The sequence below is a fragment of the Bradyrhizobium sp. BR 1433 genome, from assembly GCF_051547665.1.
Classification (GTDB): Bacteria; Pseudomonadota; Alphaproteobacteria; order Rhizobiales; family Xanthobacteraceae; genus Bradyrhizobium; species Bradyrhizobium australafricanum.
This window is the reverse complement of the sequence record NZ_JBPUGG010000001.1, coordinates 337325-792149: the sequence shown is the minus strand read 5'-3', so window position 1 is coordinate 792149 and position 454825 is coordinate 337325. Positions and strand designations below refer to the sequence as shown.

Here is a 454825-nt window from a genome sequence, read left to right as displayed (position 1 = left end):
AGCGAGCAGCGAGGCTCGTCGCCCTTCGAGACGGCCGCTGCGCGGCCTCCTCAGGGTGACGGGTCCGACAAAACGAATTCGCAAAGAAAAAAGAAAGAGCGCATCTCGTGAAAGACAACGACAACCTCACCATCGAACGCCCGACTTTCGTCACCCATCTCGAATGCGCGATGGAGGCCGATCATTATCCCGCCGACCAGGTGCACAACCTCTCCAAGGCCGGCAAGCCGCTGCTGGTGCGCTACGACCTTGCCGGGGTGAAGAAGGCGCTCACCAAGGACGCGCTGGCGCAGCGTCCCGCCGATTTGTGGCGCTACCGCGAGCTGCTGCCGGTGCGCAAATGCAAGGATATCGTCAGCCTCGGCGAGGTCACGACGCCGCTGATCCGGCTGCCGCGGCTCGGCGCCAGGCTTGGCGGCGGCGAGATCATTGTGAAAGATGAAGGCCGGCTGCCGACCGGCTCGTTCAAGGCACGCGGCCTGGTGATGGCGGTGTCGATGGGCAAGGCGCTCGGCATCAAGCACATGGCGATGCCGACCAACGGCAATGCCGGCGCGGCGCTGGCGGCCTATGCGACCTCCTGCGGCATCAAGACCACGATCTTCTGCCCGGCCGATACGCCGGAGGTGAATGTCAGCGAGATCGAGCTGCAGGGCGCCACCGTCTATCGCGTCAACGGCTATATCGATGACTGCGGCAAGATCGTCGGCGAGGGTAAGGCGAAAGTCGGCTGGTTCGACACCTCGACCCTGAAGGAGCCGTACCGGATCGAGGGCAAGAAGACGATGGGGCTTGAACTTGCCGAGCAGCTCGGCTGGGACGTGCCCGACGTGATCTTCTACCCGACCGGCGGCGGCACCGGCCTGATCGGCATGTGGAAGGCGTTCGACGAGCTCGAGAAGATCGGCTTCATCGGAAGCAAGCGCCCGCGTATGGTCGCTGTGCAGGCCTCCGGCTGCGCGCCGATGGTGCGGGCCTATGAGGCCGGCACCGAACACGCCGCGCGCTGGGAGGACGCCCACACCATCGCCTCGGGCATCCGCGTGCCGCAGGCGATCGGCGACTTCCTCATTTTGCGCGCGGTGCGCGAGAGCAAGGGCTTTGCGATCGCCGTCGATGACGACAAGATCAGCGCCGCCCTCAATGAGGTCGCGCGCGAGGAGGGGCTGCTGCTGTGCCCCGAGGGCGCCGCGACCTATGCCGCCTACACGGAGAGCCTCGCCGACGGCCGTGTCAGCAAGACCGACCGCGTGATGCTGTTCAACTGCGCCAGTGGCCTGAAATACCCGCTGCCGCCGATCACCCGCACGCTCGACCGGCACAAGCCGATCGACTTCTCGCAGTTCTGACGCCTCATCCGAAGGGCCATCTTGTCGAAAGGTGGCCCTTCAAAAATAATTGGAAACAAGAAAATTGAGGGAGAGCGTGATGCGGAAGCTGGTTCTGGCCGTATTGGCGATGTTCGCGTTGACGGGGACCGTTTCCGCGGAAACCTATCCCGCGCACCCGATCACCATCGTGGTGCCGTTTGCCGCCGGCGGCCCCTCGGATGCGATGGCGCGCATCCTCGGCGAACGAATGAAGCAGTCGCTCGGTGAGGTGCTGCTGATCGAGAACGTGACTGGAGCGGGCGGCTCGATCGGCGTTGGCCGCGCGGTGCGCTCGGCGCCCGACGGCTATACCATCTCGTTCGGCCATCTCGGCACCCATGTCGCCAACGGCGCGATCTACAAGCTCGGCTACGACCTCGTCACCGATCTCGAGCCGGTGGTGCTGCTGCCGAGCAACCCGATGATCATCGTCAGCAAGAACGCCGTTCCGGCGAAATCGCTGAAGGAATTGCTGGAGTGGCTGAAGTCGCGGCCGGCGCCGCCGACCGCGGGCACCGCCGGCGCCGGCAGCGGCAGCCATATCGCCGGGCTCTATTTCGAGAACGTCTCCGGCATCAAGCTGCAATATGTACCGTATCGCGGCACCGGCCCGGCGCTGAACGACCTCGTCGCCGGCCAGATCGACATCATCGTCGACCAGACGTCGAACTCGATCAACCAGGTCCGCGCCGGCAATATCCGCGCCTATGCGGTCACCGATTCCAAGCGGGTCGCGAATGCGCCCGACGTCGCGACGGTCGACGAGGCCGGCCTGCCGGGCTTCCACATGACGCTGTGGTCCGGCCTCTGGGTGCCGAAGGGTACCCCGAAGGAGATCGTGGCCAAGCTCAACGCCGCTGCGGTCGAGGCGATGGCCGATCCGGCCGTGCAGAAGCAGCTCGAGAATTTGGGCTTGCAGATGCCGCCGAAGAATCAGCTCACGCCGGATGCGCTCGGTGCCTGGCAGAAGGCGGAAATCGCCAAATGGTGGCCGATGATCAAGGCCGCCAACGTGAAGGTGGATTGAAACTTGTCATCCCGGCCGCGCGCAATTGCGCGCTAGGCCGGGACGACGTTAATGCGACGGCATTGCCTCAGCCGGCGCCGCGTTGCTCTCCTGCGTTACGACGCGCTCGCCGTTCTTGGCCACTGCCGTGTCGGCATCCTCGAACCGCGCCTGGTAGACCGCGAAATTCTCCATCACGCGCTGCACGTAGTTGCGCGTCTCGGAGATCGGGATCCGCTCCACCCAGTCGACTGGATCGACCTTGGGATCGCGCGGGTCGCCGTAGGCCTTGATCCAGTCGCGGACGCGGCCGCGGCCGGCGTTGTAGCCGGCAAAGGTCATGATGTGGCAGTTGCGATATTCCGACAGCAACGCGCTGAGCTCGGCTGCGCCCATCTGGGTGTTGTAGACGGGATCGGACACCATCCGGCTCCAGTCATAGCTGACGCCGAAGCGCTTGGCGGTGTCACGACCAGCTTCCGGCGTCACCTGCATCAGGCCGACGGCGTTGGCCGCTGACTTGTCGCGCTGGTCGAACGCGCTTTCGGTACGCGCGATCGAGTAGGTCATGCTGCGCCCGATATCTGGCGCGATCGGCATGTGCTTGGGAATGCCGATCACGGGGAAAGCGTAATGGTCGAAGGCAAAGCCGCGCGCGAGTGCGATCTTGCCGATCTGCAGCATGGCGCGGGCATCGTTGCGGCGGCCGGTCAGCTCGCCGAGCGCCTCGAGCATCCCGACATCGGTGCTTTCCTCGGCGAGGTCGGCGGCGAAATAGAGCACGACGTCGGGCTCGCCGATCGCATAGAGCATATCGGCGGCGCGGACCCGCTCGTCGGCAGCCATGCTGCCGGCGCTGGCGGCCGGCGAGGGCGCGCGCAGCTCGACGCCACCATCACGGCCGAGCTTGGCCAGCGCGAGCTGACCGTAATAGGCCGTCGGGTAGCGCGCGGCGGCCTGGTAGTCGGCCCGCATCGCCGCGGAATTGCCGAGTGCCTCTGCGGCGCGGCCACGCCAATAGGCGGCGCGTGCCAGCACGGTCGGGTTGGTCTGGCCCTCATCGATATGCGCGAAGTGCGCCGCGGCGGCCTTGGCGTCGTTGAGATAACGCAGCGCGATCCAGCCGCGCATGAAGTGCATGTCGGAGCGGTAATAAGGATTGTCCGGCGCCGCCGCGGGCCGGATCACGTCATAGGCCGCCTGGTACTCGCCTTGGTCGAGCAGCTTGCGGGAGAGGATGCGGCGCTCGCGCCACCACTGGTCGGTGTCCTGCTGCGCCATCGTCTCCGGCTCAGCCGCGATCGTCACGCGCGCCGCTTCGTCGACCTTGTTCTTCGCAAGCAGCCACTGAATTCGGCACAGCGTGTAGCCGAGATCGCGGCGGGCATCGGCCGGCACATCGTTGAGCGTGTCCTCTGCCTTGCTGGATTGTCCGCGGACCGCGCCGCAGGCTTTCACGATCGCCAGATCGTTGCTGCCGAGCCGCTGTGCCGCGCGCCTCGCGCCGGCGAGATCCTTGGCGCCGATCCGCTTGTCCATGCGCGCCCGATGGTCGTCGCGCGTCAGCAGGTCCTTGAACGCATCATAGGCGTCGCTCTCGGTGCGATCGGACAGCTCCTCCGAGCGCCAGGCTTCGCGCACCAGCCGGGTGGCGCCGTCGCGGTCGCCTTCAGCCAGCAGCGTGCGGGCGAGCGCGAACTTGCCCTTGCCGCTGATCGGCTGATCGAGGGTGAAGCCGTGCACCGTGGCCGGATCGCTGCGCTCCTGCCAGATCCGCGCTTCGGCGCGCTTGCGCAACAGCGTGACGCTTGGCCAGTCCGGATTGGCCGTCACGAATGCCGCATAGCGGCTGAACGGCGCGCTCGATTCCGAGTGGCGCAGCAGATACCACTCGACGAGTTTTCGCCCGACCGGGTCGGTGATCCTGGCCTGGATGTCGGTCGCATCGCTGGTCCTGCCTCTGCGCGCGGCGACGATCGCATCCCTGATCGTGGCGAGATCGCCCGACAATTGCGGCCCGGCGGGTTTCTCCGGCTCGGGCGCCTTCTCGGCGGATTTTGGAGCAGCGGATTTGGCCTTGGCGGATTTCCGTTTATCGGCGCCATGTCTGGCGTGCCGCCGCTTGCCGGAGGCACTCTCGCGCGCGGCCTTGCCGCTATGCGCCTTCTTGTCCCCGTGGCCGCTCTTGGCCTGGTGCTGATGATGCGGCTTGGCGGTCGCCTGGACCGGAAGCAGCGCGAGCGCGGCGGCGGTGGCGAAGCACGCCAGCGGACGTAGGCAACGGTTCATTCCCTGGTCCCCCCTGAGAAACCATGAGGCACAACAGAACGCGTCATACGGCGGCACAACCGCCGCAGATTATCACTACCCTCGATTCTCGAGTCTTAATGCAGCTGCAACTCAACAGGGAAAACGCGGCGAAATATGGAATATGGCGTGTGGAACACGCGGGAACCGGGATTATTACGGGTGAAAACGGACAGGCAGCACCGTGCTTTGACCGGTTCCGCCTGAGTTGTATCGTCGTAGCGAGCGCACGTGGGGGCTGACGATGTCACTGCAACATCACTTTCTCGAACCGGTGCATCATGACGGCGCGCCTCAGAACGATCCTCGACGGCGGCCGCTATTTCGAAGGCCCGCGCTGGCATCGCGGGCGGCTCTGGTTCGTCGATTGCATGGCGCGGGCGCTTCTGAGCATCAGCTCGTCGGGCGAGTTGCAGGAGCATGCTGCGCTGACCGACGACACGCCGTGTGGTCTCGGCGTGCTGCCTGATGGCGACATCGTCGTGCTGACGATGTTCAGGAAGCGGCTGCTGCGGTTTTCCGATGGAGCGCTGGCAATCTATGCCGATCTCTCCGAGGTCGCGACCGGCACGATCGACGACATGATCATCGACGGGCAGGGACGCGCCTATGTCGGCGATCTCGGCTTCGACCTGCCGCCGCCGGAGCGCCGCGGTGCGGTCGGCCGAATTATCCTCGTGAGGCCCGACGGCAGTGCGCGCGTCGTCGCGGAAGGCTTGCGGTTTCCCAACGGCATTGCCGTTTCCTCCGACTATCGCCGGCTCGTCGTTGCCGCAATGGATGGCGCTGGTCTCGCCGAATACGACATCGCGCCGGACGGCGGCCTGAGCCTGCGCGGGCGGTTCGGCAGCATCAACGATCCCGACGGCATCTGCCTCGATACCGACGGGGCGACCTGGGTCGCGTCTTTCACGGAAGATGCTTTTGTCCGGATCGATCGCACCGGTGTGGAGCGCGAGCGCATCACGGTGTCCGGCCGCCGCGCACTTGCCTGCGCGCTCGGTGGCGCGGACCGCAGGACGCTGTTCTGCCTGAGCGCGGAGACGTCCTACGAGGAGCTACGCAAGGGCAGGTCCACATCGCGGATCGATGTGATCGAGGTCGACACGCCGGGTGATGGCTATCCGTGAGCCCTGGCCGCAGGCGAAGTCTCACCTCTTCTTTTTCTTCTCTTTCTTCTTCAGGATATCGGCCTGGCTCCTGAAGGCACGGGCGAGGGAGCGCATCTGGTTGGCGACAAGTGCGTCGGCCGTCGTCAATGCAACCCGCTCCGCGGTCTGTGCCTGCCTGCGAATTGCCTTGGCCATTTTCATGAAGGAACCAATCGCGCCGCGTCGCTCTGGTTCCTGCACGAGCGACCACGTCTTGACAGCATCTCGTGGCCTTGAGTTTCGTTCCTGTTTCGTTCATATTGGCGCGCTCCGGGGGAGTGCTGCCATGGACGCCGAGCGAGACCGCGAAATCATCAGGCTGTGGAACGAGCTCCGCCGGCTGCAGCGCGAGGGACGTCCGACGGCGTTGCTGGTCCGCCGGATCGAGAAGGCGCTCGCGGAACGCGAGCAGGAGGCCGCCTGAAACTACGGTCTGCCGCGTTCCTCTGCGCGACAACGGTCTAGCGCCCGCCGTCCGGCCCCATGATCAGATTCGGCAGCCAGGTCGAGATCTCCGGAAAGAAGCAGAGCAACAGCACTGCGAACATCATCAGCAGCACGAATGGCAACGTGCCCCAGATCACCTCGCTCAAGGGGATGTCGGGCGCGACGTTGCGGATCACGAAGATGTTGAGGCCGACCGGCGGATGGATCAGGCCCATCTCCATCACGATGGTCATGACGACGCCGAACCAGATGATGTCGAACTCGGCCGCGCGCAGCGGCGGCAGGATGATCGGCGCGGTCATCAGGATGATCGAGACCGGCGGCAGGAAGAAGCCGAGCACGATCACCATCACGAGGATCGCAAACAAGAGCTCCCAGCGCGGCAGGTGCATGGCGACGATCGCCTCCGCCGCCGACTGCGAGATGTGCAGGTAGCTCATCACATAGGAATAGAGCAGTGACATGCCGATGATCAGCATCAGCATGGTGGACTCGCGGATGGTCGATTTCAGGATCGGCGACAGGTCGCTGGGCGTCCACACGCTGTAGATCACGGCGATCAGCCCGAGCGCCAGGAGGCCACCGAGGCCGGCGGTTTCCGATGGCGTGGCGTAGCCGCCGTACAGCGCGATCATCACACCAGTCAGCAGCAGCACGAACGGGATCACGCGCGGAAGCGCGCTGAAGCGCTCGGCCATGGTGAATTCGTCATGCTGAAGGATCGCCGCGTCCTTGCCGGTCGCGTCATAGACGGCGCGGGCCATGGCGTATTCCTTGCGGAAGCGGAACACGGCGTAGAAGCCGAACAGCGTCACCAGCAGCAGGCCGGGGCCGATGCCGGCGAGAAACAGCCGTCCCAGTGATTTCTCGGCTGCGACGGCGAACAGGATCATCGTGATCGAGGGCGGCAGCAGGATGCCGAGCGTGCCGCCGGCGGCGATGATCCCCGCGGCAAAGCCGCCGGAATAGCCGCGCTTGCGCATCTCCGGGATGCCGGCCGAACCGATCGCCGAGCAGGTCGCCGGCGAGGAGCCGGCCATCGCCGCGAACAGGGCGCAGGCGAATACGTTGGCGACGCCGAGGCCGCCGGGCACGCGGTGCAGCCAGGCGTGCAGCGCCGAATAGAGATCCTGGCCGGCGCGCGATTTGCCGATCGCCGCGCCCTTCAGGATGAACAGCGGGATCGACAGCAGCGTGATCGAGGCCATCTCCTCGTAGACGTTCTGCGTCACCGTATCGAGCGAGGCCGCCGGCATGTAGATCGCCATGAACACGACCGCGACCGCGCCGAGCGCGAACGCGATCGGCATGCCGGAGAACATCGCAAACAGGGTGGCAAGTCCGTAGGAGATACCAATACCAAACACGGTCATCGGCGCGCGCCACCCGTCAGCGGAATGATGATTTGCAGGAGGATCTGCAGGCAGAGCAGCGTCATGCCCAGCGCCATCAGCACGTAGGGGATGGCGAGCGGCGGCGACCACATCGAGTTGGACACCTGGCCGTCGACATAGGCTTCATGCGCCAGGGTCCAGGACTTCCAGGCGAAGAAGGCGCAGAACGCGAAGCTCGCGACATCGACCAGCCACAGCCTGATGGCGTTGGCGCGCGCCGAGAGCAGCCCGACGAACGCCTCGATGCTGACATGGCCGCGCTGGCTCTGCACATAGGCCGAGGTCATGAAGGTGGCGCCGACCAGGAGGAAGACGGCCGCCTCGTCCTGCCAATAGTTCGGGCTGTGGAACAGGGCGCGGCCGAGCACGCTGTAGCTCAGGATCACGCAGGCCGCGACCAGGGCGAGCGAAGCGAACACCACGATGATGTTGTTGCAGATGGACAGCGCGCGCCCAAGCAAGGCCACGGGCGTGTTGCCCGCGGCGATGCTTGCGGTTTCGGCCTGATCCGCGACCGGACCATGCATCATGCGGCGACGTCGCTTGCGAGCTTCAGCAGGTTGGCGGCGGTGGCGGTCTTGGCGCCATAGTCCTTCCACGCGGTATCGCGCGCGATGTCCCGCCACTTGCCGACGATGGTCGCATCGAGCGCGCTGACCTTGGCGCCGGCCTTCTCATAGACCTTGGCGACTTCGGTATCGTCGTCCTGCGCCCCCTTGCGGCCGAACGCCTCGAGCTCGGTGCCGACGGCGAGGATGATGTCCTGCTGGTTCTTCGGCAGCTTATCGAAGATCGCCTTCGACATCATCAGCGGCTCCAGCATGAACCAGTAGGAGGCGCCGGCGCCCGAGGTCAGCGATTTCGCGACCTCCTCGAGGCGGAACGAGATCAGGCTGGTGGAGGAGGTGATGCCGGCGTCGCAGGCGCCGGTCTGCATCGCGGCGTAGAGCTCGTTGGACGGCACCGAGAGCACGGCGGCGCCGGCGGTCTGCAGCACCATGTCCATCTCGCGCGAGCCGCCGCGCACCTTGAGGCCCTTGGCATCTTCAGGCGCCACGATCGCCTTGGAGCGGCTGGCGACGCCGCCGGCCTGCCAGACCCAGGAGATCAGCAGAATGCCCTTGTCGGCGAGGAAGTCGCTCAAGGCCTTGCCGACTGGCTCCTTCTTCCAGCGCAGGCCCTGGTCGTAGGTGGTGACGAGGCCCGGCATCAGGCCGATATTGGTCTCCGGCAATTCGCCGCCGGCATAAGGCATCGGATACAGGCTGAGGTCGAGCGCGCCCTTGCGCATCGCGGAGAACTGCGCGTTGGTCTTGATCAGCGACGAGTTCGGGTAGACCTCGGCGGTCAGGTCGCCGCCCGAGCGCTTGGCGACCTCGGCCGCGAACATCCTGCACAGCCGGTCGCGGAAGTCGCCCTTGTCGATGGTGCCGCCGGGGAACTGGTGCGAGATCTTCAGCGTGGTCGCGGCATGCGCGGTGCCGATGCCCATCCGCAGGACGGCGGGTGCGGCGAGGGCGGAAGCGAGGACGTGGCGGCGTGTGAGCATGGTTCTCCCCTGAGAGCTTCTTGAGTGGCTGTTAGGCCGGCGCGGAGCTTTAGCTTAGCCGGTCTTCGCGTGAATATTCTCTAGTCTGATAGTTCGAGGCGCCCTGATAGTGCGAGCCGATACGGGGCTGCAAGTCCTGACGTTCAAGTCCTGACATTCAAGTCCTGACGTTCAAGCCTTGCCGTTGTTGCGGTGCACACTGATGCGCGGTGACGCCGCGTCGTCACGCAACCGTCGCGCGACCAGCCGCCGGGCGACCGCAGCCGTGCTGCTTCAAGAATTCGTTATTGGAGGTAACGACGGCCGGCGCAAGTGCGTCGAGTAGAGAGCGGCAAGTCGTCGCGCTCACATTCGACCACACAAGGGATCATCACCATGACCACCAAGACCCGCCTCGGCCTTTCCGCCGCGCTGCTCTCGTTCAGCCTGGCGCTGGCGCCCGCCGCCTTCGCTCAGGACAAGATGGGCAAGGATGACGCGATGAAGAAGGAAGACACGATGTCCAAGGATGCCATGAAGAAGGACGGTGGCATGATGAAGAAGGACGACGCCATGAAGAAGGACGGCGGCGCGATGATGAAGAAAGACGACGGCATGAAGAAGAACTGACTGCCGTCATCGCCCGCTGTCCGCAGGCCCGCCGCTGGCGGGCCTGGTTGCGCCTTAGCGCTTCTTCTTGCCGCGCTCCTTGCGTGCCGCGTAGCGGGCATCGCGCTTGGCCTTCTGCTCGGCGAGCAGCGCCTCCTCGCGGGCGGCTTCCTCTTCCTTCTCGCGCGCAATGCGGGCGGCCTCGGCGGCGGCGGCCTCTTCCTCGCGGCGCTTCTGCTCGGCCTTTTCGGCCTCGCGGGCTTCCTTGGCCTTGGTGCGGCGTTCGGCAATCGCCGCGCGCTCCTCGGCACGTGCCTTCACAGCGGGATCGTCAGCTCCCGGCTGGGCGCGAAACTTGTTGAGGAGGTTTTGCCGTGCCTGCAGGGCCGCTTTCTGGCGGTCGGCAAAACCCGGTTCCTTGAAGCCACTCATAGAGGAAGCCTTGCTGCTTTCTGTTCGGGTGATGGATGGGGTTGGTTCGGCGTTTCAATAAGTGAATGGCGGCGAAATTGCCAGTGGTGAACGGAGGGCTGTGGAGCAAGGGAGATATGAGCCAGCGTCAAGCGGCCATCGTTCGCCCCGCGGACGCGTGGTGAGTGGCTGGTCACCAAGGGCTGTTGAACAAGGGCTGTTGAAAAGTTCAGCCGCGCTGGAGGTGCTCGCGTCGTCCGTTACCCAGGACTTTGGCGACCGTCTCGGCGGTCATCGCGCTCCGGTCCGAGGCGCGCTGGGCTTCCAGCCTGTCGCGCGCCCTTTCGACGATCAGTAGGCTGATCAGCCGCTGCCTGCTGCTCTCATCGACAGCCTCCGAGAGCAACTGCCTGTAACGCTGATAGTCGTACGTCGTCGCTTCTTGTTCGCTCATCGGCACGCCCCGCACACGCGCTCCACTTCAGCGAGTAGTCTTTCGCGAGTCGCCCTGGCGCGCAACGGAATTGCGGTGCCGACGGCCGCGGCCGTGCATTTCGTTGTGCGACTGTTGCAGAATTGATCGCACGCAACCGTGCAAAGGGTCATGATGCGGACCGTGGCAACCGGGAACCGAAGCGGGCATGAGCGAATCCGACGACGGAGGCAGCAGAAGGGGCGCGCTGATCGGACTGCTGGTCGCAGCGGTCATGCTCGCGGTCGGCCTCTGGCTCGCGCATGACCTGACGGCGGCGAGCAAGATGCAGGACTGCCTGATGTCGGGCCGGACCAACTGTAATGTGATCGAGCCGGCGCGCTAACCCCGTCTTGCGGCAGTGCAATATCGATCCCACATCAAGCCTAAGACTCTGGGCTGAACTGTTTGATCCCGGTTGTGATTCCGATCACACGCGGACAGGCGGGCTGCCTCGTCTCCTGGAGATCGGCGGGAACCAAGGCCATGATGTCCAAGCTGTGGTCCGGAAAGGGCGCGGCGCTGGCTGCCGCAGGCGCGGCGGGTGCCGTTTTGGTGGCGTATCTATCCCTGACACTGGCGTCGCCCGAGCCGGTGTCCAATGCGGCGCTCGGCCCGGAATGGCAATGCAGCCGGGTTGCTTTCGTGCTGACCACCTGCACCAGGGGGACCGAGGCTGAGGCTGAGGCCAAGCCGCAGGGCGAGGTCAGAGCGATCCCGGTGCAAGCGAAGGACGATTGTCCGCCAGAACTCTAGCGGCCGTATTTCAAGTCATTTCTTGGTGGTACCGCGCGGCTTGATCGACAGGCCGAGGCGCATGGCCATCTTCTTGATCCGCTCCGGCGAGCGGCCGGTCGCCTTCACGACCTCCTCCAGCGACTTCGAGGAGCGTGCCAGTTCCATCAGTCGTCGGTCCTCCTTGAACGACCACCGCGGCTTTCGGGCCATCTTGTTGGTTTCCTTGTGCATTGCTGGGCAACAAAGCCGCCAGGCGGGGTCGCCTGACGGCCTTGCCGGTGTGGGCCCGGACCTTGGGGAAATGTCCGGTGGATAAGCAATACTGCTTCCGAATAAGGCCGCAATTGAAACCGGAATTTAACCTAACCCATCAAGGTTACTTGCAACATTACTCGGATACGGCGTGGCAGGAGGCCTTATGCGCAAGGTCGCCATTTTGAGTGCCGCAGCATTTTTACTGTCCGGTTGCTGGTCCGACCCGGAGGTTACGGGATCGACCAACAGCTGTGCGGCCAATCTTTACAGTCAGTACAATCCCAAGGTCATGGATCAGTGCGTCAACGCCTGCATCAAATGTGACCGCGGCAACGTTACGACCTGCACGACCTCCTGCACGCTGAAGGGCGCGCGGTAATCGATCCGCGCGTCCGATGCCAGCGAGGCCTCGTGGCGTCACGCCACCGAGCCGCCTTGCGTGGCGCGATGATCGCCTTTATCGCGTCTGGCAGCGGCGCCGTCGGCGCGCGGGACACTGAGAGCGTGGAACAGGGCGCGATGAGCGGGCTTTCCTATGTCGCGGTCGACTGGGGCACCAGCAGCTTCCGGCTCTGGCTGACGGGCGCCGGTGGCACGGTGCTCGATGAGCGCCGCAGCGATGAAGGCATGACCGCGGCAGCCAGGACCGGCTTTGCGGCCGTGCTGCAATCGCATCTCGATGCGCTGGGTGTGCCGGCCGACCTGCCGGTCGTGATCTGCGGCATGGCGGGCGCGCGGCAGGGCTGGGTCGAGGCCGGCTATATCGATACGCCGGCGCATCTGTCGGACATCCTCAACGGCGCTGTCGTGGTCAGCGGGCAGACGCGCGAGATCCGTATCCTGCCTGGAATTGCGCAGCGTGATGCCGCCGCGCCGGACGTCATGCGCGGCGAGGAGACCCAGCTGCTGGGGGCGCTCGGCTTGAATGCGCCGGGCGAGGCGCTCGTCTGCATGCCGGGAACGCATTCCAAATGGGTGAGGGTCCGCGGCGGAACGGTCGAACGCTTTGCGACCTTCATGACCGGAGAGCTGTTCAGCGCGGTCGCGCGCGACACCATCCTGTCGCACGCCGTCGCCGGCGCCGAGGAAGCGGTTGACGGCGATGCGTTCCGCGCGGCGGTCGCGGCGGCATTCGCGGCGCCGGCGCTAGCGGCCAATCTGCTGTTTTGCGTGCGATCGCGGCAGCTGCTGTTCGGCGGCAACGCACAGGCCGCGCGCGAGACGATCTCGGGCACGTTGATCGGCGTCGAACTCGCGGCGGGCCTCGCGGAGCGGGAGCAGGGAGCGCCGGTTACGCTGATTGCCTCGGGCCGGTTGCAGCGGCTCTATCAGATGGCGCTCGAATGCCTTTCGATTCCGCTCAATGTCATGGATGCGGAGGAGGCGGTTCGCCGTGGCCTCGCCGGCGCGGCGGTGGCGATCTGGAAGAACTGAGGGATCAACGCATGAGTATTCCGTTTCCGCCGATGAAGCGGCCGCTGGTCGCGATCCTGCGCGGCGTCAAGCCGGACGAGGTGCTGGGCATCGTCGGCGCGCTGCTCGACGCCGGCATGACCGCGATCGAGATTCCGCTGAACTCGCCAGAGCCGTTCCGCTCGATCGAGATCGCGGCGAAGCGCGCGCCGGCCGATGTTCTGATCGGCGCGGGCACGGTGCTGACTGCAGCCGACGTCGATCGCCTGCACGACGTCGGCGGCCGCCTCATGGTGTCGCCGAATGTCGATGTCGAGGTGCTGGCGCGTGCAAGGGACCACGCGATGATCACGATGCCCGGCGTGTTCTCGCCGACGGAAGCGCTGCTCGCCGCGCGCGCGGGGGCATCGAGCCTGAAATTCTTTCCGGCCAGCGTGCTCGGCGCCGCCGGCATCACCGCGATCCGCGCCGTGCTGCCGCCGGACGTGATGATCGCCGCGGTCGGCGGCGTCTCGGACCAGAATTTCGCCGAGTATGTGAAGGCAGGCATTCGCGCCTTCGGTCTCGGCAGCAGCCTTTACAAGCCGGGCATGACGGGCGCGGATATTGCGGTCAGGGCAAGGCTGACGATCGAGGCCTATGACAAGGCCGTGCAGGGTACCGGCTAGGCTCGGCGCAAGCGCGCTAATCGTCCCGCCTGCCGCCGTCGATCACCCTGAACAGCGGGGCCGCCTCGCGGGGATTCTCAAGCAGCTCTTCGACCATGGCGATCGCGGCCGCGACGTATTTCCCGGTCGCGGCGTCCAGCGGCCGTTCGGCTTCGTCTGACAGCGCGAGCCTTGCGCCTTCGAGCAGCTTGCGGGTGCGGACGGCGGACTCGTCGCCGGCGATGAGGGCGGCGCGCGCGATCGATCGCAGCACGAACAATTCGCCCTCCAGCCGCAGCAGGCGGTCGTTCAGCTTGCTCAGGACAGTGTTCAGGTTCCGCATGACGCGCTCTCCGGGCATTGGACCCGTCTTGCATACACGGTCATTCCTGACGAAATCCTTGTGGCGACCACGCACCATCTGGTTGGTTGAATGGCATCTCGGATCTCCTCATGTTCCCGGTGGCCCGGGCATTGCCATTTGACGAAGGCGTCCATGGCCCTAATAGAATGGCCGCTGTCCGGCGCCGCCCGGGAGGCGCGTCAATTTCACCCCATCGCGACGAGGGAATAGATATGAGGATTGCCGTCGAAACGACCGTTGCCGCGCCGATCGCGGATGTCTGGCGCGCCTATACGACGCCTGACGACATCAAGCAGTGGAACGCGGCTTCCGACGATTGGCACACGACCGCCGCGACCGTCGACCTGCGCACCGGCGGCGCCTTCTCGTCGCGAATGGAAGCCAAGGACGGCAGCATGGGGTTCGATTTCGCCGGCACCTACACCAGGGTCGAGGAGCCCCGGCTGCTCGAATATTCGTTCGGCGATCGCAGCGCGCAGGTCGCATTCACGCCGGAGACCGGCGGCGTCAAGGTGCAGGTCAGCTTCGACAGCGAGGATACCCATTCGGTCGAGCAGCAGCGCGGCGGTTGGCAGGCGATCCTGGATAACTTCAAGCGTTACGTCGAAGCCAGGCGGCGGTCCTGATCCGGCGATCGGAGGGCGGCGTGACGTTGAAGCGACCGCGCGCGGCGATGCTGGCGAGCATTCGCCGCGAGCTCGATGCGACCGGACTGATGCAGGCGTTCAAGGCGCGCCCGCCGTATCAGCGCAATGACTATCTGCACCGGATCGGCCGCAGCGTGCGAACTGCAACGCGGCGCAAGCGGATCGACCGGATGCTGACGGAATTGAAGGCCGGCGGGGTGTATATGGGAATGGCGCATCGGCCGAGCAAACCAAAGTGAGACTCTCGCGGCGTGACCGCTGCGCGCTGTGCGTTCGCATCGCTCGCGTGATGTTTTGGTCGTGCGAATCCTCATCGAACAAAAAGGACGATCTGGGAATCGTCCATCGCGGTCCTGAAAAATATCGACGACCGATGCGCGCACTCACAATCCTCTAGAGAAACATTCTTGGATTAAGAAATTGCGAAGCGCGCTGCCGGAGCTCACGGCAAGTGGAACCTGCAATCGCACGAACGGAAAGCGATCAGTCCCTCAATCGCCGCCGGAACTTTGTTCACGCACGGAGAACTACGGAATCGTTTCGTGCGCTGAATGATAAAGACGCGAGTGATTTCACGGCACACGGCGAACATCGAAAAAGAAAGGCCTCAGCGCGTGGGCCACGCTGAGGCCAAGTAGACACTTTGGTCGTGAGGCACCGTCGCCGGCGCCTCGATGCCTAACCTATCTTTGTTTCTGTGTTTCCAAATGGCCCATTTGGGCCATGCCGCGTGATAGCCAATTTGGGACATGCGCCGCTGGCACAAAGTGTGCAGACTTGGAGCTGTCAGGATTTTGCATCACCTTCCTGGGGCTAGGGCCAGCGCCGTCCGCATCTATTTCAAGCGGACGGCGTTGTGCATTCCGGCGGCCGCGCCGGCCATCGCCTGGCTGCGCTCAGGGTCAGCGGTCCACCGGCCGAATCTCGAGGTTCTCGATTTTCAGGGGCGGCGTTGAGGGGACGTTCCGCTCGTTCAACGGATGCAGCGTGATCGGCGTATTCGTGCCGCCGGCGAGAACGTTGACGCCGGCGCCGTCGGCATGGGCGTAGCCGCCGGCGAGATCGTCGCTTCCAAGCCACGGCACGGGCGCCATCACCTTCCAAGTCATGGCGACTTCTTGATCTCCGATCAAAACGCCGAGGTTGCGGATGGCCGCGACATAATGACTGTCCGGCGCGCTATCGACGTGCAGCACGCAATTGAGATTGGTCACCGGACCCACGACGAACCCGGTATCGGGGCCGCCACGACACTCAAGCGTTCCGGCCTGCACCTGCTGCGCATTCGCGGCCGCTAGCGGCGCAGCGAGAACCGCCGCACCACACACAGCAGAGGCGATCGTACGGCCTGTCATACGCATGGTGCTGGACAACGCGGATCGACGCGCAATCGGCCCATGCCCTGCGTGCGGCCTTCGCTTGTGGTTAAGAGAGCCTTAGAGATGGGTTTGATTGCTGCCGACGGTCGACGTTCGCGAGCGACTGGCCAGGAGGACGACGATCAACCAGCGGCGATCCTTTTCATCGCCGTGCCGGCTGACACCTCGATGGTGGATCTATCGACGTCGAACGAGCGTGCTTGATTTCCAGGCAGGAGAGGCAACGGGACGAAGCAAAAGACCGGTCCTGGCGCTGACGCCATGCCGTTAGGATCATGGCGGTGAGCCTGTCCCGAAAAATTACGCCGCCGGGCTCGAAATGCATTGTCCCGGCGGCGCCTGTTCCAATCTGGGCCCGCAATCCCAGTCATGTTTGTGTCTGCAAAACCGGCGCCAAGGTTCGAGCGCCCCCGTAATCATACGGGGATCGGGCGTCCCGCGATGGATTGGTGTTGGCTGCTTGTGCGCTGGCAAAGGTCCGATTGTCTGGGGTGATCCAAGCCGCGGCGCGAGAACGGCTGATCGCCACCCATGCTCCGCCCGGTCAGGTATGATGCTCGAGCTTGCGCATCTCCTGCAGGCGAGCCAGGCAGAAATCCCGATACAATTCGTTGATGAAATCCCACATGACCGAATCCCCTTGATCCAATGCGGGGACGCTACGCCGGGTTTGTTTCCGGCAGGCTTCGCGGCTAGCGGAAAATGGTTTCATTGAAGGGGGAGTGGGGTGCCGATCCCGGCAGGATTGACAGAAAGTAGATAAAACAATGGGTTAGCGTCAAGGTTAGGTAATTTGGGTGCCATTGAGTCCCATAGCGATTTTTGGCGACTGCCTAACCTTCGGGCAGCAGTTAAGGTCAGTCGTGACTTCGCTTACTTCGATTGACGGCAACGATCAGGCTGGGTTGCTCAAGTATCTCAACCAATCGATCAAGGATCAGCCGCTCATTGGAGCGCGGATGCGGTTCAAGATATTCCTCAAGGATATCTTGGGCCGCACTGACGGCTCGCAGGGCGATGTCTTCGTCCGACATTCCTCAGCCTCCAAGATTAACTTCGGTTAATTATTCTGCACCTGGAAGGTTCCCATTTGATTAATCGGGGGATCGACCGCCGCAAAGCAGCGGCGGCACCGAGCGGAGCTGGCTCGCCTGGAAACGCAGATCTCCCAGTTAAAGGCTGAATTGCCAACGCGCGTTGTCGCTGCGGTGAAGGACGCGAAGGCGAGGCGGGTTCTGGCTTGAAGAGGGGAGCTAGAAAAAGAGCGAGTTCACTTTGATCGCGTCTAAGTTCAGCCTATCCATCGAAGGAAACCAGTCCCTCAAAAAGCCTGACGACCGTGTCCACGACTGCCTTCTCTTGTTCAAGAGGGAGTCCGGTGACTTCACCGTTCTTTGCACCAATAATAAGTTTCTGCTGAAAGTCAAAGACAGCCTGTGAGCCGTTCAGCGCGTGCATCTCGACCACGGCCTGTCTAAGAGCGGTCCACAGGTGCAAAATAACCAACGCGTTCTGCGGCCCATTAAGGTTTTCCGTCCGCATTTCAATTTTATCGGTCATCTTTCCCTCTACAGTGATTCCCGCCGCAACTATAGCGAGTGTCTCGCTGGTAAGGATTAGCCTTTGGTCGCGCAGTACTACCTGTGTAAAACAGTGCCTCGCAACCTAGAGGAGATCAAAAGCTGGTATTCTTCGACCAATGGCCGAGACAAAGTCTCGGCTTTTGTTGGTGTCGGGATGGACAAGGTCAGGGACATTTTCTCGTACTTCGTAGCGGCCATGTCGATGTTCGCCATGTTAGGTGCCGTCTATCAGGCGTTCAACAACCAGAAGGTCTCGGCGCTCACGCTCGGAACGTTCTTTCTCGTGGGCTCGCTTATCGTCTTCCTGCCGCAGGTGGAATTCATCAAGACTCTCGGTGTAGAGGCCAAACTTCGACAAACCGTAACCGAAGCGGTGGCCACATTGGCTACCGTTAGACGACTGGCCGAGATTTCCGCGCGAGCGAGTTACTTGACTATAGCTTGGGGCAACCGGTTGGGAACGCCATCAGCGAAAGACAAGCAATCAGTGCTCGACGACATCGATGCGCAATTGAGCGAGCTGAAGGTTACTCCTGAAGAGCGCGCCGTAATCGTCAAGCCATGGGTAGGAATGATAAGGGCTGGTTTCTTTTTCCTGTTTAGCCGAGTTGTCCGGGAATTCGCGACGCTAAAAGCTAGCGACCTGACCGCAAAGGTCCTGGCGACGCAGAGCCGAGAGGCTCGTGAGGCGGAGATGGCTCATTCAGCGCTCATTACGCCGTGGTTCACGGAGACGAACAACTTCGGAGCTGTAGAACGACTGGAGACTAGAAGCCTGTCGACGGTCATCAACGAATACTTGCCGGTGAAGGGCGGGTGGTTGTCTGATAGGGAGCTGGCGGCCTTTGCGACATTCGAACGAGAACTAGTTCGGCTGAACGATGACTGTGCAAAGAGGGGCGGATACACTGCGGAAGCCGCCGACTACTATGACCGTTACAAAGAACGGCAGAACGATAAGGAGATGGCTAAACAGCTTTGGGAGGCGTCGAGGTAGCCATCGAGGCCCACGGCTCTACCTTGAAGTTGGTACGCGGCGTATGGCCGCTGAGCGGAGGATAATTTAGTGGGGCTGCAATGAACAATCGTGTGCCTCTTGGGATCTTGGCGAACCAGTTTTGGCACGAGGCTATGGCCTATCTACGTGCTGCGGATACTCTCATTCGCGACGAATCTGCAATGGACACAATCCCGCCAACGTACTTTTTGATGAGCCATGGCCTCGAGCTGATGCTCAAAGCCTATCTTCTCTCGCGCGACATCCGGTATGCTGACGTTTTCAAGCTACAACACCGCATTCAGGAGGCTTACGAAAGGGCAAAGAGCCTCGGCCTAGTGATAGAGATTGAACACGCGGAAGCTCTGATTGAAAAGCTATCCGATTTTCACAGTGAGCATTTGTTTCGCTACCCCGTGGTTAGGCGAGACGATGGAAGTCTGATCCTGCGCGGCCACCTCGTTCGCCCGATCGAAGTTCTGCAGATCATCGAGGCCATCGGCGCCAAGATCTCGGGTCCCGTCATGCACGCACGCCTCGTTGCATCCAAGTACGGTGAACTCCCAATAGAGACCTGGCACATGGGTGTGCCGACTGGCGAAGATGGCATCTGACCCTTCGAGCATATTTCACGGCGCTCGAAATCATGTCCATCACCGGACACACCGACATCCGAGAGATTGAGCGTTGCTGCCGCGAGGCCGCACGCAAGAAACTGGCTGTTGCAGCTATGGCGAAACTGCAAAGTGGATTCGATGTGTCCGATAATCGAAAATTGCCTAACCCAGTCCGAGGCTGGACAAAATTGCCTATAAGCCATTGAAATCATTGGCAGGAAAAGCCATTTGGCGATCCCGGCAGGATTCGAACCTGCAACCCGCGGAGTAGAAATCCGCTACTCTATCCAGTTGAGCTACGGGACCGTGGCGGCCTTGTAGCACCGCCAATATGAAAAATCCGCCTTTCCGCCAAGTCCGTCCGAACCGATTTTTGTGGTCGAACGACAAAGGCGAGCAGGGCGCCCGCCCTGCGTTGGCCTGTCCAGCCCGCCGAGCCGCACGACGCTGCAGCCGGGGGCTGGTCAAAGGAATGTCGGCAATGCGATCTGCGACGTTTTCGTCCGTTCATGTCCGCGCCTTCACTCCGTCACCTTTTCGCGCACTTTTGGCCCCAACGCGGCGTGCGACCGCGGGGCGTTCAGGAGCTCCATCATGATCGGATTGGTTCGTGCCGCCACGATATGCGCCACGCTGCTGCTCGCCCTGGTGGGCGCCCAGGCAGCGGACAAGGCCTTCAAGCGCGACGATCTCGCCGATTCCGCGATCAAGCTGGAAGCCCAGATCAAGAGCGAGGCCGGCGCGGTCAACAAGTCGGCCGCGACCCTGCGCACCGACGCCGACGCCGCGTTCAAGCGCAATGATTTCCGCGGCGGGCTGCAGATCCTCGGCCAGATCGCGGCGACCACGCCCGAGGACGGCGCCAACTGGCTGCGCCTCGCCAGGACGATCTTCCAGATCCGGTCGGCGAGCTCCAGCGAACAGACGTTCCTGATGGAGCGCGCCTCCACTGCCGCCTACATCGCCTATCAGCGCGCCGGCAATGCGGGCGAGGAGGCTGACGCGCTGGCCATGCTCGGCAAAGTGCTTGCCGAGCGCAAGCTGTGGCGCCCGGCGCTGGACAGCCTGCGGCTGTCGCTCGACCTGCGCGAGGTCGCCGATGTCCGCGGCCAGTACGAGAAGATGCGCGACGAGCACGGTTTCCGGCTGCTCGATTACACCGTCGATTCCGACGCGGCGTCGCCGCGGGCCTGCTTCCAGTTCACCGAGGAGCTGGCCAAGCGCGTCGACTTCGCGCCGTTCCTGGCGCTGGCCGGCACCGACAAGCCGGCCTTGTCGGCGGAGGGCCAGCAGCTCTGCGTCGACGGGCTCAAGCACGGCGAGCGCTACAACATCAATCTGCGCGCCGGCCTGCCGTCGACCGTCAAGGAGACCCTGCCGAAATCGGCCGAGTTCAACATCTATGTCCGCGACCGCAAGCCGTTCGTGCGGTTCACCGGGCGGGCCTATGTGCTGCCGCGGACCGGACAGCGCGGTATCCCGGTGGTCAGCGTCAACACGCCGGCGGTCAAGGTCGACGTCTTCCGGATCGGCGACCGCAACCTGATCAACACGGTGATCGACAGCGACTTCCAGAGCGCGCTGAGCCGCTATCAGCTCTCCGATCTCGGCGACCAGCGCGGCGTCAAGGTGTGGTCCGGCGAGCTTGCGACAGCGACCACGCTGAACCAGGACGTCGTCACGGCGTTTCCGGTCGACCAGGCGCTCGGCGACCTGCAACCCGGTGTCTATGTCATGACCGCCGCGGCCAAGGGGCCGGGCACCGATGACGACGGCACGCTGGCGACGCAATGGTTCATCGTCTCGGACATGGGCCTGTCGGCCTTCTCCGGCAATGACGGTATCCACGTCTTTGTCAACTCGCTGGCTTCGACCGAACCGGTCGCCAACGCCGACGTGAAACTAGTCGCCCGCAACAACGAGATCCTGGCGACCCGCAAGACCGATGCCGCCGGCCATGTGCTGTTCGAGCAAGGCCTGGCCCGGGGCGAGGGCGGGTTGTCGCCGGCACTGCTGACTGTCATGGGCGAGAAGGCCGACTACGCCTTCTTGAGCCTGAAGACCAATGCGTTCGACCTCACCGACCGCGGCGTCGCGGGCCGGGCGATCCCGGCCGGCGCGGACGCCTTCGTCTACGCCGAGCGTGGCGTCTACCGCTCCAGCGAGACCGTCTATCTGACCGCGCTGTTGCGCGACGGGCAGGGCAATGCCCTGACCGGGACGCCGCTGACCATGGTGATCGAGCGCCCCGACGGCGTCGAATTCCGCCGCGCCGTGCTGCCCGACCAGGGCGCCGGCGGCCGGATGCTGGCGGTGGCGTTGAACTCTGCGGTGCCGACCGGCACCTGGCGCGCCCGCGTCTTTACCGATCCGAAAGGCTCGTCGGTCGGCGAGACCACCTTCATGGTCGAGGATTACATTCCCGAACGGGTCGAATTCGATCTGACCAGCAAGGAGAAGGTGATCAAAGCTGAAGTTCCAGTGGAGCTTCAGGTCTCCGGCCATTTCCTCTACGGCGCGCCGGCCTCGGGCCTGCAGCTCGAGGGCGACATGCTGGTAGCGCCCGCGGCGAACGGCCGGCCCGGTTATGCCGGCTATCAGTTCGGCGTCGACGACGAGCAGACCGCGAGCAACGAGCGGACCCCGATCGAGGACCTGCCGGAGGCCGATGCCAACGGCGCGGCGACCTTTCCGGTGAAGCTCGAGAAGGTGCCGACCTCGACGCGGCCACAGGAGGCCCAGATCTACATCCGCATGGCGGAGACCGGCGGCCGCTCGGTGGAACGCAAGATCGTGCTGCCGGTGGCCCCTGGCGCCTCGCTGATCGGCGTCAAGCCGCTGTTCGGCGACAAGAGCGTGGCCGAGGGCGACAAGGCCGAGTTCGACGTCGTGTTCGTCGCGCCCGACGGCAAGCAGCTGCCGCGCAACGGGCTGCGCTACGAGCTGTTGAAGCTGGAGTCGCGTTACCAGTGGTACCGGCAGAATTCGTCCTGGCAGTATGAGCCGGTCAAGTCGACCCGCCGCGTCGCCGATGGCGACGTCAACCTCGCGGCCGACAAGCCGATGCGCCTGGCCTTCCAGCCGCAGCCCGGCCGCTATCGGCTCGACGTGAAATCGACCGACGCCGACGGTCCCGTCACCTCGGTGCAGTTCGACGTCGGCTGGTATTCCGACGGCAGCGCCGACACGCCCGATCTATTGGAAACATCGATCGACAAGCCGGAATATGCCTCGGGTGACACCATGACCGTGTCGGTCAATGCGCGCACATCAGGCAAGCTGACGGTCTATGTGCTCGGCGACCGCCTGTTGACCACCCAAAGCGTCGACGTCACGGAGGGCACCCAGCAGGTCAAGCTTGCGGTCGGCAAGGACTGGGGCACCGGCGCGTATGTCATGACGACGTTGCGCCGTCCGCTCGATGCCGCCGCCGGGCGCATGCCCGGCCGCGCGATCGGGCTGAAATGGTTTGGCATCGACAAGAAGGCGCGCACGCTTGCCGTCGAACTTTCGCCGCCCGCGTTGGTGCGGCCGGGCTCGACATTGAAGATCCCGGTCAAGCTCGGCGGGCTCAATCCCGGCGAGGATGCCAAGGTGGTGCTCGCCGCGGTCGATGTCGGCATTCTCAACTTGACCAATTACAAGCCGCCGGCGCCGGACGACTACTACCTTGGCCAGCGCCGCCTGACCGCCGAGATCCGCGACCTCTACGGCCAGCTGATCGACGGCATGCAAGGTACCCGCGGCCAGATCCGCAGCGGCGGCGACTCCGCCGGCGCCGAGTTGCAGGGCTCGCCGCCGACGCAGAAGCCGCTCGCGCTCTATTCCGGAATCGTCACGGTCGGGCCTGACGGCACTGCCGAGGTGAGTTTCGACATCCCGGAATTCGCCGGCACCGCGCGGGTGATGGCGGTGGCGTGGAGCGCAACCAAGGTCGGCCGCGCCAATGTCGACGTGATCGTGCGCGACCCCGTGGTGGTGACCGCGACCTTGCCGCGCTTCCTGCTGACCGGTGACAAGGGCACCATCAGCATGGATATCGACAATGTCGAAGGCGCAGCCGGCGACTATGCCATCAGCGTCAAGGCGAGCGGCCCGATCAAGGCTTCGGGTAATTCGACCACGACGGTGAAGCTCGCCGCCAAGCAGCGCTCCTCGCTGTCGCTGGGCCTCGAGGCCGGCGGCGCCGGACGTGCCGAGTTCGACGTCGACATCTCCGGGCCGAACGGGCTGACGCTGGCGCGGCATTATGCGCTCGACGTCAAGCCGGCGACGCAAGTGCTGGCGCGCCGCTCGATCCGCACGCTGGCGAAGGGCGAGAGCCTGACGCTGACCTCGGACATGTTCTCCGATCTCGTGCCGGGCACGGGCAGCGTCTCGGTCTCGGCGAGCCTGTCGACCGCGCTCGATGCCGCGAGCATTCTGAAGGCGCTCGACCGCTACCCCTATGGCTGCTCCGAGCAGATCACGAGCCGCGCGCTGCCGCTGCTCTATGTCAATGATCTCGCCGCCGGCGCCCATCTTGCGATGGACACCGCGGTCGACCAGCGCATCCGCGACGCGATCGAGCGGCTCCTCGCTCGACAGGGGTCCAACGGCTCGTTCGGTCTCTGGTCTGCGGGCGGCGACGACGCCTGGCTGGATGCTTACGTCACTGACTTCCTGACCCGGGCCCGCGAAAAGGGCTTTGCGGTGCCGGACGTGCTGTTCAAGAGCGCGCTCGACCGCGTCAGGAACTCGGTGGTCAATGCCAACGAGCCGGAGAAGGACGGCGGCCGCGATCTGGCCTACGGTCTCTACGTGCTCGCGCGCAACGGCGCGGCACCGATCGGCGATCTGCGCTATCTCGCCGACACCAAGCTGAACAACCTGGCGACTCCGATCTCCAAGGCCCAGCTTGCGGCGGCGCTGGCGCTGGTCGGCGACAAGGCGAGGGCCGAGCGGGTCTATGGTGCCGCGCTCGATGCGCTGAACCCGAAACCCGTGATCGAGTTCGGCCGGGTCGACTACGGCTCGGCGCTGCGCGATGCTGCTGCGCTGGTCTCGCTCGCTGGCGAAGGCAATGCACCGCGCACCACGCTGACCCAAGCCGTGCTGCGGGTCGAGGCGGCGCGGGGACTGTCGCCCTACACCTCGACGCAGGAAAATGCGTGGATGGTGCTGGCGGCGCGGGCGCTCGCCAAGGAGACGCTGGCGCTCGACATCAACGGCCAGCCGGTCAAGACCGCGGTCTATCGCAGCTACAAGGCCGAGGAGATGACCGGCCAGCCGCTCAGGATCACCAATACCGGCGATGCGCCGGTGCAGGCGGTGATCTCGGTGTCGGGCTCGCCGGTCACGCCGGAGCCGGCGGCCTCCAACGGCTTCAAGATCGAGCGCAGCTATTTCACGCTCGACGGCAAGCCGGCCGATGTCAGCAAGGCGAAACAGAATGACCGCTTCGCGGTTGTCCTGAAGGTGACGGAAGCCAAACCGGAGTTCGGTCACATCATGGTGGCCGACTATCTGCCGGCCGGGCTCGAGATCGACAACCCGAACTTGGTGTCATCGGGGGATTCCGGCACGCTCGCGTGGATCGAGGACGGCGTCGAGCCGAAGAACACCGAGTTCCGCGATGACCGCTTCACGGCGGCGATCGATCGGGGCGCCAACGACAAAGCGGTGTTTACGGTCGCCTATGTCGTGCGCGCGGTGTCGCCGGGCAAATATGTGCTGCCGCAGGCCTATGTCGAGGACATGTACAATCCCTCGCGCTATGGCCGCAGCGGAACCGGTGCGGTTGAGGTGAAGCCGGCGAAATGAACAAGGACGCGCGGCGCAAACTCTTCTCGTCATGGCCGGGCTTGACCCGGCCATTCATAGGCGCGTCCATGCGAACGAAGGATGTGGATGCCCGGGTCAAGCCCGGGCATGACAAGCGCAGCGGGCGGCTGGCGCTCCGCGTCGCGGCCGCAATGGCCGTCGTCCTTATTGCGATCACCGGCGCCTTCGCCGCCTGGATCGTTTCGCTCGGGCCGTTGCCGCTCGACAGGGCGCAGCAGGTCTCGACCACGGTGATCGATCGCAACGGCAAGCTGCTCCGCGCCTATGCGATGACGGACGGGCGCTGGCGGCTGCCGGTCGATGCGAAGACGTCAGTCGATCCCACCTATCTGAAGCTCTTGTTCGCCTGTGAGGACAAGCGCTTCTATGAGCATCACGGCATCGATCCGCTGGCGCTGTCGCGCGCCGCATTCCAGCTTCTCACCAGCGGTCATATCGTCTCGGGCGGTTCGACGATCACGATGCAGCTGGCGCGGCTGATCGAGCCGCGCCACCAGCGCTCGGTCTACGCAAAGCTGCGGCAGATGGTGCGGGCGGTCGAACTGGAGCGGCAGCTCTCGAAGGACCAGATCCTCGATCTCTATCTTGCGCTGGCGCCGTTCGGCGGCAATCTCGAGGGCATCCGTGCCGCCTCGATCGCCTATTTCGGCAAGGAGCCGAAGCGGCTGTCGCTCGCCGAAGCCGCGCTGCTGGTGGCGCTGCCGCAATCGCCGGAGCGGCGGCGGCTCGATCGTTACCCGGACGCCGCCCACGCCGCCCGCGACCGCGTGCTCGAGCGCATGGTCGAGGATGGCGTGGTGTCGAAGGACGATGCCGCGCAGGCCACGGCGACGGCGGTGCCGAAGATGCGCAAGCAGATTCCGATCCTGGCGCCGCATTCGTCCGATCAGGCGATCGCGACGATGAAGGATGCGCCCGTCATCAAGCTGACGCTCGACGCCGCGCTACAACGGAACCTGGAGGCGCTGGCGCGCGACCGCGCCATCGCGCAGGGGCCTGACGTCTCGGTTGCGATCGTCGTGGTCGACAATGAGACGGGCGACGTGCTCGCGCGCGTCGGCTCGGCGGATTATTTCGATGAGCGGCGGGCCGGGCAGGTCGACATGACGCGCGCGGTGCGCTCGCCGGGCTCGACCTTGAAGCCGTTCATCTATGGCCTTGCCTTCGAGGATGGCTTTGTCCATCCCGACAGCCTGATCGAGGACCGGCCGATCCGCTTCGGCACCTACGCGCCGGAAAATTTCGACATGACGTTCCAGGGCACGGTGCCGATCCGCAAGGCGCTGCAATTGTCGCTCAACGTGCCGGCGATCGCGCTGCTCGACCGGGTCGGTGCCAGCCGGCTGTCGTCGCGGCTGAAGCAGGCCGGCACCAGTCTCGTGCTGCCGAAGGACGAGGCGCCGGGCCTTGCGATGGGTCTCGGCGGTGTCGGCATCACGTTGCAGGATCTCGCTCAGCTCTATTCCGGCCTGGCACGGCTCGGCGCGACTAAACCGTTGCGCGAGATCATGCAGGAGAATGACAGCCGCGACACGATGCGGCTGATGGATCAGGCTGCGGCCTGGCAGGTCGGCAACGTCCTGCTCGGCACGCCTCCGCCGGAGAACGGCGTGCACAACCGGATCGCGTTCAAGACCGGCACCAGCTATGGCTATCGCGATGCCTGGTCGGTCGGCTTCGACGGCCGCGTCACGATCGGCGTCTGGGTCGGCCGTCCCGACGGCGCGCCGGTGCCGGGTCTGGTTGGCCGCACCGCCGCGGCGCCGATCCTGTTCGACGCCTTTGCACGCACCGGCAAAATCCCGGCGGCATTGCCGAAGCCACCACGCGGCGTGCTGGTCGCATCCAACGCGAAACTGCCGCCGCCGCTGCGCCGCTTCCGGCCGCTCGGCGAACTGGTCCGTAGCGGCAACGACCAGGCTCCGCACATCCAGTTTCCGCTGAACGGCTCGCGCATCGATGTCGATCAATCCGAGGGCGGCCGCAATGCCGCGCTGCCGGTCAAGGTCGCCGGCGGGGTGCTGCCGCTGACGGTCCTTGTGAATGGTGTCTCAGCCGGGGACATCGACAGCCGGCGCCAGCGCCTGATCGAGCCGCCCGGGCCGGGCTTCGCGCGGCTCACCGTGATCGACGCCACGGGGGCCGCGGATACCGTTGTGATCCGCGTGCAATGATCGCACGGGAAAGCGAAGCGGCACGGTCGGAAAGCGGAACAGCACAGTTGTTTGCGGTGCGGTTTCATCGTATGCGAAACCCATGGTGGATGGCCTCCAACCCCGGCGCTTCGGAGCAGGGCAACAGTCTGTAAAACCTGCGCATTCGAGCCGCAGGCTGTTCATGGCGTTCGAGTTCGCAACGGCCAGCCAATGGCGTTCGATCCTGTTCCTGACGCTGACCTGCCTGGTGCTGTTCCTGCCGGGCTTCTTCACCATCCCGCCGATCGACCGTGACGAGGTCCGCTTTGCCCAGGCGACCAGCAGATGGTCGAGAGCGGCGATTTCGTCGACATCCGCTTCCAGGACGACGTCCGTTACAAGAAACCGGTTGGCATCTACTGGATGCAGGCGGCGGCGCTGAAGACCGTCTCCGCGCTCGGTGTGCCGCGCGCCCAGGTCCGCATCTGGGTGTACCGCCTGCCGTCCCTGATCGGCGCCATCGGCGCCGTTTTGCTGACCTATTGGACGGCGCTTGCCTTCGTGACACGGCAGGGGGCGGTGCTGGCCGCCCTGATGATGGCAAGCTGCGTGCTGCTCGGGGTCGAAGCGCGGCTCGCCAAGACCGACGCGATGTTGCTGCTGACAGTCACTGCGGCGATGGGTGCGATGGCGCGGGTCTATCTGGCGTGGCAGCGCGGCGAGGATCCCGCACACCCGTCATGGGGCCCGCCCGCGGTGTTCTGGACGGCGCTGGCGGTCGGCATCCTGCTCAAGGGGCCGCTGATCCTGATGTTCGTCGGCCTTGCGATGGCGGCGCTTGCGATTCTCGATCGATCGGCGGCCTGGTTCTGGCGCATGCGCCCGGTCTGGGGGCTGATGTGGACCCTCGTGCTGGTGCTGCCGTGGTTCGTACTGATCTTTCTGCGCGCCGGCGAGACCTTCTTTGCCAACTCGGTCGGCGGCGACATGCTGAGCAAGCTCGGTGCGCAGGAATCCCATGGCGCGCCGCCTGGACTCTATCTGCTGCTGTTCTGGATCACGTTCTGGCCCGGTGCGCCGCTGGCCGGCATGGCGGCGCCTGCGGTGTGGCGGGCGCGGCGCGAGCCCGGTGCGCAGTTCCTGCTGGCCTGGCTGATCCCGTCCTGGATCGTGTTCGAGGCCGTGCTGACCAAGCTGCCGCATTACGTGCTGCCGCTCTATCCGGCGATCGCGATCCTGACCGTCGGCGCGCTGGAGCGGCGCGTGCTGTCGCGCTCGCCCTGGCTGTTGCGCGGCGCCGCCTGGTGGTTCGCGATCCCCGCATTCGGCGCGGTGCTGGTGATCGTCGGCGCCATCAAGGCGATCCATCAGCCGGTGTTTCCGGCCTGGCCGTTGTTCGCCGTAGCGATGGTGTTCGGCCTGATCGCGTGGTGGTTGTTCGAGGACAGCCGCGCCGAGCGCTCGCTGCTCAATGCGGTGATTGCCGCGGTGCTGATGGCAGCCGGCACCTATGGCGTGGTGCTGCCGCGGCTCACCACCGTATTTCCGAGCCAAGAGGTCGCACGCGCCTTGCGTAACGTGACCTGCGTCGGCCCGAAGGCGGCAGCCGCCGGTTTCCACGAGCCGAGCCTCGTGTTCATGACCGATACCTCGACGCTGCTCACCGACGGATCGGGCGCCGCGGATTTCCTCGGGCAGGGCTCCTGCCGCTTCGCGCTGGTCGAACAGCGCTCGGAGCGCGCCTTCGTGCAGCGCGCCGAGGCGATTGGCCTGCGCTACAACGCGCCGGTGCGCGTCGAGGGCTACAACATCTCGCAGGGCAAGGCGGTCTCGATCGCGATCTTCCGTTCCGAAGGGACGGAATGACATGCCGGCGCTGCCAGCCAACCCGGAATCCGCCAACTATTTCGGACGATTGCTGACGCTGGTTTGGCTGTCCTTTGCCCAGCTCATGCGGGCGCCGTCGCATTCGCGCCGTGCCGAGGCGGCGCGCCGCTCCGCGCGCCACGGACTTTTGCTCGTCGTCATCGTCGGCGGCGTGATCATCACGCTGATGTATGCGTTCGATGTCACCGAGATCAGTCTGATGCCGCCACGCGGCACGCCAGGTCTGTGGTGGGTGAAGACGCTCACCGATTTCGGCAAGGACGAGTATGTGCTGTGCGCGCTTGGCCTGCTGCTGATCGTGGTCGCGCTGGCGGCGCCTGCGCTGCGCGGCGTGCCGCGCGCCACCTTGCTTGGCTTCGGGACAAGGCTGCAATACCTGTTTCTGTCGGTCGTGCTCTCGGTCGCTGTCGGCGAATTGATCAAGTGGATCGTCGGCCGCGGGCGGCCCTTTGTCGGCGGCAAGGCCAATGCCTTCAACTTCCAGCATTTCGCCGGCACCGAGGCCTATTCGAGCTTTCCGTCCGGACATTCGATCACGGCGTTCGCGCTGGCCTTTGCCATATCCGCGGTGTGGCCGGGGGCGCGGTTCGCGATGCTGGTCTATGCGCTGGTCATCGCCGCAACCCGGCTGGTGCTGCTGGCGCATCATCCGAGCGACGTGGTGGCCGGCGCGCTGGTCGGGGTGATCGGCGCAATGGTCGTGCGCTACTGGTTCGCCGCCCGCCGCCTTGGTTTTGCCATTCATCGCGACGGCACTGTGGTGGCGCTGTCAGGACCGTCGGACGGGCGTCTCAAAAGGGTTGCGAGGAGCGCCTTCGCCCCATAAAAGCGGTCGCCCGACGGTCGGATCGGGCTGGTTCCATCGCCGACAACACCAACCACGAGTGCCGATTTGCCTGCTCCCGACCAGACGCCGGTCGCCGTTTCCATCGTCGTGCCTGTGCGCAACGAGGCGGACAATATCGCACCGCTGATCGCCGAGATCGCGGCCGCGCTCGACGGACGCTGGGCCTATGAGATCGTCTACATCAATGACGGTTCGACCGATGCCACCGGCGAGCGGCTGAGCGCGGTCATGGCCGAGCGGCGCAATCTCCGGCAGCTCCGCCACGCGGTCTCGTCGGGCCAGTCGGCGGCCGTGCGCAGCGGCGTGCGCGCCGCGCGCGGCGCGATCGTGGCGACGCTCGACGGTGACGGGCAGAACAATCCCGCCTTCCTGCCGGACCTGATCGCGGCGGTCGAGAGCGGCAACGGCCGCGTCGGCCTCGCCGCGGGCCAGCGCGTCGGGCGCAAGGACACCGGCTTCAAGAAGCTGCAATCGCGCATCGCCAACACGGTGCGCGGCATCATCCTGCGCGACGGCACCCGCGACACCGGATGCGGCCTGAAGGCGTTTCCGCGCGAGGTGTTTCTGGCGATGCCTTACTTCGAACGGGCTGCATCGTTTTCTCCCGGCACTGGTCCGCCGCGAGGGGCTGGCGATTGCCTATGTCGACGTCGTCGATCGGCCGCGCCATTCCGGCGTGTCGAACTATGGATTTTTCGACCGGCTATGGATCGGGATCATGGATCTCGCCGGCGTGTGGTGGCTGATCCGCCGCAAGAAGCCGACGCCGGTCGTCACTGAAGTGGTCGCTGAAGTGCCCGGTGTCACTGGTGTGCCGGGCGTGACCGAGGTGAAGTGATGCTGATTCAGTACGGTCAGGCGCTGAGCGCCTATCTCTACGACGTGTTCATCTCCAAGTTCGACTTCTGGCTGGCGTTCGGCCTGATCGCGCAATTGTTCTTCACCGCGCGCTTCCTCGTGCAGTGGATCTCCAGCGAACGCGCCGGCCAGAGCGTGGTGCCGATGGCGTTCTGGTTCTTTTCGATGGGCGGCGGCCTGATGACGCTGATCTATGGGCTTGCCAAGCGCGAGCCCGTCATCATCATCGGGCAGGGTCTCGCCACGCTGATCTACATCCGCAACATCATGCTGATCGTGAAGAACCGCGGCCGCGGGTCGAAAACGCTCGACAGCTGATTGCCGTCATCGTCGGAGCGGCGAGCGGTATGCCGGGCCTTGTTCGGGAAGCTCGATAGATTCCAGCATCGGGCTCAGCCCGGCATCAATTGCGACCGAATCTGAACCAAGGTCAAACATTCGCCCCAAGCCGCATGGCATCTACGGCTTGCCGTGGGCGTGGCGGCATCTCGAGACCGTGCCCCAGGGGATGAGGGGCGTTGATGACCAGCCGTGACGAAGCGACGAAAGCGGCTGGTTATCTATCGACCGTCCGCAATATTCCGTCGCTTGACGAGCCGCCGCTCACCGGCGAGCGCAAATTGCCTGACCGGCGCGCCGTCAGTCTCCGCTGGATGGCGGGGACGATTCTGATCGGATCCGCCGCCGTCGCTCTTCTGGCCGGCGCGCTTCGCGGGGCGTTTGGCGATCACGCGCGATTCGCAGCCGCGCCGGTCGTGTCACTTTCGCGCTTCGCAGGGCAGGTAGTTGACGAGGCGCGGCGCGGCGACCGTCTCGACCGGAGGCTCGGCCCGCAGGGCAATTCCGCTGCGCTCAAGATTGAGCAGCTGAGCGATGCCGGCGCGGTCCGTCGATTTACCCGCGTGTCAGCGCGGCTCGCGGAGATCGATCTCGAACCACACCAGGAAGCGCGGGGAGACGAAAAGGACGACGCGCGACCGGGCTCGCAACGCGACCTGCTGTCGGAGCTGCCGGCCATCATACGGACAGGTCCAGCGCGGCGCCCGCTGCCGGGCGGCACCAGCGCCTATGCTGACCGTGAAGACGTGCCGCATCCGCCGGCTCCGATCGGCGAGGCTGTCAACGTCACCAACCTTCCGAAGTCGTCTACGTCGTCGCGTCACCGTCGACATGTCATTATCGCGAGGAGCGGCGACACGCTGTCCGCCATTCTGCGGGCGCTAGCGGCGGCCGCGGAGGACGCGCCGGCGATCCTGGCGGCTTTCCCGTCGCCTGGCGCTCTGGAGACGCTGTCCGGTGGCGAGAAAATCACGGTCGTCGAACAGGGCGAAGACGCCGGTTCGCCGCGCGGCCATGTCGCGAAGGTGTCGATCGAACGCGCCGGCTCCGATGTGTCCGCCGTCGGTCGCACCGATGGCGGCCAATACCAGCCGATCGTGTCGGAACAGCCCGACATCGTCGTGCGGAGCGACAGCCCGCTGCGTGAGTCGATCGATACGCATTCCGTTCCGGGCGAAACGCTGCGTGACGGCCTTAACGCGCTTGCGCGCTCCAATCACGTCGACCAGGGGATCGTTGCTGAACTGATGCGGCTCTGTGGCCGCGATTTCGATCTCGACGAGCCGCTCGGCGACGCCGATGTGGCTGAGATCATCTACGCGCCGAACGACATCGGTCAGCCGGAGTTGGTCTTCATTGACCTGACGGCGGGCGGGCAGACCCGCCGGTACTATCGCTTCACGGCGCCGGATGATGGCAGCTCCGATTTCTATGATGAGACCGGCCAGTCCATCACCAAATTCCTGTTGCGCAAGCCGGTGGTGAGCGGGCGGCTCGGCGATGGCTTTGGTTGGCGGATTCATCCGATCCTTGGCGACCGCCGTTTCCATGAGGGCGTCGATTATGCGGCTCCCTATGGTTCGCCCATCGCGGCCGCGGGCGCCGGCGTCGTCGAGACCGAAGGGTACGAACGCGGGTACGGGAAATATATCCGCGTGCGGCACGACCGCGGCTATGAGACGACCTATGCCCACGTCGCGAACTTCCCGCCCGGGCTGAAGATCGGAGACCGCGTTCGTCAGGGCGAGACGATCGCCTTTGTCGGATCGACCGGGCTCTCGACCGGACCGCACCTCTATTACGAGGTACGGATCAACGGCCGCAACGTCGATCCGCTTCGGATGAAGCTGTCGGGTGGCCGGCTGCTGCTAGGCGATCTGCTCGGGGCTTTCGGTCGCCAGCGTGACAGCATCGACCAACTGGCCGCCGTCTCCGCGCTTCCGCAGCGGCGTTTCGGCTCCGAACATCGGCCGCCGACATAGCGAGCGTAGATCGCATCACGCCATGCCGGCGCGGCGGGCCTTGCCGGGGTCAGGAGCCCGGAGAGCTCGAAGGCACGGGCGCCGCAACCTCGGTCGCTTCCATGGTGGTGCTCTCGCGATCGGCGGCGGTCTCGCCGGCGGCATCGAGCACGGGATAGGCGACCGAGCAGATGTGCGAATGGATGCGGCGAAGGTCGCGCAGCACGTCGAGATGCAGCGAAGTGGTCTCGATGGTTTCGGGCCGGCCTTCGCGCAGGCGCTCCAGATGGCGCTCGACGGCGGCCAATTCGGCCGCGCGCAGCGCCGCCTTCTCGGTGAGCAGCTTGCGCGCCTCGTTGGCATCACCCGACATGAACACGCCGAACGCGATCCGCAGCGAGTCGATCGTGCGCTTGTGGAATGCCGACAATTCCTCGGCGCCTTCGCTGGAGAATTGCAGGCGATGCTTGATCTTCTTGGTCGCGAGCTCGCTCAGGTTCTTGTCGATGATGTCGCCGATATGCTCGAGATTGATCGCGAACGCGACGATCTCCATCGCGCGCTGACCCTCGCGCTCGTCCAGGCTGCCGCGGGTGAGTTTCGTGACGTAAAGCTTGATTGCCTCGTTCAGCCGGTCGACGGTGTTGTCCATCTTCGACACCTGGTCGACCAGGGCGCGATCGTTGGTCAGCATCGCCGCCATCACCTTGCGCAGCATGGCCTCGGTGTGATCGCCCATATGCAGCACCTCGCGCGCCGCATCGGCCAGCGCCAGTGAAGGCGTCTCCAGCGCGCTCTCGTCGAGATAGCGCGGCCGTGATGGATCGGTCTCCTGCGCTCGCTTCGGCAGCAAACGCTCAAGCAGCCGCGCCATGTGGTCGAGCACGCCGATGAACAGCAGCGCGGTCGCAACGTTGAAGGCGATGTGGAACAGCGCAGTCGCCTTGGCGAGATCGGGCTGCCAGGCGTAGATGATCTCGGTGATCGGGCGCAGGAACGGCGCCACCAGCAGGATGCCGACGACGCGGTTGACGAGGTTGCCGACCGGCAGCCGATAGCTCGCCGGATTGTCGCGCCGCGCGCCCTCCAGCAACGGATTGATGGCGCTGCCGAGGTTGGCGCCGAGCACCAGCGCAAATGCGGCATAGGGCGAGATGAACTGGGAAAAGGCCAGCGACATCACCAGCAGCACGCTGGCGACACTGGAATGGACCAGCCAGGTGACGACGGCGCCGATCAGGATGCAGAGCACGGGATCGCCGGTGATCGCGCCCAGGAACACGCGCACGCCCGGAGCATTCTCGGCGGGCGCCATCGTATCGAGCAGGATGTGCAGCGCCAGCAGCATCAGGCCGAGGCCGATCGAGACGCGGCCGAGATCCTTGATCCGGGAGCGCGGCCCGCTGCGGAACGCGACGAGGCCGACAATGAACAGAACCGGCGCGATGGCGGCGACGTTGAACGACAGCACCTGCACGATCAGCGTGGTGCCGATATTGGCGCCGAGCATGATCGCGAGCGCCGGCACCAGGCTGACGATCTCTTCGGCGGCGAAGGAACTGGTGATCAGGGCAGTCGCGGTCGAACTCTGGAGCAGGGCGGTCAGGCCGAGACCGGCGCCAAGGGCGGTAAAGCGATTGCGCAGCGCCCGGGCGAGCAGCAACCGCAAATCCGGCCCGAAGGCGCGCAAAATCCCGCTATGGACCATGTGCAGGCCCCACAGCAGGAGCGCCACGCCCCCATCAGATCGAGCAGAACAATGCTTCCCATGCTTTCTGGCATCCCGGCGAATTCGAGTCGAAAGAACATAGGTATCGTCTATCGACTGGCGATCAACCCCTTTTTGTTCTCATGCGACCACGGCGGGAACAACGCACGCTATCGAGTGGGGCGGCCCATCGGGGGGACGTCATTCGACCTGCAGCACAGATACTTCAACTATTCAATCTTTGATTGATCAAAGCTCGTGTCGCCGGGCGAGGCGCCGCCGGTAAACAAATCTCGAACGCGACCGCTCAATTGCGATGGGTTCCGCTAGGCAGTTTCCAATCTTTCCCCGCTATGACGATAGGCCAGGAAGTTGCCCAGAAAGGCTTGGGGATCAGAATGTTTATGAATCGCCGCAAGAGCGAACGCCGCCCGTGCCGGAGCATCGCCAAAATTCAGCTGGGCACAGGGTCGCTGCCACGCGACTGCATGATCACCGATATTTCGGCCGGCGGCGTCAAGGTGATCGCCGAATATCTGGAGATCCCGCCGGAATTCACCATCATCCTGTCGAGCGGCAGTCCGCGTCAGTGCCGGCTGGCCTGGCAAATCGGGCACGAGTTCGGCGCCCAATTCGTCGACTGAATCTGCCATTTGGCTGCTTTCTCGCCAGGCGTCCGGCGCGGCATCTGGGCCGGATGACGGCGACATGATGGCATCCTTAACCGGACCTTAGGGTTAAGCTGTGAGCATCCCGGAACCTTCGCCGTTCCAGAGTCTCGCTTTATGTTTGAGAAATTCCCCCGACCCTCAGGCCGCGCGCGCCGTCTCGCGGGCACGGTATCTGCCGCGATCCTGCTGATCGGGTTGTCCTCCTGTCAAACCTCCGGCCCGTCTGACATCACCGGCTCATTGGGCGACACGGCGGAGGCCACGCCAGCCCCGACCGATCCGCGGCGCGACATCGCGACCTACCACGAGCGCGTCCGCGCCAACCCGAAAGACACCGACGCCGCGCTGAAATACGCCCGGGCGTTGCGCGCCACCGGCCAGCGGGCCCAGGCGGTCGCCGTCATGGAGCAGGCGGTGCTGGCGCAGCCCAGCAACAAGGCGCTGCTCGCGGGCTACGGACGGGCGCTCGCCGACAACGGCAATTTCCAGCAGGCATTCGACGTGCTCGGGCGCGCGCATACCCCGGAAGATCCGGACTGGCGCATCCTGTCGGCACAGGGCGCCGTGCTCGACCAGCTCGATCGCCACGACGAGGCGCGACAGTATTACGCGAGTGCGCTGAAGATCGTGCCTGACGATCCGTCAGTGCTCTCCAATATCGGGCTGTCCTACCTGCTGTCGAAGGATCTGCCGAAGGCCGAGGAGACGCTGCGCCGTGCCCGGGAGCGCGCCCCCGGCGACATGCGGGTGCGAACCAACCTCGCCGTCGTGGTTGGCCTGCAGGGCCGCCAGTCCGAGGCGGAAACCATCATGAAGGCCGATTTGCCGGCGGAGCAGGGTTCAGCCAACGTCGCCGCGCTGAAGCGGCTATTGGCGCGCAGGGATGCGAGCCGCACCGACGCCGAGAAGATCCCGGTCGCAGCCAGTTCGCCGCGACTAGAGCGCTAGCGGGACGCTAGCCGGCGGCCCGGCGCCCGTCGTTTCGGCGCGACTGCAGCTTCCTGAGGATGGGCGACAGGAACGACTCGCGGGCTTCGGCGAGATCGGGACGGCCGGTGAGGCGCTGCGCAATCTGCAGGAAAGTCCTTGTGGTGCGGTGACGCGCGGAGACTTCCGCGATCATCTGGCCGTTGTTGGCGGCTTCACCGAACAGCCTGCAGTCGAACGGGATCGCCGCGATCGGCTGGCTCTCGATGGTCTTGGCGAAATCCTTGACCTCGATCTCGGGGCGCTTCGACATGCCGACCTGGTTCAGGCAGTAGAGCGGCGGACGGTCGTTCGGACGCGCGGTCCTCAACAGGTTCATCATGTTCTTGGTGTTGCGCATGTTGGCGAGGTCGGGCTCGGCCACGATCAGGATATCGTCGGCACCGACCAGCACGCGTTTGGTCCAGGCGGTCCATTGATGCGGCACGTCGAGCACGATGCAGGACGTCGTCATGCGCATCGTATCGAAGATGGCATCGAACGCCTCGGCGCCGAAATCGTAGACCTGGTCGAGGGTGGCCGGCGCCGCCAGCAGGCTGAGATGATCGCCGCACTTTGCGAGCAGGCGTTCCATGAAGGCAGAGTCCGGACGCTCAGGCGAGAACACGGCGTTGGCGATGCCCTGCACCGGGTCCTGATTGTAGTCCAGGCCGGCGGTACCGAAGGCGAGGTCGAGATCGACGACGACCGAATCCAGCCCGAGGTCGCGTGCGATGGTCCAGGCGACATTGTGGGCAATGGTCGAGGCGCCGACGCCGCCCTTGGCGCCCGCGACCGCGATCAGGCGGCCGACCGAGACCGCTTCGGAGGCCGAGAACAGGCTGCAGATCGAGCGCACGATGTCGAGCACCTTGACCGGCCCGATGACGTAGTCGTTGACGCCGCGCCGGACCAATTCGCGATACGGCGCAGTCTCGCCGGCCGTGCCGAGCACCACGACGCGGGTGCCGGGATCGCAGACCGTGGCGAGCTCGTCGAGACCGGCGAGGAAATCATGATCCGGCTCGGTCTCGAGCATGATGACGTTGGGCGTCGGCGCCTTGTGGTAGGCGTCGATCGCCGCGGCGATGCCGCCCATATGGACCGAGAGATGAGCCTTGGCGAGCCGGCGGTCGTCGGCAGCCGCGCGTGCGTTCGCGGCGGTCGCGACGCTTGCGCAGAACGCCTGCACGGAAATCCGCGGCGCCGGCGCGATGTAATCGTTGGCGTGCTGCGGCTCGTCTTGTTGTTCGGTCATTTCGCGGCGTCGCTCAGCTTGGCTTTCTCGGCTTCGGGGTAGGCGGTCGCGGTCGACTCACCCTTGCGGTATTTATCGAACGCGATCGTACGGCGCGGCGTATAGGCTGCGGTCTCGGTTCGCGGCTGTTCGAGGTCGGATGGATTGGCGACCATGGCTGCAAGGTTGCGCTGCGTGGCGCAGCCGAAATTGTCGTACTGCTTGTTCTCGTTGTAGCTCGGATTGTAGATCGAGGGACCGAGGTCGGCCGGCCACACTCCGCAGGGACCGGCGACGGCGGCCATCTTCGGATAGCTCAGCCGAATGGTCGGAAGCGCGCGCGGATCGTCGAGATGATAGGAGCGCCTGGTGATGGCATGGGCGGGCACGCCCATCGACGCCAGCAGGCCGCGGATCTCCTGATACACCGCCTGTGCCGAGCGCGAGTTCGAGCTGTCGGCCGGCACGTCGATCGCGATCGCACCGGTGCCTTCGCGGCGCCAGGTGCGCGCTAGCCCCATGACGTCGTCGCGCTGCGTTTCGGTGAGGTTGCCGCGCGCGCGGCCGACGAAGACGACGATCGATTGCTCGCCTTCGGTGACGGCGATCGGATGCCGCTGCCGGTAGTCGTCGGGCACCGTGCCGGTGACAACATCGCCCGTCAGATTGCAGCCGCCGAGTGCGATCGCGCTGACGACGAGGGCGCCGAACAGCGACAGCGTCCTGGCACGACCGGCTTGTGTGTTGCGTGTCATCATAGGATCCCCCAACCCCTTCAGGTCCGCGCCTCAGTCGATGATGAAGCCGAAATTGACCGGCGTGGCGCCAATCGGCTCGCTGCGGGCGGCGACGCCGTAGATGCGATTGACGCGCGCCAGCAGTGCCGACTGCGCGTCGGAAGCCGGGGCAAATCCGTCGTCGGGACGGGACAGCTCCTTCTGCGCAACGGCGCGCACCACGTAGGGCGTCACGATGACCATGAGCTCGGTCTCGTTGTTGACGAAGTCCTGGCTCCGGAAGAGCTGGCCGAGGATCGGGATCTGATCGACGCCGGGCATGCCGTTGATGGCCTGCTTGGTCTGCTCCTGGATCAACCCGGCCATCGCGATCGAGCCGCCGGAGGGTACTTCCAGCGTGGTGTCGGCGCGGCGGGTCTTGATCGAGGGAATGGTCGTGCCGTTCTGGCCGCCGGTCAGGGCGTTCTCCATCGAGACTTCGGAGACCTCGGTCATCACCTTCAGGCTGATCCGTCCCTCGGTCAGCACCACCGGCGTGAAGTTGAGCGAGATGCCGAACTTCTTGAAGCTGACGGTCTGCACGCAATTGCCGATCGTGCCCGACGTCGTCGTCTGGCAGGTGACGCCGGTCGGAATCGGAAACTCGCCGCCCGAAATGAAGGTCGCCGACTCGCCGGAGATCGCGGTGAGGTTGGGTTCGGCCAGCGTCTTGACCACGCCGGCGCTCTCCATCGCGCGCAGCGTCGCGGTGACGGTCGGCACGCCGAGCTTGTTCAGGGCTGCGCCCGTCAGCCCGTTGTTGGGGGCGAGCGCACCGTTATTGGCGGTGAAGGCGTTGGCGTTGTTGAAGACCACCGCGGCGGTGCCGTAGTTCATGTTGGCGCTGAGATCGACGCCGAGCTGCTTGACGACGTCCCGGCGGACTTCGGCGACGGTGACTTTCAGCATCACCTGGTCGCGGCCGCGGACCACGATGGAATTCGACGACCTTGTCGGCGCTGCCGACCAGTTTGGCGGCGATGTCGCCCGCCTGCTGGGCTTCGACCGGGCTTGCCACCGTGCCGGTCAGGACGACGCTGTCGCCGACGCCCTCGATCTGGACGCCGGGCAGCATCTGCTTCAGCGCGGCGCGCATGCCGTTGAGGTCGCGCTTGATCGCGATGTCGTAGGAGGCGACCTGGTTGCCGTCGGCGTCGAAGAACACCACGTTGGTCTGGCCGACCGCCGCGCCGATGATATAGGCGCGCTGCGCGGAGCGGATCACGGCGTTGGCGATCTTGGGATCGGCGACCAGAACGTCCTTGGCCTCGCGCGGCAGGTCGACCACGACCGACTTGCCAACGCCGAGCGAGACGGAGCGCGTCTTGGCGGCGATGCTGCTCGTCACCGCGACATCCGCGTTCTTGTCGGGATCGGTCGCGCTGGCAAGGGCAGGGATCAGCATCAGCGCGGTGATCGCCGACAATGACAGCGCGCGGACCAGCTTGGTCGACGTCGCCATTTGTTTCGCACCCGTCGTCATATCGAAGCCCCCATCACTTCTGTGTCGTCAGAGAGCTCGGGATGCCGAAGCGCACCACCTTGATGCTCTCGCCCCGCTTCGGGGCATGGTCTCTGGTCTCGTCGGTCTGCTCGTTGACGTCGGCGATGCTGCGCAGCGCCAGCGCCAGCGTTCCGCTCTGCCGGGCGCGCGCCAGCGTCTCGGCCTGTTCGGGCTTGAGCTCGAGGGTCACGGTCTTGCCGACGAGGGAGTTGTTGCCGTCCTTCTCCTTCGGCGCCTGGTCGATCGCCAGCACGCGGACGTTGGACAGCAGGATTTCAGTGGTGACGATATCGCGGCCGCCTTGCTGATCGGGATTCTTGTCGCGACGCGACAGGATCACATCGACGCGGTCGTTCGGCAGAATGAAGCCGCCGGCGCCCGTCTCCGGCGAGATTTCGGTGGAGATCGCGCGCATGCCGGAGGGCAGGATCGCGGCCATGAAGCCGCTTCCGTTGGCCTTGACCAGCTTTTGCTCGCGGATCGGTTCGCCGACGATGAAGGGCGCGCGTGCGATCGAACCGATGATGTCGTTCATGGCATTGGCGTTGGCGTCGTGACGGATGAACGCGCTGCTTGCAGTTTCAGCCGGCCAGCGCTGCCACTGGATGTCTTCGGCCTTGACCGATTGACCGAGCCCGATGTCGGACTTTGCGACCAGCACTTCGACGGTCGGCAGTTGCGCGACGGGCGGCGCGACCGGCGCCGGTTTGCGATCGCCAACGCTCGCGAGATACATGGCCGCGAGGCCTGCGACGCCGGCGATGCCGAGGACCACGATGCGTGCCGTTTTCATGCGATTGTCTGAATGCCCTTCACACAGGGCAATCGCGTCCTTGCGGCACTGACAGCCCTTCCCGAGGCATCACTACGGCCGCAAAAGTATAAGGGAACTTGATGGAAGGTCCGGACAATTAAGGGATTGGTGGGGATGGTGAACGGCGAGTTATCGGCGCCGTTGCATCTCCGCAGAATCCCGGAGATCGCGCGTGCTTAAGGCGTACGACGTTGGTCGCAACGCGGCGTCAGCGCCGGTGGAGCGTGGTTAATGTCGTCTAACGTGGCAGGGCGCGAGGATCAGAGCGCGGCCTTCAACGCCGCAAATCCACGGTCGAGATCGGCCTTGAGGTCGTCGAGATTCTCGAGCCCGATATGCAGCCGCAGCGTCGGCCCGCCCGGCGACCATTTGGTCGCGGTGCGATAGTCGCTGCAGTCGAACGGGATGGCGAGGCTTTCGAAGCCGCCAGGAAAAGCCCATGCCGAACAAAGTGAGCGCGTTCAGCATTGCATCGACCGCGGTCTGCGGCACCGGCTTTAGCACGATGCTGAACAGCCCGGAGGCGCCGGTGAAGTCGCGTTTCCAGATCGCGTGCCCGGGATCGGTGTCGAGGGCAGGGTGCAGCACGCGATCGACCTCGGGCCGCGCGCCGAGCCAGCGCGCGATCTCGAGCCCGGAGCGGTGGTGCTGGGCAAGCCGCACCGATAGCGTGCGAACCCCGCGCAGCGCGAGATAGACGTCGTCGGGGCCGGCGCAGACGCCGAGCAGGCGGATCGCCTCCTGGATCCGCGGCCAGGCTTTCGCATTGGCTGCGATGGTGCCGAACATGATGTCGGAGTGGCCGCCGATATATTTGGTGCCGGCCTGCATGCTGATGTCGACGCCCTGTTCGAGCGAGCGGTGATAGAGCGGCGTCGCCCAGGTGTTGTCGTCGATCATGAGCGCGCCGCGGGCGTGCGCCACGGCCGATATCGCCCGCACATCCGGCATCTCGAACGTCTGCGAGCCGGGCGCTTCGATCAGCACGGCGCGGGTGTTCGGCTTGAACAGCGTCTCGACGCCGGCGCCGATCAGCGGATCGAAATAGCTGGTCTCGATGCCGTAGCGCTTGAGCATGTTGTCGCAGAAATTGCGGGTCGGCCGATAGGCATTGTCGCACACCAGGAGGTGATCGCCGGTCTTGAGCACGGCGAGCAGCGTGGTGCTGATCGCCGCCAGTCCCGACGGGGCAAGGCCGACGCCGGCGCATTGCGGCCCTTCCAGCGCCATCAGCACGTCCTGCAGCGCCCGCGTGGTCGGGCTGCCGTGGCGGCCATAGGTAAATTCGGCGCGATGGGCGTGCAGGTCCTCCGCGGTCGGATAGAGCACGGTAGAGCCGTGAAACACCGGTGGATTGACAAAGCCCTTCTGGGCCTTGGTGTCGCGGCCGGCCGTGACCAGGCGGGTGGCGGCCTGTTGCGGGTGGGAGGGCGTGGAGCCGTCGGAGGAGGTCATGGAGCGCTGCCGTTAAACTTTAGACTTTTTGCCGCAGCCGTACCGCGCCGGGAAGACGGGGCCGGGCCGGGAGGTGTTACTGACAAGAGGTAGAAGACATGCGTCAACCCCTTGACCCGGCTCGTCAGTCGCTATGTGATGCGGCGCAACTACCAGTCGCCGCACGTTGAGGGGCCTGCCGCGACCTACGATCCGTTGCCTGACCGGTTTGCACGTCAAACTGCCGGTCAAATCGGCATTTTTGCTGCAAGGGATCATTGGGATGGCCCGTGAACGCGAGGCGATCACAATGCAAACGTCCACCGGACGACCTTGAAAGGCCCCGCCCATGAAACGCGTATCCCTGGCTGTCACCCTTGCCGCTGCCGCCGCCCTGTCGGTCCAGGCCGCCTCGGCGCAAACCCTCAAGACGGTCAAGGACCGAGGCCAGCTGTCCTGCGGCGTCAGCGGCGGCCTGCCGGGCTTCTCGTCGCCGGACGACAAGGGGAACTGGACCGGCATCGACGTCGACATCTGCCGTGGCATCGCGGCGGCGATCTTCGACGATCCGTCCAAGGTCAAGTTCGTGCCGCTGTCGGCCAAGGACCGCTTCACCGCGCTGCAGTCGGGCGAGATCGACGTGCTGTCGCGCAATACCACCTGGACGCTGTCGCGCGATACCTCGCTCGGCGCCAACTTCACCGGCGTGACCTATTATGACGGGCAGGGCTTTCTGGTGAAGAAGTCGCTGAAGGTGAACTCGGCGCTGGAGCTGAACAGCGCGTCGGTCTGCGTGCAGACCGGCACCACGACCGAGCAGAACCTCGCCGACTACTTCAAGGGCAACAACATGAAGTACGAGGTGATCGCGTTCGCCGGCGCCGACGAGACCGTGAAGGCCTACGAGACCGGCCGCTGCGACGTGTTCACCTCCGACGTGTCCCAGCTCTATGCGCAGCGACTGAAGCTCGCCAACCCGGCCGACCACGTCGTGCTTCCCGAGATCATCTCCAAGGAGCCGCTCGGCCCGATGGTTCGCCATGGCGACGACCAGTGGTTCGACATCGTGAAGTGGGCGCTGTTCGCCCAGATCAATGCCGAGGAACTCGGTGTCACCCAGAAGAACGTCGACGAGATGGCCAAGTCGGACAAGCCCGACCTCAAGCGCGCCTTCGGCACCGACGGCAATCTCGGTGAGCAGCTCGGCCTGACCAAGGACTGGTTCTCCCGCATCATCAAGGCCGTCGGTAATTACGGCGAGATGTACGATCGCAACGTCGGCGCCGGATCGAAGCTGCAGATCGCACGCGGGCTCAATAATCTCTGGAACAAGGGCGGCATCCAGTACGCGCCTCCCGATCCGCTGATCGGCGACGAGGCGGCTGCGGCGATGACGACCGAGCCCCGAAAACCACCGCCTCAGTTCATCTTCCGCCTGAAGCGCGTGCTCGGCGGCCAGTCCGGCTGGACTGGCCTTGCCGTGCAGATCGTGTTCGCGGCGGTGTTGGCCTGGGTCGCCTATGAGATCGTGGCCAATGCCCGCGCCAACCTGGAGACGCAGCGCATTGCCTCCGGGTTCGGGTTTCTCAAAAACAATGCGGGCTTTGATGTCAGCCTGAACCTGATCCCGTATTCGGGATCGGACACCTATACGCGGGTGTTCTTTGTCGGCCTGTTCAACACGCTGCTGGTTGCGGGCATTGGCATCGTCTTCGCCACCATGATCGGCTTCATCATTGCGCTGTGCCGGCTGTCGCCGAACTGGCTGTTGGCGCGGCTCGGCGAGATCTATGTCGAGATCGTCCGCAATCTGCCGCTGCTGTTCCAGCTGTTATTCTGGTACCTCGCGGTGCTGGCGGCGCTGCCGGGGCCGCGCCAGAGCATCTCGCTGTTCAACGCCTTCTTCCTCTCCAATCGCGGGCTGGTGATTCCGCGGCCGATCGGCGAGCCCGGGCTTGATCCGTTTCTGATCGCGCTTGCGATTGGCGTCGCAGGCGCGCTGGCGCTGCGCGGCTACGCAAGGCGGGCGCTGTTTCAACGCGGGCAGGCGATCCGGATCTGGCCCTATGTGCTCGGCCTGCTGGCCGGATTGCCGCTGGTGACGATGCTGGTGTTCGGGCTGCCGGTGACCTTCGAGCTGCCGCAACTCAAGGGCTTCAACTTCGCCGGCGGCGCGCGGGTGATTCCGGAGCTGGTTGCGCTGGTGGTCGCGCTGTCGACCTATACGGCGGCCTTCATCGCCGAGATCGTCCGCGCCGGCATTCTGTCGGTCCATAAGGGACAGATGGAAGCCGGCTCGTCGCTCGGCCTGTCGCGCGGCACCACCTTGCGGCTGATCGTCGTGCCGCAGGCGATGCGCGTCATCGTTCCGCCGCTGACCAACCAGTACCTCAACCTGACCAAGAATTCGTCGTTGGCGGTCGCGATCGGCTATCCCGACCTGGTCTCGGTATTTGCCGGAACGACGCTGAGCCAGACCGGCCAGGCGATCGAGATCATCGCCATCACCATGGGCGTGTACCTGCTGATCTCGCTGGTCACCAGCGCGATCATGAGCGTCTATGGCTGGCGCATCAACCGGAGCCTTGGGGCATGACCGACGCCACCGCGTCATCCTTCGTCCGGCAGGATCTGGTGCCTGAACGCCGGGCGCCGGTGAAGACCACCGGCCTCGTCGGTTTCATCCGCACGCGGCTCTTGAATTCGCCGACCAACATCCTGCTGACGATCCTGGCGCTGGGGCTGCTCTGGTACACGATCGTTCCCGCGTTCAAATTCCTGCTGGTCGATGCGGTCTGGAGCGGCAAGGACCGCAATGCGTGTCTCGCCGAAACCGCCGGCCGTCAGGTCGGCGCCTGCTGGCCCTACATCCAGGCCAAGCTCACCCAGCTGATCTATGGCTTCTATCCGGAAGCCGAACGCTGGCGCGTCAACCTGACCTTCGTCCTCGCGGCCGTCCTGTTGCTGCCACTCCTTATTCCGCGCCTGCCGGCGAAGGGCCTGAATGCGAGTCTGTTCTTCTTCGCGTTCCCGGCGATCGCCTTCTTCCTGCTGCGCGGCGGCGGACTATCTGGTTTCGGCGTCAGCTGGGTGGCGAGCCTCTTGCAGCTGTTCGACGACAGCATCGTCAATGCCGGTCGGGCGCTGGTCAATCTCAGCCGGAGTTCGGCGATCGGGCCGCTGCTGTGGGCCGTCGGCAATATCATCGTGCTCGTCGGCAGCCTGATCGGCTGGCTGATCTTTCCGCTGACCTGGCTGCGCGAGCAGCTCCAGATGTCGAGCCAGCCGCTGTGGTTCGACTTCCTGCTGACCACGGCGATCGTCTCGCTGATCCTGTTTTTCCTCGGCGGCGGCATGCGAACCGGACAACGGGCGCTGTTCGGGAGCCTGGCGAGCTTTGCCGGCATCGCGATCGTGACCAAGCTGATGGGGCTCGACCGCGGCGGACTGCCCATCGTCGACACCAGGCTGTGGGGCGGCCTCCTGGTGACGCTGGTGGTGTCGGTCACCGGCATCGTCACCTCGATGCCGATCGGGGTCGCGCTGGCGCTGGGCCGCCGCTCGACCATTCCGCTGATCCGGATCTTCTCGATCGCCTTCATCGAGTTCTGGCGCGGCGTGCCGCTGATCACGGTGCTGTTCTTCGCAACCTACATGCTGCCGCTGTTCCTGCCGGGCAACTTCAACGTCGACGGGCTGGTCCGCGCGTTGATCGGCATTGCGCTGTTTGCCGGCGCCTACCAGGCCGAGGTGGTGCGCGGCGGCCTTGCCGCGATCCCGCGCGGGCAGGGCGAGGCGGCGAGCGCGCTCGGCCTGTCCTGGTGGAAGACCACGTCGCTGATCGTGATGCCGCAGGCGCTGCGCCACGTGATTCCGGGTTCGTCAACAGCTTCATCGCGCTGTTCAAGGACACCTCGCTGGTCTCGATCGTCGCGCTGTTCGACCTCTTGGGGTCGTTGCACGCGACGTTCTCCGATCCGACCTGGTCGACGCCGACCACGGCCTTTACCGGCTTCGCCTTCGCTGGAATGATCTACTTCGTGTTCTGCTTTGGAATGTCGCGCTACTCGCTGTTCGTCGAAAACCGGCTCAACGCTCACCGCCGCCACTGAACAAGGTCACCATGTCCACAACCCCGATCGTCAACATTTCCGCTCTCAACAAATGGTACGGCGACTTCCACGTGCTGCGCGACATCAACCTGGAGGTCGGCAGGGGCGAGCGCATCGTGATCTGCGGCCCGTCCGGTTCGGGCAAGTCGACCCTGATCCGCTGCATCAACGCACTGGAGGAGTTCCAGGAGGGCGAGATCGTGGTCGACGGCATCGACCTCGGCCCGAACCTTCGCCGTGTCGACGAAGTCCGCCGCGAGGTCGGCATGGTGTTCCAGAGCTTCAACCTGTTCCCGCATCTCACGGTGCTCGACAATTGCACGCTGGCGCCGATCTGGGTGCGCAACATCCCGAAGAAGGATGCCGAGGCCACCGCGATGAAGTTCCTCGAGCGGGTCAAGATCCCGCATCAGGCCGACAAGTTTCCCGGCCAGATGTCGGGCGGTCAGCAGCAGCGCGTTGCGATAGCCCGCGCGCTGACCATGAACCCGAAAGTGATGCTGTTCGACGAGCCAACCTCGGCGCTCGACCCGGAGATGGTCAAGGAAGTGCTCGACACCATGGTCGATCTTGCCAAGGAGGGCATGACCATGCTGGTCGTCACCCATGAAATGGGCTTTGCCCGCGAGGTCGCCAACCGCGTCGTCTTCATGGACGCGGGCCAGATCATCGAATCGAACACGCCGCAGGAATTCTTCGCCAACCCGCAGCACGCGCGGTCGAAGCTGTTCCTGAGCCAGATTCTGCGGTGATTTCTGCCGTCATTGCGAGCCACCCGGTCGGCGCAAGCGCCGCCGGATGACAGGCTCCGCGAAGCAATCCAATCTTCCGCATCGGAAGCATGGATTGCTTCGTCGCAATAGCTCCTCGCAATGACGTCTGCGGGACGCCATTCGCTCCCTAGAGCGTTTTCGAGCGAAGTGGATACCGGTTCGCGTGAAGAAAACGCGTCAAAACAAGAATCTAGAGCCCCGTTCCGATTCCATCGGAACGGGAAAGCTCTAGACCAGCGGCAGCTCGATGTTGCTGCGCTTTTCCAGCCATTCCGGGACCGGCAGGTTCTTCGCGCGCATGAAGGCCGGGTTGAACAGCTTGGACTGATAGCGGTTGCCGGAGTCGCAGAGGATGGTGACGATGGTCTTGCCGGGACCGAGCTGCTTGGCGAGCTGGATCGCGCCTGCGATGTTGACGCCGGTCGAGCCGCCGAGGCACAGCCCTTCGTGCTCCAGCAGCTCATAGATGATGGTCACGGCTTCCTCGTCGGAGATCAGGAACGCGGTGTCGACCTTCGCCGTCTCGACCACCGGCGTGACGCGTCCGAGCCCGATGCCTTCCGTGATCGAATCGCCCGGCGTCGATTTGACCTGCCCATTCTTGAACAGTTCGTACATCCCGAAGCCGTGCGGATCGGCACAGGCGGTGACGATGGCCGGGTTCTTTTCCTTCAGGTAGCGGCTGATGCCGGCAAGCGTGCCGCCGGTGCCGACCGAGCAGATGAAGCCGTCGACCTTGCCGTCGGTCTGCTGCCAGATTTCAGGTCCGGTCGAGTCGTAATGCGCCTTGGGATTGTCGAGGTTGTTCCATTGGTCGGCGAACAGCACGCCATTCGGTTCGGTCTTGCGCAGCTGCTCGGCGAGACGCCTGCCGAGATGCTGATAGTTGTTCGGATTGGCGAAGGGCAGCGCCGGCGCTTCGACCAGCTCGGCGCCGCACAGCCGCAGCATGTCCTTCTTTTCCTGGCTCTGCGTCTCCGGAATGACGATCAGGGTGCGGTAGCCGCGCGCACTCGCCACGACAGCAAGCCCGATCCCGGTATTGCCCGCTGTCGACTCCACCACGAGGCCGCCGGGCTTCAGCGTGCCGCGCCTCTCGGCCTCCAGGATCATCCATTTGCCGGCACGATCCTTCACCGACTGGCCCGGATTCATGAATTCGGCCTTGCCGAGAATGGTGCAGCCGGTCAGTTCGGACGCGCGTTTCAGCTTGATGAGAGGGGTGTTGCCGATCGCTTCGATGACGTCTTTGTTGAATATCATGTCGGGGAATTTCTTTGCCGGGCTGTATCTTGCTTGGCGAACCTAGTGTGCTGATCGAAAAGGGAAGGGCTTTTGCACTGCGGCAAAAGACAGGTTCAACACGCTTGACCTCGCACGCGCGGATGTCACGGCCGTGGGGAGAACGCCGTTTTGCGGCGGTCGGGTCGGCCAGCAGAATCATCCTGTGGTCCGCGGTTTCGCATGAGTTGCGCGCTCTCGGCCAATCAAGACCTGAGGGCGGTGCGCGGTGGCGCGAGTTTGGCGCCGCGCCGGCACATCTTGCGGATTCAATGCAACAGGAGCCGAGAAATCCCCATGAAATCTTTGTAAGAATCGTGACTTCCGGCACGGGTCCGAAATGCGCGGAAATGCCGTAAAAAATAGGGAAAAGTCGGCATTCAAGGTAGCCACGAATCGCTTGCGATGCGACGCCACGCAATCGTGACAGGGCTGTCCGCCCCATTGTCCCAAGGGTAGGATGGGACAGGCAGGTTCCATTGGAAGCATACCCCCGTGAACGTCACCCAGACCATCGCTGAACGCGTCATTCGTGCGCCACGGGCGAAGTCTGGCTTCGGCGGAGAACGGGTGTGACCCAGCCTGTGTCCGTGATGGTGCCTGGAGGCCGGTTCGGCCTCGCCGTGCGCGCGCGCCGGCTCGCGGGACGCTCGCTTGTTGCGCTCGGCCTGGTCGCCGGCTCTGCCGGCTGCATTCTGACCCAGGACATCCCTGATCCGGCGCTCGACGTGCCGCAGGGCTACAAGGCCGTGCGTCTCGGCCGGCCGGGCGATGCGCTTCCGACGCTCGATTGGTGGCGGGGCTTCCGCTCAAGGGAGCTGACGCAGCTGATGGAGGAGGCGCAGACCGTCAATCTAGACATCGCAGCTGCGGTTGCGCGCTTCCGCCAGGCCGACGCGCTGGCGCGGCAGGCCGGTGCGGCGCTGCTGCCGACCCTCAATCTCAACGGATCGGAAACCTACTCGCGCACCTCCGGCTCCAGCGCCAGCGGCCTCACCAATGGCGGGCGCGAGGTGGTGAACTTCAACGCCTCGCTGAGCGCCAGCTATCAGCTCGACTTCTGGGGCCAGAACCGCGACGCCGCGCAGGCGGCGGAGGAGACTGCCGTTGCCAACCGGTTCGACCGCGAGGTGGTGGCGCTGACCACGCTGGCGAGCGTCGCCAATGCTTATTTCACGGTGCTCGCGACGCAGGACCGGCTGCGCACCGCGCAGCGCAACATCGCCAGCGCCGAGCGCATTCTCAATGCGATCAAGGAGCGCTTCAAGGCCGGCACCGGCTCCGATCTCGACGTCGCGCAGCAGGAGACCGTGCTCGCCAACCAGCGCGCGCTGGTGCCGCCGCTGCGGCAGACGCTCGACCAGAGCATCAATGCGCTCGCGGTGCTGGTGTCGCGGCCGCCAGAGAGCGTGCGCGTCTCCGGCGGCTCGCTCAACGCCGTTGCGATCCCGCGCGTTACGCCGGGCCTGCCGTCTGAATTGCTGACCCAGCGTCCCGACATCCGCCGGCAGGAGGCGCAGCTTGCATCCGCCACCGCCAATGTCGGCAGCGCGCGGGCGCAGTTCTTCCCGAGCATCCAGCTGACCGGAACGGGCGGCTACCAGAGCCAGGCGCTGGTCTCGCTGTTCCAGCCGCATGCCGCCTTCTTCAACCTGGTCGGCAGCATGACCCAGCCGATCTTCGACGGCGGCCGGATCCTCGGCAATTTCGAATACACCAAGGCCAAGCAGGACGAGTTGCTGCAGACCTACCGCAAGACGGTGGTGCAGTCGTTCACCGACGTCGACAATGCGCTGGTCGCGATCCGCGAGACCACGCGCCGGCTGCAGCTGCAGCGCGACGTGCTGTCGTCGTCGCGGCGCGCTTTCGACCTCGCCGAGCAGCAGCTCAAGGCCGGCACCGCCGATATCGTAACTGTGCTAAACACGCAGCTGACCCTGTTCCAGGCGGAAGATGCCTATTCGCAGGCCCAACTGGCCCGGCTATTGGCGATCGTGAGCCTATATCAGGCATTAGGGGGCGGCTGGGAACCGAAGATGGAAAGACCGGTCGATGCTCTTTAAGCCCGACTCGACGGACGACGAGAAACGCACGGCGCCGCGCAAGCGGAGCCTTCTCTCGCGCGTGCTGGGGCGCATGGTGTCCTTGCTCATCACGCTCGTGATCCTCGGCGGGCTCGGCTATCTCGGCTGGCTCGCCTTCCAGCCCAAGCAAAATGGCGGCGGCGGGCGCGGCGCGGGCGGGCGGCCTGATCTGCCGGTGCCGGTGCTTGCGGCGATGCCGCATGTGCAGGACGTGCCGGTTTATCTCGACGGCGTCGGTTCGGTGAAGGCGCTCAACACGGTCACCGTGCGCTCGCAGGTCGATGGCAAGCTGCTCAAGGTGAATTTCGTCGAGGGCCAGGACGTCAAGAAGGACGACGTGCTGGGCGAGATCGATCCCGCGATCTATCAGGCGCAGTACGACCAGGCGGTGGCTACGAAGGCCAAGGACGAAGCGCTGCTCGCCAATCAGAAGATCGATCTTGCCCGCTATGAGCAACTCGCTGCCACCAACGCGGGCTCCAAGCAGCAGGCCGATACGCAGCGAGCGCTGGTCGCGCAGCAGCAGGCCATCATCAAGGCCGACCAGGCCCAGATCGACAATGCGCGCGCCACGCTCGGCTATACCAAGATCGTCGCCCCGATCGCGGGGCGCGCCGGCCTGCGCCAGGTCGACCAGGGCAACATCATCCACGCTGCCGATACAACGGGGCTCGTTATCCTGACCCAGCTGCAGCCGATCGCGGTGTGGTTCAGCCTGCCGCAGCAGCAGATCATGCGCGTCAACGCCGCGGCGGCGAAGGGGCAGCTTGCGGTCGATGTGTTCGGCAATGACGGCGTCACCGTGATCGACACCGGCAAGCTGACCGGCATCGACAACCAGGTCGATCCGACCACCGGCACCCTGAAGCTGAAGGCCGAATTCCCCAACGCCAGCTACCAGCTCTGGCCCGGCCAGTTCGTCAATGTGCGGCTCAAGGTCGAGACCTTGCCGCAGGCGATCGTGGTGCCGACCTCGGCGGTGCAGCGCGGTCCGGCCGGCACCTTCAGCTACGTGATCGGCGAGGGCGATATCGTCACCGCCAAGCCGGTCACGGTCACCCAGCAGAACGAGCATGAGGCTGTCATCGCCAGCGGACTGACCACGTCGGACCGCGTCGTGACGACCGGCTTTGCCAATCTCGCCGATGGCGCGAAGGTCGTGGTCGGCAAGGACGACGGGCCGCCGGCCGCCGATCTCGCGCCACGCAAGCGCAGCCGCAGTCCCGATGGGAAGCGTGGCGCTGGTCAAGGCGAAGGTCAAGGCAAGGATGGTAAGAAAGACTGGCCGGGCAAGGATGGCGAGCATCGCGGCCGGCACGAGCATAGCGAAGGCGATCAGAAGGGGCAGACCGGACCGGCGCCCGCGTCGGCAGCAGGGGGCGAACAGCCGGGCGGCGCGCCGAAGGCGCAGCCATGACTGGCATCCTGACTTCGTAATGGCCGATCTTACAGCGAGCACGCAGCCATGAGCGTCTCCGAACCGTTCATCCGCCGGCCGATCGCCACATCGCTGCTCGGCATCGCCCTGATGATCGGCGGTGCGCTCGGCTATCGGGCGCTGCCGGTCTCCGCGCTGCCGCAGGTCGACTTTCCGACCGTGCAGGTGACGACGCAATTGCCGGGCGCCAGCCCCGACGTGGTGGCCTCGCTGATCACGGCGCCGCTCGAGCGGCAGCTCGGGCAGATCCCGTCGCTGTCGTCGATGAACTCGACGAGCTCGTTCGGCGTCAGCCAGATCTCGCTGCAGTTCGACCTCAACCGCGACATCGACGGCGCCACGCAGGATGTGCAGGCCGCGATCAACGCTGCCGCCGGCATCTTGCCGAAGACGCTGCCGTATCCGCCTGTCTACGCCAAGGTGAACCCTGCGGACGCGCCGGTGATGACGCTGGCGCTGACCTCGGACACGATCTCGCTGCGGGCGATGAGCGATCTCGCTGACACCATCCTGGGCCAACGGCTGAGTCAGATTTCCGGCGTCGGCCGGGTCTCGATCCTCGGTGGATTGAAGCCGGCGGTGCGCGTGCAGGCCGATCTGGCCCGGCTCGCGGCCTACGGCATCGCGATGGAGGATCTCCGCAACGCGATCGCCGGTGCCAACGTGTCGGGGCCGAAGGGATCGCTCGACGGTGCCCAGCAATCCTACACCATCGCCGCCAACGATCAGATCGCCGCCGCCGACGCCTACCGGCCGATCATCATCGCCTATCGCAACGGCTCGCCGGTCACGATCGGCGACGTCGCCCAGATCGTCGATGGGCTGGAGAACGACCGCACCGGCGGCTGGTACCAGGGCACGCCGGCCGTCATCATCGACATCCAGCGCCAGCCGGGCGCCAATGTCATCGACGTCGTCAAGCAGATCCGCGGCGAAATCCCGCGGCTGCAGCGTGCGGTCCCGTCCGGCGTCAAGCTGACCATCGTCTCCGACCGTACCGTGACGATCCGCGCCTCGGTGCGCGACGTGCAGTTCACGCTGATCCTGAGCGTCGTGCTTGTGACGCTGGTGGTGCTCCTGTTCCTGCGGTCGCTGCGCGCGACCCTGATCGCCGGCGTTGCGCTGCCGCTGTCGCTGATCACGAGCTTCGGCATCATGTATTTCGCGGGCTTCAGCCTCGACAATCTGTCGCTGATGGCGCTGACCATCGGAACCGGATTCGTGGTCGACGACGCCATCGTCATGATCGAGAACATCGTTCGCCACATGGAAGACGGCGAGACGGTGATGGAGGCCTCGCTGAAGGGAGCCAGCGAGATCGGATTCACCGTGATCTCGCTGACGGTGTCGCTGATCGCGGTGTTCATCCCGCTGCTGTTCATGTCCGGCCTAGTTGGCCGCATGTTCCGCGAATTCGCGCTCACTTTGACGATCGCGGTCGTGACCTCGGCGATCGTCTCGCTGACATTGACGCCGATGATGTGCTCGCGGCTGCTCAAGAACATCCATGAGGAGATGGCGGTCCCGGGCCTCGCCGCGGTCAGCCGTTTCATCGACCGCATGGTGGAGTTCTACCATCGGACGCTGCTCTGGGTGCTGCGGCGCCAGCGCGCGACGCTGCTGGTGACGTTCGCGACCATCGCGCTGACGCTGATCATGTATGTGCTGGCACCGAAGGGTTTTCTGCCGCTGCAGGACACCTCATCGATCACGGCGGTGACCGAGGCCGGACCCGACGTCTCGTTCGCCGAGATGCAGCGGCGGCAGAGCGCGGTCTCAAACATCATCAAGGCCGATCCTGATGTGGTCGGCGTGGTCTCGGTGATCGGTTCGGGCTCGGTCAATCCGACCACCAATGTCGGCCGTCTGGTGATGACGCTGAAGCCGCTCGACCAGCGGCGCGAGGGCGTCGTCAAGGTGATCGAGCGGCTGAAGGAGAAGATCGCGACGGTGCCCGGCATGACGGTGTACTTCCAGCCGGTGCAGGATGTGCAGATCTCGACCCAGTCGAGCCGCTCGCAATACCAGTACACGCTGACCGCGACCGACGCCGCCGAGGTCTCGCAATGGGCGCAAAGGCTCGTCGCCGAGATGCGGCGCGACCCGATCTTCCGCGATGTCTCCTCGGAGGCGCAGGAGGGTGGCCTGCGCGCGGCGCTCGACGTCAATCGCCAGCGCGCCGGCCAGCTCGGCGTCAGTTTGCAGGGCGTCACCGACACGCTGAACGATGCCTTCGCGCAGCGGCAGATATCGACGATCTACGGCCAGGCCAACCAGTACCGCGTCGTGCTCGAAGCGCTGCCGATGTATCAGCGCGACCCGTCGATTCTCGACAAGCTCTATCTGCCCGGCGCCAACGGCGCGCAGGTGCCGTTGTCGGCGGTGGCGACGCTGGTCCGGACCACGGCGCCGCTCGCGATCTCGCACCAAGCGCAATTCCCGTCGGTCTCGCTCAGCTTCAACCTGGCGCCGGGCGAGGCGCTGGGCGACGCGGTCGCGGCCGTGAAGGCGATCGAGAGCAGGATCGGAATGCCCGGCAGCATCGTCGGGATCTATTCCGGCGACGCCGCCGAATTCTCGCGCTCGCTCGCCGGCCAGCCCTGGCTGATCCTGGCGGCGATCATCACGATCTACATCGTGCTCGGCGTGCTCTATGAGAGCTATATCCATCCGATCACCATCCTCTCGACGCTGCCCTCCGCCGGCGTCGGCGCCATCCTCGCCTTGATGCTGTGCGGGCAGGATCTCTCGGTGATCGGCCTCATCGGCATCATCCTGTTGATGGGTATCGTCAAGAAGAACGCGATCATGATGATCGACTTCGCGCTGGAGGCCGAGCGTCACCAGGGCATGTCGTCCTATGACGCCATCGTGCAGGCCTGCCTGCTGCGCTTCCGCCCGATCATGATGACGACGCTGGCGGCGCTGTTCGGCGCGCTGCCGCTCGCGATCGAAAGCGGCACCGGCGCGGAACTGCGCTTCCCGCTCGGTATCTCGATCATCGGCGGCCTGCTGTTGAGCCAGCTGCTGACGCTCTACACCACGCCTGTGATCTATCTGGCGCTCGACCGCCTCAACCGTCGGATCGAGCGGGCCGTGCCGGAGCCGGGTCCCAGCGGCCCGCCGATCGCGGGCGCCACCGAGGGCATGCAGTGATCTCGATCTCGGAGCCCTTCATCCGCAGGCCGGTGGGCACCACACTGCTTGCGATCGGGCTGTTCCTGGTCGGGGTCGTCGCCTACCAGTTCCTCCCGGTGTCGTCGGTCCCGAATGTCGATTTCCCGACCATTCGGGTGTCGGCGTCCAGGCCGGGAGCCGATCCCTCGGTGATGGCCGCGACCGTCGCCGCGCCGCTGGAGCGCAAGCTCGGCACCATTTCGGGCGTCGACCAGATCACCTCGACGAGTTCGCTTGGCACCACCAGCATCCAGGTGCAGTTCTCGATCGGCCGCAATATCGACCGCGCCGCGCGCGACGTGCAGGCCGCGATCAACGCCTCGCTCGCCGATTTGCCGAGCGACCTGCCGTCGCTGCCCAAGTTCCGCAAGGCCAACCCGGCCGCGTCGCCGGTATTTGTGCTGGCGCTGACCTCGAAGACGATCTCGACCAGCGCGATGTACGACGTCGCCGACACGGTGCTGGCGCAGCGCATCTCGCAGGTGCCGGGAGTAGGCGAGGTGACCGTCAGCGGCGCCGACCAGCCGGCGGTGCGCATCGCGCTCAACCCGGTGTCGCTGGCGAACGCCGGAATCGCGACCGACGACGTCCGGCTCGCGATCATCAATGCCAACCCGCTGGGACCGGTCGGCATCTTCAATGGCGGCCGGCTGAGCGAGACGCTTTCGATCAACAAGCAGATGCGCACCGCGGCGGAATTCCGCGAAATTGTCATCAAAAGCTCGAACGGCAATTACGTCCGCCTCGCCGACGTCGCCGAGGTCGAAGATTCCGTGCGCAACTCGCGCTCGATCGCCTGGTTCAACAAGCAGCCGGCGGTGCTGATCCAGATCACCAAGCAGGGCGACGCCAACGTCATCGACACCGTCGACGGCGTTCGCAGGATGCTGCCGGAACTGAAGAAATGGATTCCGGCGGGCGTCGAGATCTCCACTCTGGTCGACCGCACCGGAACGATCCGCGCCAGCGTCGAGGACATGCAGTTCACGCTGCTGGCGACCGCAGTGCTCGTGATGATCGTGGTGTTCGTGTTCCTGCGCCGGGTGGTGCCGACGATCGCCGCCGGTGTGTCGGTGCCGCTGGCGCTGGCCGGCACCTGCGCCGGAATGTGGCTCGCCGGCTTCTCGATCGACAATCTGTCGCTGATGGCGCTGGCGATCTCCGTCGGCTTCGTGGTCGACGACGCCATCGTGATGATCGAGAACATGTACCGCAATCTCGAGCAGGGCATGGCGCCATATCCGGCTGCCGTCGAAGGCGCCAAGCAGATCGGCTTCACGGTGCTGTCGATCTCGCTGTCGCTGATCGCGGCCTTCACGCCGCTGATCTTCATGGATGGCATCGTCGGGCGGCTGCTGCGCGAATTCTCGCTGACGCTGGTGTTCGCGATCGCGGTCTCGACCGTGGTGTCGCTGACCATCACGCCGATGATCTGCGCGCATTACATCAGGGAGGCGATCTCGGATCATGCCACCTGGTACGATCGCGTCATCGAGGGCACGCTGTCCCGTGTCGTGGCGTTCTACGCAGCGACGCTGCGGATCGTGCTCGGCTATCCCTTCCTGACCCTGGTGGTGTTCTTCGCCACCGTCGCGCTGACGGTGACGCTCTACATCAAGACGCCGAAGGGCTATTTCCCGACCGACGACAGCGGCTTCGTGATCGGCTCGACGCGGGCGTCGCCGGATATCTCGTTCCAGGCGATGCTTCAGCTGCAGCAGCGGCTCGCCGACATCGTGATGGCCGACCCCGCCGTCGCCGGCATCGGCTCGTCGGTCGGCTCCGGCGGCGGCCCGGGCGGCGCCACCTCCAACCGCGGCATCATGTACATCAGCCTGAAGCCGCCGGAGGAGCGGGGAGGCCTGTCGACTGCGCAGGTGATCGACCGGCTGCGCCGCAACCTGTTCATGGTGCCGGGCATCCGCTTGTTCATGTTCGCTGCCCAGGACATTCGCACCGGCGGCCGGCAGAGCGATTCAGACTACCAGTACACGCTCGCCTCGACCGATCTCGAGCTGCTGCAGAAATGGGCGCCGATCGTGGCCAAGCGCATGGAGACGGTGGAGGGCATCACGGACGTCTCCTCCGACCGCGATCCCGGCGGCCTGCAGCTCAACCTCGTGATCGACCGCAAGACCGCCTCCAGCCTCGGCGTCCGCGTGCGGGACATCGACAACGCGCTCAACAACGCCTTCTCGCAGCGGCAGATCTCGTACATCTACACCCAGCGCAACCAGTACGTGGGTGGTGCTCGAGATCGATCCGAAATTCCAGAGCGATCCGTCGAACCTCGAGCGCATCTACGTTGCCGGCGCCAACGACGTGCAGGTGCCGCTGTCGGCGCTGGTACACTACCAGCGTGGATTATCGGCGCTCGCGGTCTATCACTCCGGCGGCTTCCCCTCGACCACGGTGTCGTTCAACCTGCTGCCGGGCGTGCCGCTGGAGGTCGCGACGACGAACATCCAGCAGGCGGTCGACGAGCTGCACATGCCCGAGGGCATTCGCGGCAGCTTCGACGGCAATGCCGGCGACTTCAACAAAACCAGCGGGCGGCAGCCGCTCCTGATCCTCGGCGCGCTGGTCGCGATGTATATCGTGCTCGGCGTGCTCTATGAGAGCCTGGCGCATCCGATCACGATCATCTCGACACTGCCGTCGGCCGGCCTCGGCGCCTTGCTCGCCTTGCAGGTGACCAACACGCCGCTGACGGTGATCGCCTTCGTCGGCATCATCCTGTTGATCGGCATCGTCAAGAAGAACGGCATCATGATGGTCGACTTCGCGCTCGACGCCGAGCGGCATCAGGGCCTGTCGTCGCGGGACGCGATCTTCGAGGCCTGCCGCGCGCGCTTCCGTCCCATCCTGATGACGACGATGGCCGCGTTGTTCGCCGGCATTCCGCTGGTCATTGCGACCGGCCCGGGCACCGAGCTGCGCCGGCCGCTCGGCATCACCATCATCGGCGGCCTGTTCGTGTCGCAGATCCTGACGCTCTACACGACACCGGTGATCTATCTCTTGATCGACCGGCTGCGCCAGCGCCGCGAGCCGTCAGGCGTGCACGCACCCGCGGAATAGTTTGAATTGCACGATTGCAAGCGTATAGCGGAGCGATGTCCGAACCGACCGAAGCAAAAACCGATATTGTCGCCGAGATCGAGGAGTGCGCGCATTGCGGCAAGCCGTTGCCGCTGTGCATCTGCGCCAGCGTCACGCCGATCGAGAGCCGCATCCAGCTCCTGATCCTGATCCATCCGCAGGAGCAGGACAGGGCGCTCGGCACCGCGCGACTGTTGGCACAGCATTTCGAAAACGCCGTGGTGCGGATCGGGCTGTCCTGGCCGAGCCTGGCCAAGGCGCTCGGCCGGCCGGTACCCGATCCGTCACGCTGGGCGGCGCTCTATCTCGGCTCCGCCAAGGTCGAGGACCTCGATACCGATGCCGAGATCGTTGCGATCAACCGCAAGGGCGAGCTCGAGCCGCATCAGCGCGCCATCCTCTCCGACATCGAGGGCATCGTGCTGCTCGACGGCACCTGGAGCCAGGCCAAGGCGCTGTGGTGGCGCAATGCCTGGATGCTGAAGTGTCAGCGGGTGATTCTGGGCCGAAACGGCCCTCACTCTACGGCAGACTGCGGCGGGAACCGCGCCGCGACGGCCTGTCCACCATTGAGGCGGCCGCGATCCTGCTGGCGGGGCTGGAGAAGCGGCCGGATATTGCCGCAACGTTAACTAATAGTTTCGAGCGGATGCTGGCGAGATTCCGCGAAGTGCAGGCCAAAATGCCGGAATTGGCGCCAAAACCGAAGAAGCGGGACTTTCGCAGACGCCGGCGTTAGCCGTCCGGCTTGGTTGCCTATCGCAGAGAGGGCGTATATGAAGTGCGCCGCAAGGGGCCACGTGGCGGAGTGGTTACGCAACGGTCTGCAAAACCGTGTACACCAGTTCAATTCTGGTCGTGGCCTCCACTCATCTCATCAATGGCTTGCAGCCAGTCAATGAGAAGCCGCATTAACTCGCGGCGTACCAACCTTCAGGAAACGGAATCAGCGGCCACGGCGCCTGGTTGTCATTGGCCGCGCGCGGTGGCGGCTGAATGCGGGGCGAGGGCTGAGCCACGAGATCCTCCTGAGCAATGGGCGCGATCGCCGTTCGCACGGCGTCCAGCAGCAGATCAAATTCGACTTCGCTCATCACGCTCTCCGAGGTTCGAGAGCGCCATGGTCGCAAAACTGTCTTCGGTCCGGATTGAGCGATTCGTTCGAATTTTATGAAAAGAACGATGGCGCCCGCTTTGGTTAATGAATCGTTGGTGATCCCTTCGGGAACCTAGGTCGGCATGGCCGCACCTCGTGTGAAACAAATCACAACTTTCTAAAAACTCTTGCCGGGATTCCCGGCGGTATTCATAGCCGTCAAATATCGCAGGAATTTTAGGGAGACGTGACAATGGAGGCAAGTATCGCACGGTGGGGACCAGTCGCATGCCGCACGATCCTCGGCTCCTGCTGACGCGAACGGCGTAAGCCGTATGCGCCTGTATCTATCGTTTTTGTACAGGGAATATTCCCAACGCTCGTGCCGGAGCCGTCATGCCAGACTGGCGAGGTCGTGCGGCAGCATGGTCTTGAACTGCGTCAGCGCTTGCCGCGCCTTCCTCGGTGGCAGCGTGATCGTGTGACGCACGGCGGCTGCGATCAGTGTCATGGTCAGGGCGGAAAAGGTGGCGAGAGCGGCAGTCGGCATGTCGGGCGCAATCCGCCTGACCGCGTCGGACAACAGGCCGGAGAGCACGGCCATGTCGTCCGCATCGAGCTTCTGCAGGGCGCGGTCGGCTTGCGTCGCCTGCCAGATGTCGCGCATGACAGGCTCGCGTATGAACATCTCGTAGTAGCTGTCGACGATCCTGCACAGCGCCGGGTGCAGGTCGCGCGCGGTCGTCACCGCGGCCAGATCGCGCCTGACGCAATCGCGCCCGACCGCGTTATGGCGTTCGGCCAGGGTGCCGATGATCGCGGCCTTGTCCGGGAAATATTGATAGAGCGAGCCGAATGCGACGCCGCTGCGCGCGACGACGTCGCTCATGCGGAAAGCCTCGCTGCCCTTTTCCGCCATGATCTCGGTCGCGCAGGCGAGGATGCGCTCGAAGCGCTCGCGGCTGCGCTGCTGGGTCGGGGCAAGCCGCGCCAGCCCGGGCAGGGGAACGTCCACGGGCGCGGCCTTTCGTCTCGACATCTCTCTCTTCCCTGCGATCGGGGTTGACGGCTCTAATACGAGAGTTTATCGCATTTTACAAATACGAGTATATCTCGCATTTGGAGGCGGAAACGATGCGCCAGATCCTGACCTCGGCCTTGCTGTGGTTTTCCGCGCTCGGCTGCGGCCTACTCGCCGGGCTCTATTTTGCGTTCTCGGCTTTCGTCATGACCGCGCTCGGCCGCATCGACCAGGCCGCCGGCATCTCGGCGATGAACGCGATCAATGTCGATATTGTCCGCTCGCCGTTCATGCCGGTGTTCCTCGGCACCACGCTATCCTGCGCCGTGCTGGTCGTGCTCGGCGGGCTCAGATGGCAGGAGCCGGGCGCGATTGCGATGATTTGCGGCGGCGGCCTCTACGTGGTCGGCATGTTCGTCGTGACCGTCGTCTTCAATGTGCCGCTGAACGATCAGCTTGCGGCCTCTGATCCTGCGGGCACGTCGGCGGCATCGGTCTGGGCGCGCTATCTGACCGACTGGACCTTCTGGAACCACGTGCGGACCATCGCCTCGCTGGCCGCAACCGCGCTGTTCATCGTTGCCATCGCCGGGCGATAGCAGCCCCGTTTGCGCGAGGAGCTGGGCCGTCGCGCCCCTGACAGAATCACGGGCGCGGCGCGACCGCTGCGCTGGCGGTGTTTCCAGGCGCCCGCAGGAGCGCGGCCGGGCCGGCGGGCTGGGCATGTCGCACGCCGGGCGACAGGTAAGCCCTTGTATCGCAGAGGCTTACCGTGCGCGCTAAAGTTTCGCCGGAGGGGCCATTTGGTTCTTTGCAAGGCCGAAAGGCTTTGTTATACGCTGCCCGCTCGCGAACAGATGTTCGCCTATTCCTCGGTAGCTCAGCGGTAGAGCATTCGACTGTTAATCGAATGGTCGCTGGTTCGAATCCAGCCCGGGGAGCCAGTTCGGTCTGGCCCCATCACTCATCAACAATCACAAGCCCGTGGTCCGCAGCGGACAGGCCGAAAACGTCGTCAAATCAACTCAATAACCCTCGACACTTGCTTTCGTCGGGTTTTGAGAGGTGATTTTGATGACCATTAACTTGATCGACCTGTCGATGCCGCAGCCGACGCTCGTTCCGAATGATGCGCCTGACATCAGCGACGATGAATGCGTCCGCCGACTCGCGAAGGCCGTCGAGGAGCATGATTCCGAGCATCTCGACGAAGTGGCCCGCCTGATCGGCCGACTCGCCGTCACGATCGAATAGACCGCGCCACGAGCCCGTTTTGGGAGCGCGTTTCGCCCGCCAACGGCGTGTTGCGTTTTGGCGGAGCTTGTTCCAAAAGATGGCCCTGTTCTAGCTTCTCCAGCGGCAATGCCGCGACTTGCAGGGTCTCCGCCAATGACCGGTTTTTCGACCGCGCGCCAGTATATGGTCGATGGTCAGGTGCGTCCGAGCGACGTGACCGATGATCGTATTCTCGATGCCATGCTGACCGTGCCGCGCGAGGTCTTCGTGCCGGCCAGCAAGCAGGCGCTGGCCTATCTCGACCTCGACCTCGATGTCGCCGAGGGCGGTGCGACGAGGCGCTGCCTGATCACGCCGGCGCTGCTCGCCCGAATGCTCCAAGCCGCCGAGATCAAGGCCACCGACCGCGTCCTCGTGGTCGGCTGCGCGACCGGCTACGCCGCCGCCGTCGTGGCGCGCTTTGCCGCAGAGGTCAGCGCGACCGAAAGCGATCCGGCCCTTGCCGCAAAGGCGACCACGGCGTTCGCCGAACTCGGGATCCAGAATATCACCGTCAAAACGGCCGCGGCCGCCGATGGCGATGCCGCGGGCGCCCCGTTTGACGTCATTATCCTCAATGGTGCGACGGAAATCGTCCCGACCGGGCTGTTCGGCCAACTCAAGGAGGGGGGCCGGCTGGTCGGGGTGTTCGGCCTGTTGCCGCCGCCGCGCGCCACCCTGGTGACGCACTCCCACGGGGATTTCGGCCATCGCGAGCTGTTCGACGCCTCGGCCGCCGTTTTACCCGGATTCGAGCGAGTTCCCGCCTTCGTCTTCTGACCGCGATGGCGGCGCACCGGCTGATAAAATCCGTTCCGAATCAGAAGTGTGGCCCGTTTGCCCCATGTGAAGAGTTTCGACCGTGTTCCGTTGCGGGGTAGTTCCGTTGGGCCTAGCTGCGGACTAAGGTGAGGCGGGACTCACTTCGACTGAAGCGACCGCCGGACTGATTTGCGTGTGGGAGACGGCGACTACAATGATTGGATTTCCGGGGATGCGTGGGGTGAAGGTTGTCACCGCGGCTGCGACTGCCGTCCTTCTGTTGGCGGAGATGGGCCCTGTGCCCGCACTCGCCGATACAATCGAGGCCGCGCTGGTGCGGTCCTACCAAAACAATCCCCAGCTGAACGCGCAACGCGCGCAGGTGCGGTCAACTGACGAGAACGTTCCGCAGGCACTGTCGGGCTACCGCCCGAAAGTCGCACTGACGGCAAGCGCGGGGTACCAATACACCGATACGCTGACGACACAGGGCGGCGACGCGAACAATCTTGTCCGCACCCAAATCCATGGCGCCAACGCGCCGCGCAGCGCAGGCCTCACGGTCAACCAATCGCTGTTCAACGCGCAGACCGCGCCCAGGGTGCGCGCGGCCGAAAGCCAGGTCTCGGCGGCGCGCGAGGGCCTGCGTGTGCTCGAGCAAACCGTGATCCTGAGCGCGGCCACGATCTACATGGACTATCTCCGCGACTCCGCCATCGTCGAAGTTCAGCGCAGCAACACGCGCGTGCTGGAACAGACGCTGAAGCAGACCCAGGACCGCTTCAATGTCGGCGAAGTGACGCGGACCGACGTCGCGCAATCCGAAGCGCAGCTCGCGGCAGGTAAAACCCAGCAGCTCACCGCCGAATCGAACCTGACGACGACGCGATCGAATTTCCGCCGCATCATCGGCAACGAGCCGCAGAATCTCGCGCCGGGCTCGCCGGTCGACCGCTTCCTGCCGACGACGCTTGCGGCCGCCGTCGATCTCAGCCTGACCCAGAATCCGAACGTCACCTCGGCGATGTACGGCGTCGACGTCAACTTCCTGCAGGTCAAGGTCAGCGAGGGTGCGCTGTTCCCGTCGGTCAACCTGCAAACGTCGGTGCAGCAGCAATACGAACAGACCCTGATCAGCCAGCGCGCATTCAGCGCGGGAACGGCGGTCCAGCTGTCGGTGCCGCTCTACCAGGGTGGTGCGGAATACTCGCTGATCCGCCAGTCCAAGGAATCGCTGGCGCAGCAGCGCCTCGTGCTCGAACAGACCCGCGATCAGGCGCGCGCCAACGTCGTCACCGCGTGGGGCCAGCTGGTCGCCGGCAAGTCGCAGGTGGCGTCGGCACAGGCGCAGGTGACCGCGTCGGAGATCGCCCTGAACGGCGTGCGCGAAGAGGCCAAGGCCGGTCAGCGGACCACGCTCGACGTGCTCAACGCGCAGCAGGCGCTCGTCAACGCGCGCAACGCGCTGGTGACCGCGCAGCACGACCGCGTCGTCGCGTCCTATAACGTGCTGAGCGCGGTTGGCCGCTTGTCGCCGCAGGTGCTCGGCCTTTCGACCAACGTCTACGATCCGAGCGTGCATTACCAGCAAGTTCGTGACAACTGGGCCGGCGTGCGCACGCCCGACGGCCGCTAAACACCTTCGCATCATCATCGCTTGTCGCGTCATGTTTGTGGTTCTGAGTTAATCAGGATCACAAACAGGCGCGTTTGCTTGCATTCGATAATTGGCCTGACATACCGTTTTGTCGGGCAGCAAGGCGATTCGCGGCGCGCCGGCGTAGCGTGATGACAGGTGCGACGCCACCTGTGATCACGCTGCATTGGGCGACACGAAGCTTGCACAAAGCCTCGGGCGGGCTTGATCTGGGGACAAGTCGGGCGGGAGCAGTCAAAATCTCCGCCCGCATCATCGGAACCGGCGAATCCTCTCGGGCTTGATGTAAAATCGTTTCGATGTGGAGTTGGAGATGACGCAACCTGCGAAGGTCCAAGAGCCCTCGATGGAGGAGATCCTGGCGTCGATCCGTCGCATCATTGCCGACGACGAGGCGAAGCCGGCCGCGGCCGAGAAGCCTGCGGCCGCCGCTGCAGCGCCGGCGCCGAAGGTCGAGCCAGCACCAGCAGCCAAACCCGCGATGAAGAGCCCGCCGCCCGCGGCGCCACCGGCTGCGAAGGCCGCCGCGCCCGCGCCGAAAGCACCGCCGCCTGCGTCGGCACCGGCGGCCAGCAACAGTCAGGACGACATCGACTCGCTGCTCGCCAGCCTCGATGAGGCGACGCCCGCAGCCGAGATCAGGCCGTCGCCGCAGCCCGCGGCCCAGCCCGAAGCCGACGTGTTCGAACTCACCGACGAGATGGCGCTGCCGGACCCGGCCGCCGCGCCGTCGTTCCGCAAGGTCGAGCCCAGGACGACCTCGAGTTCACGGAAGCGCGGAGCCGGGCGCCGGAACCGGCCGGGAGCCGCCGGCGATCGAGACCGCGCCCATGCAGCAGATCATCTCGGGAACCACGATGCGGGCCGTCGAGTCGGCCTTCAACTCTTTGGCCAACACCGTGCTGAGCAACAATGCGCGGACGCTCGAGGATCTGGTCAAGGAGATGCTGCGGCCGATGCTGAAGTCCTGGCTGGACGACGATCTGCCTGGGCTGGTCGAGCGGATCGTCAAGGCCGAGATCGAGCGGGTATCCCGCGGGCGCTAGCTGCGCGCGGCGTTAGCAGCGCAGCCGGCGCGAGGCTGGCCCCCGCCGTTGGGCCTGGCGGCCCTCAATCAGCTCCCCAAATGCCCTAAACGTCGATTTGACGTACCGGTCCGGTTGACTTGGTGCGCTCCGGCGGCTTTCTAACGCTTTCCATGGTCCACAGCGCATTGTCATGATCGAGAAAAACTACCAGCCCGCCGATATCGAGCACCGGATGGCCCGGATCTGGGAGGAGAGCGGTGCGTTCAAGGCCGGCCGGCCTGAACGCAAGGACGCCGCGCCTTTCACCATTGTGATCCCACCGCCGAACGTGACCGGCTCGCTGCACATGGGCCACGCGCTCAACAACACGCTGCAGGACATCCTGTGCCGCTTCGAGCGGATGCGCGGCCGCGACGTGCTGTGGCAGCCCGGCACCGATCACGCCGGCATCGCCACCCAAATGGTGGTCGAGCGTCAGCTGATGGAACGGCAGGAGCCGGGCCGGCGCGATATGGGCCGCGCCAAGTTCCTCGAGCGGGTCTGGCAGTGGAAGGCCGAGAGCGGCGGCACCATCGTCAACCAGCTCAAGCGCCTGGGCGCCTCCTGCGACTGGTCGCGCGAGCGCTTCACCATGGACGAGGGCCTGTCGCGCGCCGTCGTCAAGGTGTTCGTCGAGCTGCATCGCGATGGCCTGATCTACAAGGACAAGCGCCTGGTCAACTGGGACCCGAAGCTGCTCACCGCGATCTCCGATCTCGAAGTGCCAGCAGGTCGAGGTCAGGGGCCATCTCTGGTACCTGCGTTACCCGATCGAGGGCCGCAACTTCAGCCCCGAGGATCCGAAATCGTTCATCGTGGTCGCGACGACGCGTCCCGAAACGATGCTCGGCGACACCGCGGTCGCGGTGCATCCGGACGACGAGCGCTACGCCGATCTGGTCGGCCAGCACGTCATCCTGCCGCTGGTCGGCCGCAGGATTCCGATTGTCGCCGACGACTATTCCGATCCGGAGAAGGGCTCGGGCGCGGTCAAGGTGACGCCGGCGCACGACTTCAACGACTTCGAGATCGGCAAGCGTCACGGCCTGCCGCAGATCAGCGTGCTCGACCAGGAAGGCAGCCTCAGCCTGGTGGGCAACGAGGACTATCTGCGCGGCCTGCCGATGGGCGCCGACGAGTTCGCCGACGAGTTTGACAAGATCGAGCGCTTCGCGGCGCGCAAGAAGATCGTCGCAAGGCTGGAAGAGTTCGGCTTCCTCGAGCGGATCGAGCCCAACACCCACATGGTGCCGCATGGCGACCGCTCCGGCGTCGTGATCGAGCCGTATCTGACCGACCAGTGGTATGTCGACGCCAAGACGCTGGCGCAGCCGGCGATTGCGGCGGTGCGCTCCGGCGAAACCACGTTCGTGCCGAAGAACTGGGAAAAGACCTATTTCGAGTGGATGGAGAACATCCAGCCCTGGTGCATCTCGCGCCAGCTCTGGTGGGGCCATCAGATCCCGGCGTGGTACGGACCCGACGGCAAGGTGTTCGTCGCCGAGACCGAGGAAGAGGCGGTCGGCCACGCGCTCGGCTATTACGTCGAGCAGGAAGTCATCACGCCGGAGCAGGGCCACGACATGGCGGTCGACCCCGCCAAGCGCGAGGGCTTCATCACGCGTGACGAGGACGTGCTCGACACCTGGTTCTCGTCGGCCCTGTGGCCGTTCTCGACGCTGGGCTGGCCGGACGACACGCCGGAGGTCGCGCGCTACTACCCGACCAACACGCTGGTTACCGGCTTCGACATCATCTTCTTCTGGGTCGCCCGCATGATGATGATGGGCCTCCATTTCATGAAGGAGGCGCCGTTCTCGACCGTCTACATCCACCGCCTCGTCCGCGACGAGAAGGGCGCCAAGATGTCGAAGTCGAAGGGCAACGTCATCGACCCACTCGGCGTGATCGACGAATACGGCGCCGACGCGCTGCGCTTCGCGCTGACCCGTGAGGCGGCGCAAGGCCATGACATCCGCCTGTCGCCGCATCTGGTCGAGACCAACCGCAATTTCGCGACCAAGTTCTGGAACGCCTGCCGCTTCGCCGAGATGAACGAGTGCGTCAAGCCGGACGGTTTCGATCCGAAGGGCGCAAAGGAAACGTTGAACCGCTGGATCGCGCACGAAACCTCGCGCGTCACCCGCGAGGTCACCGAGACGATCGAGGATCATCGCTTCAACGATGCCGCGGGCGCGATCTACCGCTTCGTCTGGAACGTGTTCTGCGACTGGTATCTCGAGCTCGCGAAACCCGTGCTGATGGGCGAGGAGGGCGCGGCCAAGGCCGAGACCCGCGCCATGATCGCCTGGACCCGCGACGAGATCCTCAAGCTGCTGCATCCGTTCATGCCCTTCATCACCGAGGAGCTGTGGGCGGTGACCGCAAAGCGCGACGGCCTGTTGGTGCTGGCGTCCTGGCCGCGCAAGTCGGGCGTGACCGGCGAGCAGCTGGCCGCGATCGCGACCGCCGGTCCGGTGGTCGATCCGATCATTCCGCCGGTCATTGCCGCGCTCGACGCCGACGAGTTCAGCGATCCCGCGGCCGAGGGCGAGATCGGCTGGGTGGTCGATCTCGTCACTGCGATGCGGTCGGTGAAGGCGGAAATGAACATCCCGCCGTCGACACTGACGCCGCTGGTGATCGCGGGCGCCTCCGACGAGACGCGGGACCGCGCGCAGCGCTGGAACGACACCATCAAGCGGCTCGCGCGATTGTCGGATATCTCGTTCGCCGATCACCCGCCGGAAGGCGCGGTGCAGCTCCTTGTCCGCGGCGAGGCGGTCGCGCTGCCGCTGAAGGGCGTGATCGATCTCGCGGCCGAACGCACGCGGCTGGAGAAGGAGCTCGGCAAGGCCGACGCCGACATCAAGCGGGTCGATGCCAAGCTCGCCAACGAGAAGTTCGTCGCCAACGCGCCGGAAGAGCTCGTCGAGGAAGAGAAGGAAAAGCGCGCGGCAGCAGCGGAGCGCCGCGCCAAGATTCTCGAGGCGATCGAGCGGTTGAAGAAGGCGTCATAGCTGATAACGCCGTGGCGCTCAAAACCGCTTGCTGAGGAATTTCGATCCCTTCAGCCCGTAGCGCCAGGGCAGGTCGACGGCCTTGGTGATGCCGATCCGCACCCCGGTGATGATGTCGGGCGCTTCGGTCCGCGCATGGAGCGCGATCGGGGCGCGGTCGAGTGGCAATTCGCTGTGCGCGATGGTGATGCCGAGCGCCTCGCAGAGCTTGCCGGGCCCCGAGCACAGCGCGCGCTCGTCTTCCAGCCCGCGCCGCCGGCGCATCGCCGCGAGCCCATGGGTCGGCTCGATCGCGCGGATCAGCACGGCGCTGGCCGAGCCCGCTTCCTCGCAGACGAAGTTGACGCACCAATGGATGCCGTAGGAGCGGTAGACGTAGGAGAAGCCCGGCGGGCCGAACATCACCTGGTTGCGCGGGGTCGGCCCGCGGTAGGAATGCGCCGCCGGGTCGGTGTGATGATAGGCCTCGACCTCGGTGATGATGCCGCCGGCGCCGCCGACCAGGAAGGTCGCGCCGATCAGGTCGGGGCGACCTCGTGGACGCTGCGATCGAAGAAGGAGCGTTTCAGCGCCTTGCCGAGGCGCGGCGCGGTCGCGCTGATGGATCGGGATTTTTGAGCCATTTTGAGGTGGGAAATCGGCATGGAACGGGCCGCAAGACTGCCAGTATATGGGCAGGTCTGCTAGGGTCGCGGGGCGGGTTGCGAGCCGCGTCAACACCGATTAGCTAAGCCCTTGGTTCGGAGCATTGATCTGCCTGGATCATGCTCCCGCGACTTGCAGGCATCCATGGTCACCATCGTCGACACCATCTCCACCACTCAGCTCCGCCCGCGGCACCCCGAAAAGGTCAACCGGCCGGATGCCGTGTCGCCGCCGAAGCCGGACTGGATCCGCGTTCGTGCGCCGAACACGCGCGGCTATGCAGATACGCGCCGGATCGTGAAGGAGAACGGCCTCGTCACGGTATGCGAGGAGGCGGGCTGCCCCAATATCGGTGAGTGCTGGGACAGAAGCACGCCACCTTCATGATCATGGGCGACACCTGCACGCGCGCCTGTGCGTTCTGCAACGTCAAGACCGGCATGCCCGGCGCGCTCGAGGCGAGCGAGCCGGAATACGTCGCGGAGGCCACCGCCAAGCTCGGGCTCAGTCATGTCGTGGTCACCTCCGTCGACCGCGACGATCTCGCCGACGGCGGCGCCGAGCATTTTGCCGAGACCATCCGCGCCATCCGCGCACGCTGCCCGACCACCACGATCGAGATCCTGACACCGGACTTCCTGCGCAAGGACGGCGCGCTGGAGCGCGTGGTCGCGGCCAAGCCCGACGTCTTCAACCACAATCTGGAAACCGTGCCGTCGCGCTATCTGACGGTCCGTCCCGGCGCCCGCTATTTCCATTCGATCCGGCTGCTGCCAGCGGGTCAAGGAGATCGATCCGACCATCTTCACCAAGTCGGGCATCATGGTCGGACTCGGCGAGGAGCGGCACGAGGTGCTGCAGGTGATGGACGACCTGCGCTCGGCCGAAGTCGATTTCCTCACCATCGGCCAGTACCTGCAGCCGACCCGCAAGCATCACGCCGTGATGCGCTACGTGACGCCGGATGAGTTCGCAGGCTACGAGCGCGTCGCCTATACCAAGGGCTTTTTGATGGTGTCGGCGAGCCCGTTGACGCGCTCGTCGCATCACGCCGGCGAGGATTTCGCCAAACTGCAGGCGGCGCGCACGGCCCGCGGCCGCTAGATTTTTGTAAGCGGCGGTAAGCCGGCGCCGTCTCGCGCCGTTGCTTGATCGGGCCTTGACCGAACCTTGAGCGAACCTTGGACTGGACCAATGCAGCGCGTTCTGGTGATGGGATCGTCGGGATCCGGCAAGTCGACCTTTGCGCGGCGGCTGTCCGCCATGACAGGGATTCCGACCGTGTCGATCGATGCGCTGTTCTGGAAACCGGGCTGGGTCGAGTCGGGCAGGAACGAATTCGAGCGCCGCATGACCGAAGCAGCCCGCGAACCGCGCTGGATCATGGATGGGAACTACATGAGGCATGGTGCAGGGGAATTGCGCCGCCAGCTCTCCGACACGATCATCTGGTTCGACCTGCCGCGGTCGACCTGTATGCTCGGTATCGTCAGGCGGATAGCCGGGAGCTATGGCGAGGTCCGCCCGGAGATGGCGGAAGGCTGCCCCGAGAAGATCGATCTCGAATTCTTCCGCTACGTCTGGACCTATCGCCGGCAGCAGCGGCCGAAGCTGATCGAGTATTTTGCCGGCTTGCGGCCCGATCAATCGCTGGTCTGCTTCACCGATCGGGCGCAGGCGGATGATTATCTGAAGCGCCTCGCACTCGGGCAGAACCGTGCGAGTGTCCACTGATGCCACGATTCTCAAGCAAGCGGCGGGTCCGCCACACCGCACCTCAAATGTTCGATCTGGTCGCCGACGTCGAGCGCTATCCCGAATTCGTGCCGCTGTGCCACTCGCTCAAGATCCGCCAGCGCACGCCCAGGGACGACGGCACTGAGGTCGTGGTGGCGGACATGACGGTGTCCTTCAAGCTGGTGCGGGAAACCTTCACCAGCAAGGTGACGCTCGATCGGCCCAATCTGAAGATCCTCGTCGAATATCTGCGCGGCCCGTTCAGCAATCTGGAGAATCGCTGGAGTTTTGAGCCGAAGTCGGAAACCGAATGCGATGTCGGCTTCTTCCTGAACTACGAATTCAAGAGCCGGATGCTGGCGATGCTGATGGGCTCGATGTTCGACGCCGCATTCTCACGCTTTGCCGCGGCGTTCGAGAAGCGCGCGGATCAGGTCTACGGCAAGCCGCAGCTGTCGACGTAGCGAAGCCGTCTCGTCTACATCTCTGGAACGCAAATGCCCGGCACGAGGCCGGGCACGACGGATGGTGCGGGAGAGCGTTCGCCGACTTACGGGCAGGATCGCCGCACGCCGCCGGAGGCGATGTAGGTGCCCGAAGCGGGGTCGTAGGTACGGAAACGCTGGGAGCAATAAGCGTCGTTGTTGGCCTTGGCCTGGCTCGCCGCAATCGCGCCGCCGATGATCGCGCCGGCCGCCAGCCCGCCGATGATCGCCGCGCCGTTACTGCCATGATCGCGATAGTAACCACCGCGGTAGCCGTATCCGCCGCGATAGCCGTAACGCGGACCACCGTGCCAGTGCCGATACTGCACATGCTCGACGGAGGCAGGCTGGTCCTGCAATCGCGCGGGAGCGAGTGGTGCGGCGGACGAAGGCGCGACAGTCGACAGCGTCATGGCGCCAGCGCTGATGGCGGCCACGACCAAAGTTCCCAACTTCATCATTTTCTCCTTGTTGTGGGATTTTTGCTGTTGGACGAACAATCGAAACAGCAGAGTTGGAACAACATAAAGCGGTGAAGCCGCGTCAAAGTTCCATTTTAGGAAAGCGTCACCGGGCCGCAGTTGACACAAGCCCGTGTAAGGCGGGCCGTGGCGCGACTTGACTTTGCGTTGGGCCTATCCGCGCGGCGGCCGGCGGCGCTTCGCAGCGTGGCTCCGCGGCGACCGAGCCACCCTTGGCCGCAACCGGCTGGCGGCCTCGCGACGCGGCTTGGCGGCCTGCGGCGGGCGCGCGAGCTCCATCAGCATGCGCAATGCTTCGACCACGGAGCGCTGCCGCACCGTGCTTCGGCCGATTGCGCCAAATCGCTGCTCACGATGAATAATGCGGCCGTCGCGCGCGGCGACGGCGAAATGCACCAGGCCGACCGGCTTGCCTGGTGTCGCACCGCCAGGGCCCGCGATGCCGGTGATCGAGACCGCAAGGTCGACGCCGGCCTTTTCCAGCGCGCCGATCGCCATCGCGGTCGCGGTTTCCTTGCTCACCGCGCCGAACGTTTCGAGCGTCGCCGCCTTGACGCCGAGCATGACCCGCTTGGCCTCGTTCGAATAGGTCACGAAGCCGCGGTCGATCACGTCGGAAGAGCCGGGGATGTCGGTGAGCGCACCCGCGACCAGGCCGCCGGTGCAGGATTCGGCGGTCGCGATGGTCAGCTTGCGCATCCGGCACAGGTCGAGCAGCGAGCGGGAGAGGGCACGAGCGTCGCTGCCGCCCATGTCAGGCACTCCAGCCTTTATCATCCCAACCTTTATCGTCCCAAGGGAGACGGACCGTGGCGCTCGCGGTTGCCGCGATGCCTTCCTCGCGGCCGGTGAAGCCGAGCCGCTCGCTGGTGGTGGCCTTGACCGCCACGCGCGAGATGTGGACGCCGGAGATCTCCGCGATCTTCGCCCGCATGGTGTCGCGCAACGGCCCGATCTTCGGCCGCTCGCAGATCAGCGTCACTTCGAGATTGGCGATCCGTCCGCCACGCGCGGTGACGCGCTCGACCGCGTATTTCAGGAACTGGTCGGAGGAGGCGCCTTTCCACTTGGCGTCGCTCGGCGGGAAATGCGAGCCGATATCGCCGTCGGCCAGCGCGCCGAGGATCGCGTCGACCAGCGCATGCAGCCCGACATCGCCGTCGGAATCGGCCAGGAATCCCTTCGTGTGCGGCACGCGCACGCCGCAGATCATCACATGGTCACCGTCGCCAAAGGCGTGCACGTCGTAGCCGGTGCCGGTTCTGATGTCGCCGAGCTGGCTTGCGAGCCGCGCTTCCTCGCGCACGAAGTCCTCGGGTGTGGTGAGTTTCATGTTGGCAGCATCACCTTCAAACGTCGCAACCGTCAATCCCGCCCACTCGGCAAGCGCCGCATCGTCGGTGAAATCGGGGCGGCCATCGCGTGCTGCGCGACGATGCGCCTCCAATATTACGTCGAAACGAAAAGCCTGTGGCGTCTGCGCGATCCGCAGGCGCGCGCGCTCCGGCGTCGCCTCGACGTCGCCGGCATCGCCGGTGAGTTTGATGGTGTCGGTGACGGGAATCACGGGGATCGCAGCGCCGGTCCGGCCGGCCGCGGCGATCGCGCGCGAGATCACGGCTGATGTGACGAAGGGGCGCGCGGCATCGTGGATCAGCACGATGTCCGGCTTCTCGCTTGCAAGCGCCTCGAGCCCGGCATGGACCGAGGCCTGCCGGGTCGCGCCGCCCGGCGTCGGCGGCCGATGGCGGAGGCCTGCGACTGCTTCATCGAACAGCGCGGTGTCGTCAGGATTGACCACAGGCTGCACCGCAAACACGTCCGGATGTCCGGAGAACGCCTCCATGGCGCGGTAGATCACCGTCTGTCCGCCGATCGTCCGGTATTGCTTCGGCCCGCCTGCGCCGGCGCGCAGTCCACGGCCGGCTGCGACAAGGATGGCTGCGGTACGCTCAGGCTTCGGCATTTTGAACCAGTGACAGACGAATCGGGGATGAGGGGACGGCGAGGATCGCCGCGCACAGCCCTTAGCATGACCGCTGCGCAAAAACAGAGCGTTTGCCGATGACTGTGGGAAAAGCAGATTTTGTTGCAGTGCACCTGCACTGGTGATAGGAATGTCTAAACCGTAGGCATGAGCCTTGACTGCACAAGAATTGTGCGCAGAATAGACGACGTCAGCTGCAATGGCGTGGCTGACAGAACGACGAGACGGCTGTGACCGGCGTGCAAAGTACTCCTCGTAACCCATTGAAGATCGGCGATATTGCTGTCGCCAACCGGGTTCTCCTCGCGCCCATGTCCGGCATCACCGATGCGCCCTTCCGGCGACTCGCGGCCACTTTGGGCGCCGGCCTGGTGGTCTCCGAGATGACCGCCAGCAACGATCTGGTCAACGGCAAGCCGATGTCGAAGCTGCGTTGCGAGGCAGCCGGGGTCGGGCCGCATGTGGTCCAGCTGGCGGGCTGCGAGACCCACTGGATGGCGGAGGGCGCACGGATCGCCGAAGGCGCCGGCGCCGACGTCATCGACATCAACATGGGCTGTCCGGCCCGCCACGTGACCGGGGGCCAGTCCGGCTCGGCCCTGATGCGCGACCTCGACCACGCGATCACGCTGATCGAGGCGACGCTGTCCGCGGTCAAGGTGCCGGTGACGCTGAAGATGCGGCTCGGCTGGGATGACCGCTCGCTCAATGCGCCGGAACTGGCGCGCCGCGCCGAGGACGCCGGCGTGCAGATGATCACCGTGCATGGCCGGACCCGCTGCCAGTTCTACAAGGGCGAGGCCAACTGGAACGCCGTGCGCGCGGTCAAGGACGCCGTCACCGTCCCGGTCGTGGTCAACGGCGATATCACCTCGTTCGACAAGGCTGTCAGTGCGCTCGAGATGTCGGGCGCCGACGCCGTCATGATCGGCCGCGGCGCACAGGGGCAGCCCTGGCTGCCGGGACAGATCGGCCGTCGCCTCGAGACCGGGATCGCCGAGGCCGCGCCGTCGCTCGCCGAGCAGCTCAAGCACGTTCGCGCGCTCTATGACGAGGTTTGCAGCCACTATGGCCTGCGCATCGGGCTCAAGCATGCACGCAAGCATCTCGGCTGGGCGCTGGAGGCTGCTGCGGCCTATAGCTGCGCGCCGGCCGCGACATTGAAGACCTGGCGGCAGGCGATCCTGACCGCGGAAGAGCCGTCCAGCGTGCATCGCTCGCTCGCCGACGCCTACGACGATTTTGCCTGGAGTGCTGCCGCATGACGTCAGCCATGGAATTCCGCCGGCCGGTGCCGACTGACGGGGAGGCCATCCTCAATGCGCTGCCCAATCCGGTGCTGCTGGTCGCACCCGACGGGCGGATCGTCGACGCCAATATCGCAGCCGAATCCTTCTTCGAGATCTCGACCCAGTTCCTGCGCCGGCAATCGCTGAAGGAGCTGGTGCCGTTCGGCAGCCCGCTGCTGGCGCTGATCGAGCAGGTGCGGACGAGCGGCTCGCCGGTCAACGAATACAAGGTCGATCTCGGCACGCCGCGGATCGGCGGCGATCGCCAGGTCGATCTGCACGTTGCGCCGCTGACCGAGCGGCCCGGGCATATCGTGGTGATGCTGCAGGAGCGCACCATCGCCGACAAGATGGATCGCCAGCTCACCCACCGCAGCGCGGCGCGCTCGGTGATCGCGCTGGCGGCGATGCTCGCCCACGAGATCAAGAACCCGCTGTCGGGCATCCGCGGCGCGGCGCAGCTTTTGGAGCAGCAGGCATCCTCCGAGGACCGGCTGCTGACGCGGCTGATCTGCGACGAGGCGGACCGCATCGTGACGCTGGTCGACCGCATGGAAGTGTTCGGCGACGACCGCCCGGTGGCGCGCGGCCCGGTCAACATCCATTCCGTGCTCGATCATGTGAAGCGCCTGGCGCAGTCCGGCTTTGCCCGCAATGTCCGCTTCATCGAGGACTACGATCCGTCGTTGCCGCCGGTGCTGGCCAACCAGGACCAGCTGATCCAGGTGTTCCTCAACCTCGTGAAGAACGCGGCCGAAGCGGTGGCCGATCTCGGCACCGATGCCGAGATCCAGCTCACCACTGCGTTCCGGCCAGGCGTGCGGCTGTCGGTGCCCGGCAAGAAATCGCGGGTCTCGCTGCCGCTGGAATTCTGCGTCAAGGACAACGGCTCTGGCGTGCCGGAAGACCTGCTGCCGAACCTGTTCGATCCCTTCGTCACCACCAAGCAGACCGGCAGCGGGCTCGGCCTCGCGCTGGTCGCCAAGATCGTCGGCGATCACGGCGGCATCATCGAATGCGAGTCGCAGCCGCGCAAAACCACTTTCCGCGTGCTGATGCCGATGTACAGCGCCGCCAAGCAACTCGACCAAAGCAACCGCGATGACGTTCCGGGTACGTCCTCGCCTGCCTCTCAGGATGCACGATGAGGAACACCAATGCCTGCAGGTAGCATACTTGTCGCTGACGACGACACCGCCATCCGGACCGTCCTGAACCAGGCGCTGTCGCGCGCCGGCTATGAGGTTCGCCTCACCGGCAACGCCGCCACGCTGTGGCGCTGGGTCAGCCAGGGCGAGGGCGATCTTGTCATCACCGACGTCGTGATGCCCGACGAGAACGCGTTCGATCTCTTGCCGCGGATCAAGAAGATGCGGCCGAATTTGCCGGTCATCGTGATGAGCGCGCAGAACACCTTCATGACCGCGATCCGGGCCTCCGAGCGCGGCGCCTACGAATATCTGCCGAAGCCGTTCGACCTGAAGGAGCTGATCACCATCGTCGGCCGCGCGCTGGCCGAGCCGAAGGAGCGGGTCTCCAGCCCTGCCGACGACGGCGAGTTCGAACTCGATCCCGCTGGTCGGCCGCTCGCCGGCGATGCAGGAAATCTACCGCGTGCTGGCGCGGTTGATGCAGACCGACCTCACCGTGATGATCTCGGGCGAATCCGGCACCGGCAAGGAGCTGGTCGCGCGCGCGCTGCACGACTACGGGCGGCGCCGCAACGGCCCGTTCGTCGCGGTCAACATGGCGGCGATCCCGCGCGACCTGATCGAATCGGAGCTGTTCGGCCATGAGCGCGGCGCATTCACCGGCGCCAACACCCGCGCCTCCGGCCGCTTCGAGCAGGCCGAGGGCGGCACGCTGTTCCTCGACGAGATCGGCGACATGCCGATGGAGGCGCAGACCCGGCTGCTCCGCGTGCTGCAGCAGGGCGAGTACACCACGGTCGGCGGCCGCACCCCGATCAAGACCGACGTCCGCATCGTCGCCGCCTCCAACAAGGACCTGCGCATCCTGATCCAGCAGGGCCTGTTCCGCGAAGACCTGTTTTTCCGTCTCAACGTGGTGCCGTTGCGGCTGCCGCCGCTGCGCGAGCGCATCGAGGATCTGCCCGACCTGATCCGGCACTTCTTCTCGCTCGCCGAGAAGGACGGCCTGCCGCCGAAGAAGCTCGACGCCCAGGCGCTGGAGCGGCTCAAGCAGCACCGCTGGCCGGGCAACGTCCGCGAGCTGGAAAACCTCGCCCGGCGGCTCGCCGCGCTCTACCCGCAGGACGTCATCACTTCTTCCGTCATCGACGGCGAGCTGGCGCCGCCCGCCGTCACCTCGGGCAGCACGGCGACCGTCGGCGTCGACAATCTCGGCGGCGCGGTCGAGGCCTATCTGTCGTCGCACTTCTCCGGCTTCCCGAACGGCGTGCCGCCGCCGGGCCTCTACCACCGTATCCTCAAGGAGATCGAGATCCCGCTGCTGACCGCCGCGCTGGCGGCGACCCGCGGCAACCAGATCCGGGCCGCCGACCTGCTCGGATTGAACCGCAATACGCTGCGCAAGAAGATCCGCGACCTCGACATCCAGGTCTACCGGAGCGGCGGCTAGGGCTGCCAGGGCGGGGCGCAAGCCTCGCTTCAAGCTCGCTACCGTATTGAGTAGTCACAAATGGTTTTGGGGACACGGCGCCGCACCAGGGGTTTGCGCCGCGGAAATGTCGCAATTCGGCAACATTGTGATATGATTGCATCAGTTCGCAATTCCCGCGGGCGATCGCTCTCAGCTCAATTGCCGGTATGACCAGCGCAGAGACCACCGCTTCAACATTACGCGCCCCGTCGGCCGAGCCCAATGCAGAGGCGCGGGGCTTCCCGCTGCGGCGCTGGCTGGCGCCGTTTGCCGTGGCCATCGCGCTGCTGTCCGCCTTCCTGACCTTCGTGGTGCTGACCGGGCTGACCCCGATCGAGCCCACGTCCGAGGTGGTCCGCTCCTTCCTGATGATCAATGCCGGCACCATCCTGCTGCTGGTCGGCATCATCGTCCGGGAAGTCTGGCAGATGGTGCAGGCGAGGCGGCGCGGCCGGGCGGCGGCGCGGCTGCATGTGCAGATCGTCGGCCTGTTCTCGGTGATCGCGGTGCTGCCCGCCGTGCTGGTGTCGATCGTGGCCAACGTCACCATCGAGCGCGGCCTCGACCGGCTGTTCTCGGGTCCCACCAAGCAGGTGATCCAGAATTCGCTGACCATCGCCAGCGCCTACATGCAGGAGCACGCCCAGCTCATCAACGGCGACACGCTGGCGATGGCCAATGACCTCGCCCATGCGCGGCCGCTCTACGACCAGGATCGCATGACGTTCCTGCAGCTGATGACGGCCGGCGCCGAGTTCGCGCAATCTCCCGGTCGCGGTGCTGATGGACAAGGACGGCAAGATCGTCGCCAGCGCCGAGACCGGCGTTCGCCTGAACTACGAGGCGCCGCCGCCCGACATCCTGAAGGACATCAACGAGACCGAGCCGAAGATCTCGGTCTTTCCGGAAAACTACGTCGCCTCCGTGGTCCGCCTGCGGGCCTATGACGACATGTTCCTGTATGTGGCGCGGCTGCTCGATCCGGCGGTGGTTGCCCAGCTCAAGCAGACCCAGACCAGCGCGGCGGAATATGCCCAGCTCGAGACCCGCAGGCTCGGCATCCAGGTCGCGTTCGCGCTGATGTTCGCGGTGATCGCGTTGACCATCCTGATGGCCTCGGTGCTGATCGGCCTGAACTTCGCCAACGGGCTGGTGTCGCCGATCCGCCAGCTGATGGGCGCGGCGAGCGAGGTCTCGACCGGCAATCTCAATGTCCAGGTGCCCGTCAACAAGTCGGAAAGCGACCTCGCGCTGCTCGGCGAAATCTTCAACAAGATGACCCAGGAGCTGCGCACCCAGCGCAACGAGCTGGTCGATGCCAGCGAAACCATCGACAGCCGCCGCCGCTTCATCGAAGCGGTGCTGTCGTCGGCCTCTGCCGGCATCATCGGGGTCGACGCCTCAGGCACCATCGGCGTCCTCAACCGCTCGGCGGAGAAGCTGATCGGGCACGCCGAGTCGGAGACGCTCGGCCATCCGCTCTCGGACGTGCTGCCAGAGCTCGACGAGATGATGAAGACCGCGCGCGAGGGAACGCAGCGCCTGGTGCAGGGACAGGTCACGATCCTGCGCGACGGCCATGAGCGCAACCTGTCGGTCCGCGTCTCGGCCGAGCAGACCAGCCAGTCACGCGACAGCTACATCATCACACTCGACGACATCACCGAGCTGGTGTCGGCGCAGCGCACCTCGGCCTGGGGCGACGTCGCCCGCCGCATCGCCCACGAGATCAAGAACCCGCTGACCCCGATCCAGCTCTCCGCCGAGCGCATCCGCCGCAAGTTCGGCAAGACCATCACCGAGGAGAAGGACAAGTCGATCTTCGAGCAGTGCACCGATACCATCGTGCGCCAGGTCGACGATATCAGGCGGATGGTCGACGAGTTCTCGCGCTTTGCGCGGATGCCGAAGCCGGTGATGGAAGGCGAGGATGTCGCCGACGTGGTGCGCCAGGCGGTGTTCCTGATGAAGGTCGCGCATCCCGATCTCGACATCGAGGCCGACATCAAGCAGTCGCCGCTGCCCGCCCAGTTCGACCGCCGGCTGATCTCGCAGGCGCTGACCAACATCATCAAGAACGCCACCGAGGCGATCGAGCAGGTGCCGCGCGAGGAGCTCGGCAAGGGCCGCATCGACGTCGTGGCGCAGCGCGAGAACGACGACATCCTGATCGACGTGGTCGACAACGGCATCGGCCTGCCCAAGGTCGCCCGCGCGCGCCTGCTCGAGCCCTATGTCACGACCCGGGCGAAGGGCACCGGCCTCGGCCTGGCGATCGTCGGCCGCGTTCTGGAGGACCATGGCGGCCGTATCGAGCTCAAGGATGCCTCCGATTTCCGCGACGGCCAGCGCGGCGCCTGGATGCGGCTGCGCTTTGCCGTCACGGGCCAGGCGGCCAAGCCGGAGAACAAGCCCGAAAGCAAGGACCAAAAACCGGACGTGAAACCGGACAAGACCGAACCGGACAGTGAAAAAAATCCGCCGGAGGAGCCGACCAACGGCCCGGCACAAGCGACCAACAATGAACCAAAAATCCAAGAACCGACCCAAGAACCGACCCAAGAACCTATCCGAGATCCCGCTGATCAAGGGCCAAATAATCAAGAGCCAAATGCGCAAAAGCCAAAATTCAAAGCCGCGACGAGCGACTGACAAGGCAGGTGTAACCCATGGCAAGTGACATTCTGATTGTCGACGACGAAGCTGACATTCGCGACCTCGTTGCGGGTATTCTGGACGATGAGGGCTTTTCCACGCGCACCGCGCGCGACAGCGACTCGGCGCTCGCCGAGATCGCCAATCGCCGGCCCAATCTGGTCTTCCTCGACATCTGGCTGCAGGGCTCCAAGCTCGACGGCCTGCAGCTGCTCGAGCAGATCAAGAAGGACAATGCCGATCTGCCCGTCGTGATGATCTCGGGCCACGGCAACATCGAGACCGCGGTCGCCGCGATCAAGCGCGGTGCCTACGACTTCATCGAGAAGCCGTTCAAGTCGGACCGGCTGATCCTGGTCGCGACCCGGGCGCTGGAAACCTCGCGGCTCAAGCGCGAGGTCAAGGAGCTCAAGCAACTGGCTCCGGCGGCCAGCACTCTGACCGGCCGTTCGGCCTGCATGAACCAGCTGCGCCAGACCATCGACCGCGCCGCCAAGGCCAACAGCCGCATCCTGATCGTCGGCCCCTCCGGTGCCGGCAAGGAACTGGCTGCGCGTACCCTGCACACAGCCTCCGGGCGCGCCGAGGGGCCGTTCGTGGTGATCAATGCGGCCGCGATCACGCCGGAGCGCATGGAGATCGAGCTGTTCGGGATCGAGGGATCGAACGGCGAGCAGCAGCGCAAGGCCGGCGCGCTCGAGGAGGCGCATGGCGGCACGCTGTTCATCGACGAGATCGCGGACATGCCCCGCGAGACCCAGAACAAGATTCTGCGTGTGCTGGTCGATCAGACCTTCCAGCGCCAGGGCGGCACCGGCAAGGTTCATGTCGACGTCCGCATCATCTCCTCGACCGCGCGCAATCTCGAGGAGGAGATCGCCGCAGGCCGCTTCCGCGAGGACCTCTATCATCGCCTCTCAGTGGTGCCGATCCGCGTACCGCCGCTGTCGGAACGGCGCGAGGACATCCCCGAGCTGATCGACTATTTCATGGACCAGATCTCGGCCGCCACCGGCCTGCCGAAGCGGCAAATCGGGCAGGACGCGATGGCGGTCCTGCAGTCGCACGTCTGGCCGGGCAACGTCCGCCAGCTCCGCAACAATGTCGAGCGCGTGATGATCCTGGCCGGCGGCGGTCCGGAGGCGATCATCACCGCCGACATGCTGCCGCAGGACGTCGGCTCGATGGTGCCGGCGATGCCGACCTCCAACAATGGCGAGCACATCATGGGCCTGCCGTTGCGCGAGGCGCGCGAGGTGTTCGAGCGCGACTATCTGATCGCCCAGATCAGCCGCTTCTCCGGCAATATCTCGCGCACCGCGGAGTTCGTCGGCATGGAGCGCTCGGCGCTGCATCGCAAGCTGAAGGCGCTCGGGGTCGGCTGACCCCGGCGCGGCAGGCCGGCAGTCCGCTGGCGGCTCGAAGCGAAGCCCCGGCGGTCACCCGCCGGGGAGCCGACAGGCGGCTCTCGGGGCGGTTTGGATCGATCGGCGGGGCGAGGGCGGGGCCGGTACAACCGGGGATTTATCCACTCTCCACGAGAATATTCGTCTCTTTCCCCGCACTTTCTTAGAATTGCCACCGTGTTCCTACCGACTGCACCGCGAACTGGCTTGCCTAAAAACCGCGCGTAGCCTCTAATCCTACCGCTATGCCTGCCGGAGGGGGATCTCGTGGCAGGTGGGCAGCCGGAGGAGGCTCCGTCAGAGAGCAACAACCGGTTCAATAAAAAGAAGCACAAGCTTGCGGGACAAAAACAATGGCGGCAGACCGCGCACAAAATCTACAAGACACCTTCCTTAATCACGTTCGTAAAACCAAGACGCCACTGACGATATTTCTGGTCAACGGAGTAAAGCTGCAGGGCATTGTCACATGGTTCGACAATTTCTGCTTGCTGCTGCGGCGCGATGGTCACTCGCAGCTGGTCTACAAGCACGCGATCTCGACCATCATGCCCGGAGCTCCGATTCAGTTGTTCGAAGGTGGTGAGGACGCACCGGCTTGAGAGTGAACTGATTGGAACCCTTCAATCGTGAAGGGGGCGCCGACCGTGCACGGTCGGCGGGGGACGGCAGCACCGGGCGGGTGATCGTCATCGGCCCGTACCTGCGCACGCGCCGTGGCGACGGCGATGCGCAAACGGATTCCTCTGTCCGCGACTATGAAGCGCGGATCGAGGAAGCCGCCGGCCTCGCCGGTGCAATCGACCTCACGGTGGTGGACTCCGTGATCGCGCCGATCAGCCAGATCCGGCCCGCGACTTACCTCGGCAAGGGCAAGGTCGAGGAGATCAACGGCCTCGTCGCCAGCAACCAGGTCGAGCTCGTGGTGATGGATTGCGCGCTGTCGCCAATCCAGCAGCGCAATCTCGAGAAGGCCTGGAGCACCAAGGTGCTCGACCGCACCGGCCTGATCCTGGAAATCTTCGGCCGCCGCGCCAAGACCAAGGAAGGCGCGCTGCAGGTCGAGCTCGCCCATCTCAACTACCAGCGCAGCCGACTGGTGCGGTCCTGGACCCACCTCGAGCGCCAGCGCGGCGGCTTCGGCTTCATGGGCGGCCCCGGCGAAACTCAGATCGAGGCCGACCGCCGCCTGATCAGCGAGCGCATCACCAAGCTCGAAGGCGAGTTGAAGAAGGTGCAGGCGACGCGGCGGCTGCATCGCGCCGGCCGCCAACGCGTGCCATATCGCGTGGTGGCGCTGGTCGGCTACACCAATGCCGGCAAATCGACGCTGTTCAACCGCCTGACCCGCGCTGACGTGCAGGCCGCTGACATGCTGTTTGCGACGCTCGACCCGACCCTGCGCGCGCTCAACCTGCCGCATGGCGGCAAGGCGATGCTGTCGGACACGGTCGGCTTCATCTCCAATCTGCCGACCCAGCTGGTGGCCGCGTTCCGCGCCACGCTGGAAGAGGTGCTGGAAGCCGACATCATCCTGCATGTCCGCGACATCTCCCATGAGGACGCGGAGGCGCAGGAGCGCGACGTCGAGGCGGTGTTGCGCCAACTCGGCATCGACCCCGACGCCGACGGCGGTCAGCGTATCATCGAGGTCTGGAACAAGATCGACCGCTTCGATCCCGAGGAGCGGGACAATTTGCGCAATATCGCCGCGCGCCGTCCGCCGGAGCGGCCGTGCTTCCTGGTTTCGGCCGCAACAGGCGAGGGGATCGATGCGCTGCTCGCCGCGATCGAGGATCGCCTCGCGGCCAAACGCTCGACGCTCAATCTCTCGATCGACGCCTCCGATGGCGCCGGCATCAGCTGGCTGCACCGCAATGCCGAGGTCCTGAACAAGGAGCTGCATGGCGAGCGCTTCGACATGACGGTGCGCGTCGACGAGACCAAGCGCGACATCGTGATGAGCCGGTTCGCCGCCGTCCCCTACGAGGCGTAAGCCCTCGAATACGGGCCCTGCAATCTTCCGAAATATGACGATGCCGTGACGTTGCAGGGCGCCGATGCGCCTGCGACGCGGCGTCGCACTTTCTGTTTGAAATCCGCGCCGCCTTGGTTCATTGCGCTGCAGAACGCAAAGCCGAGGCGGATCGATGCAGGACACCAGCGAAACCATCACGAAAGAGACGCTCGCCGACCAGAGCGGTGATCTTGCACAGGAGCGGGCGCCCGAAATCGTCGAGGCGCTCAATGCCCGCGAGCCCGCGGATGCCGCGAAGCTGCTGCGATCGCTGCCGGCCGAGAAGGCGATCGAGGTGCTCGACCTGCCCGGGCTCGACAACACCTGCGAGATCCTCGCCGAGCTGCCGAAAGATACCGCGGTCTCGCTGCTGTCGGGCGTCTCCGACGACCGTGCCGCAGATATCTTCAAGGAGCTGGTCGAGCCGCTGCGCACCACGCTGCTGAACGGGCTCAATCCGGAGACCCGCAACGTCATCTCGGGGCTGTTGGCCTATCCCGAGCGCAGCGCCGGCAGCATCATGACGACCGAATTCGTCAGCGTGCCCTCGAGCTGGACCATCGCCGAGGTCCTGCATCACATCCGGATGGTCGAGCGCACCCGCGAGACCGTCTACTCGATCTTCGTGATCGACCCGGGCAAGAAGACCCTGATCCAGGCCGTACCGCTGCGCCGCCTGATCTCGGGCGATCCGCACGCCAACGTGCTGACCGCGGCGCCGGCGCGGAAGCCGCTGATGATCTCGCCGGAGGCCGACCGCATGGAAGCCGCACGGCTGATCTCGCGCTACGACCTGCTCGCCGTCGCCGTCGTCGACGGCCCCGGCCATATCCTCGGCATCGTCACGGTCGACGACGTCATCGACGCCATCGTCGAGGAATCGACCGAGGACGCCCAGAAGTTCGGCGGCATGGAAGCGATCGACGAGCCGTATTTGCGGATCGGTTTCGGCGAGATGATCAAGAAGCGCGCCGGCTGGCTGTGCGCGCTGTTCCTGTCGGAAATGCTGACCGCGACCGCAATGCAGTCGTACCAGAGCGAGCTCGAGAAGGCGATCGTCCTGACGCTCTTCATCCCGTTGATCATGAGCTCGGGCGGCAATTCCGGCTCCCAGGCAACCTCGCTGTTGATCCGTTCGCTGGCGCTGCACGAGGTGCGGCTGCGCGACTGGTGGCGTGTCGCCGTGCGGGAATTGCCGACAGGCATCGTGCTCGGCGCCATTCTCGGCCTGATCGGCGTCGTCAGGATCACGCTCTGGCAGACGCTCGGCCTGTTCGACTACGGCCCGCATTGGGTGCTCGTCGCAGCGACCGTCGGCACCGCGCTGATCGGCATCGTCACGTTCGGATCGCTGTGCGGCTCGATGCTGCCCTTCATCCTCAAACGCATCGGCTTCGACCCGGCCAGCGCGTCGGCACCGTTCGTCGCGACACTGGTCGACGTTACAGGTCTCGTGATCTATTTCGGCGTTGCCGCGGTGATCCTGCGCGGGACGCTGTTGTAGGCTGAGCCTGCGCCCTCAACCTCGGTGTCGTCCCTGCGAAAGCAGGGACCCATAACCACCGGCCATCGTTGTTGAGTGCAGCGGAAGTTCTGCATCTTGTTCGCCTCGCTGAATCTCTGGCGATGCGTGGGATTGATACCGTCGGCCAATCGCTAGAGCGTTAGCCGATCAGGTTGCAAGTAGCCCGCGGCGATGAAGTAGTTTGTGGATTCCGTGGGCGTGTAGGTGTCGATGATGCGCCCGACAGCATCCCAAAGGCCGCCGACGGTGCGTTCGGCGGCCTTCCGCAGATTTGCTTTGAGCTTGGCGAAGGCATTCTCGATCGGATTGAGGTCGGGACTGTAGGGCGGAAGATAGAGAAGCGTAGCGCCGGCCGCCTCGATCATCTCACGTATGCGGGGCCCTTTGTGGCTGGAGAGGTTGTCCATGATGACGATGGCGTGGTCTGGCAGCTCAGGAATGAGCACCTTTTCGACATAGGTCTCAAAGGCGTTGCGGTTGATGGGGCCATCGAGCACCCAGGGCGCGATGATGCCGCGTGTGGTTAGAGCGGCTACGCAGGTAGTTGTTTTCCAGTGGCCGTGAGGAACGCTGGCCCGCAGACGTTCTCCGCGCTGGCAGCGGCCATGGGTTCGCGCCATGTTGGTCGACGCCCAGGTCTCGTCGATGAAGACGAGCCGATCCCGGTCGAGCTTGCCCTGGCTCTCGCGCCAGGCCTCGCGTCGCTTCAAGACGTCCGGGCGATCCTGCTCTGAGGCATGGGCGGTCTTTTTTTACGCGTGATCTTGTGGCGCTCGAAGAAGCGGCGGATCGTGCCATAGCCAAAGGACAGGCCTTGTTTGCTCAAGCCGTCACGCAATTCCTCGATGGTGATATCCGGCGCCGTCTCGAGCAGAGCCATGATCGTCGCCTGATGAGTATCAATCCGGTGGGACTTGCGGTCGCCGCCCTGAGCCCTCGGCTGGGCATCGCCTTGCTCCCGCTCGCGCGTTCGCCAGCGGCTTACGCTTGCCGCGCTGACGCCAAATCGCTCGGCAGCCTGCCGGCCTGAAATGCCACTCTCAATACAGGCAAGCACACGTTCGCGAAGATCCATCGACAGCGGTTTCGCCATGCCCGCCGGCCTCCAGCTCCGGCGACCAGCTTGAATCACCAAAACGCTGATTTGTGAATCCCCAACGATTCAGTCAGATCGGCCAACGCTCTAGATCACGCGGTATGGGTCCCTGCTTTCGCAGGGACGACAGCGGTTTTGGCTTCATTCCACAACGCGTCCATCTCCTCCAGCGACGCACCATCGAGCGAACGTCCCTTCGCCGCCAGCGCCTTCTCGATATAGGCGAAGCGCCGCTCGAACTTGGCGTTGGTCGCACGCAGCGTCGCTTCCGGATCGGCGTCGACGTGGCGGGCGAGGTTGACCAGCGCGAACATCAGGTCGCCGGTTTCCTCCGCGATCTCCGCCTTGTCGTTGCGGTCGAGCGCGGCCTCGATCTCGTCTGCCTCCTCGCGGATCTTGGCGAGCACCGCGCGCGGGTCGTTCCAGTCGAAGCCGACGGTGGACGCCTTGCGCTGCAGCTCCATCGCGCGCGTCAGGGCAGGCAGGCCCGCCTTCACGCTCGACAGCAGCGATTTGTGCGCGGTCTCTTCGGGCGGCCGCCGCGCGGCGCGCTCGGCCTTCTCCTCGGCCTTGATCCGTTCCCAGGCGCTCTTGACGCCGGCCGGCTGGATGTTGCCGTCCTTGTCGGCGAAGACGTGCGGGTGACGGCGGATCATCTTCCTGGTGATCGCCTCGACCACATCGCCGAACGCGAACGCGTTCTGCTCCTCGGCCATCCTGGCGTGATAGACCACCTGCAACAGCAGGTCGCCGAGTTCCTCGCGCAAATCGTCGAGATCGCCGCGCGTAATCGCATCCGCAACCTCATAGGCCTCCTCGATCGTGTAGGGCGCGATGGTCTCGAAATTCTGCACGAGGTCCCATGGACAGCCGGTCACCGGCGTGCGCAGCGCAGCCATGATCTCGATCAGGCGGGAAATGTCGCGGGATGGGGTCATGGGGCACCGGCATCAAAGAGGGATTGGCTTTATGCCAAAACACCCCTCCCGATCCCAGTAAAACACGCCGGAATCGCGACGCTGTCCACGGATTGGCCACGGCGCCGTCAGGTGCTAAATCGCGTTCCATGAGCGATCAGAACACTTCCGACACCGCGCTGGTGCTGTTTTCCGGCGGCCAGGATTCCACCACGTGCCTTGCCTGGGCCTTGTCGCGCTTTGCCCGCGTCGAGATGCTGGGCTTCACCTACGGCCAGCGCCACGCGATCGAGCTCGATTGCCGGGACCAGCTGCTGGCCGGGATCAAGCGGGTCCGGCCGGAATGGTCTGCGAAACTCGGCGACAGCCACACGCTTGATATCCCGACGCTGTCGGAGATTTCCGACACCGCGCTGACCCGCGACGTCGCGATCGAAATGGGCGCGGACGGCTTGCCGAACACCTTCGTGCCCGGCCGCAACCTCGTGTTCCTCACCTTCGCTGGGGCGCTGGCCTATCGGCGGGGGATCCGCCACATCATCGGCGGCATGTGCGAGACCGACTATTCCGGCTACCCGGACTGCCGCGACGAGACCATCAAGGCATTGCAGTCCGCGCTCAATCTCGGCATGGCCAGGGATTTCGAGCTGCACACGCCGCTGATGTGGCTCGACAAGGCCGCGACCTGGCGGCTCGCGCACGAACTCGGCGGAGCAGGGCTGGTCGACCTGATCCGCGAGCACTCGCACACCTGCTATCTCGGCGAACGCGGCGCGCAGCACGATTGGGGCTATGGCTGCGGCGAATGTCCGGCCTGCAGCCTGCGGGCCAAGGGCTGGCGGGAGTACGCCGCGCAGGGGGGCCCGTAACCGTGGGCTGATGGCCCCGCAGGGGCGCACGGCCAAAATATCGAAAACAACCCCATGCAAAGGAGCCGGCGGCGGCCGGCGCCCGACCAGACAACGTTCGACACGGCAACTGTCCGACACGGCAACTTGACACGTCGGGCAACTCAACGGTACTCTTCCATTATACAGAAATCGTCCCAGGGCACGGTTCGCGATCCAGCACGCAGCGGCCGCTCGGCTCAAGCACTGGCGTCTCTGGAATCCGTGCGCGGTTCTCTCCCCGTCGTCGTCCCGGCGAAGGCCGGGACCCATACGCCGCGGCAGGCGTTGTGGGTGGGACTCGTCGTTCCAGCATCGCGTAACAATTTGCATTTGGGGTTATGGGTCCCGGCCTTCGCCGGGACGACGATGAGGATGAGTTCGCGCTTCAAGGCGCCCCACCACGCGATGTCATCACCCGCGCATGCAGGTGATCATGGCATTCGAGGCTACCTAAAATCCCCCGCCGTCAGCACGATCGGCTGGCCGTGCGGGGTGCGGTCGGCGGCGTGGTCCCAGGCGTCGCGGTAGCGGTGTAGTGTCTCATGCGTCGTGACGCCCTTGGCGGCGACGAGATGTTCGAGCGTCGCGAGCCAGTGCTGGTAATAGGTCTCGCCGGTGTCGGGATCGCCGGCGGCCTGCGCGCGCTTGATCTGGTCGGCGAGCGCGGCGGCCCATTCGGGCCAGGTGAACACGCCGCGGTCATGCAGCGTCAAGGCCATGGCGAACGCCTGCGCCTCCCACGGGGCGCGGAATACCGGGCCGTCCTGGTCGCGGGGAATGCTGGACACTGCGCTGGTGGCGCGCGCGGCGGCACCTGCATCCATCACACGGCCTCCAGATACGGCTCGAACGCGTCGATCGAGACCTTGATGGTCGGATCGGAGTCCGGGCCCCACAGCTCGCGTCCGTCGAACACGACGGTGTAGAGCCATTGCGGATGCTCGCCGGCGTCGTTGGCCACCGTATCGGGAAATACGTGACAGCCATGATCGCGCTCGACCACCCCGACGTGACCGCGCACGTAGCGCGGCAACCGTGTGTGCGTGGCGGGATGGATGTTCTTCGCCCGAACCCGATCGCCGGTCTTGAATTTCGCAGGTCCCGGCGCGGCGCGGCCGAACTTGCCGCGCACCATGATGCGCTCGATGTCGGCGACGGAGAACTTGCCGTGCTTGAGCGATTTCGCCGGCGCGACGGAATGCCCGGCGGCGACGTCGTCCTTGGAGATATAGCCCTTGTCGAGCAGCAGGGCTTCCAGCCCAAGCAGCCATTTCCTGTAGTAGGAGCTCGACAGATAGACCTGCGGGGGCAGGGTCTCGCGATAGAAGCGCGAGGCGTCGATGTTGAAGGCGCCGGCTGCGCCCATCGCACGGACCATGGCGAGCACCCGGGATTCCCATTCCTCATGGAACATCGGCTCGTTCGGCTCGGGCTCGACCTTGCCGAACCCGTCCATGCCGCCCATGTCGTGGACGCCGTTCATGACGGCGCCCCCGGTTTCTTGGGAAAGCCGGTGCCGATCATGGAATCGCGCGTCACCAGCTCGGCGAGCTGGTCTTCGCTCCAGCCCTCGGTGCCTTCGGGCCGCATCGGCAGCACCAGAAAGCGCGTCTCCGCGGTCGAATCCCAGACCCGGATTTCCGTCTCCTTCGGCAGGCTGACGCCGAAATCGGCGAGCACGCCGCGCGGATCCTTGACCGCGCGCGAGCGATACGGCGAGGCCTTGTACCAGACCGGCGGCAGCCCGAGCATTTCCCAAGGATAACAGGAGCACAATGTGCAGACGACCATGTTGTGGCGGCCGGGTGTATTCTCGATCGCGACCAGATGGTCGCCGACCCGGCTGACATGGCCGAGGGTGCCGACCGCCTTGCTGGCGTCCTCGAGCAGCGCCTTCTTGAAGGCGGGATCGGTCCAGGCCTTGGCGACGACCCGGGCGCCGTTATGCGGGCCGATCTTGGTCTCATAGGCCTGCACGATGGCGTCGAGCGCGGCAGCCTCGACATAGCCCTTCTCGGTCAGGATCGATTCCAGCGCACGGACGCGCAGTTCGGTCTCCGACAGTTCAGAATGGTCGTGATCGTGGTGGTGATGATCATGTTCGCTCATGCCCACAGAATAGGCGAAACCGTCGTGCTATGTCGAGGCAGGCAGTACACAAGAATGCGAGCGGGGAGGTATGCGTGGTTGACTATGTGACGATCGAGAAAGGCCTCGGGCCGGAGGGCCGCATCGCCGTGGTGCGGTTCGACCGCGGCGACGGTATCAACGCGCTGTCGCCGGAGGCGCTGCGGCAGCTGACCGACGCGGCGCGCAGTTTCGAGGACGATAGCGAGACCTCGGTGGTGGTGCTGACCGGCGGCGCCAAATCGTTCAGCGCCGGCTTCGACCTCAAGGACGCCGAGGGGCGTTCTCGCCAGACCATGGACATGGGCACGCTGCGCCGGCACCTGAAGCTCGGGCCGCGGCTGACGCGCGCTTGGCAGGACATGGAGCAGGTCACGATCGGCACGATCGAGGGCTTTTGCGTCGGCGGCGGCGTGGCACTCGCGGTCGCGCTGGATTTCCGCGTCATGGCGCGTGACGCGCATATGCGGGTGCCGGAAATCGCGCTCGGCATGAACATGAGCTGGCAGAGCGTGCCGCGCATGCTGCATCTGATGGGACCGGCGCGCACCAAGCAGGCGGTGATCCTGGCCGACGACCGGATCTCGGCCGAGGAGGCCTACGAGTGGGGCCTGGTGGAGCAGGTGACCGATCCTGGAAAGTCATATGACATCGCGATGGCGCTCGCGGCCAAGGTCGCTGCCCAGCCGCCGATCTCGGTCGCGATGACCAAGCTGACGGTCAACCGGCTCGCACATGCGCTCGACGATCTCGCCAGCCACATGGACCTCGACCAGTTCGCGCTGGCGAGCCTGACCGAGGATCACAAGGAAGGCGTCGCGGCCTTCCTCGGACGGCGGAAGCCGCGCTTCAAGGGGCGCTGATGCGTGTCGTTCAAGAGCCTTTCCAGGCTTCGGAATGGCGAAGGCCCTGACGCCGGGCCGGTGCGTCAGGGCCTTTGCGGTGCGGAGACGACCCCAGCACCTTTGCGGGCCCTGGGGCCGACGCTGGGGTCATCCGCCTGCACCGTTGTCGAGACCGAGCAGGCAGCGCGCACCATGCGCCCATCACCGGCATCCGCATTTGCCTATGTGAATCGCGCCTCTCGATCCTAGGTTCCCGAGATCAAGGCTGCGCAGTGGCGAGCGATCGTTGCTTCCTCGTTTGTCGCCATGACGAGCACGTCCCCTGAACTGTCCTTGCCAGCAATGTGCAGCTCTGCCGCGGCGTTGGCGGATGGATCGAGCTCAACACCCAGCCATCGCAGGCGTTCGCAGACCTGGCTGCGAACTTCGCCCGCGTGCTCGCCGATACCGCCGGTGAACACCAGGCATTCCAGTCCGCCCAGCGTGCCAGCCATCGCGACGACCTGCTGCGCGGTGCGGAACGTGAAGAGATCAACCGCTTCCTTCGCGGCGGGCTCCTTGCTTGCGAGCAGGACACGCATGTCGGAGGAGATGCCCGAAACGCCGAGCAGCCCCGATTGGTGATAAAGCAGCTGCTCAAGGTCGTCGACCGACATGCCGTTCTGCTGCTGGAGGTAAAGCAGAACGCCCGGATCGATCGTGCCGCAACGGGTCCCCATGACCAGGCCGTCGAGGGGCGTCAGACCCATCGTGGTGTCGATGCTCCGGCCGTTGCGCATGGCGCAGAGGCTTGCGCCGTTACCGAGATGCGCCACCACGGTGCGCTTCGAGGAAAACTCCGGCGAGATGTCGGCAAGGCGGCCCGCGACATATTCAAAGGAGAGGCCGTGAAAGCCGTAGCGCCGAATGCCGGCGCGTTCGAGATGTCTCGGGATCGCAAACCGATTGACGGGCGGCGCGAGGCCATGATGGAACGACGTGTCGAAGCATGCGACCTGCATCAGTTCCGGCCGGATCGCGCTGATTGCCCGGATTGGCGTCAGGCACCGAGGCTGATGCAGCGGCGCCAGCGGGGTGAGGGCGTCGAGGACGGCAAGCACCGTCCGATTGACTTCGACCGGTCGCGGAAATTCGCGGCCGCCGTGTACGACGCGATGCCCGACGGCACGCAGCCGCTCGCCGAGATGATGTTCGATCCGTGCCAGGACGTCGGCGAGCAGCCGATCGGGCGGCGCATCTGGTTCGGCTTGCTCCAACGCGAACGACGCGCGGCCGGCCGGATCGGTGAAGACCAATCGCGAGGCGCCCTCGTGCTCATCGATCTGCGCCTTGCAGAGCAGCTTGGGATCGGCATGTGAAGCATCGAAAACGCCGAACTTGATGCTCGACGAGCCGGAGTTGACGACCAGAACCGCATTGGAGGTCGGCATGGCTCAACCGCCGGATTTGGCAGGGGTGGCGCCGCCGGTGCCGTTCGGCCAGACCCAGTCTCGAACCTCCGGCATGTCCTCGCCATGCTCGCGCACATATCGCGCATGCGCGATCAGGGCGTTCCGGTATCCTTGCTTGATCTGTGCGGCCTTGGTGGCGAGCCCCGGCACGCGCTCGATCACCTCGATCGCGAGATGATAGCGGTCGAGTCCATTGAGAACGACCATGTCGAAAGGTGTGGTCGTCGTGCCTTCCTCGACAAAGCCGCGCACATGCATGTTGTCGTGATTGGCCCGGCCATAGGTGAGTCGGTGGATGAGATACGGGTAGCCGTGGTAGGCAAAGATGACGGGGCGATCGCGCGTGAACAGGCTGTCGAAGTCGCGATCGCTGAGGCCATGAGGGTGCTGTTGCCTCGGCTGCAGCGTCATCAGGTCGACGACGTTGACCACGCGGATCTTGAGGTCGGGGAGGGCCTTGTGCAGCAGATCAACGGCGGCGAGCGTCTCCAGCGTCGGAACGTCACCCGCGCAAGCCATCACGACATCGGGCTCGCTTGTGGCATCTCCGGTTCCGGCCCACGTCCAGATGCCAATGCCGGCGTCGCAATGGGTGGCGGCGTCCTGCATCGAAAGCCATTGCGCGGACGGTTGTTTGCCGGCGACAATAACATTGATCCGATCGTAGGTCCGCAGGCAGTGATCGGCGACCCATAGCAGCGTGTTGGCGTCGGGCGGGAAATAGACACGGACGATGTCGGCCTTCTTGTTGGTGACCAGATCGACAAAGCCGGGATCCTGGTGGCTGAAACCGTTGTGATCCTGGCGCCAGACATGCGACGTCAGCAGATAGTTGAGCGAGGCGATCGGACGCCGCCAGGCCAATTGGCGCGAGACCTTCAGCCATTTGACGTGCTGGTTGAACATCGAATCCACGATGTGGATGAACGCTTCATAGCAGGAGAAGAAGCCATGGCGTCCGGTCAATAGATAACCCTCCAGCCAGCCCTGGCAGAGGTGCTCGCTGAGGACCTCCATGACACGGCCGTCTTGAGCGAGATGGACATCATACGGCTCGGTCGGCTCCATCCAGACCCGGTCTGTGGCTTCGAATACGGCATCCAGCCGGTTCGATGAGGTTTCGTCGGGTCCCATGATGCGGAAATTGCCGGCATAGGCATTCAGCTTGAGGACATCGCGCAGGTATTTTCCAAGCTCGTGGGTCGCTGCGGCGATCGCCTGACCCGGCTGCTTCACGTCGACGGCAAATGCGCGGTAGTCCGGCAGCCGGAGCTCACGTTTCAGAAGGCCGCCATTGGCATGCGGATTAGCGCCCATCCGGCGGTTCGCGGTCGGGGCGAGGGCCTGGAGCTCCGGGATCAGCGCACCGTCCTTGTCGAACAGGTCCTCGGGATGATAGCTGCGCATCCAGTCTTCAAGCAGCCTGAGATGCGCGGGGTTGTCGCGGACTTGCGCGATCGGCACCTGGTGCGCGCGCCAAAAGCCCTCGACTTTGAGCCCGTCGACCTCCTTCGGACCGGTCCAGCCCTTCGGACTGCGCAGCACGATCATCGGCCAGCGCGGCCGCTCCGATCGTTTGCCGCCGCGCGCCTCGGTCTGGATCTTGTGAATGGCTGCAAGCGCCTCATCGAGGGCAGCGGCCATGGCGCGATGCATCGGCATCGGATCGTCGCCCTCGACGAAAAGCGGCTCATGTCCGTAGCCGCGAAACAGGTTGCGGATTTCCTCGTCGCCCATCCGCCCGAGCACCGTCGGATTGGCGATCTTGTAGCCGTTGAGATGCAGGATCGGCAGCACCGCGCCGTCGCGCGCGGGATTTAAGAACTTGTTCGAGTGCCACGATGCAGCCAGCGGACCGGTTTCCGCCTCGCCATCGCCGACGACGCAGGCCACGATCAGATCCGGATTGTCGAACGCCGCGCCATAGGCGTGGACCAGTGAATAGCCGAGCTCGCCACCCTCATGAATGGAGCCGGGCGTTTCCGGTGCTGCGTGGCTTGGGATACCGCCGGGGAAGGAAAACTGCTGGAACAGTTTGCGCAGACCGTCCGTGTCTCGGCCGACATCGGGATAGATCTCGCTATAGGTGCCTTCGAGATATGTGTTCGCCACCATGCCCGGACCGCCATGTCCGGGACCGCAAATGTAGATGACGTTGAGATCGAGCGCGCGAATGACCCGGTTGAGATGGGCATAGACGAAGTTCAAGCCCGGCGTGGTGCCCCAATGCCCGAGCAGGCGGGGCTTGATGTGTTCCTTGCGCAGCGGCTCGCCGAGCAGCGGATTGTCGAGAAGATAGATCTGGCCGACCGAAAGGTAATTGGCGGCGCGCCAGTAGCGGTCGAGCAGGTCGAGATTGCTGGCGGTCGTTCTTTGTTCGATCGTTGCTTTCATGGAGCCAACTCCTCCCCAAGACTATGACAACAGCTACAGGTTGATCCGTCCGGTGATGATCGTGCTCGCCCCATGAAAGTCACACTGTGGCGAGGCCGGGCGGGACGTCGGGCAGCGATAGCGGCGGCGGTTCTTGGCTGCGGTTCTTGGCTGATGCATTGCGTTCGCTGGCTCCAACCGCAGGCGCCGACTCTCGTTCCTTCGCTTGCCGCCTTGGAGCGACGCACCCGCTGCGGCCTAGCGGTGACGGCGACTGGTTTGTTCTTCGACATCGGCAAACAAGGCATCTCCGAGCGGGATCACCGATCTCTCATATGTAAATGCCGGAACCAGGCAGAGAGATGACAAGCGGCAGCGACTGATGTTTCGACCGCGATTCGATATCCACCATAGTCAGCCGAAGGTGCAGTTGATGAATCTCATCGACCGCTACTTTTTCGCCGCAACGATCACCGTGACAATTGTACTCTGGCTGTACCTCGGGTTGCTGGTGGCCGGTAGCTGACGGCGCGCGCCGGGAAAATCGGGGACCACCCTCCGCCTTGAATTCCCGCTCCTTGAAATGGGCCATGGCCGCTGTCCTAACGGTGCGCGGAACGGCGCGCCTGGGAAACCCAACCGGCGGGAGAACGTTAACGCCTCGATCATCCGCGAAGATCAACTGGCAGAGGTACTGCTATGCGTACGATCTTGATCGTGGAAGACGAGTATTTCATTGCCGATGACTGTGCCACGCTGGCACGACAGGCCGGCTATCACGTCGTCGGCCCGTTCGCTTCGATCGACGAAGCCCGCCCGCACGCTTCCGGAGCCTCTGGCGCGCTGATCGACATCAACGTCAATGGAACCTCGTCCTACAAGTTGATCGATGCCCTGCTTGCGATGGGAACACCGGTCACCCTGTACACCGGCTACGACGCCAGCACGCTGCCCGAGAAGTATGCGCATCTCCCCGTGGTGACCAAGCCGCGCGGGTGTGCGGAAGCTCTCGGGATGCTGTGCAAGCAGATGAGCATCGCCGGATAGCTGGCGAGCTGAACGCAGATCATGCGCGCCGCGGGCTGGCCGCGTCCGATCCGGCAGGACGCCACAGGAAAGGTTTTGCTGAGTTGCCCGTCGGGCGCCTGCCGTTTGGCCGAATGGTCATCGCTGGCGCCTCAGGTTCCCGGCGCGGCACACTTCGTCGGCAACTTTCCTGGCCGAGGTTCATTGTCTTCTCATCACCGGCCAAGGCTCTGTCCGTAGGCGTCGGTGGCTGGGGGACCGATCTGTGCTCCCGCCTTCTAACCCGGAAGCGCGCCCATGCCCAACGAGCGGCGTATCTATCGTCTTTCCACTTCCCACGATCTCGACGAGGCGGATCGGACGATCCGGGTCGTCGGTAACGCGCGCAAGCTCCTCGCCGAAAGCCCCGTGAGCACGTTTTTGGGCCGCAAGACGCAGGAACCCTTCCCGCAAGGGGAAAGCCGGTACGGGAACCCGGAATCCTGACTTGCGTTAAGCTTTCGCATCTTGCGGAGGCGGTCCCATGCGGGACGGTGACTACTGGTACCAACTCGCCAACTATCAGGCGACGAAGCGGCGGATCGATGCGGGCTACGAACGCGCGCTCGAGCAATTTTCCAAGTCTCAAGAACTGATATGTTTGTCGCACCGCCTGCTGGGTAAACCTGCCCCCGACTTATCCCATGACAGGGCGGACGCTGCGACCGAGTGACATGTTTCGTGGATGATCGATCCCCTGTTCGCCCGCGCTCAGCTTGCCATCGAAGAAAGTCACACTTTGCGCGCCCAGAAGAAATCGCTCGCCGATCAGCGAGACGATCAGCTGGCCGAGCTGCGGCAATCGGTGCGTAACTCCGCGAGCGCGCGCATGGAGATCAAGGCCCATCGCGACAACAGCGAGTAGGGCTTTCGCTGGCGGGGCGGGCACGGGCAATATCCCGGCCGGTCGGCAGGCCGACCAGTGTGCTGAATGCGAAGTTCGTGCGATTTCGCGGCAGCCACTTTCACGAACTTCGCATTCATAAAGCACACTAAAATCATAAGTTTGCTAGTGTCCTTATCGAATCCGAAGTTCGCTCCGAAGGTGCGGCAAATGATGCGAACTTCGGATTCGGGACACTAGCGGGCGTTGATGAAGCGCTCGAGATGCATGGAGAATTCGTAGCTCAGTGCCAATCGCCGCCAGGACTTGGCCAGCAACTCGTAATCCTTGCGCGTCCTTTCGACGCCGGACGTCAAGGCCCGACGGTCGGCCTCGTCGGCCAGTTGCCGGCATTCCGCGATCATATCTTTTGAATCGTGCAACGTCGTTGTCCTCCCTGAGGAAGACGCGGGAAGGATGCGTCACGCTGCCGGTTCGCCAGATCGCGGGCCGAGACAATCAGACAATATGAGCGTCACCCGGCCTCAAGGTCCTGAGCTGCGCGACGACGAGACGCAATTCGTCTGCCAATTGGGCGTTACGGATGCGGGTTTCCGTGACGGTTGAGAGGTCGGCGATCAGCGCGCGTTCTGCGGCCGTCTGCTCCAGCAGCTCGATACGTCTTTCGACCTCGGTCATTACGCACCCCCGTCCGATATCGTGACTGGACTATCGTCGGGCCCCCTGCAAACCTCCGCACTAACATTTGCAAATGCTCGAGCGGATTATTCGTGTCCGGCAGCGTCCGTAAGACGGGTGGTCAAGCCTGCGGATCAATCTGCTTCATGGGATCGCCGTGCAGGATCATGCCGGCGAGCCCCTGCGCCATGGCGCGATGATCGAACGGCTTCTCCCACAACGGGACGTCCGCGAATTCGGTGCCGAGCACGATCTTGTCGTATCCCGAGGTGAAAACGATCGGCACGCCGCGCGCCTGGAGCTCGCGCGCGACCGGATAGATCATCTGCTTGCGGATGTTCACATCGAGCACTGCACCATCGATCACGCCGCCGTCCTGCAGGATGCGAAGCGCATCGTCGATGTCTCCGGCAGGCCCGGCGATATCGGCACCAAGCGCGCGCAGCGCGCTGCGCATGTCGTCGGCAAGGAAATATTCGTCTTCGACGATCAGGACGCGCCGTCCTGTCAGGAGTGGGGGTTCGCGCAAAGGTGCAAATTCAGACATGTCGATTCCGGCCGAACCCGGCGTGATATCGTCGCAAAATTGGAACATAGGACGAATGCCCGCCTTGTTGCAAATAATGTCGGAAAAGGCAGGTTCCATGTCCAATCGCGATATCATCGTCATCGGCGGTTCGGCTGGGGCGACGGCACCTTTGAAGCAAATTCTAGGGCGGCTGCCGGTGGATCTGCCGGCCGCGGTCTTCATCGTATTGCACATACCGTCTCACGGCATCGGCATTCTCTCCACGGTCGCGAGCGCCGCCGGCAAGCTGCCGGTCCGGCAGGCGGAAAGCGGCATGGTCATCGAAAATGGTCACGTCTATCTGGCGGCGCCGGACCACCATCTGCTGATCCAGAACGGCCACCTGATGCTCGGCCGCGGGCCACGCGAAAATCTGGTCCGGCCGGCGATCGACGCGCTGTTTCGCTCGGCCGCACTGCACTACGGACCGCGCGTGATCGGCGTCGTGCTCAGCGGCCTGCTGTCCGACGGCGCGGCGGGCCTGAACGCGATCAAGCGCTGCGGTGGGGTTACGCTGGTTCAGGAGCCCCGGGACGCGATGTCCGACGAAATGCCGCTCAGGGCATTGGAAGCGACCACGGTCGATCTCTGTATCCCGGGTGCACGGCTTGGCGATGTGCTGTCCGATCTGGCCCGGGAGCGGCCCGGCGCGATCCTGCCAATTCCGCCGGAGATCGTGCTGGAGGTGAAGATCGCGGCGGGCGAGCGCGTCGGCAGCGATACGCTGGTCGAGATTGCCGATCCGGCACCGCTGACCTGTCCGGGATGCGGCGGCGTCCTTTCCAAGCTCAAGGTCGGGCACCCGCTGCGATTTCGCTGTCAGGTCGGTCACGCCTATACGGCCGACGCGCTCGCCAAGGAGCAGGAGGGCCGGGTCGACGAGGCGCTCCGGGTCGCGCTCCGCATCATCGAGGAGCGCGCCGAGCTGGTGCACCGGATGGCCGAGGACGGTCGCCAGAGCGGGCGCCCGTCGGTCGCGCAAATGTACGACGCGCGCGCTGCTGAGTATCGCGAATATGCCGACATGATCCGCCGCGTCATGCTACAATCGCTCGATCCGAAGCGACCGGCGCGGAAGGAACCGTGATGGCCAGCGCCGAGCATGCGAACTGGGCCGAACAGTTGCGGTCCGAGCGCGAGCTGCTGGTCAAGGCTGACATCGACATCGAGGAGGGCTGGCAGCGCGTCCGCAACCAGCAGGATCTGCTGGATTGGCTCCAGCGGGCCGGTCACGATACCGAGCAGGCCGAACGTCTCGTCAGTCTGCTCAAGCGCACTCTGATCGAGTGGGAACGACACCGGACCCTGATTGTGCAGCGGGTCGCATACCTGGAGGAGCAGGTCGCATCCCATTAGCGCCCGGAAAAACGCGGCCCGCATTCGAGCATGCGGTTGGCCTGCCGCGGTAACCGCCGACGCCGGGGGTCATTTTCCGCCGAGGCGCCAACCACTCGTTCCTTCAGCAGCGGCCATCGGCGTCCGCATCGAGGTTCCCAGGAAGGTGGAGATTTCCTACTCATCCCGTTGGGATAGGACTAAACTCTGCTATCAGCAGACGCAGGCGCGACGCCCGCAGGAAAGTGAGAGCCGCTGCTATTATGGATGACGTTGGCCAACCCCAGAGCGGAGACGAAGGGCGCCAGTCCAAGACGCCGCTGATCATAGGTGTGGGCGCGTCCGCCGCCGCCCTCGACAGCATCGAGCGGTTCTTCGCGAAACTGAGGCTCAATCCGGACCAGGCCGTCGTGCTCGTGTTGCAGTACCGGGATGCCATCGAGGACGCCCGGTTGCGCGAGGCGTTGCAGCGATCGGAAGGCGCCCGGCTGTCCGAAATCAGCGACGGACAGCTCGTCGAGGGCGGCGTGATCCATCTGTGTCCGTCCGACATGATCACCACCGTTCATGGCGACCGTTTCGCCGTGCGGCGCGCCGAGCAGGCGCGCGCCGAGCGGGCAACCATTGACAGCTTCCTGGTGTCGCTGGCGGAGGAGCGCGCCGAGGAATCGATCGGCGTGGTGCTGGCCGGCACCGGTGGCGACGGCACGCTCGGGGTCGCGACCCTGAAGGATCATGGCGGCCTGGCGATCGCCGAGCGCATCGGGGAGGGCGAACCTGATCCGCACGCGGAAGGCAATTCGGCCGTCGCGATCGCGGATTTTGTGCTGCCGCCCGAGGCCATTCCCGAGCATATCGACGTCTATGCCCGCCACCTGCGCCGGCTCGAGGAGAAGCAGGGGTTCGACGAGGTGCTGGCCGCGGCGGCAACCTCGCTTGCGCGCATTGCGGATATCCTCCGCAACAAGACCGGCAACGATTTCCACGGCTACAAGCAGAACACCTTCCTGCGCCGTGTCCAGCGCCGCATGCAGGTGGTGCAGATCGACGATATCTCCGCCTATGTCGATTTCCTGAGAAACGACAAGGACGAGGCGCAACATCTGTTCAACGACCTCCTGATCGGCGTCACGGAATTCTTCCGCGACAAGAAGGAGTTCGATGTCCTGGAAACCCAGATCATCCCGAAGATCTTCGAAGGGAAGGGTGCCGGCCAGCAGGTGCGTGTCTGGGTGCTTGGCTGCGCGACCGGCGAAGAGGCCTATTCGATCGGCATCCTGCTGCGCGAGCATATGGCCGGTCTCGACTCGGTGCCGCAGGTGCAGATCTTCGCGACTGACATCGACGGGCGCGCGCTCGCCGCCGCCCGCGTCGGGCGCTATCGCACCAGCATCGAGAACGACATGACGCCGGAACGGCTGGCGCGCTGGTTCGTGCGCGAAGGCGACACCTACTGCGTCGTCAAGGAGCTGCGCGAGATGTGCATCTTCTCGCAGCACAATGTCATCAAGGATGCGCCGTTCTCCAAGCTTGATCTGATTTCGTGCCGCAACCTGCTGATCTATCTCAATGCCGAGCTGCAAAACCGCGTCATTCCGCTGTTCCATTTTGCGTTGCTGCCGGACCGGTACCTGTTTCTCGGCAATTCCGAGAACGTCACGCGGCATCCGAAGCTGTTCGCGCCGGTCGACCGGCGCGCACGCATCTTCAAGAAGCTCGAGACCGGAACGCGCCTGCCGCCGGAATTCCCGATCACGACGGCGGCCGGGCGAGCCGCGATCGACATACCACCGGTCCGCTCCATCGGCCCCGATGTCGGCCTCGAGCGCCGCGCCCAGCGCATCGCCGAGCGCTATGCGCCGGCCTATGTGATCACCGACGACCACTTTCACATCCTGCATTTCTCCGGCCGCACCGGCCGCTATATTGAACCGACCGCAGGCACGGCGACGCTCGACCTGTTGCAACTCGTGCACCGCGACCTCAGGCTTGAGCTGCGCACCGCGCTCAGCCGTGCCGCGGAAACCAACGAGGCCGCGCATGCCGAGCAGGTGCAACTCGGCGTCAACGGGCATCGCGTGCTGGTCGACATCACGGCCGAACCAATTCTCGACGGCCCTGCGGGTCACCGGAATTTTGTCGTGCTGTTCAAGGATGGGCCGATCCGCCCTGTGGATCGCGCCGAAACCAATCCCAACGTTCTGGTCAGGACCGAGCATGTCGAGCGGCTGGAAAGCGAGCTGCGTGCCACCCGCGAGCGGCTGCAGGCCACGATCGAGGAGCTCGAAAGCACCAATGAGGAGCTGAAATCCTCCAACGAGGAATATCAATCGCTCAATGAGGAGCTGCAATCCGCCAACGAGGAACTGGAGACCTCGCGCGAGGAATTGCAGTCGGTCAATGAGGAGCTGACCACCGTCAACGGCGAGCTGGCGCACCGCGTGCAGGAATTGACCCGCGCCACCAGTGACCTGAAGAACTTCCTCGAGAGCACGCAGATCGCGACCGTGTTCCTGGACAACGATCTGAAGGTGATGAACTTCACGCCGGCGATCACGCATTTGCTGCATCTGGTCGAGACCGATGTCGGCCGCCCGATCGCGCATATCAAGGCGCGGATTCCGATCGAGGAGCTCTACGACGATGTGCGGCGCGTGCTGCGGACGCTGGCCAGCGCCGAGCGCGAGCTGACCGCGCCCGACAGCGGCACGCGCTATATCGTGCGCATCCTGCCGTACCGCAGCATCGACAATTTCATCGCCGGCGTCGTGATCACCTTCATCGACGTCACCGCGATCACGCGGGCCGAGGAACGGCAGCGGCTGCTTCTCGCCGAGCTGCAGCATCGCGTCCGCAACACGCTCGGCGTGGTCCGCTCGATCGCGCGCCGCTCGGCCGAGACCAGCGCGAATGTCGAGGACTACGCATCGCATCTCGACGGCCGGCTCAACGCCTTCGCGCGGACCCAGTCGCTGGTGACCCGCGATCCGGAAGGCGGCGTCGATCTCGAATACCTCGTGGTCGAGGAATTGCTGGCTTACAACGCGCGGGAAGGCGAGCAGCTGAGAGTGTCCGGCCCGGGGATTCGCCTGCAACCCAAGGCCGCGGAGACCTTCGCGCTGGCGATCCACGAGCTCGCAACCAACGCCTTGAAATATGGCGCGCTGAGCGATACGGCCGGGCGCATCGACGTCTCATGGCGCATCGATGATGCGGCTGATCCGCGGCAACTGGTGTTCGACTGGCGCGAGCGCAACGGGCCCGAGGTGACGCCGCCGAGCCGCAGGGGATTTGGATCCGATCTCCTGGAGCGGACGCTGGCGTTCGAGTTCAAGGGCAAGAGCACGCTTGAGTTCAATCCGTCGGGACTGCACTGCACGATCGCCATACCGATGAAGCCGCAAGCCATCCATACGCCGAGCATGGGGAGCTAGATGCATCCCCCGATCCTCGAGGGAAATCTGGCGCAGCCGGTGATCCGGCGGCTCAATGCCCTACGGCAATTGTCCGAACGCGGGATCGCGTTGCTGCAACAGGCGATCCAGGAAGGGCTGCATCGGGCCCGCCCGGGCGAAGACCTCGCCACCGAGGGCGATCCGGTCGAGAGCGTCAGGATCATCCTGTCGGGCTGGCTCTGCCGCTACAAGACGCTGCCGGACGGCCGCCGCCAGATCGTCAATTTCATCCTGCCGGGCGACAGCTGCGACGCCTGCGTTTATCTGCTGTCGGTGATGGATCATTCGATCGGCGCACTGACCCCGGTCACGTACGCCGACATCAAGCGTCCGGTGTTCGAGCAGCTGCTGGCGAGCGACCGTTCGCTGGAGGAAGCGCTGTGGTGCGAAACCATGGTGAACAGCGCGATCCAGCGGGAATGGACAGTCAATATCGGACGGCGCGTGGCGCTGGAGCGGGTCGCGCATCTGTTGTGCGAACTCTATGAGCGCCTGCTGCCGGTTGGAATGATCGACGGCAATTCCTGCCTGTTCCCGGTCACGCAGATGGATCTCGCAGATGCCACCGGCCTGTCGGTGGTCCACGTCAACAGGACGCTGCAGGAGCTGCGCGGCTCCGGCCTGATCGTGCTGCGCGACCGCATGCTGACGATCAACGATCTGAAGCTGCTCAAGGACACGGCGATGTTTTCGGCCGACTATCTGCATACCAAGCGGCACGGCTGAGGCGCGGCAAGGCGACGATCTGAACATGACAGTGATTTGTCACGACGAAGACAGCGCGACGGTCGGCCGCGTAAGATTTGGATACGGCTGTAAACATACTTGAACGCCTCTCGCCCAGTCTCGCGCTACGATGCGGTTCGATCCACGAGGGCAGGGAGGCAATCATGCTCGATGGAGAGACGGCGGCAGTGCTTCGCGCGGTGCTCGACGAGGTCTGCGGGGGCGTGCCGCGTTCGGATACGACAAAGCGGACCAACGTCGCCTCTGGATTGCTGCAGGCCATTCGCGAGGGACGCTCGTCGATCGATGAGCTGCGCATCGCAGGCCAGGCCGCGTTGCGCACCGCCCCGAGCATGTGGCGCTAAGCGGTCTGATCGGGCAATCGCAACGGCACGATTGTGCGTCGCACATTTGCAGACGTTAGTGCCGGAACTGATTGCGACGCGCATGCTCTCGCGAGCTGACGCGCCGACCGGCCGTCAGCGCTAACCAGGAGAACCCCGCTACGACCCCAGCTCTGCACCCCTGAGCTGGGGTCACTTGTGTCGAACAGAGAGTGGAGCCACAGCGATCGAGTAGAGCACGTTGAGGGCTCCTCGATCTCGTCCTCCGGTCGCGTCCAGCCGCCATGATGGTGAAGGAACGTTCAGGAAAGTTCCGGTCCTGTTCCTGCAACATGCGCGGACGCCGGTCGTTATCACGGCGTACTAGAAAGGAGGATGCCATGACGAAGCTTACTTACGCTCTTGCCGCGGTTGCGGCGCTCTCGATAGCGGCACCGACCGTTGCGAGCGCGCAGGGTGTGGGCATCTATGTCGGCAGGGACCACGGGTACTACGGCGATCGATATTATGGTGGTCCGCGCGTCGACGTATACCGGCATGACCGGGGCTGGCACCACGGCTGGTACAACCATCATCGCGACTACTACCGCGACCGCGGCTTCGTGATCCGTGGTCATGACTGGGACGACGACTAACGGTGCTGGTCGCACGTCGCGACAACCAGTTCGCGACGACCAATGAGGGCCTCGCTTCGGCGGGGCCCTTTTCTATTGGCTTGCCGCATCGCGCCCGTTCGTCGGCGTAGGAACCTTGGCTCCTCCACCAGATTGTCAGGACGAGAAGGACGGAGGAGGTTTTCATGAACCAGTTGATTTATCTGGTCGGACTGATCGTGGTCATTTTGGCGATATTGTCGTTCTTCGGGCTGCGGTAGGCGCGTCATGGATAACGAGCGAGGGCTTGCCGTGTCCGCTGCCAACAGGACCGGGCTTCGGCTGCAATGGAGCCCGGTCATCGCCGGCGCGCTGGCCGCGGCGGCGCTGTCGGTGATTTTGATCGGCTTCGGCGCGGCGGTCGGGTTGGGTGTGAGTTCAAGCTCGCCGTCATGGCGCGACGCATCAGCCGCGCTCGCGTTGCTGTCGGGATTGTATCTGATCCTGCAGGCGCTGGTGAGCTTCGGCGTCGGCGGCTACATCGCCGGCCGGGCCCAGCGCGTGATCGGCGCGACGCCATCCGACGAGATCGACAGCCGCGACGGGCTTCACGGCCTGACCGCCTGGGCGCTCGCCGTCATCCTCGGTGCTACGATCGTCGCGTTGGTCGGCCTGTCGACCGCGCGTCCGGTGGTTCAGAGCCGGCCATCTGCGACGGCCGCGGAGCCGTTGCTGAGCGCCGAACTCGACCGTCTGTACCGGTCGCCGCGGCGTCCGGCCAATATCGATATCGGCTATGAGCGGGCGGAGGCGGGCCGCATCCTGCTGACGAGCTCCGGCCGCAGTGGCGTCAGCTCCGACGATCGCAGCTATCTGATCCAGCAGGTCGCGGCCGCGACCGGGCTGCCAGCGGCGGAGGCGGAGAAGCGCGTCGACAGCGTGATGGGCGATGCCAGGACCGCCATCCAGCGGTCGCGGCGCAGCGCAGTGATCTTGGCATTCTCGGTTGCGGCGGCGCTGCTGTTCGGTGCGGTCGCCGCGTGGGCCGCGGCCGGCGCGGGCGGCCGTCACCGCGACGGCGCCGCGCTGCCGGAGTGGATGGGCGGCAGGCCGACGACGGCCGTGCCGATTGTCTGATGCAGTTGTGAATGTCCTTCAAGGGAGACGATGATGGCAACGATCTTGGTGATGGACCACTCCGGCGACACGAGACAGCAGTTCGACCCCGACAACAGTGAGCAGCTGGCCTGGGCGAATGCCCGCTTCACCCAGCTCACGTCGGACGGCTACACCGCCGCAATCCGGCAAGCGACCGGAGAGGCGAAGTTGGTCCGCGCGCTCGATCCGACCGCCGAGGAAACCCTGTTCTATCCGAGGCTGGTCGGCGGCTGACGCCAATGCTCGCCCGTCTGCGCGAGATGTCCCTGCGGCCCGTGCTCCGGCGCGCCGCCGGCACGCTTAGCGCGACGCTGGCCGCGATCTGGGATCGCTGGCAGGCCTATGAGCGAATTGAGGCGCGCGGACTTGCGCTGCTGTGCGCGTGGCTGTCACCAGAGCAGCGGGCGCAGTTCGAAAAGTATAAGCGCTTCGACGTCATCGGCTCGGACTCCGGCAAGCGATACCGGATTTGCTACGGCACCTCGACCAACGTCTATGAGATGGACGGCGGCGATCGCATCGTGCTGGGCTGGTGCTTCCGGCCCGTCGGCGCGCTGGCGGCGGGCGACGTGATGCTTGCCCAGAAGATCGCGCTGGAAACCGACGAGCGCGGGACGCTCATGGTCGCCAAGCCATTCCCGAGCTCCATGCCGCCACGCGCAAATCTCCCTCCGGTCTGTTAGCGCTCGGTCTGCGCTGTCCCGCATGGCGCGAACTGTTGCGCGTTGCCGGGCGGAGGAACGTCGATCTTCCCGCCGGGTTGTCGGATGCCGACCTGCAATGGACCTCGCCATGCGCGTCAACACGTCGTCTTCGCTGAACCTGATCTTCCGCTCCTACCTTGCGGACTTGCGACAATGGATCACGCGCCTGGTGACCGGCTACGCATTTGCGTGCAGCTTCATGCTGGCGGGTGCGGTCTCGCTTCTGATCGCGATCGGGATCGGGGTTGGCGCGGCTTTCCACGCCCTTGAAATGCATTACGGCATCTGGATCGCATATGCCGCGATCGGCGGCGCCTTTGTCCTCCTCGGGATCCTGGGGCTGCTCATGGGCCGCGTGCTGCTCGCACGTCCTGCGCCGGCCGTGCCGCGCCCGGGCCGACAGGTCGACATGCTCAAGCGCGCGATCGCAGTGCCCGTCGCCGCGCGGCTGATCGCCACCACTCGGACGGGAGCAGGGGCGAGCGTAGATCCCACCACCCGCGCACTGGCCGCCGGGGCTGCAATCATGCTTGTCGGCTGGTTTGCTGCATCGCGCGCCCAGCGTCAGCGCGACGCGATCCAGGACTAGCGATGGCTACGCTGCGCAGTTGGACAAACGACCTGATGCTCGCCAGTGCAACGGCTCTGGCAACGTTGGCGATCTCTCGCCAGCTGTCCCGATCGGAGCGGCCGTCCGCTCGGGAGCAGGGCGTCGAACCCGCGCTGGCCGAAACGCAAGATCGTGGACGGCTCGCCGACACGCCGCTCGAGATTCCGACTGCCGGCTGGAAGGACATTCTCTTGCGCACCTATCAGCAGATCGACGAGGACCGTCTGCTGGCAACCGCGGCCGGCGTCGTGTTCTACGGCTTGCTGGCGATCTTCCCGGCGATCACCGCGCTGGTCTCGAGCTACGGCCTGTTCGCCGATCCGTCCACGATCTCATCGAACCTGCAGAGCCTGGCACTGATGCTGCCGGAAGGCTCGTTTGCGATCGTCCAGGACCAGATCGCGCGCGTGCTCGCGAAGGGGACCTCGACGCTCGGCCTGACCTTTGCCGCCGGCCTGCTGATCGCGATCTGGAGCGCCAATGCCGGCATGAAGGCGATCTTCGATGCGCTCAACGTCGTCTATGACGAGAAGGAAAAGCGCAGCTTCGTCAAACTCAATCTGATGTCCCTCTCGTTCACGATCGCCGGGCTGATTTCCATCATGCTGATGGTCGGAGCGGTGGTCGTCGTCCCGCTTCTGCTACAGCAGGTCGGACTGGGCACGACGGCCGAGCTCGTCATCCGGTTCGGACGGTGGCCGATCCTGGTGCTCCTGCTCCTCACCGCGCTCGCGGTGCTGTACCGCTATGGTCCGAGCCGAACAGGCCGCGCTGGCAGTGGCTCAGCGTCGGCGCCGTCGCAGCGGCCGTGCTGTGGCTGGCCGGTTCGGTGCTGCTCTCCTGGTATCTGGCGAACTTCGGCGATTACAACGCGACCTATGGCTCGCTGGGGGCTGCCATCGGTCTGATGACGTGGATGTGGATGTCCGCCATCATTGTGCTGTGCGGGGCAGAGCTGAATTCAGAGATCGAGCATCAGACCATGCTCGATTCGACCGAGGGCCGCCGCAAGCCGCTCGGAGCGCGTGGCGCAACCATGGCCGACACGGTCGGCAGGGCGTCTGAGCCGGCGCAGACCCCGCAGCAGCGCACCCGGCAATGAGCATAGGAACCAACGGCATGACCCGGGCTTATGCCAAAATGGTTGAGATCAACGTGCTGGAAAAACCGATCGAGCGGATCAAGCAAACCTGCGAGCTGATGGGCATCGCGGACAGGTTCGACCGCGCGCTTCCCGAACTCGAGACCTTCCTCGAAGCCGAGATCGCGCAGGGCGAAGTCCGCGAAGTCGAAGCTGACCCTTGACGGGCTCTGCTACCTGCGCCAGCTGCTGGCGCAGGCGTGAGGTATCGACATGGCATTCTCTGAGGAAATGAACCGATGCGTCGAGACCTGTCTGTCCTGCTATAGGACCTGTCTCGGCACGGCCATGAACCATTGTCTCGTCACCGGCGGCAAGCATGTCGAGCCGGCGCATTTCCGATTGATGATGGCTTGTGCGGAAATGTGCCGGACGGCGGCCCATTTCATGCTGATCAACACCCCGCACCACAAGCACACCTGCCGGGAATGCGCGGAGATCTGCGGTGAATGCGCCGAGGATTGCGAGCGCGTCGGCGGCATGGACGAATGCGTGGCGATGTGCCGTGCCTGCGCGGAATCCTGCCGCAAGATGGCGGCCTGACGGCGCGGGCTCCTCGTTCGGTCAATCGGAGCTGACGTAGTGGGCGCGCCAGAGCAGCGCCGTGACGATCAGGGCGATGACCCCGGCGGCAATCACGATCCACGGTACGTACTCGGCCATTGGCGCACCTGACGCTCCGCTTCGCGAGCTGGGCTTTTGCGAGCCTGGGCCGCGAAGCGGAGCCGTGTAAGTCTAGAGTTGCGCGTGCTGGGTGGTCGGGCGTGAGATCTGGCTGAGCGCCATGCCCGTACCATCGCTGGCCTGGATCAGGGCGATATCCCCGAGGGCGATGATTCCGACCAGGCGCTTGTCCCGGCTCAGCACCGGCAGGCGCCGAACCTGGATCGCACCCATGTTCTGTGCGATGTCGTCGAGATCCTGATCCTCGAAACAATACTTCACCTCGGCCGTCATGACGTCGCCGACCCGCAAGTCGGGGCCGCGACCCATTCCGATGCCGCGAAGCGCGATGTCGCGGTCCGTGATCATGCCGACCAGGCGCTCGCTATCGGTAACCGGCAGCAGGCCAACGCCAAGTGCTGCCATCGCTTCTGCGGCATCGCGGAGCGTATCGTCGGGGGTGCACAGCTGGACGTCAGGTGTCATCGCGTCGCAAACCTTCATGATAGCCTCTCCATTTGGCTGGTTGCGTCAACGGCCTAACGATGCCGCCCGGAACGGCGTTCCTAACAAGGCGAGGCGGATGGCAATGTTGGTCCAGGTCGGATGAAGCGGCATGTCCCGCTCCGTGCCTAGGCTACGCCGGGATAGGTCGCCGACTTCAGCAGGCGTGCAAGATGTGCCGCGTTGGCCGCAAGCATGGCGGTGGTCTGCACAGTCTTGTCGTAGGGCTTTTTGAGGTCCTTGTAGTGGGTCGGGGAGGGATCCTTGCCTCGCTTCAGCGTGTAGTTCAGCGCAATGGCTTTCAACGATCGGATGGCATCGCGTCGGCTCGTCTCTTTGGTAGCCAATGCAGGCTGGAACCGTTCGTTCCTATTGCGAAGGCCGCCGCGGAACGGCGGAGCCGAGCAGCGCGCAAAGCCGTTTGGCATCCGCCGGCGCTGCGCTCTTCTGGTCGTTGTCGAAATAGACATAGATGTCGCATCCCTGCCGCTTCCATCCGCGGATGCGTTTGGCCCAGTCGGAAAGCTCGGCCGGCTTGTAGTGCCCGCGATATCGGCCGCCCGGGCCGTGGCCGCGGACATAGACGAAATCCGCGGTCCGCTTCCACGGCGCCGGCGCGTCGTGATGATCGGAAATGCAGAGCGCGATATTGCGATCCGCCAGCAGCTTCAGGATATGCGGCTCGTACCAGCTGGGGTGGCGGAATTCGAACGCATAGCGCCGCCGCCGCTTCAACAGCTTCAGGAACGAGCCTAGCCGATCGGCATCGATCGTGAAGTTCGGCGGCAGCTGAAACAGGACCGGGCCGGCCTTGTTGCGCAGCAACGACAGACGCTCTTCCAGCAACTGGAGACTGTTGACCGAGTTCGCGGAGAGCCGCTTCCAGTGCGTGATGAATTTCGACGCCTTCCAGGCGAAGACGAAATCCGCATCGGTCGCATCGCGCCAGCCTGTCACCGCCTGTTCGGTCGGCGTGCGGTAGAAGACGCCGTTCAGCTCGAGTGGTCGGAAACTGCGTCGCGTAGTAGTCGAGTTGCCGCTTGAGCGGCAAGCCCCTAGGGAAGAACGGACCGCGCCAGGACGAATAGTGCCAGCCGGAGGTGCCAATCAATATGCGCGCCATACGATGGTCCAAGCGGTGGATCAGCTGTTGGATCAAGCCCTCGCTCTAACGCTTGGTGATCCCGTTGCGCTCGGCAAGGTCCGCTTCCCAGCCGAAGACCGAGCGGCCGTCGAGCGCAGGAGAACGGGCGCGCTCGTTCGCGACAAACGCCTCGAAGGAGGGGCCGGTGGCGGTTCGTTCCAACCTGCGGGCCTGATCGTCGAGTCGCTTCAGGGCCTGCATCTCCTCATCGCGGCCGAGCTTTGCCTGCTGCACGGCCGACTTCAGCACGCGGATGGTCTCGTCATAGACCTTGATCGGCACCGGGAAGGGATGACGGTCCTTGCCGCCATGGGCGAGCGAGAAGCGCGCCGGGTCGCGGAAGCGGTAGGGCGTCCCGTGAACGACCTCGGCAACCATCGCGAGCGACTGCACCGTGCGGGCGCCGACGCCGGGCGTCAGCAGCAGCTCGGGAAAATCCAGCGGCCCGCGATCGGCAGCCGCGGCCAGGGTGCCGTGCAGGCGGCGGACGAACACGTCGCTCGAGCGCACGTCGTGATGCGCGGGCATGATCAGGTGCAGGAGATCCGGTTGCGCGGTCGCGCTCTGCGTCAGCTCGGCATATTCGCGCGTGATGCCGTCCGGCCCAAGCGCAGCGAGCAGATCGAGCTGCGCCTGGCGTGAGCTTTCGGCGCGGTGATCGGTGAGATTGACGATCTCGCCCTGCGTCGGGCCGTCGATCGCGCTGTGCGGCTCGTCGACGAAGCTGCGCAGGCCTTCGGAGTGCCAGTGATAGCGGCGGGCCTGCCGCTTGTCGCCGTTCATGCCTTGCTGGACGACGGTCCATTTGCCGTCGTCGGTGACGAAGAAGCCGTGCAGGTAGAGCTCGAATCCGTCCTGCACCGCGGCGCTGTCGACCTTGGCCACCAGCCGGCTCGCGCGGGTCAGGGCGGCACCGTCGAATCCGACGCGGTCGCCAAGGGCGGACAGTTCATCGGGCGTGCGGCGCGAATGCTTGCCGCGCCCGCCGCAGACATCGATTCCGAGCTCGCCTTGCAGCGGCGCCAGACCTCGCTTCAGCGCGCCGATGACGCTGGTGGTGATGCCGGACGAGTGCCAGTCCATGCCCATCACGGCACCGAACGACTGGAACCAGAACGGATGCGACAGGCGCTGCAAAAAGGCATCGCGGCCGTAATGGTGGACGATGGCCTGGGTGATGATGCCGCCCAGCGTCGCCATGCGCGCCGCCAGCCATGGCGGCACGCGGCCGCCATGGAGCGGAAGATCGGCGCTGCCGGTGCGTCGGGCCATCGGGCTCCCAGATGCTGAATCGGCGTCCAATCTACCAGCAAATGCGAGCGCGTGTACAAAGCGGACGTCGCTTCATCGCGCGTCTCGTCAGGCAGCTTCGGCGTTGATGCCGCTGACGGCGAGCTTGGTGAGCGCTTCATCCGTCTTCTTTTCCTCGGCCAGGGTCTGGTCGATGAGCTTGACCGCATCCTTCATGCTGAGCCGGTTGGCCCAGGCCTTCAGGGTGCCGTAGCGGGCGATCTCGTAATGCTCGACCGCCTGGGCTGCCGAGAGCAGGCCCGCGTCGAGCGCCGGCGTGTCGGCATACTCCTCCATGATCTCCTTGCCCTCGTCGATGATGCCCTCGATGGCGTCGCACTTCTTGCCGCGCGCCGGCTTGCCCATCAGGTCGAAGATCTGCTCGAGCCGCTCGATCTGTCCTTCGGTCTCGTCATGATGCTTCTCGAACGCCGCACGCAGATCGTCGGACTCGGCGGCCTTGGCCATCCGCGGCAACGCCTTCAGGATCTGCTTTTCCGCGTAATAAATGTCCTTGAGGGTATCGAGGAAGAGGGCGCTGAGATCTTTGTCCGGCATTGGTCGCTCCGTGAGTTGGGTGAATATTCCGGAGTGCCAACACGAGTGCGGAAAACAAGTTCCTATCCTTGATCGATGCGCGGCAAAGCGCCTCCTTGGTTGTCGCGCATTCAAGCGCGTCACGATGGAGCTTGGTCGGATTGCGAAGTCTCGGATTGCGAAGTCTTGCCGCAACGTGGTTACGGAACGAAGCCTCGGCCGGCCCGTTGGTCGGTCTCAACGTTCAAGGGAGAACCGCGATGGATTGGAATCGTGTTGAAGGCAACTGGAAGCAGGTCAAAGGTAAGGTCAAGGAGCAGTGGGGCAAGCTCACCGACGACGATCTCGATGTGATCGACGGCAAGCAGGACCAGCTCGAGGGCCGTCTGCAGCAGCGCTACGGCTATGCCAAGGATCAAGCTGCCAAGGAAGTGAACGACTGGTACGGCCGCCAGAAATGGTGAACGGGACCGCGTTCCGGGCCCCGCTTCGGCGGGGCCTCTTGCGTCCTGGGCGGCTGAGCCTGCGTGTGACGGCATCCGGTCGGCGCGCGCAGGAGTGAGCGATGGGACAGCTTCTGAGTCCGCCAAGTCCGCGCGCGGCGCACCTTTGCATCGACATGCAGCGGCTGTTCGAACCCGGGGCGCCCTGGGCGACGCCCTGGATGGACCGCGTGCTGCCGCGCATCGTCGAACTGGCGCGGCATGCGCCTGAGCGTACCGTATTCACCCGCTTCATTCCGCCGCGCTCGAAGCACGACGCGCGGGGGATTTGGCGGGCTTATTACGAGAAATGGGAATGCGTGACCCGCGAGCGGCTCGATCCGGAGTTGATCGAGCTCGTGCCGGCGCTCGCCGCCTGTGTGCCGCCGGCCGCCATCATCGACCGGCCGATCTATAACGCGTTCGGTAATGGGCGCCTGCAGGCTCATCTCGATGCGCATGGGATCGATACGGTGATCGTGTCGGGCGGTGAGACCGACGTGTGCGTGCTCGCCACCGTGCTGGCCGCGATCGATATCGGCTACCGGGTGATCGTGGCCGAGGACGCCCTGTGCAGCTCTTCCGATCAAAGCCATGACGCGCTGCTGCAGCTCTATGCCGAACGCTTCAGCATCCAGATCGAGGTGGCATCCACGGCCGACATCCTCCGGATGTGGACCCTCGACGACTGAGCGATCGCGCCGGCTACAGCGGGCTGCTGCTCTCGCTCATCCAGCTCTGAGCCCAGGCGCGACCAGAGCAGGGTGCTTGCGCTCGGACAGTTCGTGCCGCCGTTCTCCGCGTTGCTGAGGGCGAAGCCGCGGTCAGACCCGCGCGCGCCCATGAAGCTCAGCCGCGCGTCCGCCGCCGTATCCAATCCAACACGACCAGCCGGTAATCGGCGCCGGCTCTCAGTCCGGTATCGGCCAGAGGGTCGAGATGCTTGATGCCACCGGGCGGCCGACGCAATCATGGTGACGCCGAGCAAGCTAAGCGCGCGCGCCAACCTTGGCTCATCGCTCGACCGCTGAAAGGTGGGACTGGGCCGTCGATCGGCAAGCCGCTGCCAAGGTTCCTGATTCTCCGCCGTGCGTCGAAGTGAGTGAGCGGAGCCACGGTGTAGCTGCCGCGGCGACCTGATATCCGTAATTCGCATAAGGTATATTATGGAATATTTATATCTACAATTAGATCAGATATTTAGTGGGAGATCTTCGCACTGGTCCGCAAGTTGGCGTGTGGCTGATGTGCCCAAGCCGGTCGTCCAGCCCGTGCTGATGCCGCCACGATCCACGCGCGCGCATCTCGTCTGAAAGCCGATATTGCCGCCGCGTACGGACGCTGCAATAAGCCCCAGCTGTGCAGAGATCGCTGGTGACCCCGCGGCATCAGGTCCGTATAGGATGGCATCTCAGAACAACAACAAGCCTCTTGAGGGAGCAACCAATGAGCTTTTCACGACGCACGCTGCTGAAGGTTTCCGCCGCTTCCGCCGTCCTCGGCGGGATCGGCGCGCCCTATGTCGCGCGCGCCCAGTCGGCCGAATTCTCTGTACAAGTTCGCCAACAACCTGCCGGAGTCGCATCCGTTCGTGGCGCGCGCCCGGGAGATGGCCGCGGCGATCAAGACCGAGACCAACGGCCGGTTTGACCTGCAGGTGTTCCCGAACAGCCAGCTCGGTTCCGATACCGACATGCTGAGCCAGGTGCGCTCCGGCGGCGTCGAGTTCTTCACGCTGTCCGGCCTGATCCTGGCGACCCTGGTGCCGGCGGCCTCGATCAACGGCATCGGCTTCGCATTCCCGGACTATCCCACGGTCTGGAAGGCGATGGACGGCGAGCTCGGCGCCTATGTGCGCGGCGAGATCAACAAGGCCGGCCTCGAGGTCATGGAGAAGATCTGGGACAACGGCTTCCGCCAGACCACGTCGTCGACCAAGCCGATCACCGGTCCTGACGATCTCAAGGGCTTCAAGATCCGCGTGCCGGTGTCGCCGCTGTGGACCTCGATGTTCAAGGCGTTCGATGCATCGCCCGCCTCGATCAATTTCAGCGAGGTCTATTCGGCGCTGCAGACCAAGATCGTCGAAGGCCAGGAGAACCCGCTGGCGCTGATCTCGGCGGCGAAGCTCTACGAGGTGCAGAAATACTGCTCGATGACCAACCACATGTGGGACGGCTTCTGGTTCCTGATGAACCGCAGAGCCTGGGCGGCGCTGCCGGACGATATCAAGACCATCGTCGCCAAGAACGTCAACGCGGCCGCCGTCAAGGAGCGTGAGGATACCGAGAAGCTGAACGCCACCGTGAAGCAGGAGCTCACGGGCAAGGGGCTCGTCTTCAACCAGCCCGAGGTCGGGCCGTTCCGCGACAAGCTCCGCACCGCCGGCTTCTACGCCGAGTGGAAGGGCAAGTACGGCGAGAAGGCCTGGGATCTGCTCGAGAAGTCCGTCGGCAAACTGTCCTGATCGATCAAATCAAGCAGGAGGCTTGCCATGGCTCATGTCGAGATGACGCCGGCCGTGGCCGGCGAGGCGGCGTCGCAGCCCCCTCGCCGCCGCTCCGTCCTCGGTTCCATCGACGCGGCGCTCGGGATGCTGGTGGAAATCCCGGCGGCGATCCTTGTCGTCGCCGAGGTCGTGATCCTGTTCGCCGGCGTGGTGTCGCGCTACGTGCTCCATGCGCCGCTGATCTGGTCCGATGAACTGGCGTCGATCCTGTTCCTGTGGCTCGCGATGCTCGGCTCGGCGGTGGCGTTTCGCCGCGGCGAGCACATGCGGATGACGGCGCTGGTCGCAAGTGCGGGACCGCGGCTGTGGGCCTATCTCGACGTCGTCGCGACCTGCGCCGCGCTGGCGTTCCTGATCCTGATCGTGCGGCCGGCCTATGAATACGCCTACGAGGAAAGCTTCATCACCACGCCGGCGCTGCAGATATCCAACACCTGGCGCGCGGCGGCGCTGCCGGTCGGCACCTGCCTGATGGCGCTGTTCGCGCTGCTGCGGCTGGCGCGGGTCGGCGATTTCAGGACCTTCCTGCTGGCCGCGCTGACCGTAGCTGCGCTGATCGGGCTGTTCTGGCTGGCACAGCCGATGCTGCGGCCGCTCGGCAATCTCAACCTGATCATCTTCTTCGTCGGCGTGGTCGGCTTCTGCGTGTTCGCCGGCGTACCGATCGGCTTTGCCTTCGGCATGGCGATCTTCGGCTACCTGGCGCTGACCACGCGGACGCCGCTGATGGTGCTGGTCGGCCGGATGGACGAGGGCATGAGCCATCTGATCCTGCTGTCGGTGCCGCTGTTCGTCTTCCTCGGTCTCCTGATCGAGATGACCGGCATGGCGCGGGCCATGGTGGCGTTCCTGGCGAGCCTGCTCGGCCATGTCCGCGGCGGCCTGCATTACGTGCTGGTCGGCGCCATGTATCTGGTTTCCGGCATCTCCGGATCGAAGGCCGCGGACATGGCCGCGGTCGCGCCCGTGCTGTTCCCGGAAATGAAGCAGCGCGGCGCCAAGCCGGGCGATCTGGTCGCCCTGCTCGCCGCCACCGGCGCGCAGACCGAAACCATTCCGCCGAGCCTCGTGCTGATCACGATCGGCTCGGTGACCGGCGTCTCGATCTCGGCGCTGTTCACCGGCGGCCTGCTGCCGGGCGTGGTGCTGGCGATCACGCTGTCGGGCCTGGTGTGGTGGCGCTACCGCGGCGAAGACCGCAGCCACGTCCAGCGCGCCACAGGCAGCGAGATCGGCAAGGCGTTCGTGTTCGCCCTGCCCGCATTGGCCCTGCCCTTCGTGATCCGCTACGCCGTGGTCGAAGGCATCGCCACCGCCACCGAAGTCTCGACCATCGGCATCGTCTACGCCTTCGTCATCGGCCTCTTGATCTACCGCAAGTTCAACTGGCGGCGGCTGTTGCCGATGCTGATCGACACGGCGTGCCTGTCGGGGGCGATCCTGTTCATCATCGGTACCGCGACCGGCATGGCCTGGGGCCTGACCCAGTCGGGCTTCTCGCGGGCGCTGGCGGCGGCGATGACCGGGCTGCCCGGCGGGTCGGCGACCTTCATCGCGGTCTCGATCCTGGCCTTCGTGATCCTCGGCAGCGTGCTCGAGGGCATCCCGGCGATCGTGCTGTTCGGGCCGCTGCTGTTTCCGATTGCGCACCAGGTCGGCGTCCACGAGGTGCACTACGCCATGATCATCATCCTGGCGATGGGCATCGGGCTGTTCGCGCCGCCGTTCGGGGTCGGCGTATCATGCCGCCTGCGCCATCGGGCGCGTCGATCCGGCCGAGGGTATCCGGCCGATCTGGGGTTACATGCTGGCGCTGTTGATCGGCCTGATCATCGTCGCCATCTTCCCTGGATATCGATCGGTTTCCTGTAAAGCACCTTGCGGATGGGATAGAGCCATGAGTGCAGCTCAGAACCAGTACTCGATCGGGTTGGACAAGACGCCGGCCAACTACGTGCCGCTCTCGCCGCTGAGCTTCCTGGCGCGCTCGGCTGCCGTCTATCCCGACCATCTCAGCGTGGTCTATGAGGGCCGCAGCTTCACCTGGAAGGAGACCTACGAGCGCTGCAGGCGCTTTGCGTCCTATCTCGCGGGCCATGGCATCGGCCATGGCGACACGGTCGCGGCGATGCTGCCGAACATTCCGGCGATGAACGAATTGCACTTCGCCGTGCCGATGACCGGCGCGGTGCTCAACGCGCTCAACATTCGCCTCGACGCGGCGTCGATCGCGTTCCAGCTCGAGCATGGCGGCGCAAAGATCATTCTGGTCGATCCCGAATTCTCCGGCGTGATCGCGGAGGCCCTGACCCTGATGAAGGGCGCAAAGCCGTTCGTGATCGACGTCGATGACGCGGCCTTCGGCGTTGGCAAGCGGATCGGCGAGATCGAGTATGAGGCGGCGGTCGCGGCGGGCGATCCCGGCTTCGTGGAACGGCCGCCGGCCGACGAATGGGATGCGATCGCGCTGAGCTACACGTCGGGCACGACGGGCAATCCCGAGGGCGTCGTGACGCATCACCGCGGCGCCTATCTCAACGCGGTCAGCAACATCCTAGCCGGCAATCTCGGCCAGCATCCGGTCTATCTCTGGACGCTGCCGATGTTTCATTGCAACGGCTGGTGCTTCCCCTGGACGATCGCGGCGGCCGCCGGCGTCAATGTCTGCCTGCGCAAGGTCGACCCGGCCAAGATCTTCGAACTGATCCCGAGGCACGGCGTCACCCACATGTGCGGCGCGCCGATCGTCTACAACACGCTGATCAACGCGCCCGATGCGCCAAAGGCCGGCAAGGCAAAGCCCGTTGTCGGCCTGATCGCCGGCGCGGCGCCGCCGGTTGCCGTCCTCGAGGGTGGCGAGCGCATCGGCATCGAGCTGACTCACGTCTACGGGTTGACCGAGGTCTATGGCCCCGCCTCGGTCTGCGCCGAGCAGCCGGGCTGGGACGAGCTGTCTGCTGATGCGCGCGCGCAGCTGAAGCGGCGCCAGGGCGTGTCCTATCCGCTCCAGGAAGGCGTCACGGTTCTCGATCCGGAGACCATGCGCGAGGTGCCGCGCGACGGCGAGACCATCGGCGAGGTCATGTTCCGCGGCAACATCGTGATGAAGGGCTATTTGAAGAACGCGAAGGCGACGCAGGAAGCCTTTGCCGGCGGCTGGTTTCACACCGGCGATCTCGGCGTGCTCGACGAGCACGGTTACGTCATCATCAAGGACCGCTCCAAGGACATCATCATCTCCGGCGGCGAGAACGTCTCCTCCGTCGAGGTCGAGGACATCCTCTACAAGCACCCGGCGGTGCTGTTTGCGGCGGTCGTGGCCAAGCCCGACCCGAAATGGGGTGAAGTGCCCTGCGCCTTCATCGAACTGAAGGACGGCGCCAAGGCGACCGAGGCCGAGATCATCGCCTATTGCCGCGAGCACATGTCGGGGTTCAAGACGCCGAAATCCGTGGTGTTCGGCGTGATCCCGAAGACCTCGACCGGCAAGATCCAGAAATTCCTGCTGCGCAACCAGGTCGGATCGGCCAAGGCGATCTCGGCCTGACAGCGCCACATACCCGCTGTCGTCCCGGGTGTAGCGCGCAAAATCGAATGGCACCGGGCGCAAGTTCCATTTGTTCACCCCTTTGCTAGGCCGTCTGACTACCCGAAGGCCGTCTTACTGCGCCAAAGGAGTTCCGGGAGCCTTCCTTTGCTGACGGAATTTCTTGGGAGCGACTACGCCTCCATCGCAGCTGTCCAAATGTAAGTACCAAGCGCCGGGGCAGTTCTGTCCGGTTGGACTCCCACATGTCCAATTGTACGTTGACCACTGCTGTACGCTTTGAAAGTGTTGTTGACCCCACGGAATGGTGCGGTTCGAAGAGCCATATTGGCCGTTCGACCCGAAGCAGATGTGGAGATATGCGGTCGTCCCGACCGCGCAGCCGTTGACCCGATGGCCCATACCTGAACAGCTTCTTCTCAAATCTCAGTACTGCGGCGCTGTTTGCCGCGAGCATTGGAGCGCAGATGGAAGCGACGACCGCAGCAAACGCAAAATTGCGACGTGACATATTCCTCTCCTCAATATCGTCGAGAAGCATGGCTGGAGCTACACTGGCTCGCGCGGCTGGCGCAGCCGCGTGATCTTCGACACCAACGTCAACATGGCTTATGCCGCCGGTCGCTGGGAGCAGATTCAGCAGGTCAAGGCGCAGCGGCCTTACCTGATGTACAAGCATCTTCCTGGGCAGGCGCACCCGCGCGCAGAGCATGAGGCCTGGGACGGCACCATTCCTGCCGGTCGACAATCCCTGGTGGCAGACCCATTTCCCGCCCAACGGGTGGTTCTGCCACTGCTGGGTCGAAAGCCTCTCCGACGCCGACCTCGATCGCTTCGGTTATCAGTTGTCGGACCAAGCGCCGCCGTCGCGCCTGGTGCCTCATCTAGTCGGTGGCCGGACAGTCATGGTGCCCGAAGAGTATCGATCCTGGCTTTGCCTATCGACCGGGCGAGCAACCGGCGGCAATCGATGAAAAGTGAAGGGCTATCCGACCTTTATCAGAAGGCTGCAATGTCCGCTTTCGGAAGCCCAGCCGACCAAGTTCAAGCGGATCGCCGTAGTCGGATTTTGACCCGAAGCGGAATAGCTTGATCTAGATCAATCCTTGCTCAGGTCGACCTGTCTCGAATGCCAGGTCCGCGAACGTTATTGCGGTCTAAGCACCTGCGTTCAAGGACCTCGCTGACACAAGCCATACAGTTGCTGCACAGGAGGAGACGGATCGTGAAGAATTCCGCGCTGTTGCTCTCTGCCGCCACGCTAACGATACTCACAACAGTACCGACTTTGGCGCAACAAATCACCGGCACGCCGGGGTCGCCCGGCGCGACAACGACGATCGACGGAAAATATCTTCCGCCGCCGCCGCCGAAGTTCGGCGGCGAGATCAACCTGCAAGCCGACCAGTCGAAGCCGTATTGGCAGCCGCAGGTGGTCCCGCCAAAGGGCGCGCCGAACGTGCTGCTGATCATGACCGACGATCAGGGCTATGGCGTTTCGGGCACGTTCGGTGGCGTGATCCCGACGCCGGCGATGGACCGCATCGCCAACGCGGGCCTGCGCTATACGCAGATGCACTCGACCTCGCTGTGCTCACCGTCGCGGGCGGCGTTGATCACCGGGCGCAATCACCACTCGGTCGGATCTGGTATTATTTCCGAGCAGTCCACCGGTTATCCCGGCTACAATTTTGTCATCGGGCCGGACAACGCCACCATCGGCAACATTCTCAAGCAGAACGGTTACGCAACATCCTGGTTCGGCAAGAACCACAATACGCCGAGCTACCAGATCAGCGCCGCCGGCCCGTTCGAACAATGGCCGAGCGGTATGGGCTTCGATTACTTCTACGGCTTCATGGGCGGCGAGACCGACCAGCGGAATCCTTGGCTGTACCAAAACACGACGGCAGATTTTCCCCTTTACCGGAAAGCCTGACTACAACCTCATCACCGATATGGCGGATGAGGCGATCAGCCATATGCGGAAGCTTAACGCGAGTGCCCCCGACAAGCCATTCCTCGTCTACTACGTCCCCGGCGGCAGCCACTCGCCTCATCAGCCGAAGAAGGAGTGGAGCGACAAGTTCAAGGGCAAGTTCGACATGGGCTGGAACGCCATGCGCGAGCAGATTATTGCCAACCAGAAGCGGCTCGGGGTCATTCCGGCAAATGCACAGCTCACGCCCTGGCCGGACGAACTGCCAAAATGGGACACGCTCTCAGCCGACGAGAAGAAGCTGTTCGCGCGTCAGGCGGAGGTGTTTGCCGGTTACACGGCCTACACGGACCGATGAAATCGGCCGCGTCATCCAGGCAGTCGAGGATTTGGGTAAGCTCGACAACACGCTGATCATCTACATCAGCGGTGACAACGGCACGAGCGCGGAAGGCACGACGCGGGGGACGTTCAACCAGTACACCGCCTACAACGGCATCCTCGATCTGCCGATCGCCGAACAGATGAAGCAGTACGATGCGTGGGGCTCGGCCACGACCTATCCGCACATGTCGGTGGCGTGGTCGTGGGCGTTCGATACGCCGTTCAAGTGGACCAAGCAGGTAGCGTCACACTTCGGCGGCACCCGGCAGGGCATGGCGATATCCTGGCCGGCTCGCATCAAGGATACCGGCGGCATCCGTACCCAGTTCCACCACTTTATCGACATCGTGCCGACCATTCTTGAAGCAGCAGGGATACCGGCGCCGTTGATGGTCAACGGCATCGCGCAAAAGCCAATTGAGGGTGTGAGCATGGCCTACACCTTCGACAAGGCGAACGCCAACGCGCCGTCGACGCGCAAGACACAGTATTTCGAGATGTTCGCGAACCGCGCGCTGTACCACGACGGCTGGATCGCCACGACGACACCGCCTGCGCCGCCCTGGCTCCTTGGCACGGTGAAACTGCCTACAGACATCGTCGATGGATACAAATGGGAGCTTTACAACCTGACTGAGGACTACTCCGAGTACAACGATCTTGCTGCCAAGAGGCCAGACAAGCTGCGCGAGTTGCAGGAACTTTTCCTGGTGGAAGCGACGAAGTACAACGTGCTCCCGCTCGACAACTCGGTCCTTCAGCGTGTTGTCACGCCAAGGCCAAGCGCGACGGCAGGACGGAGCACCTTCGCCTACTCCGGAGAGCTATCCGGCGTGCCCTACAGCGACGCACCCGACATCCTGAACAAGTCCTATACCATCACCGCTGAAGTGGACGTTCCGCAGGACGGCGGCGATGGGATGATCGTCACAATGGGAGGCCGTTTCGGCGGCTATGGCCTGTATCTGCTCAAGAGCAAGCCCGTCTTCACTTACAACTTCCTCGATCTTGAACGCTTCCGCTGGGAAGGTCAGCAGGCGCTCACGCCGGGCAAGCACATCATCGTTTTCGACTTCAAATACGACGGTCCCGGCTTCGGCAAAGGCGGAACCGGCGTTCTCAAGGTGGATGACAAGGACGTTGCCACCAACAAGTTGCCGCACACAGCGCCATTCCTCCTCACCATCGATGAAACGTTCGATGTGGGCGTCGATAGCCGCACGTCCGTCGACGACAAGGATTACCAGTTGCCGTTCCGCCTCGCAGGCAAGCTCAACAAGCTCACCTTCAAACTCGGACCGGTGCAGCTTACGGCTGACGAGCAGCGGGCGATCCAACACGCCCGCGCCAGCGCGACGCATAACTAACTTGGCCGTCGGGACGGGCGTCCTTTTCGCCGGATGCCCGTTTCCAATTGCTGTGGACGGATCCGGTTCGGCCGTAATGGGGCGGCTTTTGACTCGGAGCAGACATCCGCTCCCGCAGTTCGTATGTGTCTGCATTAGCCCAGCCCTAGGTTACCGATTGTATTGCAAAGCTGGAGCGACAGCTTACTTCAACAACGATGCCCTGTGGTTATGGTTCCTGCTCCCGTGCGCAATTGCGCACTAGGCAGGGACGACAGCGAGTATGTGGCGCCTCGCTCTGGATCAATTGGGTTTTCAGCCTGCCCGGTCGAGCGTCAGCCGCATGCCGTCATGGGCCGGGATGACGTCGGCCGGCAGGCTCTGCCGCAGCACCTCGTAGTCGAGGTCGGAATGCATGTTGGTGATGACCGCGCGCTTCGGCTTGAAGCGCTCGATCCACGACAGCGCGTCCGCAACGCTGAAATGGCTGGGATGCTGCGCATAGCGCAAGCCGTCGACGATCCAGAGATCGAGACCTTCGAGCGCCGGCCAGCTCTCCTGGGGATGTCGTGCAGATCGGGCGTATAGGCGGCGCCGCCGATGCGGTAGCCGAGCGCCGGGATCTTGCCATGATGAACCAGGAAGGCCGCGAGCTTCAGCGGGCCGCCCTTCCCCTGGACCGTATGGCTCTCGCCGGCCTCGATCGAATGCCGCGTCAGGATCGGCGGATAGCTCGCTGCCTTCCGGCGAGATGAAGCAATAGGAGAACCGCGCCATCATGTCCTTCGCGGTCGACTGGTTGAAGTAGACCGGGATGCGGCGGCGCTGATGCAGTACGACCGAGCGTAAATCGTCGATGCCGTGGGTCTGGTCGGCATGCTCGTGCGTCAGGAACACCGCGTCGATGTGCTCGACATTGCTGTCGATCAGCTGCTCGCGCAGATCGGGCGAAGTGTCGATCACGACCCGCGTGGTGCCGTGCTCCATGGTGCGCTCGGCCATGATCGAGCAGCGGCGGCGGCGGTTCTTGGGATTGCCGGGATCGCAGGCGCCCCAGCCGAGTGCCGGGCGCGGCACGCCGGCGGACGAGCCGCAGCCCAGAATGGTCAGTGTCAGCGTCATGCAGCAACCTTCGGCGCCGGCACCTTGGAGAACAGCCGGAAGAAGTTTTCGGTGGTCTGTCGCGAGATCTCCTCCAGGGAGACGCCGCGCGTTTCCGCGAGCACCCTGGCGACCTCGACGACATAGGACGGCTCGTTGCGCTTGCCGCGGAATTTGCCGGGCGCAAGATACGGCGCGTCGGTCTCGACCATGATGCGGTCGGCCGGCAGCTCGGCTGCCAGCGCGCGCAGCGCGTCCGACTTCTTGAAGGTCAGGATGCCCGTGAACGAGATCGACAGCCCAAGCGCGATCGCCTTCATCGCGAGTTCGCGCCCGCCGGTGTAGCAGTGCAGAACCGCCTTGAACGGGCCCTTCGCGACCTCGTCCTCCAGGATGCGGCCGCAATCCTCATCGGCCTCCCTGGTATGGATGACCAGCGGCAGGCCGGTCTCGCGCGCCGCTGCGATGTGCGCGCGAAAGCCGCGCTCCTGCGCCTCGCGCGAACCGTGCTCGTAGAAATAATCGAGCCCTGCCTCGCCGAGCGCCACGACCTTCGGATGCTTCGTCAACTCGATCAGTTCGCTGGCCGGGATGCCGTCCTCTTCGTCGGCATGATGCGGATGGGTGCCGACCGAGCAGTAGACGTCGGGGAAGCGCTCCGTGATCGCGAGCAGGCCGCCGAGCCGCCTCACCCGGGTCGAGATCGTGACCATGCGGCCGATGCCGGCCGCTTCGGCGCGTCCGACGATCCCGTCGAGATCGTCGGCGAAATCGGGAAAGTCGAGATGGCAGTGACTGTCGACCAGCATGAATTTCGAACCGCTCACTCGGTCTTCGGTTCCACATAGCGCGGGAACACGCCGACAGGCGCCGGCAAAATCGTACCCGGCTTGATCCGTTCGGCGACCGCCGCGAAGCTGCGGGCGTTAGCAGCGATACCGAGGCTATCGAGCATCTTGCCACAGGACTCCGGCATCACGGCCTGCGCCATGATCGCGATCTGGCGCACGACTTCGGCGGTGACATACAGCACCGTCTTCTGGCGCGCGGGATCAGTCTTGGCCAGCGCCCACGGCGCCTCGCCGGCAAAATAGCGGTTGGCCTCGGCGACCACGGCCCAGACCGTGTTGAGCCATTGATGGATCTGCTGCGTCGCCATCGCGGTGCGCGACGTCTCCAGCATGGCGTCGGCCTGCGCCAGAATCGCCTTGTCGTTGTCGCTGAATTCGCCGGGGCTCCGGCAGCACGCCGCCGAGTTGTTTGGCGATCATCGACAATGAACGCTGCGCCAGATTGCCGAAATCATTGGCGAGGTCGGCGTTGATGCGCGCGACGATGGCCTCGTGGTTGTAGTTGCCGTCCTGGCCGAACGGCACTTCGCGCAGGAAGAAGTAGCGCATCTGGTCGACGCCGTACTGCTCAGCGAGATCGAAGGGGTCGACCACATTGCCGACCGATTTCGACATCTTCTCGCCCCTGTCGAACAGGAAGCCGTGCGCGTAGACCCGCTTCTGCACGGGAATGCCTGCCGACATCAGGAAGGCCGGCCAGTACACTGCGTGGAAGCGGATGATGTCCTTGCCGATGATATGCACGTCGGCCGGCCAGTAGCGCCAATGCCTGTCGTTCTCATCGGGATAGCCGACGCCGGTGATGTAGTTGGTCAGCGCATCGACCCAGACATACATCACATGCTCGGGATCGTCCGGGACCTTGACGCCCCAGTCGAACGTGGTGCGTGAGATCGAGAGATCCTTGAGCCCGCCGCGCACGAAACTCATCACCTCGTTGCGGCGAGAATCCGGGCCGATGAAATCGGGTTGGCTCTCATAGAGGTGCAGCAGCTTGTCCTGGTAGGCCGAGAGCTTGAAGAAATAGCTCTTCTCCTCGACCCAGTCGACCGGCGTGCCCTGCGGGCCGCGGCGGACATCGTCCTCGCCGACCGTGGTCTCATCCTCGGCGTAATAGGCTTCGTCGCGCACCGAGTACCAGCCGGCATAGGCGTCGATATAGATGTCGCCGTTGTCCTGCATGCGGCGCCAGATCTCTGGCACCGACTTGTGGTGAGCAGGCTCCGAGGTACGGATGAAGCGGTCGAACGAGACGTTGAGCCGCTCGTCCATCTCTTTGAACCGCGCGGCATTGCGGGTCGCGAGATCGAACGGCGTCATTCCCTCGCCGGCCGCGGTCTGGATCATCTTCTGTCCGTGCTCGTCGGTGCCGGTCAGAAAGAACACGTCCTTGCCGTCGAGCCGCTGGAAGCGCGCCAATGCGTCGGTCGCGATCGCCTCATAGGCGTGGCCGATATGTGGCTGACCGTTCGGATAAGCGATCGCGGTCGTGATGTAGTAGACGTTGCCGTGGTCCGCGGCGGGCGCCGGGACGGATGCGGCCGCCGGAGCCGTCGCTGCGGGTTTGGGCTGCTTCGGCGCGCGAACCTTTGCCAGTCTCGGCGCCTTCTCGGTAACGGGAGCCATGGGCGCGGCGGGCTTCTTTGTCGCCGGTGCGGCGGCTGCTGCGGCTGCTTTCTTCGGCGGAGCCTTGGTGGCCTTCGCAGCAGCCTTCTTGGCCGTGCTCTTGGCCGTCTTCTTCACAGTCTTCTTGACGGCCTTTTTGACGACCTTCTTCGCCGCCGATTTCCTGGCGCCCTTGGCTCCGGTCTTGGACTTGGACTTGGCGGCCTTCTTCGCTTTCTTGGCCGCGCGCGACTTCGCCGTGGCTTTGCTCGTCGCGCGAGCGGGCGATGCCTTCTTCGTCTTCTTGGCTTTTTTCGACGATTTCTTCTTAGCGGTCGCCACCACGGAATCCTTTGCAGATCGAAACGAGATTATCGGGAGTGTTGTCAGACGGATGTGTTGTCAGACGCGGCGTCTATCGGGTCGCGTCCGCGAGCATCGAAAACACCGAGAAAACCAGCGGCTTGCGTTCCAGATTGTAGGCTTCGCTATCGCGCGCGGCGCGGACGATCTTTTCCCATACCTCCGCCAGCCGTGCAAGGCGCGGCAGATTGGCATTGGCATCGCCCGTGCGCATGCGCTCGCTCATCCAGCGATCGATGCCGTCGATGAAAGCGGCGAGCGCGACGCGGTCGCTGGTGCCGAGCGCTTCGCCCAGCGCATGCAGCTCGCGCGGATCGACGCTCGGAAGCGTCGCGAGCAGCGCGGCCGTGCGTTGCTGCAGTTTCAGCGCATCGCCGCCGAGCAGCGACAGCGCCCGCCCGACGCTGCCTTCGGATGCTGCGGCAGCTTCCTCCAGCGCCGGATCGTCGGCTTCGATATCGGTTGCGGCCGCGGCCGCGCGCACCACATCGTCCGTCTCCAGCGGCCGCAGCAGCAATTTGCGGCAGCGGGACAGAATGGTCGGCAGCACCCGTGACGGTGCGTGGCTGACCAGGAGGAACAGCGACTGCTGTGGCGGCTCCTCGAGGATTTTCAGCAGCGCGTTCGCGGCGTTGGGATTGAGCTCGTCGATGGTATCGACGATGCAGACGCGCCAGCCGTCGACCGCAGCCGTCGAGCCGAAGAACGAGATGGTCTCGCGTGTCTCGTCGACCGTGATGACGGTCCGCATCACGCCGCGATCGTTGAGGCCGCGCTCGAGCACCAAGAGCCCGCCATGAGCGCCTGCCGCGACCTGCCGCGCCACGGGGTCAGCCGGATCGATCCGTAGCGTCGGCGCCTGCTGCACCTGGGACGATTTCGGATTGCGAAATGCCAGCACGAACCGCGCCATGCGGTAGGCCAGCGTCGCCTTGCCGATGCCCTGCGCCCCGCCGATCAGCCAGGCATGCGGAATTCGCCCGCTGCGATAGGCATCGAGCAGCGCGGTCTCCGCCTCGCGACGCCCGAACAAATCCGGCGTTTCGCGCGGATGGCGGGCGGCGCTCTCCTGTTCGACCTTGCGCGCGCTCATGCGATGCTGTCCACCGCAAGCGTTGCGCGCAGATGTTCGCGCAGCGCGGCCCATATCCTGGCCGTGACCGTGTCCGGATCGGCCGTGGCGTCGATCAGCACGCAGCGCTCCGGATCCTCGGCCGCGATCCGGCGGTACGCGTCACGCAAATCCTGATGGAACTTGATGCCTTCGGCTTCGAAGCGATCGGCGGTGGCGTCGCCGCGTCGCGCGGCGGCGCGTTGCAGTCCTACCTCGACCGGCACATCGAGGATGAAGGTCAGATCGGGCTTGAGATCACCGATGGTCACGCGCTGCATGGCGTTGACGAGTTCGGGCGACACCTGCCCGAGCTGGCCCTGATAGGCACGCGTGGAATCGAAGAAGCGATCGCAAAGCACCCAGATGCCCTGGTTGAGCGCCGGCAGGATCACGGTGCGGACATGGTCGTCGCGCGCGGCGGCGAACAGCAGCGTCTCGGCCTCCGGTCCGAGCAGCTTGCCCATCCCCGACAGCACGAGGTGACGGATGATCTCCGCCCCTGGCGAGCCGCCGGGCTCGCGGGTCACGATCGCGCGCAGCTTGGCGGCATCGAGCCGTTCGGCAAGCTTGCGGATCTCGGTCGATTTGCCCGACCCCTCGCCGCCCTCAAAGGTGATGAAGCGACCGCGCAAGCTCGGCCGTTGGACTGCTGCTTCCGCCATGTCAGAGCTTCTCGACCCCTGCGCGGAACATGCCGATGACCAGCTCCTGGGCGCCATCGAGCGCGCGACGCATCGTCGATCCGGTGCCGACGGCGTCCGCTGCGAAGACCGGAGCCTCCATTGCGACATTGGCGCCGCGCCACACCCGCACCACCCCGATCTTCTGGCCGGCGGTGATCGGCGCCTTGACCGGGCCGCTATAGATGATGCGCGCGAGCAGCTTGTCGTTGCCGTTCTTCGACACCATCACCTTGATCGGATCGGGGCTGACGAGCTTGACCGAGCGGCTCTCGCCGCCGAACACCCGCGCATAGCCGACCGGCTGATTGGCCGCGATCAGGATCCGGGTCTCGAAGCTGCGGAACCCCCATTCCAGCATCTTCTTGGCTTCGGTCGCGCGGTCCTCGGAATCCTCGAGGCCATTGACCACGACGATCAGCCGTGTCTCGTTCTGCACCGCCGAGCCGACCATGCCGTAGCCGCCTTCCTTGGTGTAGCCGGTCTTCAGGCCGTCGGCACCGGGCAACGCGTTCAGCAGCGGATTGCGGTTCTGCTGGTGGATCTTGTTCCAGGTGAATTCCTTCTCGCCGAACAGCTTGTACCTGTCCGGGTAGGTCAGGATGATGTGCCGCGCCAGCGTCGCGAGCTCCCGGACCGTCATCTTGTCGGCCGGGTCGGGCAGCCCGTTGGAATTGCCGAAGGTCGACTTGGTCATGCCGAGCTCGCGGGCGCGCTTGGTCATGACGTCGGTCGCAAAGCTATGCTCGTTGCCGGCAATGCCTTCGGCGAGCGCGATGCAGGCGTCGTTGCCGCTCGGGATGATCGCGCCATGCAGGAGATCGTCGACCGAGACCTTGCTGTTGATCGCCGCGAACATCGTCGAGGTGCCGGACGGCGCCCCGCCCCGTCGCCAGGCGTTCTCGCTGATCCGGTACTCGTCCGTGAGCTTGATGTCGCCCTTCTTGATGGCGTTGAACACCACCTCGGCCGTCATCAGCTTCATCATGCTGGAGGGCGCGCGGAGCTCGTCGGCGTTCTTCTCGAACAGCACGCTGCCGCTACTGGCCTCGACCAGGATCGCGGTCGGCGCATCGCCGTCGAACCCGCCCTCTTCCTTCTTGGCGCCCTGGACGCTGTTGTTGGCGGCATAGACCATTCCGCCGCAACCGATCGCCAGCGCGACCGCGGCCGCGACCAGGCCGCGCCAGCAACGCCCGGCGCGAGCTGACAACGTGCGGGGAACTGCGGTCTGGGCTGCCATCGGCGATGTCCTGAAAGACTGCGTTCTAACAGCTGGAAGTATCGCAAACAACTGAGGTTTCTGCGCTTGTGCACGGCCGGCCGGATTGCCGGTTGCGTTGAACGTCCCTATCCTTGGAACCAGCTAACGTCAGCAGAACCGGCAAACAAGGCGGAAACGCGAATGTCATCCTCCCGCACCATTTCCGCCAACGGCATCGACATGTTCGTGCGCGAGGCCGGGCAAGGCCCGCTGGTCGTGCTCTGTCATGGCTGGCCGGAACTGTCCTATTCATGGCGGCACCAGATCGCGGCGCTGGCCGCGGCAGGCTTTCGGGTCGTCGCGCCTGACACTGCGCGGCTTCGGCCGCACCGGCGCGCCGGCCGAGGTCGGTGCCTACACGATCTTCGATACGGTCGGAGACATGGTGGCGCTGGTTGCCGCGCTCGGCGAGACCCGCGCGATGATCGTCGGCCATGACTGGGGCGCGCCGGTGGCCTGGCACGCGGCCCTGTTCCGTCCCGACATCTTCACGAAAGTCGCCGGCCTCAGCGTGCCGCCGCCATTCCGCGGCCGTGGTCGCCCGCTCGAGACCCTGCGCGACAGCGGCATTACCAATTTCTATTGGCAGTACTTCCAGCCGCCCGGCGTGGCCGAGGCCGAGTTCGAGCGCGACATCGCCCACACCATGCGCCTGGTGCTCGGGCGTGGCGTCTCCGATCCGAGCTCGATGTTCGTCGACGAGGCCAAGGGCTTCCTCGGCAAGCTGCCGGCCGGAATGCCATTGCCGGCCTGGCTGACCGAGGCCGACATTGCCGAATTCGCCGCAGGCTATCGGCACTCCGGCTTCCGCGGCGGCCTCAACTGGTACCGCAATCTCGACCGCAACTGGGAGCTGACCGCGCCCTGGCAGGACGCGCAGATCCATCAGCCGTCGCTGTTCATCGCCGGCTCGAATGATTCGGTGATCACCGGGCTGATCGGCGCCAAGCGTGTCGCGGACATGGAGCGCGTGCTGCCGAACCTCAAGCAGAAGCTGATCATCGAGGGGGCCGGCCACTGGATCCAGCAGGAGCGCCCCGACGAGGTCAACGCGGCGCTGATCGCGTTTCTGAAGTGATCAGGCCAACAGCCTGATCTGTAAGCGCATGGCTCAGTAGAGGCCGCGCCCGCTCAGGACTTCGGCCGGTCCGCGCGCGTCGATCGGGACATAGGCGGCCGCCGGGCTCGGGCTTGCGGCGTAGCGCGCGTCGCCCTCATAGGAGACTTCGCGCGGATTGCTCAGAGCGCGGCGGTGCGACCGGCTCGAGGCCGACATTTCCGAGGTGGCGCTCACCGAGGCGTAGTCGGCCTGGGTGTTGCCGAGGCTGCAGGGCCGCCCCTCCGGCAACGGAACGTCGCCACGGACCCGGCCCGAGGAGGATGACATCTCCGGCACGAACGGCCGTGCCGAGGCGACGCGGACCATCGACGGGGACGGCGCTGGAGTACCGGTGCGCAGGGTCGCCATCAGCTGGCGGTCGTCGGACCCCTCGAGCGGCGCCCGGCCGATACATTCGACGCGGACGCGAGCCACGCCATTGCCTTTGAATTCAAGCAGTTCTGCGGCTTTGTTCGAGACGTCTGATGAGGCGATTGCCGTGGTACGGGCCGCGGTCATTGACCCGAACGACAAGCGACCGGCCATTGCTCAGATTGGTGACGCGGGCGTAGCTCGGCATCGGCAAGGTCGGATGGGCGGCCGTGAGCGAGCCCATGTCGAACACCTCGCCATTGGCGGTCAGGCGGCCATGGAAATCGTCGCCGTACCAGGACGCCATGCCCTCCGCGCGGTAGTTCTCATTCTCCTCCGGCACATAGGTGCGGCCGGCGACAACGTACGGCTTGCCGATGCGATAGGTGCCGCCGCCTTTCGGCACGGGATCACCCAGCGCCACCACGCGCGGGCTCGACGACACCCCGTATTTGGGGTCGACCCGGCTGGCAAACTTGTTCGAGGAGGCACAATTGGCGAGGACGAGGCACGTCGCCACCGCAACGGCGCCGCGTGCCGTCCGGATCATCGAATCTGGCCGTCTAATCCCCATCTGCCCCAAGTACCATTCTGCCGGACCTGCGCCCACTCCGAGGCGTCGAAGTCCCTTGCCGTCGCTGTGCGGCCCACCTCCGCACCAGAGCGTGACGATATCGCAACCGGAACACGGCGGAAATGGGGAGAGCCGGCGGGCGGTGGCGTCTTGGTGAATGGTCTGTTGCGCCTCCTCCGTCGTTCTACTGACCGTCGCCCCCGCCAAACGCCCTCGCCTGTCCCGCGATCAGACACACTGTTGCAGCAAATCATCAGTCGGGGGGCATCTTGGATTCCAACAATTGAATCTTTTTGACTGTGCAAGGCTGCAATCGTTTTCTCTTCCGAGTGGGGCGCAAAGGAAGTTTGCGATGATCGAGACGGTTACAGCGGTGATGGGCCTGGTGAGTGCGGCGATCTTCTTGGCGCACGCCGTGGAAGGCTATCGGTACCGGGCCTGACAGTCCGTTGAAGGCGGAAAGACGCGTCATCTCTTTCCAGGAGTGAATGTTCGGAAAGCTTTAATCAATTCGGATGAGCATCGATTGAAGGCAGGTGTATCATGCGTAATCACGATTTGGTCTCCGACGGGTTTCTGACCCTGACCGCAGCAAGCCTCGTGCTGCTGTGCTCGAGCCTGCTGGCGTTCGCTTTCGGCTGAACGTTTTTGAGATTCTACCGGCGCCCGTGCGACGGGCATCGGTTACCCCTACTCATTCCCCGCCAATCGGGTTGCGGCAGACGCGCTGTCTTCTCCCCGCCCCACTCGTGACGCATCCTCGCCGTTTCCCGAAGAGGATGTACGGATGACCGGCAGTGTCAGGGAGGAACGTCCGCCCTTCTCGTCAGCACAGATGGCCGGCTGCTGATGCAACGGCGCGACGACCTCCCGCACGTTACCGATCGCGGAAAGATCAGCCTGTTTGGCGGACGGCGGGAAGGCGCCGAGACCTTCCTCGAATGCGTGGTGCGCGAGATCCACGAGGAGATCGGCTACTACTTGCCGCCCGAGCGTTTTGAGTTGATCGGCCGCTATTCCGGGCCCGATCATGCAACGCTAAACGGCACGCTTCGCGGCGAGATGTTCCTCGCGCGCGACGTGCCCATCGACCAATTGACAGTGACCGAAGGCCGCCTCGAGATCGTCGCCATCGACGACCTCGAACGCATCGGCGGCAGGCTCGCGCGCCCGGCTACGTTTGCGCTGGAGATCTTTCTGAAGCGCGAACCGATGACCTGAGCGCCGAAACCAGCGCGCGGATGTGATCGTCGATCATGGCCAATGCGACTGACGGATGAGCAAAGTCGATATCGTCCACGTGCCAGTAAGTCACCCTGTCGGCGACCTCGGGGAACCGGCGCTCGATCAGCGGACGGTGCTCGGCCTCCTTGAGCGCGATCACGAGGTCGGCGTCGTCGAAGTCGGTCAATGAACAGGGCTGCGGGAAGCGCGTCGCGCCTTCCGGAACGATGCCGCTCGCGCGGAGACGATCGTCGGTGAAGACTGACATCGGCCCGACATTGTCGGGCGATCCTCGCTCGGCCGCGCCTCTGGAGGACGCGCGCCACGCCAGTTGTTCGGCTCTTGCAAGATGATTGAACAGTTCCTCGGCGTATCGACTGCGATAGTAGTTGCCGGTGCAGAGAAAGAGGACACGCTTCATGGGCCTCATCATGGCCAAGGTGGGCCCTCGCGGTCAACGGCGTTGCAAGCATGGGCCCCAGGCCCACGGACCGGCGAATGACGGGTCGGCCCGGGTTTCGCCGCCAAGTTCGCGTTGCGTTCGGCGCCGCCCTACGCTAAGGGCCTGATCCTTGATCCGGAAGGGTGGCCGAGTGGTTTAAGGCACCGGTCTTGAAAACCGGCGTGCCCGCAAGGGTACCGTGGGTTCGAATCCCACCCCTTCCGCCACCGCTTTCAATTGGGCGCTGTCCAGCCGGGCTCAGAGCTGAGACCAAAGCGGCCGCGATAGCCAACCACCAGATGGCCGCAACGGAGGTGACGGGTTGTGCGCCGCCGTATCCGGCCACCTCCCGCAGGACGTGATCTGCAGAAAGTGATCGCTCCGGAGTTGTGCGGGTGTTTCCGAATATTGCTCGGGCTGGAGCCGCGATGATAGCTCTGAGGAGCAATGCGTCGCGCACTACCTTGGGTTTTGGCCGTTACTTTTCTGATTGGTTTTGTCGCTTCCTTTGCGGAGCTGCAGAGGATGCGCAACCGCTTCGGCGAAGTGTCTCAGCACGCCTTTCACGATCATGCGGCTGTGCGCGAATTCATGATACGCGCTGCGCTCGCCGACGCGCCGGCGCCGATCGTCGTGCTTGGCGACAGCATCACCGAAATGGCCCCGCTGCCCCGGCAGCTCTGCGGACGTCCGGTCGTCAATGCCGGAGTTGGCGGTCAGACCATCGCGGAGGCAAAGCAGCTCGCCGGGCGCGTGCTGCAGGACCGGGGTGCGTTCTTGCTCGTCCTCGCGGTCGGCGCGAACGACGCCGGATCGCCAACGGCGCAACGCGACTTCGCCAACCTCATCGAGACCGTCAAGTCGCTGTCGACCCGGCCATTGGTGGCCATCGCCGTCGCAGCTGACGAATCGACCAACCGGGCGATCGAAGCCGCCGCAGTTGCGCGTGGCGTTCGGTTCATCGATGCGCATCTGCCGCCCGGCGCGAAAATGGCCGACGGTATTCATTTCACCGCGGCCGCCTACAAGGCCTGGGTGCCGGCACTTGAGGCGGCGATCTCGGCGGAATGCACGATGTGACGCGCAGTCACGTTTGTTGGATGAACTCCGCGATCAAGCCGGTGATTTTCTCAGGCGCATCCTCGAAGCAGTAATGCCCGACACCGGCAAGGCGCCTGACAGACGCCGTCGGGAAGATTGCGGAAAACAGCGGCAGGAAATGCTCCGCGCGCAGCGTGCGGTCCGCCTCGCCCCAGATCGCGAGCGCAGGCTTGCTGCGGATCAAGCGGTCGGCGGCGGGATCGGGCGTCTGGAATTGATGCGCGCCGGTCGCAAAGCCCTTGGCCCAGCCGATCGCACCGAGGCAGTCCGCCGGACGGGCGAAGTGCGCGCCGTAGGCGGCGAGCCAGGCGTCCGTGATGACGGCGTTGTTCTCAAATCCGTTGAGCTTCAGCGTGCTCAAAATGTTGAAGCCGAGCTGTCCGAGAACCAGCTCAAGGTCGCCGCTCACCTCGGCCTTTGCGATCCATTGAAACCACGGCGAGACCTGCGCGTTGGCGGCGACGCGATCGAACAGATCGCTCTGCCCGAACGGCGTTGGCCCGTTGGCGGAAACGATGCGGCGAATCCGGCCCGGATGCCGGGCCGCTAGCCCCATGCCGACCGGGCCGCCGAAATCATGCATGACGAGCGTGATGTTGGTGAGATCGAGCGCGCGGACCAGTGCTTCGAGATTGTCGACATGGTCCTGCAGCCAATAGCTGCGATGCGCTGGCGTCGCGCTCTTGCCAAAACCCATGTGATCCGGAACGACCACCCGGTGCGTCGCACTGAGGCCCTGCACGAGGTGGCGGAACAGATAGCCCCAGCTTGGTTCGCCGTGCAGGCAAAGCACCACCTCGCCGTCCCGCGGACCTTCGTCGACATAATGCATCTGAAAGCCCGGCGCCGCGCTGAAATGCGGTGCGAAAGGAAAGGTGCCGTCGAACGCGGCGTCGGCTTGGATCATGGTGGACCTCGAGAGGTTTTAATTTGCAACCATTGTGTATCGCTTGAGGTTTTACTTTGCAACCAATATATCGAAACCACGATCGGGTGGTTTTCCGGCCGCGGCACTGAGCGCCCGATCACCGCCCAGGGAATGAGTGTTGAGGATCACGATGGCCAAGCGAGTGAGCCACAGGGACTCGATGTGCGGCGTTGCCCGGCCGCTGGATGCGATCGGCGACTGGTGGTCGCTGCTGATTGTCCGCGATGCGTTCGACGGGCTGCGCCGCTTCGGCGAATTTCAGAAGAGCCTCGGGCTTGCCAAGAACATCCTCTCGGCCCGGCTCCGCAACCTCCTGGCGCACGGCATCATGGAGACGGTGCCCGCAAGCGACGGCAGCCCTTACCAGGAATATGTGCTGACCGAAAAGGGACGCGGCCTCTTCCCGCTCCTCGTGGCGCTCCGGCAGTGGGGTGAGGATTTCTTCTTGAGCCCGATGAGGCGCATGTGCTGCTGGTCGACCGCAAGAACGGGCTGCCGGTGCGACGGCTCGAATTGCGCGCGCAAGATGGACGCGTCGTTGGCGCGGAGGACACGATGGTGCGGCTGCCGCGGCTTCACCTGAGTGAGTGAAGCAAGCGTGTCGCGCGCGCCGTCAACGGCAACCGGATGTTAACTCTCCGTGCCGCAGCATCCGCGCGTGGAGGTTCGACCAATGCAGACATTCCGGATTTCGCTGAGCGATGGGACGCGGCAGTTCCACACCGCGATTCAGGCGCCGGACCCCGCTTCCGCACGCATCAAGGCCGCCTATTTCTTCGATATCTCGAAGTGGCGGATTCTGAGCGTGTCGCTGAGTGGAGCCAGCGCCGCGGCGGCGTAGTCGCTGCGCGCCCTACGCCATCCGGTCGAGTTCATTGGCGGCGAACTGTGCAATCGTAAGGTCGATTTCGGCGAGCGGATCGTCATCCCCCAGAAACCATGCGGCCGACAAGCCGGTCCAGGCCACGATCCATGACAGCAGGCGCCGGCGATCCAGCCGTGCTGCTTTCACGACGATGTCGAGCCGCCGCGCAAAGCGTCCGGGTTCGGTCGCGACCGGCTGTGTCGGATCCGCAAGATCCGGATTGGTGAAGATGTTGGCGAAGTCGAAGCCGCGCTCGCCGACAAGATGCTTCGGATCGATCGCAAGCCAGCCGCGCGCGCCGAAGTCGAGCACGTTGTCATGGTGCAGGTCGCCATGCAGGACCACGATCTCACGCTGATCGCCCAGCAGAGCTTCGGCAACTTCCGCCGATCGGTTCAGAATGCCGCCATGCGCCCTCGCCGCGGGCCACAACTCACGAAACCAGTGCGTCAGCGGCGTCAGATCCGGCCGCGGCTTCGCTCTCTCGGCGTGAAGCCGATCGGCCGTTGCACAGAGAATCCTGCAGGCCTCGTCGTCCCGGCCGGTTCGCGCCATTTCGCTGAGCGAAGCCGATCCCGTCGCCCTCTCGAGCAGAAGGGCGTCGCCGTCACGGGCAAGAACCCGCGCCGCGCCTTCGCCGTCCCACCACTCCATCACGACGGCACCGAGGCGTTCGTCCGGCTCGTGCGAGAGCTTGAGCATGGCCGGCTCCCCATGCCGGCGCACCGGCAGCAACCGTGCGGCGTGCGTCACGATCGGGTCGCCGTCGGGGACAAGAACTCCAGGCCGAGAGATAGGGAGCGAACATTTGGGTGGACTGACCGGGGACGAAGAAGCGACCCTCGTGGTTCTAATCATTGCTTCCGCGCGCTGCCACGCCGGTTCCCTGCGGCGCATCGTGGCAGGGTCACGCGAACCGGTTCCCCGCTGCCCTGCCCATGTTGGCTGATGACAGCCCCCACCCATCTCGCGCTACAATGTCGCAGCCGGTGCTACGGAGGGTGTGGCGATGCCGCGAAAGGGAATTACCGGACACGACGAATGGGTGGTCACGGAGGCCCTGGCCACAGCGCTGGTGGCGCTCGAACAGCTGCCGACAAAGCATCAGCCGCGCGCGCATATGGAGGATGTCCGTAAAATCCTGACCGCCAGATGTGAGGCCGGCGCCGTCACGCTGCATCTTGCGCAGGCCAAGTGCCGGTTGTTTCCCGACACCGATCCCCTGACCATCTACGAGGAATATGGCCTCAAGGACGGGCTCGGCTAGCGCGCGCCGTCTGGAGCATTAGTCGCGGCTGACGCGCCAGATCGTGCCGTTGCCGTCTTCGGAGACCAGCAGTGCGCCGTCGCGCGCGACCGTCACACCGACCGGACGGCCCCAGACCTCATTGTCGCCGATGACGAAGCCGGTGACGAAATCCTCGTACTCGCCGGTCGGTACGCCGTCCTTCAGCCTGATGCGAATGACCTTGTAGCCGGTGCGCTTCGACCGATTCCACGAGCCGTGTTCGGCGGCAAACGCATCGCCGCGATATCCCGGCGGAAAACTGCTGCCGGTGTAGAAGGTCAGGCCAAGCGACGCCGAGTGGGCCTGCAATAGCACGTCAGGGACCGTCACCTTGTCCTTCAGGTCGGGCCGCGCGCCGGCATGCGCGGGGTCTTCGTTGCCGCCGATGTAGTACCAGGGCCAGCCGTAGAACGCGCCTTCGCGGACCCGTGTCACATAGTCGGGCACGAGGTTGTCGCCGCGGCCGTCACGCTCGTTGGTCGAGCACCACGGCGTGCCGCTTCCGGGCTGGATCGCAAGTCCGACGCAATTGCGGATTCCGGTGGCAAACGGCTTCTGGTTCTTGCCATCAGGATCGAAGGCGAGCACGGCAGCGCGGTCGGTCTCGTCGCCCCAGGCAGCGCCGAGCGCATGGTCGCGGCTCCAGGCCTCGATGCCCTTCGGCGGGCGACCGAGCCCCTCGCCTGCATTGCCGGCGGAGCCGACCGACACCAGCATCCGCTTGTCGTCCGGCGTGAACGCGATATCACGCGTGGAATGGCCGTAGCCGTGCGGTAGCCGGGTGACGATCGTCTCGGGCTTTCCCGACGCCTTGAGATCGCCGTTACGGTAGCCAAAGCGCACGACGCTGTCGGTGTTGGCGACATAGAGCCATTGCGGATTGTCGCCGCTCGGGAAGAACGCGATGCCGAACGGCTGGTTCAATCCGGTTGCGTAGACGTCATTGGTCGCAGGCCTGGTGGCGCCGTCGGCGCTGCGCAGGATACGAATGCGGCCGGAGCCGGTTTCCACCACAAAGATATCGCCATTGGGCGCTGTCCGGATAATCCGCGGGCCGCTGAGCCCGCTCGCAAACAGCTCGACCTTGAACCCTGCCGGCACCTGCGGCGCGACCGATGCAGGTCTCGGCATGACGCGCGGAAACTTGCTGCTCGACGCCGTTGCCCCGGGCTTGGGCAAGTCCTGCGGCGTGATCAGGCGCACCGTGCCCGGCTTGTCGCGTTGCCAGTCGCCGAAGGCTTCCGCGCCTTTCAGCACGGGCTCGGCGCCCGACCGCGTGATGCTGATCGCCGCAAGGAAGACGGCCGACAGACCCGCACCGGCAAGATTTGTCCTGGGCATAAGCTCCTCGCGCGATTTCCTTCGGCCACGCCGTTCATAGCGCGGTTCGGCCGCTCCCGCGTTCACAATGTCGTCTGCGTTAATGTCCCTGGGGCGGCGCCGTCAGATCGACCGGTTTGATGATCAGCGCCAGCGGGATCATCACGAGGCCGATGATCGAGAGCATCCAGAACACGTCGATATAGGCGAGCAGGTCGACCTGCCGCTGCAAGGTCTGGCCGACCCAGGCGACCGCCTGGGACGCGGCGTCCGATGCGTTCGACCCCTGTGCCTCAAAGAAGCGCGTCATCGTGTCGATGGTCTGCTGATACCCGATGTCGGACGGCGCGGCATGTTCGACCAGCCGGCTCTGGTGGAATTGCTGGCGTTGCGCCAGCGCGGTCTGGGCGAGTGCGACGCCCATCGACCCGCCGATATTGCGCGCGACGTTGATCAGTGCCGAGGCCTGGTTGGTCTTGTCCGGCGGCACGCCGTCATATGAGGCCGTCGTGACGGGCAGAAACAGGAACGGAAGCCCGGCGGAGAGGAAGATGCGTGCGAGCGCGGCATAGCCATAGGTGATGTCGCCGTTCAGTCCCGTCAGATGCCACATCGAGAATGCAACGATGCAGCCGCCGATCGCGATCAGATATTTCGGCTGGACGCGGCTGACCAGATGGCCGACCACCGGCATCAAGATCAGCGTGACGATGCCGCCGGGCGACAGTGCGAGCCCCGCAAGCAGGGCAGTATAGTTCAGCTCGGTCTGCAACAGTTGCGGCAGGAGCTGCGTCGACGAGATCAGCACCGCGCCGGTGCACAGCATCACCAGGAAACACGATCCGAACTGGCGACGTCCCAGCAGGCGGAGATCGACGATCGGGTCCTTGCGCGTCAGCTCCCAGGGGATCAGCGCGATCAGGCAAATCGCCGAGGCCAGCGCGAAGCCGACGATCATGTTGGACCCGAACCAGTCCTTGCGCTGGCCTTCGTCGAGCACGAATTCGAGCGAACCGAGCCCGATCGCGACCAGTACGAAGCCGATGTAGTCGACGCGCAGGCCGTCCTTGAGGAGCTCCCTGCGCTCCTGCTCGGCGCCGAACGGTTCCTTGACCAGCGTCCCGACCAGGAACAGCGATAGCAAGCCCATCGGCACGTTGATCAGAAAGATCCAGTGCCAGCTATAGGTATCGGTGATCCAGCCGCCGAGCGTTGGTCCGACCACGGGAGCAACCACCACCGCGACGCCGTAGATCGCGAACGCCTGGCCACGCTTGGCCGGCGGAAAGGAGTCGGCGAGGATCGCCTGCTCGCTCGTCGCCATCCCGCCGCCGCCAAGGCCCTGGATGATCCGGAACAGAACCAGCGCCTCCAGGCTCCGGGCAAGCCCGCACAGCAGGGACGCGAACGCGAAGGTGCCGACGCAGATCATGTAGAAGCGCTTGCGGCCGATCACGGTCGAGAGCCAGCCCGAGATCGACAGCACGATCGCGTTGGCGACCAGATAGCTGGTGATCACATAGGTGCTCTCGTCGATGCCGACGGCCAGGCCGCCGGCGATATGGCGCAAGGCCACGTTCGCGATCGTGGTGTCCAGCACCTCCATGAAGGTCGCGATCGAGACGACGAAGGCAATCAGATAAGGATTATGTCCGCCGGCAGCAGAACGCTCCGGCGACCAGGCCGCGCCGCCGCCTGCCGCAACGTCGCTCATCGCACCCTGGTCCAGGGCACGACCGACATGCCCGGCCCGATCGGAACGTCATTCGGCCAATTGTCGATCACGATCTTCACGGGAACGCGCTGCACGACCTTGACGAAATTGCCGGTCGCGTTCTCCGCCGGCAGCAGGCTGAACGCAGTGCCCGAGCCCGGCTGAACCGAAGCCACGCGGCCAGTGAGCTTGCGCCCCGGATACGCATCGATCCTGATCTCGACCGGCTGGCCCGGGCGCATGTCCGTCAGCTGCGTTTCCTTGTAGTTGGCGGTGATCCAGACCTCGTCAGGAACGAACATCATGACGCTCTGGGCCGGCGCCACATAAGTGCCGACCGCGCCGCTCAGCTTGACGACGCGTCCGGATTGCGCTGCGACGATGCGGGTATATTGCAGGTTCAATTTGGCCTGATCGAGCTGGGCCTGCGCCTGCTCCAGCGATGCCTTGCTGCTCTTGAGCTGAACCTCGAGCGTCTTGACGCCGAGCTCGGCGGCAGTCACTGCCGTTCTGGCGCGGCTGGCATTGGCCTGCTGGGCGTCGAGATCCGAGCGGGTCTGCTGCTGCCGCTGCACCGTGCCCGCGCCCTTTTCGACGAGGTTCTGGGCGCGCTCCGCCTCCTCCCGCGCGAACTTCAATTGCGCCTCGGCCTGTTGCTGCTGCGCCTTGGCTTCCTTGATCTGCTCCTGCTGGCTGTCGATCTGGGCTTCGACATTGGCGATATTGGCCTCTGCGACCGCGACCTGTGCGCTGGCCTGATCGACTGATATCTTGTAGTCGCGCTCGTCGATCCTCGCGAGGAGATCGCCGGCATTGACGTGCTGGTTGTCGGTGACGGGGACCTCGACGACATAGCCGCCGACCTTCGCCGCCACGGCAAAGCTGCGTGCGGCCACGAACGCGTCATCGGTCGATTCATAGTGACGCACGTTGAGCCAATAGCTCACGCCACCCATGATCGCGAGCAGGAGCAGACAGGCGCCGACTGTGGCAAGCAGCCAGTGCTCGCGCAGCCGGTCGCGCATCGATGGCTTGCGCTCGGTTTCCTGCTGTGGCGCGGATCCGCGGTCGGGTCGCGATCCTTGCTCGGGGTTGCGCTCGGGCTGCCGCGGCTTCTCCCCGGACGGCCCGCGCTCTCGGGTTTGGGCATCCAAGGCAGCACCTCAAGCCACGAATGGAGCGATCAAGCCCCGTTAACCGCAGCGTCCGGCGCTTGGTTCCTGTTCGATGGGAGGCGCTACACGGCCCTGGAACTGACCATGGGCTGGCGCTGCTCGGCCGTCGACAAATCGCGGTAGGCCGCGGGCTCTCCAGCCAGCGCCTTGAGCGGAACCGTGAGCCGGCACACCAGGCCCTCGGTGCGCCAATCGAAGTCGGCGCGGCCGCCGAGCTGGGTCTCGATGCTGGCGATGACGCTTCTCGTGCCGAAACCTCTCTGCTTCGGCTTGGTCACGGGAGGTCCGCCGGATTCCACCCAGGCCAGGATCAACGTTTCGTCGTGCAGTTCCCAGGTGATCGCAAGCCGGCCCGACAGCACCGACAGGCTACCGTATTTGGCGGAGTTGGTGACGAGCTCATGCAGCGCCAGCGCCAAGGTCTGCGCGGTCGCGGGCTGCAACTGCACCTCTTCGCCGTCGATCTGGATCTGTCCGGCTTCCGAATACGGCGCGATCTCCTCGGCGACCAGCCGCCGGATTTCGGCGCCCTGCCAGCTCGACAGCGACAGCACGGTGTGAACGCGTGCCAGCGCTGTGATGCGGCCCTCGACCGCCCGCACATAGGCGGTCACGTTCTGCGCGCGCGTCAGCCGCACGATCGATTGTGCCAGCGCGAGCGCGTTCTTGGCGCGATGGTCCACCTCGCGGGTCAACAGGCTCTGCCGCTCCTCGGCCTTCTTGCGATCGGTGATGTCGACGGTGACGCCGCTCACCCGTACCACCTTGCCGTTGCGGTCGCTGGTGGCCGCGGCTGTACCGACGCACCAGCGCACTTCGCCGTCCGGCCGCATGACGCGGAATTCGGTTTCATAGGACGTCTGGCCCTTGCCGAAGCCGGTCCAGGCTTGTCGGAGGTGCTCGACATCGTCGGGATGAAACAGCGCCTGTATATTGTCGGAGGTGAGCTTGAAGGATTTCGGGTCGACGCCGAAGATCTTGTATTGCCCCTCGTCCCACATCCAGTCGCCGTTGACCCAATCCCAGTCCCACGAACCCATCTTGCCGGCCGCAATCGCCATGCTGCGGCGTGCCTCGCTTTCGACCAGTCGCGTGGTCGACTGCTCGAGCTCGGCGGTGCGTGCGCGCACGCGGTCCTCGAGCTCCGCGTTGAGGCGTTCGAGCTGTCGTGTCTTGCGGTAGAGCTCGGCGAACACGCGGATCTTTGCCGCAGCACCTCGGGCACGACGGGCACCGGCACGTAATCGACCGCGCCCATCTCGTAGCCGCGGAGCCGGTCGATATCGCTGACCTGGATCGCCGAGATGAAGATCATCGCGGTCTTCTGGAAGCGCGGATGTTCGCGGATCATCGCCGCGAGCTCGAAGCCGTCGAGCTCCGGCATGCAGACGTCGACCAGGATGACCGCGACTTCGTTCTTGAGCAGGAACTCCAGCGCCTCGCGGCCCGACGACGCGGCGACCAGCGTCTCGCCAAGCTCCTTCAGGATGACCTCATAGGCCAGCAGCTTCGCCGGCTGGTCATCGACCAGAAGGATGTTTACCTTTTCGTGGTCCATCATGTTCGATCGCCGATCAGCGGTGCAGCCACATGCGGATCGCCAGCAGCAGTTGCTCGGTGTTCACGGGTTTCGCCAGATAGTCGGACGCGCCTGCCTCCAGGCATTTCTCTCGATCGCCTTTCATCGCCTTCGCGGTCAGCGCGATGATCGGCAGCCGCGCGAAGGCGGAGTTTTGCCGGATGGCGCCGATGGTCTGGTAACCGTCCATCTGCGGCATCATGATGTCCATCAGCACGATCGCAATCTTGGGATCGGATTCGACCAGCGAGATGGCCTCGTGACCGGTTGTCGCAGTCAACACCTTCATACCTCGCCGCTCCAACACGCTCGAGAGCGCGAAGATGTTGCGGGCATCGTCGTCGACCAGCAGTGCGGTCTTGCCAATAAGATCCTCGTCGGAGCTATTGAGCTTCTCCAGCATCCTCTGTTTTTCGACGGGCAATTCCGTGATCACACGGTGCAGGAACAGTGACGTTTCGTCGAGCAGACGTTCCGGCGATTCCACGCCCTTGACGACGATGCTGCGCGCCATCGTATGCAGTTCCGCGTCTTCTTCCGCTGAAAGTTCCCGGCCCGTAAACACGACAACGGGAATATTGGACAGCGTCTCGTCCTTGCGGATCTGATCCAGCACCTCGAAACCGCTCATGTCGGGCAGGCGCAGGTCGAGCACGACGCAGTCGCACGGATTTTCGCGCATCGTTGCGAGCGCCCCTGCCCCGGTGCCGCTGGTCACGATCTCGATATCCTCGTGCCCGAGCAGTTCGGTAATGCTGAGCTGCTCCGCCGCATTGTCCTCCACGATCAGCAGGCGCTTGCGGCGTGGTCTGGCGTATTCCTTGATCTGCGACAGCGCAGCGCTGACGCCTTCCGTCGTCGTCGGCTTGTTGACGAAGGAGAACGCGCCGCGCGCCAGCGCGTGCTGCCGGTCCTCGTCGAGCGTGATGATCTGAACCGGAATGTGACGGGTCAGCGGATTGTGCTTGAGCTGGCTCAGCACCGTCCAGCCCAGCATGTCGGGCAGGAAGACGTCAAGCGACACCGCGCTCGGCTGGAACTGCTTGGCCAGATCCAGCGCTTCGGCGCCGCGGCTTGCGACCAGCACCTTGAAGCCCTTGTCGCGCGCCAGATCGATCAGCACCCGCGCATAATGCGGATCGTCCTCGACGATCAGCAGGATGGTGTCGCCGGGCTCGAGATCGAGCCGGTCGTCCGGAAGCTGCTCGATCACACGCTCCTGCGCGCCTGACACCTGCAGCGCCGGCGCCGGCGTGTGCGGCATCGCGATCGGTCGAGCCTGCGGGCGCAGCGCCACCGAGGGGCCGGCATATTTCAGCGGCAGATAGAGCGTGAAGGTCGAGCCCTTGCCCGTCGCACTGCGCAGATGGATCTCGCCGCCGAGCAGACCCGCGAGCTCACGGCTGATCGCCAGTCCAAGACCGGTGCCGCCATATTTGCGGCTGGTGCCGGCGTCGGCTTGCTGGAACGCCTCGAAGATCAGCTTCTGCTTGTCCTGCGGAATGCCGATGCCGGTATCCGACACCTCGAACGCAACGACCGCAGGCGCCGCGTTGAGGATCGGATGCTCCACACTCCAGCCGCCGAGCGCGGCCGACACGGTCAGGCTGACGCCGCCTTCCGCGGTGAACTTGAACGCATTCGACAACAGGTTCTTGAGCACCTGCTGCAGCCGCTTGGAGTCGGTCACCATGCTGCGCGCAAGATTGGCGTCGACATCGATGCTGAACGAGAGGTGCCGGTTCTCCGCCTCGTGCCGGAACGGCCGTCCGACGGTCTCGAGCAGGCTCGATGTCAGAATTTCCTCGGCGTCGACCGTCACCGTGCCGGACTCGATCTTGGAGAGATCGAGGATGTCGCTGATCAGGTTCAACAGGTCGGTGCCGGCGCCGTGAATGGTGCGGGCGAACTCGACCTGCTTGCCGGTCAGATTGCCGTCGGGATTTTCGGTGAGCTGCTGGCCCAGGATCAGGATAGAGTTCAGCGGCGTCCGCAACTCGTGAGACATGTTGGCGAGGAATTCGGATTTGTACTTCGAAGTCAGCGACAGCTCGGTCGCCTTTTCTTCCAGCGCGCGCCGCGCCTGCTCGATTTCCTGGTTCTTGCGCTCGACGTCGACATTGCGTTCGGCCAGCTGCTGGGCCTTCTGCTCTAGCTGATCGTTGGTCTGCTGCAATTCCTTCTGCTGGGTCTGCAACTCGCCGGCGAGCTGTTGCGACTGCTTGAGCAGCGCCTCGGTCTGCATCGTCGCCTCGATGCTGTTGAGCACGATGCCGATGCTGTCGGTCAACTGTTCGAGGAAGGTGATCTGCGAGGTCGTGAACGAGGAGATCGAGGACAGCTCGATCACCGCCTTGACCTGGTTCTCGAACTGCACCGGAAACACGACGAGGTTCTTCGGCATGATCCGCATCAAGGCCGAATTGATCGGCACCGCATCGCCGGGAATCTCGGAGACGAGGCGCTGACGCTTGTCGAGCGCGCATTGGCCGATCAATCCCTCGCCGAACTGGACGATCTGCGGATGCGGATTGCTGCTGTCGCTGGCATAGGCCGACAACAGGCGCAACTGCGCATTCTCGGGATTGTCGACCTGGTAAATCACGCCCATATGCGCGTTGATCAGCGGCGCAAGCTCGGTCAGCAGCAGCCGGCCGACGGTCGCAAGATCGCGCTGGCCCTGCAGCATGTTGGTGAAGCGCGCCAGATTGGTCTTCAGCCAGTCCTGTTCGGTGTTGCGCTCCGTGGTGAGACGGAGGTTGCCGATCATCGTGTTGATGTTGTCCTTGAGTTCGGCGACCTCGCCGCGGACGTCGACCTGGATCGAGCGCGTCAGGTCGCCCTTGGTCACGGCCGTCGCCACTTCCGCGATCGCGCGCACCTGCGAGGTCAGGTTGGCCGCGAGCAGGTTGACGTTGCCGGTGAGATCCTTCCAGGTACCGGCCGCGCCGGGCACGTTGGCCTGACCGCCGAGCCGTCCCTCGACGCCGACCTCGCGCGCCACGCTGGTGACCTGTTCGGCGAAGGTCGCAAGCGTCTCGGTCATGTTGTTGATGGTGTCGGCGAGAGCGGCCACCTCGCCCTTCGACTTCACCGTCAGGTTCTGCTTCAGGTCGCCGTTGGCGACCGCGGTCACCACCTTGACGATGCCGCGCACCTGCTCGGTCAGGTTGACCGCCATGACGTTGACGGTGTCGGTGAGGTCCTTCCAGGTGCCGGCAACGCCGCGCACCTCGGCCTGGCCGCCGAGCTTACCCTCGGTGCCGACCTCGCGCGCCACGCGCGTCACCTCGCCGGCGAAAGCGTTGAGCTGGTCGACCATGGTGTTGATGGTGTTCTTGAGCTCGAGGATTTCGCCCTTCACGTCGACCGTGATCTTGCGCGACAGGTCGCCGCGCGCCACCGCGGTGGTGACTTCGGCGATGTTGCGTACCTGGGTGGTCAGGTTCGCCGCCAGCAGGTTGACGTTGTCGGTGAGGTCCTTCCAGGTGCCGCCGACGCCGGGCACCACGGCCTGGCCGCCGAGCCGTCCCTCGGTGCCGACCTCGCGCGCCACCCGCGTCACTTCGGCGGCGAACGAGCGCAGCTGCTCGACCATCGTGTTCAGGGTGTCCTTGAGCAGCAGGATCTCGCCGCGCACGTCCACGGTGATCTTCTTCGACAGGTCGCCGCCGGCGATCGCGCTCGCGACCTCGGCGATGTTGCGGACCTGCGCGGTCAGGTTCGACGCCATGAAGTTGACGTTGTCGGTCAAATCCTTCCAGGTGCCGGCGACGCCGGGCACTTCGGCCTGGCCGCCAAGCTTGCCCTCGGTGCCGACCTCGCGCGCCACGCGCGTCACCTCGCCCGCAAACGCGTTGAGCTGGTCCACCATCGTGTTGATGGTGTTCTTGAGCTCGAGGATTTCGCCCTTCACGTCGACGGTGATCTTGCGCGACAGGTCGCCGCGCGCCACGGCGGTGGTCACCTCGGCGATGTTGCGGACCTGCGCGGTGAGGTTGCCGGCCATCGAGTTGACGTTATCGGTCAAGTCCTTCCAGGTGCCGGCGACGCCGGGCACGTTGGCTTGGCCGCCGAGGCTGCCGTCGGTGCCGACCTCGCGCGCCACGCGCGTCACCTCGCCCGCGAAGCGGTTGAGCTGGTCGACCATCGTGTTCAGCGTTTGCTTCAGCTGAAGGATCTCGCCGCGCACGTCGACGGTGATCTTGCGCGACAGGTCGCCGCCGGCGATCGCGGTCGCGACCTCGGCGATGTTACGCACCTGCGCGGTGAGATTGCCGGCCATCGAGTTGACGCTGTCCGTCAGATCCTTCCAGGTGCCGGCGACGCCGGGCACCTCGGCCTGGCCGCCGAGCTTGCCGTCGGTGCCGACCTCGCGCGCCACGCGCGTCACCTCGCCCGCGAAGGCGTTGAGCTGGTCCACCATCGTGTTCAACGTTTCCTTCAGCTGAAGGATTTCGCCCGACACGTTCACCGTGATCTTCTTCGACAGGTCGCCCTTCGCCACCGCGGTCGCGACCTCGGCGATGTTGCGGACCTGCGCGGTCAGGTTCGAGGCCATCGAGTTGACGCTGTCGGTGAGATCCTTCCAGGTGCCGGCGACGCCGCGCACCTCGGCCTGGCCGCCGAGCTTGCCTTCGGTGCCGACCTCGCGCGCCACGCGCGTCACCTCGCCCGCGAACGCGTTGAGCTGATCGACCATCGTGTTGATGGTGTCCTTCAGCTCGAGGATTTCGCCGCGCACGTCCACCGTGATCTTCTTGGAGAGGTCGCCGCCCGCGACCGCCGTCGTCACCGCGGCGATGTTGCGGACCTGCGCGGTCAGGTTCGACGCCATGAAGTTGACGTTGTCGGTCAGGTCCTTCCAGGTGCCGGCGACGCCGAGCACGTTGGCTTGGCCGCCGAGCTTGCCTTCGGTGCCGACCTCGCGCGCCACGCGCGTCACTTCCGATGCAAACGCGTTGAGCTGGTCCACCATCGTGTTCAGCGTTTCCTTCAGCTGAAGGATCTCGCCCGACACGTTGACCGTGATCTTCTTCGAGAGGTCGCCGCCGGCGATTGCGGTGGCTACGTCGGCGATGTTGCGGACCTGCGCGGTCAGGTTCGACGCCATGAAGTTGACGTTGTCGGTCAGGTCCTTCCAGGTGCCGGCGACGCCGGGCACCTGGGCCTGGCCGCCGAGCTTGCCTTCGGTGCCGACCTCGCGCGCCACACGCGTCACTTCCGAGGCGAACGAGTTGAGCTGGTCCACCATCGTGTTGATGGTGTCCTTCAGCTCCAAAATCTCGCCGCTGACGTCGACCGTGATCTTGCGCGACAGGTCGCCGCGCGCCACGGCCGTGGTCACGTTGGCGATGTTGCGTACCTGGGCGGTCAGGTTGCCGCACATCGCGTTCACGGAGTCGGTGAGGTCCTTCCAGGTACCGGCGACGCCGGGCACGATCGCCTGGCCGCCGAGCTTGCCGTCGGTGCCGACCTCGCGCGCCACGCGCGTCACTTCGGAAGCGAACGAACGCAGCTGATCGACCATCGTGTTGATGGCTTCCTTCAGTTGCAGGATCTCGCCGCGAACGTCGACCGTGATCTTCTTGGACAAGTCGCCGTTGGCGACCGCGATCGTCACCTCGGCGATGTTGCGAACCTGGCCGGTCAGGTTGTTGGCCATCGAGTTGACGCTCTCGGTCAGGTCCTTCCAGACGCCGGTCACTTCCGGCACCTGGGCCTGGCCGCCGAGCTTGCCCTCGGTGCCGACTTCGCGCGCCACGCGCGTGACCTCCGAGGTGAACACCGAGAGCTGCTTGATCATCGTGTTGACGATGTTCGCCGACTGCAGGAATTCGCCGCGCAGCGGCCGGCCCTCGACGTCGAGCTGCACGGTCTGCAGCAGGTCGCCTTGCGCCACTGCAGCGACCGCGCGGGTGACCTCGCGGGTCGGCCACAGCAGATCGTCGATCAGCGTGTTGACCGAGCTCTCCATATCGGCCCAGGCGCCGCTGGCGAGGCCGAAATTGACGCGCTGGCGGGTCTGTCCCTCGCGGCCGACGACCTGGCCGACGCGCGCCAATTGCTCCGCCATGCGCTCGTTGGCGGCTGCGATTTCGTTGAAGGCGTCCGCGATCTTGCCGTCGATGCCGAGATAGTCGCCACGCATCCGGACCGAGAAGTCGCCGGCGCGCATCGCCTGCAGCGACTGCAGCAGGTCATGCGAAGAATCGAAGCTTCCGTTTGATTGCTGGCTGCGGCGCGTATCAGCACGGGGACGAGGCGACGAACCGACATCGGTCATGTAATTTCCCCTACGCGCTGGCCGCGAATCGCAGAAACTCGGAAAAGCCAGTGTGACCATAAGAATGACTGCCCTTGATCTATTCAAGCATCTATTCAAGCGGGAAAACGCCAAAACCGCAATTTGTGACGCAAACCGAGTACCTTAATCGCGATTGGAACCAAAAGTTCCGACCGTTGGCCGAACTTTTCTGAAGAACGACAGAGCCGGCCCTGATCGCCCGGTCCTCGCGCTCGCATGGAACATTGACTGCCCCCGCGCGTTTCGGGCGGGGGCAGGATCGGTGATGGTTAAGAAATCAGAACAACCCAAACGGGGCATCGTCGAGAGCCCGCACGATTGTCGGCCGGTCGCTGGCGGCGTGGTCGACTACGCCATTTGGATGCTCGGCTCCGATGGCCGGGTCATCAACTGGAACAAGGGCGCCGAGCGCATCACGGGCTATCCGGCCAAGGCGATCCTCGGCCAGCACTTCTCGGTCTTCTATCCTGCCGAAGACCGCGCATCCGGCGTTCCGGAGAGAGCGCTGCAGATGGCGCGGAAGGAGAAGCACTCAGCGGCCGAAGGCTGGTCCGTCCGCAAGGACGGGTCGCAATTCTACGCCGCTGTGGTCATCGATCCGATCTACGAGAAGCGCAAGCTCGTCGGCTACACAATGGTCACCCGCGACATCACCGAGCGGCATCAGGCGCGCGCGGATCTCGAGGCCAGCGAAAGCCAGTTCCGCCTGCTGGTGAGCAATGTCACCGACTATGCGCTCTATATGCTGACGCCGGCCGGCATCGTCGCCAATTGGAACGCCGGCGGCGAGCGCATCAAGGGCTATTCGCCCGGCGAAATCATCGGCCAGCACTTCTCGCGGTTCTATACGCCGGCCGACCAGGCTGCCGGCAAGCCCGCCCATGCGCTCAAGATCGCGGAAGAGACCGGGCATTACGTGGAGGAAGGCTGGCGGGTCCGCAAGGACGGTTCGTTCTTCTGGGCGAGCGTCGTGATTCATCCGATCCGCGATACCGACGGCAGCCTGGTCGGCTTCGCCAAGATCACCCGGGATATTTCCGAGCGGCGCGACGCGCATCAGAAGCTCGAACAGGTGCAGCGTCAGCTTGCGGAATCGCAAAAGATGGATGCGCTCGGCCAACTGACCGGCGGCGTCGCGCACGACTTCAACAACCTGCTGATGATCATCTCCGGCAATCTGCACCGGATCAAGCGCGAGGTGACGAGCGAACGGGGCACGCTTGCACTCGCCGCGATCGAAACCGCATCCGAGCGTGCCGCGTCCCTGACCAGGCAGCTCCTCACCTTCGCGCGTCGGCAGGTCAATCCGCAGACCATCAGCGTCGCTGACAGGATCGCCGCGGTGCGAGAGGTTTTGACCAGCGCGCTCGGCGGCGCGATCAAGCTGAACATGGAGATCGGACCGGATCTCTGGCCGATCTTCGTCGATCCGACGGAATTTGAGACCGCGCTGATCAACCTCGTGGTCAATGCCCGGGATGCGATGACCTGCGGCGGCACGCTGACCGTCGCGGCGCGCAATGTCCCGGAAGCCGCCCAGGTGGTCGTCAGCATTACCGACACCGGCGAAGGCATTCCCGACGATGTCATGAACAAGGTCTTTGATCCCTTCTTCACCACCAAGCCGATCGGCAAAGGGACCGGCCTTGGGCTGTCCCAGGTTCACGGCTTCGCGCACCAGGCGGACGGACGGGTCGAGATTACGAGTGCGCTCGGCAAGGGCACGACGGTCAGCATCTATCTGCCGCGGGGGACCGCGGCCGCAAAGCGCACCGCCACGGGGCACAGCACGCCCGGCTTGGCCACGATCCTGCTGATCGAGGACAATCCTGCCGTCGCCGATGCGAGCACGGGCCTGCTCGAACAGCTCGGCTACACCGTGCGCTGGGCCCCGAACGCGGAGGCCGCCTTGTCGGAGATCGACGCCAACGGAATCGATGTGGTGTTCAGCGACATCGTCATGCCCGGCAGGATTGATGGACTGAAGCTGGCGCGCACGATCCGGGACAGAAAGCCCGAGCTGCCGATCCTGCTGACGACAGGCTACAGCGCGAGCGCGCGCGACGTGAGGTCCGACTTTCCGGTGTTGCGCAAGCCGTACCACATCCACGACCTCAGCCGCGAACTCGCAAAGTTGACGGGGCACGGCGTCGGCAGCGCGAAGAGCGGGCCATCCGGCAACGCTTCGAGCGAGTTCGATGCCGCCGCGCATGACGTCGCGGCAAGACCAAAGGCGAAAGCCCGCTCCTAGTTCAAAATCGAACGGCTAGCGTTCCGCCGGCCAGCTTCGCCGCACCAATTGCACCCGCTCGATACGGCTGCATTGCTCGCAGCGGTACTGAAGAATATCCCTGCCCTCGCTGCCCGGATGGCTGCTCTCGAGCCGCATCGTCCTGATGCAGCTGATGCAGGAGATCAGCGTCAGCAGTGGACTGCGATCGTCATTCATCGATGCCCGCGGTGGCGCGGTCGGATCGGCGATCATGGCGCTGGGCGATGCTATGGTATTGGCTCTCACCACAAGAAAATGCAGATCCTGCGGTCCGGGTTCCTTCCTTGAAACCTGATTTGGGCCTGAGCCGGTGTTCGAGGCTCCCCTCTTTGGGCGAACCGCCGGATCACACCCGGGCGTTGCTGTGACCGGGCGTAGGCTTCGCCTTGTCCTTGTCCCCCTTGACCTTCGTGCCGGCGCGGTCCTCGAAGCTCCGGGTGAGCCGCTCCCGGACCGTGGGGAGACGCTCGCCGCCGCCGGCGGCTTTCCACCGGCCGACCAGTTGGGCCACTTCGGCTCGCATCGCCATCAGCCGGTACGATGCTTCACTGCAATCGAGGTCGCGGTTGACCTGATCCCGGATCGACGCCTCGATCAGAGTCATCTCAGCTCGCAACGTGCTGATCTTGCGCCGAATTTCATTGATCTTATTGTCCATGCTCTGTTAGAACAAAAATAGAACATATTGTCAAGTCACGATCCAGCAAGCGAGGCAAGCAATGAGCGTGGCAGCGGTAAGATATGGTGGGGTTGCAGAGCGGCTTGGCGGGCTGATGACCCGTGCCCAGGCGCTGCGGTTGAGGAGCCTTGCCGAGGAGGCCTATCAGCCGAACCAGTACGCGCGCGACCTGACGTCCGAGGAAGCCGAACGGCGCATCGACGCGCTGAAGGCGGAGATCGCGCTAGCGGATTCTTTCTGAACCGTCCGCTCCAGCCAGGCCGGACGTCCCCTTAAGGCTTTGATATAGCGGCGCAGCTAGGTCTGTTCCTGGTATTGCTGCTTTGTCTTATTGCTGCTTGGTCCTGGGGGAGCCTGACGTGCTGGAGCTGGAGAAGCGGTCGCCGCTTGCGTTCCCGATTACGCTGAAGGACGGGCGAACGCTCGCGACGGTCGGCGACGCCGCGGACTACCTGTCCGCGCTGAACCTGGATCAGCGCGAGCGCGGCTACTGGAAGACGGCGATCATGATGTTCAACAACGCCATGCGCGAGCCGGGCTATCTGAAGATCGCAACCATGAACCTCCGGTCTGCGCTCGTGTATGACCGCCTGGTCGATGACGTTGGCCCGTGATTGTGGTGCCGCGGCTACAGCCGAATCGGCGGTGGTTGCGTAAGGCGCTGTTCGTTATGGCCGCAAACAAGGTAACGGCGGTACACGCGACGGCCGGGTGCGCAATGCGCTTCAGCCGCACTCTCGGGCCGCCTTGGAGGGCCAATGGAACACCAAGGCGGCTCATTTTCTTTTCAAAGCAGTTTCGCGCGGACGAACAGCATCCGCAACGCGTTGGTCGCTTGCACCGTCAGCATGGCGTTACCGGCCGCTCTCTCGAGCGCAACCAATGCCTCGTCATGCAGCGAGCGGAACTCCATCCATTCGACGGCGCTGAGATTGCTGATGAAGCTATAGGCCTGGCCGACGGTCGCGAGCGTCACCGTCTCGCCGTTCAGCCGCACCTTGAACGTCGCCTTCAGCGGCGTGTCGGATTTGGATACGTCACCCATGGCGGGGTTGTGCGCCGCGCCGCGTTAATGTCAATCTAATTTCTCTGCGTCCGCCTCGGCGCGTCGGCCCCAATGAATCGCAATGTCTGTTAGCGTTTCGTGGGGGTGATTCGTGACTGATCTTGCCAACACAGCCTATCTCGATGCGCTCAATGCCGAGCAGCGCCGCGCTGTCGAGCACGGGGTCGGCAAGGATTGCATCATCGGCGCGCCGCTGTTGGTGATCGCGGGCGCGGGGTCCGGCAAGACCAACACCCTCGCCCATCGCGTCGCGCATCTGATCGTCGCTGGCGCCGATCCGCGCCGCATCCTGTTGATGACCTTTTCGCGGCGCGCCGCCGCCGAGATGGCCGGCCGCGTCGAGCGCATTGCGCGCCGCGTGCTCGGCGATCGCGCCTCGGTCATGACCGACGCGCTGAGTTGGGCCGGCACGTTCCACGGCATCGGCGCGCGGCTGCTGCGCGAATTCGCCGAGCGTATCGGCCTCGACCCGGCCTTCACGATCCATGACCGCGAGGATTCCGCCGACCTGATCAATCTGGTCCGCCACGATCTCGGGTTCTCCCGCACCGAAAGCCGGTTCCCCACCAAGGGTACCTGCGTTGCGATCTATTCGCGCTGCGTGAACGCGGAGATGCCGATCGAAGCCGTGCTCGGCCAGTTCTTCCCATGGTGCTCCGGCTGGGCCAGTGAATTGAAACAGCTGTTCGGGGCCTATGTCGAAGCCAAGCAGCGGCAGAACGTGCTCGATTACGACAACCTCCTGCTCTACTGGGCGCAGATGGTGACGGACACTGCGCTGGCCGAGGAGATCGGCGGCCGCTTCGACCATGTGATGGTCGACGAATATCAGGACACTAACCGCCTGCAGTCCTCGATCCTGCTCGCACTCAAGCCCGCGGGACGCGGGCTCGCCGTGGTCGGCGACGACGCGCAGTCGATCTATTCGTTCCGCGCCGCCACCGTGCGCAACATCCTCGACTTCCCGGCCCAGTTCAGCCCGGCCGCCGAGATCGTCACGCTCGACCGCAACTATCGCTCGACGCAGCCGATCCTGTCGGCCGCCAATGGCGTGATCTCGCTCGCCAAGGAACGCTTCACCAAGAACCTGTGGACCGACCGGACCTCGACCCGCAAGCCGCTGCTCGTCACGATCCGCGACGAGGCCGATCAGGCCCGTTACATCGTCGAGCAGGTGCTGGCCAATCGCGAGGAAGGCACCCTGTTGAAGCACCAGGCGGTGCTGTTCCGCACCTCCTCGCACAGCGGACCGCTGGAGGTCGAACTGACCCGCCGCAACATTCCGTTCGTGAAATTCGGCGGCCTCAAATTCCTCGACGCAGCGCATGTCAAGGACATGCTGGCGCTGCTGCGCTTCGCCGCCAATCCACGCGACCGGGTTGCAGGTTTTCGCATCCTGCATCTGTTGCCCGGCGTCGGACCGACCTCGGCGCAGCGGGTGCTCGACCGCATGACCGAGGCCGCCGATCCGATTGCTGCGCTCGTCGCACTGCCCGCTCCGCCCCGCGCCGGTGCGGACTGGCGGCTGTTCGTGGAGGCCATCGAGAACCTCCGCTACTCGGAATGGCCCGTCGACATCGAACGCGCCCGCCTTTGGTACGAACCGCATCTCGATCGCATCCACGAGGACAGCGAGGTACGCCGCGCCGATCTCATTCAGCTCGAGCAGATCGCCGCCGGCTACCCGTCACGCGAGCGTTTTCTCACCGAGCTCACGCTCGATCCACCCGATGCGACCAGCGACCAGGCTGGCGTGCCGCTGCTCGATGAGGATTATCTGATCCTGTCGACGGTCCATTCCGCCAAGGGCCAGGAATGGAAATCCGTCTATGTGCTCAATGTCGTCGATGGCTGCATGCCCTCCGACCTCGGCGCCGGCACGTCGGCCGAACTCGAGGAGGAGCGCCGCCTGCTCTATGTCGCGATGACCCGCGCCAAGGACGATCTGCATCTGCTGGTACCGCAGCGCTTCTTCGTCCACGGCCAGGCGGCCAAGGGCGACCGCCACATGTATGCCTCGCGCACCCGCTTCATCCCGGAACGACTGCTGCCGATGTTCGAGCGGACCACCTGGCCGCGCGCCGCGGCCGCGCAGGCACCCGCGGCCAACCGCGCGCCGCCGATCGACATCGGCGCCCGGATGCGCGGCATGTGGCGCTGACGCCGGTTCGAAGCTTTTCATCCGGGCTGGAACCAAGCCGCCGACCTTGCGTTGAGGCGGCGTTCGTAATCGGCAAACGACCATCCCCGACGGCTTCGGCGCGCAGTTGCACGCTCGAGCCGTCTTTTTTTGCGCCGCGTCAATTCACGCGAAAGCCAATTCACGCAGGAAATAATGTGACGGGCTGGTCGAAGCCCTTCAGGGTGTAATCGGCACCGGCTGCCGTGATCATGTCGCGGGTTCGATCCCGCACGGCCGTCGTCACAAGGATCTCGCCTGACCTGGCGGCCGCCTGCACGCGTGCCGCGCGATTGACCACCGTGCCGACTGCCGTCAGGTCGCGGTGGGCCTGGCCGAACTCACCGAAATTGGTGTCACCGCTATCCATTCCGATTCCGATGCCGATCTCGATGTCGCCGGCGCCGATCGCCCGCACCAGCGCATCGTGCCTGTCGCGAAAACTGCGCTGGATCTGGCGCGCCGCGAGCAAGGCCTGCACGGCATGATCGTCGCGCCGCACCGGGAAATTGAAGATCGCGAACACGGCATCGCCGATGGTCTTGTTGAGGATGCCGTCATAGCGCCAGATCGCGGCGGCGCAGTCGTCGTAGAACGCGTCGAGCAGCGAGGTCAGCCCATCCTGCGCGATGGTCTGCGTCAGCGTGGTGTAGCCGCGCAGATCGGCGAACAGGATGGTGGCGTCGATGGTCACGGCGCGCGCCTTCATGATCTTCGAGAAGGCCATCTCGCAGATCGTGCATGTGTTCGGGTTCATGCGGCTCGGCCGGACGCCGAACAGACGGAACGGCGCCGCCAAGGGACCGCGCAACGGGATCGGCATATGCAGATTTTGCCAGCAGCCAAGGCAGATCGTTGCAGGTTCCGGAGTCATCGGCGGATCACCTGCTGTTCCAGCAACGAAACCCGGGCTCCTTGGCATGCTGGTTCATGGGCGTCCCCAATCGAGATTGCCGCGCTCAGGCGGTCGCCACGAAACTCACTCCAATTCGCGTCTTCTTGCTCCAGATCACCTGACACTCATAGACGACAGAGGCGTCGCGGGCCATCACCAGCCGGAATCTGTGTGGGACGAAGGCCGGATTCTCGACCTCGATGGCCGCCCCTTCCGGCGAGATGTTCACGATCGTGCAATGCATGACCGAACCGCCCGACGAGACATAGCCGGGTTCATTGACCTCGGTTCGCGGATGCTTACGCTTTTCGTCCACCCGGCCTCCCCAAATGTTCTTCACGCAAACGTGGGCGATCGGCATTGCAGGAGTCAACGGCTCCGGCGGCTCGCATCGGGCTTTCGCACCACCATTTGTGCGCAGCAGTACGCCGAACCGCTTATCGCGACAATGCAGATGAGCCCCGCGTCGGCGCGGGCTTGTCGTTCGCGCTGGCGCGAGGATAGCCTCATCCTATGGGCGATGCGCTGGCGCAACGCACGCTCCGGGGAACAATGAACAGGCGCCATGGGGAGACGCGCCATGTTCGAGATTCTCGATCGCCGGACGACTCTGACCGGCAACCAGATCAAGATCCTTGCGGCGGCCATCATCGGCGATGCGCTGGAATTCTTCGACTACTTCCTGATCGGCTTCGTGCTCGCGTTCCTGATCGGACCATGGAAGCTCACCTTCGGCCAGTCGGCCACCGTGCTGATGAGTTCCGGCATCGGCGCCATCCTTGGCGCCTACCTCTGGGGCTGGCTCGCCGACCGGGTCGGTCGACGTATCGTCTTCATCGGCACGGTGCTGAACTTCTCGATCGCGACCGGCCTGCTCTATTTCACGCCCGATAACGGCTGGGTCTATCTGGCGATCCTGCGCTTCTTCGTCGGCACCGGCGTTGGCGGTCTTTATTGTGTCGACCTGCCGCTGGTGCAGGAGTTCATGCCCTCGCACAAGCGCGGCTGGGTCGGCGGCCTCGTCACCTGCGTGATCCCGCTCGGCGTCGGCCTCGGCGCCGTGCTCGGAGCCGTCATGGGAACCGATCAGTGGCGGCTGTTGTTTGCGATCGGCGTGCTGCCGTCGGTCCTGGTGCTGCTGGTCCGGATCTGGGTTCCGGAGTCGCCGCGCTGGCTGTGCCGGCAAGGACGCTATGACGAAGCCCGCAAGTCGCTGGCCTGGGCGCTGCAGGTGCCGCCGTCGGAGCTGCCGCTGCCGAGCGCGGCCGACGCCGGTCCGATCGTCACGACGAGCTGGTTCGATCTGTTCAAATATCCGCGCAGCCTGATCGTCTCCTGGCTCGGCAATGCCGGCGCGCAAACCGGCGTCTACGGCATCACGCTATGGGCGCCCGCACTGTTCGTGCTGCTGCTGAAGGTGACGCCGCAGGAAGCCGCCAAGATGATGATCCTGCTCAGCATCACCGGCTTCCTCGGCCGCATCTCGTTCTCCTGGTTCTCTGAACTGCTCGGACGGCGTGTTGCCGGCGGCCTGCTCGGCTTCGGCGCCGGCGCGCTGACGATCATTGCCGGCTACCACTACGATGCGACTTTGTTCGGCATGTCGGCGTTCTGGCTGCTGCTGGCCGCCGCCTTCTTCTTCGCCGACGGCGGCTTTGCGATCGTCGGTCCCTACGCGGCTGAGGTCTGGCCGTCGCATCTGCGCACCACGGGGATGGGGTCGGCCTATGGCTTCGGCGGCATTGGCAAGATCATCGGGCCGGTCGGGCTTGCGCTGATCGTCGGTTCGAACAACTACCTCAAGCCCGATGTGCCACTGACCCAGATCCCGACCGCCTTTGTCTATCTCGGCTGCTGGTTCCTGATGGCGGGGGCCGTCTATTTGTTCTTCGGGCTCGAGACCCGGGGCAAATCGATCGAGCAGATCGACAAGGAGCTCAACGCGACGGCCGATGTCGCGGCCTCCGCAACGATCCGGCGCGCCTGAGGGAGGCGAACATGAATGTGACTGCTGCGGACCTTATCGGTGATCGCGACGTGATCGCCCGCGCCGAGGCGATCAGGGACGCGGTGGCGGCCGCCTCCAACGATATTGAAACGACGCGCCGCCTGCCGCCCGACCTGCTCGACCGGCTGCATGAGGCGCGGCTGTTCCGCTTGCTGCTGCCGCGTTCAAGCAACGGGATCGAGACCGATCCCGTCACCTTCTTCCATGCCATCGAGACCATCGCCAAGGCGGATGCCTCGACGGCGTGGTGCCTGAGCCAGGCCGGCGGCTGCGCGATGTCGGCGGCCTATCTCGACCTGCCGGTCGCGCAGGAAGTGTTTGCCGACCCGCGTGCCGTGCTGGCCTGGGGCCCCGGCCCGAAGGTCAAGGCGATCGAGTGCGAGGGCGGCTACCGCGTCACCGGGGTCTGGTCGTTTGCCTCGGGCGGGCGGCACGCCACCTGGCTCGGCGCGCACTGCCCGGTCTATGCCGCGGACGGCTCGCCGCGCCGGGATGCCAATGGCGAGCAGGTCGAGCGCACCATGCTGGTGCGGACCGAAGACGTCGCATGGACCGACATCTGGAACACGGTCGGATTGCGCGGTACCGCCAGCGACCAGTTCGCGCTCGACGATTTCTTCGTCCGCGCGGACCATTCGATCACCCGCGAATTCGACCGCGAGTGCCGCGAGGACGGCCCGCTGTACCGGATGAGCAACCACACCTGCTACCAGATCGGCTTTGCCGGGGTCGCCTGCGGCATTGCCCGCAGCGCGCTCGACAATTTCGTCGACGTCGCCCGCAACAAGGTGCCGCGCGGCATGAAGAAGACGCTGCGGGACAATGCCGTGGTGCAGTCCGGCCTCGCCCAGGCCGAGGTCAATCTGCGCGCCGCCCGCGCCTTCCTGCTGCAGTCGATGGCCGACATCTGGAAGGATCTGGTTGCCGGCCACAGCATCACGGTGGCACAGCGCATGACGATCCGGATGGCGGCCACGCATGCCATCCACAAGGCGCGGGAGGCGGTCGATTTCGCCTACAACACCGCCGGCGCCACCGCGATCTTCGACGGCCATCCGCTGGAGCGGCGCTTCCGCGACATCCACACCGTGACGCAGCAATTGCAGGGCCGCTTCAGTCATTTCGAGACGGTCGGCGCCTGGATGCTGGGCGTCGATGCCGACCTCAGCTTCGTTTAACCCGATTTCTCAAGGAGAAGAACCATGCCATTGGGTGGACTACAGCATTACACCATCGAGCCGCAGGATCTGGAGAAGACCAAGGCGTTCTATTGCGATGTGCTCGGGCTTGAGAACGGCGAACGGCCGCCGCTCGATTTCCCCGGCTACTGGCTCTATTCCGGCGGTCAGGCCACCGTCCATCTGATGGGCACCCGCAAGCCCCGCGACGGCATCGTGGTGCGCGGCACCGAGAAGAAATATGAGGACACCGGCCGCCTCGACCATATCGCCTTTGCCGCCAGCGACGTCGAAGCCGTGCGCAAGCGCCTGCAGTCGAAGAACGTCACCTTCCGTGAGCAGATCGTGCCGCGCACCGGTGACACCCAGATATTCCTCTACGATCCCGACGGCGTCGGTGTGGAGCTGAACTTCCCGAAGAGCTAAGCGCCGGCGTTTTGCGGATCGCTGATTGCCGGGCAGAGCCGTCCGAAGGACATCGTCGCTTTGCCGCGCCGATGTCCCGGTCTTTGACGGCTCAATCCGCGCTGGCCTCAGGCGCTGTGGATGGTTCCCGACAAGGCCCTGACTCGGCCATCACTCGGGCGTGATCCGGTCCGTTTTTCTTCAACATTGAATGACGAATTAACCGGGCCGCGCCGCTGCGGCAGAATAGCCGGGTGCTGCGCCTTTAACCTACCCCAGGGCTTGGTGGCCCGGCTATTCGTCCCCACTTGGCCGGCGAGATTTCCTCAGTCGAGCCCGCGTTCGTGGCTCAGGCGGACCATTTCGTTGATGAAGATTTGTTTCTGCTTGTCGTCGAGGCTGGCAAACAGCGGCTCGGCGGCGTCGGCCACGCCGCGCTGATCGACCGCCCGGTCATTGAGGAACTGGGCCTCGTTGCGCATCTGCTCGATGATGTCATCCGGCGGATCGCGCTGCGCCCGCGCGATGCGCAGGTTGAGTTGGTCGGCGCCGTTGTGGCCGAGATAGTGCATCGCACTATCGAAGCCGGCCCAATTCTTCTCCTGCTCCGGCGTCAGGTTGAGCTCCTTCTTGATCCGTTCGATGTCGGCGTCGCTGTTCGCGACGATCTGTTCGGCCGTCAGCTGCGGCGCGCCGGCCTGGGTCAGCACGGTCGGCGCTTGCTTCGCGCCCTTGTCCTTGGCGGCGGCCTTGGCCGACTTGGAGGCCTTGGCGCCGGCCGCCGCGCCCTGGGCGTTCTTGCCGCTGCCGGCATTGGGGTTGTTGCCATTGTTGCCGGTCAACACCCCGGTCACGCCGGTCACCACCCCGACAACGCCGCCGATGGCTCCGCCGAGAACGCCGCCGACCGGCCCGGCAGCCTTGTTGCCCTCGCGCGCCCCCTTTTCGACGCCCTGCACGATCTGCGCATCGACCATATGAGGCACTGCGAGCAACGTGACGGTGGCGGCCCCAACCGCGGCGCACAATCTCCATTGTGCGCGCAGCTTCGCTACCGGGATGAGCATGATCGGGTCTCCGTGATCGGTGGTGGATTGCGGAATTGATGCGGGAGTAGGTTCGACAAATCCGGACTTTAGCGTTTCCGGCTTCAGCAAGTCTATCGGCCGCGCCGGGCATCAACATGGCGGAACAGAGTTCGCTGAGGCTTGACCGGAAAGCTGCGGCTCAACGGCGCACCGTCTGCGACCTTGTCTGCGTCGCCGCCCGCGTGCGTCGCAGCATGATCGCAAGACGCACGGCAAACCGCCGGCAACTGCAGTGATGCGAACGGCACTGCCTGCTATTTGACCACAACGTTAGTTCTAGTTGGCATCAGCATCTCGTTTCTCGACAGATGCCGGCAATTCTGTTCTGATCGGTTTCAACGCAATCCCGCGACGTCGCGCAAACGCGACGCACAAAAAAGAACAACGGGATTCAAAAAGTCTTTTGTCCGTCGGCTACCAGGGAGGGAATGCCATGTCACGGAAGAAGCTCTCGCGCCGAGAATTCGTCGCAGCGACAGCGCTGTCATCGGCCGCGCTGATTACAGCCCCCTACGTGCGTGGCGCCTATGCAGCCGGAAAGCTCTCGATGGGCTTCTGGGATCACTGGGTGCCCGGCGCGAACAGTGCGTCCACCGAGCTGGTCAATGAATGGGCTGCCAAGGAGAAGGTCGAGGTCCAGATCGACTACATCACCAGCCAGGGCAACAAGAACATCGTCACCATCGCCGCCGAGGCGCAGGCGAAATCCGGTCACGATATTTTCCAGATGCCGACATGGTGGCCGCAGGCCAACGCCGAGTTGCTCGAGCCGGTCAACGACATCATGGATCCGCTCCTCAAGCTGAACGGCGATGTCAACGGCACGGTGAAATATCTCGGCCAGGCCGGCGGCAAATGGCTCGGCGTTCCCGCCAGCGTCGGGAGCCAGATCAAGGGTCCCTGCTCACGCATCGACCTGATGAAGAAACACGCCAACATCGACGTGCAGGAGATGTATCCGGTCGGAAGCGAGCCGAAAGCCGATAACTGGACCCTCGATACGTTCCTCAAGGCGGCTGAAGCCTGCCACAAGGCCGGATTCCCGTTCGGTATCGGCCTCGGCGAAACCAGCGACAGCGTCGACACCGCCGGCGCGATCTTCCAGTCGTTCGGCGCGCAGCTGGTCGATGCGAAGGGCAATCTCACCGTCAAGACCGACGCGGTGCGCCAGGCCCTCGACTACTACAAGAAGCTGCTCGCCTTCCTGCCGCCCGATGTGTCGGCATGGGACGACGCTTCCAACAACAAGTGGCTGGTCGCCGGCAAGGGCGCGATGATCCTGAATCCGCCGAGCGCGTGGGCGGTCGCCAAGCGCGATGCTCCGCAAGTCGCCGAGCAGTGCTGGACGCACGGGTTCCCGGCCGGGCCGAAGGGACGCTTCGCGCCCTATCTGCCGTTCTTCTGGTCGATCTGGTCGTTCTCGAAGAACAAGGAGGCGGCCAAGAGCCTGCTGACGCACCTGTCGCAACCTGCATCGATCGAGAAGATGGTGGTCGCAAGCGGTGGCTATGACCTGCCGGCCTACGAAAAGCTCACGACGTTGAAGGTCTGGGCGGAGCAAACGCCGCCAAAGGGGACGCTCTACCACTATCCGAACCCCTACAAGCACCAGACGCTGTCGATTGCGGCCTCGCCCGCGCCGCCCAAGATCGCGCAGCAGATCTATCTTCCAGGCCACGCTGACCAAGATGTGCCTGCGGTACTACCAGGGTGAAAGCATGGAAAAGACGCTCGCCTGGGCCGAGGGCGAGTGCGAAGGCTTCATGCGAAGCTGACGACAAGCGAGGTCTCGCGCGACCACCCGTAATGTCGGCTGGCGCGAGGTCCCGTCTTCACATCCCAGCCGCCGAACCGGCGAGCTGTGCAACCAACCCGCGCGAGGGACCTGCGTTATGGTTGATGTCGCATTCCAATCCAACCGCGCAGCCGCTGCCCAGACGGGACGAAGGCGCGTCGGCCTGCGCAACGCGCTGCGGCGCAAGTCGATGGCCGCGTTCCTGATGACCTTGCCGCTGATCCTCCTGATCGCGATCCTGGTGCTCTACCCAGCCCTCTACTCCTTGCACCTTGCAACGCTGAACAAGGCGATGACGAAGTTCGTCGGGTTCGGCAATTTCGAGTTCCTGTTCAAGCGCGACACCTTCTGGCTGGTGGTCAAGCAATCCTGCATTTTCGCGATCTCGGCGGTGATCTTCAAAGCCCTGATCGGCTTCATCGTCGCGCATTTCGTGCACAACGTACCCGCCAACAAGCAGCGCAAGTGGCGCGGCATGCTGCTGGTGCCATGGGTAATCCCGCCGGCGATGAGCACGCTGGCGTGGCTCTGGCTGTTCGACCCCTCCTACAGCGCCTTCAACTACACGCTTTCCTTCTTCGGCATCGGGCCGATCCCGTGGACCGGCGATGCGATGTGGGCGCGCTTCTCGGTGATCGCTGTCAACGTCTGGTACGGCGCGCCGTTCTTCATGATCATGTATCTGGCGGCGTTGAAATCGGTACCCGACCAGCTTTATGAGGCGGCCGCGATCGACGGCGCCAATTGGTGGCAACGCATCTGGTACGTGACCCTGCCGATGATGCGCAACATCATCGCGATCACGACGCTGTTCTCGCTGATCGTGACCTTCGCCAATTTCGACATCGTGCGCATCCTGACCGCGGGCGGGCCGCTCGACCACACCCATATCTTCGCCACCTGGGCGTTCCGCGTCGGCATCGAGGGCAGTGATGTGCCGCTCGGCGCCAGCGTTTCGCTGTTCATGGTGCCGATCCTCGCGGTCGCGGCGATCTTCATCCTGCGCGACATCACCAAACGCGGGAACGAAGCCTGATGAGCTCGCTGACGATCGACAAGTCCGGACCGACCCGCAAGGTCAAGTACGGAAGCATGAGCCGCGACCGCGCCTGGGCGCTACGCTGGTCCTATTTCTTCCTGGTGCTGTTTGCGATCTTCTCGCTGACGCCGCCGATCTACATGCTGATCACCTCGCTGAAGAGCAGCGCCGAGATCTCGGCCGCGACCAATCCGTGGTGGGTCTATCATCCGACACTCAGCAACTACATTGAGCTGCTGACCTCGAACCAGTTCCTGCGCTTCTTCTGGAATTCGGCCTGGGTCTCGATCATCGTGGTCACCATCACGATGCTGATCAGCGTGCCGGCGGCCTTCGCGCTGGCGCGGATGAAATTCTGGGGCTCGGCGACGCTCGCGACCGGCGTGTTCCTCACCTATCTCATTCCGGACAGCCTGCTGTTCATTCCGCTGTTCAAGATGTTCGCCGTGTTCGGCGACTGGACCGGCATCCAGCTGGTCAATCGCTGGTACGTGCTGCTGTTCATCTACCCGACGCTGACGGTACCGTTCTGCACCTGGATCATGATCGGCTATTTCGCCTCGATCCCGAAGGAGCTCGACGAGGCGGCGATCATCGACGGCGCGAGCTGGTTCCAGACGCTGACCCGGATCTTCATCCCGGTCGCGCTGCCCGGCCTGATCGCGGCCACGATCTTTGCCTTCACCGTCTCCTGGGCTCAGTTCCTCTATCCGCTGGTGTTCACGACCTCGACCGATCAGCTGGTGCTGCCGGTCGGCATCATCACGACCCTGATCAAGGGTGACGTCTTCAACTGGGGACAGATCATGACCGGCGCCCTGCTCGGCGCCGCGCCGCCGCTGATCATTTACGCCTTCCTGATGGACTACTACATTGCCGGCCTGACCGCCGGTGCGACAAAGGGTTGAACTTATGGCTGATGTCAGTTTGCGGAAGGTTGTGAAGCGTTACGACGAGGTCGAGGCGGTGCGCGGCATCGACCTTGATATCGCAGACCATGAGTTCGTGGTGCTGGTCGGGCCGAGCGGCTGTGGCAAGTCGACGACGCTGCGGATGATCGCCGGCCTCGAGGACATTTCCGACGGCGACATCATGATCGGCGGCGACGTCGTCAACGACGTGCCGCCGAAGGACCGCGACATCGCGATGGTGTTCCAGAACTATGCGCTCTATCCGCATATGACCGTTGCCGAGAACATGTCGTTCGGTCTGCGGCTGAAGCACTATCCCAAGGCGGAGATCAAGAGCCGGGTCACCGAGGCCGCCCGCATGCTCGACATCACCGATCTGATCGACCGCAAGCCGAAGCAGCTTTCCGGCGGCCAGCGCCAGCGCGTCGCGATGGGACGGGCGATCGTGCGCAATCCGAAGGTGTTCCTGTTCGACGAGCCGCTGTCCAACCTCGACGCCAAGCTGCGCGTGCAGATGCGGATCGAGATCAAGAAGGTGCACCAGAAGGTCCGCACCACGACCGTCTACGTCACCCACGACCAGGTCGAGGCGATGACGCTCGCCGACCGCGTCGTGGTGATGAATCACGGCAGGATCGAGCAGATCGGCACGCCCAACGAGCTCTACCACAAGCCGGCGACCCGGTTCGTCGCAAGCTTCATCGGCTCGCCCGCGATGAATTTCGTGCCCTGTCGGCTCGAGGACACCGGCGGCAAGCTCAACGTGCGGCTGACCGATCGCCTCGCCTTCGCGCTGCCGCCGGCACGCGTCGCCCGCTACCAGGCTCTCCCCCGCACCGACAAGCTGTTGCTGGGCATCCGGCCCGAGCACGTCATGGAGGCGCGGCCGCATGCCGAACCGGGCATCGAGCCGTTCGACGCGATGCTCGACGTCACCGAGCCGATGGGGATGGAGACCCTGGTCTATTTCACGCTGGAGGGCACCCAGGTCTGCGGCCGGGTCAATCCCAATGCCGGTGCGCAGGATGGCAGCCCGCTCCGATTGGCTGTGGACCTCAACAATATGCATTTGCTAAACGAGGTGACCGGCGTCGTCCTTTGACGGCGCACAAGAAACCTCAAGGGCAGGAAATGGCCACCAACAAGAAGAAGATTTTCGTCACCCAGACATTGTCACCGGGGGCACGGGTGCTCCTCAACGAGCGGGATGACGTAGAACTCATCGAATTTCCCAACCTGATCTCCGCCAAGGACTTTCAGACCATGCTCGAGCAGCATGCGCCGGTCCATGGCGTGGCGCTCGGCGCAACCCGCTTCGGCGAGGCGGAGCTGGAGGCGTCCAAGGGCATGATGGTGGTGACCCGGATCGGTGTCGGCTATGACGCCGTCGACGTTCCGGCGCTGTCGCGCCGCAAGGTGCCGCTGATGGTCGCAGGCACGGCGAACTCGCCGTCGGTCGCCGAACAAGCTGTGTTCATGATGCTGACGCTGGCCAAGCGCGCGCAGGAAATGCACACGATGGTCAAGGACGGCACCTGGGCGAGCCGGCTCGGCGTGCTGCCGTTCGACCTCTACGGCAAGACCGTCCTGATCGTTGGCTTCGGCCGCATCGGCACTCGCACCGCCAAGCGCTGCCTCGCCATGGAAATGAACGTGCTGGTCTACGATCCCTATAAACCCGCCAGCGAGATCACCGCGGCCGGCTGCGAGGCCGTGCCGAGCCTCGAAGCGGCGCTGCCGCGGGCGGATTTCGTCACGATCCACTGCCCGAAGAATCCCGAAACGGTCGGGCTGTTCAACGCCGCGCGGATCAGGCTGATGAAGCCGACCGCCTATCTCATCAACACCGCCCGCGGCGGCATCGTCGACGAGACGGCGCTGCACGACGCGCTGGTGTCGGGCAAGCTCGCCGGTGCCGGCCTCGACGTGTTCGAGGTCGAGCCACCGCCGGTCGGCCAGCCCCTGCACGCTTTGCCCAACGTGATCATGGCGCCGCACGTCGCGGGCGTCACGGTCGAGGCCGTCGATCGCATGAGCGAGCAGACCGCACGCAATATCCTGAGCGTGCTGGATGGCAATCCGCTGCGCCAGAACGTGATCAACCAGGACGTCCTCGGCTGAGCTTTCAGCCTTCCTCGTTTGCGCCGCGGCCGATCCGAAAGGATCGGCCCGGCGACGCGGAGTACCCACATGGCTTTCAAGGAATTCGGCAACTACGATGCGGTCGGTCTCGCCGAGCTCGTCCGCAACAAGGACGTGACGCCGAAGGAGCTGCTCGGCGAGGCGATCGCACGCACCGCCGCCGTCGATCCGAAGATCAACGCTGTCGTCGTCAAGCATTACGACTACGCCGAACGGCAGATCGCCAAGGGATTGCCTGACGGCCCGTTCACCGGCGTGCCGTTCCTGCTGAAGGACCTCGATCTGCTCGAGGGCACACGCACCACGTCGGGTGCCAGCCTGCTGAAGGAGTTCGTCGCCGATCACAACGGCACGCTGGCCCAGCGCTTCCTCGACGCCGGGCTTGCCATCTTCGGCAAGAGCTCGAGCCCGGAATTCGGCCTGATGCCGACGACCGAATCCCGCCTGTTCGGCCCCACCCGCAATCCCTGGAATCTCGACCATTCCTCCGGCGGCTCGTCCGGCGGCGCTGGGGCTGCGGTCGCGGCCCGCATCCTGCCCGTCGCGCATGCCAGCGACGGCGGCGGGTCGATCCGGATCCCCGCCTCCGCGTCCGGCGTGTTCGGCATGAAGCCGACGCGCGCCCGCAACCCCTGCGGGCCCGATCGCGGCGAAGGCTGGGGCGGCTTCTCGGTCGGCCATGTGCTCAGCATCAGCGTCCGCGACAGCGCGGTGATGATGGATGCGATCCACGGCGCTGAGCCATCGAGCCTCTATGTCGCGCCGCCGCCGGAGCGACCGTTCTCGCAGGAAGTCGGCCGCGATCCCGGCCATTTGCGCATATGCTTCACCGACAAGTCGCCCTATGGCGATGCGATCGATCCCGAGATCGCCGCGGCGGTGCGCGACATAGCCAAGCTGCTGGCGGGGCTCGGCCATCACGTCGAGGAGCGCGCGCCGCCGCTAGCGGCCGATCCCGCCGCGGTCATGACGACCATCGTCGGCGGCAACACGGCGCTGACGATCCGTCTGCTCGAGCAGCGCGTTGGGCGCACCCTGACGTCGGACGATGTCGAGCGGCTGACGCTCGCCAGCGCCCAGAATGCGACCAAGATGAACCCGGCCGACTACGTGGCCGCGCAGCTTGCAGCGTTCCAGATCTCGCGCGCGCTTGCGACCTTCTTCGAAGGTTGCGACATCTTCCTCAGCCCGACGCTGTGCGCGCCGCCGCTCCGCCTCGGCGAGCTGAACACGATGTCCGAGGACCTCGGCCACATCGCGCCGGTGCTGCGCCGCTACATGCCGGGCACCTCGATGTTCAACATGTCCGGACAGCCGGCGATGTCGGTGCCGCTGGCCTGGAACAAGGCCGGTCTGCCGCTCGGCATGATGTTCGCGGCCAAGCTCGGCGAGGAAGGACTACTGTTCCGCCTGGCCGGCCAGCTCGAACAGGTCCGCCCCTGGAAGGACCGGCGTCCGCCGGTTTGTGCCTAGCGAGGCTTTCAAGCGAGGCGGATCCCGCTTCGCCTCACGACTGCGCGCCAGAACCGCCGGGGCTGACAAACGATAGTCAGATCAGGTAGATAGGGAGTGCGTCGGCACGATTTCGCGCGCCGTCAGCCTGGGAGACCAAACCGTGAATGACCCGACCGACAATGCGCTGGCCGCAATCGCGAGCATTCTCGACCAGACGACCACACCTCCCGAGACGTCCAAACCAACCGACAAGACGGCGGACAAGCCAGTTGAGCCCGCAGCGGAGCCGCCGGCGTCCATAGCGATGCCGCCGCCTTTGCCGCCGTCCATCCAGGTCGAGTCCATCGCGGCCGTGTCCGTCGAGGCCGCGCCTGCCGAGCAGACGGCGGTCGAGCCGCCGCCGATCGAGGATCCCGAACTGGTCGAACAGTCTGAGCCAGGTAAAGCTGAAGCAGGCGAACCGGAGCCAAGCGAACCGGAGCCGAGCGAGCCGGAAGTGGAGCCGGAGCCGATCCAGCCGCCGCCCCAACCGATCGAGGCCAATGGCTATTCCAAGTCCGGCCCGGGACCGATGGCCGCGCTGCGCTTCCGCTGGACGGTGCGCCAGGACGGTGCCCAATATTATGTCGACGAGACCGTCGGCGAGGCATCGACCCCGCTCGTCAACGGCCCGATGGAGCGGGACGCCGCGATCAAATTCGTCGACGATCGCGAGGCCCACGCGCGGCGGCGTTTCGAGCATTTCAAGCACGAAATGCTCAGCCGCACTGCGAGCGTCGTTCAGGTGAGCAAGGACAGCAACGAAGCCTGAGACGCGATACGTGCCCTTCGGGCATCGCAATCAAATGCGGATGGAGAAGACCTCGATGTTTCGCTGGCTGGCCGGCCTCGCTCTCGCTTTGCTCCTGTCCGCCGCGCACGCGCAGCAGGCGCCGTCCCGGCTCGATGAGATCGTCAAGCGCGGCATCCTGCGCGTCGGCATGACCGGCGACTATTTGCCCTTCACCTATCTCGACAAGGAGACCAAGGCCTTCCGCGGCTTCGATGTCGACATGGCGCAGTCACTCGGCAAGGCGCTCGGCGTCAAGGTCGAGTTCGTGCCGACGTCGTGGCCGCAGATGACCAGGGATTTCGAGGCCGACGATTTCGACATCGCGATGGGCGGCGTCTCCATCACCTTCGACCGGCAGAAGAAGGGTCTGTTCTCGACGCCGATCATGCGCGAGGGCAAGACGCCGATCGCGCGCTGTGCCGACAAGGGCAAGTTTGAGACGATCGCCGAGATCGACAAACCGGGCACCCAAATCATCGTCAATCCCGGCGGCACCAATGAGCGCTTCGCGCGCGCCCATGTGAAAACCGCCGAGATCCGGGTCTTCAACGACAACACCAAGATCTTCGACGAGATCGCCAAGGGCGACGCCGACCTGATGATGACCGATGCGTCCGAGACGCGCTATCAGCAGAAGCTGCATCCCGGCGTGCTGTGCGCCGTGCATCCCGACAAGCCGTTCGACTTCGCGGAAAAGGCCTACTGGATGCAGCGCGACGTCGCCTTGAAGGCCTTCGTCGACCAATGGCTTCACATCGCGCGCGAAGATGGCAGCTACGCGAAGATCTACGCCGCGTGGTTCGAATAGCTGCGTCACGCGCATCACTTGAAGCGCACGGCCTGAAACCAGACCGCAATCCAGCGATTTGAACCTAGGCAGCGAGGATACGACTCATGTTCTGACCGTGATCTGGGACACGTTCAACGAGGTGGTCACCGGATAGCCTTGCGAACGGGTTCCCTGCACCGGAGGTCGGGATGAGAAAACTACTGGCGATCGCCACGCTCGTACTGGCGAGCACGGCCGCAGCGCAGGCGCAGTACACATTCGATTACGGCGGCCGCACGATTCGAATCGATCCTAATCGCGGCACGGTTTCGATCCCCGGCGTCTACGACAATACTCCCCGCCGTACCAAGCGCACCAAAAGCGAGGACACTGAGCAGAAGCGCAAGGCTCCGAAGGAAGCCAACACGGACGCCAAGTCGGACATTAAGTCGGACACTAAGACGAATTCCCAGGCCGCGCCGCCCAGCGCGCCCGCAGCGGCTGCTCCGCCAGCCGCCGATCAGGCCGTCGTCCCGCCGGCGCCTGCCGCAACAACGACAGATCCGGCCGGCACGGGTGTTGCGGCCACGCCGCCTTCAGCTACAACCGCGACCACATCGCCGCCGCCCGCGCCGCCAGCCGTCCAGCAAACTGCTGCGCCGGCCGCAAAGCCCACCACCGCTCCAACGGTTGGTGCCGCCTCGCCGAGCGCTCCAGCGCCGAAGCCGCTCGCCAATCCCGTGCAAGCAGCGAATTCGCCGCTCGGCGTCTGGCTCACCGAAGAGAAGGAGGGCAAAATCCGCATCGAGCAATGTGGTGCCAATCTCTGTGGCTACGCCGTCGATAAGAAATCGAACGCCAACGGCGAACAGGTTCTGATCAACATGAAGCCGGGCAAGGACAAATGGAGCGGCCGCATCTTCGATCCGAACAGCGGCAGCACCTACGATTCCACCATCGCGATGAAGAGCCCGGACACGCTGCGCGTCCAGGGCTGTGCGTTCGGCGGCATGTTCTGCGGCGGCCAGACCTGGACGCGGGTGAATTGATCGGCCGGGATTTCCCACTGCGCGTGAGACCGTCCCGGATTGCGCTCCGCTCCAGCCGGGCTACGGTCTCATAAAATCAAAAGCCCCGCCTGATAAGCGGGGCTTTCATCTTGCGGACTGCTACGGCTGCTCAGCCGACCTTGCCGTTGTATTCCTCGTCGGTGACGTGCTCCATCCAGGTCGAATAGACGCCATCGAGCGCCTCCTGCATGGCGATATGGGTCATGCTGTTGTCCGGCGAGGCCCCATGCCAGTGCTTCTCGTTCGGCGGAATCCAGACGACATCGCCGGGACGGATCTCCCTGATCGGGCCGCCCTTGGCCTGCACGCGCCCGATGCCCGAGATCACATACAGCGTCTGTCCGAGCGGATGGGTGTGCCAGGCGGTGCGTGCGCCGGGCTCGAACGAGACGCGCGAGGCGTTGAGCCGCGCCGGCGCAGGCGCCATGTTGATCGGGTCCTGCAGCACGGTGCCGGTAAAGTTCTCCTTCGGCGCGCGGCGGGTCGGCCGCGAGCCGGAAACGTGGATGTCCATGGGGTTACCTCCCTTTCTCGACGTTATTTCTTGGTCGCAGCGTAGCGCGCCTTGGTCTCGGCATTCATCGGATACAGGCCGGGCAGCTGGGCGCCATTGTTCACCTCGTTGACGATCCAGGCTTCCATCCGTTCCTGCTCTGGCCCCTCGGCCAGCACGTGATCGAGGAACGCCTGCGGGATCAGCACCGCGCCGTCCTGGTCGGCCACCACCACGTCGTTCGGGAATACGGCAACGCCGCCGCAGCCGATCGGTTCGCCCCAGCCGACGAAGGTCAGACCTGCGACTGACGGCGGAGCCGCGTAGCCGTCGCACCACACCGGCAGGCCGGTGCCGAGCACGCCCTCGACGTCGCGCACCACGCCGTCGGTGATCAGCGCCGTCACCCCGCGCTTGACCATGCGGGCGCAGAGGATGTCGCCGAAAATGCCGGCATCGGTGATGCCCATGGCATCGACCACGGCAATGCAGCCCGCCGGCATCGCCTCGATCGCGGTGCGGGTCGAGATCGGCGACGACCAGGATTCCGGCGTCGCCAGATCCTCACGGGCCGGCACGAAACGCAGCGTGAAGGCCGGTCCGACCAGCCGCTTCTGCCCGGGCTTCAAGGGCTTGGTGCCGCGCATCCAGATGTTGCGCAGGCCCTTCTTGAGCAGGACGGTGGTGATGGTGGCGGTGGACACGTGCGACAGCGTCGCGATCGCTTCGGCGGACAGTGACATCTGGAAAGCTTGCTCCGATGGGAGGAAAAGACCGGCGCATGTTGCCGGGCAAAGGCCTTGCGTCAAGGGCTGCGCGAAAAAGCTGCGATCATCCAAATTTATCGCCGGCATGCCGATTAATTTATTGAAGTTGCTGCATCATTTTGCACGAAGCGAATTCCGTTTTATCCCGAAACACGCTAGCTTGATGGCTGACGACAGCGCTTGACCCAATGGCCGAACCCTTAAGTCCTCCCCGCCTTTTGCCGAGTGGCGACAGCGCCATCACGGTGGAATTCAGCCGCACCATCGACGACGCCGCCAACCGGCGGGTGCTGGCGCTCGACCACGTGATATCCGCCGAGCCGATCGCCGGCATCACCGAGACCGTGCCGACCTACCGGTCGCTGCTGGTGCATTACGACCCCGTGCAGATCGGCTTCGATGCGCTCGGGGAGCAACTGCTCGCACGCGCCGCCAAGGCGCCGCCGACCGAGACCGGAACGCGGCGCTGGCGCATCCCGGTGACCTATGGCGGCGAGCACGGCATCGATCTCGAGGACGTCGCGAAGGCGCTCAAAACCACGCCCGACCAGATCGTGGCACGCCATGTCGCCGGCGACTATCGCGTCGCCATGATCGGCTTCACGCCGGGCTGGTCCTATCTCAGCGGACTGGAGAAGTTCCTGCATATGCCCCGGCGCAAGGATCCGCGGCTCCTGACCCCGGCCGGCACCATTTCGATCGGCGGCATCCAGACCGGCGTGCAGTGCCTGGCCGGCCCGAGCGGCTGGCATCTGCTCGGCCGCACCCCGGTGCGGACCTACCAGTTGCATCGCGATCCGACCTTCCTGCTGGAGCCGGGCGACGCCATCACCTTCACCGCGATCGACGCCAAGACCTTTGCCGAACAGGACCGCGCCGCCGAGGCCGGCGAGTTCGTCGCCGAACTGGTGACGCCATGAGCAAGCTCGTCGTCACCTCGATCGGCCCGGCAAGCTCGGTGCAGGACGCTGGTCGTCCGGGCTCGCAGCGCTACGGTCTCGTGCCGAGCGGCGCGATGGACCGGCTTTCGCTGGCGGCCGCCAACACGCTGGTCGGCAACGACCTGTTCGCCGCCGCGGTCGAGATCGGCCCGTTCGGCGCCAGCTTCACCGCGCGCGGGGGCGCGGTGCGCGTCGCCCTCGCCGGCGCGTCGCGCAATGCGGATATCGGCGGCCGGCCGGTCGCGTTCGACAGCTCGGCGACGCTTGCCGAAGGTGAGACGCTCACTCTCGGCTTCGCGCGCGGCGGCTCGTTCAGCTATCTCGCGATCGAGCACGGCATCGAAGGCGAGCCGATGTTCGGCAGCCTCGCCGTCAACGCCCGCGCCGGGCTCGGCAGCCCCCACCCGCGGCCGCTGCAAAGCGGCGACGAGTTGACGACGCAGGCTGCAAGCGGCGCGCCCGAGCGCCGCATCGAATTGCCGGCCGCGACCGATGCGCCGATCCGCATCCTGTTCGGCCCCCAGGACGACGAGTTCGCCGAGGACCACAAGGAGCTGTTGGTCGACAGCGAGTGGAAGATCTCGGCGACCAGCGACCGCATGGGCTATCGCCTCGAAGGTCCCGCCATCAAGCATCTCGACGGCCACAACATCGTCTCCGACGGCACCGTGAACGGCAGCATCCAGGTGCCCGGCAACGGGCAGCCGATCGTGCTGATGCCGGACCGCGGCACCAGCGGCGGCTATCCGAAGATCGCAACCGTGATCACGGCCGATTTCGGCCGCTTCGCGCAGATCTCGGCCGGCCGGCCGTTCCGCTTCAAGGCGGTGACGATGGCGGAAGCGCAGGCCGAGGCGATCAAGTTCCACGAGCTGCTGCGTTCCCTGCCCGACCGCCTCCGTGGCATTGAGGATTTTGGCCTCAACATCGAAGCGCTGCGGGATGCGAATGTCGCGGGTCAGGCCGTCAACGCCGTCGATGTGTCGACCTGGCAAGTTGCGCTACCCTGAATCTGTACAACAACAGACGGATCGATCGTCATGACCTCAACCATCGACCTCAATTGCGATCTCGGCGAAAGCTTTGGCCCCTGGGAAATGGGCAATGATGCCGCGATGATCGAGCTTGCGACCTCGGTCAACGTCGCCTGCGGCTTTCATGCCGGCGACGCCGACATCATGCGCAAGACGGTCGAGCTGGCGAAGGCGCGCGGCGTCAGCGTCGGCGCCCATCCCGGCTATCGCGACCTGCACGGCTTTGGCCGCCGTCCGATACCGGGACTGACGTCCTCGGAGATCGAGAACCTGATCGCCTATCAGATCGGCGCTTTGCAGGCGATCGCGACCGCGGCCGGCCACAAGGTCACCCATGTGAAGGCGCATGGCGCGATTTCCAACGTCGCCTGCGAGGACGACATGACTGCAAGGGCGATCGCCAATGCGATCAAGGCGGTCGATCCGAGCCTCGTGTTCGTGGTGCTGGCGAATTCGAAACTGGTGCGTGCCGGCGAGGCTGCCAATCTGCGCATGGCGCATGAGGTGTTCGCCGATCGCGCCTATGAGGACGACGGCAACCTGGTGTCGCGCAAGAAGCCCGGCGCGGTGCTGCACGATCCCAAGGCGATTGCCGATCGTGTGGTGCGGATGGTGCAGGACGGCGCGGTCGTCTCGGTCACCGGCAAGGTGATCAAGATGCAGACCGATACCGTCTGCATCCATGGCGACACGCGTGGCGCCGTCGAGATCGCGCGCGGCCTGCGCGAGGCGCTGAAGCAGGCGGGCATCACCGTTGCGCCGTTCAAGACCGCGTACTAAGCCGCGATTGCATTGATCAAAAAAAGGGCCGGCCGCCGCGCCGGCCCTTTTAGATTCCGTTAAGAGTCTTCTTAAACCCAAACTTGCCGTTTGATTGTTAGGTGCAGCTTCCGAGCCTTTGATTGTCCTCTTAGGAAATTGGGTACGAAAGCATGTTCCGCACCAGCCTCTCTCTCACCATTGCCGCGGTTGCCACCGCCGCCTTCACCAGCGCGGCATCCGCCGGCTGCTACAGCTGCTATACGCCGCCGCCCCAGCCCTGCACGACCTGCTATCAGGTGCAGACCGTGCCGCCGCAGTATCGCACGGTGCAGGAAACCGTGATGGTGTCGCCGGGCCGCGTCGTCGCGCATCGCACGCCGGCACAGTATCGCACCGTGATGGTGCCGAGGACGGTGATGGTCGCGCCCGAAGGCGTCGCCTATGAGCGCATTCCGCCGCAATACGCCACCCAGGAGCGCGTGCAGATGGTCTCGCCGGGCTATTCCTACTACGCGCCAGTTCAACCGACCTGCAGCACCTGCGGTGGCGGCTACGGATATGGTCGCGGCTACGGCTACTGAGCTGTCAGCACATAGCCAACACAAAGCCGCCGCCTGAGGATATCAGGCGGCGGCTCTTGAATGTTCCGAAGCGCTTAGAACGGGTGGACGGACAGCGTGCCGAACACGATGGCCGCGATCACCGCAAAGGCGCTGTACAGCGCCGCCGTGTGAATTCCGGTCCCGGACTTCCGTGAAATGTTTCGCGCGTAAAGGTGCAGGCGGGCCTCCGCCGATAGCTCGCGCATGGTCGATCTCCAACGCCCCATTCTCGGACATATGGAATATCGTTCGCGTCCGGATTCAAGCGGGCGGCAAAAATAGCGATGCCGCCGCCTTCGGGAACTCGGTTCCGAGAGGAATATTCCTTCTCGCGCGCTCGGCCGAGAATCCTATTCGCTGCAATTCGAGGCGTCAGGAACCCGCGCCAGTCCAGCAATAATCGAAAATCTCGAAAACAACCCCATGCAAAGCAGCCGTTGCGCCGCCCTCAGGCCTTCCAGCGCCCGATCCTGAAGGCCGCCAGATGCCCCGGAACGTCGCTCGGGTCGAACGGCGGGCCGGCGAACGCCCCGATGGCGCTGGAGGCGCCGGCCGGGCGACCCGATGCGGCGTCGTAGAGATCGGGCCTGAACACGGCCATGGCGATCTTCAGCGCCTCCGGCCGGTACGGCGTCTGGCCCCAGCGAACCATCTGCGCATAGAGCCAGGCCGCCTGCCCCGGATCAGGCCGCGCCGCAGCCTCGCGCCCGACCAGCAGATAGCGATTGCTCTCGCGCATGGTGCCGTCGGGCGAGATCTTCAAGTGGCCATCGAGCGTGCGCTGGATGACGCTGGCATCGACGCCGATCCGCTCGGGCTGCGCCAGGATGCGCGCGACCTCGGACCGGTTCTCGGGCCGCTCGATGAACTCCACGGCGCGCAGATGCGCACGCACCAGCGCCGCCACGATGTCGGGATGCTTCTCCGACCAGCTCTGCCGCACTGCCAGCACCTTTTCCACCGCGCTGAGCAGGATGTCGGAGACGAAGTGCAGGATGTGGCCGATGCCGAGATCGACCGCGATCGAATTCCAGGGTGCGCCGACACAGAACGCGTCGACATGGCCGTTGGCTAGACTGTCGACCATGTAGGGCGGCGGCAGCACCACGAGCTGAACATCCTCATCGGGATCGACGCCGCCCGCGGCCATCCAGAACCGCAACTGGTAATTGTGGGTCGAGAACGGGAAGGTCATGCCGAAGGTCAGCGGCTCCGCCCCGCTCTTCCGCCGCTTGGCCACCACGCGGGCGAGCGCCTGTGCGGTTGCCATCGGATCGAAGCGGTCGCCGTCGATCTCTTCCATCAGCGCGGCGTGCAGCGCCGGCGATACGGTGATGGCATTGCCGTTGAGCCCGAGGTTGAAGGGCGCCGCGATCGGCACCTTGACGTGACCGAGCCCGAGGCTCGAGGCGATCGCCACCGGCGCCAGCAGATGAGCGGCGTCGAACAGGCCGATGTTGAGCTTGTCGCGGACGTTCGACCACGACACTTCCCGCACCAGCGTGACGTCGAGGCCCTCAGTCGCCGCGAATCCCTTGTCGGCGGCAACGATCAGCGCGGCAGCGTCGACCAGCGGAATGAACCCGATGCGCAAAGGTGTGGTCATTTCAGAAGCTCCGACGCCGTCAGGATCGATTGCGCGATCTCTCCGATTTTCTTTTTCTCGCGCATCGCGGTCGAGCGCATCAGCACATAGGCCTCCTCCTCGGTCAGCCCCTTCACCTTCATCAGGATGCCCTTGGCGCGGTCGATCACCTTGCGCTCCTCCAGCGCGTGCTTGGTGCGGTCGAGTTCGTCCTGCAGCTTGGCGAAGGCATTGAAGCGGGAGACGCACAGATCGAGGATCGGCTTCATCCGCTCCTTCTTGAGGCCGTCGACGATGTAGGCGGAGACGCCCGCCTCGACCGAGGCCTGGATCGAGGCGGCGTCGCTCTGGTCGACGAACATCGCGATCGGCCGGCGGACGGCACGGCTGACCTGGAACATTTGTTCCAGCACGTCGCGACTGGGATTCTCGAGGTCGATGACGATGATCTCGGGGTCGAGCGCATAGATTCGCGAGAGCAGGCTCTGCATCTCGCTGATATGCACGACATCCGTATACCCGGCCTCCCGCAGTCCCTCCTCCAGGATGGCCGCTCGGATCGGGCTCTCGTCGACTATGACGATCTTGGGAGACGATTCAGCGCTCATCGACAACTCTTAAGGCCCGGCAGATGCATCCATATCATGCCAGAAGCCCCGGGAAAGGGTTGTATTTCTCGGCAATTGGGACTAGCTCCTGCCCATTCATCAGGCAGATCAAAGATATGCAAGAGGCCGCCGCGCCGAAAGTGAGCTTTGTGTCCTTGGGGTGCCCCAAGGCACTGGTCGATTCCGAGCGCATCATCACCCGGCTGCGCGCGGAAGGCTATGAGCTGGCGCGCAAGCATGACGGCGCCGATATCGTCATCGTCAACACCTGCGGCTTCCTCGACAGCGCCAAGCAGGAATCGCTCGCCGCGATCGGCGAGGCCATGGCCGAGAACGGCAAGGTCATCGTCACCGGCTGCATGGGTGCCGAACCGGAGCAGATCGAGAGCGCCTATCCCGGCGTGCTCTCGATCACGGGGCCGCAGCAATATGAGAGCGTGCTGGACGCCGTGCACCGCGCGCTGCCGCCGGCGCACAACCCGCATATCGACCTGGTACCGCCGCAGGGCGTCAAGCTGACGCCGCGGCACTACGCCTATTTGAAAATTTCCGAAGGCTGCAACAACCGCTGCAGCTTCTGCATCATCCCGAAGCTGCGCGGCGATCTGGTGTCGCGGCCGGCCAATGACGTGTTGCGCGAGGCCGAGAAGCTGGTGAAGGCCGGCGTCAAGGAATTGCTTGTCATCTCGCAGGACACCTCGGCCTATGGCGTCGACCTGAAATACGCCGAGAGTCCCTGGCAGGACCGCAGCGTCCGCGCAAAATTCTTCGATCTCGCCAAGGAGCTCGGCGAGCTCGGCGCCTGGGTGCGGCTGCAGATGTCTACCCCTACCCGCATGTCGACGAGGTCATCGGCCTGATGACCGAGGGCAAGGTGCTGCCCTATCTCGACATCCCGTTCCAGCATGCGAGCCCGGACGTGCTGCGTGCGATGAAGCGCCCGGCTGCGCAGGAGAAGACGCTGGCGCGGATCCAGAAGTGGCGTGAAGCGTGCCCCGAGCTGACGCTGCGCTCGACCTTCATCGTCGGTTTCCCCGGCGAGACCGATTCTGATTTCGCCTATCTGCTCGACTGGCTCGATGAAGCCGGGATCGACCGGCTCGGCTGCTTCAAATACGAGCCGGTTGCCGGCGCCACGTCGAACGCGATTCCCAATGCCGTGCCCGACGAGATCAAGCAGGAGCGCTGGAATGCGCTGATGGCGCGGCAGCAGAAGATCTCCGCGAGGCGCCTGAAGCGCAAGGTCGGCACCCGCCAGCAGGTCATCATCGACGAGGTCGGCCCGACGGTGGCGAAGGGCCGGTCAAAGGCCGACGCGCCGGAGATCGACGGCGCCGTCTACCTCACGAGCCGACGGCCGCTCAAGGTCGGCGAGATCGTCACCGCCAAGATCGAGCGTTCCGACCGATACGACCTGCACGGCAGCGTCGCCGGATTCTGACGCTTGACATGTTCCGGCGTTCGGCTGTATGGCCCTGCGCCATGAAGCTGAACCGGACCCACCGCCGCGCCATCTGCCGTCGTCGCACCCGCGACGATGCTGGGCTGCGCCGTGTCCGAGGCCATCGCTGATCCTATAAATCAGCCAAGGTTTTCGAGAAGGCCGCGCCCCCAAAGCGCGGCCTTCTCGCTTTCCGGCCTGCCCTTTCCAACACCGACCCCAGAGGAGATCGACATGACCAACGCCACCCATCCGTTCGATGCGCTGATGGACATCACCGCTCGCCCCGAGGTCGTGTTCGTGCGCGGCGCCGGCTCGTATTTGTGGGACAGCAACCGCAACCGCTATCTCGACTTCGTGCAGGGCTGGGCCGTGAATCCCCTCGGCCACTCCCCGGTCATCGTAGCCGACGCGCTGGCCGCGCAGGCGAGACGGCTGCTGACGCCAAGCCCGGCGTTCTACAACGAGCAGAGCCTGAAACTGGCAAAGTTGCTGGTCGACAACAGCTGCTTCGACCAGGTGTTCTTTGCCAATTCGGGCGCCGAGGCCAATGAAGGTGCGATCAAGCTCGCGCGGAAATTCGGCGCCAAGTACAAGAATGGCGCCCACGAGATCATCACCTTCGAAGGCGGCTTCCACGGCCGCACGCTCGCGACCATGTCGGCCTCGGGCAAGAAGGCGTTCGAGCCGCTGTTCGAGCCGAAGGTCCAGGGCTTCCGCAAGGCCAGGCTGAACGACATCGAGTCGGTGCGAAAGCTGATCTCGTCGTCGACGGTCGCGGTCATGCTGGAGCCGATCCAGGGCGAGGCCGGCGTCTGGCCCGCGACGGATGAGTTTTTGAAGGAGTTGCGGGCGCTGACCCAGCAGCGTGGCCTGCTGCTCATTGTCGACGAAATTCAGACCGGCATCGGCCGGACCGGAAAGCTGTTCGGCTATCAGCACGCCGGGATCGAGCCCGACATCATGACGCTCGGCAAGGGCATCGGCGGCGGCGTGCCGCTCGCGGCCCTGCTCGCGACCGAGCATGCCTCGTGCTTCGATCACGGCGATCAGGGCGGCACCTTCAACGGCAATCCGCTGATGTGCGCCGCGGGGCTCGTCGTGCTCGATCAGATCGGAAAGCCCGATTTCCTGAAATCGGTCGTCGATGCCGGCCTTTTGCTCGAGCGCGAATTGCAGCGGCTGTCGTCGCGGCACGGTCTCGGCGAGATCAGGGGCCGCGGTCTCCTGCTGGCGCTCGACCTCAAGATGCCGATCGGTGCCGCTGTCGTCGCCGAGGCGTTCGCGGCCGGCGTGCTGGTCAACTCGCCACAGCCGGACACGTTGCGCTTCATGCCGGCGCTCAACGTCGGGCGCGAGGAGATTTCCGCTGTTATTGATTGCCTGGATCAGGTGCTGACGAAGGTGGGCGCTGCGCGGCGGGTGGCGTAGCAGCCGCCGCAATTGCGGGGGCGCGATAGCGACGAAGCAATCCATCTGCCCGCGCGGACGGAATGGATTGCTTCATCGGAAACGAGGCTGCGCGCCGCCCCCTCTATGCAAAGGCGGGCTTCATCGCAGCCGGCCATCAGGTCAAGGCGCTGAAGCAGGATGGCCGATACTCGGACGCTCCATAGCCGAACAAGCGTTGCGGCCGCCCAGAAGTCCGCCGGTGCTCCACAGTTGCTCCGGATGCCCCCTGCTAGCTGTTTTCCGATCGCGAGAAGGGCAACACGCGAACGCGTTTTCCGGTGGCACTGAAGAACGCGTTCGCCACGGCGGGTCCAATCGGTGGCACGCCCGGTTCGCCAACTCCGGTCGGTGGGGCGGTCGAATTGACGATGTAGACCTCCACCTTTGGCATCTCGTCGATCCTGAGTACGTCGTATCCGTCGAAATTGCCTTCTACGATCATTCCCTGGTTCAGCGTCAGTTGAGATTTCAGGATGGCGCCGAGACCGAAGCCTATGCCGCCCTCCATTTGCGCGCGAACCTGGTCGGGATTCACTGCGGTGCCGCAGTCGACCGCGCAGACAACGCGATGGACCTTGGGCTGTCCAGACTTTTCAACCGAAATTTCCGCAACCTGCGCCACGCATGAGCGGAAGGATTCCGCTAATGCGATGCCGCGGTGGCGATCCGCTGGCGCAGGCGAGCTCCAACCTGCCTTCTCTGCGGCCAGCTGCAAAACCGCCGTATGTCTTGGCTTGCCCTTCAACATGGCGAGACGGAATTCAACCGGGTCTTTTCCTGCAGCGTGGGCAAGTTCGTCGATGAAGCTCTCCAGCGCGTATGCCGTGTGGGTCGACCCGACTGCCCGCCACCACAGAACCGGCACGGGCGAGTCTGTCGTCGTCAGGTCGATGCGGATATTTGGTATTGCATAGGGCAGGTTTTGGATGCCCTCGACTGAAAGCCTGTCTACGCCTTCTCGAACCAAACCAGCCTCGAAGACAGTGCCTTTGGCTATCGACTGACCGACGGCACTATCGCGAAACGCTATCAGCGCGCCCTTGTCGTCGAGCGCGGCTTTCAACTTGTGAACGAATGCCGGCCGGTAACGCCCAGCGCGCATATCGTCCTCGCGGGTCCACTGCACCTTGACCGGCGCCTTCCAGCCCAAAGCCTTTGCAGTCGCGACGGCCTCGACGATGATATCCGCATCCGGGCTGGCGCGGCGTCCAAAACCGCCACCGGTTTTCATCACCCGCAAGATGACCTTGTCCGAGGCAATGCCCGCTACCTTGGCTGCAATCGCCTGGTAGAGATCGGGCATCTGATGGCCGCCCCATATCTCCAGCGTTCCATCGGGATTCATCCGCGCAGCTGCGTTGATTGGCTCCATCGGCGCATGTGCGAGGTATGGAAACTCGTAACGAGCCTCGAGCACCTTCGCTGCCTTGGCGAAGGCTGCATCAACGTCGCCGGAGTTGGCCGCGACCGCCTCGCCGCCCTTGTCTGCCGCCGCTCGATAGTCTGCGATGAGATCGCTGGAGCTACGCTTCTCGGCTTTCGACTCGTCCCATTCGACGGTTACCGCGTCGCGCCCCTTGATCGCCTCCCACATGCCCGACGCGACGACAGCGACGCCGCGAGGAGTCGCCACGACGTCCACAACCCCTTTCATCCCCTTCGCCTTCGATCCATCGAAGGACTTCAAGGTTGCGCCAAACCGAGGCGGGTGAATCATGACCGCCGTTAGCATCCCAGGTTCGTACACATCGATGGTGTATTGCTGGCGACCCGTCGATTTGAGCCCTGAATCATATCGCGGCAACGTTTCGGCGCTGACGTACTTCCACTTTTGCGGCTCTTTCAACGCGACATTGCCGGGTACCGGCCGCGTGGCAGCAGCGGTAACCAGGGCGCCATAGGTCGTCGACTTGCCCGAAGCGTGACTCACAACACCATTGCTGGTGCTGATTTCATTGACCGGAACGTTCCATTGCTCGGCTGCGGTCGCTACAAGCATTGCACGTGCCGTCGCGCCGGCGCGACGATAGCGCTCCCACGATGAAGCAGTGCCGGATGAACCGCCCGTGAACTGGAATTTCCCACCCATGCTCAAGTTGCCGTAGAGGGCTGGGTTGCCGAAGCCGCCTGCAACCGACACCCTCGCCCAATCTGCATCCAGTTCCTCCTGAACAAGAGTGGCGATGCCGTGATAGATGCCTTGCCCCATGTCCATTTGCGAGGAGTAAATGGTCACGGTTTCATCCGGCGAAATTCGCAAATACCCCTCGAACGGGTTGGGCCCGGGCGCACTCGGCGCAACATCTGCGAAAGTCGAGAAGCCGACGACGAGGCTTGAACCGGCTGCGGCCGCGCCGATAAGAAACGAGCGACGCGACGGGGCGATCTCTCGCGGGAAACGTGCAAATCCTTCGTTGAGCATGTTACGCTCCCAGCAGTTTCGCGGCTTCATGGATGGCCGCGCGGATGCGCTGATAGGTGTTGCAGCGGCAAATGTTGCCGCTCATCGCATCATCGACGTCCTGGTCGGTCGGCTTGCGATTGCTGGATAACAAGCTAATCGCGGCCATGACCTGTCCCGACTGACAATATCCACACTGCGGTACATCGAGTTTGGCCCAGGTCGCTTGTACGACTTCGGCGACCCTGCCTGAGACGCCCTCAATGGTCACCACATTCCGGCCGGCGACATCGGCGATGCGGGTCTGACAGGCGCGCGCCGGTTGACCGTCGATGTGGATCGTACATGCGCCGCACAGCGCCTGGCCGCATCCGTACTTCGTGCCCACAAGCCGCAAGTCATCCCTGAGGATCCAAAGCAACGGCTTGTCGGTATCGGCGTCAATCTCGCTCGCGCGGCCATTGAGCATAATTCGCATCGCGCGCTCTCCTCTAAATTGGATTATGAAATCGCAGTCGCGTATCAGCTGTCTTCAAAAATACGTCGCCGAAACTGAAAAGATGGGACTGCCTCCCGCGCGGAATGCGGAATGTTGCAACGGGTGTGACGCGCCCCTTAGACCTTGAATTGCAAGCGATCGGCTGTGACGAGAGTGCCCCAGATTTCTGCCTGTGACAAGCTATCGAGGGCCCGGCGCCTCGTTGAGCCGAATGATTGTGTACGCTCGCCCTCGGCCGTAGCGCGGGATGACGCCGCCGATCACGTGCACCATGCCGCCAAGTGCAATCCCCGAATGTCGACGCAATGCCAACGCTTTTCCGCCCGACAAGCTCTGGCGACGACTTGGAAAATTGCCCCGACCGGGAATAGCGGCGATCGCCAATGCGGCCAGCAGAAGGGGTCCGAAACTGGTGCCGGTCGTTGCGACGACTATGGCCGCAAAATCGCCGCGCCCGTCGTCGCCCGGCTCTCCAGGTCGATATGCGCCTTGGCCGCATCCTTCAGCGCATAGGCGTGGTTGATCGGCACGTGCAGCTTGCCGTTGATCACGGCGGCGAACAGCGTGTCGGCGCCTTCGAGCAATTCCTTGCGGGTGCCGACATAGTCGTTGAGCTTGGGCCGCGTCGCGAACAGCGAGCCGTGGTTGTTGAGCTCGGCGAGCGGGAACGGCGGCACCGGGCCCGACGCGTTGCCGAAGGAGACGAACAGACCGCGCGGCCTGAGGCAGGACAGCGATCCCGGGAACGTGGTCTTGCCGACGCCGTCATAGACGACGTCGCAGAGCTCGCCGCGGCTGATCTGCTTGACGCGTTCGACGAAGTTCTCCTCGTTATAGAGGATGACGTGATCGCAGCCATTGGCGAGCGCGAGATCGGCCTTCGCCTTCGAGCCGACGGTACCGATGACATGCGCGCCGAGCGCCCGCGCCCATTGGCAGGCGAGCAGCCCGATGCCGCCCGCCGCGGCGTGGATCAGCACGCGATGGCCGTGCTCGACCTTGAAGGTCTTGTGCAGGAGATACCAGACCGTGAGGCCCTTCAGCATCAGCACGGCGCCCTGCTCGTAGGTGATATGGTCGGGCAGCTTGACGAGCTTGTCGGCCGGGATGACGCGCTCGGACGCGTAGCCGCCGAGATTGTAGTAGTAGGCGACGCGATCGCCGGGGTGGAAATTGGTCACGCCCGGACCCACGGCCAACACCTCGCCTGCAGCCTCATTGCCGGCAATGAACGGCAGGCCGGGCGCCTTGTAGAGGCCGGTGCGGAAATAGACGTCGATGAAGTTCAGACCGACCGCATGCTGGCGGATCCGGACCTCGCCCGTCCCCGGCGCGCCCACCTCGACGTCCTCGTAGGTCAGGACTTCCGGGCCTCCCACCCGGTGCACGCGCACAGCCTTGGTCATGTCGTCGCTCCCCTCAATATCAGCGTCAAGCGAGCGAATGCCATCGCGGCCGGCTTGTCAACCAAGCGGGCCGGAACCGGCTACGGCACGATCCGGAAAAGTGCGAAGCGGCTTTCCCTCGCGACAAACGCGCAGCGTTTGCGCGGAGATCATGCCCATCAGCGCGCCGGCTTCCTGCGGTTGCGCTTGGCCATGACGTTGAACGCCTCGACGGCGGCCGAGAAGGCGATCGCGAAATAGATGTAGCCGCGCGGAATGTGGAATTTGAAGCCGTCGGCCACCAGCGCCACGCCGATCAGCACCAGGAAGGCCAGCGCCAGCATCTTGGTGGTCGGATGCTCGGCGACAAACCGCGCCACCGGTCCCGACGAGATGTACATGATGACGCAGGCGATCACGACCGCCGCGATCATGATCTCGATGTCCTGCGCCATGCCGATCGCGGTGATGATCGAATCGAGCGAGAACACCAGGTCGATGATGATGATCTGCACGATCACCCAGAAGAACGCGCTGGCGCTCGGCCTGTCATCGGCGTCCGCCTCGCGCGCCTCGACCTCGCCGTGGATCTCATGGGTCGCTTTCGCGATCAGGAACAGGCCGCCGCCGATCAGGATGATGTCGCGCCACGACAGCGCGACGTCGCTGACGGTGATCACCGGTTGGGTCAGCCCGATTAACCAGACCAGGATCGAGAGCAGCACAATGCGGAACACGAGCGCCAGCAGCAGGCCGATCTGCCGCGCGCGCTTGGCCTGCGCCGGCGGGATCCGCGACACGATCACCGACAGGAAAATCACGTTGTCGATGCCGAGCACGATCTCGAGCGCAGTCAGGGTCAGCAGCGCCGCCCAGGCTTCCGGGCTGGTGATCAGTTGCATCATGCTCTGAAGGCTTTCATCCGGCGGATCACGGTATCGCTGCCGATGATGTAGACGGCGATGGCGCAGAGACCGAAGGTGATCGGGGCTCCGACCACGAAATCGTTGGCGAGCGTGTACATGCCGAGCAGTGCCCATGCGCCGAGCAGCCACAGCGTCAGCCAGCGCAGCCGCACCACCCGCAGCGGATGCAGCACGTGGAACGGCGCGAAGGTCAGCACGATCAGGAGCGCGACCACGATCGTCGACAGCACGGGCGGCAGATGCAGCAGGAACAGGTAGAACGCCGCCGCATTCCACAGCGCCGGGAAGCCGCGGAAATGGTTGTCATCGGCCTTCATGCGGCGGTCGGCGAAATACAGCGCGCTGGAGACCACGATGCCGATGCCGAGGATCGGCGCCGCCAGCGGCAGCAGCATGCCGCTCGCGGTGATCGCATAGGCCGGCACGAACACATAGGTGACGAAATCAACCACCAGGTCGAGCACCTCGCCCGACCAGTTCGGCTGCAGCCGCACCACGTCGAGCCGGCGCGCCAGCGGGCCGTCGATCCCGTCGATGATGAGCGCGCCCCCGAGCCAGGCGAACATGTTGGCCCAGTGCTCGCGCACCGCCTCCAGCATCGCCAGCAGCGCGACCCCGGCGCCGAGCGCCGTGAAAATATGAACGGTGAATGCGGCGGTCCGCATCCGTTCTGGCAACGCATCGGGCTGGCTCGAATGCTCCATCGGCCGAGTGCTATCAGGAATCGGACCGGTTTGCATATGCGGTCTTGCGGCGTTCCGCCGCGCAAAGCGTTGGAAACTCTTGGTGGTTACCGATGGCTTGAAAATCGGGCCAAGCATGTCAAATGTCCTGATATGACCGACAGCTCGCTGGATTATGACGTTATCGTAATAGGCGGCGGTCCGGCCGGATTAACGGCTGCGATTGCCCTTGCCGACGCAGGTGCGCGGACTGCGCTGCTGGCGCGCCGCGCGCCCTATGCCGACAACCGGACCACCGCGCTGCTCGGTGCCTCGACCGATATCCTGGATCGGCTCGACGTCTGGCGGCGCTGCAGCGACCGAGCGGCGGCGCTCAAGACCATGCGCCTCGTCGACGACACCGGCCGCCTGATCCGTGCGCCCGAGGTGCGCTTTTCGTCCGATGAGATCGGCCGCGAGCAATTCGGCTTCAACATCGACAACCGCTCGCTGGTCGCGGCGCTCGAGGACCGCGCCGGTGAAATGTCCGCGCTGACGCGGTTCGACGATGAAGCCGCCTCGGTGCGGCCGGACGATGCAGCGGTCACCGTGGTGACGCGGCAGGGCCAGTCGCTTCAGGCCCGGCTCGTGGTCGGTGCCGACGGGCGCAACTCATTGTCCCGCGAGGCCGCCGGCATCGAGGTGACAAGCCGCGAGCTCGGGCAGTCCGCCCTCACCTTCAACGTCACCCACACCCGGCCGCACCACAACGTCTCGACCGAGTTCCACACCGAGCACGGCCCCTGCGTGTTCGTGCCGCTCAGCGGCGTCAGAAGCAGCGTGGTCTGGGTCTCGGCGCCCAAGGAGGCCGAACGGCTGATGGCGCTCGGGGACGACGAATTGTCCGTCGCCGCCGAGCGACAATCGCATTCGATCCTCGGCCGCGTCGAGGTCCAGGGCGGCCGTCACGTGTTTCCGCTCGCGATCGAGCGGCCGCGGCAATTCGCCAAGGACCGGATCGCGCTGGTCGGGAATCCGCCGATGTGCTGCCGCCGATCGGCGCGCAGGGCCTCAATATGGGACTGCGCGATGCCGCCGATATCGCCGAGATCACGGCTCACGCGATCGGTCGTGGCGAAGATCCCGGCGCGCCCAATGTGCTGTCGCGCTACCAGGCGGCGCGGCGCCCCGATGTCGCCAGCCGGACCTGGGCGATCGACATCGCCAACCGGTCGCTGCTGAGCGATTTCCTCGGCATGCAGACGGCGCGCGCTGCCGGCCTGCATCTGCTCGGCGCATTCGGCCCGCTGCGGCGCCTGGCGATGCGCGAAGGCCTCGCGCCGTCGTGGCGGCGGTAAGCAAAGCGTTTTCGAGCAAAGTGGGTACCGGTTCGCGTTAAGAAAACGCGTCAAATAAGAAGCGCGCCGATCAGGGAAACACCAGCCGTCCGCTCTGGATGAACCACATCACGCTGGTCAGCGTGACCACCGAGGCGAAGGTGCCGATCAGCACCGCGACCGAGGCCGGCTCGATCCAGGTGTCGTTCTGCCGCGCGATCACGAACACATTGAGCGCCGGCGGCAGCGAAGCCATCAGCACCGCTGTCGCGGCCCAAGGCTGCGCGAACGGGCCGAACAGCAGCATCAGGCCGAACGCCAGCAGCGGATGGATCAAAAGCTTGATCGCGACCACGCCCGGGACCTCCCACGGCACCCGCTCGAACGGCCGCAGCGCCACCGTGATGCCCAGCACGAACAGCGCCGTCGGCGCGGCGGCGTTTTCCAGGAACTGGATGGTGCGATCGAGCGCGACCGGGATCGGGACGTGAAACGCCGCGACCAGCGCCCCGAACACGGCCGACATGATCAGCGGGTTCTGCACGATCTGCCGCAGCACCACGCCAAGTGCGTGCAGCAGCGAGGGATGGTCGCGGTCGGTGAGCTCGATCAGCAGCGGCACGATCGAGAACAGGAAGATGCTGTCGCAGCAGAAGATCAGCGCGGTCGGCGCCGCCGCCTTGGCACCGAGCACGGCGAGCGCGAGGCCGGGCCCCATATAGCCGATATTGCCGTAGGCGCCCGACAGCCCGGCCAGCGTCGCCTCGCGCAGCGTGAGCCCGCCGATCACCTTGCCCGCGACCATCGCCAGGAAGAATGCGAGCACGGTTCCGAGCGTGGTGGCGATCAGGAATGGCGGGTTGTTCAGCTCCGCAAACGGCGTCTTGGACATGATCCCGAACAGCAGCGCCGGCAACGAAACGTAAAGCAGGAAGAAATTCATCCAGGCGAGCCCGCTCTCGGGCAAACCCTTGGCCTTGCCGCACGCGTAACCGATGAAGATCAAGCCGAAATACGGCAACGCCAGATTGAGGATATCGATCATTCTGAAAGTAGTTTCTCGGCCGGATTTCGGGTTGTTTTTGCAGGGCTGGAATCGGTAAACCGTGGGTCAATTCGGACCTTAGCCCCTAGCATCGGCCACAATGTTGGTCTATCGACGAGCCATGATCAAAGCGCGCACCGCCAAGTTTCAGATCGGGCAGATCGTCCGTCACCGGGTGTTCTCCTTCCGGGGCGTGATTTTTGATATCGACCCGGAGTTCAACAACACCGAGGAATGGTGGCTGTCGATCCCCGAGGACATGCGGCCGCACAAGGACCAGCCGTTCTACCACCTGCTCGCGGAGAACTCGGAAACCGAGTACGTCGCCTATGTCTCGGAGCAGAACCTCTTGCCCGACGAGTCCGGCGAGCCGATCCGGCATTCGCAGGTGGCGGAGATCTTCATCAAGGACAAATCGGGCGGCTACCGTCCGCGCAATCCGTCGCTGAACTGAGATTCGGCGGCCGTCCGGCGAATGCCGCGGCGTTCGAACTGCCACGCTCACACCCCCTCGCGCTTGGCCAAGACAACCGCGATCGCCCAGACGGCAAAGCCCGCCAGCGCCAGCCCCGCGCCGACGAGGCCGGTCGACGTCCAGCCATAGCCGGCTGCGACCGCCATTCCGCCGAGCCACGGACCCAGCGCATTGGCGACGTTGAAGGCGGAGTGGTTGAGCGCCGCGGCGAGGCTCTGCGCCTCGCCCGCGACGTCCATCAGGCGGGTCTGCAGCACGGTGGCGAGCGCCCCGCCCAGCCCGATCAGGAACACGTCGGCGGTCAGCGTCCAGAAATTTCCGGCCGCCAGCGGATAGAGCGCGAGCGTCGCCGCCGACCACAGCAGGAGCCCGCCTGCGGTTGCCATCAGCGCGCGGTCGGCGAAGCGCGGCACGATGATGTTGCCGGCGGTGAGGCCGGCGCCGAACACGCATAGCGTAACCGGCACCAGCGCGGGCGAGGTGTGGGTCACCGCCAGCATGGTCGAGGCCAGATAGGTGTAGACCGAGAACAGCCCGCCGAAACCGATGGCACCGATCGCCAGCGTCAGCCAGACATGCTTGCGGCCGAGCGCCGACAGTTCACGCAGCGGGCTCGCGTTGCTGCTCGCGGCATCACGCGGGGCGAAGGTCAGGACCAGGACCGCGGTCAAGAGCGCGAGGCCGGCGACGATCGCGAAGGCCCAGCGCCAGCCGATTGCCTGCCCGACCCCGTTGGCGAGCGGAACGCCGATCGTCGTCGCGATGGTGAGCCCCAGCAGCACGCGGCCGACGGCCACCGTGCGCCTGTCCGTCGGGACCAGCGAGGCCGCGACCAGCATGGCGATGCCGAAATAGGCGCCGTGCGGCAGCCCCGCCAGGAAGCGCAGCGCCAGCATGGTGTAATAATCGGGCGCGAGCCCCGAAAGGCCGTTCATCAGCGCGAAGAAGCCCATCAGCGCGATCAACAGCGTCCGCCGCGTCATGCGCGCCGACAGCACCGCGATGACAGGCGCCCCGACGACGACGCCGAGCGCGTAGGCGCTGATCGCGTGGCCAGCCTGGGGCTCGCTGATGTGCATGTCGTGGGCGAAGAATGGCAACAGGCTCATGGTCGCAAATTCGGCGATGCCGATCGCAAAGCCGCCCATCGCCAGCGCGAGATGGACGATACCGGGATGAAACGTTCCGGGGACGTTGTCCTGGCTGACGCGAACGCCGGCATCGACCGAAGCACCGCCGGTCGGCTGCTCCCGAGGCCGGGAGCGCGGTTCCCGCCGCTGCGTGCTGACTTGCTGGGACATCGCGCGACTTCCATGACTGCAAACGGCGGCCAGGATTCGCGGAAGAACCACGCGCGCATTCGCGCATCGAAGGCGCTGTTCGCGCTTTCGTCTGGCCTCCCGTATCGGATTTATGATTGTGCTTCGACGCCGGACTTGTCCGGACCAGGCACCAACGATGCGCGCTCATTGCGCGACGCAATCGAAGCACCCTGCGGCGACCATCGCACACGATCTGCGCGATCACCAGCGCAGCAGGCCGCCAGCAGCCAGTCTGTTTCGCATGACAAAAAAGGCGCCCTTCCGGGCGCCTTCTGATCGCGATGATCTCGCGTTTTCTTGAACGCGTGATTGAAGTGTTTACTTGGCCGCCGGGTTGGCCGGCGCCGGAGCCTGCGCAGAGCCACCGCCCGCGCCTTCCAGCTTCTTGCGCTGCTCTTCGGCGCGCTTCTGCAACTCTTCCTGCAGCTTCTTCGAGTTTTCCTCGAACACCTTCGGATCGGTCGGCGGGCCGTCATAGGCCTTGGCGAATTCGGTGTTGAGCGGCAGCGGCAGCGTCAGCGGCGCGCCGTTGGAATTGATCGCCTGGACCACGAGGTTCTGGCCCTTCTTCATGTTGGCGATCAGTTCAGGCGTTGCTTCATAGTCGGACATGCAGCCGTTCTGGAAGCAGATCACATAGGGCGCCTGCTGCGGCGGGTTGCCGTCGACGATGATGCGGGTGCCGTGCACGAGCTGCATGCCGAGCGGCAGCGTGACGCGCAGGATCTTCTTCGGCTCGCCTTCCGGCTCGATGATAACGGCGGCGATCACCGGCTGGCCGGACTCGATGCGGCCGTCCTTGCCGGTGAAGCAGACCTGCTTGGCGTTGGCTTCCTGGCCCTTCAGGCAGAACTTGGTCCAGGGGGCATAGATCAGCTGGATCTGCTGATCCTGCGCTGGCGGCTGGGCGGCCGCAGCGGGCGGCTGGCCGGCGGCCGGTGCTTGGGCGGGCGCCTGGGCTGCCGGAGCCTTCGGAGCTGCCTTGGGTGCCGCCTTGGGCGCAGCCTTCGGTGCCGCAGGCGCCGGCGCTGCCGGCTGCTGGGCCCGAGCGGCAGGAACCAGGAGCGCTGCAGAGAATGCCGTCGCCGCCATCAGGGCAACAATTCGCCCATGCGGCCGGACCGGGGCGGCCAAGATACGGAAATTCATTGCGGAAAACCCTTTCTGAACGGAAGCCCGAAACCGCTGCAGGCGCCGACACATAGCCGTTTGGGCGGCTGTCTCCTAGTCAATTGAGGCGGATACGTGACAGGCGTTCCCGCCTTCGAATTGCACGCCTTCAATACAGCGGCGCGCGGAAAGATCAATGCCGACAAGCGGATTTGCGCCCATCTCGCGGCGAGTTTCAGCGGCCTGTGATAAACCTCCGGACGTGACGTTTCGCGAATCAAATCCGGCGCCTCACGCACGTGTTCCGGGGCACACTTGGCGCGCCGCATGGGCCGCCATCTGGCTGGTCTTGGGATTCACGGTCTTGGGATTCCTGACGAGCGGGCTGGTCCCTGCGGCCGCCGCCGAGAGCCACGCGATCGCGATGCATGGCGCCCCCGCGCTGCCACCCGACTTCATCCACCTGCCCTACGCAAATCCCGACGCTCCCAAGGGCGGCCGCCTGGTCCAGGGCGTGATCGGCACCTTCGACAGCCTCAATCCCCTGATCATCAGGGGCGTCCCCGTGCAGCAAGTTCAGGGGCTACGGCTATGAGCGCGGTTATGTCTACGAAAGCCTGATGGCGCGGGGCAATAACGAGCCGTTCACGCTGTACGGCCTGCTCGCGCGCAGCGTCGAGACCGACGACGCCAGAAGCTACGTGACGTTCCACATCGATCCCCGCGCCCGCTTCTCGGATGGCCGGCCGGTACTGGCCGACGACGTGCTGTTCTCGCTGGCGCTGCTGCGCGACCATGGCCGTCCGATGCACCGCCAGTATTATTCGAAAGTCGCAAAGGCCGAGGCACTCGACCCGCTCACGGTCCGGTTCGATTTCGGCGGCGTGGCGGATCGCGAATTGCCGCTGATCCTCGGCCTGATGCCGATCCTGCCGCGGCACGCTATCGACCCCGAAAAGTTCGAGGAAACCACCTTGGCGCCGCCGATCGGGTCCGGCCCCTACCGCGTGACGGCAGTCAAGCCCGGCGCCAGCGTGACCTTCACGCGGGATCCCAATTATTGGGGCCGCGATCTGCCCATCAACCGCGGCCTCTGGAACTTCGACGAGATCAGGCTCGATTACTACCGCGAGGCCAACGGCATGTTCGAGGCCTTCAAGCGCGGCCTGTATGATTTCCGGACCGAGACCGAGCCGTTGCGCTGGCACGACGGCTATGACTTCCCGGCGGCGCGCAACGGCGAGGTGATCCGCGACACCATCAAGATCGGCACGCCGCGGCCGTCCGAATTCCTGGTTTTCAACAGCCGGCGGCCGAAATTCGCCGACCTGCGGGTGCGTCAGGCACTGGCGATGCTGTTCGATTTCGAATGGGTCAACCGCAACTATTATTTCGGACTGTTTTCGCGGGCTGGCGGTTTCTTCGCCGGATCGGATCTGTCCGCCTATGGCCGCCCCGCCGACGATCGCGAGCTCGAGCTGCTCAAGCCATATCTGTCGCACATCCAGCCCGATATCCTCGACGGCCGCTATCGACTGCCGGTCACCGACGGGTCGGGGCGCGACCGCGGCCTCCTGCGCAGTGCGCTCGCGCTGCTCGCCGAGGCGGGCTACGCGCTCGACGGCACGGTCTTGAAGCAGCGCTCGACAGGGACGCCGCTGCGCATCGAGATCCTGGTGACGACGCGCGAGCATGAGCGGATCGCCCTCGCCTATCAGCGTGACCTGAAGCGGGCCGGCATCGAAGCCGCGGTGCGGGTGGTCGACGCGGTGCAGTTCGAGCAGCGCCGGGTCGGCTATGACTTCGACATGATCCCCATCCGCTGGGACCAGTCGCTATCGCCAGGCAACGAGCAGTGGTTCTACTGGAGCAGCCAGGCCGCCGATGTGCCGGGCACCCGAAACTACATGGGCGCCAAGGATCCCGCCATCGACGCCATGATCGCGGCGCTGCTCGCGGCGCGCGAGCGGCCGGCCTTCGTCTCGGCGGTGCGGGCGCTGGACCGGGGCCTGATGTCGGGCTTCTACGCTATCCCCCTATTTAACTTGGGAGAGCAATGGATCGCGCGCTGGAATCGGATAGAACGGCCTTCGACCACGGCGTTGACGGGCTACCTGCCGGAAACCTGGTGGCAGAAGCCCGCCGCGCAGTCCAAGTGATTCCAAGTGATTTGCGACCCGATGCGGCATGATCTGGTCCGATCGAAGCGATGCAACCGACGTTGAACCTGTGAACCAGTCGATCACCTCGCCAACGCTCGATACCTTGTTCAAGCGCACTTTGGCGCGGCAACCCGAGGCGCTGGCGCTGGTCGACCCGCTCAACAAGCAGCGCATCACCGGACAGACCCGCAAGCGCCTGACCTATGCCCAGGCCGACCGCGCGATCTCGGCGATCGCCGCCCACTTCGTGCAGAGCGGATTGCCGGCCAACACGGTGATCGCCATGCAGCTGCCCGGCACGGTCGAATTCGCCTTGACCGTCCTTGCCGCGCATCGGGTCGGCCTGGTGGTGGTGCCGCTGCCGCTGCTGTGGCGGCAGGCCGAGCTGACGTCCGTGCTCAACCGCACCGCGGCGCGGGCGATCGTCAGCTGCGGCCGGATCGACGGCGTCTCCTATGCCGACATCGCCATGAACGCCGCGGCGGAAGCGTTCTCGATCCGCCATGTCTGCGGCTTCGGGACCGATCTGCCCGAAGGCATGGCCTCGCTCGACCAGGCGATCCTGAGGACTCCCGGGCCTCGCGCCCGATGATCCAGGACGGCCGCAAGCCGGCGCTGATCTCCTTCGACGTCACCAGCGAAGGTCTTCGTCCGGTGCCGCGGGCGCATTTCGGCCTGATCGCCGGCGGGCTCGCGATGTCGCTGGAGAGCGATCTGCCGCAAGGCGCCACCATCATGTCGGCGTTCGCGCCGATGTCGTTCGCGGGCATCTGCGCGTCGCTGGTGACCTGGCTGCTGTCGGGCGGAACGCTGGTGCTGCACCACCCGTTCGACGAGGACGCGTTCGAGACCCAGTTCAACGATCACACCTGCAACACGCTGATCGCGCCGGCGCAGCTCGCACTGCGGCTCGACGAGCGCGGCCTGTCGGAGCGCCTGCCCAGCCTGCGCACGGTGATTGGCCTCTGGCGTACGCCCGAGCAGGTTGCCTCCAGCGCGCACTGGAGCTCGCGGCGGGTGACCATGACCGACGTCTATCTGTTCGGCGAGGCCGGGCTGTTCGGCGCCCGCCGCACCGCCGAGGACGGATCGCCGGCCGTGATCAAGCCGGGGCCGCACAGTGCGCCGCGCGAAGCGCCCGGCGCATCGGTCGCCGGCGAGATCCTGCTGACGCCGAAGGGCACGCTCGGCCTACGCGGCCCGATGGTGCCGGTCGCCGCCTATGCGCCGCCGCCTCCGCCCGGCGACAGCCTGATCGCGCCGCCGCCGCGCGATTTCGTCGACACCGAATATGCCGCGCGGGTCGATCGCGCGACCGGGGCCATCAACATCACCGCGCCGCCGTCGGGGGTGATGACGGTCGGCGGCTACCGCTTCCTCGCCCAGGAGCTGCAGGAGTGGTCGCGCCGCCTCGGCCAGGGCGCGCTGCTCACCGCATTGCCGGACCGTCTCAGCGGCCACCGGCTGGCCGGACGGGCACAGGACAATGCGCGCGCCCGCGACGCCCTCACAGAACTTGGGCTTAACCCCTTGATGGTCGAAGCATTTCGCGACCGTGGCGGCGCCGGGTTGAGTTAAAATCTTATCATTGTGTTAGTCTTATCATTGTGTTGACGCCGCATTAAGCCATGCGAACTAGCATCGCAGCCGTTGCTGATCTTAAGCATTGGTTTCGAGCGTTCGAATGTCCCAACAAGGTCCGGTCCTCATCGTATCGGCGTCGACAAAGCCGTCGTTTGCCGCAGTCCTCGATGAGACGAAACTCTTCCCGGTCGTGGTCACCGACTGGAACGAGGTCGGACGGGCCATCGAGCAGGTCAAGCCGGCCGCGATCATCGCGGCCGCCGAGGGGGTCGACTTCGTCACCCTGTCGGGCCTCGCCAAGCGCGCCGCCGCCCGTGCGCCGTATCTGCCGCTGATCGCGGTCGATCCCGCGGCCACCCTGCCCGACACCGTGATCGCATTCTTCCAGAGCAAGGGTCTGCCGGATCGGCTGGTCGCCCGGCTCAACGCGTCCTTACGCGTTCGCGCGCTGCATTCTACCGTGATGCGCCGCCTGGTGCCGCCGGCACCGATCGCTCTGTCTGACATCGATCCGATCGGAGAGGCCACCGCGCTGTTGATCGGCCGCGGCGGCGCCTACCCGACGCTGTCGGTCGCGCTCGGCGAACGCGCCGGCGTGGTCGGCGCACTGAGCATCGAGGCCGCCGCCAAGCATCTCTCGAGCCGCGACATCGACGGCATCGTGCTGGCGGAAGGCTTCACGCCGCGGGTGATGGATGCGTTCCTGACCGTGCTGACCGAGGATGTCCGCTTCCGCCCGTTGCCGGTGATCGTCGCCTCGGGCGAGTTGACGCCGCGATACGAGCTGCCCAATCTCGAGATCGTCACGGCCGGGCCGACCCGCATCGCCGACATGGCGCTGCCGATGATCCGCCAGCACGCCTTCGAGGCGCGGCTCGGCCGCATGCTGAAGGCGATCGACGCCAAGGGCCTGATCGATGCCCGCACCGGCCTGCTCACCAAGGCCGCGTTCGAGCGCGACTTCGCGACCGCCGTCTACCAGACCGCCGAGCGCGGCGGCGCGCTCTCGGTGGCACGCTTCACCTTCGACAATACGCAGCCGCGCGCGCAGTTCGACGGCGCGCGGATCATCAGCCGGCTGATGCGCCGGGCCGATTTCGGCGCGGTGCATGACGACCGCTCGCTGGTCGTGGCATTCGCCGGCACCGACCTGCGCAACGCGCAGGCGATCACGCGGCGTCTGGCGAGTGTGATGCGCCACACCCAGAACGGCCGCCGCGATGCCCGCTCCGAGCCCGCCGTCAGCGTCGCAACGCTGATGCCGGGCGATTCCGCACTGTCGCTGCTGGGGCGGCTGTTCGGAGCGCCGGAGCGCGCTGCGTCGTAAGGCAGAGCGCCCGCACCACATCGTCATTGCGAGGAACGAAGCGACGAAGCAATCCATGCATCCGCGCGTGCCGCGACGTGGATTGCTTCGCTTCGCTCGCAATGACGGCGTTGATGGTCTGACAAAGCCCTACGCCGCCTTCTTGCTCTCGGCGAGATTGGCGAGCTGGCGCAGGATCTCGGTGGTGCCGGCGAGCCGCTCTTCCGGCGTATCCCACTCCTGGAAGAACACCACCTTCATGTCGGGCCGCACCTTGGCGGCCTGGCCGTGCTGGCGGATGAAGCCCACCAGCCGCTCCGGATGGGCAAAACTGTTGTCGCGGAATGCGATCACGGCGCCCTTCGGGCCGGCATCGACCTTCCCGACATTGGCCCTTCGGCAATAGGCCTTGATCGCCGCGACCTTGAACAGATAGCGCACCTCGTCCGGCAGCACGCCGAAGCGGTCGCGCATCTCGGCGGCGAAGGCGTCGATGTCCTCGTCGGTGTCGAGATCGGCGAGCCGGCGATACAGCGACAGCCGCACGCTGAGGTCGTTGACATAGTCCTCGGGGATCAGGACCGGCATGCCGATCGTGATCTGCGGCGACCAGCGGTCGGCGGCCGGCTCGGCGACGCCGGCCTTGAGGTTGACGATCGCCTCCTCCAGCATCGACTGGTACAGCTCGAAGCCGACTTCCTTGATGTGGCCGGATTGCTCTTCGCCGAGCAGATTGCCGGCGCCGCGGATGTCGAGGTCGTGCGAGGCGAGCTGGAAGCCGGCCCCCAGCGTCTCCAGCGACTGCAGAACCTTGAGCCGCCGCTCCGCCTGCGCCGTGATCTTCTGCTGCGCCGGCAGCGTGAACAGCGCATAGGCGCGCAGCTTGGAGCGGCCGACGCGGCCGCGCAGCTGGTAGAGCTGCGCGAGGCCGAACATGTCGGCGCGGTGCACGATCAGCGTGTTGGCGTTCGGGATGTCGAGACCGGACTCGACGATCGTGGTCGACAGCAGGATGTTGTACTTGCCGTCGTAGAACGCGGACATGATGTCCTCGATCACGGTCGGCGGCATCTGGCCGTGGGCGACCGCGACCTTCATCTCCGGCACGTTCTTGTCGAGGAAATCCTTGACGCCGGCGAGGTCCTCGATCCGCGGCACGACGTAGAACGCCTGCCCGCCGCGGTAGCGCTCGCGCAGCAGCGCCTCGCGGATCATCAGGGGATCGTGCGGCGCGACGAAGGTGCGCACTGCCAGGCGATCGACCGGCGGCGAGGCAATGATCGAGAGCTCGCGGACGCCGGTCAATGCCAGCTGCAGCGTGCGCGGGATCGGGGTTGCCGACAGCGTCAGCACATGGACCTGGGCACGCAGCTGCTTCAGCCGTTCCTTGTGGCTGACGCCGAAATGCTGCTCCTCGTCGACGATCAACAGGCCGAGATCCCTAAACTTGATGGTCTTGCCGAGCAGCGCATGGGTGCCGACGACGATGTCGACGTTGCCGTCGGTGAGTTCCTTCTTGACCTGGCTCAACTCCTTGGTCGACACCAACCGCGACGCCTGCGCGACATTGACCGGGAAACCTTTGAAGCGCTCGGTGAAGGTCCGCGAGTGCTGACGCGCCAGCAGCGTGGTCGGCACCACCACCGCGACCTGCCTGCCCTCGAGCGCCACGGCGAACGCCGCGCGCAGCGCGACCTCGGTCTTGCCGAAGCCGACGTCGCCGCAGATCAGCCGGTCCATCGGGCGGCCGATCTCGAGGTCCTTCAAGGTCGAGGTGATGGCGCCGAGCTGATCCTCGGTCTCCTCGTACGGGAAGCGCGCGCAGAACTCGTCATAGACATGCGGCTGCAGCGGGAATTTCGGCGCCTCGTGCAGCTGCCGCTCGGCCGCGATCTTGATCAACTCGCCCGCGATCTCGCGGATCCGGTTCTTGAGCTTGGCCTTCCGCGCCTGCCAGCCGCCGCCGCCGAGCCGGTCGAGCTCGACATTGGCGCTGTCGGAGCCATAGCGCGACAGCAGCTCGATGTTCTCGACCGGCAGGAACAGTTTTGTTTCCGCGGCATAATGCAGCTCGAGACAGTCATGCGGCGCGCCGGAGACTTCGAGCGTCTGCAGCCCGACGAAGCGGCCGATGCCGTGCTCGACGTGGACAACGAGATCGCCGGTCGCAAGGCTCGTCACCTCCGAGATGAAATTGTCGAGCTTGCGGCTCGCCTTGCGCGGCCGCACCAGGCGGTCGCCGAGAATGTCCTGCTCGCTGATGACGGCGAACTCGTCGGTCTCGAAGCCGGATTCCATGCCGAGCACCGCCAGCATGGTTTCGTTGCGCGGCGTCGCCTGCACGATCCGCCAGGTGTTGACGCTGGTCGTGTTCAGGAGCTTGTGGTCGCGCAGCATCGCGCCCATGCGGTCGCGCGAGCCCTCGCTCCACAGCGCGATCACCACCTTCTTGCGCTGCGACTGCAGCGCGCCGACATGGCCGACCACGGCCTCGAACACGTTGACGTTGGTGTCGGCGCGTTCGGGGGCGAAATTGCGGCCCTGCCGCGCGCCGGCGTCGAATACGTCGGGCGTGCCTTCGGGCACGGCGAACGGCGTCAGCCGCGCCAGCGGCGCATCGCCGAGCAGCTTGGTCCATTCGGTCTCGGTCAGATAGAGCTGGTCCGGCGGCAGCGGCTTGTAGATCGCGCCGCTAACCGGATGCTCCAGCGCCTCGCGCCGCGCGTCATAGTAGTCGACGATCTGCGAGAAGCGCTCGCGCGCAGCGTCCTCGCCCTGCGGCTCGATCGCGACCGTCGCGCCGTCGAGATAATCGAACAGCGTGTCCATCCGCTCCTGGAACAGCGGCAGCCAGTGTTCCATGCCGGGGTGACGCCGTCCTTCCGAGACGGCCTCATAGAGCTGATCGTCGCGCTCCGGCGCGCCGAACGCGGCGACATAGCCCATGCGGAAGCGCCGGATGGTCTCGGTCGTGAGCTGGAATTCCGACACCGGCACGAGATCGAGCCCGCGCATGTCGAGTAGCGTGCGCTGGGTCTCGGCATCGAAGGTGCGGATCGATTCCAGGCTGTCGCCGAAGAAGTCGAAGCGCACCGGCTGGTCGAGGCCGGCCGGAAACAGATCGAGGATGCCGCCGCGCACGGCATATTCGCCGGGCTCGCGCACCGTGGACGAGCGGGTGTAGCCATTGTGCTCGAGCCAGGCCACGACCGAATCCATCGGCACCACATTGCCGGGCGCAACCGACAGCGCCTGCGCTGCGACCTGATCGCGCGCCGGGACCCGCTGCACGGCCGCATTCACCGTGGTGAGCACAATCAGCGGCTTGTCGCTGCCGACCAGCCGCGACAACTTTGCCAGCGCTGTGAGCCGTTGCGCCAAAATGCCGGCATGCGGCGAGACGCGGTCATAGGGCTGGCAGTCCCAGGCCGGAACCTGCATCACGGCGATATCGGGCGCAAAGAACTCCAGCGCGCGGGCGAGCTGCTGCATCCGCGCGCCGTCGCGGCACACCACGGCAAGGCTCACCGCCGGACGCTTCGGCTGCGCCGCGATCGCGCGCGCCAGATCGGAGATGACGAGCCCTTCGGCGCCCTCGGCGACGTTGGCGATGGTCAGCACCCGGCCGGGCGCGAGCATCGCGGCCGGTGATTTCATCGGCTGTTTCATGCGCTGGGATCCGCGACCCGGAACGCCTTGATGCGGGCAAACAGCGCGGTGGCATACTCGGCCGGCAGCACCTTGTCGCCGGTCAGCGCCGCATAGAGGTCGGGATCCGGGACCTCGATCAGATGCTCGAGCTCGCCGAGCTCGCGGTCGGACAGTTCGCCAATGGTTGCGTCGGCGAAGCGGCCGAGGATCAGGTCCATCTCCCGGGTGCCGCGGTGCCAGCAGCGAAACAAAAGCCGCTTGCGGCGGTCATCGAGCCCGCTGCTCGATCGTGTCGATCCCGTCATGTCCCAAAATCCATCCAACGCCAAAAGCCCGGACGTGCCGGGCGGGCTTGATATAGCCATGGCGATGGCCGATGTCAGCCCTCATTCGCCGCGTTTTGGGGTTTCCCTGGGCGCATGCCGTCACCGGGCTTGCGCGTCCGTCGGAGCCTTTGCCGTCGACGGGACCCGGCCGACATCAGCTCCAAAAAAAGACGTGGATGCCCGGCACAAGGCCGGGCATGACGGTGTGAAACGGTCTTGGATTTGTCGATGCGCCCAGCCCTGCTCAATCCGCTGTTTGCCCAGGTCACGACCCTGCAAGGGGTCGGCCCGAAGCAGGACAAGCTGCTGCGCTATCTGCTCGACCGCAGCGAGACGCCGCGGCTGGTCGACCTGCTGCTGCATCTGCCGGCGAGCGTGATCGACCGCCGCGCCCGGCCGAAGATCCGCGACGCCGCGGTCGGAACCATGGTGACGCTCGAGGTCACCGTCGACCGCCATCGCCCGCCGCCGCCGCGCAATTCGCGCGCGCCCTACCTCGTCTATGCCAGCGACGACACCGGCGACGTCGTGCTGACCTTCTTCCGCGCCCAGCCCGGCTATGTCGAGAAGCTGCTGCCGGTCGGCGAGAAGCGCTACGTCTCCGGCACGCTGGCGATGTATGACGGCATCCCGCAGATCGTGCATCCCGATCGCGTCGTCGATGAAGCGGGCTTTGCAAAACTGTCCGGCATCGATCCGGTCTATCCGCTGACCGAGGGGCTTGCGATCGGCTCGCTCCGCCGCGCCATCGCGCAGGCGCTGACCAGGCTGCCCGAGCTGCCGGAGTGGATCAGCCCCGCGGTGCTGCGCCGCTGCAACTTCCCGCCGATCAGGGGGCGCTGACCCGCGTCCATGTGCCGGTCGAGCTGACCGACATCCTGCCCGACGGTCCGTTCTGGTCACGACTCGCATTCGACGAACTGCTGGCCGGCCAGCTCGCGCTCGCCCTGATCCGCGCCACGCTGCGCCGCCCCGCTGGTGTTCGCAACGCCGGCGATGGTCATCTGCGCCGGAAGATCATCGATGCCCTGCCCTATGCGCTGACCAGGTCGCAGCAAGAGGCGGTCGCGGCAATCATCGCGGACCTGCAGCAGCCGGTGCGGATGCTGCGCCTCGTGCAGGGCGATGTCGGTTCCGGCAAGACCGTGGTGGCGCTGCTGGCGGCCGCCGCGGTTGCGGAAGCCGGCAAGCAGGCCGCGCTGATGGCGCCGACCGAAATCCTGGCCCGCCAGCACATCAAGACCATCGCGCCGCTTGCCGAGAGCGCCGGCCTACGGGTTGCGATCCTCACCGGCCGCGAGAAAGGCAAGGAACGCCGCGAACTGCTGGCACGGCTCGAGGCCGGCGAGATCGATCTGTTGGTCGGCACCCACGCGCTGATCCAGGACGACGTGATCTACAAGGCGCTGGCGCTCGCCGTGGTCGACGAGCAGCATCGCTTCGGCGTCCGCGAGCGCCTCGCGCTGACTTCCAAGGGCGAGGCCGTCGACGTGCTGGTGCTGAGCGCCACGCCCATTCCGCGCACGCTGGTGCTCACATATTTCGGCGACATGGACGTCTCGGAGCTGCGCGAGAAGCCCGCCGGCCGCCAGCCGATCGACACCCGCGCGGTGCCGATGAGCCGGATCGAGGACGTGATGGACGGCGTCGGCCGCGCGCTCGGCGCCGGCAAGCTGGTCTACTGGATCTGCCCGCTGGTCGATGAATCCGAGGCCGAGGGCACCGAGCATCTCACCAACGCGACCGAGCGTTTCGACAGCTTGCAGAAGCGGTTCGGCGATCGCGTCGGCCTCGTGCACGGGCAGATGAAGGGCGCCGAGAAGGATCGCGTGATGGCGCAATTCGCCGCGCACGAGATCGGCCTCCTGGTCGCGACCACGGTGGTCGAGGTCGGCGTCGATGTGCCCGCGGCGACCATCATGGTGATCGAGAACGCCGAACGTTTCGGGCTTGCGCAGCTGCATCAATTGCGCGGGCGCATTGGCCGCGGCTCGGAGGCCTCGACCTGCCTGCTGCTCTACAAGGAGCCGCTCGGCGAGATGTCGAAGGCGCGGTTGAAAGTGATCCGCGAGACGACGGATGGATTCCGGATCGCCGAGGAGGATCTGAAGCTGCGCGGCGAAGGCGATGTGCTCGGCATCCGCCAGAGCGGCCTGCCCGGCTACCGCATCGCGCGCTCCGAAGTGCACGGCCAGCTCATCACCCAGGCCCGCGACGAGGCGCTGCGGATCATGAAGGACAACCCGAAGCTGAAGGGCGAACGCGGCGAAGCGCTGCGCGTCCTGCTCTACCTCTACGAACGCGACGAAGCCGTGCCGCTGATCGGCGCGGGGTGATTCAGCGCGACACACGCCGCCGTCCATCCCGTCATCCTGAGGAGCGCCAACGGGTCCGCGCAAAGCGCGGCCCGATGACAGGCTCCGCGCGTCTCGAAGGATCGACGGCCACCAGCGGGGCCGATTCATCCTTCGAGACGCGCGCAAGAGCGCGCTCCTCAGGATGACGGTGCGATAGCGCGATGGTACAGCTAGACACGCCGCATAGGCGCGCCGGCCCGCTACTCTACCTTTGCCGGCGCGGGCTCAGTTGCCGGCTGCAGCGAGGCCTGGCTCGCCGAAGCCTGGCTGGCGATACGCGCGGCGTTGGCCATGCCGGCGAGCGCCGCGGCGCGCTTCTGATCATTGGCGCCGGGCTGCACCACGCCGGCCGACATGATCAGCGTCGCGGCATCCTCGGTGCTCATCTCGATCTCGATGATCTTGCTCTTCGGCACATAGAAGAAGAAGCCGGTGGTCGGGTTCGGTGCGCACGGCAGGAACACCGAAATATGCTCCTCCTCGCCGGGCAGGCTGGCCGCGAGCTCGGCGTTCGGCGCCTGCGAGATCAGCACGATCGACCACATCCCCGGTGACGGAAACTCGACCAGGCCGACGCGGCGGAAGCTCGAGCCGTTGCCCGAGAACAGCGTCTCGAACACCTGCTTCAGGCCGCGATAGATCGCGCGCACCGCAGGGATCCGCCCGAGCAGCCGCTCGCCGAGATCGACCAGGGTCCGGCCGATCAGGTTGGCGGTGAGGAAGCCGAGCAGCGTCAGCGCGATGACCGCGACGATCAGGCCGGAACCCGGCAGCCCGAACGGCAGATAGGTTTCCGGCCGATAGGCTGTCGGCACGAACGGCCGCACCAGATTGTCGACCCAGTTCACGAACCACCAGGTCAGGTACAAGGTGATCGCAACCGGCCCGGCCACCACCAGGCCGGTCAGGAAATAGGTGCGGAAACGCGCCATCAGCCCGCGCGGGTGGTCCGGATGCAATTCGCCAGACGGGTCAGGAGGCACTTGATCGGAGGTCATTGCGGTTCCAGGGTCGTCGAAGCGGCCGTAATCCACCAACCAGCTAAGCCATTCCAGCGCATTTTTGAAGGGGCCGCGTGAAGCCGCGGCTTGCGACTATTCGACCGTGACCGATTTGGCCAGATTCCGCGGCTGGTCGACATCGGTGCCCATCACGACAGCGGTATGATAGGCGAGCAGCTGCACCGGAACGGCGTAGACCATCGGCGCGAAGGTCGCCCCCATGTCCGGCATCACGATCGTCACCAGCGACTGGATGGTCGCCTCCGCCGCGCCCTTGGCGTCGGTCATCAGGATGATCTTGCCGCCGCGGGCGGCGACCTCCTGCATGTTGGAGACGGTCTTCTCGAACACCTTGTCGTAGGGCGCGATCACCACGACCGGCATGTGCTCGTCGATCAGCGCGATCGGCCCGTGCTTGAGCTCGCCGGCGGCGTAGCCCTCGGCATGGATGTAGGAGATTTCCTTCAGCTTTAGCGCGCCCTCCAGCGCCAGCGGATAGCTGGTGCCGCGGCCGAGATAGAGCACGTCGCGAGACTTCGAGATCTCGCGCGCCAGCTTCTCGATCTGCACTTCGGTGGTCAGCGCTTCCGACATCAGGCGCGGGATCTCGACCAGGCCATGCACCAGCTTGGCCTCGTCGGCATCGGACAGCTCGCCGCGCGCCTTGCCGGCGGCGACCGCGAGCGAGGCCAGCACCATCAGCTGGCAGGTGAACGCCTTGGTCGAAGCGACCCCGATCTCGGGACCGGCGAGCGTCTGCAGCACGGTCTCGCTCTCGCGCGCGATCGTCGAGGTCGGCACGTTGACGACCGAGAGCGTGTGCGCACCCTGCGCCTTGGCGTAGCGCAGCGCCGCCAGCGTGTCGGCGGTCTCGCCCGATTGCGAGATGAAGATCGCAAGATCGCCCTTGCGCAGCGGTGCCTCGCGGTAGCGGAATTCGGAGGCGACATCGAGCTCGACCGGTAGCCGCGCCAGCCGCTCCAGCCAGTATTTCGCGACGAAGCCGGCATAGCTCGCGGTGCCGCAGGCGGTGACCGAGACGCGCTGGATATCCTTGAAGTCGAACGGCAGCTTCACCGGCATGGTGACGCGCTCGGTCGCCATGTCGACATAGCGCGCCAGCGTGTGCCCGACCACTTCGGGCTGCTCGTGGATCTCCTTCGCCATGAAGTGGCGGTAGTTCGCCTTGTCGACCAGCGCCGTTGCCGTCGTGTGCTTGATCGCCTCGCGGTGGACGATGGCGTTGTCCTTGTCGAAGATCGTGGCGCCCTTGCGATTCAGCACCACCCAGTCGCCGTCCTCGAGATAGCTGATCGTATCGGTGAACGGCCCGAGCGCGATCGCGTCGGACCCGAGAAACATCTCGCCTTCGCCATGGCCGACCGCGAGCGGCGGGCCGTTGCGGGCGCCGATCATCAGGTCATCCTCGCCGGCGAAGATGAAGCCGAGCGCGAACGCGCCGCGCAGCTGCGACAGCACCGCCCTCACCGCCTCGATCGGCTTGACGCCGCCCTTCAGCAGATTGTCGACCAGATGCACCACGACCTCGGTGTCGGTCTCGGTCGAGAACGCCGCGCCCTTGGCCTCGAGTTCCTCGCGCAGCTCGCGGAAATTCTCTATGATCCCGTTATGCACCACGGCGACGCGCTCGGTGGCGTGCGGGTGCGCGTTGTTCTCGGTCGGCCGCCCGTGCGTGGCCCAGCGGGTGTGGCCGATGCCGGTATGGCCGCCGAGCGGCTTGGCCTCGAGCCGGGCCTCGAGATTCTTCAGCTTGCCTTCGGCGCGGCGCCGCGCCAGGCCGCCATTCTCCAGCGTGGCGACACCCGCGGAATCATAGCCGCGATATTCGAGCCGCTTGAGCGAATCCACCAATTGCTCCGCGACCGGAGCGCGTCCAAGAATGCCGACGATGCCGCACATGCGGTTCAATGTCCCCAAAAATCGCCGAAAATTTGCCAAAGCGGCGACACGGTCCCTTAACGGGAATCGCCGGCCGCAAGATACTCAATAATTATTGCCGATTGCGACAGTCTTAAACGGCAAGGTTGATGCGAAAGGCTGGTTAATCGGGGCTAACCATTTTGGCAAGAGCGCGTCAGCGCAGATCCGCCGGCGCGGGCCACGGTTTCGCCTCCCAGATCGTGGTCCATTCCTGACCCGCGCCGCACGCAGGCGCGCTGACCTCGACGCGAACCACGACAAAGCTTTCGCGATTGGTCACGTCTAGCCGATAGACATGCCGCAGGTGTGGGCTGGGACACAGGTCCGATCCGGTTTCGGCCTGAAACAAGCCGGCCTCCTCCCTCCATGTGATGAAACCCGGAGTGTCCGTCGTACCGAAGCCGTTCAGCGCGACGTACGGAAATTCCATCGGCTTTGGTCTGCTGACGTCGGAAAGATCGAACGCGCGATGCGATCCGGTCACGGAAAGCCGACAGAACATCAGCGCGAGACGGTGCCCGGCCACTTTCATGAAGCGAACCGGCAACTTTTCGATGTCATCACTGTATTTGCAGCCGGATTGCTCGGCCGCAAGCGCGAGCATCCTTGGCACCAAGGCCGGATCGGAAATTTCAAAGTCCGTGCGTCCATTGGCAAGGCTGCTCCATTCGCGAAGCGCCTCGCGTCGTGCATTGATGCTCGCAGTTTCGTCGCCGCGCGCGACCGACACGAGCGGCGGACCGGCCGTGAGAAGACCTCCGAGCAGCACCTTGATCAATCCAGCGATCAGCCGCGCGCTCACGGTTCCCATCCCCGGCCACGCAGCCAGACCTCGCGGCACGTAACCAGCATGCCGAGCAGTCCGTTCTTGAGGAAAAACAGATAGAGCGCGAACAGTAGCACGAAGCTGGGCCGATCGTCGCCCAGGAAACGAACTCAGGTTGGTCGTGTGTCTTCCGGGACAGCACCGCCAACTGTCCGGTCTCGGCCCACTGGTAGAGTCGTGCGGCGCTGAAGTACGTCACCAGGCTGCAAAAGACTCCAATCAGAACGGTCGCGGCATGTTTGCGCATGCCGTGTTTTGCCTTGTCGCCTCCTAAGAGCGATGAAACCGCAGACGGCAAACGTCGTTAACCGCATCAATATGTCATTAACGTCTTTCGGCGAGGCCAGCCGACGCTGGCGGTAGTCGACGCTCCCGGGACGCCCTAATGCTCCACCCGGTAGAGCCGCCATCGCTCCGGCACGCCTTTGAGCTGGTGCGCGCCGCGGTCCTTGAAGCGGATTTCGGACTTTGACATCAGGTCCTTGACCGCGCTCGAGACCAGCACTTCGCCGGCCCGCGCTTTCGCCGCGACGCGCGCGCCGATGTGAAACGCAAGCCCGATCACCTCCGCGCCACTCACCTTGTATTCGCCCGCGTGCAGTCCGACCCTGATCTCCAGCCCGAGCGTGCGCACGGACTCGCGGATCGCGGTCGCGCAACGGATCCCGGCTGCCGGCGCGCGGAACGTCGCCAGCAACCCGTCCCCTGTCGTCACGACTTCCTTTCCCCGCAAGGCCTTCAGCTCCCTGCGCACAGCGACATAGTAGTGGTTCATCACCGTCGCCCAGCGCGTGTCGCCGAGCCGCGCGGCCTTTTCGGTGGATCGGACGATATCGACATAGAGGATCGTGGCGAGCGCCTGCTTGAGCTGCGAGTCCCGGTCGGTGGTTCGCCGCCGGTTCGCGATATTTCCAGCCAGAGGCTCATAGCGATGGCTGCGTCGCCGCGCGATGGCGGCCTTGGTGTAGTCCTGGGCGCGCTGCACCGTGCGGCAGCGAATGGTTTTTTCCTGCGGTGGAAACGTCCAGTGGACCTTTCGCCTGTCGCCCGCGCCATCAACCTGCACGGCGCCCCATTTCAGGAAAACCGTCGAGCCGGCCCGTCGAATGCACCATGCCTTCGACGTGTATCCGGAAACGTTCGACTGATGGACTCCGATGCGAAGGAATTTTGGCATGAGCGTCCGGCCGATCGAAGGAAGTTTGGCAGCCTACCCAGGGTAAAGCGTAGCCATACATTCCCGCGTTGGCAACGGTGCAGGTTTGCACGGTGCAGGTTTGCGGTGCAGGTTTGCGGACTATCGAGAATGCCGGACCGCGATGTCCGCGTCGGGTCCCGCACGCGGACGAAGGATCGTGTGAGGCAGCACCAAGGCTTCGTCAGCTCCGGAGGTCGCGGCCCTGCCCATTCGATGCAGCGTCGGCATCGACCGACAGAATCGCCGCGTCTTGCACGTCCGCTATCGGCTGCTCTGGATCGCGGAATCGAGCCGGGGTCAACCGGCTGCGGTCGACCGTCACGCCGAAGATGTCGAAGCGGTTGTAGTAACCGACCACGTCGTGAAACTGTTTTGGCTCGACGCAGCGATTGAGATCGATCTCCGCGTAGGCGATCCCCTCCTCGTCCTGCAATCCATCGCCGAAGACGCTGCCGGTCGGATCGACGAAGAAGCTCGCCGCACGTGGTGTCTGGTCGATCACGTCGGCGATCGTTCGATCGCGTTCAATGAGGAAGGCGCGCAACGCCTGGTCCATGTAGCCGGCGGTGACGATCCCGAATACCTTGGCTTCGAAGCAATGGGCGCTGGCCCGGATGCGGTTGGCGGCCACGTTGTCGAAATTGCCGCCGCCTGCCGGGCGCCGGGTGGGCCACATCGGCGGCCAGCTCGAAATGTGCACCTGCTCGCCCTGCGCCATCAGCGCGAAGCGGGCCAATGGATTGGTATCTCGCCGCAAATCAACCCGCCGATCCGGCCCTGCCGCGTCTCCGCGACTTTAAGGCCCGCACCATCCCCGGACGACCACACCAGCTTCTCATAGAAGGTCGGAACCAGCTTGCGGTGATGGATGAGAATTTCTCCGGTCTCGCCGATCAGCAGGTTCGAGTTCCACAGCCCCCCGACGCTGACGGCCGAGCGCTCGCTGATGCCGATCGAGACCGTGACGCCGAGGGCGCGCGCCTCGGCGCAAAGCCGCGCCACTTCCGGTCCGTCCGCCAGCACGGATTGCTCCGCCATGCGCACGAACAGGTCGTGGTTGTCGATTGGAGGCCACAGCGCGGCCCAGACCGGAAAGGCGGAGAGTCAGGTTTCGGGAAACGCGATCAGCTCGGCGCCGGCCCTGGCCGCCTCGCGAATGATGGCGATCGCCTTTTCGGTGGTCGCCCAGCTGTCGAGGAAGACGGGCGCGGCGTGGACGGCAGCAGCCTTGAAACGAGGAAGCATGTCGAAAATCCCGGCTAGGACTAGGGGAGCGAAGGGTATCATCCTTGCCTTGCCGGCGTGCATGGGAATTGTCGCAAGGTCGGTTGCGAAGGATCGGAACCGCCACGCGCTGGAACGGGAATTGCTTTGCTGACAAGGGCCGCAATTTCAACGGCCGCAACCGGAGGCAGGTGATGTTCGACACGATCAACTGGGACGATCTGCGGGTGTTTCTCTGCGCCGCCCGCGCCGGGAATTTGAGCCAAACGGCAAAGCGGCTGCGGCTCGACCATTCCACCGTCAGCCGGCGCATCGCCCAGATGGAAGCTTCGCTCGGGGTTGCGGTGTTCGAACGCCACCGCACCGGGCTCAAGCTCAACGAAGTCGGCGAGCGGCTGTTGCGCCATGCCGAGCGGGTCGAGAGCGCGGTGATCGCGATCCGCGAGGAGGCCAGCGCCAGCGACACCCAGGGGCTCGTCGGGACCGTGCGGCTCGCCACCATGGAGGGGATCGCCTCGCTTTATCTGGCGCAACGCTTTGCCAAGCTGCGACGCACCGCGCCACAGCTCACCGTCGAACTCGTCACGTCCGCCCAGACGGTCTACGTTCATAAGCGCGAGGCCGATCTGTTCGTGTCCTTCTTCCGGCCGCCCGGTCCGGGCCTGATCTCGGAGCGCATCGGCAAGTTTCGGCTCGGGCTATTCGCGAGCCAGGACTATCTCGACCACCACGGGATGCCCGCAAGCCTGCGCGACCTGCAGGATCATTGGTTCGTGTCCTATATCGAGGACCTGATCCAGGTCGATTCGGTGCGCTGGCTCGCCGATGTCATCGAAGAGCCGAAAATCGCCTTCCACTCGAACAGCATGATCGCGCAAATGAACGCCGCGGCGGGCGGCCTCGGCATCGTGATGCTGCCGAGCTTTGCCACAAGGGACCGGCCCGACCTGATACCGGTGCTGCCCGCTCTCGCCGGCACCGTTCGCGAGGTCTGGCTCAACGTCCACAGCGACCTGCAATTCGCCCCGCGCATCCGCGCCGTCCGCGCCTTCCTGAAAAATACCCTGAAGCAGGATCCCGACATGCAGGTCACGCTGGCCGATGTCGTGCCGCAGCCGCGCACAGCAGATTGCAAAAATCCATAATTCCCTTCCGTCAGCCCCCGGCTGAAGCTCGTCCGATTGGCGCAAGCAGAGCGCGCTGAAGTTTTGAGGGGCCGATATGAACGTGGTTATTCCCGGCAATGCCGATCCGGCGCCGAACGGCGGCGCATTGGCCAAGAAGCAGGCCGAGCAGCTGGCCAAGAAACTGGCCAAGAAGCGGCTGACAGTCGCGCTCGTTCTGAGCGTTGCGATGATCGTGATCTATTTCGGCTTCATGGGGCTTTTCGCGTTCGACAAGCCGCTGCTCGGCACCATTCTGATGCCCGGCCTGTCGCTTTGCATTGTGCTCGGCCCGCTCGTCATCATCTCTTCCTTCGTGCTCTGCCTGGTCTACGTGCTGTGGGCGAACCGGGTGTTCGACGCAGGCGTTCGCGAGCTTCGCTAAGGGGACAGGCAAATGGGCAGCAGCACGCTTTCGATCGGGTTCTTCTTCGCCTTCATGGCGTTGACGCTGGCGATCACCTATTGGGCTGCGCGGCGCACGCGCACCACCGAGCACTTCTTTGCCGCCGGCGGCCAGGTCACGCCGTGGCAGAACGGCTGGGCACTCGCGGGAGACTTCCTGAGCGCCGCGGCCCTGCTCGGGATTGCCGGCATCGTCACCTCGAACGGCTTCGACGGCATGATCTATTCGATCGGGTGGCTGGTCGGCTGGCCGATCATTCTGTTCCTGATCGTCGAACCATTGCGCAATGTCGGCCGTTTCACCTTCGCCGACGTCGTGGCTTATCGCCTGCGCCAGCGCCCGGTGCGCCTCGCCGGCGCCATCGGTACACTTGCCGTGATCCTGTTCTACCTGATCGCCCAGATGGTCGCGACGGGATCGCTGATCAAGCTGCTGTTCGGCCTGCCCTACACCTGGTCGGTCGTCGTCGTCGGCAGCGTGATGCTGGTCTATGTGCTGTTCGGCGGCATGTTGGCGACGACCTGGGTGCAGGTGGTTAAGGCTGTGCTGCTGATGGGCGGCGGCATCCTGCTCGCCCTCCTCGTGTTGACCCATTTCGACATGAACCCGCTGAAGCTGTTCGCCGCGGCATCCGAGAAATACGGCACCAAGGTGCTGCAGCCGGGATCGAAGGTGGTCTCGGGTCAATGGGATGCCATCTCGCTCGGGCTCGGCCTGATGTTCGGAACCGCCGCGATGCCGCATGTGCTGATGCGGGCCTACACGGTGAAGGATTCCAAAGCCGCACGGCTGTCGATCCTCTATGCCACCGGCCTGATCGGCGTCTTTCATCTCATGGTCTTCATCATCGGCTTCGGCGCCATGGTGCTGGTCGGCGCCGAGGCGGTGGCCAAGGCCGGCGGCGGCGGCAACATGGCAGCGCCCCTGCTCGCACTCACCGTCGGCGGCAACGCGTTCTTCGGCTTCATCTGCGCGGTCGCGTTCGCGACCATGCTTGCCGTCGTCGCGGGGCTGACGCTGTCGGGCGTCGCCACGCTCTGCCACGACGTCTGGACCAATGTGATCAGGAGCGGCACCGCTTCGGAAGCCGAGCAGCTCAAGGTCGCGCGGGTCGCGACGGTTCTGATTTCCATCCTCGCCATCGGCCTGGGCATCGCGTTCGAAGGCCAGAACGTCGCGTTCATGGCGGGACTTGCGTTCTCGATCGCCTGCGCCGCCAACTTCCCTTCGCTCGTGCTCGCCATCACCTGGCGCCGCTTCACGACGCCTGCTGCCGTGGCGAGCATCCTCGTCGGCACACTGAGCTCGCTGGTGCTGATCTATCTGTCCCCGACCATCCAGGTCGACATTCTCGGCAAGCCGCTCGCCGCGGTCGAGCATCAATGGTGGTTCGTGTCGCTGCGCAATCCCGCGATCATCAGCATGCCGCTATCCTTTGCGGTCGCGATCCTGCTGTCGCTGATGACACGGGAGAAGAACGCAAACCTCGCCTTCGACGAGATGCAGCGGCGCATCCTGCTCGGACCGGTAGAGCCGAACACCAGCGAGCCGCGCCAGGCGAAGAATGCGGCATGAACCGGGTCAACCGATCGACGTTGCGATCAGCCCGTTGCGAACCCCGTCACCCGATGCGCATGTGTGAACTCACAGATCGCGCAACACACTCAGTGTCGTCCCGGCGAAAGCCGGGACCCATAACCACCGACGGTTATTGCTTCACGATGCTGGAACGACGAGTCCTGTCCCCAACTTCCGCCGCGGAGTATGGGTCCCGGCTTTCGCCCATAGGCGCTAAGATAGTTTGATCATAGTCTGATAGTGGCGCTTATGTCTGGGTGGCTCGCGTAGATGTCGCCGGAGAGCGTGACTGGCTCTGCTGAGTAGAGCGATTGCGGGCTGTGGAATGATCGCTTGCCGTAGCGAAGCGACGAGCTGGCGCAGCAGACGCCACGTCACTGGGTGGGTCAGGCGGCGTCGGCCAAGCGGGAGAGTCTCGAGTTCGTCGACGAGCGGCTCGAGCAATAGAATGATCAGCAGATGAGCGAGGATATGGGGTCTGGCGGACCGCTCGTCGGTTCCGGGAGGTCCCTTCAGGCCAATCAGGCTTTTCAGCCGCTTGAAGCCGAGCTCAATGCGCCATCGCAGCCGATAGAGGGCGAGGATATCTGCAGTCGTGAAGTCCTCTGGCCTGAGTGAGGTCACCAGGATCACCCAATCTGCGGCGTCAAGTGTTTGCCTGGAGAGCTGATGACCTCCCTTTTGTGCGGTCCGGCGCGCCTTGCGTCGCGCAGCCGCAGCAGCTTGCACCGGCTTCTTCGCGGCAACCAGACGCACTGCGAGCGGCGGCGCACCTGACTTGCGCTTTATCCAAATCGGCCGATCGATCAGGCCACGCGCCGAGGCGTTGCGCAGTTCGGCAGTGAGGTCAACAAGATTACCTTCGGCATCGAGCCAGCGCGCGCTCTTCCAGCCGGCCCGGATCACGAAGTCCGCATCGGCATCGACGAGATGCGCCATGCGCTCCGGTTGCAGATAGGCGCGATCGGCAAGACGGATCTCACCGGCAACCGCCGGTATCCGATCCAGCGTCTCGCCCGCTCGCTGATCGGTCAGTTCGAAGTGACCAAAGCGCTCCTGCGGAAGATCGAACGCGCTATGGATACGCCACACTGCGTTCTTGTTCCTGCCGCTCGTCCCAGCCTTGGGGACCGTCGTGGCGTCAACAATACGGATCAGACGACCGCAGCTCGCCTTCGGCGCCGCGGCGGCAAGCGCCTGCTCGACCAAGATTGCCAGCCAATCTCCGCACTGACGTAAGCGATACAACAGAGCCACGTTGGAGATATCGACAAGCCCAACCGACGTGGCCCATGCCGCCGTCAACCGCAGCCCTTTCTCACCAAGGCAATAAGCCAAGATCAGGCGCAGCAAGTCGACCGCATTGCTGATCTCCCGCGGACGGACAAACGCCTTCGTCTTGCGCGCGCTAATGTTCAGAGCATCGGTTCCGCCAAGTTGGGCGACAACGCGCGCCCAATCTTTGTTCACAAGCGATTCGTGTGCCATTCCATCTTGGAATCACAAGCGAATCCAAGGCGCAAATCCTATTTTAGCGCCTATGGGCTTTCGCCGGGACGACACCTTATGGTCGAGACAGGCTCGCAAATATGTCGCGAGAAGATCACTTCCCCTTCGCAGCCTTCTCCTTCAGCTTCGCCGTTCGGTAGCGCGCGGCGCCGCCTTCGCGGATGGACTGCTCGCTGCGCTCGAGCGCCATCGCATCGTCGGGAACATCCTTGGTGATCACGGAGCCCGAACCGATATAGGCGCCCTTGCCGATCGTGACCGGCGCGACCAGCGACGTATTGGTGCCGATGAAGGCGCCCTCGCCGATCAGCGTCTTGTGCTTGAGGAAGCCGTCATAGTTGCAGGTGATGGTGCCGGCGCCGAGGTTGGAATTGGCACCGACATGGGCGTCGCCGACATAGGAGAGATGGTTGACCTTGACGCCGGCCTCCAGCCTCGAACCCTTGGTCTCGACGAAATTGCCGATCTTCACGCCATCGCCGAGCGAGGTGCCGGGCCGCAGCCGCGCGTAGGGTCCGAGTTCCACCTTCTTGCCGATCGTAGCTTGCGTGATGTGCGAGAAGGAATGGATCACGGCGCCGTCGTCGATCGAAACGCCGGGTCCGATCACCACGAACGGCTCGATCGTGACGTCCTTGCCGAATTTGGTGTCGGCGGCGAGATAGACCGTTTCCGGCGCGATCAGGGTCACGCCGGCCTCGAGCGCCTGGTTGCGCAGCCGCGCCTGCATCACGGCCTCGGCCTCGGCGAGCTGCGCCTTGGTGTTGATGCCGCGCACTTCGTCTTCGCTGGTCTCGATCACGACGGCCTCCAGTCCGAGTTTCCTGACAATGCCGACGGCATCGGTCAGATAATATTCGCCCTTGGCATTGGCATTGCCGATCTTCTCGATGATCGCGAGCGCCTTCTTGCCGTCGAACGCCATCACGCCGGCATTGCACAGCGTGATCTTGCGCTCTTCGGCACTGGCATCGGCCTGCTCGCGGATCGCAACCAGCTTGCCGTTCTCGACCACCAGGCGGCCGTAGCCGGTCGGGTCTGCGGCATGGAAGCCGAGCACCGCAAGCGCCGCGCCGTCGCGCAGCGGCGCGCGCATACGGGCAAAGGTCTCGGCCGTGATCAGCGGCGTGTCGCCGAATGCGACCAAGAGGTCGTCGGCGCCGCGGGCGATCGCTTCGCGCGCCGCCAGCACCGCATGCGCGGTGCCGAGCCGTTCGTGCTGCACGAAGGTCTGCGCGTCGGGCCGCACCCGGCGCGCCTCGGCGGCGACTGCCTCATGGTCCGGGCCGACCACGACTGCCAGCTGCGATCCCTCGCCGGAGGCCGCGGCGTTGAGCACGTGCGACAGCAGCGGCTGGCCGGCCACGGGGTGCAGCACCTTCGGCAGCGACGAGCGCATCCGCGTGCCCTCACCGGCCGCAAGCACCACTGTCAGGCTCGTTCGCGCAGTCATTCGCAATCCTCGATGTCGCGCGCAGTTCGCTGCGCAAAGCTGTCTTCGAGGCCGTCTTTAATTGTTTTCCCCGGCAGAAGAAACCGATTCGCCTCCGTGGCGCTCCGGATTCAAGTTCCCGGTCCATTTCCTGTTAATCTTTGCCTCGTGATTCGGCGGGCCTTGAGGAGGGCCAAGCGGGCTTTGGCCAAAGATCGCGACAATCTGGCGGCGGAATTCGACACCGAGGGCACCACCGGCTTTTTGGCCGAGGAGGATGCTCTGGATCGCCGCATGCTGTGGCGGCTCGGTTCGTGGGGCGTTGCTGCGGTCGGCGCCGTCACTGTCGCGGTGATGGCCAACCAGTCGGCGTTGACGCTGCGGCGCGACCAGGTCGCCGCAGCGGACCTCGCGCGACAGGCCCAGCAGCTGCAGACGCTGGCGAAGGAGAGCCACAACGAGACGCGCCGGCTGGCGTCCGCGATCGATACGCTCAACGGCGACCGCGACCGGCTGTATTCGCGCGTCACCACGCTGGAGCAGGGTCTCGACTCCGTGACCGGTGCGATCGCCAGGCAGCCGCCGGCACCATCGCCCTTGGCAGCGGCGCCCGGCACCTCGCCCGCAACCGCCAGTTCGTCCCCCGCCGCCTCCGCGCCAACCGTTGCCGCCGTCGCAACGACGCCGCCGGTCGCGTTGGAGAAGCCGGCGGCGATCGACAAGCTGCCCGCAGCCGGCGACAGCAAGGCGACCGGGCCGATCGAGAAGCCGGTTGCGGCGGCCGAAAAGCCGGCAACCGCCGACAAGAAACCGGTGCTCGCGGCCGCCAAGCCGCAGGCCGTCGCGGAGAAGCCGCCAGCCTCCGACAATTCGCCGCCGAATTCCGCCACGGCCGCATCGATCGCAAGTCCAATGAGCGCCGCCGCGGCCGGCGCCGAGGATGCACCCGCTGCGCCGGCACCGGTCGCGGACAAGCCGCTTGCCGACAAGCCGGTCCTGGCATCACTCGATCCTGCGGCGAACAAGGCAACCGAAACGGTCAGGCCGCCGACCGCCAACGATGTCACCGCCGCACCGATCACTCCGCTGGTGATCATAGCGGATCCGGACGCCGAGGACGATGCGCCGCAGGCACAGATCCACCGCACCGAGTTCGGCGTCGATCTCGGCACGGCCAATTCGGTCAATGGACTGCGCGCGCTGTGGCGCGGCCTGTTGAAGTCGAAGGCCAACGCGCCGCTGGCGGCGCTGCGGCCGATCATCGTGATCAAGGAGAACAGCAACGGGCTGGGCATGCAGTTGCGCCTGGTGGCTGGACCGCTGAACGACGCCGGCACCGCCGCCAGGATCTGCGCGGGCCTCAGCCTGGTGCAGCGGACCTGCGAGACGGCGATCTATGACGGCCAGCGGCTGGCCCTCAACGAGCCGGCCGCCGGAGCCAAGCCGGCGCCATCGCATCGGCGGGCCGTGCCGAAGCGCGCCGTCGCACCGCCGCCACCGCAGCAGCCGGTCGCCGAGGACAAGAAGCCGGAGCCAACCACGATCTCCTCGATATTCCGGCGGAACAGCCAATAATCATGTTAGCCAAGGGATTGTGGCCGGATTTTCAACCGATTTCGATGCTCCGACCGAACTTGTCCCGCAACCCGATCCCGACCATAGTGCCGCGATGACAAAACCGCCGTTCCGCCTCTCCCCCTATCAGGTCCAGTTCCTGATGGTCGTGGGCTTCGTCACCGTCGGCTACGCGCTCTACGTGCGCTATCTGGCAATCGAGTTCTCTCCCGTTGCGCTGGCCTGCGACGCCGGCGCGCAGACCATGCTCTGCAAGGCTCGCGCGCTGTCGACCGTACTGTTCAAGAACTCGGTGTTCGGGATCACCGCGCTGGTAATCGCGGTGCTCAACCTGACGCGGCCGTCGATCGTGCTGCTCACCGTCGGCTTGATCGCTGCGGGGCTCGGGATCGTGCTCTACAACGTCGTGCTGTCGGGGCTTGCGATCGGGCTGTTCATCCTGGGTTTTGCGCGGCCCGCGCCCGCCACAGCGTAGCGGCTAGCAAAAGATACATCACGCAGGTCCAGTCCGACTGCCAGTTGATCGTGCCCTCGTTGTAGATCGTGTAGCCGGCGGCGATCACCAGCAGGCCGGCGAACACGGATTCCGCGAGCGGCCGGATGCCTTCCTTCGGGCGATTGAGCATGGTCAGCAGCGCGAATGGCACCACCGCCATGGTCAGCGAGGCATACGGGAAATCGCGGTAGCGCGGATCGAAGGTGAAGCCGAGCGCGGTTTCGGCAGCAATCACCGTGGTGATGATCAGCACAATCGCCAGCACCGCGCCGATCACGCCCTTGCCGCGATAGTCGCGCGGCCCGACCAGCTCCAGGAAGGTCGGCAGCGAGCGGCCGGCGATCAGCGCATGCGCCGTCAGCAGCGGCGCGGCAATGCCCGCCGCGAGCAGCACGCCCCAATGCAGCCAGCCGCCGACGCCGTAGCTCTCGTAATACATCTTGTCGCCGGCAATCCCGAGCAGCGCCCCCGCCGTCGTCGCGGAAATGGCGACCGCGATCCAGGCCGACGGCCGCGGCGTCCAGGGCCGGCGGCGCAGCGTCAGCCAGGCCGCGAGGAATGTGGCGACGGACAGCGCCATGCCGCCCGCCATCTGCAGCTTCCAGTCCGGATAGTTCGTGATAGCAACGCCGGGCGGATATTTCACCTGCCGCTTGACCGAATCGAACAGGCCCCAATTGCCGCCGACGGTGCCCTCGAGCTTGCGCTTCCAGGGCTGGTCGTAGGCCTCGATCAGGTTGACCCGAAAGCCCTCGCGCTTGGCAAGGTCGAGGATCTCGGACACCACCCGCGCCTGGTTGGTGCGCGACGGCAATGCGCCCTCCCGCATCCGCCCCTGGCTCGGCCAGCCGGTCTCGCCGATCAGGATCTCCTTGCCCGGGAATGTCACCGCCATCCGCTTGCGTATATCGTCGACATGCGCCGCGGCGTACTTTGCCTTGACCGGGATGTCCTCCCAATATGGCAGGATGTGAATGGTGACGAAATCGACCGCGTCATAAATCTCGCGGTTCTTCACCCAGTATTCCCAGACGTCGGCGTAGGTGACAGGAAGATTGCCCGCCGCCGCCTTCACCGCGCGGATGTTGCCGGCAAGATCGGTGGCGGTCATCTCGCCGCGCAGCAGCACCTCGTTGCCGACGATCAGCGAGGTGACGACGCCAGGATACTCCTTGGCGAGCCGGACCGCGATCGCGATCTGCTGCAAATTCTTGAAGCGGTTGCTGCTGAGCCAGATGCCCTGCATCACCTTCAGCCCGACCTTGGCCGCAACGCTGGGGACCTGGTCGAGGCCGTTCTCGATCGAATAGGTGCGCACGCAGTCGGTGACCTTGGCGAGATCGGTCAGATCCTGCTCGATCTGCTCGACTGGAATCTGCGTGGTGGGATCCAGCGGCGTCTGCGCGCCGCGGAACGGCGTATAGGACACGCATTGCAGCTTTGCAGCGGGATCGATCGGCGCGCGCACGAGCGTAATCGGCGTGGCGAGCCACCACCACACGGATGCAATCACGGCGAGCGAGATCAGGAGAAGCGCCAGCGGCGTACGAAGCGAAATCGGTTCCATCCTCCGGGGGACCGTCGAATTAGCCGGTCACAGCCCATCTGCCAAGAGCGGGATTAGGTCAATACCATGGTTGTCCTGCGACAGTTTTGCGCTGGGTCGATAAAGTTGTGAGTTTGCTGGACAAAATACCAAATTCCAGTCATCAGATTTCGCCAGAGTCTCCGCCGCACTGGAGACCTATTTGGACGGCTTCACGCGAGCCGTTAGGATGATCCCGCGGGGGCAGGAACATTATCGGGGAATACATGCGTCGACGGCTGCTTGAGTTGAAGAACACTACTTTGCGCCATCTTGCCGTAACGGGCCTTGTCACGGGCCTTGCGCTCCTCATTGGGGCCGGCGGCGCGTTCGCCCAGAGCGGCACGCCGAATCCGCCGGATCAGGCGAAACAGCAGCCTGGACAGCCCGACGCCAACGCAAATGCCGCACGGGAAGCCAACCAGCGCAAGGTCGAGGAATTCGTCGAGGCCCAGCAGGCCATCAACGGCCCGGCCGGCAACCCGGAATGCGTCTGGCTCGGCCGCCGCGTCGTCCGCCTGATGTGGAACGACGACCTCGATACCGCGTTCCGCCATCTCGACCTCTACGACCGGTTCGGCTGCCCCGGCGGCCACGTCCAGGCGGCGTTCCGCTGCCTGACCCGGTTCGGCGCCCAGATCGACGACAAGGTCCGCGGCAGCCTCGACGGCCGCATCCACGCCTGCTGGATCAATCCGGGCGCGCAGCCCCAGGCCGCGGCCGCCGCCGCTGCTCCCACCCCGGCGCCGGCGACGGCCGGCACCGCCGCACCGGCACCCGCAGCCTCGCCCTCGCCTGCACCGACCCCGTCGGCGTCACCTGCGCCGGCGTCGAAATAGCCATATCCCGCGACCGGGGTCCGGCCGCGATTTTTTTCGCGGCTGGAACGGCTTGCGCCCTTAAAACGCCATCGCGGCACACCAGTTGTTAAATCGGATGGCGGAGATATCTTTCCCTCCGCTGTCGTGTTGGTCGAACCCAGGGGACGGGTTCGCTTAGTCCTCAATCTCAGGCCCCGTATGGTTTAACCGCGATGCGCGCCGTCGTCGCCGTCCTGTTGCTTGTCACCGCCGCCCACGCCGCCCTGTGGGGTCTCTTCCAGGAGAAGCAGTCGGCGCCCGATTTCCGTGGCACACTGCCGAGCCTGTCCTACGCTCCGTTCGAGTCAGGCCACACCGTCGCAGACGTCGCCGCCGACACCGAGAAGGTGCGCACCGACCTACGAAAACTGTCCACGCTCACCAAGGCGGTCCGCCTCTATTCGTCGACGGAAGGCAATGAGCTGGTGCCGCCGGTCGCCGCCGAGTTCGGCATGAAGGTCACCGTTGGCGCGTGGATCGACAAGGACGCCAACCGCAACAACCGCGAGATCGAAGCCGCGATCAACCTGGCCAAGCGCAACAGCAACGTCATCGGCATCGTGGTCGGCAACGAAACCGTGTTCCGCGGCGAGCAGGTGCCGCTGGAAAACCTTGGCTCGGTTCCGGAGATCGGCGTGCCGCCCGAGGAGTCCGAGAGGATTCTTCGCGAGGAAGCGCAGCGTCTTCACGACGCGGAAATGCAGCCGGATGAAAACGGCAGCAGCGGCTTGAGCAAGCGCGCTGAAGCGATCAAGTGGGCAGTCGCCGAAAACAACGTGCACCGGCTGATCAAGATGATCCAGCGGGTCAAGAAGTCGGTCAACGTTCCCGTCACCACCGGTGAAATCTGGAACATCTGGCGCGACCATCCGCAGCTCGCCAACTCGTCCGACTTCGTCGCCGCGCACGTGCTGCCCTACTGGAAAACTTCACCGACAAGCAGGCGGTGGACCAGGCGGTCGACCGCTACAATTTGTTGCGCGACTCCTTCCCCGGCAAACGCATCCTGATTGCCGAATTCGGCTGGCCGAGCCAGGGCTACAATCTGCGCAGCGCCGTTCCCGGCCCGTTCCAGCAGGCCACCGTGCTTCGCAACTTCGTCACCCGCGCCGAAGCCATCGGCATGGACTACAACATCGTCGAGGCGATCGATCAGCCCTGGAAGTTCTTCGAAGGCGGCGTCGGCCCCTACTGGGGCATCCTCAATGCCGACCGCGAGCCAAAGTTCGCCTGGACCGGACCGGTCACCGATCCGAACTACTGGAAGATCGCGCTGGTCGCCGTCCTGGTCGGCCTGTTCATGTCGCTGCCGATCCTGCGGCTGGACCAACCGACCGTGATGCAGGCGCTGCTGCTGTCGGCGGCCGCCAATGGCGTCGGCGCGTGGGTCGCGACGGTGTTCTCCTACTGGACGACGCACTACTTCGTCTGGGGCTCGGCCTTCGCGCTCAGCCTCGGCCTGGTGCTGCTGGTTCCGCTGGTCCTGATCGCAATGGCGCGGATCGAGGAGATCGCGGCGGTGGCGTTCGGCCGCGGCCCGCGCCGGCTGATCGGCAAGAGCGAGCCGCTTGCGCCTGCCACGATCGGCGAGAACGTGAAGTTTCCGAAGGTCTCGATCCACATCCCGGCCTATTCGAGCCGGTCGAGATGCTGAAGCAGACCCTCGATGCAGTGTCGCGGCTCGACTATCCGAACTTCGAGTGCGTCTGCATCATCAACAACACGCCCGATCCCGACTTCTGGCGGCCGATCCAGGATCACTGCCGGCTGCTCGGCGAGCGCTTCAAGTTCATCAATGCCGAGAAGGTGCAGGGCTTCAAGGCCGGTGCGCTGCGCATCGCGATGGACCGCACCGCGGCGGATGCCGAGATCATCGGCATCATCGACGCCGACTATGTCGTGCATCCGGACTGGCTGAAGGATCTCGTGCCGGCGTTCGCCGATCCGCGCGTCGGCCTCGTGCAGGCGCCGCAGGAGCATCGCGACGGCGATCGCTCGCTGATGCACTACATCATGAACGGCGAATATGCCGGGTTCTTCGACATCGGCATGGTCCAGCGCAACGAGTTCAACGCCATCATCGTGCACGGCACGATGTGCCTGATCCGCCGCGCCGCGATGGACAAGGCCGGCGGCTGGTCCAGCGACACGATCTGCGAGGACACCGATCTCGGCCTCTCGATCCAGCAGCAGGGCTGGCTCACGCACTACACCAATGTGCGTTACGGCGAAGGCCTGCTGCCCGACACCTACGAGGCCTTCAAGAAGCAGCGCCATCGCTGGGCCTATGGCGGCTTCCAGATCGTCAAGAAGCACTGGCGGCGCTTCCTGCCCGGCGCCAGCCGGCTGACGCCCGATCAGCGCCGCGAGTTCTCGCTGGGCTGGCTCAACTGGCTCGGCGCCGAAAGCCTCGGCGTCGTGGTTGCGATCCTCAACCTGATCTGGGTGCCGATCGTCGCCTTCGCCGACATCGCGATCCCCGACAAGATTTTGACGCTGCCGATCATCGCCTCCTTCATCGTCTCGCTGGTGCATTTCGTCGCGCTTTACCGGCTGCGCGTGAACATCAAGGCCGGTCAGATGTTGGGAGCCATGATCGCGGCGATGAGCGTGCAGTGGACGGTGTCGCGCGCGGTGGCGCAGGGCCTGATCACGGAGCATCTTGCGTTCGCCCGCACCTCCAAGGGCGGCCTGTCGCGGATGTCGATCGAGTTCCAGGCGTTCTGGGAAGCCGTGATCGGCGTGTTGCTGCTGATCGGCGCCGTCGTGCTTGTCGTCACCAATGGCTACAAGCAGGTGCGCGAGATCTACATCTTTGCCGGCGTCCTGGTGCTGCAGAGCCTGCCATTCCTGGCGGCGGTCTCCATCGCGATCCTGGAAAATTCGCGGATCAACGAGTTCGCATTCTGGCGCAACAGCGCGATCCGCACCGCGGAACTGATCGGGTTGCGCCCGGTCAGCCTGCCCTCGGTCGCCGCCCCGTCGCAGCCGGTCGGCTCGGAAATCCGCCGCGACAACTGAGCCAACTTCAAGAAGCGGCCCTAAGCACAGGCGCCGGAACAGCAAATCCGGCGCGTCGGTGCACAATTGAGCGCCCCTCGGCTATTGACCCGATGGGCCCTGCCCCTACACAGCGCGGGCTGGAGCACGATCCGGAGCGGTTCACCGCTGGCGTCCGGATCTAATGTTCAGGTGAGTGAGCGCGTAGCTCAGGCGGTAGAGCACGTGACTTTTAATCATGGGGTCGAGGGTTCGAGTTCCTCCGCGCTCACCATAAAATCAATCACTTGGCGGCATACCGAACGTCATTCCGACATTCGGTCACGCGCTCATTCCGACAAATTGCCTGCTTTCGTTCTGGAGTCCCGGCGCTTACGGGCGCCGTCCCGACGTTGGTTTACTGACGTCTGCGCGTACCTGAGCAAGGACGCCTGCGACTTGTGGCCACTCAACGCGCGCAACTGCGCGTCCGACAAATTCGCGTCGGCGCCCTCGGTATTGCCGCCATGGCGCAGACCCATGAACTTGATATCGGGACTGATCCCTGCCGCCTTCCGGATGGCGGCAACCCGCCGCAGGAAATGTCGCTTCCGCCATGGCAGGTGCACGCCTTTGAACCGGTCCGGCTGATCTCGCGTGACGATAAGCGTCCCATGACGCTCAGCGGCGTCGAGGCGCGGCGTTAGGTCGGGCCACAGGTGAGAGCCGTCTGCGTCGTAGAGCGGCACATCGTATTCCGCGCCGGTCTTGAAATGGATGATCCGAACGAAGTCCGGCGCGTCGGCCGGCCTAAACCGGGACCAAGTGATCCGACCGATGATATCGACCTCGCGCTGGAGCCAGTTGAATGCGATCAACGCCGCCGTGCCGATCGACTGCTCGCCGAGTTCGTCTGCCTTTGCCACGAAGGCCCGTAAGTTCTCGTAGGAGAATATCTTGGTCGGCTTGGCCCGATACTCGATGTCCATCTTCCGGAACGGGTTGTTCGCTGGCACCAGCTTTGATTCAGCGCGATACGCCACATTCCAAGCCCTCTTTGCCACCTGCATGGCAAGCAGCGCTGTTCGAGGTCGCTCCCCGCGGGGGCTTGCTTTCAGCTTCTCGTACAAGCGGTCCGCCGCGGCCGGCGAGATAGACTTCAGCGATAGCTGGCCGAACTTCCGACCGTCCGTCAGCGGCACCAACGAGATGAACTTCAACATCCGGTCGTACGACTTGCGCGTCTCGGCCGGTCTGCCGGTGTATCGGGGCGACTTCTTATAGATGCCCACCATCCAGTCCCATGTGCCTACCGATACGCCAGCGACGAGCGCCGATGTCTCGCCTTTTAGCCAGGTCTGGTAGTGGGGATTTAGAATTTCATCGCAGCGCTGCTTGGCTGCGCCGTAGTCGGTGCCAAGGGCCTCAGGCGTGACCGGACAGCCTGCCCGCCGTGCCCGCGTTGGTGGCTGCCAATAGTACGCCGTTGCGCCAGTCGATAGGCGCTTTGACGTCATCAGATCAGGCCAACCAAGCGGTTTCCGACGCATCAGGCGATCAGATCCTCCGCCTTCTCGACGAGCTCCATCCCGTCATCCCTAAGCCCGTGACGTCGGGAAATGTCCCGCTCCAGTTTAAGACGATGCCACTTCGGCAGCGCACCCTTTGCCCGCGTGGGCTGACAGTAGAAGCCCAACGACACCTTGTTGAGGAAGGCATCAACGCTGGGCTCGTCACAGAATGCCGCCGCAGTTTCGGCGCGCATCTCCAGGGGCCAAGCTCCAACTGGGTTTGAGACTGGTCGAACCATTTTCTGGGCGGTCTCCGCCATTCGGTAGTCGAACGGCACGCGGTCACTTATGCGGCTGCTTACCACGGGCGCTCTAGTAGAAATTTAGAGTCGCCCGGTTATCCACGATAATCATTTTGGCCCGTAGCGATATCAGGGGCTTAGAGGCCAGAACGAAACGCGTCGTTTACTTGACGATCCCTGTTGGTTGTCGGGTGGAAGTGAAGATTCTAATTGACGACAGCGCTAATCGGACCACGCCGGATCACTGATTCAAATCAACCCGGCTGCCCATCGGAAATACTGACGATCCCAAAGGGGGACCACAAGGTGGCGCGGTGCGGGCTGTCAGGCAGGCAGGGGTAAACGCGCCCAGCCCCGGCGCGACGTCTCCGCACCGGGGCCATTCAAGGGTTTAGACGCTGCTAGGCGGCGAACGATTCGCGCAATGACGATGCAGCCTCGCCCCCGACGAGTTCGATCAGCAGCCGGCGGGCCATGAGCTCCCGGTAATCGAGCTCATCGTCGCGGTCTCGCCAGTCCAGCACACAGTAGAGTGCCACAGCCACCTTCGCCTTCCGGCCGGCCTCCGTGTACGCCGGGAGAGCCCACATTTCGTCAATCAAATCGAACATGCGGTCGAAGTGCCCATTGCTCAGCTCAACGAGCCGACCGTGCTCTTTCCACTCCGGCATGGCCCAGACGATCTGCCACCGCTCGTCGTCGGTGAGCGTCAATCGCCCCTGCTTCATTTCCTCGTAGAGCCGCCCGGCCTCGCGGCGCCAAATGTCGTCTAACCGGTGAATCTCCTCGTAAGGCGCGATTGCGGCCCGCCAGGCGTCGAAGATTTTCTCCTCGAGCCGGAGCAGCGCGCTGTCATCATCGGGGGAGGCCGCCGCCATCGCGGCGACCGGCACCGCCGCTGCACCGGCCAGACCAGCCAGCAATTTCGAGAATTGACGGCGTGTGGTAGATGTTCGAATAGCCTGTGTCATAGGACCTCAACTCCTGTGGTTCGGGTTAGGGCCGAGGTGGAAGCTAGACCCTTCCCCTCGGCTCGCTTTTGGGGTATCCCATATTCATGGCGAAGTCAATTCGGGGTATCCCAAAAAGAGGCGCGGACGACCGTCGACCGGCGGGCGACGCGACGGCGTCATGGTGCGTCTTGAAGAGGATCAGTTCGAGGCGCTTGATCAATGGATTGCGCGGCAGGACGCGGCGCTGTCGCGGCCTGAGGCCATACGACGGCTGGTCGAGATCGGGCTGCAGGCGAAGGGTAAATAGGAATGGCTACACGCTGGCTTTTCACGACAGACGGGCAGCCGGCCTACTACCAAGAAGGCGATTACATCTATTCGAAAGACGGGCAGACGGCTTTTTCAGTCGCTGGCGGTTGGTGGTACCCAATCAACGGCGGGGTTGCGCCGTACTACGTCTCTGACGGTTGGATCTACACCACAGAAGGGAAGCCAGCCTTTTACTTCGGCTAGGCTAGAGGGACCACCAGAGCCCACGAAAATGACACGCACTCCCAAATACGATGACGCAGTCATCGAGATCGAAGCCGGGGAATTTGAAGAGCCGGATAGCGATGACGAGGCCGGAATCCGGTTTTTCGTCACGCTCGTAGAGAAGTCCGGCAATAGGACAGACCTAGCTGACTTCAGAGACTACTATGAGGCTGTCACCTTCGCGCACGAGACGGCGAAGCAATTCGGTGTGCCAACCGTGCACGACACTGGCGAAGAGGTCGGCCTTATCGAGAAGAAATGACGGTTCTACGCGCATTCGCCCCGCATCCTGTAGGCCGATTGCCTGCAAGCCGACGAGCAGAACAGCGCGTCCGAGCGCGTGCTGGAAAAGCCGCCCTTGCAGGTCTGGCAGACGAGGAATTTAATGCGATTGCGAGCGCGAAGGTCGCGAGCGTAGCAAGCTTGGCACCTGCCGCGGACGGCGTCGACCTTCACCTCTTTCCGGCAGTCGCTGCAATTGATCATGTTACAAATAAGCGTAGTTCGGAATAGGAACGACGCCTACTTGTAACACATCCAGTGTCGATTTGGAATCCCTAACTCTTGCTGTCACCCTACGGTTGATTCAGAATTCAGTAGGTTTTCACCGGAGCTAGACGACAGTGGTGGCCTTAGGGATTCTGATCGCGGTATTGGTCGCGGTCCACTTCATCGAACGGGCGGTCTACCACAAGCGCATGACCGAGCACGCGATGCGCGCCGTCGCGGGCAAGTAGCGCCCTACCCAATCTGATCGAACGTAACCCTCACTTCCGCCAGAGCGGCGACGAAGTTCGACACGTCGCTGTCGAGACCGGGCGGTGCGATGTTGGACGCGGCGCCGATCGGGATCACGTCGGCTGAGAAGCAAGAAACCGTATCGTCCCTGAAGCTTCGGAGCCTCGACGCGACGGTCTCTGCGAGGTCGAGCGCGGCCGGCAAGCCGGACTGTGCAGGAACGAACACGTAAGTCTCGACCGTACCATTGTTCCTGTACCGGTTCTGCCCCCTGCCCCCGCCGAATTCGATCGGACCGTTGCCAGACCCTTCATTATTGAAGATGACGAAGCCGAATGGCACCGGATCATCCGGCAATGGGTCGCTTGGCTCACCATGCCAACGCAACGGAATGGTGATGCCGGAGTCGTCAGCCTCTAGGCGCGCGCGAATTGCCAATAGGGCTTGGTTTGCTGTTGCACTCATTTAAACAAACCATCCTGGCGTAAAACCGGCTGGGACAGCGCCGGCAAAGGATCGTGCCCCAAAGTTCGCGGTGTAGATGTCGTTGTTAATTCCGAAGCCAACTGCAGGGATTACTGAGCCGGCCGGAATGGCGACGCCATTAGTACTGGACGCAGGATCGCCGGCAGCAGAAGCACCGTTCCATAGTCCGCCATCAGTGACGTTCTTGAACCAGACTTTTCCGTTGTCGATATCTACGGCTATGCCGATCACGTCACCCACGGTGATGAGCCCTAAGCTAAAGCTCGAATAGGCACCGTTCAGCCAAATCTGCCCCTGCGGGATGTTGCCTTGGAAGAGCATTGTCGCATTGTTCGGCCCCGCGAGATCGCCAACGGTCGCAGACGTTGATGCGATCCCGATTTCGCCGCCAAAAAGAAATCCTCCGAGAGAGACCCACTGAATTTCGAAGTAGTATTTTCCTGATGACTTCGCCTCGCTGGCGAACACCAATGCCCCTCCGCCACCCGGCGCCGTGCCTGTAACGGTCAGATTATGATTGCTCACCACCGCATGGATTGCGGTTGATGGGTCGAAGTTGGCGGCCGTCCATCCGAACGAACAGCGGATGTATGGCACTGCCGTGAATTCCACTGCGTAGATGTCGTCGACCCGCTTGTTCACGCCCCGAACTCCGCGATCGAGTGAACAAAGCCGTTGGTCAAAGCCTCGGTCGCATTCCAGATGCGATTTTCGGCAATCCACGCGCGGGCCGTCTGCTCGGTGACATCGAGGCGAGACTTGAGCAGCGAGGTCGTAACGTCGTCGGTATCGCAGAGACTTTCGTTGATCGCATGCCGCTCTTCAGCGGATAGAAACTGCATCGCCTTGAACTGCTGTTCGCCGTAGCACCTGACAGCTGCATGTACTAACACGCGTCCCTCCGGGGCGATGGTTCGAACGTCCGCCGATAGCGCGAGAAGTACCGCGCTGGAGCTGCATCGGCCGATTATCTGAGCCTCAACGCGCCACGGGTGCGCCAGCACCGCCAAGGCAATCTGCAAGGCGTCATCTGCGACCCCACCCGCATCATCGATCTTCAAGACAATGCTGTGGTCGCGCGCATCGTTAATTGACTGCAGATACGCCGCTACGTCGCGGCGCTGCGCTTTCCCCTTCGCGTAATCGACCGCCGACGGCGGCTCAGAGAAGAACTCCAAGACAAGTGGAGTTCCTGCACCGTGCGGCCGGCATGGTGGGTTGGGAAATCGCGGGAGCACGGACGGGCACCGCCGTGGGGCGGCTGAAACCACGATGATTGTTTCGTCGCTTGTCGATGTCATCTGTGGCTAAGAGCCGATCACGCCCACGAAGCCCCCGCCGCCGCCCGATGTTCCATCATCGAATGCGCTGGCCAGAAGCCCGATGTAATAATGATCGAGGCTCGAATTGGCATTGGCGAACGCACCAGATGCCCGGCTGATGCCATAGCCACTGGTACCCCAAGGGTCTGACGCGCGATGAGCAGCGTTGCCCAGCGTCTTGAAATAAGCGCTGATGCTTCCCGCGCCCGGTGTGAACACGGCGCCGATCGGCTGGTTCGCGGTCGTAGAGTACGGCGAAGAGAACATCTTGTAGAAGAAGCCGCTATTCGACGAGAGCGTTTTTGCCACGATGGATGCAGACTTCTGGACGGCCGGCGTCCCGAGCGGATCGCTGTATAGGTTCAACGTGACGTCGTTGCTGAACGCGCCCCAGCCGTAGATCCCAAAAATCTTCATCGGCACGGGCATTTGATAAAGCTGCCCGTACTCCTTGGTAGCCGAGCCGCTATTCCAGAATTTGCTGCCCATGGTGGACGCGACGTCACCGCCCTGAATCCATCCGGTGGCACCATCGGCGAACGTTATGAGGACATTCGGAATAGACGCAGCTTGTCCTGTGTACGAGCTGCCATTGTACGTCGTCACCGTAGGCGACATGATGCCTACGGTAGCGGGGCCAGGTAGATCAATGCGGACTATGTCAGAGCCACCGCGCGCGGTCATCTGGATCACGAAGGCGACGAGATCGCCATGAGCGATTGTCTTGGATCCGGTCGTCGGGACGCTGGTTTGCCACGCGCTATCTGTGATCCCGCCGCCGTTGCCAGCAAACACGGCTGCAACATCGAGTGTGGCGACGCCCGCCGAATTAACGGCGCGTCCAGGTTGACCATTGCTGGTATCGACGGCAGCAAGTCCTACCGAAACAGAGGTACTCGGATTGACGAACGTAATACCATCGGAGCGCCAACCGATCGATGACGACCCGGTCGTGTCGATCGTATGTGAGCCTTGGTCGGATGTTTCAATTTGGCCGATACAAATTACAGCCTGATTGAGCAAGCCGGCGTTAAACGATCCAAGCCCGTTGATCGGGTTGAAGTTCGGGCTAGGTCCGAGAAACGTAGGTCTAGCGAGCGTTTGAAGCGTCATCGTCTTTAGTGGCTCCTGAGCGTGGCGTTAGAAAGAGATGCAGCGTCAAACGTCGTTGGTGTGAACCCGCCGCCTCCCACCAAAGGCTTAGGGGCCGGCCGTGCGAGAATTTGCGGACTAAAGAACACCTAAATCTCTCCTGATGGGGATCTCAAACATGCAAAATTCCATCCGACCTATCGTCAAAATCGTATGCTGAGCGGCTTTCGCCCGCGGTTGCCGCGCCGATCGCCATGATCAGTGCATCAATGCCGTCGATTTTTTTCGGTAAGTCTTTGTGCTCTTTCTTCGGAAGGATCGAACCGTTCACGCGGCGGTCGACGACACAGTTCGACGCCATCCAGGTCAGAACCGGATTGCCATCGAACCGGAATTTCTTGATCTCGACCCAAGCCTCGAGCAGCTTCGCCGGCTCGCTGTAGGTTTCGGGCTTCTTATGCACGATCTCGGCCGGAAGGCCGTCTTCCATGAGATTTGCGGCGATCTGGGCTGATCCATAGTGCTCAAGGCGAATGCTCATGATCTGATGTGCTTCGCACAGCGCGCGGATGTCCTGCTCGATCGCGTTGTGATCGATAAAGTCGCCCTTGGTCGTGGTGATGAAACCTTGGTCCGCCCACACCTTGTAATGTGTAGTGGTGCGGTGCGCGCAGATCTCGACCAGGTCCTCAGGCAAATAGAATCGCGCGAATGCATGATGGATGCCGTCACGCTCAAACACGATGACGAGTGCGGCAACGTCGTTCGTGTCTGCCAAGTCGACGCCGATCCAGGCCAGCTCGCCCGCGAAGTCGTCGATCTTCAGCGAAGTGTCGGCGCAAGATTTCCAATTCTCGATCGACAGCCAGGTCGCGTGTGAATTTTGCCAGAGGTTGAGCCGTTTGGTGCGGAATTCGCCCTCACTGGCCGGCGAGTTCTTGGCTTGCCGGGCATAGGCGCGCATCTTCTCGATATCGACCGAGACGTTTAGGTTGGGGTTGGCCTTCGGCCAGACACTCTCGTCGAAGGGGTTATCCCCCTCGTCAAGCGTGTAGATGACGCCGAAATAGCTGTCATCTTCGACCACACCCTCTAAGACCTTGCACAGATAGTCCCGCTGCTCGTAACAGACGCCGATCGTGGAGTAGCCCGCGGTCGTAATCATCCACATCAGCGGATTTTTCCGAGCGCCAGTGGCAGACCGCCAGCACGTCGAACAACGAGCGATCCTTGTGAGCGTGCAGCTCGTCGATCACGGTCAAGTGTGGGTTTAGACCGTCCTGTGTGGAAGACTTCGCGTTGATCGGCTGAATGCTGCCGTTGTTCTGGTGGCAGACCACCGAATTCGCCATGACCTCGAGGCCGAACGCCTCTCTCAGGTCCGGGGTTCCGCGGGCCATCTTGCTCGCGACGTCGAACACGATGCGCGCCTGCCCGCCCGTCGTGGCCGCTGTCTTGATCTGGGGTCCCACCTCTCCGTCACAGGTAAGACAGTACAGGGACACACCAGAGGTCAGCGCCGATTTTGCGTTCTTGCGGGCGACCTCGACATAGGACTGCTCGAAGCGACGTCCGCCGTCCGATTTCCGACGCCATCCGAACACACAGACCAGCAACCAGATCTGCCACGGCTCAAGTGTGATCGTTGGTGATGCCCACTTACCCTCTACATGCGGCAGCTTCTGGATGAAGTCACAGACGTCGGAGGCATGCCAGGTGCTGAATGTGTACCTGAACGCATCGTCACCAGAGCGCGCTAAATCCTGAAGGTGCCGCCGACATGCAAGCCGGGTCCACTTGCCGGCGACGACCGCACCGACGAGGACGTCACGGCAATACTGCTCGGCGACGCCGGGATAATCACGCATCGGAGCGATCGTCCCGTGGTTTTGCCGCAGCTTGCGCCGAAACCATATGCTCAGCCGGCGGGGGCTGACCGTTGCCGGCGAACTTGCCCGCCTTCGGCTGCTTCGGTGATCCGATCTGCGATGCCGGCGTGTCGAAAAACTCCGCGGCATAGGTCCGGTAGGCCGAGAGTTGGCTGGTGGGCGGTGTGAGTTTCTTGACGAACTGCTCGATCAGCGACGCCTCAAGAGAGCAATACTGGGCCATAGCGCTCTCACATCCGACCACCGATTGGCCGCGATCGGCGTATGTCGCGACCTTCTCCGCCCACAGCTTGGCCGCTCGACCCTTGAGCCAGGCCGGCTTAACCGGCTCCCCGTCAAGGGCGGAAACCACTCGTTCTCGCCGTCGAGCGGGCTGATCGGTGCCAGAAATGACCTTCAGCTCCGGCGGCTTCCCCTTGGGTCCTGGCCGGCTCATGGCAGAATTTCCGTTTTCGTATCCTGCATGGCCAAAAATTCGACCCCGGAACCGGTCCCAAGGGGGTAAGCCAAAGTCTGCCGATGCCCCGGGGGTCCCATGACGCCATCGCGGGCTGCCCGCTTCTCCTGAGCCTGCTTGCGGCTGGAATGGCAGGGGGACGAGGCCATCGGCTGCCAGTTGCTGCGGCTCCAGAACAGCCGCTGATCACCACGGTGGGGGACCCTATGGTCGACCATGTCAGCCAATCGGCCGCAGCCGCAGGCGCAGCGCTGGTTCTCAGGACGCGCCAAGAACGCCTTGCTCTCTCGTTCCCACTTGGTGGTGTAGCCACGCTCGCGTGCTGATGGCCTGCGCTTATCGGCCTCGGCCTTGCGAGCCTGTTGGCAGACGCAACGCGAACCGGCAGCGACGCGCCGACCACAGGTACAGATGCGGGGTGCTCGCATTGGCATGGCACCTACCCCGTACAGCTCAGTTCGATACGAATGCACTCACCACGGTCGAAGACCGGCTTGACGTTGGTCAGTGCTCGCTGAGGACCGCGCACGAAGATGGCATCGCTTGTGCGGGGAAAGCGCAGATCAGTTGGATCGATGATGCCAGCCGTTTGCCCGTTCGGCGTGAAGCCGCCAGGCCATTGCCTACGGTCGAACAGATGTGTCGGCGAAATGATGATGAAGAGGCTTTGCTGCGTGATGTTGCCGATCAACTGCTCCGCGGTCAGGGCGCGCACGATCGCAGGCACCTGAGCCCGGACGTTCGTTCCTGAGGTGGTGCGCTGCAGCCAAACGGACTCGCCGCGCTTGTCTAACCACCGGTCCAGTTGGGACAGCAGTCGGTTCATTAGCGAACGCTGGCCCTCACGCTGAGCGAGGTGCTTCCGGCATAGGTGCCCACTGTGGTGATCTTGGCACGGAGCGCAGAGCCAAGAATGCCGTCCTGGACGGTGTTGTCCGACATGGCGCCATCGGTCGGAACAATGGCCGTGGTAACCGGCGTCAGCCCAGACAGGTTGATGATCTTGGTGCCGCTCGACGTGGTGAACGCAAGGCAGGCGATGTCGAGCCAGGTCTGACCAGCATCAAGCGTGGTCTGAATCCAGACCTTGGCGCTAGTGCCGCCCGATCCATAAGCGAACTGCGCCTCGATCGTCGCGGCGTTCATGCCCTCGAGGTCCTGGATCGAGGTTTGCGCCGAGCCACTCAACGCCGTGGTGACACCGAGCGCTGCCAGCGTGTAATCGCCTGGATTAAGCATTGGAAAATTTCCTGTAGGGAGCGAGAAGCGCCTCGACCTCGGGCGTGAAGCCTCCGGAGAACGGCGCGAAATAATCGGTGCTGCCGGCGCCCTCGACGGTTTCGCTGCGGACGAGCGGGTCCCGATCGCCGGAGGAATAGAATTGCTTTACGAGTTCGATGGTCGCTCGCTCGACAGGTTCCGGGACATCGTCCGGAAGGTCATAGCCAGCGCTATAGACCACGGTGACTTTTCCCTGTGGCCATCGCACCGCGCATCCAGAGCGTAAACGCTCAATGATCCCGGCTTCGAGGTCCGCCTCGAAGTCATCCTCGGACAGTTCGGTGTCGTTCTCGACGATCGAGGTAATCGCGGTGACCGGATAGCGCCCAGTCGTCAGGCCATGCGGACCGCAGCGGACGCGGAAGATCTCCTGCACAGTCTCCAGGGCAAACACCCGGTTGCAGTATGAAGCAACGATTCCGCTTGCCTGGCTGATCAGCTTCTTCAGCTTGTCGTCAGAGCCACGGTCTACGATGCCCAGCTCCGCCTTGACGGTGTCGAGGCGGGTCAGACTGATATCACTGCTGGCAACGGTGACCGTGATCATGATCTCGTTCCGAATAGACGGGGTGCGGCGTCGTTCGACATCGATCCGGCGGGGAAGACTTGAGCTTCACCGCACCCCTAGCCCCTGCCGAGACAGGGGCATTCGTTACTGCGGCGGGTTCGCAGTCGGCACGCTGGACGGCTTGCCGAGCAACCACATGCCAGCCAGGAACAGGTTGCCCGTGTTGCCGGTCGGTGTGATGGTTGCGCGGATGTACCGTTTCGAGCCGATGTAACCGAGCTTCCGAACCTCGCCGTCGTCGGCGAAGGTGAAGCCGGCCAATGCCTCGGTGCCGATCATGTCCTTATCGGCGACGGCAGCGGCGCCGCTCATTCCGCTGTCGTTGCTCTCCTCGAGCAGCACCGCGAAGGTCGCGTCCGCGTCCGACAGGGTGCCGGTGACGAAAGCCAGCGTTGCCGAGCCGTAGCCCAGCACGTCGAGGATGGCGCTGACTTGGGCGGTGTTGTCAGTGACCGCCGCGGCCGGCGCGAACGCCGTCTTGAGGTGAATGTTATTTGCCTGATCGCGCATTGCGGTCATCCTTAGGAGGTTGCGATTTTGAGCTTGCGGAGGGCTTCGGCCTTGCCGACGCCACCAGCGACACGGCGCCGGCCATGGAAGCGGGTCATGCCCTTCGTGGCTTGGCTGTACGGGTCGCGGAGGATCGACAGCGCGACGCGGTCGAAGATCCGATAGCCCTGCTGGAAGTCGCCGAAGATGATGGGGAAGTTGCCGGCGCCGACGTCAGGCATATCCGGCATCTCGACCACCGGGCGGCCCAGGATCGTGGTCACCGGGGCGTTGTTGATGCCCTGCATGGCGGTCAGGTAATTGCCCGCGGTGTCTTTCAGCTTGCGGATGGCGCCGAGCGTGGTGCTATTCATGCCCCAGACCGCATTCGCCCGATAAGGCGACTTCAGCGCATGATACAGGTCGATCAGGCCATCAGCCTTGACGTTGCTGGCATCGGTGCCCGGCGTGTAGGACAAATTGCTGTCCTGCATGAAGCCGATCGGCGACAACTGAGAGGCACCGTTGACGAACGCGGTGCCCTCCTTCGCGCCCATGTCCTCGGCGAATTCGAAGGCAAGCAGCGCGGGAATGTCGAAGGTCGAATCCTCGAGCATGGCGTTGGACACGTCGACATAGGCCGCGATCTCGCGGACCTCGTAGCGGTTCTCGCCGAAGGTCACGGTTGTTTCGGAACGGTCGTCGGTCTCACCGACCCACGCCGACGTCAGGCCACCGGTCCGCTTGGGCCAGCGGACGGCACCGGAGCCGGTCGACATGACGCGCGCAACCGAGCGAACGGGCGAAAACAGGACGATGTTGCGGTCCAGTTCCTGCTGATATGAGTCGGGAGCCAGGTAGCCGCCGGCAGTGTCGTCCGAGACACGCAGCGACTTGGCCTCGTCGGCCGACAGCCGTTCAGCACCGCGGCGGATGAACGCATCCCAAGCCTTCTTCTCGATCTCGGCGTCAGGGTTTGCATCACCGGCGGTCGCGCCCGGCCGGTTCATCTTGGCTTCGAGCTTGTCGAGGCGGTCCTGCAAGTTCTTGTGGTCGATGGTCTTGCCCTCGACCGCGGTGAAGCGGTCGTTGACGGACTTGGTCAGGTCTTCGAGCGCCTTCTGCACGATCGCAGCCGGGTCTTCGTCGCCGTCCTTAAGTTCGATCGCGCCGGACAGCATGCGGCGCTTATGGTCATGGAAGCTCATTTGGATGCTTTCAGTTGGAGGGCTGCGCTGGCCCGGTTAATCGCGTCGGCCAGCGCAATGAGAGCCGCCGCGGATTTCGCTGAAGTCACGCGGGCGCCGGGATGCGCCGGCACGGTGACCAATGAAACCTCGACCAAGTCGAGGGACTTGATGACGCGCCCGCCTCCTCGGCGAGCGTTGGCGGATTTCGTGATGAAGCCGATCGAAAGGCCGGTGACGGCGCCAGACTTGACCAGCGCGCGGACTTCCTTGGCCCTAGCGACGTCATCGACCAGCAATCGGCCCTTCACCTGGAGGCCCTTTGCGGTCTCTTCGAGCTGGTCCCACGCGCCAAGCGGCTGCGATGGGTCATGAGCGAAAAGCAACGGCAGCGGCGGCTTGGCTGACTTGAACGCGCCCGGGGCAATCTCGTCGCCGACCCGGTCCGGCGTCCCGAACGGCCAGGCAATGCCGCTGATGACCCCGGCGTCGTCGACCGCAATGTCAGCCTTGAACTCGAATTTACCGTTCATGCGACCGCCTGCAGGCTTGGCTTGGGCGCTGGCTTGTTGTCGGGGGTGACGCCAACGGCATTTGCCGGCGGCCGGAGGGTCGCACCGCCGTCGATCGGTCCCCGGTTGTCGATCGCCCTCACCTCGTCAGGAACCATCCACGGGCCGCCGCAGGCCTTGGCAAAGGCCTCGAAGCGGGCGGCCAGGTCAGCCCGGACAAGCGTGTCGGTCAGGAATTCGGGATAGAAGGTCTTCTGCTCTTCCTCGGTTAGCAGCCGAGAGATGGCGCCCTCCCAGAGCTTGCAGCGGCCCAGCATGGTGAAGCTGAGGAAGGCTTGACCCATCTCCTCGGCGTTGGCCCAGGTCGCACGGCCGAGCTCGTACAGCAGCGTCGGGGGGATGCCGAGCGCGCGGCCGATCTCGAGGATCTGGAAGTTGCGCATCTCCTGGAACTGGAGATCGACCGACGAGAAGGTCAGCGCCTCGAATTCGGCACCGTCTTCGAGGATAGCCGTGCCGCCGGCCGCCTCCCCAGTCTGATCGTTGCGCCAGCTTTTCTTGAGCCGGGCATAGGCGGTGTCGCTGAGCTTGGTCTTGGCCTTGATGACACCGGACGGTCGGGCGCCATTGCCGAGAATCCTGGATGCGTGCCGCTCCAGCGCGATGGCGAGGCCGATTGCCTCGGCGCATTCGCGGATTGCAGACCGCTTGTTCCAGGAAGAAACGTGGAGGATATCGCGCCAGCTATACTCGCGGGCCGGTCCCGCCGAGACGGTGACCCGGTACGTCGGCTCCATCGTGATCAGGTCGAACGTGACGGCCACCGACGTCGGGTCGAGCCGGATCAGTTCGATGATCTTGCCGTTAACGCGATTGGCGAAGGCGTAGCCGTGACCATGGTCGAGGACATCGTTTTCTAGCGTCGCCACGAACTCGGTCGCCGAAGTCCAGCCGTTCGGTCGATCGTGCAGGAGTGCGTAAAGAGGATGGTCGGTTGCCTCGACGCTGGCGTCGCCTTCGCGGCGATACATCTTCAACGACAGAGTGGCGAGGGTTTCGCAGCGAATGCGTTTGCCGGCGTGAACTGCCGGACAACGATCAGCGATGCGTGGAGATACGAGAATGCCCGCCGCAGTCTGCGCGCCAAAATCAATTAGCGCCTGCCAGCTTGCAGGGTCATAGAGGGACTTCGTGCCGAAGCCGAAGATGTTTTTCAGACGATCGAACAACCAATCTTCTCCGCCTACGCGTAGGTGTAAGGCGAAGAGTTGTCGCGTCGCTATTCCTGAAACCTGCCACTACCTGCCAAAACCTGACAGAATGTGACAATCAGGCTTCCTTCTGACCCAGTCGCGCAGTTCGCTCCTGAATGCATGGTACCTGCCGCAGGGCTTGTAGATCGGCGCATCCGGCTCCTCTGCGCGCCGGTAAACCGTTCGAACCGAGCAGCCCATCTCAAACGCAATTGCCTTTGCGCCGATGACCTTGTCGTCAGCGTCACGCTGCATCAGGACCCCGCTTGATCCGATTGCTGCGCCGCGCCTTCCGCGCCGCCTGCCGGGCTAACTTGCGAGCCGTCGCGGCTTGGCGCTCCTCCCTCTCGATCGCTATCAAGTCGACGTGCGAGGTATCGGGCCAGGTCGTCTTCGGACTGAGCGAAAGCCACAATGGGGTCAATTGATCCAGAGAATAGTAGCGCGTCCGGATACGGCCATTTCCGTCAACGAAAGCGCAGACGGCAACACCGCGGTCCGTTTCCAGTAGGAGCATAGGTGCTGAGTTGCCAGCGCGAACCATTTTTCCGCGCGCGCTCATACTGCGTCCTCCAATGACCATTCGTTGGAGGACCTGCGGTCAATCGTGGTGAAATCGGCGTCATCATCATCGCTATTCGCCGGAGTGAAATTTAGCGGCACCTCCAAGAATGGTCGGCGGGTCGTACGCCATATTGAGCGCAGCCCTTTCGTTTTGACTTCTTCCTGACGGAGTTCGCCGGACAGTACCCCGATCACTATCTCTGAAATGAGGTCATCCCTGAAGTCTCGATCAAGCCGCGCAGGGACCGATGCACTTGCTTGGCGGTACACTTCGTTGGCCAGAAGTCCGGTACGCAACACGTCTTGCCGGTAGACGGGCCTTGGGCCCTTCGCAACGGACCGGCGATGCGCCGCAATAGGTCGGCTATCCAGCGCATTTCGCAGAGCCTCCGATCGTGCCGTAGTCTTCAGTGCCCATTTATACACCACTGATTTTGGCATGAGCGGAGATTGCAGAGCGGATTCGACGCTGGTCTCCGTTGTGCACCGAATGACTTCCAACGCTTCTTGGAAATCAGCCTCCGTCCAACGCCGCTTGCGCTTCTTAAACCGGCCGGCTCCGAGAGCACTGGGTCCCGCTTCTCTAGCTGCAATGGCCGCGTTGAATTGCGCCGTTCCGGAATCGTCACTCCTCATCATCCGATAAAGAGATGGCGAATCGACTCCACACATTGAACAAGCTGAGTTTATGGACCGGCCGCCCTCGATGAGGGACAGTATCTCCGCGAATTTCACGCGCGCCCGCGCTTCGCCGACGACTTTTTTCGGCCGCGCATCGTTCAACCTTTGGCGATAGTCTGGATGTTTCCGGAGGAATTGCTTGAACGCCGGCCAGTTTGGAAACTCCGGCCGCGAGCGACACGCGGCCTTAATCTGCATCCCGCCGGCCACAAGCGCAATGATCGCGTCGAAGTGACTTGCCGAGCGACCTCGCGGAGTTCGGCAGGATTGCGCCCGCGCCCACTCAAACCGTTTTCGTCGGTGCGGAAAGCGGTCGTTGTAGACAAAGCCCTTCCAGGTGTTGAGGCACGGGAAGCGGGGGTTCGTCTTCAATATCTCGGGAACAGACATTCCGCTGGCGACGAGTGCGATGATGTCGTCGAAGTACAACTCGACTTTGTTGGCCATCAACCGCGCTTCCTACGACGAAACCGCGTCGACCTTTTGGCCTGCAATTCCTTGCGCAGTTGATGCGTGATCTCGAAAATCGCCGCGCTGCAGTCCCTGATGTAGCTTCGACGGACATGCACTCTGACCCGCTGGCCGCCGCCATTGGGTCGAGTGTAGATGGTCGAATAGCAATCGCTCTTGGTGCTCGACAGCGTCCATGGGAATGCCCGCGTCCAGCCGTCGCCGACGTTGCCGTAGGCGGTCTCCAGGAAGTTCGGCTTGCAGGGCGCTAGCGAGGTGCTAGCGCCGTCCACCGGGTATTCCACCGGAGTTTGCGGAAGTGCTGCTGCTTCGATGCTCATGCTGCTTTCCTCTTGAGGTGAGCGAGCCGCAGTTCCACGAGAACTGGTTCACCCAGCTCGCCGCGGGACTGCAACACCGTCAGGTTACGGAGGTGGTCGGGTTCGAGGCTCTGCAGGATCTCCCAGCCGTCGCGCCCGAGCCGGGCCGCGATCGTCGATTGGAGATGGTCCAGCCTGCTGCTGTCGGCGTCGGTCGCGACGCCCGCGCCGACCGTTCCGCGATCATTAGAACGATCGTCTAGCGCTCTGGGTGCCGCCGCCCCGCTCGCTACGGCGCCCCCTGACGGGCGCGCTTCGCGGGGCGGCTGTTTGGTACTCCCACCCCGAGATATAGAAGCTACGTCGGAGTTTCCGACGCGGGCTACCAGGTCGGAGTTTCCGACCCGGCTTTGTTCTGTTTCAGGTCGGACTTTCCGACCCGAAACTTGCGGAGACTCCGACCCGGTTTTCTGTTTTTGGTGGGCCTGCTTGGATCGCTCGACGGCCTCGGCGCCTTTGGCCCGTCTGGCTTCAACGGCAACGTTCTTGGCCTGTTCTTTGGTGGTGATGGATCGCCAATCGTGTGTCGGATCGGCCCTGTCCGTGTGTAGGTAGGTCAGCCGATATTGGCTGGCCTCACGGTATTCTCGGTTGCCACCCCTTCCTTGCTTGGTGATCTCGATGAGCTTCAACGCCGCCAAACACCGGATCGACGGCGCGACGGCTTCCCGATCGACGCCGAAGTCGACGAATTGCTGATGGGTCACCACCAAGGCGCCGTTGCTCGTCCCGCCGTGATGGGCGAGCTCGATTTCCAGCCGTATCAGTACGCGGTGCTCCGACTGGTTGAGGACCCGCATGACGGGGGATTCCAGCATCTCGACGAGCCGCCCAATGAACTGGCCGCCAATCGTCGTCTTGCGTCTCTTTCCCCGCGTCATGCCTGCTCCGGGGTACCGAAGGTGAGGCGCCACATGACGGTTCGGATGGCCATCTCCATGGCCGCCAGCTCGCGCATGATGGCAGTCGGGTCGACGCCGCGGCGGCGAAGTGCGTCGGCCTGGCATTGAAGCTGGCGCTGGATGTGCTGCTCAGCCTTCTCAGGCTTGAGGCAGAGCGCGTATTCAGCCTGCCGGTGGATAAGGTCCAGGCGCCGGGCCAACGGGAACGGGATCACCGCCGCAGACGCGACGACCTCCCCTTCAGGCCGAGGTGATTTCCGTTCCGACAGCACGAAATTCTCCTTTCCGATCAATGCCGGAACGAAGCGTGAAGATGTCGGAATGGGGATTGAAACTGCTAAGCCGTCATCCGGCTTTTAATCATGGGGTCGAGGGTTCGAGTCCCTCCGCGCTCACCAAAACGCTCGACAAATCAATATTTTAGAGAATTGCTGGACTTGGTATAAGTTTACAATCCGGGCAAAAGGTTTACAAAGTGCCCGTGTAGACCGCGCTGACCCCGTGACTTGGAAACGTTGAACCCGTGACTTTGCCCGGCAACGGACTTCGTCCATTGTTGTCTTACTTTTCCCGCCCAGCTGAAAAACGCCAATTGTGAACTGGCTCACAGTTGCTCGATGCGCTGGCTGCTAATAGCAGCCTTTGCTTGGGGGATTTCACGGGCTCGATTGCAGGCGCCGGCGGGACACTATTTTCGAGCCCGCGGCGACGCATTTTTTTTGGGGCTAGCGATAGTGGAAGGCTTGGCAAAGATCGATGCGATCTACGTGGCCCTCGTGTTCATCGTGCCGGGCTACGTTTTCCTCTGCATTCGAAACCAATTTGTTGTCGGTCAAGGTAAGCTCGGGAAGGAGCAACTTCTCAGCTACGTTACCGTGAGCGGGGTGAACTTCGCGCTTTGGGGCTGGATCATCTACTTCGCCTACCAGTACGAAGCCTACATACCTGTAAAAGCGGTCGCGTGGATTACGGTGATTATCGCGATTCCCGCGATTTCCGGCGCAGCTATGGGCGTGTGTAATCAGCGCGACTATTTTCGCAAGGCATTCCATCGCGCTGGCCTAACGCCCTCTCACTCCGTCCCAAGCGCATGGGATTACAAGTTTTCACGGTCCCCCGGCGAATGGGTCTTGGTCACGCTGAAAAGTGGGACGCGGTTTGCCGGCTGGTGGGCTGGTCGGTCGTTTGCCTCGGACGCGCCTAGCGAGCGGGATCTCCTGATCGAGCAGGTGTACGAGATTCCCGACGACGGACCTTGGACCCCAACACGAAAAAGCGTGCTGATCATGTCAGGCGAAATGCAGACAATCGAATTCATTCCCCAGGAGATTGCAAATGAACAGGAAGCCACCTCCCCCACCCCAACCTCGCGGCCATCAGCCTCTTCAGAAGGGCCATCAGCCGCCGCCACAAAACAAAGTGCAGAGCGGTCATCAGGGGTCTCCCCAGCCGGCCCCGGGCAAGCCGCCTAGCGGCGGATCGAGCGGGAAGCCCCCGACCGGAGCCAACCAGTAGTAGCTCATTCCGTGAGAGCCGCAGGCCAGTATCCACTGCTCATAACGCCCGGTCACACATCCGAGGTTGTCCTCGTCTAATTCGGATAATAGTAGTTTATTGCTTCAAGCTTACGCGTTTGAGCGCATTCGTGTGCTTGGTCTAGCGCTTCGCTGGACCTCATCTTATTGCGGAGTTTTGTTGCCCCGAAAGCTAGCCACTCGCTATCGCCCAAGGGGGACGCTCCGCTCGATAGCGAGTAACTATCTTTCGGGGCTTCAAGGGTAAGCTTGGTGTTGCCATTCGCAGACGACCTGGACGCGGAAAAAATCCACGTCCAGGTCCCCACACAGGTCATTTTCTTATGCGGCGGCCGAATTTCGAGCCTCGCTGAAAAGACCCCCTATCTCTCCGAGATGCATTCTACAAAATCAACGACAACCCGGTACTTCGTAAGCGCGCGCTGATACTCGCCGAGGATATCACCGCACAACTCGCTGTCTTCAACAAATATAAGGACATTCTTGAGTTTGAAACAGACCTCGCCCAAATCGTCGAACTAATCATTCTGTTTTGCGAAAGCGAAGGTAGCCTCGCCGAATTTGGAGCTTTCGCGGTAATCGACGAAATCGCCCAGCGCTTGTTCGTCGTTGTTCGAGAAAAACACTATGAGGACCTATCCTTCATCAAGCTTGGTCCCATTCGTCGCATTCAGAACAAGCATGGTCGAACTCGGTCTTCGTCGTCGACGACGACGATCTTGGAATAAGAGGCAATTCTGTTAGCAATGTAGACCCAGAAGTCTTGAAGGATCGCTTACACCAACCTCTCACAGTTCGGCTCGAACGACCTCGTGAACCAACCACGTTTGATTCGACCAGATCGGGACACGTCATCAAATTGATCGTTGGCCTTGTTCAAGAATATGGCGCTCTCCAAATTTCCGAGATCCGCACTCTGTTGCGCAGCTTAAATGTGAACGGCCCAACCGACGATATGATAGAGCGATATCTCTTCTGCGCGGAGAATGTCGACTGGCTCCGGCGCGTCTCAAAAGGATTGGCAGACTACTTCGTCGCCAGGCCCGCAAGCACCGACGCCGCAACTATACACTCGAAACCGACGGCGAAGGAGCGCAATCGATCACGTAGGCGCGTATTAATCCGAGAGCATTGGCAGCATAACGACGCACAACGGTTTAAGGCAATCGCGCAAGTGCTCCGAGGCACCGGCGCATGAGCGCACTGATGGACGTTTTGACCGCAGGGTCTGGGTTGAGCGACCATGACGTGATGAAGATCGTCTGGAACGCACCATCTCGATACAAGCTCTACGAAATCCCCAAACGTCAGGGCGGACATCGCCTCATTTCTCAGCCTGCCCGCGAGGTAAAGGCTTTGCAAAGAATTTTGACATCTGAAATCCTTTCAACGCTCCCCGTACACCATTCCGCCACAGCTTACCGACTGGGGAAATCGATAAAGGACAACGCCGCCGCGCACGCAGCTAACGGTCCGATCAAGAAATACGACTTTAGGGACTTTTTTCCCTCGATTGTTGCGAAGGATTGGCGAAGCTATTGCCAACGATATGGCGTTTTTTCAGACCCGAGAGACATTTGGATCAGTACGAACCTTTTGTTTCATCGGCGACCGGGTAGCAGCAGATTAAACTTAGCGATCGGCGCCCCTTCGTCTCCCTCGCTCTCAAATGTTCTAATGAACGACTTTGACATCAGATTGTCGGAACTCGTCGCACAGGAGCAGGTGACGTATACGAGATACGCGGACGATTTGACGTTTTCAGCACGGCGTACTGGATTTTTAACTCGCGTCGAGCGCATGCTCCGTCAAGCGATCCGCGAAACCGCCAATCCCACACTCACGCTCAACAACTCGAAAACTGTCGTAGCGACGACAAAGTACAAGCGATTTGTGACCGGTCTGGTTCTCACCAACGATCACAGAGTATCGCTTGGTCACCAGCGCAAACGCACGATACGAGCGGCGTTACATCATTACCTGAACGGCAAGTTGGATATTGCGGAACAGGCGCAGCTCGCTGGCATGATAGCATTTGCAAGCGACATTGAACCCGACTTCATAGTCCGCCTCCAGGCAAAATATGGGTCGGCCGCCTTCCAGCAACTGAAGTCAGCACGCCTGCCCGCCAGACCGCTTATCTAATTGCCAGTCGCCGAACCGAAACGATGCCGTGAGACGCGGGCCGTGTAGATTATGCGTTTTGATGGGGACGCGACAGTGAATGGACTAATTGACCGACCAATCTTGCCGCCATCATATCGCGAGCAAAGCTGTCTTCCTGCCGAAACTCAGTTTTCGATTTGGTTTTTGAGCGTAATAGCCAACTTGATTGACGCTGGGGACGACAATCCCGAATGGATAATTCAAGATCGCGCGCGCGAGCTTGGTTTGGCATGGACCAACGAAAGCTGTCCGGTCTCTTCGCTTTCGATTGTCGCGACCTCAGAAGCATTCTCGCGCGTATCAACACGACGTCTACCCGAGGACGGGCCACATCTCCCGTCCTGGAAGTATCTGGCCCCCGAATTCACATCGTGCACGGCGTGAAGCCAATTCTGCGCGGGCACTTGGAAGTCATCGAAACACTCCGTCTTGCCACGGAGCGATCGTCCGCCGTTTTGCGGCTCATCGACATATTCGATGATAATGGTAAGCTTGATAGACAATCATCACGTCGGTTGGCACTATCATTACTGCAAACCAAACGGCGCTCGCTCTGACACGTTGTTGTCGTTCGACACTAACCAACCAGACTGTTTCGACGCCGAAGGTCGGATACAGAACGTGCCGCTCTTTTGGGAGCGGCACGGCGAAGGTAAGGCAAAATTTCGGGCGAAGGCGCAGCTTTGGGGCGACGATAAGCGGAACAATGTCCTAGAAGCACTCTGTCCCGAGCTCGGCCGTCCGCTTCAGGAGTTTCGAAGGCCGAGCAACGAGGCCTCCCCGGTTTGGCCCAAAACTGCGATACTTAGCGCGCGGCCGAAATCATATTCACCCCGCTAGTCCGCGGGATGTTCCACGGCCCCCGGAAAAGCGCGCCTGCATGCTCTAGGAGGTCGGCCGGGCGATTGTCCGGATGAACGCCCAACCCAAGCGCGCCTGCCGTGGATTGCACGAGCAGTAAGTAGCTAGGGCTTTGCGTCAGGCCAAACGGTATTGTCTGGCTCCGGCACATACGGTTCGGCGTTATCGAAAATGTCCTGCGCAACCGCTTCGAGGTCCCTGCGGATTTTGACGCATTGGGCAGTCGCATCTTTGATTTGCTGAATACTGAAAACGTTGTCGCCGTGCTGCGCGTGGTCGAAGTCGTCCAAATAATCGATGTTTTTTTGTCAACTCCTACCCGATATGGCGCGCGAGGTCGCCCTCTAAAAGACTCTTCGTAGGTTTCGCCATGGGTCAGGTAGTTCCGCTTTTTGAGAAGATCCTTCATCTCCTGGTCGATACGGTTCATCTTGGCTTTGTATTTAGCCATCGTGTCGGATTGCTCGCAGCGCTCTGCAAACCAGGTGATTTTTGGGCCGAACGTGAGCTTGGCGTAATCCTCGAAAAAATATTCCATTGGTATGTCGGAAAGAGACGTACCCAGCACTAGCATTCTCAGCTCAAGCCGGCCCATTTCCGTGAGGAATTCACCGAGGGCCATGTGCATGCGGTCGAGCGGCTTCACCGCCCTTCGACGTTGCCTCCTCCGCCTTTGCGCTCGCCTGCCCTTCTTCGCCATACTCAATTCACTGACAACCCGAGGAGGTTGCCATGCTGATCGGACTGCTCATCACGGCGCTCGTGTTCGCTGGGGTTCTATACTGCATCCGGCTGATCTCGCTCAACCAAACGGTCTGGATGCGCAATTGCCTGTCTCGGTAAAGAATGCGCGTCCGATGGAGAGCACGCCATGTACCCCTGCCGGTGCCGTGTTCCGCCCGATCGGCAGCCTGATTTCTTATGGCACGTATATCTTTTTACCGAAATCGTTCACGATCGCGGTGTTGACGGTTGGTTGCCGGTAACGTGTCGAACGAAATCGGCTCGGCAGCACCTTGAAGAAGAGTTTGGAGCGATCGTCGAATGAGCCCGTTATCGCCCACAGTTCGCTCGGCAAAGAGATCAGAAACAATTCATATCATTGAAATGATTGAATAAAGTGTCCAGGCGATTCTTCTTTCGTCATGGGACCCAATTCAACCCTGCCGAAGCGCAATTCCAGTTTTGCGCTCCACGATTGATTTTGCGCGGTAAGAGCCACTACTATCCCGGTCGCAGGCAGGTACACTCATGGCTACTCCAACTCGGAAGTCCCTTGAAGGCGTGAGCGTCGATCAAGCACTGAGCTTGGTTGAGAAGTTAAGCGTTAAGTTTAAATCCGATGAACTCGATCGAGCGGTGCGCGCGAGCGTTGGCGACGACGTTTACTTGAACTGGTCTCTAGATCTCGAAAGCGTGCAAGACGAGAGCGTACGCTTGTCAGTTCCCACTCGGTTTCTGAAGAGCTGGATCCAAGAACATTATGCCGATCGCGTACTAACCATTTGGCAGACCGAGATGCCCGAGGTGCCTCGTTTGGACCTCACAGTACGCTCCGCGAAAGAACGTGCCATTGGCGTGCAGACCACCGCTAGTCAGGCTAACGAAGAAGATTTGCGGGAGGTGAAAAAGGAAGTTCTCAAAATACTGCAAGCCGACCAACTTGACACATCTGAGGGTCATCTCGCCTATGTGCGAGATCGCCTCAAATCGGTGGCTGCCGATGTTCAGTCGTGAAAAGATTCAGAAGACAGCGCAAGAGATCGCTGATCACCTGCGGCTGACAGACCACATCAAGGGGTTGCAGCAAGCACAGAAGGAAATGGCAGACGCAATTGCATCCCTCGGCGACCGCATAAAAAATCTTGAAACGGAACTTCGCGTAATCAAAGCGGAGACCAAGCTCGAAGCCGTCAGAGAGACACAACAAGTTCTGAACTCAGTACAAGGAGCTTTCCACGATAAGCTCACCGAGATCGCAGTCCGCATCTCTCATATCGAATCGTCAACAGGGTCCAAGGCGGCGTTGATTGATCGTGCGAAGCGCGGACGCACGGACGGCGAATTGCCGTCGGCTTGACCTCCTCATCAGTTTGGTTGACGGCAAGCGCTTCTCGCTGCGGCTGTTGCTGTCGGCATTGCCGCTATGCCCTAGGCGCCTAAAGAAACAGATAAGGTACAGGCCCGTGACCTGACGGCTTAGCTGCCAGCCAACCTGGTGGCAGCCACGGCGGAAATCGGTTTACAAACCCCCTCCTCTTAATGCCCGTTATCGCCATATTTGCCGCTGAGATTGTAAACTCGGATCGTTGAAATGATTGATGAAAATGCTAAAACACTCTTTCTTTTAATCATGGGGTCGAGGGTTCGAGTCCTCCGCGCTCACCAAACAAATTCTGTCCAGCCCGGAGACATGGGTAACAGGTCGTACCTAAGACATGGGTGACAACCTCGTGCCGAACGGGTTGTCGAGGGGTTGCAGGGTTTTCTGCTTCAGGTCGAAGTATCCCAAATCATCGTGCATGAAGCTGACGAGCCAAATGCCGCCGTCGACTTCCTTGATGTGTTGGCCGGCCAGCACGGTGGCGATGTTGATCCGCTTGCGGTGCAGGCAAAGCCGCCCGACACTTGATGGAGCACGCGAGAGCATTCGAGCGATCCAGGCGGCCCACGCGAGCGGGACGTTCGCGCGGATTCTCCAGCCTGGGAAAGACCTATTCGCCTGGGCTGTCCCATACATCCGGAGTACCTCATCCAGTGGAGCTAAGGCCACGAGCCCTTGGCGTTTCGCACGCGCCAATATCCATCGGGAATTTGCACTTCCTTCCTGGGGCTAGGCCGGCGCTACCCGCATGCATTTCAAGCGGACGGCGTCGGGTGTTCTCGCCATGCGGATGATCGACCAAGTGCCGAAAGAAGCTTGGGATAGCATCTGCCCGGCTCCTCCAAGGTCGGGCGCCCATTCCAAGGCGAAGCACCCGAGGACGATCTCAAATGGAAACGGCCACGCTTCTATCGGTTCTCCGCGAGCGGAACGTCAGAGTATGGGTCGAAGGGGACCGCCTGAAGTGCAGCGCCCCCGCTGGCGCGCTTGACGCAGAGTTGCGCGCGACACTGGCCGACCGAAAGCAAGAACTGCTCGCCTGGCTTCGGCAGGCGGAGGCGCTGAAGAGCGGTCCGGCCGAACTCCCTGCCGATCGAGCGCGAGGACGGGACAAGAGCGCTCCTGCCGACAATTTCCAGGGAGGTTCCGTTGCCGATAATCCCGGCACGGCGTGAACGCATGAGCCGTTTCGTCAAGGAGCTCCGGAGTTGCGGTTACGACCTCGCAAGCTGTGCCAAACGTCTTGAGGTCCTTCCTCGCCTCGGCGTCAATTTCTGGCAAAGAATGCGAATGTCTTGGACTCCTCGGAAGAGCGATCCGATCGACAATCTCATTACGCTCTTCATCGATGGCCAGCCGGTGAGTGCAGACGTTATCGCGAAGCAGATTTCGTCGTTCTTTGTCGATGCTGCGCTCGAAATGAGATTGGCTGAAAAAAACGGCGACTTGTTGCAGTCGAACTTCTGTTTGTTCCCATGCTATGGGAAATATCTGGTCACCGATCAAGCAGAGAAGAATACCGCAATCAACCAAGTCATGTGGTTGTGGGAGAGAGCTTCATGCTCGGCGGCTTTGTGAAGAGGATTCCCCGCAGGCGCGCCATTGATCTCGGAACAGGCTCCGGAGTGCACGCTATTCTGGCAAGCGACCATTCTGCGACAGTAGTGGGCGCAGACGTCAGTCCACGCGCCATCGCATTCTCCAACTTCAATGCAGCGCTAAACGAAAAGAGCAACATCGATTTTGTTGCAAGCGATCTCTTCGATTCGATCGACGGGACATGTGATCTGCTGGTATGTAATCCTCCTTACGCACCGGACACGGCCGCCAAGGCGAGCGATAATTTTTGGAGCGGTGGAATAGAAGGCACTGAGCTTCTGCGGAGGGTCGTCGAGGCTCTTCCCACGAGGTTGGATGCGGACGGAACAGCCTACATCAATGCTCTGTTTCCGAATCCTCCAGGAACGAAAATCAGGGATCATTTCGATGCTTGGCTTGAAGGCAATCTCACGGAGTGGGATGTGCTGGATCACACCTGGCCTGTGCCGGGATATCAAGATTTGTTCTCCGAGCAGCCATTCCAAGGTGATATGAGCGCGTGGCGCTTTGGCGTGGTGAGTATGCGTCGATCGCGGATTGGCCGGGGTTGGTGGAAGGAAGTCGCAGGCAATGGCCTGTTTTTTCGAGAGGACGGAAGTTGCAGCGTAATCGCTGATCACGATGCCTACGAGTCACCTGCTGGAATATCGTAGGACACGCGGAACACAGCATCACTCGCGGCAGACGTCCGCCATGGCCTCCTCGTCCAGAAGACGGGCGACAAAGCGACGGCGCACTTCCATCACCGAACTTGCTTTCCACGGCATCACACCTCCCGCACAACAAAAGCGGAAAGTGTAACCCATGTGCCCGGTACGGACTGTCACCTATGTCTCGGGCCGCTGAAACCATTTGAGCCAAGTAGTCAGCCTTCCAAACATTCGCGAAATTTCCGTGTGGCAGTGACATCGCTCTCGTGGTGTTTGGAAGCCGGCCCGGGCCCTGGCGCCGGCTCTTCTTCTTAGTTTTTGTGTGAACCAAACCACAGTTGTTCGGCGTGATCTTTAGTAGGTTTTCGGCGCTGAGGATTTCAGGGCCCAGAGGCTGGAAGAACAGGGCGTCGCCGGGACAAACCATTTCGGGCCCGGCGGCGTATTTTTTCGGGACGGTCAGAATTCCAAGACCAGACGCATCCGGACGCCAACGGCTCGTTGCTCTCCCTGTCGCAGTCATCACGTTCGGCGTCGCGGGCGTCGAGCCTGCCTGCGGTTCTCCGGACCGGTCGGCGGCGCGTGTATTCCGGCATGAGCCTTGCTCTTTAGGTGGCGCAGGAAATTTCAGTGTCCCGGTTCAGGAACAAGCTGTCACCGGATGTGTCTTTTGGAGACGAGCAGCTGAATTCATTGGGAGGTATCGTTGAGATACGCAGCGCCCCTACAGTCAAGGTTTGTCGTTCGGAGAGGAAGCACCGACTGGATGGTCTATGATCGAGAGCTCAAGGGTCCAGCGCAGTTGAAGAAAGACGGCCACTTCGCCGAGAAGCTGACGAAGGAACAGGCCGAACACATCAAGCAGGCCTTGACTGACGCCCTGAAGCCCGAGCCGTAGGCAGAGCTGGATCGAATACCCCGATCGGTGGCGACACAAACCGCGAACAGATGACATCTGTGTTACCTCGTAAGGTATATGAACAGAGTTGGGCAAAGCGAACGAGGCGCGGCAAAATGGCGGCGCATCGGTGGAGCAAATTAGGCCCTTGCGGAATTCAGCTTTGGCCACGGGACGTTCTGAGCGGGCCAGCGTCGCCGTTGGAGGGAACGATCGGGGAACAGCTCAAGGCAGATCGAAAGCCGCCCCGCCTCACAAAGGTTACCCCCGCGCCGAGGCGGAGCGCGACGCATGACGGCGCAAGCGCGCCGTTCGGCGCACAATTCGGAGCGAACATTCGGAACGCTGCTGGAGTTCGGCCGTCAAGATAACGGCAGTTCACCCTGACCGCCTGTCCAGTCGATGATATCGAGCTGCAGCCCTCGCTTCAGCATCTCGGCCTCGAGGCTGCCGGCATGCCGTTTCCACTCGGGCGTCGCGCGGACGCGGAATTTTGGCTCTTCGCCGGCGACCTCGAATTCGTCGTCGGCCCTGAGCGCACCGCGGACGGCTTCGTACATCATCTTCAGGCTGGCGTCGGTGAAGGCGCCGTAGTCCATCGGTCGTCTCCCTTGGCACTGTGAGACGCAAAAAGCCGCCACGTAGTCACTCGTGGCGGCCTTCTGCTAGCGGCCCATCCAGACGGCCTGAAACGACGTTGCGTGAGTCGGGTTAATGAAGCGTTGCTGGTACGGCACCGGCACGCGTTCACAGACACCCTCGACAGCGTTACTCCACCGGGATCGTGGAGGCCGCCGCACTCAGATCGCGACGCGATCGAAGTCGACGGCTATCCGGCTGTTCGGGAAAGTCCTCGTCGCCTCCGCCAGAATGTCCTCGTCCGGGTAGCGGCCGGAGATGTGGGTGAGCACGAGCTGCTTGACCCCGCTCCGCGCTGCGAGCGCGGCGGCTTCGCTGGCCGTCAAATGCCCGTAGTCGCGCGCGATGGCCGCGTCGCGCTCGAGAAACGTCGCTTCGATCACCAGCACGTCGGCGTCCCTGACGTGTTCGGCCAGCCCGTCGGTTGTTTCAGCATCACCGACAATGACGAGCTTCTTTCGTCCTTGGGCCGGGCCAAGCACCTGCTCCGGGTCGACGGTGCGACCGTCGTCCAGCTTCACCTGCCGCCCCTCCGCCAGCTCCCGGCGAACCGGCCCATCAGGCACGCGCAGCGCCAGAAGCCGGTCCGGGAGGAGATGCCGGCGTATCGCGCTCTGAAACGAGAAGGCGAAGCTGTCCGTATCCCGGTGGCGGACGGGAAAGCAATCGACGGTGAATTCGCCGGCGTCGAGGACTCGCCCCTCGCTCAACGGCACCAGATCAAGCGGGATCGGCGCTCTGCCCTCGCCCCATAGGCCCGCCAGCATGCGGACGACGACATCGAGCGTGCCGGCTCCGGCATGAATCGTCATCGCATCCGAACTTTGCCGCAACCGGAGGGTCGAAAACAGCCCGGGGATGCCGAGCACATGATCGAAATGCCCGTGGGTCAGCAGCAGGTGATCAAGCCGGCGAAAGCCGGCGCCACTCCGCAGCAGCTGGCGCTGCGTTCCCTCGCCGCAATCGACCAGAATACGACTGCCGGCTGCCTCGACGAGAATGCCCGGGTGATTGCGCTCGGGAGACGGCACGCTTGCCGACGTTCCCAGAAAAGTCAGCGAGAACATCGCAGCACCTCGCCTTCCGACTGCCGACGGCGCCATGCCGCCGGGATCGCGCAATCTGATGGCAGCGTCGCCCGATGTGTTCAAGCACTTCGATGCCGACGACGGTAGACCTGAAGCCGGCGGCTTTCAGGGGCAGACCATATCCGCGCCATCGGGATCGGTCGTCGTGACCGGCGCACGCAGCGCCCTCGTAACGCCCTCAACCGGTCACGGCCTCAAGCATCGAAACAGCTGCGCGAGCGCGGTGTTGGCGGATTGCGCGCGCCGTTCGACGATTTCAGCCGCAGCGGCGTAGTTGCGCGCTAGGATCTGGAGCGCGCGGCGGGCATCCGGCAGCGTGGATTGCTCCGCCATCTCCAGGCACTGATGCTCGAAATATCTGAGCTCCTCAAGTTCGGTCATTCGCGAATCGTCCGATCGGGTCCTACATTTTCGAACTCAGTGCGCCAGCGCCCTAGTGAAAGTTTGGCAAGTTTGTTGCGGGGGCCGCGCAATCTGGTCGGAGTGTTTCTGGACGCAGGATTTGATGATCACCGCTCCGTGACCGATGCGAGGGTGAGCCGCGCGGATCGACAAGCGCATGCAATCGTCTCACAATGCGGCGGGCTCGCTTGGCGAGCCTCGGAACACACGCGGTTGGTGCGGTATCGAATTGGCTTTGTTGGACCGATGAGGAAACGCGATTGGGCTTTCGTGGCGGCCTGTGTGGCAGGCGCGCTGTTGTTCGGCGTCTGGAGTTTCCAGATGGGTATCGCGTTCCATCGATCCCAGCACGCCGCGACCGACCTCTCCAGTTCGCATCGGCGGAGCCAGGACGGCGCGTCCGCGCACAGCCCGGCCCGGCCGAAGGCGGACGACGGCGACCAGCAGGCCGGGCAGCCGCGATAGGCGCCGCGATCGCGTTCGTCACCGCCACATCGCGTCGGACTAGGCCCAAGCCAGGCCTGCCATGCCGGCGGCGCCATCGTCATCTGCCTTCGCATGCGTGAGCTGCCTGCGGCGCGGACTGTCCTTGGCACGACGGTGACGAACGCCAAACCTGTGCAGCGCCATCGGCACATGCCGCATCACGCCGCGGACGAGATCGATGGCCTGCCTGACGACGGCCACCACCGTCGCAACGCGGGTAAAGAAGCCGATCAGGAAGATCATCGAGAAGATGTCGATATAGGCCAGCACATCGCCAACCAGCATCAGCTCGGGAGGAAGCGGAATCCGGTGCCAATAGGCGCCGATCACGATCGCAACCGGGATCAGCGCGATCAGCTTCCGCAACGTCAGCCGATCGAGCAAGGCGGCGAGCTCAACGACCAGGATCTGCCACAGCCAATCGCCAAGCGCGGCCGGCTTGTCGATCGTCCAAGTCTGCCACAAACGCTGCCACATCGCCGCTCCGCCTCCCCTTGCGCGCATTACCGGCGCTACGGCTTCGACGACGCCTCGCTGCCGCTGCCCTCGTCTGCGGCGCCCTGCGCATCAGCCGGGTCGGCCGATGGAAAAATGCGCTCATAGTTCGCACGCGCCTCGCGGATCAGACGCGCACGCTCGCGTTCGGACTTCGAGATGAACCTGATGATCTCGCCCATATTCGCTCCAAGGCAGAAAAAATGATCCGACCGTCAGCTATGCAACCATCGTGCCCGACGGTCGCATGGCCGGCCGACCTCGTCGCGCCGCTCAGCGGAACGCCCGCGGCGCCATCCGCTGCTGGCTGAAGGCAACGCGCGGATTGATGCCGCAATAGGCGTCGCGGCCCGACGCGGATGCCTGGCACTGCTGATAGGTCTGGTAGCCGCAATAGCCGGGATATCCCTCCTGCCGGCCCTGGATGCACCAGGGATACTCATAGGGATCGGCCGCCGCAGGCGACGCGGAACCGACAATCCAGCTCGTTCCGAGCGCCGCGAACGCCAGAATTGCCCAATTCGTCCTGCGCATGATCGTGTTTCCTTGCTCCATCGGCTCCCAACCGCTGATCTAGGTACGCCCGCAGGATCTGCGAGGTTTCCGGCCACCGCCTCAAGAAGCTGTGACGATGGTTCAAAACCCAGTCGCGGCATCGAGAGGACCGGCTGACCGGTCCTCGGCCAGCCCCTCCGTCCACTGGGGGTCCAGAACGCATGTAGTTAACCGGCGCCTAATCGGAGATGCGCGGTTGAAAAGTACGACGTAAGCGCGCCGCAAGGCGGCTGCCCTAGTCTCCCGCCCGGCTCAATGGACGACGACACCGGAGAGGCTCGTCGCACGGGGGATAATCATGCGCAGCGCGCTCATTGCTTCAATGATCCTGTCACTTGCGGCCGGAGCGGCCGTTGCCGGACCACGAACGTCGGGGCCGTCGGAGGCAGCACCGAGCAGCGTCGAGAAATATCGCGGCTACGCCTTCGATCTCTCCGAGAACGCCGACCGCAAGGACGTCACCAGCATCGCCGACATGGTTCGCCGCCAGCTCGACGTCGTGGAAACCGCAGGCTTCAGCCCGAAGGTGCTGCAGTTCTTCCATCGCGTGCCGATCGTTGCGAGCGAGATGGCGTGTCTCGACGAAGGCGCGGCAGCGGCCTGCTATGGCTTGACGCCGCCGGAATGGGACCGCGGCACGACGCGCGACGTCACCATCTGGGATCACGACAAGCAGCAATGGACCAATTCGGATCCGCTCGCGCTTGCGCTCGATTCCGGCATCGGCATCATCAGGCTGCGTCCGAACATGATGCGTTACGCGAAGGAGCCGGTGCTGCTGCACGAATTCCTTCACGCCTATCACGCGCGGCTGATGCCGAACGGCTTTGAGAACAAGGGCATCAAGGGCTTCCTCAGCCAGGCCAAATCGAAGGAGCTGTTCGCCAAGGAGGCCTATGCGCTGAAGAACCAGCAGGAGTTCTTCGCGGTGACGGCGAGCATCTTCCTGGCCGGCAAGGATTCCGAGCACGAACCCTATACGCGCGCCACGCTCAAGGAGAAGATGCCGGACTACTACAAGTATCTCGTCGGCCTGTTCGGCGCCGATCCCGAGGAAACCGGCGTCACGCCGGTCGCATCGGCCAACTGAGCCCGGTATCCCACAAAAAAACGAGGCCCGGTGTGCCTAGGAGACCGGGCCTCGTTTCTGATGTCCCCCGCCTCGTGGCGGATCAGGTCTTGTCGTTACGCGACCTTGTCCGCGCGATCCATCCCGGATGATTACGGGGTCAGGCGCGCGCCGGCCTCACTTGCTGTAGCTGTAGAACCCCTGCCCGGTCTTGCGGCCGAGATGGCCGGCATCGACCATCTCCTTCAGCAGCGGCGCCGGCCGGTACTTGGGGTCGTTGAAGCCGGTGTAGAACACCTCCATCACCGACAGCATCGTGTCGAGCCCGATCAGATCGGCGAGCGCGAGCGGGCCGATCGGATGATTGCAGCCGAGCTTCATGCCGGCATCGATCTCCTCGGCGGTGGCAATGCCTTCCTGCAGCGCGAAGATCGCCTCGTTGATCATCGGGCACAGGATGCGGTTCACCGCAAAGCCGGGGCTGTTCTTCGCCGTGATCGCCACCTTGCCGACCCGCTTGGCGAACGCTTCGGCCTTGGCGACGGTGTCGTCCGAGGTCTGCAGGCCCCGGATCAATTCGAGCAGCGCCATCACCGGCACCGGATTGAAGAAATGCATCCCGATGAAGCGGTCGGGACGATCGGTCGAGGCTGCAAGGCGGGTGATCGAGATCGACGAGGTGTTGGTTGCGACCAGTGCGCTCGGCTTCAGCCCCGCACAGAGATCCTTCAGGATCTTGACCTTCAGCTCCTCGTTCTCAGTCGCGGCTTCGATCACCAGATCGCAGGCGGCGAGCTTGGCCTTGTCCGTGGTCGCATTGATGCGCCCGAGCGTCGCGTCGCGATCGGCCGCGGTCATCTTCTCCTTGGCGACCAGCCGATCGAGACTGCTCCCGACCGTCTTCAGGCCGCGCTGGACCGCCGCGTCGGAGATATCAACCATGGTCACGCCAAGGCCTGCCGCGGCGCAGACCTGCGCGATGCCGTTGCCCATGGTCCCGGCGCCGATAATGCCAACCGTCTCAATCATCGCGTTCGTCCCTCGTCGCTTGCGCGGCCGTGCGGCCGCATCGTCAAAAACGGCGGACCGGAGGGGTCCGCGGATGGCGCATGAATAGCAGCCCGGCCGCACGGCCGATACAGCGGAGGCTGGTATTCCGATGAGGTCTATTCGGGGCGTGGCGGGACAGGCCGCCGTGGCGGAACAGCTGGCCGCGGCGGCGATAGGGTGCGCGGTGGTTCGGCCGCGCGCGACGGTTCGAGCACGCGGTTAAGTCGGACGATCCACCAGGCCAGCCGCCCGTAGCTGCGGCGCAGCGCCGATCCAAATCCCTCGTCGATGTCCTGGTCACGATCCATACCCCTATCATTAACGTGCATCCTTGAAGGAACGGTGAGCGCCATCAGGTGCTGCGCCGGCAATCGTTAGGAACCTGGCAACTATCTCGCGCAAGCCTCGGTTGACGGCGTGGGCGCCGGTAATCTCCCGGATTGCGTGCGGGAGACCTTGCGCCGCAGCATCGCCATGCCGGTGCGACTCGCATTTTGTTGATCGAATTTTCCGCGGCGCGCCGCGACACAAGGACATTAAACGACGAGGGCTATGCCCATGCTTTCTGAAAAATTCTTTTTGGTGCTCGAGACATTGCTCAACGGCCAGACCCATTCCGACGGAAGCCCCCGCGTGGTGAGCACCGCGCCCCACATCCCGGTCGAGCTTCCGCGCGAAGGCCAGCCGAAACGCAGCCCTTCCCGCTAGGCCGCTTGCTGGCGGCAGATGGTCGCCAAGGCCGAGCTGGAGTTTCAGTCGCCGCGGCCACGTTGCTGCGGAATGCTGATCGCGACGTTTGCCTCCGCCAGTTGGCCCGTCGTGACGCACGAAGCCATTGGCCGGAGCGACCCTCCGCTCGTGATCCAGCTCATAGTTGGTGAAGCCGGGCCGCGCTACACCGCTCCCGCAACGACGTGGTGCCGCCGTGGACGACAGGACCGACAGCAAGACCGATTTCGAAAGCATCGCGGTCGCAATCTGCGTCGCCGCCTACATCGCGATCATGCTGGCCTATCTCGCCCAATACGATCTCGGCCTGACCGCCGCGCAGACGCGTCATCTCTCGATGCTCGCAGCGCTGTTCCTCGCGCTGCCGGTCGCGCTGGAATTGCTGCGCACCGGGCCCGGCGACGCTCGCTGACGCGGGCACGAACACGCCTGCCGCCTCCGATCTCCCCTGCCGCAAACGCGCCTGCGCAACATAGCGCTAGGTGAAGCGACGCGAATCAGCGTTACTTTGCAACTGATCGCTTCGTGGGATTTGGCGGCATGACCCAGCCCGACGTGTTTGATCAGAAGGTTCTGGATCAGAACATTCGCGAACTGCAGGAATGGCTGCGCAAGGCCTGGCAGCAACTCGCGGACCCCTCGCTCACCGCCTTCTCCCGCCGCGAATTGCGCAACCAGATGAAGCAATGCAACGCCGATTTGCGCGTGCAACTGCAAGCCGCCTCCAAACGAATGCTGATGCAGCCCGCCTCATCGGGCAGGAGGTTCGCCAAGCCGCCGCTGCGGATCCTCGCCTAGGCATGAGGCCAGCGCGCCAAAATGCCGCGATCTCCTGCTGCATGCTGGCCATACGCACCCTCTGCTTGTGCAGGGACGTCCGACAAGGCACAGCAAAACCGCTCCGGTATGCCTATATTGGGCGTCGTGTAGCGGCCAACGCCGCCAATGTTTCAGGGACTCCCGTGTTATATCTGGAACTTGCGATCGTGGCGGTCTTGATCGTCGTCAACGGTCTGTTGTCGATGTCGGAGCTCGCGATCGTCTCCTCGCGCCCCGCGCGCCTTGCGGCGCTGGTCGAACGAGGCGTCAGCGGTTCGCGCCGCGCACTTGCACTGGCCTCCGATCCCGGCAAGTTCCTCTCCACGGTGCAGATCGGCATCACGCTGATCGGCGTGCTGTCGGGCGCCTTCTCGGCGCAACGCTCGGCCAGCGGCTCTCGCAATGGCTGTTCGAGCTTGGACTGCCGGCGAACGTCGCGGACGCTGCCGGTGTCGCCATTGTCGTCGGCGTGATCACCTATGCCTCGCTGATCGTCGGCGAGCTGGTGCCGAAGCAGATCGCATTGCGCGATCCCGAGTCGATCGCGGTCAAGGTCGCTCCGGCCATGACCATGATGGCGCGGCTGTCGCTGCCGCTGGTGTGGCTGCTCGACCGTTCCGGCAAGCTGCTGCTGTGGGTGCTCGGCCATCGCGAGGATGCACAGGACCGCGTCAGCGAGGACGAGATCAAGACGCTGGTGGTGGAGGCCGAGAACGCCGGTGTGCTCGAGCCCGGCGAAAAGGAGATGATCGCCGGCGTGATGCGGCTCGGCGATCTGCCGGTCGGGGCAGTGATGACGCCGCGCCACGAGGTCAGCCTGATCGACCTCGCCGCCCCCGCGGCCGAGATCCTGGCGACGCTGCAAAAGAGCAGTCACTCGCGCTGCGTGGTGTTCGACGGCAACCGCGATCACGCGCTCGGCATCGTGCAGGCCAAGGACGTGCTCGACGTCTACCTCGCGGGCCAGACGCCCGACATCCGCGCGCTCACGCGCGATGCGCCGATCATTCCGGAGACCGTCGACGCCCGCGACGTGGTCGCGATCCTGCGCGACTCCAGAGTGCATATCGGCCTCGTCCACGACGAGTACGGCACCTTCCAGGGCGTCGTCACCAGCGCCGACATCCTCGAGGCCATCGTCGGCGCCTTCCACACCGAGGAAGGCCCGGCCGAGCCTGCCTATGTCCGGCGCGCCGACGGCTCGTATCTGATCTCCGGCTGGATGCCGGCGCTGGAATTCAGCGAGCTGCTCGGCATCACACTGCCCTCGCCGCGGCCCTACCAGACCGCGGCCGGCTTCCTGCTGCATGAATTCGGCGCGATCCCCGATGTCGGCGCGAAAACCGCCGCGCAGGGCTGGGAATTCGAGATCGTCGACCTCGACGGCCGGCGCATCGACAAGGTTCTGGCCAGCAAGCAGCCGGCGGCCTGACATTTGCCACCCGGCCGTCCTGTTGATAAGCGGCAAGACAGCGAAACAGGCCGCCGCGGTGTGCTATCGGCATAGCGGCGGCCCGAGCAATCCCCGAGTAAACCCCACGGAATAGATCCCCATGCGCATTACCCTTGTCGGTTCCCGCCATTTCGGCGTGACGACCCTGAACATGCTGCGCGAACACCACGTCACGCTGGTCAGGGTGGTCGTCCATGACGGCGAGGACCGGCTGGCGGCAGCAGCCAGGGCGGCCGGCATCGAAGTCGTTGTCCAGGCCGATCCAAAGCTGGTGACGGCCGCCGAGATCGCGCCGGACACCGACCTGATCGTGACCGCCCACAGCCACGCCCGGGTCAGCAGGGAGGCGCTTGCCGCGTCCAGGCTCGGCGGCATCGGATACCACCCGTCGCTGCTGCCGCGCCACCGCGGCATCGCGGCGGTGGAATGGACCATCAAGGAGGGCGATCCGATCGCCGGCGGCAGCATCTATCACCTCGCCGACCGCATGGACGCCGGCGCGATCGCCGCGCAAGACTGGGTGTTCGTCAAGAAAGGCGAGACCGCCCGCGAGCTGTGGGAGCGCGCGCTGGCGCCGCTCGGTTTGCGTCTGCTCGCCCAGGTCATCGACTACGGCAAGGTCAACGGCTCGCTGCCGGCCAAGGTCCAGGATGAGCAGTTTGCGACCAAGGCGCCGAATCTGAGCCCTGGCAAACACTAACCCGAGCAGAGTATATGAATACCTCGTTCGAAAAACCCATCCCCGGATTTTCCGTTCCTGACCCGGAACCGAATTCACCATGATGTGTTTGAGTTCACAGGAACATTTGGGAACTCCCGCGACGCAGCAAATTTTGAACACATTGTGACAGGATAAGCCGCGTCATCACACGAAATGACAGGGATTTGATTCATGCGTTCGATCCGCATTCGCGACCTGATTTTGGTCACTTCGGTCGCTTCGGCTGCCGCCCTCACCGCTGCTCCCGTATCCGCTCAGCAGCCTTATGACGGGCTTTGGAACGTCACCGTCGTCACCAAGACCGGCAGCTGCGAACCGTCGCAGAGCTCGACCGTGACCGTCGCTGAAGGAAAGATCTCGGCACAGGGCGCGGCGATCTCCGGCACCGTCGGCAGCGGGGGACTTGTGCGAGTCTCGATCAATGGTGCATATGCGAACGGACAACTCAGTGGCAACTCCGGATCGGGGAAGTGGAATGGGGCATCAGCTGGCGTACCGTGCAGCGGCCGATGGGAAGCGTCCCGTCAGTAAGATCACCAGCCTGTCAAGTTTCTTTGCCATCGCGCGGCGGCCAGCATTTGCAGCCGCCGCGTTTTTTGTGATCGCACTCGCAAGCACCGCGGGCCATGCCCAGTCCGGCCCGTTCGCCGGCATGGCGGGCACCTGGTCGGGCGCCGGCTCGGTCACACTGGACGATGGCTCCAGCGAGCGCATCCGCTGCCGTGCCACCTATCACGTCGGTGGGCCCCGCATGACCATGAGCCTCACTTGCGCAAGCGACGCCTACAAGTTCAACCTGGCGGCCGATGTGCAGGCCGAAGGCAGCGTGGTCAGCGGCAATTGGAGCGAGTCCAGCCGCAATGTCAGCGGCTCGTTGCAGGGTCGCGGCGGCGGCGGCAACTTCCAGGTCGTTGCCAGCGCTCCCGGCTTCAATGCCGATATCTCGATGCGCACCAGCGGCAACAAGCAGGCGGTCACGATCAGGGCTGACAGCCAGTTCCGCGGCGCCAGCATCACGCTGTCAAAGTAATCGATCCGCGCTCCAACGTGGAAAGCCCTCGGGTCATCCCCGAGGGCTTTTTGTTTGGCTGAGCGGCAATTCCTCGCGTGCGCCCCAGCGGTGCTACGCCGCAGGCACGAATGCCGTGACCTCGATCTCGACCTTGGCGCGCTGATCGACCAGCCCGCCGATATAGAGCAACGTCGACGGCGGGAAATTGCGCCCGAGCGTCTCCTTCCACGCCGCGCCAATACCGGCGCCCGCGGCCTCATATTCGCTGCGGCTGGTCAGGTACCAGGTCAGGCGGACGATGTGCTCAGGGCCGGCACCGGCCTCATTCAACAGCTTGATGATGCGCTTCAACGCGGTGCCGACCTGGGCGGCCATCTCGGGGGCGTAGTCGCCCTTCTCGTCGCCGCCGGTCTGCCCCGCCAGCACGATCCACTTGCCGGGCGCGTCGAACGCGACACCGTGCGAGAAGCCGCGGGGTTTCGACCATTCGGCCGGTTGCAAGACGCGCATGAGCAGATCCTCCTTTTTGGCGTTCGTCATTCCGGGATGGCTCGCAGAGCCAGTCCCGGAATCTCGAGATCCCGGGTTCGCCCGTTTCACGTGCGCCCCGGGATGACAGCGTAGTCGATGCGGCTTAGCAGAGATCGCGTGGGTGACGCATCACCGCGCAGACGGAATTGCGCGTTGCAAATTCATGGCAGCTCGCCGATACCGGGCATCCCTCCTCCGCTCGTTCCCCGTCATGGACCGCACGCCCTCAAAGACCCGCGCAGCACTGTGGATGTCCGGCTGGCTCGCGCTGATGCTGATCGTGGCGGTGGCCGGCCGCGAGGCGACGCGCGAGGTCAACGTCTTCCAGCTGATGACCGTTCGCGGCGTGCTCGGCTTCGCGATGCTCTATCCGCTGATCCACATGAATGGCGGGTTTGCGATCGTGAAGACGGCACGGGTGCACGTCCATATCGCGCGCAACCTGATCCATTTCTGCGCGCAGCTCGGCTGGTTCTTTGCGCTGACATTGATCCCGATCGGCCAGGTGGTCGCGATCGAGTTCACGATGCCGATCTGGACCGCGATCCTTGCGGCGAGCTTTCTCGGCGAGCGGATGACGCGGTGGAAGATCGTCGCGATCGTGCTTGGTCTGGTCGGCGTGTTCGTGATCGTGCGGCCGACGGCCGGCGCGATCAATCCGGGCCAGCTGATCGCGCTCGCCGCGGCGGTCGGCTTCGGCATCTCGGTCACCGTGGTCAAGTCGCTGACGCGGACCGAGCAGACGCTGACGATCATGTTCTGGATGCTGGTGGTGCAATCGCTCGCGAGCATCGGGCCTGCGCTCTATGTGTGGACCTGGCCGCCGCTCTCGACCTGGGGCTGGCTCGCCGTGATCGCGTTCTGCGGCACGTTCTCGCACTATTGCATGGCACGCGCCCTGCTCCACGCCGACGCGACTGTCGTGATCCCGATGGATTTCGTCCGCGTGCCGCTGACGGCGATCGCCGGTTGGCTGATCTATGCCGAAAGGCTCGATGTTTACACGGTGCTCGGCGCGGCCATGATCCTGGCCGGCAACCTCATGAACCTGAAACCGACCGCAAGGAAGCCGGCGCGCGCGAGGTGACGCTCGCGTCGCGCCGCAGCCAGCGCGGCCGCGCCCGCCAGCCAAAGCCCGGGGATCGTCCCGGGCCTCCCGGTTTCGAAAGCGTGTTACTTTCCGGCGGCCTTGCGCAGCGCCGCGTTGATGCGATCCTGCCAGCCGGGGCCGCCCTCCTGGAAATATTCCAGCACGTCCTGATCGATCCTCAGCGTGACCTGCTCACGCACGCCGGGGACAGCGACAGTCTTTGGCACCGCGTCCGCGACCTTGGTGGTGGCGCGCTTGAACGCCGCCTCGGCTTCGCTGCGGGCATCGTTCAGGGTTCGCGGTCGCCTCGGCTGGTCAGCCATATGCTGGATTCCTGTGTCTCAAATTCCTTCAAACAGTACCGTCGAGAGATAGCGCTCCGAGAACGACGGCACAATCGCCAGAATGGTTTTGCCGGCCGCTTCCGGCCGCTTGCCGATCTGCAGGGCGGCTGCGATCGCGGCACCCGACGAGATACCGCCGGGAATGCCTTCGTTGCGCGCCAGCTCGCGCGCAGTCTCGATCGCAGTCGCGCTGTTGACCTTGACGATCTCGTCGATCACGGAGCGGTCGAGGATGTCAGGGATGAAGCCTGCGCCGATGCCCTGGATCTTGTGCGGCGTGTGCTGGCCACCCGACAGCACCGGGCTCTCTTCCGGCTCGACCGCGACAACGCGCAATGACGGCTTGCGCGGCTTCAGCACCTGGCCAACGCCGGTGATGGTGCCACCGGTGCCAACGCCGGCGACGAAGTAATCGATGCTGCCGCCGGTGTCGTTCCAGATCTCCTCGGCGGTGGTGCGGCGATGGATCTCGGGATTGGCGAGGTTCTTGAACTGCTGCGGCATGACAGCGTTGGGCGTCGTGCGCACCAATTCTTCCGCGGTCGCGATCGAGCCCTTCATGCCCTGCGCGGCCGGGGTCAGCACAATCTCCGCGCCGAGAAAGGCCAGCATCCGCCGTCGCTCGATCGACATCGATTCCGGCATGACGAGCTTGAGCCGATAGCCGCGCGAGGCCGCGACATAGGCAAGCGCAATCCCGGTGTTGCCCGAGGTCGGCTCGATCAGCACGGTGTCGGCGTTGATGATGCCGGCCTTCTCCATCGCCACGATCATCGCCGCACCGATGCGGTCTTTCACGCTGGCCGCCGGATTGAAGTATTCCAGCTTGGCGAGGATCGTCGCGTTGACGCCAGCCGCCTGCGGCAATCTACGCAGCCGCACGATTGGCGTAGAGCCGATCGCATCGACGATGGAGTCAAAGACGCGGCCGCGTCCGGGTTGCACTGCACTCGTTGTCGACGGCGCGTCCATCAAGCGGCTCCTGTAGCGGATGTGCTGGGAATATGCGGTCTTGTCTCATTAGAAGCAGCGCACCATGGCGCGCAAGTGAGAAACCGCCGCAATGCGAATTCGTTGCATCGCAAAATAGAACCTGCGCAAATTTTTTAAAACCTACGCATTTGTGTTGCGACATGGTCAAACAAATGCGTCTATATACTTTCGTCAGGTGCAGCTCAGAACGCAAAGGAGGTCACATGCCAGCTCTCGCTGAAGTTCTGTCGACCACAGCGTCGAGGCCCGATCCGCGCGGCTGCGATTTGCCGACCTGTCCGGTGTGTGCGGACTCCATGGTGGCGGCGGAAGCCTCCGCGTACCTGTTCGACAATTTGATCAGCTATCTCTGGACCTGCGACAACTGCGGTTACGGGTTCGTTACCAAACACGCGGTGAAACCGATCGTGTGCAATTGATCACACAGCTCATCTTGGAGCGATGTCACCGCGCGCCCAACCGGCGCGCGTTTTCGTTCTGAAGTCCTCGAACGTGCCGTTCGCCACCGCATCGCGGATGCCCTGCATCAGCTGCTGGTAGTAAGCGACGTTGATTTCGGACAGCAGCATTGCCCCAAGTGTTTCGCCCGATCGCACCAGGTGATGCAGATAGGCGCGCGAATAGCCGCTCGCCGCCGGCCACGGGCTCTCTTCATCGAGCGGGCGCGGATCGTCGACGTGCCGGGCGTTGCGCAGGTTGATCTGCCCGAAGCGGGTGAACGCCATGCCGTGGCGTCCGTTCCGTGTCGGCATCACACAGTCGAACATGTCGACGCCGCGCGCCACCGCCTCGAGGATGTCCTCCGGCGTGCCGACGCCCATCAGATAGCGCGGCCGATCGACCGGGAGTGCCGGCGCGGTCTCCTCGATCATCGCCAGCATCACCGCCTGCGGCTCGCCGACCGCGAGCCCTCCGATCGCGTAACCGTGAAAGCCGATGTCGGTCAGCCCGCGCGCGCTGGCGTGCCGCAGATCCGGCACGTCGCCGCCCTGCACGATGCCGAACAGCATGTAGCCGTCCGGCGCCGCCTCGAACGCGCGCTTGGAGCGTTCGGCCCAGCGCAGCGACAGCTGCATCGCGCGCTCGATGTCGGCGCGCTCCGCCGGCAACCGGACGCATTCGTCCATCTGCATGGCGATGTCGGAGCCGAGCAGCCGCTGCACGTCGATCGAGCGCTCCGGCGACAGCTCGACCTCGGTGCCGTCGATATGCGAGCGGAAGGTCACGGCCTTCTCGGTCACCTTGCGCAGTTCCGACAGCGACATCACCTGGAAGCCGCCGGAATCCGTCAACATCGGGCCGCCCCAGCCGGTGAAGCGCTGCAGGCCGCCAAGCCCGGCAATGCGCTCGGCGCCGGGGCGCAGCATCAGGTGATAGGTGTTGCCGAGCACGATATCGGCGCCGGCATCGCGCACCTCGCGCCAATGCATGCCCTTCATCGCGCCCGCGGTGCCGACCGGCATGAAGGCGGGCGTCCGCACGAGGCCGTGCGGCGTGGTCAGGCGCCCGGTGCGGGCGGCGCCGTCGGTTGCCAGCAGCTCGAAATGATTCGGAAGATTCATGCGGCTGCTTATTGCGTGTCGCCGGTGCCCGATCAACCCGTCGGATAACGGCCCTCGCGCGACTTCGTGAACACGGACAACCGGCCGGACGCTTGCCTTGCATCATCAGCTCCGTTAAACAAAACGAAACCGTGTCGTTTTATGACGACAATATGGCAACCGGCTCCCCGCAGCGACGTCGATCCGCGAACGTGACTGGCAGAGATGGTCTCACCCCTAGCGTCCGGCCCGCCGGCGCCGGCCCTCGGATGACGGCTGCCCGCGCGATCCGGCAAGCGGTCCTGCTGTGCGGCCTCGCCTTGGCGCTTTCGGCCTGCAGCTCGCTGCCGCGGATGCCCTACACGGCCGCCGACGCCGCCAATTCCCGCGTGCTCGATCTCGATGGGCTGCGCCGCTATGCCGACGAGCCGGCGTCAAAATTCAAGCTCGAGAAGAGCGACCTCGCCCCGATCAAGACCTATCTCGCCCTCTCCGGCGGCGGTGCCGACGGCGCCTATGGCGTGGGCGTCCTCAACGGCTGGACCGCGGCCGGCAACCGTCCGGACTTTTCGGTCGTCTCCGGCGTCAGCACCGGCGGACTGATTGCGCCCTTTGCCTTCCTTGGCTCGCGCTACGACGACACGCTGAAGGAGGTCTACACCTCGGGCATCGCGGAAAGCCTGCTGCAGGACCCGAGCCTGATGCGGGTGCTGTTCGGCTCTGGCCTGTTCGGCAACAAGCGGCTGCGCGAACTGGTGGCACGCTACGTCGGTCCGGAGATTCTGAGCGAGGTGGCGCGCGAAAACGCCAAGGGCCGAAAGCTCCTGATCGTTACCACCGATCTCGACACCCAGCGCACGGTGATCTGGGACATGGGCGAATCGCCGCCGTCGCGACGCCCGAGGCGCTGCAGCTGTTTCGCGACGTGATGGCCGCCTCCGCCAGCATCCCGCTGGTGTTTCCGCCGATCATGATCGACGCCGAAGGCCAGGGCCGCCACTTCCAGGAGATGCATGTCGACGGCGGCGTGACCGCGCCGGTGCTGACATTGCCGGATGCGCTGCTGTTCCGCGAGCGCGGCTGGCCCGCCAACCGCCGTATGAACATCTACATCCTCGTCAACAAGAAGCTCGAGGGCAACTTCGAGCTGGTGTCGAACTCGACGATCGATGTCGCTTCCCGCAGCATTTCCGCGATCACGCAGGCGCAGACACGCTCCGTGATCCTCTCGACCTATGACTTCGCCCGGCGCAACCGGCTGGGTTTCCATCTCTCCTACATCGAGCGCGACTATCCGGCGCCGGAGACGCAGGGCTTCGACACCGCCTATATGCGCGCGCTCTACCAGTACGGATACGACAAGGCCGCCACCGGGCAGGCCGGACCGCGACGCCCCCGTAAGCGGCCTGCTCCCGGTACCGCCGAATGGACGAATCCGCACGGCGCGGGTTATAGACCGAACAGACCCGTCCGACGCACAACGAGATGAATGGGCAAATGGGATTGACGGCAACCAAGGCCAAGGTGACCAAGCGCGGCGTGATCAAGTCACGCGGCGGCCGGCCGACGCGGGACGCTGCGATCGAGCGCGACCAGCGGCTGATCGAGGTCGCCACCCGCCTGTTCCTCGAGCGTGGCTTCGATGCGACGTCGATCGACGCGGTGGCCGAGGCCGCCCGCGTCAGCAAGCCCACCGTCTACGGTCAGTATGGCGACAAGCGCGGCCTGTTCGCCGCGGTGCTCCGCCGCGAGATCGCCCGCTGGCTTGCCCCGCTCGCCGCCGCGGCGGCCGAAGCGCAGGCCGGCGGCAACTGCGACGGCTCGGTCGAGGAACGGCTGACCGAGCTCGGACGCCAGCTCTTGGTGCTGAATTGCAGCGCCGACTCCATCGCCTTCAGCCGGATCCTGACCGCGCAGGCGATCAATTTCCCCGAGGTCGCCAAGCTTGCCGTCGACGAGGGCTGGTCGAAAGCGGTGTCGACCACGGCGGATTTCTTCGACCATCTGGTCGACAAAGGTGCCCTCGATCTCGAGGACACCACGATCGCGGCCGAGACATTCCTCAACATGGTGGTCGGCCACACCCACCGGATGGCGACATTCGGAATTCCGATCGACATGAAGACCGCCGAGACCCGGATGGAGGTCTCGATCCGGCTGTTTCTCGCCGGCGCCGTCGGGCCGCAGGACCGGCTTCGCGATGCGGCCAAAGAGGCGATCAAGGAAGCGACGAAGGCGCGCCGCCGCCCGACCCGCTGACAGTTTTAGGATCGTTGCATCGCCTCACACGTTGTCGTGATGAACCTTGAAGGAAACAGAACGAAACCGTATTGTTTAGTTGCAATGAGACGCGAAACCCAAGTTCAGCCCCCAACGGTTTCGTGTCGCCTTGTAACTTCGATCGTCACGACGGAGCTGCCGCCATCGCTCCGTCTGAACGTTCGGCGGCCGACCTCTGACTAACAAAGGTCGGCCGCACTTTCTCTGCCCGGGCGGCGGTTCGACGCGACGGATGCGACCATGACGACGGGACGACTACACGCACTGCGGCATTTGGCATTCGGCACGCGGCTGCTGGCAACCGCGCTCATTGCCCTGCCCTTCGCGACGCCGGCGCACGCGATCACGAGCTCAACGGCTGCAGCGCTTACCCCGCAGGATAACGACACCGCGCTCGACGCGCACACGGTTCGCCGCGAGCTCGACAGCTTCCAGGCGGCCCAGATCTCGCTGCGCAAGGCGATGGCGATTGCGGAGGCGCTGCATTCCGGTTCGATCACCGCCGACATCAGCTTTGACGGCGCGTCGGAGCCCGCGGTCTACCGGGTCAAGACCATGCAGCAGGACCGCATATGGCGGCACGCCATCGACGCGGCGACCGGCGAAGTAGTGGGTGGCGAAGCCGCCGCGCCGCTGAAGTCGCTCGGCGCCGAAGACCGTGACAACCTCGTCGTGCTCAGGGCGCTCCGGCATCGCCTCGCGGACGCCGTGCGGGTGGCCGAGCACACGACCTCCGGGAAGGCGATCAGCGGCGGCTTGATGCGCGAACGCGGCAAGCTCAATTTCGTCATCGTCGTGCTCGCCGGCAGCGACCTGAAAGAGGTGATCCTCGAACCGCCCGGCGCGCGCAGGCGCTGAGGCCAAGAGCGTTTTCGAGCGAAGCGGACACCGGTTCGCGTGAAGAAAACGCGTCAAAACAAGAAGCGGGAGCTTCGGTTCTGATTCAATCAGAACCGAAAATGCTCCAGGCGGGCAGTGCCAAGTTTTCGCCCAAAAGCCGTTGACGGACGCCGATCTGTCCCGCATAAGTCCGCTCCATGATCACCGCGACCAAACGCACCAGCAAAACCACCAAGCCCTCCGGGGCCTCGGGAGGCGTGCGCGCGTAGTCGGTCGAACCGCATCATCTCTACCCGAAGCCCCGCCTGATGAAGGTCCGGGGCTTTTTTGTTGCCTGAAATACAACTCGAATGGAGGACAAAGTGAGTAACGATCCCGTCGTCGCGATTGTCGGCGTCACCGGCGCCGTCGGCGCCGAATTCATCGCCACCATGGACAAGCGCGGCTTCCGCGTCGGCAAGCTGAAGGCGCTGGCGAGCGCCCGCTCGGCCGGCAAGACCGTCAGCTTCCGCGGCAAGCCGGTCGTGATCGAGGAACTGACCGAGCGCGCCTTCGAGGGCGTCGACATCGCGCTGTTCTCGGCCGGCAGCGGCATCTCCCGGAAGTTCGCGCCGCTCGCGGTGAAGTCCGGCGCCGTCGTGGTCGACAATTCCTCGGCGTTCCGGATGGATCCGAACGTGCCGCTGGTGATCCCCGAGATCAACGCGGGTCGCATCCGCGACCACAAGGGCATCATCGCCAACCCGAATTGCGCCGCCATCACGGCGCTGGTGCCGCTGTGGCCGATCCACCAGAAGAACCGCATCAAGCGCGTGATCATCTCGACCTACCAGGCCGCGAGCGGCGCCGGCGCAGCCGCGATGGAGGAGCTCGTCGAGTTCACCCGCGCCAATCTCAACGGACAGGTCTACACCCCGAAGGTGATGCCGCACCCCTACGCCTTCAACCTGTTCAACCACAACACCGCTGTTGATCCGGGGACCGGCTACAACGACGAGGAGACCAAGGTCATCAAGGAGACCCACAAGATCTTCGAGGACGAGAAGATCGCGGTCGGCGTTACCTGCGTGCGGGTGCCCGTGCTGCGCGCGCATTGCGAGGCGATCACCTTCGAATGCGAGAAGCCGATCACCGAGGACCAGGTGCGCGCGATGATGGCGCAGGCGCCGGGCGTCAAGGTCGTCGACGATCGCGCCAAGAACTACTTCCCGATGCCGATCGACGCCTCCGGCCAGGACGACGTGCTGGTCGGCCGCATCCGCAAGGATCTCAGCGACCCCAGCGGCCATTCGATCTCGATGTTCGTCGCGGCCGATCAGCTGCTCAAGGGCGCCGCGCTCAACGCGGTGCAGATCGCCGAGCTCTTGCCCGAACGCGCGATGGCATAGCCATTGTCGCTGGAAGAGCGCCAGCGGATCCGTGCGATGGATCTGCGCTTGCAGACGTTATGAAGGGGTGGGCCAAGCGCGAGCCGGCCCGCCCCTTCCTAGCCCAGCAGTGGATCGAGGGTCCACCGCACATCGTTTCGGTGCATCGTGCAGCGCTGGTTAGCCGCAGATGTTGACGAGCCGCAATCCATGGGGCGTCCATACCCGGCGCAAGCAGCCATCATCGTCAGCGAATGCAAAACGATGGTGGAAGAAGCGATCATGGAAGAAGCGACGATGAAAGAAGCGGTCGTGAAAGCCGTCTCGATCCGCGAACCTTGAGAACCGGGGTGAGAAATCCCGGTGCGCGAAATGCCCGCCGTCGAAACGGCCGTCGCTGAAATGCGCCCCTCCGCCCATGGCGCCGAAATGCGTGCCGCCTCCCGGGCTCTGCATTCCGCCTGCGATGCCGCCGGAGTGCATCCCGGCCCCGCCTCCGCCGCCGTGGGAGACGCCGCCCCCCATACCGCCGCCGGAAACGCCACCGCCGGTCATGCCGCCTCCCATGGCACCGCCGGACATCCCACCACCACCGCCGGCCATTCCGCCGCCGTGCTGGGCGAACGCCGGTGATGCAAGGCCAAGCGTCGCTCCCAGCACACCCACTGCGAGGCCATTAAGGATCGTCTTGCAGTTCATGCGAATGTTCCTTCTTGCTGATTTGCAGCGACGGCCGTCGTGAATTGCTGCAACGACCGTCATGCGACAAACCGTCGGAGCTTCGAAATGATCCGGCATTTCGAATTACAAATGACTCAAAGTCTGACAGCCAAGTTAGTTTTGTCGACGGCTGCTCGGCCGCGCGATGTCACGTCAAATTGCGTGATCAAGCCCGCGGTCTCGCGGCTACGCGCTCTTGCCGACCCTATGTGTTCCCACGTGGCTCTGGTGCCCGAAACAGCAGGCAGGCGTCGCCATAGGAATAGAACCGGTAGCCGCTCTGGATCGCGTGCGTGTAGGCGCCCCGCATCGTCGCGAGGCCGGAGAAGGCCGAGACCAGCATGAACAGCGTCGAGCGCGGCAGATGGAAATTGGTCAGCAAAATATCGATCGCGCGGAAGCGGTAGCCGGGCGTGATGAAGATCGAGGTTTCCGCCGCAAACGGCTGGATGGTGCCGTGGGCATTGGCGGCGCTTTCCAGCAGCCGCAGCGACGTGGTGCCGATCGCGACGATCCGGCCGCCTTTTGCGCGCGCGGCATTCAAGGCGGAAGCGGTCTCGGCGGTGATGCAGCCCCATTCGGCATGCATCTTGTGCTCCGAGGTCTCCTCGGTCTTCACCGGCAGGAACGTCCCTGCCCCGACATGCAGCGTCAGGCGGTGCAGTTCAACGCCGCGGCTCCGCAGCGCGGCCTCCAGCGCCGGCGTGAAATGCAGCCCCGCCGTGGGCGCGGCGACCGCGCCCTCATTGGCGGCGAACATGGTCTGGTAGTCGCTGACGTCCTTCTCGTCCGGCGTGCGCTTGGAGGCGATGTAGGGCGGCAGCGGCGTGGCGCCGACATCGGCGATCGCCTGGTCGAGCACCGGACCATGGAACGAGAATGACAGCGTCACCTCGCCCTCCTGCCCCTTGGCCTCGACCTCTGCATCGAGATTGCCAAGCAGGCAGACCTTGCCCTCATTGCCGAAGCGGATGGTGTCGCCGGGGCTGAGCTTCTTCGCCGGCTTCACCAGCGCCTGCCAGCGCGAGCCGTCGAGCCGCTTGATCAAGGTCGCCTCGATCTTCGGTTCGGTGTCGCGCCCGATGCGGCGGCCCTTGAGCTGCGCCGCGATCACCTTGGTGTCGTTGACGACGATCTGATCGCCCGGCTCCAGCCACTGCGGCAGGTCGGCGATCGAGGCGTCGCGCAGCACGCCGTCCGGATGCACCACCAGCATCCGCGCGGCATCGCGCGGGCTCGCGGGGCGAAGCGCGATGCTTTCCGGGGGCAGTTCGAAGTCGAAGAGATCGGTGCGCATCACCAAGCTGTCATTGCCGGGCATAGCCGTTCGAAGAACGGCGTCGCTTCCGCTCGCCTATGACCCGGCAATCCATCATCTACGAATAAGTTTCCAAGGATCGATGGATGCCCGGTCAAGCCCGGCATGACGATCTGCATTTCAGGCCGCGTCGGCAGCCATGCGCGCCTTGACGATCTTGTCCGGATCCTTCACCGGCTCGCCGCGCTTGATCTTGTCGACGTTCTCCATGCCCTCGGTGACCTTGCCCCAGACGGTGTACTGGCCGTTGAGGAACGAGGCGTCGTCGAAGCAGATGAAGAACTGGCTGTCGCCGGAATCCGGATTGGCGGCGCGGGCCATCGAGGCGGTGCCGCGGACATGCGGCTCCTTGTTGAATTCGGCCTTCAGCTTCTTGCCGGAGCCGCCCATGCCGGTGCCCTGCGGGCAGCCGGTCTGCGCCATGAAGCCGTCGATCACGCGGTGGAACACGATGCCGTCGTAGAAGCCCTCGCGCACCAGCTCCTTGATCCGCGCGACGTGGCCGGGCGCGAGATCCGGGCGCATCTCGATCGTGACCGGGCCCTGCGTGGTTTCGAGGATCAGAGTATTTTCGGTAGCAGCCATGCTCGCTTCTCCTGGCTTCGGGGTGGATACTTCTTATTCCTGAACGGGATCGCGAATGGGCGGCCGGCGACTGCGCCGCCCAGGCTCTCGGTAAATGGCAACGGCGTGCAGCGTTGCAACGTCTCCATCACCGCGATCCGGTATGCAATCCGGTCGTTGTCGGTCGCCTCCTGCGATTCATAGCTGATCCTGGGATGCCCGAGGATCGCGCCCTCGCGGTTGAAGCTGACAATGACGGTGATGTCGATCTGGCCGGCCTTGTCTGCCGGCGGCGGCCGCCAGCAGCGGTGGATGGCAAGAACAACGTCCTTGATCGTATTGAGTTGCTCCGGCTCGGCCTGCACCGGTACGGTCAGCGTCAGGCAAACCAGCGGCGCGGCGAACCAGGCGAGTGGTTTGCAGCGCGCCGCCATGCGGATCACTTGATGTCGGATGCGACCTGCACCTTCACCATCTTGTCGGGATCGGTGACGGCTCCACCAGGAGAGCCCGCAGACGCCTTCTTCAGCTTGTCGACCACGTCCATGCCCTGCACCACCTCGCCGATCACGGTGTACTGGCCATTCAGGCTCGGCCCGTCGGCGAACATGATGAAGAACTGCGAATTGGCGCTGTCGACGCTGTCGCCGCGCCGGGCCATGCCGACGATGCCGCGCTTGAACGGGACCTGGGAGAATTCCTGCTTCAGGTTCGGATATTTCGAGCCGCCGGTGCCGTTGAAGTTCTGGCCGTCGCCGGTCTGCGCCATGAAGCCGTCCATTACGCGATGGAACGGCACGTTGTTGTAGAAGCCCTCGCGCGCCAGCTGCTTGATGCGCTCGGCATGCTTGGGCGCGATATCGGTGCGCAGCTTGATGACGATGCGGCCCTTGGTGGTGTCGATCACGATCGCATCGGCCTTGTCGAGATTGGCCGGCAGCGGCTGCGCGACCGCGGGCACGACGCAGAGCAGCGCAGCAACGAATGCAAGAATGCGGATCATGGCAACTCCGGAGCTTTAACGTTGGGGTGTGGCAGGCCGCCGGGATCAGCCGGCGAACTTGGCCTTCAGGCTAGCTGCGACTGATGACGGCACGAATGAAGAGAAGTCGCCGCCCATCTGGGCGATTTGGCGCACCAGTGTGGCGGTGATCGGGCGGACCGCAACCGACGCCGGAACGAACACGGTATGCACCTCGGGCGCCATGGCCTCGTTCATGCCGGCAAGCTGCATCTCGTAATCGAGATCGGTGCCGTCGCGCAGGCCGCGAATCATCAGCGTGGCCTTGGCCGCGCGCGCCGCTGCGACCGTGAGATTGTCATAGGTCGCGCTCTCGAAGGCGCAGCCTGCCTGCTGGGCGATGGGGCCGAACACCTCATGGACCATGGCCAGCCGTTCCTCGGTGGAAAACAGCGGCTTCTTGCCGGGATGGACGCCAATGGCGACGATCAGGCGGTCGCAGAGGAAGACGGCCTGTTTCACCACGTCCAGATGGCCGTTGGTGACGGGATCGAAGGAGCCGGGATAGATCGCGATACGGGACATGGTCCCTCCTAACCCGCCCGGCTCTCCCCGGCAAGCCGCCCGGGTTCCATTGCTTGCTCGAAACAAATTTCCAGTCGCCCAGTGAACGAGTCCTGGGATGCCAGCGTCTACGGGGGTGAATGTTTCGTCGGCCGTTGGCGGACGAAACAAAACCGGCCCGCGACGAAACCATTTCCCGCGGTGGCGAAGACACCAGGAAACTTGCGGCCGGTAGACATTGGACAACGAAACGACGGGCCCGGGCGGCCCGATCAACTGGGGACCGTCATGATCAAGGCACTTTCCGCCATCGCTGTTGCCGCGTTCATTGCCGCCGCGCTCACCGTGCTGCCGGGCTTTGCGCCGCAGGTCGAAGCCTCCACCCCGCAGCCGCTGGCCAAGAGCGACCGTCTCGACGTCCACCCGGTCGGCAAGGACTGCTCGCAGCAGGCCTGGCCGAATTTCGAAGCCTCGTGCCTGCGCAGCGCCGGCAACAAGACAGTGGTTCGCGAAGCCCGCCTGGTCACCGCCGACCGTACCCCGTAGCGCGTAGTCGAGCGACGTCCCTCGTCAGCCTGGCGTAAGGTCAGGCCGTCACACAAAACCCAATGGTAATTTGCGACGTCCCGTCGCAGACTATCGTCTAAGGCGCCCGGCCGGATGATCCGACGGGCGCAGCCATCGGGGGATTGCCGTGACGAGTACGCCCGCCATCGTTTCTTCTGGCCACCCCCCGTCCAGTCCGATCCCGGTTGCCGTCACGCTCGGTGCCCTCGGCGTCGTCTATGGCGACATCGGCACTAGCCCCCTCTATGCCCTGAAGGAAGCCGCCAAGGCCGCCACCCATGGCGGTCCGCTCACCGAGAGCGCGGTGCTCGGCGTGGTCTCGCTGATCCTGTGGGCGCTGATCCTCATCATCTCGATCAAATACGCGATGCTGATCCTGCGCGCCGACAACCGCGGCGAAGGCGGCATCGTCGCGCTCTTGGCGCTGCTCTCGGCGCGCAACGCGGCGCCCGGCACCTGGCGCGGCCATCTTCTGGTGGTCGGCCTGATCGGCGCCGCCCTGCTCTACGGCGACGGCGCCATCACGCCGGCCATTTCGGTGCTGTCGGCGATCGAAGGCCTCAAGGTCGACGCGCCCTCGCTGACCCCTGCGGTGGTGCCGATCACCGTCGTGATCCTGATCGGCCTGTTCATGATGCAGAAGCAGGGCACGGGCTTCATCGGGAGGATTTTCGGCCCGGTGATGCTGTTCTGGTTCGCCGTGCTGGCAGCGCTCGGCATTCACGGCATCGTCAAGGCGCCCGGCGTGCTGGTTGCGCTGAGCCCGCTCTATGCATTCGATTTCCTGATCCATCAGGATTTCCACGTCAGCTTCGCCATCCTTGGCGCCGCCTTCCTCGCGGTGACCGGCGGTGAGGCGATGTATGCCGACATGGGGCATTTCGGCCGCTTTCCGATCCGGCTCGCCTGGTTCGCCGTCTGCCTGCCCGCCTTGGTGCTGAACTATTTCGGCCAGGCCGCGCTGTTGATCACCGACCCGACAGCGATCGAAAACCCGTTCTTCCAGCTGTCGCCGGACTGGTCGCATTACCCGCTCGTGCTGCTTGCGACCATCGCCACCGTGATCGCCTCGCAGGCCATCATCTCGGGTGTGTTCTCGCTGACCCAGCAATCGATCCAGCTCGGCTTCCTGCCGCGCATGCACATCGAGCACACCACGAGCGATGCGATCGGGCAGATCTACGTGCCGCTGGTGAACTGGCTGCTCGCAGCGGGGACACTCGGCGCGGTGCTCGCCTTCGGCACCTCGGACGCGCTCGCCGGCGCCTACGGCATCGCAGTGTCGCTGTTGATGGCGATCACCACGCTGCTTGCAGCGCTGGTCGCGATCCAGTGGGGCTATTCGCCGATCATCGTGATCGCGGTGAACGGCTTCTTCTTCATCATCGACGCGATCTTCTTTGCGGCGAACTCGACCAAGCTGTTCGAAGGCGGCTGGTTCCCGCTGCTGCTCGCCGCTGCGGTGGCCTTCCTGATGCTGACCTGGCGCGGTGGCGTGAAACTGGTCGAGACGGCGCGCAGCAAGCTGCGCCAGCCGGAAGAAGATCTGATCGAGACCGCGGTCAACAAGTGCCACAGCAGGCTGCCGGGCACCGCCATATTCCTCGCCTCCGCCCCCAACGGCGTGCCGCTCGCCTTGACCCAGTTCGTCAAGCACAACCACGTGTTGCACCAGCGCGTGCTGCTGGTCACCGTCCAGATCGAGGAATCCCCGCGCATCTCGGACGAGGATCGCGTTGTGGTTCACGACGTCACCCCGGGCATCATCCGGGTCATCCTGCGTTACGGCTTCATGCAATATCCGACCGTGTACGAAGGGCTGAAGCTCGCCTGCCGTCAGGGCAAACTGCCCGGTCTGCGTCTGACCGATGTGACCTATTACATCGGCCGCGAGACTATCATCCCGCGGGAAGACATTCCGGGCATGTGGGTGTGGCGGGAATCGCTGTTCGCGTTCCTGCAGCGCAACGCCGAACGGTCGGCGGCGTTCTTCGGCGTGCCGACCGGACAGGTCGTGGAATTCGGGACGGAGATCGAGATCTAGTCCACAGCCCGGATGCGGACATGTCAAGACGATCCGCCTCTTCAGCTGAAGCCGCGGCTGGCGATTTCGATCGACCAGGCGCAGGCGATCATCGATCGGGTTGCGCCGGGCTCGCGCGTGGCAGGCATCACCGAGCTGCGCGGCGGCGAGATCAGCACGATCCTCGAGATCACGCGGGCGGACGCGCCAAGCTGCATCCTCAAGGTCTACCCCGCCCAGCTGCAATGGAAGATGGCGAAGGAGGTCTATGTCCTTGGTCTTCTGCGCGACGCCGGCATTGCCATTCCCCGCATCCTCGTAGCCGACGACAGCCGCGCGCTGATCGACCTCAATTTTGGTGCTGATGAGCAAGCTCGACGGCGTCGTGCTCGGCAACCGCGAGGCGGCGCTGACGGATCAGGAGCTGTTTTCGATCTACGCCGCCATGGGCACGGCGCTCCGCCGTATCAATGGCATCACGCTCGACAGCTTCGGCTATATCGGCCCGCACGGCGTCTGGACGTCGTACCCGACCAACCGCGCCTACATGTCCGCGCAGTTCGAGCGGAAGCTGACCGAGTTTTGCACGCGCGGCGGGGACGAAACGCTGGCCGCGCGGCTGCGGGCCGGCATCCTGGCGCGCAGCGTCCTGCTCGACGCAGCCGACACGCCCCGCCTCTGTCACTATGACTTCCACGCCGGCAACGTGCTGGTGACACCGGAGGGGCAGCCGCGTCTCACCGGCATCGTCGATTTCGAGAATGCCACCGCCGGCGATCCGCTGATGGACATCGCCAAGGCGCTCTATTACTTCACGCCGAGGGACTCGCCTAAGCGCGACGGATTGCTCGCGGGCCACGGCACGAGCGACCGGCCGGACTGGGAGGCCACGATCGCGCTCTACCGGCTGGCCTGTACGCTCGAGCTCTGGTGCTGGTTCGCGCAGATCGGCCGGATCGATGCCCTTCCCGCGCTCACGCGCGAACTGGAAAGCGCCATCTAGGCCCCGTTCCCACAAGCGCACCGGGCTAAAGGCTTGTCAGGGCCCGCGGTGCTCCCGATGGCCGCCTCGTCGGCGCCCGCGGGCACAATTCATTCGGGCAATCCCGCCTTCCGAAGTCCCTCGATCAACAGCTGCGCGTTTGGGAACCTGCCCCTGGCGATCATTGCGGAAATTGTAAAGGCGGGATCGAGCTGAAGCAGGAGCGCCGCCGCCTCGCGCGCCTCCGCGTCGCGTCCGAGATGAGCGAACGCGGACGCGAGACAACGGTAGGCCAGCGAATAGGAGGCATTCTGGCGCCGGCATTTATTCGCTGCGGCAATGGCCTCGTCAAAGCGGCGAAGCTCGATGAAGGCCATCCCCATCCCAACAAACGTGATGGGTAGCCGCGGGTCTAACGGGCTCAGGCGGATGGCGCGTTCAAAACTCCGGACCGCTTCATCCGGAAGCCCGGCAACTCTGTAGACGCTGCCTCTGGCGGTCCATGCGCGATATGAATTCGGATTGAGAGCGACCGCCCGGTCGGCCAATTCGATCTCACTCTCACAATCGCCGACCATGTACGCCGAGGTGAGGGAAACCCAGGCTAATGTTTCCGCATCACCATCGTCGATGCTCAATGCCAGGCGAAGCAGCCGAACCGCTTCCTTGCGGTCAAATTGAGGATCGACGGCATGCCCCCAAAGGATGTTCTGCATGTGAGCGAGACCTGCCAGAGCGGCGACAAAGCCGAACCGGGGGTCAAGCTCCAAAGCACGATGCGCCAGCCTGATCGCCTCGGCCAACCCGTCGGCGGTCATCAGGTAATGCTGCTGCATGGCGCGGAGATAGAAATCATAGGCGGTGAGGTTCTCTGGTCGCCGTGCCGACAGGCCGATTTCGATCTGCAGCAATTTTGGTTGAATGGCCGAGACGACGGCGACGGTCACCTCGTCCTGGAGAGCGAATATGTCCGTCAGGTCACGCTCGAACCTGTCTGCCCAGATGTGCGTTCCGGTAACCGCATCGATCAACTGCCCGGTGATGCGAACTTTCCCCGCGGCCTTGCGCACAGACCCCTCAAGGACATAGCGGACGCCGAGCCTGCGGCCGACCTCCTTGATATCGACCGCCCGGCCCTTGAAGGTGAAACTCGAATTTCGGGCGATCACGAACAGCCATTTGAAGCGCGACAGCGCCGTGATGATTTCCTCGACCATTCCGTCCGCGAAGTATTCCTGCTCGGGGTCGCCGCTCATATTCTCGAACGGCAGCACGGCGATCGACGGCTTGTCGGGGAGCGCCAGAGCTTGCACGCTGTCGACCGGCGGCTCGATCGGCGCCCCCGCAGGATGGCCCGCATTTACCCTCAATCGCCACGCGCGCATCGGCTCAGCAATGTTCTTCAGGTTCTGCGAGCCGATGTCCGCGAACGCAGCATCGACCTTGCCGCGGATTTGACGTTGCGCGTCGTCCGAGATGCAGATCCCGCCGGGCTCCGCGATCCCTTCAAGGCGGGCGGCGATATTGACGCCGTCTCCAAAGATATCGTTTTCATCGACTATGATGTCGCCGACGTGGATGCCAATGCGAAATTCGATCCGCTTGAGTTGCGGCACCGTGGCATTTTGCTCGGCCATTGCGCGCTGGACCTCAATGGCGCAACGCACCGCATCCACCACACTGCCGAACTCGGCGAGCACGCCGTCGCCCGTGTGCTTGACGACCTTGCCACGGTGCTCGCTGATCCTGGGATCAGCGAGTCCACGCAGACACTCCCTCAGCCGGACGTGTGTCCCTTCCTCGTCCAGGCCGGTCAGCCGACTATATCCGGCCACGTCAGCCGCCAGGATAGCTGCAAGCCGCCGCTCAACGCGATGATCGGTCACAACGGCCTCCCGAAATCGGTAGATCCGCCGGACCCATCAAAGCATAGGGCGTTGCCCTTGGGCTAGGGGCGTAAGGCAGGCCGCCGGATTTCGCGGAGCCTGTCAGCGGGCGCGCATGTTGCGCGCCCGTTGGCTGCATTCGGGCTGGGGTTCTCCGAAACGGCGGCGCTAGCCGCCGTTGCCGTTCTCGCCGCTTTCCTCTTCCGGAATGTGCTCGACCGAGACCACGTGCTCGTCCTCGGCGGTGTCGAACACGATCACGCCCTGGGTCGAGCGGCCGGCGACGCGGATATCGGCCACCGGGCAGCGGATCAGCTGGCCCTTGTCGGTGACCAGCATGATCTGGTCGGCGTCCTCGACCGGGAACGACGCCACCAGGTTGCCGTTCCGGTTGTTGACGCTCATCGCGACGATGCCTTTGCCGCCGCGGCCGGTGGTGCGGTACTCGTAGGACGAGGTCCGCTTGCCATAGCCGTTGACGGAGACGGTCAGCACCACCTGCTCGGCCGCCGACAGTTCGGCATAGCGCTCCTGCGACAGCTGGATCGCATTCGCGGTCTCCTCGCCCTCGGCCTCGACCGGCTCCTCGGTCGCGGCCTCGCCGGCCACGGCGCGGCGCATCTTCAAATAGGCCGAGCGCTCGTCCGAGGTGGTCTCGACATGGCGCAGGATCGCCAGCGAGATCAGCTTGTCGGCCTCGGGCAGCGCAATGCCGCGCACGCCCATCGAGGTGCGGCCGGTGAAGACGCGCACATCGGTGACCGGGAAACGGATGCACTGGCCGCCGGCGGCGGTCAGCAGCACGTCGTCATGCTCGGTGCAGATCTGGACGTCGACGATCGCCTCGCCTTCCCCGAGCTTCATGGCGATGATGCCGGAGCGGCGCACGTCGACGAAGTCGGACAGCTTGTTGCGGCGAACGGTGCCACTGGTGGTCGCGAACATCACGTCGAGATTGCTCCAGGAGGATTCATCCTCCGGCAGCGGCATGATCGTCGTGATGCGCTCGCCCTGCTCCAGCGGCAGGATGTTGATCAGCGCCTTGCCGCGCGCATTCGGCGCGGCCATCGGCAGCCGCCAGACCTTCTCCTTGTAGACCTGGCCGCGCGACGAGAAGAACAGCACCGGCGTGTGCGTGGACGCCACGAACAGGCGCGAGACGAAATCCTCGTCGCGGGTCTGCATGCCGGCGCGGCCCTTGCCGCCGCGGCGCTGCGCCCGGTAGGTCGACAGCGGCACGCGCTTGACGTAGCCCGCATGCGACACGGTGACGACCATGTCCTCGCGCTGGATCAGGTCCTCGTCCTCGACCTCGCCTTCCTGCTCGATGATCACGGTCTTGCGCGGGGTGGCGAACTGCTGCTTCACCTCGGCCAGTTCGGTCTTGACGATGCCCTGCACGCGGGCGCGCGAGCGCAGGATGTCGAGATAGTCGGCGATCTCGGCCGCGAGCTTGTCGAGCTCTTCGGAAATCTCGTCGCGCCCCAGCGCGGTCAGGCGCTGCAGGCGAAGGTCGAGGATGGCCCTGGCCTGCTCCATCGACAGCCGCAGCGTGCCGTCCTCGTTGATGCGATGCCGGGGATCGTCGATCAGCGTGATCATCGCCTCGACGTCGCGTGCCGGCCAGTCGCGCGACATCAGGGCCTCGCGCGCGGTGTTCGGATCTGGCGAGGTCCGGATGACGCGGATGATCTCATCGATGTTGGCGACCGCGATCGCAAGGCCGACCAGGATGTGGGCGCGGTCGCGCGCCTTGCCGAGCAGGAACTTGGTCCGCCGGGTCACCACCTGCTCGCGGAACGCGACGAAGATGGTGAGCAGGTCCTTCAGATTCATCGTCTGCGGACGGCCGGAATCCAGCGCCAGCATGTTGGCCGGGAAATTGGTCTGCAGCGGTGTGAATTGGTAGAGCTGGTTCAGCACCACGTCGGGCACCGCTTCGCGCTTCAGCTCGATGACGACGCGATAGCCGTCACGATCGGACTCGTCGCGCAGGTCCCCGATGCCCTCGATCTTCTTCTCTTTGACGAGATCGGCGATACGCTCGACCATCGTCGCCTTGTTCACCTGATAGGGAATCTCGGTGATGATGATCGCTTCACGGTCCTTGCGGATGGTGTCGATCGTCACCTTGCCGCGCATCACGATCGAGCCGCGGCCGAGATGGTAGGCGCTACGAATGCCCTGGCGGCCGAGGATGACGCCGCCGGTCGGGAAGTCCGGTCCGGGAATAATGTCGATCAGCTCGTCGATCGTGAGCGCCGGATTGTCGATCAGCGCCACGCAGGCGTCGACGACCTCGCCGAGATTGTGCGGCGGGATGTTGGTCGCCATGCCGACGGCGATGCCGCCGGCGCCATTGACCAGAAGGTTCGGGAACCGGGCCGGCAGAACCGACGGCTCTTTCTCGGAGTTGTCGTAGTTCGGCTGGAAATCGACCGTTTCCATGTCGATGTCAGCCAGCACGGCCAGCGCCGCCTTGGTCAGCCGCGCTTCGGTATATCGATAGGCCGCCGGTGGATCGCCGTCGACCGAACCGAAATTACCCTGGCCGTCGATCAGCGGCACGCGCAGCGAGAAATCCTGCGCCATGCGGACCATCGCGTCGTAAATCGACTGGTCGCCATGCGGGTGATATTTACCGATCACGTCGCCGACGACGCGGGCGGATTTCACGTATTTCTTGTCCGGCGTATGTCCCTGCTCATGCATCGAATAGAGGATGCGCCGGTGCACCGGCTTGAGCCCGTCGCGCGCATCAGGCAGCGCACGCGACACGATCACGCTCATCGCGTAATCGAGGTAGGACTTCTTCATCTCGTCGAGAATGGAAACGGGACGAATATCTGAGGGTCCCGGCGGCTCGCCGGGCTTGTGGTCGTCGTTATCGGACAAAGGGGAAATCCGGTCGGTTCTACTGGGGAATCATATAGCCCATCGGGGGCCTGATAACCACCCTTGCGCGGCTCCGGCAAGCCGTTTTTCCGTTCGTTTTTTCATGCACTTACGGGGGGAGCGCCAAGGTTCCCACGGCTTGGTCGGGAAGCGCGTGGCGAATGGCGAACAGCAATGGAAAAATCCCCTATTCGCCACCCGCCATTCGCTACTTGTCTCTCCCGTCAGTGGCCGAAGACCACCGCGTGCATGATCCGCCCGGGCATGAAGGTGAACAGCCCGGCGATGAGCAGTGCGCCAAAGAAGATGCCGATCATCGTGAACCTGTGGCGGCGGACATTGTGGCTCCGTGCGGCCGTGACGCCGAGCGCCAGCATGGCGAGCGAGAAGATCGACAGCAGGTGGATCGGGCTCCAGGGACCAACCAGCTGGATCTGATGGATCCAAAACGAGCTTCCGGCGACCACCAGCATCAGGATCACCCAGATCCAGCCCAGGGTCCGGTGCGGCAGCGTACCCTTGGGGGCGGCGAGCTGGATGGAGCCGAGCACGAAGGCGGCCATCGCGGCAAAGGCGTGGAGCGGGATCGCAGGCGCAGCTTCGAGCAATGGCGCGAGGCTCATAGTGGCGGCCCTCGGGTGAAGCTGGCGGCCAGGCATTAAACGCCGCAGGCCAATGTAAATATCATTTACATCTGGCTGTGTCAAAGTCCAGGGAACCCGCATCCCTATACGTCGAACCACCGACATTCTGACAGAGAGTTACCGGGTTATCCTCATATTCCACACGAGGAAATTGCCGGTCCAGTTCGCAACGACCGTTCCGGGAAATGATCTTCACGGAACGACGCCTGACGAAATCGATGGAAGCGCGACCGCTGCTCAGAACGGGATGTCGTCGTCCATGTCGCTGTTGCGGCTGCCGCCACCCGCGGCGACGGCGCGGCGCGGCGCCGAGCTGACCGGTCCGGCCGAGCCGAAATCGCTGCCGCCATCATCGGAGAAGCTGCCGCCTCCACCACCGCGTCCGTCGAGCATGGTGAGGTTGGAGTTGAAGCCCTGCAGCACGACTTCGGTCGAATACTTCTCGACGCCGCTCTGGTCGGTCCATTTGCGGGTCTGCAGCTGACCCTCGATGTACACCTTGGCGCCCTTCTTCAGATACTGCTCGGCGACCTTGCAGAGGCCTTCGTTGAAGATCACGACGCGGTGCCACTCGGTCTTTTCCTTGCGCTCGCCGGTGCCCTTGTCGCGCCAGGTTTCAGAGGTGGCGATGGAAAGGTTTGCGATCGGACGGCCGTCCTGCGTCCGCCGGATTTCCGGATCCTTGCCGAGGTTGCCCACCAGGATCACCTTGTTCACGCTTCCTGCCATCGCATCATCTCCACTCAAAAACCGGGCGTCCGGACATTCGGCCGCCACTCTCAACCTTCGCCACTTACGTCGCAGGCGTCGTGGATGACCCTATACGCCGGTGCCGGCTCGCCGCCTTTGCCGTCGCGCCGGTTATCCACGGATATCGAGATATAGCACCGGATCCGGCACTGTTCCAGTTTTGTTCGCCACAACCATCCGTAGAAGCGGCCAGTGCCGCCGGAGCGGCAGTCGATCTCGGCGCAGGCCGACGCCCGGCTGCAAGATTTAGCAAAACAGCAAACAAATCAGTAGCTTGCCTTATCGATACTTCTCCCGCGAGTGTTGCATTTGGGAGACTGCGTATCCGGTTGAATCAGCGTATAGCTCCAACCATGGCGCGGGCGCTCGCGTCTGGGATCGTGCTTCGGGACCGTTTGGAAGCCGATCAGGGAGTTGGGGGACTGATAATGAAGAAGTTTTTGCTCGGTACGGTTGCTCTGATTGCGTTTGCTGCGCCTGCAGCGGCCGCCGACCTCGCTGCGCGCCCCTACACCAAGGCGCCGCCGCCGGTGGTTGCCCCGATCCCGGTGGTTGCCCCGATCTATGACTGGACCGGTTTTTACATCGGCGCCAACGGCGGCTGGGGCTCGAGCCACAATTGCTGGGACCAGCTCCCGGCCGGCATCTTCCTCGCCTCGGACGGTTGCCATGATGCAACGGGCGGCGTCGCCGGTGGCCAGATCGGCTATCGCTGGCAGGCCGGCACGTGGGTGTTCGGCCTTGAAGCGCAGGGCGACTGGGCTGACCTGAAGGGCAGCAACGGCAGCGCGATCTTCCCGGGCCTGTTCACCAACCAGTCCAAGATCGACGCGTTCGGCCTGTTCACCGGCCAGATCGGTTACGCCATCAACAACGTGCTGCTCTACGCCAAGGGCGGCGCGGCGGTGACCGACAACCGCTTCAACACCTACTTCACCCCAACCGGCGTGCTGGTCGGCAGCGCCAGCGACACCCGCTGGGGCGGCACCGTCGGCGCCGGCATCGAAGTCGGCTTTGCGCCGAACTGGACCGCGGGCATCGAATACGACCACCTGTTCATGCAGGACAAGACCTACAACCTGATCGCCCCCAACGGTACGCTGAACAGCACCATCCGCGATAGCCAGGACGTCGACCTCGTCACCGTCCGCGTGAACTACAAGTGGGGTGGCCCGGTCGTCGCGCGCTACTGATCGCGCCAAGCCAATTTGATCCAGACGAAAGGCCGGCCTCGCGCCGGCCTTTTTGTTTGTGCGCCGGCTTTTTCGTTGCGTGCGCACGCGCACCTCACCGGGGCCGTTTTCGGTGCGTTGTGGTTTCGCGGATACACACGTTCCGGCATTTCTCTGTAGAAGCACCGGCACGTCACGCGACACTGCTGTGACGCTCTCTTCAAAATCTTTGAAGGGACAACAAGAAAATGAGCAAGAAAACGGGACTCGGACTTTGAAAATCAGGAATGTTTTGCTGGCCTCGGCCGGCATGTTTGCACTGAGCGCTTTTGCACCGGCAATGGCCGCCGACATGGCGGCACGCGCGCCTTACGTGAAGGCTCCGCCGCCGGCCGCGATCTACAACTGGACCGGCTTCTACGTCGGCGGCTTCGGCGGCTACGCCAGCGAGAACTCCGGCACCCCGAGCATGGAAGGCGGCTTCGGCGGCGGCACCATCGGCTACAACTGGCAAGCCGGCAACATCGTGTACGGCCTCGAGGTCGACGCCGCAGGCGCTGACATCGACGCATCGGTCTCCGCGCTCGGCGTCACCGCCCGCAGCAAGATCGACTCGCTCGGCACCGTGCGCGGTCGTCTCGGCTTCGCCGTCGACAAGGTGCTGTTCTACGGCACCGGCGGCTACGCCTGGGCCAACAACGAGGTCAGCGTCACCGCGCTCGGCGTGACCGCCTCGCAGAGCAACTTCCACTCCGGCTGGACCGTCGGCGCCGGCGTCGAGGCGTTCATCGCGCCGCAGTGGTCGATCAAGGGCGAATACCTGTATCGCAGCCTCGACAGCGAGAACTATTTCGGCGTGCCGTCCGGTACGCTTGAGCTGCACAGCGCCCAGTTCGGCGTCAACTATCACTTCGGCGGCCCGATCGTCGCGAAGTATTGATCCAGGCACTGAGCGAATTCCTGACCGCCATTCGCGGGCAGTTCGCACCGAAAGGCCGGCCTCGCGCCGGCCTTTTTGCGTAAGAGCGTTTTCGAGGGAATGGATTCCGGCTCGCGTCAAGAAAACGCGTCACAACAGGAATCCAGAGCTCCCGTTCCGATCCGATCTGGAAAAGGCACTAACGGAACCGGCGCTGCTGACTGCTGCTGCCATCAGGCAAACTATCCGTTGATGGACGCGACTCAGCACTGGAAATTGTCCACCGTTCTTCCTACGTTCCAGTCTTCACACCCCATCGGCGCAAGGTCCCGGCATCACCGGCGATGCGCGCCCAAAAGGCGCCCAAGCATGCGCCCGGAACTGTCGCTATGGATGAAGTGCTCAAGGCGAAGCGCCAACAGAACGCCGGCTCCTCATCGCGCGCCATCACGATCCGTGGCGCGCGCGAACACAATCTGAAGAACATCGACGTCGAGATTCCCCGCGACAAGCTCGTGGTGTTCACCGGCCTGTCCGGGTCCGGCAAGTCGTCGCTCGCGTTCGACACCATCTATGCCGAGGGCCAGCGCCGCTACGTCGAATTGCTGTCGGCCTATGCGCGGCAATTTTTGGAGATGATGCAGAAGCCGGATGTCGACCAGATCGACGGTCTGTCGCCGGCGATCTCGATCGAGCAGAAGACCACGTCGAAGAACCCGCGCTCCACCGTCGGCACCGTCACCGAGATCTACGACTACATGCGCCTGCTCTGGGCGCGCGTCGGCGTGCCCTATTCGCCGGCCACCGGCCTGCCGATCGAGAGCCAGATCGTCTCGCAGATGGTCGACCGCGTGCTGGCGCTGCCGGAAGGCACCCGTCTCATCTGCTGGCGCCGGTCGTGCGCGGCCGCAAGGGCGAGTACAAGAAGGAGCTCGCCGAGTATCTCAAGAAGGGCTTTCAGCGCGTCAAGATCGACGGCACGTTCTATGAGCTGTCGGAGGCGCCCGCGCTCGACAAGAAATTCCCGCACGACATCGACGTCGTGGTCGACCGCATCGTGGTGCGTCCCGACCTCGCCCAGCGTCTCGCGGAAAGCTTCGAGACCGCGCTGAAGCTCGCCGAGGGCCTCGCCGTGATCGAATACGCCGACGCGCCGGCGGCGGCCGCCCAGGACGACAAGAAGGAGGACAAGAAGAAGACCGCGAAGATCCACGACAAGAGCGGGCCCGAGCGCATCCTGTTCTCGGAGAAATTCGCCTGTCCGGTCTCCGGCTTCACGATCCCCGAGATCGAGCCGCGCCTGTTCTCGTTCAACAACCCCTATGGCGCCTGCCCGGCCTGCGGCGGCCTCGGCGTCGAGCAGCATATCGACGAGGATCTGGTCATCCCCGACAAGGAGCTGACCTTGCGCAAGGGCGCGATCGCGCCCTGGGCGAAATCGTCCTCGCCCTACTACATCCAGACCCTGACCGCGCTCGGCAAGCACTACAAGTTCACGCTCGACACCAAGTGGAAGGACCTCACCAAGAAGGTCCAGAACGCGCTGCTGCACGGCTCTGGCGACGACGAGATCAAGTTCTCCTACGAGGACGGGGTGCGCTCCTACGACACCAAGAAGCCGTTCGAGGGCGTCATCACCAACATCAACCGCCGCTACCGCGAAACCGAGAGCGAGTGGGCGCGCGAGGAGCTCGGCAAGTATTTCTCCGACGTGCCCTGCGAAGGCTGCAACGGCCACCGCCTGAAGCCGGAGGCGCTGTGCGTCAAGATCGGCGGCAAGCACATCGGCGAGATCTCCGAGCTCTCGGTCAAGCGCGCCGGCGAATGGTTCGAGACGGTGCCGGAGGCGCTGAACGCGCAGCAGAACGAGATCGCAACGCGCATCCTCAAGGAGATCCGCGAGCGCCTGACCTTCCTGCTCGACGTCGGCCTGAATTACCTGACGCTGTCGCGCTCCTCCGGCACGCTGTCCGGCGGCGAGAGCCAGCGCATCCGCCTCGCCTCGCAGATCGGCTCGGGCCTCACCGGCGTGCTCTACGTGCTGGACGAGCCGTCGATCGGCCTGCACCAGCGTGACAATGCCCGCCTGCTCGACACCCTCAAGAGACTCCGCGACCTCGGCAATACCGTGGTCGTGGTCGAGCATGACGAGGACGCGATCCGCCTCGCCGACTATGTGCTCGATATCGGGCCCGGCGCCGGCATGCATGGCGGCCACATCGTGGCCGAAGGCACGCCCGACCAGATCATGCGCAATCCGAAATCGCTGACCGGCAAGTATCTCACCGGCGAGCTTTCGGTGCCCGTGCCCGACCGGCGGCCGCCGAACCACCGGCGCACCATCAAGGTCGTCAACGCCCGCGGCAATAACCTCAAGAACGTCTCGGCCGAGATCCCGCTCGGCCTGTTCACCTGCGTGACCGGAGTCTCGGGCGGCGGCAAGTCGACGCTGCTGATCGACACGCTCTACAAGTCGATCGCGCGCAAGCTGAACAATGCCAGCGAGGGCGCGGCGCCGCACGACCGCATCGAGGGCCTCGAGCACATCGACAAGATCATCGACATCGACCAGTCGCCGATCGGCCGCACCCCGCGTTCGAATCCCGCGACCTACACCGGCGCCTTCACGCCGATCCGCGAATGGTTCGCCGGCCTGCCGGAAGCGAAGGCGCGCGGCTACGAGCCCGGGCGCTTCTCCTTCAACGTCAAGGGCGGCCGCTGCGAGGCCTGCCAGGGCGACGGCGTCATCAAGATCGAGATGCACTTCCTGCCCGACGTCTACGTCACCTGCGACACCTGCAAGGGCAAGCGCTACAACCGCGAGACGCTGGAGGTGCTGTTCAAGGGCAAGAGCATCGCCGACGTGCTCGACATGACCGTCGAGGAAGCCGCCGAGTTCTTCAAGGCGGTGCCGCGCGTGCGCGAGACCTTCCAGACCCTGCACCGCGTCGGCCTCGACTACATCCATGTCGGCCAGCAGGCGACGACGCTGTCGGGCGGCGAAGCCCAGCGCGTCAAGCTGGCGAAGGAGCTATCAAAGCGCGCCACCGGCCGCACGCTCTACATCCTGGACGAGCCGACCACCGGCCTGCACTTCCACGACGTCGCAAAACTGCTCGAGGTGCTGCACGAGCTGGTCGCCCAGGGCAACACGGTGGTGGTGATCGAGCACAATCTCGAAGTCATCAAGACCGCCGACTGGGTCATCGACCTCGGCCCCGAAGGTGGCGACGGCGGCGGCGAGATCGTGGCCTGGGGCCCGCCCGAGGACATCGTCAAGGCCCCGCGCAGCTACACCGGCAAGTTTTTGGCGCCAGTACTGAAGAAGGCGAACAGCAAGCCGAGGAAGAGCTCAGCGAGCGAGGCGGCGGAGTGAGCAGAAACTGCTAGTCCTTGGAGAGCTTACGGCGGATCGACAGTACGTTTACGGCTGGCAGCTCTCCGCCAGTGTAGAGAGAAATTAACTTGTCTAGGTAGGGCTGAGTGTCTCTAGCGAGCACTTTGCCAAGACGTCGCGCGGCCGGTGCCTCTCGAATTAGACCCTTCTTCTTGGCGACAGAAGCGGCTGTTGCTCCCACAATCGACGCGGCACAGCCGATGAGCCCACCCACCGCGCCTGTTGCTGCCGCTGCTAAGCCGCCCACAACTAGCGCTCGGTTGCTCTTAAAGAAATCAATCGCGGCCTCAAAGGCAATGAATCGCCTCAGATTCTGAACCCTATCGATCTCCGTGTTGATCGCCTGTATGTTTCTCGTAAGCAATTCAATCGAAATTGAATCTTCTGATCCACCAGAGTCTGAGAGAAGTCCCGACACGATTTTGGAGACTTGAGGCTGATAGTCCATCAACACCTCAATGCTTGCGTCGAGAGACTCTCCATCAGGAATCGTAAGTCCTAAAGCGCGTACGGCTTCGCTCTTCACGTCGGCAGTCTCATCGTTTGGCCCAGAGATTTCGCCTGGTATCTTGCTCAAGATCGAGTTGCTGAACGTAATCGGAGCGAAAAATGCTTGAGCCGTACGTATCTGATGGACACCATAGCTAAGGCGGACGAGTTCATTAATCTTGCGAGAACTGGCCTTTCGGCACGCCAGCTCAAGTTGATCGAGCATCTGATAGTCGGGATAGATGTACGGCCTTAGATTGTAGAATGCTTGTCGCGCTCCACTCTTGAGCTTTGACCCAGCGCTCTCTTTCAGTGCTTCGACAATTGCCTTTTGCCGCACATCAACACAGTGACTGCAAAGCCCTCGGTGTGTCAGACTCATCACCGAAAACCATCGGAAAATATCGTACTCCTGAAAAGAGACATGGTCCTTCTGCCGTACCAAGTCGACGACCGCGGGTGGGAAATTCTTGTACCGAGAATTCAGGACGGGAATAATTGCATTCCGATCCAAAAACGATTTGAGATTGGAGATTGGCTCCGACTTGATGCAAGCTGGACAAATCGCAACGTAGACGTTCTTGGTGAAAGGCAGCACGCTCAGTATTTTTTGGGATCGAAGCTGCCTAGAAATATCTTGTCCTCATTGACCGAATTTACAACTCGTTCGCTTATAAAGAAGTCTGCGGCCGAAAATTCGTCTGCCTCGCGTAGGCGCTTTGCAATCGCCTTGTTACGATCGTCCAATTTCTTATCCAGATCCATTTTCGGCGGTCCTCCGGAATATTCTAAAACACATGCAATTGGTGATTGTAACACGCCGAGAACGGGAGAAAAAGTAAACGGGCATAGTAGCAAGGTGTAATCCGCAGCTTTTGGAATGATCGCCCGGTTGCGCTTTACCCAGCAAGTGGCCGCGAAACATACCGGGGTCTACAATGACCCGGCACTACCTCGGTTCGGAGTGCCCTCAGCAAGACTGATCGTTTAGGCAGAAAGCTTGCCTGTCTCAGTTGCCGCGGTATGTGGCGATCTGCCAGACGTTTGCCCAGCGAATCCCTGACCATCGCTCGTCTGTCGCCATAGGGCGTATCCGCAGGCGTCTCGATCGCTTCGGCGCCTGCCGCGATCGCCCGCCGGTAGGTCTCGTCCGCGCTCTGGACATAGACATAGAGAAAAGCCGGCATGGCCTCGCGGACGCCTCCGCCGTCGCTGATCAGGATGATCGAGTTCTCCGATCCGGATTTCCGTTGGCGCGCCGGAGCGGACTTCGCCCTGCGCATCGAAAACGTCTCGAAGAAATCTGGCCAAGCCGGTGAGGTCGCGCGTGACAATTCGCGGTATGACGGAAGGCCAGCCAGCGGGCTTGAATTGGATCATGTGCCTGGCTTAGTAGCCCGCATGAGCGGAGCGATATGCGGGGTCTATCAGCCGAACAAGTTGACCGCTCCCGCATGTCGCTTCGCTCATGCGGGCTACGGCAGGCCTCAACTGCGCACTACACCGCCCAATAATTCGGGTGCGTATACGACTGCGAGCGGTCGCCCCAGTCGAATTCGTCACCGTCGAACTCCGACGGACCGGACCGCAAATCCTCCAGCGTCACCTCGGCCTCGAAGGCCTGCCGCACGGGATCGAAATGCAGTGCGGCCCATCTGACCGGATAGTGGTGGTGGGTGCTCAGCACGCCTCCGGTCTTGATGATGGCATAGGCCACCGTTCCGCTCACCTTGTCGAGCATCAGCCGCTCGATCGACCCGAGCTTGGCGCCATCGCGCCCGAAGACGCAGACATGCTCGACCCGGTCACTGGGCACCAAGGTATGATGCATGGCATCCTCCCTGTGTTCCGCTTATTTGCCCGATAATATATGCCTGCCGCGCTGGTGAGCCAATGGGGCGCGGCTCGGCGACAGGCCGCAGGGGCCGGTTGGCTCTACCCTGCGGCGGCGGACGCTTGCACAATTTCGGAATAATAAAAACGTACCGCTGATTTGCCCGACGCGTCAAGTCGCTTTTCCGAGTTCTCGGCGGCAGCCTGCTCCTTTGCATGGGGTTGTTTTCGATATTTTGGGACACCCCACGCACCTTCCCCCTACTCGGTCCGTCTGAGAAACGCCCCGAACGCGCGCGGGCCGTCGCCGACCTTGACCTCGCCTATCACCTTCATCTCGGCGGCGTCGATCACGCTCAGCGTGTTGCTCTCCCAGTTCGCGACCAGGATGCGCTTGCCGTCGGCGGTCGCCTCGATGCCTTCGGGGTAATCGCCGACCGTAATCCGCTTCATGGGCTGCAACGTCACGAGGTCGAACACGCTGACCTTGCCGTCATACTGGTCGGTGACGAAGCCGCGGCCCTGCGCCAGCGACACCGCGTAGGGGCGCAGGCCGACATGCACGCGGCCGATCTCGCGCGCGGTCGCGACGTCGATCACCGAGACGTCGTTGGTGCCGACATTGGCGGTGTAGGCACGCTTGCCATCGGCATCGATGGTGACACCAAACGGCCGACTCCCGACCTTCACGATCCCCCTCCGCTCGCGCGAGGCGGTATCGATGATGGAGACGCTGTCATCGTCGCGATCCGCCGACAGCAGCAGCAGCCCGTCCGGTGTCACCGCCAGCCCGGACGGCGATGCACCGACCGCGATACTTGCGACGACACGCCGCTCTCTGGCATCGATCACCCGCACCGCGGCGGCGTACCAGTCGGCGACATAGACCGTCGCGCCGTCGGGCGCGACCGCGATGCCGAGCGGCCCGCCGCCGACATCGACCCGGCCCACCACCTTTCGCGCCGGCGCGTCGACTACCGTAACCGCCTTGGCATCCGGGCTGGTCACATAGGCGAAGCGGCCATCATTGCTGACGGCAACGCCGGCGGGCTTGCCGCCGACCGCGATGGTCGCGACTGGCTTCGAGGTCGCGAGATCGACCACCGTGAGGTCGTCGCTGAGCTGGTTGGTGACGAACGCCTCTTCGGCGCGCGCGGCGCCGAGGCTGGCAAGCAGCGCGACGAGCGCAATCGCGCGCACGGCTAAAGCCCGATGAGATTGGGACAAACCATCATCGCGCTTTAGCTCCTCGTTTTGAGCATGATCTTGTCGGAAAACCGCTTCGCACTTTTCCGGATCATGCTCAGGTCCCGCTCTCGATCTTCTTCTTCAGCGCTTCGAGCCCGGCCTTGTAGAGCCCGCTCACCGCCTTCACCGCAGCCTCGTCGCTCAGTTCCGGCGGCGGATCATTGTTCGGAAAACCGCGGTAGAACGCGCCGGCCCATTCCAGCTTCGACTTGCCGTCCGGCGCCGGCGATACCGTCAGCGTCGAGGAATAGTTGGTGACCGGCAGCACCTTCACGTCGACCGCCGTGATCCGGTACGAATAGCTCATCATCTCCGGTTCGTATTTGTAAAGTTCCTCGTCGACGGTGGCGCCGGGCCCCAGCGTCAGCCGCCGCGTGGCGCCGATCTCGCTGCCCTTCTCGCCCTCGGTCTTGGTGACGCCGGCGAGCCAGCTCATGTCCTGGAAATTGCCGATCACCGCCCACACCTTGGCCTGCGGCGCGTCGATCTCGATCGATTCCCGCACCTTCTGGCGGGTCGGCCCGTGGGCCCATGCGGCCCCCAACACGGCCAATGCCGCCACCACCACGAAAGTCCGTGCGATCGTCCGCCTCATCCTTGGTCCTCTCCCGATGTCTGTCGGCCCTGCGCCGCCCGGCGCATGCCGCAGTTTATGATTGGAGGTTCTAGACTAGACCGGCAACCTGCTTCTTGCACCAGAGCGAACTCGCACCCGCCGGCTTCCCCGGGAGGCAAGCCTGCCGGGCAGCGGCGTCAGTCCTCGATCGCCGCCTCGACGAACCCTTTCGGATCGTCGCAGAACTCGCGCATGACCTTGTAATGATCGGTGTCCCTCAGGTTCACCGGCTCCAGCCCGTATTTCGTCAGCCGCAGCAGCGTCGCATTCGGATAGGCCATCAGCACCGGTGAATGCGTGGCCATGATCACCTGGCAGCGGCCGGTGCCGTTCATCCGGTGCAGCAGCTTGAGGAATTCGATCTGGCGCGACGGCGACAGCGCCGATTCCGGCTCATCGAAGATGAAGATGCCCTGCCGCTGGCAGCGCTCCTCGAAGAAGCGCAAAAAGCCTTCGCCATGCGAATACGACAGGAAGTCAGCATAGGGGCTGGCGACGGAGTCGAGATATCTGGCGACCGAGTAGAAGCTCTCGGCGCGGAAGAACCAGCCATTGGTGATTTTCGGCAGCCAGCTCGCGCGGAGCGCGGTCGCAAGCGAGCCACCCATTTCCTCGACCGCATTGCTGTGATCGACCGGCATGTAGCCCTTGCCGCCGCCGGCGTCATCATAGCCGGCCATCACGGCGATCCCCTCGAGCAGTGTCGACTTGCCGGTGCCGTTCTCGCCGACGATGATGGTGATCGCCATGTCGAAGCTGAGCTCGAATTCGTCGCGCAGCAGCGGCAGCGCGAACGGATATGCGTTGCGATTGGGAATGCGCTCGGGATCGAGCCAGACGCGCCTCAGATATGGCGCGGGCATGTTGATCGGGCGGTGTCGTCCTCTGGCCATCGGCACGGATCCGGGGAAACAACGGCGGGTGGCCTAGTTTATATGATAGGAGCCCGCAGCAATCTAGATGGCCGGATGTCCCATGGCTAGCAAAGCTTACGCCCTCTTCCGCAAGGCGATCCTCAACGAACAGCAAGCGGTCTGCATCTATGACGGCCGGCCGCGCGAACTCTGCCCGCACATCATCGGCCACAACAAGAGCGGTGAAGAGGTCGTGCTGGCCTGGCAGTTCGGCGGCTCGAGCTCGGGCCAACTGCCGCAATGGCGCTGCCTGCGCCTCGCTCACGTCACCGACATCAGCCTGCGCAACGGTCCTTGGCACAAGGGCGGATCGCACCGCACCGAGCAGACCTGCGTCAGCGAGATCGACCTCGACGTCAACATCCATGTCCGCAAGCGGCGGTGAGTGGCCCCTGCGCCCTCTGGTCAAGAGAGGGCGGCGAAGGCGGCAAACCTCGGACGATTCATGTCGCGAGAATGGAGCCACAGCTCGCTTCGACAACGAATGTCTGTGGTTATGGGACAGCGGAGGCCGCGGCGCGATATCGGCTCCGGCGAACGCCAGGACGACCGCCGGGAGAAAGCGCCCGCCCCTACGGCTGCTCCGCCTCCGCCAGCACCTCCAGCGCCAGCTCCATCGTCATCAGCACCGGATTGTCGCCGCGCACCAGGCGTCCCTCGGCGATGCCGCCGAGATAGTCGACCAGCGCGATGTCGAGCTCGGCATGCAGCCGGCCATCCGCGTCCGGTGCGATCTCGCCCGCGGTCACCGCGAGCTCGGTCGCGAACGGCACCACGCTGTGGCCGTCGGTGAAGACGGCGCCGATGGTCGAGCCGACGCCGCCATGCAGCCGCGCGCGCAGGATGCCGTGCTGGCGGCAGAAGGCTTCCAGCGCGCAGGCAAAATCCTGGTTCGGCCTCAGCCGCAGCGCGAAGGCATGGCTCGTGGTCCTGGCCCCACGCGGCTCGCTGGCGACCGGACCGAACAGCTTGAAATTGGTTTCGCTGTCCGCCTCGGCCAGGAACGTCGCGCCGTCGATCCCGAACGCGTTCACCTCGAACGGCTCGGCGACAATGGTTTCATCCGGCAGCATGTGGCCGCCATTGAAACGGCCGTCGGCTTCGGTCCACAGGCCGTGGCAATGAAAGAACGGCGCGCCGTCGCGTTCGCCGAAGGTCAGCGCCGCCAGCTTGAGCCGGGTCACGCCGTCGGGACGGAACGTGTCGCTGTAGAACGCGGCGTTGACGCCGTCCTTCGACAGCGCCGGCATCACATAGGCGAACGGCCCGAGCGCGCCGCTTTTCGCGCTGAGGACGCCGCCGCAAAAGCCCTCCGCCGCAAAGCCGCGGCGCACGGCTTCGAGCAAGGGAATGCCGGCCTCGAGCACGAATGAGAAGGCGCGGCCGCGCGCGCTGACCCATTGGATGCGCTCTGGATGCGGAGCGCCAGGCTGGGCGATGCTGCGCATCGCCTCACGCGCCCGTCGATTTGGCGATCACCTCGAGCAACCCGCGCGCCTCGAGCTCGTCGCGGATCAGCCGCTTCGGCACCTTGCCGTAGCCGGACTTCGGCAGCGCCTCCCAGAAGAAGAAGCGTTTCGGCATCTTGTAGCGCGGCACTTTTGGCGCGAGATAGGCGGCAAGCTCCGCCTCCGCGACCGCCTCGGTGCCCTCGCGCGCGACGCAGACGGCGACGCCGACCTCGCCCCAGAAGGGATCGGGCACGCCGAGCACCGCGACCTCGCCGACCGCGGGATGGGTTAAGAGCTTCTCCTCGATCTCGCGCGGATAGATGTTGGAGCCGCCCGAGATGTACATGTCGGAGGCACGGCCGGTGATGTAGACGAAGCCCTCCTCGTCCATGTGGCCGAGGTCGCCGGTGCGGAACCAGCCGTCGCGAAACGCCTTCGCGTTGGCCTCGGGATTGTCGTAGTAGCCCGCGAACACGCCGGGACCGATCACGCAGATCTCGCCGGTCTCGTGCGCCTTCAGCTCGCTGCCGTCGTCGCCCTGGATCGAGACCTGCATCCCGGTGCGCTCGAAGCCGCAGGTGCCGATCCGCGCATGCGGCCCGTCCTCGGGATCGTGCAGGCCGGGCGGCAGCACGGTGATGTTGCCGGTGACCTCGCCGAGGCCGAAATACTGCACCAGCACGCCGCCGAGCTTGTTCAGCGCCGCCTTCTGGTCCTCGCGATACATCGGCGCGCCTGCGTAGATGATGTAGCGCAGCGAGGAATGGTCGTGCTGGTCGGCGGCGGGATGCTCGACCATCATCTTCAGGATGGTCGGCACCGTGAACATGTTGCTGACGCGATGCTTGGCGATCAGCCGGAAGGCTTCGGCGATGTCGAACTTCTCCGACGGCAGCAGGATGGTCGGCACGCCGCGCGCGGTCTGCACCAATTGATGTACGCCGGCGCCATGCGACAGCGGCGCCACCACCAGCGAGGCGTCCTCTTCCGTGGTGCCGGGCATCAAGTCGGCGAGATGGTTGGTGATGACGAAGGCCATCTGGCCATGGGTCAAGACCGCGGCCTTGGAGCGGCCGGTGGTGCCGGAGGTGAAGAAGAACCAGCAGGGATCGTCATAGTCGACGGCAACGTTCTCGACCACAGCGCCGGCGTGCTTGGCGATGACGTCGCCGAGCGTCGCCTCGCCGAACGTGCCCTCCTCCCCGATCTGCCAGACGAATTCGAGCGCGGGATTGGCGGCCGCCTTGGCATGCTCGGGGAAGTCGGCGTGGCACAGAAACGCCCTGGCGCCGGAAGCCGTCGCGAGATAGGCGACCTCGTCCGGCATCAGGCGGAAATTGGTCGGCACCCAGACCGCGCCGAGCCGGAAGGCCGCGAACATCGACCAGAACATCTCGTCGCAGTTCTTGGAATGCACCAGGATGCGGTCGCCCTTGACGATGCCGCGCGCGGCCAATGCCGCCGCCAGCGCCGAGACGTTCTGGTCGATATGGCGCCAGGACCAGGCCTTCTCGTTCCAGATGAAGCCGGGGCGATCGCCGTGGCGGCGGGCGTTCTGGGTCAGGATGTAAGCGAGGTTCATCACCCGGCGCGATACCCGCGCGATCCCGCCGCGCGGCGCGGCAGCAGCCGTCCCGCTCATTGCCGCCCCGCCGATACGCACAACAGACAGGGCAAGGTCAGGACGGTCATCGGGTGTTTCCTCGGTCAGAACCGGGCGTCTTCAAGCGCCGCAAGGGATTGGTACCGCCCGGTTTATCGCCAAGCCGCCGCCTTCGGCAAGGCCCGCCGGGCGCTGCCCGATGATACCGCGCGCCGGCGGCGGTCAACCCTTTGTTTTCTGCCCAGCCCGCTACTGCGGGTGCTTGGCGAGTTCCTGCTCGCTCAGGTTCCAGTCCTGCCACAGCTGCAACGCGCCTATAAAGGCGACCAGCGCGCCGAGCAGGATGTGCCAGAACTGCAGCGCGTGGTCCTCGGCGTAACCAAAGACCATGGGCGATACCATCAGCCAGAGACCGAGCAGGATGCTGGCCACCTCCTCCCAGCGGTGCAGCGCGACATATTCGAGCTGGGCGATGCCGAGCACCAGCATGCCGACGATGAAGCTGTTGAGGACGAGGTGGCTGCGCTCGATATCGACGGCGCCGCTCACCTGCATCGGAAACCAGGGCGAGACCATGATCAGCACGCCGAGCAGCATGCCGAGCCAGTCCTCCCAGGGACGGTGTGTGTTGAAGAAACGATTGTCCGACATGACGAACCTCCTCCGACAAGAGGCATGCGTCGGCGGCCGGCTCCGCCACTCCGTACTAGACGACCATCCAGCCGCATCAGGGGCGTATGTCTGTCATCAAACGTAATCGAACTGCATCCATCCGCAAGGCCTATCCCCCGTGCGTACGACGCGGCAGGAGCGATCGTTGCCGGCAAGATGTCACCGCGCTCCGCCGAGCCGTGCCAGCGCTCCCTTGGCGCTCTGCAAATCGGGCTGCAGCTCGAGCGCCTTGCGGAAATCGGCCGCCGCGCCCTTCTTGTCGCCGAGCCGCAGCTTGGCCTGGCCGCGATTATTCCAGGAATAGACGTCGTTCGGATCGTATTGCAGCGCCTTGTCGTAATCGGCGAGCCCGCCCTTGTTGTCCCCCTGAAAGAGACGGATCATGCCGCGGTTGCGCCAGCCGCGCGCATCGGTCGGCGCGATCTTCGCCGCCTCGCCGTAATCGGCGGCTGCGCGATCGAGCTGCTCGGTATCGCGATAGACATTGCCGCGGTTGATGTAGGCGAGCACGTTGGGCCCGAGCTTGATCTCGGTGGTGAAGTCGGCGATCGCATGCGCCGCGTCGCGCTTGCGGTAGTAGACGAAGCCGCGATTGCCATAGGCGGTGGCGAGCTGCGGATTGTATTTGATGGCGAGGCTGAGATCGGCCAGCGCGCGGTCGAGATCGCCCTTGTTGAGCCAGGCATCGCCGCGGTTGTTGTAGGCCAGCGCGAACGCCGGATCGATCCGGATCGCCTCGTCGTAGTCGGCAATCGCATGATCGAGATCGTGCTTGAAGGCGTAGACGCGGCCGCGATTGGTATAGGCGCAGGCATAGGCGGGATCGAGCTTGATGGCCTCGTTGAGGTCGGCGAGCGCTGCATCGAGCTCGCGCTTCTCGGTCAGGCCATGGCCGCGATTGCAATAGGCCCCGGCCAGCCGCTTGCCGGTCTCGGTCTTGCCGTCGATCACCGTGGTGCAGGCGGCCACGCGGTCGCCGGGTGCCGTCGTCAGGCCGACGCAGGTCTGCCAGCTCGGATCGTCGGCGGCGGCGGCTTGCGGCGGGTTTGGAAGCGTCAACGCGGCGCCGAGCAACACGGCGGTCAGGCAGGCCAAAATGCGCATATCGTCAATCCACAAATGCCAATTTGCGGGTTGGTCGCGGCTTTGCATCGCCGGGTTCACACGCTTACATCAGGGCCTGCAAATCAACCGGGATTTTGCGATGGCCGCCGTCCGCGACAACAGGGACCAAAACCGCTTCGAACTCGACACCGAGGGCGGCCTCGCTTTTGCGAACTACCGGCGGACGCCCGCGGCCGTGATCATCACCCATACCGAGACACCGCGCGCCCTGCGCGGCCGCGGCATCGCATCGGAGCTGGTCAAGGGTGCGCTGGAGCTGATCCGCGCCGACGGCCGCAAGGTGATCGCCGGCTGCGGCTTCGTGGTTGATTACCTCAACAAGCATCCGGAATACGCGGACCTTGCCGGCTAGTGTGCTGCATGCGAAGTTCGTGCGCGGCAGCCACTTTCACGAACTTCGCATTCATAAAGCACACTAAAATCATAAGTTTGCTAGTGTCCTTATCGAATCCGAAGTTCGCTCCGAAGGTGCGGCAAATGATGCGAACTTCGGATTCGGGACACTAGAGCCCGTTCCGTTCCGATGGAATCGGAACGGGGCTCTAGCTGTTCCTTATGACGCGTTTTCTTTACGCGAACCGGCATCCACTTCGCTCGAAAACGCTTTTGCGCCGCGTTCCTCAGACGATCTTGATCGACATGTCGGGCAGGCCCTCGAGCTTGCACAGCAGCACGTCGCCCTTGACTACCGGGCCGACGTTCTCCGGCGTACCGGAATAGATGATGTCGCCGGCCTTCAGCTCGAATGCCTCGGACAGCTTTGCGATCTGCTCGGCGACGCTCCAGATCATGTTCTTCAGATCCGAGCTCTGTCGCACCGTGCCGTTGATCGCGAGCGAGATCGCCCCTTGCGTGAAATGGCCGGTCTTATCAGCCGGATGGATCGGCCCGAGCACCGCGGCATGGTCAAAGCTCTTGCCGATCTCCCACGGCTTCTTCTCCGCGGCCATGCCGTTCTGCAAATCGCGCCGCGTCATGTCGAGGCCGAGCGCGTAGCCATAGACGTGATCGAGCGCCTTGTCGGCCGGAATATTGGTGCCGCCGGATTTCAGCGCGGCGACCAGCTCGACCTCGTGGTGATAGTTCTTGGTCAGCGACGGATAGGGATGATCGGCGACGGTGCCGATCGCGACATTCTGGATTGCATCCGTCGGCTTCTGGAAGAAGAACGGCGGCTCGCGCGTCGGGTCCGAACCGCGCTCGATCGCGTGCGCGGCGTAGTTGCGGCCGATGCAGTAGATGCGGCGAACCTGGAACACCTCGCTGGCGCCGACGATCGGGATCGTCACGGCCGCGACCGGAAACATCGCCTTCGGCGCGGCCTCCGCATGGGCAGGCGCGGATTGCGCGGCGGCGCCGGCCAGTGCGAGGGCGCCGGTCGCAAGCATCGTCCGGCGATCGAGATCAGTCATGGGCGTTCTCCTTGTTGTTGTTGGCCGATCTATAGATGTTCGCCAATCGATAAAAAAGGGCCCGCGTTGGCGCGGGCCCTTTCTATGCGCGGGAGGATGATCCCGTCAGTGCTTGATGTCGGGGGCAGCTTGCCGCCATTGGCCGCGAGCTTGGTCATCACCTGCTTGTGCAGCCAGATGTTCATGCTGGCGGAATCGTTGGTGTCGCCGCTGTAGCCGAGCTCCTTGGCGAGCTCCTTGCGGGCCGACAGGCTGGAGTCGATGTCGAGCGCCTTCATCAGGTCGACGATCGAGGTCCGCCACTCGAGCTTCTCGCCCTTGGCGGCAACCGCCTTGTCGAGAATCGGGGCGACGTCAACCGACTGCGCCGGCGCCGCACCGGCGGGCACTGCGGCAGGAGACGACGATGCGCTGCCGGATCCACCGGCGGGAGCTGCGCTTGTGGCCGTTCCGCCGGCGGGCGCAGCGGTTGCGCTGCTGCCGAAGATCGCGCCCATGATTTTTCCGAAAATGCTCATCGTTCGCTCCCAAAAGAGTTTGAGATGTGAAGGCCAGACGGCCTTGGGGCGCCTGACCGAGGTCGCAGTTCAAGTCTATCGCCCCCTCCATAGCTTGCCAATGCGACATTCACTTAAGCGTGAGTGCTTTTGGCACAGTTTGGGAGTACCCTTGTTTTACAGTTCGCGACACGGCCAGTTCCCCTGCTCTGTCTTTCGCGTCTGGCTTGATCGTGATCGCTTCGAGAGGCGGCAGGTTTGTGCCCGCGTGCCGGGCGCCAGATGCGACCGCCCAGAGGGAGACAACGACCATGGCCACGTCATACCAAGGCAATGTCAGTTCGATGACGCAGAGCGGACAAGCCGCCGCGTCTGCGCCGGTCATCCGCACCATCGGCCTGTCCGATTTGCATCATGCGCTGCGTCTCGGCTGGGAAGACTTCAAGGCGGTGCCAAGTCACGCCATCGTCCTCTGCCTGATCTATCCTGTGCTCGGCCTCGTGCTTGCGCGCACCGTGCACGGCTATTCCGTGCTGCCCTGCTGTTTCCGCTGGCCGCGGGCTTTGCCCTGCTCGGCCCGTTTGCCGCCATCGGCCTCTACGAGATGAGCCGCCGCCGCGAGGACGGCGGAGAAGCATCTGCCTGGGATGCCATGGAGGTATTCCGCTCACCATCATTCGGCGCGATCCTTGGGGTCGGAACGCTGCTGTTCGCACTGTTCGTGACCTGGATCGCCACCGCCCAGGCGATCTACACGGCGGTGTTCGGCTATGAGACCGCGGCCAACATTCCCGATTTTGCCGCGCGCGTGCTGACCACCCAGCAAGGCTGGTGGCTCATCGTGGTCGGCTGCAGCGTCGGCTTCCTGTTCGCGCTCGTTGCGCTTTGCATCAGCGTGATCGCCTTCCCCATGATGCTCGACCGCCAGTCGACCGCCGGCGAAGCCATGGTGACGTCGATACGCGCCGTCGCACAGAACCCGGTGCCGATGGCAGCCTGGGGCCTGATCGTCGCGGTGCTGCTGGTGCTGGGCACGATCCCGTTCTTCCTCGGGCTTGCCGTGGTGATCCCGCTGCTCGGTCACGCCACCTGGCATCTCTATCGCGAGGTCATCGTCAAGGATCCGAATGCGCGGCCGGTGATCCCCGAACCGCGCGAGCGCAAGCCCGCCGCGGACTTCCCGGCCAATCTGTTTCCGTGGCGGCGCAGTGATCGCGGCTAAGCGCCACTAACCCGGATTCGTAAACGTCAAAGCAACCGCCGGCCGATATGTTCGGCCGGCGGTTTGTCGTTCAGGATCGTCAAATGGGTGTGAAACTGGCGTGGCATTTGCAGCGCGGCCTGAGAAAAAGCGGCTCGGTCACGAGCCTTGTTTTGGCCGCTGTTGCCGCGAACATACCCGCCGCCTTGCGCGACCAATCGACGACATCGCAGACCCCGGAGTGAATTGCCTATGACCTCTCGCTCTTGCTTTCGCACGCTCGCCATCGGCGCGTGGCTCCTGACCTCGACGGCATCGGCGCTGGCCGCTCAATGCGGCACGGGCACGTTCGAATCCTGGCTCGACGATTTCAAGAAGGAGGCGGCGACGAAGGGCATTTCGCAGAACGCGATCCAGGCCGGGCTGGCTGGCGTCACGCAGGACAAGGCGATCCTCGCCCGCGACCATTCGCAGCAGGTGTTCAGCCAGACCTTCGAGCAATTCTCGGGCCGCATGGTGCCGCCGCGGCTCAACCGCGGCTCCGACATGATGAAGCGCTACGGCTCGGTGCTGTCGCGAATCGAGGAGGCCTACGGCGTACCGGGCGAAATCATCGTCGCGATCTGGGGACTGGAGACCGATTTCGGCGTCAACACCGGAAAGTTTCCGACCATACGTTCACTGGCGACGCTCGCCTATGATTGCCGCCGCTCCGACATGTTCAAGGCCGAGTTGATGGATGCCTTGCGCATCGTCGAGCGCGGCGATCTGCCCCCGCAGGAGATGCGCGGCGCCTGGGCCGGCGAGATCGGCCAAACTCAATTCATGCCGTCGTCCTACATCAAGTTCGCGGTCGACTTCGACGGCAACGGCAAGCGCGACCTCCTGCACAACGTGCCCGACGTGCTGGCGTCGACAGCGAACTACCTGAAGAGCTATGGCTGGAAGAAGGGCAAGGGCTGGGAGCCCGGCAGCGAGAATTTTGCGGTGATCCAGCAGTGGAACAAGAGCGAGGTTTACGCCAAGACAATCGGCTACTTCGCCACCCAACTCGCCAAAGCTCCGTAGCGCTTTCACACCAGCTCGAGCGGCGCAGCGAGACCAACCTTCTGCTCTGACTAGATCCAAGCTGGTCCAGCTACGGATGAATCAAAAAGGGCCGACTGCCCCAGGCAATCGGCCCTTATCGTTATGATCAAAACCTACTTCGCCATGCTGGCTTCGGCAGCCTTGCTGAGATGCGCGCCGCAAGCGCCCCACTTGTTGTTCAGCATCGCGTCCTGAGCGAGCGAGACTTCCTTCTCCGCCGCGAATTTGACCTCATTGTCAGCCATAGCTTCGACTGCAGCTTCGGTCTTGCCGAGATTGGCACCGCTGCAGCCGACGCCCGCATGATGACGATGCGCGGCCTGAGCGGGAGCGACAGCATAGGCAACGGCAGCCACGGTGGCTGCTGCAATCAATGTCTTAATCATGGGATGATCCATCTGTTTTTCTTGGACAGATCCCAGCGTGATTGCGGAATCTGCGGAACGATTATTCGCTGTTCCCGGCACCGTTCAGAATGAACTTCGCGCGATACAAATGTGATGAGCGCTGCGCACGTATCGCGCATGCGTTGCATAGCGTTTTGATTACATGTCGGTAAGGAAGCGCCGCCAGCAATAGCATTGCTGGGCGCGTTCACTTCAATCGAGCTGTACTTCCGATAATCAGCAGCGCGTTCGCGCGGCAGGCGAAAATCTGAGCGGGCTGGAGGACCGAATTACCTCCGAGGTCAATGCGACTGATTGACGCTGCGTCTGCCAAGGTGCCAACTCCATCATGTTATGAATATTAAATCATTCATACAGCAATATTCCGCATGCGAATCACGCATGGAACACGCCGCCGTGATCTGGCGTCAGACGCGCACCGTCCCTTGACCGAACGGTCCGTAATTACCATATGAACGGCGTAGTTCAACTCATCAATATTTTTCTAACTCACTGATCTCAAGAAGATTTTGACGCCGTTGCCCGTCTCTGCGGAACTTTGGTCCACCGGACCTGGCTCGATGCGCCGAACGGTTAACCGGAACTTACCGCCGCTATGCGTTTTGAGCTTAGCTGCATCGCAACATCGGAACTACCGCACTGCACTATATCATCTATATTCACTTCAACGATGAAGCTTTGAAAGGCTGAATCTGAATTACTGAGGAGACTACCATGTTGCTCTCGCTCATCCGCATGATCCAGGCTTTCCGGGATTATCAGCGCAATGTCAGCGAACTGTCCCAGCTCAGCGATCGCGAACTCGCCGATATCGGCCTCGATCGCTCGGACATTCCGCGCGTTGCCGCCGGCACCTACAACGGCTAATCGGCCGCAAGCCATCTGCTAAACGGATAACGCCCGCTTCCACAGCGGGCGTTGTCGTTTGTGGTGCGGTTTCAGATGCATATGAGATCAAAACGCGCTAACGCTGCGCGATGACACCGCATCAATCCTCTTCCCAACTCGTGCACATCGTGGGCGCGGGGCTCGCCGGCTCGGAAGCCGCCTGGCAGGTCGCCAATGCCGGCGTGCGCGCCGTGCTGCACGAAATGCGCCCGCACCGGATGACCGAGGCGCATCAGACCGAAGGCTGCGCCGAACTGGTCTGCTCGAACTCCTTCCGCTCCGACGATGCCGCCAACAACGCGGTCGGGCTGCTGCACGCGGAGATGCGGCGGCTGGGCTCCCTGATCATGCGCTCGGCCGACGCCAACCAGGTGCCCGCCGGCGGCGCGCTGGCGGTCGACCGCGACGGCTTTTCGGCCGCCGTCACCAAGGCGCTCAACGAACATCCGCTAATCGAGATCAGCCGAGAGGAAGTCGCAGGGCTGCCGCCGGCCGACTGGAGCAACGTCATCGTCGCGACCGGCCCCCTCACCTCGGCACCGCTTGCCGACGCCATCAGGCAGCTCACCGACGAGAGCGCGCTGGCATTCTTCGACGCGATCGCGCCGATCGTGCACAAGGATTCCATCGACATGTCGGTGGCCTGGTTTCAGTCGCGCTACGACAAGGTCGGCCCCGGCGGCACCGGCGCCGACTACATCAACTGCCCGATGACGAAGGAGCAGTATGACGCCTTCGTCGCGGCGCTGCTCGACGGCGAGAAGGTCGATTTCAAGGACTGGGAGACCAACACGCCCTATTTCGACGGCTGCCTGCCGGTCGAGGTGATGGCCGAGCGCGGTCACGAGACGCTGCGCCACGGGCCGATGAAGCCGGTGGGATTGACCAATCCGCACAACCCGACGGTCAAGCCGTATGCGATCGTCCAGCTGCGGCAGGACAACAAGCTCGGCACGCTCTACAACATCGTCGGCTTCCAGACCAAGCTGAAGCACGGCGCGCAGCAGCGCGTGTTCCGCACGATCCCCGGCCTCGAGAACGCGGAGTTCGCCCGCCTCGGCGGCCTGCATCGCAACACCTTCCTGAATTCACCAAAGCTGCTCGACGGGCAGCTACGTCTGCGCGCGCAGCCGCGGCTGCGCTTCGCCGGGCAGATGACGGGCTGGCGAGGGTTACGTCGAGTCGGCCAGCGTCGGCCTGATCGCCGGCCTTTGTGCCGCCGCCGACATGCGCGGTGCCGCGCTGACGCCGCCGCCGGCGACGACCGCGCTCGGCGCGCTGCTCGGCCACATCACCGGCGGCCACATCGAAACGATCGAGGCCGGTTCGCGCTCGTTCCAGCCGATGAACATCAATTTCGGTCTGTTCCCGCCGCTGGCCAGTGCGCCGACCAAGAAGCCGGACGGCTCGCGGCTGCGCGGCAACGAGAAGACCGTCGCCAAAAAGCAGGCGATCAGCGCGCGCGCGCTCGCCGATCTCGACCACTGGATCGCAGAGCATCTGCGCGTTGCGGCAGCGGCCTGACAGTCATGAGCTTGCCGAAAGACGATGACGCCACCCTGTCGGTGCGGTGGAGCCAGGGCGTGCTGCTCAAGCGCGACGTGTTCTCGACCGTCGAGCGCGGCCGCTTCCGCGCCGCTGACGGCGAGGTCGACGGCGTGTTGCGCCGGCTCGATCAGGTGCCGTTCTGGTCGTTCGCCCTGGCGCTGCATCTGTTCTCCCGCGAGCGCCGCGCGCTGACCTTGGCGCGCGACCTCGACGTCGGGCCGAAGCTGTTGTGGGCCGGCCGTCGCGCGCTGGTGCGTGGCTTCATCGACGGCGCGGCGCTGCATCTGGCGAAGCCGCACGGCGACGTCGCCTATTTTCGTTCCGCCAAGGCCGCGTTGCGCAAGCTGCATCGCGCCGGCATCTGCCACAACGATCTCGCCAAGGAGCAGAACTGGCTGGTCGGCCGCGACGGCCGCGCCTACCTCACCGACTTCCAGCTTGCCGCTTGCTTCAAGACCCGCAGCCGACTGTTCCGCATCGCCGCCTATGAGGATCTGCGGCATCTGTTGAAGCACAAGCGCAGCTACGCGCCGGAGGCGTTGACGCCGAAAGAGCGCAAGGTGCTCGCAAAGAAGTCCGCGGTCGCCAGCATCTGGCTCAAGACCGGCAAGAAGGTCTATCAGGCGATCACGCGCGGCATCTTCAATTTCACCGACCGCGAAGGCGGCGGCCGGAGGCTGGTCAACGACGCCCCGGTATTGATCGATCTGATCCGCAAGAATCCGCAGGTGCGCGACACCGCGATCGTCGCCTTTGCCGACCGGCGCGTCGGCGTCGGACTCTACGCCTTCGTCGAGGCGGACCAGTCCGCGCTGGAAAAGACGCTACGCAACGAGCTTACCGCCGCCAAGGACGTCAAGCCGCCCGAACACATCCAGATCGTGCATGCGCTGCCGCGCGATGCCGCCGGCAAGCCGCGCACCGAAATCCTGCAGCTCGTCGCCATGAACCAGATCGACCTGATCGAACCGATGATGCGCAGCGACGCCGATCGCGAGTTCCTCAAGGACATCCTCGAGCAACGCAAGAATTTGCGCGACCGCTTCAATTTTGAAGTCGCCGAGATGGACCGGCCGGCAGGTTAGAGCGTTAGCCGATCAGGTTGCAAGTAGCCCGCGGCGATGAAGTAGTTTGTGGATTCCGTGGGCGTGTAGGTGTCGATGATGCGCCCGACAGCATCCCAAAGGCCGCCGACGGTGCGTTCGGCGGCCTTCCGCAGATTTGCTTTGAGCTTGGCGAAGGCATTCTCGATCGGATTGAGGTCGGGACTGTAGGGCGGAAGATAGAGAAGCGTAGCGCCGGCCGCCTCGATCATCTCACGTATGCGGGGCCCTTTGTGGCTGGAGAGGTTGTCCATGATGACGATGGCGTGGTCTGGCAGCTCAGGAATGAGCACCTTTTCGACATAGGTCTCAAAGGCGTTGCGGTTGATGGGGCCATCGAGCACCCAGGGCGCGATGATGCCGCGTGTGGTTAGAGCGGCTACGCAGGTAGTTGTTTTCCAGTGGCGTGAGGAACGCTGGCCCGCAGACGTTCTCCGCGCTGGCAGCGGCCATGGGTTCGCGCCATGTTGGTCGACGCCCAGGTCTCGTCGATGAAGACGAGCCGATCCCGGTCGAGCTTGCCCTGGCTCTCGCGCCAGGCCTCGCGTCGCTTCAAGACGTCCGGGCGATCCTGCTCTGAGGCATGGGCGGTCTTTTTTTACGCGTGATCTTGTGGCGCTCGAAGAAGCGGCGGATCGTGCCATAGCCAAAGGACAGGCCTTGTTTGCTCAAGCTGTCACGCAATTCCTCGATGGTGATATCCGGCGCCGTCTCGAGCAGAGCCATGATCGTCGCCTGATGAGTATCAATCCGGTGGGACTTGCGGTCGCCGCCCTGAGCCCTCGGCTGGGCATCGCCTTGCTCCCGCTCGCGCGTTCGCCAGCGGCTTACGCTTGCCGCGCTGACGCCAAATCGCTCGGCAGCCTGCCGGCCTGAAATGCCACTCTCAATACAGGCAAGCACACGTTCGCGAAGATCCATCGACAGCGGTTTCGCCATGCCCGCCGGCCTCCAGCTCCGGCGACCAGCTTGAATCACCAAAACGCTGATTTGTGAATCCCCAACGATTTAGTCAGATCGGCCAACGCTCTAGCGCGCGCTTGTCGGCGCGGGGCCCTCGACAAACGCGGCGCGAAGCTTCACTCTTTGCGAGGGGTAGCGCGCTCAAGGGACAAGTTTAATGCCACTCACCCGTGGCCGGATCGGGGGATACGATTCCGAACGACTGGCGTTCGGATTCACCATGATGAACGGCGACCAGGAAATCGAATGCCAGATCAGCGACGCCGCACTGGACGAGTTGGCCGGCACGCGCGGAACGGCGAGCATGGCGCGGCAAGCCCAGTTCGTTGCGCTGCGCGACGCGGTCGAACAGATCGCATCCGACATCTATGACAGCGGCCCGATGGTCAAGGGCAGAACGATCCGGATCTTCACCAAGCACATCTCGAAGGAGCAAAGCTAGCGACCGAACTCCTCCGTGCGCGCGGCTCGCCACAACGTCCAGAGTGTGCGCAGGCGTGAAACCGGCTTCGGCAGGAACGGGTCGTAGTCGTCCCTCCTCGCCCGGTTCAGCTCGCGCCTGACATGGGCGAGCGGCAGGAAGATCGGCCTCACGCCGGACGGGACATCCGCAAGCAGCCCGAACGAGGTCTTAAGATGGCCCTGGGCCTCATCCGCAAGCTGATCGATCGCGGCACGGATGTTCGGCGTCACCTTGCCGGCAAACACCTCCTCCTTGCTGCCGCCGTGCTGCTGCAGCAGCTGTAACGGCAGAAACAGCTGATGCCGTGAGGCGTCGCGTCCGAACGAAGCGATGACCTGCGCCATGCCCTGGGCAAGACCCGCATGACGGGCCAGGTGATCAATCGCCTCCGACGGTCGCGCCACCACGCGCGTAGCCTGCGAGAACAGCACTGAGGCCGTGGCGTCGAGATAGCCCTCGAGCGCGGCCAGCGACGGCATCGGGTCGTTGTAGAGATCGAACTGATGCTCCTCGACCAGCTGCGAGAATGGCGAGACCGGCAGACGGTGATTGCGGATCGTGTGCAGCAGTTCCGCCGCGACCGGATTGCCCTCGACGCCGCCATGGCCCGCGCCGGCCAGCATGTCGGTCCACCATTGCAGCCGCATCTCGCCGGGCAGCGGCTGGCTGACCTGCTCGTGCACACGCGAGACCTCGATGTTGAAGGCGTAGATCGCAAGCATCGCCCGCCGTTCCGGACCCGGCAGGAACAGGGTCGACGCGTAGCGTACGAAGTCATGGCTCCGCACCAGATCGGCGCAGAAGGCCGCGCCGTCCTTCGGTGCCTCCGTCGCGCTCATGGCACCGCGATCAGCGCCGCCGCGACGCGACGCCGCTCGCCCAGCATGATGTTGTAGGTGCGGATCGCAGGTCCCGTCTGCATCGGATCGAGCACCACCCGGACGGCCCGCAGGGCCTCGCGCAGGCCCTTCGGCGGGACCCAGACGTCGGTACCGGTGCCGATGATCAGCGTGTCGATCGCATTGGCGGCCGCGAACACCTTTTGCAGCGAGTATTCGTCGATCTCCTGCGGCCTGGTGACCGGCCAGGCCCAGATCGAGTCAGGCAGGCACAAGAGCGAGCCGCGGTGCGACATATCGGCAAACGCGAAGCCGCCCTTGCCGTAGGCCTCGATCGGCGCCGACCTCGGAAGATGGGGAGCGTCCGAGGGGTTGCTCATGACCGGCTACTTCTTGGCTGCCGCCGTGTCCGGCTTCTTGGCCGGCGCGTCCTGCGCCGCGTCTCCACCCCGCGTGGTGTGAACACCGAGATAGATCAGGATCGGCGCCGCAATGAAGATCGAGGTGTAGGTGCCGACCAGCACCACGCCGAACATCATGACCGCGGTGAAGCTGTGGATCGCCTGGCCGCCGAACAGCAGCAGCGCGAGCAAAGCCAGCGTCACGGTGACGTGGGTGATGATCGAGCGCGACAGCGTCGAATTGATCGATTCGTTCAGCAGCTGCGGCATCGGCATCTTCTTGTAGCGCCGCAGCATCTCGCGGATACGGTCGTAGATGACGACGGTATCGTTGAGCGAATAACCGAGAATCGTCAGCAGCGCCGCGATGCTGGTGAGGTCGAAATCGACCTGGGTGATCGACATGAAGCCGATCGTGAGCACGATGTCGTGGACGTTGGCGATCATGGCGCCGAGCGCGAACTGCCATTCGAACCGGAACCAAAGGTAGATCAGGATGCCCATGATCGCGAACATCAGGCCGATCATGCCGTAGGCCAGCAGTTCGCCGGAGACGCGCGGTCCCACCACCTCGACGCGACGGTAATCGACGGATTCGCCGAGCGCGCCGCGCACTTTCGTCACCGCATCCTGCTGCGCCTTGTCGCCCCCGGGCTGCTCGGCGACGCGGATCAGGACTTCCGCCGGACCGCCGAACTGCTGCAGCTGCACCTCGCCGAGGCCAAGGCCGTTCAAGGTCGTGCGCATCGCGGCGATATCGGCGGTGCCGGACTTGGCCTGCACCTCCAGCAGCGTACCGCCCTTGAAGTCGATGCCGAAATTCAGGCCGTGGGTGAAGAACAGCGTGATGGCAAGGATCGAGAGCAGCGCCGAGATCGGGAAGCTGATGCGGCGAAAGCGGGTGAAGTCGAAATGCGTGTCGTCCGGCACGATGCGCAGCGATGGCAGCAGGCCGAGCGCCGCCACCACGGTCAGCACTGTAATCAGGATACCAAGGCCAATGAGAACGGTATGAGTTACAACAGGCCTCTCAGATCGGCACGGTTTGCGGCCGCTTCCACCGCACCCAGCCGGCGACGATCAGGCGCGTCAGGGTAAAGGCGGTGAACACCGTGGTGATGATGCCGATGCCGAGCGTCACGGCGAAGCCGCGGACCGGTCCGGTGCCGATGTAGAACAGCACGGCGGCGGCGATGAAGGTGGTGATGTTGGAGTTGAGGATGGTCGCCAGCGCCCGCTTGAAGCCGGCGTCGATCGCCGAGATCGCGTTGCGGCCGCCACGCAATTCCTCGCGGATGCGCTCGTAGATCAGCACGTTGGAGTTGACCGCGATGCCGACGGTCAGCACGATGCCGGCGATGCCCGGCAACGTCAGCGTGGCGTTGAGCAGCGACAGCAGTCCGAAGATCATGGCAACGTTGATCGCCACCGCGATATTGGCGAACACGCCGAACAGCCGATAGGTGATCAGCATGAACACGATGACCAGGATCGAGCCGACATAGGCGGCAAGCTCGCCCTTCTCGATCGAGTCCTGTCCGAGGCCGGGACCGACGGTACGTTCCTCGATCACGGTCAGCGGCGCCGGCAGCGCGCCGGCGCGCATCAGGATCGCCAGATCGTTGGCCGACTGCACGGTGAAGCTGCCGGAGATCTGGCCCTGTCCGCCGGTGATCGGTTCACGGATCACGGGCGCCGAGATCACCTTGTTGTCGAGCACGATCGCAAACGGCTGGCCGACGTTTTCGGCCGTCGCCTGCGCAAATTTGCGCGCTCCCGACGTGTTGAACTTGAAGCTGACGATCGCCTCGCCGGTGCGCTGGTCAAAGCCTGGCTGCGCATCGGAGAGCTCGCCTCCGGAAACCAGAACCTGTTTCTTGACGACATACGGAACCGGCGGCGGTGACGCGCTCATCAAGAGTTCGGAGTCCGGCGGCAGGCGGCCCTGCTGGGCCTGGTCCGGCGACACCGAGCTGTCGACCATGCGGAATTCCATCTTCGCGGTCTTGCCGAGCAGCTCCTTCAGGCGGGTCGGGTCCTGCAGGCCCGGCACCTGGACCAGGATGCGGTCGGTGCCCTGACGCTGGATCACCGGCTCGACCGTGCCGAGCTCGTTGACGCGCCGTTCGACGATCTGGATCGATTGCTCGATGGTTTGCCGGATGCGCTCGGTGATCGCGGCTTGCGGGACCGTCAGGCGGATCAGGCCGCCGCCGGCATCGGCAACCTCGAGGCTGCGCTGGCCGCTGGAGCCGAGCAGGCCGCCGAGCGGCTGCGACAGCTCGCGGAGCTTCGACAGCGCCGTCGCCTGGTCGCCTTCCTTGGAGATGCGGACTTCCACCGCCTCGTTGCGCGTGTTGAGGCCGGTGTAGCCGATCTTGGCTTCACGAAGCACCTTCCGGACATCGTCGCGGATCTGGTCGAGCTTCTCCTTCTTCACGTAGTTGGAGTCGACCTCGAGCAGCAGATAGGAGCCGCCCTGCAAATCGAGGCCGAGGACCAAGCGCCGCTGCGCCCAGGCCGGCCAGGTCTTCACCTGCGCTTCGGGGAAGAAATTGGGCACGGCGCACAGGCAGACCACCAGCGCTGTCAGGATAATCCCCAGCGCTCGCCACCGCGTGAAATACAACATCGAGTTGACCCGTCAAATTCCAAAAAGGCGCCGCGGCAATCAGCTCGCGGACGCCTCGTCCTTGGCGTCGCCCTTCGCCGGCTCACCCTTGGTACGCACACCCGAGATCATCTGGCGCATCTGGCGCACCCGAACGCCGTCCGAAATCTCGAACTCGATCTGGTCGTCGTCGACCACCTTTGTCACCTTGCCGACGAGGCCGCCCGAGGTCACCACGGTGTCGCCGCGGCGGATGTTCTTCACGAGGTCCGCATGGTCGCGCACCTTCTTCTGCTGCGGGCGCAGAATCAGGAAGTACATGATGACGAAGATCAGCGCGAATGGCAGCAGCGACATCAACATGCTGTTGGTGTCACCAGTCGCTCCAGCCTGGGCAAACGCAGGAGTAATCAGCATTCGGACGATCCTCGGATAAGACGGGAAAGAACCGGCAGCGCCCTCGGATTCGGGGCGGTATGGCGGTCCGGACAAATTCGCGCGGACTATAGCGGCCGCGGTCCCAATTGCAACGTTAACGGACCTTCATTTAGGGCGCTTGCGGGACCGCCGCCAGCCCGATAAGGCTGCGCCGTCAGGAACTGGACAAATGCCGAAAAAAGCCAAGAAAACGACCAGTAAAACAACCCGCAAAACCACCCCCAAGGCTGCCGCCAAGCGCGCTGAAAACGCCGCGACAAAACGCCCGGTAACGGCGCTCGACGGCGCAGCGGCCGAGCGGATCGCGAACGCCCTGGAGGTCATCGCCAGCCGCCTCGCGGACGCCTCCCCGGCCCTCGATCCGGCCGAGACCTTCGGCGCCGCGGACGCCTTCGTCTGGCATCCGGACGGGCGCCTCGCCCCGGTGCCGCGCGTCAGCCGCGTCGAGATCGGCCTGCTCAAGGGCGTCGACCGGATGCGCGATATCCTGATGGAGAACACCGAGCGCTTCGCCGACGGCCTGCCCGCCAACAATGCGCTGCTCTGGGGCGCCCGCGGCATGGGCAAGTCGTCGCTGGTCAAGGCCACCCATGCCAGCATCAATCTCGACCGCAAGCCGGCCGACCGGCTGAAGCTGATCGAGATCCACCGCGAGGACATCGAGAGCCTGCCCGGCCTGATGGAGCTGCTGCGCAGCTCCTCCTTCCGCTTCATCGTGTTCTGCGACGACCTCTCGTTCGACGGCAACGATGCCTCATACAAGTCGCTGAAGGCCGTGCTGGAAGGCGGCATCGAGGGGCGCCCCGACAACGTCATCCTCTATGCGACCTCGAACCGGCGGCATCTGCTGGCGCGCGAGATGATCGAGAACGAACGCTCGACTGCGATCAATCCCGGCGAAGCGGTCGAGGAAAAGGTGTCGCTGTCGGACCGCTTCGGCCTCTGGCTCGGCTTCCATCGCTGCAGCCAGGACGAATACCTCGCGATGGTGAAGGGCTATTGCGACCATTACGGCATCAAGATCGCCGAGGACGAACTCGAGCGCGAGGCGCTCGAATGGTCGACCACCCGCGGCTCGCGCTCGGGCCGCGTCGCCTGGCAGTACACGCAGGAGCTCGCAGGCCGGCTCGGCGTGCGGCTGAGCGGCAACTAACAGGCGATGGGAGGCATAGCCCCTCCCGTCATCGCCCGTGTAGCCCGGATGGAGCGCAGCGCAATGCGGGATCGGTGCACTCCGCGAGTGAGCTCCCGGATTTCGCGTCGCTCCATCCGGGTTACGCGGCTGAGCGGCAAGTAATCGCCGCTGCAATCGTGAAACAAAACGGGGGAGGCTTGCGCCTCCCCCGCTGTCTTTGTTGTGAGACTTGGAAGTCCCTTGAAGTCCCGACGCGTAGCTTACGCGCCGTTGAGGAACTGGAGCGGATCCACCGGCGACGATCCCTTGCGGATCTCGAAGTGGAGCTGCGGCGAGCCCGCCTCGCCGGACTGGCCCGACTTGGCAATCACCTGACCGCGCTTGATGGTATCGCCGCGCTTCACCAGGATTTCGCTCGCATGGGCGTAGGCGGTGACGTCGCCATTGGAATGACGGACCAGCACGAGATTGCCGTAGCCCTTCAGCTCATTGCCCGAATAGGCGACGACGCCGTCTTCGGCCGCTTTCACCGGCGTGCCCTCGGGCACCGCGACGTTGATGCCGTCATTGACCTTGCCGTTGGTCTTCGAGCCGTAGGCGGTGATGACCTTGCCGCGCACCGGCCAGCGGAAGGTCGGCAACGCGCCGGTGGCCTCGCTCGACTTGGTGACGACGGGCGCTTCAGCGGCGGCCGCCGGCTGCTCGACCGTCGCGGTTGGCTGGACCAGCCGCGCGCTCTGCTGCGGCAACGCGGTTGCAACAACCTTCGGGGCCGCGACCGCCGGCGCCGGAGCCACGGCAGCAACCGGCGCGGCGGCAACAGGTTGCGCAACGGGCGCGGGTGCCGCCATCGCCGTCTTGGCGCCGGGCACCACGAGCTTCATGCCGAGGCTCAGCCGGGCCGACTGGTCGAGATTGTTGGCGCGGGCGAGTTCGGCCACCGGAATGTGGTGCTGGCGCGCGATGCTGTGCAGCGTGTCGCCGCGATTGACATAGTGGACGCCGGCGGGCGCGGCTGCCACGGCGACAGGGCGCACGGCCGGTGCGGCCATTGCTGGCGCCGCGGCCGACGCCGTCGGGCGCGGAATGACCAGCTGCTGGCCGGGCGACAGCGCGCGCGGTCCCTTGTAGCCGTTGGCGCGCAGGATCTCGGCGGTCGAGACGTTGTAGCGGCGTGCCAGCACTTCCAGCGTATCGCTGGTGCCGACGATGATGGTGGTGCCGTTGTGCCCGGCAGGGGCTGCGGCGACCGAATGCGGAACGGTGCCGGTGGATTCGATCTGCGGACGCGCGGGCGGCGGCGTGTAGGACGAGACCCCGCGCCCTCCTCCGGAGACGCCGGCATTGCCATTGGCGACCGGATAGGACTGCGGCGCCGCTGCGACCGGCGGCGGCAACGGCTGTGACTGGTATTGCGAGTACTGCGGTTGCGTTCGCGGCCGCGCGTATTGCGGCAACTCGCGCGGCGGCGGCGCCTGCTGCACGGTGCCGGTCGGCTGCGGATCAAACGCAAACGGATTTTGCGAGTAGGAGTTTTGCGAGAAGCGCGACGACATATCGGCGCTGCAACCGGCAAAAGCCATGGACATCAGCGTCAGCACCGCAACCTGCGGTACGCGACGCGAGCGAAGCAACTCAACAACCCCAGACATGGTTACTCACTCGTACGCAACAAAAGACTGTTTTGAGTAAACACGTACCGAGTAAATAACCGCTTAACCCTGCGAATAAGGCGTTGGTGCCAAGCAGCAAATCGCCAAATTTACAATTCGCGCGCGATTCCCGGCAACGCCGGCACAAAGCGGACGTCGACCAATTCCTTGCGGTCGAAGCGGTTCTCGGTCCGCACCACGCGGACGAGGGTCTGGATACCCTGATGCGGCCCGACCGGGGCGATCAGGATGCCGCCGGGTTCGAGCCGCTCCAAGAGCTTCTCCGGGATCTGCTCCATCGCCGCGGTGACGATGATGCGGTCGAAGTCGCCTGCCCCGGCCGGAACGTCGAAACCGTCCCGAGCAGCACCTCGATATTGTAATAACCCAGCTTTTCGAGGCGCTTGCGGGCGCCGTCGGCCAGCGTCCGGTAGCGCTCGATGGTTAGCACCTGCTTGCACAACCGGGACAGCACGGCCGCCTGATAGCCCGAGCCGGTGCCGATTTCGAGCACGCGATGGTCCTTCTGCAGTTTCAACTGCTCGGTCATGTAGGCCACGACGAAAGGCTGGCTGATGGTCTGCCCACAGGCGATCGCAAGCGCGCTGTCGCGATAGGCCTCGTTGCGATCGCGCGGATCGACGAAGACCTCGCGCGGCACCTCCTCCATCGTACGCAGCACCGCCTGATCGCTCACCCCACGCCGCCGCAGGGTCAGCTGAAACATCATCCTCTCGGTCGGATCGGGGTTCACGGCCATGTTCATCAGCGTCTCTGGGCGGCAGCGCGGAATTCTTGCCCTCTAGATGCCATTGAAATCCGAAATACCGCGTTAAGGAAAAATTTCCCGTCGCGTTTTGTTCCCGGCCAGGAACCATCGCCAGATTTGGCATTGGCGCCGGCCCGGCCCCTCACATATAATCCGGCGGCGATGCGCAGTTAACGTCTGGGTGGCGCAGATCAGGGCGCTCGTAGGGCCAACACACCTCGTTGGCTGTTGGGCAAATCTTGCGCAGCAAAGCCCGCCAGCGCGATGCGGAAAACGCTGTGGCGCGCCGGAAAAGGACCAATTCCCGAACGTTTGCATTGCGCGCTGTAATGTTATTTGCGAGCCTGATTCAGGGAAGGGCAAGGATTTCATCATGACAGCGATACGGCCGGCGGGCTGTTCAGTTTTCCTCGTAGAGGACGAGGTCATGATCCGGATGATGGTCGCCGATATGCTGGAGGAACTCGGCCATAGCGTTGCGGCCGAGGCCGGCGAGATCGGCGAAGCGGTCAAGCTTGCGCAATCGACCGAATTCGACCTCGCGATCCTCGACGTCAACGTCAATGGCAAGGTGATCACCCCGGTCGCCGAACTGATCAACGCCCGCAACCGCCCCTTCATCTTCGCGACCGGCTATGGCTCGTCCGGCCTGCCTCCGGAGTATCGCGACCGTCCGGCGCTGCAAAAGCCCTTCCAGCTGGAAACGCTGGCCCAGGTGATCTCCAGCGCAATGAAGGGCGCGCCGGTTTAACCGCAAGTTGGGTGCGTAGCCCGGATGGAGCGAAGCATAATCCGGTGACTTCACAACACGGGTCCCGGATTTCGCTTCGCTCCGTCCGGGTTACAAATTCCCCGAGAATTACTTCAGCGTATCAATCAGCGTTTCCGAAAATGCTTCATCGGTGCGATCGAGCCGCAGCGGTGTGACCGAGACGTAGCGCGCCGCAAGCGCGGCGAGATCGGTGCCTTCGGCCGGCGCATCCATCATCGCCGCGCGCTCGAAGCCGATCCAGAAATACGGATTGCCGCGTCCGTCGTGACGGCGATCGATCTTCAGGAACCCCTGATTGCGCTTGCCCTGCCGCGTGATCCGGATGCCCTTGACGTCATCGGGCATGCAGGACGGGAAGTTGACGTTGATCACGGTGTTCCTGGGGACGCCGGCGCCGATCACCTTGCGGATGATGTCGGGCCCGAATTTCAGCGCGGTGTCCCACAGCGGCGCGTTGCGCGTCTCAATCGAGAATTCCTGCGACAGCGCGAATGACGGAAAGCCCAGAATGGTGCCTTCGAGCGCGCCGGCGATGGTGCCGGAATAGACCACGTCCTCGGCGACGTTGCGGCCCTTGTTGACGCCGCTCAGCACGAGATCGGGCAGCTTGTCTCCGAGAATGTGGCGCGCGCCCATGATGACGCAATCGGTCGGCGTGCCGCGCACCGCGAAGTGACGCGGGCTGACCTCGCGCAGACGCAGCGGATCGTTGAGCGACAGCGAATGCGAGACGCCGGACTGATCGAGCTCGGGGGCAACGATCCAGACGTCGTCGGACAACGCGCGTGCGATCTGCTCGACGACCTGCAGGCCTGGAGCATGGATGCCGTCATCATTGGTGCAGAGAATTCGCATCCGTCAAAGTGCCTTTTGTTCCGATTCGGCGCGGGTATCTTACGCTGCGGCTTCTTGAGTTGACTGCCGTCTTAACCGGCTAGGGCCGCGGAGGCAAACCTGGCGCTGGCCCGCGCCATCGTGCCGACGTCACGCGCCATGGACGGACAAATCGCGCGCTGCCGGCGATCTTGCGCTCGAACACCGGCCAGGCTGCTCTGGCCGGCCGCCGAACAACCGCGATCACGGGCGTTGGCCGCGGCGCCTCCGGCACTTTGACCCGTGGGGTCTGACGCAGTTCGGCCCCGAGCCCCCGGGACGCGACAGCTTCTGACCTTGGAGGCTCGGGCTTGGCAGGTTCAGGCTTGGCAGGTTCAGGCTTTGCTTCAACCTTGGGAGCTTCAGATTTGAGAGCTTCAACCTTGGGAGCTTCAACCTTGGGCGGCTCAACCCTCCGAGCTTCCGGCCTGGCCGGCTCAAGAGCAATTGATGCGGTTTGGCGAGGCTCAGGCTTGGGAGGCTTCGGAAGCTCCGATGTGGGGAGCTCGGACTTGATGGGATCGGCCGTGATGGGATCGGCCTTGGCCGGCGCGGTCGTGAGCGACTCAGCCTTCGGAGCTTGTAACGCGCGAGACTCAGCCCTGGACGGTTCGGGGGCGACCGAAGCCGCTTGGGGGAGCTCGGACCGCGCCGGCTCGACCTTCCGAGGCTCAACCCCGAGCGGTTCGGGTTTGGGCGGCACCGGAGCGAGCGCTTCGCCCGGCGCCGTCGCAGCCGATTTCGATTTCAGCCTGGCCAGCAGCTCCTCGATCGAGGGCACCGATGTCGCGTCAAGCGGCGCGCGCGGCGCGGCCGGCGGCGTCGCCCGGACCGGCGGTGGCGGCGACGCAATCGGTGCAGGTGGTGGCGGCAGATCTGCCGGCGCCAATTGGGCGAACTTGCCGCGCGCGATCTCCAGCGCCTTGTCGAAGTCGGGCCTGTCGATCCAGGCCTTCGATTGCACCTCGGTCACGCGCGCGTCCCACAGGCGCGCGGCCTCGATGTCGTAATAGCCCATCTGCTTCTGATTGATCAGCTGCAGACCGTGGCCCGTGACGGCCCATTGTCGACCTAGCCAGTGGATGTCACGGTGCAGCGGCATCACACTGGCCCTCGCCTCACATGCCGTGCTCGATGACCTTGAGCCCGCCCATATAGGGCTGCAGCACATCGGGCACCGCGATCGAACCATCCTGCTGCTGATAAGTCTCCATGACGGCGATCAGAGCGCGCCCGACCGCCGTGCCGGAGCCATTCAGCGTATGCACGAAGCGCGGCTTGCCGTCGGGGCCGCGATAGCGCGCGTCCATGCGACGGGCCTGGAAATCGCCGCACACCGAGCAGCTCGAAATCTCGCGATAGGCGCCGCCATCGCCCTGCCCCGGCATCCACACTTCGATGTCGTAGGTCTTCTGCGCGGAGAAGCCCATGTCGCCGGCGCACAGCGTCATTACGCGATAATGCAGGTCGAGCTTTTGCAGAACCTGCTCGGCGCAGGACAGCATGCGCTCGAGCTCATCCTTGCCGGCTTCCGGCGTCGTGATCGACACCAGCTCGACCTTTGTGAACTGGTGCTGGCGGATCATGCCGCGCGTATCGCGTCCCGCCGCGCCGGCTTCGGCACGGAAGCAAGGCGTCAGCGCGGTGAGCCGCATCGGCAGCTCCTTCTCGTCGAGGATGGATTCGCGCGCGAGGTTGGTCAGCGAGACTTCGGCGGTCGGGATCAGGCCGAGGCGCTCGCTGCGCAGATCGGCATTCGGCGACGCGAGCAATTCGCCCTTGATCGCCCAGAACTGGTCGTCCTCGAATTTCGGTAACTGTCCGGTGCCGAACATCACGGCGTCGCGCACCAGCAGCGGCGGATTGATCTCGGTATAGCCATGCTCGCCGGTGTGCAGGTCGAGCATGAATTGCCCAATCGCGCGCTCGAGCCGCGCCAGCCCCTTCTTCAGCACGACGAAACGTGCGCCGGACAGTTTCGCCGCCGCCTCGAAATCCATATAGCCGAGCGCGGTGCCGAGATCGTCATGCAGCTTCGGTGCAAAGCCGTAGTCGCGCGTCTTGCCGTACACATGGTGCTGGACGTTGCCGTGCTCGTCGGTACCGTCGGGCACCTCGTCGAGCGGCAGGTTCGGAATCGACGACAGCTCTTTGGTCAGCTGTTCATCGGCCGTCTTCGCCGCCGCCTCGAGTTCTGGCATCGTGGTCTTCAGCTCGGCAACTTCAGCCATCAGATTGGCCGCGCGCGCCTCGTCCTTTGCCTTCTTGGCCTCGCCGATCTCCTTCGAGGCCGCATTGCGCCGCGCCTGGGCCTGCTCCGACGCCAGGATCGCCGCCCGCCGCTTCTCGTCGATCGCCAGCAGCGACGGCGACAGGGCCTCTAACCCGCGGCGCTTCAGGCCGGCGTCGAAGGCTGTCGGGTTGTCGCGGATCGCTTTGATGTCGTGCATAAGTCAGTCCTGGCAGGCTATGCGTAAGCAACCAACATTGCGTTGGCAAACTACGGTTTTGCAGTTCCACTACCACGACCGTCATCGTCAGCGAAAGCGGGTGATCCAGCATTCCAGAGACGTCGGCGTGTCACCGAGAAGCCGCGGCGTACGGGATACCCCGCTTTCGCGGGGTATGACACCGACTGTGAGGTGAAATCACCCTATTCGGCCGGATTGGTCGCCCCGGACGACGCATTCGAGGTCGCGGCCTTCTTCTCCACGATCCGGACCGCGATAATGGCGCCCTCATAGAGCGCGAGCAGCGGGATCGCGAGCGAGGCCTGGCTCAGCACGTCGGGCGGCGTCAGCACGGCGGCGATGATGAAGGCGATCACGATGAAGTAGCGCCGCTTCTCCTTCAGCATCTTCGAGGTGACGATGCCGATGCGGCCGAGCAGCGTCAGGATCACCGGCAGCTGGAACGCGATGCCGAAGGCGAAGATCAGCGACATCATCAGCGAAAGATATTCGCCGACCTTGGGCAGCAGCTGGATCTGCGCGGTCTCCGCGCCGCCGGCCTGCTGCATGCCGAGCGAGAACCGCACCAGCATCGGCAGCACGACGAAATAGACCAGCGCCGCGCCCATCACGAAGAACACCGGAGTGGCGATCAGATACGGCAGGAACGCGTTGCGCTCATGCCGGTAGAGACCGGGCGCGACGAATTTGTAGATCTGGGTGGCGACGATCGGAAACGAGATGAAGCCGGCGCCGAACAATGCGAGCTTCAGCTGGGTGATGAAATATTCCAGCAGCGCGGTGTAGATGAACTTCGAATTCTCCGGCCCCGCGATCCAGACGAACGGCCAGACCAGCACGTTGTAGATCTGCTTGGCGAAGAAGAAGCAGATGATGAAGGCCACGCCGAAGCCGAGCAGCGCCTTGATCAGCCGCGAGCGCAGCTCGATCAGGTGATCCATCAAGGGGGCCTTGCTGGCCTCGATGTCTTCGGCGCTCATGACGCCCTCGCGTCCTTGAGCGCGTCGGGCTGTACCGGCGTCACGTCCTGCGGCGCCGGCTCGGCCTTCACCTCATTGGTGATCGCGAGCGGCTCGCTGGCTGCCGCGTGCGCCTCGGCCTCGACGAAGGTTTCCGGCGTCGGCTCGACGGGAGTTCGTGGGCGTCACCGGTGTGTCACTTGACGCCACCGGTGCATCAATTGCGGACGCGACCTGCGCATCGACCGGCTTGTCGATCTGCAGGGCGTCGCTGACGTCCTTCTGCAGCGAGGTCATGATGTTGCCGCTGGTGATGCCGGTTGCGGCCTCCTTGACCTCGTCAAAGCTCTTCTTGAGGTCGGCCATCTCGGCCTCGCGCATGGCTTCCTGGAACTGGCCCTGGAATTCGGAGGCCATCTTGCGGGCCTTGCCCATCCATTGCCCGACCATGCGCAGCACGCCCGGCAGTTCTTTCGGGCCGATGGCAATCAGCGCGACGACCGCGATGACGACCAGTTCACTCCACCCGATATCGAACATGAATTCTTCCGCCTAAGCGCGCCGCCATCGACCCCATCGCTCCTAACAGGATCTGGGGCTGCCGGCGCCTTTTCTCAATCGGCGTCCATAGCGCGTCTCTGCGACGGCGTCACCGTTTCGCGCAAGAAAAAACGTCGAAATATGCGTCAGTACAAGCGCGTTAGACGGCCTTGCTGCCGACGTCCTGGCGCGCGGCCGACGTCGCCGCATTGTGATCGATCGACTTGGTGGGCTCGGTCTTCTCGGCGACCTTGTCGTCGTCCTGCATGCCCTTCTTGAAGGCCTTGATGCCCTGGGCGACGTCACCCATCAGATCGGAAATCTTGCCGCGTCCGAACAGCAGCAGGACCACTGCGATCACGACGATCCAGTGCCAAATGCTCAACGAACCCATCCTGCAACCCTCCAGAAATGGCCGGCGGACCGGCCTGAACTTTGCCGGAAGGTAGGCCCGCGGGGTGTCAAAAACAAGGACCTCGGCCGCGGCAAATCGCTGTCGCGGCTACGTAATATTGCTAGGCTTAACCGGGAATATTCAGGCCTATTCGCCCTTGTCCTCGGTGGCGGCGTCATCACCCGCGTGGTCGGCGCGGTCTTCCGGCTCGCCGGTGTCAGGTTCGGCCGCATCCGGATCAGAGGCAACGTCCGCCTCGACCTCCGCTTGGGCGGTCGTTTCGACCTCAGCAGTCCCGACCTCGTCAGTCGTTTCTGCGTCGGCCTTCGGTTCCTCGGCTTCCGGCTCGACCGCCGGCGCCAGCAGCAGTTCCAGCGTATCACCCGGCTCGAGCGGCTCCTCGTCCTCCCGCAGCGTCGCGTCATCCGACGGCGACGGAACGGAAAATCCGGTCGGCAGACGCGAGTCGAGCAGACCCGTGCCCTTCAGCTCCTCGAGCCCCGGCAGGTCGCCGAGCGCTTCCAGGCTGAACTGCGACAGGAACGCGTCGGTGGTTCCGAAGGTCAGCGGACGGCCCGGCGTCTTGCGGCGGCCGCGCGGGCGGATCCAGCCGGTCTCGAGCAGCACATCGATCGTGCCCTTCGACGTGACCACGCCGCGAATCTCTTCGATCTCCGCGCGAGTCACCGGCTGGTGATAGGCGACAATCGCCAGCACCTCGATCGCGGCACGCGACAGCTTCCGGGTTTCGGTGCTCTCGCGCGTCATCAGCCACGACAGATCGCCAGCGGTGCGGAACGTCCACTTGTTGGCGACACGCACCAGATCGACGCCGCGCGGCGCGTATTCCGCCTGCAGCTGCGCGAGCGCCGCCTTGACGTCGACGCCGTCGGGCATCCGCTTTGCCAGCGTTGCCTGATCGATCGGCTCGGCCGATGCAAACAACAGGGCTTCCAGGAGCCGCAATTCCTCAGGACGCGCCACCGGATCCATAGGAGAAACCTCCTCCTCGGGCTCTTCTCTGCGCACTTCCGCCAAGCTTGCCATGGGCTTGCTCTCCTTCTTCCACTTACTCAACCGACAGGTCCGGCGCCGCCATTGCGGCCTGCGCTTGACGCTTTCGGAAATAGATCGGCGCGAACGCCTGCTTCTGGTTGATCTCCATCTCGCCTTCGCGAACCAGTTCGAGGGCGGCCGCGAAGCTCGAAGCGAACACCGTCGCCTTCTGCTTGGGATCTGCGACGTACTTCATCAGGTACTCGTCGAGGCAGCTCCATTCCTCGGCGAGGCCAACCAGCCGCTCCAGCGACGCGCGCGCTTCGGCGAGCGACCACACCGTCCGCTTGGCCAGGTGCACCGAGGTCAGCACGCGCGACGCGCGCTGCGTGGCATAGGCCGACAGCAGGTCGTACAAGGTGGCGGTGAACTTCGGATGCTTGATCTCGGCGATCGATTCCGGATTGCCGCGCGGAAAGATATCGCGCTGGAACTGGGGCCGGTTCATCAGCCGGTTCGCCGCCTCGCGGATCGCCTCCAGCCGGCGCAGCCGATTGGCGAGCGCGGTCGCCATTTCCTCGGCGCTCGGCCCCTCCGCGGTCGGCGGCTCGGGCAGCAGGAGCCGCGACTTCAGGAACGCAAGCCAAGCCGCCATCACCAGATAGTCGGCGGCAAGCTCGAGGCGAATCTTGCGGGCAGCCTCGATGAACGAAAGATACTGGTCGGCAAGCGCAAGGATCGAGATCTTCGACAGGTCGACCTTCTGCTGCCGCGCCAGCGTCAACAGCAGGTCGAGCGGGCCCTCATAGCCCTCGACGTCGACCACCAGCGCCGGTTCGCCCTCGGCGATGTCGGCCGGCCGCCCGGTATCAAACGAAAGAATTTCAGCGGTCATGCCGTCCCTACCCGATCCAACAACGCATCCAGTTCAGCCCGTGCCGCCTGCCGGTCGAGCGGCTCAGGCGGCTTGCGCGCGGCGAGCGTCGCCTTGGCGCGCTCAAGCGCCTTGCCGGTCAGTTCCGGCGTTTCGCGTGCGACCTCGCGCATCTCGTCAATATTGCCGTTGCAGTGCAGAACCATGTCGCAACCAGCGGTGACGATGGCGCGGGTCCGCTCGGCAATCGATCCGGCCAGCGCATTCATCGACACGTCATCACTCATCAACAAACCTTGGAATCCGATCAGGCCGCGAATCACCTGTTCGATGATTGTCGCAGAAGTCGTCGCCGGATGGACGGGGTCGAGCGCGCTAAACACAACATGTGCAGTCATGGCCATCGGCAGATCCGCAAGCGGCTGGAACGCGGCAAAATCGGTCCGTTCCAGCTCGGCCTTGGCGGTATCAACGGTCGGAAGCCGGAAATGGCTGTCCGCCGTGGCCCGGCCATGGCCGGGAATATGCTTGAGAACCGGCAGCACCCCGCCCTGTTCCAGCCCGTCCGTGACCGCCCGAGCGATCGCCGCGACCTTGCCAGGTTCAGTTCCATAGGCCCGGTTGCCGATCACCGCATCCGCCCCGGCCACGGGAACGTCGGCCAAGGGCAGGCAATCGACGGTGATTCCGAGATCGGTCAGGTCGGCCGCAATCAGCCGTGAAGCTGAGCCGAGCTGCCGCAAGCCCGAGTTTCGGATCGATGTCGTAGAGTGCCCCAAAGCTCGCGCCCGGTGGATACGTCGGCCAATGCGGCGGGCCGAGCCGCTGCACCCGCCCGCCTTCCTGGTCGATCAGGACCGGGGCATCGGCGACGCCGACTGCGGACCGGAGTTCCCCAACAAGAGCCGCCACTTGGGCAGGACTCTCGATGTTGCGCTTGAACAGAATGAAGCCCCATGGCCGCTCGGCGCGAATGAATTCGCGTTCGGCGTCGTTGAGGATCAGCCCGGATATGCCCGTGATGAATGCGCGCTTCGTCATTCGGCCGATTAGGCCGTATGCAGCTCACGGGTCAAGGAAACGGCCTTTAATTTCTTTGGATGAGGCATTGCGGCCCGCCCGCCGACATCAGGCTCCGGCACAGCTGGTTCGCCTCTTCCGACGACGCGAACGGGCCGGCAAAGGCGCGGTAGTAGACGCCTTTCTCTCCGAGATCGACGCGCTTCACCACCAAGGGCTGCGAACCGAGCACGTTGCGATACTTGCCCTGCAGCGTCCGGTACGACGCCTGGGCGTCCGCCTCGTTCTTCTGCGAGGACACCTGGACCAGATATCCGCCGCCCCCAACCGGAGCCGCCGAGGTCGAGGCCACCCGGGTCGGAGGTGCGGCCGGAGCCGCCTCAGCCTGGCCGGGAACAAGCGACATTGGCGAGTTGACGCTGGCGTTGGCCGCAGCCGGGTTGCCACGCGACACCGGAGGCTTCGCCGCCGCCGGAGGTTTTGCCGGCACAGTCGCGGTGGCCTGCGTGCCATCGGGCGTATCGCCCTTGACCGAAAGCGTGCGGACCTTGCGCGGCTCGTTGTTCGGCAACGTGCCGTTCGCGGTGATCGGCGCCGGGGCCGGCTGCGCCGTCTGCACGCTGGCGGGCGGCGGCGGATTCGCATTGGCGTTCAGCGGCGGAAACACGACGCGCGGTCCGGCGGTCTTCGAATTGACGTCGACCGGCGTCTCTTCACGCGACACGATCTTCTCGGTGCCGTCGCCCGTCGCCATCCGGTCCGGCGTCTTGGCCGGCGCGTCGGCCTGGGCCGGGATCACCTTGGTCGGCGTGTTGTCAGCCTTGATGATCGGCGGCTCACCGCTGCGGGGCGAGCCGACATAGGTGCGGTAGGCGTACGCGCCACCGACACCGAACACGCCGAGCGCCAGCACCGCGGCGACCGTTATCAGGCCGCTGCGCCGCCGGCGGGGCTCGGGTTCCTCCTCGTAGGCCTCCTCATAGGCATAGGGATCGTCCGGATAGGCGGGATCGCGCTGCAGGTCCTGCTCGCCGGCTTCCAGCTGGCCGTAGAGCGCGTCGTCATAGCGCGACGGATCCTGACTCTGACCGCCACTCTGATAGTGCGGCTCCTCGTCAAAAGCCTCCGGCTGTCGAGGAGCCTCGACCGGCCGATATTGCGCCACCGGCGCGGGCGCAGGCGCGGGCTGCGCCTGCTGAGCCGCGTAGCGATGCAACGGATGCACCGGCTTCGGCTGGTAGTCCTGCTCGGGCTCTTCGTCTTCTATGTTCTGCACGGGAGGCGGAGCGACAGCCTCCTGCCGCGCGCGCTGCATCCAGGGCGGCGGGCCTGCGGGCGGCGCATCCTCGTCCGCGGCCTGCGGCTCGTATTGTTGCGGCCGCGCGTTGGCGCGCGACTGCAGCGGACGCGGCGGCGGCTTGTTGGTGGAGCCGAAGGGATCCGTCTGGCCGATCAGCCGTGCCAGTTCGGCAAGCGGATCGCTGTCGGCCTTGGAAGCCGTGTCGGCGGGAAAATGTCGGTCCTGATATCGATCAGCCATTGTGATGATGCATCCCCTTCGGGACAGCGCCAAGATCGCCGGCACAGCCGGTCCGTACGAGTTGGCCTCTGCCAGATGCCCTCACAAATCCCCACTCGTGAGGGCCTAATGCCCCTGCCTACCGCATCTCGGTCGGAGCGTGGACGCCTAGAACAGCTAAGCCCGATGCCAGAACCGAGACGACGCCCTGAACCATTGCCAGTCGCGCCCTCGTGATCTCTGCATCATTATTGATAATGAAGCGTAAATAGGGCAAATCGCGCCCCTTGGTCCAAAGCGCATGAAATTCACTGGCCAAATCATAGAGATAAAAAGCGATTCGGTGCGGCTCATGTGCCACCGCGGCAGCCTCGATTATCCGCGGATAAAGCGCAAGCCGCTTGAGCAGCTCGAGCTCGGCCGGGTCGGTCAGCCGCTCGACCGTAGCATTACGGAGATAGGCCAGCCGGGCCTCATCGGTCTCGGGCAGATCGGGAACCGCTTCCTCCCGCGCGTTGCGGAAGATCGAATGGCCGCGGGCGTGGCCGTACTGGACGTAGAACACCGCGTTGTCTTTTGACTGCTCGATCACCTTGGCGAGGTCGAAATCGAGCACCGCGTCGTTCTTGCGGAACAGCATCATGAATCTGACAGCGTCGGAGCCGACCTCGTCGACCACCTCGCGCAGCGTGACGAATTCGCCGGACCGCTTCGACATCTTCACCGGCTCGCCGTCGCGCAGCAGCTTCACGAGCTGCACGATCTTGACGTCGAGCACAGCCTTGCCCGCGGTCACCGCCTTCACGGCGGCCTGCATGCGCTTGATGTAGCCGCCGTGATCGGCACCGAACACGTCGATCAGATTGGTGAAGCCACGCTCGAACTTGTAGCGGTGATTGGCGATGTCGGATGCGAAGTAGGTGTAGGAGCCGTCCGACTTGATCAGCGGACGATCGACGTCGTCGCCATAGGCGGTGGCGCGGAACAGCGACTGCTCGCGGTCCTCGTAGTCCTCGACCGGCTTGCCCTTCGGCGGCGGCAAACGGCCTTCGTAGATGTCGCCCTTGGCGCGCAGGAAATCGATGGTCTCGGCGACCTTGTTGTTGCCTGACGTGATCAGCGAGCGCTCGGAGAAGAACACGTCGTGATGGATGTTGAGCGCGGCGAGATCGCCCTTGATCATCTCCATCATGTCAGCGATCGCCTTGTCGCGCACGATCGGCAGCCACGCGGCTTCGGTCATGTCGAGCAGCTTCTCGCCATATTCCCTGGCGAGCGCCTCACCGACAGGCACGAGGTAATCGCCGGGATAGAACCCTTCCGGGATCGCGCCGATGTCCTGGCCCAGCGCCTCGCGGTAGCGCAGGAACGCCGAGCGCGCGAGCACGTCGACCTGGGCGCCGGCGTCGTTGATGTAATACTCGCGGCAGACGTCGAAGCCCGCGAATTGCAGCAGGCTGCACAGCGCGTCGCCGAACACGGCGCCGCGGCAATGGCCGACATGCATCGGTCCGGTCGGGTTGGCCGAGACATATTCGACATTGACCTTCTCGGCCTTGCCGATGTCGCTGCGCCCGTAAGCCGAGCCGGCGGCCAGCACGGCACGCAGCGCGTCCGCCCAGACCTGCGGCTTCAAGGTCAGGTTGATGAAGCCGGGCCCGGCGACATCGACCGAGGCCACCAGCGCGTCGGCGCGCAGCCGCCCGGCGATCTTGTCGGCGAGCTCGCGCGGCTTGGCCTTGGCATCCTTGGCGAGCACCATCGCGGCATTGGTCGCCATGTCGCCATGGCTGGCGTCGCGCGGCGGCTCCACCACGACGCGGGACAGATCGATGCCGGCGGGCCAATTGTCCTCGGCTGCGACAGCGGCACAGATCGCATGCACGCGCGTCAGCATATCGGCAAAAAGGTGTGGTGAAGCAGTGGTGTCGGCCATGGCAGGGCGCTAACGCAAATCCGGGGTCGAGTTCAAAAAGCCTTTGGTGCTCGATCAGGGCGAAACGGTCGGTCATCCCGGCAATGAAATTGCCGATCCGCCTATTCCGAGCGCTCCCGGTCTCCTGCACGCTGCCCTCGATCCATTCCGCCGGCAGGTCTTCAGGCGATTGCAGGTAGCGCTCGAACAGGTTGCGGACCACCTCCTCCGCCTCCCCCATCACCAGCATCACCCGCTTGTGGCGATACATCCGCCGGAACAGGAACGCCTTGATCGCCGCCTCCTGCTCCGCCACCTCGGACGGAAACGCAATCAGCGGGGCATTGTGGTGGCGCACGTCGTGCGCCGATTGCGGCTGCGCGGCCGCGAGGCGCCGGCTCGCTTCGTTGAAGACCGCGCTGATGAAGTGTGAGATCAGCTCACGCACCAGTTCGGCGCCGCGCCGGACCTCGTCGAGCCCAGGATAGTGGCGGTCGATCTCGGCGATGATGTCGGCGGTCAGCGGCATCTCCTTGAGGTCGTCGACCGCGAAAAGACCGGCACGCAGGCCGTCATCGATGTCGTGCGCGTCATAGGCGATGTCGTCGGCGAAGGCCGCGATCTGCGCCTCGAGCGAGGCATAACTCCAGAGCTCGAGGTCGTGGCCCTTGTTGTAGTCGGCAATTCCGATCGGGATTCCACTCTCCAGGTAGCGGCCGGCGGGTGCGCCACCGCGCTCGGTCAGCGGACCGTTGTGCTTGACGATCCCCTCGAGCGATTCCCAGGTCAGGTTCAGCCCGCCGAATTCGGGGTAGCGATGCTCCAGCGAGGTGACGACCCGCAGCGCCTGCGCATTATGGTCGAAGCCGCCGTCATCCCTGAGGCATTCGTCGAGCGCCCGCTCGCCGGCATGGCCGAACGGCGGATGGCCGAGGTCATGCGCCAGCGCCAGCGTCTCGGTCAGGTCCTCGTCGACCCCGAGCTGGCGGGCCAGCGCCCGGGCGATCTGCGCGACCTCCAGCGAATGGGTCAGCCGCGTGCGGTAGTGATCGCCTTCGTGGAAGACGAAGACCTGCGTCTTGTGCTTGAGGCGGCGGAACGCGGTGGAATGAATCACCCGGTCGCAGTCGCGCCGGAATGGGCTCCGGGTCCGGCTCGGCGGCTCCGCGACCAGCCGGCCGCGGCTGCGATCGGGGTCGCAGGCATAAGGCGCGCGGGGGGCAGCCATTCCGACCGACACTGTATTTTAGTCCTTATCCATTTGATTCCATGGTCCGACGCACTTAACTATGACTGAGGCGGCCGACCAAATGAATTGGGGATGACGCCGGGCCTGATCCGGATCGGATCATGCTCAAATAGGGTTTCGGAGACCGACATGACTGCTGCCATCACCGTCAGCGAACGGGCCGCCCGCCGGATCGGGCAGATCCTCAGCAAGGAAGGCGAAGGCGCCAAGCTGCGCATTTCGGTCGAGGGCGGCGGCTGCTCTGGTTTCCAGTACAAGTTCGACGTCGAGCGCATCCAGGCCGATGACGACCTCGTGATCGAGCGCGACAGCGCGGTGGTGCTGATCGATCCAGCCTCGGTCCCGTTCCTCGCGGGCTCGGAGGTCGACTTCGTCGACGACCTGATCGGCGCCTCGTTCCGCGTCGTCAATCCCAACGCCACCGCCTCCTGCGGCTGCGGCACCAGCTTCTCGATCTAACGCCTCACGATCCCGAGCGGTTTCTCCCGGCGAGCCGGTTTCCGGCTCGCGCCGAACGCTCGGCTATTCCGCCGCGACCACCTGCGGCCGCTCGACGTCGCCGCCTGCCTCCGCCTGCGGATCGAGCTTGCGGCGCAGCCTGCGGTCGATGCGGTCGAGATAGATGTAGATCACGGGCGTGATGAACAGCGTCAGCAATTGCGAGACGCAGAGGCCGCCGACCACGGCGACGCCGAGCGGCTGACGCAGTTCGGCGCCGGCACCCGCGCCGAGCGCGATCGGCAGCGTGCCGAAGATCGCCGCGAACGTCGTCATCATGATGGGGCGGAAGCGCAGCAGTGCCGCCTCGCGGATCGCGTGCTCGGCGCTCAGGCCGACCCGGCGGCGCTCCAGCGCGAAGTCGACCATCATGATCGCGTTCTTCTTGACGATGCCGACCAGCATCACGATGCCGATCATCGCAATCACAGACAGCTCCATCCCGAACATCATCAGCGTCAGGATGGCGCCGATGCCGGCCGACGGCAGGCCGGAAATGATCGTGATCGGGTGGATGAAGCTCTCATAGAGAATTCCGAGGATCACGAAGGCTGCGAACACCGCGGCGAGGATCAGCACGCCCTGCCCGCGCAGCGAATCCTGGAACACCTGCGCGGTGCCGGAGAAGCCGGTCACAATCGTCGGCGGCAAATTCGCGGTCTGCTCGAGTTCGGTGATCTTGTCGACCGCGTAGCCGAGTGAGGTGCTTGGCGCGAGGTTGAACGAGATCGTCACCGCCGGCTGCTGGCCCTGGTGGTTGATCTGCAACGGCCCGACCGTCGGCACCAGCCTCGCCACCGCATCCAGCGGAATGGTCTGGTTGTTCGCGGTCTTCATGTAGAGCTTCGAGAGGTCGGACGGATCGACGCGGAACTGCGGCTGCACCTCGAGGATGATCTGGTAGTCGTTCGACGGCATGTAGATGGTGCCGACCTGCCGCGCGCCATAGGCGTTGTAGAGCTGGTTGCGGACCTGATCGACGGTGACGCCGTAGACCGCCGCCTTCTCGCGGTCGATGTCGACCGTCATCTGCGGGTTCTTGATGTACAGGTCGGTGGTAACGTCGAGCAAGCCCCTGATCTTCTCGATCTTGTCGCGCATCTCGGGCGCCAGCCGGTACAGCGCCTCGGTATCGCCGCTCTGCATCACATACTGATACTGGCTCTTGGAGATGCGCCCGCCGATGCTGAGGTTCTGGACGCTCTGGAAGAACGCCTGCATGCCCGGGATCTCGCGCGCCTTCTGGCGGAGCCGGCCGATCACCACGGTGGCGTTGTCGCGGGTCTTCTGCGGCTTCAGCGCGATGAACAACCGGCCGTAATTGGTGGTCGGATTGGGACCGCCGGAGCCGACCGTCGAATTGATGTAATCCACCGCCGGGTCGGTCCGCATCACTTCAACCAGCGCCTGCTGGCGCACCTTCATCGCCTCGAACGAGGTGTCGGTCGCCGCCTCCGTTACACCGATCAGGAAGCCGGTGTCCTCCTGCGGGAAGAAGCCCTTCGGCACGATCATGTAGAGGTAGATGGTGCCGCCCAGCGTAGCCAGCGTCACCACCAGCATCAGGGCCTTCTTGGCCAGCACCCAATCCAGCGCCCATTCATAGGCCCGCAGCCAGGCCTCGAACATCGCCTCGAACGCCCGCAGCACGACGTTCGGCCGCTTGGTCGCGTCATGCGCGCGCAGCACACGGGCGCACAGCATCGGCGTCAGGGTCAGCGACACGAAGCCGGAGACGATGATCGCAACCGAGATCGTCACCGCGAATTCGCGGAATACGCGGCCGACGATGCCGCCCATCAGCAGCACCGGGATGAACACGGCGATCAGCGAGAAGGTGATCGAGATGATCGTGAAACCGATCTCGCGGGCACCCTTCAGCGCCGCCTCGAACGGCTTCATGCCGTGCTCGATGTGGCGGACGATGTTCTCCAGCATGACGATGGCGTCGTCGACCACGAAGCCGACCGAGAGCGTCAGCGCCAGCAGCGTCATGTTGTTGATGGAGTAATCCAGCGCGTACATCGCCGCGCACGTGCCGAACAGCGAGATCGGCACCGCGAGCGCCGGGATGAAGGTGGCAGAGGCCGAGCGCAGGAACAGGAAGATCACGAGGATCACGAGGCCGATCGCGATCAGCAGGGTCTCCTCGACGTCGCTGACCGCCTGGCGGATCGAGACCGAGCGGTCCATCATGACCTGCATGGTCACCGAGGGCGGGATCGCGGCGCGCAGCGCCGGCAGCTTGGCCAGCACGGCGTCGACCACCGCCACGGTGTTGGCGTCGGGCTGCTTCTGGATCGCGAGCACGATCGCCCGCTCGTCGTTCATCCAGGTCGCGATCTTGTCGTTCTCGACGCTGTCATAGACCTTGGCGATCTCGTCGAGCCGGACCGGCGAGCCGTTGCGCCAGGCGACGTAGATCTGGCGGTAGTCGGCTGCCTTGTCCATCTGACCGGAGGCCTGCAGCGCGACGTCCTGCTGGGGCCGTTCAAGGTGCCGACCGGCGTCGACGAATTGGCGCGCGACACCGCGGCGCGGATATCCTCCATCGAGACGCCGCGCGCGGCGGCGGCCTCCGGATCGGCCTGGACGCGGATGGCGAATTTCTGCGCGCCGTAGATCAGCACCTGGGCGACGCCCGGCAACTGCGACAATGCCTGCCCGATCGTGATGTCGCCGTATTCGTTGACGCTCGACAGCGGCAGCGTCGCCGAGCCGAGCGAGACGAACAGCACCGGGAAGTCCGCCGGGTTCACCTTCCGGAAGCTCGGCGGGATCGTCATCTCGATCGGCAGCCGGCGCTGCGCGATCGTCAACGCGGTCTGCACGTCGAGCGCGGCGGCATCGATGTTGCGGTTGAGGTCGAACTGGATGGTGATGACGCTCGTACCCTGCGAGGAGTTCGAGGACATCGAGGAGATGCCGGCAATGGTCGAGAGCTGGCGCTCGATGATGCCGGCGACCGAGGCCGCCATGGTGTCGGCGCTGGCGCCGGGCAGGGTCGCGGTCACCGCGATGGTCGGGAAGTCCACCTTGGGCAGCGCCGAGACCGGCAGCAGGCGGAAGCCGAACACGCCGAATGCGATGATCGACGCCGTGATCAGCGTCGTCATGACCGGGCGGCGGATGCAAAGCTCGGAGAGCGTCATCGGTCAGGCTCCGGCCTTGCGCGCCCGCAACTCGACCCGCGATCCCTCCGAGAGCAGCAGCTGGCCGTCGACGACGACGCTTTCATCGCCAGCCAATCCGTCCGAGATCACCGATGAGCCCTGGAAGGTGCGATCGACCTTGACCGGCCGGACCTTGGCGACGCCGTCCTTGACGACGAAGACGAAATTGCCGTTCTGGCTGCGCTGCACCGCGACCGTCGGCACCACGACCGCGTCTTCGCTGCGGATGATCAGCTTGGTCTGCACGATGGTGCCGGGCCAGAGCGTCTCGCTCTCGTTGTTCATGATGCCGCGCACGGTCACCATGCCGGTGGTCGCGTCGACGGCGTTCTCCACCATCGCGACCTTGCCGCGCTCGGAGCGCTGGTGGCCGGGAATGGTCGCGATCACCTTTGAATTGCCCTTCCCCATGGCGTCGCGCAGATCGACCAGCGCCCGCTGCGGAATCGCGAAGGTGACGTAGACCGGTGCCATCTGGTTGATGACCGCGAGCGGCTGGGTGTCGGCGGGGCGGACGAAGTTGCCGACCTTGACGTTGGCGGCGCTGATCCGTCCCGCGAATGGTGCGCGGATGACGGTGTAGCTCTTCTGGACGCGGAGGTTCTCCAGCGCGAAGCGGTCGGCCTTGATGGTGCCGATCAGGACGTCGGACTGGGTCTTGGCGTTGTCGAGGTTGACCTGGGTGGTCGCACCCTTGCCGACCAGTTCGGTGTAGCGGCGGAGGTCGCGCTGCGCGCCCTCGAGCTGGGCCTGGTCGCGGGCCAGCGACGCCCTCGGCCTGCTCGATCTGCGCGTCGATCTGCCGCGCGTCGAGCGTGAACAGCAGGTCGCCTTCATTGACCCTGGCGCCGTCCTCGAAATGCACCGAGACGATGGTGGTCTCCAGCCGCGACTTCAGCGCCACGCTGGAGATCGGCGTGACCTGTCCGATGGCATCGACATCGACCGGAACCGATTTGCGTTCCGCCTTGGCGAGATCCACGGACACCACGCGCGGCCGCGCCGTCCCTTGCGCGGTGGCGGCGCCGCCACCCATCCATGAAGTGCGGGTCATGTAAGCCGCCCCGGCCGCAATGCCGAGAACAGCGACAGTCAGAACCAAATTGCGTTTTTTCATAAGTTTCGCACGTGCGCCGCCGGCTTCCCTTGAAGGCCGGTGCGCGTCGTCACTCCCCCGTCGGCAATTGTTGCGCCTTGTTTCCGGAGAGGGTTAGCACAGGCGGACCGCCCATGGTATGCCACCTAAGTGAAATAGTGCGGCTTCAATCCGGTCATTTGCATGCGCATCGCCGGACGTTTTGAGTAACCGGGCCGCATCCGTTCTGCTTCATTGAGCTTCCGAATCGCGACCTTATGTCCACCTCCGTCCTTGTCTGCCCCTGGGAAGAAGCCCGCGAACGCTCCAGTGCCATCCGCTACAGCGTCTTCGTCGAGGAACAGCGGGTGCCGGTAGAACTGGAATGGGACGACATGGACGCATCGAGCTGGCATGCGCTGGCGTTCGCCGACGACGGTGCGCCCTTGGCCACGGGCCGGCTGCTGCCGGACGGTCATATCGGCCGCATGGCCGTGCTCAAAGCGGCGCGCGGCACAGGCGTAGGCGCCCGCGTGCTGGACGCGCTGATGGCCAAGGCGGCCGAACTCGGCTATCCGGAACTGATCCTCAACGCGCAGACGCACGCGGAGCCGTTCTACGCACGCGTCGGCTTCGAGCGGATCGGCGCGGAATTCGAGGAGGCCGGCATCCCGCACATCGAGATGCGGAAGCGCTTGGTCTAAGCGGGGCGGCGCTCGGTCACGTGCCCCCACAATGAAGGAAGTCCGATGGCAGTTCGAATCGCTACGTGGAACGTCAACTCGGTCCGGCAACGGATCGAGCTTCTGGTCAGCTGGCTGAAGGAGTGCTCCCCCGACATCGTCTGTCTGCAGGAGATCAAATGCGTCGATGATGCGTTTCCCCGCCTCGAGGTCGAGGCGCTCGGGTACAATGTCGTCACGCACGGCCAGAAGACCTTCAACGGCGTCGCGCTGCTGTCGAAGCTGCCGTTCGACGAAACCAAATCGGGCCTCGCCGGCGACGACGAGGACGCACATGCCCGCTTCCTCGAGGGCGTCGTCACGCTGAAGCAGGGCGTGATCCGGGTCGCGTGCCTTTATCTGCCCAATGGCAACCCAGCCAATACCGACAAATATCCGTACAAGCTCAAGTGGATGTCGCGGCTTCTTGAGTATTCGAAGGAGCGGCTGAAGGCCGAGGAGCCGCTGATCCTGGCCGGCGACTTCAACGTGATTCCGGCGGCGCGCGACGTCTACAATCCCGCCGCCTGGGCCGATGACGCCCTGTTTCGGCCTCAGACCCGCGAGGCCTTCCAGTCGCTGCTCGGCCTCGGCCTGACCGACGCGCTGCGCGCGGTCAATGACGAGCCGGGCCAGTACACCTTCTGGGACTACCAGGCCGGCGCCTGGCAGAAGAACTGGGGCCTGCGCATCGACCACCTGTTGATGTCGGCACAAGCGAGCGACCGGCTGATCGACGTCGGCATCGACAGCTATGTGCGGGCTTGGGAGAAGCCGTCCGACCATGTCCCGGTCTGGGCCGATCTCGATTTCGAGATCGCCTGACCCCGCCGGCCGGCGGGAAGATCAATCCCGGCGGCCCTGCACCCAGTGCTCGAGCATCTGCAGCGCCATCGCGCGATCGTCCTCGGAGGCCTTGGCGATCGCCCGGTTGTAGCTTTCCTTGATCCAGGCCTCATCCGGCGTCGCGCTGTCGCGCGCCAGCGTCAGCCACATCAGGCCGCGGGCCCGCTGCGGCGGCAGGCGGTCGCCGTTGAACAGCATCTGGCCGAGCAGCGCCTGCGCCTGATGCTGGCCCTTCTGGGCGGCAAGCCCGAGCCAGCGCGCGCCGTAGCGGAAGTCGTCCCGCGAGGCGTCCGGTGTCTTCAGGTAGAGCCGGGCAAGATCATACTGGGCGTCGGCATTGCCGAAATAGGATGCGGCATAGGAGAACATCTCCCGCGCCCGCTCGGTGTCCGCCTTGACCTTGGAATTGGGAATGCCGCTCAGATAGTAGCGGCCGAGCGCGACGAAGGCGTTGGCCACGATCGAGGCCTGCGGCGCCGACGGGGAATCCTCGGCATGCGCATTGGCGATCCGGCTGAAATACTCGAAGGCGCGCATGTCGTCCTGGATGACGCCGTCGCCCTCGGCGTACATCTTGCCGAGCTTCCACTGCGCCACGGGGTGGCCGCCTTCGGCCTGGTACTGCAGCGTGCTGAACGACGAGGTCGGCGAGGTCGCCGCAGGCGCCACCGGGGTGGCGGCCCGTTTCAGCGCGCCGGCGGTCCCCGGCTGCGGGGAAACCACAGGAAGAACCGTATCTTGTGGGTTGACCGGTGCGCCGTCGAATCCGAATCCGGGGCCCGCCACCGGGATGGCCCCTGAACGCAAACGCCAATATCGTACGCCTAAACGTCCGCATAACACTGTTTCTCGTACGCGCCACCCGGATGGGTGACTGCGCCATCCACCGCCGGCCCCACTTGCTCGGCGTACTTCCACAGCGCACCAGATGTATGGTTCGTCGCGCGAGGGGCCCATTTGGTCTTACGATTTGCGAGTTCGGCGTCGCTCAAATTTACGTTAAGGGTGCCGGCGACCGCATCGATCTCGATGATGTCGCCGTCTTGCAACAACCCGATCGGCCCGCCGACGGCCGCTTCAGGTCCAATATGTCCGATGCAGAAGCCACGGGTGGCGCCGGAGAACCGGCCATCGGTGATCAGGGCAATCTTGCCGCCCATCCCCTGCCCGGTCAGTGCCGCCGTGGTCGCCAGCATCTCCCGCATGCCGGGACCGCCCTTCGGCCCTTCATAGCGGATCACGATTACCTCGCCTTCCCTGTAGGTGCGCTTCTGCACCGCCTCGAAGGCGTCTTCCTCGCGGTCGAAGCACCGGGCCGGACCGGTAAACCTCAGGTTGGACATTCCCGCGACCTTCACGATCGCACCCTCCGGAGCGAGATTACCCTTCAGCCCGACAACGCCACCCGTCACGGTGATCGGATTGTCGGCGGGCCGCACCACATCCTGGTGCGGATTCCATTTCACGCTTTTGAGGTTTTCGGCGATCGTTCGGCCAGTGACGGTCAGGCAATTCCCGTGCAGGTGGCCATTGTCGAGCAGCGTCTTCATCAGCAGCGGAATGCCACCTACTTCAAACATGTCTTTGGCAACATAACGGCCGCCCGGCTTCAAATCCGCGACGTAAGGAGTCTTTTTGAAGATTTCGGCAACGTCGAACAAATTGAATTTAATGCCGCACTCATGGGCGATCGCCGGCAAGTGCAGCGCAGCATTGGTCGAACCACCTGAGGCTGCAACCACGGCCGCAGCATTTTCAAGGGCTTCGCGGGTGACGATGTCGCGGGGCCGGATGTTCTTCTCGATCAGCTCCATCACCTTCTCGCCGGCGGCGGCGCAGAAGGCGTCGCGGATCTCGTAAGGCGCCGGGGCCCCGGCAGAATACGGGAGCGCGAGGCCAATCGCTTCTGACACGGTCGCCATGGTGTTGGCGGTGAACTGGGCGCCGCAAGCGCCGGCCGACGGGCACGCCACCCGCTCGATCTCGTCGAGGTCCTCGTCCGACATGGCGCCGACCGAGTGCTTGCCGACCGCCTCGAACATGTCCTGGACGGTGACCGGCTGGCCGCGGAAGTTGCCGGGTAGAATTGAGCCGCCATAGATGAAGATCGACGGCACGTTGAGGCGGACCATCGCCATCATCATGCCCGGCAGCGACTTGTCGCAGCCGGCGAGCCCGACCAGCGCGTCATAGGAGTGGCCGCGGACCGTCAGTTCGACCGAATCGGCGATGCATTCGCGCGACGGCAGCGACGAGCGCATGCCGTCATGACCCATCGCGATCCCGTCGGTGACGGTGATGGTGCAGAACTCGCGCGGCGTGCCGCCGGCCGAGGCCACGCCCTTCTTCACCGCCTGCGCCTGGCGCATCAGCGAGATGTTGCAGGGAGCGGCTTCATTCCAACATGAAGCAACGCCGACAAAGGGTTGATGAATCTGGGCTGTCGTCAGCCCCATCGCATAAAGATAGGACCGGTGCGGTGCGCGCTCGGGGCCCTCCGTCACGTGACGGCTGGGCAGCCTGCCCTTGATGTTCGTCTTGGCGTCCATCGCGACCCTGTTCCCGGCGCTCTTTCCTCCATCAACGCCGGAACCCGAAAAAATGTCCCGTCGTCGGAGCGCTGGCTATTCAGCTACGTGAATATCCTTTCATGTCGGGGTGTGGCTAAAAAGCGGCGCGACTACGGACCGGGTGCTTTTAAGGTTAAATGTTCAGGCATCGTTGCAACATCGCAACAATCGTGGCCGCCGGGCAACCATGTATTATCAGTCCTTATAGGACCTGACGGGGACCCGACCACCTGCATTTTACCCGGCGGCCGGCTTCGGTGGCGACGGAGGTGACCAGCACTCCGTACGATTCCGGCCGTGCTCCTTGGCCTGGTAGAGCGCCGCATCGGCAGCCTTCATCAGGGCATCAATCCCGGGCATGCTTGTGAGGGCCTCGGCAACGCCGATGCTCACTGTCAGTGGCACCAGTCGATCATCGGCCCTCACCGTCAACCCTTCCGCCCTCTTTCGGATGCGCTCGGCGACGGTTCGGGCGCGCGACAATGTGGTCTCCGGCAGCAAGACGGCGAACTCCTCGCCTCCAACGCGGCCGACGACGTCGGACTTGCGCTTGCCCCGAATGCAAATCCTGGCAACAGCCTTGATGGCCTCGTCACCGACCGCATGTCCGAAGCGGTCATTGATGCTCTTGAAGTGATCGATATCGACCATCAGCACGGATACCGAACGATAGTAGCGCTGGAACCGGCTCCACTCCGCATCCAGCGTCGTCAGGAAGTGCCTGCGGTTGAACAATCCGGTGAGCGGATCGGTGGTCGCAAGCACCTCCAGCTGCCGTGCGTTGCGTACGAGATCGGTCACGTCGACGAAGGTCAGCATGCGACCGCCGTTTGCCATCGTCGAGCAATGGATCCTGATATGGCGGCCGTCCGGCGTCTGCACGTCGCGCTTGTGATCGCCTGCCTTGATCTCCGCAATCCGCTTCGCAGGAAAGGCCCTGATTTGCTCCGGGGTCGCGCCGGCCGGAACGGCGCGGCGGTTGCGCGTGAGCAGCGTGATGTATGCCGGATGCCGCGCGACCTCCTCCTCGCTCACCTCCCAGAATTCCCGCAATCGCCGATTGAGGAAGATCGCATTGAGATCGCGGTCAAGCAGGACGACGCCGTCCTCTACGTTCTCGAGCGCGCCGGTCAGCACCTTGAGCTTGTCGGATGCGCGCACGATGTCGGTCACGGGCGTGTAGCTCACCATCCGGCCGCCGTCGGGCAGCGGCGTGCACTGACATCGAACCACATCACCGTTGCTGCGCCTGAGATCGATCGGGTTGGGGTCCCCGACGCCCACGAGGCGGACGCGCTCGGCAACATAGGCTTCGAGCTGCGCGGCAGGCAGCTCGTAGGCCATGGTCTTGCAGCCGTGATGCATCAGGTCGGTGAAGGTGGGGTTGCGGTCGGCCACTTCGTCCGGAAGCCGCCACATGTTCCGAAACGCGCGGTTGATGAACACGGCCTTCAGCTCCGCGTCCAGCAGCAGGATGCCGACGGGGATCTGATCGAGCGCCGCACGCAGCGCCAGCATGTGCCCGCGCAGAATGTCGCCGCTGCGCCGCTCCGGAATGACGGCCGGCGCGGGAGCGGCAGGCGCTGGCGCCGCAGCGTTGACCTGCTGCTCTTCAAAAGCCAGGCCGAGCTGGCGGTCCGATTGCCACAGCCGTTTGCATGGCTTCACCTGATTGCTGCCGACGAGCAACAGTTGAATGTGATCGGGAATGCCAACGACACTTTCGAGTTCCACGGTGGCGCCCGTCTCCGTGAGCTGGCGGACCGTGCAGTCGAAGGCCGACCGGCCGAAGTTGAAGACGATCTTTCCGGCCAGAAACGTTCGGCCGCGGGAAGCTGACACCTGTCCTGACATGGCGGGAATCCACCTGGAGCAATTGCGAGCCCCCTCACCTCAGCACGTTTGAGTCACCAAGCCATGAACGCTTTCGGGAGGGTTTAATCGGGAGCCGAGCCGATGGCGGCGGCTGTGTGCGCCGCAAAACGGGTTCCATCCGGCGGAAGGACTCGCTCATAGGGTAGAGCGAAGCGATACCCATCATTTGCGCCGCGGATACTGAATTGATGGGCTTCGCTGCGCACTACCGATCCGATTACGGCTCCGCCGCATCGTCAGTTGCTCACCTCATACCGAGCGCTGCGATTTGCCTCCGGAATTCCTCGAAACGCTCATGCGCTTCCGCCTTCGCTGTTAGAGCTACGGCGGACAAGTCGCTCCCATCAATCGGTCAAAGTCGCGCCGGGAAGAATTTAATTCTACCCTATAATTATGCTATGTTAGACGCAGTCCGAGTAGTAGCGTCGCAACTCCCTCAGTAACGGTGTCAGGGAAACGCCCGCCATGTCCGCTCTCCAAGCAAAACTGGAACGATTTGAGATCCTCGCCGACGAATGCGAGCTGATCGCTAGCAGGACGCTGGATGGGAGCAACCGCGAGCTATACCAGCGGCTGGGCGGGCACTATCGCGAGCTGGCGACCGATATGAGGGCCGTGATCGCGACGGTCAATGCTCCGGCGGCGTAAGAAAAAGGGCCGCTCGAAACAACAAGCGGCCCAAGTCTAGGGAGGAAACGCCCTCAAGGAGGGCGGCGATAGCGCGAAGCGCTGTCGCACCATGCGCATATGGGTCGAGAGTCCAGCTTCGGGAGCCCAGATTGCGCAAGCCAGGGGCGCGACTATGTGCCTTGAATCTGCGCTTCGCAGCGCATAACTCCGGGCGCGACCGCCGAAGATTGAGGCGGCTGCAATCCCGATAGCCGTCAATGCCGCCCGGGCCGCGACGGATATCGCTTCCGCCTTCGCTCCTCGAGCAACGGCGGCAAATCGCTCCAAGCATCCCACAATTTACGATTTGGCGAGCCGCTTACGCTTCGCGTTGAGCGCGGACGCAACACGGCTGACCGGCAGACGGCCGAGCAAGCCGGCGACCTCGTTGGTCGCGGCCAGCAGTCTGTCCATATCGATCCCGGTCTTTACGCCCATGCCCTCGAGCATGTAGGCGACGTCCTCGGTCGCGACGTTGCCGGTGGCGCCGGGGGCGTAGGGGCAGCCGCCGAGACCGCCGGCGGCGGCATCGATGACGCGGACGCCCTCTTCCATGCCGGCATAGAGATTGGCGAGCGCCTGGCCGTAGGTGTCGTGGAAGTGCATCGCGAGGTTGCCGATCGGCAACTCAGAACCGACGGCACGCAGCATCTGTTTGGCCTTCAGCGGCGTGCCGACGCCGATGGTGTCGCCAAGCGAGATCTCGTAGCAGCCGAGATCCCACAGTGTCACCGCGAGGTCGGCGACCGCCTTCGGCTTGATCTCGCCGTCGAACGGACAGCCGAGCACGCAGGAGACGTAGCCACGCACCTTGACGCCGTCGGCCTTGGCGCGCGCCAGCACCGGCTTGAAACGCTCGATCGATTCCGCGACCGAGCAATTGATATTGGCGCGCGAGAAGCCTTCGGAGGCCGCCGCGAACACCGAGACCACCTCGGCGCCGGCCGCGCGCGCGGCGTCATAGCCCTTCTCATTCGGCACCAGCACGTGGAATTCGGCGCCCTTGATGTGGCTGACGCCGCGCAGCACCTGGTCGGAGCTCGCCATCTGCGGGATCGCCTTCGGCGACACGAAGGCGCCGACCTCGACGGTATTGAGCCCGGCAGCCACCAGCGCCTCGACGAAGGCGATGCGCGCCTCGACGCTGACCGGCGTCTTTTCGTTCTGCAGGCCGTCGCGCGGCCCCATCTCGACGAGTTGGATCTGGTCGCTCATGACGCGGCCGCAGGTTCGACTTCGGCAAGCTCGACGCCCTCGCCGACGATGTCGCCGACCTTGCATCTGAGCTTCTTCAGCAGCCCGGCATAAGGCGCGCGCAGGGTCTGCTCCATCTTCATCACTTCCAGGGTGAGGATCGGGGCGCCCTTCTCGAGCGTTGCGCCCTCCTCGGCCAGCAGCGCGACCACGGTGCCCGGCAAGGGCGCCACGATCTTGTCCTCGCCGACCTGCTCCTCGCTCTCGCCGCCGAATGGATCGACCCAGTGCAGGTCGAAGCGGCCGTTGCGGGTGCGCAAGTAAAGCTCGTGGCCCTCGACGACCGAAGCAATGCGCGACTTGAGGCCGTTGAGCGTCAGGTCGAAGCCGTCATCGCCGGCTGACGAGATGGCGAAGACGAGTTCGCGCCCGCCGACGGAGAGCGTCGACGGTCCGTTGCCATAGTGCAGCGTGATGGTCTGGGCGGGCTCATGGCCCTGCCGGAACGAAAACACCCGCCGACGGCGGCCGACCGGCATCCAGCCGAAGGCCTGCCAGGGCGAGTTGGTCTCGCGCCGCGCCGCCTTCTGCTCATCGTTGACGATTGCGGCCACCGCCGCGCAAAGCTCGAACTCGCCGGCCGTGCCCGTGCTCGATGTCAGGTTCTTCAGCTCGCGCTCGATGAAGCCGGTATCGATCGCATTGGCTCGCGTATCCTTGTGCGTCACCAGCGCCGACAGGAACGGGATATTGGTGACGATGCCGCGGACATCGGTCTCCTGCAGTCCGCGATTGAGCTTGTCGATCGCGCCCTCGCGCGTCGGCGCCCAGGCGATCACCTTGGCGAGCATCGCGTCGTAGTACGGCGAGACGTTATCGCCGCTGCGATAGCCGGCATCGATGCGCAGGCCGTCGCCTTCCTGTGGCGTGCGCCAGGTCTTGATGCGGCCGACTGAGGGCATGAAGTTCTTCTGCGGATTTTCGGCGTAAACGCGCGCCTCGATGGCATGCCCGTTCAGTTTGATCTCGTCCTGCTTCAGCGGCAGCGCCTCGCCGAAAGCGACGCGCAGCTGCCATTCGACGAGATCGACGCCGGTGATCAGCTCGGTGACGGGATGCTCGACCTGCAGGCGGGTGTTCATCTCGATGAAGAACACGTCCTTGCCGTCGGAGACGAACTCGATAGTGCCGGCGCCGATATAGTGGACCGCGCCGGCGGCCTTGCGGGCGGCCTCGCAAACCGTCTCGCGTTGCGCGGCGTTCAGCGTCGGCGACGGCGCCTCCTCGATCACCTTCTGGTGGCGGCGCTGCAGCGTGCATTCGCGCTCCCACAGCGAGAGCAGATTGCCGTGGCTGTCGCCGATGATCTGCACCTCGATGTGGCGCGGGTTCTGCACGTATTTCTCGATCAGCATGCGGTCGTCGCCGAATGCCGCCTTGGCCTCGCGCTTGGCGCTGGTGATCGCGGCCGTGAGCTCAGCCGCCGAATTGACCACGCGCATGCCGCGCCCGCCGCCGCCGGCGGACGCCTTCACCAGCACCGGGAAGCCGATCCGGTTGGCGGCCTCCGCCAGCGTCGCCTCGTCCTGGGCCTCGCCGTGATAGCCGGGCACCAGCGGCACGCCGGCCTTCTCCATCAGCGCCTTCGAGCCGGATTTCGAGCCCATCGCCGTCATCATCTCGGCGGTCGGACCGACGAACACCAAACCTGCTTCAAGACAGGCCTGCGCGAACTCGGCATTTTCAGACAGGAAGCCGTAGCCGGGATGCACCGCCTCGGCGCCGGTCTCCTTGGCGGCGGCGATGACGCGCTCGATGTTGAGATAGCTGTCGCGGGCCCGGGCCGGCCCGAGCAGCACGGCCTCGTCGGCGAGCGCGACATGCATCGCGTCGCGGTCGGCCTCGGAATAAACAGCGACGGTGCGCAGCCCCATCGCGCGCGCCGAGCGGATGACGCGGCAGGCGATCTCGCCGCGGTTGGCGATCAGAAGGGTGCGGAAACGCCGGGTGAGTTTTGAGCGGTCCATGGTCAGTTCCTGGGTCACATCCTGAACAGGCCGAACTTCGTCGGCTCGATCGGGGCGTTGGCTGCCGCCGACAGGCCGAGCCCGAGCACGAGGCGCGTATCAGCCGGATCGATCACGCCGTCATCCCACAGCCGCGCCGTCGCGTGATCGGGATTGCCCTGCTTCTCGTATTGCGCGCGGATCGGCTCGCGGAACTTGTCTTCCTCTTCCGCCGACCAGCTCTCGCCCTTGGCCTCGATGCCGTCGCGCCGCACCTGGCTCAGTACCATCGAGGCCTGCTCGCCGCCCATCACCGAGATGCGCGCGTTCGGCCACAGCCAGAGGAAGCGCGGGCTGTAGGCGCGGCCGCACATGCCGTAATTGCCGGCGCCGTAGGAGCCGCCGATCACGACGGTGAATTTCGGCACCCCGGCGGTGGCGACCGCCGTCACGAGCTTGGCGCCGTCGCGCGCGATACCGCCGGCCTCGTACTTCTTGCCGACCATGAAGCCGGTGATGTTCTGCAGGAACACCAGCGGAATGCCGCGCTGGCAGCACAGCTCGATGAAATGCGCGCCCTTCAGCGAGCTCTCGCTGAACAGGATGCCGTTGTTGGCGATGATGCCGACCGGATAGCCAAAGATATGGGCGAAGCCGCAGATCAGCGTGGTGCCGTAGAGCTTCTTGAACTCGTCGAATTCGGAGCCGTCGACGATCCGCGCGATGATGTCGTGCACGTCGAACGGTTTTCTGCCGTCGGCCGAGACCACGCCATAGATCTCCTCGGCCGGAAACAGCGGCTCCTGCGGGGTGCGCATGTTGAGCTGTGCCTTCACCGGCTGCTTCAGCGTGCCGACGATGCGGCGCGCGATCCCGATCGCGTGGGCGTCGTTCTGCGCATAATGATCGGTCACGCCGGACTGGCGGGAGTGCACATCGGCGCCGCCGAGCTCTTCGGCGGTCACGACCTCGCCGGTCGCAGCCTTCACCAGCGGCGGACCGCCGAGGAAGATCGTGCCTTGATTCCGCACGATGATGCTCTCGTCGGACATCGCCGGCACATAGGCGCCGCCCGCGGTGCAGGATCCCATCACGATCGCGATCTGCGGGATGCCCTGCGACGACATCTGGGCCTGGTTGTAGAAGATGCGGCCGAAATGCCGTTCGTCGGGAAAGATCTCGTCCTGCAGCGGCAGGAAGGCGCCGCCGGAATCCACCATGTAGACGCAGGGCAGATTGTTCTGCCGCGCGATGTCCTGGGCGCGCAGATGCTTCTTCACCGTCATCGGGTAATAGGTGCCGCCCTTGATGGTGGCATCGTTGGCGACGATGATGCACTCGCGCCCCGCGATGCGCCCGACGCCGGTGATGACGCTGGCCGAGTGCACGTCACCGCCATAAAGCCCGTTGGCGGCGAGTGGCGACAGCTCGAGGAACGCCGTACCGGGGTCGACCAAAAGATCGACGCGATCGCGCGCCAGCATCTTGCCGCGCGAGGTGTGCCGCTTGCGCGAGGTCTCGCCGCCGCCGCCGGCTACTTGGTTGAGCTTGCCGCGGAGCTCCGCGACTAGGCCGCGCATCACCTCGGCGTTGCGGGCAAATTCAGAGGATGTGGGATCGATCGTCGAATGAAGCGGCATCGGTGTTGCACGTTTCGTTGGAGTATCGGTGAGGTTCAAGGTCAATCATCGTGCCGGGGCGAGCACAACTGCCACCACTGGTGCGGTGACAGCCCCTCTCCCGCGAAGAGCGGGGCGAGGGAGAAGACATCAGGCCGTCTTGGCGAACAGCTCGCGGCCGATCAGCATGCGGCGGATCTCGCTGGTGCCGGCGCCGATCTCGTAGAGCTTTGCGTCGCGCAGCAAGCGGCCGGTTGGATAATCGTTGATGTAGCCGTTGCCGCCGAGCAGCTGGATCGCATCCAGCGCGCATTGGGTGGCCTTCTCGGCGGCATAGAGGATGGCGCCGGCGGCGTCCTCGCGCGTGGTCTCGCCGCGATCGCAGGCCTTCGCCACCGCGTAAACATAGGCGCGCGAGGCGTTCATCGTGGTGTACATGTCGGCGACCTTGCCCTGCACCAGTTGGAACGAGCCGATCGGCTCGCCGAACTGCTTGCGCTCGTGCACGTAGGGCAGCACGACGTCCATGCAGGCCTGCATGATGCCGATCGGCCCCGCCGCCAGCACCGCGCGCTCATAGTCGAGACCGCTCATCAGCACGTTGACGCCGCGGCCGACCTCGGAGAGCACGTTCTCCTCCGGCACGTCGCAATCCTCGAACACCAGCTCGCAGGTGTCGGAGCCGCGCATCCCGAGCTTGTCGAGCTTCTGCGCGGTGGAAAATCCCTTCATGCCCTTTTCGATGATGAAGGCGGTGATGCCACGCGGGCCGGCGTTCGGATCGGTCTTGGCGTAGACCACCAGCGTATCGGCGACCGGGCCATTGGTGATCCACATCTTGTTGCCGTTGAGGACGAAGCGGTCGCCCTTCTTGTCGGCGCGCGTCTTCATCGAGACCACGTCCGAGCCCGCCGACGGCTCCGACATTGCGAGCGAGCCGACATGCTCGCCGGAGATCAGCTTCGGCAGGTATTTGCGCTTCTGCGCCTCGTTGCCGTTGCGGCGGATCTGGTTGACGCAAAGGTTGGAATGGGCGCCGTAGGACAGGCCGACCGAGGCCGACGCCCGCGAGATCTCCTCGACCGCGATGCAGTGCTCGAGATAGCCGAGGCCCGAGCCGCCATACTCCTCCTCGACGGTGATGCCGTGCAGGCCGAGCGCGCCGATCCGGGGCCAGAGGTCGCGCGGAAACTGGTTGCTGCGGTCGATCTCGGCGGCGCGCGGCGCGATCTCGTTGGTCGAGAAATCATGCACCGTCTCGCGGATCGCATCCGCGGTCTCGCCAAGGTCGAAATTGAAGATTGCCGCCTGGTTCGAGGCCATGATCCCTCCCGTGAGATTCATCTTGCAATTAAACGATCATACGTTTTTTCTTGGCTTCGCAAGCAATCGTGCTATGGTTTGCGGACGAAATCCGCAGTTCATTGAATTCACTGGGATTTCATGCGATATACATACGGTCGTTCGCTTGTTTCCTGGTCCTCCCTGGCAAGCCAACACCCTCCGAGGCCCCGATGGCACGCACGATCGGCTCACACGGCCCCACCACGCTGGAGGCGATCCGCAAGGCCGGCGTGCGCCTGATCTTCGAGCACGGTTACGAGGCCATGAGCCTGCGCCAGCTCGCCGCCGAGGTCGGCATCCAGGCAGGCTCACTCTACAACCATATCTCAACCAAGCAGGACCTGCTGTTCGATCTGGTGCAGGACCATATCAACGATTTGCTGCGCGAGCTTGATCTTGCGCTCGAGGGCAAGGCCGATCCGGTCGAGAAGCTGCGCGCCTTTGTCGCGTTCCACGTCACCTACCACATGACCCGCAAGCGCGAGGTCTTCATCGCCAATTCCGAGCTGCGCAGCCTCGATGCGAAGAACTACGACGCGGTGGTGGCGCTGCGCGGCGCCTATGAGCAGCGGCTGGCGCAGATCCTCACCGACGGAGCGGCGGACGGCGCGTTCGAGGTGGTCGACATCCAGGTCGCGACCTTCGCGATCCTGGCGCTGCTCACCGGGCTGTGCACCTGGTACCGCCCCGGCGGCCGGCTGACCCGCGACGCCATCATCGCGGCGCATGAGAAGCTGGTGCTGTCGGGCGTCGCGCCGCGGGCTGCGATCGGCCAGGCGAGCCACGGCAGCGACAGCCGGCGCGCCGCCGTGGCGGGCTCGTAGCCGTGACCGAGCGCCCACAGCTCGATGACATCGATCTGCGGATCCTGTCCGAGTTGCAGCGGGACGGCCGGATCAGGATCAACGAGCTCGCCGAACGGGTCGGCATCACCGCCCCGCCCTGCCTGCGCCGGGTTCGCGCCCTGCGCAGCCGCGGCGTGATCCAGGCGATCCGCGCCACGCTGGACGAGCGGCTGCTCGGCTATGAGGTGACGACCTTCGTGCTGATCCAGCTCGACAGCCAGACCCTGAGCGCGATCGAGGCGTTCGAGGCTGATGTGGCGGCCGTGCCGCGCTTCCTGCAATGCTGGCGGATCTCGGGCGATGCCGACTTCATGCTCCGATGCGTCGCGCCCAGCGTCGACGACATGCGCCAGCAGCTGCTGCAATTCGCCGGCCTGCCCAATGTGCGTAAGATCAGAAGCTTTCCGGTGCTCGGCGTCTCCAAGGACGCGCCGCTGCCGATCCCGGGCGCCCGCGGCGAGCTGATCCGGGCGCCAGTCAGGACTTAGTGGGTCCAACCTTAGTGGGTCCAGGGCTCCCAACGGCGGAACGCGAAATTGTCGGCATAGGCGATCTGGCGGTGCGCCGAATCCTTCGGCTCGATCACCTGGTAGGCGATGCCCTTGCGCTCGCAATAGGCGACCGCCTCTTCCTTGGTCTCGAACTGCAGCGTCAGCTGCTGCTTCATGTCGGTGGACGAGGTCCAGCCCATCAAGGGCTCCACGGAGCGCGGCTGCTCCGGCTCGTAGTCCAGTTGCCACTCTTTGGTCTTGGCACGTCCCGATTGCATCGCGTTTTTGGCGGGCTTAAAAATGCGTGCGGTCATGGATGGTCGGCCCTGTGGGATGTGCGACATGGAAGCGATTTGAAGGAAACCGCCGGGATAGTATAGAGACACCAATCAACGATCTGATCGGTGATTCCTCGATCTCGGAGGCAGCCTTCGCCGGACCGGTATAGTCATTCTACCGCGCTGTGACAATCTGGCCTCGGGAGGCTTCCCTTAGGAGTCCCCGGGCCCGCGGCGCGATCTTCTCGACAAGCATCACCTCGAGGAAACGGCGCGCCATGGAAATCCACGCTACCCTGCCCGAAAAAGGACGTGACCTCCGGCTCGACCTGTTCCGTGGGGTCGCGAACTGGGCGATTTACCTCGATCACATCCCCGACAACGTCGTGAACTGGATCACGACGCGGAATTATGGCTTCAGCGACGCCGCGGACCTGTTCGTCTTCATCTCCGGCTATACCGCCTCCTTCGTCTATGCCCGCATGATGCTGGAACGCGGCTTCATCGTCGGAGCCACCCGGCTGACCAAGCGGGTCTGGCAGCTCTACGTCGCCCACATCATCCTGTTCGTGATCTACATCGCCTCGATCAGCTATCTGGCGCTGCGCTTCGGCGATTCCGAGATCATCAACGAGTTCAACGTCGCCGGCCTCGTCGACAACGCCACCGAGACGCTGCGCCAGGGCCTGTTCCTGAAATTCAAGCCGGTCAATCTCGACGTGCTGCCGCTCTATATCGTGCTGATGGGCCTGTTCCCGCCGGTGCTGTGGTTCATGCTGCGGCGGCCGAACTGGACCATGGCGGCCTCGCTCGTGCTGTGGCTGGTGTCGCGCCACCAGGGCTGGAACCTGCCGGCCTACCCGGCCGGCAGCTGGTACTTCAACCCGTTCGCCTGGCAGGTGCTGTTCGTATTCGGCTCATGGTGCGCGATGGGCGGCGCCCGCAACAACATGCGCATCATCAACTCGCGCTACACGCTGTGGTTCTGCATCGCCTATATGATCTTCGCGCTGATCATGACGATGGCCGGACGCTTCCCGGACTTCGGCGCCATGTTCCCGGACTGGCTCTATTCGGCCTTCAACCCGAACGACAAGACCAACCTCGCGCCGTATCGCTTCCTGCACTTCGTGGTGATCACGGTGCTGGTGATCCGCTTCATCCCGAAGGACTGGGCGGCGCTGGAGTGGAAGGTGTTCGATCCCCTGATCGTCTGCGGCCAGCAGTCGCTGGCGGTGTTCTGCGTCGGCGTGTTCCTGTCCTTTGTCGGACATTTCGAGCTCTCGATGAGCTCGGGCTCGCTGTTCGCGCAGATCTTCGTCAGCATCTCCGGCATCGCGATCATGACGATCGTGGCCTATTACATCTCGTGGTCGAAGCGGCAGGACAAGCCGGTCAAACCGCCGGCGGCAAAACCCACGGCGCCCGCGACGGCGGCGTAAGTCCCTTATTTTTGAGCAAGGCCGCGCAAACGCTTCGCGTTTGTCGCGGGGAAAACCGCTTCGCACTTTTCCGGGCCATGCTCTAGAGCATTTTCGGTTCTGATTGAATCAGAACCGAAGCTCTAGATTCTTGTTTTGACGCGTTTTCTTCACGCGAACCGGTGCCCACTTCGCTCGAAAACGCTCTCTAGCCGCCGCGACTGGTGTCCTGCGTCGTCGAGGAGACGATGGTGGCGACGTCGCCGAACGTCGTCATCACGGGCGTGACGACCTTGTGCATGGCGGTCTTCGACACCAGCGTGTCATGCATCACGAGGTTGTCGATCCCGGTGGTGAGGAAGCAGCTCACCGCGTCCTGCGGCGTCTCGATGATCGGCTCGCCCTTGACGTTGAACGAGGTGTTGATCAGGACCGGCACGCCGGTCAGCGCCTCGAACTCCTTCAGCAGGCGATAGAGCATCGGGTTGGTCTCTTCCCGCACGCTCTGCACCCGCGCCGAACCGTCGACATGCACGATCGCCGGGATCTTGTCGCGCCATTCCGGCCGCACCGGCTTTGCGATCAGCATGTAGGGCGAGTCCTCCTCGCCTACGAAGATCTCCTTCATGCGCTCGGCCAGCACGATCGGCGCGAACGGCCGGAAGGCCTGGCGGTGCTTGACCCGGCTGTTGAGGATGTCCTTCATCTCGGCCCTGCGCGGATCGGCGATCAGGCTGCGGTTGCCGAGCGCGCGCGGACCGAACTCGGAACGGTCCTGAAACCAGCCGATCACGCGCTGGTCGGCGAGCAGCTTTGCGGTGTCGCGGCAGATATTGTCGCTGCGCTTCGCGTCGATCTGGATGCGCACCAGGAAGCTTTGCAGCGCGGCGGCCACCTCGGCCTCGCTGTAGCGCCGCCCGACATAGGCGTGGTCCATCACGAACGAGCGGCGCTGCTTGAGCACTTCGAGCCAGCCGTAATAAGCGCAACCAATCGCGATGCCGTCGTCGCCGGCGGCGGGCTGGATCCAGATGTTTTCGAAACCTGACTCGCGCGCGATGCGCCCGTTGGCCACGCAGTTCAGCGCGACGCCGCCGGCGATGCAGAGATTTTTCGCCCCCGTGGTCTCGCGCAGCCAGCGCGCCCGCGCCAGCAGCACGTTCTCGGTGTCGTCCTGCACCCGCCAGGCGATGTCCTCCCAGTGCCGCATCGTCGGGCTCTTGTCCCAGCTGCCGCTGTCGAGCACGAAGGGCTGCTGGTTCTCGGCGCCCCAGAACGGCACGTGCAGCTTGCCGTCCTTCATCTCGAGCAGATGACCGACCTGCTCATGGCGGCCATAGGGCGCCAGCCCCATCAGCTCGCCGCACTTGTTCCAGTCACCGAACACATAGGTCGAGACCCGGCTGTACAGCGCCCCCAGCCCCGGCATGTTGTAGAACTCGTCCGACAAGAGCCCGCGCGCCGGCTCCATGAAAACTTTCTTCAGGCATTCGAGCCTGGTGTCGTCGAACCTGTAGTAGCTCTCGGACTCGCGGGCCAGCGGCGACGCCTCATCTTCGGAGCAGGACTCCATCGCGTCGGCCCGATAATTGCCGACGCCGTCGACGATCATCACGACGCCGTCCTTGAATGGGGACACCGCGAACGCGCTGTAGGCATGCGCGAGGTGGTGCGAGATCGACACCACCTTGTCGGATTCGGAACGAAACAGCGGGTGCTTGATTGCCTCGTTGCGTTCGGCGATCGGCAGGAAGCCCGGCATATCCTGGTGGAGCATCCGCTCCTCCATCTCGGGCACCGGCAGGATGTAGCTGTTGCGCACCACGAGATCGACGTCGTCGAGGGTGATGCCCTCGGCCGACAGGCAGTAGTCGACGACTTCCTTGTAGAAGCCGGAGGCGTGCTTCTCGCGGGTGATGCGCTCCTTGGAGATCGCGTAGGCGATCGCGCCGTCACGCAGCAGGCAGGCGCTGACGTCATGGTCGTAGACGTTGAGACCAAGGACGTAAGTGTGTTGTTTCGGCATGGGCACTCTTTGGAAGGATACAGCAACGCTGAGAGAACAGGATCGTGTCGACTTCAAGTTCTCGCCGGCATTTTCCGAGGTTCTCAAATCTCTGCTTCTGCGATGCACAAATCAAATCGGCGCAACGCAAGATGAACAGAATGAACGGCGGATGAACGACAAGATGAGCGCAGCAACGACAGTATCCTTTGCAGGCGGGACTGTAACTTGACCTTACCTGTTGGTCTCAATAGAGTCGTTAAAGCTCGCAAGAACCTTAGTGAAAATATTGTCTTAGCATGCACGAACCGAATGCCGGTGTCGCGCGTCTAAGCGAGACAGCCAGCATCAGTTCAGATGTTTGGAAGTGGACTGGAGATCTTCAGAATGACTAAACGCTACAATATCCTGACTCGTTGCCTAGCAGCAGTCGCTTTGTTGTTCGTCTATGTCGCAAGCACCTCTGCCATCCTGGTCGGCGTCACCACAGCGCCTGCGCAAGCCTGGCGCGGACGCGGCGGTGGCTGGGGCTATCGCGGCGGCGGCTGGGGTCGCGGTCGCGGGTGGGGCTATGGCCGCGGATATGGATATGGCCGTGGCTATGGCTACTACGGCGGTTACGCCGGTCCCCGTTGCTGGTGGACCCCGCGTGGCGTTCGCGTTTGCCGGTGGTAACAACCGCCCGGTCGACACAAGCGATATTAAAGACATGAAATCAGGTGCGTCGGTCCCGACGCACCTGATTTGCTTTTTGGGGTTGGTTCACCTGCCCGGCTTGGCTCAGCTGCGGCACGCAGAAAGAGCCCCGGAGACGCCGGGGCTCTAGTCACGGGAGAGAACGCTTCCGAAATCGGGACGCGAGGACGAGCCGGCGGCCCGATCACCCAATGCATCTACTGCGTGCATGAAAGCAGATTCGGCTGCCTCAGGCTGTAGCCGTGCCGCAACAACCCGCCGTAATGCACAGCCTGTCCACCGGTTCCCGAAGCTGGCCGATCACAACCCCGGTGCGCCTAGCCGTCGAGGATGGCGACCGCCCTCGTCCAGCCCGCCGACGCGCGCTCGATCTTCACCGGGAAGCACGACACCATGAACCCGGTCGACGGCAGCTGCTCGAGATTGTGCAGCTTCTCGATGTGGCAGTAACCGATGTGCCGCCCGGCCTTGTGGCCTTCCCAGATCAGGCTGGCGTCCCTGGTCTCGGCGTATCTCTTCGCGGTGAAGACGAACGGCGCGTCCCAGCTCCAGCCGTCGATGCCGGTCAGTCGCACGCCGCGCTCGAGCAGATACATCGTCGCCTCGTAGCCCATGCCGCAGCCCGAATTGACGTAGTCGGGCTGGCCATATTTCGCGCCCGCGCTGGTGTTGACGACGACGATCTCGAGCGGCGACAGCGTGTGGCCGATGCGCTTCAGCTCGGCTTCGACATCCTTGGCGGTCGCGACATAACCGTCAGGCAGATGGCGGAAGTCGAGCTTCACGCCCGGCTGGAAGCACCATTCCAGCGGCACCTCGTCGATGGTCCAGGATCGCTCGCCGCGGTTCATGGTCGGATGGAAATGCCAGGGCGCATCGAGATGCGTGCCGTTGTGGGTGGAGAGCGAGACCTGCTCGACGGCCCAGCCCTGTCCGTCGGGCAGGTCCTCCGCCTTCAGTCCATCGAAGAACTGCAGCATGCGCGGCAGCCCCTGCCGGTGATCGATATACTGGATGGTCGGATGATTGCCGGGCGGATCGGCCGGAACGTCGTTCTGCAGGGGAACGGAGATATCGATCAGTCTGCGCGCCATGGTGCTTTCTCGCGGATTGGTCTTGTCGGGCCGAACTACCCTGCCAGCGCGCGCGCGTTATCGGCAAGCCACATCCGCTCGAGATCGCGCAGCTCACGATGTCGTGGCTTGGACTGCGGCAAGGCGGCGCAACGTTGAACCTATCCCCCGCCGGCACGACCCATTGGCACTGGGGATTTCAGGGCCCAGTATTTCGACGGCGCCGTCTGGACGAGCATATTCCGTCCAGGCGGCGTTGTTGCCTCAGGCGAGACAATCCGGCCGAAGCTTGGTTACCCGTGCCGGAACGCTGTTCACGCACAGAGAGCCACGGAAACAATACGTGTGCTCATGTCGTGCGGATTGCTGGTGGTGTTGCCACGCCGATACAGAGATACCCCCGCAACGATGCTAACCAACCTGCATCTGAACCAAGACGGGGTTGCGTCGTGTCGGGATTTGATCACTGGAACGGTGCAAATAGAGCCTACTCGTCCGCCGAAGCGCCACATCTGCGCGATGAGCAGCAGCAGTTCGACCGCTATCACAAATTCGACGACCCCATCTCGCGACCGCCGGAGAGTGGCTCAAGAACCGTGATCCTGGATCGCTACAACCCGCCGGCTCGTTGATCTGGTCCGCGCCCGGGCGGCTGAAGTTGCGAGCAGTGGAGCGCGGGGGCTTCGGTCCCGCGCTTGCTATTTCAAGGTGCCAACTGACCGCGATTTGTGGACCAGGTCAGGCGCGAATGCCGAGCATGCGCCAACCATAAACATCGCGTCTACCGACGGAGCGTCTCTGTTAAGTCTTTGATTTGGATGGTCGGGGCAGCTGGATTCGAACCAACGACCTGCAGTACCCAAAACTGCCGCGCTACCAGGCTGCGCTATACCCCGACATTTCCGAGAAGCCCCGTGGATACACGCTTCAGCCAGCGCCAGCAAGGCACCGGTGCGGGGCTTCGTGCGGCGAATCCGGCATCGGTTTCCGCCCGGAAATCGCGTCAAAACCGGATGCTAACGGCCCCCGAACAGCGGATGGGCAATCCGGTCGCCGGGCTGCATGCCGTATTTCTGCGCGGTCCCGGCAATCACCTCGAGCACGCCCTTGGCGAGCCCGCGCGACGGAATGATCCGGGTCGAGAGCGGCTCGGTGTTTTCCGCGATCCGCAGGATGCGCCCGTCGGCGCGGATGAAGATCATGTCGAGCGAGATGTAGGTGTTCTTCATCCACATCGACACTTCCTGCTCCGGCGAGAAGTCGAACAGCATGCCTTTGCCGTCCGCGAGCTCCTTCCGGTACATTAGGCCGGTCTCCTTCTCCTGCTCGGTGGTTGCCATTTCGACCGAGAAGACGTGCACGCCCGACTTGGTGACGATCTCGAGCGGCTGGACGCTGGCAGCCTGCGCGGCCGGAGCCAGCAGCGCACCGAACATGATCACGAGGCAGGCCATCAGCCACGAACGATGGCGCCCAACAATGCGAACGAAATTCATCGACAAATACTCACACCGGGGAAGATTTTCCGGCGGACCCTAACCCGACGATTGCGGCAAATGCCAGAGCCGAGAAGGCTCGCCGGCGGCTCACGTTTCCGTCAGGGCGTATTGAAATCGGATCAGTGCGACGACAGCGCCGATGGACCGGTCTCCGGGTGGATCTCGGCGGCCATCATGCCCTTGGAGCCGGGCCCAAACCGCACCAGCACGTATTGGCCGGGGCGCAGTTCGGTCATGCCGAAGCGGCGCAGCGTCTCCATATGCACGAAGATGTCGGGCGTGCCCTCGCCGCAAGTCACGAAGCCGAAGCCGCGCAGCCGGTTGAACCACTTGACCTGCGCGCGCTCGAGCCCGCTGGTCGCGGTCACCGTGACATGGGTGCGTGGCGGCAGCATCTGCGCCGGATGGATCGCCGTCGATTCGTCCATCGAGACGATGCGGAAAGCCTGGTAGCCCTTCGCGCGCTGCACGCATTCGACGACCAGCCGCGCGCCTTCATAGGCGGTCTGATAACCGTCGCGCCGCAGCACCGTCACGTGCAGCAGGATGTCGGGCCAGCCATTGTCGGGGACGATGAAGCCGTATCCCTTCGAGGCGTCGAACCATTTGATGACGCCGGAAACTTCGACGAGGTTGGCCGCTGTGTCACCGAGGCCTGAGAAAGCATCCATCGCCGGATCGCGTGGCGCGCTTCCATACTCGCCTTGACCAATCCTGCTTTGCCCAACTCCGCCCATCGGCGGTCCGCCGAGCTTCTTGAACTCAAATCCGTCCGACCCCATGACCCCGGACCCCACACATCAAATGCAGATCGCCGTCGTTGCGGCGCACCCTGTACACGCTGCTCTCCATGACCAACTCACTCGGACTGATTTGGACGCGGCGCGAATCTCTCAACCAAAAGATAACACTCCCGCTTGCGGGGCATAGCTAAAAAACAATTCTTGCGGGAACTATGAACAGGCTTGCACAGCCGCGAAATCAATCGGGCATCAATTGCCTACGAAAGGACCAAGCGTGTCGCCGATGTCGTGGCGGATCACCAGATCGGCGATGTCGTCCTGATCGGTCGGCTCGTTGTTGATGATCACGAGCCGCGCGCCGCTCTCCTTCGCCATCATCGGAAAGCCTGCGGCGGGCCACACCACAAGCGATGAGCCGATTGCCAGAAACAGGTCGCAGTGCCTGGAGAGTTCCGCCGCGCGGCGCATCGCATCCTCAGGCATCGATTGCCCGAACGAGATCGTCGCGGTCTTCACCGGATCGCCGCAGTCCGCGCAATCGGGCGCGCTGCCCGCCTTGTCGAACTGCTGCTTCACCCACGACAGCTCGTAGTCCTTGCCGCAGCCGATGCAGCGGCCATAGGTCGTGTTGCCGTGCAGCTCGATCACGTCGTCGGCCTTGAAGCCCGACGCCTGATGCAGGTTGTCGATGTTTTGCGTGATGATGCCGGGAACCTTGCCGGCCCGGTAAAGCGACGCAAGCGCGCGATGCCCGCGACCGGGTTTGGCCGCCGCAAACGTCTGTTCCATCGCAAAGCGGCGCCGCCAGGACTCGTCGCGCGCGTCCTGGCCGGCGACGAACTCGTCGAACGGAATCGGTCGGTTGCGGGTCCACAGCCCGCCGGGCGAGCGGAAATCGGGAATGCCGCACTCGGTGGAGATGCCCGCCCCGGTGAAGGGCACGATGGACGACGCCTCCGCAATCATGTTGCCGAGCTGCTCGACGCCGCTGCGCAAGTCTTTTGCGATCACTGAAAACAATCCGGTTGGCCGCAGCGACTATAGCACGGCCAGACCGATTGCGAGCTTAACCGTTGCGCGAGCGATCGGCTGCGAGCGGCGTGTCTTGATCGATCGGCTTGCGATCAGCTGCGTCGGCGCCTCCGCTTGGTCGCTCTTCCAGCGCCTCAGCATCATCACATTCCTGCACTGGCTGCTCCGCATTGACGCCCAATTCGCCGACGCCAATGCGCCCGGGACAGGACCACGGCCAGGAGGATGGGCATGACCGATCAGGAAGACCGCGTCGCGCGCGAGCGCGAGGAGATCGTCGCACGCATTGCCAGCTTCAGGGCGACGCAGCAGAAGTTCGAGCGCGATCGCCAAGAATATTACGACAACACGCTCGGCAATGCCTGGAGTGGATTTCAACCCAAGACCGCTTAACGCAAGACCGCTTGATGCCCTGCCAGGCGACCGCGTTCATGGTCCGGGCGCCATGAGGCGCAAGTGAGAAAGCCCCGAGCGGTTTGCTCCGGGCTTATGTCTATTGCCGGTGCCGCTGTGCGATGGTTGCCGCAAACGCAGTTCCGGTTCCCTCGAGCGTTTTCCGTTCCGATCGGATCGCTCGAAAACGCGCCAGCCATGCGATAGCGCAAAGCTACCATCGGTTAGCGCTGGAACAAAAATACAACCTCAGAGATTAGCTTGGCGGTGAACGAGGTTGGCATCAATGCCGGCATGGATGGAACTGCTGCTTAACGTGATGGGCTTTGCCGGCTTCATCGGCATCGCGATGTATCACAAGCATCCGAATGGGAAGCTGCCCGACTGAGCGCCGGCGGCGCGTCTCGGCTTGCCGCTCCCCCGGCTTGCCGTCTTCAGTTTGCCTTCCGGGCCTCTCCCGCGGTCCGGACCAGCCGGTCCGACTTCACTAGCACTTTGCCGCTCTCCGGCTGCGGCCGCAGCCAGAAGCTGATCACGACAAAAGCCGAGCAGAACAGCAGCCCCACCACCATCACGCGCCGGTGGGTCGGTCGATCAGCACTGTGGAACGATGGCATCATGGCTGTCACCCGCAGACATCCCAATCGCAATCGCAGGTGGTGACAACACGATGCTGCTCTTAACCTAACCAGGTAGGGTTAGCGGTGGCCGGGTAACGCCTCGTCCGGATCTCCCGATCGGCGGCCGCAGCGGGATTTCACAGCGATATCCCCTGCTTGTCCGCAGCAAATCCACAACGCCAGCGGGTTCAATTATCCAACGAAATACGCATCTTGCTGCGCGCTTGTCCACAGCCTCGCGCCGCGTGCGCGCATTCAGGCATCGGCGAGCCATTTCAGGGTGGCCCGGAAACCTAGGCTGCGGGTTCCAACCAGCACGGTTCCGAACACCTCAGCCTCGTCGCCGCTGAATGTGCCGGAGAACCCGCTCGTCACTTCCTGTCCGGCGAACAGCGGACGGGTGAACGGGTCCGCGAAGGGCGAATGCTGGTTGGTGCTGAGATGTCCCTTCCAGGTGCCCTCGCCGGCCGTATAGGCCCCGATTGACCAGAAATATGGCCCGCCGCCGATCAAGAGACCGTCGCGCAGGATCAGGATGCCGCTGTCGCGGCCCCTCACGCCGTCGGTCATGTGGATGTGGATCGAATAGAGCCCGTTCTTCATCGATCGCGCCGCCCGGTCCTGGCGGCCCGCAGTATGGCTCCAATCCGGCCGGCGTGCGAGCAGGCCGATACCGCCCGGCCCTCCGAATCGGCGCAAAAAGGCAGCTCCCCGGGAGCTTACAAATCATTAAGAAAGCCCTGACAAGGTTCGATCCTCCGGAGGGAGAGAGCCATGCTCGTATACCCCGTACCTGTCGAAGTGACGCAAGCCAGAGTGCAGCTCGTCGTCGACCAGACGGCGAAGGAGCAGCCGCGCATCATCAACGAGGATGTGCTGGATGTCTTCGCCGCGAAGAACCAGGCCGACCGTGAAGCGGTCGAGACCATCCTCGACATCAAGGTGTGAGAGCAGCAGTAGCCGACAGGAACCTCTCGACTGCGCACGGGTCATCCTGGTGACGCCAGGAGGCACTCATGTGCAAGCTGATCGCGGTCACCGTCTTCACCCTGATATGCGGCGCGGCCTTTGCGCAGGATATTGGTCCAGCGCCGCAGAGCGGCATGGAACGGCCTGAAAACACCAACGGAGCCACTCAGAGCGGCGCGATGGACACCACGGGGATGGATGTGAAGCGGGCGAACAAATCCGAGATGAAGAACACGGCAAAGGGCGCGGCAAAAAGGGACGACGCAAAAAAGTAGGTTCCCCCGACGAACGCCCGGGGAGCTGCCACCTTGAAAAAGTGACCTACAAAAAAAGAGGCGACCTTCAAAAAAGGAAGGAACGAGTCTCTCGTTCCGCCGTTAGTTTGGCGAGCGGTACAACGAGGGAGAAATCCACCGGAAATATCAGCTCAACAAGCCCCGTCAGCTTACTTCGGTAACTGGCGGGTTTTGTTTTGTGGAGGCGCCCATGTACGCCCTGTTCCGCGGCAAGACTCAGCTCGGAAGATCGTTCGCGACGGAGAAGGAAGTTTGGGAGGCGGCGCTGATCGACGGTCTTGTCGAGGATGTTCCGGTCGCAGACGAACTCGGTGGCCAGATCCTGCCCGCCGGCTATCGCGTCGAGCGGGTCGATGAATACGAGGCGCAGCCCGATTGGAAAGCCGGACGCTCCTGACGCCGATCGGCCAGCCGGCGGACCCAGCCGGCCGGAACCGCGTTGAACAGCGCAACGGCACATCACGCGTGGTGCCGACAGCTCACCGCCCTGTCGGCTTTGGAAGACCTCGCGAATCCCCCTCGCGGGGTCTTTCTTTTGAACCTTTCGCGCGGCGCGAAGACATAAAGGGCGCTGGGGGATTTCAGGGCCCAGCATCCGGCGCAGCGCTGTGGGACGAACATACTCCGTCTACGCGGCGCTGTTGCATTTTACAAATTCAACCTTAAGTTTGGTCTCCAACAGTTGACGGCTCACGCCCTGAGAGATCCCCAGTCCGTCAGCTGGGAAAGCCCCGCATCCAGCCTGCGGGGCTTTCTATTTTCCGGACCCAGGAACCTTCCGCGCGCAGCGACATTGTCTGCCCGGTTGCCGGCACGATCTCCCCAAGGCCGGTCGGCATAGACCTCGCGAGCCCACTCGCGGGGTTTTGCGCTTTAGAGGCCGTCCAACCTCGCGCGTCCTTGATTGGCCGTGATCGGCAATCGGTGCGATAGAGGCCGCGCCTCCAAGGCTCGACCACAAGCCCCGTCCCAGAAATTTCGCTGGGCGGGGCTTTGTTGCATCCGCTGCTGCGCAAGCGTGTCGCGGCACGTCCCGTCCATATCCGGCCGCGTGATCGCGCGGCGCAACCGGAGCCAACGCTCGCGAAGGCGTGAGCATGCAAAGGCGAAATGCGATCGGCAAAACTCGCGCTAACCCCTGCCCCGCGTCGCGTTTTGCTGCTATTCCTTGCCCGTCTCGCCCGAGCCCAAACAAAATCTCTGAATCTGCAGGAGGATAAAAAAATGCGCTATCTGCACACCATGCTGCGCGTCCGCAATCTTGATGTCGCGATGAAATTCTATCAGGACGCGCTGGGGCTGAAGGAAGTGCGCCGCATCGACAATGAGAAGGGCCGCTTCACGCTGGTGTTTCTCTGCGCGGAGGAAGACCTCCATCTGCTCAAGTCCCTGCCGCAGACCCGCGGCGCGCCGCTGGTCGAACTGACCTACAATTGGGATGAGGAGAAATACGGCGAGGACCGCCATTTCGGCCATCTCGCCTACGAGGTCGACGACATCTACGCGACCTGCGAGAAGCTGATGAAGATGGGCGTCACCATCAATCGTCCGCCGCGCGACGGCAACATGGCGTTCGTGCGTTCGCCCGACCTGCACTCGATCGAGATCCTGCAAAAGGGCGAGCCGAAAGCCCCGGCCGAGCCGTGGGCATCGATGCCGAACACCGGCCATTGGTAAACACCGCGCCCGCACCTACGTTCCTGTCGGCGTTTCGACCTTGCCGAAGCGCCGAGCGATCGCGAGGAACGCGACATGATCGTTGACGTTGCTCCCTCACAAGCATGCGAGGAGGCAACGATGGGAAGAGGAATTTTGCTTTGGCTGTTGGGTGTACCGATCCCGGTGATCATCGTGTTGTGGTTGTTGTTCGGTCACTGACGGCGTCTTGATGCATCGCTATCAACAAGGCTCTGCCGCTATGCGGCGGAGCCTCTTTTGCTCTCGGTACAATTCACCCGCGCTTTTCCCCGACGCTTCAGCTATGAACGCGCGCAAAGCACAACAGCGGGAAGAAACGCGTGATGGACAGCAAGCCGCAACTGACGATCTGGGGCCGGGCCAACTCGGTCAACGTGCAGAAGGTGCTCTGGTGCCTCGCCGAGCTCGACCTCCCCTATCAGCGCATCGATGCCGGCATGCAGTTCGGCAAGAACGATCAGCCCGACTATCTCGCGATGAATCCGAATGGCCGCGTCCCGACGCTGGTCGATGGCGACTTTGTGCTGTGGGAATCCAATTCGGTGATGCGCTATCTCTGCATGGCCTATGGTCATGGCGCGCCGCTCTATCCGCAAGCGCCGAAGGCGCGCGCCGCCGTCGACCGCTGGCTCGACTGGACGCTGTCGACGCTGCAGCCGGTCGACCGGCCGGTGTTCTGGGGGCTGGTGCGCACGCCGCCGGAGAAGCGCGACATGGTCCAGATCCAGAAGGACGCCGATGCCGAGGGCGTGGTGTGGCGCGTCGTCGAGGCGCAGCTTGCAAGGCGCCGCTTCATCGAGGGCGATCAGTTCACGATCGCCGACATCGCGCTCGGCGCCTTTGCGCGGCGCTGGCTCGGCGTCGAGGGCGTCACCAAGCCGAAGCCGCCCCATCTCGAACGCTGGTTCGGTGAGATCGCGGGGCGGCCGGCCTTCGTGCGGTTCATTGCGCCGCCGATGTCGTGAGCGCGGGCGGCAAGCCGCTCAACGCCCGCCGCTGGACATCCCGCCACCGACGCTGACGGCGCCACCGAGCTTCACGCAGGTGTCGGAGCCCTCCACCTTGACGAAGCCGGGTCCGTACGACGCGCATGGATTGCTCCGCGTCGCGGATTTCGACGGCAAGGTTTTGCCGGCGTCCGTGGGCATCTGGAAATTGCGGCGGTCGCCCTGCTGCGCGAACGCGGCGGCGGGAAGCAGGACGGCGATGATGGCAATGCAGGTCTTGCGCATCCGGCCTTCTACCGTGCGGGGCCGAACGAGGCTAGCGCACGAATTTGACGCCGAACGTCCTGCCCTCGCGCCACACCACTTCGCAGGCGCGCCCGGTGCGGGCGTCGCGCGAGAACGCCAGCCGCAGCTTGGCCGGCAGCGTGTTGTTGTCCTGGACCGTGATCTTGGCGCCCGACGAGGACATGTCCTCGACCACGCAGGGCCGCGCGGCAAATCCGCCGTCGAGCGTGATCCAGCCGGATTGCCGCAGCGATTTGCGCGTTTCGCGCTTCCTGGTCCCTGGAGCCATCACACCATTCCCGGGGCCCAGCCGTATCGCCGCTAACTTACCAAAGGGTTGCGAAACAGCTGCGGATTGCAGCGATCCGCCGACCCGTGCACAACGGGCCGAGACGGTGCGGCAAGAGCGTCCGTCCGAGCACAATGCGTTGAGTTGGCTGGATTTCCAGTCTGGCAGTAATGGCGCTCCCTAGCGGAATCGAACCGCTCTCTCCACCGTGAAAGGGTGGCGTCCTAACCGATAGACGAAGGGAGCAAAACTCCCGGCAAATCAACACGTTAGACGTAAGATGCGCCGGACTGGCCACAGCCCTCAAGCCGCGACGGGCGAACGTATAGTGGCGATTGGCCGGGCGGGCAAGCGTTCAGAACGCTTTTCCCGGGTTGCCGCTGGGATCACCGGAAGGACATCACCTGCAGGACAATCCGGCCTCGATCGAGGTCCAGAAGCCGCAATGCGTCGGCACATGCGCATGCGCCCGCGAGCCCCCGACGTGAATCAGGATTGCGGCGGCAAGCGCGACGACGACGACGGGAACAATGACTCTTCGGATCGACATGGGCCTGCGCATCGACCGATATCGTGGCCTAACTAAGGCCTGCGAGCCGGCTCGATGTCCGGCAACAGCGCTCAGCGCCAGCCGCTAGTGATTGCTGGCGACGTCCTGACGATTATTCGGCTGCGCCGCCACAGGCGTCCGCTTGATGCAGGTGCTGCAGATCACGAGCTTGCGCGCCAGCCGGTCGTCGGCATCCGCTTCCGACAGTTGCGCAGGCGATGTCTCCGCCACCGCGGGCGACGCATTCCGCGCATGACGCCGCGGCTGCGGGAGATTGGGGTCCTGTCCGGCACCGTCCCAGGCCAGCGGACCTGTCCCCGGCGGGGGCGTGGTCATGCTGTATTGCTGCGAGACCTGCGCGCAGGCGCCGACAGCGATCGGAAGAAACAGCACAGCGGCCTTGCGAGCCCAGTTCCGGAATGCAGACATGATCACACTCTCACGCTATTCGTACTGCGACCTAAGAGCAGAACCGCTAAGAAATCGTTTGCCCTGATTGTTCCGTCGCATCCAACCGCGTCGGCATCAAGACGGGATTGAGGCGCCAAGGCGCACATCAAGACGTAAAATCAAGACGGCAATCCGGAGTCCAATCATGCCAGGCATCAACGGTCGCTTCGACGGCAAGCGCGTGCTCGCAGATCTCAACGCGCTGCGCGCGATCGGCGCCTACAAGACCGGCGTGCACAAGCCGACATTCTCGGAACCGCATCTGCGCTCGCTCGACTGGCTCGCGACGCGTTTGCCCGACGCCAATCTCACCGCAACGATCGACGGCATCGGCAATGTGCTCGGCTCCAGCGCGAAGGCGGGGCCAAAACTGCTCGCCGGCTCGCACCTGGAGAGCCAGAACCATGCGGGCTGGCTCGATGGGCCGCTCGGCGTGATCTACGCGCTCGAAGCGGCGCGCGTCATCAATACCGACCCGGACGCGAACGGCGCGGTCGAGGTCGCCGCGTGGTGCGACGAGGAAGGACATTTCGGCAGTTTCCTCGGCAGCCGGTCGTTTGTCGGCGCGGTGACCGAAGCCGACATCGACGCAGCGCGCGACCGCTCCAGCGATCGCACCATGCGCGATGCATTGCGCGACGCAGGCTTCGCCGGCCGCCCGCGCCTTAATGCCGAGGCCGGCCGCCATATCGGCTATCTCGAAGCGCATATCGAGCAAGGCGACACGCTGGAGAGTAGCGGACTCAAGATCGGCGTCGTCACCTCGATCGTCGGCATCTGGCAGTACCGCATCACGTTCACCGGCGAGCAGAACCACGCCGGCACCACGCGGATGGCGGTGCGCAAGGACGCCGGCCTCGGGCTGGCGCGGTTCTGCGTCGCGATCGACGACAGCTTCCCTGCCCTGTCGGGACCGCGCACGGTGTGGACGACCGGCCGCATCACGCTGGACCCAGGCGCACCGAGCATCATTCCAGGCAGCGCCGAGATGCTATTCCAGATTCGCGACGACAATCCCGAAGTGATCGGCCGCCTCGAACAACAGCTGCATCGCCTGGCGGCCGAGGCCACCGCTCAGGGCCGTTGCGGTGTGAAGGTTGAGCGCATCCGCACCGGGGTGCCCGCGATGATGACGCCTGCATTCCAGGATTCGATCGAAGCCGCGAGCGCAGCCTGCGCCGGCGGCAAATCGATGCGCATGCCGAGCGGCGCCGGCCATGACGCCCAGGTCCTCGCCACCATCATGCCGGCGGCGATGCTGTTCGTGCCGTCGATCGGTGGCATCAGCCATCACTGGAGCGAGAACACCGACGACGCCGATATCGTCACGGGTGCCGAGGTATTTGTCGAAACCTGCCAGCGCCTGCTCGCAGGTTAGATCACCTTCAGGTCGGACCGCCCCGGTTGCCCGACTTCAGCGAAGCCAACGCGTGCGAGCTCTGCACGGTGCTTCTCCTCGCGGTGAAGAAGACGTACAGCAAGCAGATGTCGATCAGGATCGTGCCGGCCATGACGCTGTAGGCCCACGGGCTTTCCATCAGCTTCACTTCGATCAATACGCGCGACAGCCCGAATCCCACGACCCACGCGTCAAAGCTCATGCAGATCCGGCGAAACGTCTCGGCGTCCAGCCGCCGGATCAGCCAGGCACCGAGCGGGATGCCGAGGACAACGCAGGGAACCAGCACGAACAGGATGCTCCGGCTCTCGTCGATGAACAGACCGAGCTTGTAATACGCGATTGCAGTCAGGCTGGACTCCGTCACCCGAACCAGTGCGAGACCGGCCCGAAACTCATCTTTGACGAGGCCCTGATTGTTGAAGAGGATCGCCAGCGGCGGGCCCGAAATGGTCGTGACCGAGTACAAGATCCCGAGCATCGTTCCGAAAGGCAAACCGACCAGCCATTTCGACTGGATCGGCCTCCGCCAACCGGCCGCCTGCAGCAAAATGAGCGGCAGAATGATCGAGTAGGTGGCGAACTTGGTCCAGCCGGGCTGAAGCGACGTCAGCGCAAAGGCTCCGACCGCGATGCCGGGCAGCATGCCGATGAGAATAGGCAGCACGCGCCGCCACACGGCCGGAACACCGCTCAGGTTGATGCACAGGACATACAGATTGACGAAGACTTCGACGATGACCACCGCGGGATTGAGAACGCGGTTCGTGTAGAAGACGAGTGCGACCGGCACCGTGAGCGAGGAAAACCCGTAACCAAGCGCGCCATTTACAAACGCCGCAAACAACGCGATCACGGCAAGAACGATCACAGCAGAATCGATCGAAAGCATCTCTTGCTTTTACCGGATCAGTCGCCTTGCCCACGGCATTATAGCCCAACGAAGCGGGCGCGGTGCCGAAAGCTGATCGGACCCACAGGTCGCGATCCCGACATCGTCGGGCTACCAAAGCTCCTGCGCCTGGAACGCCATGGACCTGGCGCCTGTCAGGAACCTGTCCGGGAGCCGCCCTCGGCCCTTAGCTGATCAAGGCCCGCAACGTCACCTTTCCAACCCGGTTTCGTAAGGCACCGTGGCATATTGGTCACGAGAACGGCATCAGACCGATTTGCAATCCGCTGAACTTGCTGCCATTTCTTCGGCACGCATCGCTTTGGTGCCATCAAAGGGGCCCGTCCGGCTCATGTTGTTGCTTGAGTCGCTTCCAACCGTCATCGGCGCCGCCGCCATTGCCCCCGCATTGCTGGTGTTGTGGCTGGTCATCGCCGCCGACGAGCGCCCCGGACCGCCGGTTCAGGTGTGGCTCGCCTTCGTGCTCGGCGCGGCCAGCATCTCGCTGCTCGGCCTGGCGCGAATTCCGTTCAATGCGCTGCTCGCCATTCCCGACAATCCCTGGGCGACGCAGGCGGTGCGTGCAGCTTTCGGAGTCGCGGCACCGGAGGAGATCGTCAAGGTGCTCGTCATCGTCGTCATCTCGACGCGGCGCCGCGCCTTCGCCGATCCGATGGATACGGTGGTCTATGGCGCGGCCGCCGGACTTGGATTTGCCGCCTATGAGAACCTCGCCTATCTGGTCCAGCACAAGGACATGTGGCGCGCGCTCGCGGCATTGCGCAGCGTGCTCACGGTGCCGTTCCACGGCGCGCTCGGCATCATCGCCGGCGCCTATCTTGCGATCGCGCGCTCCGGTGGCGCGCTCGGCGCCTACCGGGGTCACCGCGACTGGGCGCGCATGACGAATTGGGCGCTGGTGCTGGTCGCGCCGGTCGCGCTGCACGCGGCGTTCGATTTTCCGCTGCTCGCGCTCCAGCGCATCCCCGATCTCGGCTCGACCACGCGGCTGCTGCTCGGCTCGGCCAGCGTGCTGATCGGCTTCTCCTCGATCGGCTTTGCAATCCGCCTGGTGCGACGCCTCGGCAAGCATCATGCGCCGCGCACTGACGTTGCGCGCGAGCGGCTCAGCCAGCTGCGGCGGATGTGGGCGCTGCTGCTGATCGGCGGCGGTGCCGGCTTTGCCGGCGTCTCCTTCCTGCTCACCTCGCTGCATCATTGGTACGTCAATCCCGAGCGCAATGCGTCGTTCATCCTGGTCCCGATCGGCTTCACCTCGATCCTGATCGGACTGGCGCTACTGATCGCGACCACCGCCGTCTACTTCCTCGGCCGCAACCGGATGCGGACCGCCTCGGAGGGCTTTCCGTCCGCTCCCGGTCAAAGCTAGTGTCCCGGCCGGCACCGCTCCCCTTGCAAAACAACCTCGGCGGGTTCAGGGAGAGACACAGACCAGGCGCGAGAGGACGATGGGGCACAACTACAAGAATTATCGGCCGGATATCGACGGCCTGCGGGCCGTTGCCGTCTCGTTGGTCGTGCTCGGCCACGCGTTCCCGCAATATGTTCCCGGGGGTTTCGTCGGGGTCGACATCTTCTTCGTCATTTCCGGGTACCTGATCACCGGGATCATCTATGGCGACATTCAGAACGGGAGCTTCAGCCTTGCGACGTTCTATGCGCGCCGCATTCGCAGGATTTTTCCTGCCCTGATCGTCGTCTTGATCGCCGCCTTCATCGCCGGATGGCAACTTCTGATGCCGAGCGAGTTGGTGGCCCTTGGAAAGGAGATTGCGGCAGGCGCGGGTTTCTCGGCAAACCTGCTGTTCTATTCGGAGGGTGGCTATTTCGATGCGGCCGCGCAAACGAAGCCGCTGCTCCATCTCTGGTCGCTCGGCATCGAGGAACAGTTCTACCTTGTCTGGCCCTTGCTGCTGTGGGCGCTGATGCGATGGCGGATCGCCGCCGCCGCTCCCCTTGCCCTGATCTTCATCGCATCGCTTGTCGCAAATATCCTGGTCGTTCGAACCAACCCTGAAGCCGCATTCTACCAGCCGTTCACGCGGGCGTGGGAACTCGCGGCCGGAGCATTGGTGGCCGTCTGCCTGCCCAGCGGATTCTCCGCGGCGCGCGACCTTCTCGGATGGTCCGCGCTCGCAGTGATTGCGGCGGTAACCGCGTTCTATTCGCCCTCCATGACCTACCCCGGGATCGCAGCGGTGGCGCCGGTCGCCGCAGCCGCCGCCCTCATCATGTCAGGTCGCAATCGATTTCTCTCGACCCGTACCGCGGTCGCGATCGGGCTGATCAGCTATCCGCTCTACCTCTGGCATTGGTCGATCCTGGTTTTTGCAGCGAGCTTCAAGGGTCGTCCCCTGACTTTGGCCGAGAACGGGCTGGCCGTTGGGGCCAGCTTCATTCTGGCCTGGGCAACCTATCGCTACGTCGAGCGCCCAATCAGGTTCGGGCAGTGGCGGGTGGCGCCGGTCCTTGCGGCATCGATGGTGGCCGTTGCATCGGTGGGAGCTTTGGCGATCGTCGACGGCTTTGCCTTTCGGCTTCCGGCGATCGTTCGCGAAGCCGGCGCCATGACCGTATCCAGGGACTTCCTGCGATACGGCGAATGCCATATCTCCGCTTCCGCCGATCCCGCGTTCGATCCGAGTTGCGTCGACGCCAGCAAGCGCCCGCTTGTTTTCGTATGGGGCAATTCGACCGCCGGCATGCTTGCCGCCGGGTCCAGGGCGATCAATTCGGGTTGGCCCAGTTCACCGTCAATTCCTGCCCGCCGCTCTTCACCGCGCAGGCCGAGACCATTCCGTTTTGTGTTCAGACCAACCGCCACATCGTTGCTGCGGTTACCCGCTCGCACCCCGATGTCGTGCTCCTGCACCTGGTGTGGAGCAGAGAACCCACCGCCGACGATCTCCGCCCGACGATTGCCGCCCTTAGACAGGCCGGCGCCGTCCGCGTCATCCTGGTCGGCCCTGTCCCGGTCTGGACCGACACGGTGCCCCATCTGACGGTGCAATATTTCCTGCGTCATCATGCGTTGATCCCGGAACGCAGCCGCGACGTGCGATCGACCAAGCAGGCTGACGACAGGGTTGGGCAGATCGCCGCCGATCTCGGGATCGAATATCTGTCGCTCTATGACGAACTGTGCAACGCGGACGGATGTCTGACCAGGGTCGGGACCGGCGCAAACGACCTGGTATCGGCCGACTTCCTGCATCTGTCGCCGCGCGCCTCGCGCTATCTGGCGGCCAGGCTCATGCCAAGGATTCTGGCTGTCGAAAACCGCCATGCGGAAAGATGAGCGCACAGCTATTGCCGCCGCAACTGACGGGCTGACCATTTATAACCGGTTAGGATAGACTGCACACGCGCAGATCCGGAGAGCCGCGATGACCCTGTCCAACGACCTCGACAAGCTGCGATCGAAAATGCAGGCCGCGGTGAAGGCGCACTGGAAGGCGTTCCTGTTCGAAGGCATCCTGCTGGTGATCCTCGGCATCGCCGCGATGATCGTGCCGACCTTCGCGAGCCTCGCCGTCACCATCTTCCTCGGCTGGATGTTCCTGATCTCAGGGATCGGCGGGCTGATCGTGACGTTCTGGGCGCGCAACATGCCGGGCTTCTGGTGGTCGCTGATTTCGGCCGCGCTCGCCGTGCTGGCCGGCATGGTGCTGCTCGCCCGTCCGATGCAGGGCGTGCTGACGCTGACCATCGTGGTCGGCGCCTATTTCGTCGCCGAGGGCGTCGCCACCGTCATGTACGCGCTGGAGCACCGCCGCGAATTGTCGGGACGCTGGTCCTGGCTGCTGATCGCCGGCCTGATGGACATCGTGATCGCCTTCTTCATCATCGCGGGCTTGCCGGAATCCGCGGGATGGGCGATCGGCCTCCTCGTCGGCCTCAATCTGATGTTCGGCGGCGCGACCCTGATCGGCATGGCGTTGGCGGCGCGCAACACCTGACGCCGAACCGTGGAGGACTTGCATTTGGGGGTGACAGCCCCAAATCCCTGCGCTATAGAGCCGCCCCATGATCACCGTCGCCACCAGCTATTTTTGGTACTTTAGCTACGACAGCTCGCTGGCGGCAGGAGGATCGCGCTCAATCTGAAGAATTGCAGCAAACGTCCAAAACAAGCCGCCAGACCTGGCGGCTTTTTTGTGTGCCGGCAGGTCCCGAAATCCAAAGGAGCCAGCCGTGTTGAGTACGACAGACGATCTTCGCATCAAGGAATTGAAAGAGCTCAGTACGCCGGAAGAGGTGATGCGGGAGGTCCCGCGCACCCTGACGGCGACCCGGGTGGTGATGGGCGCCCGCAACGCCGTCCACGCGATCCTGAACGGCACCGATGACCGCCTGCTGGTCGTCGTCGGCCCCTGCTCCATCCACGATCCCGCGGCGGCCGTCGATTACGCCGAGCGCCTCGCCAGCCTGCGCGAACAGCTCGCCGACCGCCTCGAGATCGTGATGCGGGTCTATTTCGAGAAGCCGCGCACCACCGTCGGCTGGAAGGGGCTGATCAACGATCCCGATCTCGACGGCAGCTTCGACATCAACAAGGGCCTGCGGCTCGCCCGCAACGTGCTGTCGGCGGTGAACAATCTCGGCCTGCCGGCCGGCACCGAATTCCTCGACATGACGACGCCGCAATACATCGCCGATCTGGTTTCCTGGGCCGCGATCGGCGCGCGCACCACCGAGAGCCAGATCCATCGCGAGCTGGGCTTCCGGCCTGTCCTGCCCCGTCGGCTTCAAGAACAGCACCGACGGCGGCGTGCGGATCGCGGCGGACGCGGTGAAGTCGGCCTCGCACCCGCATCACTTCATGGCGGTCACCAAGGGCGGCCGTTCAGCGATCGCCGCGACCAGCGGCAACGAAGACTGCCACGTCATCCTGCGTGGCGGCCGGGCGCCGAACTATGATGCCGCGAGCGTCGATGCTGCCGCCGCCGAGCTCGGCCGCGCCGGTGTCGCGGCGCGGCTGATGATCGACACCAGCCACGCCAACAGCAGCAAGAAGCCGGAGAACCAGCCGACGGTTGCCTCCGACATCGCGCGCCAGGTCGCAGGCGGCGAACAGCGCATCATCGGCGTGATGATCGAGAGCAATCTTGTCGCGGGACGCCAGGACGTCGTGCCAGGCAAGGCGCTGACCTACGGCCAGAGCATCACGGATGGCTGCATCGACCTCGGGACGACGGCTGACGTGTTGAAGCAGCTGGCCGATGCCGTCGACGCAAGGCGCAGCGTGCGGCGTGACGGCCTGCAGGAGCGTTCGGCCTGACGCGGCCGAACGGATTGAGCGTTGCCGGCGGGGCGAATATCGCGCCTCGCCGGTCAGCTGCGTCGGTTAGCAACCGCGGCAGATGCTCTTGATCTTCCTGTCGAGCGCCGCGTCTTCCTTGTTGGCCTGACTGTTCGGATCGCTGATATTCTTCTCGCTGCCAACGTCGCCGCGGCGCGGCTGACGATGTCCGATCGGCGCCTCCGGGACCGTCCCGCCCTTCTGCATGGAGGACGATCCGCCCTGTTGCTGCGCCCAGGCTTGGGAGATGCCAAGCTGGGGCGCTCCGGCCGCAACCATCATCAGAGCCATCAACAAAACTGTCTTCCGCATCTCGCGTCTCCGCTTCTCAACCCTATCGCGCCCGTTCCGGCACCTCGACGGTAGCACAGTTGCGCCGCCCCTGCGCTGCGCAATCCTGTACCTTCCGTATATCGGCCATCGTGCCAAGGAGCCAGATTCCCGCGGCGACCAGCACCACAAAGAAGCCGAACATCACAGCATTTTCGATGCTGCGGTTGCCCCCGTCCTCCGGCGGCTCCTGCCGTCCGTCCCCGGCCCCGCTCATCGCCGCCTCAGGATTGCGGCGGGTAAAGATGAACGTCGCCGCAATAATCGACGATACGGTAGCGCCGTTCCATCGGATCTTCACGTTCGCGGGAAGCCGGCTGCGACAAATAGCTCGGGCCGATCGGCGCCTTGCCGTGGCCGCCGGGGATGTCGAGCACATAATCCGGCTGACAAAGTCCGGACACACGCCCGCGCAACGCCCGCATCAGTTCCTGCCCGGCTTCGATCGTGGTGCGCAAATGCGCTGTGCCGGGCGCAAGGTCGCCGTGATGCAGATAATAGGGCTTGATCCGGCACTCGACGAAGCCGCGCATCAGCGCCTCGAGCGTCGCAGCATCATCATTGACGCCGCGCAGCAGGACGGACTGGCTTACCAAGGGAATGCCGGCGTCTGCAAGGCGCGCGCACGCTGCGCGGGCATTGTTGCTCAGCTCACGCGGATGGTTGGCATGGATCGCAATCCAGGTCGTCGCGCCTTCGACCCGCAGTGCCGCGATCATCTCGGGATTGATACGGCCCGGATCGGCGATCGGAACACGGGTGTGGAGGCGAACGATCTTCACATGATCGATGTCGGCGAGATCGGCCATGATCTCGGTCAGCCTGCGCGGCGACAGCATCAAGGGATCGCCGCCGGTCAGGATGACTTCCCAGATCTCCGGATGGCTGCGGATGTAATCCAGCGCCGCACGGTAGGCGTCATCGGACAAGGCCGAGGCCTTTCCCGGCCCGACCATTTCGCGCCGGAAACAGAACCGGCAATACACCGCGCAGACATGGACGAGCTTGAACAACACCCGATCGGGATAGCGATGGCACGATTCCGGCGACCGGCGAATGCGCATCGTCGCCGATCGGATCGGCGTTCTCGCCCGGCTGCTCGACGAGTTCGTCGGCGCTCGGGATGAACTGCCGCGCGATCGGGTCGGCGGGATCGGCCGGATCAATCAGCGCGGCGAGCTCCGGCGTCACCGCGACCGCGTAGCGCGCAGCAACCCGCTCGAGCCCGGCCAGTGCTGCGACCGGTGCGAGCCCGGCATCGACCAGCTCGCGCGGCTGTCGCAGCGTCGCCGCCAGTTTTGGATCGATCCTGTTCATGTCTCTCCCGCAGGCGGCGTCCAGACCACCTGATCAATTCGTGGCGCGCCGCTCGCGAGCATCACCAGCCGGTCGAAGCCGAGCGCGACGCCGCTGGCTTCCGGCATCTGGCCGACCGCGGCAAGGAAATCGTCGTCGAGCGGATAGCGCTCGCCATAACGGCGGGCCTTCTCGTCCATCGCTGCGGTGAAACGATGGCGCTGCTCGGCCGCGTCGGTCAGCTCGCCGAAGCCGTTGGCGAGCTCGACGCCGCAGGCATAGACCTCGAAACGCTCGGCGACGCGCTGATCGCCGGCCTTGGTGCGCGCCAGCGCGGCCTCTGGCGACGGATATTCGAACAGCACCGTCAGACGGCCCTGTCCCAGATGAGGCTCGATATGCTCGACCAGCACCTTGCTGAAAATATCGGACCAGGTGTCGTCATCTGCAACCCGCACCCGCGCTGCTGCAGCCGACGCCAGCGCTTCGCGGTCGCCTTCGCCGCCTGAGATCGTCGCCAACAGATCGATGCCGGCGAAGCGCTCGAAACCTGCCGCGACCGTCAACAACTCCGGCTCCGCAAACGGATCGGCCGTCCTGCCGCGGAATGAAAACCGGCCGATCCCGGTCGCCTGAGCCGCATGGGCGATCACCACGATCGTGTCGGCCATGATGGCGTCATAGCCGGCATTGGCGCGGTACCATTCCAGCATGGTGAATTCGGGCAGATGCAGGTCGCCGCGCTCGCGGTCGCGGAACACCCGCGCGAACTCGTAAATCTTCGGCTCGCCGGCCGCGAGCAGCTTCTTGCAGGCGAACTCCGGCGAGGTGCGCAGATAGCGGGGCGCATGTGAGCCATCGGCCTGCCTGAGCTCGGTGCGAGGAGCGTGCAGATGGGTCTCGTTGCCCGGCGAGATCTGCAGGATCGCGGTCTCGACCTCGGCAAATCCCTGCTCCTCGAACCAGGCGCGCAGCGCTCGCGTGATCGCCGTCCGCGCCTGCAGGAACGGCCTGCGGTCGGCATAGCGCTGCGGCATCCACCAGGGCGACGGCCGGTCATGAGCTGTCATCGCCAGAGCATCCTCATGGATTTAACATCAACGAGCCGCCATCCGCACTCAAGAGTACTGCGCAACCGATCGATTCTACGCAAGTTCATAAGCCTACACAGCCCGAGCCTCCGCGGAACGCAGCGAGGCTGATCCCTTCTTGTCGAAAGACGCGCACCTTGTCCATGCGCGCGCGTGGCTGAACCTGAACCACGGCTCGCGCGTCCCATCCCGCAGATTCGATGAAACGGATGAGCCCATGGCCGAAAAATAGGGCCGATCGGGACGGCCGGGACGGTTGGCAACCTTGCGAATTCGGCCGCAAAAGACTGGCATCTCAGGGACAAATCAGTATGTTGCAGCCCGAAATCGCCGCCATGGCCGAGGGGCTGCCGATCCGGTTGGCGCCCTTAGGCTCTCAAATTCAGGAAAACACCTTTGAAAGTCATCGCCAGTTCCATCCGCAAGGGCAACGTCATCGAGCAGGACGGCAAGCTCTATGTGGTCCTTTCCGCCGAGAACATTCATCCCGGCAAGGGCACCCCGGTCAGCCAGATCGAAATGCGCCGCATCGGCGACGGCGTGAAGGTCTCGGAGCGTTACAAGACCACCGACCAGGTCGAGAAGGCCACCGTCGAGGACCACAACTACAACTACCTCTATGAAGATGGCGACGGCTTCCACTTCATGAACAACGACAACTACGACCAGGTCCAGGTCTCCAAGGAGATCGTCGGCTCGTCCGCGCCGTATCTGCAGGAGAACATGACCGTGAAGCTCTCGATGCACGAGGGCAACCCGGTCGCGATCCAGCTGCCGCAGCGCGTGACGCTGGAAGTGGTCGAGACCGAGCCCGTGACCAAGGGCCAGACCGCCTCCTCGTCCTACAAGCCGGCCATGCTGTCCAACGGCCTGCGCACCGGCGTGCCGCCGCACATCACCACGGGCACGCGCATCGTGGTCATGACCGAAGACGGTTCCTACGTCGAACGCGCCAAGGACTGAGCGCTTGAGGCGCGGTGGGATTTGAAATGAATTGTCACCGCGCCTCGGCTTGTTGGTTAAGCATCAACTTTACCGAAAACCGCTACACACTTTTCCGGAACTTGCTTTAGTCTCACGGGCGATCAGACATGAGCCCGGGGTGTGCAGTGAACAGGAAGGTGGTCAGCTTCGTCAGTTGCTGGCTGGCAACCCTGCTCTCGCCTCTTCCCGGCGCCCATGCCGACGAATTCCGAACGCCATCGATCTCGGCCATGCGGGTCGAATGGCGCGCCGTGCTCGACCAGCTGCGGCAGGAGATCGGCAGCCGCCCGGCCATCGCCGCCGGCTTCACTTTCGCAGGCCAGCGCCGCGTGCCCGCCACCGATCCGCGGGCGACGCCTGCGCTGGTGCAGTTGAACGCGGTGACAGCGCCGCTGTTTCCCGGCATTGCGCAGAGCCCGATCCCGGTGCTGCTGCCGCTCGACCCCGCAAGCTATCTCGAAGCGCGGCAAAACGGTGCGCCGGACAGCCTGTCGATCGCGCGCTACCAGGCCGACTTCCGCGCGGTCGATTTCTTCCATGCCGGTGCATCGGGCTACGATGCCGTGTTCTCGCTCGACCCCGGCGCCGACTACGGCCTGCCGCCGCGGACATTTGCAAAGCCGGTCGAGGTGCAGATTTCCGGCTCGATCCTCGTTTACGACCTCGCCGACCGGCTCGGCGGCAAGGGCGAGCCGGTCAAGACGCTGGCCGCGCAGTTTCCGGACCTGCGCCGCTTCATTCGCGAGGGCTATGTCCGCTACGCCTTCACCCGCTTCGGGATTCCCGATGTCGTCTCGATCCAGTGCCTCGACAGCGCGCCGCGGCCGAAGCGGCTGGCCTGCCGCGAGGCCTATCCGGTCGCCGAGCGATTTCTGAAGGCCTTGCGCATCGCCGGCGGCCAGCCGTCACGGCCGCGCAGCGACGTCGCCTCCGACATCGCCGAGCGGCCGGCCGCGCAATCCGCCGACTTCACCTACCACCCGAGCGGCGACATCGTCGCGGGCAGCGGCGGCCGCAGGCAACAAGGCGGCCACGCCGACTTCACCGTCTACTCGCAGATCCGCTTTCCGCTCGAGAAGGCGCCGGCCTTCGCCCACTCGCAATCCTTCGCCAAGCGCAAGCCCGGCGCGGCCATCGACGCGTATCCCTGGCAAGACAATTTCTGCGAGGCGCGCAGCTTCGAGGTCGGCCAGTGCGCCAGCGGCTACGGCCATCAGGGCCAGGACATCCGCCCCGGCGCATGTCCTGTCGACAGCAAGGATGGCTGCGACCCCAAGCAGCAGGCGGTCGTTGCGGTGCGCGACAGCATCGTGATCCGCTCGGCGCAACAGCAGGCCGCGACATTGCAGGTCAACACCCGCACCGAGCATGTCCGCTTCCGCTGACATGCACATGAACCCGTCAGTGATGGATGCCGACGGCCTGCTCAACGGACGCCGCGTCGGCGAGGGCGAGAAGATCGGCGTGGTCTCGAACTATCTCGACCACCCTAACGGCACGTCGCGGCATCTGCATTTCGACGTCCAGCTGTTCACCCGCGACGGCTGGCTGTGGGTCAATCCCTACACCACGCTGGTGTCGGCCTATGAGCGGCTGATCCGCGGCCGCGGCCGCGAGATCGGACCGGAGCCCGGGCTTGCAGCCGCCGTGGCCCATGCCCTGCCCGACGACGTCGTGCATCGCATCGACACCCAGGAGGGTGGCGGCAATTAGCCGGGCATTGCGACGGCTATTGTTGCCTGCGGCTGTAGGAGACAGGATACGCGGCCGACCGCGCATCTATCATCGGATCCTGCACCTCGATGCCGGACGGAAGGGCGTTCGGCAGGAACAACAATTGCCGCTGGGCGGCGTCGCTGTCGTGGACAGCCCTCGTGATCGAAATCGTACCGAGTTCGACGGTCGGGCGCGTGTCGGGCCAGGCCGTCGATGGATCGTCGAGCTTGTCCCCGGCCTCGGCCTGCTGGAGCAGCATCCTGAAGCTGACCGGCCCCTGTACGACACGCGCCCGGATTTCTGTGCTCAGATAGTCCGCAGCTTTCTTTCCTGCCTCCTCATCACTGAGGAAATGGGCGCCTGCTACCGGCTGGAATTGATAGCGGCCATAGGTAACCTTTCCGGCGCTGTTGACGAACTTGAACGCGTTGACCCCAAAATACGGCAGCGTGCCGTAACTCTCGGGCGACGGCTTCGGGGCGGTCAGGAATGCCTTCGCGACGGGGTGCGTCGACAGGTACTTGTCGAGCGGCGTCGGCTTGGCCGCACTGGCACCACTGCCTGCCAGCGCAATCAGCAGATCGCGAAAATCGTCCGCGGTCGGTGACGGAAAGCCGTTGAACGAGTGAGCGACGATATCGCTGTCAATGCCGTCAGGAAGCTTGAACTTGATCGCGAAGCCGCGAGGACTGGCCAATCCCTGATTGTCGGGAATATCGGGAATGCCGGCAAAATCCGAGAAGCGCACCGTTACAGGAACCGCTGCGCTCTGCAGATGCGGCGCCTTGCTGATCGCGGACGCCTGCGCACCGGGCGTGAATGTGCCCTCCAACACAACTCCCTTGGCGTGAACCGCGCGCGCACCGGAATGCTTGCCGAACACGCCGTTCAAAGCATCGACGAGTTGATCCGGCGTCGATGTCTGTGCAGCCGGCACTCCAGCCGACGTCTGCGCACCGGCGGCGCCCGTGGACCCCAGAGAGATCGCGAGAATAAAGAGCGGCAAGCTGCGAAACATGATCAGACCCCAGAGCAGGAGAAAACGAGATCGTTACACGCGGCGTCACCGCCGCGTCGGCCAATCGATAGTGAGACAGGCGCGAACGGCCAATTCGCGTTCGGTCTCTACTTCAGTTCGCCGGTGATGAACTGCGCCCGCCCCATGCCGAATGACCAGTCCTCATCGTCATTGATGACGAAGTTGATGACGAGGTCGCTCGGCGCGATCCCGCAAGCCGACGATAGCCGCTCGGCGAGCACGCGATAGAAATCGAGCTTCAGAGCCTTGTCGCGCGGACGGCTGGTGAGTTGCAGCATCACCAGCCTGTCAGTCCGGTCGATACCAAGCCCGGTATCGAGCGCGACGACGCGAGATCGCGGATGAACATGTACGACCTGGTAACGATCGCGCTGCGGCACGTGGAGGGTTTCGACCAGCACCTCGTGTGTGACGTCGAGCAGCCGCTGGATGTCGGCATCGCTTCTTCCCTCGATCAAATCAAAACGCAGAAACGGCATGCTGGTGGCTCCTTGCTCGATCTGCCGAGGACTTGGATGTTCGGTGCAACTGTCGGCGATCAGTTGCCCCACGCACAAAGGACTGACTGGAGAGGACGTGATCCCTTCTCCAGCAAGTTTGATGTCTTGGAATTTGTCGGGCGCTTTCGCCGATCTCGGTGCCGGCCTTCAAAGCGCATTGAACCGCGCTCTCTCAGCCTGCTTAAGCATGCCGCAAGGCAAAAGAGTAATGATTATCTGAGATTGCTGCGATCTCAGATCAGGCGTCGTCGCAGCGTCGTAAGCTGACGACCGGAGCACGCCACCAGCTATTTCGCGAGCGCCGCTCTTCGCAGCGCCGCGATCGTATCCGGCCCATGGCGGCCGTCGGGTGCCGGCTGGAACGAGCGCGGGTTCCATCCGAAATCGCATCAACGCGCGTCATGTCACGGCGACAATTGCCCGGCACGGTGATCATGATGAAGGCAGCAATCCGCGGGAACCTGTCCCGCCTTAACCATCGGACGCAAGTCTCTATCAGATGCCCATTCAGGCTGGACCACAACCAAGCATGCTCTCGACCTTCAGCTGGTTCTTTCTTTCGGTGAAAGGCCGCATCAGCCGGCAGGAATTCGGCCTGGGATTTTTCGGCCTCGTGCTGGTCGACATGCTCGTCATTCGCATCAGCGTAAGGCTCGATCCCGGTCCACGTTATTACGACAGCCCGCCCGCCGACGACCTGTCCGTTCTGCGCTTGCTGCTCATGCTGTCGTTGTGGCCGTTCGCCGCGATCCTGGTGAAGCGGCTGCACGACCTCAACGTCTCGGGTTGGTGGGCGCTGACGATCCTCGCCATTCCCCACCTCGCCGCCGCGCTGCACGTCAAATACTGGATCCCCTATCTGGCGCTGGTCGCAGCGCTGAGTGTGCTGCCGGGATCGAAGGGTGACAACCGGTTCGGCCGCGACCCGCTGGCGCGCGCCGGCATCTAGCGCCTTCCGCCGTGGTTGCGATCAGTCGATCTCCATCGCAGCCAACGTCTCCTTGACCCTTCTCTGTGCGTCCGCAGGCAGCGGCAATATCGGACGTGGAGGCTCGGCCGCACAAACCCCTCTGAGATTGGCAAGTGCGTAGACAACACGCAGACTGGAATATGTCCTGAACAGATCCCAAATCGGCTGCAGATGCGCGTTGAGCTCTCGCGCCCGGGCCGCATCGCCGCTCGTCGCGGCGCGAACGATGTCCACGCAGACCTTCGGGAAGATTCCTGCGACAACGCTGTACCAGGTATCTGCGCCCGCCAGCAGCGCCTCGGTGCAATTCCAGTCGGCGCTGTAACCCGACGCAACGCCGTCCGGAACCACAGCCCGCAATTCCCTGAGATGGCCCGCCACGGTCGAAGCATCCAGCGCCGGACTTTTCACCGCGACGATTCCATCCACACGACCCAACCGGCCGATGAGCGCCGGCGTGAATTGAAAATGAGTCGTTCCGGGATTGTCGTAGATGCAGATCGGCAACCCGCTCTCGCGGGCCACGACTTGGAAGTGCTCAAAGACCTCGTCATCGGTCAGCGGCGTATAGGAAACCGCTGCCAACAGGCCCGCCGTCGCGCCTGCATCACGCGCATCCTGAGCCAGCCGCACCGCATCGTCGGTGCGCAGTGCGCCGATGCCAACCAATATTGGTGTGCTGCCGTCCGCCAGGGCGGTCACCGCCTGCACGGCGCGCCGCCGCTCGTCGCGGCTGAAATACGGATATGAGCCGGTACTTCCGAGCAGCCCGACCGAATCCACCTTCGCCGCAATCAAGGGGGCGAGCAAGGCGCGGAGCGCGCCCACATCAACCCGCCCATCCCGGTTCGAAGGCGTTATCGGGAAGGCAGAGAGCCCCTTCAGGTTGATCATCGATTTGTCCCTCGCCGGCAACCGTCGCCGCAACGTGTCGTGCAATCAATCGACACGCCCCGTTGCGCGCAAGGTCCAGTTTCACGTGAACTGGGCACCAAACTGGTCCAGTGCGCACGTCTTGCAGAACGAGCGCCCAACCAACGCTATTCGAGCATCGTGGTCAGCTGCGCGCCCTCGTCCGCCACGAACACCGCGATCAGCTCCGCCGGCTCCGTCGTGCTCGCATTGGCGGAGACCATGTGGGTCGAGCCCGGCGGCTCGAAGAAGGACTGGCCGACCTTGAAGGTCTCGACCGGCCCGCCGCCGAGCTGGGAGCGGATTTCACCCTTGGTGATGTAGGCAGTCACCGAACCGGAATGGCGGTGCGGCGGCGTGAAGCCGCCGGGACCGTAGAACACGCGCACCACCGTGACACGCTTGCCCGCCACATTGGGCAGCGCGTGCGAGGTGATGACCTCGACCTTGTCGAGCGGCGACGCCGCATTGGCGCTGGCGCACAGCGGCGCGATGACGGAGGAGATCGCGTCCATCGGGGTCGGCAGTGCCTTGCCGATCACGAAGGCGGAGGCCAGTCCCGCGATCACCGCCAGCGCGACCGGCCGCGGCGGACGCGCGAATGGAAGAGATGGTGTCATTGCCATCGAGGTCATTGCTTTTCTCCCTGTCGGTTGCCGTTTGATCCGTCTCGACGTTACGAAGCCGCCTTGTCCGCACGCTGCCGGCGCGGCGGCGGCGTCCAGCGATAGGCCGCGCCGAACCGGTTCCAGACATTGATCGATGCGATCGCCGAGGTCAGGTAAGTCAGCTCCTGCTCGGAGAATTCTGCGGTGGCCTGCGCATAGACCTCGTCGCTGACGCCGTTCGGCAGGGTCGTCAACGCTTCGGTCCAGGCCAGCGCGGCGCGCTCGCGCGGCGTGAACTGCGGCGCCTCGCGCCACACCACGACGAGGTTCAACTTGTCGGCGGGCACGCCGAGGCTCTCGCCCTGCAGGATGTGATACTGCACGCAGAACGCACAGCCGTTGATCTGCGAGGCGCGCAGCTTGACGAGTTCGAGCAACTGCTTGTCGAGGCCGGCCTTCGCCGCGAACTGGCCGAGCGCGCGCACCGCGGCGAAGACGTCGGGCGCGAGCTTCTCGAAGTCGGTGTATTCCTTGCGGGCATGTGACATTGGCCTGGCCTCATGTTATCAGTGTACTGAGATATTATCAGAGCTCTGATAATGGGCAAGACGCGGACATTGGCGAAGGCAACATGGCGGCAATGCAGAAACGAGGGAAATCCGGCACCGCCGAGCGGAAGCCGGTTGGGAAGACGGCGACGGGCAGGATTGCGACGGGATCGGGATCGACCGCCAACACCCTGCTCCTCACCACGCCGGTCCCGCCGCCCGGCGAAGGCAAGCGCGGCGAACAGGGCTACCTCGCCTATCTGCTACGCCAGGCGCATGCCGCCTCGCGGCTATCGATGGAGCGTGAGCTTGGGCGCCTCGGCGTCACCTCGCCGCAATTCGTCGTGCTCACCATGCTGAAGGCCTATCCGGGGCTGTCGGGCGCCGATCTGGCGCGGGTGGCGCTGCTGACGCCGCAGACCGTCAGCGTGATCATCCGCAACCTCGAGCGCGACGGCGCGATCCGCAAGACGCCACACCCGGTTCACGGCCGGGTGCTGCAATGGACCCTGACCAGCCATGGAACCACGCTGCTGGAGAAGTGCCGCCATATCGCCCAGGCCCAGGAGCGCCGGCTTGTCGGCAGCCTCGACGCCAAATCGGAGCAAATTGTCCGGCAGTGGCTGTCAAAGATCGCGACGGATTTGCAGGATAGCTAGCGCGGACTGTAGCGGTCTTCCAAAACGTTGGGCGAGCGCCCGCGAACTCAAATGCTCAAGTGAGCTTTCTGCAGCCCTGCCAACATAGGCTTGAATTCGCCGATGCAATAGGACGGAGGTTGTCGGGCAACGTACATTTCAAAGGAGTTCGGCCATCTTGTTCGCAGGGCTTCGAGGGCAGCGCTGGCCTCCTCCACCCGGCCGAGCTGACCCTGCGCGGCAGCCAGCCAGCGATACGCATATGGATGCTGCGGGAACCGCTGTGTTGTGTGCTTCGCTATTCGCGCCGCCTCCTCATAGTCGCCATCGAGGTAGTGTGAGGTCGCAAGTTGTGTGAGCCGCACGGGCCGGACCGGATCATTTGGGCTTAGCCGCAAGAACATGCGTATCGAATTCCGTCCCTGAGCGCGGCGGCCGGCCGCGATGTACGCAGCGCCTCTCACGCCGAGCGCACTCGCGCAATCCGGTTTCACCGACAGCACGGTCTCGGCCCCTTCGATGGCGCTCTCGACATCGCCATTGAGGAAACTCAGTAACGCGAGGCGCGCCCGGGGCTCGGGATCGGCGTCGTCAAGTGCAATTGCTCGCATCACGAGCGGCCGCGCGAGCTCGCATCCGGCGGCGACTGTGACCTTGCTATAGATGGATGCTGCCATCATGTGCGCCCACGCCAGCGCGGAATGAGCCGATGAGAAGTGCGGGTCGAGATCGACCGACTGCTGGAAAAGATGCTGCGCGGCATCGATTGTATTCGAGTTGCACCCCGACATGTGCCAGATGCCGAGCTGGTACGCCTCCCAAGCTCCGAGGTCGTCCGGTTTGGTACCGAGCGCGCGCGATAGCTCGCGGGCGAGGATCTCGGCTGCCGCGCCGCGCGCGATGGCGTCGGCGATCAAGCGTTGGCTTCTAAGCCCGTCGGCACAGCTTGTATCGTATCTCTCGCCCCAAATGTCGACGCCGCTCCAGGTCTCCACCACCTCGGCCGAGACCCGGCATCGCCCGCTGATGTGGTGGTTGACGCTTCCACGGAGCCTATAACGGCAGTCCTGCGCGCGAGGTGCTGTGATTGCCGGCGTCCCGACGAAATTCTGTTCTCCTTCCACAGCAGCCGCGACCTTCAGCCAGCGCCTTCTCGTCAGCTCGATACGCACCTGCTCCGACACCAACTCTCCTAGCGCCACGGAACCGCGATCCGGATAGGTGTGCGTGAAGGCGAAAACGCAGATCGATGGCCCGTCCGTTTCTCCTCGTGGCGATCCGCGAGAGGCGACAAGTCCGGTTGGTGATCGGCCGTTCGGCGACGCGCGGATTTCCTCAACTTGCCCGACAAACCGGACACCACGCCGCGCGAGGGTCTTGATGTATTTCTGCTTCCGTCCACTGTCGCCGATAGCGGTACGGGCCACGTAAACCCGTGTGGTCAGAGCCGCATCGGAAACGGCGCGACCGCCCCAAATGGCGTTGATGAGTTCGTCCTTGCTGACCATTCGCTCGCGATGGCGGATCAGGTAGACGAGCAGATCGAAAACCTGTGGTGCCAGGACGACAAGGTTCGGGCCCCGCATCAGCTCCCTACTGTCGGGGACAGAACACAATTCCCGAAGCGGTACCGCATGGAAGCCCGTCGCCTGTTCGGACTCGAAGCGAGACAGCTTAGCAGGCCACAGGGCTTTGTCAGAAAAAAATCAGGGAATGATCAAGCGCGGCCGGACGGTTGCGCTTAGCTTGCCCTCGTATCCCAGCCCATTGGAGGGGACGATGGCCAAAAGAGCAATGCACATTCTTGGGGTTGCCATGGCGTCGGCGATCGTGAACTGTTCCATTCATGACGGCGCAGGCGCCCAGGAGCGTCCGTCGATATCCGCAAAGGCCACGCCCGCCATCGTCGGTACGTGGCGTGTCACCTTTACCCGACCGCCCTCCCGAGGGTATGCGCTGGTGACGTTCACTTCCGATGGCACGTCGGTCCGAACGACCGATCGATCGCCGGTGATGAGCCCCTCTCACGGCGCCTGGGTGCAGACCGGCGAACGCGAATTCCAGGCGACTTGGCACGCCTTCAAGTTCGATGCCGGCGGGAAGCACATCGGCAACCAACGAGCTGTCTTTCGCGTCGCGATCAGCGCGGATGGCAATTCGCTTTCCGGCGTCGGCGTCGGCACGACCTATACACTGGAGGGTCAATTGATCGACGCAGAGACCGCCGAGGGTCCCTTTGAGGGAACCCGTATCTCTGTTGTCGAACACTATACCAAGTGACGTCGCGCTCCGTTGCCGCGATGCCTGCGCTGCGTGACTGAGCGGACGCTCGGCGGCGCATCCCCTGTATGGATCCTGCCGATTTCTTGCGGCATCATGGGTTTTGGCCCATCCGGGAAGCGCCGCTAGACTGGGCGTATGAAACAACCTGATTCTCCGAAATCCCCTGCCCGCCGCGCCGTCCTGAAGGCCGGGCTCGCGGCCGGCGTGGTGCTCGTCAATCCGCTCGCTGCGCTGGCGGCAGCCCCTCCCGGCTTCGACCAGTGGCGCGACAATTTTCGCGCCCGCGCGCTCGCCAAAGGCATCTCGGAGGCGACCTGGAATCGCTGCATGGGGCGGATCGAGCCCGACATGAGCGTGTTCAGGCAGATGCGCAACCAGCCCGAATTCCACGAGCAGATCTGGCAGTACATCAATCGCCGCGTCTCCGACTGGCGGGTCATTCACGGCAAGGAGGCGCTGAAGAAGAACGAGGCGCTGTTCGGCCGGATCGAACGCGACTTCGGCGTCGAGCGCGGCACGCTGCTCGCGCTGTGGGGCGTCGAGTCCGCCTATGGCGATCCGCTGGTGCAGCAGAACCACATGACGCCGGTGTTTCCCTCGCTCGCCGCGCTCGCCTGGAACGAGCCGCGCCGCAAGGCCTATTGGGAGACCGAGCTGATCAACGCGATGAAGATCGTGCAGCGCGGCTGGAGCACGCCCAGGAGATGAACGGCTCCTGGGCCGGCGCGATGGGTCATTCGCAGTGGATGCCGGAAGTCTGGCTCAATGTCGGCTTCGACTATGACGGCGACGGCAAGGTCTCGCCGTTCGGCCGGCCCGACGACGCGCTGGGCTCGACCGCGAAATATCTCGTCAACCGCGGCAAGTGGCACCGCGGCGAGCATTGGGGCTACGAGGTCCGCGCGCCCGGCGGCGGCGCCAGCGGCAGCCGCACCTATGCGGCCTGGGCCAGCGCCGGCGTCGTCAGAGCCGACGGCCAGCCATTTCCGCAGCCGAACGCATCAGCGCAGCTGTGGATCCCGGTCGCGGGCGGCCCGGCCTTCCTGCTCGGTCCGAACTTCAATTCGGTGAAGAGCTACAACCCGTCGATGAACTACGCGCTGGCGATCTGCCATCTCGGCGATCGCTGCCTCGGCGGGCCGCCCTTCATCCAACCCTTCCCGGGCTCGGAGCGCGCGCTGACGCTCGCCGAGGTGCAGGAGATGCAAACGCGGCTGACCAAGGCCGGCTTCGACACCGGCGGCACCGACGGCCGCGTCGGCAACGACACCATGAAGGCGATCAAGGATTATCAGATCAAGATGGGCCTGTTGCCCGCCGATGGTTACGGCGGGCTCAAGGTGCTGGCGCGGTTACGGCAAGGCGGGTAGCCATCATGCGATCTGCGTAGCCCGGGTGAGCGAAAGCGATACCCGGGGACACGTTTCCCGCATATCGCTCCGCTCATGCGGGCTACGACAGTTCGCTCCTACCGGCTCGCAGGCTGCCGCATTGACCGCTCACCGTCATTGCGAGCGCAGCGAAGCAATCCATCCTTCCGCATATGCGGGACTATGGATTGCTTCGTCGCTTCGCTCCTCGCAATGACGGAGACTATTTCGCAGGCTGCCGCACGACGCCGCCGGCATTCATGCCGCCGTCGATCACGAGCTCGCTGCCTGTGACGTAACGCGACGCGTCGGAAGCGAGATAGAGCACGCCTTGCGCGATCTCGATCGCTTGGCCGGCGCGGCCCAGCGGTGTGGCGAACCTCGCGCGCTCCTCCGGATCGATCGGCGCGTTCTGGCCGGCGCCGGTCGCGCCGGTCGGGATCTTGCCCCAGATCGGCGTGTCGATGATGCCGGGATGCACCGAGTTGACGCGGATGCCGTCGCCGATCTGCGCGCACTCCATCGCGATCGACTTGGCGAACAACCGGACCGCGCCCTTGGTGGCGCTGTAGCCGGAAAGGGTCGCCGCACCGCGCAGGCCGGCCAGCGACGACATCATGATGATGGAGCCGCCGCCGTGCTTGCGCATCAGCGGCAGCGAGTGCTTCACCGACAAGAATACGCCGTCGATATTGATGGCGGTCTGGCGACGCCAGTCCGCGAGCGACATCTCGACAATCGAGGGCGCTCCGATGCCGATGCCGGCATTCGAGACCATGATATCGAGGCGGCCATGGCGCTTGCCGATCTCACTGATGATTTCGATCCAGCGCTCCTCGCTGGTAACGTCCTGCGGCAAGAAGGTCACGTTCCGCCCGGCCTTGGTGAGCCGCGCGGCGAGCTCGGGTCCCCTCAACTCATCGATATCGGTCGCAACAACGGTCGCGCCTTCCTGCGCGAGCAATTCGACGATGGCCTCGCCAATGCCCGATGCGCCGCCGGTCACCAGCGCGACCTTGCCTTCAACCTGTCCTGACATGTCCTCTCCCAACGTTTCTTATCGGATCACCGTCGGGCCCTGATCCGGCACCGCGACGTCGAGGACACGGAATTGCACACGTTCGGTGCCTTGCCAACGGTCGACCGCAAGAGAGCCCGCCACGTGCAATTGTTGGCCGCGATTTTGCGTCAAGGCGCTGCCGAGCTTCTGTCCGACGGAACGGAATGCGATACCGTTGACGATCGAGCCGTCGCCGGACTTGAAGCGCAGCCGCAGATGCGCCTGCCCGACCTCGTCGGCATAGACCAGCTGATGCGACGGTAGCGCGATCACCGGCTCCGGATTGGCGCTGCCGAACGGGCCAGCACGATTGAGCGTCGCGGCGAACTCCGGCGTCACCGCGCGCGCGCTCACGGCGCCGTCGATGAACAGCTCGTTCTCGTGCCGCGAGTTGGCGACGTCGGCGGCGAGCGCGCTTTCCATGTGGGCGCGGAATTCGGCGAGCTTCTCCTTGCGCAGCGTGACGCCGGCCGCCATCGCGTGCCCGCCGCCCTTCATCAAAAGGCCGTCGTGCACCGCCTGCCGCACCGCCTTGCCGAGATCGACGCCGCCGATCGAGCGGCCCGATCCGGTGCCGATGCCGCCGGGCTCCAGCGCGATCGCAAACGCGGGACGAGCGAACTTCTCCTTCAGCCGCGCCGCAACCAGCCCGACCACGCCGGGATGCCAGCCTTCCGCCGCGGTGACGATGACAGCACCCTTGTCCTCGAGCCCGAGCGAAGCCAGCGCCTCGGCCTCGGCCTGCGCCTCGGCCGCCTGCTCGATCACGCGCCGTTCGGCATTGAGGCGATCGAGCTCGGCGGCGATCCGCGCAGCTTCGGAGACGTCGCCTTCGAGCAATAGCCGCACGCCGAGATCGGCGCGCCCGATCCGGCCGCCGGCATTGATGCGCGGTCCCAGCATGAAGCCGAGATGCCAGGCCTCCGGCGGCCCATTGAGGCGCGCGACGTCCATCAATGCGGTGTGGCCGACATGGTCGCGGCGACGCATCGCGATCAGGCCCTTGGCGACGAAGGCCCGGTTGAGCCCGATCAGCGGCGCCACGTCGGCCACGGTGCCGAGCGCGACGTGATGCAGCACGCTGAGCAGGTCGGGCTCCGGCATCTCGCCGGTCCAGAAGCCGCGCTGGCGCAGTTCGCGATTCACCGCGACCAAGGTCACCAGCACGAGGCCGACCGCTGCGAGATGGCCGAGCCCCGAGAGATCGTCGGGCCGGTTCGGATTCACCAGTGCGTCGACCTCGGGCAACACATCGCCGGTCTGGTGATGATCGATCACGACGACCGACATGCCGAGCTTCCTGGCTTCCGCCAGCGGCTCGATGCTGGTGGTGCCGCAATCGACCGTGACGAGCAGCGTCGCGCCCTTCGCCGCCAGCGCACGCACGGCGTCGACGTTCGGCCCGTAGCCTTCGAAAATACGGTCGGGAATGTGGATCAGCGGGTCCAGCCCGCAATGGCGCAGATGCCAGGTCAGCAGCGCGGCCGAGGTCGCACCGTCGACGTCGTAGTCGCCGAAGATCGCAACCTTCTCGCCGCGCACCGCGGCATCCGCGATGCGCTTGGCCGCGTGCTCCATCTCGGTGACCGTGTGAGGATCCGGCATCAGCTTGCGGATGGTCGGGTCGAGGAAGTCGGGAACCTCGTCGATCCCGACGTCGCGCCCCGCCAGCACGCGCGCCAGCATTTCCGGCAATTGATAGCGCTGCACGATCGCGAGCGCCCGCGCCGCCCCGCGCGCATCCAGCCGGTCGCGCCAGAGTTTTCCGGTCAGCGACCGCGTCACGCCGAGGAACGCCTGTGGCGCCTCGACGGGCAGTGCGGATGCGTGCAGCGTCATGAGCCCTTCCGAACAGAGCGTTTTCAAGCGAAGTGGGCACCGGTTCGCGTGAAGAAAACGCGTCAAACAAAAATCCGGAACATCGGTCCTGATCCAATCAGGGCCGATGCGTCCGGCAGGAATCGTAACGCTTCGATGATTTGTGGACCAGTTCTAGCAGCCCATTCGGCTGGCGATTTCCCCGAAATCCTTGGCCACGATGTCCCACTCGCCGGTGGCCTCGAAATCGTACTTTTGCAGCGGACCGTATTCGGTTGGACGCGCCACGAAGGCGGTCTTCAGGCCGAGCTTCTGCGCGTGCTTCAGGTCGTAATTGTGCGCGGCGACCATCATCACCTGCTCCGGCGGCAGGCAGAGCAGCTTCGCGGCGCCGAGATAGGTTTCCGGATCGGGCTTGTAGTGCTCGAACACTTCGGCCGACATCACGAGGTCCCACGGGAGCCCTGCGAACTTCGCCATATTGGTGAGCAGCGCGACGTTGCCGTTGGAGAGCGGTGAGATGATGTATTTGGTCTTCAGCCGGGTCAGGCCGGCGACGCTGTCGGGCCAGGCGTGCAGGCGATGCCAGCCCAGCGTCAGATGCTGCAGATCGGCCTCGGTCAGCCCCTTGATGTCGAACTGCGCGACCAGTTTTTCCAGCGAGCGGCGGTGCAAGACGTCGAGGATGACGTAGCCGTTCTGCGGGTTCTTGCGCACCTCGTCCATCGAGGCCGCATAGACCGCGCGCCAGCCGTCGACCAGCGCGGTCCAATCGGCCTTGATACCGCGCGTCTCGCCCCATCTGGTGAAGTCGTTGATCAGGCTGGTGCGCCAGTCGACCACGGTCCCGAACACGTCGAACACCAGCGCCTTGACCCCGGACAGATCGGACATGCGCGTCTCCCTTGTTGTTGTTTTTGGTCCGTCGTTCCGGGGCGATGCGAAGCATCGAACCCGGAACCTCGAGATTCCGGGTTCGCGCTTCGCGCGCCCCGGAATGACGGTTGTTGTAGGCTCGTCCTCAGTCCAGGTGGAACTTCTCGAGCTGCCGATGCTCGGCCTTGATGTAGCGCACGGTGCCGGTGACCGAGCGCATCACGACCGTCTCGGTCTCGATCACGTCCTTCTTGAACTTCACGCCGGTCAGCAGCGAGCCGGTGGTGACGCCGGTGGCGGCGAACAGGCAGTCGCCCTTGGCCATGTCCTCGATGCCGTAGATCATCTTCGGATCGGTGACGCCCATCTTGTGCGCGCGCGCGCGCTTCTCCTCGGTGTCGAGGATCAGGCGGCACTGCATCTGGCCGCCGATGCAGCGCAGCGCGACTGCCGCGAGCACGCCCTCGGGGGCGCCGCCGGTGCCGATATACATGTCGACGCCGGTCTCATCGGGTTTGGCGCAGTGAATGACGCCGGCGACGTCGCCGTCGGTGATCAGCTGGACGGCAGCGCCGGTCGAACGCACGCTGTTGATGATGTCGGCATGGCGCGGACGATCGAGCACCAGCACGTTGATGGCGGTCGGGTCGACGCCCTTGGCCTTGGCGAGCCGGCGGACATTGTCGGCCGGCGGCGCGTCGAGTTCGATCACGTTCTTGGCGTAGCCCGGGCCGATCGCGATCTTCTGCATGTAGACGTCGGGCGCGTGCAGCAGCGTGCCGCCGTCGGCCATCGCCATGGTGGCGATCGAGCCCGGCATGTTCTTGGCGCACAACGTGGTGCCCTCGAGCGGGTCGACCGCGATGTCGACCTTGGGGCCGGCATTGAGGCCGACCTTCTCACCGATGAACAGCATCGGCGCCTCGTCGCGCTCGCCCTCGCCGATTACGACCGTCCCCTCGATCGGCAGCTTGTTGAGCTCGCGCCGCATCGCGTCGACCGCGGCCTTGTCGGCGGCCTTCTCCTGGCCGTGGCCGCGCAGCCGCGCGGCCGACACCGCAGCGCGCTCCGTCACGCGCACGATTTCGAGCGTCAGGATGCGCTCGAGCAGCATCTGCGGCGGAACGGAAATATGGGTCGACATCGGCGTACTCCTTAAGCCTCTGGGACAGGCCAGCCTGCCCGCATCAATCGTCTCACGCCCGACCCGTTCAGGCCATGCGCTAGTTTTTCTCGATCCGGATCACCTGCGGCCGGCCGCTGATGACCTTATCGCGCTGCACTGCGGCCAGCGCACGATGCACGGCATCCTCGCTGGTCGCATAGGTAATCAGAATGACCGGGACCGGTGAAGGTTTTTTGGCCGCACCGTTCACATCGACGCCGTCCGGGTGCCGTTGCACGATGGATTCCAGAGATATCTTCTGTTCCGCCAGCCGGGTGGCGATTGTTGCGGCAGTGCCTGCAAGATCACGCGCCATCAGGCGGATATAATAGCCACCTTCATGGCGTTCCATCGGCGCCTTGGTGGTGTCGCGCAACCGCTCCACCGGACGGCCGAACGGCTTGGCGCGGATGCCGCGGGCGACGTCGGCGATGTCGGCGACCACGGCCGAAGCCGTCGCGCCGCCGCCGGCGCCGGGTCCCACCAGCGTGATCGGCGGAATCCCCTCGCCGTCGATCGCGACCGCATTGGTGACGCCCATCACCTGCGCGATCGACGATGATTTCGGCACCATGGTCGGGTGCACGCGCTGCTCAATGCCCTTTGCCGTGCGCACCGCGACGCCGAGCAGCTTGACCCGGTAACCGAGTTCCGCGGCGGCCTTGAGGTCTTCCGGCGTGATCGAGGAGATGCCTTCGACATAGACCGCGCTTTCCGCGACCTTGGTTCCGAAGGCGAGGCTGGCCAGGATCGCGAGCTTCTGCGCGGTGTCATGACCATCGACGTCGAATGACGGGTTGGCTTCGGCATAGCCGAGCCGCTGGGCGTCCTTCAGACACTCCTCGAACGACAGGCCCTCCTGCTCCATCCGGGTCAGGATGTAATTGCAGGTGCCGTTGAGGATGCCGTAGACGCGGTTGACGCTGGTGCCCGCGAGGCCCTCGCGCAGCGTCTTGATGACCGGGATCGCCGCACCGACCGCCGCCTCGAAATTCAGCGCGCCGCCGTGCTTCTCGGCAGCTGCCGCAAGACGCAATCCATGCTTGGCGATCAGCGCCTTGTTGGCGGTGACGACCGACTTGCCGGCCTTCAGCGCGGTCTCGATCGCGGACAGCGCGGGATCTCCGGCGCCGCCCATCAATTCGACGAAGCAGTCGATATCGGGATCTTCGGCGAGCGCCTCGGGGCTCTTCGCCCAGGCGATGCCGCGCAGGTCGAGGCCGCGCTTCTTGGCTTTCGAGCGCGCCGTGACCGCGACGACGCGAACGCCCCGGCCGCTGCGCTCGGCCAGCGCCCGTCCTTGCGTTTCGATGAGGCGGACGACATCGGCACCGACGGTGCCGAGCCCCGCTATGCCCACGTTCAGGGGTGCGACCATGGATTTAAGGGACCTGGAGATTAAGCAACCTGGAAGGATTAGCGTCGGTTGGCGAGAGGAACGACGTTGTGCAACGTTTCGATGCCGCTTTCAAGGAAGCGGCGCACGCCGCGCGCAGCCTGCCGGATGCGCTGCTCGTTCTCCACCATCGCGATGCGGACATAGCCCTCGCCATGCTCACCGAACGCCACGCCGGGCGACACCACGACGCCGGATTTCTCCACCATCAGGGTCGCGAACTGCATGCTGCCGACCGCCTCGAACGCCTTGGGCAGCGGCGCCCAGGCGAACATCGAGGCCTGCGGCGGTGGAATGTCCCAGCCGGCGCGGCCGAATGACTCGACCAGCGCATCGCGGCGCTTGCGGTAGGTGTCGCGCATCTCGCGGATGCAGTCGTCGGGACCGTTCAGCGCCGCGGTCGCCGCCACCTGTACCGGCGTGAACGCACCGTAATCGAGATAGGATTTGACCCGCGCCAGCGCTGCGATGATCCGCTCATTGCCGACCGCAAAGCCCATGCGCCAGCCGGCCATCGAGAACGTCTTCGACATCGAGGTGAACTCGACGGTGACGTCGATCGCGCCGGGCACCTGCAGCACCGACGGCGGCGGATTGTTCTCGTCGAAATATACCTCGGCGTAGGCGAGATCGGACAGGATGAAGATGTCGTGCTTCTTCGCGAACGCGACGAGGTCCTTGTAGAAGTCGAGGTCCGCGACATAGGCGGTCGGGTTCGACGGATAGCAGACGATCAGCGCAATCGGCTTCGGGATCGAATGGATGATCGCCCGCTCGACCGCCTCGAAGAACTGCGGCGTCGGCTCCGAGGGCACCGAGCGGATCACGCCGCCCGCCATCAGGAAGCCGAAGGCATGGATCGGGTAGCTCGGATTGGGGCACAGCACGACGTCGCCGGGCGCCGTGATCGCCTGCGCGACGTTGGCAAACCCCTCCTTCGACCCGAGCGTCGCAACCACCTGGGTGTCGGGGTTGAGCTTGACGCCGAAGCGGCGCGCATAATAGGCGGCCTGGGCCTTGCGCAGGCCGTTGATGCCGCGCGAGGCCGAGTAGCGGTCGGTCCGCGGCTTGCCCAGCGTCTCCTTGAGCTTCTCGATCACATGCGGCGGGGTCGGCAGGTCCGGGTTCCCCATGCCCATGTCGATGATGTCGGCCCCGGCGTTGCGCGCGGCCGCCTTGGCCTGGTTGACCTTCTCAAAGACATAAGGCGGCAGACGGCGAATGCGGTAAAAATCTTCCATGGGACCCTTGCTCCGACAACCGCGATGCCAGAATCGACCCCCTTGGCGTAGTTTGCGGAAGCCGGCTCGGCCTCTGACAGAAATCGCACTGAATCAATGACTTAGAGCGAATTCAGGCGCACGATCTGGGGGCTGCGGCCGGATCTGCGGTTGAACTGGGTTTCTTTTAGCACGGACACCGGGCGGCGCCAGCGCTGATCGGCCGTTCGTCGGGCGCTACTTCCCGCTTTGGGCGGCCGTCGAGGCCTGGCGCGCGCGCGCGGCAATCAGCTCCTGCTCGATCTTGGCCTGGTCCGCCGGCTTGATCGTCGGATCGGCGCGGTCGGGCGGAAGATCATGGACCGGCAGGTAACCGCCGGCGTCCTTCTCGCGCGCCGGCGCATCGGCAGGCATTGTCATATCGGCGATCGTGCTCGAGCACCCGCTCAGCGCCACCAACGACGCGAGCAGCACTGCGGCCGCGAGCCCCCTGTTCATTCGATCGATCGGCATGCGCCGAATTGTCCCCAACAAGCTAGCGCGCACGTCGCACGTTGCCGACACGGGTCGCACTGGTACGAGCCTTGCAGCGTCCCCGCTGCGTTAATTTCGACTTTAGCGTTTCAAACCATTGTCGCCCGAAACGCTTAAAGCGGGAACACCAAAAGCGAACCCTGAGGCTTCAATATGACGGAACAAAGATTTTTTCTCGCACCGCAACAGAGCGAAATGCTGGATTTTGACTGATTTGCGTTGCCGCACCGCGCGATGACGCCCTCCAAACGACGCGATATTGTACCTCAGATGAGCAACGTTAGTACCGACACCCAGGCCACCCCGAAATTCAACGCCGAAGCCTTCGCCATGAACATCGCGCGGGCGATGGAGAGCAGCGGCCAGGCGCTGGCAGCCTATCTCAAGCCGCGCCAGACGGGAGAAGTCCGCGACAAGCCGCCGAATGAGCTCGGTGAGGTGATCAAGACCTTCAGCGTGATCGCCGAATACTGGCTGTCCGACAAGGAGCGCGCCTCGTCGCTGCAGATGCAGCTCGGCAAGGACTATCTCGATCTCTGGGGCTCGGCGGTGCGCCGCATGGCCGGCGAGGCCGATGCCAAGCCGGCGATCGCCCCGGCCCCGCGCGACAAGCGCTTCCAGGATCCGGAATGGAAGTCGAATCAGTTCTTCGACTTCATCCTGCAGCTCTATTTGCTGACCGCGAAATGGGCGCAGCAGCTGGTCCATGACGCCGACGGGATCGATCCCCACACGCGCAAGAAGGCCGAATTCTACGTCCAGCAGATCACCAACGCGCTGGCGCCGTCGAATTTCGTGCTGACCAATCCGGAGGTGCTGCGCGCCACCGTCGAGACCAATGGCGACAATCTGGTGCGCGGCATGAAGATGCTGGCCGAGGATATCGAGGCCGGCCACGGCACGCTGCGGATCCGCCAGTCCGAACTCGAGCAATCTCGAGGTCGGCGTCAACATGGCGACGACGCCGGGCAAGGTGATCTTCCAGAACGAGCTGATGCAGCTGATCCAGTATTCGCCGGCGACCGAGAACGTGCTGCGCACGCCGCTGCTGATCGTGCCGCCCTGGATCAACAAGTTCTACATCCTCGATCTGCGCCCCGAGAAATCCTACATCAAATGGTGCGTCGACCAGGGCATCACGGTGTTCGTGATCTCCTGGGTCAATCCGGACAGGGAGCTCGGCAAGAAGACCTGGGCCGACTACATGACCGAAGGCCCGCTGACGGCGATGGACGTCATCGAGAAGGTCACCGGCGAGATGAAGGTGCACACCGCCGGCTATTGCGTCGGCGGCACCCTGCTCGCCTCGACGCTCGCCTATCTCGCCGAGAAGCGCCGCCAGCGTGTGACATCGGCGACGTTCTTTGCCGCGCAGGTCGACTTCACCCATGCCGGCGATCTGCTGGTGTTCGTCGACGAAGACCAGATCTCGGCGCTCGAACGCGACATGCAGGAATCCGGCGTGCTCGAGGGCAGCAAGATGGCGATGGCCTTCAACATGCTGCGCTCGAACGACCTGATCTGGTCGTATGTCGTGAACAATTATCTGAAGGGCCAGACGCCCTCCTCGTTCGACCTGCTGCACTGGAATTCGGACGCGACGCGGATGCCGTCGTCGAACCACTCCTACTACCTGCGCAACTGCTATCTGGAGAACCGGCTGTCGACCGGCACCATGGTGCTGGACAACACGCTGCTCGATCTGTCGAAGGTGAAGGTGCCGGTCTACAACCTCGCCGCCCGCGAGGATCACATCGCGCCGGCGGAATCGGTGCTCTACGGTTCGCAGTTCTTCGGCGGCCCGGTGAGATATGTGCTGTCCGGCTCCGGCCATATCGCCGGTGTGGTCAATCCGCCCGCGTCGAACAAGTACCAGTACTGGACCAACGACAACATCAAGGACATGAAGCTCGCCGACTGGCTGAAGGGCGCCGAGGAGCACAAGGGCTCGTGGTGGCCCGACTGGCGCGGCTGGCTGGAAAGCCATGACCCGGAGACGGTCCCGGCGCGCATGGTCGGCTCCAGCGGCACGCAGGTGCTCGAGGAAGCCCCGGGCAGCTATGTCCGCGTCCGCGCGTAGCGCCAAGTCTTCGCGTCCTCCAAGTCTTCGCGTAGCGCCAAGTCTCCCGCTCAGCTATAAACGGACGGTCCCGACGGTCGGGAATTGAATTCACGTGAGGGGGAGACGATGACGCGCGAACTGTTCTGGCTGTCGCTGACGGTGATCCTGACCGGGCTGCTGTGGATTCCTTACCTCATCAACCGCTGGCAGGTGCGCGGCCTCTCCGGCGTCATCGGCAATCCCTCGCGTGGCGACAAGCCGCACGCGGAATGGGCCAACCGGCTGATGTTCGCCCATGACAACGCGGTCGAGAACCTCGTGATCTTCGCGCCGCTGGTCCTGATCCTCAACGCGGCCGACTATTCCACCAAATGGACCGTGCTCGCCTGCGCCGTCTATTTCTGGGCCCGCGTCGCCCATCTGATCGTGTACACGCTGGGCCTGCCGGTGTTCCGCAGCGTGGCCTTCACGGTCGGCTTCCTCGCCCAGGCGGTGCTGGCGCTCGCGATCTTCAAGATCCTCTGATTCCAGATATTCCCGCCGGTCGCGGCGACAGCCGCGCCGGCGCGGCATCAACTACCCGCTCTTGCGCACCACGATATGCAGCATCGTCGCCGGAGCTTCATCAAAGCTCTTGATCTCGCTGGTGTCGGACGAGACTTGCGTCCACGCCCCTGACGCGGCGTAGGTCGCAGCGAGCCAGTCTGCCGCGGGATAATTGTAGTAGCGGCCGATGCTGTCGCGGCCATCGCCATGGCCGATCTTGTAGCTCGCGTAGAAAACGCCACCGGGTTTCAGCGCCCGATGGATGCGGCCGATGATGCCCGCCAATTCGTCGCGCGGCACGTGCAGCAGGCAGGCGCTGGCCCAGACGCCGTCATAGGCTTCGCGCTCCTCGAGCTCATCGAACAGCATCGCCTCGACGGGATGATTGATGCGGCGCGCCGCGACCTCGGCCATCTCGGGCGACCCGTCGGTCGCACGCAGCACAAAGCCTTCGGCGAGCATGACAGCGGCATGATTGCCGGCGCCGCAGCCGAGTTCGAGGATCGCGCCACCCGGCGGCAGCAGCTTCAGAAAGCCGATCAGCCGGGTGGACGGGGCTTTCGCCCACCCGGCATAGGCCTCGGCATTGCGCCGATAGAACTGCAGCGTGGCGTCGTCCACGATCCGCGTCGCCGTCAGCTGTCGGCCAGCCCGAGCATCAGCCGCATGTTCTGGACCGCGGCACCCGAGGCGCCCTTGCCCAGATTGTCGAGCCGCGCGACCAGCACCGCCTGGTGGTGCTTGTCGCTGGCGAAGACATAAAGCTCGAGCTGGTTGGTCTCGTTGAGCGCCTCCGGCTCGAGCCGCCCGCCCTTGGCGGCCTCGTTCTGCAGCGGCATCACCGAGACATATTTGCTGCCGGCGTACCATTTCGCCAGAACCGCTTGCAGATCGGTACCATCAGGCTTGCCCGGCAGCGCGTTCGAGTTGCAGCGGCACCGAGACCAGCATGCCCTGCCGGTAGTTGCCGACCGACGGGATGAAGATCGGCCTTCGCGTCAGGTGCGAATAGAGCTGCATCTCCGGCACGTGCTTGTGCTCGAAGCCGAGGCCGTAGAGTTCGAAGGCCGGCGCCGAGCCGTCCTCGAAGCTGGCGATCATCGACTTGCCGCCGCCCGAATAGCCGCTCACCGCGTTGACGGTGACGGGATAATCCGCCGGCAGCACGCCGGCATCGACGATCGGCCGCAGCAGCGCGATCGCGCCGGTCGGATAGCAACCCGGATTGGAGACCTTGTTCGCGTTACGGATCTTGTCGGCCTGGTCGGGCGCGAGCTCGGGGAAACCGTAGGCCCAGTCGGGCGCAACGCGATAGGCCGTCGAGGCGTCGAGCACTTTCGGCGCGGCGTTGCCCATCGTGTCGATCAACGCCACGGTCTCCTTGGCGGCCTCGTCAGGCAGGCAGAGGATCACGAGATCCACCTCCTCCATCAACGCGCGCTTGGCGCCGGCGTCCTTCCGCTTGTCCTCGGCGATGTGCTTCACCGCAACGTCGCCGATCGAGAGCAGCCGCTCCTGGATGCCGAGGCCGGTCGTGCCGGACGCGCCATCGACGAACACGGTGGCCTTGGTCGCACCGCTCCTGGTTTTCGGTTGGTTGGTGTCGGTGACGGTCATGGCACGTTCCTTTCGAGCTCGTTCGTTTCGTTTAACACATCTGGCCGCGCCTGCGCCGCCAACGGGGATGGGCAGTTATCCTTAGATTGAGCGCCCCTCGCCAGCGACAACAACCCCTGCTCATGGAAACAGCGCGATCTGCTCCAGTCCGGTGGTTTCGGGCAAGCCGAACATCAGGTTCATGTTCTGGATCGCCTGTCCGGCCGAACCCTTCACAAGATTATCGAGCGTCGAGAGCACGATGGCGCGGTTCTTGATCCGGTCGGCGACGACGCCGATCTGAACATAATTCGAACCACGCACGTTCTGCGTCTGTGGCAGCACACCCTTCTTCGTCACATATACGAACGGCTCGTTGGCGTAGGCCCTTTCCAGCTCGGCGCGCAAATCGTCCGGCGTAGCCCCGTTGAGCTTGACATAGGATGTGCAGAACTCACCCCGCGCCATCGGAATGAGATGCGGGGTGAAGTTCACCGTCACAGCCGAGCCAGCGGCCGCGCCAATCTCCTGCTCAATCTCCGCCGAGTGTCGATGGCTTCCGATCGAATAGGGCGACAACCCTTCGCCGGCCTCGCTGAACAGCGTGTTCTGCTTCAGTCCGCGTCCGGCGCCGGTGACGCCCGACTTTGCGTCGATGATGATGTCGTCGACGTCAATCAGCTTTGCCTTCGCCAGCGGAACAAGCGCCAGCAGAACCGCCGTCGGATAGCAGCCGGGACAGGCTACCAGCCGCGCGGCCGTGACCTCCTCCCGGTAGAGTTCGGTCAGCCCATAGACCGCCTCGTCCTGCAATTCGAGCGCCCGGTGCTCATGGCCGTACCATTGCGCATAGCTGTCTTTGTTGCGCAGCCGGAAATCCGCAGACATATCGAGGATCTTGATTCTGGGATTGGCTTTCAGCACCGCGGCGATGATCTCTTGCGTCGTCCCGTGCGGCAGTCCGCAGAACACGGCATCGAGCCGCGTCCAGTCGACCTTTTCCCATTCCACGAGTTTTGGCAGGTCGAGCATGAAGAAGTGAGGAAACACCTCGCTCATCGTCTTGCCGGCATGGGTGTTAGCGGTAAGCGCGGTGATTTCGGCATTCGGGTGCCGCGCCAACAGGCGCACCGCGTCGGCGCCGGTGTAGCCGGACGCGCCCAAAATTCCGATTTTCTTCTTCGTCATTGCTCGCTCCTCGGAAGCGTAGTCATCTCGGTCTGTATCAGCGCGAAAGCCTGCGGGCGCACCTCGCGCATCAAGGCCGCGATGTCTTGGGCACCGGCTTCGGCCTGCAAAGCGAGCGTGTTGCCGACCGCCGCGAAATCGGTTTCAGACTTGTGCTGGTTCAGCTTGAAGCTGCCCTCCACCTCTTCCACCATCATCTCGAGACCCACGATGGCCTTCTTCATGGTTTCCAGCCTCGCGGCGGTCATCTTGCCCGACACCCACGGCTTTTTCGGCAGCAGCCGGTCCTCGAACTTGGCGCTCAGCGCGTCGATCTGAACGGCAAGCTCGTCATCCGACAACGTCCGCACCGGCCCGGTCAGATGCACCGCCTGATAGAGCCAGGTCGGCACCTGATCGGGTGACACGTACCAGTCCGGCGAAACATAGGCGTCGGCGCCGGTAACGGCCAGCAGCCAAGGTGACCCGCCCGCCAGCTTTACCAGCGGATTGTGACGGGCAACATGAAACAGCGCCCGCGGCGTCCCGTCGGCGGCGTAAGTCAAGTAGAACGGGAGCGCCGAGGCGATCGGCTTGCCGCCGTCCCACGCGCAGGCCATGCCGAAACCACGCGCTTCCGCGAAGGCAAGGCTCGCGGCGCGGTCAGGCTTGAAGGGCGGTGGCGTATACATGGTCGATGCTCCTGCATGACGAAGGAGCCGCCAGATCGAACCGCGTGTCTTTTTTCAGGAGAGCGCCGCGGGATCGGGTCCGGCGGCAGAGGCGATGGTCTTAAACGCGAGCGACCGCCCATACCGCGATAATGCGGCGGCGGCGGGCAATGATGATGGTCGCGGCGTTGATCATGGGCGCGGCTATAAGGCCGCGCCCGCTTGACGTCAAGTTGTTGCTTGTCATTCCGGGGCGATGCACAGCATCGAACCCGGAATCTCGCGCTAGGACCTCCAGATTCCGGGGTTCGCGCTCCGCGCGCCCTCAGGTGCGCAATGGCGCACCGGGGAATGACTGGCTAGATCGCCGGATTCCACGGTGCCGGCACGACGCGATAGCCGCCGCCGTCCTTCACCACATTGCCGAGGCCCGGGAACGGATAGTGGAAGCCCTGCACCTGGAGCCGCTCGGCAACCACCATGTCGTAGATGCGCCGGCGGGTCTTCTCCGCCACGTCGCCGTCCTGGTCGAAGAACGCATGCCAGCCGGGGTTGGTCGCGAACAGGTTCGGATTGTTGGTGACGTCGGACTGGATGAAGACCTTGTCCGGGCCCGAGGCCAGCACGTAGGAGGTGTGGCCCGGGGTGTGGCCGACGGTCTCGACCGAGGTCAGGCCCGGCGCGATCTCCTTGCCCCACTCGTACGGCGTGACCTTCTTCTTCAGGCCGGCTTCGAAGATATTGCGGTTATTCTTGAACAGGCCCTGCATGCGGCCGGCCGGTGCCCCGCTCATCTCGCCGTCGTCCATCCAGAACTTCCACTCGGTCGCCGGCACCAGCACCTCGGCATTCGGGAATGCCGGCGTGCCTTCGGCGGTCAAGAGGCCGTTCACGTGGTCGCCGTGGAAATGCGAGATCACGACCATGTCGACATTCTTGGGATCGAAGCCGGCGGCGACGAAATTGTCGGCGAACAGGCCATTGGCGCCCTTCGTGCTGGCCTTCGCCAGCGCGCCATTGCCGGTGTCGATCACCACCAGCTTGCCGCCGGTGTTGAGCACCAGTGGCGCGAACCAGATCGTCATCATGTCGCGCGGCATGAACGCCTTCTCCAGCGCCGCGTTGACGTCGTCCCGCTTCGCATTGGGGATGAAGGAGTCTTCCAGCTTGAAGACGTTCTTGCCGTCGGACACCACGGTGACGAGGATGTCGCCGACCTTGTAGCGATAGAAGCTCGGCGCCTGCTTGTCGGCGACCGCCGCCACAGCGGCCGCAGGAACGGCTGATAGCAACGGTGCGGCGGCGATGCCGGCAGCGCCGGCAAGAGCATGACGTCGTGTCAAGTCCATGTGTTGTCCTTCCCAGTGAGACTGCGCCCGGTGAGTTCGCGCCTGGTGGGCGCGGTTGTATCAGCGTTTCGATACTCGCGCGATGCCGATAGCGCGAGCGGTCATCCTCCCGCCTAACCCCTGCAGGTCGGCCTTATTCCGGAGCTCGCTACACCGCCCGCCACACCCACTCGATGGCATGCGCGATGACGTCGCCGAACAGCAGCAGCGCTGCCGACCAGACCAGGGCGGAGACGAAATTGGCGATCTGGAATTGCCAGTACGACATCTCGAAAATGCCGGCCGCAAGCGGCACCGAGGCGCGCAGTGGACCGAAGAAGCGGCCGATGAAGATGCTGGGCACGCCCCAGCTCTTCACGAAGGCCTCGCCCCGCGGCAGGATCTCCGGGTAGCGCGACAGCGGCCACATCTGCGCGACCTGCTCCTTGTAGCGATAGCCGAACCAGTAGGAGACCCAGTCGCCGAGCGCGGCACCGACGCCGCCCGCGATCCAGATCGGCCAGAAGCTGATCCCGCTGACGCCGATCAGGGCGCCGATCGCGACCAGCGCACCCCAGGCCGGAACCAGCAATGAAATGAAGGCGAGCGATTCAGCGAACGCCAGCAGCATGACGATCGGAGCGGCCCAGGCCTGGTGGTGCCGCACGAATTCGGCCAAGGCCCGCGCAAGGTCTTCCATCTCGTCGTGTGCCTTCCCGCTCCGTTGAACCTCGAATGAACCTTTCTAGCGGCACGCAGCCTAAGAACAGGTAAGCCAGCCGATTGCGTGACATCAAGTCACAAAGGCGGGGATCGACCGTGATTTCCCGTAAGGCCCCTGAGGTCCAGGTTGGCATCTCCCTCACAAGAAAAAGGAATTACTGGATGATCGGATCGCTGATGATGTGCGTGAGCGTTCTCGTCCTGCTGTTCGGAATGCTCGCGGGCATCGCCATGGGTATCCAGCACGACTTCACGTTGGGACCGGCGCATGCGCATCTCAATCTGGTCGGCGGCGTGCTGCTGTTCCTGTTCGGCCTCTACTACCGGCTGGTGCCGGAAGCGGGCAGCATGCTGCTCGCCAGAATCCAGGGCTGGCTGCATATCGTCGGCGGCGTCCTGTTCCCGGCCGGCGTGGCCGCCGTGCTGCTGAAGGGACCGTCGTTCGAGGCGGCGCCGATCGTCGGGTCACTGCTGGTGGTCGCCGCCATGGCCCTGTTCACGGTCGTTGTATTCCGCACCTCGCAGGCGTAATCGCGGTTTCCTATCTATGGGGTGGCCGGGCTCCAGGGCGCGGCCTTCCCCATTGGCAGCCCATCCGTGGCATAGTCAGAGCAACCGATTCGCCGCGCCGTGACCGGCGCGCCACTTGAAGAACCATGGCCAAATCATTGAAGTCGAACGCCAAAAGTAAATCTGCCGACGATCTGTTCGGAGCCCCGGAAGCGAAGGGACGCGCCCCGGCGAAGGCTGCTTCGCGATCCGCTGGAGGCGCCGAAGCCGGCTATACGGCGGCTGACATCGAGGTGCTGGAAGGGCTGGAACCGGTCCGCCGGCGTCCCGGCATGTATATCGGCGGCACCGACGAGAAGGCCTTGCACCATCTGTTCGCCGAGGTGATCGACAACTGCATGGATGAGGCGCTGGCGGGCCACGCCACCTTCATCGACGTGGAGCTGACCGCCGACGGCTTCCTGACAGTGACCGACAATGGCCGCGGCATTCCGGTCGACCCGCATCCGAAATTCCCGAAGAAGTCGGCGCTCGAAGTCATCATGTGCACGCTGCACTCGGGCGGCAAGTTCGACTCCAAGGTCTACGAGACCTCGGGCGGCCTGCACGGTGTCGGTGTCTCCGTGGTCAACGCCCTCTCCTCGCGGCTCGAGGTCGAGGTTGCGCGCAGCGGACAGTTGCATCGCATGACCTTCGAGCGCGGCCATCCCAAGGGCAAGCTAGAAGACCTCGGCAAGGTCAACAACCGCCGCGGCACGCGCATCCGCTTCAAGCCGGACACCGACATTTTCGGCGCCAAGGCGGCTTTCAAGCCGCAGCGTCTGTTCAAGATGACGCGCTCGAAGGCCTATCTGTTCGGCGGCGTCGAGATTCGCTGGCACTGCGACCAGGAGCTCTTGAAGGGCGTCGAAGACGTCCCGGCGGAAGCCAAGTTCCACTTCCCCGGCGGACTGAAGGATTATCTGGCCGCGGCGATCCACGCCGACACGCTGGTGCATCAGGATATCTTCTCCGGCAAATCCGGCCGCAGCGGCGCGCATGGCGCCTGCGAATGGGCGGTGGCCTGGACGGCCGATGCCGACGGCTTCCTGTCGTCCTACACCAACACGGTGCCGACGCCCGATGGCGGTACGCATGAATCCGGCCTGCGCAGCGCATTGTTGCGCGGTCTCAAGGACCACGCCGAACGCGCGGGCCAGGGCAAGCGCGCGGCGTCCATCACCTCGGAAGACGTGATGGTGGGCGCGGCCGTGATGCTCTCGGTGTTCGTGCGCGAGCCTGAATTCCAGGGCCAAACGAAGGACCGCCTCGCCACTGCCGAAGCGCAGCGCATTGTCGAACAGGCGATGAAGGACCCGTTCGACCACTGGTTGTCGGGCAACCCGAACCAGGCCAACCGGCTGCTCGATTTCGTGATCGATCGCGCCGAGGAGCGGCTGCGCCGCCGCCAGGAAAAGGAAACCGCGCGCAAGACCGCCGGCAAGAAACTGCGTCTGCCCGGCAAGCTCGCCGATTGCTCCGACGCCGGCACCGAAGGCTCCGAACTCTTCATCGTCGAAGGTGACTCGGCCGGCGGCAGCGCCAAGCAGGCGCGCGACCGCAAGACCCAGGCCGTGCTGCCGCTGCGCGGCAAGATCCTCAACGTCGCCTCCGCCGGCAAGGACAAGCTGACCGCCAACGCGCAGCTCTCCGACCTCGTGCAGGCGATCGGCTGCGGCACGCTGGCGCATTACCGCGAAGAGGATCTGCGCTACCAGCGCATCATCATCATGACCGACGCCGACGTCGACGGGGCGCACATCGCCTCGCTCCTGATCACCTTCTTCTACCGGCAGATGCCACGGCTGATCGACGAAGGGCATCTCTATCTGGCGGTTCCGCCACTCTACAAGCTGAAGCACGGCACCAAGTCGATCTACGCCCGCGACGACGCGCACAAGGACGAGCTGCTGAAGAGCGAGTTCAACGCCAACGCCAAGGTCGAGGTGAATCGCTTCAAAGGCCTCGGCGAGATGATGCCGGCGCAGCTGAAGGAGACCACGATGGATCCGGCCAAGCGCACGCTGCTGCGCGTGGTGCTGCTGGCCGACGATCGCGAGGGCACCGCCGACTCGGTCGAGCGGCTGATGGGCACCAAGGCCGAAGCCCGCTTTGCCTTCATCTCCGACAAGGCCGAATTCGCCAGCGACGACCTGCTCGACGTCTAGACCCAACCGATTGATCTGAAATGAGTTTCCGGCCGCCCCCAGATTGGGGCGGCCGTTGCCATTTTGCCGGTTCGGAGAGCCCCAGTGGCTTCGTTTTCGGCCGGATGTGTCTCACCAGCAACAGCATTTCCGGCGGAACCACGTATAGTTCGATCATGAGTTTCGGGAATCGGTGCCAGCGCACTCCCCTGAGCGACCTGATCGAACGCTAGTCGAGGATTTGGATATGAAGAAGATTTTGCTCGCTCTGACCGCGGTTGCTGCGATGACGGCATCGGCGTCGGCTGCCGATCTGGCCGCGCGCCCCTACACCAAGGCTCCTGCCCCGGTTCCGGTCGCTCCGAGCTGGACCGGCTTCTACATCTTCGGCGGTGGCGGCGGCGGCGTCTGGGATGCTGACACGGGTGTCCAGTCGACCGTCACGGGTGCGCCGATCCTCGGCTTCAACCAGCGCCAGGGCGGCGATGGCTGGTACGGCACCGTCGGCGCCGGTTACGACTGGCAGACCGCCAACAGCTGGGTCATCGGTGTGTTCGCCGACGGTCAGTTCGGCAGCCTGAAGGGCACCATCCAGGATCAGGGTCCGTTCGTCGCCGGCAACATCAAGAACGACTACAGCTGGGCGGCTGGTGCGCGCCTCGGCTACCTGATCGCGCCGAACGTCCTGTCCTACGTCAACGCCGGTTACTCCAGCTCGCACTGGAAGGGCACCACGCTGTTCAACACCGCGAGCGCGCTTCCCTCGGGTTTGCACACCAACGACTTCGATCGCGGCGGCTGGTTCGTCGGCGGCGGCGTCGAGAACAACCTGAACATCTTCGGCATCACCGCGCCGGGCTGGTTCATGAAGACCGAGTATCGCGCCGCTTACTACGACAACAAGAACATCTCGGAGCTGGTCGACGGCACCAACCTCTCGAACGGCCGCGCCATCACCTTCAAGCCGCTTGTCCAGACCATCAGCACCTCGCTGGTCTACCGCTTCAACTGGACCGGTCCGGTTGTTGCCAAGTACTGAGCTGCGTACTGATCCCTGCTGAGATAGCAGAGCAAAAGCCCCGGCATTGTCCGGGGCTTTTTTGTTGCCCGAACGTCATGGAAATCGGCCCACGCGCAAGCCCGCCGGCGCAGGGCGGACCGGCTATGGCCGATCTGGTCAGCGCCGTGACGATCGGGCACTCTCGCGCCCGGTTCAAACCTCAGCGGACAACAACAATGAAAAACGGACAGTTTGATCTCTCGGGCCGGGTCGCCATCGTCACCGGCGGCAATGGCGGCATCGGGCTTGGCATGGCGCGCGGCCTGGCGGCCGCCGGCGCGGCGGTTGCCGTGGTCGGCCGTAACGAGGCGAAGTCGAAGGCCGCCGTCGAGGATATCGGCAAGCGCGGCGCCAAGGCGATCGCGGTGGCAACCGACGTGACCGACAAGGCCGCCGTCGCCGCCATGGTCGAACGGGTCGTTCGCGAGCTCGGCCGGATCGACATTCTCGTCAACAACGCCGGCATGAGCATCCGCAAGCCGCCGCACGAGCTCGAACTGGAGGAGTGGAGCAAGGTGATCGACACCAACCTCACCAGCGCGTTCATGTGCTCGAAGGCGGCCTATCCGGCGCTCAAGGCGTCGGGCCACGGCAAGATCATCAATATCGGCTCGATGATGTCGATCTTCGGTGCGAGCTTCGCCGCGGCCTATGCCGCGAGCAAGGGCGGCATCGTGCAGTACACCCGCGCCTGCGCCAACGCCTGGGCTCCCGACAACATCCAGGTCAACGCCATCCTGCCCGGCTGGATCGATACCGACCTGACCAAAGGCGCGCGCCAGCAGGTGGCCGGGCTGCACGAGCGCGTGCTTGCGCGCACGCCGGCGGCACGCTGGGGTGCGATCGACGACTTCGCCGGCATCGCCGTGTTCCTGGCGTCGCCGGCGTCGGACTTCGTCACCGGCACCGCGATCCCCGTCGACGGCGGCTATTCGGTGATGGCCTGAAAACACAGCAACCCGGCGCTTGCGAGCGCGGCGCGCAGTTCAGCCCGCGGCCGGCGAATGCACGTGCTCCGGCCGCACCCCGACGGCGACCAGACGTGCGGTGAGGCCCTGCAGCCAGGGCATTGCCGTGATCAACCGCAGCGCCAACGGCACCGGCTGATCGCCGGCCTTCAGCGCCGCGCTGATGATGTTGTTCTGCGCGATCACCTGCATGCGCTGTGTCACGCGCACCGGGAATTCGCGGCGCCGTCGCACCGCATCGAGCTCGTCTTCCGACGGCACGCCGTGAACGAGCTTCGCCGCCAGGATATTGGCGGTCGCGACGGCATCCTGCACCGCGAGGTTGACGCCGACGCCGCCGATCGGCGACATCGCATGCGCGGCGTCGCCGATGCAGAGCAGGCCGGGACGGGTCCAGCGCGTCAGGCGATTGATCGCGACCGTGAGCAGCTTGACGTCGTCAAAGCTCTTCACGTCGGCAATGCCGGCCTTGAGGATCGGCGCCAGCCGCAGCACGTCGTCGAGCAGCGCCGGCAATCCCCTCGCCTTCACCGCCTCGTATTGGCCCTTGGCGATCACATAGGCGCATTGCCAGTAGTCGCCGCGATCGAACGTCACCATCATCTTGCCGTGCTCGACGCGGGCGAACAAATTCTCGGTCTCATCCGGACGCCGCCCGACGCGAAACCACAAAACGTCCATCGGCGCGCCGATCTCCTCGACGTCGAGGCCGGCGCGCTCGCGCACGATCGAATGACGTCCGTCGCAGCCGACGGTCAGATCCGCCTCGATCTCGACCGGGCCGTCGGGTGTGTTCGCGTGCACGCCTGCGACAGCATCGCCGCGCCGGATCAGATCGGTCGCCTCGGCCTTCATCAGCACCTTCAGCGAGGGGAAGCGCTTGCCGCTCTCGCGCAGGTAATTGAGGAAGTCCCACTGTGGCATCATCGCGATGAAGGGGTATTTGACGCTGAGGCGGCGGAGATCGGCGATCCGCACCGAGGTGCCGCCGAACATGCCGTCGAGCGTCTGGATGTCCTGATGCGGCAGCTTCAGGAAGCCGTCGATCAGGCCGAGTTCGTCCATCACCTGCAGGGTCGACGGATGCACGGTGTCGCCGCGGAAGTCGCGGAAGAAGTCGGCGTGCTTCTCCAGCACCACGACATCGACCCCGGCGCGTCCGAGCAGATAGCCAAGCATCATGCCGGCCGGTCCGCCACCGACCACACAGCAGCGCGCCCTGATCTGACGCGTGTTCGGCCCTGCCGGATTGCCTGCATCCATGATGCCGTCCTCACCGCTGCCTCACCCCTCAGAACCCGATTGTAACGCGGATCTGGCGGCAAGGAAGGCTATCGCCTGAAGGTCTTGATTTCCGACACGCTGCCGTCGCGATAGGTCAGCTCGACCGAGACCGCCCTGGTCTGCGGCGCAAGCTTCAGATAGGGCTGCGCGTCAGACGGGATCGCGCTGGGATCGCGCGAATTGCAGGATGGCATCTTCAGGACCTTGTCCGGCACCGCGGTGTCGATGCCGATGCGCACCTCGCGGATCGCGCAGCGATACGACATCAGGTGCGTATAGTAGACCAGCAGCCCGTTGAACTCGCGGAATGACAGCCAGCTGGTCGCGGTCATGTCGAGGATCTTGCGCTGGTCGCGGATCAGCGCGGCGTCGGGATCGAACTTGATCGGGAACGGCCCCTGCATCATGCCTTGCGTATCGACATAGCGAATCTCGATCGTTGCGGCCGGCGCATCGGCCGGCAGCTCGACCGACGGATTGGGCATCCGCTTGCGGGTGCGCGGATCGAGCGTGTCGATGAAGCCGGTTTCGCGGAAATCGCCGCTGTCGCCGATCCGCCAGGAAATCCCGAGCGTCGGATCGGCGATCGAGAACACCACGGTCCAGCCGCCATTGTGCCGCGAGAAGCTCGCGATCGGCGCGTTGATCGAATCCTCCTTCGGTAGCTTCGGCACCGCGACCGGCGGCAGCGCGGCCACCTGCTGCGGCGACGCGGACGGCTTGGCCGCCTCGGCCTGCCCCTTCGCGATCCCGTTCAGGAAGACATCGTCGACCATCTGGTCGAAATAGACCGGGATCTGCTTGTGCTTCACGGTCTCGGCCATCTCGCTGACCAGGCGCCGCGTGCGCTGCGCGACCTGCACGAGATTCTCGCCGGGCTGCAGCAGCTCCTTGGCGAAGGTCCGCGTGAATACCGAATTGGGATTGGCATCATCGTTCGAAAGACGGTCGAGCGCGGTCTGGCGCGGCCCCGCCGAGAACACCGAGAACACGCCCTCCGGCAGTTGCGTCATCGGCGCGAGGCCACCGCCGCCGGCGACCGCGCGTGTGCCGGCGCGCTCGAACGGATTGTTGCGGCAGGCGTCGAACACCAGGATCGAGGTGCGCGCCTTCTTGTTCTGCAAGCGCTCGACGATGCGGTCGGCGAGAACAGAGGCGTCGCGCACCAATTCCTCCTGCCCTTCGGTGGCGGCCGGGACGTCGGTCGGCAGCAGGAAATTCTGGCCGGCGATCTCGAAGCCGTGGCCGGCATAGAAGAAGAACGCGGTATCGCCGGGTTCCACGGAGCGGTCGAACGCGAGCAGCGTCTCGGAGAACGCCTGCCGGTTGAGGTTCTCGGCTACCATGACGCTGAAGCCGAGCTGCTTCAGCGTGTCGCCCATGGTGCGGGCGTCGTTGACCGCCTTCTGCAGCCTGGGCACGTTCCTGTAGTCATTATTGCCGATCACCAGCGCGACGCGCTTTTCGGCCTGGGCGGGTGCGGCCGATGCGACAAATGCAACCGCCCAAAGGATCGCCGAAAGTCTCGAAAGCCAGCTCTTCATCCCGTTTTCCCGCCTGCACGACAAATGCGCCGCCCGTGCGACCGCCGCCTAATAGTCGGACCAGCCGTTTCGCCGGTTCAAGGCCGGCCGCGGACGGCCGTTCCGGCCGGCCACGCCAGGCCGAAATGAGGGATCCGATTTGTCTTAGGTCAAGTTTCTTTTTACGGCCCGCGTGATAGATTCGAAGCTCCATCCGGTTCGAGCTCTCCGCACGTCGCAACGGCTTTTCCGTGCACACATGGTCTACTGATCAAGTCGATCCCAAGGATCGCTTCGACTATTGGCGCGAGGTCCGCGCCAAGGGGCTGTTCGGCGTCACCGCCGAGCTGGAAGCCGACCGGCGCAGCGACTTCTTCGGCGAGTTCTCGCTGCGCAAGCTCGGCGATGCCGGGCTGGTCGAGCTGCGGGCCTCGCCGTACCGTGTCGAACGGCGCACCGGCGACATCGCCGACGCGGCCAGCGACAGCCTGTGCATCTATCAGCAGCTTGGCGGCGGCGGCTGGTTCGGCGGCGCGCGGCTCGATGAATTTGCCGTTCGCGACGGCATGTTCGCGACCAGCTATTCGGACCTGCCCTATCGCACTGTCCCCCTGCACGATGACGGCTTCCACCTGCGCATCATCAAGGTCCCGGTGGCCAACATCGTCCCGCCGGGCGCCGAGCTCGGCGAACTCGTCCCCAGGCCCATGCAGGATGAGACCGCGCTGCGGGCCCTGCTGGAAGCATGCTTCCGCGACCTCATCGAAAGCAATGATGCCGCGGCGGCGGGCACGGCGCCGACGGTGCAGGCGCTGGCGCATATCGCGCTGATCGAGCGCGGCATCATGCGGCCGAAGAGCCGGCTCGCGCAGCAGGCCTTGCGAACCGCCCATTTGTCGCTGGCCCGGCGCCTGATCCGGCGCCACCTGGCGCGTGCGGCGCTGTCGCCAACCCTGATTGCCGGCCTGCTCGGCATCTCGGTCCGTCATCTGCACATTCTGTTCGAGGAAACCGAGATGAGCTTCTCGGAGACCGTCACCGCGCTCCGGCTCGAACAAAGCCGCCGCCTGCTCCGCGAGCAGCCCAGGCAGACGATCGCCGAGGTCGCCTTTGCCTGCGGCTTCGAGAGCCTTGCGACGTTCTACCGCCTCTTCAATGCATCCGAATCCATGACGCCGGGCGACTATCGCGCACAAACGGCCTGAGGGCCCGTCCGGACCGGCCGGGACACCACGCTCGCAATTCGCCGAAGCTTGGCCGCGCCCCCTTCACCTCCTTGAACTTCACATCGCCGCGCGATCCGACGTTCGCTGAACCGAAGTGATCAGCCTGCGCGCATTGAGAAGATATTTTCCGGCCATTTCGCCAGAACCACTGCGGCGCTCCGCCCGGGTTCGACACCGCAAATTTCCTTACCGGCGACGCGCGCTCTCATGCAGAGCGAGGGATCAGTCACGATGCGCGGTAAGCACGGGGATCACAGCCAGGAAACGCCAGCTACAGGCGCGACGCGCATTTATCTCGATGCCGCGGACCTGCGAGCGGATCAAATCCCGGCATCTGAGCCAGCCCGTCAGGGCTCAGCGGCGACCGGCAATCACGGCTGGACGCCGCTGCTCGAAGCTTGCCTCGCCGACTTCAAGGAAGCGACGGAGGCCGGTGATACCGCTTGCATTCCTGCGCTGGTCAAGATCGTGGCGGACCTTGCGCTGATCGAGCGCGGTGTGATCAGGCCGGGCAGCCGCTGGGCGCAGCAGGCGCTGCGCGTCGGCCGGCTCAGCCTCGCGCGCCACCTGATCACGCGCCATCTTGCGAAGCCAAGCCTGTCGCCAGGGATGGTCGCCGGCATGCTCGGCGTCTCGGTCCGCTACCTGCACGTCCTGTTCGAGGCGACCGGGGCAAGCTTTCGCAGCCCGTCACCGCCCAGCGCCTGAGCGAGAGCCGAAGGCTGCTTTGCGAGAAGCCGCCGCGGCCGATCGCCGACATCGCCCTCACCTGCGGGTTCCGCAGCCTCGCCACCTTCTACCGGATATTCGGCGATTCCGAAGGCCTGACGCCCGGCGGATTCAGGACGAAAAACAGCGCGGAAGCCCCCGCTGTGGCCTCGCCGTCCGGGGCGGGGGTCGTGATTCATTTGACCGCCAAATGACGAAAAGACGCGTATTTCAGTCAAAACGTTAAGCTTTTTCGGCCATCCGGCTGGTTCCAAGATTGACTTTACCGCTTTCGCCCCTATGTTGCGGGCAACGCGGCCCTCGGATCGAAACGCGATTCGTCAGGTTTGCCGTCCGTCGGCGTTAGTCAGAGCCCCCGAGCTTTATAGAAAAGCGAGCCGTTTCGGGGCCGAACGCGACAGCCTTTTACCTGCGATGCCGAACGGCGGTTTCGACCAGAGGCTCAATGTCTTTTTCCAATCTAGGCCTGTCCGATAAGGTCCTCGCCGCAGTTGCGGCCACCGGTTACACCAACCCCACTCCCATCCAGGAACAGGCAATCCCGCACGTTCTCGCCCGGCGCGACGTCCTCGGCATTGCCCAGACCGGCACTGGCAAGACCGCTGCCTTCGTTCTCCCGATGCTTACCCTGCTCGAGAAGGGCCGCGCCCGGGCACGGATGCCGCGCACCCTGATCCTCGAGCCGACCCGCGAGCTTGCCGCGCAGGTGAAGGAGCAGTTCGACAAATACGGCGCCGGTCAGAAATTGAACGTGGCGCTCCTGATCGGCGGCGTCTCGTTCGGCGACCAGGACTTCCAAGCTGATGCGCGGCGTCGACGTCCTGATCGCAACGCCCGGCCGCCTGCTCGACCACACCGAACGCGGCGGATTGCTGCTCACCGGCGTCGAGCTGCTGGTGATCGACGAAGCCGATCGCATGCTCGACATGGGTTTCATCCCCGACATCGAGCGCATCTGCAAGCTCGTCCCGTTCACGCGGCAGACCCTGTTCTTCACCGCGACGATGCCTCCGGAGATCAGCCGCATCACCGAGGCCTTCCTGCACAATCCTGCGCGGATCGAAGTCTCCAGGCCCGCGACCACCGCCGTCACCGTGACGCAATTGCAGGTCCCGGCCGGTCGCGAAGCGCATGACAAGCGCGAGATCCTCCGCCGCCTGCTGCGCGATGCCAAGGATCTCAACAACGCGATTATCTTCTGCAATCGCAAGCGCGAAGTCGCCGTCCTTCACAAGTCACTCCAGAAGCACGGCTTCAGCGTCGGTGCCCTGCACGGCGATATGGATCAATCCGCCCGCACCGCGGCCCTCGATCAATTCCGGAAGGGCGAGATTCCGCTGCTCGTCGCCTCCGACGTCGCCGCCCGTGGTCTCGACATTCCCGCGGTGAGCCACGTCTTCAATTTCGACGTACCGCACCACCCCGACGACTATGTCCACCGCATTGGCCGTACTGGCCGCGCCGGACGCACCGGTACTGCGATCTCCATCGTCACCTCGCTCGATAGCAAGTCGATGACCGCGATCGAGAAGCTGATCGGCCAGCCGATCCCGCGCGCTGAGGGCGACTACACCGTTCACAGCGAAGCCTCCGACGAGGACGCCGCGCCGCGCCGCTCGCGTGGCCGCGAAGGTTCGCGCGATGGTGCCCGCAGCGGCCGCAAGCCGCGCCGCGAGCGCGAGGCGCGCCACGGTGAACGCGAGCCGCGTCACGGTGAACGCGAAGCGCGTCACGAGCGGGAGCCCCGCGAGGAGCGCGCAGCGAAGCCGGAGCGTGAACCGCGCCACGGCCGCAATTCGGCTCCGCAGGCCGCTCCGTCGCACGTGCCGTCGATCGGGCGTGCCGAGCCACGGCGGCCGCAGCGCGAGGTGGACCATGAGCCCGCCGATCATTCGCACCTGCCCGCCTTCCTGCTGCGACCTGTGCGCGCACGCGCATAAGGCCTGCTCTGATGCCGCCGCGCCAGCGGCGGTATTCCGGACACTTCTGTTACCGCCCGCGACCGGCGCACGCGCTGATCCTCAGCGTTTGAAGCAAATGCGCCCAGTTTGCGCCTCGCACCAAAGCGCGATGAGATTTGCGCGAAGCGTCATCGCGCCTTAGCTCGTTGTTTGAGCATGATCTTTTCGGAAAACCGCTGCGCACTTTTCCGGATCATGCTGTAGCGAGCAAACGAAAAGCGCCCGAAAGTGGCGCTCAAGGCGGACAAACATCGGGCGCGCCGCATGGTCGCCGCAGCCGGCTTCCCCGTAGTTCCACTGTTTACCTTGCCTTCACTCTCGTCCCGTACCCTCGCCCCAATAGTTTAGTCATTGCTGCCGGGTTTAATCGGCATTGCGTGCATTGAGGACGTGACAGTGGTCAAGCTGCTGGACGAACACGAACGTACGTTGGCCTTTGCCGAAGTCGCGCTTGGCCAGATCCGCTCGCTTCGCCAGACCGCAGTCCCCCGCAACTATGAAATCTGGTACGTCTACGCGACCGGATACAACGCGCCGCTCAACAAGGTCATCAACGAGACGCTGGCGCGCAGTGGCAAGCTCTCTGAATCCGATCTCGAGCAGATCTACGAAACCTACCTTTCGCACATCAAGACCTCGGACCGCATCGACAAGGTCGGCGCGCGCGTCATCGGCGAGATCGACGCCGTCATGAAGTTGATCACCGATGCCCTCGGCGTGTCCGCGACCTATGACGCCAGCCTCGTCGGCGCCAGCGATAAGCTTGCGAGCGCGACCACCCGCGATCACATCAAGGCAATCGTCGATAGTCTCGCAAAATCGACGCGCGAGATGCGCGAGACCAATCAGGCACTTGAGAACCGGCTCGCGCTGTCGAAGTCGGAGATCAGCGACCTGCAGCACAGCCTCGAGGCGATCCGCGCCGAGAGCCTGACCGATCCGCTCACCGGCCTCGGCAACCGGAAATATTTCGACCGCTCGATCGACATGGCGGTGCAGGCCGCGCTCGCCAGCGGCGAGCCGCTGTCGCTCCTGATGTTCGACATCGACCACTTCAAGTCGTTCAACGACTCCTACGGCCATCTCACCGGCGACCAGGTGCTGCGGCTGGTGGCACAGTCGCTGAAGCAGAACATCAAGGGCCAGGACATCACCGCCCGCTATGGCGGCGAGGAATTCGCCGTGGTGCTTCCCAACACGGCGCTGCGGCAGGCGCTGACGGTCGCCGACCACATCCGCCGCGCCGTGATGGCCAAGGAGCTGAAGAAGAAGTCGACCGGCGAGATCCTCGGCCGTGTCACGATCTCGGTCGGCGTCTCCATGCTGAAGCCGACCGACGACACGGACTCGCTGATCGAGCGCGCCGACGCCTGCCTCTATGCCGCCAAGCGCGCCGGCCGCAACCGTGTGATCTGCGAGGCCGATCCGGAATACAGCACCGAGATCCAGACCCGCGTGGCGTGACTTCCCTCACGTCCTCCACAGTCATTGCGAGCGAAGCGAAGCAATCCACCTGCCGCATATGCGGATCCATGGATTGCTTCGCTTCGCTCGCAATGACGTGGATGGATTGGCTGCCTCAGGATGCGGATCGCTTCTTTGCCGATCGCTTCTTCTTGGCCGATGGCCTCTTCGCAACCGCCTTTTCTGCCGTAGCTTTCTTGCCTGCAGTCTTCTTCGCAGGCGCCTTCGACTTTCGCGCAGCCGCTCGTTTCCTCGGCCGCTTGCGCAGCGCGGCGCGCTGGGCGGCGCCGAGTGCCGACCGTGCCCAGACCGCGAGTTCTTCCGAATCATCGAACAGCCGTGCCGGCAGCTGCCAGTAGGAGTTCACCGTGACGGTCTTCGATCGCGTCTGATACTGGAATGGCCCGCAGCCCTCCGCCTCGAATTGCGGAATGGTCTGATCGTCGGCGCGGAAATAAAGCCCGGCACGCAAGGCGAGCGCGAAGTTAGTGCCGTCAGCGGAGATGCCGTAGCCGGAGAACATCCGGCGCAGCGTGACCGGGCCGAAATCGGCGAACAGGTCGGTGAGGAATTCGCGGTCCATGTGCCAATCGCCCCCGTTTCTGTCGCCTCATGGTAAGGAGCACGTCTCCATCCATGTCATTGCGAGCGTAGCGAAGCAATCCATCGCGCAACAAGCGGAAACATGGATTGCTTCGCTACGCTCGCAATGACGGGCAACACAGGTGCCGATCACACAACAATCGATATGCGGACGTCTCTCTAAACCGTGGCCGGCTTGAGCTGCACCGATTCGCCGCAACCGCAGGCGGAGACCTGGTTCGGGTTGTTGAACACGAACTGGGCCTGCATTTTGTCGGCCACATAGTCCATCTCGGTTCCAAGCAGGAACAGCACGGCCTTCGGATCGACCAGGATCTTCACGCCCTTGTCCTCGACCACTTCATCGGTCGGACGGATCTCGTGAGCGTATTCGACGGTATAGGACTGTCCGGCGCAGCCGCCATTCTTGATGCCGACGCGCAGCCCGACGATCTCGGAATCCGCGCGCTTGGTCAGCTCGGTGATCCGCTCCGCGGCGGCATCGGTCAGTTTCATGACCTGCGGGCGCGGCCGCTTCGGCTTGGCTGGGGTTGTTGAAGCTTGCGTCATGTCACTCATGTGGTCAGTCCCAGCGGCAAATCAATTGCCGATCTTCTTGAGCCTAAGTCCAATCCGTAAAGGTTCTTGATCAGAACCTTTACCTCTTGCTCTGACGCGTTTTCTTCACGCGAACCGGCATCCACTTCGCTCGAAAACGCTGCGACGCATCACCACATATTGAGGACGAGGCGCGCCTCGTCCGACATCCGGTCCGGCGTCCAGGCCGGATCCCACACCAGGTTGACGTTGACGACGCCGACGCCGGGAACGCTGGCGACCGCGTTCTCCACCATCTGCGGCAGCTCGCCGGCGGCCGGGCAGTTCGGCGTGGTCAGCGTCATCATGATGTCGACCGAGCGATCATCCTTGAGATCGACCTTGTAGATCAGGCCGAGTTCGTAGATGTCGGCCGGGATTTCCGGGTCGAACACCGTCTTCAGCGCCGCGACGATCTCGCCGCTCATGCGCTCGGTCTCCTCCGCCGGCAGTGCCGAGGTGGTTTCCATGGTGGCCGTCTTGACTTCGGCTGTATCGGTCATGCGAACAATTCCCGCGCCTTGATCAGCGCCTGCGCCAGATGGTCGACTTCTTCCCTGGTATTATACATCCCGAAGGATGCACGGCAGGTGGCCGTGACGTTGAACCGCTCTAAAAGCGGCATCACGCAATGCGTGCCGGCGCGCACCGCAATGCCCTGACGATCGATCACGGTCGCGACATCGTGGGGATGCGCGCCCTTCATCTCGAACGAGATCACCGGTCCCTTGTTGCGGGCGGTTCCGATCACGCGCAGCGAGTTGATCTCGCGCAGGCGCTCCTGCGCATAGGTAAGCAGTTCATGCTCATGCGCGGCGATGCGCTCCTTGCCGATCGAATTGACGTAGTCGATCGCAGCCCCCAGCCCGATGGCCTCGACGATCGGCGGCGTCCCGGCCTCGAACTTGTGCGGCGGATCGCCATAGGTGACCCAGTTCTTGGCCACCTCACGGATCATCTCGCCGCCGCCGTTGAACGGCCGCATCGCCACCAGATGCTCGTGCTTGGCGTAGAGCGCGCCGATGCCGGTCGGTCCGTACACCTTGTGACCGGTAAAGGCGTAGAAATCGCAATCGAGGTCCTGGACGTCGATCGGCAGGTGCACCGCGCCCTGTGCGCCGTCGACCAGCACCGGGATGCCGCGAGCGTGCGCCAGCCGGATCACCTCCTTGACCGGAACCAGCGTGCCGAGCGCGTTCGACATCTGGGTGATCGCGACGATCTTGGTACGCGGGGTCAGAAGCTTCTCGAACTCCTCGATCAGGAAGTTGCCCTCGTCGTCGACCGGTGCCCACTTGATCACGGCACCATGGCGCTCCCTGAGGAAATGCCAGGGCACGATGTTGGAGTGGTGCTCCATGATCGAGAGGACGATCTCGTCACCCTCCTTGATGTTCACCCCGCCCCAGGACGACGCCACCAGGTTGATCGCCTCGGTGACGTTGCGGGTGAAGACGATCTCTTCATTGCGGCGGGCGTTGATGAACTGCGCGACCTTGCCGCGGGCGCCCTCATAGGCCTCGGTCGCGGCATTGGCGAGGTAATGCAGGCCGCGATGCACATTGGCGTATTCGCTCTTGTAGGCCTCGGTCATGCGGTCGAGCACCGCATTCGGCTTCTGCGCCGAGGCCGCGTTGTCGAGATAGACCAGCGGCTTGCCGTAGATCTGCATGGCGAGCGCCGGGAAATCCTGCCGCACCAGCGCGACGTCGTAACTGCCGTTGGCGACCGCCTTGTGCATGCTCACGCCCTCGCCTGAAGCCAGCGCTGCGCGGTGGCAATTGCGACCTCGCGCAACGCGTCGCTGGCGATGGTCTCGATCGCCTCGCCGACGAAGGCCTGGATCAGGAGCGCCTGCGCTTCCTTCTCGGGCAGTCCGCGGGCGCGCATGTAGAACAGCAGGCTTTCGTCGAGCGCGCCGGTGGTCGCACCGTGACCGCAGGTGACGTCGTCGGCGAAGATCTCGAGTTCGGGCTTGTTGTCGGCCTCCGCGTCGTCGGACAGAAGCAACGCACGGGTCATCATCTTGGCGTCGGTCTTCTGCGCGTCGGGGCGGACGATGATGCGGCCCTGGAACACCGAATGGGCGCGGTCGTCGACAACGGCACGGAAGATCTCGCGGCTCGCGCAGTGCGGCACCGCGTGATCCATGAACAGCGTGGTGTCGGCGTGCTGCTTGCCGTTGATCAGATTGACGCCGTTGGTCTCGACCGTCGAGCCCTCGCCGGCGCAGGTCACCGTCAGCTGATAGCGGCTGACATGACCGCCCGAGGTCAGGCCGAAGGTGTTGAAATGGGCATGCGCGCCGAGCGACACCGTCGCCGAGGAAATATTGAAGGCATCGACGCTGTCTTCGACCAGGCGCACGTGATCGAGCCGTGAATTGTCACCGATCGCAACAACCAGTCCGTCATGGGTCTGGTAGGCCTTGGCGCCGTCGGCGGCGAGACAGCTCTCCACCAGCGTCACGCCGGCATCGCGGCCGAGCCGGAGCAGCGACCGCGTGAACGTCGAGGCCGGCACAGTGCCGGATGCGACATGCACGATGTGCAGCGGCTGGGTCAGCACCGTGCCGTTGGCGACGTCGATGACGACCCCGTCGGTCGCCATCGCGCCATTCAGCGCGATCATGGGGTTGGCGACATCGGACGCGAGAGCCTGTGTCGCGACGATCTCGTCGCCGGCTTCCAGCGCGAGGCGCAGCGGATTGATCGAGAGCCCTTTCTCCAGATCTCGCCAATCGGAGAGATCAGGCGCGAACGCGCCGTCGACCAGCACCAGACGCCGGACGCCTTCGATCGCGCGGGCCTGTACGACGGCCCTGGCGCGGCTCAGCGCAGCATCATCCGGGGCCGCCGCGAGCGGCAGCACCTCGCGCATCAGCGCGCGCAGGTCGGTGTATTTCCAGTCCTCGATCCGGCGATGCGGCAGGCCTGATCGTTCATAAGCCTCGAACGCCTGGCGCCGCTGATCGGCGATCTTGCCCTCGCCCGGCAGACGGTCGCGCACCACGGCGAATGCGTCGCCCAGCGCGCGCCCGGTCTCGGTCTTTGCAACAACGTTCATCACAAAACCCGCGTTTGTCAGGCAGCGTCTTCGAACTGCGTGTAACCGGACTCTTCCAGCTCCAGCGCCAGCTCCTTGCCGCCGCTCTTCACCACCCGGCCCTTCGACATCACGTGGACGAAGTCGGGCACGATGTAGTTGAGCAGCCGCTGATAGTGGGTGATCACGACCATCGCGCGCTCCGGCGAGCGCAGCGCGTTGACGCCGTCGGCCGCGATCCGCAGCGCGTCGATGTCAAGGCCGGAATCCATTTCGTCGAGGATGCAGACGGCCGGCTCGAACAGCGCCATCTGCAGAATCTCGTTGCGCTTCTTTTCGCCGCCGGAGAAGCCGACATTGACGCCGCGCTTCAGCATGTCCTGCGGAATGTTCAGCGACTTGGCGACCTCGCGGACCTTCTTGAGGAAGGCCGGCGACGAGATCTCGTCCTCGCCGCGCGCCTTGCGCTGGGCGTTGAGCGCCGCATGCAGGAAGTTCCAGGTGGTGACGCCGGGAATCTCGACCGGATATTGGAACGCCAGGAACACGCCTTTGGCGGCGCGCTCGTTGGGCTCCATCTCCAGCAGGTCCTCGCCCCTGAACAGGATCTGCCCGCCGGTGACTTCATAGCCCGGCTTGCCGGCGATGACGTGGGAGAGCGTCGACTTGCCGGAGCCGTTCGGCCCCATGATCGCGTGCACCTCGCCCGGGTTCACCGTGAGCGACAGCCCGTGGAGGATCTCACGCTCCTCGACACGAACCTGCAGATCTTTCACTTCAAGCAGAGACATCTGATTTTTCCTGAGCATCACCCCGAGGCGCGTCGGCCGCGCCGTTGGCGGGATGGATTAGCCAACCGAACCTTCAAGGCTGATCGAGATCAGCTTCTGCGCTTCCACCGCGAACTCCATCGGCAGTTGCTGCAGCACGTCCTTCACGAAGCCGTTGACGACGAGGCCGACGGCTTCCTCCTGCGAGAGCCCGCGCTGGATGCAGTAGAACAGCACGTCCTCGGAAATCTTCGACGTCGTCGCCTCATGCTCGAACGTCGCCGAGGAATTCTTGGCCTCGACATAGGGCACGGTGTGCGCGCCGCATTTGTCGCCGATCAGAAGCGAGTCGCAGGCGGTGTAGTTGCGTGCGCCGGTGGCCTTGCGATGGGCGCTGACGAGACCGCGATAGGTGTTCTGCGACTTGCCGGCGGCGATGCCCTTGGAGATGATCCGGCTCGACGTGTTCTTGCCGAGATGGATCATCTTGGTGCCACTATCGACCTGCTGGAAACCGTTCGAGATCGCGATCGAGTAGAACTCGCCGCTCGAATTGTCGCCGCGCAGGATGCAGCTCGGATATTTCCAGGTGATCGCCGAACCGGTCTCGACCTGGGTCCAGGAGATCTTCGAATTGCGACCACGGCAGTCGCCACGCTTGGTGACGAAATTGTAGATGCCGCCCTTGCCTTCCGAATTGCCCGGATACCAGTTCTGCACCGTCGAATATTTGATCTCGGCATCGTCGAGCGTAACGAGCTCGACCACGGCGGCGTGCAGCTGGTTCTCGTCGCGCTGCGGCGCGGTGCAGCCCTCGAGATAGGAGACGTAGGAGCCCTTGTCGGCGATGATCAGCGTGCGCTCGAACTGGCCGGTGTTGCGCTCGTTGATGCGGAAATAGGTCGACAGCTCCATCGGGCAGCGTACGCCCGGCGGCACGTAGACAAACGAGCCGTCGGAGAACACCGCCGAATTCAATGTCGCGAAGTAATTGTCCGAGGTCGGCACCACGGTGCCGAGATATTTCTGCACCAGCTCGGGATGCTCGCGGATCGCCTCCGAGATCGGCATGAAGATCACGCCGGCCGCCTTCAGCTCCTTCTGGAAGGTGGTCGCAACCGAAACCGAATCGAACACGGCGTCGACCGCGATCTTGCGGTTCGGCGTCTGCTCGCCGCCGGGCGGCGGCTCGACGCCCTCGAGGATCGCGACCTCGCGCAAGGGGATGCCGAGCTTCTCGTAGGTCTTGAGGATTTCCGGATCGATCTCGTCGATCGAGGACAGCGTCTTCTTCGGCTTCGGCGCCGCGTAGTAGTAGATGTCCTGGTAGTCGATCTTCGGATAGTCGACACGGGCCCAGGTCGGCTCGGTCATGGTCAGCCAGCGGCGATACGCCTCCAGGCGCCATTCCAGCATCCAGGCCGGTTCGTTCTTCTTTGCGGAGATGAAGCGGACGGTGTCTTCCGACAGCCCCTTCGGGGCCTTGTCGGACTCGATCAGCGTCTCAAACCCATATCGATACTGGTCGACGTCGATGCGCCGGACGCGCTCGACCGTCTCTTGTACAGCAGGCATTCAATCCTCCGCTCGCGGTTTCAAGGACCGCGGTGGATCTCAAGTTCCGAAAATCTCTTACGATGCTTTGATGACGAAATCCGCTTAGAACAGTTCAAGCTGTGTTTCGTCGTCCCCCCTTAACTAAGGTATCGGCGAGCTTTCGCCAAGCCTTGAGGGTCAAATCCACGTCTGTCTCCGTGGTAGACCAGCCAAGACTGAGCCGCACCGCTCCCTGGGACACCTCCGAACGGTATCCCATTGCCTCCAGCACGTGGGACGGCTGGACCTTGCCCGACGAGCAGGCGGAACCGGACGAGACCGCGATTCCCCCAAGGTCGAACCCGATGACCGCCGTCTCGGCCTTCATTCCGGGTGCCGTGAACAAGACGGTATTCGGCAACCGCTTGACGTCATCGGAGAACACCAGCACGTCCGGCGTCTGCCGCAGCCCGTGCTCGAGCCGGTCGCGCAGTCCCCTGACGCGGGCTGCATCGGCCTTCAGCGCCGCCATCGCGGCCTTGGCGGCCGCACCGAACCCGGCGATGCCGGCGATATTCTCGGTCCCTGCCCGCCGCCCGAGCTCCTGCCCGCCGCCGCGCAGAAACGCCTCCAGGCCCTCGACGCCCTCGGCGAGCACCAGCGCGCCTGCGCCCTTCGGTCCGCCGATCTTGTGCGCCGACAGCGTCACCAGGTCGGCCTGCGTCGAGGCCAGATCGAACGGGATCTTGCCGAACGCCTGGATCGCGTCGACATGCAGCAGCCCGCCAGCCGCATGGACGATTGCGGCGACGTCAGCCACCGGCTGAATGGCACCGCTCTCGTTGTTCGCCAGCATCACCGAGACCAGAGCCGGCGGACCATCGGCCAGCAGTGCGCGCAGATGGTTGAGATCGATCACACCGGCGCGCGTGACGTGGATTGCGGAGGTCGCCTCCGTCGCAAACCGACCGCCCGCGAGCACGGACGCGTGCTCGATCGCCGACACCAGGAGCCGCTGCACCGGCGCGCCCGCAGCGCGGCGCAATCCCGGCGTCAGTGCGAGCGCATTGGCTTCGGTCCCACCGGAGAGAAACACCACGTCCTGCGGCCGGCCGCCGACCGCCTTCGCCACGGCATTGCGGGCATCCTCAAGCAGCCGTCGCGCCCGCCGTCCCTCGCTGTGCACCGAGGACGGGTTGCCGATCAATTCCCACGCCGCAGCCATCGCCGCCTTCGCCTCCTGGCGAAGCGGCGTGGTGGCATTCCAGTCGAGATAGACGCGATCGTCCATGGAGCTATCCGCGGCAACCACCATGGTTGCGGCCTTCACTGCGAGATAACGACAGTTAACGACCGAGACCAGATCAGACGTCACCGGCACGGGAGATTTTTCCCGCGCGGCGAGAGCCTCGCGCTGCAGCCAGACACGGCGTTCGCGGTCCCCCAAGCGCGATCGCATTTTGACAGACTGAAACTTCAGGTAGCCTCCGAAGCAATCCGGCCGTGTCGATCCGGATCGCCGTCGCCGCGTCGGCAACGTGCGCGTCGCGACGCGGATTCGCGACCGCCAAGCGGCACAATTTCCTTGATTTTTGCCCCTTGCGTCATGCTAGAAGGCCTCCAGCGTGCCGCGCGGCGGTGCCTGCGCCGATTTCATCACGAGCTGCTCTGTTCGCGAACCGTCGCTGAAGATGGCTCCAACCGGTTGATTGATCGACGTCAATCAAGGGAACGCGGCAATCAAGGGAACACAATGCCTGAAGTCATTTTCACCGGCCCTGCTGGCCGCCTCGAGGGCCGCTACCACCCGGCCAAGCAGAAGAACGCGCCGATTGCGATGATCCTGCATCCGCATCCGCAGTTCCACGGCACGATGAACCACCAGATCGTCTATCAGTGCTACTACGCGTTCGCGCATCGCGGCTTCTCGGTGCTGCGCTTCAACTTCCGTGGCGTCGGCCGCAGCCAGGGCTCGTTCGATCATGGCACCGGCGAATTGTCCGATGCCGCGAGTGCGCTCGACTGGGCGCAGGCGATCAATCCGGAGGCCCGTGCCTGCTGGGTTGCGGGCTTCTCGTTCGGCGCTTGGATCGGCATGCAGCTTCTGATGCGCCGGCCGGAGGTCGAGGGATTCATCTCGATCGCGCCGCCCGCCAATCTCTACGACTTCTCGTTCCTTGCGCCCTGCCCGTCGTCGGGCCTGATCGTGCACGGCGACAAGGATGCCGTGGTGCCGCCCAAGGACGTCAACACGCTCGTCGAGAAGCTGAAGACGCAGAAGGGCATCGTGATCGACCAGCAGGTCATCCCCGGCGCCAACCACTTCTTCGACGGCAAGCTCGAGCCGCTGATGGAGACGGTGACCGGCTATCTCGACATGCGTCTCGCCAACGTGCGCTGACGCGATCTTGTAGCCCGGATGGAGCGAAGCGACATGCGGGGCGCGGCCGACAGAACCCGGATATCGCTGCGCTCATCCGGGCTACGGTCCCTACTCTCATTCCGGCGCCAGCTTCAGCGCCGCAATCCCGATCAGCACAAGCGCAATCCCCGCGACCTTCATCGGGTTCAAGGCCTCGTTGAACAGCAGTACGCCCATGGCCAGCATGCCGGCCGCGCCGATGCCGGTCCACACCGTGTAGGCGACGCCGACGCCGAGCACCTGTAGCGCGCGTCCGAGCAAGAACACGAACGCGGCGAGCAGCAGCAGCGAGACCAGCGTCCAGCCGAGCCGCGTATAGCCTTCGGCATATTTCATCGAAATCGCCCAGCCGACGTCCAGCAGGCCGGCGACGACGAGCGCGATCCAGGCAACCGAATGCGACATGGCTTACGCGGCGAGCTTCAGCATATGCGCGCGGTGGCCGACCAGGAACGCGTGCAGCAGCGCCGGATAGTCAGGCGACACCGCACTGCGTACGCTCGGCCGCTGTGCCAGCGCGCTGCGCCAGGCGCGAAGTCTTGGCGTGTGCGTGAAAACAGCGAGATCGGTCAGCTGGTCGAACAAATCGAAATAGCGGAAGATCGGCGCGAACACCGCATCCACCAGACTGAAATTCTGGCCGGCGAAAAACGGACCGGCGCCGAGCGCAGCCTCGACGCGCGCGAATTTCGCCGCGACCGCCTGCCGCTTGCTCTCGAATGCAGCGGCATCGGTTGCGGTCTCGAGCCCCCAGAGATCGCCGAGAATGGCCGAGCCGAACTCCATCCAGGCGCGATGCTCGGCGCGCGTGAGCGCGTCCTCGGGATGCAGCTTGGCGCCGGCCTGCGTCTCCTCGATGTACTCGCAGATCACGTTGCTCTCGAACAGCGCGACCTCCTTGCCGTCGTCGCGCGTCACCACCAGCACCGGCACCTTGCCGAGCGGCGAGATCTTCAGGAACCAGTCCGGCTTGTTGGCGAGATCGATGTCGATCCGCTCGAACGGCACGCCCTTCTCACGCAGTGCGATCACCGCGCGTTGCACATAGGGGCAGAGCTTGTGGCTGATCAGTTTCAGGGCGGCCATGACGAACCTCGCGTTCAATGCAACTGCATCGAATTAAATGCAACGGCATGGAACTGTCAAGGTAGATGCATTTGCATCTAAATCACGGTCGCGCGATAATGCCCCCGGTCATCGGGATCGGCACCCCCGTGGTGGCGGGGTAGCTCAGCGGCAGGCCCTTCATGCCGCGCGCGGCAAGGAAGCCGAACGCCTGCGCCTCGATCGCGTCCGCCGCCCAGCCGAGCGCCTCGGCCGGCTCGACGGTCGCCGGCGCCAGGCGCTCGCGCAGCATCCGCAGCATCGTGAGGTTGGAGGCGCCGCCGCCACAGATGATCCAGCTTTTCGGCCGTTTCGGCAGCAGCGGCACGACGCGGGCGATGGCCGCGGCAGTGAAGGCGGTCAATGTCGCGGCACCATCGGCCGGCGCCACGGCGCCGAGCTTGAGACTGGCGAAGTCGTTGCGGTCGAGCGATTTCGGCGGCGGCAGCGCAAAGAACGGCAGCTTCAGCGCCCGTGCGATCCAGGCCTCGTCGGGCCTGCCCAGCGCGGCGAACTTGCCGGCAGTGTCGAACGGCTGATGCATCTGACGGAACATGAAGTCGTCGAGCAGCGCATTGCCCGGCCCGGTGTCGCAGGCGATCAGCGTGTCCGTGCCGTCGATATAGGTGATGTTGGAGACGCCGCCGATATTGACCACGACGATCGGCCCCTCGCGGTTCAGCGATTGCGCCAGCGCGCGGTGGTAGACCGGCACGAACGGCGCGCCCTGCCCGCCGGCCTCGACATCGGCGGCACGGAAATCGTGCATCACCGGAATGTGGATCACCTTGGCGAGCGCCAAGGCATCGCCGATCTGCACCGTCAACTTCCGCTCGGGGCGATGCAGCACGGTCTGGCCATGGAACCCGACGATGTCGATGTCCTGGGCCGAGATCCGGTGCTGTGCCGTGAAGCTGGCGACCGCCTCGGCATGGGCCGTGGTGACGGCCTGCTCGGCCTGCCGCAAAATCCCCGGCCGGGCGTCGCGCCGCGACAGATGGACCGCCTCCGTCAGCGCCTGGCGCAGCAGGCTGCGCTCGCCTTCGGTATAAGGCCGATAGCCCGAGGGGCCGAAGGCCTTGATCCGGCGGCCGTCGGTCTCGATCAATGCCACGTCGACCCCGTCGAGCGAGGTACCGCTCATCAGACCGAGTGCCGTTAACATCATGCTGGAAGCGCCCCAGCCGGGAACCCCCGGCTTGTCTCAAACAAGTACATCCTATAATGCCACTGCGCGTCCGCCTGCGGCAGCCTCAAGCATCAAGGTTCCGCAAATAGATGCAAAAACCGTAAAACAAGAATGATCTGGCTCGCCGACAAATGACTGCATTTAAATCGGATTTCCTGAACACTTTACAGGAACGCGGCTTCGTCCACCAGTGCTCCGATTTCGAGGGCCTCGACGCGCTTGCCGCGAAGGGCCAGGCGACCGCCTATGTCGGCTATGACTGCACCGCGCCGTCGCTGCACATCGGCAACTTCCTCACCATGATGATGCTGTACTGGCTGCAGCAGAGCGGCAACAAGCCGATCACGCTGATGGGCGGCGGCACCACGATGGTCGGCGACCCCTCCGGCAAGGACGAGACGCGCGCAATGCGCACGGTTGCGGAGATCGAAGCCAACAAGGCCTCGATCCGCGGCGTGTTCGCCAAGGTGCTGCGCTACGGCAACGGGCCTTCCGACGCCATCATGCTCGACAATGCCGAATGGCTGACCAAATTGAACTGGATCGAGATGCTGCGCGACATCGGCCGGCACTTCTCGGTCAACCGCATGCTGACCATGGACTCGGTGCGGCTCCGGCTCGAGCGCGAGCAGGAGATGAGCTTCATCGAGTTCAACTACATGGTCTGCCAGGCCTACGATTTCGTCGAGCTGTCGCGCCGCGCCGGCTGCCGGCTGCAGATGGGCGGCTCCGACCAGTGGGGCGATATCGTCAATGGCGTCGATCTTGGCCGCCGCATGGGCACGCCGCAGCTGTTCGCGCTGACCACGCCGCTGCTCACCACCGCCTCCGGCGACAAGATGGGCAAGACGGCCAAGGGCGCGGTGTGGCTCAACGCCGACCAGTTCTCGCCCTACGATTTCTGGCAGTACTGGCGCAATGTCGAGGACGCCGACGTCGTCAAGTTCCTCAAGCTGTTCACCATCCTGCCGATGAGCGAGATCAGCAAGCTTGCGGCGCTGGCCGGCGGCGAGATCAACGAGGCCAAGAAGGTGCTGGCGACCGAGGCGACCGCCCTGCTCCATGGCCGCGATGCAGCGAACGAAGCCGCCGAGACCGCGCGCCGCACCTTCGAGGAAGGTGCGCTGGCCGAAACCTTGCCGACGGTGGAAATTCCGCGCGGCGAATTTGAAGCCGGCGTCGGCGTGCTGGTCGCCTTCGTCAAGGCCGAGCTCGTCGCTTCCAACGGCGAAGCGCGCCGGCAGATCAAGGGCGGCGGCCTTCGCGTCAACGATGCTGCCGTGACCGACGAGAAGATGCTGCTGACTTCGGCCAATCTCACGCCGGAAGGCGTGGTGAAACTGTCGCTCGGCAAGAAGCGCCACGTCCTGCTGAAGCCTGCATAGGCGCATTCGCATTTGTCGGTTGTCGGGAGTGCGGAAAGCGCGCTCCCATCTTTCCGATGGACCAGACCACGCCTCCGAACGACACGCTTGCAACGCCGGCGAAGCAGTCCCGCGTCGCGCTGAACGTGCTCGCGCTCTGCTTCGTGCTGTCGGTGCTTGGGCGCGGCCTTAGCGACAGCTTCACCGTTTTCCTGAAACCGATCTCGGAAAATTTCGGCTGGGACCGCGCCTCTGTGGTGTCGGTCTACTCGCTGACCTGGCTCGCCAGCGGCCTGACCGCGCCACTGGTCGGACGCCTGTTCGACCGCTCGGGTCCGCGCCTGGTCTATGCGCTCGGCCTCTCGCTGCTCGGTTGCGCCTTCCTCGTCGCCTCGCGCGCGCAAGCGCTCTGGCAATTCCAGCTCAGCGTCGGCCTCTGCGTCGGTTTCGGCACCGCGCTGATCGGCAATGTGTCGAATTCGATCCTGCTCGGCCGCTGGTTCGGACCACGCCTGCCGACCGCGATGGCCGTGATGTATTCGGCGACCGGCGCCGGCCTGTTGCTGCTGTTGCCGCTGTCGCAGGTTCTGATCGACCGGATCGGCTGGCGCGAGGCCTATCAGGTGTTCGGCGTCGGCGCGCTCTGCCTGCTTGTTCCGCTGGTCTTTCTGCCGTGGCGGCTGCTCGCCGGCGGTTCGCCGCATATCGTCAGGAAGGCGGAGAGCAGCTTGGCCGACGAAGGCTGGACACTGCTCAGCGCGATGCGCCACCACGCCTTCTGGGCGCTGTTCTCCACCTTCTTCTTCACCGCGATCGCGATGTATGCGCTGACCGCGCAGATCGTCGCCTATCTGATCGATGTCGGCTTCCCGCCGCTACAGGCGGCAACCGCCTGGGGCTTCTCCGGCGTCGCGCTGTTCGTCGGCATGCTCGGCGTGTCCACCCTCGACGGCATCATCGGCCGCCGGCCCTCGGTCTTGTTCAGCTACGGCGTCTCGATCCTCGGCATCATTCTGCTCTGGCTGCTGCAGTGGTATCCGAACTACTGGCTGCTGACCGGCTTCATCATCTGCTTCGGCAGCATGATCGGCTCGCGTGGCCCGCTGATCACCGCGACCGCACTGAAGATCTTCCGCGGCGAGCGCGTCGGCACGATCTACGGGACGATCATGATCGGCAGCGGCCTCGGCTCCGGCCTTGGCTCATGGGGCGGCGGCCTGATCCACGACTGGACCCACAGCTACAATCCGTTGATCGCCTTCGCGCTGGTCAATGTGGTGCTCGGCCTGATCCCGTTCCTGGTGGTGCCGGCGCTGCGACGGTGAGTTCGGACGCGTCCGCTTGCCCCTGCGGAGGCGATGTGGAATCCGACATGAACGCATGCCGGCCTTGGGCGAACGCCTTTGGGCCGACAGGCGGCATTCGCGAAATGAAACAGGCCGCCAACAGCAGCGGCCCTAGTCGATGGCTCCAATTCCTTGATTGCGAGAACCGGCTCGAACGGTCCTTTAAGACCCGGAAGTCGATCCTCTGGTCCGGTACTGCTAGCCGCAGCGACGAACTCTCCGGACCGATCCGTCGTCACGCTCGATCGTGACGGTGCGGCATCCGCGATATCCGCGATCATACCCGTAGGCGCGATAAGCGGGTCGATCGTAGTCTCGGTAGTAACGGGGCTCCGGGCCCACTCTCACGCCGCCGAGCGGAGTATCAACGGCAACCTGAGCTGACGCGGGTGCAATGGAGATCGGCGTGGCCATAGCGAAACCGGCGACCGCCAGTACACCAGCCAATAACAGGGCTCTCATGAGAGTTCCTCCTGAGTTTGTTGAATTGCTCTCCAACATCCCAGACAGGGCAAGGTTCCTGCGCGAACCTCGTCCGGACGGCGGGCCGCTCGGACTTGGTCGCAGCCTCGGATGAATGCGGACAGAAACGCCAGCGCGCGTGTTCCCGAACCAAGCAAAATACAACCGGGATGTCTGTCGAGGGTCGAAAGCAGGCTCGGCGCGCCGCAAATGACCCCGGGGGCCAGCAAGACAGATATTGTCGCAGATATTCGCTCGATCCAGGCTTCTTCCTCCATCGAGGGGCCTCCATGGATATGCGTACGGTCATGACATCATCATTCCAGTTTCACATCGCCGTCGTGTTCGCAGCGGTATTCAAGGACGCCGATTTCTCCAGAAAGGGCGTCAATCATGAATGGATTTGGAAAGCTCGCGATTGCAGTATTGCTTGGCTCGACCGCGATCGGCGCGCCCGCGCGCGCCGACGATGACGATCATCGCGAACATCGCGCCATCGAGCACGTGCTCTTGATCAGCGTCGACGGCATGCACGAGGTCGACCTGCAGCGTTACGTCAAAGGCCATCCCAAATCGACCTTCGCCAAGCTGCTGAGGCACGGTGTGCACTACACCAATGCGCACACCTCCTACCCCTCGGATTCGTTCCCGGGACTGTTGGCATTCATGACTGGCGCCTCACCAAAGACGCACGGCGTTTTCTACGATGACACTTACGATCAGACCCTGTATCCGCCCGGAAGCAATTGTCAGGGCAAACCGGGCACCGAAGCCACATATTTCGAAGCGCTTGACTACGATCTAAGCAAGCTTGACGGCGGCGGTCCGGCTAATTCCGATCACATCAATCCGGCGAACCTGCCGCTGCGCAAGGTCGGCGGCGCTTGCCAGCCGGTCTATCCGCACGCCTACCTGAAGAACGACACCACAACGATCATGGAGGTCATCCACGAGGCCGGCCTGCGCACGGCCTGGTCGGACAAGCACCCGGCCTATGAGATCATCAGCGGCCCGTCCGGCAAGGGTCTCGATGAACTCTACGCTCCCGAGATCAATTCGACGACCGTGCTTGCCACCGCACCTCAGTTGATCCCCACGCCCAAAGCCAGTGACGACTGGACCGTGAACCCAGTCTACACCCGCTACTACGACAACCTGAAGGTCACCGCCGTCCTGAACTGGATCAAGGGCCTCGACCATACCGGGACGAAGACCGTCGGCGTGCCGGCGATCCTGGGCATGAACTTCCAGGCCGTCAGTGTCGGCCAGAAGATCACCGCCGACGGCTACACGGACGCGGCCGGCACACCGAGCACGGAGCTCGAATTGTCGCTCGACTTCGTCGACAGCTCGCTCGGCCAGATGCTTGAACAGCTCGACAAGCAGCATCTCACCAGGAACACCCTCGTCATCGTCGGCGCGAAGCACGGCCAGTCACCGATCGACGTGGGCCAGCTTCACATGCTGAAGGGCAGCACCAATCCGAGGCTGCCGCTGGGCCATGCCGACGTCGTCGACCCGGTCGACCTGTTGGCCGCCGGCGGCGTAAAGGCGGCCCTGGAGACAGCCGACGATGTCTCGCTGATCTGGCTGGCCGATCAGGGCCAGGCCACCAAGGCCGTCAGCATCCTCGAGAACGACAAGGTTCTCCTCAACCAGGCCCGCATCGAAAAGATCTATGCCGGCGACGAGTTGAAGGACAAATTCGGCAACGCGGCCCAGGGCCGCACGCCCGACATCATCATCCAGCCGATCCACGGCACGATCTACAGCGCGAGTTCGAAGAAGGTGTCCGAGCATGGCGGGTTCACCGACGACGATACTCACGTCCTGCTGGTTGTCGCCAACCCGGGCTTCGAAGGCGCGGTGGTTGATGAGAAGGTCGAGAACAAGCAGGTTGCGCCGACCATCCTGCGTGCGCTCCACCTCAACGCCAATAAGCTCACGGGCGCTCGCGCAGAGCATACCGCCGCGCTGCCCGGTTTCGACGACCGCTGAATTGGACGACTGCGGAAGACGTTAAATCAACGGCGCCCGATCCACTCTCGGGCGCCGTTTTGTTTTGCCATTCTGGAAGGTCGGCACTAAAGCGCGATGAGATTGGGTTGAATCATCATCGCGCCTTGGCTCTTTGTTTGAGCATGATCTCTTCGGAAAACCGCTTCGCACTTTTCCGGATCATGCTTTAGCCCTCGCGCGATGGCTTGCGCCACCGCGCTTCGCTTAATTGTTCGTCGTCGGCAGATCGTTCGGGCCGTACTGCTTGAACTCGAAGATCTTGCGCGTCAGGCCGGGCGCCAGCGCGGAGATCGGGTTGACGCGCAGCACCGGCGCGCTCGGCGTTCCCACCACTTCATAGGTCACGCCGATCAGGCCTTCATTGCTGCCGGCGCCGAGGAAAATCCCGAAGAACGGGATCTGGCCGAACATGTTGTTCAACCCGTACATCGGAATGAAGGTGCCGTTCATCCGCACCTGGTTGCCGATATAGTCGATGCTGCCTTCGATGGTCGCGCCGATGGTCGGTCCCTTGACCACACCATTGCGGATCGAAAGCTGACCGCTCTGGCGCGTGAATTCGGCGCGCAGCGCGTCGAACCCGATGCCGTTCTGGGTGCTGACCGGCCCGCCGGCAACGGCGCGATCGAGCTGGGTTTCGCCCTTCACCGAGAAGCCGGTGATATTGATGAGCCCCTCCCTTGGGCTCGGCTCGGGGATCGGCGGCTCCATCGCGAGCGTAAGCTGGCCGCCGACCACCTTCGAATAGGTGTCGATGAAGCGCAGGAACGCACCGGCGTCGCTGGTCTGCAGATAGATCACCTCGCGGCCCTGCTGGCGTCCGCGCATATCGACCGTGACGGGGGTGTCGCGGCCGACCTTGCCGCTCAGCGTGAACGCCTTGAAGAACCCGTTGCGGCGCGAGACCTTGGCGTCGACGCTGCGCAGCGCTTCGCCGTTGAATCCTGCGACCGCGCCGAGTTTCAGATCGACATCGAAATCGGTGGTCCTGGTCTTGCTCTTGGGATCGCTATCGCGGCCGGAGATCGCCGACTTCAGGAAGCCGCGACCGTCGAACACGTCGCCGCGCATCGTGACCTTGATCACGCCGTCGGGACCGCGATCGGCCCGCAGCGAGGTCTTGTCGCCTTCCGACGGCGCGTAGGTCGGGAAGTACGCATTCATGAGATCGCCGTTCTGGTCGACCTCGAGCGCCCCCTTGATCGACACGCCTGCGCCGTCGATCGAGATATCCTCGAACCGGGTCGATTGCCCCTTCGGCACCACGTTGAAGGTCGCCCTGCCGGCACGGCCCTGCGCCTTGACCCAGCCCGGCAGGATGTTGTCGAGCTTGAGCTGGGTCAGGTCGGCCTCGACGCCCATCTTGGTGGTGGGATTGTCGCCGCTGCCGATCTTGCCGCTCAGCTTGATCGGGATCGCGCCGGAGACCGCGGGACCGAGATCAAGCCCGAGGCGCGCGCGGCTCGCATCGTCCAGCGTCGCCTGCAGCTTGACGTCGGCATCGCCCTCGGCCGGCTTGCGGTAGTCGAGCGAGGCTGCCTGCCCGTTGATCTTGACGTCGCCCTTGACCTGGAAGCCGGCATTGCTGGCGATCACCTTCAGCGCGTTGGCTTCGAGCTTCTGGTTCATCACCAGCTTGTCGACGGCAACGCCGGAGATGTCGGCGGTGACCGAGTAGAGCGTATCGGCCTTGGTCAGCTCGCCCTTCACGGGCATGCCGAGGTTGATCGTCGCGGTGACGTTGCCCTTGCTGGCGTTGGGATCAATCGGTGGACCGGAGAGATCGCTGAGCCGGTCGGAGGCGAGGATCTCGGCGGCAGCCGGCACCGGACAGTCGACCCGGAACTTGACCTTCGACGGCGACGGCTTCGGCGCCATGTCCGGCACCTCGAAGGTGAAGTCCGACAGCGTGATCTTGCGGCCCGCCGGCGTGTCGGCAATGCCCTGGTTGATGGTCACGGTCGCGGTGCGGCCGGTCACCCTGGCCTTCAGATCCGCGTCATGCACCGCGGGCATCTGATCCACGGGACGCACCGTGACACCCGAGGCGACAATGTTGACCGAGAGGCCGTCATCCGGAATCGGCGGTCCCTTGCGCGACAGGTTGTGCACCGGCGAATTGACGCCGACATCGATACGCTGGAGCGTGCCGCGGTCGATCCGCTCGAGCACCCATTCGCGCACCTCGGGCACGATGATGACCGGCCACATCCGTTTCAGGGCCGAGGCCGACATCGGCGTGCCGGCGAATCCGAGCTGCAGCCGCGGCTCGCCGGAATAGTCGATGCTGCCGGTTCCGGCGACGCCGATCTCGCCATTGGAGATGTCGGCCTGGGTCAGCAGCACGCGCTTCTTGTCGGTGTCGAACCGGAAGCCGATGTTGATGCGATTGAAGATCAACGGTGGTTCGTTCTTGTCGGCGCCGGCCAGCACGATGGTGCCGCCCGACAGGCCGGCCTGCCAGTCGGTGACGTTGTCGTTCGGCGGCTCGAGATGGCCGAGCAGCGTGATGCGATTGGCGCCCGAGACGACCTTGATCGGCGCCAGCAGTACGCGCCGGCCCGAATCCCATTCCACGCTCATCTCGGCGGAATCGATCGGCATCGGGTAGTCGGGCGTGTCGGTGTCGATGATGTTGCCGGCGCCGACATTGATCTTGCCGCGGAAGTAGGTCGGCAGGCCGTCGCGGCCGAGCTCACCCTTCATCTCGCCCGACAGCGGCAGGTCGGCGGTGTAGGTCAGATCCTTGGTCCTGAGCGCGAGCAGGATGTTCCGGGTGGAAACCTTGTCGGCCTTGATGTCGACCGAGCGCACGCCGTTCTGCTGTGGTCCGACCAGCACGCGCACCGACCAGGGCTTTGCGCCCTCCTCGCCGAAGCTGAGCGCGACGCCGCCGCCGCTCGGGCGCCGCAGGCTGAGGCTGATGTTCTCGAAGCTCCATTTGTTGCCGCGCTGCTGATCGTCGACGACGAGATTGCCGTTCTTCAGGCCGATCTCGTTGAGGTTCTGCCCGTCGAGGCCGGTCATGCTGAGGCTGTCGAGCCAATCGAGACCGGCGAGCAGCCCGCTCTGAGCCGAATCGGACGCGCCCGCGGAGGGCTCGGCGGCAGCTGGCGGCGAGGCAACCGGCGGCGGCGGGGCTGCGGGTGTCGGACGCGGGAATGTCGGCGGCATCCCCGCCTCCCGCTTGGAGGCAACGCCGGTGGCCAGCGGTTTTGCGGTGTCACCGGCGGACACGGTGACATTGCCGTCGGGTGTGATGCGCACCGACAGCTCCGCATCGACCAGATTGAGGCTCTCCGCCCGCAACTGGCCCATCAAGAGCGCGGTTCCCGACAGGCGCACTTCGGCCTTGGGCGCGCTCGCAACCACCGCATGGTCGCGGTCGCGGACGATGATGTCGCGGATGCGCACCGCGATCCTGACGCGGCCGGCGCGCTCGATCTGCGTTCCGCCGACCTCGACCGTGTTGCCGTGGCCGATGTTCTCCTCGATCGCCGCGGCGAGCCACGGCGTCGCCATGTCGAGATTGATCGGGCCGGCGCCGAGCCGCCACCACAGCCCGCCGAAGCAGGTCGCGAACATCGCGACCAGCACCACGAGGACCAGTCCGATGCGACGGATCCAGCGCTCGCCGTTCAGCCAGCGCTGCATGCCGGAGCAGAAATCGATGAAGCGATGCAGGTTGGTGTGGGAACGCGCCAGCAATTGCCGCGCACGGTTGCCCGCCGCCTCATCCTGCTCGTCCCACGCAGCGTCGTCCTCCCATTGCGAGAGGTCAGCCCCGGCGCGCGGATTTGGACCCTGCGGCGACGTGTTCCTTGCCATTGCCTCTCGGTGCTGACGGCGAAGCTGATCGCCGCCATCGGGGCGCCCGTCGATTCGTATCGAGCGCTCCTGTGCCGGCATCGCCGCCTATCCTCGCCTAATCATGTTACTCGCCGATGGCCCCCAGAGCGGACCAAACCAACCAATCAAAAGCCAATTCAGCAAGCGGACGGGTCACGCGTCGAATTCCTTGTCACCATACTCCGTGGCCATCAAACTTGCCCAGCGGCCGGTGCGAATCCGGCCGCCGCCAATAAGACCGCAATACCCCAATGGTTGAGCTTCGGAAAGCGACGAAAGGAAGGCGTATGTCCAAGAAAACGCGCAAGAAATCCTCCAACACAACCGGGAAGCGGGTCGCAACAAAGGTTGCGCGCGCCGCAAGCGCAAGCACTGGGAAGTCCGCGACGAAAACCCGCACAGCGGTTGCGAAGAAGGCAGCGGCCAAGAAAACAACTAAGAAAACGACCAAGGCGACCGCAGCGGGTGTTCGAAGCAAAGCCTCGCACAAGGCGGCATCGAAACCGTTAAAGCGAGAGCCGGCCGCGACCGTGACCAGTTCGTCCGCCGTCACACTTGCCGAGGGCGCCGCGGCGCCTGGCTTCAACCTGCCGCGCGACGGCGGGGACAGCGTTTCGCTGAAGGATTTTGCCGGCAAGAAGCTGGTGCTGTTCTTCTACCCCCGCGCCGACACCCCCGGCTGCACCCGGGAGGCGATCGATTTCACCCGGCTCAAAAGCGAGTTCGTAGCGGCAGGGACCGAAGTGGTCGGCATTTCCGCCGACACGGTTAAGGCGCAGGAGTCATTTCGAAACAAACACCAGCTGTCGGTGCCGCTGGTCTCGGACCCAGCCCACCAGATGCTGGAGGCCTATGGCGCCTGGGCGAAAAATCCATGTATGGCAGGACCTTCATGGGAATTATTCGCACGACGGTTCTGGTCGATTCCGGTGGAAAAATTGCCCGGATCTGGCGTCATGTGAAGGTCGACGGCCACGCCGAAGCGGTATTGGAGGCTGCCCGGGCCCTCTGATCGGGCGGGTTCCGTTTCCTGAAAATTAACCATGACGGGCTCAAATCGGCCCCGCAAATTAGCCGTACGGAGCTTGGTCCGACCGGCCGCGGGAGTACCGATGTCGAGCCGGTCCGGTCACCACAAACACCATCATCCGCAGGACCATGGCCGGACGCCGGTACGCCGTCCGGCAGCGCATCACCCAGCACCTGCCGCCGCGGCGGTGGCGGCCTCCGGCGAGGGCTATACCCTGGTCCATGCCGGCAAGCAGGTCCGGTTCGGGCCGGTGGTGTTCTGGATCATCGTCGGCACCGTGGTGCTGCTCGGCATGTGGTCAGCGGCGACCGCGACCTATTTCGCGTTCCGCGACGACGTGCTGACCCGGCTGATCGCGCGCCAGGCCGAGATGCAATACGCCTATGAGGACCGCATCTCGGAGCTGCGCGCCAAGGTCGACCGCACCACCAGCCGCCAGCTGCTCGACCAGGAGCAGTTCGACCAGAAGCTCGACCAGATCATGAAGCGGCAGTCGACGCTGGAATCGCGCGCCACCGCGCTCGGCGCGATGCCTGACGTCACCAGCACCGGATCGATCAAGCCGCAAGGCCGCGCCGAGGCGGCGCCGTCCTCGGGCACGCTGAAACCCTCCCCGATCAGCGACACCGTGATCTTCGTGGCGCCGCCGGATCGCGAGGCACGGCTGGAATCGCGCGCGCCACCGATCGCCAAGACGCAGCCGAACCAGTTCGCCAAGGCCCAAGGCGTCGACAACGTGCTGGTCCGTCTGCAGACCTCGCTTGACCAGGTCGAGCGGCGCCAGGTTGCCGCGCTCGCCTCGGTCGAGGACAGCATCGATTCCAAGGTGCGCAGGATGCGCGGCGTGATCTCCGATCTCGGCCTCAACATGGCGCAGCTCGAGGCGGCGACGCCGCGCTCCGGCATGGGCGGGCCCTTTGTCCCTGTGAAACTCTCTGCCGACGCCGGCGCGTTCGAACGCCAGCTCTATCGCATCAACATCAACCGGGCACAGATGCAGCGACTGAACCAGACGCTGGCGCTGGTGCCTTACCGCAAGCCCGTGGTCGGTGAAGTCGAATTCACCAGCGGCTTCGGCGTGCGCTCCGATCCCTTCCTCGGCCGGCCGGCAATGCACACCGGCCTCGACTTTCGCGCCGCGCAAGGCGATCCGGTGCGTGTCACCGCCAACGGCAAGGTGGTGTCGGCGGGCTGGGCCGGCGGCTATGGCCGCATGGTCGAGGTCGATCACGGCAACGGGCTCTCGACCCGCTACGGCCATCTCTCCGAGATCGGCGTCAAGGTCGGTGAATACGTCAAGATCGGCCAGGTGATCGGCGCCGTCGGCTCGACCGGCCGCTCCACCGGTCCGCATCTGCACTATGAAACCCGCATCGACGGCGAAGCGGTCGATCCGCAGAAATTCCTCCGCGCCGGCGTTCGGCTCAGCGCCGGCTGAGACTAGCTCAATCTCACGACGATCGATCTGAACATCGGCGCAAGCGGTCTCGCTTGCGCCGATCTTGTTTGTGGTTTCAGCGGCGGCCGCCGCCGCCCATGCCACCGGGCGGTCCGCCACCGCCGAATCCGCCGCCGGGCCCGAACGGACCACCACCGCCGCCAGGACCGAACGGTCCGCCGGGCGGGCCGAAGCCACCGGGACCGGGGCCGGTCGGTCCACCACTCAGGGGATCAGGCGCAGGCCCGCCGCCTGGCGGGCTGCCGCCCGGCATGCCGGACGGCGCCCCACCGGGGCCACCACCTGGACCGCCGCCACCAGGCGCGCCGCGGCCGCCCGGGCCGCCCGGTCCCGATCCATGACCCGGCCCGGATCCGCCGGGGCCGCGGCCCGGCGTGCCCGGGCTCTTCACCGACGAGCCCGGGAACTTGCCGACCGACTGCACCGATTCGACGCGCAGCTCGCGCGGGCCCGACAGCTGCGCGTTGACGACGACGCGCGTATCGGCCGCCGGCGAAAACCGCGAATGGTCGCGCGCGACAAAGCCGGAGCCGAGCTGCAGGTCGTTGCCGACCCGCCGCACATAGGCCTCGATCAACAGCCGGTTCGCGCCGGCGAGATCGGAGAAGTCGTCGGCGCGGCTGCGCGACACCTGCATCACGCCCTGCGCGACGTGTCCTTCGGCCTGCACGCGCTGACCGGCCAGCGCCGCATCGACGCCGGCGAGCTTGAGCTCGCCGATCCGCAAGACGCCGGCACGGTCGCGCTCGAGCGGCCCTGCGACACGCGCGGCGGCGTCATGGCGCTCCTGCACCAGACTTGCGACGACGACGCCGTCGGTGCGGCGCAGCCCGAACACGGCGACATGCGCGCCCACCTTCAGCCAGCTCTCGCGTCCGGTCCAGGCGACCGTCTGGCCGAGCACCGTCAGGGCGCCCGGCTTCATTTGCTCGACCGGCCCGGTCACCTCGCTGGTCACATCGATGCGTTTGGTCGACAGCGTGCCGCCGGCATCGCGCTGCGCCACCACGCGCGCGAGCTGTCCGATCCGCAGCGCCTTCGCGCTCGCCGCCTCGCCGTCGATTCGGACCGGCACGTCGGGTGCGTAGGCGACGCGCTCGCCATTGACATAGATCGAGCCGAACCGCTGGATCACCCCGACGATGCCGGTGCCACCGATGCCCTGATCGGAACCGGTGATGCCGGTGCCGCCGATGCCCTGGTCGTTGCCGCGCTTCTTGACCTGCGCGCCCGCGAGCGACGTTCCGGCAAGCCAGAACGCTGCCAGCAGCGCGCGGCGCGAAATGACCGGCGGGCGCTTCACGCTGCACCGCCTTCGTCGGCATCGTCATCGACCGGACTATCCGGCCCCTCGCGGTAGATGTAGATGCCGAAATTCCAGCGATAGTCGCCGCCCTTGTCTTTTGCGAGCGCGCGGTTGGCCTCGCGGTTGGCGACCTTGAGCGCCTCCATCGCCAGCTCGCGCGAGCGGCCCTCGAGCCGTTTCGCCAGCTTCGCCGACAGGCCGTCGTAATGCACCGCGCGTTCGAGGAAGCGCGGCGCGGCCGACGACACGTTCATCTCGGCGGCCGCCACGTGATCATGCAGGTTGCGGCCGAGATAGTGCCATTTGCGGTCGTCGTCGCCATGCGGCACGAAGGCCTCCTCGACCAGCATGATCTCGTCGTCGTCATTGATGGTGACGAGCTTGCGGTCGAGCCATTCGTCCAGCACGGCGCGCGGCCGCACATCCTTGGTGATCAATTCGACCAGCGTCTCGAACGACGCGGCGCCTCCGTCCGCGGTGCGCGGCAGCGGCAACGGATCGCCCTTGGCATCGGTGAACTCGGGCCCGGCCAGCCAGCGCGCGATGATCGCGCTGGTGCGCGACAGCGTCGCCGGCACGGCATTGACCGGGGCGCCGGCGCCGCGCAGCCGCGCCACCTCCTTGCGGTGGATGCCGGTCAGCAGGCTGACGCGGCTGTCGGTCTGCTCCTTGCCCTCGAGCGCGAAGTCGTGCTCGGCGACGTTGACATAGAGCTCGCGCAGCAGCTGGGTCAGCGCCGGAAACGTCATGCCGCCGCGGATGCAAAGCCGCACCAGCGGACGCAGCATCCGCGCCAGCGGCGCATGCAGCTTCGCTGCGGCGATCGGCGCGGACGATCCCACCTTCGACTTCGGGGCCTTGGCATTCATGCCTAACTTTTAGCCGTCCGCGCCGTGGGACACAATCCCACCTCACTTGACGTGTGACATTTTCCCACTTATGGGAAACAAAATCATCTCCGGACAAGGTTCGCGCGCTCGCCAGCGGGTGTCACGGAGTCCGGCACTGCCGCCATCGCCACGGACCGCTCCATGACGTCTGCCCGATTCGACCTTGCGATCGCGGAAGCCTGCCGGATCGCCCAGGCTCCGTTTGAGGAGTTCGTGTCGACGGTGATGGCGGGCGGCTATCCCTGCCTGCCGGGCGTTGCGCCCGGAACGCCGCGCCGCTTCGACGAAACCGACCTGCTCGCGCTCTACATCTACGGCCGCCTGCTCGCCTTCGGCTTCGGCGGCCTGCGCGCCGGCGAATATGCCTGCCGCGCACATGCGGGCCTCCGCGCCGAGCCCCGCGCGCAATCGATCTCGATTGCGCTGACCTCCGACGGCGGCAAGCGCGTCGTGATCGAGCAGGATCTGCAGCGCCCGGCAGCGGCAATGCTGCCCGAGCGGATTCATTTCGACATCGCCGCGATCAGGCGCCAGATGCAGCCGATCGAACGCAGCACCGCCGAGCCGGCCCGACGCTCCCGCTAGAGCACGCATCTGACGATGCGTTCCGACCTCTCCCCGCACGCGGGGCGAGGTGAAGCGGAGGCCGTTGCTCGATCCACAAGTAGGCTCATGGCGCTTTAGAAACGCCCGCATTCGCTCGCCCGCGCCGTCGCGGCGCGATCGCACCGTCATGCGCTCCGCACCCGTCCGCAAAAAGTTATCCATCGCCATACGTGGGACATAATCCCACATTTTAGTCCGATACCGTTGACGTGTGAAATTTTCCCACGTATCGAGAATTCATCCAAAAGGGAATCCGACCCAATGTCTCTTCGTTCGGCCCGCGAATCCTGTTCGTTTCACGAACCCGGTCGGTTCGCCGCCACCGCACTACGTTTCACGCCGCAGGCGCCATTCCGCTTCACGCCGCAGGCGCCCTGCGGCCCGATCGAGCCGGTGTTTCCGGCGCTGCTGCGCTCGCTGGTGTTCGCCGCCGCGCTGGCGCTGCCGTTCATCGTCGCCCTGTTCGTCGCATGATCCGGATCGAGCCGCCCATGATCGTCGTCGACGAGCCGGCCCGGCGTCCGTCGGTGCTCCACATCTTCAAGGTCTACTATCCCGACCTGTTCGGCGGCACGCTGACGGTGATCCGCGATATCTGCGCCGGACTGAAGGACACGTTCAACGCCGCCGTGCTGGTCTGCTCGCGCTCCGGCGAGCGGCAGATCGTGGTCAATGACGTTGCGGTCGAGCGCGTGCACTCGTTCGGCGACGTGCTGTCGCTGCCGGCGGCGCCGACCTATCCGTGGCGGCTGTGGCGCCGCATCGCCGAGCACGATCTGCTGGCGCTGCACGCCCCCTTCCCGCTCGCCGACCTCGTCTTCGCATTCGGGCTCGGCCGCACCCGCCCGCTGGTCGTGCACTGGCACGCCGACATCGTCTCGCACGCGGCCTTGCGCTTCCTCGTCGAGCCGATGATGCGGCGAACGCTGCGCCGGGCCGCCGCGATCATCGTCTCCGATCCGGTGCTGATCGAAACCACGCCGCTGCTGCAGGAATTTTCCGACAAGTGCCACGCCGTTCCGTTCGGCGTCGATGTCGCGAAATATGACCGGCCGGCCGCCCAGGCCGACGACGTCAACGCCCGCGGCCGTCTCGTGCTCGCCTGCGGACGGCTGGTGCCCTACAAGGGTTTTGACGTGCTGGTGCGCGCCGCGCATGCCCGCAATTTCGGGGTCTGGATCGTCGGCGAGGGCCGCGAGCGCGACAACCTCGAGCAGCTGATCCGCGACTATGGCTTGCAGGACCGCGTCCGCCTGCTCGGCTCGGTGTCCGAGAGCGAACGCGTCAAGCTGATGCGCATCGCCGACGTCTTCGTGATGCCGTCGGTGACCAATGCGGAGACTTTCGGGCTGGCGCAGCTCGAGGCGATGGCCGCAAGCCGGCCCGTCGTCAACACCGCACTCGACACCGGCGTTCCGCATGTCGCCCGCGACGGCCTCGAGGCCATCACGGTGCCGCCCGGCGATCCCGCCGCGCTTGCCGACGCCATCGAGACACTGATCAACGATCCCGAGCGGCGCCGCCGCATGGGTCAGGCCGCGCGCCATCGCGCACTGACGAAATACTCAACCGCAGCCTTCAAGGAGGGAGTCGAGACGGTGTATCGCAAGGTCGTTACCGAGGAGGCCGCCGCAAGGGACGCGGGGTCGTCAGCCCCAGCCCCGCGTTCCCGAACGGCAGGTTTCGTCGGCGCGATCCAGATCGCGGCAACACTGGCCTGGTCCGACGTGCGCCATCGCTACGTCCGCTCCCTCCTTGGACCCTTCTGGATGTCGATCCAGATGGCGATCATGGTGGCCGTGCTCGGCTCGATCATCGGCCATCTCTCCAACGCCAGCGCAGTGGCGCGGCTGCCGATGCTGGCGGCGAGCCTCACCGCCTGGACCTTCCTCAACAGCGTGGTGCTCGACGCCACCACCGCGCTGCAGGGCTCGGCCAGCCTGATCAAGGATCGCGCGCTGCCGCCGGTGATCTTCCTGCTGCAATGTACCTTCCGGCAGGCGCTGTTCGCGGCCCATAACGCGATCGTGCCGCTGCTCCTGTGGCTCGTGCTGACGCCGCGCGATGTCGGCGGCGCCATTGCCGCCCTCCCCGGCCTCGCCCTGTTCGTGGTCTGCACGCTGGGGCTGAGCCTCGTGCTCGGCGCGCTGGCGACGCGTTACCGCGACATCAAGCCGATCATCGAGTCCTCGCTGACGCTGGCCTTCCTGGCCTCGCCGATCATCTGGACATCCGAGATGATCGATCGCGGCTCGACCGTGATGCGGCTCAATCCGCTGACGCATCTGTTCGCGATCTGGCGCGACCCGCTGGCGACCGGTCATGTCGCAACGGCAACCGTGATCTACGTGCTGGCGTGCCTCGCCGCGCTCGCGATCGCCGCGATCGTCACCACGACTCATCTGCGCAAAGCGGCATTCTGGATCTAGGGCATGGCAAGCATCCACCTCCGCGACGTCTGCCTCGATTATCCGCTGTACGGCGCCTACGACTTCTCGCTGAAGCGCCGCCTGCTCGGCCGCCTGTTCCGCCAGACCAGCGAGATGCGGACCATCCGCGCAGTCGACAGCATCTCGATCGAGGCGAACGCCGGCGCACGCATCGGCCTCGCCGGTCCGAACGGCTCCGGCAAGTCCACTCTGCTGCGGCTGATCGCCGGCGTGTTCCCGGCGACCAGCGGCCGGGTCGAGATCTCCGGCAATATCGTGCCGCTGCTCGGCCTCGGTGCCGGCGTCAATCTCGATTTCGTCGCCGCCGACAATATCAGCCTGCTGCTGCGGATCTCGGGACGCAGGCCGACGCCGGCGATCCTGGACGAGATCTGGGCGTTCACTGAACTGGAGCAGCGCATGCAGCGGCTGCCGCTGCGCATGTTCTCGTCGGGCATGCTGATGCGCGTGCTGTTCGCGACCGCGACGGCGTTTCCCGCCGATATCCTGCTGCTCGACGAGTGGCTCAGCGTGGTCGACGAGAATTTCTCGGCCAAGGCCGAGCTGCGGCTGCGCAAGATGGTCGAGACCGCGGCGATCGTGATCATCGCCTCGCACGACCACGCCCTGCTGCGCCGGACCTGCAACAGCATCATCAATCTCGATCACGGCCGCATCGCCAGCACCGTCGCGCTGGATGCGGTCGCCCCGCATCACCTCGAGCTCAGAGAAATCAGCGCATGACAAAGATCCTGGTCGTCAGCGAGGCGCTTGGTGAGCCCAACCACAAGCGCGGCATCTTCCATTTCACCCGTGAATTGATCCGCTCGCTGGCCGGCGACGGCCATGCCCTGACCCTCGTCGTGGAAACCACGCGCCGGTATCGGAAGCTGCGCCGCAGGCAGCAGCGGACGCGCCTGCTGCCTGAGGACTCACGGCTGATCGAGCTGCTCGCGCTCTATCGTTACCTCGATGAAACCGACATGAACTCGCCGATCATGCGTGGCGGCCTGCGCCGCACCGTCGACTGGTTCAAGCACAAGCTCAACGCGGCGACCTCGCTCGAATTCATCATCGCCTTCCTGCGCTCGATTTATCTGCTGCCGACCAGCGTCAAGCGGATCGAGAACCGGACCGAGGGCCTCGAATACATTCCGACCGACTTGCGCCATCTCGAGTTGTTCGGCGATTTCCTGCTCGAGCCCGGCTTCTACAGCTATCAGGACACCTCGGCCCTGACCCGGTTGCCGCCGCCGCGGGTCGATGCGCGCGACTACGACGTCATTCTCGTCGACACTCCGACCCGGGTTGCGATCCAGCGCCGCCCGGGCGCAAAGGTGATTTGCGTCGTGCACGACCTGTTGCCGATCACCGATCTCAAGCTGGACGACATCGCGACACGCCTGTTCCTGTCGCGTCTTTTCACCAGCGTGAATCAGGCTGACGAGCTCGCCTTCGTCTCGAACTACAGTATGAACCGCTTCCGCGCCCTGCTCCCGCAATATGCGCACATTCCGGCGCGAGTGGTCTATCCGCGGACCCGTTTCGACGTCGCGGAAGCGCCGCTTGCGGCGGCGCCAACCGCCGTCCCGGCACGGCCGAGCTTCGTCGTCATCGTTTCGAACGAGCCCCGCAAGAACCTCGCCGCCGTCATCCACGCCTTCCGCAAATTGCCGGAGGCTGATCTCGTCGTGATCGGCTATGCCGGCGGCGCCAACCAGGCGCGCAACCTGCCGAAGAACGTCCGCTTCTCCGGCTATGTCGACGAGCACGAGAAGGCGGCACTGATCGCGGGCGCGCACGGCCTGATCATGCCGAGCCTCGCCGAAGGCTTTGGCGTCCCGATCATCGAGGCATTCGCGGCCAATACCCCCGTGCTGTGCTCCGATATTGCCGTGTTCCGCGAAGTCGCGGGCGAGCTTGCCGACTATTTCGATCCGTTCTCGACCGACTCGATCTGCGCCTCGGTGCGGCGCGTGCTGGGGCAGCAGGAGCAATGGCGCGACCGGATCCGCGCGCGGCGGGCCGAGCTGGCCGAGCGCTTCGGCCACCACACCCAGGCGCGCGACCTGCTGTCGCATCGTGCTGCCCCGGACTTCGCGGCCGCTGCTGCGGCGCTCGCCGCCGCGATGGCGACCTTCAACGGTGCAACCGCGCACGGCGTGTAACCGGTCATGAGCACCGATTCCGACGCCATTGGTCTCGCAATCGAACCGCCAGCACGATGGCGCGATCGCGTCCGCGCCTGGTCCGCCTCAGTCGCCTATGTCCGCGCCACCGATACCCTGATTGCCCTGGCCACGGCGTCGCTACCCTGGTCGACCACGGCACTCGCCGTCTTCATGCTGCTCTGGCTTGTCGCCGTGATCCCGACCATCGACTGGGAGCAGTTCGTGCTCGACCTCGCGCGGCCTTCCTTTGCGTTGCCGATCGCGCTGGTCGCACTCGCCGTGATCGGTGTGGCGTGGTCGGAGACGAGTTGGACCGAGCGGCTGCAGGGCATCAAGCCGCTCGGCAAGCTGCTGCTGCTGCCGTTCCTGCTCGGCTATTTCCAGCGCTCGCAGCGCGGGCTCTGGGTGTTCCTGGCCTTCCTGGTGTCCTGCACGGTGCTGATGATCCTGTCCTGGATCGTGCTGGCGCTGCCGCAGCTCAAGCTCGCGCACACCGCATCCGACGGCGTGCCGGTCAAGAACTACCTCGACCAGAGTCAGGAGTTCGCGCTCTGTGCGTTCGCGCTGGCACTGCCGGCATTGACGACGCTGCGGGCCCGGCAATGGCGCTTCGCTGCCGGCGCCATCGCGCTGATGCTGCTGTTCGTCGCCAACATGCTTTATGTCGTCTCGGCGCGGACCGCGCTGGTCTACATGCCGGTGCTGTTGATCCTGTTCGCCTCGCTGCATCTGTCGCGGCGCGCCACGCGGCTGCTGTTCGCCGGCGTCGCGGTCACCAGCCTCGTGGTCTGGACCACGTCTCCCTACCTCCGCCAGCGCATCGCCGACGTCGGCATCGAGTATCGGGCCCACGATACGTCAGGCATCGCCTCGACCGCGCAGCGCCTGACCTATTGGCGGAAGTCGGTGAAGTTCATCGCCGGCGCAGCGTGGCTCGGGCACGGCACCGGCGCGATCAGGCACATGTTCACGCAGGATGCCGTCGGACAAGCCGGTCTTGAGGCCGAGGTGATCAACAACCCGCACAACCAGACCCTCAATGTCGGGGTCCAGTGGGGGCTGATCGGCATCCTGCTGCTCTACGCGATGTGGATCAGTCACGTCAGGCTGTTCGCCGGCCGCGATCTCGTGAGCTGGATCGGACTCGCCGTGGTCGTGCAGAACATCACAAGCTCGCTGCTCAATTCGCACCTGTCCGATTTTCACGAGGGCTGGATGTACGTGATCGGCGTCGGCGTCGCCGGCGGCATGGCGCTCCGCGCCCGCCGGCTGGAGAAGATTTTGGCGTAGATTTGTGGCCCACGCCGCGCCGCACATTCGGTGTCGTCCCTGCGAAAGCAGGGACCTATAACCACAAATGCTGATCGTTGCGCGATGCTGGAACGACGAGTCCCTTCAACAACATCCGCTGCGGCGTATGGGTCCCGGCTTTCGCCGGGACGACAGTCGTGTTTGCGGCGCTAGCAACGCCTTTCTAACAACCGATCGCCTACCGCGACGCTTCGTGCCCGACCTCGCCGGTGATGACGTCACCGAACAGCTCCCACGCCTCGCCGTTGAAGCGCATCAGCTGCATCTGCTCGATCGGGAAGTAGTCGTCGGGAGAGGTGTTGACCATGACGCCCGGCAGCATCAGGTCGGAGTGGAAGTTCTTCAGGTTGGCGGCCTGCTTCATCACGTTCTCGCGCGTGAGATTGTCGCCGCATTGCTTCAGCACCTGCATCATCGCCTCGGCCTGGACATAGCCATAGAGGTTGTTGGCATTGGCCTTGTCGCCGTCGGGATAATACTTGTCCATGAAGGCGCGCCAGCTTTGCACCGCCGGATCCTTGTCCCAGGTCGGATCGGTCGGGTCCTTCAGGTAGGCGGTCGAGATGATGCCCTTGGAGAACTCGAGGCCGGCCGGTTTCAGCACCGAGGCGACCGAGGTCGCGGTGTTGGCGAGGAAGAATTTCGGCTTCCAGCCGAGCTCGCCCACTTTCCGGATCGCCTGCGCCGAGCCCTTCGGCGCCGCCCAGGAGAAGAAGATGTCGGCGCCGGAATCGTGCAGCGCGACGATCTGCAAATCGATCGAGGGATCGGAGACCTCGTAGGACTTGTCGGCGATGATCATGCCGACCTTGTCGCCGAGCCCGTCCTTCAGGCCCTTGAACTGATCCTTGCCGGCATCGTCATTCTGCCAGAACACCGCGATCTTGCTGTCGGGGAATTTGTCGCGAATGTACTTTGCGTAGATGCGGCCCTCGCTCTGGTAGTTGGGCTGGAAGCCCATCGTCCAGGGAAAGTTCTTGGGATCACCGAACTTGGTGCCGCCGGAGGCGACGAACAATTGCGGCACCTTCTGGCATTCATGTATTTCATGATTGCCGAATTGGACGGCGTGCCGAGCGGCTGGAAGATCAGCAGCACCTCGTCGCTCTCGACCAGCTTGCGCGCCTGCTCGATCGCCTTCGGAGGCGAATAGGCGTCGTCGTAGCTGATGAAGTTGATCTTGCGGCCGTTGATGCCACCCTGCTCGTTGGTCATCTTGAAGAACGCGGCCTCGGTCTTGCCGATCACCCCATAGGACGACGCCGGGCCGCTGTATGGCATGATGTTGCCGATCTTGATTTCGCCATCACTCGCGCCGGGATCGTATTTCTTCTGCGCGGTGGCCGAGGTCGCGATCAGTGCCGCACTTGCGAACGCCGCGATTGCGCCAATATATCCGAAACGAGCCGGCATCGTTTTCTCCCGATTTTTGTCGTTGGTTTTGGCGGCAAGTCTCGCAAGAGACGCATGTGCTGGCAAGCGCTGGGTTTTTCCGTTGGGCGAAACGGCATTGTTGCCTGGCGCTATTTATGATTGAAGGTCGATCTGGGGATCACGAGTCGAGGCGTTCTGATTGCGTAAACCGGACATCCGTACCGGTCCGCGGCATCCGCATCTTGCGGCCGCGGGCTATGAGATCACGCGCCGCCTCAGCGAGTCTGCGCTGGCGAAGCGTGGCCTGCACAAGGCCAATGGCGCGTTCGCGCAGCGCACGATCGCCTCGATCCGCGAAAAGCTGCAGCGCGGCGAGACCGTCTATATCGCAGGCCTCGCCTGCCCCGGCACGCACAATACCGGCGTCGCGCTGGTCGAGATCACCCAGAAGGACGGACCGCGCCTGATCGTCAACAACGAGGAAGAGCGCTTCTCCGGTAACAAGCACACCAACGAGTTCCCGCAACACGCGCTCGACGACATGCGCAAGGTGTTGCAGCGGATGGGCCGCGACATCGGCGATATCGCCGCCTTCGTCACGACATGGGACTATCCGGCGCTGCTGGCGATGCTGATCCGCACCTCGCTCGAGGAAGCGCCGGCCAGCCTCAAACTGCTGCGCGCCCCGATCGCACCGGCGATCAATCTGCGCCAGCTGGATCAGGTGCGGCGGCTGTCGCGCCGGCTCGGCAGGATGTACGGGCTCGACAAGCAATTGCCGCTGATCTGCATGCCGCATCACGACAATCACGCCTGGTACTCGTTCACGGCCTCGCCGTTCGCCGATACGCGCGAGCGTGTTGCGATCGCGGTGCTCGACGGCACCGGCGACGTCGGCTCGATCTCGCTCTATGTCGCCGAGAACGGCCAGATGAAGCAGCTCTATTGCAATGAAAGCCTGTTTGATTCGCTCGGCGCTTTCTACACCGTGATCTCGTCGAGCCAGGGCGGCTGGACCTGGCTTTCCAGCGAGGGCCGCTACATGGGCGCCGCCGCCTGGGGCGACATGAACCGCGCCACCAATCCGTATTATCAGCGCTTGAAGGCGGTGCTGCAGCTCGGGCCCAATGGCAGCGTGCAGCTCAATCGCGCGATGGGCAATTGGTACGCCGATCCCGCCGACAATCCCTATCATCAGCCGCTGATCGATATTCTCGGCCCGCCGCTGCGCCCGGACCAGCTCTGGAATCCCGACGCCGTGCTGCGCGTCGAGGACATCAATCACCGCCCCGACACCAAGGACCGCGTCGACAAGGCGGCCGCGACGCAACTGGTGTTCGAGGACGCGATGATCCATGTCATCGACCATCTCCTGCGCACCACCGGCACCGACCGCCTGGTGCTGACCGGGGGGGTCGCGCTGAACGCGCTCGGCAACATGCGGCTGCTCGAGCATTTCGACGAGGCCTGGTTCGAGCGGGCGCAGCAGCGCAAGACGCGGCTGCATATGTGGGTGCCGCCGGTGCCCGGCGATCCCGGCGTGCCGATCGGCGCCGCCTGGCTCTTCGCGCATATGGCGGGCGCGCCGCGCGGCGCGCCGCTGTCGCACGCATTCTATTGCGGCCTGCCGCCCTCGAACGCCGACATCACCGCGGCGCTGCATGCCGACGACATCGCCTCGACCGAGATCGGCAATGTGGCGACGTCAGAAGGGCGCGATGCGGTTGCCGACCTGATGGCATCCATGGTCGCGCAAGGCGGCGTGATCGCGATCTATCAGGGCGCCGCCGAAACCGGCCCGCGCGCGCTCGGCCATCGCTCGATCCTCGCCAATCCCTGCGATCCCGAGGTGCGCGAGCGGCTCAACGAGCGCGTCAAGTATCGCGAGGCGATCCGGCCGCTGGCGCCGATGGCGACGCTGCAAGCTGCGCGCGATTATTTCGAGCTGGAAGACGGCGCCTCCGACGCTGACTACAACGCCTATAACTACATGGTGCTCACGGCGCATTCGAAGCCCGAGGCGCGCGCGAAGATTCCGGCGGTGGTGCATGCCGACGGCACCGGCCGCATCCAGATCGTGCGCGAGGCCGACGATCCCCTCACCCATGCCTATCTGAAGGCGCTCGGCCGTCATATCGGCGTCGAGATGTCGGTCAACACCTCGTTCAATGTCGCGGGTCCGATCGCGCAGACGCCGGCGCAGGCGATGGACACGCTGCGCCGCTCCAAGGGGCTCGATGCCGTGGTGCTGGTCGCCGACGACGGTACCGCCTATGCCGCCTGGCACGGCGGCGAGCGCGACAGCGGACGCTTCAGCGGATGGTTTGCGGCGTGGAAGCAGGCGCGCGGCTGAACCAGGCCAGCACGCGGCCGTCGATCAAGAGCAGCGCGCTCGCGATCACCGGCGCGCCGATCACCTCGCGCAGCGCGATCGGCTCGCCGAGCACGAGATATCCGAGCAGCATCGCGGTGACCGGAATCAGCAGCGTCACCAGCATCACATTGGTCGCGCCGGAGCGCTGCAGGATCTGGAAGAACACGATATAGGCCAGCGCCGTCGACAACGCCGCGAGCCCGAGCACGGCGAGCCACGTCGCGGGATGCGGCATCGGCAACAGCCACGGCCGATCGACGATGGCGGCGATGGGCGCCATCAGCACTGCCGAGGCCATCATCTGGAACGTCGCGGTGCCCAAGGGCGGCACGCGCTGCGGCAGCCGCCGCCCGACCAGCGCCGCGATGCCGTAGCTGAAGGCGCCCGCGAGGCACAGCAGGATGCCGATGCCCTGCCGGCTCTCGAAGCCGAGCGCATCGCCATGCAGGATCGCAACCCCGATCAGCCCAACCAGGACGCCCGCCACGCGGCGCGCCTGCAGCCGCTCCTCGCCGGCCGCCATCACGACCACCGCGAACAGCGGCGTTGTCGCGTTGAGGATCGAGGCCAGCCCACTCGGAATATAGGTCTGCCCGAACACGATCAGCGCGAACGGCAGCACATTGTTGAACAGCCCCATCGCAATGAACGGCGCCCAGCCGGACAGGCCGCGCGGGAATTCAATTCCGGCGGCCCGCAGCAGCGGCAGCAGGATGATCGTGCCGAGCACCACGCGCAGCAGCACCAGGGTCAGCGGCGGCAATTCGCGCAGGATCACGCCGTTGAAGAAGAACGAGCCGCCCCAGAGTACCGACAGCATGACAAGCAGCCCCCAGTCGCGACGATCGATGCGGTTGTCGGCGGAAGGCATATCGGGCGCTCACCTGCAGTCGGACAGGTGACTAGCGCGGCGCCGCGAATATTCCCACCCGATTTCCGAGAATGGCGGCCCCGCCTAATTCGGCCGCGACACGATCTCGATCATCTGGCCCTCGTCGGCGTCGGGCGCATGGGCCTTCGCCTTGTCGTAGGCGGCGAGCGCGGCGCGGCTCACGGGCACGCCGGGCAGCAAGGTCTCGGCGAGCCGCACGGCGTAGTCGGCATCCTTGTGGCGCAGCGCCGCGGTGAACGATGCGCCGGAGAAGTTGCGGTCGATCATCCGCTTGGAGTGGCGGATCACCTGCGGGCTCGCCACCGCGCCGGTCGCCAGCGCCTCGGCCACCAATTGCATGTCGAGGCCCGCCTGCTCGGCGATCGCCACGCCCTCGGCGAGGCTTGCGATCTGCACCGCGCCGATCAGGTTGTTGATCAACTTGAACACAGTGCCGGTGCCAACCGCGCCGAAATGGCGGATCGTGCTGCCGATCGGCGCTAGGAACGGCCGCGCCCGATCGAGATCGGCGGGATCCGCGCCCACCAGCAGCGTCAGCTTGCCGGCCGCCGCCGCCTCCGGCAGGCCGGTGACCGGGCAATCGATGTAGACCAAGCCACGGCTCTGCAGTTCGCGCGCCATCTCGACCGTGTGCTGGTACGAGACCGTGGAGCATTCGATCGCGAGCGTGCCGGCCTTCATGTTGGCGGCGGCGCCGTCCCTGGTCAGCCAGACCGCGCGCGAGGCTTCGTCGTCGGCGACCATGGTCACCACAGCATCGGCGTCGATTGCGGCATCCTCCGGCGAGGTCGCCCACAGCGCGCCGCGAGCGATCAGGTCCGCGGCCTTGGCCTTGCTCCGGTTCCACACCGCGACCGTGAAGCCGGCATCGAGGTAACGGCCGGCCATGCCGTGGCCCATGCGTCCCAATCCGATGAAAGCGACGCGCGGCATGGGCTAATCCACATCCTCAACGGAGCCGGGCCCGGTGCCGAAGGCACGCTGCGCCAAGGTCGCCGCCATGAATTCATCGAGGTCGCCATCGAGCACCCCCGACGTGTCGGAGGTCTGCACACCGGTGCGCAGGTCCTTCACCATCTGATAGGGCTGCAACACATAGGAGCGGATCTGGTGACCCCAGCCGATGTCGGTCTTGGCGGCCTGATCGGCGGCAGCCTGCTCCTCGCGCTTCTTCAGCTCGATCTCGTAGAGCCGCGCGCGCAGCATGTCCCAGGCCTGCGCCCGGTTCTTGTGCTGGGAGCGGCCGGCCTGGCAGACCACCGCGATGCCGGTCGGGATGTGCGTCAGGCGCACCGCCGACTCGGTCTTGTTGACGTGCTGGCCGCCGGCGCCGCCCGACCGCATGGTGTCGGTGCGGACATCGGACTCCTTGATCTCGATCTTGATGCTGTCGTCGATCACAGGGAAGATCTGCACCGACGAGAACGAGGTGTGCCGCCGCGCGTTGGAATCGAACGGCGAGATGCGCACCAGGCGATGCACGCCGGCCTCGGTCTTCAGCCAGCCATAGGCGTTGTGGCCGCTGATCTGGATGGTGGCGGACTTGATGCCGGCCTCTTCACCCTGGGATTCTTCGAGGAACTCGATCTTGAAGCCGTGCTTCTCCGCCCAGCGCGTGTACATGCGCAGCAGCATCTGCGCCCAGTCCTGGCTCTCGGTGCCGCCGGCGCCGGCATGGACTTCGAGATAGGAATCGAACTTGTCGGCCTCGCCCGACAGCAGCGCCTCCAGCTCGCGCCGGGCGACCTCCTTCTTGAGATCCTTGAGCGCCTTCTCGGCCTCGGCGACCACGCCCTCATCGTTCTCGGCCTCGCCGAGCTCGATCATGCCGATATTGTCCTCGAGCTCGCGCTCGACCTTGCCGATGCCTGAGAGCGCGTCCTCCAGTGAGGTACGCTCCTGCATCAGCCGCTGGGCCTTCTGGGGATCGTTCCAGAGATTGGGGTCTTCTGCAAGCTTGTTCAGCTCAGCGAGGCGTGCCGTCGATTGTTCGACGTCAAAGATGCCTCCTCAGCAGCCCGACTGACTGCTTGATCTCTTCAACAAGGCGTTCGATTTCCGCGCGCATGGTCTTTCAGGTGTTGGCTAAAAAGGTTCCGGGGGATGTAGCGACCGGCGCGGCAAAGCGCAATCGACTTGGCCGCACTATCCCGGCGATTTGGCCGGATCGACCGCTAGTAAAGCCCCCCGGTTCCCGGACGCATGAAGAAGCCGCCATCCGGCTGCGCCCCATTCTGCGACGGCTGCGGGCCAGGCGCAGGGCCGCGCCCATCGGCATCGGCGACGCCGATGACCGAATAGTTCTCCGGCGGCGCGGTGCCCGGCTTGAAGGCTTCGAGGATGGTGTTGCCGCCGTCGCCGGGACCGGCGCGCATGCCGGTCTTGGCGTCGACGCGGATCAGCTTGATGCCGGCCGGAACCTTGAACGGCGTCGGCGGCTTGTCGGCGAGCGCAAGCTTGAGGAAGTCGCGGGCGATCGGCGCGGCGACGTGGCCACCGGTGGCGGCGCGGCCGAGATTGCGCGGCTTGTCGTAGCCCATGTAGACGCCGACTGCGAGATCGGGCGAGAAGCCAACGAACCAGACGTCCTTCTCGTCGTTGGTGGTGCCGGTCTTGCCGGCGATCGGCTTGCCGACTTCCTTCACGACGGTCGCGGTGCCGCGCTGGACCACGCCTTCCATCATCTCGGTGATCTGGTAGGCGGTCATCGGATCGAGCACCTGTTCGCGGCGGTCGACCAGCTGCGGCTCCGGCTGGCTCTTCCATCCCCCCGGCGCGTCGCAGCCGCGGCATTCGCGGGTGTCGTGCTTGAAGATGGTATGGCCGTAGCGATCCTGGATGCGATCGATCAGCGTCGGCTTCACCCGGCGGCCGCCATTGGCGAACATCGAATAGGCCGTGACCATGCGCATCACGGTCGTTTCGCCGGCACCCAGCGCATACGACAGATAGTTCGGCAATTCGTCATAGACGCCAAAGCGCTTGGCGTATTCGCCGACCAGCGGCATGCCGATGTCCTGCGCGAGCCGCACCGTCACGGTGTTGAGCGAGCGCTGCAGCGCGTTGCGCAGCGTGGTCGGGCCGTAGTATTTGCCGGTCGAATAGTTTTCCGGACGCCACACGCCGGCGCCCTGCCCCTGATCGATCTCGATCGGCGCGTCGATCACCGTGGTCGACGGCGTATAGCCATTGTCCAGCGCCGACGAGTACACGATCGGCTTGAACGACGAACCCGGCTGCCGGTAGGCTTGCGTCGCGCGGTTGAATTGGCTCTGGTCGAACGAGAAGCCGCCGACCATCGCGAGCACGCGGCCGGTCCACGGATCCATCGCCACCATGGCGCCGG

General features: G+C 64.4%; 383 protein-coding genes, 7 tRNA genes and 61 pseudogenes (1 of these 451 only partly in view). 217 read left to right on the top strand and 234 right to left on the bottom strand.

What is annotated here, in order from left to right; all coding sequences use genetic code 11:
* Nucleotides 1–107: 107 nt before the first annotated feature.
* Nucleotides 108–1349: a threonine synthase gene (locus ACSKB9_RS03935; RefSeq protein ID WP_438071747.1), complete on the top strand. Its 1242-nt coding sequence runs from the start codon at nt 108–110 to the stop codon at nt 1347–1349.
* Between the two features lie 79 nt (nt 1350–1428).
* Complete coding sequence (locus ACSKB9_RS03930; RefSeq protein WP_438071746.1) at nt 1429–2397, top strand: tripartite tricarboxylate transporter substrate binding protein BugD; 969 nt, start codon at nt 1429–1431, stop codon at nt 2395–2397.
* A 48-nt stretch (nt 2398–2445) separates the two neighbouring features.
* Here ACSKB9_RS03930 and ACSKB9_RS03925 read toward each other — a convergent pair whose 3' ends face one another.
* Entirely contained in the window at nt 2446–4665 is a 2220-nt protein-coding gene (locus ACSKB9_RS03925; protein WP_438071745.1) for a lytic transglycosylase domain-containing protein, read from the bottom strand.
* Nucleotides 4666–4964: 299 nt separating this feature from the next.
* Here ACSKB9_RS03925 and ACSKB9_RS03920 point away from each other — a divergent pair, with 299 nt between their 5' ends.
* Nucleotides 4965–5813: an SMP-30/gluconolactonase/LRE family protein gene (locus ACSKB9_RS03920; protein ID WP_438071744.1), complete on the top strand. Its 849-nt coding sequence runs from the start codon at nt 4965–4967 to the stop codon at nt 5811–5813.
* Between the two features lie 21 nt (nt 5814–5834).
* Here ACSKB9_RS03920 and ACSKB9_RS03915 read toward each other — a convergent pair whose 3' ends face one another.
* A complete protein-coding gene (locus ACSKB9_RS03915) occupies nt 5835–5996 on the bottom strand; it encodes a hypothetical protein (protein ID WP_156436144.1) in 162 nt (53 codons plus the stop codon).
* A 124-nt stretch (nt 5997–6120) separates the two neighbouring features.
* Between ACSKB9_RS03915 and ACSKB9_RS03910 the strand changes: the two genes are divergently transcribed.
* Nucleotides 6121–6258: a hypothetical protein gene (locus ACSKB9_RS03910; RefSeq protein ID WP_155258394.1), complete on the top strand. Its 138-nt coding sequence runs from the start codon at nt 6121–6123 to the stop codon at nt 6256–6258.
* A 37-nt stretch (nt 6259–6295) separates the two neighbouring features.
* Here ACSKB9_RS03910 and ACSKB9_RS03905 read toward each other — a convergent pair whose 3' ends face one another.
* The 3 genes from ACSKB9_RS03905 to dctP are packed head-to-tail and all read right to left on the bottom strand — an operon-like array spanning nt 6296 to nt 9224.
* Nucleotides 6296–7654 (bottom strand): TRAP transporter large permease, encoded by a 1359-nt coding sequence (locus ACSKB9_RS03905; protein ID WP_212057703.1) that lies wholly within the window; start codon nt 7652–7654, stop codon nt 6296–6298.
* Entirely contained in the window at nt 7651–8205 is a 555-nt protein-coding gene (locus ACSKB9_RS03900; RefSeq protein ID WP_438071743.1) for a TRAP transporter small permease, read from the bottom strand. The genes ACSKB9_RS03905 and ACSKB9_RS03900 overlap by 4 nt, the downstream gene beginning before the upstream one ends.
* Nucleotides 8202–9224: a TRAP transporter substrate-binding protein DctP gene (gene dctP, locus ACSKB9_RS03895; RefSeq protein WP_229191491.1), complete on the bottom strand. Its 1023-nt coding sequence runs from the start codon at nt 9222–9224 to the stop codon at nt 8202–8204. Before dctP ends, ACSKB9_RS03900 begins: the two co-directional genes overlap by 4 nt.
* A gap of 375 nt (nt 9225–9599) precedes the next feature.
* On the opposite strand from dctP, the gene ACSKB9_RS03890 reads away from it, so the two are divergent.
* Nucleotides 9600–9833, top strand: coding sequence for a pentapeptide MXKDX repeat protein (locus tag ACSKB9_RS03890; RefSeq protein ID WP_016842498.1), 234 nt, complete (start codon nt 9600–9602; stop codon nt 9831–9833).
* A 54-nt stretch (nt 9834–9887) separates the two neighbouring features.
* On the opposite strand, the gene ACSKB9_RS03885 is transcribed toward ACSKB9_RS03890, so the two are convergent.
* Nucleotides 9888–10244 carry a DUF6481 family protein gene (locus ACSKB9_RS03885; protein WP_057016541.1) on the bottom strand — a complete coding sequence of 119 codons (357 nt, stop codon included), beginning with the start codon at nt 10242–10244 and terminating at the stop codon, nt 9888–9890.
* A 208-nt stretch (nt 10245–10452) separates the two neighbouring features.
* Nucleotides 10453–10677, bottom strand: coding sequence for a hypothetical protein (locus ACSKB9_RS03880; protein WP_057016542.1), 225 nt, complete (start codon nt 10675–10677; stop codon nt 10453–10455).
* A gap of 187 nt (nt 10678–10864) precedes the next feature.
* On the opposite strand from ACSKB9_RS03880, the gene ACSKB9_RS03875 reads away from it, so the two are divergent.
* Nucleotides 10865–11041: a hypothetical protein gene (locus ACSKB9_RS03875; RefSeq protein WP_162832424.1), complete on the top strand. Its 177-nt coding sequence runs from the start codon at nt 10865–10867 to the stop codon at nt 11039–11041.
* Nucleotides 11042–11181: 140 nt separating this feature from the next.
* Complete coding sequence (locus tag ACSKB9_RS03870; protein WP_438071742.1) at nt 11182–11451, top strand: hypothetical protein; 270 nt, start codon at nt 11182–11184, stop codon at nt 11449–11451.
* A gap of 15 nt (nt 11452–11466) precedes the next feature.
* Here the strand turns inward: ACSKB9_RS03870 and ACSKB9_RS03865 are convergent, their stop codons facing one another.
* Nucleotides 11467–11643, bottom strand: a complete 177-nt coding sequence (locus ACSKB9_RS03865; RefSeq protein WP_167350394.1) for a hypothetical protein — start codon at nt 11641–11643, stop codon at nt 11467–11469.
* Nucleotides 11644–11851: 208 nt separating this feature from the next.
* Between ACSKB9_RS03865 and ACSKB9_RS03860 the strand changes: the two genes are divergently transcribed.
* The 3 genes from ACSKB9_RS03860 (at nt 11852) to ACSKB9_RS03850 (ending at nt 13769) form a co-directional block, all read left to right on the top strand.
* Nucleotides 11852–12067: a hypothetical protein gene (locus tag ACSKB9_RS03860; RefSeq protein ID WP_026192800.1), complete on the top strand. Its 216-nt coding sequence runs from the start codon at nt 11852–11854 to the stop codon at nt 12065–12067.
* A 140-nt stretch (nt 12068–12207) separates the two neighbouring features.
* Nucleotides 12208–13122, top strand: a complete 915-nt coding sequence (locus ACSKB9_RS03855) for a 2-dehydro-3-deoxygalactonokinase (RefSeq protein ID WP_438080048.1) — start codon at nt 12208–12210, stop codon at nt 13120–13122.
* Nucleotides 13123–13133: 11 nt separating this feature from the next.
* A complete protein-coding gene (locus tag ACSKB9_RS03850; protein WP_141340609.1) occupies nt 13134–13769 on the top strand; it encodes a 2-dehydro-3-deoxy-6-phosphogalactonate aldolase in 636 nt (211 codons plus the stop codon).
* Between the two features lie 16 nt (nt 13770–13785).
* Here ACSKB9_RS03850 and ACSKB9_RS03845 read toward each other — a convergent pair whose 3' ends face one another.
* Nucleotides 13786–14091, bottom strand: a complete 306-nt coding sequence (locus ACSKB9_RS03845) for a hypothetical protein (RefSeq protein ID WP_438071741.1) — start codon at nt 14089–14091, stop codon at nt 13786–13788.
* 233 nt (nt 14092–14324) lie between these two features.
* On the opposite strand from ACSKB9_RS03845, the gene ACSKB9_RS03840 reads away from it, so the two are divergent.
* Complete coding sequence (locus ACSKB9_RS03840; protein ID WP_438071740.1) at nt 14325–14738, top strand: SRPBCC family protein; 414 nt, start codon at nt 14325–14327, stop codon at nt 14736–14738.
* Between the two features lie 20 nt (nt 14739–14758).
* Entirely contained in the window at nt 14759–14998 is a 240-nt protein-coding gene (locus ACSKB9_RS03835; RefSeq protein WP_438071739.1) for a YdeI/OmpD-associated family protein, read from the top strand.
* A gap of 663 nt (nt 14999–15661) precedes the next feature.
* Here ACSKB9_RS03835 and ACSKB9_RS03830 read toward each other — a convergent pair.
* The 3 genes from ACSKB9_RS03830 to ACSKB9_RS03820 all read right to left on the bottom strand — a co-directional run bounded on the left by ACSKB9_RS03830 (nt 15662) and on the right by ACSKB9_RS03820 (nt 17698).
* Nucleotides 15662–16132 (bottom strand): DUF992 domain-containing protein, encoded by a 471-nt coding sequence (locus tag ACSKB9_RS03830; RefSeq protein ID WP_438071738.1) that lies wholly within the window; start codon nt 16130–16132, stop codon nt 15662–15664.
* A gap of 863 nt (nt 16133–16995) precedes the next feature.
* Nucleotides 16996–17172 carry a hypothetical protein gene (locus tag ACSKB9_RS03825; RefSeq protein ID WP_438071737.1) on the bottom strand — a complete coding sequence of 59 codons (177 nt, stop codon included), beginning with the start codon at nt 17170–17172 and terminating at the stop codon, nt 16996–16998.
* Between the two features lie 262 nt (nt 17173–17434).
* On the bottom strand, nt 17435–17698 hold the full coding sequence (locus ACSKB9_RS03820; RefSeq protein WP_438071736.1) for a hypothetical protein: 264 nt from the start codon (nt 17696–17698) through the stop codon (nt 17435–17437).
* A 63-nt stretch (nt 17699–17761) separates the two neighbouring features.
* On the opposite strand from ACSKB9_RS03820, the gene ACSKB9_RS03815 reads away from it, so the two are divergent.
* Complete coding sequence (locus ACSKB9_RS03815) at nt 17762–18718, top strand: hypothetical protein (protein ID WP_438071735.1); 957 nt, start codon at nt 17762–17764, stop codon at nt 18716–18718.
* An 80-nt stretch (nt 18719–18798) separates the two neighbouring features.
* Nucleotides 18799–19332, top strand: coding sequence for a hypothetical protein (locus tag ACSKB9_RS03810; protein ID WP_438071734.1), 534 nt, complete (start codon nt 18799–18801; stop codon nt 19330–19332).
* A gap of 232 nt (nt 19333–19564) precedes the next feature.
* Here ACSKB9_RS03810 and ACSKB9_RS03805 read toward each other — a convergent pair.
* Nucleotides 19565–19641, bottom strand: a tRNA-Arg gene (locus ACSKB9_RS03805).
* Nucleotides 19642–19929: 288 nt separating this feature from the next.
* Between ACSKB9_RS03805 and ACSKB9_RS03800 the strand changes: the two genes are divergently transcribed.
* From ACSKB9_RS03800 to ACSKB9_RS03770, 7 genes and pseudogenes are all read left to right on the top strand, one after another.
* Nucleotides 19930–25137, top strand: a complete 5208-nt coding sequence (locus tag ACSKB9_RS03800; RefSeq protein ID WP_438071733.1) for an alpha-2-macroglobulin family protein — start codon at nt 19930–19932, stop codon at nt 25135–25137.
* Between the two features lie 68 nt (nt 25138–25205).
* Nucleotides 25206–27332 (top strand): penicillin-binding protein 1C, encoded by a 2127-nt coding sequence (gene pbpC / locus ACSKB9_RS03795; protein ID WP_438071732.1) that lies wholly within the window; start codon nt 25206–25208, stop codon nt 27330–27332.
* Between the two features lie 82 nt (nt 27333–27414).
* Nucleotides 27415–29159: pseudogene (locus ACSKB9_RS03790) on the top strand (ArnT family glycosyltransferase).
* 1 nt (nt 29160) lies between these two features.
* Nucleotides 29161–30006: a phosphatase PAP2 family protein gene (locus ACSKB9_RS03785; RefSeq protein WP_438071731.1), complete on the top strand. Its 846-nt coding sequence runs from the start codon at nt 29161–29163 to the stop codon at nt 30004–30006.
* A gap of 66 nt (nt 30007–30072) precedes the next feature.
* Nucleotides 30073–30865 (top strand): annotated as a pseudogene (locus tag ACSKB9_RS03780) (glycosyltransferase family 2 protein).
* Nucleotides 30865–31203: a lipid-A-disaccharide synthase N-terminal domain-containing protein gene (locus ACSKB9_RS03775; RefSeq protein WP_438071729.1), complete on the top strand. Its 339-nt coding sequence runs from the start codon at nt 30865–30867 to the stop codon at nt 31201–31203. Before ACSKB9_RS03780 ends, ACSKB9_RS03775 begins: the two are co-directional and overlap by 1 nt.
* A gap of 203 nt (nt 31204–31406) precedes the next feature.
* Nucleotides 31407–33206 (top strand): M23 family metallopeptidase, encoded by a 1800-nt coding sequence (locus ACSKB9_RS03770; RefSeq protein WP_438071727.1) that lies wholly within the window; start codon nt 31407–31409, stop codon nt 33204–33206.
* Between the two features lie 49 nt (nt 33207–33255).
* On the opposite strand, the pseudogene ACSKB9_RS03765 reads toward ACSKB9_RS03770, so the two are convergent.
* Nucleotides 33256–34955: pseudogene (locus ACSKB9_RS03765) on the bottom strand (Na/Pi cotransporter family protein).
* 336 nt (nt 34956–35291) lie between these two features.
* Between ACSKB9_RS03765 and ACSKB9_RS03760 the strand changes: the two are divergent.
* Complete coding sequence (locus tag ACSKB9_RS03760; RefSeq protein WP_438080046.1) at nt 35292–35537, top strand: PilZ domain-containing protein; 246 nt, start codon at nt 35292–35294, stop codon at nt 35535–35537.
* Between the two features lie 141 nt (nt 35538–35678).
* The gene (locus ACSKB9_RS03755; RefSeq protein ID WP_438071725.1) at nt 35679–36512 is read left to right on the top strand and encodes a tetratricopeptide repeat protein; all 834 of its coding nucleotides are present in this window, start codon (nt 35679–35681) and stop codon (nt 36510–36512) included.
* A 7-nt stretch (nt 36513–36519) separates the two neighbouring features.
* Here the strand turns inward: ACSKB9_RS03755 and ACSKB9_RS03750 are convergent, their stop codons facing one another.
* The 5 genes and pseudogenes from ACSKB9_RS03750 to metC form a co-directional block, all read right to left on the bottom strand.
* Complete coding sequence (locus ACSKB9_RS03750) at nt 36520–37788, bottom strand: AAA family ATPase (RefSeq protein ID WP_057016553.1); 1269 nt, start codon at nt 37786–37788, stop codon at nt 36520–36522.
* On the bottom strand, nt 37785–38522 hold the full coding sequence (locus tag ACSKB9_RS03745) for a CpaD family pilus assembly protein (protein ID WP_438080045.1): 738 nt from the start codon (nt 38520–38522) through the stop codon (nt 37785–37787). Before ACSKB9_RS03745 ends, ACSKB9_RS03750 begins: the two co-directional genes overlap by 4 nt.
* A 33-nt stretch (nt 38523–38555) precedes the next feature.
* A pseudogene (locus tag ACSKB9_RS03740) lies at nt 38556–40005 on the bottom strand (type II and III secretion system protein family protein).
* Between the two features lie 34 nt (nt 40006–40039).
* Nucleotides 40040–40840 carry a Flp pilus assembly protein CpaB gene (gene cpaB, locus ACSKB9_RS03735; protein WP_057016555.1) on the bottom strand — a complete coding sequence of 267 codons (801 nt, stop codon included), beginning with the start codon at nt 40838–40840 and terminating at the stop codon, nt 40040–40042.
* A 281-nt stretch (nt 40841–41121) separates the two neighbouring features.
* Nucleotides 41122–42316: pseudogene (gene metC, locus ACSKB9_RS03730) on the bottom strand (cystathionine beta-lyase).
* 328 nt (nt 42317–42644) lie between these two features.
* Between metC and ACSKB9_RS03725 the strand changes: the two are divergent.
* From ACSKB9_RS03725 to ACSKB9_RS03710, 4 genes and pseudogenes are all read left to right on the top strand, one after another.
* Nucleotides 42645–43652, top strand: a pseudogene (locus ACSKB9_RS03725) (amino acid ABC transporter substrate-binding protein); the annotation flags it as partial.
* Between the two features lie 33 nt (nt 43653–43685).
* The gene (locus tag ACSKB9_RS03720; protein WP_438080043.1) at nt 43686–44891 is read left to right on the top strand and encodes an amino acid ABC transporter permease; all 1206 of its coding nucleotides are present in this window, start codon (nt 43686–43688) and stop codon (nt 44889–44891) included.
* A pseudogene (locus ACSKB9_RS03715) lies at nt 44888–46407 on the top strand (amino acid ABC transporter permease). The gene ACSKB9_RS03720 and the pseudogene ACSKB9_RS03715 overlap by 4 nt, the downstream one beginning before the upstream one ends.
* Nucleotides 46408–46418: 11 nt before the next feature.
* A complete protein-coding gene (locus ACSKB9_RS03710) occupies nt 46419–47159 on the top strand; it encodes an amino acid ABC transporter ATP-binding protein (RefSeq protein ID WP_438071722.1) in 741 nt (246 codons plus the stop codon).
* Between the two features lie 249 nt (nt 47160–47408).
* On the opposite strand, the gene ACSKB9_RS03705 is transcribed toward ACSKB9_RS03710, so the two are convergent.
* Nucleotides 47409–48443 (bottom strand): cysteine synthase A, encoded by a 1035-nt coding sequence (locus ACSKB9_RS03705; protein WP_438071721.1) that lies wholly within the window; start codon nt 48441–48443, stop codon nt 47409–47411.
* Nucleotides 48444–49054: 611 nt separating this feature from the next.
* On the opposite strand from ACSKB9_RS03705, the gene ACSKB9_RS03700 reads away from it, so the two are divergent.
* From ACSKB9_RS03700 to ACSKB9_RS03675, 6 genes and pseudogenes are all read left to right on the top strand, one after another.
* Entirely contained in the window at nt 49055–50524 is a 1470-nt protein-coding gene (locus ACSKB9_RS03700; protein ID WP_438080041.1) for an efflux transporter outer membrane subunit, read from the top strand.
* Nucleotides 50514–51962 (top strand): efflux RND transporter periplasmic adaptor subunit, encoded by a 1449-nt coding sequence (locus tag ACSKB9_RS03695; protein ID WP_438071719.1) that lies wholly within the window; start codon nt 50514–50516, stop codon nt 51960–51962. The genes ACSKB9_RS03700 and ACSKB9_RS03695 overlap by 11 nt, the downstream gene beginning before the upstream one ends.
* Before the next feature lie 48 nt (nt 51963–52010).
* On the top strand, nt 52011–55139 hold the full coding sequence (locus ACSKB9_RS03690) for an efflux RND transporter permease subunit (protein ID WP_438071717.1): 3129 nt from the start codon (nt 52011–52013) through the stop codon (nt 55137–55139).
* Nucleotides 55136–58241, top strand: a pseudogene (locus ACSKB9_RS03685) (efflux RND transporter permease subunit). Before ACSKB9_RS03690 ends, ACSKB9_RS03685 begins: the two are co-directional and overlap by 4 nt.
* A 35-nt stretch (nt 58242–58276) precedes the next feature.
* Nucleotides 58277–59001, top strand: a pseudogene (locus tag ACSKB9_RS03680) (tRNA-uridine aminocarboxypropyltransferase).
* A gap of 55 nt (nt 59002–59056) precedes the next feature.
* Nucleotides 59057–59130 (top strand) — tRNA-Cys (locus ACSKB9_RS03675).
* 43 nt (nt 59131–59173) lie between these two features.
* Here ACSKB9_RS03675 and ACSKB9_RS03670 read toward each other — a convergent pair.
* Nucleotides 59174–59356, bottom strand: a complete 183-nt coding sequence (locus tag ACSKB9_RS03670; protein ID WP_016842103.1) for a hypothetical protein — start codon at nt 59354–59356, stop codon at nt 59174–59176.
* Nucleotides 59357–59752: 396 nt separating this feature from the next.
* Nucleotides 59753–60397: a TetR family transcriptional regulator gene (locus ACSKB9_RS03665; RefSeq protein WP_438071715.1), complete on the bottom strand. Its 645-nt coding sequence runs from the start codon at nt 60395–60397 to the stop codon at nt 59753–59755.
* A 95-nt stretch (nt 60398–60492) separates the two neighbouring features.
* Between ACSKB9_RS03665 and ACSKB9_RS03660 the strand changes: the two genes are divergently transcribed.
* The 8 genes and pseudogenes from ACSKB9_RS03660 to ACSKB9_RS03625 all read left to right on the top strand — a co-directional run bounded on the left by ACSKB9_RS03660 (nt 60493) and on the right by ACSKB9_RS03625 (nt 68160).
* Nucleotides 60493–60978 carry an anthrone oxygenase family protein gene (locus ACSKB9_RS03660; protein ID WP_438071713.1) on the top strand — a complete coding sequence of 162 codons (486 nt, stop codon included), beginning with the start codon at nt 60493–60495 and terminating at the stop codon, nt 60976–60978.
* Between the two features lie 270 nt (nt 60979–61248).
* A tRNA-Asn gene (locus ACSKB9_RS03655) sits at nt 61249–61323 on the top strand.
* Nucleotides 61324–61453: 130 nt separating this feature from the next.
* Nucleotides 61454–61633, top strand: coding sequence for a hypothetical protein (locus ACSKB9_RS03650; RefSeq protein WP_028331942.1), 180 nt, complete (start codon nt 61454–61456; stop codon nt 61631–61633).
* A 135-nt stretch (nt 61634–61768) separates the two neighbouring features.
* Nucleotides 61769–62434, top strand: coding sequence for a protein-L-isoaspartate O-methyltransferase family protein (locus ACSKB9_RS03645; protein WP_438071711.1), 666 nt, complete (start codon nt 61769–61771; stop codon nt 62432–62434).
* A gap of 214 nt (nt 62435–62648) precedes the next feature.
* A complete protein-coding gene (locus ACSKB9_RS03640) occupies nt 62649–64052 on the top strand; it encodes a TolC family outer membrane protein (RefSeq protein ID WP_050385334.1) in 1404 nt (467 codons plus the stop codon).
* A 334-nt stretch (nt 64053–64386) separates the two neighbouring features.
* Nucleotides 64387–65119 (top strand): annotated as a pseudogene (locus ACSKB9_RS03635) (DUF2497 domain-containing protein).
* 172 nt (nt 65120–65291) lie between these two features.
* Nucleotides 65292–65804, top strand: a pseudogene (locus ACSKB9_RS03630) (class I tRNA ligase family protein); the annotation flags it as partial.
* 49 nt (nt 65805–65853) lie between these two features.
* Complete coding sequence (locus ACSKB9_RS03625) at nt 65854–68160, top strand: valine--tRNA ligase (protein WP_438080039.1); 2307 nt, start codon at nt 65854–65856, stop codon at nt 68158–68160.
* A gap of 18 nt (nt 68161–68178) precedes the next feature.
* Here ACSKB9_RS03625 and ACSKB9_RS03620 read toward each other — a convergent pair.
* Nucleotides 68179–68783, bottom strand: a pseudogene (locus ACSKB9_RS03620) (DNA-3-methyladenine glycosylase).
* 166 nt (nt 68784–68949) lie between these two features.
* Here ACSKB9_RS03620 and lipA point away from each other — a divergent pair.
* From lipA to ACSKB9_RS03605, 3 genes and pseudogenes are all read left to right on the top strand, one after another.
* Nucleotides 68950–69909 (top strand): annotated as a pseudogene (lipA, locus tag ACSKB9_RS03615) (lipoyl synthase).
* A gap of 90 nt (nt 69910–69999) precedes the next feature.
* Entirely contained in the window at nt 70000–70539 is a 540-nt protein-coding gene (locus ACSKB9_RS03610; protein WP_438071709.1) for a DNA topology modulation protein, read from the top strand.
* A complete protein-coding gene (locus ACSKB9_RS03605) occupies nt 70539–71006 on the top strand; it encodes a type II toxin-antitoxin system RatA family toxin (protein WP_438071707.1) in 468 nt (155 codons plus the stop codon). Before ACSKB9_RS03610 ends, ACSKB9_RS03605 begins: the two co-directional genes overlap by 1 nt.
* Nucleotides 71007–71092: 86 nt before the next feature.
* Here ACSKB9_RS03605 and ACSKB9_RS03600 read toward each other — a convergent pair whose 3' ends face one another.
* The 3 genes from ACSKB9_RS03600 to ACSKB9_RS03590 all read right to left on the bottom strand — a co-directional run bounded on the left by ACSKB9_RS03600 (nt 71093) and on the right by ACSKB9_RS03590 (nt 73475).
* Nucleotides 71093–71488 (bottom strand): BA14K family protein, encoded by a 396-nt coding sequence (locus ACSKB9_RS03600; RefSeq protein ID WP_438080038.1) that lies wholly within the window; start codon nt 71486–71488, stop codon nt 71093–71095.
* Nucleotides 71489–71662: 174 nt separating this feature from the next.
* A complete protein-coding gene (locus tag ACSKB9_RS03595) occupies nt 71663–72262 on the bottom strand; it encodes a CinA family protein (RefSeq protein WP_038386736.1) in 600 nt (199 codons plus the stop codon).
* Nucleotide 72263: 1 nt separating this feature from the next.
* Nucleotides 72264–73475, bottom strand: a complete 1212-nt coding sequence (locus ACSKB9_RS03590) for a bifunctional 2-C-methyl-D-erythritol 4-phosphate cytidylyltransferase/2-C-methyl-D-erythritol 2,4-cyclodiphosphate synthase (protein WP_438071705.1) — start codon at nt 73473–73475, stop codon at nt 72264–72266.
* Nucleotides 73476–73759: 284 nt separating this feature from the next.
* On the opposite strand from ACSKB9_RS03590, the gene dusB reads away from it, so the two are divergent.
* The 8 genes and pseudogenes from dusB to mgtE all read left to right on the top strand — a co-directional run bounded on the left by dusB (nt 73760) and on the right by mgtE (nt 84989).
* Entirely contained in the window at nt 73760–74761 is a 1002-nt protein-coding gene (gene dusB / locus ACSKB9_RS03585) for a tRNA dihydrouridine synthase DusB (protein ID WP_438080036.1), read from the top strand.
* The gene (locus ACSKB9_RS03580; RefSeq protein WP_026192783.1) at nt 74758–75933 is read left to right on the top strand and encodes a two-component system sensor histidine kinase NtrB; all 1176 of its coding nucleotides are present in this window, start codon (nt 74758–74760) and stop codon (nt 75931–75933) included. The genes dusB and ACSKB9_RS03580 overlap by 4 nt, the downstream gene beginning before the upstream one ends.
* 9 nt (nt 75934–75942) lie before the next feature.
* A pseudogene (ntrC, locus tag ACSKB9_RS03575) lies at nt 75943–77386 on the top strand (nitrogen regulation protein NR(I)).
* A gap of 188 nt (nt 77387–77574) precedes the next feature.
* A pseudogene (locus tag ACSKB9_RS03570) lies at nt 77575–80059 on the top strand (ATP-binding protein).
* Nucleotides 80060–80076: 17 nt separating this feature from the next.
* Nucleotides 80077–81447: a nitrogen assimilation response regulator NtrX gene (gene ntrX, locus ACSKB9_RS03565; protein WP_438071703.1), complete on the top strand. Its 1371-nt coding sequence runs from the start codon at nt 80077–80079 to the stop codon at nt 81445–81447.
* Nucleotides 81448–81821: 374 nt separating this feature from the next.
* Complete coding sequence (hfq, locus tag ACSKB9_RS03560; RefSeq protein ID WP_006020546.1) at nt 81822–82070, top strand: RNA chaperone Hfq; 249 nt, start codon at nt 81822–81824, stop codon at nt 82068–82070.
* Nucleotides 82071–82081: 11 nt separating this feature from the next.
* A complete protein-coding gene (hflX, locus tag ACSKB9_RS03555) occupies nt 82082–83464 on the top strand; it encodes a GTPase HflX (RefSeq protein WP_253623863.1) in 1383 nt (460 codons plus the stop codon).
* A 154-nt stretch (nt 83465–83618) separates the two neighbouring features.
* Nucleotides 83619–84989, top strand: a complete 1371-nt coding sequence (mgtE, locus tag ACSKB9_RS03550) for a magnesium transporter (protein WP_438071699.1) — start codon at nt 83619–83621, stop codon at nt 84987–84989.
* A 152-nt stretch (nt 84990–85141) separates the two neighbouring features.
* Here mgtE and ACSKB9_RS03545 read toward each other — a convergent pair.
* Together ACSKB9_RS03545 and mazG are read right to left on the bottom strand one after the other, a co-directional pair.
* Nucleotides 85142–86103, bottom strand: a protein-coding gene (locus ACSKB9_RS03545; RefSeq protein ID WP_438071698.1) for an IS630 family transposase whose coding sequence is annotated in 2 segments (ribosomal slippage) — nt 85142–85764 and nt 85764–86103 — 963 coding nt in all. Because the reading frame shifts where the segments join, the coding sequence is not laid out codon by codon here.
* A gap of 95 nt (nt 86104–86198) precedes the next feature.
* Nucleotides 86199–87044, bottom strand: a complete 846-nt coding sequence (gene mazG / locus ACSKB9_RS03540; protein WP_438071697.1) for a nucleoside triphosphate pyrophosphohydrolase — start codon at nt 87042–87044, stop codon at nt 86199–86201.
* A 128-nt stretch (nt 87045–87172) separates the two neighbouring features.
* Between mazG and queC the strand changes: the two genes are divergently transcribed.
* On the top strand, nt 87173–87892 hold the full coding sequence (gene queC, locus ACSKB9_RS03535) for a 7-cyano-7-deazaguanine synthase QueC (protein ID WP_438071695.1): 720 nt from the start codon (nt 87173–87175) through the stop codon (nt 87890–87892).
* Between the two features lie 467 nt (nt 87893–88359).
* Here queC and ACSKB9_RS03530 read toward each other — a convergent pair whose 3' ends face one another.
* Genes ACSKB9_RS03530 through nthA form a run of 3 tightly spaced genes read right to left on the bottom strand, consistent with a single transcriptional unit; the run spans nt 88360 to nt 90022 of the window.
* Nucleotides 88360–88737, bottom strand: coding sequence for a nitrile hydratase accessory protein (locus ACSKB9_RS03530; RefSeq protein WP_229161973.1), 378 nt, complete (start codon nt 88735–88737; stop codon nt 88360–88362).
* Complete coding sequence (gene nthB, locus ACSKB9_RS03525) at nt 88737–89396, bottom strand: nitrile hydratase subunit beta (protein ID WP_438071693.1); 660 nt, start codon at nt 89394–89396, stop codon at nt 88737–88739. The genes ACSKB9_RS03530 and nthB overlap by 1 nt, the downstream gene beginning before the upstream one ends.
* Nucleotides 89393–90022, bottom strand: coding sequence for a nitrile hydratase subunit alpha (nthA, locus tag ACSKB9_RS03520; protein WP_028344028.1), 630 nt, complete (start codon nt 90020–90022; stop codon nt 89393–89395). The genes nthB and nthA overlap by 4 nt, the downstream gene beginning before the upstream one ends.
* Before the next feature lie 74 nt (nt 90023–90096).
* Between nthA and ACSKB9_RS03515 the strand changes: the two genes are divergently transcribed.
* Nucleotides 90097–90903, top strand: coding sequence for an enoyl-CoA hydratase/isomerase family protein (locus ACSKB9_RS03515; RefSeq protein WP_438071691.1), 807 nt, complete (start codon nt 90097–90099; stop codon nt 90901–90903).
* Nucleotides 90904–91130: 227 nt separating this feature from the next.
* On the opposite strand, the gene ACSKB9_RS03510 is transcribed toward ACSKB9_RS03515, so the two are convergent.
* From ACSKB9_RS03510 to ACSKB9_RS03500, 3 genes are all read right to left on the bottom strand, one after another.
* Nucleotides 91131–92315 carry an acetate/propionate family kinase gene (locus tag ACSKB9_RS03510; protein WP_438071690.1) on the bottom strand — a complete coding sequence of 395 codons (1185 nt, stop codon included), beginning with the start codon at nt 92313–92315 and terminating at the stop codon, nt 91131–91133.
* A 3-nt stretch (nt 92316–92318) separates the two neighbouring features.
* Nucleotides 92319–94730, bottom strand: coding sequence for a phosphoketolase family protein (locus tag ACSKB9_RS03505; protein ID WP_438071688.1), 2412 nt, complete (start codon nt 94728–94730; stop codon nt 92319–92321).
* Between the two features lie 310 nt (nt 94731–95040).
* Complete coding sequence (locus ACSKB9_RS03500) at nt 95041–95301, bottom strand: hypothetical protein (RefSeq protein ID WP_438071686.1); 261 nt, start codon at nt 95299–95301, stop codon at nt 95041–95043.
* Between the two features lie 125 nt (nt 95302–95426).
* On the opposite strand from ACSKB9_RS03500, the gene ACSKB9_RS03495 reads away from it, so the two are divergent.
* The 4 genes from ACSKB9_RS03495 (at nt 95427) to ACSKB9_RS03480 (ending at nt 96639) form a co-directional block, all read left to right on the top strand.
* Complete coding sequence (locus ACSKB9_RS03495) at nt 95427–95756, top strand: response regulator (RefSeq protein WP_438071684.1); 330 nt, start codon at nt 95427–95429, stop codon at nt 95754–95756.
* Between the two features lie 276 nt (nt 95757–96032).
* Nucleotides 96033–96221, top strand: coding sequence for a hypothetical protein (locus ACSKB9_RS03490; protein WP_438071683.1), 189 nt, complete (start codon nt 96033–96035; stop codon nt 96219–96221).
* 37 nt (nt 96222–96258) lie between these two features.
* Nucleotides 96259–96447 carry a hypothetical protein gene (locus ACSKB9_RS03485; protein ID WP_438071681.1) on the top strand — a complete coding sequence of 63 codons (189 nt, stop codon included), beginning with the start codon at nt 96259–96261 and terminating at the stop codon, nt 96445–96447.
* A gap of 12 nt (nt 96448–96459) precedes the next feature.
* Nucleotides 96460–96639, top strand: coding sequence for a hypothetical protein (locus ACSKB9_RS03480; RefSeq protein ID WP_225162175.1), 180 nt, complete (start codon nt 96460–96462; stop codon nt 96637–96639).
* Between the two features lie 215 nt (nt 96640–96854).
* On the opposite strand, the gene ACSKB9_RS03475 is transcribed toward ACSKB9_RS03480, so the two are convergent.
* The 3 genes from ACSKB9_RS03475 to ACSKB9_RS03465 all read right to left on the bottom strand — a co-directional run bounded on the left by ACSKB9_RS03475 (nt 96855) and on the right by ACSKB9_RS03465 (nt 97843).
* A complete protein-coding gene (locus ACSKB9_RS03475; protein ID WP_438071680.1) occupies nt 96855–97040 on the bottom strand; it encodes a hypothetical protein in 186 nt (61 codons plus the stop codon).
* Nucleotides 97041–97116: 76 nt separating this feature from the next.
* Entirely contained in the window at nt 97117–97296 is a 180-nt protein-coding gene (locus ACSKB9_RS03470) for a hypothetical protein (protein ID WP_438071678.1), read from the bottom strand.
* 121 nt (nt 97297–97417) lie between these two features.
* On the bottom strand, nt 97418–97843 hold the full coding sequence (locus ACSKB9_RS03465; protein ID WP_438071677.1) for a response regulator: 426 nt from the start codon (nt 97841–97843) through the stop codon (nt 97418–97420).
* A gap of 97 nt (nt 97844–97940) precedes the next feature.
* Here ACSKB9_RS03465 and ACSKB9_RS03460 point away from each other — a divergent pair, with 97 nt between their 5' ends.
* The 13 genes and pseudogenes from ACSKB9_RS03460 to ACSKB9_RS03400 all read left to right on the top strand — a co-directional run bounded on the left by ACSKB9_RS03460 (nt 97941) and on the right by ACSKB9_RS03400 (nt 108473).
* Nucleotides 97941–98951: a chemotaxis protein CheB gene (locus ACSKB9_RS03460; protein WP_438080035.1), complete on the top strand. Its 1011-nt coding sequence runs from the start codon at nt 97941–97943 to the stop codon at nt 98949–98951.
* Nucleotides 98951–99220 (top strand): hypothetical protein, encoded by a 270-nt coding sequence (locus ACSKB9_RS03455; protein ID WP_438071676.1) that lies wholly within the window; start codon nt 98951–98953, stop codon nt 99218–99220. Before ACSKB9_RS03460 ends, ACSKB9_RS03455 begins: the two co-directional genes overlap by 1 nt.
* A gap of 242 nt (nt 99221–99462) precedes the next feature.
* A complete protein-coding gene (locus ACSKB9_RS03450) occupies nt 99463–102633 on the top strand; it encodes a CheR family methyltransferase (protein WP_438071674.1) in 3171 nt (1056 codons plus the stop codon).
* Nucleotides 102634–103380 (top strand): Crp/Fnr family transcriptional regulator, encoded by a 747-nt coding sequence (locus ACSKB9_RS03445; RefSeq protein WP_438071672.1) that lies wholly within the window; start codon nt 102634–102636, stop codon nt 103378–103380.
* A 164-nt stretch (nt 103381–103544) separates the two neighbouring features.
* A complete protein-coding gene (locus tag ACSKB9_RS03440; RefSeq protein ID WP_028331978.1) occupies nt 103545–103745 on the top strand; it encodes a hypothetical protein in 201 nt (66 codons plus the stop codon).
* 359 nt (nt 103746–104104) lie between these two features.
* Nucleotides 104105–104359, top strand: coding sequence for a hypothetical protein (locus ACSKB9_RS03435; protein ID WP_028331979.1), 255 nt, complete (start codon nt 104105–104107; stop codon nt 104357–104359).
* Nucleotides 104360–104605: 246 nt separating this feature from the next.
* Nucleotides 104606–105454, top strand: a complete 849-nt coding sequence (locus ACSKB9_RS03430; protein ID WP_438071670.1) for a hypothetical protein — start codon at nt 104606–104608, stop codon at nt 105452–105454.
* Between the two features lie 33 nt (nt 105455–105487).
* Nucleotides 105488–105709 carry a hypothetical protein gene (locus ACSKB9_RS03425; protein ID WP_050385371.1) on the top strand — a complete coding sequence of 74 codons (222 nt, stop codon included), beginning with the start codon at nt 105488–105490 and terminating at the stop codon, nt 105707–105709.
* Between the two features lie 5 nt (nt 105710–105714).
* The gene (locus ACSKB9_RS03420) at nt 105715–106158 is read left to right on the top strand and encodes a hypothetical protein (protein ID WP_438071668.1); all 444 of its coding nucleotides are present in this window, start codon (nt 105715–105717) and stop codon (nt 106156–106158) included.
* A 97-nt stretch (nt 106159–106255) separates the two neighbouring features.
* Nucleotides 106256–106768, top strand: coding sequence for a hypothetical protein (locus tag ACSKB9_RS03415; RefSeq protein ID WP_438071666.1), 513 nt, complete (start codon nt 106256–106258; stop codon nt 106766–106768).
* Between the two features lie 2 nt (nt 106769–106770).
* A pseudogene (locus ACSKB9_RS03410) lies at nt 106771–107891 on the top strand (YihY/virulence factor BrkB family protein).
* Between the two features lie 17 nt (nt 107892–107908).
* Nucleotides 107909–108094 (top strand): hypothetical protein, encoded by a 186-nt coding sequence (locus ACSKB9_RS03405; RefSeq protein ID WP_438071664.1) that lies wholly within the window; start codon nt 107909–107911, stop codon nt 108092–108094.
* Nucleotides 108095–108143: 49 nt separating this feature from the next.
* Nucleotides 108144–108473, top strand: a complete 330-nt coding sequence (locus ACSKB9_RS03400; RefSeq protein ID WP_028331985.1) for a four-helix bundle copper-binding protein — start codon at nt 108144–108146, stop codon at nt 108471–108473.
* 192 nt (nt 108474–108665) lie between these two features.
* On the opposite strand, the gene ACSKB9_RS03395 is transcribed toward ACSKB9_RS03400, so the two are convergent.
* The 5 genes and pseudogenes from ACSKB9_RS03395 to ACSKB9_RS03375 all read right to left on the bottom strand — a co-directional run bounded on the left by ACSKB9_RS03395 (nt 108666) and on the right by ACSKB9_RS03375 (nt 112089).
* Entirely contained in the window at nt 108666–109097 is a 432-nt protein-coding gene (locus ACSKB9_RS03395) for a CBS domain-containing protein (RefSeq protein ID WP_438071662.1), read from the bottom strand.
* A 128-nt stretch (nt 109098–109225) separates the two neighbouring features.
* Nucleotides 109226–109402, bottom strand: coding sequence for a hypothetical protein (locus ACSKB9_RS03390; RefSeq protein WP_156436346.1), 177 nt, complete (start codon nt 109400–109402; stop codon nt 109226–109228).
* A gap of 64 nt (nt 109403–109466) precedes the next feature.
* A pseudogene (locus ACSKB9_RS03385) lies at nt 109467–110220 on the bottom strand (DUF72 domain-containing protein).
* Between the two features lie 45 nt (nt 110221–110265).
* Nucleotides 110266–111513, bottom strand: a complete 1248-nt coding sequence (locus ACSKB9_RS03380; RefSeq protein WP_438071661.1) for a DUF763 domain-containing protein — start codon at nt 111511–111513, stop codon at nt 110266–110268.
* Between the two features lie 87 nt (nt 111514–111600).
* Nucleotides 111601–112089 carry a YciE/YciF ferroxidase family protein gene (locus ACSKB9_RS03375; protein WP_028344048.1) on the bottom strand — a complete coding sequence of 163 codons (489 nt, stop codon included), beginning with the start codon at nt 112087–112089 and terminating at the stop codon, nt 111601–111603.
* 239 nt (nt 112090–112328) lie between these two features.
* Between ACSKB9_RS03375 and ACSKB9_RS03370 the strand changes: the two genes are divergently transcribed.
* The 6 genes and pseudogenes from ACSKB9_RS03370 to ACSKB9_RS03345 all read left to right on the top strand — a co-directional run bounded on the left by ACSKB9_RS03370 (nt 112329) and on the right by ACSKB9_RS03345 (nt 122296).
* Entirely contained in the window at nt 112329–112532 is a 204-nt protein-coding gene (locus ACSKB9_RS03370; protein ID WP_028331989.1) for a CsbD family protein, read from the top strand.
* A gap of 101 nt (nt 112533–112633) precedes the next feature.
* On the top strand, nt 112634–113242 hold the full coding sequence (locus ACSKB9_RS03365; RefSeq protein ID WP_438071659.1) for a cysteine hydrolase family protein: 609 nt from the start codon (nt 112634–112636) through the stop codon (nt 113240–113242).
* 754 nt (nt 113243–113996) lie between these two features.
* A pseudogene (locus ACSKB9_RS03360) lies at nt 113997–115017 on the top strand (TRAP transporter substrate-binding protein).
* Nucleotides 115018–115044: 27 nt separating this feature from the next.
* Nucleotides 115045–116931: pseudogene (locus tag ACSKB9_RS03355) on the top strand (TRAP transporter large permease).
* A gap of 25 nt (nt 116932–116956) precedes the next feature.
* Nucleotides 116957–118606: an acyl-CoA synthetase gene (locus ACSKB9_RS03350; RefSeq protein WP_438071657.1), complete on the top strand. Its 1650-nt coding sequence runs from the start codon at nt 116957–116959 to the stop codon at nt 118604–118606.
* Nucleotides 118607–119846: 1240 nt separating this feature from the next.
* A pseudogene (locus ACSKB9_RS03345) lies at nt 119847–122296 on the top strand (arylsulfatase).
* Nucleotides 122297–122590: 294 nt separating this feature from the next.
* On the opposite strand, the gene ACSKB9_RS03340 reads toward ACSKB9_RS03345, so the two are convergent.
* The 6 genes and pseudogenes from ACSKB9_RS03340 to ACSKB9_RS03315 all read right to left on the bottom strand — a co-directional run bounded on the left by ACSKB9_RS03340 (nt 122591) and on the right by ACSKB9_RS03315 (nt 129127).
* Entirely contained in the window at nt 122591–123397 is an 807-nt protein-coding gene (locus ACSKB9_RS03340) for an MBL fold metallo-hydrolase (protein ID WP_438071655.1), read from the bottom strand.
* Nucleotides 123394–124185, bottom strand: coding sequence for a TatD family hydrolase (locus ACSKB9_RS03335; protein ID WP_057018720.1), 792 nt, complete (start codon nt 124183–124185; stop codon nt 123394–123396). Before ACSKB9_RS03335 ends, ACSKB9_RS03340 begins: the two co-directional genes overlap by 4 nt.
* 14 nt (nt 124186–124199) lie before the next feature.
* A pseudogene (gene metG / locus ACSKB9_RS03330) lies at nt 124200–126174 on the bottom strand (methionine--tRNA ligase).
* 73 nt (nt 126175–126247) lie between these two features.
* A complete protein-coding gene (locus ACSKB9_RS03325) occupies nt 126248–127288 on the bottom strand; it encodes a DNA polymerase III subunit delta' (RefSeq protein WP_438071653.1) in 1041 nt (346 codons plus the stop codon).
* Nucleotides 127285–127971, bottom strand: coding sequence for a dTMP kinase (tmk, locus tag ACSKB9_RS03320; protein WP_438071652.1), 687 nt, complete (start codon nt 127969–127971; stop codon nt 127285–127287). Before tmk ends, ACSKB9_RS03325 begins: the two co-directional genes overlap by 4 nt.
* Nucleotide 127972: 1 nt before the next feature.
* A complete protein-coding gene (locus tag ACSKB9_RS03315) occupies nt 127973–129127 on the bottom strand; it encodes a D-alanyl-D-alanine carboxypeptidase family protein (protein WP_438080033.1) in 1155 nt (384 codons plus the stop codon).
* Nucleotides 129128–129394: 267 nt separating this feature from the next.
* Here ACSKB9_RS03315 and ACSKB9_RS03310 point away from each other — a divergent pair.
* Nucleotides 129395–130331, top strand: a pseudogene (locus ACSKB9_RS03310) (alpha/beta fold hydrolase).
* A 33-nt stretch (nt 130332–130364) separates the two neighbouring features.
* Here ACSKB9_RS03310 and ACSKB9_RS03305 read toward each other — a convergent pair.
* A pseudogene (locus ACSKB9_RS03305) lies at nt 130365–131298 on the bottom strand (septal ring lytic transglycosylase RlpA family protein).
* A 756-nt stretch (nt 131299–132054) separates the two neighbouring features.
* On the opposite strand from ACSKB9_RS03305, the gene ACSKB9_RS03300 reads away from it, so the two are divergent.
* On the top strand, nt 132055–132519 hold the full coding sequence (locus tag ACSKB9_RS03300) for an NUDIX domain-containing protein (RefSeq protein WP_438080031.1): 465 nt from the start codon (nt 132055–132057) through the stop codon (nt 132517–132519).
* Here the strand turns inward: ACSKB9_RS03300 and ACSKB9_RS03295 are convergent.
* Nucleotides 132473–132943, bottom strand: coding sequence for a low molecular weight phosphatase family protein (locus tag ACSKB9_RS03295; protein WP_438071650.1), 471 nt, complete (start codon nt 132941–132943; stop codon nt 132473–132475). The two genes, ACSKB9_RS03300 and ACSKB9_RS03295, sit on opposite strands and share 47 nt — an antisense overlap.
* Nucleotides 132944–133101: 158 nt before the next feature.
* Here ACSKB9_RS03295 and ACSKB9_RS03290 point away from each other — a divergent pair.
* Both ACSKB9_RS03290 and ACSKB9_RS03285 read left to right on the top strand, forming a co-directional pair.
* Nucleotides 133102–133191, top strand: a tRNA-Ser gene (locus tag ACSKB9_RS03290).
* 298 nt (nt 133192–133489) lie between these two features.
* Nucleotides 133490–134044: an SGNH/GDSL hydrolase family protein gene (locus ACSKB9_RS03285; protein WP_438071648.1), complete on the top strand. Its 555-nt coding sequence runs from the start codon at nt 133490–133492 to the stop codon at nt 134042–134044.
* A 7-nt stretch (nt 134045–134051) separates the two neighbouring features.
* Here the strand turns inward: ACSKB9_RS03285 and ACSKB9_RS03280 are convergent, their stop codons facing one another.
* Complete coding sequence (locus ACSKB9_RS03280) at nt 134052–134972, bottom strand: alpha/beta fold hydrolase (protein WP_438071646.1); 921 nt, start codon at nt 134970–134972, stop codon at nt 134052–134054.
* Nucleotides 134973–135123: 151 nt separating this feature from the next.
* On the opposite strand from ACSKB9_RS03280, the pseudogene ACSKB9_RS03275 reads away from it, so the two are divergent.
* Together ACSKB9_RS03275 and ACSKB9_RS03270 are read left to right on the top strand one after the other, a co-directional pair.
* A pseudogene (locus ACSKB9_RS03275) lies at nt 135124–135584 on the top strand (winged helix-turn-helix transcriptional regulator).
* An 82-nt stretch (nt 135585–135666) separates the two neighbouring features.
* On the top strand, nt 135667–135834 hold the full coding sequence (locus ACSKB9_RS03270; RefSeq protein WP_016847764.1) for a hypothetical protein: 168 nt from the start codon (nt 135667–135669) through the stop codon (nt 135832–135834).
* Nucleotides 135835–135846: 12 nt separating this feature from the next.
* Here ACSKB9_RS03270 and ACSKB9_RS03265 read toward each other — a convergent pair.
* Nucleotides 135847–136666 (bottom strand): annotated as a pseudogene (locus ACSKB9_RS03265) (aminoglycoside phosphotransferase family protein).
* Between the two features lie 201 nt (nt 136667–136867).
* Here ACSKB9_RS03265 and ACSKB9_RS03260 point away from each other — a divergent pair.
* Nucleotides 136868–137125, top strand: a complete 258-nt coding sequence (locus ACSKB9_RS03260) for a hypothetical protein (RefSeq protein WP_028332011.1) — start codon at nt 136868–136870, stop codon at nt 137123–137125.
* Nucleotides 137126–137143: 18 nt separating this feature from the next.
* Here ACSKB9_RS03260 and ACSKB9_RS03255 read toward each other — a convergent pair whose 3' ends face one another.
* The 5 genes and pseudogenes from ACSKB9_RS03255 to ACSKB9_RS03235 form a co-directional block, all read right to left on the bottom strand.
* Nucleotides 137144–138487 (bottom strand): PQQ-dependent sugar dehydrogenase, encoded by a 1344-nt coding sequence (locus tag ACSKB9_RS03255; RefSeq protein WP_438071644.1) that lies wholly within the window; start codon nt 138485–138487, stop codon nt 137144–137146.
* A 79-nt stretch (nt 138488–138566) separates the two neighbouring features.
* The gene (locus tag ACSKB9_RS03250) at nt 138567–140180 is read right to left on the bottom strand and encodes a DHA2 family efflux MFS transporter permease subunit (RefSeq protein ID WP_438071642.1); all 1614 of its coding nucleotides are present in this window, start codon (nt 140178–140180) and stop codon (nt 138567–138569) included.
* The gene (locus ACSKB9_RS03245; protein ID WP_438071640.1) at nt 140177–141334 is read right to left on the bottom strand and encodes an HlyD family secretion protein; all 1158 of its coding nucleotides are present in this window, start codon (nt 141332–141334) and stop codon (nt 140177–140179) included. Before ACSKB9_RS03245 ends, ACSKB9_RS03250 begins: the two co-directional genes overlap by 4 nt.
* Nucleotides 141335–141417: 83 nt before the next feature.
* A pseudogene (locus ACSKB9_RS03240) lies at nt 141418–142913 on the bottom strand (sensor histidine kinase).
* A gap of 16 nt (nt 142914–142929) precedes the next feature.
* Complete coding sequence (locus tag ACSKB9_RS03235) at nt 142930–149112, bottom strand: HAMP domain-containing protein (RefSeq protein WP_438080030.1); 6183 nt, start codon at nt 149110–149112, stop codon at nt 142930–142932.
* A gap of 394 nt (nt 149113–149506) precedes the next feature.
* Between ACSKB9_RS03235 and ACSKB9_RS03230 the strand changes: the two genes are divergently transcribed.
* Nucleotides 149507–151492, top strand: coding sequence for a PAS domain S-box protein (locus ACSKB9_RS03230; protein ID WP_438071639.1), 1986 nt, complete (start codon nt 149507–149509; stop codon nt 151490–151492).
* A gap of 15 nt (nt 151493–151507) precedes the next feature.
* Here ACSKB9_RS03230 and ACSKB9_RS03225 read toward each other — a convergent pair whose 3' ends face one another.
* Both ACSKB9_RS03225 and ACSKB9_RS03220 read right to left on the bottom strand, forming a co-directional pair.
* The gene (locus ACSKB9_RS03225) at nt 151508–151690 is read right to left on the bottom strand and encodes a hypothetical protein (protein ID WP_225646739.1); all 183 of its coding nucleotides are present in this window, start codon (nt 151688–151690) and stop codon (nt 151508–151510) included.
* Between the two features lie 169 nt (nt 151691–151859).
* Nucleotides 151860–152171: a hypothetical protein gene (locus tag ACSKB9_RS03220; protein ID WP_438071637.1), complete on the bottom strand. Its 312-nt coding sequence runs from the start codon at nt 152169–152171 to the stop codon at nt 151860–151862.
* A gap of 61 nt (nt 152172–152232) precedes the next feature.
* On the opposite strand from ACSKB9_RS03220, the gene ACSKB9_RS03215 reads away from it, so the two are divergent.
* Both ACSKB9_RS03215 and ACSKB9_RS03210 read left to right on the top strand, forming a co-directional pair.
* Entirely contained in the window at nt 152233–152433 is a 201-nt protein-coding gene (locus tag ACSKB9_RS03215) for a DUF3072 domain-containing protein (protein ID WP_026192767.1), read from the top strand.
* A 118-nt stretch (nt 152434–152551) separates the two neighbouring features.
* Entirely contained in the window at nt 152552–152806 is a 255-nt protein-coding gene (locus ACSKB9_RS03210) for a hypothetical protein (RefSeq protein WP_225164411.1), read from the top strand.
* Nucleotides 152807–152979: 173 nt separating this feature from the next.
* On the opposite strand, the gene ACSKB9_RS03205 is transcribed toward ACSKB9_RS03210, so the two are convergent.
* Nucleotides 152980–153237, bottom strand: coding sequence for a hypothetical protein (locus ACSKB9_RS03205; RefSeq protein WP_057018676.1), 258 nt, complete (start codon nt 153235–153237; stop codon nt 152980–152982).
* Nucleotides 153238–153349: 112 nt separating this feature from the next.
* On the opposite strand from ACSKB9_RS03205, the gene ACSKB9_RS03200 reads away from it, so the two are divergent.
* Nucleotides 153350–155419 (top strand): ATP-dependent helicase, encoded by a 2070-nt coding sequence (locus tag ACSKB9_RS03200; RefSeq protein ID WP_438071634.1) that lies wholly within the window; start codon nt 153350–153352, stop codon nt 155417–155419.
* Nucleotides 155420–155579: 160 nt separating this feature from the next.
* On the opposite strand, the gene ACSKB9_RS03195 is transcribed toward ACSKB9_RS03200, so the two are convergent.
* Complete coding sequence (locus ACSKB9_RS03195; RefSeq protein WP_438071632.1) at nt 155580–156311, bottom strand: adenylate/guanylate cyclase domain-containing protein; 732 nt, start codon at nt 156309–156311, stop codon at nt 155580–155582.
* 85 nt (nt 156312–156396) lie between these two features.
* Complete coding sequence (locus tag ACSKB9_RS03190) at nt 156397–156693, bottom strand: PilZ domain-containing protein (RefSeq protein ID WP_249794477.1); 297 nt, start codon at nt 156691–156693, stop codon at nt 156397–156399.
* Nucleotides 156694–156912: 219 nt separating this feature from the next.
* Between ACSKB9_RS03190 and ACSKB9_RS03185 the strand changes: the two genes are divergently transcribed.
* Genes ACSKB9_RS03185 through ACSKB9_RS03175 form a run of 3 tightly spaced genes read left to right on the top strand, consistent with a single transcriptional unit; the run spans nt 156913 to nt 159944 of the window.
* A complete protein-coding gene (locus tag ACSKB9_RS03185) occupies nt 156913–158319 on the top strand; it encodes an MFS transporter (protein ID WP_092084732.1) in 1407 nt (468 codons plus the stop codon).
* Between the two features lie 11 nt (nt 158320–158330).
* Nucleotides 158331–159518: an acyl-CoA dehydrogenase family protein gene (locus ACSKB9_RS03180; RefSeq protein ID WP_141342397.1), complete on the top strand. Its 1188-nt coding sequence runs from the start codon at nt 158331–158333 to the stop codon at nt 159516–159518.
* 24 nt (nt 159519–159542) lie between these two features.
* Nucleotides 159543–159944 carry a VOC family protein gene (locus ACSKB9_RS03175; protein WP_141342398.1) on the top strand — a complete coding sequence of 134 codons (402 nt, stop codon included), beginning with the start codon at nt 159543–159545 and terminating at the stop codon, nt 159942–159944.
* Between the two features lie 305 nt (nt 159945–160249).
* Here ACSKB9_RS03175 and ACSKB9_RS03170 read toward each other — a convergent pair whose 3' ends face one another.
* Nucleotides 160250–160990, bottom strand: coding sequence for a Spy/CpxP family protein refolding chaperone (locus ACSKB9_RS03170; RefSeq protein WP_438071629.1), 741 nt, complete (start codon nt 160988–160990; stop codon nt 160250–160252).
* A gap of 454 nt (nt 160991–161444) precedes the next feature.
* Between ACSKB9_RS03170 and ACSKB9_RS03165 the strand changes: the two are divergent.
* The 9 genes and pseudogenes from ACSKB9_RS03165 (at nt 161445) to ACSKB9_RS03125 (ending at nt 171003) form a co-directional block, all read left to right on the top strand.
* Nucleotides 161445–162786, top strand: a pseudogene (locus ACSKB9_RS03165) (ABC transporter substrate-binding protein).
* A 117-nt stretch (nt 162787–162903) separates the two neighbouring features.
* Entirely contained in the window at nt 162904–163842 is a 939-nt protein-coding gene (locus tag ACSKB9_RS03160) for a carbohydrate ABC transporter permease (RefSeq protein ID WP_438071628.1), read from the top strand.
* Nucleotides 163842–164753, top strand: coding sequence for a carbohydrate ABC transporter permease (locus ACSKB9_RS03155; RefSeq protein WP_016847559.1), 912 nt, complete (start codon nt 163842–163844; stop codon nt 164751–164753). Before ACSKB9_RS03160 ends, ACSKB9_RS03155 begins: the two co-directional genes overlap by 1 nt.
* A gap of 4 nt (nt 164754–164757) precedes the next feature.
* The gene (locus ACSKB9_RS03150; RefSeq protein ID WP_438071626.1) at nt 164758–165858 is read left to right on the top strand and encodes an ABC transporter ATP-binding protein; all 1101 of its coding nucleotides are present in this window, start codon (nt 164758–164760) and stop codon (nt 165856–165858) included.
* Nucleotides 165859–165887: 29 nt separating this feature from the next.
* Nucleotides 165888–166877, top strand: a complete 990-nt coding sequence (locus ACSKB9_RS03145) for a hydroxyacid dehydrogenase (protein ID WP_438071624.1) — start codon at nt 165888–165890, stop codon at nt 166875–166877.
* A 69-nt stretch (nt 166878–166946) separates the two neighbouring features.
* Nucleotides 166947–168371 (top strand): amidase, encoded by a 1425-nt coding sequence (locus ACSKB9_RS03140; RefSeq protein ID WP_438071623.1) that lies wholly within the window; start codon nt 166947–166949, stop codon nt 168369–168371.
* A 142-nt stretch (nt 168372–168513) separates the two neighbouring features.
* The gene (locus ACSKB9_RS03135) at nt 168514–169164 is read left to right on the top strand and encodes a hypothetical protein (RefSeq protein ID WP_438071621.1); all 651 of its coding nucleotides are present in this window, start codon (nt 168514–168516) and stop codon (nt 169162–169164) included.
* Between the two features lie 55 nt (nt 169165–169219).
* Nucleotides 169220–169993 carry a transporter substrate-binding domain-containing protein gene (locus ACSKB9_RS03130; RefSeq protein ID WP_438071620.1) on the top strand — a complete coding sequence of 258 codons (774 nt, stop codon included), beginning with the start codon at nt 169220–169222 and terminating at the stop codon, nt 169991–169993.
* Between the two features lie 170 nt (nt 169994–170163).
* Nucleotides 170164–171003 (top strand): DUF2147 domain-containing protein, encoded by an 840-nt coding sequence (locus tag ACSKB9_RS03125; RefSeq protein ID WP_438071618.1) that lies wholly within the window; start codon nt 170164–170166, stop codon nt 171001–171003.
* Between the two features lie 130 nt (nt 171004–171133).
* On the opposite strand, the gene ACSKB9_RS03120 is transcribed toward ACSKB9_RS03125, so the two are convergent.
* A complete protein-coding gene (locus tag ACSKB9_RS03120) occupies nt 171134–171538 on the bottom strand; it encodes a (R)-mandelonitrile lyase (protein WP_016847553.1) in 405 nt (134 codons plus the stop codon).
* 23 nt (nt 171539–171561) lie between these two features.
* Nucleotides 171562–172260, bottom strand: coding sequence for a ribonuclease activity regulator RraA (locus ACSKB9_RS03115; RefSeq protein ID WP_028332032.1), 699 nt, complete (start codon nt 172258–172260; stop codon nt 171562–171564).
* Between the two features lie 212 nt (nt 172261–172472).
* On the opposite strand from ACSKB9_RS03115, the gene pxpB reads away from it, so the two are divergent.
* The 4 genes from pxpB (at nt 172473) to ACSKB9_RS03095 (ending at nt 175602) form a co-directional block, all read left to right on the top strand.
* Nucleotides 172473–173204 (top strand): 5-oxoprolinase subunit PxpB, encoded by a 732-nt coding sequence (pxpB, locus tag ACSKB9_RS03110; protein WP_438071616.1) that lies wholly within the window; start codon nt 172473–172475, stop codon nt 173202–173204.
* Nucleotides 173201–174235, top strand: a complete 1035-nt coding sequence (locus tag ACSKB9_RS03105; protein WP_438071614.1) for a biotin-dependent carboxyltransferase family protein — start codon at nt 173201–173203, stop codon at nt 174233–174235. Before pxpB ends, ACSKB9_RS03105 begins: the two co-directional genes overlap by 4 nt.
* 30 nt (nt 174236–174265) lie before the next feature.
* Nucleotides 174266–175039, top strand: coding sequence for a LamB/YcsF family protein (locus tag ACSKB9_RS03100; protein ID WP_438071612.1), 774 nt, complete (start codon nt 174266–174268; stop codon nt 175037–175039).
* A gap of 152 nt (nt 175040–175191) precedes the next feature.
* Nucleotides 175192–175602, top strand: coding sequence for a hypothetical protein (locus ACSKB9_RS03095; RefSeq protein WP_438071610.1), 411 nt, complete (start codon nt 175192–175194; stop codon nt 175600–175602).
* Between the two features lie 74 nt (nt 175603–175676).
* On the opposite strand, the gene ACSKB9_RS03090 is transcribed toward ACSKB9_RS03095, so the two are convergent.
* The 3 genes from ACSKB9_RS03090 to ACSKB9_RS03080 all read right to left on the bottom strand — a co-directional run bounded on the left by ACSKB9_RS03090 (nt 175677) and on the right by ACSKB9_RS03080 (nt 177816).
* Nucleotides 175677–175829, bottom strand: a complete 153-nt coding sequence (locus ACSKB9_RS03090; RefSeq protein ID WP_016844408.1) for a hypothetical protein — start codon at nt 175827–175829, stop codon at nt 175677–175679.
* Nucleotides 175830–176071: 242 nt separating this feature from the next.
* Nucleotides 176072–177229 carry a CmpA/NrtA family ABC transporter substrate-binding protein gene (locus ACSKB9_RS03085; protein ID WP_438071608.1) on the bottom strand — a complete coding sequence of 386 codons (1158 nt, stop codon included), beginning with the start codon at nt 177227–177229 and terminating at the stop codon, nt 176072–176074.
* Nucleotides 177226–177816, bottom strand: coding sequence for an ANTAR domain-containing response regulator (locus ACSKB9_RS03080; protein ID WP_028332037.1), 591 nt, complete (start codon nt 177814–177816; stop codon nt 177226–177228). The genes ACSKB9_RS03085 and ACSKB9_RS03080 overlap by 4 nt, the downstream gene beginning before the upstream one ends.
* Nucleotides 177817–177932: 116 nt before the next feature.
* On the opposite strand from ACSKB9_RS03080, the pseudogene rimO reads away from it, so the two are divergent.
* Nucleotides 177933–179257, top strand: a pseudogene (gene rimO, locus ACSKB9_RS03075) (30S ribosomal protein S12 methylthiotransferase RimO).
* Between the two features lie 234 nt (nt 179258–179491).
* Nucleotides 179492–180688 (top strand): acetylornithine transaminase, encoded by a 1197-nt coding sequence (locus ACSKB9_RS03070; RefSeq protein ID WP_438071606.1) that lies wholly within the window; start codon nt 179492–179494, stop codon nt 180686–180688.
* Between the two features lie 250 nt (nt 180689–180938).
* On the opposite strand, the gene ACSKB9_RS03065 is transcribed toward ACSKB9_RS03070, so the two are convergent.
* The 5 genes from ACSKB9_RS03065 to pcsA form a co-directional block, all read right to left on the bottom strand.
* On the bottom strand, nt 180939–183131 hold the full coding sequence (locus ACSKB9_RS03065) for a molybdopterin cofactor-binding domain-containing protein (protein WP_438071604.1): 2193 nt from the start codon (nt 183129–183131) through the stop codon (nt 180939–180941).
* Between the two features lies 1 nt (nt 183132).
* Complete coding sequence (locus ACSKB9_RS03060) at nt 183133–183588, bottom strand: (2Fe-2S)-binding protein (protein WP_438071602.1); 456 nt, start codon at nt 183586–183588, stop codon at nt 183133–183135.
* Between the two features lie 452 nt (nt 183589–184040).
* Nucleotides 184041–185015: a quinone oxidoreductase family protein gene (locus ACSKB9_RS03055; protein WP_438071601.1), complete on the bottom strand. Its 975-nt coding sequence runs from the start codon at nt 185013–185015 to the stop codon at nt 184041–184043.
* 158 nt (nt 185016–185173) lie between these two features.
* Nucleotides 185174–185899: a TerC family protein gene (locus ACSKB9_RS03050; protein WP_438071599.1), complete on the bottom strand. Its 726-nt coding sequence runs from the start codon at nt 185897–185899 to the stop codon at nt 185174–185176.
* Nucleotides 185896–186624 (bottom strand): phosphatidylcholine synthase, encoded by a 729-nt coding sequence (gene pcsA / locus ACSKB9_RS03045; RefSeq protein WP_438071598.1) that lies wholly within the window; start codon nt 186622–186624, stop codon nt 185896–185898. The genes ACSKB9_RS03050 and pcsA overlap by 4 nt, the downstream gene beginning before the upstream one ends.
* A 132-nt stretch (nt 186625–186756) precedes the next feature.
* On the opposite strand from pcsA, the pseudogene ACSKB9_RS03040 reads away from it, so the two are divergent.
* Nucleotides 186757–187940 (top strand): annotated as a pseudogene (locus ACSKB9_RS03040) (UbiH/UbiF family hydroxylase).
* A gap of 70 nt (nt 187941–188010) precedes the next feature.
* On the opposite strand, the gene ACSKB9_RS03035 reads toward ACSKB9_RS03040, so the two are convergent.
* Nucleotides 188011–188964: an AEC family transporter gene (locus tag ACSKB9_RS03035; RefSeq protein WP_438071596.1), complete on the bottom strand. Its 954-nt coding sequence runs from the start codon at nt 188962–188964 to the stop codon at nt 188011–188013.
* Between the two features lie 121 nt (nt 188965–189085).
* Between ACSKB9_RS03035 and hspQ the strand changes: the two genes are divergently transcribed.
* The gene (gene hspQ / locus ACSKB9_RS03030) at nt 189086–189418 is read left to right on the top strand and encodes a heat shock protein HspQ (RefSeq protein ID WP_021081543.1); all 333 of its coding nucleotides are present in this window, start codon (nt 189086–189088) and stop codon (nt 189416–189418) included.
* A 47-nt stretch (nt 189419–189465) separates the two neighbouring features.
* Here the strand turns inward: hspQ and ACSKB9_RS03025 are convergent, their stop codons facing one another.
* Nucleotides 189466–190740 carry an MFS transporter gene (locus ACSKB9_RS03025; protein WP_438071595.1) on the bottom strand — a complete coding sequence of 425 codons (1275 nt, stop codon included), beginning with the start codon at nt 190738–190740 and terminating at the stop codon, nt 189466–189468.
* Nucleotides 190741–191079: 339 nt separating this feature from the next.
* On the bottom strand, nt 191080–191910 hold the full coding sequence (locus ACSKB9_RS03020) for an invasion associated locus B family protein (RefSeq protein ID WP_028340693.1): 831 nt from the start codon (nt 191908–191910) through the stop codon (nt 191080–191082).
* A 385-nt stretch (nt 191911–192295) separates the two neighbouring features.
* Between ACSKB9_RS03020 and ACSKB9_RS03015 the strand changes: the two are divergent.
* The 3 genes and pseudogenes from ACSKB9_RS03015 to ACSKB9_RS03005 all read left to right on the top strand — a co-directional run bounded on the left by ACSKB9_RS03015 (nt 192296) and on the right by ACSKB9_RS03005 (nt 196944).
* A pseudogene (locus ACSKB9_RS03015) lies at nt 192296–194030 on the top strand (extracellular solute-binding protein).
* Nucleotides 194031–194058: 28 nt separating this feature from the next.
* Nucleotides 194059–195611: pseudogene (locus tag ACSKB9_RS03010) on the top strand (AMP-binding protein).
* A gap of 106 nt (nt 195612–195717) precedes the next feature.
* The gene (locus tag ACSKB9_RS03005) at nt 195718–196944 is read left to right on the top strand and encodes a GGDEF domain-containing protein (protein ID WP_438071593.1); all 1227 of its coding nucleotides are present in this window, start codon (nt 195718–195720) and stop codon (nt 196942–196944) included.
* Between the two features lie 129 nt (nt 196945–197073).
* Here the strand turns inward: ACSKB9_RS03005 and mfd are convergent, their stop codons facing one another.
* Nucleotides 197074–200592, bottom strand: a complete 3519-nt coding sequence (gene mfd, locus ACSKB9_RS03000) for a transcription-repair coupling factor (protein WP_438071591.1) — start codon at nt 200590–200592, stop codon at nt 197074–197076.
* Nucleotides 200589–200879, bottom strand: a complete 291-nt coding sequence (locus ACSKB9_RS02995; RefSeq protein WP_438071589.1) for a succinate dehydrogenase assembly factor 2 — start codon at nt 200877–200879, stop codon at nt 200589–200591. The genes mfd and ACSKB9_RS02995 overlap by 4 nt, the downstream gene beginning before the upstream one ends.
* A 249-nt stretch (nt 200880–201128) precedes the next feature.
* Between ACSKB9_RS02995 and recG the strand changes: the two are divergent.
* Nucleotides 201129–203236 (top strand): annotated as a pseudogene (gene recG, locus ACSKB9_RS02990) (ATP-dependent DNA helicase RecG).
* 221 nt (nt 203237–203457) lie between these two features.
* Here the strand turns inward: recG and ACSKB9_RS02985 are convergent.
* The 5 genes and pseudogenes from ACSKB9_RS02985 to ACSKB9_RS02965 form a co-directional block, all read right to left on the bottom strand.
* Entirely contained in the window at nt 203458–204255 is a 798-nt protein-coding gene (locus tag ACSKB9_RS02985) for a DUF502 domain-containing protein (RefSeq protein WP_438071587.1), read from the bottom strand.
* Nucleotides 204256–204351: 96 nt separating this feature from the next.
* Nucleotides 204352–206178, bottom strand: a complete 1827-nt coding sequence (gene glmS, locus ACSKB9_RS02980) for a glutamine--fructose-6-phosphate transaminase (isomerizing) (RefSeq protein WP_057018713.1) — start codon at nt 206176–206178, stop codon at nt 204352–204354.
* A 175-nt stretch (nt 206179–206353) separates the two neighbouring features.
* Entirely contained in the window at nt 206354–207001 is a 648-nt protein-coding gene (locus tag ACSKB9_RS02975; RefSeq protein WP_438071586.1) for a hypothetical protein, read from the bottom strand.
* A 406-nt stretch (nt 207002–207407) separates the two neighbouring features.
* Complete coding sequence (locus ACSKB9_RS02970) at nt 207408–208202, bottom strand: adenylate/guanylate cyclase domain-containing protein (protein ID WP_057018716.1); 795 nt, start codon at nt 208200–208202, stop codon at nt 207408–207410.
* A gap of 202 nt (nt 208203–208404) precedes the next feature.
* Nucleotides 208405–209468 (bottom strand): annotated as a pseudogene (locus ACSKB9_RS02965) (carbon-nitrogen hydrolase family protein).
* Nucleotides 209469–209641: 173 nt separating this feature from the next.
* Here ACSKB9_RS02965 and ACSKB9_RS02960 point away from each other — a divergent pair.
* The 3 genes from ACSKB9_RS02960 (at nt 209642) to ACSKB9_RS02950 (ending at nt 212591) form a co-directional block, all read left to right on the top strand.
* Nucleotides 209642–210592: a LysR family transcriptional regulator gene (locus ACSKB9_RS02960; RefSeq protein WP_438071584.1), complete on the top strand. Its 951-nt coding sequence runs from the start codon at nt 209642–209644 to the stop codon at nt 210590–210592.
* A 76-nt stretch (nt 210593–210668) separates the two neighbouring features.
* Nucleotides 210669–210995 carry a DUF485 domain-containing protein gene (locus tag ACSKB9_RS02955; RefSeq protein ID WP_310879269.1) on the top strand — a complete coding sequence of 109 codons (327 nt, stop codon included), beginning with the start codon at nt 210669–210671 and terminating at the stop codon, nt 210993–210995.
* 12 nt (nt 210996–211007) lie between these two features.
* Nucleotides 211008–212591 (top strand): solute symporter family protein, encoded by a 1584-nt coding sequence (locus ACSKB9_RS02950; RefSeq protein ID WP_057018474.1) that lies wholly within the window; start codon nt 211008–211010, stop codon nt 212589–212591.
* A gap of 216 nt (nt 212592–212807) precedes the next feature.
* On the opposite strand, the gene ACSKB9_RS02945 is transcribed toward ACSKB9_RS02950, so the two are convergent.
* Entirely contained in the window at nt 212808–214082 is a 1275-nt protein-coding gene (locus tag ACSKB9_RS02945) for an IS4 family transposase (RefSeq protein ID WP_438071582.1), read from the bottom strand.
* A 115-nt stretch (nt 214083–214197) separates the two neighbouring features.
* A complete protein-coding gene (gene glmU, locus ACSKB9_RS02940; RefSeq protein ID WP_438071580.1) occupies nt 214198–215556 on the bottom strand; it encodes a bifunctional UDP-N-acetylglucosamine diphosphorylase/glucosamine-1-phosphate N-acetyltransferase GlmU in 1359 nt (452 codons plus the stop codon).
* A 183-nt stretch (nt 215557–215739) separates the two neighbouring features.
* Between glmU and ACSKB9_RS02935 the strand changes: the two genes are divergently transcribed.
* Together ACSKB9_RS02935 and ACSKB9_RS02930 are read left to right on the top strand one after the other, a co-directional pair.
* Nucleotides 215740–217110, top strand: a complete 1371-nt coding sequence (locus ACSKB9_RS02935) for a hypothetical protein (RefSeq protein WP_438071579.1) — start codon at nt 215740–215742, stop codon at nt 217108–217110.
* A gap of 94 nt (nt 217111–217204) precedes the next feature.
* Nucleotides 217205–217585 (top strand): hypothetical protein, encoded by a 381-nt coding sequence (locus ACSKB9_RS02930; RefSeq protein ID WP_016844836.1) that lies wholly within the window; start codon nt 217205–217207, stop codon nt 217583–217585.
* On the opposite strand, the gene ACSKB9_RS02925 is transcribed toward ACSKB9_RS02930, so the two are convergent.
* On the bottom strand, nt 217545–219173 hold the full coding sequence (locus ACSKB9_RS02925) for a beta-(1-6) glucans synthase (RefSeq protein WP_438071577.1): 1629 nt from the start codon (nt 219171–219173) through the stop codon (nt 217545–217547). The two genes, ACSKB9_RS02930 and ACSKB9_RS02925, sit on opposite strands and share 41 nt — an antisense overlap.
* A gap of 245 nt (nt 219174–219418) precedes the next feature.
* Here ACSKB9_RS02925 and ACSKB9_RS02920 point away from each other — a divergent pair, with 245 nt between their 5' ends.
* The 3 genes and pseudogenes from ACSKB9_RS02920 to ACSKB9_RS02910 all read left to right on the top strand — a co-directional run bounded on the left by ACSKB9_RS02920 (nt 219419) and on the right by ACSKB9_RS02910 (nt 223325).
* On the top strand, nt 219419–220030 hold the full coding sequence (locus tag ACSKB9_RS02920; RefSeq protein WP_057018479.1) for a hypothetical protein: 612 nt from the start codon (nt 219419–219421) through the stop codon (nt 220028–220030).
* A gap of 194 nt (nt 220031–220224) precedes the next feature.
* Nucleotides 220225–223072 (top strand): annotated as a pseudogene (locus ACSKB9_RS02915) (glycosyltransferase).
* 177 nt (nt 223073–223249) lie between these two features.
* Nucleotides 223250–223325, top strand: a tRNA-Lys gene (locus ACSKB9_RS02910).
* A 55-nt stretch (nt 223326–223380) separates the two neighbouring features.
* Here ACSKB9_RS02910 and ACSKB9_RS02905 read toward each other — a convergent pair.
* The 3 genes from ACSKB9_RS02905 to ACSKB9_RS02895 form a co-directional block, all read right to left on the bottom strand.
* On the bottom strand, nt 223381–224547 hold the full coding sequence (locus ACSKB9_RS02905; protein ID WP_438071576.1) for a tyrosine-type recombinase/integrase: 1167 nt from the start codon (nt 224545–224547) through the stop codon (nt 223381–223383).
* A gap of 32 nt (nt 224548–224579) precedes the next feature.
* On the bottom strand, nt 224580–224795 hold the full coding sequence (locus tag ACSKB9_RS02900; RefSeq protein ID WP_438071574.1) for a hypothetical protein: 216 nt from the start codon (nt 224793–224795) through the stop codon (nt 224580–224582).
* Nucleotides 224796–225244: 449 nt separating this feature from the next.
* Nucleotides 225245–225814, bottom strand: a complete 570-nt coding sequence (locus ACSKB9_RS02895) for a hypothetical protein (RefSeq protein ID WP_438071572.1) — start codon at nt 225812–225814, stop codon at nt 225245–225247.
* A 160-nt stretch (nt 225815–225974) separates the two neighbouring features.
* Here ACSKB9_RS02895 and ACSKB9_RS02890 point away from each other — a divergent pair, with 160 nt between their 5' ends.
* Genes ACSKB9_RS02890 through ACSKB9_RS02880 form a run of 3 tightly spaced genes read left to right on the top strand, consistent with a single transcriptional unit; the run spans nt 225975 to nt 226592 of the window.
* The gene (locus ACSKB9_RS02890) at nt 225975–226103 is read left to right on the top strand and encodes a hypothetical protein (protein WP_438071570.1); all 129 of its coding nucleotides are present in this window, start codon (nt 225975–225977) and stop codon (nt 226101–226103) included.
* 2 nt (nt 226104–226105) lie between these two features.
* Nucleotides 226106–226309 (top strand): hypothetical protein, encoded by a 204-nt coding sequence (locus ACSKB9_RS02885; protein WP_438071569.1) that lies wholly within the window; start codon nt 226106–226108, stop codon nt 226307–226309.
* Nucleotides 226310–226337: 28 nt separating this feature from the next.
* Nucleotides 226338–226592: a hypothetical protein gene (locus ACSKB9_RS02880; protein ID WP_438071568.1), complete on the top strand. Its 255-nt coding sequence runs from the start codon at nt 226338–226340 to the stop codon at nt 226590–226592.
* 479 nt (nt 226593–227071) lie between these two features.
* Here the strand turns inward: ACSKB9_RS02880 and ACSKB9_RS02875 are convergent, their stop codons facing one another.
* The 18 genes from ACSKB9_RS02875 to ACSKB9_RS02790 all read right to left on the bottom strand — a co-directional run bounded on the left by ACSKB9_RS02875 (nt 227072) and on the right by ACSKB9_RS02790 (nt 240853).
* Complete coding sequence (locus ACSKB9_RS02875; RefSeq protein ID WP_438071566.1) at nt 227072–227533, bottom strand: hypothetical protein; 462 nt, start codon at nt 227531–227533, stop codon at nt 227072–227074.
* Entirely contained in the window at nt 227534–228196 is a 663-nt protein-coding gene (locus tag ACSKB9_RS02870; RefSeq protein ID WP_438071564.1) for an SPRY domain-containing protein, read from the bottom strand.
* Complete coding sequence (locus ACSKB9_RS02865; RefSeq protein ID WP_438071562.1) at nt 228193–228732, bottom strand: ATP-dependent Clp protease proteolytic subunit; 540 nt, start codon at nt 228730–228732, stop codon at nt 228193–228195. The genes ACSKB9_RS02870 and ACSKB9_RS02865 overlap by 4 nt, the downstream gene beginning before the upstream one ends.
* A gap of 129 nt (nt 228733–228861) precedes the next feature.
* Nucleotides 228862–229989: a hypothetical protein gene (locus ACSKB9_RS02860; RefSeq protein WP_438071561.1), complete on the bottom strand. Its 1128-nt coding sequence runs from the start codon at nt 229987–229989 to the stop codon at nt 228862–228864.
* Nucleotides 229990–230140: 151 nt separating this feature from the next.
* Nucleotides 230141–231139 (bottom strand): terminase TerL endonuclease subunit, encoded by a 999-nt coding sequence (locus ACSKB9_RS02855; RefSeq protein WP_438071560.1) that lies wholly within the window; start codon nt 231137–231139, stop codon nt 230141–230143.
* The gene (locus tag ACSKB9_RS02850; protein ID WP_438071558.1) at nt 231042–231836 is read right to left on the bottom strand and encodes a terminase large subunit domain-containing protein; all 795 of its coding nucleotides are present in this window, start codon (nt 231834–231836) and stop codon (nt 231042–231044) included. Before ACSKB9_RS02850 ends, ACSKB9_RS02855 begins: the two co-directional genes overlap by 98 nt.
* The gene (locus tag ACSKB9_RS02845) at nt 231829–232209 is read right to left on the bottom strand and encodes a hypothetical protein (protein ID WP_438071556.1); all 381 of its coding nucleotides are present in this window, start codon (nt 232207–232209) and stop codon (nt 231829–231831) included. The genes ACSKB9_RS02850 and ACSKB9_RS02845 overlap by 8 nt, the downstream gene beginning before the upstream one ends.
* 544 nt (nt 232210–232753) lie before the next feature.
* Nucleotides 232754–233140 (bottom strand): hypothetical protein, encoded by a 387-nt coding sequence (locus ACSKB9_RS02840; protein WP_438071554.1) that lies wholly within the window; start codon nt 233138–233140, stop codon nt 232754–232756.
* Nucleotides 233140–233553, bottom strand: coding sequence for a hypothetical protein (locus ACSKB9_RS02835; protein WP_438071552.1), 414 nt, complete (start codon nt 233551–233553; stop codon nt 233140–233142). Before ACSKB9_RS02835 ends, ACSKB9_RS02840 begins: the two co-directional genes overlap by 1 nt.
* Entirely contained in the window at nt 233546–234142 is a 597-nt protein-coding gene (locus tag ACSKB9_RS02830; RefSeq protein WP_438071551.1) for a hypothetical protein, read from the bottom strand. Before ACSKB9_RS02830 ends, ACSKB9_RS02835 begins: the two co-directional genes overlap by 8 nt.
* A 105-nt stretch (nt 234143–234247) precedes the next feature.
* Nucleotides 234248–234673, bottom strand: coding sequence for a hypothetical protein (locus ACSKB9_RS02825; protein WP_438071549.1), 426 nt, complete (start codon nt 234671–234673; stop codon nt 234248–234250).
* 11 nt (nt 234674–234684) lie between these two features.
* Complete coding sequence (locus ACSKB9_RS02820; RefSeq protein ID WP_438071547.1) at nt 234685–235860, bottom strand: phage major capsid protein; 1176 nt, start codon at nt 235858–235860, stop codon at nt 234685–234687.
* Entirely contained in the window at nt 235857–236372 is a 516-nt protein-coding gene (locus tag ACSKB9_RS02815; RefSeq protein WP_438071545.1) for an HK97 family phage prohead protease, read from the bottom strand. The genes ACSKB9_RS02820 and ACSKB9_RS02815 overlap by 4 nt, the downstream gene beginning before the upstream one ends.
* A complete protein-coding gene (locus tag ACSKB9_RS02810; RefSeq protein WP_438071543.1) occupies nt 236369–237580 on the bottom strand; it encodes a phage portal protein in 1212 nt (403 codons plus the stop codon). The genes ACSKB9_RS02815 and ACSKB9_RS02810 overlap by 4 nt, the downstream gene beginning before the upstream one ends.
* A 582-nt stretch (nt 237581–238162) precedes the next feature.
* A complete protein-coding gene (locus tag ACSKB9_RS02805) occupies nt 238163–239296 on the bottom strand; it encodes a hypothetical protein (RefSeq protein WP_438071541.1) in 1134 nt (377 codons plus the stop codon).
* On the bottom strand, nt 239296–239640 hold the full coding sequence (locus tag ACSKB9_RS02800) for a hypothetical protein (RefSeq protein ID WP_438071539.1): 345 nt from the start codon (nt 239638–239640) through the stop codon (nt 239296–239298). The genes ACSKB9_RS02805 and ACSKB9_RS02800 overlap by 1 nt, the downstream gene beginning before the upstream one ends.
* Nucleotides 239637–240560: a hypothetical protein gene (locus ACSKB9_RS02795; protein WP_438071537.1), complete on the bottom strand. Its 924-nt coding sequence runs from the start codon at nt 240558–240560 to the stop codon at nt 239637–239639. The genes ACSKB9_RS02800 and ACSKB9_RS02795 overlap by 4 nt, the downstream gene beginning before the upstream one ends.
* Entirely contained in the window at nt 240557–240853 is a 297-nt protein-coding gene (locus ACSKB9_RS02790) for a DUF6074 family protein (protein ID WP_438071536.1), read from the bottom strand. Before ACSKB9_RS02790 ends, ACSKB9_RS02795 begins: the two co-directional genes overlap by 4 nt.
* Nucleotides 240854–241324: 471 nt before the next feature.
* On the opposite strand from ACSKB9_RS02790, the gene ACSKB9_RS02785 reads away from it, so the two are divergent.
* The 3 genes and pseudogenes from ACSKB9_RS02785 (at nt 241325) to ACSKB9_RS02775 (ending at nt 244261) form a co-directional block, all read left to right on the top strand.
* Nucleotides 241325–242053 (top strand): DUF6338 family protein, encoded by a 729-nt coding sequence (locus ACSKB9_RS02785; RefSeq protein WP_438071535.1) that lies wholly within the window; start codon nt 241325–241327, stop codon nt 242051–242053.
* Nucleotides 242054–242484: 431 nt separating this feature from the next.
* Nucleotides 242485–242844: pseudogene (locus ACSKB9_RS02780) on the top strand (retron St85 family effector protein); the annotation flags it as partial.
* Between the two features lie 466 nt (nt 242845–243310).
* Nucleotides 243311–244261: a retron St85 family RNA-directed DNA polymerase gene (locus ACSKB9_RS02775; protein WP_438071533.1), complete on the top strand. Its 951-nt coding sequence runs from the start codon at nt 243311–243313 to the stop codon at nt 244259–244261.
* A gap of 826 nt (nt 244262–245087) precedes the next feature.
* On the opposite strand, the gene ACSKB9_RS02770 is transcribed toward ACSKB9_RS02775, so the two are convergent.
* Complete coding sequence (locus ACSKB9_RS02770; protein WP_438071531.1) at nt 245088–245789, bottom strand: hypothetical protein; 702 nt, start codon at nt 245787–245789, stop codon at nt 245088–245090.
* 713 nt (nt 245790–246502) lie between these two features.
* Here ACSKB9_RS02770 and ACSKB9_RS02765 point away from each other — a divergent pair.
* Together ACSKB9_RS02765 and ACSKB9_RS02760 are read left to right on the top strand one after the other, a co-directional pair.
* Nucleotides 246503–246736 (top strand): annotated as a pseudogene (locus tag ACSKB9_RS02765) (DnaA N-terminal domain-containing protein); the annotation flags it as partial.
* A 130-nt stretch (nt 246737–246866) separates the two neighbouring features.
* Complete coding sequence (locus ACSKB9_RS02760; RefSeq protein ID WP_438071529.1) at nt 246867–247223, top strand: hypothetical protein; 357 nt, start codon at nt 246867–246869, stop codon at nt 247221–247223.
* Between the two features lie 351 nt (nt 247224–247574).
* Here ACSKB9_RS02760 and ACSKB9_RS02755 read toward each other — a convergent pair.
* A pseudogene (locus ACSKB9_RS02755) lies at nt 247575–247775 on the bottom strand (hypothetical protein); the annotation flags it as partial.
* A 362-nt stretch (nt 247776–248137) separates the two neighbouring features.
* Here ACSKB9_RS02755 and ACSKB9_RS02750 point away from each other — a divergent pair.
* The 4 genes from ACSKB9_RS02750 (at nt 248138) to ACSKB9_RS02735 (ending at nt 250394) form a co-directional block, all read left to right on the top strand.
* Nucleotides 248138–248422 (top strand): hypothetical protein, encoded by a 285-nt coding sequence (locus ACSKB9_RS02750; protein WP_438071528.1) that lies wholly within the window; start codon nt 248138–248140, stop codon nt 248420–248422.
* Between the two features lie 4 nt (nt 248423–248426).
* Complete coding sequence (locus ACSKB9_RS02745; protein ID WP_438071526.1) at nt 248427–248825, top strand: hypothetical protein; 399 nt, start codon at nt 248427–248429, stop codon at nt 248823–248825.
* Entirely contained in the window at nt 248807–249499 is a 693-nt protein-coding gene (locus tag ACSKB9_RS02740) for a methyltransferase (protein WP_438071524.1), read from the top strand. Before ACSKB9_RS02745 ends, ACSKB9_RS02740 begins: the two co-directional genes overlap by 19 nt.
* 763 nt (nt 249500–250262) lie before the next feature.
* On the top strand, nt 250263–250394 hold the full coding sequence (locus ACSKB9_RS02735) for a hypothetical protein (RefSeq protein ID WP_256438746.1): 132 nt from the start codon (nt 250263–250265) through the stop codon (nt 250392–250394).
* 362 nt (nt 250395–250756) lie between these two features.
* On the opposite strand, the gene ACSKB9_RS02730 is transcribed toward ACSKB9_RS02735, so the two are convergent.
* The 3 genes from ACSKB9_RS02730 to ACSKB9_RS02720 form a co-directional block, all read right to left on the bottom strand.
* Nucleotides 250757–250993: a hypothetical protein gene (locus ACSKB9_RS02730; RefSeq protein WP_438071522.1), complete on the bottom strand. Its 237-nt coding sequence runs from the start codon at nt 250991–250993 to the stop codon at nt 250757–250759.
* Between the two features lie 201 nt (nt 250994–251194).
* Nucleotides 251195–252100 carry a ribonuclease Z gene (locus tag ACSKB9_RS02725; protein WP_438071520.1) on the bottom strand — a complete coding sequence of 302 codons (906 nt, stop codon included), beginning with the start codon at nt 252098–252100 and terminating at the stop codon, nt 251195–251197.
* Nucleotides 252101–252307: 207 nt separating this feature from the next.
* Complete coding sequence (locus ACSKB9_RS02720; RefSeq protein WP_092083365.1) at nt 252308–252502, bottom strand: hypothetical protein; 195 nt, start codon at nt 252500–252502, stop codon at nt 252308–252310.
* Nucleotides 252503–252793: 291 nt separating this feature from the next.
* Here ACSKB9_RS02720 and ACSKB9_RS02715 point away from each other — a divergent pair, with 291 nt between their 5' ends.
* Complete coding sequence (locus ACSKB9_RS02715) at nt 252794–252988, top strand: hypothetical protein (protein ID WP_438071518.1); 195 nt, start codon at nt 252794–252796, stop codon at nt 252986–252988.
* A 39-nt stretch (nt 252989–253027) separates the two neighbouring features.
* On the opposite strand, the gene ACSKB9_RS02710 is transcribed toward ACSKB9_RS02715, so the two are convergent.
* The 3 genes from ACSKB9_RS02710 to ACSKB9_RS02700 form a co-directional block, all read right to left on the bottom strand.
* A complete protein-coding gene (locus ACSKB9_RS02710) occupies nt 253028–253486 on the bottom strand; it encodes a hypothetical protein (protein ID WP_438071517.1) in 459 nt (152 codons plus the stop codon).
* Nucleotides 253487–253521: 35 nt separating this feature from the next.
* Nucleotides 253522–253686, bottom strand: a complete 165-nt coding sequence (locus ACSKB9_RS02705; RefSeq protein WP_016846117.1) for a hypothetical protein — start codon at nt 253684–253686, stop codon at nt 253522–253524.
* A 91-nt stretch (nt 253687–253777) separates the two neighbouring features.
* On the bottom strand, nt 253778–254038 hold the full coding sequence (locus ACSKB9_RS02700) for a DUF3551 domain-containing protein (protein ID WP_028340725.1): 261 nt from the start codon (nt 254036–254038) through the stop codon (nt 253778–253780).
* Between the two features lie 319 nt (nt 254039–254357).
* Between ACSKB9_RS02700 and ACSKB9_RS02695 the strand changes: the two genes are divergently transcribed.
* Nucleotides 254358–255149 carry a hypothetical protein gene (locus ACSKB9_RS02695; RefSeq protein WP_438071515.1) on the top strand — a complete coding sequence of 264 codons (792 nt, stop codon included), beginning with the start codon at nt 254358–254360 and terminating at the stop codon, nt 255147–255149.
* 156 nt (nt 255150–255305) lie between these two features.
* Here ACSKB9_RS02695 and ACSKB9_RS02690 read toward each other — a convergent pair whose 3' ends face one another.
* A complete protein-coding gene (locus tag ACSKB9_RS02690; protein ID WP_076828940.1) occupies nt 255306–256157 on the bottom strand; it encodes a 3-hydroxybutyryl-CoA dehydrogenase in 852 nt (283 codons plus the stop codon).
* A 579-nt stretch (nt 256158–256736) separates the two neighbouring features.
* Between ACSKB9_RS02690 and ACSKB9_RS02685 the strand changes: the two genes are divergently transcribed.
* The 7 genes and pseudogenes from ACSKB9_RS02685 (at nt 256737) to ACSKB9_RS02655 (ending at nt 260930) form a co-directional block, all read left to right on the top strand.
* Nucleotides 256737–256886 carry a hypothetical protein gene (locus ACSKB9_RS02685; RefSeq protein ID WP_167350391.1) on the top strand — a complete coding sequence of 50 codons (150 nt, stop codon included), beginning with the start codon at nt 256737–256739 and terminating at the stop codon, nt 256884–256886.
* A 217-nt stretch (nt 256887–257103) separates the two neighbouring features.
* The gene (locus tag ACSKB9_RS02680; protein WP_438071513.1) at nt 257104–257319 is read left to right on the top strand and encodes a hypothetical protein; all 216 of its coding nucleotides are present in this window, start codon (nt 257104–257106) and stop codon (nt 257317–257319) included.
* A 128-nt stretch (nt 257320–257447) separates the two neighbouring features.
* On the top strand, nt 257448–257705 hold the full coding sequence (locus ACSKB9_RS02675; protein WP_141340404.1) for a hypothetical protein: 258 nt from the start codon (nt 257448–257450) through the stop codon (nt 257703–257705).
* A 164-nt stretch (nt 257706–257869) separates the two neighbouring features.
* Nucleotides 257870–259158, top strand: a pseudogene (locus tag ACSKB9_RS02670) (hemolysin family protein).
* A 121-nt stretch (nt 259159–259279) separates the two neighbouring features.
* Nucleotides 259280–259879: a formyltransferase family protein gene (locus ACSKB9_RS02665; protein WP_018271570.1), complete on the top strand. Its 600-nt coding sequence runs from the start codon at nt 259280–259282 to the stop codon at nt 259877–259879.
* A gap of 192 nt (nt 259880–260071) precedes the next feature.
* Nucleotides 260072–260431 (top strand): hypothetical protein, encoded by a 360-nt coding sequence (locus ACSKB9_RS02660; RefSeq protein WP_076828571.1) that lies wholly within the window; start codon nt 260072–260074, stop codon nt 260429–260431.
* A 121-nt stretch (nt 260432–260552) separates the two neighbouring features.
* Nucleotides 260553–260930, top strand: a complete 378-nt coding sequence (locus ACSKB9_RS02655; protein WP_092083473.1) for a hypothetical protein — start codon at nt 260553–260555, stop codon at nt 260928–260930.
* Between the two features lie 93 nt (nt 260931–261023).
* Here the strand turns inward: ACSKB9_RS02655 and ACSKB9_RS02650 are convergent, their stop codons facing one another.
* Nucleotides 261024–261422, bottom strand: coding sequence for a RidA family protein (locus tag ACSKB9_RS02650; protein WP_092083474.1), 399 nt, complete (start codon nt 261420–261422; stop codon nt 261024–261026).
* Between the two features lie 232 nt (nt 261423–261654).
* Here ACSKB9_RS02650 and ACSKB9_RS02645 point away from each other — a divergent pair, with 232 nt between their 5' ends.
* Nucleotides 261655–262530 carry a DMT family transporter gene (locus ACSKB9_RS02645; protein ID WP_438071510.1) on the top strand — a complete coding sequence of 292 codons (876 nt, stop codon included), beginning with the start codon at nt 261655–261657 and terminating at the stop codon, nt 262528–262530.
* Nucleotides 262531–262616: 86 nt separating this feature from the next.
* Here the strand turns inward: ACSKB9_RS02645 and ACSKB9_RS02640 are convergent, their stop codons facing one another.
* Both ACSKB9_RS02640 and cysK read right to left on the bottom strand, forming a co-directional pair.
* Nucleotides 262617–262856, bottom strand: a complete 240-nt coding sequence (locus ACSKB9_RS02640) for a BrnA antitoxin family protein (protein ID WP_050400483.1) — start codon at nt 262854–262856, stop codon at nt 262617–262619.
* A gap of 18 nt (nt 262857–262874) precedes the next feature.
* Entirely contained in the window at nt 262875–263849 is a 975-nt protein-coding gene (gene cysK / locus ACSKB9_RS02635; RefSeq protein ID WP_438071508.1) for a cysteine synthase A, read from the bottom strand.
* Nucleotides 263850–264073: 224 nt separating this feature from the next.
* Here cysK and ACSKB9_RS02630 point away from each other — a divergent pair, with 224 nt between their 5' ends.
* Nucleotides 264074–264289, top strand: coding sequence for a hypothetical protein (locus ACSKB9_RS02630; protein WP_028332087.1), 216 nt, complete (start codon nt 264074–264076; stop codon nt 264287–264289).
* Between the two features lie 9 nt (nt 264290–264298).
* Here the strand turns inward: ACSKB9_RS02630 and tgt are convergent, their stop codons facing one another.
* Nucleotides 264299–265432 (bottom strand): tRNA guanosine(34) transglycosylase Tgt, encoded by a 1134-nt coding sequence (gene tgt, locus ACSKB9_RS02625; protein ID WP_438071506.1) that lies wholly within the window; start codon nt 265430–265432, stop codon nt 264299–264301.
* Nucleotides 265433–265680: 248 nt separating this feature from the next.
* Between tgt and ACSKB9_RS02620 the strand changes: the two are divergent.
* From ACSKB9_RS02620 to ACSKB9_RS02610, 3 genes and pseudogenes are all read left to right on the top strand, one after another.
* Nucleotides 265681–266900: pseudogene (locus ACSKB9_RS02620) on the top strand (patatin-like phospholipase family protein).
* Nucleotides 266901–266908: 8 nt separating this feature from the next.
* Nucleotides 266909–267670, top strand: coding sequence for a TetR/AcrR family transcriptional regulator (locus tag ACSKB9_RS02615; RefSeq protein ID WP_438071504.1), 762 nt, complete (start codon nt 266909–266911; stop codon nt 267668–267670).
* A 294-nt stretch (nt 267671–267964) separates the two neighbouring features.
* Entirely contained in the window at nt 267965–268549 is a 585-nt protein-coding gene (locus tag ACSKB9_RS02610) for a PepSY domain-containing protein (protein WP_438071502.1), read from the top strand.
* An 85-nt stretch (nt 268550–268634) separates the two neighbouring features.
* Here the strand turns inward: ACSKB9_RS02610 and ACSKB9_RS02605 are convergent, their stop codons facing one another.
* Complete coding sequence (locus ACSKB9_RS02605) at nt 268635–268763, bottom strand: hypothetical protein (protein WP_438071500.1); 129 nt, start codon at nt 268761–268763, stop codon at nt 268635–268637.
* Nucleotides 268764–268881: 118 nt separating this feature from the next.
* Here ACSKB9_RS02605 and ACSKB9_RS02600 point away from each other — a divergent pair, with 118 nt between their 5' ends.
* On the top strand, nt 268882–269919 hold the full coding sequence (locus ACSKB9_RS02600; protein ID WP_438071499.1) for an aspartate-semialdehyde dehydrogenase: 1038 nt from the start codon (nt 268882–268884) through the stop codon (nt 269917–269919).
* A gap of 159 nt (nt 269920–270078) precedes the next feature.
* Here ACSKB9_RS02600 and ACSKB9_RS02595 read toward each other — a convergent pair whose 3' ends face one another.
* The 6 genes from ACSKB9_RS02595 to coaD form a co-directional block, all read right to left on the bottom strand.
* Entirely contained in the window at nt 270079–270597 is a 519-nt protein-coding gene (locus ACSKB9_RS02595) for a hypothetical protein (RefSeq protein WP_438071497.1), read from the bottom strand.
* Nucleotides 270598–270823: 226 nt separating this feature from the next.
* Nucleotides 270824–271915, bottom strand: a complete 1092-nt coding sequence (queA, locus tag ACSKB9_RS02590; RefSeq protein ID WP_438071496.1) for a tRNA preQ1(34) S-adenosylmethionine ribosyltransferase-isomerase QueA — start codon at nt 271913–271915, stop codon at nt 270824–270826.
* Nucleotides 271916–272056: 141 nt separating this feature from the next.
* Nucleotides 272057–272521, bottom strand: a complete 465-nt coding sequence (locus tag ACSKB9_RS02585) for a peptidylprolyl isomerase (protein WP_016846097.1) — start codon at nt 272519–272521, stop codon at nt 272057–272059.
* Nucleotides 272497–272934: a hypothetical protein gene (locus tag ACSKB9_RS02580; RefSeq protein WP_168858294.1), complete on the bottom strand. Its 438-nt coding sequence runs from the start codon at nt 272932–272934 to the stop codon at nt 272497–272499. The genes ACSKB9_RS02585 and ACSKB9_RS02580 overlap by 25 nt, the downstream gene beginning before the upstream one ends.
* 5 nt (nt 272935–272939) lie before the next feature.
* Nucleotides 272940–273503, bottom strand: coding sequence for a peptidylprolyl isomerase (locus ACSKB9_RS02575; RefSeq protein WP_028332096.1), 564 nt, complete (start codon nt 273501–273503; stop codon nt 272940–272942).
* A gap of 45 nt (nt 273504–273548) precedes the next feature.
* The gene (coaD, locus tag ACSKB9_RS02570; protein WP_057018504.1) at nt 273549–274046 is read right to left on the bottom strand and encodes a pantetheine-phosphate adenylyltransferase; all 498 of its coding nucleotides are present in this window, start codon (nt 274044–274046) and stop codon (nt 273549–273551) included.
* A gap of 267 nt (nt 274047–274313) precedes the next feature.
* Between coaD and ACSKB9_RS02565 the strand changes: the two genes are divergently transcribed.
* Both ACSKB9_RS02565 and ACSKB9_RS02560 read left to right on the top strand, forming a co-directional pair.
* Complete coding sequence (locus ACSKB9_RS02565) at nt 274314–274571, top strand: hypothetical protein (protein WP_028340746.1); 258 nt, start codon at nt 274314–274316, stop codon at nt 274569–274571.
* Nucleotides 274572–274737: 166 nt separating this feature from the next.
* Nucleotides 274738–276636: a potassium transporter Kup gene (locus ACSKB9_RS02560; protein ID WP_438080028.1), complete on the top strand. Its 1899-nt coding sequence runs from the start codon at nt 274738–274740 to the stop codon at nt 276634–276636.
* A 41-nt stretch (nt 276637–276677) separates the two neighbouring features.
* Here ACSKB9_RS02560 and ACSKB9_RS02555 read toward each other — a convergent pair whose 3' ends face one another.
* Nucleotides 276678–276833, bottom strand: a complete 156-nt coding sequence (locus ACSKB9_RS02555; protein WP_438071493.1) for a hypothetical protein — start codon at nt 276831–276833, stop codon at nt 276678–276680.
* A gap of 146 nt (nt 276834–276979) precedes the next feature.
* Between ACSKB9_RS02555 and ACSKB9_RS02550 the strand changes: the two genes are divergently transcribed.
* Nucleotides 276980–277618: a phosphotransferase family protein gene (locus ACSKB9_RS02550; protein ID WP_438071491.1), complete on the top strand. Its 639-nt coding sequence runs from the start codon at nt 276980–276982 to the stop codon at nt 277616–277618.
* Between the two features lie 89 nt (nt 277619–277707).
* Here ACSKB9_RS02550 and ACSKB9_RS02545 read toward each other — a convergent pair whose 3' ends face one another.
* From ACSKB9_RS02545 to ACSKB9_RS02530, 4 genes are all read right to left on the bottom strand, one after another.
* Complete coding sequence (locus ACSKB9_RS02545) at nt 277708–279483, bottom strand: adenylate/guanylate cyclase domain-containing protein (protein WP_438071489.1); 1776 nt, start codon at nt 279481–279483, stop codon at nt 277708–277710.
* 168 nt (nt 279484–279651) lie between these two features.
* Entirely contained in the window at nt 279652–282378 is a 2727-nt protein-coding gene (gene gyrA / locus ACSKB9_RS02540; RefSeq protein ID WP_438071487.1) for a DNA gyrase subunit A, read from the bottom strand.
* A 224-nt stretch (nt 282379–282602) separates the two neighbouring features.
* Nucleotides 282603–283001, bottom strand: coding sequence for a DUF2306 domain-containing protein (locus ACSKB9_RS02535; RefSeq protein ID WP_438071485.1), 399 nt, complete (start codon nt 282999–283001; stop codon nt 282603–282605).
* A gap of 258 nt (nt 283002–283259) precedes the next feature.
* On the bottom strand, nt 283260–283751 hold the full coding sequence (locus ACSKB9_RS02530; protein ID WP_038387117.1) for a single-stranded DNA-binding protein: 492 nt from the start codon (nt 283749–283751) through the stop codon (nt 283260–283262).
* A 449-nt stretch (nt 283752–284200) separates the two neighbouring features.
* Here ACSKB9_RS02530 and ACSKB9_RS02525 point away from each other — a divergent pair, with 449 nt between their 5' ends.
* The 3 genes and pseudogenes from ACSKB9_RS02525 to uvrA all read left to right on the top strand — a co-directional run bounded on the left by ACSKB9_RS02525 (nt 284201) and on the right by uvrA (nt 289239).
* Nucleotides 284201–284965, top strand: a complete 765-nt coding sequence (locus ACSKB9_RS02525) for an outer membrane protein (protein ID WP_438071483.1) — start codon at nt 284201–284203, stop codon at nt 284963–284965.
* Nucleotides 284966–285224: 259 nt separating this feature from the next.
* Nucleotides 285225–285884, top strand: a complete 660-nt coding sequence (locus ACSKB9_RS02520; RefSeq protein WP_438080026.1) for an outer membrane protein — start codon at nt 285225–285227, stop codon at nt 285882–285884.
* Nucleotides 285885–286252: 368 nt separating this feature from the next.
* A pseudogene (gene uvrA / locus ACSKB9_RS02515) lies at nt 286253–289239 on the top strand (excinuclease ABC subunit UvrA).
* A gap of 10 nt (nt 289240–289249) precedes the next feature.
* Here uvrA and ACSKB9_RS02510 read toward each other — a convergent pair.
* The 7 genes from ACSKB9_RS02510 to ACSKB9_RS02480 all read right to left on the bottom strand — a co-directional run bounded on the left by ACSKB9_RS02510 (nt 289250) and on the right by ACSKB9_RS02480 (nt 294339).
* Entirely contained in the window at nt 289250–290347 is a 1098-nt protein-coding gene (locus ACSKB9_RS02510) for a hypothetical protein (RefSeq protein WP_438071481.1), read from the bottom strand.
* Between the two features lie 2 nt (nt 290348–290349).
* Entirely contained in the window at nt 290350–290514 is a 165-nt protein-coding gene (locus ACSKB9_RS02505) for a hypothetical protein (RefSeq protein ID WP_438071479.1), read from the bottom strand.
* Between the two features lie 134 nt (nt 290515–290648).
* A complete protein-coding gene (locus ACSKB9_RS02500; protein ID WP_438071477.1) occupies nt 290649–291032 on the bottom strand; it encodes a hypothetical protein in 384 nt (127 codons plus the stop codon).
* Nucleotides 291033–291247: 215 nt separating this feature from the next.
* Complete coding sequence (locus tag ACSKB9_RS02495; RefSeq protein WP_438071475.1) at nt 291248–291580, bottom strand: PRC-barrel domain-containing protein; 333 nt, start codon at nt 291578–291580, stop codon at nt 291248–291250.
* 263 nt (nt 291581–291843) lie between these two features.
* Nucleotides 291844–292782, bottom strand: a complete 939-nt coding sequence (locus ACSKB9_RS02490; RefSeq protein WP_438071473.1) for a cytochrome D1 domain-containing protein — start codon at nt 292780–292782, stop codon at nt 291844–291846.
* A gap of 103 nt (nt 292783–292885) precedes the next feature.
* Entirely contained in the window at nt 292886–293425 is a 540-nt protein-coding gene (locus ACSKB9_RS02485) for an SRPBCC family protein (RefSeq protein ID WP_438071471.1), read from the bottom strand.
* A 158-nt stretch (nt 293426–293583) separates the two neighbouring features.
* Nucleotides 293584–294339, bottom strand: coding sequence for an AAA family ATPase (locus tag ACSKB9_RS02480; protein ID WP_438071470.1), 756 nt, complete (start codon nt 294337–294339; stop codon nt 293584–293586).
* A gap of 82 nt (nt 294340–294421) precedes the next feature.
* Here ACSKB9_RS02480 and ACSKB9_RS02475 point away from each other — a divergent pair, with 82 nt between their 5' ends.
* Nucleotides 294422–294745, top strand: a complete 324-nt coding sequence (locus ACSKB9_RS02475; RefSeq protein WP_438071468.1) for a hypothetical protein — start codon at nt 294422–294424, stop codon at nt 294743–294745.
* Between the two features lie 187 nt (nt 294746–294932).
* On the opposite strand, the gene ACSKB9_RS02470 is transcribed toward ACSKB9_RS02475, so the two are convergent.
* From ACSKB9_RS02470 to ACSKB9_RS02455, 4 genes are all read right to left on the bottom strand, one after another.
* Nucleotides 294933–295808 (bottom strand): PCC domain-containing protein, encoded by an 876-nt coding sequence (locus tag ACSKB9_RS02470; protein ID WP_438071466.1) that lies wholly within the window; start codon nt 295806–295808, stop codon nt 294933–294935.
* Between the two features lie 4 nt (nt 295809–295812).
* Nucleotides 295813–297453 (bottom strand): acyl-CoA synthetase, encoded by a 1641-nt coding sequence (locus ACSKB9_RS02465; protein ID WP_438071464.1) that lies wholly within the window; start codon nt 297451–297453, stop codon nt 295813–295815.
* A 210-nt stretch (nt 297454–297663) separates the two neighbouring features.
* The gene (locus ACSKB9_RS02460; protein WP_438071463.1) at nt 297664–298065 is read right to left on the bottom strand and encodes an SPW repeat protein; all 402 of its coding nucleotides are present in this window, start codon (nt 298063–298065) and stop codon (nt 297664–297666) included.
* A gap of 180 nt (nt 298066–298245) precedes the next feature.
* A complete protein-coding gene (locus ACSKB9_RS02455) occupies nt 298246–299190 on the bottom strand; it encodes a tetratricopeptide repeat protein (RefSeq protein WP_438071461.1) in 945 nt (314 codons plus the stop codon).
* Nucleotides 299191–299290: 100 nt separating this feature from the next.
* Here ACSKB9_RS02455 and ACSKB9_RS02450 point away from each other — a divergent pair, with 100 nt between their 5' ends.
* Complete coding sequence (locus tag ACSKB9_RS02450) at nt 299291–299563, top strand: GNAT family N-acetyltransferase (protein WP_050424520.1); 273 nt, start codon at nt 299291–299293, stop codon at nt 299561–299563.
* Between the two features lie 268 nt (nt 299564–299831).
* Here the strand turns inward: ACSKB9_RS02450 and ACSKB9_RS02445 are convergent, their stop codons facing one another.
* Together ACSKB9_RS02445 and ACSKB9_RS02440 are read right to left on the bottom strand one after the other, a co-directional pair.
* Entirely contained in the window at nt 299832–300623 is a 792-nt protein-coding gene (locus tag ACSKB9_RS02445) for a fumarylacetoacetate hydrolase family protein (protein WP_069278405.1), read from the bottom strand.
* A 119-nt stretch (nt 300624–300742) separates the two neighbouring features.
* Nucleotides 300743–301141, bottom strand: a pseudogene (locus ACSKB9_RS02440) (DUF3597 domain-containing protein); the annotation flags it as partial.
* 290 nt (nt 301142–301431) lie between these two features.
* Between ACSKB9_RS02440 and ACSKB9_RS02435 the strand changes: the two are divergent.
* The 3 genes and pseudogenes from ACSKB9_RS02435 (at nt 301432) to ACSKB9_RS02425 (ending at nt 303389) form a co-directional block, all read left to right on the top strand.
* Nucleotides 301432–302342, top strand: a pseudogene (locus ACSKB9_RS02435) (DUF2189 domain-containing protein).
* A gap of 83 nt (nt 302343–302425) precedes the next feature.
* The gene (locus ACSKB9_RS02430; protein WP_438071458.1) at nt 302426–302566 is read left to right on the top strand and encodes a hypothetical protein; all 141 of its coding nucleotides are present in this window, start codon (nt 302426–302428) and stop codon (nt 302564–302566) included.
* A gap of 7 nt (nt 302567–302573) precedes the next feature.
* On the top strand, nt 302574–303389 hold the full coding sequence (locus ACSKB9_RS02425) for a lytic murein transglycosylase (protein ID WP_438071456.1): 816 nt from the start codon (nt 302574–302576) through the stop codon (nt 303387–303389).
* Between the two features lie 134 nt (nt 303390–303523).
* Here the strand turns inward: ACSKB9_RS02425 and ACSKB9_RS02420 are convergent, their stop codons facing one another.
* Nucleotides 303524–303808, bottom strand: a complete 285-nt coding sequence (locus tag ACSKB9_RS02420) for a hypothetical protein (protein ID WP_438071454.1) — start codon at nt 303806–303808, stop codon at nt 303524–303526.
* A gap of 723 nt (nt 303809–304531) precedes the next feature.
* Between ACSKB9_RS02420 and ACSKB9_RS02415 the strand changes: the two genes are divergently transcribed.
* The 3 genes and pseudogenes from ACSKB9_RS02415 to ACSKB9_RS02405 all read left to right on the top strand — a co-directional run bounded on the left by ACSKB9_RS02415 (nt 304532) and on the right by ACSKB9_RS02405 (nt 307338).
* Nucleotides 304532–304684, top strand: a complete 153-nt coding sequence (locus ACSKB9_RS02415; RefSeq protein ID WP_016846063.1) for a DUF1127 domain-containing protein — start codon at nt 304532–304534, stop codon at nt 304682–304684.
* A 110-nt stretch (nt 304685–304794) separates the two neighbouring features.
* Nucleotides 304795–306229 (top strand): annotated as a pseudogene (gene trmFO / locus ACSKB9_RS02410) (methylenetetrahydrofolate--tRNA-(uracil(54)-C(5))-methyltransferase (FADH(2)-oxidizing) TrmFO).
* A gap of 5 nt (nt 306230–306234) precedes the next feature.
* Nucleotides 306235–307338 (top strand): serine/threonine protein kinase, encoded by a 1104-nt coding sequence (locus ACSKB9_RS02405; RefSeq protein ID WP_438071451.1) that lies wholly within the window; start codon nt 306235–306237, stop codon nt 307336–307338.
* Here ACSKB9_RS02405 and ACSKB9_RS02400 read toward each other — a convergent pair.
* Nucleotides 307335–308295: pseudogene (locus tag ACSKB9_RS02400) on the bottom strand (IS630 family transposase). The gene ACSKB9_RS02405 and the pseudogene ACSKB9_RS02400 sit on opposite strands and share 4 nt — an antisense overlap.
* Before the next feature lie 181 nt (nt 308296–308476).
* On the opposite strand from ACSKB9_RS02400, the gene ACSKB9_RS02395 reads away from it, so the two are divergent.
* A complete protein-coding gene (locus tag ACSKB9_RS02395) occupies nt 308477–308761 on the top strand; it encodes a DUF1488 family protein (RefSeq protein ID WP_057018527.1) in 285 nt (94 codons plus the stop codon).
* Here the strand turns inward: ACSKB9_RS02395 and ACSKB9_RS02390 are convergent.
* From ACSKB9_RS02390 to yajC, 5 genes are read right to left on the bottom strand one after another with little or no spacing between them, the layout of a single operon-like run.
* Nucleotides 308758–309621 carry a phytoene/squalene synthase family protein gene (locus tag ACSKB9_RS02390; protein ID WP_438071449.1) on the bottom strand — a complete coding sequence of 288 codons (864 nt, stop codon included), beginning with the start codon at nt 309619–309621 and terminating at the stop codon, nt 308758–308760. The two genes, ACSKB9_RS02395 and ACSKB9_RS02390, sit on opposite strands and share 4 nt — an antisense overlap.
* Nucleotides 309618–310001: an Mth938-like domain-containing protein gene (locus ACSKB9_RS02385; RefSeq protein WP_438071447.1), complete on the bottom strand. Its 384-nt coding sequence runs from the start codon at nt 309999–310001 to the stop codon at nt 309618–309620. Before ACSKB9_RS02385 ends, ACSKB9_RS02390 begins: the two co-directional genes overlap by 4 nt.
* Before the next feature lie 6 nt (nt 310002–310007).
* Nucleotides 310008–311000, bottom strand: a complete 993-nt coding sequence (gene secF, locus ACSKB9_RS02380) for a protein translocase subunit SecF (RefSeq protein ID WP_438071445.1) — start codon at nt 310998–311000, stop codon at nt 310008–310010.
* Nucleotides 311001–311052: 52 nt separating this feature from the next.
* Nucleotides 311053–312654 carry a protein translocase subunit SecD gene (gene secD / locus ACSKB9_RS02375; RefSeq protein ID WP_438071443.1) on the bottom strand — a complete coding sequence of 534 codons (1602 nt, stop codon included), beginning with the start codon at nt 312652–312654 and terminating at the stop codon, nt 311053–311055.
* Nucleotides 312655–312693: 39 nt separating this feature from the next.
* Nucleotides 312694–313050: a preprotein translocase subunit YajC gene (gene yajC, locus ACSKB9_RS02370; RefSeq protein WP_026192737.1), complete on the bottom strand. Its 357-nt coding sequence runs from the start codon at nt 313048–313050 to the stop codon at nt 312694–312696.
* Nucleotides 313051–313240: 190 nt separating this feature from the next.
* Between yajC and ACSKB9_RS02365 the strand changes: the two genes are divergently transcribed.
* A complete protein-coding gene (locus tag ACSKB9_RS02365; RefSeq protein WP_028342068.1) occupies nt 313241–314224 on the top strand; it encodes an ATP-binding protein in 984 nt (327 codons plus the stop codon).
* Between the two features lie 242 nt (nt 314225–314466).
* On the opposite strand, the gene ACSKB9_RS02360 is transcribed toward ACSKB9_RS02365, so the two are convergent.
* Complete coding sequence (locus ACSKB9_RS02360) at nt 314467–315858, bottom strand: peptidoglycan DD-metalloendopeptidase family protein (protein ID WP_438071441.1); 1392 nt, start codon at nt 315856–315858, stop codon at nt 314467–314469.
* Between the two features lie 110 nt (nt 315859–315968).
* Nucleotides 315969–316624, bottom strand: a pseudogene (locus tag ACSKB9_RS02355) (protein-L-isoaspartate(D-aspartate) O-methyltransferase).
* A 376-nt stretch (nt 316625–317000) separates the two neighbouring features.
* On the opposite strand from ACSKB9_RS02355, the gene ACSKB9_RS02350 reads away from it, so the two are divergent.
* Nucleotides 317001–317378, top strand: coding sequence for a response regulator (locus ACSKB9_RS02350; protein ID WP_026192734.1), 378 nt, complete (start codon nt 317001–317003; stop codon nt 317376–317378).
* Nucleotides 317379–317486: 108 nt separating this feature from the next.
* Here ACSKB9_RS02350 and surE read toward each other — a convergent pair whose 3' ends face one another.
* The 9 genes and pseudogenes from surE to ACSKB9_RS02305 all read right to left on the bottom strand — a co-directional run bounded on the left by surE (nt 317487) and on the right by ACSKB9_RS02305 (nt 325249).
* The gene (gene surE / locus ACSKB9_RS02345) at nt 317487–318254 is read right to left on the bottom strand and encodes a 5'/3'-nucleotidase SurE (protein WP_028332131.1); all 768 of its coding nucleotides are present in this window, start codon (nt 318252–318254) and stop codon (nt 317487–317489) included.
* Between the two features lie 79 nt (nt 318255–318333).
* Nucleotides 318334–319377 (bottom strand): hypothetical protein, encoded by a 1044-nt coding sequence (locus ACSKB9_RS02340; protein ID WP_438071439.1) that lies wholly within the window; start codon nt 319375–319377, stop codon nt 318334–318336.
* A gap of 13 nt (nt 319378–319390) precedes the next feature.
* Nucleotides 319391–320722 (bottom strand): serine--tRNA ligase, encoded by a 1332-nt coding sequence (gene serS, locus ACSKB9_RS02335; RefSeq protein WP_438071437.1) that lies wholly within the window; start codon nt 320720–320722, stop codon nt 319391–319393.
* Between the two features lie 203 nt (nt 320723–320925).
* Nucleotides 320926–321723, bottom strand: coding sequence for a twin-arginine translocase subunit TatC (tatC, locus tag ACSKB9_RS02330; RefSeq protein WP_038381092.1), 798 nt, complete (start codon nt 321721–321723; stop codon nt 320926–320928).
* Nucleotides 321720–322242: pseudogene (gene tatB, locus ACSKB9_RS02325) on the bottom strand (Sec-independent protein translocase protein TatB). The gene tatC and the pseudogene tatB overlap by 4 nt, the downstream one beginning before the upstream one ends.
* A 160-nt stretch (nt 322243–322402) precedes the next feature.
* A complete protein-coding gene (locus tag ACSKB9_RS02320) occupies nt 322403–322636 on the bottom strand; it encodes a twin-arginine translocase TatA/TatE family subunit (protein ID WP_016846882.1) in 234 nt (77 codons plus the stop codon).
* A 192-nt stretch (nt 322637–322828) separates the two neighbouring features.
* Nucleotides 322829–323683 (bottom strand): annotated as a pseudogene (scpB, locus tag ACSKB9_RS02315) (SMC-Scp complex subunit ScpB); the annotation flags it as partial.
* A gap of 22 nt (nt 323684–323705) precedes the next feature.
* Nucleotides 323706–324527, bottom strand: a complete 822-nt coding sequence (locus tag ACSKB9_RS02310; RefSeq protein ID WP_438071435.1) for a segregation and condensation protein A — start codon at nt 324525–324527, stop codon at nt 323706–323708.
* Complete coding sequence (locus tag ACSKB9_RS02305) at nt 324524–325249, bottom strand: glycoside hydrolase family 3 N-terminal domain-containing protein (protein WP_438071433.1); 726 nt, start codon at nt 325247–325249, stop codon at nt 324524–324526. The genes ACSKB9_RS02310 and ACSKB9_RS02305 overlap by 4 nt, the downstream gene beginning before the upstream one ends.
* Nucleotides 325250–325313: 64 nt before the next feature.
* Here ACSKB9_RS02305 and ACSKB9_RS02300 point away from each other — a divergent pair, with 64 nt between their 5' ends.
* Complete coding sequence (locus ACSKB9_RS02300; RefSeq protein ID WP_438071432.1) at nt 325314–325559, top strand: hypothetical protein; 246 nt, start codon at nt 325314–325316, stop codon at nt 325557–325559.
* A gap of 34 nt (nt 325560–325593) precedes the next feature.
* Here ACSKB9_RS02300 and ACSKB9_RS02295 read toward each other — a convergent pair whose 3' ends face one another.
* The 3 genes and pseudogenes from ACSKB9_RS02295 to ACSKB9_RS02285 all read right to left on the bottom strand — a co-directional run bounded on the left by ACSKB9_RS02295 (nt 325594) and on the right by ACSKB9_RS02285 (nt 330200).
* Nucleotides 325594–327066 carry an SPOR domain-containing protein gene (locus tag ACSKB9_RS02295; RefSeq protein ID WP_438071430.1) on the bottom strand — a complete coding sequence of 491 codons (1473 nt, stop codon included), beginning with the start codon at nt 327064–327066 and terminating at the stop codon, nt 325594–325596.
* 118 nt (nt 327067–327184) lie between these two features.
* Nucleotides 327185–328981, bottom strand: coding sequence for an arginine--tRNA ligase (argS, locus tag ACSKB9_RS02290; protein WP_438071428.1), 1797 nt, complete (start codon nt 328979–328981; stop codon nt 327185–327187).
* 9 nt (nt 328982–328990) lie between these two features.
* Nucleotides 328991–330200, bottom strand: a pseudogene (locus tag ACSKB9_RS02285) (deoxyguanosinetriphosphate triphosphohydrolase).
* A 138-nt stretch (nt 330201–330338) separates the two neighbouring features.
* On the opposite strand from ACSKB9_RS02285, the gene erpA reads away from it, so the two are divergent.
* Complete coding sequence (gene erpA, locus ACSKB9_RS02280) at nt 330339–330668, top strand: iron-sulfur cluster insertion protein ErpA (RefSeq protein WP_438071426.1); 330 nt, start codon at nt 330339–330341, stop codon at nt 330666–330668.
* 63 nt (nt 330669–330731) lie between these two features.
* On the opposite strand, the pseudogene ACSKB9_RS02275 reads toward erpA, so the two are convergent.
* Together ACSKB9_RS02275 and ACSKB9_RS02270 are read right to left on the bottom strand one after the other, a co-directional pair.
* A pseudogene (locus tag ACSKB9_RS02275) lies at nt 330732–333823 on the bottom strand (efflux RND transporter permease subunit).
* 39 nt (nt 333824–333862) lie between these two features.
* Nucleotides 333863–334997: pseudogene (locus ACSKB9_RS02270) on the bottom strand (efflux RND transporter periplasmic adaptor subunit).
* 236 nt (nt 334998–335233) lie between these two features.
* Here ACSKB9_RS02270 and ACSKB9_RS02265 point away from each other — a divergent pair.
* On the top strand, nt 335234–335659 hold the full coding sequence (locus tag ACSKB9_RS02265; RefSeq protein ID WP_438071424.1) for a GNAT family N-acetyltransferase: 426 nt from the start codon (nt 335234–335236) through the stop codon (nt 335657–335659).
* Nucleotides 335660–335704: 45 nt separating this feature from the next.
* The gene (gene xth, locus ACSKB9_RS02260) at nt 335705–336502 is read left to right on the top strand and encodes an exodeoxyribonuclease III (protein ID WP_076828641.1); all 798 of its coding nucleotides are present in this window, start codon (nt 335705–335707) and stop codon (nt 336500–336502) included.
* A gap of 21 nt (nt 336503–336523) precedes the next feature.
* Here xth and ACSKB9_RS02255 read toward each other — a convergent pair.
* From ACSKB9_RS02255 to ACSKB9_RS02245, 3 genes and pseudogenes are all read right to left on the bottom strand, one after another.
* Nucleotides 336524–337361, bottom strand: a pseudogene (locus tag ACSKB9_RS02255) (tetratricopeptide repeat protein).
* The gene (gene ilvD / locus ACSKB9_RS02250; RefSeq protein WP_438071421.1) at nt 337348–339072 is read right to left on the bottom strand and encodes a dihydroxy-acid dehydratase; all 1725 of its coding nucleotides are present in this window, start codon (nt 339070–339072) and stop codon (nt 337348–337350) included. The pseudogene ACSKB9_RS02255 and the gene ilvD overlap by 14 nt, the downstream one beginning before the upstream one ends.
* 258 nt (nt 339073–339330) lie before the next feature.
* Nucleotides 339331–340947 carry a diguanylate cyclase gene (locus ACSKB9_RS02245; RefSeq protein ID WP_438071420.1) on the bottom strand — a complete coding sequence of 539 codons (1617 nt, stop codon included), beginning with the start codon at nt 340945–340947 and terminating at the stop codon, nt 339331–339333.
* A gap of 486 nt (nt 340948–341433) precedes the next feature.
* Here ACSKB9_RS02245 and ACSKB9_RS02240 point away from each other — a divergent pair, with 486 nt between their 5' ends.
* Nucleotides 341434–341616, top strand: a complete 183-nt coding sequence (locus ACSKB9_RS02240) for a hypothetical protein (RefSeq protein ID WP_092083416.1) — start codon at nt 341434–341436, stop codon at nt 341614–341616.
* A gap of 321 nt (nt 341617–341937) precedes the next feature.
* On the opposite strand, the gene ACSKB9_RS02235 is transcribed toward ACSKB9_RS02240, so the two are convergent.
* From ACSKB9_RS02235 to ACSKB9_RS02220, 4 genes are all read right to left on the bottom strand, one after another.
* Nucleotides 341938–342852 (bottom strand): hydroxymethylglutaryl-CoA lyase, encoded by a 915-nt coding sequence (locus ACSKB9_RS02235; protein ID WP_438071419.1) that lies wholly within the window; start codon nt 342850–342852, stop codon nt 341938–341940.
* Nucleotides 342849–344858, bottom strand: a complete 2010-nt coding sequence (locus ACSKB9_RS02230; RefSeq protein WP_438071417.1) for an acetyl/propionyl/methylcrotonyl-CoA carboxylase subunit alpha — start codon at nt 344856–344858, stop codon at nt 342849–342851. Before ACSKB9_RS02230 ends, ACSKB9_RS02235 begins: the two co-directional genes overlap by 4 nt.
* A 14-nt stretch (nt 344859–344872) precedes the next feature.
* Nucleotides 344873–346477: a carboxyl transferase domain-containing protein gene (locus ACSKB9_RS02225; RefSeq protein WP_438071415.1), complete on the bottom strand. Its 1605-nt coding sequence runs from the start codon at nt 346475–346477 to the stop codon at nt 344873–344875.
* 129 nt (nt 346478–346606) lie between these two features.
* Nucleotides 346607–347779, bottom strand: coding sequence for an isovaleryl-CoA dehydrogenase (locus ACSKB9_RS02220; RefSeq protein WP_438071413.1), 1173 nt, complete (start codon nt 347777–347779; stop codon nt 346607–346609).
* A gap of 191 nt (nt 347780–347970) precedes the next feature.
* On the opposite strand from ACSKB9_RS02220, the gene ACSKB9_RS02215 reads away from it, so the two are divergent.
* Both ACSKB9_RS02215 and ACSKB9_RS02210 read left to right on the top strand, forming a co-directional pair.
* Complete coding sequence (locus ACSKB9_RS02215) at nt 347971–348624, top strand: TetR/AcrR family transcriptional regulator (protein WP_253608716.1); 654 nt, start codon at nt 347971–347973, stop codon at nt 348622–348624.
* Nucleotides 348625–348626: 2 nt separating this feature from the next.
* Nucleotides 348627–349133, top strand: coding sequence for an Lrp/AsnC family transcriptional regulator (locus tag ACSKB9_RS02210; protein WP_438071411.1), 507 nt, complete (start codon nt 348627–348629; stop codon nt 349131–349133).
* Nucleotides 349134–349144: 11 nt separating this feature from the next.
* Here ACSKB9_RS02210 and ACSKB9_RS02205 read toward each other — a convergent pair whose 3' ends face one another.
* On the bottom strand, nt 349145–349450 hold the full coding sequence (locus tag ACSKB9_RS02205) for an ETC complex I subunit (protein ID WP_016846428.1): 306 nt from the start codon (nt 349448–349450) through the stop codon (nt 349145–349147).
* 242 nt (nt 349451–349692) lie between these two features.
* Between ACSKB9_RS02205 and ACSKB9_RS02200 the strand changes: the two genes are divergently transcribed.
* Nucleotides 349693–350856 (top strand): OpgC domain-containing protein, encoded by a 1164-nt coding sequence (locus ACSKB9_RS02200; RefSeq protein ID WP_438071409.1) that lies wholly within the window; start codon nt 349693–349695, stop codon nt 350854–350856.
* 187 nt (nt 350857–351043) lie between these two features.
* Here ACSKB9_RS02200 and ACSKB9_RS02195 read toward each other — a convergent pair whose 3' ends face one another.
* The gene (locus ACSKB9_RS02195) at nt 351044–352861 is read right to left on the bottom strand and encodes a carbamoyltransferase family protein (RefSeq protein WP_438071407.1); all 1818 of its coding nucleotides are present in this window, start codon (nt 352859–352861) and stop codon (nt 351044–351046) included.
* A 366-nt stretch (nt 352862–353227) separates the two neighbouring features.
* Between ACSKB9_RS02195 and ACSKB9_RS02190 the strand changes: the two genes are divergently transcribed.
* The gene (locus ACSKB9_RS02190) at nt 353228–353515 is read left to right on the top strand and encodes a hypothetical protein (protein ID WP_225160995.1); all 288 of its coding nucleotides are present in this window, start codon (nt 353228–353230) and stop codon (nt 353513–353515) included.
* Between the two features lie 338 nt (nt 353516–353853).
* On the opposite strand, the gene ACSKB9_RS02185 is transcribed toward ACSKB9_RS02190, so the two are convergent.
* The 5 genes from ACSKB9_RS02185 to ACSKB9_RS02165 all read right to left on the bottom strand — a co-directional run bounded on the left by ACSKB9_RS02185 (nt 353854) and on the right by ACSKB9_RS02165 (nt 357862).
* A complete protein-coding gene (locus ACSKB9_RS02185) occupies nt 353854–354630 on the bottom strand; it encodes a cyclase family protein (RefSeq protein ID WP_438071405.1) in 777 nt (258 codons plus the stop codon).
* Nucleotides 354631–355428: 798 nt separating this feature from the next.
* Nucleotides 355429–355505 (bottom strand) — tRNA-Pro (locus tag ACSKB9_RS02180).
* A 120-nt stretch (nt 355506–355625) separates the two neighbouring features.
* Nucleotides 355626–356105, bottom strand: a complete 480-nt coding sequence (locus ACSKB9_RS02175) for a DUF192 domain-containing protein (protein ID WP_438071404.1) — start codon at nt 356103–356105, stop codon at nt 355626–355628.
* A 122-nt stretch (nt 356106–356227) separates the two neighbouring features.
* Nucleotides 356228–356890, bottom strand: coding sequence for a cold-shock protein (locus tag ACSKB9_RS02170; protein ID WP_438071402.1), 663 nt, complete (start codon nt 356888–356890; stop codon nt 356228–356230).
* A gap of 210 nt (nt 356891–357100) precedes the next feature.
* Nucleotides 357101–357862, bottom strand: coding sequence for an SIR2 family NAD-dependent protein deacylase (locus tag ACSKB9_RS02165; protein WP_438071400.1), 762 nt, complete (start codon nt 357860–357862; stop codon nt 357101–357103).
* A gap of 252 nt (nt 357863–358114) precedes the next feature.
* Between ACSKB9_RS02165 and ACSKB9_RS02160 the strand changes: the two genes are divergently transcribed.
* Entirely contained in the window at nt 358115–358276 is a 162-nt protein-coding gene (locus ACSKB9_RS02160; protein WP_438071398.1) for a hypothetical protein, read from the top strand.
* A gap of 434 nt (nt 358277–358710) precedes the next feature.
* Here the strand turns inward: ACSKB9_RS02160 and ACSKB9_RS02155 are convergent, their stop codons facing one another.
* Entirely contained in the window at nt 358711–358896 is a 186-nt protein-coding gene (locus tag ACSKB9_RS02155; protein ID WP_057018561.1) for a hypothetical protein, read from the bottom strand.
* 255 nt (nt 358897–359151) lie between these two features.
* The gene (locus ACSKB9_RS02150) at nt 359152–359595 is read right to left on the bottom strand and encodes a GrlR family regulatory protein (RefSeq protein ID WP_310879323.1); all 444 of its coding nucleotides are present in this window, start codon (nt 359593–359595) and stop codon (nt 359152–359154) included.
* A gap of 75 nt (nt 359596–359670) precedes the next feature.
* Here ACSKB9_RS02150 and ACSKB9_RS02145 point away from each other — a divergent pair, with 75 nt between their 5' ends.
* From ACSKB9_RS02145 to ACSKB9_RS02120, 6 genes are all read left to right on the top strand, one after another.
* The gene (locus tag ACSKB9_RS02145) at nt 359671–359844 is read left to right on the top strand and encodes a hypothetical protein (RefSeq protein ID WP_018271496.1); all 174 of its coding nucleotides are present in this window, start codon (nt 359671–359673) and stop codon (nt 359842–359844) included.
* A gap of 68 nt (nt 359845–359912) precedes the next feature.
* Nucleotides 359913–360140 (top strand): hypothetical protein, encoded by a 228-nt coding sequence (locus ACSKB9_RS02140; protein ID WP_057018562.1) that lies wholly within the window; start codon nt 359913–359915, stop codon nt 360138–360140.
* 211 nt (nt 360141–360351) lie between these two features.
* Entirely contained in the window at nt 360352–360558 is a 207-nt protein-coding gene (locus ACSKB9_RS02135) for a hypothetical protein (RefSeq protein WP_310879324.1), read from the top strand.
* An 827-nt stretch (nt 360559–361385) separates the two neighbouring features.
* Nucleotides 361386–361838, top strand: coding sequence for a VOC family protein (locus tag ACSKB9_RS02130; RefSeq protein ID WP_016844600.1), 453 nt, complete (start codon nt 361386–361388; stop codon nt 361836–361838).
* Nucleotides 361839–361913: 75 nt separating this feature from the next.
* The gene (locus ACSKB9_RS02125; RefSeq protein ID WP_283848619.1) at nt 361914–362039 is read left to right on the top strand and encodes a hypothetical protein; all 126 of its coding nucleotides are present in this window, start codon (nt 361914–361916) and stop codon (nt 362037–362039) included.
* Between the two features lie 143 nt (nt 362040–362182).
* Nucleotides 362183–362824, top strand: a complete 642-nt coding sequence (locus ACSKB9_RS02120) for a glutathione S-transferase family protein (RefSeq protein ID WP_438080024.1) — start codon at nt 362183–362185, stop codon at nt 362822–362824.
* Nucleotides 362825–362842: 18 nt separating this feature from the next.
* On the opposite strand, the gene ACSKB9_RS02115 is transcribed toward ACSKB9_RS02120, so the two are convergent.
* The 5 genes from ACSKB9_RS02115 to ACSKB9_RS02095 all read right to left on the bottom strand — a co-directional run bounded on the left by ACSKB9_RS02115 (nt 362843) and on the right by ACSKB9_RS02095 (nt 364359).
* Nucleotides 362843–363091 carry a hypothetical protein gene (locus ACSKB9_RS02115; protein ID WP_057018565.1) on the bottom strand — a complete coding sequence of 83 codons (249 nt, stop codon included), beginning with the start codon at nt 363089–363091 and terminating at the stop codon, nt 362843–362845.
* A 31-nt stretch (nt 363092–363122) separates the two neighbouring features.
* The gene (locus ACSKB9_RS02110; RefSeq protein ID WP_018271493.1) at nt 363123–363380 is read right to left on the bottom strand and encodes a PilZ domain-containing protein; all 258 of its coding nucleotides are present in this window, start codon (nt 363378–363380) and stop codon (nt 363123–363125) included.
* A 171-nt stretch (nt 363381–363551) separates the two neighbouring features.
* Nucleotides 363552–363626: transfer RNA gene (locus ACSKB9_RS02105), tRNA-Glu, on the bottom strand.
* 154 nt (nt 363627–363780) lie between these two features.
* On the bottom strand, nt 363781–363930 hold the full coding sequence (locus ACSKB9_RS02100; protein WP_438071396.1) for a hypothetical protein: 150 nt from the start codon (nt 363928–363930) through the stop codon (nt 363781–363783).
* 84 nt (nt 363931–364014) lie between these two features.
* Entirely contained in the window at nt 364015–364359 is a 345-nt protein-coding gene (locus tag ACSKB9_RS02095; RefSeq protein ID WP_156436340.1) for a hypothetical protein, read from the bottom strand.
* 166 nt (nt 364360–364525) lie between these two features.
* Here ACSKB9_RS02095 and ACSKB9_RS02090 point away from each other — a divergent pair, with 166 nt between their 5' ends.
* Nucleotides 364526–365758: a Zn-dependent hydrolase gene (locus ACSKB9_RS02090; RefSeq protein WP_438071395.1), complete on the top strand. Its 1233-nt coding sequence runs from the start codon at nt 364526–364528 to the stop codon at nt 365756–365758.
* 7 nt (nt 365759–365765) lie between these two features.
* On the opposite strand, the gene ACSKB9_RS02085 is transcribed toward ACSKB9_RS02090, so the two are convergent.
* Nucleotides 365766–366671, bottom strand: a complete 906-nt coding sequence (locus ACSKB9_RS02085; RefSeq protein ID WP_438071393.1) for a sulfite exporter TauE/SafE family protein — start codon at nt 366669–366671, stop codon at nt 365766–365768.
* A 352-nt stretch (nt 366672–367023) separates the two neighbouring features.
* Between ACSKB9_RS02085 and ACSKB9_RS02080 the strand changes: the two genes are divergently transcribed.
* The 5 genes and pseudogenes from ACSKB9_RS02080 to ACSKB9_RS02060 all read left to right on the top strand — a co-directional run bounded on the left by ACSKB9_RS02080 (nt 367024) and on the right by ACSKB9_RS02060 (nt 371973).
* Complete coding sequence (locus tag ACSKB9_RS02080) at nt 367024–368061, top strand: PrsW family glutamic-type intramembrane protease (protein WP_028342108.1); 1038 nt, start codon at nt 367024–367026, stop codon at nt 368059–368061.
* A 79-nt stretch (nt 368062–368140) separates the two neighbouring features.
* Nucleotides 368141–369100, top strand: a pseudogene (locus tag ACSKB9_RS02075) (acyltransferase family protein); the annotation flags it as partial.
* A gap of 194 nt (nt 369101–369294) precedes the next feature.
* Entirely contained in the window at nt 369295–369990 is a 696-nt protein-coding gene (locus tag ACSKB9_RS02070; RefSeq protein ID WP_438080023.1) for an SGNH hydrolase domain-containing protein, read from the top strand.
* A gap of 88 nt (nt 369991–370078) precedes the next feature.
* Nucleotides 370079–370651: an HdeD family acid-resistance protein gene (locus ACSKB9_RS02065; protein WP_057018572.1), complete on the top strand. Its 573-nt coding sequence runs from the start codon at nt 370079–370081 to the stop codon at nt 370649–370651.
* A 235-nt stretch (nt 370652–370886) separates the two neighbouring features.
* Nucleotides 370887–371973 (top strand): annotated as a pseudogene (locus ACSKB9_RS02060) (3-deoxy-7-phosphoheptulonate synthase).
* Between the two features lie 66 nt (nt 371974–372039).
* Here ACSKB9_RS02060 and ACSKB9_RS02055 read toward each other — a convergent pair.
* The 4 genes and pseudogenes from ACSKB9_RS02055 to epmA all read right to left on the bottom strand — a co-directional run bounded on the left by ACSKB9_RS02055 (nt 372040) and on the right by epmA (nt 374690).
* Nucleotides 372040–372285, bottom strand: a complete 246-nt coding sequence (locus ACSKB9_RS02055) for a hypothetical protein (protein WP_225644401.1) — start codon at nt 372283–372285, stop codon at nt 372040–372042.
* A gap of 43 nt (nt 372286–372328) precedes the next feature.
* Nucleotides 372329–372541 (bottom strand): hypothetical protein, encoded by a 213-nt coding sequence (locus ACSKB9_RS02050; RefSeq protein ID WP_028332175.1) that lies wholly within the window; start codon nt 372539–372541, stop codon nt 372329–372331.
* A 7-nt stretch (nt 372542–372548) separates the two neighbouring features.
* A pseudogene (locus tag ACSKB9_RS02045) lies at nt 372549–373641 on the bottom strand (lysine-2,3-aminomutase-like protein).
* Complete coding sequence (epmA, locus tag ACSKB9_RS02040) at nt 373638–374690, bottom strand: EF-P lysine aminoacylase EpmA (RefSeq protein ID WP_057018575.1); 1053 nt, start codon at nt 374688–374690, stop codon at nt 373638–373640. The pseudogene ACSKB9_RS02045 and the gene epmA overlap by 4 nt, the downstream one beginning before the upstream one ends.
* A 417-nt stretch (nt 374691–375107) precedes the next feature.
* Between epmA and efp the strand changes: the two genes are divergently transcribed.
* Nucleotides 375108–375674: an elongation factor P gene (efp, locus tag ACSKB9_RS02035; protein ID WP_016844580.1), complete on the top strand. Its 567-nt coding sequence runs from the start codon at nt 375108–375110 to the stop codon at nt 375672–375674.
* Nucleotides 375675–375802: 128 nt separating this feature from the next.
* A pseudogene (locus ACSKB9_RS02030) lies at nt 375803–377408 on the top strand (M23 family peptidase).
* A gap of 16 nt (nt 377409–377424) precedes the next feature.
* On the opposite strand, the gene ACSKB9_RS02025 reads toward ACSKB9_RS02030, so the two are convergent.
* On the bottom strand, nt 377425–378429 hold the full coding sequence (locus ACSKB9_RS02025; RefSeq protein ID WP_438071391.1) for a catalase family peroxidase: 1005 nt from the start codon (nt 378427–378429) through the stop codon (nt 377425–377427).
* 107 nt (nt 378430–378536) lie between these two features.
* Nucleotides 378537–378929, bottom strand: coding sequence for a tautomerase family protein (locus ACSKB9_RS02020; protein WP_438071389.1), 393 nt, complete (start codon nt 378927–378929; stop codon nt 378537–378539).
* A 550-nt stretch (nt 378930–379479) separates the two neighbouring features.
* On the opposite strand from ACSKB9_RS02020, the gene ACSKB9_RS02015 reads away from it, so the two are divergent.
* Entirely contained in the window at nt 379480–379899 is a 420-nt protein-coding gene (locus ACSKB9_RS02015) for a DUF805 domain-containing protein (protein ID WP_438071387.1), read from the top strand.
* A gap of 21 nt (nt 379900–379920) precedes the next feature.
* Here the strand turns inward: ACSKB9_RS02015 and ACSKB9_RS02010 are convergent, their stop codons facing one another.
* The 3 genes from ACSKB9_RS02010 to ACSKB9_RS02000 all read right to left on the bottom strand — a co-directional run bounded on the left by ACSKB9_RS02010 (nt 379921) and on the right by ACSKB9_RS02000 (nt 381988).
* Nucleotides 379921–380814 carry a dihydrodipicolinate synthase family protein gene (locus ACSKB9_RS02010; protein ID WP_438071385.1) on the bottom strand — a complete coding sequence of 298 codons (894 nt, stop codon included), beginning with the start codon at nt 380812–380814 and terminating at the stop codon, nt 379921–379923.
* A gap of 146 nt (nt 380815–380960) precedes the next feature.
* Nucleotides 380961–381467: a cupin domain-containing protein gene (locus tag ACSKB9_RS02005; protein ID WP_304500125.1), complete on the bottom strand. Its 507-nt coding sequence runs from the start codon at nt 381465–381467 to the stop codon at nt 380961–380963.
* 41 nt (nt 381468–381508) lie between these two features.
* Nucleotides 381509–381988 (bottom strand): carboxymuconolactone decarboxylase family protein, encoded by a 480-nt coding sequence (locus tag ACSKB9_RS02000; protein ID WP_438071383.1) that lies wholly within the window; start codon nt 381986–381988, stop codon nt 381509–381511.
* Between the two features lie 83 nt (nt 381989–382071).
* Between ACSKB9_RS02000 and ACSKB9_RS01995 the strand changes: the two genes are divergently transcribed.
* A complete protein-coding gene (locus ACSKB9_RS01995) occupies nt 382072–382647 on the top strand; it encodes a MarR family winged helix-turn-helix transcriptional regulator (RefSeq protein ID WP_438071381.1) in 576 nt (191 codons plus the stop codon).
* A gap of 47 nt (nt 382648–382694) precedes the next feature.
* Here the strand turns inward: ACSKB9_RS01995 and ACSKB9_RS01990 are convergent, their stop codons facing one another.
* On the bottom strand, nt 382695–384212 hold the full coding sequence (locus ACSKB9_RS01990) for a tetratricopeptide repeat protein (RefSeq protein WP_438071380.1): 1518 nt from the start codon (nt 384210–384212) through the stop codon (nt 382695–382697).
* 193 nt (nt 384213–384405) lie between these two features.
* Between ACSKB9_RS01990 and ACSKB9_RS01985 the strand changes: the two genes are divergently transcribed.
* Nucleotides 384406–384906 (top strand): hypothetical protein, encoded by a 501-nt coding sequence (locus ACSKB9_RS01985; RefSeq protein WP_438071378.1) that lies wholly within the window; start codon nt 384406–384408, stop codon nt 384904–384906.
* Nucleotides 384907–385044: 138 nt separating this feature from the next.
* Nucleotides 385045–386279: pseudogene (locus tag ACSKB9_RS01980) on the top strand (lytic murein transglycosylase).
* Nucleotides 386280–386502: 223 nt separating this feature from the next.
* Here ACSKB9_RS01980 and ACSKB9_RS01975 read toward each other — a convergent pair.
* From ACSKB9_RS01975 to ACSKB9_RS01945, 7 genes are all read right to left on the bottom strand, one after another.
* Nucleotides 386503–387318, bottom strand: coding sequence for an SDR family NAD(P)-dependent oxidoreductase (locus tag ACSKB9_RS01975; protein ID WP_438071376.1), 816 nt, complete (start codon nt 387316–387318; stop codon nt 386503–386505).
* 18 nt (nt 387319–387336) lie between these two features.
* Nucleotides 387337–389178 carry a single-stranded-DNA-specific exonuclease RecJ gene (gene recJ / locus ACSKB9_RS01970; RefSeq protein ID WP_438071374.1) on the bottom strand — a complete coding sequence of 614 codons (1842 nt, stop codon included), beginning with the start codon at nt 389176–389178 and terminating at the stop codon, nt 387337–387339.
* Between the two features lie 153 nt (nt 389179–389331).
* Nucleotides 389332–390051, bottom strand: coding sequence for a haloacid dehalogenase type II (locus tag ACSKB9_RS01965; RefSeq protein ID WP_438071373.1), 720 nt, complete (start codon nt 390049–390051; stop codon nt 389332–389334).
* Nucleotides 390052–390178: 127 nt separating this feature from the next.
* Nucleotides 390179–391177, bottom strand: a complete 999-nt coding sequence (gene glpX / locus ACSKB9_RS01960) for a class II fructose-bisphosphatase (protein ID WP_194454538.1) — start codon at nt 391175–391177, stop codon at nt 390179–390181.
* A gap of 79 nt (nt 391178–391256) precedes the next feature.
* Nucleotides 391257–392576 carry a homoserine dehydrogenase gene (locus ACSKB9_RS01955; RefSeq protein WP_057018585.1) on the bottom strand — a complete coding sequence of 440 codons (1320 nt, stop codon included), beginning with the start codon at nt 392574–392576 and terminating at the stop codon, nt 391257–391259.
* Nucleotides 392577–392614: 38 nt separating this feature from the next.
* Nucleotides 392615–393835, bottom strand: coding sequence for an LL-diaminopimelate aminotransferase (locus ACSKB9_RS01950; protein WP_016842955.1), 1221 nt, complete (start codon nt 393833–393835; stop codon nt 392615–392617).
* Between the two features lie 216 nt (nt 393836–394051).
* Nucleotides 394052–394327: a hypothetical protein gene (locus ACSKB9_RS01945; protein ID WP_016842954.1), complete on the bottom strand. Its 276-nt coding sequence runs from the start codon at nt 394325–394327 to the stop codon at nt 394052–394054.
* 291 nt (nt 394328–394618) lie between these two features.
* On the opposite strand from ACSKB9_RS01945, the pseudogene ACSKB9_RS01940 reads away from it, so the two are divergent.
* Nucleotides 394619–396428, top strand: a pseudogene (locus tag ACSKB9_RS01940) (PHA/PHB synthase family protein).
* A 108-nt stretch (nt 396429–396536) separates the two neighbouring features.
* Nucleotides 396537–396935, top strand: coding sequence for an MAPEG family protein (locus tag ACSKB9_RS01935; RefSeq protein WP_092083453.1), 399 nt, complete (start codon nt 396537–396539; stop codon nt 396933–396935).
* A gap of 51 nt (nt 396936–396986) precedes the next feature.
* Here the strand turns inward: ACSKB9_RS01935 and ACSKB9_RS01930 are convergent, their stop codons facing one another.
* The 6 genes and pseudogenes from ACSKB9_RS01930 to ACSKB9_RS01905 form a co-directional block, all read right to left on the bottom strand.
* Entirely contained in the window at nt 396987–397577 is a 591-nt protein-coding gene (locus ACSKB9_RS01930; RefSeq protein WP_438071370.1) for a class I SAM-dependent methyltransferase, read from the bottom strand.
* Between the two features lie 14 nt (nt 397578–397591).
* Nucleotides 397592–398573, bottom strand: a pseudogene (gene argC, locus ACSKB9_RS01925) (N-acetyl-gamma-glutamyl-phosphate reductase).
* Nucleotides 398574–398693: 120 nt separating this feature from the next.
* Nucleotides 398694–399740, bottom strand: coding sequence for an N-acetyl-gamma-glutamyl-phosphate reductase (argC, locus tag ACSKB9_RS01920; RefSeq protein ID WP_057018591.1), 1047 nt, complete (start codon nt 399738–399740; stop codon nt 398694–398696).
* Nucleotides 399737–400411 carry an FMN-binding negative transcriptional regulator gene (locus tag ACSKB9_RS01915; RefSeq protein ID WP_057018592.1) on the bottom strand — a complete coding sequence of 225 codons (675 nt, stop codon included), beginning with the start codon at nt 400409–400411 and terminating at the stop codon, nt 399737–399739. The genes argC (ACSKB9_RS01920) and ACSKB9_RS01915 overlap by 4 nt, the downstream gene beginning before the upstream one ends.
* Nucleotides 400412–400749: 338 nt before the next feature.
* Nucleotides 400750–401739 (bottom strand): MBL fold metallo-hydrolase, encoded by a 990-nt coding sequence (locus ACSKB9_RS01910; RefSeq protein ID WP_438071367.1) that lies wholly within the window; start codon nt 401737–401739, stop codon nt 400750–400752.
* Between the two features lie 148 nt (nt 401740–401887).
* The gene (locus ACSKB9_RS01905; RefSeq protein WP_438071366.1) at nt 401888–402418 is read right to left on the bottom strand and encodes a DedA family protein; all 531 of its coding nucleotides are present in this window, start codon (nt 402416–402418) and stop codon (nt 401888–401890) included.
* Nucleotides 402419–402603: 185 nt separating this feature from the next.
* Between ACSKB9_RS01905 and ACSKB9_RS01900 the strand changes: the two genes are divergently transcribed.
* From ACSKB9_RS01900 to ACSKB9_RS01885, 4 genes are all read left to right on the top strand, one after another.
* Entirely contained in the window at nt 402604–402972 is a 369-nt protein-coding gene (locus ACSKB9_RS01900) for a hypothetical protein (RefSeq protein ID WP_018271460.1), read from the top strand.
* 125 nt (nt 402973–403097) lie between these two features.
* On the top strand, nt 403098–405158 hold the full coding sequence (gene parE, locus ACSKB9_RS01895; protein ID WP_438071364.1) for a DNA topoisomerase IV subunit B: 2061 nt from the start codon (nt 403098–403100) through the stop codon (nt 405156–405158).
* Nucleotides 405159–405384: 226 nt separating this feature from the next.
* Nucleotides 405385–406176 (top strand): outer membrane protein, encoded by a 792-nt coding sequence (locus tag ACSKB9_RS01890; RefSeq protein ID WP_438071362.1) that lies wholly within the window; start codon nt 405385–405387, stop codon nt 406174–406176.
* Between the two features lie 197 nt (nt 406177–406373).
* Nucleotides 406374–407144 carry an SDR family NAD(P)-dependent oxidoreductase gene (locus ACSKB9_RS01885; protein WP_438071360.1) on the top strand — a complete coding sequence of 257 codons (771 nt, stop codon included), beginning with the start codon at nt 406374–406376 and terminating at the stop codon, nt 407142–407144.
* A gap of 39 nt (nt 407145–407183) precedes the next feature.
* Here the strand turns inward: ACSKB9_RS01885 and ACSKB9_RS01880 are convergent, their stop codons facing one another.
* Together ACSKB9_RS01880 and ACSKB9_RS01875 are read right to left on the bottom strand one after the other, a co-directional pair.
* Nucleotides 407184–408428 (bottom strand): FAD-dependent oxidoreductase, encoded by a 1245-nt coding sequence (locus ACSKB9_RS01880; protein WP_438071358.1) that lies wholly within the window; start codon nt 408426–408428, stop codon nt 407184–407186.
* Between the two features lie 68 nt (nt 408429–408496).
* On the bottom strand, nt 408497–409993 hold the full coding sequence (locus tag ACSKB9_RS01875) for a caspase family protein (RefSeq protein WP_438071357.1): 1497 nt from the start codon (nt 409991–409993) through the stop codon (nt 408497–408499).
* 230 nt (nt 409994–410223) lie between these two features.
* On the opposite strand from ACSKB9_RS01875, the gene ACSKB9_RS01870 reads away from it, so the two are divergent.
* From ACSKB9_RS01870 to ACSKB9_RS01850, 5 genes and pseudogenes are all read left to right on the top strand, one after another.
* Nucleotides 410224–411177, top strand: coding sequence for a helix-turn-helix transcriptional regulator (locus ACSKB9_RS01870; protein ID WP_438071356.1), 954 nt, complete (start codon nt 410224–410226; stop codon nt 411175–411177).
* A 252-nt stretch (nt 411178–411429) separates the two neighbouring features.
* Entirely contained in the window at nt 411430–411906 is a 477-nt protein-coding gene (locus tag ACSKB9_RS01865; RefSeq protein ID WP_438080628.1) for a hypothetical protein, read from the top strand.
* Nucleotides 411903–412121 carry a helix-turn-helix domain-containing protein gene (locus ACSKB9_RS01860; protein WP_438080021.1) on the top strand — a complete coding sequence of 73 codons (219 nt, stop codon included), beginning with the start codon at nt 411903–411905 and terminating at the stop codon, nt 412119–412121. The genes ACSKB9_RS01865 and ACSKB9_RS01860 overlap by 4 nt, the downstream gene beginning before the upstream one ends.
* A gap of 251 nt (nt 412122–412372) precedes the next feature.
* A pseudogene (locus ACSKB9_RS01855) lies at nt 412373–413867 on the top strand (DEAD/DEAH box helicase).
* Nucleotides 413868–414284: 417 nt separating this feature from the next.
* Nucleotides 414285–415352: a GGDEF domain-containing protein gene (locus tag ACSKB9_RS01850; RefSeq protein WP_038386764.1), complete on the top strand. Its 1068-nt coding sequence runs from the start codon at nt 414285–414287 to the stop codon at nt 415350–415352.
* 115 nt (nt 415353–415467) lie between these two features.
* Here the strand turns inward: ACSKB9_RS01850 and ACSKB9_RS01845 are convergent, their stop codons facing one another.
* The 8 genes from ACSKB9_RS01845 to ACSKB9_RS01810 all read right to left on the bottom strand — a co-directional run bounded on the left by ACSKB9_RS01845 (nt 415468) and on the right by ACSKB9_RS01810 (nt 423173).
* A complete protein-coding gene (locus ACSKB9_RS01845) occupies nt 415468–415935 on the bottom strand; it encodes a TfoX/Sxy family protein (RefSeq protein WP_283061673.1) in 468 nt (155 codons plus the stop codon).
* Nucleotides 415936–416114: 179 nt separating this feature from the next.
* Entirely contained in the window at nt 416115–416504 is a 390-nt protein-coding gene (locus ACSKB9_RS01840) for a HesB/IscA family protein (RefSeq protein ID WP_438080019.1), read from the bottom strand.
* Nucleotides 416505–416662: 158 nt separating this feature from the next.
* Entirely contained in the window at nt 416663–417034 is a 372-nt protein-coding gene (locus ACSKB9_RS01835) for an SUF system Fe-S cluster assembly protein (protein ID WP_016845787.1), read from the bottom strand.
* Nucleotides 417031–418278 carry a cysteine desulfurase gene (locus tag ACSKB9_RS01830; RefSeq protein WP_438071353.1) on the bottom strand — a complete coding sequence of 416 codons (1248 nt, stop codon included), beginning with the start codon at nt 418276–418278 and terminating at the stop codon, nt 417031–417033. The genes ACSKB9_RS01835 and ACSKB9_RS01830 overlap by 4 nt, the downstream gene beginning before the upstream one ends.
* Nucleotides 418275–419597 (bottom strand): Fe-S cluster assembly protein SufD, encoded by a 1323-nt coding sequence (gene sufD / locus ACSKB9_RS01825; RefSeq protein ID WP_438071351.1) that lies wholly within the window; start codon nt 419595–419597, stop codon nt 418275–418277. Before sufD ends, ACSKB9_RS01830 begins: the two co-directional genes overlap by 4 nt.
* Nucleotides 419598–419614: 17 nt before the next feature.
* Complete coding sequence (gene sufC, locus ACSKB9_RS01820; RefSeq protein WP_028342146.1) at nt 419615–420367, bottom strand: Fe-S cluster assembly ATPase SufC; 753 nt, start codon at nt 420365–420367, stop codon at nt 419615–419617.
* Nucleotides 420368–420424: 57 nt separating this feature from the next.
* Complete coding sequence (gene sufB, locus ACSKB9_RS01815; protein WP_038380064.1) at nt 420425–421921, bottom strand: Fe-S cluster assembly protein SufB; 1497 nt, start codon at nt 421919–421921, stop codon at nt 420425–420427.
* A 94-nt stretch (nt 421922–422015) separates the two neighbouring features.
* Nucleotides 422016–423173, bottom strand: a complete 1158-nt coding sequence (locus ACSKB9_RS01810; protein WP_438071350.1) for a cysteine desulfurase family protein — start codon at nt 423171–423173, stop codon at nt 422016–422018.
* Nucleotides 423174–423635: 462 nt separating this feature from the next.
* On the opposite strand from ACSKB9_RS01810, the gene ACSKB9_RS01805 reads away from it, so the two are divergent.
* Nucleotides 423636–424283: an alpha/beta hydrolase gene (locus ACSKB9_RS01805; protein ID WP_016843213.1), complete on the top strand. Its 648-nt coding sequence runs from the start codon at nt 423636–423638 to the stop codon at nt 424281–424283.
* A gap of 96 nt (nt 424284–424379) precedes the next feature.
* On the opposite strand, the gene ACSKB9_RS01800 is transcribed toward ACSKB9_RS01805, so the two are convergent.
* The 3 genes from ACSKB9_RS01800 to ACSKB9_RS01790 form a co-directional block, all read right to left on the bottom strand.
* Nucleotides 424380–424709, bottom strand: coding sequence for a DMT family transporter (locus ACSKB9_RS01800; RefSeq protein ID WP_438071347.1), 330 nt, complete (start codon nt 424707–424709; stop codon nt 424380–424382).
* 3 nt (nt 424710–424712) lie between these two features.
* Complete coding sequence (locus ACSKB9_RS01795; protein ID WP_438071345.1) at nt 424713–425390, bottom strand: glutathione S-transferase family protein; 678 nt, start codon at nt 425388–425390, stop codon at nt 424713–424715.
* Nucleotides 425391–425472: 82 nt separating this feature from the next.
* Nucleotides 425473–426576, bottom strand: a complete 1104-nt coding sequence (locus ACSKB9_RS01790) for an anhydro-N-acetylmuramic acid kinase (RefSeq protein ID WP_438071343.1) — start codon at nt 426574–426576, stop codon at nt 425473–425475.
* 152 nt (nt 426577–426728) lie between these two features.
* On the opposite strand from ACSKB9_RS01790, the gene tyrS reads away from it, so the two are divergent.
* From tyrS to ACSKB9_RS01775, 3 genes are all read left to right on the top strand, one after another.
* Nucleotides 426729–427982 carry a tyrosine--tRNA ligase gene (gene tyrS, locus ACSKB9_RS01785; protein ID WP_438071341.1) on the top strand — a complete coding sequence of 418 codons (1254 nt, stop codon included), beginning with the start codon at nt 426729–426731 and terminating at the stop codon, nt 427980–427982.
* A gap of 56 nt (nt 427983–428038) precedes the next feature.
* On the top strand, nt 428039–429286 hold the full coding sequence (locus tag ACSKB9_RS01780; protein ID WP_057020015.1) for an MFS transporter: 1248 nt from the start codon (nt 428039–428041) through the stop codon (nt 429284–429286).
* Nucleotides 429287–430162: 876 nt separating this feature from the next.
* The gene (locus ACSKB9_RS01775) at nt 430163–431767 is read left to right on the top strand and encodes an alkaline phosphatase family protein (protein WP_438071339.1); all 1605 of its coding nucleotides are present in this window, start codon (nt 430163–430165) and stop codon (nt 431765–431767) included.
* A gap of 225 nt (nt 431768–431992) precedes the next feature.
* Here ACSKB9_RS01775 and ACSKB9_RS01770 read toward each other — a convergent pair whose 3' ends face one another.
* Nucleotides 431993–435697 carry a hypothetical protein gene (locus ACSKB9_RS01770; RefSeq protein ID WP_438071337.1) on the bottom strand — a complete coding sequence of 1235 codons (3705 nt, stop codon included), beginning with the start codon at nt 435695–435697 and terminating at the stop codon, nt 431993–431995.
* A 227-nt stretch (nt 435698–435924) separates the two neighbouring features.
* Here ACSKB9_RS01770 and ACSKB9_RS01765 point away from each other — a divergent pair.
* Nucleotides 435925–436649 (top strand): annotated as a pseudogene (locus ACSKB9_RS01765) (peroxiredoxin).
* A gap of 100 nt (nt 436650–436749) precedes the next feature.
* Nucleotides 436750–438105, top strand: coding sequence for a peptidoglycan DD-metalloendopeptidase family protein (locus ACSKB9_RS01760; RefSeq protein WP_438071335.1), 1356 nt, complete (start codon nt 436750–436752; stop codon nt 438103–438105).
* A 76-nt stretch (nt 438106–438181) separates the two neighbouring features.
* Here ACSKB9_RS01760 and ACSKB9_RS01755 read toward each other — a convergent pair whose 3' ends face one another.
* Both ACSKB9_RS01755 and ACSKB9_RS01750 read right to left on the bottom strand, forming a co-directional pair.
* Nucleotides 438182–439429: a DUF5666 domain-containing protein gene (locus ACSKB9_RS01755; RefSeq protein WP_438071334.1), complete on the bottom strand. Its 1248-nt coding sequence runs from the start codon at nt 439427–439429 to the stop codon at nt 438182–438184.
* Nucleotides 439426–440301 carry a DUF6502 family protein gene (locus ACSKB9_RS01750; RefSeq protein ID WP_438071332.1) on the bottom strand — a complete coding sequence of 292 codons (876 nt, stop codon included), beginning with the start codon at nt 440299–440301 and terminating at the stop codon, nt 439426–439428. Before ACSKB9_RS01750 ends, ACSKB9_RS01755 begins: the two co-directional genes overlap by 4 nt.
* A 162-nt stretch (nt 440302–440463) precedes the next feature.
* Here ACSKB9_RS01750 and ACSKB9_RS01745 point away from each other — a divergent pair, with 162 nt between their 5' ends.
* The 6 genes from ACSKB9_RS01745 to ACSKB9_RS01720 all read left to right on the top strand — a co-directional run bounded on the left by ACSKB9_RS01745 (nt 440464) and on the right by ACSKB9_RS01720 (nt 446818).
* Nucleotides 440464–440907, top strand: coding sequence for a hypothetical protein (locus ACSKB9_RS01745; RefSeq protein WP_438071330.1), 444 nt, complete (start codon nt 440464–440466; stop codon nt 440905–440907).
* A 282-nt stretch (nt 440908–441189) separates the two neighbouring features.
* Nucleotides 441190–441402: a hypothetical protein gene (locus ACSKB9_RS01740; protein ID WP_229193436.1), complete on the top strand. Its 213-nt coding sequence runs from the start codon at nt 441190–441192 to the stop codon at nt 441400–441402.
* Nucleotides 441403–441419: 17 nt separating this feature from the next.
* Nucleotides 441420–443357, top strand: a complete 1938-nt coding sequence (locus ACSKB9_RS01735) for a glycosyltransferase (protein WP_438071328.1) — start codon at nt 441420–441422, stop codon at nt 443355–443357.
* Nucleotides 443358–443360: 3 nt separating this feature from the next.
* Nucleotides 443361–444101 carry an ABC transporter ATP-binding protein gene (locus tag ACSKB9_RS01730; protein ID WP_438071323.1) on the top strand — a complete coding sequence of 247 codons (741 nt, stop codon included), beginning with the start codon at nt 443361–443363 and terminating at the stop codon, nt 444099–444101.
* Nucleotides 444098–445525 carry a glycosyltransferase family 4 protein gene (locus ACSKB9_RS01725; RefSeq protein ID WP_438071321.1) on the top strand — a complete coding sequence of 476 codons (1428 nt, stop codon included), beginning with the start codon at nt 444098–444100 and terminating at the stop codon, nt 445523–445525. The genes ACSKB9_RS01730 and ACSKB9_RS01725 overlap by 4 nt, the downstream gene beginning before the upstream one ends.
* 6 nt (nt 445526–445531) lie before the next feature.
* On the top strand, nt 445532–446818 hold the full coding sequence (locus ACSKB9_RS01720) for an O-antigen ligase family protein (protein ID WP_438071320.1): 1287 nt from the start codon (nt 445532–445534) through the stop codon (nt 446816–446818).
* Nucleotides 446819–447017: 199 nt separating this feature from the next.
* Here the strand turns inward: ACSKB9_RS01720 and ACSKB9_RS01715 are convergent.
* Nucleotides 447018–448120, bottom strand: a pseudogene (locus ACSKB9_RS01715) (ABC transporter substrate-binding protein).
* On the opposite strand from ACSKB9_RS01715, the gene ACSKB9_RS01710 reads away from it, so the two are divergent.
* Together ACSKB9_RS01710 and ACSKB9_RS01705 are read left to right on the top strand one after the other, a co-directional pair.
* On the top strand, nt 448119–448376 hold the full coding sequence (locus ACSKB9_RS01710) for a hypothetical protein (RefSeq protein WP_438080627.1): 258 nt from the start codon (nt 448119–448121) through the stop codon (nt 448374–448376). The pseudogene ACSKB9_RS01715 and the gene ACSKB9_RS01710 overlap by 2 nt on opposite strands.
* Before the next feature lie 36 nt (nt 448377–448412).
* Nucleotides 448413–450566, top strand: a complete 2154-nt coding sequence (locus tag ACSKB9_RS01705; protein WP_438071318.1) for a carbamoyltransferase C-terminal domain-containing protein — start codon at nt 448413–448415, stop codon at nt 450564–450566.
* Here the strand turns inward: ACSKB9_RS01705 and ACSKB9_RS01700 are convergent.
* From ACSKB9_RS01700 to ACSKB9_RS01685, 4 genes are all read right to left on the bottom strand, one after another.
* Nucleotides 450526–451458: a DMT family transporter gene (locus ACSKB9_RS01700; RefSeq protein WP_438071317.1), complete on the bottom strand. Its 933-nt coding sequence runs from the start codon at nt 451456–451458 to the stop codon at nt 450526–450528. The genes ACSKB9_RS01705 and ACSKB9_RS01700 overlap by 41 nt on opposite strands.
* 84 nt (nt 451459–451542) lie before the next feature.
* Nucleotides 451543–452412 (bottom strand): NAD(P)-dependent oxidoreductase, encoded by an 870-nt coding sequence (locus tag ACSKB9_RS01695; RefSeq protein ID WP_438071315.1) that lies wholly within the window; start codon nt 452410–452412, stop codon nt 451543–451545.
* Nucleotides 452413–452415: 3 nt separating this feature from the next.
* A protein-coding gene (prfB, locus tag ACSKB9_RS01690) for a peptide chain release factor 2 (protein ID WP_141342568.1) occupies nt 452416–453547 on the bottom strand; the annotation gives its coding sequence in 2 pieces (ribosomal slippage) (nt 452416–453477 and nt 453479–453547; 1131 coding nt in all).
* Between the two features lie 106 nt (nt 453548–453653).
* Nucleotides 453654–454825: the final stretch of a penicillin-binding protein 1A gene (locus tag ACSKB9_RS01685; protein WP_438071314.1), read on the bottom strand. The gene runs 1330 nt beyond the window's last position; only the last 1172 of its 2502 coding nucleotides appear in the window; its start codon lies off the right edge, out of view — the gene reads right to left on this strand; its stop codon occupies nt 453654–453656.

Bases quoted from the DNA above. Each gene is read 5' to 3' on its own strand.
- ACSKB9_RS03930 (WP_438071746.1), top strand. From the start codon at position 1,429: ATGCGGAAGCTGGTTCTGGCCGTATTGGCGATGTTCGCGTTGACGGGG.
- ACSKB9_RS03925 (WP_438071745.1), bottom strand. From the start codon at position 4,665: ATGAACCGTTGCCTACGTCCGCTGGCGTGCTTCGCCACCGCCGCCGCG.
- ACSKB9_RS03920 (WP_438071744.1), top strand. From the start codon at position 4,965: ATGACGGCGCGCCTCAGAACGATCCTCGACGGCGGCCGCTATTTCGAA.
- ACSKB9_RS03915 (WP_156436144.1), bottom strand. From the start codon at position 5,996: ATGAAAATGGCCAAGGCAATTCGCAGGCAGGCACAGACCGCGGAGCGG.
- ACSKB9_RS03910 (WP_155258394.1), top strand. From the start codon at position 6,121: ATGGACGCCGAGCGAGACCGCGAAATCATCAGGCTGTGGAACGAGCTC.
- ACSKB9_RS03905 (WP_212057703.1), bottom strand. From the start codon at position 7,654: ATGACCGTGTTTGGTATTGGTATCTCCTACGGACTTGCCACCCTGTTT.
- ACSKB9_RS03900 (WP_438071743.1), bottom strand. From the start codon at position 8,205: ATGATGCATGGTCCGGTCGCGGATCAGGCCGAAACCGCAAGCATCGCC.
- dctP (WP_229191491.1), bottom strand. From the start codon at position 9,224: ATGCTCACACGCCGCCACGTCCTCGCTTCCGCCCTCGCCGCACCCGCC.
- ACSKB9_RS03890 (WP_016842498.1), top strand. From the start codon at position 9,600: ATGACCACCAAGACCCGCCTCGGCCTTTCCGCCGCGCTGCTCTCGTTC.
- ACSKB9_RS03885 (WP_057016541.1), bottom strand. From the start codon at position 10,244: ATGAGTGGCTTCAAGGAACCGGGTTTTGCCGACCGCCAGAAAGCGGCC.
- ACSKB9_RS03880 (WP_057016542.1), bottom strand. From the start codon at position 10,677: ATGAGCGAACAAGAAGCGACGACGTACGACTATCAGCGTTACAGGCAG.
- ACSKB9_RS03875 (WP_162832424.1), top strand. From the start codon at position 10,865: ATGAGCGAATCCGACGACGGAGGCAGCAGAAGGGGCGCGCTGATCGGA.
- ACSKB9_RS03870 (WP_438071742.1), top strand. From the start codon at position 11,182: ATGATGTCCAAGCTGTGGTCCGGAAAGGGCGCGGCGCTGGCTGCCGCA.
- ACSKB9_RS03865 (WP_167350394.1), bottom strand. From the start codon at position 11,643: ATGGCCCGAAAGCCGCGGTGGTCGTTCAAGGAGGACCGACGACTGATG.
- ACSKB9_RS03860 (WP_026192800.1), top strand. From the start codon at position 11,852: ATGCGCAAGGTCGCCATTTTGAGTGCCGCAGCATTTTTACTGTCCGGT.
- ACSKB9_RS03855 (WP_438080048.1), top strand. From the start codon at position 12,208: ATGAGCGGGCTTTCCTATGTCGCGGTCGACTGGGGCACCAGCAGCTTC.
- ACSKB9_RS03850 (WP_141340609.1), top strand. From the start codon at position 13,134: ATGAGTATTCCGTTTCCGCCGATGAAGCGGCCGCTGGTCGCGATCCTG.
- ACSKB9_RS03845 (WP_438071741.1), bottom strand. From the start codon at position 14,091: ATGCGGAACCTGAACACTGTCCTGAGCAAGCTGAACGACCGCCTGCTG.
- ACSKB9_RS03840 (WP_438071740.1), top strand. From the start codon at position 14,325: ATGAGGATTGCCGTCGAAACGACCGTTGCCGCGCCGATCGCGGATGTC.
- ACSKB9_RS03825 (WP_438071737.1), bottom strand. From the start codon at position 17,172: ATGTCGGACGAAGACATCGCCCTGCGAGCCGTCAGTGCGGCCCAAGAT.
- ACSKB9_RS03820 (WP_438071736.1), bottom strand. From the start codon at position 17,698: ATGACCGATAAAATTGAAATGCGGACGGAAAACCTTAATGGGCCGCAG.
- ACSKB9_RS03810 (WP_438071734.1), top strand. From the start codon at position 18,799: ATGAACAATCGTGTGCCTCTTGGGATCTTGGCGAACCAGTTTTGGCAC.
- ACSKB9_RS03800 (WP_438071733.1), top strand. From the start codon at position 19,930: ATGATCGGATTGGTTCGTGCCGCCACGATATGCGCCACGCTGCTGCTC.
- pbpC (WP_438071732.1), top strand. From the start codon at position 25,206: ATGCGAACGAAGGATGTGGATGCCCGGGTCAAGCCCGGGCATGACAAG.
- ACSKB9_RS03785 (WP_438071731.1), top strand. From the start codon at position 29,161: ATGCCGGCGCTGCCAGCCAACCCGGAATCCGCCAACTATTTCGGACGA.
- ACSKB9_RS03775 (WP_438071729.1), top strand. From the start codon at position 30,865: ATGCTGATTCAGTACGGTCAGGCGCTGAGCGCCTATCTCTACGACGTG.
- ACSKB9_RS03770 (WP_438071727.1), top strand. From the start codon at position 31,407: ATGACCAGCCGTGACGAAGCGACGAAAGCGGCTGGTTATCTATCGACC.
- ACSKB9_RS03760 (WP_438080046.1), top strand. From the start codon at position 35,292: ATGTTTATGAATCGCCGCAAGAGCGAACGCCGCCCGTGCCGGAGCATC.
- ACSKB9_RS03755 (WP_438071725.1), top strand. From the start codon at position 35,679: ATGTTTGAGAAATTCCCCCGACCCTCAGGCCGCGCGCGCCGTCTCGCG.
- ACSKB9_RS03750 (WP_057016553.1), bottom strand. From the start codon at position 37,788: ATGACCGAACAACAAGACGAGCCGCAGCACGCCAACGATTACATCGCG.
- ACSKB9_RS03745 (WP_438080045.1), bottom strand. From the start codon at position 38,522: ATGACACGCAACACACAAGCCGGTCGTGCCAGGACGCTGTCGCTGTTC.
- cpaB (WP_057016555.1), bottom strand. From the start codon at position 40,840: ATGAAAACGGCACGCATCGTGGTCCTCGGCATCGCCGGCGTCGCAGGC.
- ACSKB9_RS03720 (WP_438080043.1), top strand. From the start codon at position 43,686: ATGACGACCGAGCCCCGAAAACCACCGCCTCAGTTCATCTTCCGCCTG.
- ACSKB9_RS03710 (WP_438071722.1), top strand. From the start codon at position 46,419: ATGTCCACAACCCCGATCGTCAACATTTCCGCTCTCAACAAATGGTAC.
- ACSKB9_RS03705 (WP_438071721.1), bottom strand. From the start codon at position 48,443: ATGATATTCAACAAAGACGTCATCGAAGCGATCGGCAACACCCCTCTC.
- ACSKB9_RS03700 (WP_438080041.1), top strand. From the start codon at position 49,055: ATGGTGCCTGGAGGCCGGTTCGGCCTCGCCGTGCGCGCGCGCCGGCTC.
- ACSKB9_RS03695 (WP_438071719.1), top strand. From the start codon at position 50,514: ATGCTCTTTAAGCCCGACTCGACGGACGACGAGAAACGCACGGCGCCG.
- ACSKB9_RS03690 (WP_438071717.1), top strand. From the start codon at position 52,011: ATGAGCGTCTCCGAACCGTTCATCCGCCGGCCGATCGCCACATCGCTG.
- ACSKB9_RS03670 (WP_016842103.1), bottom strand. From the start codon at position 59,356: ATGAGCGAAGTCGAATTTGATCTGCTGCTGGACGCCGTGCGAACGGCG.
- ACSKB9_RS03665 (WP_438071715.1), bottom strand. From the start codon at position 60,397: ATGTCGAGACGAAAGGCCGCGCCCGTGGACGTTCCCCTGCCCGGGCTG.
- ACSKB9_RS03660 (WP_438071713.1), top strand. From the start codon at position 60,493: ATGCGCCAGATCCTGACCTCGGCCTTGCTGTGGTTTTCCGCGCTCGGC.
- ACSKB9_RS03650 (WP_028331942.1), top strand. From the start codon at position 61,454: ATGACCATTAACTTGATCGACCTGTCGATGCCGCAGCCGACGCTCGTT.
- ACSKB9_RS03645 (WP_438071711.1), top strand. From the start codon at position 61,769: ATGACCGGTTTTTCGACCGCGCGCCAGTATATGGTCGATGGTCAGGTG.
- ACSKB9_RS03640 (WP_050385334.1), top strand. From the start codon at position 62,649: ATGCGTGGGGTGAAGGTTGTCACCGCGGCTGCGACTGCCGTCCTTCTG.
- ACSKB9_RS03610 (WP_438071709.1), top strand. From the start codon at position 70,000: ATGCAGCGCGTTCTGGTGATGGGATCGTCGGGATCCGGCAAGTCGACC.
- ACSKB9_RS03605 (WP_438071707.1), top strand. From the start codon at position 70,539: ATGCCACGATTCTCAAGCAAGCGGCGGGTCCGCCACACCGCACCTCAA.
- ACSKB9_RS03600 (WP_438080038.1), bottom strand. From the start codon at position 71,488: ATGATGAAGTTGGGAACTTTGGTCGTGGCCGCCATCAGCGCTGGCGCC.
- ACSKB9_RS03595 (WP_038386736.1), bottom strand. From the start codon at position 72,262: ATGGGCGGCAGCGACGCTCGTGCCCTCTCCCGCTCGCTGCTCGACCTG.
- ACSKB9_RS03590 (WP_438071705.1), bottom strand. From the start codon at position 73,475: ATGCCGAAGCCTGAGCGTACCGCAGCCATCCTTGTCGCAGCCGGCCGT.
- ACSKB9_RS03580 (WP_026192783.1), top strand. From the start codon at position 74,758: ATGACGTCAGCCATGGAATTCCGCCGGCCGGTGCCGACTGACGGGGAG.
- ntrX (WP_438071703.1), top strand. From the start codon at position 80,077: ATGGCAAGTGACATTCTGATTGTCGACGACGAAGCTGACATTCGCGAC.
- hfq (WP_006020546.1), top strand. From the start codon at position 81,822: ATGGCGGCAGACCGCGCACAAAATCTACAAGACACCTTCCTTAATCAC.
- mgtE (WP_438071699.1), top strand. From the start codon at position 83,619: ATGCAGGACACCAGCGAAACCATCACGAAAGAGACGCTCGCCGACCAG.
- mazG (WP_438071697.1), bottom strand. From the start codon at position 87,044: ATGACCCCATCCCGCGACATTTCCCGCCTGATCGAGATCATGGCTGCG.
- queC (WP_438071695.1), top strand. From the start codon at position 87,173: ATGAGCGATCAGAACACTTCCGACACCGCGCTGGTGCTGTTTTCCGGC.
- ACSKB9_RS03530 (WP_229161973.1), bottom strand. From the start codon at position 88,737: ATGGATGCAGGTGCCGCCGCGCGCGCCACCAGCGCAGTGTCCAGCATT.
- nthB (WP_438071693.1), bottom strand. From the start codon at position 89,396: ATGAACGGCGTCCACGACATGGGCGGCATGGACGGGTTCGGCAAGGTC.
- nthA (WP_028344028.1), bottom strand. From the start codon at position 90,022: ATGAGCGAACATGATCATCACCACCACGATCACGACCATTCTGAACTG.
- ACSKB9_RS03510 (WP_438071690.1), bottom strand. From the start codon at position 92,315: ATGCCGACCTCCAATGCGGTTCTGGTCGTCAACTCCGGCTCGTCGAGC.
- ACSKB9_RS03505 (WP_438071688.1), bottom strand. From the start codon at position 94,730: ATGAAAGCAACGATCGAACAAAGAACGACCGCCAGCAATCTCGACCTG.
- ACSKB9_RS03500 (WP_438071686.1), bottom strand. From the start codon at position 95,301: ATGGCCCATTTCAAGGAGCGGGAATTCAAGGCGGAGGGTGGTCCCCGA.
- ACSKB9_RS03490 (WP_438071683.1), top strand. From the start codon at position 96,033: ATGCCCAACGAGCGGCGTATCTATCGTCTTTCCACTTCCCACGATCTC.
- ACSKB9_RS03485 (WP_438071681.1), top strand. From the start codon at position 96,259: ATGCGGGACGGTGACTACTGGTACCAACTCGCCAACTATCAGGCGACG.
- ACSKB9_RS03480 (WP_225162175.1), top strand. From the start codon at position 96,460: ATGATCGATCCCCTGTTCGCCCGCGCTCAGCTTGCCATCGAAGAAAGT.
- ACSKB9_RS03470 (WP_438071678.1), bottom strand. From the start codon at position 97,296: ATGACCGAGGTCGAAAGACGTATCGAGCTGCTGGAGCAGACGGCCGCA.
- ACSKB9_RS03465 (WP_438071677.1), bottom strand. From the start codon at position 97,843: ATGTCTGAATTTGCACCTTTGCGCGAACCCCCACTCCTGACAGGACGG.
- ACSKB9_RS03460 (WP_438080035.1), top strand. From the start codon at position 97,941: ATGTCCAATCGCGATATCATCGTCATCGGCGGTTCGGCTGGGGCGACG.
- ACSKB9_RS03455 (WP_438071676.1), top strand. From the start codon at position 98,951: ATGGCCAGCGCCGAGCATGCGAACTGGGCCGAACAGTTGCGGTCCGAG.
- ACSKB9_RS03450 (WP_438071674.1), top strand. From the start codon at position 99,463: ATGGATGACGTTGGCCAACCCCAGAGCGGAGACGAAGGGCGCCAGTCC.
- ACSKB9_RS03445 (WP_438071672.1), top strand. From the start codon at position 102,634: ATGCATCCCCCGATCCTCGAGGGAAATCTGGCGCAGCCGGTGATCCGG.
- ACSKB9_RS03440 (WP_028331978.1), top strand. From the start codon at position 103,545: ATGCTCGATGGAGAGACGGCGGCAGTGCTTCGCGCGGTGCTCGACGAG.
- ACSKB9_RS03435 (WP_028331979.1), top strand. From the start codon at position 104,105: ATGACGAAGCTTACTTACGCTCTTGCCGCGGTTGCGGCGCTCTCGATA.
- ACSKB9_RS03430 (WP_438071670.1), top strand. From the start codon at position 104,606: ATGGATAACGAGCGAGGGCTTGCCGTGTCCGCTGCCAACAGGACCGGG.
- ACSKB9_RS03425 (WP_050385371.1), top strand. From the start codon at position 105,488: ATGGCAACGATCTTGGTGATGGACCACTCCGGCGACACGAGACAGCAG.
- ACSKB9_RS03420 (WP_438071668.1), top strand. From the start codon at position 105,715: ATGCTCGCCCGTCTGCGCGAGATGTCCCTGCGGCCCGTGCTCCGGCGC.
- ACSKB9_RS03415 (WP_438071666.1), top strand. From the start codon at position 106,256: ATGGACCTCGCCATGCGCGTCAACACGTCGTCTTCGCTGAACCTGATC.
- ACSKB9_RS03405 (WP_438071664.1), top strand. From the start codon at position 107,909: ATGACCCGGGCTTATGCCAAAATGGTTGAGATCAACGTGCTGGAAAAA.
- ACSKB9_RS03400 (WP_028331985.1), top strand. From the start codon at position 108,144: ATGGCATTCTCTGAGGAAATGAACCGATGCGTCGAGACCTGTCTGTCC.
- ACSKB9_RS03395 (WP_438071662.1), bottom strand. From the start codon at position 109,097: ATGAAGGTTTGCGACGCGATGACACCTGACGTCCAGCTGTGCACCCCC.
- ACSKB9_RS03380 (WP_438071661.1), bottom strand. From the start codon at position 111,513: ATGGCCCGACGCACCGGCAGCGCCGATCTTCCGCTCCATGGCGGCCGC.
- ACSKB9_RS03375 (WP_028344048.1), bottom strand. From the start codon at position 112,089: ATGCCGGACAAAGATCTCAGCGCCCTCTTCCTCGATACCCTCAAGGAC.
- ACSKB9_RS03370 (WP_028331989.1), top strand. From the start codon at position 112,329: ATGGATTGGAATCGTGTTGAAGGCAACTGGAAGCAGGTCAAAGGTAAG.
- ACSKB9_RS03365 (WP_438071659.1), top strand. From the start codon at position 112,634: ATGGGACAGCTTCTGAGTCCGCCAAGTCCGCGCGCGGCGCACCTTTGC.
- ACSKB9_RS03350 (WP_438071657.1), top strand. From the start codon at position 116,957: ATGAGTGCAGCTCAGAACCAGTACTCGATCGGGTTGGACAAGACGCCG.
- ACSKB9_RS03340 (WP_438071655.1), bottom strand. From the start codon at position 123,397: ATGACGCTGACACTGACCATTCTGGGCTGCGGCTCGTCCGCCGGCGTG.
- ACSKB9_RS03335 (WP_057018720.1), bottom strand. From the start codon at position 124,185: ATGCTGGTCGACAGTCACTGCCATCTCGACTTTCCCGATTTCGCCGAC.
- ACSKB9_RS03325 (WP_438071653.1), bottom strand. From the start codon at position 127,288: ATGAGCGCGCGCAAGGTCGAACAGGAGAGCGCCGCCCGCCATCCGCGC.
- tmk (WP_438071652.1), bottom strand. From the start codon at position 127,971: ATGGCGGAAGCAGCAGTCCAACGGCCGAGCTTGCGCGGTCGCTTCATC.
- ACSKB9_RS03315 (WP_438080033.1), bottom strand. From the start codon at position 129,127: ATGGTCTATGCCGCCAACAACAGCGTCCAGGGCGCCAAGAAGGAAGAG.
- ACSKB9_RS03295 (WP_438071650.1), bottom strand. From the start codon at position 132,943: ATGAAGCGTGTCCTCTTTCTCTGCACCGGCAACTACTATCGCAGTCGA.
- ACSKB9_RS03285 (WP_438071648.1), top strand. From the start codon at position 133,490: ATGCGCAACCGCTTCGGCGAAGTGTCTCAGCACGCCTTTCACGATCAT.
- ACSKB9_RS03280 (WP_438071646.1), bottom strand. From the start codon at position 134,972: ATGATCCAAGCCGACGCCGCGTTCGACGGCACCTTTCCTTTCGCACCG.
- ACSKB9_RS03270 (WP_016847764.1), top strand. From the start codon at position 135,667: ATGCAGACATTCCGGATTTCGCTGAGCGATGGGACGCGGCAGTTCCAC.
- ACSKB9_RS03260 (WP_028332011.1), top strand. From the start codon at position 136,868: ATGCCGCGAAAGGGAATTACCGGACACGACGAATGGGTGGTCACGGAG.
- ACSKB9_RS03255 (WP_438071644.1), bottom strand. From the start codon at position 138,487: ATGCCCAGGACAAATCTTGCCGGTGCGGGTCTGTCGGCCGTCTTCCTT.
- ACSKB9_RS03250 (WP_438071642.1), bottom strand. From the start codon at position 140,180: ATGAGCGACGTTGCGGCAGGCGGCGGCGCGGCCTGGTCGCCGGAGCGT.
- ACSKB9_RS03235 (WP_438080030.1), bottom strand. From the start codon at position 149,112: ATGCGCGCCGGCGACTTCTCGGTCCGGATGCGTGGCGACTATCTCGGC.
- ACSKB9_RS03230 (WP_438071639.1), top strand. From the start codon at position 149,507: ATGGTTAAGAAATCAGAACAACCCAAACGGGGCATCGTCGAGAGCCCG.
- ACSKB9_RS03225 (WP_225646739.1), bottom strand. From the start codon at position 151,690: ATGAATGACGATCGCAGTCCACTGCTGACGCTGATCTCCTGCATCAGC.
- ACSKB9_RS03220 (WP_438071637.1), bottom strand. From the start codon at position 152,171: ATGGACAATAAGATCAATGAAATTCGGCGCAAGATCAGCACGTTGCGA.
- ACSKB9_RS03215 (WP_026192767.1), top strand. From the start codon at position 152,233: ATGAGCGTGGCAGCGGTAAGATATGGTGGGGTTGCAGAGCGGCTTGGC.
- ACSKB9_RS03205 (WP_057018676.1), bottom strand. From the start codon at position 153,237: ATGGGTGACGTATCCAAATCCGACACGCCGCTGAAGGCGACGTTCAAG.
- ACSKB9_RS03195 (WP_438071632.1), bottom strand. From the start codon at position 156,311: ATGACTCCGGAACCTGCAACGATCTGCCTTGGCTGCTGGCAAAATCTG.
- ACSKB9_RS03190 (WP_249794477.1), bottom strand. From the start codon at position 156,693: ATGCCGATCGCCCACGTTTGCGTGAAGAACATTTGGGGAGGCCGGGTG.
- ACSKB9_RS03185 (WP_092084732.1), top strand. From the start codon at position 156,913: ATGTTCGAGATTCTCGATCGCCGGACGACTCTGACCGGCAACCAGATC.
- ACSKB9_RS03180 (WP_141342397.1), top strand. From the start codon at position 158,331: ATGAATGTGACTGCTGCGGACCTTATCGGTGATCGCGACGTGATCGCC.
- ACSKB9_RS03175 (WP_141342398.1), top strand. From the start codon at position 159,543: ATGCCATTGGGTGGACTACAGCATTACACCATCGAGCCGCAGGATCTG.
- ACSKB9_RS03170 (WP_438071629.1), bottom strand. From the start codon at position 160,990: ATGCTCATCCCGGTAGCGAAGCTGCGCGCACAATGGAGATTGTGCGCC.
- ACSKB9_RS03160 (WP_438071628.1), top strand. From the start codon at position 162,904: ATGGTTGATGTCGCATTCCAATCCAACCGCGCAGCCGCTGCCCAGACG.
- ACSKB9_RS03155 (WP_016847559.1), top strand. From the start codon at position 163,842: ATGAGCTCGCTGACGATCGACAAGTCCGGACCGACCCGCAAGGTCAAG.
- ACSKB9_RS03150 (WP_438071626.1), top strand. From the start codon at position 164,758: ATGGCTGATGTCAGTTTGCGGAAGGTTGTGAAGCGTTACGACGAGGTC.
- ACSKB9_RS03145 (WP_438071624.1), top strand. From the start codon at position 165,888: ATGGCCACCAACAAGAAGAAGATTTTCGTCACCCAGACATTGTCACCG.
- ACSKB9_RS03140 (WP_438071623.1), top strand. From the start codon at position 166,947: ATGGCTTTCAAGGAATTCGGCAACTACGATGCGGTCGGTCTCGCCGAG.
- ACSKB9_RS03130 (WP_438071620.1), top strand. From the start codon at position 169,220: ATGTTTCGCTGGCTGGCCGGCCTCGCTCTCGCTTTGCTCCTGTCCGCC.
- ACSKB9_RS03125 (WP_438071618.1), top strand. From the start codon at position 170,164: ATGAGAAAACTACTGGCGATCGCCACGCTCGTACTGGCGAGCACGGCC.
- ACSKB9_RS03120 (WP_016847553.1), bottom strand. From the start codon at position 171,538: ATGGACATCCACGTTTCCGGCTCGCGGCCGACCCGCCGCGCGCCGAAG.
- ACSKB9_RS03115 (WP_028332032.1), bottom strand. From the start codon at position 172,260: ATGTCACTGTCCGCCGAAGCGATCGCGACGCTGTCGCACGTGTCCACC.
- pxpB (WP_438071616.1), top strand. From the start codon at position 172,473: ATGGCCGAACCCTTAAGTCCTCCCCGCCTTTTGCCGAGTGGCGACAGC.
- ACSKB9_RS03105 (WP_438071614.1), top strand. From the start codon at position 173,201: ATGAGCAAGCTCGTCGTCACCTCGATCGGCCCGGCAAGCTCGGTGCAG.
- ACSKB9_RS03100 (WP_438071612.1), top strand. From the start codon at position 174,266: ATGACCTCAACCATCGACCTCAATTGCGATCTCGGCGAAAGCTTTGGC.
- ACSKB9_RS03095 (WP_438071610.1), top strand. From the start codon at position 175,192: ATGTTCCGCACCAGCCTCTCTCTCACCATTGCCGCGGTTGCCACCGCC.
- ACSKB9_RS03090 (WP_016844408.1), bottom strand. From the start codon at position 175,829: ATGCGCGAGCTATCGGCGGAGGCCCGCCTGCACCTTTACGCGCGAAAC.
- ACSKB9_RS03085 (WP_438071608.1), bottom strand. From the start codon at position 177,229: ATGACCACACCTTTGCGCATCGGGTTCATTCCGCTGGTCGACGCTGCC.
- ACSKB9_RS03080 (WP_028332037.1), bottom strand. From the start codon at position 177,816: ATGAGCGCTGAATCGTCTCCCAAGATCGTCATAGTCGACGAGAGCCCG.
- ACSKB9_RS03070 (WP_438071606.1), top strand. From the start codon at position 179,492: ATGACCAACGCCACCCATCCGTTCGATGCGCTGATGGACATCACCGCT.
- ACSKB9_RS03065 (WP_438071604.1), bottom strand. From the start codon at position 183,131: ATGCTCAACGAAGGATTTGCACGTTTCCCGCGAGAGATCGCCCCGTCG.
- ACSKB9_RS03060 (WP_438071602.1), bottom strand. From the start codon at position 183,588: ATGCGAATTATGCTCAATGGCCGCGCGAGCGAGATTGACGCCGATACC.
- ACSKB9_RS03055 (WP_438071601.1), bottom strand. From the start codon at position 185,015: ATGACCAAGGCTGTGCGCGTGCACCGGGTGGGAGGCCCGGAAGTCCTG.
- ACSKB9_RS03050 (WP_438071599.1), bottom strand. From the start codon at position 185,899: ATGATGCAACTGATCACCAGCCCGGAAGCCTGGGCGGCGCTGCTGACC.
- pcsA (WP_438071598.1), bottom strand. From the start codon at position 186,624: ATGGAGCATTCGAGCCAGCCCGATGCGTTGCCAGAACGGATGCGGACC.
- ACSKB9_RS03035 (WP_438071596.1), bottom strand. From the start codon at position 188,964: ATGATCGATATCCTCAATCTGGCGTTGCCGTATTTCGGCTTGATCTTC.
- hspQ (WP_021081543.1), top strand. From the start codon at position 189,086: ATGATCAAAGCGCGCACCGCCAAGTTTCAGATCGGGCAGATCGTCCGT.
- ACSKB9_RS03025 (WP_438071595.1), bottom strand. From the start codon at position 190,740: ATGTCCCAGCAAGTCAGCACGCAGCGGCGGGAACCGCGCTCCCGGCCT.
- ACSKB9_RS03020 (WP_028340693.1), bottom strand. From the start codon at position 191,910: ATGAATTTCCGTATCTTGGCCGCCCCGGTCCGGCCGCATGGGCGAATT.
- ACSKB9_RS03005 (WP_438071593.1), top strand. From the start codon at position 195,718: ATGTCCCAACAAGGTCCGGTCCTCATCGTATCGGCGTCGACAAAGCCG.
- mfd (WP_438071591.1), bottom strand. From the start codon at position 200,592: ATGAAACAGCCGATGAAATCACCGGCCGCGATGCTCGCGCCCGGCCGG.
- ACSKB9_RS02995 (WP_438071589.1), bottom strand. From the start codon at position 200,879: ATGACGGGATCGACACGATCGAGCAGCGGGCTCGATGACCGCCGCAAG.
- ACSKB9_RS02985 (WP_438071587.1), bottom strand. From the start codon at position 204,255: ATGACCTCCGATCAAGTGCCTCCTGACCCGTCTGGCGAATTGCATCCG.
- glmS (WP_057018713.1), bottom strand. From the start codon at position 206,178: ATGTGCGGCATCGTCGGCATTCTTGGACGCGCTCCGGTCGCGGAGCAA.
- ACSKB9_RS02970 (WP_057018716.1), bottom strand. From the start codon at position 208,202: ATGCCAAAATTCCTTCGCATCGGAGTCCATCAGTCGAACGTTTCCGGA.
- ACSKB9_RS02960 (WP_438071584.1), top strand. From the start codon at position 209,642: ATGTTCGACACGATCAACTGGGACGATCTGCGGGTGTTTCTCTGCGCC.
- ACSKB9_RS02955 (WP_310879269.1), top strand. From the start codon at position 210,669: ATGAACGTGGTTATTCCCGGCAATGCCGATCCGGCGCCGAACGGCGGC.
- ACSKB9_RS02950 (WP_057018474.1), top strand. From the start codon at position 211,008: ATGGGCAGCAGCACGCTTTCGATCGGGTTCTTCTTCGCCTTCATGGCG.
- ACSKB9_RS02945 (WP_438071582.1), bottom strand. From the start codon at position 214,082: ATGGCACACGAATCGCTTGTGAACAAAGATTGGGCGCGCGTTGTCGCC.
- glmU (WP_438071580.1), bottom strand. From the start codon at position 215,556: ATGACTGCGCGAACGAGCCTGACAGTGGTGCTTGCGGCCGGTGAGGGC.
- ACSKB9_RS02930 (WP_016844836.1), top strand. From the start codon at position 217,205: ATGACAAAACCGCCGTTCCGCCTCTCCCCCTATCAGGTCCAGTTCCTG.
- ACSKB9_RS02925 (WP_438071577.1), bottom strand. From the start codon at position 219,173: ATGGAACCGATTTCGCTTCGTACGCCGCTGGCGCTTCTCCTGATCTCG.
- ACSKB9_RS02920 (WP_057018479.1), top strand. From the start codon at position 219,419: ATGCGTCGACGGCTGCTTGAGTTGAAGAACACTACTTTGCGCCATCTT.
- ACSKB9_RS02905 (WP_438071576.1), bottom strand. From the start codon at position 224,547: ATGACGTCAAAGCGCCTATCGACTGGCGCAACGGCGTACTATTGGCAG.
- ACSKB9_RS02900 (WP_438071574.1), bottom strand. From the start codon at position 224,795: ATGCGCGCCGAAACTGCGGCGGCATTCTGTGACGAGCCCAGCGTTGAT.
- ACSKB9_RS02895 (WP_438071572.1), bottom strand. From the start codon at position 225,814: ATGACACAGGCTATTCGAACATCTACCACACGCCGTCAATTCTCGAAA.
- ACSKB9_RS02890 (WP_438071570.1), top strand. From the start codon at position 225,975: ATGGTGCGTCTTGAAGAGGATCAGTTCGAGGCGCTTGATCAATGGATT.
- ACSKB9_RS02885 (WP_438071569.1), top strand. From the start codon at position 226,106: ATGGCTACACGCTGGCTTTTCACGACAGACGGGCAGCCGGCCTACTAC.
- ACSKB9_RS02880 (WP_438071568.1), top strand. From the start codon at position 226,338: ATGACACGCACTCCCAAATACGATGACGCAGTCATCGAGATCGAAGCC.
- ACSKB9_RS02875 (WP_438071566.1), bottom strand. From the start codon at position 227,533: ATGAGTGCAACAGCAAACCAAGCCCTATTGGCAATTCGCGCGCGCCTA.
- ACSKB9_RS02860 (WP_438071561.1), bottom strand. From the start codon at position 229,989: ATGACGCTTCAAACGCTCGCTAGACCTACGTTTCTCGGACCTAGCCCG.
- ACSKB9_RS02855 (WP_438071560.1), bottom strand. From the start codon at position 231,139: ATGTGGATGATTACGACCGCGGGCTACTCCACGATCGGCGTCTGTTAC.
- ACSKB9_RS02850 (WP_438071558.1), bottom strand. From the start codon at position 231,836: ATGCGTGATTATCCCGGCGTCGCCGAGCAGTATTGCCGTGACGTCCTC.
- ACSKB9_RS02840 (WP_438071554.1), bottom strand. From the start codon at position 233,140: ATGAACCGACTGCTGTCCCAACTGGACCGGTGGTTAGACAAGCGCGGC.
- ACSKB9_RS02835 (WP_438071552.1), bottom strand. From the start codon at position 233,553: ATGCTTAATCCAGGCGATTACACGCTGGCAGCGCTCGGTGTCACCACG.
- ACSKB9_RS02830 (WP_438071551.1), bottom strand. From the start codon at position 234,142: ATGATCACGGTCACCGTTGCCAGCAGTGATATCAGTCTGACCCGCCTC.
- ACSKB9_RS02825 (WP_438071549.1), bottom strand. From the start codon at position 234,673: ATGCGCGATCAGGCAAATAACATTCACCTCAAGACGGCGTTCGCGCCG.
- ACSKB9_RS02820 (WP_438071547.1), bottom strand. From the start codon at position 235,860: ATGAGCTTCCATGACCATAAGCGCCGCATGCTGTCCGGCGCGATCGAA.
- ACSKB9_RS02815 (WP_438071545.1), bottom strand. From the start codon at position 236,372: ATGAACGGTAAATTCGAGTTCAAGGCTGACATTGCGGTCGACGACGCC.
- ACSKB9_RS02805 (WP_438071541.1), bottom strand. From the start codon at position 239,296: ATGGCCAACAAAGTCGAGTTGTACTTCGACGACATCATCGCACTCGTC.
- ACSKB9_RS02800 (WP_438071539.1), bottom strand. From the start codon at position 239,640: ATGAGCATCGAAGCAGCAGCACTTCCGCAAACTCCGGTGGAATACCCG.
- ACSKB9_RS02795 (WP_438071537.1), bottom strand. From the start codon at position 240,560: ATGACGCGGGGAAAGAGACGCAAGACGACGATTGGCGGCCAGTTCATT.
- ACSKB9_RS02775 (WP_438071533.1), top strand. From the start codon at position 243,311: ATGAGCGCACTGATGGACGTTTTGACCGCAGGGTCTGGGTTGAGCGAC.
- ACSKB9_RS02760 (WP_438071529.1), top strand. From the start codon at position 246,867: ATGTTCAGTCGTGAAAAGATTCAGAAGACAGCGCAAGAGATCGCTGAT.
- ACSKB9_RS02750 (WP_438071528.1), top strand. From the start codon at position 248,138: ATGGAAACGGCCACGCTTCTATCGGTTCTCCGCGAGCGGAACGTCAGA.
- ACSKB9_RS02745 (WP_438071526.1), top strand. From the start codon at position 248,427: ATGAGCCGTTTCGTCAAGGAGCTCCGGAGTTGCGGTTACGACCTCGCA.
- ACSKB9_RS02740 (WP_438071524.1), top strand. From the start codon at position 248,807: ATGCTCGGCGGCTTTGTGAAGAGGATTCCCCGCAGGCGCGCCATTGAT.
- ACSKB9_RS02735 (WP_256438746.1), top strand. From the start codon at position 250,263: ATGGTCTATGATCGAGAGCTCAAGGGTCCAGCGCAGTTGAAGAAAGAC.
- ACSKB9_RS02730 (WP_438071522.1), bottom strand. From the start codon at position 250,993: ATGGACTACGGCGCCTTCACCGACGCCAGCCTGAAGATGATGTACGAA.
- ACSKB9_RS02725 (WP_438071520.1), bottom strand. From the start codon at position 252,100: ATGTTCTCGCTGACTTTTCTGGGAACGTCGGCAAGCGTGCCGTCTCCC.
- ACSKB9_RS02720 (WP_092083365.1), bottom strand. From the start codon at position 252,502: ATGACCGAACTTGAGGAGCTCAGATATTTCGAGCATCAGTGCCTGGAG.
- ACSKB9_RS02710 (WP_438071517.1), bottom strand. From the start codon at position 253,486: ATGTGGCAGCGTTTGTGGCAGACTTGGACGATCGACAAGCCGGCCGCG.
- ACSKB9_RS02705 (WP_016846117.1), bottom strand. From the start codon at position 253,686: ATGGGCGAGATCATCAGGTTCATCTCGAAGTCCGAACGCGAGCGTGCG.
- ACSKB9_RS02700 (WP_028340725.1), bottom strand. From the start codon at position 254,038: ATGCGCAGGACGAATTGGGCAATTCTGGCGTTCGCGGCGCTCGGAACG.
- ACSKB9_RS02695 (WP_438071515.1), top strand. From the start codon at position 254,358: ATGCGCAGCGCGCTCATTGCTTCAATGATCCTGTCACTTGCGGCCGGA.
- ACSKB9_RS02690 (WP_076828940.1), bottom strand. From the start codon at position 256,157: ATGATTGAGACGGTTGGCATTATCGGCGCCGGGACCATGGGCAACGGC.
- ACSKB9_RS02685 (WP_167350391.1), top strand. From the start codon at position 256,737: ATGCTTTCTGAAAAATTCTTTTTGGTGCTCGAGACATTGCTCAACGGC.
- ACSKB9_RS02675 (WP_141340404.1), top strand. From the start codon at position 257,448: ATGACCCAGCCCGACGTGTTTGATCAGAAGGTTCTGGATCAGAACATT.
- ACSKB9_RS02665 (WP_018271570.1), top strand. From the start codon at position 259,280: ATGCGCATTACCCTTGTCGGTTCCCGCCATTTCGGCGTGACGACCCTG.
- ACSKB9_RS02660 (WP_076828571.1), top strand. From the start codon at position 260,072: ATGCGTTCGATCCGCATTCGCGACCTGATTTTGGTCACTTCGGTCGCT.
- ACSKB9_RS02655 (WP_092083473.1), top strand. From the start codon at position 260,553: ATGGCGGGCACCTGGTCGGGCGCCGGCTCGGTCACACTGGACGATGGC.
- ACSKB9_RS02650 (WP_092083474.1), bottom strand. From the start codon at position 261,422: ATGCGCGTCTTGCAACCGGCCGAATGGTCGAAACCCCGCGGCTTCTCG.
- ACSKB9_RS02645 (WP_438071510.1), top strand. From the start codon at position 261,655: ATGGACCGCACGCCCTCAAAGACCCGCGCAGCACTGTGGATGTCCGGC.
- ACSKB9_RS02640 (WP_050400483.1), bottom strand. From the start codon at position 262,856: ATGGCTGACCAGCCGAGGCGACCGCGAACCCTGAACGATGCCCGCAGC.
- cysK (WP_438071508.1), bottom strand. From the start codon at position 263,849: ATGGACGCGCCGTCGACAACGAGTGCAGTGCAACCCGGACGCGGCCGC.
- ACSKB9_RS02630 (WP_028332087.1), top strand. From the start codon at position 264,074: ATGCCAGCTCTCGCTGAAGTTCTGTCGACCACAGCGTCGAGGCCCGAT.
- tgt (WP_438071506.1), bottom strand. From the start codon at position 265,432: ATGAATCTTCCGAATCATTTCGAGCTGCTGGCAACCGACGGCGCCGCC.
- ACSKB9_RS02615 (WP_438071504.1), top strand. From the start codon at position 266,909: ATGGGATTGACGGCAACCAAGGCCAAGGTGACCAAGCGCGGCGTGATC.
- ACSKB9_RS02600 (WP_438071499.1), top strand. From the start codon at position 268,882: ATGGAGGACAAAGTGAGTAACGATCCCGTCGTCGCGATTGTCGGCGTC.
- ACSKB9_RS02595 (WP_438071497.1), bottom strand. From the start codon at position 270,597: ATGAACTGCAAGACGATCCTTAATGGCCTCGCAGTGGGTGTGCTGGGA.
- queA (WP_438071496.1), bottom strand. From the start codon at position 271,915: ATGCGCACCGATCTCTTCGACTTCGAACTGCCCCCGGAAAGCATCGCG.
- ACSKB9_RS02585 (WP_016846097.1), bottom strand. From the start codon at position 272,521: ATGGCTGCTACCGAAAATACTCTGATCCTCGAAACCACGCAGGGCCCG.
- ACSKB9_RS02580 (WP_168858294.1), bottom strand. From the start codon at position 272,934: ATGGCGGCGCGCTGCAAACCACTCGCCTGGTTCGCCGCGCCGCTGGTT.
- ACSKB9_RS02575 (WP_028332096.1), bottom strand. From the start codon at position 273,503: ATGATCCGCATTCTTGCATTCGTTGCTGCGCTGCTCTGCGTCGTGCCC.
- coaD (WP_057018504.1), bottom strand. From the start codon at position 274,046: ATGTCCCGTATCGCGATCTATCCCGGCTCCTTCGATCCCGTCACCAAC.
- ACSKB9_RS02565 (WP_028340746.1), top strand. From the start codon at position 274,314: ATGATCAAGGCACTTTCCGCCATCGCTGTTGCCGCGTTCATTGCCGCC.
- ACSKB9_RS02555 (WP_438071493.1), bottom strand. From the start codon at position 276,833: ATGCAGCTTGGCGCGTCCGCCCGCGTGATCTCGAGGATCGTGCTGATC.
- ACSKB9_RS02550 (WP_438071491.1), top strand. From the start codon at position 276,980: ATGAGCAAGCTCGACGGCGTCGTGCTCGGCAACCGCGAGGCGGCGCTG.
- ACSKB9_RS02535 (WP_438071485.1), bottom strand. From the start codon at position 283,001: ATGAGCCTCGCGCCATTGCTCGAAGCTGCGCCTGCGATCCCGCTCCAC.
- ACSKB9_RS02530 (WP_038387117.1), bottom strand. From the start codon at position 283,751: ATGGCAGGAAGCGTGAACAAGGTGATCCTGGTGGGCAACCTCGGCAAG.
- ACSKB9_RS02525 (WP_438071483.1), top strand. From the start codon at position 284,201: ATGAAGAAGTTTTTGCTCGGTACGGTTGCTCTGATTGCGTTTGCTGCG.
- ACSKB9_RS02505 (WP_438071479.1), bottom strand. From the start codon at position 290,514: ATGGATCTGGATAAGAAATTGGACGATCGTAACAAGGCGATTGCAAAG.
- ACSKB9_RS02500 (WP_438071477.1), bottom strand. From the start codon at position 291,032: ATGCGCAGGGCGAAGTCCGCTCCGGCGCGCCAACGGAAATCCGGATCG.
- ACSKB9_RS02495 (WP_438071475.1), bottom strand. From the start codon at position 291,580: ATGCATCATACCTTGGTGCCCAGTGACCGGGTCGAGCATGTCTGCGTC.
- ACSKB9_RS02485 (WP_438071471.1), bottom strand. From the start codon at position 293,425: ATGAGGCGGACGATCGCACGGACTTTCGTGGTGGTGGCGGCATTGGCC.
- ACSKB9_RS02480 (WP_438071470.1), bottom strand. From the start codon at position 294,339: ATGGCCAGAGGACGACACCGCCCGATCAACATGCCCGCGCCATATCTG.
- ACSKB9_RS02475 (WP_438071468.1), top strand. From the start codon at position 294,422: ATGGCTAGCAAAGCTTACGCCCTCTTCCGCAAGGCGATCCTCAACGAA.
- ACSKB9_RS02470 (WP_438071466.1), bottom strand. From the start codon at position 295,808: ATGCGCAGCATCGCCCAGCCTGGCGCTCCGCATCCAGAGCGCATCCAA.
- ACSKB9_RS02465 (WP_438071464.1), bottom strand. From the start codon at position 297,453: ATGAGCGGGACGGCTGCTGCCGCGCCGCGCGGCGGGATCGCGCGGGTA.
- ACSKB9_RS02460 (WP_438071463.1), bottom strand. From the start codon at position 298,065: ATGTCGGACAATCGTTTCTTCAACACACACCGTCCCTGGGAGGACTGG.
- ACSKB9_RS02455 (WP_438071461.1), bottom strand. From the start codon at position 299,190: ATGCGCATTTTGGCCTGCCTGACCGCCGTGTTGCTCGGCGCCGCGTTG.
- ACSKB9_RS02450 (WP_050424520.1), top strand. From the start codon at position 299,291: ATGGCCGCCGTCCGCGACAACAGGGACCAAAACCGCTTCGAACTCGAC.
- ACSKB9_RS02445 (WP_069278405.1), bottom strand. From the start codon at position 300,623: ATGACTGATCTCGATCGCCGGACGATGCTTGCGACCGGCGCCCTCGCA.
- ACSKB9_RS02430 (WP_438071458.1), top strand. From the start codon at position 302,426: ATGGGTGTGAAACTGGCGTGGCATTTGCAGCGCGGCCTGAGAAAAAGC.
- ACSKB9_RS02425 (WP_438071456.1), top strand. From the start codon at position 302,574: ATGACCTCTCGCTCTTGCTTTCGCACGCTCGCCATCGGCGCGTGGCTC.
- ACSKB9_RS02420 (WP_438071454.1), bottom strand. From the start codon at position 303,808: ATGGATCATCCCATGATTAAGACATTGATTGCAGCAGCCACCGTGGCT.
- ACSKB9_RS02415 (WP_016846063.1), top strand. From the start codon at position 304,532: ATGTTGCTCTCGCTCATCCGCATGATCCAGGCTTTCCGGGATTATCAG.
- ACSKB9_RS02405 (WP_438071451.1), top strand. From the start codon at position 306,235: ATGAGCTTGCCGAAAGACGATGACGCCACCCTGTCGGTGCGGTGGAGC.
- ACSKB9_RS02395 (WP_057018527.1), top strand. From the start codon at position 308,477: ATGCCACTCACCCGTGGCCGGATCGGGGGATACGATTCCGAACGACTG.
- ACSKB9_RS02390 (WP_438071449.1), bottom strand. From the start codon at position 309,621: ATGAGCGCGACGGAGGCACCGAAGGACGGCGCGGCCTTCTGCGCCGAT.
- ACSKB9_RS02385 (WP_438071447.1), bottom strand. From the start codon at position 310,001: ATGAGCAACCCCTCGGACGCTCCCCATCTTCCGAGGTCGGCGCCGATC.
- secD (WP_438071443.1), bottom strand. From the start codon at position 312,654: ATGTTGTATTTCACGCGGTGGCGAGCGCTGGGGATTATCCTGACAGCG.
- yajC (WP_026192737.1), bottom strand. From the start codon at position 313,050: ATGCTGATTACTCCTGCGTTTGCCCAGGCTGGAGCGACTGGTGACACC.
- ACSKB9_RS02365 (WP_028342068.1), top strand. From the start codon at position 313,241: ATGCCGAAAAAAGCCAAGAAAACGACCAGTAAAACAACCCGCAAAACC.
- ACSKB9_RS02360 (WP_438071441.1), bottom strand. From the start codon at position 315,858: ATGTCTGGGGTTGTTGAGTTGCTTCGCTCGCGTCGCGTACCGCAGGTT.
- ACSKB9_RS02350 (WP_026192734.1), top strand. From the start codon at position 317,001: ATGACAGCGATACGGCCGGCGGGCTGTTCAGTTTTCCTCGTAGAGGAC.
- surE (WP_028332131.1), bottom strand. From the start codon at position 318,254: ATGCGAATTCTCTGCACCAATGATGACGGCATCCATGCTCCAGGCCTG.
- serS (WP_438071437.1), bottom strand. From the start codon at position 320,722: ATGCACGACATCAAAGCGATCCGCGACAACCCGACAGCCTTCGACGCC.
- tatC (WP_038381092.1), bottom strand. From the start codon at position 321,723: ATGAGCGCCGAAGACATCGAGGCCAGCAAGGCCCCCTTGATGGATCAC.
- ACSKB9_RS02320 (WP_016846882.1), bottom strand. From the start codon at position 322,636: ATGGGTTCGTTGAGCATTTGGCACTGGATCGTCGTGATCGCAGTGGTC.
- ACSKB9_RS02310 (WP_438071435.1), bottom strand. From the start codon at position 324,527: ATGACCGCTGAAATTCTTTCGTTTGATACCGGGCGGCCGGCCGACATC.
- ACSKB9_RS02300 (WP_438071432.1), top strand. From the start codon at position 325,314: ATGCGGCGGGCCGAGCCGCTGCACCCGCCCGCCTTCCTGGTCGATCAG.
- ACSKB9_RS02295 (WP_438071430.1), bottom strand. From the start codon at position 327,066: ATGGCTGATCGATATCAGGACCGACATTTTCCCGCCGACACGGCTTCC.
- argS (WP_438071428.1), bottom strand. From the start codon at position 328,981: ATGGCCGACACCACTGCTTCACCACACCTTTTTGCCGATATGCTGACG.
- erpA (WP_438071426.1), top strand. From the start codon at position 330,339: ATGACTGCTGCCATCACCGTCAGCGAACGGGCCGCCCGCCGGATCGGG.
- ACSKB9_RS02265 (WP_438071424.1), top strand. From the start codon at position 335,234: ATGTCCACCTCCGTCCTTGTCTGCCCCTGGGAAGAAGCCCGCGAACGC.
- xth (WP_076828641.1), top strand. From the start codon at position 335,705: ATGGCAGTTCGAATCGCTACGTGGAACGTCAACTCGGTCCGGCAACGG.
- ilvD (WP_438071421.1), bottom strand. From the start codon at position 339,072: ATGGACGCCAAGACGAACATCAAGGGCAGGCTGCCCAGCCGTCACGTG.
- ACSKB9_RS02245 (WP_438071420.1), bottom strand. From the start codon at position 340,947: ATGTCAGGACAGGTGTCAGCTTCCCGCGGCCGAACGTTTCTGGCCGGA.
- ACSKB9_RS02240 (WP_092083416.1), top strand. From the start codon at position 341,434: ATGTCCGCTCTCCAAGCAAAACTGGAACGATTTGAGATCCTCGCCGAC.
- ACSKB9_RS02235 (WP_438071419.1), bottom strand. From the start codon at position 342,852: ATGAGCGACCAGATCCAACTCGTCGAGATGGGGCCGCGCGACGGCCTG.
- ACSKB9_RS02230 (WP_438071417.1), bottom strand. From the start codon at position 344,858: ATGGACCGCTCAAAACTCACCCGGCGTTTCCGCACCCTTCTGATCGCC.
- ACSKB9_RS02225 (WP_438071415.1), bottom strand. From the start codon at position 346,477: ATGCCGCTTCATTCGACGATCGATCCCACATCCTCTGAATTTGCCCGC.
- ACSKB9_RS02220 (WP_438071413.1), bottom strand. From the start codon at position 347,779: ATGGCCTCGAACCAGGCGGCAATCTTCAATTTCGACCTTGGCGAGACC.
- ACSKB9_RS02215 (WP_253608716.1), top strand. From the start codon at position 347,971: ATGGCACGCACGATCGGCTCACACGGCCCCACCACGCTGGAGGCGATC.
- ACSKB9_RS02205 (WP_016846428.1), bottom strand. From the start codon at position 349,450: ATGACCGCACGCATTTTTAAGCCCGCCAAAAACGCGATGCAATCGGGA.
- ACSKB9_RS02200 (WP_438071409.1), top strand. From the start codon at position 349,693: ATGGAAATCCACGCTACCCTGCCCGAAAAAGGACGTGACCTCCGGCTC.
- ACSKB9_RS02195 (WP_438071407.1), bottom strand. From the start codon at position 352,861: ATGCCGAAACAACACACTTACGTCCTTGGTCTCAACGTCTACGACCAT.
- ACSKB9_RS02190 (WP_225160995.1), top strand. From the start codon at position 353,228: ATGACTAAACGCTACAATATCCTGACTCGTTGCCTAGCAGCAGTCGCT.
- ACSKB9_RS02185 (WP_438071405.1), bottom strand. From the start codon at position 354,630: ATGGCGCGCAGACTGATCGATATCTCCGTTCCCCTGCAGAACGACGTT.
- ACSKB9_RS02175 (WP_438071404.1), bottom strand. From the start codon at position 356,105: ATGAATTTCGTTCGCATTGTTGGGCGCCATCGTTCGTGGCTGATGGCC.
- ACSKB9_RS02170 (WP_438071402.1), bottom strand. From the start codon at position 356,890: ATGGGGTCGGACGGATTTGAGTTCAAGAAGCTCGGCGGACCGCCGATG.
- ACSKB9_RS02160 (WP_438071398.1), top strand. From the start codon at position 358,115: ATGACCGATCAGGAAGACCGCGTCGCGCGCGAGCGCGAGGAGATCGTC.
- ACSKB9_RS02155 (WP_057018561.1), bottom strand. From the start codon at position 358,896: ATGATGCCATCGTTCCACAGTGCTGATCGACCGACCCACCGGCGCGTG.
- ACSKB9_RS02145 (WP_018271496.1), top strand. From the start codon at position 359,671: ATGCTCGTATACCCCGTACCTGTCGAAGTGACGCAAGCCAGAGTGCAG.
- ACSKB9_RS02140 (WP_057018562.1), top strand. From the start codon at position 359,913: ATGTGCAAGCTGATCGCGGTCACCGTCTTCACCCTGATATGCGGCGCG.
- ACSKB9_RS02135 (WP_310879324.1), top strand. From the start codon at position 360,352: ATGTACGCCCTGTTCCGCGGCAAGACTCAGCTCGGAAGATCGTTCGCG.
- ACSKB9_RS02130 (WP_016844600.1), top strand. From the start codon at position 361,386: ATGCGCTATCTGCACACCATGCTGCGCGTCCGCAATCTTGATGTCGCG.
- ACSKB9_RS02125 (WP_283848619.1), top strand. From the start codon at position 361,914: ATGATCGTTGACGTTGCTCCCTCACAAGCATGCGAGGAGGCAACGATG.
- ACSKB9_RS02120 (WP_438080024.1), top strand. From the start codon at position 362,183: ATGGACAGCAAGCCGCAACTGACGATCTGGGGCCGGGCCAACTCGGTC.
- ACSKB9_RS02115 (WP_057018565.1), bottom strand. From the start codon at position 363,091: ATGCGCAAGACCTGCATTGCCATCATCGCCGTCCTGCTTCCCGCCGCC.
- ACSKB9_RS02110 (WP_018271493.1), bottom strand. From the start codon at position 363,380: ATGGCTCCAGGGACCAGGAAGCGCGAAACGCGCAAATCGCTGCGGCAA.
- ACSKB9_RS02100 (WP_438071396.1), bottom strand. From the start codon at position 363,930: ATGTCGATCCGAAGAGTCATTGTTCCCGTCGTCGTCGTCGCGCTTGCC.
- ACSKB9_RS02095 (WP_156436340.1), bottom strand. From the start codon at position 364,359: ATGTCTGCATTCCGGAACTGGGCTCGCAAGGCCGCTGTGCTGTTTCTT.
- ACSKB9_RS02090 (WP_438071395.1), top strand. From the start codon at position 364,526: ATGCCAGGCATCAACGGTCGCTTCGACGGCAAGCGCGTGCTCGCAGAT.
- ACSKB9_RS02085 (WP_438071393.1), bottom strand. From the start codon at position 366,671: ATGCTTTCGATCGATTCTGCTGTGATCGTTCTTGCCGTGATCGCGTTG.
- ACSKB9_RS02080 (WP_028342108.1), top strand. From the start codon at position 367,024: ATGTTGTTGCTTGAGTCGCTTCCAACCGTCATCGGCGCCGCCGCCATT.
- ACSKB9_RS02070 (WP_438080023.1), top strand. From the start codon at position 369,295: ATGCCATATCTCCGCTTCCGCCGATCCCGCGTTCGATCCGAGTTGCGT.
- ACSKB9_RS02065 (WP_057018572.1), top strand. From the start codon at position 370,079: ATGACCCTGTCCAACGACCTCGACAAGCTGCGATCGAAAATGCAGGCC.
- ACSKB9_RS02055 (WP_225644401.1), bottom strand. From the start codon at position 372,285: ATGGCTCTGATGATGGTTGCGGCCGGAGCGCCCCAGCTTGGCATCTCC.
- ACSKB9_RS02050 (WP_028332175.1), bottom strand. From the start codon at position 372,541: ATGAGCGGGGCCGGGGACGGACGGCAGGAGCCGCCGGAGGACGGGGGC.
- epmA (WP_057018575.1), bottom strand. From the start codon at position 374,690: ATGACAGCTCATGACCGGCCGTCGCCCTGGTGGATGCCGCAGCGCTAT.
- ACSKB9_RS02025 (WP_438071391.1), bottom strand. From the start codon at position 378,429: ATGTTTCGCAGCTTGCCGCTCTTTATTCTCGCGATCTCTCTGGGGTCC.
- ACSKB9_RS02020 (WP_438071389.1), bottom strand. From the start codon at position 378,929: ATGCCGTTTCTGCGTTTTGATTTGATCGAGGGAAGAAGCGATGCCGAC.
- ACSKB9_RS02015 (WP_438071387.1), top strand. From the start codon at position 379,480: ATGCTCTCGACCTTCAGCTGGTTCTTTCTTTCGGTGAAAGGCCGCATC.
- ACSKB9_RS02010 (WP_438071385.1), bottom strand. From the start codon at position 380,814: ATGATCAACCTGAAGGGGCTCTCTGCCTTCCCGATAACGCCTTCGAAC.
- ACSKB9_RS02005 (WP_304500125.1), bottom strand. From the start codon at position 381,467: ATGACCTCGATGGCAATGACACCATCTCTTCCATTCGCGCGTCCGCCG.
- ACSKB9_RS02000 (WP_438071383.1), bottom strand. From the start codon at position 381,988: ATGTCACATGCCCGCAAGGAATACACCGACTTCGAGAAGCTCGCGCCC.
- ACSKB9_RS01995 (WP_438071381.1), top strand. From the start codon at position 382,072: ATGGCGGCAATGCAGAAACGAGGGAAATCCGGCACCGCCGAGCGGAAG.
- ACSKB9_RS01990 (WP_438071380.1), bottom strand. From the start codon at position 384,212: ATGCGGGGCCCGAACCTTGTCGTCCTGGCACCACAGGTTTTCGATCTG.
- ACSKB9_RS01985 (WP_438071378.1), top strand. From the start codon at position 384,406: ATGGCCAAAAGAGCAATGCACATTCTTGGGGTTGCCATGGCGTCGGCG.
- ACSKB9_RS01975 (WP_438071376.1), bottom strand. From the start codon at position 387,318: ATGTCAGGACAGGTTGAAGGCAAGGTCGCGCTGGTGACCGGCGGCGCA.
- recJ (WP_438071374.1), bottom strand. From the start codon at position 389,178: ATGACGCTGCACGCATCCGCACTGCCCGTCGAGGCGCCACAGGCGTTC.
- ACSKB9_RS01965 (WP_438071373.1), bottom strand. From the start codon at position 390,051: ATGTCCGATCTGTCCGGGGTCAAGGCGCTGGTGTTCGACGTGTTCGGG.
- glpX (WP_194454538.1), bottom strand. From the start codon at position 391,177: ATGTCGACCCATATTTCCGTTCCGCCGCAGATGCTGCTCGAGCGCATC.
- ACSKB9_RS01955 (WP_057018585.1), bottom strand. From the start codon at position 392,576: ATGGTCGCACCCCTGAACGTGGGCATAGCGGGGCTCGGCACCGTCGGT.
- ACSKB9_RS01950 (WP_016842955.1), bottom strand. From the start codon at position 393,835: ATGGAAGATTTTTACCGCATTCGCCGTCTGCCGCCTTATGTCTTTGAG.
- ACSKB9_RS01945 (WP_016842954.1), bottom strand. From the start codon at position 394,327: ATGCCGATCGATCGAATGAACAGGGGGCTCGCGGCCGCAGTGCTGCTC.
- ACSKB9_RS01935 (WP_092083453.1), top strand. From the start codon at position 396,537: ATGACGCGCGAACTGTTCTGGCTGTCGCTGACGGTGATCCTGACCGGG.
- argC (WP_057018591.1), bottom strand. From the start codon at position 399,740: ATGACGAAGAAGAAAATCGGAATTTTGGGCGCGTCCGGCTACACCGGC.
- ACSKB9_RS01915 (WP_057018592.1), bottom strand. From the start codon at position 400,411: ATGTATACGCCACCGCCCTTCAAGCCTGACCGCGCCGCGAGCCTTGCC.
- ACSKB9_RS01910 (WP_438071367.1), bottom strand. From the start codon at position 401,739: ATGGACTTGACACGACGTCATGCTCTTGCCGGCGCTGCCGGCATCGCC.
- ACSKB9_RS01905 (WP_438071366.1), bottom strand. From the start codon at position 402,418: ATGGAAGACCTTGCGCGGGCCTTGGCCGAATTCGTGCGGCACCACCAG.
- ACSKB9_RS01900 (WP_018271460.1), top strand. From the start codon at position 402,604: ATGATCGGATCGCTGATGATGTGCGTGAGCGTTCTCGTCCTGCTGTTC.
- parE (WP_438071364.1), top strand. From the start codon at position 403,098: ATGGCCAAATCATTGAAGTCGAACGCCAAAAGTAAATCTGCCGACGAT.
- ACSKB9_RS01890 (WP_438071362.1), top strand. From the start codon at position 405,385: ATGAAGAAGATTTTGCTCGCTCTGACCGCGGTTGCTGCGATGACGGCA.
- ACSKB9_RS01885 (WP_438071360.1), top strand. From the start codon at position 406,374: ATGAAAAACGGACAGTTTGATCTCTCGGGCCGGGTCGCCATCGTCACC.
- ACSKB9_RS01880 (WP_438071358.1), bottom strand. From the start codon at position 408,428: ATGGATGCAGGCAATCCGGCAGGGCCGAACACGCGTCAGATCAGGGCG.
- ACSKB9_RS01875 (WP_438071357.1), bottom strand. From the start codon at position 409,993: ATGAAGAGCTGGCTTTCGAGACTTTCGGCGATCCTTTGGGCGGTTGCA.
- ACSKB9_RS01865 (WP_438080628.1), top strand. From the start codon at position 411,430: ATGCGCGGTAAGCACGGGGATCACAGCCAGGAAACGCCAGCTACAGGC.
- ACSKB9_RS01845 (WP_283061673.1), bottom strand. From the start codon at position 415,935: ATGGACCGCGAATTCCTCACCGACCTGTTCGCCGATTTCGGCCCGGTC.
- ACSKB9_RS01840 (WP_438080019.1), bottom strand. From the start codon at position 416,504: ATGACGCAAGCTTCAACAACCCCAGCCAAGCCGAAGCGGCCGCGCCCG.
- ACSKB9_RS01835 (WP_016845787.1), bottom strand. From the start codon at position 417,034: ATGACCGATACAGCCGAAGTCAAGACGGCCACCATGGAAACCACCTCG.
- sufD (WP_438071351.1), bottom strand. From the start codon at position 419,597: ATGAACGTTGTTGCAAAGACCGAGACCGGGCGCGCGCTGGGCGACGCA.
- sufC (WP_028342146.1), bottom strand. From the start codon at position 420,367: ATGTCTCTGCTTGAAGTGAAAGATCTGCAGGTTCGTGTCGAGGAGCGT.
- sufB (WP_038380064.1), bottom strand. From the start codon at position 421,921: ATGCCTGCTGTACAAGAGACGGTCGAGCGCGTCCGGCGCATCGACGTC.
- ACSKB9_RS01810 (WP_438071350.1), bottom strand. From the start codon at position 423,173: ATGGACGATCGCGTCTATCTCGACTGGAATGCCACCACGCCGCTTCGC.
- ACSKB9_RS01805 (WP_016843213.1), top strand. From the start codon at position 423,636: ATGCCTGAAGTCATTTTCACCGGCCCTGCTGGCCGCCTCGAGGGCCGC.
- ACSKB9_RS01800 (WP_438071347.1), bottom strand. From the start codon at position 424,709: ATGTCGCATTCGGTTGCCTGGATCGCGCTCGTCGTCGCCGGCCTGCTG.
- ACSKB9_RS01795 (WP_438071345.1), bottom strand. From the start codon at position 425,390: ATGGCCGCCCTGAAACTGATCAGCCACAAGCTCTGCCCCTATGTGCAA.
- ACSKB9_RS01790 (WP_438071343.1), bottom strand. From the start codon at position 426,576: ATGATGTTAACGGCACTCGGTCTGATGAGCGGTACCTCGCTCGACGGG.
- tyrS (WP_438071341.1), top strand. From the start codon at position 426,729: ATGACTGCATTTAAATCGGATTTCCTGAACACTTTACAGGAACGCGGC.
- ACSKB9_RS01780 (WP_057020015.1), top strand. From the start codon at position 428,039: ATGGACCAGACCACGCCTCCGAACGACACGCTTGCAACGCCGGCGAAG.
- ACSKB9_RS01775 (WP_438071339.1), top strand. From the start codon at position 430,163: ATGAATGGATTTGGAAAGCTCGCGATTGCAGTATTGCTTGGCTCGACC.
- ACSKB9_RS01770 (WP_438071337.1), bottom strand. From the start codon at position 435,697: ATGCCGGCACAGGAGCGCTCGATACGAATCGACGGGCGCCCCGATGGC.
- ACSKB9_RS01760 (WP_438071335.1), top strand. From the start codon at position 436,750: ATGTCGAGCCGGTCCGGTCACCACAAACACCATCATCCGCAGGACCAT.
- ACSKB9_RS01750 (WP_438071332.1), bottom strand. From the start codon at position 440,301: ATGAATGCCAAGGCCCCGAAGTCGAAGGTGGGATCGTCCGCGCCGATC.
- ACSKB9_RS01745 (WP_438071330.1), top strand. From the start codon at position 440,464: ATGACGTCTGCCCGATTCGACCTTGCGATCGCGGAAGCCTGCCGGATC.
- ACSKB9_RS01740 (WP_229193436.1), top strand. From the start codon at position 441,190: ATGTCTCTTCGTTCGGCCCGCGAATCCTGTTCGTTTCACGAACCCGGT.
- ACSKB9_RS01735 (WP_438071328.1), top strand. From the start codon at position 441,420: ATGATCGTCGTCGACGAGCCGGCCCGGCGTCCGTCGGTGCTCCACATC.
- ACSKB9_RS01730 (WP_438071323.1), top strand. From the start codon at position 443,361: ATGGCAAGCATCCACCTCCGCGACGTCTGCCTCGATTATCCGCTGTAC.
- ACSKB9_RS01725 (WP_438071321.1), top strand. From the start codon at position 444,098: ATGACAAAGATCCTGGTCGTCAGCGAGGCGCTTGGTGAGCCCAACCAC.
- ACSKB9_RS01720 (WP_438071320.1), top strand. From the start codon at position 445,532: ATGAGCACCGATTCCGACGCCATTGGTCTCGCAATCGAACCGCCAGCA.
- ACSKB9_RS01710 (WP_438080627.1), top strand. From the start codon at position 448,119: ATGATGTTGCCGATCTTGATTTCGCCATCACTCGCGCCGGGATCGTAT.
- ACSKB9_RS01700 (WP_438071317.1), bottom strand. From the start codon at position 451,458: ATGCCTTCCGCCGACAACCGCATCGATCGTCGCGACTGGGGGCTGCTT.
- ACSKB9_RS01695 (WP_438071315.1), bottom strand. From the start codon at position 452,412: ATGCCGCGCGTCGCTTTCATCGGATTGGGACGCATGGGCCACGGCATG.